Source organism: Kribbella antiqua, assembly GCF_004345665.1.
Taxonomy (GTDB): Bacteria; Actinomycetota; Actinomycetes; order Propionibacteriales; family Kribbellaceae; genus Kribbella; species Kribbella antiqua.
Map to the genome: position 1 here is coordinate 1 of NZ_SLWR01000005.1, position 461373 is coordinate 461373.

The 461373-nt window shown below is 67.7% G+C and carries 442 protein-coding genes, 8 tRNA genes, 1 other RNA gene, 3 pseudogenes and 2 riboswitches (1 of these 456 only partly in view); of the genes and pseudogenes, 220 read left to right on the forward strand and 234 right to left on the reverse strand.

All coding sequences use genetic code 11. The features are described from left to right. The coding region (locus EV646_RS38875) for a hypothetical protein (protein WP_199236991.1) at positions 1-271 on the forward strand (271 nt) is incomplete at its 5' end. Between the two features lie 113 nt (positions 272-384). Here the strand turns inward: EV646_RS38875 and EV646_RS15305 are convergent. Then, complete coding sequence (locus EV646_RS15305) at positions 385-1749, reverse strand: MFS transporter (RefSeq protein ID WP_132148973.1); 1365 nt, start codon at positions 1747-1749, stop codon at positions 385-387. Between the two features lie 37 nt (positions 1750-1786). Next, positions 1787-2365, reverse strand: a complete 579-nt coding sequence (locus EV646_RS15310; RefSeq protein WP_199236992.1) for a TetR/AcrR family transcriptional regulator — start codon at positions 2363-2365, stop codon at positions 1787-1789. A 93-nt stretch (positions 2366-2458) separates the two neighbouring features. On the opposite strand from EV646_RS15310, the gene EV646_RS15315 reads away from it, so the two are divergent. Next, positions 2459-3532: a DUF2332 domain-containing protein gene (locus EV646_RS15315; protein WP_199236993.1), complete on the forward strand. Its 1074-nt coding sequence runs from the start codon at positions 2459-2461 to the stop codon at positions 3530-3532. Positions 3533-3630: 98 nt separating this feature from the next. On the opposite strand, the gene EV646_RS15320 is transcribed toward EV646_RS15315, so the two are convergent. The 5 genes from EV646_RS15320 to EV646_RS15340 form a co-directional block, all read right to left on the reverse strand. Continuing rightward, entirely contained in the window at positions 3631-3837 is a 207-nt protein-coding gene (locus tag EV646_RS15320; RefSeq protein ID WP_132148975.1) for a hypothetical protein, read from the reverse strand. 172 nt (positions 3838-4009) lie between these two features. Next, a complete protein-coding gene (gene treZ, locus EV646_RS15325; RefSeq protein WP_132148977.1) occupies positions 4010-5734 on the reverse strand; it encodes a malto-oligosyltrehalose trehalohydrolase in 1725 nt (574 codons plus the stop codon). Between the two features lie 4 nt (positions 5735-5738). Then, on the reverse strand, positions 5739-8144 hold the full coding sequence (gene treY / locus EV646_RS15330; RefSeq protein ID WP_132148979.1) for a malto-oligosyltrehalose synthase: 2406 nt from the start codon (positions 8142-8144) through the stop codon (positions 5739-5741). Further along, positions 8141-10258: a glycogen debranching protein GlgX gene (glgX, locus tag EV646_RS15335; protein WP_132148981.1), complete on the reverse strand. Its 2118-nt coding sequence runs from the start codon at positions 10256-10258 to the stop codon at positions 8141-8143. Before glgX ends, treY begins: the two co-directional genes overlap by 4 nt. A gap of 115 nt (positions 10259-10373) precedes the next feature. Continuing rightward, a complete protein-coding gene (locus EV646_RS15340) occupies positions 10374-20468 on the reverse strand; it encodes a calcium-binding protein (RefSeq protein WP_132148983.1) in 10095 nt (3364 codons plus the stop codon). 287 nt (positions 20469-20755) lie between these two features. Between EV646_RS15340 and EV646_RS15345 the strand changes: the two genes are divergently transcribed. The 4 genes from EV646_RS15345 (at position 20756) to EV646_RS15360 (ending at position 24695) form a co-directional block, all read left to right on the forward strand. Further along, positions 20756-21214, forward strand: a complete 459-nt coding sequence (locus EV646_RS15345; RefSeq protein ID WP_132148985.1) for a hypothetical protein — start codon at positions 20756-20758, stop codon at positions 21212-21214. Beyond that, complete coding sequence (locus EV646_RS15350) at positions 21211-23343, forward strand: bifunctional polysaccharide deacetylase/glycosyltransferase family 2 protein (protein ID WP_241995985.1); 2133 nt, start codon at positions 21211-21213, stop codon at positions 23341-23343. Before EV646_RS15345 ends, EV646_RS15350 begins: the two co-directional genes overlap by 4 nt. A gap of 106 nt (positions 23344-23449) precedes the next feature. Further along, complete coding sequence (locus tag EV646_RS15355; protein WP_132148987.1) at positions 23450-24394, forward strand: zinc metalloprotease; 945 nt, start codon at positions 23450-23452, stop codon at positions 24392-24394. A gap of 76 nt (positions 24395-24470) precedes the next feature. Beyond that, complete coding sequence (locus EV646_RS15360; RefSeq protein WP_132148989.1) at positions 24471-24695, forward strand: hypothetical protein; 225 nt, start codon at positions 24471-24473, stop codon at positions 24693-24695. 47 nt (positions 24696-24742) lie between these two features. On the opposite strand, the gene EV646_RS15365 is transcribed toward EV646_RS15360, so the two are convergent. The 4 genes from EV646_RS15365 to EV646_RS15380 all read right to left on the reverse strand — a co-directional run bounded on the left by EV646_RS15365 (position 24743) and on the right by EV646_RS15380 (position 28722). Then, positions 24743-25393, reverse strand: a complete 651-nt coding sequence (locus tag EV646_RS15365; RefSeq protein WP_132148991.1) for a Rid family hydrolase — start codon at positions 25391-25393, stop codon at positions 24743-24745. After that, entirely contained in the window at positions 25390-26970 is a 1581-nt protein-coding gene (locus EV646_RS15370) for a flavin monoamine oxidase family protein (RefSeq protein ID WP_132148993.1), read from the reverse strand. The genes EV646_RS15365 and EV646_RS15370 overlap by 4 nt, the downstream gene beginning before the upstream one ends. Before the next feature lie 113 nt (positions 26971-27083). Next, a complete protein-coding gene (locus EV646_RS15375) occupies positions 27084-27869 on the reverse strand; it encodes a S1 family peptidase (RefSeq protein ID WP_132148995.1) in 786 nt (261 codons plus the stop codon). Between the two features lie 31 nt (positions 27870-27900). Then, positions 27901-28722, reverse strand: a complete 822-nt coding sequence (locus tag EV646_RS15380; protein ID WP_132148997.1) for an EamA family transporter — start codon at positions 28720-28722, stop codon at positions 27901-27903. A gap of 78 nt (positions 28723-28800) precedes the next feature. On the opposite strand from EV646_RS15380, the gene EV646_RS15385 reads away from it, so the two are divergent. Further along, a complete protein-coding gene (locus tag EV646_RS15385) occupies positions 28801-30474 on the forward strand; it encodes an alpha-amylase family protein (protein WP_132148999.1) in 1674 nt (557 codons plus the stop codon). A 1-nt stretch (position 30475) separates the two neighbouring features. On the opposite strand, the gene aceB is transcribed toward EV646_RS15385, so the two are convergent. The 3 genes from aceB to EV646_RS15400 are packed head-to-tail and all read right to left on the reverse strand — an operon-like array spanning position 30476 to position 33496. Continuing rightward, positions 30476-32044, reverse strand: a complete 1569-nt coding sequence (gene aceB / locus EV646_RS15390; RefSeq protein ID WP_132149001.1) for a malate synthase A — start codon at positions 32042-32044, stop codon at positions 30476-30478. Between the two features lie 25 nt (positions 32045-32069). Further along, complete coding sequence (locus EV646_RS15395; protein ID WP_132149003.1) at positions 32070-32936, reverse strand: LLM class F420-dependent oxidoreductase; 867 nt, start codon at positions 32934-32936, stop codon at positions 32070-32072. Beyond that, entirely contained in the window at positions 32933-33496 is a 564-nt protein-coding gene (locus tag EV646_RS15400; RefSeq protein WP_241995986.1) for a TetR/AcrR family transcriptional regulator, read from the reverse strand. The genes EV646_RS15395 and EV646_RS15400 overlap by 4 nt, the downstream gene beginning before the upstream one ends. Positions 33497-33559: 63 nt before the next feature. On the opposite strand from EV646_RS15400, the gene EV646_RS15405 reads away from it, so the two are divergent. Then, a complete protein-coding gene (locus tag EV646_RS15405; protein ID WP_132149007.1) occupies positions 33560-34621 on the forward strand; it encodes a glycosyltransferase family 2 protein in 1062 nt (353 codons plus the stop codon). Next, the gene (locus tag EV646_RS15410; protein ID WP_132149802.1) at positions 34605-35750 is read left to right on the forward strand and encodes a hypothetical protein; all 1146 of its coding nucleotides are present in this window, start codon (positions 34605-34607) and stop codon (positions 35748-35750) included. Before EV646_RS15405 ends, EV646_RS15410 begins: the two co-directional genes overlap by 17 nt. Here the strand turns inward: EV646_RS15410 and EV646_RS15415 are convergent. Continuing rightward, positions 35747-36316 carry a TIGR03086 family metal-binding protein gene (locus tag EV646_RS15415; protein WP_132149009.1) on the reverse strand — a complete coding sequence of 190 codons (570 nt, stop codon included), beginning with the start codon at positions 36314-36316 and terminating at the stop codon, positions 35747-35749. The genes EV646_RS15410 and EV646_RS15415 overlap by 4 nt on opposite strands. 262 nt (positions 36317-36578) lie before the next feature. Here EV646_RS15415 and EV646_RS15420 point away from each other — a divergent pair, with 262 nt between their 5' ends. After that, positions 36579-36923 (forward strand): YciI family protein, encoded by a 345-nt coding sequence (locus EV646_RS15420; protein ID WP_132149011.1) that lies wholly within the window; start codon positions 36579-36581, stop codon positions 36921-36923. Here the strand turns inward: EV646_RS15420 and EV646_RS15425 are convergent. The 11 genes from EV646_RS15425 to EV646_RS15475 form a co-directional block, all read right to left on the reverse strand. Further along, a complete protein-coding gene (locus EV646_RS15425) occupies positions 36920-37207 on the reverse strand; it encodes an antibiotic biosynthesis monooxygenase (RefSeq protein WP_132149013.1) in 288 nt (95 codons plus the stop codon). The genes EV646_RS15420 and EV646_RS15425 overlap by 4 nt on opposite strands. Positions 37208-37221: 14 nt before the next feature. Then, positions 37222-38367 (reverse strand): VWA domain-containing protein, encoded by a 1146-nt coding sequence (locus tag EV646_RS15430; protein WP_132149015.1) that lies wholly within the window; start codon positions 38365-38367, stop codon positions 37222-37224. Continuing rightward, complete coding sequence (locus EV646_RS15435) at positions 38367-40541, reverse strand: DUF5682 family protein (protein ID WP_132149017.1); 2175 nt, start codon at positions 40539-40541, stop codon at positions 38367-38369. The genes EV646_RS15430 and EV646_RS15435 overlap by 1 nt, the downstream gene beginning before the upstream one ends. Beyond that, a complete protein-coding gene (locus tag EV646_RS15440; RefSeq protein ID WP_132149019.1) occupies positions 40538-41620 on the reverse strand; it encodes an ATP-binding protein in 1083 nt (360 codons plus the stop codon). The genes EV646_RS15435 and EV646_RS15440 overlap by 4 nt, the downstream gene beginning before the upstream one ends. Continuing rightward, positions 41617-43020: a DUF5691 domain-containing protein gene (locus EV646_RS15445; protein ID WP_132149021.1), complete on the reverse strand. Its 1404-nt coding sequence runs from the start codon at positions 43018-43020 to the stop codon at positions 41617-41619. The genes EV646_RS15440 and EV646_RS15445 overlap by 4 nt, the downstream gene beginning before the upstream one ends. Beyond that, positions 43017-44309 carry an SWIM zinc finger family protein gene (locus EV646_RS15450; protein WP_132149023.1) on the reverse strand — a complete coding sequence of 431 codons (1293 nt, stop codon included), beginning with the start codon at positions 44307-44309 and terminating at the stop codon, positions 43017-43019. The genes EV646_RS15445 and EV646_RS15450 overlap by 4 nt, the downstream gene beginning before the upstream one ends. Before the next feature lie 72 nt (positions 44310-44381). Continuing rightward, on the reverse strand, positions 44382-46577 hold the full coding sequence (locus EV646_RS15455) for an MFS transporter (RefSeq protein ID WP_132149025.1): 2196 nt from the start codon (positions 46575-46577) through the stop codon (positions 44382-44384). A 208-nt stretch (positions 46578-46785) separates the two neighbouring features. Beyond that, on the reverse strand, positions 46786-47466 hold the full coding sequence (locus EV646_RS15460) for a GAF and ANTAR domain-containing protein (protein WP_132149027.1): 681 nt from the start codon (positions 47464-47466) through the stop codon (positions 46786-46788). A 68-nt stretch (positions 47467-47534) separates the two neighbouring features. Next, positions 47535-48266: an SDR family oxidoreductase gene (locus EV646_RS15465; protein ID WP_132149029.1), complete on the reverse strand. Its 732-nt coding sequence runs from the start codon at positions 48264-48266 to the stop codon at positions 47535-47537. A gap of 94 nt (positions 48267-48360) precedes the next feature. Next, complete coding sequence (locus EV646_RS15470; RefSeq protein ID WP_132149031.1) at positions 48361-49293, reverse strand: LysR family transcriptional regulator; 933 nt, start codon at positions 49291-49293, stop codon at positions 48361-48363. Positions 49294-49308: 15 nt separating this feature from the next. Next, positions 49309-51315, reverse strand: coding sequence for an amino acid permease (locus EV646_RS15475; RefSeq protein WP_132149033.1), 2007 nt, complete (start codon positions 51313-51315; stop codon positions 49309-49311). A gap of 138 nt (positions 51316-51453) precedes the next feature. Between EV646_RS15475 and EV646_RS15480 the strand changes: the two genes are divergently transcribed. After that, positions 51454-52527 carry a serine hydrolase domain-containing protein gene (locus tag EV646_RS15480; RefSeq protein WP_158290965.1) on the forward strand — a complete coding sequence of 358 codons (1074 nt, stop codon included), beginning with the start codon at positions 51454-51456 and terminating at the stop codon, positions 52525-52527. Positions 52528-52608: 81 nt separating this feature from the next. On the opposite strand, the gene EV646_RS15485 is transcribed toward EV646_RS15480, so the two are convergent. After that, positions 52609-52785: a hypothetical protein gene (locus tag EV646_RS15485; RefSeq protein ID WP_241995987.1), complete on the reverse strand. Its 177-nt coding sequence runs from the start codon at positions 52783-52785 to the stop codon at positions 52609-52611. A gap of 298 nt (positions 52786-53083) precedes the next feature. Between EV646_RS15485 and EV646_RS15490 the strand changes: the two genes are divergently transcribed. Further along, positions 53084-53308, forward strand: a complete 225-nt coding sequence (locus EV646_RS15490) for a hypothetical protein (RefSeq protein ID WP_132149039.1) — start codon at positions 53084-53086, stop codon at positions 53306-53308. Here EV646_RS15490 and EV646_RS15495 read toward each other — a convergent pair. After that, on the reverse strand, positions 53305-53676 hold the full coding sequence (locus EV646_RS15495; protein ID WP_132149041.1) for a VOC family protein: 372 nt from the start codon (positions 53674-53676) through the stop codon (positions 53305-53307). The genes EV646_RS15490 and EV646_RS15495 overlap by 4 nt on opposite strands. Positions 53677-53709: 33 nt before the next feature. After that, entirely contained in the window at positions 53710-53892 is a 183-nt protein-coding gene (locus EV646_RS15500; protein WP_132149043.1) for a hypothetical protein, read from the reverse strand. Between the two features lie 246 nt (positions 53893-54138). Here EV646_RS15500 and EV646_RS15505 point away from each other — a divergent pair, with 246 nt between their 5' ends. Both EV646_RS15505 and EV646_RS15510 read left to right on the forward strand, forming a co-directional pair. Further along, positions 54139-54963: a SigB/SigF/SigG family RNA polymerase sigma factor gene (locus EV646_RS15505; RefSeq protein WP_132149045.1), complete on the forward strand. Its 825-nt coding sequence runs from the start codon at positions 54139-54141 to the stop codon at positions 54961-54963. After that, complete coding sequence (locus tag EV646_RS15510; RefSeq protein ID WP_132149047.1) at positions 54960-55454, forward strand: DNA polymerase ligase N-terminal domain-containing protein; 495 nt, start codon at positions 54960-54962, stop codon at positions 55452-55454. Before EV646_RS15505 ends, EV646_RS15510 begins: the two co-directional genes overlap by 4 nt. Positions 55455-55485: 31 nt before the next feature. Here EV646_RS15510 and EV646_RS15515 read toward each other — a convergent pair whose 3' ends face one another. The 4 genes from EV646_RS15515 to EV646_RS15530 are packed head-to-tail and all read right to left on the reverse strand — an operon-like array spanning position 55486 to position 58367. Further along, a complete protein-coding gene (locus tag EV646_RS15515; RefSeq protein WP_199236994.1) occupies positions 55486-56127 on the reverse strand; it encodes a nitroreductase family protein in 642 nt (213 codons plus the stop codon). A gap of 16 nt (positions 56128-56143) precedes the next feature. Next, a complete protein-coding gene (locus EV646_RS15520) occupies positions 56144-56761 on the reverse strand; it encodes an L-threonylcarbamoyladenylate synthase (protein ID WP_132149049.1) in 618 nt (205 codons plus the stop codon). 23 nt (positions 56762-56784) lie between these two features. Continuing rightward, the gene (locus EV646_RS15525) at positions 56785-57432 is read right to left on the reverse strand and encodes a class F sortase (protein WP_241995988.1); all 648 of its coding nucleotides are present in this window, start codon (positions 57430-57432) and stop codon (positions 56785-56787) included. A gap of 59 nt (positions 57433-57491) precedes the next feature. Continuing rightward, positions 57492-58367, reverse strand: a complete 876-nt coding sequence (locus tag EV646_RS15530; protein ID WP_241995989.1) for a DUF4397 domain-containing protein — start codon at positions 58365-58367, stop codon at positions 57492-57494. Between the two features lie 271 nt (positions 58368-58638). On the opposite strand from EV646_RS15530, the gene EV646_RS15540 reads away from it, so the two are divergent. Both EV646_RS15540 and EV646_RS15545 read left to right on the forward strand, forming a co-directional pair. Further along, complete coding sequence (locus EV646_RS15540) at positions 58639-59361, forward strand: hypothetical protein (RefSeq protein WP_158290966.1); 723 nt, start codon at positions 58639-58641, stop codon at positions 59359-59361. Between the two features lie 189 nt (positions 59362-59550). Then, positions 59551-61023, forward strand: a complete 1473-nt coding sequence (locus EV646_RS15545; RefSeq protein ID WP_132149055.1) for an MFS transporter — start codon at positions 59551-59553, stop codon at positions 61021-61023. Between the two features lie 106 nt (positions 61024-61129). Here the strand turns inward: EV646_RS15545 and EV646_RS15555 are convergent, their stop codons facing one another. The 3 genes from EV646_RS15555 to EV646_RS15565 are packed head-to-tail and all read right to left on the reverse strand — an operon-like array spanning position 61130 to position 62969. Beyond that, a complete protein-coding gene (locus EV646_RS15555) occupies positions 61130-61906 on the reverse strand; it encodes a DNA alkylation repair protein (RefSeq protein WP_338419264.1) in 777 nt (258 codons plus the stop codon). Further along, complete coding sequence (locus EV646_RS15560; protein WP_132149059.1) at positions 61858-62349, reverse strand: SDR family oxidoreductase; 492 nt, start codon at positions 62347-62349, stop codon at positions 61858-61860. Before EV646_RS15560 ends, EV646_RS15555 begins: the two co-directional genes overlap by 49 nt. After that, positions 62349-62969 (reverse strand): DUF305 domain-containing protein, encoded by a 621-nt coding sequence (locus EV646_RS15565; protein ID WP_158290967.1) that lies wholly within the window; start codon positions 62967-62969, stop codon positions 62349-62351. Before EV646_RS15565 ends, EV646_RS15560 begins: the two co-directional genes overlap by 1 nt. Positions 62970-63054: 85 nt before the next feature. Here EV646_RS15565 and EV646_RS15570 point away from each other — a divergent pair, with 85 nt between their 5' ends. From EV646_RS15570 to EV646_RS15580, 3 genes are all read left to right on the forward strand, one after another. Further along, positions 63055-64404, forward strand: a complete 1350-nt coding sequence (locus EV646_RS15570; RefSeq protein WP_132149063.1) for an LVIVD repeat-containing protein — start codon at positions 63055-63057, stop codon at positions 64402-64404. Positions 64405-64605: 201 nt separating this feature from the next. After that, positions 64606-64959 (forward strand): STAS domain-containing protein, encoded by a 354-nt coding sequence (locus EV646_RS15575; RefSeq protein WP_241995991.1) that lies wholly within the window; start codon positions 64606-64608, stop codon positions 64957-64959. A gap of 225 nt (positions 64960-65184) precedes the next feature. After that, on the forward strand, positions 65185-65913 hold the full coding sequence (locus tag EV646_RS15580; protein WP_199236995.1) for a polyprenol monophosphomannose synthase: 729 nt from the start codon (positions 65185-65187) through the stop codon (positions 65911-65913). Here EV646_RS15580 and EV646_RS15585 read toward each other — a convergent pair. Further along, positions 65910-66833 (reverse strand): hypothetical protein, encoded by a 924-nt coding sequence (locus EV646_RS15585; RefSeq protein WP_132149066.1) that lies wholly within the window; start codon positions 66831-66833, stop codon positions 65910-65912. The genes EV646_RS15580 and EV646_RS15585 overlap by 4 nt on opposite strands. 123 nt (positions 66834-66956) lie before the next feature. Continuing rightward, positions 66957-67307, reverse strand: a complete 351-nt coding sequence (locus EV646_RS15590) for a metallopeptidase family protein (RefSeq protein WP_132149068.1) — start codon at positions 67305-67307, stop codon at positions 66957-66959. A 105-nt stretch (positions 67308-67412) separates the two neighbouring features. On the opposite strand from EV646_RS15590, the gene EV646_RS15595 reads away from it, so the two are divergent. From EV646_RS15595 to EV646_RS15620, 6 genes are all read left to right on the forward strand, one after another. Next, positions 67413-67485 (forward strand) — tRNA-Glu (locus tag EV646_RS15595). A 57-nt stretch (positions 67486-67542) separates the two neighbouring features. Continuing rightward, positions 67543-67619: transfer RNA gene (locus tag EV646_RS15600), tRNA-Asp, on the forward strand. Between the two features lie 46 nt (positions 67620-67665). Continuing rightward, positions 67666-67741 (forward strand) — tRNA-Phe (locus EV646_RS15605). Positions 67742-68039: 298 nt separating this feature from the next. Then, complete coding sequence (locus tag EV646_RS15610) at positions 68040-68333, forward strand: DUF6247 family protein (RefSeq protein WP_132149070.1); 294 nt, start codon at positions 68040-68042, stop codon at positions 68331-68333. 148 nt (positions 68334-68481) lie between these two features. After that, entirely contained in the window at positions 68482-68952 is a 471-nt protein-coding gene (locus EV646_RS15615) for a nucleoside/nucleotide kinase family protein (protein ID WP_132149072.1), read from the forward strand. Between the two features lie 408 nt (positions 68953-69360). Then, positions 69361-69747, forward strand: coding sequence for a hypothetical protein (locus tag EV646_RS15620; RefSeq protein WP_132149073.1), 387 nt, complete (start codon positions 69361-69363; stop codon positions 69745-69747). 162 nt (positions 69748-69909) lie between these two features. On the opposite strand, the gene EV646_RS15625 is transcribed toward EV646_RS15620, so the two are convergent. The 4 genes from EV646_RS15625 to EV646_RS15640 form a co-directional block, all read right to left on the reverse strand. Further along, positions 69910-70287, reverse strand: a complete 378-nt coding sequence (locus tag EV646_RS15625) for a class I SAM-dependent methyltransferase (protein ID WP_241995992.1) — start codon at positions 70285-70287, stop codon at positions 69910-69912. 18 nt (positions 70288-70305) lie between these two features. Next, on the reverse strand, positions 70306-70998 hold the full coding sequence (locus EV646_RS15630; RefSeq protein WP_132149075.1) for a DUF4386 family protein: 693 nt from the start codon (positions 70996-70998) through the stop codon (positions 70306-70308). A 104-nt stretch (positions 70999-71102) separates the two neighbouring features. Beyond that, on the reverse strand, positions 71103-72050 hold the full coding sequence (locus EV646_RS15635) for a hypothetical protein (protein WP_132149077.1): 948 nt from the start codon (positions 72048-72050) through the stop codon (positions 71103-71105). A gap of 20 nt (positions 72051-72070) precedes the next feature. After that, positions 72071-73183 (reverse strand): serine hydrolase domain-containing protein, encoded by a 1113-nt coding sequence (locus tag EV646_RS15640; protein WP_132149079.1) that lies wholly within the window; start codon positions 73181-73183, stop codon positions 72071-72073. Positions 73184-73431: 248 nt separating this feature from the next. Here EV646_RS15640 and EV646_RS15645 point away from each other — a divergent pair, with 248 nt between their 5' ends. Both EV646_RS15645 and EV646_RS15650 read left to right on the forward strand, forming a co-directional pair. After that, the gene (locus EV646_RS15645) at positions 73432-73977 is read left to right on the forward strand and encodes a hypothetical protein (RefSeq protein WP_132149080.1); all 546 of its coding nucleotides are present in this window, start codon (positions 73432-73434) and stop codon (positions 73975-73977) included. Positions 73978-74050: 73 nt separating this feature from the next. Then, on the forward strand, positions 74051-75115 hold the full coding sequence (locus EV646_RS15650; protein WP_132149082.1) for a putative sugar O-methyltransferase: 1065 nt from the start codon (positions 74051-74053) through the stop codon (positions 75113-75115). A gap of 137 nt (positions 75116-75252) precedes the next feature. Here the strand turns inward: EV646_RS15650 and EV646_RS15660 are convergent, their stop codons facing one another. Both EV646_RS15660 and EV646_RS15665 read right to left on the reverse strand, forming a co-directional pair. Then, positions 75253-75498: a hypothetical protein gene (locus EV646_RS15660; protein ID WP_132149084.1), complete on the reverse strand. Its 246-nt coding sequence runs from the start codon at positions 75496-75498 to the stop codon at positions 75253-75255. Positions 75499-75548: 50 nt separating this feature from the next. Then, on the reverse strand, positions 75549-76976 hold the full coding sequence (locus EV646_RS15665; protein WP_132149086.1) for a DHA2 family efflux MFS transporter permease subunit: 1428 nt from the start codon (positions 76974-76976) through the stop codon (positions 75549-75551). A gap of 90 nt (positions 76977-77066) precedes the next feature. On the opposite strand from EV646_RS15665, the gene EV646_RS15670 reads away from it, so the two are divergent. From EV646_RS15670 to EV646_RS15680, 3 genes are read left to right on the forward strand one after another with little or no spacing between them, the layout of a single operon-like run. After that, positions 77067-77741, forward strand: a complete 675-nt coding sequence (locus EV646_RS15670; RefSeq protein ID WP_132149088.1) for a TetR/AcrR family transcriptional regulator — start codon at positions 77067-77069, stop codon at positions 77739-77741. Then, a complete protein-coding gene (locus EV646_RS15675; protein WP_199236996.1) occupies positions 77741-78334 on the forward strand; it encodes an N-acetyltransferase in 594 nt (197 codons plus the stop codon). Before EV646_RS15670 ends, EV646_RS15675 begins: the two co-directional genes overlap by 1 nt. A gap of 51 nt (positions 78335-78385) precedes the next feature. Beyond that, positions 78386-78571 (forward strand): YegP family protein, encoded by a 186-nt coding sequence (locus tag EV646_RS15680; protein ID WP_132149090.1) that lies wholly within the window; start codon positions 78386-78388, stop codon positions 78569-78571. An 84-nt stretch (positions 78572-78655) separates the two neighbouring features. Here the strand turns inward: EV646_RS15680 and EV646_RS15685 are convergent, their stop codons facing one another. Beyond that, positions 78656-79018 (reverse strand): YciI family protein, encoded by a 363-nt coding sequence (locus EV646_RS15685; RefSeq protein ID WP_132149092.1) that lies wholly within the window; start codon positions 79016-79018, stop codon positions 78656-78658. 93 nt (positions 79019-79111) lie between these two features. On the opposite strand from EV646_RS15685, the gene EV646_RS15690 reads away from it, so the two are divergent. Both EV646_RS15690 and EV646_RS15695 read left to right on the forward strand, forming a co-directional pair. Next, positions 79112-80077, forward strand: a complete 966-nt coding sequence (locus EV646_RS15690) for a threo-3-hydroxy-L-aspartate ammonia-lyase (protein ID WP_132149094.1) — start codon at positions 79112-79114, stop codon at positions 80075-80077. Positions 80078-80355: 278 nt separating this feature from the next. Next, positions 80356-80527: riboswitch (cyclic di-AMP (ydaO/yuaA leader) on the forward strand. Then, positions 80527-81381, forward strand: a complete 855-nt coding sequence (locus EV646_RS15695) for a C40 family peptidase (protein ID WP_132149096.1) — start codon at positions 80527-80529, stop codon at positions 81379-81381. It overlaps the preceding riboswitch by 1 nt. Before the next feature lie 110 nt (positions 81382-81491). On the opposite strand, the gene EV646_RS15700 is transcribed toward EV646_RS15695, so the two are convergent. Together EV646_RS15700 and EV646_RS15705 are read right to left on the reverse strand one after the other, a co-directional pair. Beyond that, entirely contained in the window at positions 81492-82148 is a 657-nt protein-coding gene (locus EV646_RS15700) for a response regulator (RefSeq protein WP_132149098.1), read from the reverse strand. Next, the gene (locus tag EV646_RS15705) at positions 82145-83326 is read right to left on the reverse strand and encodes a sensor histidine kinase (RefSeq protein ID WP_132149100.1); all 1182 of its coding nucleotides are present in this window, start codon (positions 83324-83326) and stop codon (positions 82145-82147) included. The genes EV646_RS15700 and EV646_RS15705 overlap by 4 nt, the downstream gene beginning before the upstream one ends. A gap of 133 nt (positions 83327-83459) precedes the next feature. Here EV646_RS15705 and EV646_RS15710 point away from each other — a divergent pair, with 133 nt between their 5' ends. From EV646_RS15710 to EV646_RS15720, 3 genes are all read left to right on the forward strand, one after another. Further along, the gene (locus tag EV646_RS15710; protein ID WP_132149102.1) at positions 83460-84350 is read left to right on the forward strand and encodes an ABC transporter ATP-binding protein; all 891 of its coding nucleotides are present in this window, start codon (positions 83460-83462) and stop codon (positions 84348-84350) included. 28 nt (positions 84351-84378) lie between these two features. Continuing rightward, complete coding sequence (locus EV646_RS15715; protein ID WP_241996001.1) at positions 84379-85185, forward strand: ABC transporter permease; 807 nt, start codon at positions 84379-84381, stop codon at positions 85183-85185. A gap of 184 nt (positions 85186-85369) precedes the next feature. Continuing rightward, positions 85370-85555 (forward strand): DUF3073 domain-containing protein, encoded by a 186-nt coding sequence (locus tag EV646_RS15720; protein WP_132149106.1) that lies wholly within the window; start codon positions 85370-85372, stop codon positions 85553-85555. A 164-nt stretch (positions 85556-85719) separates the two neighbouring features. Here the strand turns inward: EV646_RS15720 and purM are convergent, their stop codons facing one another. Both purM and purF read right to left on the reverse strand, forming a co-directional pair. Beyond that, positions 85720-86793, reverse strand: a complete 1074-nt coding sequence (gene purM / locus EV646_RS15725) for a phosphoribosylformylglycinamidine cyclo-ligase (RefSeq protein ID WP_132149108.1) — start codon at positions 86791-86793, stop codon at positions 85720-85722. A 22-nt stretch (positions 86794-86815) separates the two neighbouring features. Further along, a complete protein-coding gene (purF, locus tag EV646_RS15730; protein ID WP_132149110.1) occupies positions 86816-88378 on the reverse strand; it encodes an amidophosphoribosyltransferase in 1563 nt (520 codons plus the stop codon). 252 nt (positions 88379-88630) lie between these two features. Between purF and EV646_RS15735 the strand changes: the two genes are divergently transcribed. Next, positions 88631-89614 (forward strand): helix-turn-helix transcriptional regulator, encoded by a 984-nt coding sequence (locus EV646_RS15735; protein ID WP_241996002.1) that lies wholly within the window; start codon positions 88631-88633, stop codon positions 89612-89614. Positions 89615-89619: 5 nt separating this feature from the next. Beyond that, positions 89620-90606, forward strand: coding sequence for a helix-turn-helix domain-containing protein (locus EV646_RS15740; protein WP_132149112.1), 987 nt, complete (start codon positions 89620-89622; stop codon positions 90604-90606). Between the two features lie 220 nt (positions 90607-90826). On the opposite strand, the gene EV646_RS15745 is transcribed toward EV646_RS15740, so the two are convergent. From EV646_RS15745 to EV646_RS15760, 4 genes are read right to left on the reverse strand one after another with little or no spacing between them, the layout of a single operon-like run. Then, complete coding sequence (locus tag EV646_RS15745) at positions 90827-92197, reverse strand: NAD(P)(+) transhydrogenase (Re/Si-specific) subunit beta (protein WP_132149114.1); 1371 nt, start codon at positions 92195-92197, stop codon at positions 90827-90829. Beyond that, positions 92194-92499, reverse strand: a complete 306-nt coding sequence (locus EV646_RS15750; protein WP_132149116.1) for an NAD(P) transhydrogenase subunit alpha part 2 — start codon at positions 92497-92499, stop codon at positions 92194-92196. Before EV646_RS15750 ends, EV646_RS15745 begins: the two co-directional genes overlap by 4 nt. Beyond that, positions 92496-93623, reverse strand: a complete 1128-nt coding sequence (locus EV646_RS15755) for an NAD(P) transhydrogenase subunit alpha (protein WP_132149118.1) — start codon at positions 93621-93623, stop codon at positions 92496-92498. The genes EV646_RS15750 and EV646_RS15755 overlap by 4 nt, the downstream gene beginning before the upstream one ends. Before the next feature lie 43 nt (positions 93624-93666). Then, complete coding sequence (locus EV646_RS15760) at positions 93667-95013, reverse strand: dipeptidase (RefSeq protein WP_132149120.1); 1347 nt, start codon at positions 95011-95013, stop codon at positions 93667-93669. A 120-nt stretch (positions 95014-95133) separates the two neighbouring features. Between EV646_RS15760 and EV646_RS15765 the strand changes: the two genes are divergently transcribed. Beyond that, positions 95134-96075 carry a hypothetical protein gene (locus tag EV646_RS15765; RefSeq protein ID WP_132149122.1) on the forward strand — a complete coding sequence of 314 codons (942 nt, stop codon included), beginning with the start codon at positions 95134-95136 and terminating at the stop codon, positions 96073-96075. On the opposite strand, the gene EV646_RS15770 is transcribed toward EV646_RS15765, so the two are convergent. Next, positions 96064-97491: a serine/threonine-protein kinase gene (locus tag EV646_RS15770; RefSeq protein ID WP_132149124.1), complete on the reverse strand. Its 1428-nt coding sequence runs from the start codon at positions 97489-97491 to the stop codon at positions 96064-96066. The genes EV646_RS15765 and EV646_RS15770 overlap by 12 nt on opposite strands. Before the next feature lie 116 nt (positions 97492-97607). Here EV646_RS15770 and EV646_RS15775 point away from each other — a divergent pair, with 116 nt between their 5' ends. The 3 genes from EV646_RS15775 to EV646_RS15785 are packed head-to-tail and all read left to right on the forward strand — an operon-like array spanning position 97608 to position 100683. Further along, on the forward strand, positions 97608-98741 hold the full coding sequence (locus tag EV646_RS15775) for a hypothetical protein (protein ID WP_132149126.1): 1134 nt from the start codon (positions 97608-97610) through the stop codon (positions 98739-98741). Positions 98742-98797: 56 nt separating this feature from the next. Next, positions 98798-99535, forward strand: coding sequence for a metallophosphoesterase family protein (locus EV646_RS15780; protein ID WP_132149128.1), 738 nt, complete (start codon positions 98798-98800; stop codon positions 99533-99535). A gap of 17 nt (positions 99536-99552) precedes the next feature. After that, the gene (locus EV646_RS15785; RefSeq protein WP_132149130.1) at positions 99553-100683 is read left to right on the forward strand and encodes a histidine kinase; all 1131 of its coding nucleotides are present in this window, start codon (positions 99553-99555) and stop codon (positions 100681-100683) included. Here the strand turns inward: EV646_RS15785 and EV646_RS15790 are convergent. Continuing rightward, positions 100660-101601, reverse strand: a complete 942-nt coding sequence (locus EV646_RS15790) for an aldo/keto reductase (protein WP_132149132.1) — start codon at positions 101599-101601, stop codon at positions 100660-100662. The two genes, EV646_RS15785 and EV646_RS15790, sit on opposite strands and share 24 nt — an antisense overlap. Before the next feature lie 79 nt (positions 101602-101680). On the opposite strand from EV646_RS15790, the gene EV646_RS15795 reads away from it, so the two are divergent. From EV646_RS15795 to EV646_RS15815, 5 genes are all read left to right on the forward strand, one after another. Continuing rightward, positions 101681-102427 carry a LytR/AlgR family response regulator transcription factor gene (locus EV646_RS15795; RefSeq protein WP_132149134.1) on the forward strand — a complete coding sequence of 249 codons (747 nt, stop codon included), beginning with the start codon at positions 101681-101683 and terminating at the stop codon, positions 102425-102427. 43 nt (positions 102428-102470) lie between these two features. Beyond that, positions 102471-102818, forward strand: coding sequence for a hypothetical protein (locus EV646_RS15800; protein ID WP_241996009.1), 348 nt, complete (start codon positions 102471-102473; stop codon positions 102816-102818). Continuing rightward, entirely contained in the window at positions 102819-104372 is a 1554-nt protein-coding gene (locus tag EV646_RS15805) for a sodium/solute symporter (protein ID WP_132149137.1), read from the forward strand. Positions 104373-104525: 153 nt separating this feature from the next. Beyond that, complete coding sequence (locus EV646_RS15810; protein WP_132149139.1) at positions 104526-104867, forward strand: DUF485 domain-containing protein; 342 nt, start codon at positions 104526-104528, stop codon at positions 104865-104867. Next, complete coding sequence (locus EV646_RS15815; RefSeq protein ID WP_132149141.1) at positions 104864-106510, forward strand: solute symporter family protein; 1647 nt, start codon at positions 104864-104866, stop codon at positions 106508-106510. Before EV646_RS15810 ends, EV646_RS15815 begins: the two co-directional genes overlap by 4 nt. A 104-nt stretch (positions 106511-106614) precedes the next feature. On the opposite strand, the gene EV646_RS15820 is transcribed toward EV646_RS15815, so the two are convergent. From EV646_RS15820 to EV646_RS15825, 3 genes are read right to left on the reverse strand one after another with little or no spacing between them, the layout of a single operon-like run. Further along, a complete protein-coding gene (locus EV646_RS15820; RefSeq protein WP_132149143.1) occupies positions 106615-108102 on the reverse strand; it encodes a CYTH and CHAD domain-containing protein in 1488 nt (495 codons plus the stop codon). 32 nt (positions 108103-108134) lie between these two features. Further along, positions 108135-108278 (reverse strand): hypothetical protein, encoded by a 144-nt coding sequence (locus EV646_RS38880; RefSeq protein WP_158290968.1) that lies wholly within the window; start codon positions 108276-108278, stop codon positions 108135-108137. Further along, positions 108275-109075, reverse strand: a complete 801-nt coding sequence (locus EV646_RS15825) for a methyltransferase domain-containing protein (RefSeq protein WP_132149145.1) — start codon at positions 109073-109075, stop codon at positions 108275-108277. Before EV646_RS15825 ends, EV646_RS38880 begins: the two co-directional genes overlap by 4 nt. Positions 109076-109103: 28 nt before the next feature. Between EV646_RS15825 and pdxR the strand changes: the two genes are divergently transcribed. Continuing rightward, positions 109104-110564, forward strand: a complete 1461-nt coding sequence (gene pdxR, locus EV646_RS15830) for a MocR-like pyridoxine biosynthesis transcription factor PdxR (protein WP_132149147.1) — start codon at positions 109104-109106, stop codon at positions 110562-110564. Here pdxR and EV646_RS15835 read toward each other — a convergent pair. Further along, positions 110557-112605 carry an MMPL family transporter gene (locus EV646_RS15835; protein ID WP_241996010.1) on the reverse strand — a complete coding sequence of 683 codons (2049 nt, stop codon included), beginning with the start codon at positions 112603-112605 and terminating at the stop codon, positions 110557-110559. The genes pdxR and EV646_RS15835 overlap by 8 nt on opposite strands. Positions 112606-112707: 102 nt before the next feature. On the opposite strand from EV646_RS15835, the gene EV646_RS15840 reads away from it, so the two are divergent. The 3 genes from EV646_RS15840 to EV646_RS15850 are packed head-to-tail and all read left to right on the forward strand — an operon-like array spanning position 112708 to position 115657. Beyond that, positions 112708-113310, forward strand: coding sequence for a TetR/AcrR family transcriptional regulator (locus EV646_RS15840; protein ID WP_199236997.1), 603 nt, complete (start codon positions 112708-112710; stop codon positions 113308-113310). A 51-nt stretch (positions 113311-113361) separates the two neighbouring features. After that, positions 113362-114657 carry an MFS transporter gene (locus EV646_RS15845; RefSeq protein ID WP_132149149.1) on the forward strand — a complete coding sequence of 432 codons (1296 nt, stop codon included), beginning with the start codon at positions 113362-113364 and terminating at the stop codon, positions 114655-114657. A 34-nt stretch (positions 114658-114691) separates the two neighbouring features. Then, positions 114692-115657, forward strand: coding sequence for a hypothetical protein (locus tag EV646_RS15850; RefSeq protein WP_132149151.1), 966 nt, complete (start codon positions 114692-114694; stop codon positions 115655-115657). A gap of 19 nt (positions 115658-115676) precedes the next feature. Here EV646_RS15850 and EV646_RS15855 read toward each other — a convergent pair whose 3' ends face one another. Further along, positions 115677-116012, reverse strand: a complete 336-nt coding sequence (locus EV646_RS15855) for a sterol carrier family protein (protein WP_132149153.1) — start codon at positions 116010-116012, stop codon at positions 115677-115679. 83 nt (positions 116013-116095) lie between these two features. On the opposite strand from EV646_RS15855, the gene EV646_RS15860 reads away from it, so the two are divergent. After that, positions 116096-116725, forward strand: coding sequence for a hypothetical protein (locus tag EV646_RS15860; protein ID WP_132149155.1), 630 nt, complete (start codon positions 116096-116098; stop codon positions 116723-116725). On the opposite strand, the gene EV646_RS15865 is transcribed toward EV646_RS15860, so the two are convergent. From EV646_RS15865 to EV646_RS15895, 7 genes are all read right to left on the reverse strand, one after another. After that, positions 116722-118197, reverse strand: coding sequence for an alpha/beta hydrolase (locus tag EV646_RS15865; protein ID WP_241996011.1), 1476 nt, complete (start codon positions 118195-118197; stop codon positions 116722-116724). The genes EV646_RS15860 and EV646_RS15865 overlap by 4 nt on opposite strands. 59 nt (positions 118198-118256) lie before the next feature. Continuing rightward, a complete protein-coding gene (locus tag EV646_RS15870) occupies positions 118257-119273 on the reverse strand; it encodes a PSP1 domain-containing protein (RefSeq protein WP_132149818.1) in 1017 nt (338 codons plus the stop codon). Between the two features lie 27 nt (positions 119274-119300). Continuing rightward, positions 119301-120275, reverse strand: coding sequence for a DUF4190 domain-containing protein (locus EV646_RS15875; protein ID WP_132149159.1), 975 nt, complete (start codon positions 120273-120275; stop codon positions 119301-119303). A gap of 29 nt (positions 120276-120304) precedes the next feature. Continuing rightward, the gene (locus EV646_RS15880) at positions 120305-120973 is read right to left on the reverse strand and encodes a DUF4190 domain-containing protein (RefSeq protein WP_132149161.1); all 669 of its coding nucleotides are present in this window, start codon (positions 120971-120973) and stop codon (positions 120305-120307) included. A 122-nt stretch (positions 120974-121095) separates the two neighbouring features. After that, positions 121096-122304 carry a DNA polymerase III subunit delta' gene (locus EV646_RS15885; protein WP_132149163.1) on the reverse strand — a complete coding sequence of 403 codons (1209 nt, stop codon included), beginning with the start codon at positions 122302-122304 and terminating at the stop codon, positions 121096-121098. Continuing rightward, complete coding sequence (tmk, locus tag EV646_RS15890; RefSeq protein ID WP_132149165.1) at positions 122301-124286, reverse strand: dTMP kinase; 1986 nt, start codon at positions 124284-124286, stop codon at positions 122301-122303. The genes EV646_RS15885 and tmk overlap by 4 nt, the downstream gene beginning before the upstream one ends. Before the next feature lie 9 nt (positions 124287-124295). Further along, positions 124296-125399, reverse strand: coding sequence for a pyridoxal phosphate-dependent aminotransferase (locus tag EV646_RS15895; RefSeq protein ID WP_132149167.1), 1104 nt, complete (start codon positions 125397-125399; stop codon positions 124296-124298). 64 nt (positions 125400-125463) lie between these two features. On the opposite strand from EV646_RS15895, the gene EV646_RS15900 reads away from it, so the two are divergent. The 3 genes from EV646_RS15900 to EV646_RS15910 are packed head-to-tail and all read left to right on the forward strand — an operon-like array spanning position 125464 to position 127611. After that, positions 125464-126888: an aminotransferase-like domain-containing protein gene (locus EV646_RS15900; protein WP_132149169.1), complete on the forward strand. Its 1425-nt coding sequence runs from the start codon at positions 125464-125466 to the stop codon at positions 126886-126888. A gap of 43 nt (positions 126889-126931) precedes the next feature. Continuing rightward, entirely contained in the window at positions 126932-127207 is a 276-nt protein-coding gene (locus tag EV646_RS15905) for a type II toxin-antitoxin system Phd/YefM family antitoxin (RefSeq protein WP_132149171.1), read from the forward strand. Next, entirely contained in the window at positions 127204-127611 is a 408-nt protein-coding gene (locus tag EV646_RS15910; RefSeq protein ID WP_132149173.1) for a type II toxin-antitoxin system VapC family toxin, read from the forward strand. The genes EV646_RS15905 and EV646_RS15910 overlap by 4 nt, the downstream gene beginning before the upstream one ends. A 43-nt stretch (positions 127612-127654) precedes the next feature. Here the strand turns inward: EV646_RS15910 and EV646_RS15915 are convergent, their stop codons facing one another. The 4 genes from EV646_RS15915 to EV646_RS15930 form a co-directional block, all read right to left on the reverse strand. After that, the gene (locus EV646_RS15915; RefSeq protein WP_132149175.1) at positions 127655-130429 is read right to left on the reverse strand and encodes a glycoside hydrolase family 2 TIM barrel-domain containing protein; all 2775 of its coding nucleotides are present in this window, start codon (positions 130427-130429) and stop codon (positions 127655-127657) included. Between the two features lie 72 nt (positions 130430-130501). Next, entirely contained in the window at positions 130502-130933 is a 432-nt protein-coding gene (locus EV646_RS15920) for a Fur family transcriptional regulator (RefSeq protein WP_132149177.1), read from the reverse strand. Positions 130934-130942: 9 nt separating this feature from the next. Continuing rightward, positions 130943-133705, reverse strand: coding sequence for a type I DNA topoisomerase (gene topA, locus EV646_RS15925; protein WP_132149179.1), 2763 nt, complete (start codon positions 133703-133705; stop codon positions 130943-130945). Positions 133706-133906: 201 nt separating this feature from the next. Further along, a complete protein-coding gene (locus EV646_RS15930) occupies positions 133907-135238 on the reverse strand; it encodes an alpha/beta hydrolase family protein (RefSeq protein WP_158290969.1) in 1332 nt (443 codons plus the stop codon). A 158-nt stretch (positions 135239-135396) separates the two neighbouring features. Here EV646_RS15930 and EV646_RS15935 point away from each other — a divergent pair, with 158 nt between their 5' ends. Together EV646_RS15935 and EV646_RS15940 are read left to right on the forward strand one after the other, a co-directional pair. After that, positions 135397-139035 carry an NPCBM/NEW2 domain-containing protein gene (locus tag EV646_RS15935; protein ID WP_132149183.1) on the forward strand — a complete coding sequence of 1213 codons (3639 nt, stop codon included), beginning with the start codon at positions 135397-135399 and terminating at the stop codon, positions 139033-139035. Between the two features lie 364 nt (positions 139036-139399). Then, positions 139400-140842 carry a DUF7059 domain-containing protein gene (locus tag EV646_RS15940; RefSeq protein WP_132149185.1) on the forward strand — a complete coding sequence of 481 codons (1443 nt, stop codon included), beginning with the start codon at positions 139400-139402 and terminating at the stop codon, positions 140840-140842. On the opposite strand, the gene EV646_RS15945 is transcribed toward EV646_RS15940, so the two are convergent. Together EV646_RS15945 and EV646_RS15950 are read right to left on the reverse strand one after the other, a co-directional pair. Then, positions 140839-142401: a GGDEF domain-containing protein gene (locus tag EV646_RS15945; protein WP_132149187.1), complete on the reverse strand. Its 1563-nt coding sequence runs from the start codon at positions 142399-142401 to the stop codon at positions 140839-140841. The genes EV646_RS15940 and EV646_RS15945 overlap by 4 nt on opposite strands. 18 nt (positions 142402-142419) lie before the next feature. Then, complete coding sequence (locus EV646_RS15950) at positions 142420-143976, reverse strand: GGDEF domain-containing protein (RefSeq protein ID WP_132149189.1); 1557 nt, start codon at positions 143974-143976, stop codon at positions 142420-142422. Between the two features lie 140 nt (positions 143977-144116). Here EV646_RS15950 and EV646_RS40835 point away from each other — a divergent pair, with 140 nt between their 5' ends. From EV646_RS40835 to EV646_RS15960, 3 genes are read left to right on the forward strand one after another with little or no spacing between them, the layout of a single operon-like run. After that, positions 144117-144350, forward strand: a complete 234-nt coding sequence (locus tag EV646_RS40835) for an LLM class flavin-dependent oxidoreductase (RefSeq protein ID WP_199236998.1) — start codon at positions 144117-144119, stop codon at positions 144348-144350. Next, on the forward strand, positions 144305-144676 hold the full coding sequence (locus EV646_RS15955; protein WP_199236999.1) for an LLM class flavin-dependent oxidoreductase: 372 nt from the start codon (positions 144305-144307) through the stop codon (positions 144674-144676). Before EV646_RS40835 ends, EV646_RS15955 begins: the two co-directional genes overlap by 46 nt. 9 nt (positions 144677-144685) lie before the next feature. Further along, the gene (locus EV646_RS15960; RefSeq protein ID WP_132149191.1) at positions 144686-145417 is read left to right on the forward strand and encodes a leucine-rich repeat domain-containing protein; all 732 of its coding nucleotides are present in this window, start codon (positions 144686-144688) and stop codon (positions 145415-145417) included. 71 nt (positions 145418-145488) lie between these two features. Here EV646_RS15960 and EV646_RS15965 read toward each other — a convergent pair whose 3' ends face one another. The 6 genes from EV646_RS15965 to EV646_RS15990 form a co-directional block, all read right to left on the reverse strand. After that, positions 145489-146679 carry a cytochrome P450 gene (locus EV646_RS15965; RefSeq protein WP_241996020.1) on the reverse strand — a complete coding sequence of 397 codons (1191 nt, stop codon included), beginning with the start codon at positions 146677-146679 and terminating at the stop codon, positions 145489-145491. A gap of 390 nt (positions 146680-147069) precedes the next feature. Continuing rightward, positions 147070-147855, reverse strand: a complete 786-nt coding sequence (locus tag EV646_RS15970) for a DUF2785 domain-containing protein (protein ID WP_132149193.1) — start codon at positions 147853-147855, stop codon at positions 147070-147072. Between the two features lie 145 nt (positions 147856-148000). After that, entirely contained in the window at positions 148001-148759 is a 759-nt protein-coding gene (locus EV646_RS15975; RefSeq protein ID WP_132149195.1) for an ABC transporter permease, read from the reverse strand. A 1-nt stretch (position 148760) separates the two neighbouring features. Then, positions 148761-149759 (reverse strand): ABC transporter ATP-binding protein, encoded by a 999-nt coding sequence (locus EV646_RS15980; protein WP_132149197.1) that lies wholly within the window; start codon positions 149757-149759, stop codon positions 148761-148763. 279 nt (positions 149760-150038) lie between these two features. Further along, on the reverse strand, positions 150039-152342 hold the full coding sequence (locus EV646_RS15985; protein WP_132149199.1) for a sodium-translocating pyrophosphatase: 2304 nt from the start codon (positions 152340-152342) through the stop codon (positions 150039-150041). Between the two features lie 248 nt (positions 152343-152590). After that, positions 152591-152950: an STAS domain-containing protein gene (locus EV646_RS15990; protein WP_277875115.1), complete on the reverse strand. Its 360-nt coding sequence runs from the start codon at positions 152948-152950 to the stop codon at positions 152591-152593. A 99-nt stretch (positions 152951-153049) separates the two neighbouring features. Between EV646_RS15990 and EV646_RS15995 the strand changes: the two genes are divergently transcribed. The 9 genes from EV646_RS15995 (at position 153050) to EV646_RS16035 (ending at position 163365) form a co-directional block, all read left to right on the forward strand. Next, entirely contained in the window at positions 153050-155359 is a 2310-nt protein-coding gene (locus tag EV646_RS15995; RefSeq protein WP_132149201.1) for a DEAD/DEAH box helicase, read from the forward strand. Between the two features lie 36 nt (positions 155360-155395). After that, on the forward strand, positions 155396-155737 hold the full coding sequence (locus tag EV646_RS16000; protein WP_241996022.1) for a hypothetical protein: 342 nt from the start codon (positions 155396-155398) through the stop codon (positions 155735-155737). 317 nt (positions 155738-156054) lie between these two features. Beyond that, entirely contained in the window at positions 156055-156849 is a 795-nt protein-coding gene (locus tag EV646_RS16005; protein WP_132149203.1) for an RICIN domain-containing protein, read from the forward strand. A gap of 592 nt (positions 156850-157441) precedes the next feature. Beyond that, positions 157442-158869: an extracellular solute-binding protein gene (locus tag EV646_RS16010; protein WP_132149205.1), complete on the forward strand. Its 1428-nt coding sequence runs from the start codon at positions 157442-157444 to the stop codon at positions 158867-158869. Further along, the gene (locus EV646_RS16015; RefSeq protein ID WP_132149207.1) at positions 158869-159774 is read left to right on the forward strand and encodes a carbohydrate ABC transporter permease; all 906 of its coding nucleotides are present in this window, start codon (positions 158869-158871) and stop codon (positions 159772-159774) included. Before EV646_RS16010 ends, EV646_RS16015 begins: the two co-directional genes overlap by 1 nt. After that, positions 159771-160586 carry a carbohydrate ABC transporter permease gene (locus EV646_RS16020; RefSeq protein WP_132149209.1) on the forward strand — a complete coding sequence of 272 codons (816 nt, stop codon included), beginning with the start codon at positions 159771-159773 and terminating at the stop codon, positions 160584-160586. Before EV646_RS16015 ends, EV646_RS16020 begins: the two co-directional genes overlap by 4 nt. Next, positions 160586-161686, forward strand: coding sequence for an ABC transporter ATP-binding protein (locus EV646_RS16025; RefSeq protein WP_132149211.1), 1101 nt, complete (start codon positions 160586-160588; stop codon positions 161684-161686). Before EV646_RS16020 ends, EV646_RS16025 begins: the two co-directional genes overlap by 1 nt. Continuing rightward, on the forward strand, positions 161686-162933 hold the full coding sequence (locus EV646_RS16030; RefSeq protein ID WP_132149213.1) for a CehA/McbA family metallohydrolase: 1248 nt from the start codon (positions 161686-161688) through the stop codon (positions 162931-162933). The genes EV646_RS16025 and EV646_RS16030 overlap by 1 nt, the downstream gene beginning before the upstream one ends. A 27-nt stretch (positions 162934-162960) precedes the next feature. Then, the gene (locus EV646_RS16035) at positions 162961-163365 is read left to right on the forward strand and encodes an NYN domain-containing protein (RefSeq protein WP_206752041.1); all 405 of its coding nucleotides are present in this window, start codon (positions 162961-162963) and stop codon (positions 163363-163365) included. Here EV646_RS16035 and EV646_RS16040 read toward each other — a convergent pair. From EV646_RS16040 to EV646_RS16050, 3 genes are all read right to left on the reverse strand, one after another. After that, on the reverse strand, positions 163362-163982 hold the full coding sequence (locus EV646_RS16040; protein WP_132149215.1) for a response regulator transcription factor: 621 nt from the start codon (positions 163980-163982) through the stop codon (positions 163362-163364). The two genes, EV646_RS16035 and EV646_RS16040, sit on opposite strands and share 4 nt — an antisense overlap. A gap of 365 nt (positions 163983-164347) precedes the next feature. Beyond that, the gene (locus EV646_RS16045) at positions 164348-164929 is read right to left on the reverse strand and encodes a GNAT family N-acetyltransferase (protein WP_132149217.1); all 582 of its coding nucleotides are present in this window, start codon (positions 164927-164929) and stop codon (positions 164348-164350) included. Between the two features lie 152 nt (positions 164930-165081). Further along, entirely contained in the window at positions 165082-167481 is a 2400-nt protein-coding gene (locus EV646_RS16050; RefSeq protein ID WP_158290970.1) for an HNH endonuclease signature motif containing protein, read from the reverse strand. A gap of 151 nt (positions 167482-167632) precedes the next feature. Here EV646_RS16050 and EV646_RS16055 point away from each other — a divergent pair, with 151 nt between their 5' ends. Next, positions 167633-168097, forward strand: a complete 465-nt coding sequence (locus tag EV646_RS16055) for an HIT family protein (protein WP_132149220.1) — start codon at positions 167633-167635, stop codon at positions 168095-168097. A gap of 281 nt (positions 168098-168378) precedes the next feature. Here EV646_RS16055 and EV646_RS16060 read toward each other — a convergent pair whose 3' ends face one another. The 7 genes from EV646_RS16060 to ssd all read right to left on the reverse strand — a co-directional run bounded on the left by EV646_RS16060 (position 168379) and on the right by ssd (position 173234). Continuing rightward, positions 168379-168735, reverse strand: a complete 357-nt coding sequence (locus EV646_RS16060; protein ID WP_132149222.1) for an Rv3654c family TadE-like protein — start codon at positions 168733-168735, stop codon at positions 168379-168381. Beyond that, on the reverse strand, positions 168732-169106 hold the full coding sequence (locus EV646_RS16065; RefSeq protein ID WP_132149224.1) for a TadE family type IV pilus minor pilin: 375 nt from the start codon (positions 169104-169106) through the stop codon (positions 168732-168734). The genes EV646_RS16060 and EV646_RS16065 overlap by 4 nt, the downstream gene beginning before the upstream one ends. A 71-nt stretch (positions 169107-169177) precedes the next feature. Continuing rightward, positions 169178-169390 carry a DUF4244 domain-containing protein gene (locus EV646_RS16070; protein ID WP_132149226.1) on the reverse strand — a complete coding sequence of 71 codons (213 nt, stop codon included), beginning with the start codon at positions 169388-169390 and terminating at the stop codon, positions 169178-169180. Between the two features lie 124 nt (positions 169391-169514). Further along, positions 169515-170225 (reverse strand): type II secretion system F family protein, encoded by a 711-nt coding sequence (locus tag EV646_RS40075; RefSeq protein WP_241996024.1) that lies wholly within the window; start codon positions 170223-170225, stop codon positions 169515-169517. After that, positions 170222-171007 carry a type II secretion system F family protein gene (locus tag EV646_RS16080; RefSeq protein ID WP_132149228.1) on the reverse strand — a complete coding sequence of 262 codons (786 nt, stop codon included), beginning with the start codon at positions 171005-171007 and terminating at the stop codon, positions 170222-170224. Before EV646_RS16080 ends, EV646_RS40075 begins: the two co-directional genes overlap by 4 nt. Beyond that, positions 171004-172152 (reverse strand): TadA family conjugal transfer-associated ATPase, encoded by a 1149-nt coding sequence (locus EV646_RS16085; protein WP_132149230.1) that lies wholly within the window; start codon positions 172150-172152, stop codon positions 171004-171006. Before EV646_RS16085 ends, EV646_RS16080 begins: the two co-directional genes overlap by 4 nt. Beyond that, positions 172149-173234, reverse strand: a complete 1086-nt coding sequence (gene ssd / locus EV646_RS16090) for a septum site-determining protein Ssd (RefSeq protein WP_132149232.1) — start codon at positions 173232-173234, stop codon at positions 172149-172151. The genes EV646_RS16085 and ssd overlap by 4 nt, the downstream gene beginning before the upstream one ends. Positions 173235-173456: 222 nt before the next feature. On the opposite strand from ssd, the gene EV646_RS16095 reads away from it, so the two are divergent. After that, complete coding sequence (locus tag EV646_RS16095) at positions 173457-175178, forward strand: glycosyl hydrolase family 18 protein (protein ID WP_132149234.1); 1722 nt, start codon at positions 173457-173459, stop codon at positions 175176-175178. 28 nt (positions 175179-175206) lie between these two features. Then, positions 175207-176748 carry a glycoside hydrolase family 18 protein gene (locus EV646_RS16100; RefSeq protein WP_132149236.1) on the forward strand — a complete coding sequence of 514 codons (1542 nt, stop codon included), beginning with the start codon at positions 175207-175209 and terminating at the stop codon, positions 176746-176748. Between the two features lie 42 nt (positions 176749-176790). Here the strand turns inward: EV646_RS16100 and EV646_RS16105 are convergent, their stop codons facing one another. After that, on the reverse strand, positions 176791-177681 hold the full coding sequence (locus tag EV646_RS16105) for a LysR family transcriptional regulator (RefSeq protein WP_132149238.1): 891 nt from the start codon (positions 177679-177681) through the stop codon (positions 176791-176793). A gap of 71 nt (positions 177682-177752) precedes the next feature. On the opposite strand from EV646_RS16105, the gene EV646_RS16110 reads away from it, so the two are divergent. Together EV646_RS16110 and EV646_RS16115 are read left to right on the forward strand one after the other, a co-directional pair. Beyond that, positions 177753-178961, forward strand: a complete 1209-nt coding sequence (locus EV646_RS16110) for an MFS transporter (RefSeq protein WP_132149240.1) — start codon at positions 177753-177755, stop codon at positions 178959-178961. Positions 178962-178965: 4 nt separating this feature from the next. Beyond that, entirely contained in the window at positions 178966-179415 is a 450-nt protein-coding gene (locus EV646_RS16115) for an aminoacyl-tRNA deacylase (protein ID WP_132149242.1), read from the forward strand. Here the strand turns inward: EV646_RS16115 and EV646_RS16120 are convergent. Beyond that, complete coding sequence (locus tag EV646_RS16120) at positions 179412-180311, reverse strand: helix-turn-helix domain-containing protein (protein ID WP_132149244.1); 900 nt, start codon at positions 180309-180311, stop codon at positions 179412-179414. The genes EV646_RS16115 and EV646_RS16120 overlap by 4 nt on opposite strands. 404 nt (positions 180312-180715) lie before the next feature. Between EV646_RS16120 and EV646_RS16125 the strand changes: the two genes are divergently transcribed. Continuing rightward, entirely contained in the window at positions 180716-181546 is an 831-nt protein-coding gene (locus tag EV646_RS16125; RefSeq protein WP_132149246.1) for an HAD family hydrolase, read from the forward strand. A 280-nt stretch (positions 181547-181826) separates the two neighbouring features. On the opposite strand, the gene EV646_RS16130 is transcribed toward EV646_RS16125, so the two are convergent. Then, positions 181827-182600: a Fic family protein gene (locus EV646_RS16130; protein WP_132149248.1), complete on the reverse strand. Its 774-nt coding sequence runs from the start codon at positions 182598-182600 to the stop codon at positions 181827-181829. A gap of 24 nt (positions 182601-182624) precedes the next feature. Between EV646_RS16130 and EV646_RS16135 the strand changes: the two genes are divergently transcribed. From EV646_RS16135 to EV646_RS16150, 4 genes are all read left to right on the forward strand, one after another. Further along, complete coding sequence (locus EV646_RS16135) at positions 182625-184847, forward strand: bifunctional glycosyltransferase/CDP-glycerol:glycerophosphate glycerophosphotransferase (protein WP_132149250.1); 2223 nt, start codon at positions 182625-182627, stop codon at positions 184845-184847. A gap of 106 nt (positions 184848-184953) precedes the next feature. Further along, positions 184954-186645, forward strand: a complete 1692-nt coding sequence (gene argS, locus EV646_RS16140; protein ID WP_132149252.1) for an arginine--tRNA ligase — start codon at positions 184954-184956, stop codon at positions 186643-186645. A 10-nt stretch (positions 186646-186655) separates the two neighbouring features. Further along, the gene (locus EV646_RS16145; protein WP_132149254.1) at positions 186656-187684 is read left to right on the forward strand and encodes an alpha/beta hydrolase-fold protein; all 1029 of its coding nucleotides are present in this window, start codon (positions 186656-186658) and stop codon (positions 187682-187684) included. A gap of 42 nt (positions 187685-187726) precedes the next feature. Beyond that, positions 187727-188695, forward strand: a complete 969-nt coding sequence (locus tag EV646_RS16150) for a GNAT family N-acetyltransferase (protein WP_132149256.1) — start codon at positions 187727-187729, stop codon at positions 188693-188695. Between the two features lie 45 nt (positions 188696-188740). On the opposite strand, the gene EV646_RS16155 is transcribed toward EV646_RS16150, so the two are convergent. Further along, positions 188741-190222: an MFS transporter gene (locus EV646_RS16155; RefSeq protein ID WP_132149258.1), complete on the reverse strand. Its 1482-nt coding sequence runs from the start codon at positions 190220-190222 to the stop codon at positions 188741-188743. Between the two features lie 149 nt (positions 190223-190371). On the opposite strand from EV646_RS16155, the gene EV646_RS16160 reads away from it, so the two are divergent. Continuing rightward, positions 190372-190950, forward strand: coding sequence for a TetR/AcrR family transcriptional regulator (locus tag EV646_RS16160; protein ID WP_241996026.1), 579 nt, complete (start codon positions 190372-190374; stop codon positions 190948-190950). On the opposite strand, the gene EV646_RS16165 is transcribed toward EV646_RS16160, so the two are convergent. Beyond that, the gene (locus EV646_RS16165; RefSeq protein WP_241996027.1) at positions 190940-192133 is read right to left on the reverse strand and encodes a DUF2786 domain-containing protein; all 1194 of its coding nucleotides are present in this window, start codon (positions 192131-192133) and stop codon (positions 190940-190942) included. The two genes, EV646_RS16160 and EV646_RS16165, sit on opposite strands and share 11 nt — an antisense overlap. A gap of 180 nt (positions 192134-192313) precedes the next feature. On the opposite strand from EV646_RS16165, the gene EV646_RS16170 reads away from it, so the two are divergent. Further along, a complete protein-coding gene (locus tag EV646_RS16170) occupies positions 192314-193702 on the forward strand; it encodes an FAD-binding oxidoreductase (RefSeq protein WP_132149262.1) in 1389 nt (462 codons plus the stop codon). A 4-nt stretch (positions 193703-193706) separates the two neighbouring features. On the opposite strand, the gene EV646_RS16175 is transcribed toward EV646_RS16170, so the two are convergent. The 3 genes from EV646_RS16175 to EV646_RS16185 are packed head-to-tail and all read right to left on the reverse strand — an operon-like array spanning position 193707 to position 195935. Next, positions 193707-194453, reverse strand: coding sequence for an SDR family NAD(P)-dependent oxidoreductase (locus tag EV646_RS16175; RefSeq protein WP_132149264.1), 747 nt, complete (start codon positions 194451-194453; stop codon positions 193707-193709). After that, positions 194446-195687 carry an AMP-binding protein gene (locus EV646_RS16180; protein ID WP_132149266.1) on the reverse strand — a complete coding sequence of 414 codons (1242 nt, stop codon included), beginning with the start codon at positions 195685-195687 and terminating at the stop codon, positions 194446-194448. The genes EV646_RS16175 and EV646_RS16180 overlap by 8 nt, the downstream gene beginning before the upstream one ends. Beyond that, complete coding sequence (locus EV646_RS16185; protein ID WP_132149268.1) at positions 195684-195935, reverse strand: phosphopantetheine-binding protein; 252 nt, start codon at positions 195933-195935, stop codon at positions 195684-195686. The genes EV646_RS16180 and EV646_RS16185 overlap by 4 nt, the downstream gene beginning before the upstream one ends. 208 nt (positions 195936-196143) lie before the next feature. Here EV646_RS16185 and EV646_RS16190 point away from each other — a divergent pair, with 208 nt between their 5' ends. Beyond that, positions 196144-198483 carry a hypothetical protein gene (locus EV646_RS16190; protein WP_199237002.1) on the forward strand — a complete coding sequence of 780 codons (2340 nt, stop codon included), beginning with the start codon at positions 196144-196146 and terminating at the stop codon, positions 198481-198483. A 52-nt stretch (positions 198484-198535) separates the two neighbouring features. On the opposite strand, the gene EV646_RS16195 is transcribed toward EV646_RS16190, so the two are convergent. Continuing rightward, entirely contained in the window at positions 198536-200095 is a 1560-nt protein-coding gene (locus EV646_RS16195; RefSeq protein WP_132149270.1) for a glycoside hydrolase family 10-like protein, read from the reverse strand. 88 nt (positions 200096-200183) lie between these two features. Here EV646_RS16195 and EV646_RS16200 point away from each other — a divergent pair, with 88 nt between their 5' ends. From EV646_RS16200 to EV646_RS16210, 3 genes are all read left to right on the forward strand, one after another. After that, positions 200184-200687: a GNAT family N-acetyltransferase gene (locus tag EV646_RS16200; RefSeq protein WP_132149272.1), complete on the forward strand. Its 504-nt coding sequence runs from the start codon at positions 200184-200186 to the stop codon at positions 200685-200687. 83 nt (positions 200688-200770) lie between these two features. After that, complete coding sequence (pseI, locus tag EV646_RS16205; protein ID WP_132149274.1) at positions 200771-201820, forward strand: pseudaminic acid synthase; 1050 nt, start codon at positions 200771-200773, stop codon at positions 201818-201820. A gap of 38 nt (positions 201821-201858) precedes the next feature. Continuing rightward, positions 201859-203313: a class I SAM-dependent methyltransferase gene (locus tag EV646_RS16210; protein ID WP_241996029.1), complete on the forward strand. Its 1455-nt coding sequence runs from the start codon at positions 201859-201861 to the stop codon at positions 203311-203313. Here the strand turns inward: EV646_RS16210 and EV646_RS16215 are convergent. Genes EV646_RS16215 through EV646_RS16230 form a run of 4 tightly spaced genes read right to left on the reverse strand, consistent with a single transcriptional unit; the run spans position 203310 to position 208861 of the window. Then, the gene (locus tag EV646_RS16215; RefSeq protein WP_132149278.1) at positions 203310-204965 is read right to left on the reverse strand and encodes a hypothetical protein; all 1656 of its coding nucleotides are present in this window, start codon (positions 204963-204965) and stop codon (positions 203310-203312) included. The two genes, EV646_RS16210 and EV646_RS16215, sit on opposite strands and share 4 nt — an antisense overlap. After that, positions 204958-205776, reverse strand: a complete 819-nt coding sequence (locus EV646_RS16220) for a hypothetical protein (RefSeq protein ID WP_132149280.1) — start codon at positions 205774-205776, stop codon at positions 204958-204960. The genes EV646_RS16215 and EV646_RS16220 overlap by 8 nt, the downstream gene beginning before the upstream one ends. Then, the gene (locus EV646_RS16225) at positions 205776-208061 is read right to left on the reverse strand and encodes a glycosyltransferase family 2 protein (protein WP_132149282.1); all 2286 of its coding nucleotides are present in this window, start codon (positions 208059-208061) and stop codon (positions 205776-205778) included. Before EV646_RS16225 ends, EV646_RS16220 begins: the two co-directional genes overlap by 1 nt. A gap of 47 nt (positions 208062-208108) precedes the next feature. Continuing rightward, positions 208109-208861, reverse strand: coding sequence for an N-acetyltransferase (locus tag EV646_RS16230; protein ID WP_132149284.1), 753 nt, complete (start codon positions 208859-208861; stop codon positions 208109-208111). 175 nt (positions 208862-209036) lie between these two features. On the opposite strand from EV646_RS16230, the gene EV646_RS16235 reads away from it, so the two are divergent. Then, a complete protein-coding gene (locus tag EV646_RS16235; protein ID WP_241996031.1) occupies positions 209037-211193 on the forward strand; it encodes a DUF2339 domain-containing protein in 2157 nt (718 codons plus the stop codon). Here the strand turns inward: EV646_RS16235 and EV646_RS16240 are convergent. Continuing rightward, entirely contained in the window at positions 211186-212208 is a 1023-nt protein-coding gene (locus tag EV646_RS16240) for a PseG/SpsG family protein (protein ID WP_199237003.1), read from the reverse strand. The genes EV646_RS16235 and EV646_RS16240 overlap by 8 nt on opposite strands. A 115-nt stretch (positions 212209-212323) precedes the next feature. Between EV646_RS16240 and pseB the strand changes: the two genes are divergently transcribed. The 8 genes from pseB to EV646_RS16280 all read left to right on the forward strand — a co-directional run bounded on the left by pseB (position 212324) and on the right by EV646_RS16280 (position 220394). Then, the gene (pseB, locus tag EV646_RS16245) at positions 212324-213304 is read left to right on the forward strand and encodes a UDP-N-acetylglucosamine 4,6-dehydratase (inverting) (RefSeq protein ID WP_132149288.1); all 981 of its coding nucleotides are present in this window, start codon (positions 212324-212326) and stop codon (positions 213302-213304) included. A gap of 10 nt (positions 213305-213314) precedes the next feature. Then, positions 213315-214439: a UDP-4-amino-4,6-dideoxy-N-acetyl-beta-L-altrosamine transaminase gene (gene pseC / locus EV646_RS16250; protein WP_132149290.1), complete on the forward strand. Its 1125-nt coding sequence runs from the start codon at positions 213315-213317 to the stop codon at positions 214437-214439. 30 nt (positions 214440-214469) lie between these two features. Then, the gene (locus EV646_RS16255; RefSeq protein ID WP_241996033.1) at positions 214470-215936 is read left to right on the forward strand and encodes a hypothetical protein; all 1467 of its coding nucleotides are present in this window, start codon (positions 214470-214472) and stop codon (positions 215934-215936) included. Further along, the gene (locus tag EV646_RS16260; protein WP_132149292.1) at positions 215936-216754 is read left to right on the forward strand and encodes a hypothetical protein; all 819 of its coding nucleotides are present in this window, start codon (positions 215936-215938) and stop codon (positions 216752-216754) included. The genes EV646_RS16255 and EV646_RS16260 overlap by 1 nt, the downstream gene beginning before the upstream one ends. After that, positions 216739-217479, forward strand: coding sequence for a cytidylyltransferase domain-containing protein (locus tag EV646_RS16265; RefSeq protein WP_241996035.1), 741 nt, complete (start codon positions 216739-216741; stop codon positions 217477-217479). Before EV646_RS16260 ends, EV646_RS16265 begins: the two co-directional genes overlap by 16 nt. 38 nt (positions 217480-217517) lie before the next feature. Further along, positions 217518-218321 carry a class I SAM-dependent methyltransferase gene (locus EV646_RS16270; RefSeq protein WP_132149294.1) on the forward strand — a complete coding sequence of 268 codons (804 nt, stop codon included), beginning with the start codon at positions 217518-217520 and terminating at the stop codon, positions 218319-218321. Positions 218322-218409: 88 nt separating this feature from the next. Continuing rightward, on the forward strand, positions 218410-218751 hold the full coding sequence (locus tag EV646_RS16275) for a DUF485 domain-containing protein (RefSeq protein ID WP_132149296.1): 342 nt from the start codon (positions 218410-218412) through the stop codon (positions 218749-218751). Then, on the forward strand, positions 218751-220394 hold the full coding sequence (locus tag EV646_RS16280) for a solute symporter family protein (protein ID WP_132149836.1): 1644 nt from the start codon (positions 218751-218753) through the stop codon (positions 220392-220394). Before EV646_RS16275 ends, EV646_RS16280 begins: the two co-directional genes overlap by 1 nt. 27 nt (positions 220395-220421) lie before the next feature. Here EV646_RS16280 and EV646_RS16285 read toward each other — a convergent pair whose 3' ends face one another. Both EV646_RS16285 and EV646_RS16290 read right to left on the reverse strand, forming a co-directional pair. Beyond that, positions 220422-220838 (reverse strand): MarR family winged helix-turn-helix transcriptional regulator, encoded by a 417-nt coding sequence (locus EV646_RS16285; RefSeq protein WP_132149298.1) that lies wholly within the window; start codon positions 220836-220838, stop codon positions 220422-220424. 62 nt (positions 220839-220900) lie between these two features. Next, positions 220901-221350: a hypothetical protein gene (locus tag EV646_RS16290; protein ID WP_241996037.1), complete on the reverse strand. Its 450-nt coding sequence runs from the start codon at positions 221348-221350 to the stop codon at positions 220901-220903. 136 nt (positions 221351-221486) lie between these two features. Here EV646_RS16290 and glnII point away from each other — a divergent pair, with 136 nt between their 5' ends. After that, positions 221487-222506, forward strand: coding sequence for a glutamine synthetase (gene glnII / locus EV646_RS16295; RefSeq protein ID WP_132149300.1), 1020 nt, complete (start codon positions 221487-221489; stop codon positions 222504-222506). Positions 222507-222593: 87 nt separating this feature from the next. Here glnII and acs read toward each other — a convergent pair whose 3' ends face one another. Then, positions 222594-224528 carry an acetate--CoA ligase gene (gene acs, locus EV646_RS16300; RefSeq protein WP_132149840.1) on the reverse strand — a complete coding sequence of 645 codons (1935 nt, stop codon included), beginning with the start codon at positions 224526-224528 and terminating at the stop codon, positions 222594-222596. A 194-nt stretch (positions 224529-224722) separates the two neighbouring features. Continuing rightward, positions 224723-225076 (reverse strand): winged helix-turn-helix transcriptional regulator, encoded by a 354-nt coding sequence (locus tag EV646_RS16305; protein ID WP_132149302.1) that lies wholly within the window; start codon positions 225074-225076, stop codon positions 224723-224725. Between the two features lie 73 nt (positions 225077-225149). On the opposite strand from EV646_RS16305, the gene EV646_RS16310 reads away from it, so the two are divergent. Next, positions 225150-225752 carry an NAD(P)-dependent oxidoreductase gene (locus EV646_RS16310; RefSeq protein ID WP_132149304.1) on the forward strand — a complete coding sequence of 201 codons (603 nt, stop codon included), beginning with the start codon at positions 225150-225152 and terminating at the stop codon, positions 225750-225752. A 5-nt stretch (positions 225753-225757) separates the two neighbouring features. On the opposite strand, the gene EV646_RS16315 is transcribed toward EV646_RS16310, so the two are convergent. Next, on the reverse strand, positions 225758-226516 hold the full coding sequence (locus EV646_RS16315; protein ID WP_132149306.1) for a GntR family transcriptional regulator: 759 nt from the start codon (positions 226514-226516) through the stop codon (positions 225758-225760). 212 nt (positions 226517-226728) lie between these two features. On the opposite strand from EV646_RS16315, the gene EV646_RS16320 reads away from it, so the two are divergent. From EV646_RS16320 to EV646_RS16335, 4 genes are all read left to right on the forward strand, one after another. Then, the gene (locus EV646_RS16320; protein WP_132149308.1) at positions 226729-227676 is read left to right on the forward strand and encodes a glutathione S-transferase family protein; all 948 of its coding nucleotides are present in this window, start codon (positions 226729-226731) and stop codon (positions 227674-227676) included. A gap of 98 nt (positions 227677-227774) precedes the next feature. Continuing rightward, positions 227775-228983, forward strand: coding sequence for a Na+/H+ antiporter NhaA (gene nhaA, locus EV646_RS16325; RefSeq protein WP_132149310.1), 1209 nt, complete (start codon positions 227775-227777; stop codon positions 228981-228983). Between the two features lie 67 nt (positions 228984-229050). Beyond that, positions 229051-229455, forward strand: coding sequence for a phage holin family protein (locus EV646_RS16330; RefSeq protein ID WP_132149312.1), 405 nt, complete (start codon positions 229051-229053; stop codon positions 229453-229455). Positions 229456-229508: 53 nt separating this feature from the next. Continuing rightward, the gene (locus EV646_RS16335) at positions 229509-230363 is read left to right on the forward strand and encodes an alpha/beta fold hydrolase (protein ID WP_241996039.1); all 855 of its coding nucleotides are present in this window, start codon (positions 229509-229511) and stop codon (positions 230361-230363) included. On the opposite strand, the gene EV646_RS16340 is transcribed toward EV646_RS16335, so the two are convergent. The 4 genes from EV646_RS16340 to nth are packed head-to-tail and all read right to left on the reverse strand — an operon-like array spanning position 230343 to position 233636. Beyond that, positions 230343-231515 (reverse strand): MarP family serine protease, encoded by a 1173-nt coding sequence (locus EV646_RS16340; RefSeq protein ID WP_132149316.1) that lies wholly within the window; start codon positions 231513-231515, stop codon positions 230343-230345. The genes EV646_RS16335 and EV646_RS16340 overlap by 21 nt on opposite strands. Then, the gene (locus EV646_RS16345) at positions 231512-232267 is read right to left on the reverse strand and encodes an NUDIX hydrolase (RefSeq protein WP_241996040.1); all 756 of its coding nucleotides are present in this window, start codon (positions 232265-232267) and stop codon (positions 231512-231514) included. Before EV646_RS16345 ends, EV646_RS16340 begins: the two co-directional genes overlap by 4 nt. Before the next feature lie 11 nt (positions 232268-232278). Continuing rightward, positions 232279-232875, reverse strand: a complete 597-nt coding sequence (locus tag EV646_RS16350) for a TlpA family protein disulfide reductase (RefSeq protein WP_241996042.1) — start codon at positions 232873-232875, stop codon at positions 232279-232281. After that, positions 232872-233636 (reverse strand): endonuclease III, encoded by a 765-nt coding sequence (gene nth / locus EV646_RS16355; RefSeq protein WP_132149320.1) that lies wholly within the window; start codon positions 233634-233636, stop codon positions 232872-232874. The genes EV646_RS16350 and nth overlap by 4 nt, the downstream gene beginning before the upstream one ends. A 109-nt stretch (positions 233637-233745) precedes the next feature. Between nth and EV646_RS16360 the strand changes: the two genes are divergently transcribed. Continuing rightward, positions 233746-234423, forward strand: coding sequence for a Crp/Fnr family transcriptional regulator (locus EV646_RS16360; protein ID WP_132149322.1), 678 nt, complete (start codon positions 233746-233748; stop codon positions 234421-234423). Between the two features lie 130 nt (positions 234424-234553). Here EV646_RS16360 and EV646_RS16365 read toward each other — a convergent pair whose 3' ends face one another. The 5 genes from EV646_RS16365 to EV646_RS39330 form a co-directional block, all read right to left on the reverse strand. Beyond that, on the reverse strand, positions 234554-235489 hold the full coding sequence (locus EV646_RS16365) for a type IV toxin-antitoxin system AbiEi family antitoxin domain-containing protein (protein WP_132149324.1): 936 nt from the start codon (positions 235487-235489) through the stop codon (positions 234554-234556). Positions 235490-235662: 173 nt separating this feature from the next. After that, on the reverse strand, positions 235663-236433 hold the full coding sequence (locus EV646_RS16370) for an MBL fold metallo-hydrolase (protein WP_132149326.1): 771 nt from the start codon (positions 236431-236433) through the stop codon (positions 235663-235665). Next, positions 236430-237248, reverse strand: coding sequence for an NUDIX hydrolase (locus EV646_RS16375; RefSeq protein WP_241996044.1), 819 nt, complete (start codon positions 237246-237248; stop codon positions 236430-236432). The genes EV646_RS16370 and EV646_RS16375 overlap by 4 nt, the downstream gene beginning before the upstream one ends. 2 nt (positions 237249-237250) lie before the next feature. Next, on the reverse strand, positions 237251-237712 hold the full coding sequence (locus EV646_RS16380; protein ID WP_132149328.1) for a RidA family protein: 462 nt from the start codon (positions 237710-237712) through the stop codon (positions 237251-237253). Continuing rightward, positions 237709-237870 carry a Sp36 family protein gene (locus tag EV646_RS39330; RefSeq protein WP_165553378.1) on the reverse strand — a complete coding sequence of 54 codons (162 nt, stop codon included), beginning with the start codon at positions 237868-237870 and terminating at the stop codon, positions 237709-237711. Before EV646_RS39330 ends, EV646_RS16380 begins: the two co-directional genes overlap by 4 nt. Before the next feature lie 119 nt (positions 237871-237989). Between EV646_RS39330 and bagA the strand changes: the two genes are divergently transcribed. The 4 genes from bagA to EV646_RS16400 all read left to right on the forward strand — a co-directional run bounded on the left by bagA (position 237990) and on the right by EV646_RS16400 (position 245019). Continuing rightward, complete coding sequence (gene bagA / locus EV646_RS16385) at positions 237990-238940, forward strand: ATPase BagA (protein WP_132149330.1); 951 nt, start codon at positions 237990-237992, stop codon at positions 238938-238940. After that, positions 238937-240058 (forward strand): ArsA family ATPase, encoded by a 1122-nt coding sequence (bagB, locus tag EV646_RS16390; protein WP_132149332.1) that lies wholly within the window; start codon positions 238937-238939, stop codon positions 240056-240058. Before bagA ends, bagB begins: the two co-directional genes overlap by 4 nt. Positions 240059-240143: 85 nt before the next feature. Continuing rightward, positions 240144-242495 (forward strand): endopeptidase La, encoded by a 2352-nt coding sequence (gene lon, locus EV646_RS16395; protein ID WP_132149334.1) that lies wholly within the window; start codon positions 240144-240146, stop codon positions 242493-242495. Between the two features lie 175 nt (positions 242496-242670). Beyond that, entirely contained in the window at positions 242671-245019 is a 2349-nt protein-coding gene (locus EV646_RS16400; RefSeq protein ID WP_241996046.1) for a penicillin-binding protein, read from the forward strand. A gap of 3 nt (positions 245020-245022) precedes the next feature. Here the strand turns inward: EV646_RS16400 and EV646_RS16405 are convergent, their stop codons facing one another. Then, entirely contained in the window at positions 245023-245490 is a 468-nt protein-coding gene (locus tag EV646_RS16405; protein ID WP_132149338.1) for a GatB/YqeY domain-containing protein, read from the reverse strand. A gap of 26 nt (positions 245491-245516) precedes the next feature. Between EV646_RS16405 and EV646_RS16410 the strand changes: the two genes are divergently transcribed. The 10 genes and pseudogenes from EV646_RS16410 to EV646_RS16455 form a co-directional block, all read left to right on the forward strand. Then, positions 245517-246461 (forward strand): metallophosphoesterase, encoded by a 945-nt coding sequence (locus EV646_RS16410; protein ID WP_132149340.1) that lies wholly within the window; start codon positions 245517-245519, stop codon positions 246459-246461. 24 nt (positions 246462-246485) lie between these two features. Beyond that, a tRNA-Pro gene (locus EV646_RS16415) sits at positions 246486-246559 on the forward strand. A gap of 73 nt (positions 246560-246632) precedes the next feature. Continuing rightward, positions 246633-247979, forward strand: coding sequence for a J domain-containing protein (locus tag EV646_RS16420; RefSeq protein ID WP_132149342.1), 1347 nt, complete (start codon positions 246633-246635; stop codon positions 247977-247979). A 4-nt stretch (positions 247980-247983) separates the two neighbouring features. Further along, entirely contained in the window at positions 247984-248604 is a 621-nt protein-coding gene (gene lipB, locus EV646_RS16425; RefSeq protein ID WP_132149344.1) for a lipoyl(octanoyl) transferase LipB, read from the forward strand. Between the two features lie 28 nt (positions 248605-248632). After that, positions 248633-249136 carry a hypothetical protein gene (locus EV646_RS16430; protein WP_241996047.1) on the forward strand — a complete coding sequence of 168 codons (504 nt, stop codon included), beginning with the start codon at positions 248633-248635 and terminating at the stop codon, positions 249134-249136. Next, entirely contained in the window at positions 249129-249830 is a 702-nt protein-coding gene (locus EV646_RS16435) for a carbohydrate-binding family 9-like protein (RefSeq protein WP_132149346.1), read from the forward strand. Before EV646_RS16430 ends, EV646_RS16435 begins: the two co-directional genes overlap by 8 nt. 43 nt (positions 249831-249873) lie before the next feature. Then, positions 249874-250800, forward strand: coding sequence for a tetratricopeptide repeat protein (locus EV646_RS16440; RefSeq protein WP_132149348.1), 927 nt, complete (start codon positions 249874-249876; stop codon positions 250798-250800). 134 nt (positions 250801-250934) lie between these two features. Next, on the forward strand, positions 250935-251723 hold the full coding sequence (locus EV646_RS16445) for a CoA transferase subunit A (protein ID WP_132149350.1): 789 nt from the start codon (positions 250935-250937) through the stop codon (positions 251721-251723). 1 nt (position 251724) lies between these two features. Then, entirely contained in the window at positions 251725-252354 is a 630-nt protein-coding gene (locus EV646_RS16450; protein ID WP_132149352.1) for a CoA transferase subunit B, read from the forward strand. An 18-nt stretch (positions 252355-252372) separates the two neighbouring features. Beyond that, positions 252373-252495: pseudogene (locus tag EV646_RS16455) on the forward strand (helix-turn-helix domain-containing protein); the annotation flags it as partial. On the opposite strand, the gene EV646_RS16460 reads toward EV646_RS16455, so the two are convergent. Further along, entirely contained in the window at positions 252488-253735 is a 1248-nt protein-coding gene (locus tag EV646_RS16460) for an alpha/beta hydrolase family protein (RefSeq protein WP_132149356.1), read from the reverse strand. The pseudogene EV646_RS16455 and the gene EV646_RS16460 overlap by 8 nt on opposite strands. Before the next feature lie 86 nt (positions 253736-253821). Between EV646_RS16460 and EV646_RS16465 the strand changes: the two genes are divergently transcribed. Further along, a complete protein-coding gene (locus EV646_RS16465; RefSeq protein WP_132149358.1) occupies positions 253822-254724 on the forward strand; it encodes a carbohydrate kinase family protein in 903 nt (300 codons plus the stop codon). Here EV646_RS16465 and EV646_RS16470 read toward each other — a convergent pair. Continuing rightward, positions 254700-255383: an NUDIX hydrolase gene (locus EV646_RS16470; protein ID WP_132149360.1), complete on the reverse strand. Its 684-nt coding sequence runs from the start codon at positions 255381-255383 to the stop codon at positions 254700-254702. The two genes, EV646_RS16465 and EV646_RS16470, sit on opposite strands and share 25 nt — an antisense overlap. 81 nt (positions 255384-255464) lie before the next feature. On the opposite strand from EV646_RS16470, the gene EV646_RS16475 reads away from it, so the two are divergent. Together EV646_RS16475 and EV646_RS16480 are read left to right on the forward strand one after the other, a co-directional pair. Beyond that, positions 255465-256460 carry an SPFH domain-containing protein gene (locus EV646_RS16475; protein ID WP_132149361.1) on the forward strand — a complete coding sequence of 332 codons (996 nt, stop codon included), beginning with the start codon at positions 255465-255467 and terminating at the stop codon, positions 256458-256460. Beyond that, the gene (locus EV646_RS16480; protein ID WP_132149363.1) at positions 256460-257335 is read left to right on the forward strand and encodes an NAD(+)/NADH kinase; all 876 of its coding nucleotides are present in this window, start codon (positions 256460-256462) and stop codon (positions 257333-257335) included. The genes EV646_RS16475 and EV646_RS16480 overlap by 1 nt, the downstream gene beginning before the upstream one ends. Here the strand turns inward: EV646_RS16480 and EV646_RS16485 are convergent. Together EV646_RS16485 and EV646_RS16490 are read right to left on the reverse strand one after the other, a co-directional pair. After that, positions 257313-257945: a hypothetical protein gene (locus EV646_RS16485; protein ID WP_199237005.1), complete on the reverse strand. Its 633-nt coding sequence runs from the start codon at positions 257943-257945 to the stop codon at positions 257313-257315. The genes EV646_RS16480 and EV646_RS16485 overlap by 23 nt on opposite strands. Positions 257946-258376: 431 nt before the next feature. Further along, on the reverse strand, positions 258377-258937 hold the full coding sequence (locus tag EV646_RS16490; RefSeq protein ID WP_132149365.1) for a GNAT family N-acetyltransferase: 561 nt from the start codon (positions 258935-258937) through the stop codon (positions 258377-258379). A gap of 739 nt (positions 258938-259676) precedes the next feature. On the opposite strand from EV646_RS16490, the gene EV646_RS16495 reads away from it, so the two are divergent. Beyond that, positions 259677-260666, forward strand: coding sequence for a helix-turn-helix domain-containing protein (locus EV646_RS16495; RefSeq protein WP_132149367.1), 990 nt, complete (start codon positions 259677-259679; stop codon positions 260664-260666). A 61-nt stretch (positions 260667-260727) separates the two neighbouring features. Here EV646_RS16495 and EV646_RS16500 read toward each other — a convergent pair whose 3' ends face one another. Continuing rightward, positions 260728-261834 carry an aspartate-semialdehyde dehydrogenase gene (locus EV646_RS16500; protein ID WP_199237006.1) on the reverse strand — a complete coding sequence of 369 codons (1107 nt, stop codon included), beginning with the start codon at positions 261832-261834 and terminating at the stop codon, positions 260728-260730. Then, entirely contained in the window at positions 261831-263099 is a 1269-nt protein-coding gene (locus EV646_RS16505; protein ID WP_132149369.1) for an aspartate kinase, read from the reverse strand. The genes EV646_RS16500 and EV646_RS16505 overlap by 4 nt, the downstream gene beginning before the upstream one ends. Positions 263100-263359: 260 nt before the next feature. Here EV646_RS16505 and EV646_RS16510 point away from each other — a divergent pair, with 260 nt between their 5' ends. Beyond that, positions 263360-263926: a dihydrofolate reductase family protein gene (locus EV646_RS16510; protein WP_132149371.1), complete on the forward strand. Its 567-nt coding sequence runs from the start codon at positions 263360-263362 to the stop codon at positions 263924-263926. On the opposite strand, the gene EV646_RS16515 is transcribed toward EV646_RS16510, so the two are convergent. After that, entirely contained in the window at positions 263809-265020 is a 1212-nt protein-coding gene (locus tag EV646_RS16515) for an MFS transporter (RefSeq protein WP_241996058.1), read from the reverse strand. The genes EV646_RS16510 and EV646_RS16515 overlap by 118 nt on opposite strands. Before the next feature lie 80 nt (positions 265021-265100). On the opposite strand from EV646_RS16515, the gene dinB reads away from it, so the two are divergent. Further along, the gene (gene dinB / locus EV646_RS16520; RefSeq protein WP_132149375.1) at positions 265101-266303 is read left to right on the forward strand and encodes a DNA polymerase IV; all 1203 of its coding nucleotides are present in this window, start codon (positions 265101-265103) and stop codon (positions 266301-266303) included. Here the strand turns inward: dinB and EV646_RS16525 are convergent. The 7 genes and pseudogenes from EV646_RS16525 to EV646_RS16555 form a co-directional block, all read right to left on the reverse strand. Next, the gene (locus EV646_RS16525; RefSeq protein WP_132149377.1) at positions 266300-266938 is read right to left on the reverse strand and encodes a hypothetical protein; all 639 of its coding nucleotides are present in this window, start codon (positions 266936-266938) and stop codon (positions 266300-266302) included. The two genes, dinB and EV646_RS16525, sit on opposite strands and share 4 nt — an antisense overlap. A gap of 15 nt (positions 266939-266953) precedes the next feature. Next, entirely contained in the window at positions 266954-267151 is a 198-nt protein-coding gene (locus tag EV646_RS16530) for a hypothetical protein (protein ID WP_132149379.1), read from the reverse strand. A gap of 86 nt (positions 267152-267237) precedes the next feature. Next, positions 267238-267882: a DUF5063 domain-containing protein gene (locus EV646_RS16535; RefSeq protein ID WP_132149381.1), complete on the reverse strand. Its 645-nt coding sequence runs from the start codon at positions 267880-267882 to the stop codon at positions 267238-267240. Then, complete coding sequence (gene recR / locus EV646_RS16540; protein WP_132149383.1) at positions 267875-268474, reverse strand: recombination mediator RecR; 600 nt, start codon at positions 268472-268474, stop codon at positions 267875-267877. Before recR ends, EV646_RS16535 begins: the two co-directional genes overlap by 8 nt. Before the next feature lies 1 nt (position 268475). Beyond that, positions 268476-269114: a YbaB/EbfC family nucleoid-associated protein gene (locus EV646_RS16545; protein WP_241996060.1), complete on the reverse strand. Its 639-nt coding sequence runs from the start codon at positions 269112-269114 to the stop codon at positions 268476-268478. Between the two features lie 129 nt (positions 269115-269243). Further along, positions 269244-269858: a DUF2461 family protein gene (locus tag EV646_RS16550; protein WP_132149385.1), complete on the reverse strand. Its 615-nt coding sequence runs from the start codon at positions 269856-269858 to the stop codon at positions 269244-269246. Between the two features lie 568 nt (positions 269859-270426). Continuing rightward, positions 270427-272745 (reverse strand): annotated as a pseudogene (locus EV646_RS16555) (DNA polymerase III subunit gamma and tau); the annotation flags it as partial. Between the two features lie 71 nt (positions 272746-272816). Here EV646_RS16555 and EV646_RS16560 point away from each other — a divergent pair. Further along, positions 272817-273632, forward strand: coding sequence for an aminoglycoside 6-adenylyltransferase (locus tag EV646_RS16560; protein ID WP_132149389.1), 816 nt, complete (start codon positions 272817-272819; stop codon positions 273630-273632). Between the two features lie 63 nt (positions 273633-273695). Next, a complete protein-coding gene (locus tag EV646_RS16565; protein ID WP_132149391.1) occupies positions 273696-274988 on the forward strand; it encodes a hypothetical protein in 1293 nt (430 codons plus the stop codon). Positions 274989-275036: 48 nt separating this feature from the next. On the opposite strand, the gene EV646_RS16570 is transcribed toward EV646_RS16565, so the two are convergent. After that, the gene (locus EV646_RS16570; protein WP_241996061.1) at positions 275037-276662 is read right to left on the reverse strand and encodes a long-chain fatty acid--CoA ligase; all 1626 of its coding nucleotides are present in this window, start codon (positions 276660-276662) and stop codon (positions 275037-275039) included. A 163-nt stretch (positions 276663-276825) separates the two neighbouring features. On the opposite strand from EV646_RS16570, the gene EV646_RS16575 reads away from it, so the two are divergent. From EV646_RS16575 to EV646_RS16585, 3 genes are read left to right on the forward strand one after another with little or no spacing between them, the layout of a single operon-like run. Beyond that, complete coding sequence (locus EV646_RS16575; protein WP_132149393.1) at positions 276826-277317, forward strand: MarR family winged helix-turn-helix transcriptional regulator; 492 nt, start codon at positions 276826-276828, stop codon at positions 277315-277317. A gap of 2 nt (positions 277318-277319) precedes the next feature. Beyond that, on the forward strand, positions 277320-277718 hold the full coding sequence (locus EV646_RS16580; RefSeq protein ID WP_132149395.1) for an SRPBCC family protein: 399 nt from the start codon (positions 277320-277322) through the stop codon (positions 277716-277718). 10 nt (positions 277719-277728) lie between these two features. Continuing rightward, positions 277729-278583, forward strand: coding sequence for an alpha/beta fold hydrolase (locus EV646_RS16585; protein ID WP_132149397.1), 855 nt, complete (start codon positions 277729-277731; stop codon positions 278581-278583). On the opposite strand, the gene nadE is transcribed toward EV646_RS16585, so the two are convergent. Both nadE and ffs read right to left on the reverse strand, forming a co-directional pair. Continuing rightward, the gene (nadE, locus tag EV646_RS16590; RefSeq protein WP_132149399.1) at positions 278580-279395 is read right to left on the reverse strand and encodes an ammonia-dependent NAD(+) synthetase; all 816 of its coding nucleotides are present in this window, start codon (positions 279393-279395) and stop codon (positions 278580-278582) included. The genes EV646_RS16585 and nadE overlap by 4 nt on opposite strands. Before the next feature lie 75 nt (positions 279396-279470). Continuing rightward, positions 279471-279567: signal recognition particle sRNA small type (ffs, locus tag EV646_RS16595), an RNA gene on the reverse strand. Between the two features lie 55 nt (positions 279568-279622). Between ffs and EV646_RS16600 the strand changes: the two genes are divergently transcribed. Next, a complete protein-coding gene (locus EV646_RS16600) occupies positions 279623-280450 on the forward strand; it encodes a TIGR03620 family F420-dependent LLM class oxidoreductase (protein ID WP_132149401.1) in 828 nt (275 codons plus the stop codon). Here the strand turns inward: EV646_RS16600 and EV646_RS16605 are convergent. Then, positions 280427-281419, reverse strand: coding sequence for a GNAT family N-acetyltransferase (locus EV646_RS16605; RefSeq protein ID WP_132149403.1), 993 nt, complete (start codon positions 281417-281419; stop codon positions 280427-280429). The genes EV646_RS16600 and EV646_RS16605 overlap by 24 nt on opposite strands. A gap of 99 nt (positions 281420-281518) precedes the next feature. Between EV646_RS16605 and EV646_RS16610 the strand changes: the two genes are divergently transcribed. After that, positions 281519-281606: transfer RNA gene (locus EV646_RS16610), tRNA-Ser, on the forward strand. 293 nt (positions 281607-281899) lie between these two features. Further along, positions 281900-282691: a class I SAM-dependent methyltransferase gene (locus EV646_RS16615; RefSeq protein ID WP_132149405.1), complete on the forward strand. Its 792-nt coding sequence runs from the start codon at positions 281900-281902 to the stop codon at positions 282689-282691. A gap of 143 nt (positions 282692-282834) precedes the next feature. Here the strand turns inward: EV646_RS16615 and EV646_RS16620 are convergent, their stop codons facing one another. Then, entirely contained in the window at positions 282835-283152 is a 318-nt protein-coding gene (locus tag EV646_RS16620; protein WP_132149407.1) for an antibiotic biosynthesis monooxygenase, read from the reverse strand. Positions 283153-283278: 126 nt separating this feature from the next. On the opposite strand from EV646_RS16620, the gene EV646_RS16625 reads away from it, so the two are divergent. Continuing rightward, complete coding sequence (locus EV646_RS16625) at positions 283279-283575, forward strand: helix-turn-helix transcriptional regulator (protein ID WP_132149409.1); 297 nt, start codon at positions 283279-283281, stop codon at positions 283573-283575. A gap of 60 nt (positions 283576-283635) precedes the next feature. Further along, positions 283636-284304: a hypothetical protein gene (locus EV646_RS16630; protein ID WP_132149411.1), complete on the forward strand. Its 669-nt coding sequence runs from the start codon at positions 283636-283638 to the stop codon at positions 284302-284304. A gap of 139 nt (positions 284305-284443) precedes the next feature. On the opposite strand, the gene EV646_RS16635 is transcribed toward EV646_RS16630, so the two are convergent. Both EV646_RS16635 and EV646_RS16640 read right to left on the reverse strand, forming a co-directional pair. Further along, positions 284444-285121, reverse strand: coding sequence for a response regulator (locus tag EV646_RS16635; protein ID WP_132149413.1), 678 nt, complete (start codon positions 285119-285121; stop codon positions 284444-284446). Continuing rightward, the gene (locus tag EV646_RS16640) at positions 285118-285927 is read right to left on the reverse strand and encodes a sensor histidine kinase (protein ID WP_241996062.1); all 810 of its coding nucleotides are present in this window, start codon (positions 285925-285927) and stop codon (positions 285118-285120) included. Before EV646_RS16640 ends, EV646_RS16635 begins: the two co-directional genes overlap by 4 nt. Before the next feature lie 117 nt (positions 285928-286044). Here EV646_RS16640 and EV646_RS16645 point away from each other — a divergent pair, with 117 nt between their 5' ends. The 6 genes from EV646_RS16645 (at position 286045) to EV646_RS16670 (ending at position 292628) form a co-directional block, all read left to right on the forward strand. Beyond that, positions 286045-286740 (forward strand): ABC transporter ATP-binding protein, encoded by a 696-nt coding sequence (locus tag EV646_RS16645; protein ID WP_132149417.1) that lies wholly within the window; start codon positions 286045-286047, stop codon positions 286738-286740. Then, complete coding sequence (locus EV646_RS16650) at positions 286737-289058, forward strand: ABC transporter permease (protein WP_132149419.1); 2322 nt, start codon at positions 286737-286739, stop codon at positions 289056-289058. Before EV646_RS16645 ends, EV646_RS16650 begins: the two co-directional genes overlap by 4 nt. 272 nt (positions 289059-289330) lie before the next feature. Further along, entirely contained in the window at positions 289331-290545 is a 1215-nt protein-coding gene (fdhA, locus tag EV646_RS16655; protein WP_132149420.1) for a formaldehyde dehydrogenase, glutathione-independent, read from the forward strand. Between the two features lie 54 nt (positions 290546-290599). After that, positions 290600-290803, forward strand: a complete 204-nt coding sequence (locus EV646_RS16660; protein WP_132149422.1) for a hypothetical protein — start codon at positions 290600-290602, stop codon at positions 290801-290803. Continuing rightward, positions 290803-291837 (forward strand): CapA family protein, encoded by a 1035-nt coding sequence (locus EV646_RS16665; protein WP_199237008.1) that lies wholly within the window; start codon positions 290803-290805, stop codon positions 291835-291837. The genes EV646_RS16660 and EV646_RS16665 overlap by 1 nt, the downstream gene beginning before the upstream one ends. Positions 291838-291869: 32 nt before the next feature. Next, entirely contained in the window at positions 291870-292628 is a 759-nt protein-coding gene (locus EV646_RS16670) for a class I SAM-dependent methyltransferase (RefSeq protein ID WP_132149424.1), read from the forward strand. A 21-nt stretch (positions 292629-292649) separates the two neighbouring features. Here the strand turns inward: EV646_RS16670 and EV646_RS16675 are convergent, their stop codons facing one another. From EV646_RS16675 to EV646_RS16705, 7 genes are all read right to left on the reverse strand, one after another. Next, complete coding sequence (locus EV646_RS16675) at positions 292650-294140, reverse strand: S8 family peptidase (RefSeq protein WP_132149426.1); 1491 nt, start codon at positions 294138-294140, stop codon at positions 292650-292652. A gap of 114 nt (positions 294141-294254) precedes the next feature. Next, complete coding sequence (locus EV646_RS16680; RefSeq protein WP_241996063.1) at positions 294255-294980, reverse strand: nitroreductase/quinone reductase family protein; 726 nt, start codon at positions 294978-294980, stop codon at positions 294255-294257. A gap of 191 nt (positions 294981-295171) precedes the next feature. Next, positions 295172-295981: an endonuclease/exonuclease/phosphatase family protein gene (locus EV646_RS16685; RefSeq protein WP_241996070.1), complete on the reverse strand. Its 810-nt coding sequence runs from the start codon at positions 295979-295981 to the stop codon at positions 295172-295174. Positions 295982-296293: 312 nt separating this feature from the next. Further along, a complete protein-coding gene (locus EV646_RS16690) occupies positions 296294-297196 on the reverse strand; it encodes a carbohydrate ABC transporter permease (protein WP_132149432.1) in 903 nt (300 codons plus the stop codon). Then, complete coding sequence (locus tag EV646_RS16695) at positions 297189-298127, reverse strand: carbohydrate ABC transporter permease (protein WP_132149434.1); 939 nt, start codon at positions 298125-298127, stop codon at positions 297189-297191. The genes EV646_RS16690 and EV646_RS16695 overlap by 8 nt, the downstream gene beginning before the upstream one ends. Continuing rightward, positions 298124-299401, reverse strand: a complete 1278-nt coding sequence (locus EV646_RS16700) for an extracellular solute-binding protein (protein WP_132149436.1) — start codon at positions 299399-299401, stop codon at positions 298124-298126. The genes EV646_RS16695 and EV646_RS16700 overlap by 4 nt, the downstream gene beginning before the upstream one ends. A 130-nt stretch (positions 299402-299531) precedes the next feature. Next, positions 299532-300590 (reverse strand): LacI family DNA-binding transcriptional regulator, encoded by a 1059-nt coding sequence (locus EV646_RS16705; RefSeq protein WP_132149438.1) that lies wholly within the window; start codon positions 300588-300590, stop codon positions 299532-299534. 73 nt (positions 300591-300663) lie between these two features. Here EV646_RS16705 and EV646_RS16710 point away from each other — a divergent pair, with 73 nt between their 5' ends. The 3 genes from EV646_RS16710 (at position 300664) to EV646_RS16720 (ending at position 305469) form a co-directional block, all read left to right on the forward strand. Then, positions 300664-301284, forward strand: coding sequence for a DUF624 domain-containing protein (locus EV646_RS16710; RefSeq protein ID WP_132149440.1), 621 nt, complete (start codon positions 300664-300666; stop codon positions 301282-301284). 60 nt (positions 301285-301344) lie between these two features. Beyond that, positions 301345-302823 carry a DHA2 family efflux MFS transporter permease subunit gene (locus tag EV646_RS16715; RefSeq protein WP_132149442.1) on the forward strand — a complete coding sequence of 493 codons (1479 nt, stop codon included), beginning with the start codon at positions 301345-301347 and terminating at the stop codon, positions 302821-302823. A 171-nt stretch (positions 302824-302994) separates the two neighbouring features. Further along, positions 302995-305469: a Tex family protein gene (locus EV646_RS16720; RefSeq protein ID WP_277875116.1), complete on the forward strand. Its 2475-nt coding sequence runs from the start codon at positions 302995-302997 to the stop codon at positions 305467-305469. A 506-nt stretch (positions 305470-305975) separates the two neighbouring features. Here the strand turns inward: EV646_RS16720 and EV646_RS16725 are convergent. Together EV646_RS16725 and EV646_RS16730 are read right to left on the reverse strand one after the other, a co-directional pair. Beyond that, positions 305976-306752 carry a GNAT family N-acetyltransferase gene (locus EV646_RS16725; protein WP_132149443.1) on the reverse strand — a complete coding sequence of 259 codons (777 nt, stop codon included), beginning with the start codon at positions 306750-306752 and terminating at the stop codon, positions 305976-305978. A 114-nt stretch (positions 306753-306866) separates the two neighbouring features. Beyond that, positions 306867-307277 (reverse strand): helix-turn-helix domain-containing protein, encoded by a 411-nt coding sequence (locus EV646_RS16730; protein ID WP_158290971.1) that lies wholly within the window; start codon positions 307275-307277, stop codon positions 306867-306869. Between EV646_RS16730 and EV646_RS16735 the strand changes: the two genes are divergently transcribed. From EV646_RS16735 to EV646_RS16750, 4 genes are all read left to right on the forward strand, one after another. Then, on the forward strand, positions 307183-308544 hold the full coding sequence (locus tag EV646_RS16735) for an MFS transporter (protein WP_132149447.1): 1362 nt from the start codon (positions 307183-307185) through the stop codon (positions 308542-308544). The genes EV646_RS16730 and EV646_RS16735 overlap by 95 nt on opposite strands. Positions 308545-308623: 79 nt before the next feature. Further along, the gene (locus EV646_RS38885) at positions 308624-308791 is read left to right on the forward strand and encodes a hypothetical protein (RefSeq protein ID WP_158290973.1); all 168 of its coding nucleotides are present in this window, start codon (positions 308624-308626) and stop codon (positions 308789-308791) included. A gap of 277 nt (positions 308792-309068) precedes the next feature. Then, complete coding sequence (locus EV646_RS16745; RefSeq protein ID WP_132149449.1) at positions 309069-309263, forward strand: hypothetical protein; 195 nt, start codon at positions 309069-309071, stop codon at positions 309261-309263. Next, positions 309260-309565 carry a hypothetical protein gene (locus tag EV646_RS16750; RefSeq protein ID WP_132149451.1) on the forward strand — a complete coding sequence of 102 codons (306 nt, stop codon included), beginning with the start codon at positions 309260-309262 and terminating at the stop codon, positions 309563-309565. Before EV646_RS16745 ends, EV646_RS16750 begins: the two co-directional genes overlap by 4 nt. Before the next feature lie 246 nt (positions 309566-309811). Here the strand turns inward: EV646_RS16750 and EV646_RS16755 are convergent, their stop codons facing one another. Both EV646_RS16755 and EV646_RS16760 read right to left on the reverse strand, forming a co-directional pair. After that, complete coding sequence (locus tag EV646_RS16755) at positions 309812-310564, reverse strand: hypothetical protein (RefSeq protein ID WP_132149453.1); 753 nt, start codon at positions 310562-310564, stop codon at positions 309812-309814. Between the two features lie 431 nt (positions 310565-310995). Further along, on the reverse strand, positions 310996-311778 hold the full coding sequence (locus EV646_RS16760) for a class I SAM-dependent methyltransferase (RefSeq protein WP_132149455.1): 783 nt from the start codon (positions 311776-311778) through the stop codon (positions 310996-310998). A 233-nt stretch (positions 311779-312011) separates the two neighbouring features. Here EV646_RS16760 and EV646_RS16765 point away from each other — a divergent pair, with 233 nt between their 5' ends. After that, a complete protein-coding gene (locus EV646_RS16765) occupies positions 312012-315260 on the forward strand; it encodes a S8 family serine peptidase (RefSeq protein ID WP_132149457.1) in 3249 nt (1082 codons plus the stop codon). 159 nt (positions 315261-315419) lie between these two features. After that, positions 315420-316268 carry an aminoglycoside phosphotransferase family protein gene (locus EV646_RS16770; protein WP_132149459.1) on the forward strand — a complete coding sequence of 283 codons (849 nt, stop codon included), beginning with the start codon at positions 315420-315422 and terminating at the stop codon, positions 316266-316268. A gap of 123 nt (positions 316269-316391) precedes the next feature. Here the strand turns inward: EV646_RS16770 and EV646_RS16775 are convergent, their stop codons facing one another. Then, complete coding sequence (locus EV646_RS16775; RefSeq protein ID WP_132149461.1) at positions 316392-316754, reverse strand: nuclear transport factor 2 family protein; 363 nt, start codon at positions 316752-316754, stop codon at positions 316392-316394. 112 nt (positions 316755-316866) lie between these two features. Between EV646_RS16775 and EV646_RS16780 the strand changes: the two genes are divergently transcribed. Then, positions 316867-317655, forward strand: coding sequence for a helix-turn-helix domain-containing protein (locus tag EV646_RS16780; protein ID WP_132149463.1), 789 nt, complete (start codon positions 316867-316869; stop codon positions 317653-317655). Then, the gene (locus EV646_RS16785; RefSeq protein WP_132149465.1) at positions 317652-318158 is read left to right on the forward strand and encodes a DinB family protein; all 507 of its coding nucleotides are present in this window, start codon (positions 317652-317654) and stop codon (positions 318156-318158) included. Before EV646_RS16780 ends, EV646_RS16785 begins: the two co-directional genes overlap by 4 nt. A 59-nt stretch (positions 318159-318217) precedes the next feature. Here EV646_RS16785 and EV646_RS16790 read toward each other — a convergent pair whose 3' ends face one another. Beyond that, a complete protein-coding gene (locus EV646_RS16790; RefSeq protein ID WP_132149467.1) occupies positions 318218-319177 on the reverse strand; it encodes a hypothetical protein in 960 nt (319 codons plus the stop codon). Beyond that, positions 319177-319692, reverse strand: a complete 516-nt coding sequence (locus EV646_RS16795) for a SigE family RNA polymerase sigma factor (protein ID WP_132149469.1) — start codon at positions 319690-319692, stop codon at positions 319177-319179. Before EV646_RS16795 ends, EV646_RS16790 begins: the two co-directional genes overlap by 1 nt. Before the next feature lie 177 nt (positions 319693-319869). Between EV646_RS16795 and EV646_RS16800 the strand changes: the two genes are divergently transcribed. Beyond that, complete coding sequence (locus EV646_RS16800) at positions 319870-321069, forward strand: hypothetical protein (RefSeq protein ID WP_132149471.1); 1200 nt, start codon at positions 319870-319872, stop codon at positions 321067-321069. 90 nt (positions 321070-321159) lie between these two features. Here EV646_RS16800 and EV646_RS16805 read toward each other — a convergent pair whose 3' ends face one another. From EV646_RS16805 to EV646_RS16820, 4 genes are all read right to left on the reverse strand, one after another. Next, a complete protein-coding gene (locus tag EV646_RS16805) occupies positions 321160-322038 on the reverse strand; it encodes a hypothetical protein (RefSeq protein ID WP_132149473.1) in 879 nt (292 codons plus the stop codon). 91 nt (positions 322039-322129) lie between these two features. Then, positions 322130-323515 (reverse strand): GGDEF domain-containing protein, encoded by a 1386-nt coding sequence (locus tag EV646_RS16810; protein WP_132149475.1) that lies wholly within the window; start codon positions 323513-323515, stop codon positions 322130-322132. A gap of 180 nt (positions 323516-323695) precedes the next feature. Further along, complete coding sequence (locus EV646_RS16815) at positions 323696-325243, reverse strand: helicase HerA-like domain-containing protein (protein WP_132149477.1); 1548 nt, start codon at positions 325241-325243, stop codon at positions 323696-323698. Between the two features lie 61 nt (positions 325244-325304). Further along, entirely contained in the window at positions 325305-326006 is a 702-nt protein-coding gene (locus EV646_RS16820) for a L,D-transpeptidase family protein (RefSeq protein ID WP_132149478.1), read from the reverse strand. 148 nt (positions 326007-326154) lie between these two features. On the opposite strand from EV646_RS16820, the gene EV646_RS16825 reads away from it, so the two are divergent. Next, on the forward strand, positions 326155-326448 hold the full coding sequence (locus EV646_RS16825) for a type II toxin-antitoxin system VapB family antitoxin (protein ID WP_132149481.1): 294 nt from the start codon (positions 326155-326157) through the stop codon (positions 326446-326448). A gap of 91 nt (positions 326449-326539) precedes the next feature. Next, positions 326540-327040: a LytR C-terminal domain-containing protein gene (locus EV646_RS16830; protein ID WP_241996072.1), complete on the forward strand. Its 501-nt coding sequence runs from the start codon at positions 326540-326542 to the stop codon at positions 327038-327040. On the opposite strand, the gene EV646_RS16835 is transcribed toward EV646_RS16830, so the two are convergent. The 5 genes from EV646_RS16835 to EV646_RS39335 all read right to left on the reverse strand — a co-directional run bounded on the left by EV646_RS16835 (position 327037) and on the right by EV646_RS39335 (position 330091). After that, positions 327037-328548 carry a potassium/proton antiporter gene (locus EV646_RS16835; protein WP_132149485.1) on the reverse strand — a complete coding sequence of 504 codons (1512 nt, stop codon included), beginning with the start codon at positions 328546-328548 and terminating at the stop codon, positions 327037-327039. The two genes, EV646_RS16830 and EV646_RS16835, sit on opposite strands and share 4 nt — an antisense overlap. Positions 328549-328663: 115 nt before the next feature. After that, positions 328664-328754 (reverse strand) — tRNA-Ser (locus EV646_RS16840). A gap of 13 nt (positions 328755-328767) precedes the next feature. After that, positions 328768-329196, reverse strand: a complete 429-nt coding sequence (locus EV646_RS16845) for a nucleoside deaminase (RefSeq protein WP_132149860.1) — start codon at positions 329194-329196, stop codon at positions 328768-328770. Between the two features lie 31 nt (positions 329197-329227). After that, on the reverse strand, positions 329228-329725 hold the full coding sequence (locus EV646_RS16850; RefSeq protein ID WP_338419261.1) for a tRNA adenosine deaminase-associated protein: 498 nt from the start codon (positions 329723-329725) through the stop codon (positions 329228-329230). 195 nt (positions 329726-329920) lie between these two features. Then, a complete protein-coding gene (locus tag EV646_RS39335) occupies positions 329921-330091 on the reverse strand; it encodes a hypothetical protein (protein WP_199237010.1) in 171 nt (56 codons plus the stop codon). A 131-nt stretch (positions 330092-330222) separates the two neighbouring features. Between EV646_RS39335 and upp the strand changes: the two genes are divergently transcribed. Further along, entirely contained in the window at positions 330223-330864 is a 642-nt protein-coding gene (upp, locus tag EV646_RS16855; RefSeq protein ID WP_132149487.1) for a uracil phosphoribosyltransferase, read from the forward strand. Here the strand turns inward: upp and EV646_RS16860 are convergent, their stop codons facing one another. The 3 genes from EV646_RS16860 to EV646_RS16870 form a co-directional block, all read right to left on the reverse strand. Beyond that, entirely contained in the window at positions 330865-331425 is a 561-nt protein-coding gene (locus EV646_RS16860) for an SGNH/GDSL hydrolase family protein (protein ID WP_132149489.1), read from the reverse strand. Between the two features lie 30 nt (positions 331426-331455). After that, positions 331456-332358 (reverse strand): 1,4-dihydroxy-2-naphthoyl-CoA synthase, encoded by a 903-nt coding sequence (locus EV646_RS16865; protein ID WP_132149491.1) that lies wholly within the window; start codon positions 332356-332358, stop codon positions 331456-331458. Between the two features lie 180 nt (positions 332359-332538). Then, positions 332539-333552 carry a LacI family DNA-binding transcriptional regulator gene (locus EV646_RS16870; RefSeq protein ID WP_132149493.1) on the reverse strand — a complete coding sequence of 338 codons (1014 nt, stop codon included), beginning with the start codon at positions 333550-333552 and terminating at the stop codon, positions 332539-332541. 148 nt (positions 333553-333700) lie between these two features. On the opposite strand from EV646_RS16870, the gene EV646_RS16875 reads away from it, so the two are divergent. After that, positions 333701-335647: a Xaa-Pro dipeptidyl-peptidase gene (locus tag EV646_RS16875; RefSeq protein WP_132149495.1), complete on the forward strand. Its 1947-nt coding sequence runs from the start codon at positions 333701-333703 to the stop codon at positions 335645-335647. 80 nt (positions 335648-335727) lie between these two features. Next, the gene (locus EV646_RS16880) at positions 335728-336354 is read left to right on the forward strand and encodes a VOC family protein (RefSeq protein ID WP_132149496.1); all 627 of its coding nucleotides are present in this window, start codon (positions 335728-335730) and stop codon (positions 336352-336354) included. 95 nt (positions 336355-336449) lie between these two features. Here EV646_RS16880 and EV646_RS16885 read toward each other — a convergent pair whose 3' ends face one another. Both EV646_RS16885 and EV646_RS16890 read right to left on the reverse strand, forming a co-directional pair. Further along, positions 336450-336812 (reverse strand): hypothetical protein, encoded by a 363-nt coding sequence (locus tag EV646_RS16885; protein ID WP_132149498.1) that lies wholly within the window; start codon positions 336810-336812, stop codon positions 336450-336452. Beyond that, the gene (locus EV646_RS16890; RefSeq protein WP_132149500.1) at positions 336809-337108 is read right to left on the reverse strand and encodes a class I SAM-dependent methyltransferase; all 300 of its coding nucleotides are present in this window, start codon (positions 337106-337108) and stop codon (positions 336809-336811) included. Before EV646_RS16890 ends, EV646_RS16885 begins: the two co-directional genes overlap by 4 nt. A gap of 24 nt (positions 337109-337132) precedes the next feature. On the opposite strand from EV646_RS16890, the gene EV646_RS16895 reads away from it, so the two are divergent. The 3 genes from EV646_RS16895 to EV646_RS16910 all read left to right on the forward strand — a co-directional run bounded on the left by EV646_RS16895 (position 337133) and on the right by EV646_RS16910 (position 339382). Further along, positions 337133-337618 (forward strand): hypothetical protein, encoded by a 486-nt coding sequence (locus tag EV646_RS16895; protein ID WP_199237011.1) that lies wholly within the window; start codon positions 337133-337135, stop codon positions 337616-337618. Positions 337619-337856: 238 nt separating this feature from the next. Beyond that, positions 337857-338183 carry a PadR family transcriptional regulator gene (locus tag EV646_RS16905; protein WP_132149502.1) on the forward strand — a complete coding sequence of 109 codons (327 nt, stop codon included), beginning with the start codon at positions 337857-337859 and terminating at the stop codon, positions 338181-338183. Beyond that, positions 338180-339382, forward strand: coding sequence for a DUF1700 domain-containing protein (locus tag EV646_RS16910; RefSeq protein WP_132149504.1), 1203 nt, complete (start codon positions 338180-338182; stop codon positions 339380-339382). Before EV646_RS16905 ends, EV646_RS16910 begins: the two co-directional genes overlap by 4 nt. A gap of 144 nt (positions 339383-339526) precedes the next feature. Here the strand turns inward: EV646_RS16910 and EV646_RS16915 are convergent, their stop codons facing one another. The 13 genes from EV646_RS16915 to EV646_RS16975 all read right to left on the reverse strand — a co-directional run bounded on the left by EV646_RS16915 (position 339527) and on the right by EV646_RS16975 (position 352583). Next, entirely contained in the window at positions 339527-340315 is a 789-nt protein-coding gene (locus EV646_RS16915; RefSeq protein ID WP_132149506.1) for a GNAT family N-acetyltransferase, read from the reverse strand. A gap of 4 nt (positions 340316-340319) precedes the next feature. Continuing rightward, positions 340320-341321: an adenylate/guanylate cyclase domain-containing protein gene (locus EV646_RS16920; protein WP_241996073.1), complete on the reverse strand. Its 1002-nt coding sequence runs from the start codon at positions 341319-341321 to the stop codon at positions 340320-340322. A 19-nt stretch (positions 341322-341340) separates the two neighbouring features. Beyond that, on the reverse strand, positions 341341-341739 hold the full coding sequence (locus EV646_RS16925; RefSeq protein WP_132149510.1) for a cyclic nucleotide-binding domain-containing protein: 399 nt from the start codon (positions 341737-341739) through the stop codon (positions 341341-341343). Between the two features lie 113 nt (positions 341740-341852). Then, positions 341853-343199, reverse strand: a complete 1347-nt coding sequence (locus tag EV646_RS16930; protein WP_132149512.1) for a threonine/serine exporter family protein — start codon at positions 343197-343199, stop codon at positions 341853-341855. Next, positions 343200-344168 (reverse strand): sugar-binding transcriptional regulator, encoded by a 969-nt coding sequence (locus EV646_RS16935; protein ID WP_199237012.1) that lies wholly within the window; start codon positions 344166-344168, stop codon positions 343200-343202. Between the two features lie 26 nt (positions 344169-344194). Further along, positions 344195-345658 carry a glycoside hydrolase family 140 protein gene (locus tag EV646_RS16940; protein ID WP_199237013.1) on the reverse strand — a complete coding sequence of 488 codons (1464 nt, stop codon included), beginning with the start codon at positions 345656-345658 and terminating at the stop codon, positions 344195-344197. A gap of 43 nt (positions 345659-345701) precedes the next feature. Beyond that, positions 345702-346667, reverse strand: a complete 966-nt coding sequence (locus EV646_RS16945) for a transketolase family protein (protein ID WP_132149516.1) — start codon at positions 346665-346667, stop codon at positions 345702-345704. Continuing rightward, positions 346664-347578, reverse strand: coding sequence for a transketolase (locus tag EV646_RS16950; RefSeq protein ID WP_132149518.1), 915 nt, complete (start codon positions 347576-347578; stop codon positions 346664-346666). Before EV646_RS16950 ends, EV646_RS16945 begins: the two co-directional genes overlap by 4 nt. Then, positions 347575-348570 carry a sugar phosphate isomerase/epimerase family protein gene (locus EV646_RS16955; protein ID WP_132149520.1) on the reverse strand — a complete coding sequence of 332 codons (996 nt, stop codon included), beginning with the start codon at positions 348568-348570 and terminating at the stop codon, positions 347575-347577. Before EV646_RS16955 ends, EV646_RS16950 begins: the two co-directional genes overlap by 4 nt. A gap of 19 nt (positions 348571-348589) precedes the next feature. Then, on the reverse strand, positions 348590-349480 hold the full coding sequence (locus EV646_RS16960) for a carbohydrate ABC transporter permease (RefSeq protein WP_132149522.1): 891 nt from the start codon (positions 349478-349480) through the stop codon (positions 348590-348592). Continuing rightward, the gene (locus EV646_RS16965; RefSeq protein WP_132149524.1) at positions 349477-350388 is read right to left on the reverse strand and encodes a carbohydrate ABC transporter permease; all 912 of its coding nucleotides are present in this window, start codon (positions 350386-350388) and stop codon (positions 349477-349479) included. Before EV646_RS16965 ends, EV646_RS16960 begins: the two co-directional genes overlap by 4 nt. 3 nt (positions 350389-350391) lie before the next feature. Then, entirely contained in the window at positions 350392-351690 is a 1299-nt protein-coding gene (locus tag EV646_RS16970; RefSeq protein WP_132149526.1) for an ABC transporter substrate-binding protein, read from the reverse strand. Further along, a complete protein-coding gene (locus EV646_RS16975; protein ID WP_132149528.1) occupies positions 351687-352583 on the reverse strand; it encodes a nucleoside hydrolase in 897 nt (298 codons plus the stop codon). Before EV646_RS16975 ends, EV646_RS16970 begins: the two co-directional genes overlap by 4 nt. Before the next feature lie 124 nt (positions 352584-352707). Here EV646_RS16975 and EV646_RS16980 point away from each other — a divergent pair, with 124 nt between their 5' ends. From EV646_RS16980 to EV646_RS17015, 8 genes are all read left to right on the forward strand, one after another. Then, complete coding sequence (locus tag EV646_RS16980) at positions 352708-354117, forward strand: FGGY family carbohydrate kinase (protein ID WP_132149530.1); 1410 nt, start codon at positions 352708-352710, stop codon at positions 354115-354117. 673 nt (positions 354118-354790) lie between these two features. Further along, positions 354791-355531, forward strand: coding sequence for a cupin domain-containing protein (locus EV646_RS16985; RefSeq protein WP_132149532.1), 741 nt, complete (start codon positions 354791-354793; stop codon positions 355529-355531). A gap of 109 nt (positions 355532-355640) precedes the next feature. Then, the gene (locus EV646_RS16990) at positions 355641-356804 is read left to right on the forward strand and encodes a Gfo/Idh/MocA family protein (RefSeq protein ID WP_132149534.1); all 1164 of its coding nucleotides are present in this window, start codon (positions 355641-355643) and stop codon (positions 356802-356804) included. Next, positions 356801-357973, forward strand: a complete 1173-nt coding sequence (locus EV646_RS16995) for a dihydrodipicolinate synthase family protein (protein WP_241996075.1) — start codon at positions 356801-356803, stop codon at positions 357971-357973. Before EV646_RS16990 ends, EV646_RS16995 begins: the two co-directional genes overlap by 4 nt. Beyond that, complete coding sequence (locus EV646_RS17000) at positions 357970-358788, forward strand: sugar phosphate isomerase/epimerase family protein (protein ID WP_132149536.1); 819 nt, start codon at positions 357970-357972, stop codon at positions 358786-358788. The genes EV646_RS16995 and EV646_RS17000 overlap by 4 nt, the downstream gene beginning before the upstream one ends. Before the next feature lie 19 nt (positions 358789-358807). Beyond that, positions 358808-359554 (forward strand): sugar phosphate isomerase/epimerase family protein, encoded by a 747-nt coding sequence (locus EV646_RS17005; RefSeq protein WP_132149538.1) that lies wholly within the window; start codon positions 358808-358810, stop codon positions 359552-359554. Between the two features lie 83 nt (positions 359555-359637). Further along, complete coding sequence (locus EV646_RS17010) at positions 359638-361077, forward strand: diguanylate cyclase domain-containing protein (protein WP_241996084.1); 1440 nt, start codon at positions 359638-359640, stop codon at positions 361075-361077. A 163-nt stretch (positions 361078-361240) separates the two neighbouring features. Continuing rightward, positions 361241-361948, forward strand: coding sequence for a phosphotransferase (locus EV646_RS17015; RefSeq protein ID WP_132149540.1), 708 nt, complete (start codon positions 361241-361243; stop codon positions 361946-361948). Here EV646_RS17015 and EV646_RS17020 read toward each other — a convergent pair. Beyond that, positions 361938-362546, reverse strand: coding sequence for a DUF6461 domain-containing protein (locus EV646_RS17020; protein ID WP_132149542.1), 609 nt, complete (start codon positions 362544-362546; stop codon positions 361938-361940). The genes EV646_RS17015 and EV646_RS17020 overlap by 11 nt on opposite strands. Then, positions 362543-363022: a GNAT family N-acetyltransferase gene (locus tag EV646_RS17025; RefSeq protein ID WP_132149543.1), complete on the reverse strand. Its 480-nt coding sequence runs from the start codon at positions 363020-363022 to the stop codon at positions 362543-362545. The genes EV646_RS17020 and EV646_RS17025 overlap by 4 nt, the downstream gene beginning before the upstream one ends. 148 nt (positions 363023-363170) lie before the next feature. Here EV646_RS17025 and EV646_RS17030 point away from each other — a divergent pair, with 148 nt between their 5' ends. The 9 genes from EV646_RS17030 to EV646_RS17070 all read left to right on the forward strand — a co-directional run bounded on the left by EV646_RS17030 (position 363171) and on the right by EV646_RS17070 (position 373102). After that, the gene (locus EV646_RS17030; RefSeq protein WP_132149545.1) at positions 363171-364751 is read left to right on the forward strand and encodes an alkaline phosphatase D family protein; all 1581 of its coding nucleotides are present in this window, start codon (positions 363171-363173) and stop codon (positions 364749-364751) included. A gap of 94 nt (positions 364752-364845) precedes the next feature. Beyond that, positions 364846-365715: an aldo/keto reductase gene (locus EV646_RS17035; RefSeq protein WP_132149547.1), complete on the forward strand. Its 870-nt coding sequence runs from the start codon at positions 364846-364848 to the stop codon at positions 365713-365715. A gap of 87 nt (positions 365716-365802) precedes the next feature. Beyond that, entirely contained in the window at positions 365803-366147 is a 345-nt protein-coding gene (locus EV646_RS17040; protein WP_132149549.1) for a tetratricopeptide repeat protein, read from the forward strand. 264 nt (positions 366148-366411) lie between these two features. After that, a complete protein-coding gene (locus tag EV646_RS17045) occupies positions 366412-367626 on the forward strand; it encodes a M48 family metalloprotease (protein WP_241996086.1) in 1215 nt (404 codons plus the stop codon). Next, positions 367626-369005 carry a type IV secretory system conjugative DNA transfer family protein gene (locus tag EV646_RS17050; RefSeq protein ID WP_132149551.1) on the forward strand — a complete coding sequence of 460 codons (1380 nt, stop codon included), beginning with the start codon at positions 367626-367628 and terminating at the stop codon, positions 369003-369005. The genes EV646_RS17045 and EV646_RS17050 overlap by 1 nt, the downstream gene beginning before the upstream one ends. Continuing rightward, complete coding sequence (locus EV646_RS17055) at positions 369002-369466, forward strand: hypothetical protein (RefSeq protein ID WP_132149553.1); 465 nt, start codon at positions 369002-369004, stop codon at positions 369464-369466. Before EV646_RS17050 ends, EV646_RS17055 begins: the two co-directional genes overlap by 4 nt. A 98-nt stretch (positions 369467-369564) precedes the next feature. Continuing rightward, positions 369565-371724 carry a hypothetical protein gene (locus tag EV646_RS17060; RefSeq protein ID WP_132149555.1) on the forward strand — a complete coding sequence of 720 codons (2160 nt, stop codon included), beginning with the start codon at positions 369565-369567 and terminating at the stop codon, positions 371722-371724. Between the two features lie 2 nt (positions 371725-371726). Continuing rightward, entirely contained in the window at positions 371727-372122 is a 396-nt protein-coding gene (locus EV646_RS17065) for a hypothetical protein (RefSeq protein WP_132149557.1), read from the forward strand. A 2-nt stretch (positions 372123-372124) separates the two neighbouring features. Beyond that, a complete protein-coding gene (locus EV646_RS17070; protein ID WP_132149559.1) occupies positions 372125-373102 on the forward strand; it encodes a hypothetical protein in 978 nt (325 codons plus the stop codon). Positions 373103-373114: 12 nt separating this feature from the next. Here the strand turns inward: EV646_RS17070 and EV646_RS17075 are convergent, their stop codons facing one another. After that, positions 373115-373801, reverse strand: a complete 687-nt coding sequence (locus tag EV646_RS17075; protein WP_132149561.1) for a hypothetical protein — start codon at positions 373799-373801, stop codon at positions 373115-373117. Between the two features lie 100 nt (positions 373802-373901). Here EV646_RS17075 and EV646_RS17080 point away from each other — a divergent pair, with 100 nt between their 5' ends. From EV646_RS17080 to EV646_RS17090, 3 genes are all read left to right on the forward strand, one after another. Next, positions 373902-374414 (forward strand): hypothetical protein, encoded by a 513-nt coding sequence (locus EV646_RS17080; RefSeq protein WP_132149563.1) that lies wholly within the window; start codon positions 373902-373904, stop codon positions 374412-374414. A 232-nt stretch (positions 374415-374646) separates the two neighbouring features. Continuing rightward, complete coding sequence (locus EV646_RS17085; protein ID WP_132149565.1) at positions 374647-375759, forward strand: LLM class flavin-dependent oxidoreductase; 1113 nt, start codon at positions 374647-374649, stop codon at positions 375757-375759. Beyond that, complete coding sequence (locus EV646_RS17090) at positions 375756-376358, forward strand: FMN reductase (protein WP_132149567.1); 603 nt, start codon at positions 375756-375758, stop codon at positions 376356-376358. Before EV646_RS17085 ends, EV646_RS17090 begins: the two co-directional genes overlap by 4 nt. Here the strand turns inward: EV646_RS17090 and EV646_RS17095 are convergent. Then, on the reverse strand, positions 376355-377122 hold the full coding sequence (locus EV646_RS17095) for a TetR/AcrR family transcriptional regulator (protein ID WP_132149569.1): 768 nt from the start codon (positions 377120-377122) through the stop codon (positions 376355-376357). The genes EV646_RS17090 and EV646_RS17095 overlap by 4 nt on opposite strands. 93 nt (positions 377123-377215) lie before the next feature. On the opposite strand from EV646_RS17095, the gene EV646_RS17100 reads away from it, so the two are divergent. The 3 genes from EV646_RS17100 to EV646_RS17110 are packed head-to-tail and all read left to right on the forward strand — an operon-like array spanning position 377216 to position 379907. Continuing rightward, positions 377216-378163: an ATP-binding cassette domain-containing protein gene (locus tag EV646_RS17100; protein ID WP_199237015.1), complete on the forward strand. Its 948-nt coding sequence runs from the start codon at positions 377216-377218 to the stop codon at positions 378161-378163. Continuing rightward, positions 378160-378954, forward strand: coding sequence for an ABC transporter permease (locus EV646_RS17105; protein WP_132149571.1), 795 nt, complete (start codon positions 378160-378162; stop codon positions 378952-378954). The genes EV646_RS17100 and EV646_RS17105 overlap by 4 nt, the downstream gene beginning before the upstream one ends. Before the next feature lie 56 nt (positions 378955-379010). Beyond that, positions 379011-379907, forward strand: a complete 897-nt coding sequence (locus EV646_RS17110) for an FkbM family methyltransferase (protein ID WP_132149573.1) — start codon at positions 379011-379013, stop codon at positions 379905-379907. Positions 379908-380012: 105 nt separating this feature from the next. Here the strand turns inward: EV646_RS17110 and EV646_RS17115 are convergent, their stop codons facing one another. After that, positions 380013-380780: an SDR family NAD(P)-dependent oxidoreductase gene (locus EV646_RS17115; RefSeq protein WP_132149575.1), complete on the reverse strand. Its 768-nt coding sequence runs from the start codon at positions 380778-380780 to the stop codon at positions 380013-380015. Positions 380781-380931: 151 nt separating this feature from the next. Between EV646_RS17115 and EV646_RS17120 the strand changes: the two genes are divergently transcribed. Beyond that, positions 380932-381471: a GNAT family N-acetyltransferase gene (locus tag EV646_RS17120; protein WP_132149577.1), complete on the forward strand. Its 540-nt coding sequence runs from the start codon at positions 380932-380934 to the stop codon at positions 381469-381471. A 42-nt stretch (positions 381472-381513) separates the two neighbouring features. On the opposite strand, the gene EV646_RS17125 is transcribed toward EV646_RS17120, so the two are convergent. Genes EV646_RS17125 through EV646_RS17150 form a run of 6 tightly spaced genes read right to left on the reverse strand, consistent with a single transcriptional unit; the run spans position 381514 to position 388374 of the window. Next, positions 381514-382332, reverse strand: coding sequence for a bifunctional allantoicase/(S)-ureidoglycine aminohydrolase (locus EV646_RS17125; RefSeq protein ID WP_132149579.1), 819 nt, complete (start codon positions 382330-382332; stop codon positions 381514-381516). Further along, positions 382329-383663 carry an allantoinase AllB gene (allB, locus tag EV646_RS17130; protein ID WP_132149581.1) on the reverse strand — a complete coding sequence of 445 codons (1335 nt, stop codon included), beginning with the start codon at positions 383661-383663 and terminating at the stop codon, positions 382329-382331. The genes EV646_RS17125 and allB overlap by 4 nt, the downstream gene beginning before the upstream one ends. Beyond that, entirely contained in the window at positions 383660-384826 is a 1167-nt protein-coding gene (locus EV646_RS17135; RefSeq protein ID WP_241996089.1) for a glycerate kinase, read from the reverse strand. Before EV646_RS17135 ends, allB begins: the two co-directional genes overlap by 4 nt. A gap of 53 nt (positions 384827-384879) precedes the next feature. After that, positions 384880-386655 (reverse strand): glyoxylate carboligase, encoded by a 1776-nt coding sequence (gene gcl, locus EV646_RS17140; RefSeq protein WP_132149585.1) that lies wholly within the window; start codon positions 386653-386655, stop codon positions 384880-384882. Further along, the gene (locus EV646_RS17145; protein WP_132149587.1) at positions 386655-387539 is read right to left on the reverse strand and encodes a 2-hydroxy-3-oxopropionate reductase; all 885 of its coding nucleotides are present in this window, start codon (positions 387537-387539) and stop codon (positions 386655-386657) included. Before EV646_RS17145 ends, gcl begins: the two co-directional genes overlap by 1 nt. Positions 387540-387561: 22 nt before the next feature. Continuing rightward, positions 387562-388374 carry a hydroxypyruvate isomerase family protein gene (locus tag EV646_RS17150; protein WP_132149589.1) on the reverse strand — a complete coding sequence of 271 codons (813 nt, stop codon included), beginning with the start codon at positions 388372-388374 and terminating at the stop codon, positions 387562-387564. Between the two features lie 181 nt (positions 388375-388555). Here EV646_RS17150 and EV646_RS17155 point away from each other — a divergent pair, with 181 nt between their 5' ends. The 6 genes from EV646_RS17155 (at position 388556) to guaD (ending at position 398118) form a co-directional block, all read left to right on the forward strand. Then, positions 388556-390088 carry a PucR family transcriptional regulator gene (locus EV646_RS17155; protein ID WP_132149591.1) on the forward strand — a complete coding sequence of 511 codons (1533 nt, stop codon included), beginning with the start codon at positions 388556-388558 and terminating at the stop codon, positions 390086-390088. A 153-nt stretch (positions 390089-390241) separates the two neighbouring features. Continuing rightward, complete coding sequence (uraD, locus tag EV646_RS17160) at positions 390242-392167, forward strand: 2-oxo-4-hydroxy-4-carboxy-5-ureidoimidazoline decarboxylase (RefSeq protein ID WP_132149593.1); 1926 nt, start codon at positions 390242-390244, stop codon at positions 392165-392167. Continuing rightward, positions 392164-393633 carry a xanthine dehydrogenase small subunit gene (locus EV646_RS17165; protein ID WP_132149595.1) on the forward strand — a complete coding sequence of 490 codons (1470 nt, stop codon included), beginning with the start codon at positions 392164-392166 and terminating at the stop codon, positions 393631-393633. The genes uraD (EV646_RS17160) and EV646_RS17165 overlap by 4 nt, the downstream gene beginning before the upstream one ends. Further along, positions 393630-395993 carry a xanthine dehydrogenase molybdopterin binding subunit gene (gene xdhB / locus EV646_RS17170; RefSeq protein ID WP_132149597.1) on the forward strand — a complete coding sequence of 788 codons (2364 nt, stop codon included), beginning with the start codon at positions 393630-393632 and terminating at the stop codon, positions 395991-395993. Before EV646_RS17165 ends, xdhB begins: the two co-directional genes overlap by 4 nt. 17 nt (positions 395994-396010) lie before the next feature. Continuing rightward, complete coding sequence (gene xdhC / locus EV646_RS17175; RefSeq protein ID WP_277875118.1) at positions 396011-396832, forward strand: xanthine dehydrogenase accessory protein XdhC; 822 nt, start codon at positions 396011-396013, stop codon at positions 396830-396832. Beyond that, positions 396829-398118, forward strand: a complete 1290-nt coding sequence (guaD, locus tag EV646_RS17180) for a guanine deaminase (RefSeq protein WP_132149599.1) — start codon at positions 396829-396831, stop codon at positions 398116-398118. The genes xdhC and guaD overlap by 4 nt, the downstream gene beginning before the upstream one ends. Before the next feature lie 374 nt (positions 398119-398492). On the opposite strand, the gene EV646_RS17185 is transcribed toward guaD, so the two are convergent. The 7 genes from EV646_RS17185 to EV646_RS17215 all read right to left on the reverse strand — a co-directional run bounded on the left by EV646_RS17185 (position 398493) and on the right by EV646_RS17215 (position 403920). Further along, positions 398493-399851 carry an 8-oxoguanine deaminase gene (locus EV646_RS17185; protein WP_132149601.1) on the reverse strand — a complete coding sequence of 453 codons (1359 nt, stop codon included), beginning with the start codon at positions 399849-399851 and terminating at the stop codon, positions 398493-398495. 416 nt (positions 399852-400267) lie between these two features. Beyond that, positions 400268-401173 (reverse strand): factor-independent urate hydroxylase, encoded by a 906-nt coding sequence (pucL, locus tag EV646_RS17190; RefSeq protein WP_132149603.1) that lies wholly within the window; start codon positions 401171-401173, stop codon positions 400268-400270. Positions 401174-401176: 3 nt separating this feature from the next. Further along, positions 401177-401503 carry a hydroxyisourate hydrolase gene (uraH, locus tag EV646_RS17195; RefSeq protein ID WP_132149605.1) on the reverse strand — a complete coding sequence of 109 codons (327 nt, stop codon included), beginning with the start codon at positions 401501-401503 and terminating at the stop codon, positions 401177-401179. Continuing rightward, positions 401500-401991, reverse strand: coding sequence for a 2-oxo-4-hydroxy-4-carboxy-5-ureidoimidazoline decarboxylase (gene uraD / locus EV646_RS17200; RefSeq protein ID WP_132149607.1), 492 nt, complete (start codon positions 401989-401991; stop codon positions 401500-401502). Before uraD (EV646_RS17200) ends, uraH begins: the two co-directional genes overlap by 4 nt. 92 nt (positions 401992-402083) lie before the next feature. After that, positions 402084-402449 (reverse strand): helix-turn-helix domain-containing protein, encoded by a 366-nt coding sequence (locus EV646_RS17205; RefSeq protein WP_132149609.1) that lies wholly within the window; start codon positions 402447-402449, stop codon positions 402084-402086. Beyond that, positions 402442-402681 carry a thiamine-binding protein gene (locus EV646_RS17210; RefSeq protein ID WP_132149611.1) on the reverse strand — a complete coding sequence of 80 codons (240 nt, stop codon included), beginning with the start codon at positions 402679-402681 and terminating at the stop codon, positions 402442-402444. The genes EV646_RS17205 and EV646_RS17210 overlap by 8 nt, the downstream gene beginning before the upstream one ends. Before the next feature lie 9 nt (positions 402682-402690). Then, positions 402691-403920, reverse strand: a complete 1230-nt coding sequence (locus EV646_RS17215) for a DUF6986 family protein (RefSeq protein WP_132149613.1) — start codon at positions 403918-403920, stop codon at positions 402691-402693. Positions 403921-404062: 142 nt separating this feature from the next. Between EV646_RS17215 and EV646_RS17220 the strand changes: the two genes are divergently transcribed. Next, entirely contained in the window at positions 404063-404827 is a 765-nt protein-coding gene (locus EV646_RS17220) for an IclR family transcriptional regulator (protein ID WP_241996092.1), read from the forward strand. Between the two features lie 146 nt (positions 404828-404973). On the opposite strand, the gene fgd is transcribed toward EV646_RS17220, so the two are convergent. Further along, a complete protein-coding gene (gene fgd, locus EV646_RS17225; RefSeq protein WP_199237016.1) occupies positions 404974-405978 on the reverse strand; it encodes a glucose-6-phosphate dehydrogenase (coenzyme-F420) in 1005 nt (334 codons plus the stop codon). A 421-nt stretch (positions 405979-406399) separates the two neighbouring features. On the opposite strand from fgd, the gene EV646_RS17230 reads away from it, so the two are divergent. Together EV646_RS17230 and EV646_RS17235 are read left to right on the forward strand one after the other, a co-directional pair. Beyond that, entirely contained in the window at positions 406400-407233 is an 834-nt protein-coding gene (locus EV646_RS17230; protein ID WP_199237017.1) for a carbon-nitrogen hydrolase family protein, read from the forward strand. 38 nt (positions 407234-407271) lie between these two features. Continuing rightward, on the forward strand, positions 407272-407769 hold the full coding sequence (locus EV646_RS17235) for a methylated-DNA--[protein]-cysteine S-methyltransferase (protein ID WP_132149621.1): 498 nt from the start codon (positions 407272-407274) through the stop codon (positions 407767-407769). On the opposite strand, the gene EV646_RS17240 is transcribed toward EV646_RS17235, so the two are convergent. Next, positions 407750-408208 carry a hypothetical protein gene (locus EV646_RS17240; RefSeq protein ID WP_132149623.1) on the reverse strand — a complete coding sequence of 153 codons (459 nt, stop codon included), beginning with the start codon at positions 408206-408208 and terminating at the stop codon, positions 407750-407752. The genes EV646_RS17235 and EV646_RS17240 overlap by 20 nt on opposite strands. Before the next feature lie 31 nt (positions 408209-408239). Beyond that, entirely contained in the window at positions 408240-409070 is an 831-nt protein-coding gene (locus tag EV646_RS17245) for a DUF72 domain-containing protein (protein ID WP_132149625.1), read from the reverse strand. Between the two features lie 22 nt (positions 409071-409092). Between EV646_RS17245 and EV646_RS17250 the strand changes: the two genes are divergently transcribed. Beyond that, positions 409093-409485, forward strand: a complete 393-nt coding sequence (locus EV646_RS17250) for a YkvA family protein (protein ID WP_241996094.1) — start codon at positions 409093-409095, stop codon at positions 409483-409485. Here the strand turns inward: EV646_RS17250 and EV646_RS17255 are convergent. Continuing rightward, a complete protein-coding gene (locus tag EV646_RS17255) occupies positions 409453-410316 on the reverse strand; it encodes an alpha/beta fold hydrolase (protein ID WP_132149627.1) in 864 nt (287 codons plus the stop codon). The two genes, EV646_RS17250 and EV646_RS17255, sit on opposite strands and share 33 nt — an antisense overlap. Positions 410317-410366: 50 nt before the next feature. Between EV646_RS17255 and EV646_RS17260 the strand changes: the two genes are divergently transcribed. Next, complete coding sequence (locus tag EV646_RS17260; RefSeq protein ID WP_132149629.1) at positions 410367-410975, forward strand: TetR/AcrR family transcriptional regulator; 609 nt, start codon at positions 410367-410369, stop codon at positions 410973-410975. On the opposite strand, the gene EV646_RS17265 is transcribed toward EV646_RS17260, so the two are convergent. Next, positions 410972-411253, reverse strand: coding sequence for a pyridoxamine 5'-phosphate oxidase family protein (locus EV646_RS17265; protein ID WP_132149631.1), 282 nt, complete (start codon positions 411251-411253; stop codon positions 410972-410974). The two genes, EV646_RS17260 and EV646_RS17265, sit on opposite strands and share 4 nt — an antisense overlap. A 30-nt stretch (positions 411254-411283) precedes the next feature. Here EV646_RS17265 and EV646_RS17270 point away from each other — a divergent pair, with 30 nt between their 5' ends. After that, positions 411284-412636, forward strand: coding sequence for a type I glutamate--ammonia ligase (locus EV646_RS17270; protein ID WP_132149633.1), 1353 nt, complete (start codon positions 411284-411286; stop codon positions 412634-412636). A gap of 47 nt (positions 412637-412683) precedes the next feature. Further along, positions 412684-413052, forward strand: a complete 369-nt coding sequence (locus EV646_RS17275; RefSeq protein ID WP_132149635.1) for a hypothetical protein — start codon at positions 412684-412686, stop codon at positions 413050-413052. Here EV646_RS17275 and EV646_RS17280 read toward each other — a convergent pair. Both EV646_RS17280 and EV646_RS17285 read right to left on the reverse strand, forming a co-directional pair. Further along, positions 413049-413576: a YciI family protein gene (locus tag EV646_RS17280; RefSeq protein ID WP_132149637.1), complete on the reverse strand. Its 528-nt coding sequence runs from the start codon at positions 413574-413576 to the stop codon at positions 413049-413051. The genes EV646_RS17275 and EV646_RS17280 overlap by 4 nt on opposite strands. A 6-nt stretch (positions 413577-413582) precedes the next feature. Further along, positions 413583-414260, reverse strand: a complete 678-nt coding sequence (locus EV646_RS17285) for a winged helix-turn-helix transcriptional regulator (protein ID WP_132149639.1) — start codon at positions 414258-414260, stop codon at positions 413583-413585. A gap of 78 nt (positions 414261-414338) precedes the next feature. Between EV646_RS17285 and EV646_RS17290 the strand changes: the two genes are divergently transcribed. Beyond that, positions 414339-415094, forward strand: coding sequence for a DUF899 family protein (locus EV646_RS17290; protein ID WP_132149641.1), 756 nt, complete (start codon positions 414339-414341; stop codon positions 415092-415094). Positions 415095-415206: 112 nt separating this feature from the next. Here the strand turns inward: EV646_RS17290 and EV646_RS17295 are convergent, their stop codons facing one another. Both EV646_RS17295 and EV646_RS17300 read right to left on the reverse strand, forming a co-directional pair. Further along, positions 415207-416118: a nucleotidyltransferase domain-containing protein gene (locus EV646_RS17295; protein WP_132149643.1), complete on the reverse strand. Its 912-nt coding sequence runs from the start codon at positions 416116-416118 to the stop codon at positions 415207-415209. A gap of 82 nt (positions 416119-416200) precedes the next feature. Further along, on the reverse strand, positions 416201-416755 hold the full coding sequence (locus tag EV646_RS17300) for a GNAT family N-acetyltransferase (protein WP_132149645.1): 555 nt from the start codon (positions 416753-416755) through the stop codon (positions 416201-416203). Between the two features lie 12 nt (positions 416756-416767). Beyond that, positions 416768-416881, reverse strand: a riboswitch (SAM riboswitch). 38 nt (positions 416882-416919) lie between these two features. On the opposite strand from EV646_RS17300, the gene EV646_RS17305 reads away from it, so the two are divergent. Further along, entirely contained in the window at positions 416920-417675 is a 756-nt protein-coding gene (locus tag EV646_RS17305) for an alpha/beta fold hydrolase (RefSeq protein ID WP_132149647.1), read from the forward strand. A gap of 247 nt (positions 417676-417922) precedes the next feature. Here EV646_RS17305 and EV646_RS17310 read toward each other — a convergent pair whose 3' ends face one another. Next, positions 417923-418855 (reverse strand): GNAT family N-acetyltransferase, encoded by a 933-nt coding sequence (locus EV646_RS17310; RefSeq protein WP_199237018.1) that lies wholly within the window; start codon positions 418853-418855, stop codon positions 417923-417925. Between the two features lie 102 nt (positions 418856-418957). Between EV646_RS17310 and EV646_RS17320 the strand changes: the two genes are divergently transcribed. Beyond that, complete coding sequence (locus EV646_RS17320; protein ID WP_132149649.1) at positions 418958-419515, forward strand: DUF1990 family protein; 558 nt, start codon at positions 418958-418960, stop codon at positions 419513-419515. A 15-nt stretch (positions 419516-419530) separates the two neighbouring features. Here EV646_RS17320 and EV646_RS17325 read toward each other — a convergent pair whose 3' ends face one another. Beyond that, on the reverse strand, positions 419531-419965 hold the full coding sequence (locus EV646_RS17325) for a VOC family protein (RefSeq protein ID WP_132149651.1): 435 nt from the start codon (positions 419963-419965) through the stop codon (positions 419531-419533). 448 nt (positions 419966-420413) lie between these two features. On the opposite strand from EV646_RS17325, the gene mraY reads away from it, so the two are divergent. After that, a complete protein-coding gene (gene mraY, locus EV646_RS17330; RefSeq protein ID WP_132149653.1) occupies positions 420414-421499 on the forward strand; it encodes a phospho-N-acetylmuramoyl-pentapeptide-transferase in 1086 nt (361 codons plus the stop codon). Between the two features lie 418 nt (positions 421500-421917). Here the strand turns inward: mraY and EV646_RS17335 are convergent, their stop codons facing one another. Further along, a complete protein-coding gene (locus EV646_RS17335) occupies positions 421918-422340 on the reverse strand; it encodes a hypothetical protein (protein WP_132149655.1) in 423 nt (140 codons plus the stop codon). A gap of 474 nt (positions 422341-422814) precedes the next feature. Here EV646_RS17335 and EV646_RS17340 point away from each other — a divergent pair, with 474 nt between their 5' ends. After that, the gene (locus EV646_RS17340) at positions 422815-423603 is read left to right on the forward strand and encodes a hypothetical protein (protein WP_206752042.1); all 789 of its coding nucleotides are present in this window, start codon (positions 422815-422817) and stop codon (positions 423601-423603) included. 342 nt (positions 423604-423945) lie between these two features. Here the strand turns inward: EV646_RS17340 and EV646_RS17350 are convergent, their stop codons facing one another. The 4 genes from EV646_RS17350 to EV646_RS17365 form a co-directional block, all read right to left on the reverse strand. Then, entirely contained in the window at positions 423946-424803 is an 858-nt protein-coding gene (locus EV646_RS17350; protein WP_132149661.1) for a helix-turn-helix domain-containing protein, read from the reverse strand. Beyond that, on the reverse strand, positions 424784-425302 hold the full coding sequence (locus EV646_RS17355; RefSeq protein ID WP_132149663.1) for a DUF6879 family protein: 519 nt from the start codon (positions 425300-425302) through the stop codon (positions 424784-424786). The genes EV646_RS17350 and EV646_RS17355 overlap by 20 nt, the downstream gene beginning before the upstream one ends. 5 nt (positions 425303-425307) lie before the next feature. Further along, positions 425308-425502: a hypothetical protein gene (locus tag EV646_RS17360; protein ID WP_132149665.1), complete on the reverse strand. Its 195-nt coding sequence runs from the start codon at positions 425500-425502 to the stop codon at positions 425308-425310. Between the two features lie 107 nt (positions 425503-425609). Beyond that, positions 425610-425828, reverse strand: a complete 219-nt coding sequence (locus EV646_RS17365; RefSeq protein ID WP_132149667.1) for a hypothetical protein — start codon at positions 425826-425828, stop codon at positions 425610-425612. A gap of 453 nt (positions 425829-426281) precedes the next feature. Here EV646_RS17365 and EV646_RS17370 point away from each other — a divergent pair, with 453 nt between their 5' ends. Further along, the gene (locus tag EV646_RS17370; RefSeq protein ID WP_132149669.1) at positions 426282-427055 is read left to right on the forward strand and encodes a hypothetical protein; all 774 of its coding nucleotides are present in this window, start codon (positions 426282-426284) and stop codon (positions 427053-427055) included. Continuing rightward, positions 427045-427608 (forward strand): hypothetical protein, encoded by a 564-nt coding sequence (locus EV646_RS17375; RefSeq protein WP_132149671.1) that lies wholly within the window; start codon positions 427045-427047, stop codon positions 427606-427608. Before EV646_RS17370 ends, EV646_RS17375 begins: the two co-directional genes overlap by 11 nt. 422 nt (positions 427609-428030) lie before the next feature. Here EV646_RS17375 and EV646_RS17380 read toward each other — a convergent pair whose 3' ends face one another. The 8 genes and pseudogenes from EV646_RS17380 to EV646_RS17405 all read right to left on the reverse strand — a co-directional run bounded on the left by EV646_RS17380 (position 428031) and on the right by EV646_RS17405 (position 434247). Further along, positions 428031-429407, reverse strand: a complete 1377-nt coding sequence (locus EV646_RS17380; RefSeq protein WP_132149673.1) for a hypothetical protein — start codon at positions 429405-429407, stop codon at positions 428031-428033. A gap of 363 nt (positions 429408-429770) precedes the next feature. Beyond that, positions 429771-430088, reverse strand: a complete 318-nt coding sequence (locus tag EV646_RS17385) for a hypothetical protein (protein ID WP_132149675.1) — start codon at positions 430086-430088, stop codon at positions 429771-429773. Beyond that, positions 430085-430258 (reverse strand): hypothetical protein, encoded by a 174-nt coding sequence (locus tag EV646_RS39340; RefSeq protein WP_199237019.1) that lies wholly within the window; start codon positions 430256-430258, stop codon positions 430085-430087. The genes EV646_RS17385 and EV646_RS39340 overlap by 4 nt, the downstream gene beginning before the upstream one ends. A 211-nt stretch (positions 430259-430469) precedes the next feature. Continuing rightward, positions 430470-431423, reverse strand: a complete 954-nt coding sequence (locus EV646_RS17390; RefSeq protein ID WP_241996096.1) for a hypothetical protein — start codon at positions 431421-431423, stop codon at positions 430470-430472. Positions 431424-431486: 63 nt separating this feature from the next. Continuing rightward, positions 431487-431666: pseudogene (locus tag EV646_RS40960) on the reverse strand (helix-turn-helix domain-containing protein); the annotation flags it as partial. A 15-nt stretch (positions 431667-431681) separates the two neighbouring features. Further along, positions 431682-432815, reverse strand: a complete 1134-nt coding sequence (locus tag EV646_RS17395) for a hypothetical protein (protein WP_132149679.1) — start codon at positions 432813-432815, stop codon at positions 431682-431684. Between the two features lie 125 nt (positions 432816-432940). Beyond that, entirely contained in the window at positions 432941-433462 is a 522-nt protein-coding gene (locus tag EV646_RS17400) for a GNAT family N-acetyltransferase (RefSeq protein WP_132149681.1), read from the reverse strand. Next, positions 433459-434247 carry a GntR family transcriptional regulator gene (locus EV646_RS17405; RefSeq protein ID WP_132149683.1) on the reverse strand — a complete coding sequence of 263 codons (789 nt, stop codon included), beginning with the start codon at positions 434245-434247 and terminating at the stop codon, positions 433459-433461. The genes EV646_RS17400 and EV646_RS17405 overlap by 4 nt, the downstream gene beginning before the upstream one ends. Before the next feature lie 132 nt (positions 434248-434379). Here EV646_RS17405 and EV646_RS17410 point away from each other — a divergent pair, with 132 nt between their 5' ends. From EV646_RS17410 to EV646_RS17445, 8 genes are read left to right on the forward strand one after another with little or no spacing between them, the layout of a single operon-like run. Beyond that, positions 434380-434829, forward strand: a complete 450-nt coding sequence (locus EV646_RS17410; RefSeq protein WP_199237020.1) for a plasmid replication, integration and excision activator — start codon at positions 434380-434382, stop codon at positions 434827-434829. A gap of 2 nt (positions 434830-434831) precedes the next feature. Then, complete coding sequence (locus EV646_RS17415; RefSeq protein WP_132149687.1) at positions 434832-435101, forward strand: hypothetical protein; 270 nt, start codon at positions 434832-434834, stop codon at positions 435099-435101. Continuing rightward, positions 435101-435337 carry a hypothetical protein gene (locus EV646_RS17420; RefSeq protein ID WP_132149689.1) on the forward strand — a complete coding sequence of 79 codons (237 nt, stop codon included), beginning with the start codon at positions 435101-435103 and terminating at the stop codon, positions 435335-435337. Before EV646_RS17415 ends, EV646_RS17420 begins: the two co-directional genes overlap by 1 nt. Before the next feature lie 5 nt (positions 435338-435342). Beyond that, on the forward strand, positions 435343-436899 hold the full coding sequence (locus EV646_RS17425) for an FtsK/SpoIIIE domain-containing protein (protein WP_132149691.1): 1557 nt from the start codon (positions 435343-435345) through the stop codon (positions 436897-436899). After that, the gene (locus EV646_RS17430; RefSeq protein WP_132149693.1) at positions 436896-437294 is read left to right on the forward strand and encodes a WhiB family transcriptional regulator; all 399 of its coding nucleotides are present in this window, start codon (positions 436896-436898) and stop codon (positions 437292-437294) included. The genes EV646_RS17425 and EV646_RS17430 overlap by 4 nt, the downstream gene beginning before the upstream one ends. After that, positions 437291-438937 (forward strand): replication initiator, encoded by a 1647-nt coding sequence (locus EV646_RS17435; protein ID WP_132149695.1) that lies wholly within the window; start codon positions 437291-437293, stop codon positions 438935-438937. The genes EV646_RS17430 and EV646_RS17435 overlap by 4 nt, the downstream gene beginning before the upstream one ends. A gap of 18 nt (positions 438938-438955) precedes the next feature. Then, a complete protein-coding gene (locus EV646_RS17440; protein WP_132149697.1) occupies positions 438956-439141 on the forward strand; it encodes a helix-turn-helix domain-containing protein in 186 nt (61 codons plus the stop codon). Beyond that, a complete protein-coding gene (locus EV646_RS17445; RefSeq protein ID WP_199237021.1) occupies positions 439141-440520 on the forward strand; it encodes a tyrosine-type recombinase/integrase in 1380 nt (459 codons plus the stop codon). The genes EV646_RS17440 and EV646_RS17445 overlap by 1 nt, the downstream gene beginning before the upstream one ends. Positions 440521-440637: 117 nt before the next feature. On the opposite strand, the gene EV646_RS17450 is transcribed toward EV646_RS17445, so the two are convergent. Then, a tRNA-Arg gene (locus EV646_RS17450) sits at positions 440638-440710 on the reverse strand. 261 nt (positions 440711-440971) lie between these two features. Between EV646_RS17450 and EV646_RS17455 the strand changes: the two genes are divergently transcribed. The 4 genes from EV646_RS17455 to EV646_RS17470 all read left to right on the forward strand — a co-directional run bounded on the left by EV646_RS17455 (position 440972) and on the right by EV646_RS17470 (position 445823). Next, the gene (locus EV646_RS17455) at positions 440972-441526 is read left to right on the forward strand and encodes a hypothetical protein (protein WP_132149699.1); all 555 of its coding nucleotides are present in this window, start codon (positions 440972-440974) and stop codon (positions 441524-441526) included. Between the two features lie 170 nt (positions 441527-441696). After that, positions 441697-442290, forward strand: coding sequence for a hypothetical protein (locus tag EV646_RS17460; RefSeq protein ID WP_132149701.1), 594 nt, complete (start codon positions 441697-441699; stop codon positions 442288-442290). After that, a complete protein-coding gene (locus tag EV646_RS17465) occupies positions 442287-443546 on the forward strand; it encodes a hypothetical protein (protein WP_132149703.1) in 1260 nt (419 codons plus the stop codon). The genes EV646_RS17460 and EV646_RS17465 overlap by 4 nt, the downstream gene beginning before the upstream one ends. A 390-nt stretch (positions 443547-443936) precedes the next feature. Next, entirely contained in the window at positions 443937-445823 is a 1887-nt protein-coding gene (locus tag EV646_RS17470) for a phosphoenolpyruvate carboxykinase (GTP) (protein ID WP_132149706.1), read from the forward strand. Between the two features lie 116 nt (positions 445824-445939). Here EV646_RS17470 and EV646_RS17475 read toward each other — a convergent pair whose 3' ends face one another. Both EV646_RS17475 and EV646_RS17480 read right to left on the reverse strand, forming a co-directional pair. Beyond that, positions 445940-446584, reverse strand: a complete 645-nt coding sequence (locus EV646_RS17475; protein ID WP_132149708.1) for a phosphoribosyltransferase — start codon at positions 446582-446584, stop codon at positions 445940-445942. A 27-nt stretch (positions 446585-446611) separates the two neighbouring features. Beyond that, on the reverse strand, positions 446612-446851 hold the full coding sequence (locus EV646_RS17480; RefSeq protein WP_241996098.1) for a hypothetical protein: 240 nt from the start codon (positions 446849-446851) through the stop codon (positions 446612-446614). A gap of 149 nt (positions 446852-447000) precedes the next feature. Between EV646_RS17480 and EV646_RS17485 the strand changes: the two genes are divergently transcribed. After that, on the forward strand, positions 447001-447894 hold the full coding sequence (locus EV646_RS17485) for an LLM class flavin-dependent oxidoreductase (protein WP_132149710.1): 894 nt from the start codon (positions 447001-447003) through the stop codon (positions 447892-447894). 136 nt (positions 447895-448030) lie between these two features. Here the strand turns inward: EV646_RS17485 and EV646_RS17490 are convergent. Then, a tRNA-Ser gene (locus tag EV646_RS17490) sits at positions 448031-448120 on the reverse strand. A gap of 238 nt (positions 448121-448358) precedes the next feature. Between EV646_RS17490 and EV646_RS17495 the strand changes: the two genes are divergently transcribed. The 5 genes from EV646_RS17495 (at position 448359) to EV646_RS17515 (ending at position 453181) form a co-directional block, all read left to right on the forward strand. Next, positions 448359-449927, forward strand: a complete 1569-nt coding sequence (locus tag EV646_RS17495) for an LCP family glycopolymer transferase (RefSeq protein ID WP_132149712.1) — start codon at positions 448359-448361, stop codon at positions 449925-449927. 73 nt (positions 449928-450000) lie between these two features. Beyond that, the gene (locus EV646_RS17500; protein ID WP_132149714.1) at positions 450001-450957 is read left to right on the forward strand and encodes a hypothetical protein; all 957 of its coding nucleotides are present in this window, start codon (positions 450001-450003) and stop codon (positions 450955-450957) included. Positions 450958-450991: 34 nt separating this feature from the next. After that, on the forward strand, positions 450992-451450 hold the full coding sequence (locus EV646_RS17505; protein ID WP_132149716.1) for a hypothetical protein: 459 nt from the start codon (positions 450992-450994) through the stop codon (positions 451448-451450). Between the two features lie 31 nt (positions 451451-451481). Continuing rightward, positions 451482-452441, forward strand: coding sequence for an acetylxylan esterase (locus EV646_RS17510; protein WP_132149718.1), 960 nt, complete (start codon positions 451482-451484; stop codon positions 452439-452441). Between the two features lie 14 nt (positions 452442-452455). After that, a complete protein-coding gene (locus tag EV646_RS17515; RefSeq protein ID WP_277875119.1) occupies positions 452456-453181 on the forward strand; it encodes an MBL fold metallo-hydrolase in 726 nt (241 codons plus the stop codon). A gap of 250 nt (positions 453182-453431) precedes the next feature. Here EV646_RS17515 and EV646_RS17520 read toward each other — a convergent pair whose 3' ends face one another. Genes EV646_RS17520 through EV646_RS17530 form a run of 3 tightly spaced genes read right to left on the reverse strand, consistent with a single transcriptional unit; the run spans position 453432 to position 454968 of the window. Further along, positions 453432-453839: a GNAT family N-acetyltransferase gene (locus tag EV646_RS17520; protein ID WP_132149722.1), complete on the reverse strand. Its 408-nt coding sequence runs from the start codon at positions 453837-453839 to the stop codon at positions 453432-453434. Further along, entirely contained in the window at positions 453836-454360 is a 525-nt protein-coding gene (locus tag EV646_RS17525; RefSeq protein WP_132149724.1) for a GNAT family N-acetyltransferase, read from the reverse strand. Before EV646_RS17525 ends, EV646_RS17520 begins: the two co-directional genes overlap by 4 nt. A gap of 26 nt (positions 454361-454386) precedes the next feature. After that, the gene (locus EV646_RS17530) at positions 454387-454968 is read right to left on the reverse strand and encodes a GrpB family protein (protein ID WP_199237022.1); all 582 of its coding nucleotides are present in this window, start codon (positions 454966-454968) and stop codon (positions 454387-454389) included. A 162-nt stretch (positions 454969-455130) separates the two neighbouring features. Between EV646_RS17530 and EV646_RS17535 the strand changes: the two genes are divergently transcribed. Beyond that, on the forward strand, positions 455131-456093 hold the full coding sequence (locus EV646_RS17535) for a TRM11 family SAM-dependent methyltransferase (RefSeq protein ID WP_132149726.1): 963 nt from the start codon (positions 455131-455133) through the stop codon (positions 456091-456093). A gap of 42 nt (positions 456094-456135) precedes the next feature. On the opposite strand, the gene EV646_RS17540 is transcribed toward EV646_RS17535, so the two are convergent. Beyond that, a complete protein-coding gene (locus EV646_RS17540) occupies positions 456136-457002 on the reverse strand; it encodes an HIRAN domain-containing protein (RefSeq protein ID WP_132149728.1) in 867 nt (288 codons plus the stop codon). A gap of 230 nt (positions 457003-457232) precedes the next feature. Between EV646_RS17540 and ilvA the strand changes: the two genes are divergently transcribed. Continuing rightward, a complete protein-coding gene (gene ilvA, locus EV646_RS17545) occupies positions 457233-458525 on the forward strand; it encodes a threonine ammonia-lyase IlvA (protein WP_132149730.1) in 1293 nt (430 codons plus the stop codon). Positions 458526-458622: 97 nt separating this feature from the next. On the opposite strand, the gene EV646_RS17550 is transcribed toward ilvA, so the two are convergent. The 4 genes from EV646_RS17550 to EV646_RS17565 all read right to left on the reverse strand — a co-directional run. Beyond that, positions 458623-458898 carry a hypothetical protein gene (locus tag EV646_RS17550; protein ID WP_132149732.1) on the reverse strand — a complete coding sequence of 92 codons (276 nt, stop codon included), beginning with the start codon at positions 458896-458898 and terminating at the stop codon, positions 458623-458625. A gap of 165 nt (positions 458899-459063) precedes the next feature. Then, complete coding sequence (locus EV646_RS17555; RefSeq protein ID WP_199237023.1) at positions 459064-459357, reverse strand: LuxR C-terminal-related transcriptional regulator; 294 nt, start codon at positions 459355-459357, stop codon at positions 459064-459066. A gap of 5 nt (positions 459358-459362) precedes the next feature. Next, a complete protein-coding gene (locus EV646_RS17560; RefSeq protein WP_132149734.1) occupies positions 459363-460787 on the reverse strand; it encodes a rhamnulokinase in 1425 nt (474 codons plus the stop codon). After that, a protein-coding gene (locus EV646_RS17565; RefSeq protein WP_132149736.1) for an L-fucose/L-arabinose isomerase family protein crosses the window boundary here: on the reverse strand, positions 460784-461373 show its end. It continues 853 nt past the right edge of the window; 590 of the gene's 1443 nt are visible here — the last part of the coding sequence; its start codon lies off the right edge, out of view — the gene reads right to left on this strand; the stop codon is at positions 460784-460786. Before EV646_RS17565 ends, EV646_RS17560 begins: the two co-directional genes overlap by 4 nt.

Consider the following 461373-nt stretch of genomic DNA (forward strand, 5'->3'; position numbering starts at 1 on the left):
GACCACCACCAGCCACCCCGACGGCTCCATCACCCTCACCACCCCCACCGGCCACCGCCACACCACCGTCCCACCCGCCCGCGGCCCCATCACCAACCCCAACCACAACACCCACACCCACACCCACACCGACAGCGGCACCGGCGCCGGCACGGACATCCGCACCGGAATTCGGGACGCGTACGTCGCTCCGGACGGCTCCGGCGACGTCCTCAATCGGCCCACGCCTGGTCCGCGGCGCCTACCCGCCGATGACCCACCACCTTTCTAGCCGCGAGCGGGTCTGATCACCGCCACGCCACAGTGCGGAGGGTAGGAGCAAGGATGCGGTCGCCGGGTATCACGCACTCCGCCGCATCCGGACATCGCGACCTACGGGCCTGTTCACCGGCGAGCGAAGCGCGACTTGAGAGAGGCGATGGTGAGGAGGGTGGCCACGGTGATGACGGCGCCGGTCCAGGCGGCGGTGGTGTAGCCGGACTCGCGGGGGAAGACGTTGGTGGTGTGGCTGGCGAGGATGAGGCCGCCGAGGGCGCTGCCGATGGAGAAGCCGACGCTGCGCACGACCTGGTTGACGCTCATGGCGCTGGCGGTCTCGGCTTTGGGAGTGACCGCAAGGATGACTGCGGGCATGGCTGCCGAGAACGCGCCGACGCCGAAGCCGAGGATGCTCATCGCGATCACCGGCTCGGCCAAGTGACCGCGGGCTAGCGCGAAGAGCAGGAAAGCGGCCAGGACGACCGTTGTGCTGGCGGCGAGCAGTGTGCGGGCGCTGAGCTTGGTGCGTAGGCGCGGCGCGAGCTTGCCGGCGGTGAAGCCGAGCAGCGAGAACGGGACGAGCACGAGCCCAGCCTGGAAGGTGTCCAACCCAAAGGTGGTGGGTGTCTGGACGTAGCGGGTGATCAGGCTGAGCAGCAGATACATGCCGACACCACCGGTGAGCATCGCCAGGTTCGCGGCGGCGACAGCAGGGTGACGAAGGAGTCGTACGTCGACCAGCGGCTTGACGGTGCGCGCCTCGAGGACCGCCCACACGGCAAGCAACAGCAGCGAGACCACGAGGACGGCTGCGGCTGCAGTGGCGTGCTGGCGCCACAGCGTGGTCTGACTGATAACGAGAAGCAACGCGAGCAGCGCCACAGTCAGCAGCACCGCCCCGCGCACATCAACACGTGCGGACGATCTGGCCGGTGCCTGCGGCAGTACGACGATGGCCGCGCCCAGTGCGGCGACGGTGACGACCAGACCGAGGGCGTAGGCAGCGCGGATGCCGGCGAGGTCGGTGAGTAGCCCAGCCAGCGGATAGCCGACACCAATGCCGGCGGTGGAGGCGACCGAGAGCAGCGCGATCGTGCTACCGGACTGCGCCTCGTCGAGGTGATCGCGGGCGGTGGCCATCATCAGCGGAGTCAGACTCAGCCCGACCCCCTGACCTGCACGGCCAATGAGCAGCAAGGCAAAGGGCAGTGGGATCACAGTCAGCACGCTGCCGGCCACGCCGACGCCGAGAGCAGCCAGTACGACGGTTCGCCGGCGAGGGCCAGAGCCGAGCCGGCCCAGCAGTGGAGTGGCGAGCGCGCCGGACAGCAACGCAATGGTCAGAGTCCACTGCGCCGCAGCCAGCGAGACGTCGTACTGCTGCGCGACCGCGGTGATCAGCGGAGCACCCAGACTGCCGACAACTGCGACGACCAGACCGACGAAAACGACGACGGGAATTAGGAACCTGGTGCCGGTGGCGGTGTTCATAGGCATGCCGGTGGCGGGCTCATACGGGTGCTGGTGCTCATTGGTTGGTCTCGGTGGTGATGTGGTTGAACAGTCCGGGCTGGATGCGCGTGCGTGCTTGCCGGGCCCATCCCTCATCGACCTCGGCCAACTCGAGGGCGGCTCCGGTGTTGAGCAGCATGCCGAAGGCCAGAAACGCTTTGATTGCGACCGGATCGAGCCCAGCGGTATCGGCGACGGCCTGCCAGAGCCGGCCGAAGCTGGCCCGGACCGCGTCGCGCACCTCGGGGTCCCCAGCGGCTGCAGCGGTCGTGCCCTGCAGTTGCAGCAGCAGAGTGGTGCGGTCCGCGAGCATGGCGTCGTACTCGCGGCCCATCGCGGTCAGCGCCTCGAGCCCGCTTGCACCGCCGGCGCCGAGCATCGCCAGTGTCATCCGCTCGAACGCGGCGTCGACGCAGGCGAGGAACAGTTGCTTCTTGGTGCCGAAGAGCCGGAACACATAGGCCTGGGTGATGCCTGCCCGGTGGGCGATCGTTTCGGTCGACACGCCGTGCAGCCCGGCCACGGCGAACTCCTGCTCGGCAACGGCGAGCACCTGCGCGCGGCGCTCCTGACCGGTCATCCGGGATGGCGACATGCCAGCTAAGTTAGTAGGTAGTAACTAGAAACTTCGAGCCCTTGTCTGGTTTGTCACTTAGACTCCCCGGGATGCCCGACAGCAGGAAGAGCCATGCTCATGGGTAGGGCCCGCACACCCGCTCAGGTGTACCGGCACTTCGGTGAGGTCGATGCCGCCCAGTCCCCGTTGTACGAGCGCGTCGCGGTCGCCCTGAGCGAGTCCGACGAAGCGCTGCGCGCCATCGAGGCGGCGCCGGCGCGGAAGCGGCACCCGACGGTGATCCTCGCGGCGCTGCATGACCTCGCCCTCGCCGGGCGGGCCCCGGAGCTCGCCGCGGCGTATGCCGCTGGGGACGGCGACGCTGCTGCCGAGGCGGCGGTCGACACTCTGTTGCGGATGACCGACTCGGTTGTGGCCATCGCCGTACGTCGGCCGCTGCGGACCAACGAGGCCGGACGCTGCGCCGTGCTGTATCCGGCCATTGCCGAGGCAGCCCGCCGGGTCGGTGCGGATGCGATCGGGCTGATCGACGTGGGCTGCTCGGCCGGGCTCAATCTCAACGTCGACCGCGTTGGCATCAGCTACAGCAACGGGCAATCGCTGGGCGACCCGTCATCTCCCGTGCAGCAATCGGCCAAGATCGTGGGAGACCGGGCCCTGCCAACGCGGGCGATGCCCGAGGTCGTGGCCCGGGTCGGCGTCGACCTCGATCCGGTCGACGTGACCGACGCGGATGAGGCTCGATGGATGCGCGCCTGCGTGTGGCCGGATCAGCTGGAGCAGGTCGCGAGGCTCGACGCGGAGCTGGCGTTGGCCGCGACAGCTCCTCCACTGCTGATCCAAGGTGACGCCGTCGAGGCGCTGCCAGACGCCTTCGTACAGGTGCCTGCGGGCGCCCTGCCTGTCGTCACCACGACGTGGTCCCTGTCGCGCCTCTCGCTCGAGAGCCGCCTGCGCTTCCTGCACCGACTCGACGAGGCGGCAACAGGACGGACGGTGGCGTTGGTTTCAGTCGAAGGGGTCGGCGTCGCGCCGTCGATCCCGACTTTGGGCGATCGCCGCGCCTCTGGCCACAGCATCATCGGCCTGGCTGGGTTCGATCACTCGACGATGCGCGCCGAGGCCATTGGCCGCTGCTGGTCGCAGGGCCGCTTGCTGGCGTGGCTGGCAGACCCTCCAGCCTGAGAGCAGAGCAAGCCGCAGCGGCCGTCGGGTTCCGGCTCGGCGGCCGCTGCGGATGTTCTGTGGGTGACCTGGTCTGGCGGGCCCTGCCACCCGGATTGTCAGCCGAGAACGGACTTGGTCTTGTCGTCCCGGGTGAGATGGTCGCGGCCGGCCGGATGCCGCTCACGCTGCGGTTCGTGCAGCACGTGCTCGGTCCGTGGCGCCGGGCATACCGGGCCGCGGCGGATCGGGCCGCCACCCAGTCTCCGGCTCTTCCACTGCTTCTCTTCGTAGTCGTAGTAAGAGTCGACGCCTCCGAATGTCATCGCTCGTCCTCCCTCGACCCCCCGGTCCCCTGCTGGCGATTCCCACATTCCGTCACGAATGGCCTGCGACACAAGCAATTCCGGAAAAACCCATTACCAAACACAATTCAACGCCGTCTTGTGTGCGGTTTGACGTCAATAATGGGCCAAACCCGTTAAATGCTTGACGTTCTCAGACGGCGAATATGCCAACCCCGTGCTCGGCAAGGCGAACACCATCGGTGACCACCTCGGCCGTGCCGAAGGCCATCACCTGGTACGACGGGACGCCGTCGACCGGCACCACGGCCTCGTGATCGGCCAGATTCACCGCCACGCGAAGACGTCCGCGGGTGATCACCAGCCAGTCCCCGTTGACGTCGTACGCAATGTCGACCGAGTCGAGGCGATCGTTGCGCAGGTCGGGCGTACGGGCGCGCAGGGCAAGCAGGTCGCGGTACCAGGCGAGCAGTTCGCGGTGGGGTGACTCGTCGAGCTCGGACCAGTCGAGGACCGAACTGCGCCAGGTCTCGGGGTCCTGCGGGTCCGGGATCTCCTCCGCGTCCCACCCGTGCTCGGCGAACTCGCGCCGGCGACCGGTGCGAACCGCCTCGGCCAGCTCAGGCTCGTCGTGATCGGTGAAGTAGCGCCACGGTGTCGAGGCGCCCCACTCCTCGCCCATGAACAGCATCGGCGTGTACGGCGAGGTGATCACCAGCGCGGCCCCGATCGCGAGCTGCCCTGGCGTGAGCGCGGGCCGGTCGCCGAGCGCACGGTTGCCGACCTGGTCGTGGTTCGAGGTGTAGGCGAAGAACTCGCCGCCCCGGTGCCGGGCCGGGTCGACCGGACGCCCCCAGTCCTGGCCGCGGAACGTGGAGTACGACCCGTCGTGCAGGAACACCTGCGTCAGCGTCTTGGCGAACACACCGGGCTCACCGAAGTCCACGTAGTACCCGGCTCGCTCACCGGTCAGCAGCGTGTGCAGCGCATGGTGGAAGTCGTCACTCCACTGCGCCGTCATACCGAAGCCGCCGTCGTCCACCGGCTCGACCATGCGCGGGTCGTTGAGGTCTGACTCCGCCACCAGCCCGAGCGGCCGGCCAACCTCCTTCGACAACTCAGCCGTCTCTGACGACAGCTGAGCCAACACGTGGGTCGGGCTGTCGTCAGCCAGCGCGTGTACGGCGTCCAGTCGCAGAGCGTCGAGGTGGAACGACCGGAACCAGCGCAGCGCGTTGTCGCAGATCCAGCGGCGCACATCGGTGCTGCCGGGGTCGTCGAGGTTGACCGCCGGACCCCAAGGCGTGGTGTGCCGGTCGGTGAAGTACGGCCCGAAGGAGGCTAGGTGGTTACCGCTCGGCCCAAGGTGGTTGTAGACGACGTCGAGGCAGACAGCCAGGCCGGCGGAGTGGCAGCGGTCGACGAACCGTTGCAGCGCTTCCGGGCCGCCGTACGGCTCGTGCACGGCGTAGAGGTGGACACCGTCGTACCCCCAGCCGTGCTGACCGGGGAAGGCTGCGACTGGCATCAGCGACACGACCTCGACGCCCAGTGCCACCAGGTAGTCCAGGTGTCCGGCGGCGGCTTCCAGCGTTCCTTCTGGGGTGAAGGTGCCGATGTGCAGCTCGTAGAAGACAGAGCCGCGCACGTCCCGGCCGGCCCAGTCCTTGTCGGTCCAGTCATACCTGTCCTCGTCGAAGACCCTGCTGAAGCCGTGTACGCCGTACGGCTGCCAGGCACTGCGTGGATCGGGCAGGGGCTCGCTGCCGTCGACGGAGAACGCGTAGTCGGTCCCATGGCCAGCCTCGGCGACCTCCAGCTGCCACCAGCCATCACGCGGAACCAGAGCGCGGCGGCTGTCGGTCAGCACCAGGTCGACTGACGACGCGTCAGGTGCCCAGACAGTAAAGGTGTGCAAGGGCTCAGCTCCTCACGAGCAGGGCTACCGGGAGGTCCTCCAGCAGCTCGTGGATGCGGGCTGCTCCACTACCCACCTCACGACCGGTCAACACGTTCTTCCATTGCCCACTCGGGAGGACGACCGTGCTGTCGCCCCAGCCACCGAGCCGATGCAGTGCGGCGGGCAGACGGGTTGCCACCGTGATGACCGCGTCACCGCGGGCGAAGGCGACCGCGTGGCCGTTGGAAGTGGGCAGCGGGGTGTAGCTGCCGGCGAAGGCGTCTGGATACTGCCGACGGAGGCGGAGTGCGCGGGAGGTGACGAGGAGCTTTTCGTCCGAGAGGTTGTCGGGCTTGGCGCCGTCGTCCAGCCGGTGCAGCCGAGCAATGCGGTGCTGGTAGACGACAGGCCGCCGGTTGTCCGGGTCCACGAGTGACAGGTCGACCAGCTCAGTGCCCTGGTAGACATCCGGTACGCCGGGCATCGTCAGCTGCACCAGCTTCTGTCCGAGCGTGGCCGCGCGGACGAACTCGGCTTGCCGCGCGGCAAAGCGTCGTACGGACTCCAGGACAGCAGCGTCTGCGAGGACTGCAGTGGTGAAGGCTGCGACGGCGTGCTCGTACTCCTCGTCCGGGGAGGTCCAGGTGGTGTGGCGCTTGGCCTCCCGGATCGCCTTGAGGAGATAGCCCTGCAGGCGGTCCTCTGGCAGCGGGCCGTCGTCCCAGGTGCCGAAGAGCGTCTGCCAGAACAGGTACTCCGTGCTGCCGTCGAGCAACGGACTCCGGTGGTCCTCGGACAGCCGCCGCCACTCGCGGACTGCCTCCGCCCACGCAGCCGGTTGTTCCGACAGCACACCGAGCCGGGCACGCACGTCCTCGGACCGCTTGGTGTCGTGGGTGGACAGCGTGGTCATCGTCTTCGGCCAGTGCTGGTTCAGCCGGGCCGCATAGGCGTGGAACTCCTCCGGCGACACCCCGAAGTGCGTCGGGTCCCCGCCGACCTCGTTGAGCGACGAGAGCCGGAACCACCGGTAGAACGCGGTGTCCTCGACTCCCTTGGCCATCACCGGTCCGCACGTCTGCTGGAACCGCACGATCAGCTCATGCCGCGCGTGCTCGTCGATCCTGCTCGCCGTACCGGTCTCCCGGCCGAGCAGCAGGTGCAGTACGACGTCCAGCGTCTCCTGGCGATCCTCATCCAGCTGCAAGCGAGCCTTCGAAGCGGCGTGCTCAAGCGCCTCGACAGCTGTGGCAGACGGCTGCTCCCCCGGTACGACGTACGCGCGGTAGCGGTCGAAGTTGACCAGCAACTCCACAACCACCTCATGGAACGCACGGCGGGTGTGGTCGCGCAGACGGACGTCGTCCTGGCAGATGCGAGCCAGCAACTCCACCAGCCGGTGCACCTCGGCGTACTGCCCGTGCTTCACCACCTCCCGTTTGGCTTCCTCCACTACCGGCCCGAAGTCCGCCGGCTCACCAGTGAGCTCGGAGTGGAAGGCCGCGAGCGGTGCAGCGCCGGCTGGGTCGATGAAGAGCCCGCCCACGCGCAACAGTGCGTCGTACCCAGTGGTGCCGGCGCAGGGCCAGTCGCGCGGGAGCTCCTCATCGCCCTCGAGGATCTTCTCCACTACAACCCACGCACCGCCAGTGCGCTCGGCCAGACGACGCAAGTACCCGCGTGGGTCCGCCAGACCGTCCGGGTGGTCGATGCGGAAGCCGTTGAGCTTGCCCTCGTGCAGCAGCGCGAAGAGCAGCTCATGCGTGGCCTCGAACACCTCCTGCGTCTCCACCCGCACAGCAGCGAGGGTGTCGACGTCGAAGAAGCGCCGGTAGTTCAGCTCCTCGTCAGCGACCCGCCAGTGCGCCAGGCGGTACCACTGCTCGGTCACCAGCTCCGCGATCGGCAGGCCCTCTGTGCCAGGCCGCAGCGGGTACTCGTGGTCGTAGTACCGCAGTACGTCGCCGTCGACCGACAGCTCCCCATCGGCCAGCACTTTGCCGATCCGCTGACCCAGCACGGCCATCAGCAACGGCTGGTTACCCGACCCCCAGTCGACGTCGAACCACTCCGCGTACGGCGACCCCGGGCCATCCCGCAGCACCGACCACAGCGCCTTGTTGAGCCGCGCCGGAGTAGGCACAGCCACATGATTCGGTACGACGTCCGCCACCGCACCCATCCGGTGGTCGACCAACCGAGCGGCCAGCCGGTCGAACGCGGGGCGACCACCCGCCGGCTCCGACAGCCGGCTGTGGTCCACCACGTCGTACCCGTGAGTGGAGCCGGGCGCGGCCTGGAGGATCGGGGACAGGTAAGCATGAGAGATCCCGAGGCTGTGCAGGTACGGGACGACCTCAGCGGCGTCGTCGAACCCGAAACCGGCATGCAACTGCAGCCGGTAGGTGGCCTGCGGGACCCCCGTCATCCGGCGGCCTGCCTCGGGCGGGTCAGGACCAGCGTGCCGCGAGCCTCGATCCGGATGGTGCTGCCGGCCGGGCGGGGCTCGTCGCTCGCACCACCGCGGGCGCTTGTCGTGTCCACCACCACTGTCCAGTTCTCGCCGTACTCCTTGGCCGGGAGCAGGAAGTCGAGCGGCTCGTAGTTGCTGTTCAGCAGGATCAGGAACGAGTCGTCGACGACCGGCTCGCCGCGCAGGTCCGGCTCGGAGATCGCGTCTCCGTTGACGAAGACGGCGATCGCCCGGGCGTCGTCGCGACCCCAGTCGCCGTTCTGCATCTCGGTGCCCTTCGGGGTGAACCACACCAGGTCACCAAGACCGTCCACGCCGGTGTCGCCGTGGAAGAAGCGCCGGCGGCGCAGCACCGGGTGGTTGTTGCGCAGCTTGACCAGTTCGCGGGTGAACTCGAGCAGGTCCTTCTGCGAGTCGGTGAGGTTCCAGTCCACCCAGGCGATCTCGTTGTCCTGGCAGTAGACGTTGTTGTTGCCGCTCTGCGTCCGGCCGAGCTCGTCGCCGTGGGCGATCATCGGCACGCCCTGCGAGATCAGCAGCGTGGTGAGGAAGTTCCGCTGTTGCCGGGCCCGGAGCTTCAGCACCTCCGGGTCGTCGGTCGCACCCTCGACACCGCAGTTCCAGGAGCGGTTGTGGCTCTCGCCGTCCTTGCCGCCCTCGCCGTTCGCCTCGTTGTGCTTGTCGTTGTAGGAGACCAGGTCGCGCAGGGTGAAGCCGTCGTGCGCGGTGATGAAGTTGATGCTGGCCAGCGGGCGGCGGCTGTCGTCCTTGTAGAGGTCGGAGGAGCCGGTCAGCCGGGAGGCGAACTCGGCCAGGGTGTACTTCTCGCCACGCCAGAAGTCCCGGACGGTGTCGCGGTACTTCCCGTTCCACTCGGTCCACAGCGGCGGGAAGTTGCCCACCTGGTAGCCGCCGTCGCCGACGTCCCACGGCTCGGCGATCAGCTTCACCTGGCTGACCACCGGGTCCTGCTGGACCAGGTCGAAGAACGCCGACAGCCGGTCGACCTCGTGGAACTGCCGGGCCAGCGTGGCCGCCAGGTCGAACCGGAACCCGTCGACGTGCATCTCGGTCACCCAGTAGCGCAGCGAGTCCATGATCAGCTGCAGCACGTGCGGGTGCCGCATCAGCAGGCTGTTCCCGGTGCCGGTGGTGTCGTAGTAGTGCCGCTTGTCCGCGTCCACCAGCCGGTAGTACGCCGCGTTGTCGATGCCCTTGAACGACAGCGTCGGGCCGAACTCGTTGCCCTCGGCGGTGTGGTTGTAGACGACGTCGAGGATCACCTCGATGTCCGCCTCGTGCAGCGCCTTCACCATCGTCTTGAACTCGGTCACCTGCTGGCCGAGGGTGCCGTTGGCGGCGTAGTCGTTGTGCGGCGCGAAGAAGCCGATGGTGTTGTAACCCCAGTAGTTCGACAGCCCGCGCTCCTGCAGGTGCCCGTCCTGGGCGAACTGGTGGATCGGCATCAGCTCGATCGCCGACACCCCGAGTTCCTTCAGGTGCTCGATGATCGCCGGATGCGCCAGCGCGGCGTACGTGCCCCGGATCTCCTCCGGCAGCGCCGGGTGGGTCTTGGTCAGGCCCTTCACGTGCGCCTCGTAGATGACCGTCTCGTGGTACGCGTGGCCGGGTGGGCGGTCGTTGCCCCAGTCGAAGAACGGGTTAGTCACCACCGACAGCATGGTGTGCTCGCGGTTGTCCATCGTGTTCAGCTCGTCCGGCTTGGCGAACCGGTAGCTGAACAGTGACTCGTCAGCGTCGATCTGGCCGGTGATGGCCTTCGCGTACGGGTCCAGCAGCAGCTTGGACGGGTTGCACCGGTGTCCCTCGGCGGGGTTGTACGGCCCGTGCACGCGGAACCCGTACCGCTGGCCTGGCTCGACCGACGGCAGGTAGGCGTGCCAGACGAAGCCGTCCACCTCGGTCAGTTGCACCAACTGCTCGGACCCGTCGTCGCCGACCAGGGCCAGATCTACTCGCTCCGCAACCTCCGAGAACACCGCAAAGTTCGTCCCGGAGCCGTCGTACGTGGCTCCGAGGGGATAGGGACGTCCAGGCCATTTCTGCACCCGACGACAGTAGCCACCTCCACCCCCAGAGCATGCATGGTGGGGTGTTTTGCTCCCGAGTGTTCACTCCGGTGCGCCGGACCGCGTGAAGGTGCAGCCCGGCGCACCCGATCGCTCAGTCCGAACAGGCCACCGGGTCGTCGAAGTGCCCCGGAGTGTCCGGGTACGCCGGTCCGACCGCGTGGCTGTTGTAGTCCGGGTTGTAGGCGAACGCGAGTTCCCTGTACGCCGACGTCCCGGCCGTCGTGACGTCGGTCGCGGCCCGCCCGGCGCCGGAGCCCCACGCCACTGACGTCAGGAACTCGTGCATGGCCGGCGAGTGCTGCCGGACGTCGTTGAAGCCGCCGTACGCCGCGTTGCAGTGGGTGTACAGGTTGTAGGTGCCGTTCCAGTCGATCAGCCGGTCGCCCGGGTTCGGCCCGTTCTCTGCCACGTCCGCCTGCATCACGTCGCGGTCCCAGCCACCGTAGATCCAGTCCGTGCCCTGGTGGTGGTTGTTGTTCCGCAGCGTCGCCGGGTCGGCCGTGTCGTCGTCCTTGCCGGTCAGCTGGAACCACAGGCACGGGTCCACGGTGACCCCGTTGGTCGTGACCGGCCAGTTGCCCGGCGCACAGTTGCCGGGGAAGGAACCACGCGGGTTGAAGTCGAGCAGGTCCGACCCGGACACGTCCTTCAACGCCGGATCCGACTCGCCCACCCCGCCGAAGACGTGGTCCACGAACCGGTCGTTCGTCCCGCGAGCGTCGGGATCGAACGCACCGTTCTTCTGGCAGTCCGGCGTGGTCGCGTCGAGGACCGGATCACAGCCCTTGCCGCCCCACAGCACGTCCTCACCGTCGGCACCGAACACCTGGTCGCCACCGCTGTCACCGTTGGCGAGATCGTCGCCGTACCCGGCGTGGATGTTGTCCGCACCCGCACCACCCCGGAGCCGGTCCCGGCCGCCTTCGGTGATGCCATCGTGTGGCATCTCCGCCGCGGTCGAGGCACCGATCCACTGGTCGCCGTCGACGTCGTGCTCGAGGTCGACCCGCCGGTCGTACGCCGTACGCCGGAAGCCGACGTACGTCTCGGCCGGTGGCGAGGTCAGCGTGAAGGTGAACTGGGCCGGGCTGTCGCCGGTGTCCAGGTACTGGTTCACCACGCCGCCGCGGTCGCCGAGGATCGCGTCCTCGCCGTCCTCACCGGAGACGGTGTCGTCACCGAGCTCGCCGTACAGGTCGTCGTCGTCCTGCCCGCCGAAGATGGTGTCGTTCCCGTCCTGACCCCAGATCCCGTCGTCGCCGGCCTCGCCGTACAGGGTGTCGGCGCCGAAGGCTCCGGCCACCTCACACGTCGCCTGCGCCTCGGTGCAGAACCGCGTGCTCGGGTCGCCCAGGTCCGGATCGTGCGTACGGGCCACGGTCGCGTCGGCCGGTGGAGTCCCGTTGGGATAACGGTCCGCGTAGACCCGCTCGGTCGCACCGGTGACAGTCCGGACCAGCGACCCGTTGTCACCCAGTACGACGTCGTCCGCGCCATCGGCCTCGATCGTGTCGCCGGTGTCCCGGTAGCCCTTCGCCGAGCTACCACCGATCAGGTCGTCCTGGCCGTCAGGTGCCGTCGCACCTTCGAGCAGGGCGGCCGCACTCGCCGCTCCAGGCCAGCCCGGGTCGGGCAGTGGCTGGACGGTGGTGAACGGTGAGTCGCCGGCCAGCGACAGGTCACCGCGCATGACGTCTGCACCGCCGTTGCCCTCGGCGTAGTCCGCGCGGGCGCCTCCGGAGATGAAGTCCCCACCGTCCTGGCCGTACATGACGTCCACGCCGTCGCCACCCGACATCCGGTCAGCACCGAACCTGTCGGCCGGTGGCAGTGCCGCGAGGTCGTAGCGGTTCACGATCCGCTTGGCCATGAGAGCGTCGCTCCCCACGCGGACCGTTGCCCGCGTCGGCGTCTGCGCAGCGGCAGGCCGCAGTACGGCGGCGTTGTCACCGGTGACCACGTCGTCTCCCGGCCCACCGAAGATGGCGTCAGCGGTGTCCTGCTGACCGGTCGCACCGTTCAGCGGGGTCGAACTGCCGCCGACCAGGTCGTCGTCGGCCAGATCGCCTTCGATCCAGTCGCTCGCCTGACCGCCTTCTACATAGTCGTCGTCGCCGTCGCCCTTGGCCCGGTCCTCACCGCCCTGGCCGTAGAGCACATCCTGACCGTCGCCACCCGACATCTGGTCGTTGCCAGAGGTGTTCGCCACCGGCGTCAACCCGAGATCGAGCAGCGTCACGACATGTCCTAGTGCGAACCCACGCTGCCACGTCACCGGAGTCGTCGCTGCCAGATCAGCGGTCCGGGTCAGGACCGCGTTGTCACCGGCCAGCAGGTCCGGCCCGTCGTCACCGAACAGTAGGTCGCCCGCATCCGGTCGCCCGACACCGGCCGAAGCCTGCTCGAACGAGCCACCGGCGATGGCGTCCTCACCAGCGTTGCCATGTACGACGTCGGAGTCGTTGTTGCCCTCCAGATGGTCGTTGTCACCGTTCCCATCGACGATGTCGCTGCCGAGTCCGCCGTACGCCGTGTCGTCGCCGTCACCACCGCGGATACGGTCACCCGTCCCGGCGGCCGGCGTCGCGCCGTCGAGGTCGAGCGGTACGGCGAGGTCGCCGACCGTGCCGTTGTCACCGATCAGCCGGTCGTTGCCGAGGTCGCCGTACAGGTCGTCGTCACCGGTGTCGGTGCGGTCGGCTGCCCGGGTTCCGCCGTACAGCACGTCGTTGCCGTCGCCACCGGTCAGCCAGTCCTTGCCGTTGTTGCCTTCGACAACATCCGGGTCGAGACCACCGTAATCGGTGTCGTTTCCGGCGTTGCCGAAGACCTCGTCCGGCCCGGCGTCGCCGTACAGGATGTCGGACTCGGAGCCGCCCCACAGCTTGTCGGCGTCGCCGCCGCCGCGGAGGGTGTCCTTGCCCTGCTGGCCGCAGACCATGTCGTTGCCGCCAGCAACTTCAGCCAGGTCGTCGGCGCCGCCGGCCGAGACCGTGTCGATGGCCGCACCGCCGAGGATCCGGTCGTTGCCGTCACCGGTGCCCGCGCTGGTGCTTTCGTCGACCGGGTCGGAGGTGACCGGCGCACCGGCGACGCACTTCTCCGCGTCGATGCGCTTGTCACCGAAGATCGTCGCCGGTCCATCGCCGCCGTAGATGTGGTCGTTGCCCAGACCGCCGACGAGCGTCTTCGGGTTCGACTGCACCCCGGCTGGCAATGGCTGCACCTCGACGTCGAGGAGCGGGCCGAAGATGCCGTCCTGCTTTCCGGTGTCGTGGACTGCGGCCGGTTCCGCGATCACGTAGTCGTCACCGGGACCGCCGTACACCGCGTCGGTGCCGAAGCCGCCGGTCAGGACGTCGTTCTTGCCGCCGCCCCGGATCGTCGCACCCTGGTTGCCCAGCGAATGACTGGTGACGGTCTCGATCGCGTTGCTACCCCAGACCTGGTCGTTGCCGGTTCCGGTGTCGACGACGTTGACCGCGTCCCCGTCGTCCGGCCCGGCCGCGTCGACGCCGAACTCGCTCTCGGCCGCGGTGAAGATCCGGTCGGCGTTGGAGCCGCCGGTGAGCCGGTCGCTGCCTCCGTCACCGATCAGCGTGTTGACGCCGGCCTTCTTGGATCCGTCCGGCGCGTCGGCCGCGACCGCGATCTTGTCCACGCCGCCGTTGCCCCGCGCCCTGTTGGTGCCCAGGCCGAGGCCGATGGTGTCGTCGCCCGTGCCCGCGTCCGTCGCGGTCGGGTCGACGCTGGCCAGCGCGGACCAGTTGATGACGTCGGCGAGTTTGCTCGTCTTGCCGCCGTCCTGGGCGTTGTGCGTGACCGTCTGCTCCGCCCGGGCGTTGCCGAGCGAGGCGTCACCGGCGACCTTGTCGTCACCGTTGCCGACCGTGATGGTGTCCTTGCCCGGACCGCCGGCGACCACAGCCTTCGAGTCCGCACCGCCGGTGTCGCCGGTGACGATGATGTCGTCACCTTCGCGGCCGTCGACGTACGACAGACCGCGTCCGGTGGTGATCACGTCGGCCGCCTTGCCGCCGATCACGACCGCGTCCTTGTCGAAGATCGCCGGTGTCTTGCCCGCGTTGCCGTTCGTCTCCTTCTTGCCGTCGCCGATGAAGGTGACCGCCATCGGCTTGGTGTACTCCTCGCCGTCGACCACGACCCGTTTGAGGTTCGGGTCCAGGTACTCGCGGCGTTCGCCGAGCATCTCCACGGCGAAGCCGTCGAAGTTGCCATTGGCACCGGTCGGGTCGGTCTTCGTCTGCGCGTAGTGCAGCGAGATCACCTTGACCGTGTCCTTCTCCACCGGCTCGGCGTCGTTCGTCCAGGGCGCACCGCGCTGGGCGTCCTTGCCGAACTTGCCCGCGAACACGACGAGCGTGTCGCCGACCGTGCCGCCGAGTTTCGGCGGTGGTGGTGAGCAGTCCGGTGCCACCGAGAAGTCGAGCAGGGTCACGTCGGCCAGCGTGAAGCTGAAGGTGACCGAGAAGATGCTCACGCCGATGGTGATGTAGACGCGGAGGAACAGCGACAGCCGGCCGCTGACCGTGAATAGACAGAGCGGGTTGTTCAGGGCCGCGTGCAGGAACTCGCTGACCCGGAACTTGCCGTCCTTGTTCGGGTCGTTCCAGTAGAAGCCGATGGTCAGCCGCAGACCGCCCTCGATGCCGACCGTGATGATCACCGCGCTGACCGCGGCGCCGGCCGCGATCTCACCGGTGAGCTGGACGACGGGCAGCGGCGCGCCGTCCTTGTCGACGGTCTTGAAGAACAGCCCGTCGAGGACGTCGACCGCCTTGACCGGTGCGCCGTTCTGCTGCGCCTCGACCGCCTTGCGGATGCCGTAGGTGTCCAGGCCGGCGACGATGTGCAGGCTCACCGAGGCCGAGCCGGCCAGCGTGACGAACACCGGCGGCGGTGCGTACACCGGGCCGAACGACTGCCGCCAGCTGAAACCGAGGGTGAGCGGACCGGAGTCGAACTCGACCAGCGTGACGTCGCCGCCCATCAGCAGGTTGAAGGCCTTGGCCGGCGACTCCAGGATCGGGAAGGTGAAGCCGGACTTGTCCGCGTCACCGTCGGCCGCGGCCAGCCCGACACCGCCGAAGACGTCGTGGCCCTCCGCGTCCGGGTTGTCGTTCTTCTCGTTCAGCGCCTTCTTGACGTCGGCCGGGTCCGCCTCGGTGTACGACTTGTACAGCTTGTCCGCGGTGGTCGGCGAATTGCTGGTGGTGAGTGCCTTGTCCCCGTCGATCTCGAACTCGCCCAGCGGCACGTAGCAGTCCTTGCTGGAGCTGCAACTGGGCAACCGGTTGATGAACTCGATGATCGCCTTGATCTTGTCGACGAACTCCAGCTTCGGCCCACCGGCGATGGTGCTGAACGTCTTCGCCAGTGTCATCAGCGTGACGTCGTCGCCACCGGCCATCCGGCTCAGGTCGGACAGCACCGGGATCGGCGCGTACAACGTGTCCATCACCGGCTGCAGGGGCCCGGTGACCCGCTTCATCTCCTTCACCACGTCACCGAGGAGTTCCTCGAAGAAGGACCCGGCACTGATGCCGACCTCCTTGAAGGCGATCGTCGGCGCCTTCGTGTCCGGAGCCTCGTTGTCGAAGGACCACTTGAGCTGGAAGTTCGCCCGGACTCCCGGGAACGCGGACTTCTCGTCCTCCGGTGCGCCCACCTCGGCCTGGATGACCCAGTCCAGCAGGAAGTCACCCTTGATCGAGACACCGAACAGGCCCTCGGTGTTGCCGAGGTCGGCGAACTTGATCTTCGCTTCGGTCCCGTTGCAGGCGTCGCCCTCGTCACCCTTGCGGCAGTCGCCGTCGCCGGGTGCCTTCAGGTCGACCTGGAACGTCCCCGCGAACAGCGGCAGGGTCGGGTCGTGCAGGCCGCCTTCGGCCTTGTCCACGTTGATCTTGATGAACGCGAGCTCGGCGACCATCGTGTCCGGCAGGTCGAACGCCAGTCCGACCTGAAGTTCCGGCAGGGCCTTGTTGTCCGGACCCCAGCCGTCGTGGGTGTTGATGAAGAACCCGTCCGCCTTGGTCAGGCCGAGGCGGAAGTGCAGTGCGAAGCCGGCGTCGACCGTAATGCCGTCGGTGCCGCCCTTGCCCTGCCGCAGCGCCAGGCCCGGGATGCCGATGTCCAGCGGGACGTTCGTGTGGAAGCAGTCCTTCAGCGCGTCGTCGTTCACACATCCCTTGCCGGGACTGACCTTCCCGCGCTGGGCGGTGAAGTCGAGGTACGCACCGGTGATCTTGTCCAGCGGGCAGACCTCGAGCGCCTCGGCACAGTCGAAGGTGACGTCGATATCGGTGGCCGCGATGTCGATCTCGGCCAGCGCGGTCGCGAGCCGCGAGTTGATGAAGTCCTCGAACTCCTTGGAGTTGGCCGGCCGGCCACCGCCCGGGAGCTCGTTCCAGATCGAGGCGCGCAGCTTGGCCCGCAGGTCACCGATGAAGTCGGCACCCTGCTGCAGGTCGTCGCCGACCAGCGGCAGCTTGCCCTGCAGGCTCGCCGTACGGAACGCCTGCTCGACGGCGGCCAGGTAGCCCTCGATGCCGTCGCCGAAGTTCTTGAAGTCGAGCAGCGCGGCACTCAGCCGATCGCCGAGGTCATCCGGGAGCTGCAGTTCCTTCAATGCGTCGTCCGGGGCGGGCAGGTTGTCGTCCAGGTCGACCAGGTCAGCCGGGTTGTCGGAGTCCGGCACCCGCAGCGCGATGGTGCCGATCTGCTGCCAGCCCGCCTCGGTGCCGGTGTTGTTGAGGTAGATCGGCAGGTTGCCGCAGACCATCAGCGGGGTGGTGACCGACTCGCCACAGGTCACGGTTCCGTTGGTAGCGTTGAAGTTCACGCCGACTGCGCCGAGGAAGTCGCTGAACGAGACCGGGGTGTCCGCGGCCGCACCGGACTTCGCCAGCGCGATGCTCAGGTCCGCTTTGGCCTGTGCCTTCTCCGTGTTGGGTGCCGCGGCGGCCGGGTTGCCGAGGGCAATCGACAGCGGCCCGACGACCCCCTGGATGACGCCGTTCTCCAGCTTCGCCTTCGCACCGATGCTGATCGAGGAGTCCTCCAGCACCTTCAGTGACGCGGCGTCCGCCGGACCCTCACCTGCCTTGAGCGGCAGGACCAGGCCGACCTTGATCCGCCCGTCGACATCCACCTGAGCCAGGCCACTGGCCTGCGCGCCGGCGAAGGTCTGGTCGGCGCCGTTCAGCGAACCCAGCGACAGCTTGACCGGAGACGCCGCGCGGTACTTCCGCTTCCAGTCGACGTCGAGCACCAGGTTCGGGTCGCCGTTCTGCTCCAGATAGCGGAACTTCACACTGTCGGTGCCGAGCGCCTTGTTCAGCAGGTCGACCGCGTCCTGGATGTTGTCCGGGGTGTTCGCCAGCAGTTGGTCGGTGACGTCGTCCAGCGCCGACCTCATCATGTACGCCGTACCTGGCGCCGGCAGCGCCTCCCACGGCTTGGTCACGGTCAGCGTCTTGCCGTCACCGGAGACGGACTTGACGATCGCGACCTGCGAACCGACGACGATCGAGCGTCCCACCAGCGTCGGCAGGAACAGGTTGCCCTCGGAGCGGGTCCCGTCGGTCAGGCTGTCGGCGCCGTAGCCGACGTCCTTGCCGGCGTTCGACTCGTCGCTGACGAGCAGATCGCGCAACGACTTGCCGAGCCCCGGGATCTCCTTGTCGTAGACCCCGGAACCGGCCCCCGGGTTCGCCTTGGCGAGCTGCTGGGACAGGGTCTGCAGGGTCTTGATCAGCGCGGTGAACAGCGCCTTCGGGTCGTTCTCGTCGAAGTCGAGCTTGAAGATCTCGGTCAGGTCGCCGGTGTCGAGCGACAAGGTGCCCGGGTTGGTGAGATCGGTCCACTTGGCCATGAACGTCGTACTGGCACCCGCGGGCAGGAACTGTTCGGCATCCGGCACGCTGACCGTCATGTCGCCGTACGCACGGACGTTCACGTCGACGTCGAGGAGCGCGGCGGGCGCGTCGACGAGTTGCTTGAAGAGCTCGGAAATCCGGAGGTCGTGCTGAGCGTCGCCCTGTTGCTTGAGGCCGACGGTCAGCATGTGGCCGGTCGCCGTACCGGCCGGGCAGGTCTCCGCGAGGGACGAGTTGCAGACCTTCAACTGGCCGGCGAGCTTGACCTTGAAGAAGCCGGCGTTGGCGGTCAGGTCCACCGCGGTGTCGATCGGGAAGTCGGCCGAGAACAGCGGCGACCCGGTCCGGATCAGGACGCGGTCGGTGTTCAGCGGCAGCGACGGTACGACGGTGTCCAGCGGACCGTTGTGCTGCGTGAACGGGCAGGCCTGCGAGCTGCCGAGGAACCCGATGCAGTCGTTGCCGGTCTTCGGGTCCTGCAGGTCCAGCACCAGCGTCAGCGCCGCGCTGAACGACGGGGTGACCTTGGCGAACGTCTGATCCGCGTTCGCGTTGACGATGCCATGGCCGTCTTGGTCGATCTTGTTGGCGAAGCTGACCGCGCCGACGTGCGGTTCGGACCCCGCGATCACGTACGGCGTGTTCTCGGCGGGCTGACCGCCGATCCAGTCGGTCTTGAGCTCGATCGTGCTCGCGTCGTTCTTGAGCACCTCGCCGGCCGAGGTCCCGGCGACGATGCGGCGGCCGACCCACTGGTCCTTCGACCAGCCGGCACCGGCCACGATGAGCTTGTTGTGCTCGTACTTCGCCACCTTGCCCGACGCCTCGATGCTGACCGGGTCGAGGTCGGTCTGCGCGCTCGTCTTCGACATGTTCAGGGTGAGCGCGAGCTTGCTGGTGGCCACGTCCCAGACCAGGTTGCTCAGGTCGATCCCGGTCGCGGTGTCGAGCTTCTTCAGCAGATCCTGCAGCGAGGTGAACGTCGGCTTGCCCGCCTGGGCCGGGTCGGTGACGCCAGGCTCGAAGCCGGGCTGACCGGGCGCGGGCACGGTGTTGGCGGCGAGGAAGTCCTTGAGCACCTGGTTCACCTGGATGGCGTCGGCCAGCGTGCCCTTCATGAACGGCAGGTCCAGGTCACCGACGGTCGGCAGCGGCCCGTCCTGGTCCGGGTCGAACTTCGCCCGCTGTACGGCGGTGATCGTCGCGATCACCTGGGCGAGTCCCTCGGCCAGGTCCTGCAGGCTCAGGTTCTGGAACTTGCCGACGGTCGCCGCGAGGTCCGGGGCGGAGACGACAGGCGCACCGGTGCCGATGTCGTTCCAGTCGACGTTGACGGTCGCGCTGATGTCACTCGGCAACGCGGCCGGGATCCCGGCCGCGGCCGCACCGAGCTGGAAGGAGCCGTGGACCGAGCCACGCGAGTTCGGGTCGGAGTCGTCGATCGGCGCGGATCCCTGCGGGTCGAGGCCGGCGCTGAACAGACCCTCCAGCGAGCCCTCCTGAGCGAGCTCGCCGTTGTTGCTGAAGAAGAGCTTGCCGTCGTTGTCCGGGTCGCTGACCGTGCCGGCGAAGTGCGCGTCCACATCGAGCGTCGAGCCGGTGAGCGATACGCCGAGGATGCCGATCGCGGCCTGTGCGGTGGCGTTGTCGATACTCGCGTGCGCGTCGACGTCGAGGCGCGGCGTACTGCTCGAGCGGACCACGTAGACCTTGTCGTCGGCGAGTCCGGTCCAGACCAGACTGAGCGCGAACCGCGACTTCAGGGTCACGGTGATGCCGTCGGACACGGCCAGCTCGACCTTGGGCGAGGCGCTGCTGACCCGCAGGTCCTGCTTGGTGATCGTTCGGTCGACGGTGGCGACGATGTCGAGTTTCTTGCCCTCACCCAGATCGCTGACCGACGTCTTCAGGTGGCCGGTGCGGCCGCCGTCGATGGTGATCGGCTGATCGACCGCCAGGTCGCCGAAGTCGGCCGCGGTCTTCAGTTCGTCCGCGATCGCCTGGTTGACCAGGTTGTTCAGCCCGAGCAGACCGCCAGGACTGGCGCCGACCAGCGGCAGCTGTTCACCCAGCTTGCCGACCGAGGCGAGCCCCGACGTCCACGCGGCGAGGCTGTTCGCCTGACCGCCGGAGCCGAGCGTGGCCAGCAGGTCGTCGACCCCGGCCTCGGCCGCACGGGCCGGTGGTGGCGTGTAGACGATCAAGCCGATCAACAGGCTGAAGGCGGCGACAAGAGCGGTCAACCGCGAGTGGACCAGAATGCGTGCACGACGTACGAGACCCATGGATCCCACCCCCGCGGCCCCGGGCCCGCGCTCCCCCCTCGGTTGCGCAGTGGGCGACCCCCCAGCCGCTGACCAGAAAGGTAGATGACACAGAGTCACCCTGGCAATACCTCGAGTGCCCTTTCGGGCAAACTTGCTACGGTCCGCGGTCGTCCGGTCGCCAGTCTCCTTCGGGCCGCAGCACCCGCTACTAGGCCGGAATCCCTTGCAATACAAGCGTTTGACGTACGTCGGGTGGGCCGGCGAAGGTGCCTGTGGAGGGATGAGGCGAGTAGGATCTCGCGCTTGTGAAGTCGCCCTCCGCCCGGCGGCCGGTCTTTCTCGATGCGACCGGGCGCCGTCATCGCACCATCCGCCGCGCCGGCGCGGTCCTCGCCGTACCGGCTGTGGGCTACCTGTTACTGATGGCGAGCAGCCTGCTGGGCGGGCCGAGCCTGGACACGCCGCTGATCCCGGTGCCCGAGGCAGTCAAGCCGGCGCACAAACCCGTCAAGTCCCCCGGTCCTGCCGCCGTCGAGTCGGTGCGGCCGAGTGAGAAGCCTGCGACGCCGACGACTGAGCCGACCAGCACACCGACTCAGGCCATCACGCCGGCCGCGGCCACTGTGACTCCGACCGTCGTACCCACTCCGACTCCGACGCCATCGACCCCGGCCACCACTACGACGCCGGGTAGGTCGCACAGCACCAGCAGCAACAAGCCGACCGCGCCTCCGGGCCGGACGAAGTCGCCGTCCAAGCCGTGAGTCGTCCGGTCGCACGACGCGCCAAACAGGTGCCGCTACGGACCCACTGGGTGGTCCTGACGATGCTGCTCGTCTGCCTGTCGAGCATGCTGCTCCTGAACGGCTACACGCACCACATGTACGGCGCGGAGGCCGACGGCGCGGTCAAGCCCGTTGGCCCGACCAAGGATGTCCCGAAGGCGATCGCCAACGGCGGTCCGGTGATCGACGCCGTACCAGGGCAGCCGCGCTCGGTGTCGCCCAAGGCTCGCACCATCGCACTCACCTTCGACGACGGACCGGATCCGGTCTGGACGCCCAAGGTGCTCGACGTCCTGAAAGCCCAGAAAATCAAGGCGACCTTCTTCGTCGTCGGCACCGAGGTCGCCGCCCACCCGGAGCTGGCCCGGCGCATAGTTGCCGAAGGCCACCAAATCGCGTTGCACACCTTCACGCACGCGAACCTGTCCACCGTTCCGGGCTGGCGCCGGTCGCTCGAACTGCGGCAGAGCCAGCTGATCCTGGCCGGTGCGACAGGAGTCAGTACGCCGCTGCTCCGGCCGCCGTACTCGTCCGAAGCCGACGCGTTGACCGACGCCGACTGGACCTCGATCGAGGACACCCGCAAGGCCGGCTACCTGACCGTGCTGAGCACCCAGGACAGCGACGACTGGCGCCGCCCCGGCACCGCGCGGGTGATCGCCAACTCGACGCCGCGCGGCACTCGCGGGCAGATCCTGCTGATGCACGACGCCGGCGGCGACCGCAGTGAAACCGTCGCCGCACTGGCCAAACTGATCCCCACCCTGAAGGCCCGCGGCTTCAAGTTCGCCACCGTGAGCGACGCCGTCGGGCTCCCGCAGCCCACCCGCCACGCCAGCCTGCTGGAACGCGGACGCGGGCTCGCCGCGATCTGGGCGATCCGAGTGAGTGACGACGTGCTGAAACTGCTCACCTGGCTCCTGTACGCCGCCGGCGCGCTCAGCGTGCTGCGAGCCATCACGACCGTCATCGCGGCCCGGCGTCACGCGCGGCAGCGCGACTGGACCTGGGGTCCGCCGGTGACCGATCCGGTCAGCGTGATCGTGCCGGCGTACAACGAGAGCGCCGGGATCGAGGCCACGATCAGGTCGCTGGCCCGGTCGGATCACCCGATCGAGGTGATCGTGGTCGACGACGGCTCCACCGACGGTACGGCGGACATCGTGGAGGCGATGGGCATTCCCGGCGTCCGGGTGATCCGGCAGCGCAACGCCGGCAAGCCGGTCGCGCTCAACACCGGGCTCCAGGCGGCTCACTTCGACCTGATCGTGATGGTCGACGGTGACACGGTGTTCGAACGGGACGCTGTACGCCGGATCGTCCAGCCGTTCGCCGATCCCTCCGTCGGCGCGGTGTCGGGCAACGCGAAGGTCGGCAACCGCAAGGGCCTGCTGGGTCGCTGGCAGCACATCGAGTACGTGGTCGGCTTCAACCTGGACCGGAGGCTGTTCGACCTGGCCGAGTGCATGCCGACCGTCCCCGGTGCCATCGGCGGATTCCGTCGTACGGCGCTCGAGCGCATCGGCGGGCTCAGTGACGTGACGCTTGCCGAGGACACCGACCTCACCATGGCGCTGTGCCGGGACGGCTGGCGGGTGGTCTACGAGGAGCGTGCGATCGCGTGGACCGAGGCGCCGGCGTCGCTGGGCGCGTTGTGGCGGCAGCGGTACCGCTGGTGCTACGGCACCCTCCAGGCGATGTGGAAGCACCGCGGTGCGTGGGTCCAGCGCGGCCAGGCCGGCAAGCTCGGCCGGCGCGGTCTGACCTACCTCCTGCTGTTCCAGGTCTTGCTGCCGCTACTGGCGCCGGTCGTGGATGTCTTCGCCATCTACGGCCTGATCTTCCTCGACCCGCTCCGGGTAGGCCTGGTCTGGCTCGGCTTCCTGGCCCTCCAGTTCGGCATGGGCCGCTACGCGTTCCACCTGGACGGTGAACGCGCCGGACCGCTGTGGACGCTCCCGCTGCAGCAGTTCGTCTACCGGCAGCTGATGTACCTCGTTGTCATCCAATCCGTCTTCACCGCCCTGGCCGGCTCCCGCCTGCGCTGGCAAAGGATGGAACGCTACGGAAGTCTCGGCTCCCCCGCGCGCACTGAAGGTTTTCCCTAGATCGCGGGGATTTCGGCACTCATCGCTTCCGGATCGGCGGTCCGGCCACGCAAGATCTCCGGCAACCGGCCGCCCGCCCAGCGGCCCCGTCCGGAGGAGCGCTTTCATGCGATCTTTCATTACCCGTCCTCGCGCGCTAGCGGTCCTGTTGGCCGGTACGGCGCTCACCTTCAGCCCACTGGGTGGTCAGGCCACCGCCAAACTCCCGGTGGACAAGCTGCCGTCAGCCGACTGCTTCGTGCCACCGGCCGGTTCCGCGGCCAAGGGTGGCCGTGGCGCCGACACCCGCGAGATCTCGGTCGCCGAGCAGAAGGCGATCGAGGCCCGTACCGCTCAGCGCTTGAAGGAGCGGTCCGCCCGCGGCATCGCCGTACCGAAGGGTGCGCTGGCTGCCGCGAGCATCCCCGTCTACGTCCACGTGATGCGGGACGCGGCCGGCAACGGTGACGTCACCGACGCCCAGATCACGAACCAGATCGCCGTACTGAACAAGACGTACGGCGGTCAGGAGTCGTCGCAGGCGGCGAACACCGGCTTCACCTTCTCGCTGGCCGGTGTCGACCGCTTCAACAACAGCAACTGGCACAAGGACAAGCAGAGCAGCACGTACCGCAAGCAGACCCGCAAGGGCGGTGCGAACGCGCTGAACATCTGGCTGGTCGACTTCGCCTACCTCGGGATCGCGACGTTCCCGTGGGACTACGACCGCAACCCCGGCATCGACGGCATCCGGGTGCACTTCGACTCGCTGCCGGGCGGCTCGATCGCCAACTACAACCTCGGTGAGACCGCGACCCACGAGGCCGGCCACTGGCTGGGGCTGTACCACACCTTCCAGGGCGGTTGTACGTCGACGAACGACGAGGTCTCCGACACCCCGGCGCAGAGCAGCTCGACCAACGGCTGCCCCGAAGGCCGCGACTCCTGCTCGCTGCCAGGTCTTGACCCGATCCACAACTACATGGACTACTCGTACGACACCTGCTACAACCAGTTCACTCCGGGCCAGAGCACCCGGATGAGCAACATGTGGACGGCCTACCGGGCCTAGCCTGTGAGACGTGGTCACCCCGGCATGCGTGGCCGGGGTGACCACTTGTCTCACCGGGGGCGCGTAGGCTGCGAGGATGGCGAGCGTTGTGTTGCGGGTGCGGCTCATGAACGGTGACCATCTGGACGTCACGTACGAGGATCCTGCCGCAGTCGATGACGACGACGTCATCGAGCACGCTGTCGCGGCGCTTACCGACGACGCCGGAGTGCTTCGGTGCAGACACGGCAACCGGCTCCTGGTGCTGTACGCGCGCGGCGTCGCCGCCGTGGAGATCGCACCACGCGGCGCGGTTCTGTAACGCATCGGATGCCCTGGCGGTTCGATTCGCCAGGGCATCCGCAGGCGTCAGCGTTTCGGGTAGGCCGCGTCGACTTCTACCTCGACCAGCCAGCCGTTGACCGGCAGGTTCTCGATCTCGAGGGCGAAGCGGGAGGGTCGGGCCTTGTTCACCACGAACGGTTTGGCGGGTGGCGCCGTACCGAGGGGGACGGGGACGTACTCGCCGGTGGTGAGGTCGGTGTTGGCGAAGTACTGGCGGTAGGCGCGATTCCAGCCGGCGAAGTCGGCGGTAGCCGCGCCGGCGGGGTTCTGCAGGAAGACGCGCATCGTGTAGACATCGGCGTACGAGAGACCGGCCGCCTGCAGGTTCTCACCGATCCGGCGCAGGACGTTGATGCCCTGGGCCTCTGTGATCGTGACACCCGCGGGCAGCGTGCCGCCCGGGAAGACGACAGTGTCGATGTACGACGCCTCGGACCCGGCCGGAGCACCCGTGTTGAGCGCGGACGGTCCGATCCCGCTGGTCTTGTAGACGGGAGTGTTGGCCCCGATGCCGACTCCGCTGGCGATCATCGGGTTGGACTGTCCGGCAGGCAGCGCCGGTACGACGGTGCCGGGGCTCGGCGGTTTCGGTTTGTCCCACCAGCCTGCGGCGGTTCCGGTCCCCGCGGCGAAGGCGACGACGACTGCGGCAACTCCTGTGATTACACGCTTCATTTGCTCGCCACCCGACTGTGCAGGGCCGTCACCGTCGCCCGGGCGGACGTCATCGCACCGTGCTGCCAGGCGATGGCGTGGGACAGGTGGTCACCGGCGAAGTAGATGTTGCCGGTGGCATCGAGCAGCTTGGCGTACACGCCGTCGGTCTGCGACGGCCAGCTGATCCAGGACGCCTCGGAGTACTTGGTTCCCAGCCAGTTCACCGAGAAGGTGGCCTCGATGTCCTTGCCGTACACGTCACCGTGGATCTTGGTGCCCTGGGCAACGGCTCGGTCGAGCCGGGCGGCCGGCGTCAGAGCGCCGTACGTGTTGGCGTTCGCGCCGGTGTTGTAGTAGCTGATCACGGTGCCGCGTTTGCCGTGGAAGCCGTACGACGGGTACCACGTGTTCACGGTGTCGAGGTTGCTGTTGGTGATGCCGCCGTAGATGCGCAGGTCCTCCTCCCACCAGCGACGGCCGTACTCGATGCCGAGCTTGCCCGCGTTCGTCGGCCGCGCGTACTGAAGTGCGGTGATGATGTCGGCGGGCAGGTTGGACGGGATCTTCGCCGCGATGTGCGGTGGCAGTGAGCAGATCGCGAAATCGGCGGTGAGAACGCGAGGCCGCGCGCCGGTGGTGTAGGTGATCTCGACACCCGCGCTGGTGTTGCGCAGGCCGAGCACCTCGGCGCCGTACTGGATCTTCTCCCGGCCGATCGCCTGCTCGAACGCGTACGGGATCCGGTCCATGCCGCCGACCGGCTGGAACATCATCATCGCCTGGTCCCAGCCGAACTCGAACGAGAAGTAGTTGCCGACACCGCTGGCAAAGACATCGCTCAGGGCGTACGGCGCGGCCGTCGTACCGCCCTCGAGACCGGCGCCCGGCTCGACGTCGTAGCCGCGGCGGCCGTCGGTTCCGGTGTACTTGAACCCGCTGGACTTGTCGCCGATCGAGCCGAAGCTGGTCAGGAAACCGATCAGTGCTTGCTTGTCGGTCGCGGTGAGGTAGCTGTCGAGGGCACCTTGATCGGTGGCCTTCGCGAGCAATTCGGAGACGTAGCCGTAGGTGTCCGCCTTCGCGGTGCGGTGCCGGATCGGCTTGTTGGACAGGGCCGTGCTGCCTTCGCGGTAGAGGTACGCGTCGGCGTTCTGGTTGACGAAGGGCTCGATCGCGACGCCGAGTTCGCGGCAGTAGTCCAGCGTCACGTGATGCTGCGGGATACGGGCGGGACCGGCGTTCATGTACTGGCCCTTGGAGAACGTCGCTCGCTGAGTGTTGCCGGCCAGGTCGGTCTCCTCGGTGCCGCCGCGGACCGTCCAGTTCCGGCCGCCGGGGCGCTTGCGGGCCTCCAGCAGAGTGACCTTGTAGCCGGCCTTCAGTAGCTCGTACGCCGAGGTGAGACCGGCGATGCCGGCGCCGAGGATGACGACGTGTTTGGTGCCCCGGCCGGCCAACTCGACCCGCGACGGAGCGGCGTACGCGGGGGTTTCGGCGGCGCTGGTGAGGCCGAGCGCCGACATCGTGGAGTACATGACACCGGCTCCACCGGTGATACCGACCTGTCGCAGGAACTGACGTCTGGTTTGCGCCATGCCTTCTCCTCACTGGGCAACGGTTTGCTGACCAGAAAGGTAAGGAGGTGATGTTTTGACGGCGTGTCAGTACCGTGACGACCTGACGCTCATACTGCCAGGTACGTTACGGCTTAACGACCCTGACGCAACTGAGTCGTCAGAGCCTTGACGACAGGAGCGACTTCGGCGTAGACGCCTGGGTAGCCTGGTTCGGCGCAGCCTTTGCCCCAGGAGACGATGCCCAGCAGGCGGCCGTTGAGGACCAGTGGGCCGCCGGAGTCGCCTTGGCAGGAGTCGCCGGTGCCGTCGAGGTACCCGGCGCACACGTTGGCTGCTGCGGTGTAGCCGTTGCCGACGTACTCCTTGTTGGCAAGGCACGCCTGGTCACCCAGGTCCGGCACGGCCAGCTTCTGCAGCGTGTCGTCCGGCCCGGTGTCGTCCGTGTCGCCCCAGCCATAGACAGTCGGTACGACGCCACGCCGGTCCGCCTTCGGGCTCGTCTCCAGCTTGATCACCGGGACTCCGGTGAACGGCCGAGCCAGCGTGAGGATGGCGAAGTCGTTGTGGTTGTCCCGGGTGTTGTAGCCGGGGTGGATCCACACCTTGCTGATCCTGGAGACCCGGCCGGTGCTGTCGTCGGTGAGGTCCGCGCGGCCCTGGATCGCCGTGTACGTCGACAGCGGCTTGACCATGCAGTGCGCGGCGGTGAGCAACTTGTTCGGCCGGACCAGGACCGCGCCGCACCAGCGACCTGTGTAGCGCGAGGAAGTCGAGTTCGTCAGGGATACCGCCCACGGAGCTTCGCTGACACTCCCCAGCGTGCCTCCGACGATGAGTCGCTTCCCCGTCGATGCCGATACGGCTCCCGCCGAGACGAGGAGAAGTGCGGCGGCAAGCACAGCGGCGCGTTTCAACATGCCGACGAACTTACTCCAAGTGATCTGTCAATTACACGGAGATCAGTACGACGGTCAGCCCGGCGAGTCCCAGTCCGACCAGCAACCGACGCGTCACCGGCTCTCGCAACACCGTGATCCCGGCCAGCACGGGCACGACCGGATACAACGACGTGAGAACCACGGCGATCGACAGTGCCTGCTCCCGGCTAGCGAACCAGAACGACGCGATTGCCACCGTCCCCAGCGCACCGGACAGCGCTGCGAGACCCAGCGTGCGGCTGTGCATGCGTAGCCGGCGCGCTGCCCACGGCGCCACAGTCATCGCTGCGCAGACCCGGTTGAACACCAGTGGCCAGAGCCCGGCCCCCGGGTCAGCCTGCGCCAAAGCCAAGTACTGCAAAGAGAACGCGGCACCCGACAGCAGCGCCCACCGCGTCCCAGCCGCACTCCCGCCCCGCGGCCCTGCCTTGCTGGTGATCAGCCACAGCGCCGGAACAGACAGTGCGAACCCCAGCCATGCAGCAAGCCCGATGTGATCACCGAGCAACGCCACTCCAATCAGCACTGGGATAGCCACCCCAGCCACATCACTCAGCGGTACGACGATGCTGAAGCGGCCGACACTCATCGCCTGGAACAGAAACGCAGCACCCAGCCCAGTGCCCACTCCAGCCACCGCACCCCAGCCAAGCGATGCCCACGTCACGTCAGGTGCAGCCACGAACAGTGCGGCCACCAGTGTCAGCACCACGCCGGTGAGCTGGCCGATGAACGCCACGGCCGCGCTGTGCAGTCGCCGCGCCGCCACGCCGGCAGCAATGTCGGACAACCCGAAAGCAACCGCGGACAACAGCGCCAGCCCGATTCCCAACCGTCACCTCCGACTCGACGTTTCACCGCTGTACCCATTGCCGTGTATTCCAGTGCACCTCCGGGCACCGGGAGCGGCATGAGGCTGACCGAGACAGCAGATGTGTGGTGGAAGAACGCCGTGGTGTACTGCCTCGACGTCGAGACCTTCTTCGACACCGACGGCGACGGCCGCGGTGATCTGCGCGGAGTGAGCCAGCGGATCGACCATCTGGCCGAGCTCGGCGTGACGTGCCTGTGGCTGATGCCCTTCTATCCCACGCCGGACCGCGACGACGGCTACGACATCACCGACTTCTACGGCGTCGACCCGCGGCTCGGGTCGCACGGTGAGCTCGTCGAGCTGATCACCCTCGCGCAGGACCGCGGGATGCGGGTGATCGCCGACCTGGTCGTCAACCACACCTCCGACCAGCACCCGTGGTTCCAAAGCGCCCGGGCTTCGCGGCAGTCGCCGTACCGGGACTGGTACGTCTGGCGGGACGAGCCGCCGCCGGACGCGGACAAGGGCATCGTCTTCCCGGACCAGGAGAAGAGCCTGTGGGAGTACGACGAGCAGGCCGGGCAGTACTACCTGCACAGGTTCTACAAGCACCAGCCGGATCTCGACATCGCGAACCCCGAGGTGCGCGAGGAGATCCAGCGGGTGATCGGCTTCTGGCTGCAACTGGGGCTGTCCGGGTTCCGGGTGGACGCCGTACCGTTCCTGCTCGACACGGCCGGCGCACTGGACGCGGCCGACCTGCCGGACCCGCATGACTACCTGCGAGACCTGCGGGCCTTCATGGCGCGACGGCATGGCGGGGCGATGCTGCTGGGCGAGGTCAACCTGCCCTACAAGGACGTACGGCGCTTCTTCGGTGACGAGGATGGCGACGAGCTGACGATGTGCTTCGACTTCATCGGCATGCAGAAGCTCTACCTGTCGCTGGCGCGCAGTGACCCGGCCGAGCTGGTCAAGAGCCTGCGGGAGCGGCCGGACCCGCCGGAGGAAGCGCAGTGGGGCACGTTCGTGCGTAACCACGACGAGCTCACGCTGGACAAGCTCACCGACGAGGAACGGCAGGAGGTGTTCGACGCCTTCGGCCCGGAGGAGAGCATGCAGCTGTACGGTCGCGGCCTACGCCGTCGGCTGCCTCCGATGCTCGGCAACGACCTGCGCCGGCTGAAGATGGCCTACAGCCTGCTGTTCTCGCTGCCCGGTACACCGGTGCTGTTCTACGGCGAGGAGATCGGCATGGGCGAAAACCTCGCTGCAGAAGGCAGAAACGCGGTCCGTACGCCGATGCAGTGGACGGCCACGGCTAACGGCGGCTTCTCGATCGCGGATCCGGATCGGCTCGCCGCGCCGCTGCCTGAGGGTGATTACAGCCCGGAACACGTCAACGTCGCGGCCCAACGCCGTGACCCCGATTCACTCCTCAACTGGATGAAGCTGCTCATCCAGCGCTACCGCGAATGCCCTGAGCTCTCCTGGGGCCGCTACACGCTGCTCGAGCATGACTCCCGATCCGTGTTCGCCCATCGCTCCGACTACGAGGACGGCACGGTCATCGCCGTACACAACTTCGCCGACGAGCCAGCGCACGTAGCACTCGCCGTGGCCGGCGCGGGCGTCGGCGTACAGGCCGTTGATCTGTTGAGCGACGGTACGGCGGACGTGGGCGAGGACGGCGTGGTCGAACTGGACCTCGACCCCTACGGCTGCCGCTGGCTCCGACTCATCCGGCCCGGCGATCGCTACATCGTCTGAGTCAGGGCATCCGTTCGTACGCCGGCAGCGTCAGGAAGTCGGCGTAGTCGTCGGCCAGGGCGACCTCGAGGAAGGTTTCGCGGGCGGCTTTGAAGCGGTCCGGGTCGTCGCCGAGTTTGGCGATCTCCTCGTCGGCGATGCGCTGGACCAATTCGGTCGTGACCGTCTCGCCCGAGTCGAGGACGACGCCGTTCTGCCGCCACTGCCAGATCTGCGATCGCGAGATCTCGGCGGTGGCGGCGTCTTCCATCAGGTTGAAGATGCCGACGGCGCCGGTGCCTTGCAGCCAGGCGGCGAGGTACTGGATCGCGACGCTGACGTTGTTCCGAAGCCCTGCCTCCGTCACCTCGCCCGGCGTCGCGGCAACGTCGAGCAGGTCCGCGGCCGTGACGGAGACGTCCTCACGCAGCTTGCCGAGCTGGTTCGGCTGCGAGCCGAGGACCGCGTCGAAGACCGCCTTGCAGGTCTCGACCATGCCCGGGTGCGCGACCCAGGAGCCGTCGAAGCCGTCAGCGGCTTCGCGGCGCTTGTCCGCCTCGACCTTGGCGAAGGCCTGCTCGTTCACCGCCGGGTCCTTGCTCGGGATGAACGCCGCCATCCCGCCGATCGCGTGCGCACCGCGCTTGTGGCAGGTGCGGACCAGCAGTTCCGTGTACGCGCGCATGAACGGGACCGTCATGGTGACGCTGTTGCGATCCGGCAACTGGAAGTCGGCGCCACGGGTGCGGTGGGTCTTGATCACGCTGAACATGTAGTCCCAGCGGCCCGCGTTCAGCCCGGCCGAGTGCTCCCGCAGCTCGTAGAGGATCTCCTCCATCTCGAACGCGGCCGGGTAGGTCTCGATCAGCACGGTCGCCCGGATCGTGCCGCGTGGGATGCCGAGGTACTCCTGCGCCGTGACGAACACGTCGTTCCAAAGCCGCGCCTCCAGGTGCGACTCCATCTTCGGCAGGTAGAAGTACGGGCCCTGGCCGCGGTCGATCTGCAGCTGGCCGCTGGCGGCGAGATAGAGCGCGAAGTCGACCAGCGAGCCGGACACCGGTGAACCGTCCACCAGGATGTGCTTCTCGGGCAGGTGCCAGCCGCGCGGCCGGACAACGATCGTCGCCAGCTCCTCGTCGGGCTTCAGTTCGTAGCTCTTGGCGTCGGTGCTGAAGTCGATCCGTCGAGTGATCGCGTCGAGGAGGTTCAGCTGCCCGCCGATGACGTTCTCCCAGAGCGGTGTGTTCGCGTCCTCCTGGTCGGCCAGCCAGACCTTGGCGCCGGAGTTCAGCGCATTGATCGTCATCTTCCGGTCGGTCGGGCCGGTGATCTCCACCCGCCGGTCCACCAGCCCGGGCGCCAAGGGCGCGACCCGCCAGGTGGGATCGTCCCGTACGTCCTTCGTCTCCGGCAGGAATCCCAGCGACGCACCCGCGGCGATCTCCGCGATCCGCTCTTTGCGCCGCGCGAGCAGCTCTTGCCGTCGTCCGTCGTACTCGCGATGCAGCGTCTCGATCAGCCCAAGCGCCCGCTCGGTCAGGATCTCGTCGTACCGCTCACCCTGTGCTCCGACTACCTCAACACCCATGCCCCCGACGCTATACCGAGTTGCCTCAGGCGTTGCGCAAGACCGGTAGGACGTCTCGTAGTACGGCGGCGTGGTCCTCGGGGCGGTTCAGGCCCAGGTTCATCGTGTTGACGCAGAGGTGAGTGGCGCCGAGGGCGCGCCAGCCGTCGATGAAGGCCGGCCACTCCTTCTCGGGCACGTCGCCGAGGGTGAGCCGCGGTTCGATGCCGATTGCATTGGGATCGCGACCGGCTTCGGCGGCGTACGCGCGGAGTGCTTCGACGTCGGCACTCGCCTTGTGGTCGGGCGGGGCCTGCGGCATCCAGCCGTCACCGATCCGGCCAGTACGGCGGAGCACTGCCTCCGCGCGGCCGCCGAACCAGATCGGGATACCCAGCCGTGGCGGCAAGGGATTCAGCCCGGCGTCGTCCACCTGATGGAACCGGCCGTCGTACGAGATCACCGGCTCCGCCCACAGTTGGCGGAGCAGGTCCACCTGCTCGTCGAGCAGAGCGCCGCGTTGCCGGAACGGCACTCCGAGCGCCTGGTACTCGACCTGGTTCCAGCCGATGCCGACGCCGAGCCGCAGTCGGCCTCCGCTCAGTACGTCGACCTCTGCCGCCTGCTTGGCGACGAGTGCCGTCTGACGCTGCGGCAGCACCAGTACCCCCGTGACCAGCTCGAGCTCGGTCGTGATCGCCGCGAGGTAGCCGAACAGCACGAACACCTCGTGGAACAAAGACTTGTCGGTATAGCCGGTCCAACCAGGCCTGTTCGTGGGATCCGCGCCGAGCACGTGGTCGTAGGCGAGCGCGTGGGTGTAGCCCGCCTGCTCGACGGTCGTGGCCCACTCGCGGACGACAGCTGGGTCCGCACCGATCTCGAGCTGCGGAAATACGGCGCCGATCCTCATCGCGAGACCTCCGGTAACAGACTGATCAGACCTTGCACCGCGAGCTCGAAAGGCTCCGCGGAATTGGCCGCCCGGGCCAGCACATATCCACCCTGGAGTACGGCGGCGATCGTCGCGGCCACCTGCTCGGGATCGAGCGACTCCGGATATTCACCCTTGTTTTTGCCTTCAGCAACGATTTCGGCCAGCCGGGACTGCAGCCAGCGAAAGGTTTCGGCGACCGGCGCGCGCAAATCGGGATCGGCGATGACGTCCGGATCCGCCGCGAGCCGGCCGATCCGGCAGCCGCGGAGAACGTCCCGGTCCCGTTCGAGGTAGTGGCTGATCCGCTCGGTCGCCGTACCGGGACCGTCGAACTGCTCCGCGGCGGACTCGCGGAGCTCGGCGGCGGATCGCTCGATCGCGGCGCGGGCGAGCTCGGCCTTGCCGCTGAAGTGGTGGTACATGCTGCCTTGTCCGGCGTCGGCCAGCCGCTGGATCGCCTTCGGGCTGGTGCCGACGTACCCGCGGTCCCAGAGCAGCTCCTGGGTGCTGCGGATCAGGCGTTCCAGGGTTTCCACCAGGTGAATTGTACTAACCCTCGGTTGGCCTCGAGTTGGACTGGACCGATAGTCTCGGGCGCCATGAGCAAGAGTGTCGCTATCGCCGTCATCACCTTTCGGCGACCCACTCTGCTCCATGCGCTGCTGACCAGCCTGCAAGCGCAGGAACTGCCTGCGGACAGTGACTACTCGGTCCGGATCGTGGTCGTCGACAACGACGCGGACGGCTCCGCAGCGCGGGTGCTCAAGGAGTTCGGCGACGACGCGCCGTACCCGATCGAATCGGTGATCGAGCCGGAGCCGGGCATCCCTTTCGCCCGGGAGAAGTCGGTCCAACTGTGCTGGGACGACGACGCGCTGATCTTCGTCGACGACGACGAAACCGCGCCGCCCGGCTGGCTGGCCACGCTGCTGCAGGCCTGGGAGACGACGGGTGCCGACGTCGTCACCGGCCCGATCAAGGGCAAGATCCCAGCGGGCGCCCCGGCCTGGAACCATTACAGCGACGTCCACGACTCGACCGGCCAGCACACCACCGGCAAGGAAATGGGCAAGGCCTACACGAACAACACGCTGGTCAGCCAGCGGGTCTACCACCGGATCACGCCCGGCTTCCATCCGGCGTTCCGCTACACCGGCTCCAGCGACCTGCATTTCTTCCTGCGGGTACATCAGGCCGGCTTCCGGATCGTCTGGTGCGAGGAGGCGTGCATCAGCGAGGACGTGCCGGAGTCGCGGACGACGTTGAAATGGCTGATCCGGCGGGCGTTCCGGTCCGGCAGCGGTGACACGATCAGCCGGCTGCTGATCCGCCGGGGCCTGCTCAGCTACCTGCAGGTGCTGGCCTATGCTTCGGCCCGAGTGGTTTCGGCCATCGGGTTCGCGGTCGCCGGGCTGCTGCTCGGCCGCCGGGCGTACCTGCTGAAGGCGGTCCGCCGGTTCTTCTCCGGCATCGGCAGTCTCGCGGGCATAGTAGGGATCAACCATGACGAGTACCGGGAACGGCACGGGGCCGACACAGGGGCCGACAGTGGCGAGCCTGTGCCGGGCGATCTGGCAGGTGGAGCGGGAGCTGAATCTGCTCGACTGGCGGATCAAGACGGCGGCTCCGTGGCCGATCATCCGGATGCGCGTCTTCCATGAGCTGACCAAGCGCGCCGGTATCCACGGCACGTCCCATCCGGTACGACGTTCGCCGTACGACAAGATTCGGCTGGTCGGCCGGCATGTCACCGGGCTGGCCACCAGGAACCCGTTCCTCGGCACGTACGACGCAATGGTCGTGCCGCACCCGCGGAAACCGGGCGGTGTCGAGATCTACACCGAGGAACTCCGGCGGGCACTCGGGCCGTCGGCGCTGATCCTGGATTCGGGGATCAACGGCACGCCGCTCCCGGGCAGCAAGAACCTGGATTTCTTCACGTCCGCCGCCGGGGCCCTGCATCCGCGGTCGGTCGACGATCGCGGCGTCGCTGAAGCGTTACGGGAGCTGACCGGCGTGTCAGTGCCGATCGGGGCGCTGCTGGCACGCGAGGTGCCGAAGCATCTGCGGCTGCGGGCGCTGTATCGCGCGCTGCTGCGCAGGCACCGGATCAAGACGGTCTACGTGGTGGTGGCGTACTTCCACCAACACATCGTCGGCGCGGCCCGCGACCTGGGGATTCGGGTGGTCGAGCTGCAGCACGGCGCGATCAGCCCCTTCCATCTCGGCTACAGCTACCCGGGCCGACCAGTCGTGGCTGACCAACCCGACGAGCTCTGGTGCTTCGGCTCCTACTGGACTGACGTGGCCGAGCTCCCGGCCGGCATGAGTACGTCAGTCATCGGCGCGCCGTACCTACCTGCTGTCGGTCAGAAGGACCCCAACCGGGTCGTCTTCCTGTCCCAGGGCACGGTCGGCAGCGAGCTGTTGCACGTCGCCCAGGCGGTCGCCAAGGAGAACCCGGGGCTGGAGGTACTCTTCCGCCTGCACCCGAGCGAGCACGCCTCCGACTACACGCCCCCGGCAGGCGTCCAGCTGTCGACGTCCGGCAGCACGCTCGACCTGCTGGCCTCCGCCACCTACCAGGTAGGCGTCTCCACCACGGCGCTCTTCGAAGGCATGTCGCTGGGCTGCCGGACCGCAGTAGCGAACCTGCCCGGCCACGAGTACCTGGACCGAGCCATCAGCCAGGGCCACGCCCTCCTGATGACCGACCCGACCCAGCTGACGACGGCGCCCCTCTGCCCGACCCCGGAGGTCTACTACGCCCCGAGCAACCTGCCGCTCTAGGGCTGTCGGCCGATCATGCCCAGCAGCCGGTCCTGCAGCGGTGCATCGGCCGGTACTTTGACCTCCGGCCCGAACACCTCGACACCTTCGCCGAAGGCCCCTGGTGTGCGGAACTTCTCCATCATCTCGGGCGGGATGCTCGCCGTACTGGACCAGAGACGCTCGACGTCGGCCGGGTCCATCGTCTCGTCCTGATCGGTGGCGCGGGCGAGATCCCAGCCGTGCAGGACGAGGTCGTCCGAGATGACCTGGTCGATGTGCTGCTCTGTCGTCATCCGGCCGCTCGGAGTGTCGGCCTCGGCGAGCGCGAGGACTGGGTCGTCCAGCACCTCCTCGACCGCCGCCCGCGCCTCCTGGAACGCGGTCAGCGGGTCGTCCGACGGCTCCAGCTTCCGCCCGGCCGGCATCAGCATGATGCCGTGCATCATCACGATGTGGTCGACCACGTCCTTGGCCGTCCACTTCTCGCACGGCGACTGGTTCCCCCACTGCTCCGGCCGAACTGCGGCGACCTTCTGCTCGAACGCCTTCGCCCGCCGCTGGTACCGGTCCGCAATCTCTCCCATTCCCGCATCCTGCCGCTTCGTCCAGTAGCGCGGAAGTGTCGGCGCGGCTGAGCTGCTACCGCTCTGCCACGACCTCGGCGTCGCAGTTCTGGCCGCTGGGGTCTTCCAGGGCGGCGTACTCGCGGACACCGCCGAAGGCGCGCCACACGGATCACCGAGGTCGCCGGGTGGATGGACCACAAGATCCCATTGGCGTTCTGGTCCGCACTGGAACGGTCGGGCCTCGTCGAAGGAGAGCCGGTGCGGGGCTAGGGTCTGCCTTATGCGGTACATGCTGCTTCACAAGACGAACGACAACCTCGAGGCGGGAAACCCACCCGACCCGGAGATGCTCGCCCGGGCGGACGCCGTACTGGAGGAGATGCGCCAGGCGGGCATCCTGCTCGTCGCCGAGGGGCTGATGCCGAGCTCCCGCGGCGCCCAGATCAAGTTCCCCGCGCCGGGGGAGCCGCGCGTGATCGACGGCCCGTTCGCCGAGACCAAGGAGCTGGTCGCGGGCGTCTCCATCATCCGCGTCGACTCCAAACAAGAAGCCGTCCAGTGGGCCCTCCGCTTCGCCGAGGCCGACCCCAACACCCCGATCGACATCCTGGAACTGGCCGACTAGCCGGCGAGGGCGCCTTCCTCGGCGGTGACCAGGGAGTCGATGGCGGCGAAGAAGCGGGCGATGCCGGGGTGGTTTGGGCCCTTCTCGCGGGAGGCGGCGTAGTCCTCCGGCGTCGCCCACTCGACGATGTCCAGCCACTCGTCGTTGGGCAGGCGGACCAGGCGGGCGTTGATGAAGCCACTACGGTCCGCCTCGAAGTCTCGCAGCATGTCCGGCCGAGCCGCCAGCAGCTCCTCGGCCTTCTCCGGCAGCACCCGGAAGCGCACCAGTTCGACAGTCGTCATCGGAAATCCTCCAGTCAGGACAGGTTGGTCGCCGCCCAGCCAGCGATGTCTTCGTGGCGGATGGCGGCGGCCATGAGGTCGGGGAACAGGTCGGGAGTGCAGGCGAAGGTCGGGATGCCGAGTTCCGCCAGGGCGGCGGCGTTCTCGGCGTCGTACGACGGGGTGCCGGAGTCGGCCAACGCCAGCAGCGCGATCAGCTGTACGCCGGACTCGGCCAAGGCGCGGGCCCTTCGCAACATTTCCTCACGGACACCACCTTCGTACAGGTCGCTGATCAGCACCATCACCGTATCCGCCGGCTTGGTGACGAGCTCCTCGCAGTACGCGAGCGCCCGGTTGATGTCGGTGCCGCCGCCGAGCTGCGTCCCGAAGAGTACATCGACCGGATCCTCCAGCTGATCGGTCAGGTCGACCACCGCCGTGTCGAACACGACCAGGCTGGTCCGCAGCGTGCGGATCGACCCGAGCACCGCACCGAACAGCGAGGCATACACCACAGACTCCGCCATCGAACCCGACTGGTCGATCGCCAGCACGATGTCGCGCTGAACGCTGTGGTTCCGCCGCGCGTACCCGACCAGCCGGTCCGGGACGATCGTGCCGAGCGCCGGCGAGAAGTGCTTGAGGTTCGCCCGGATGGTCCGGTCCCAGTCGATATCCGAGTGCCGCGGCCGGGTGGTTCGCCCGGCCCGATCGAGCGCCCCGGTCACCGCTGCTCGGGTGCGTTCAGCCAGGCGCGCCTCCAGCTCGGCGACGACCCGGCCGACCACGTCACGCGCGGTCTGCTTGGTCTCCTCCGGCATCACCTCGTTGAGCGCTAGCAGCGTGCTCACCAGGTGTACGTCGGGCTCGACCGCACCCAGCAGCTCCGGCTCCATCAACATCCGCGTGATCCCGAGCCGCTCGACCGCGTCTCGCTGCATCACCTGTACGACGGTGCTCGGGAAGTACTGCCGGATGTCCCCCAGCCACCGAGCCACCCGCGGCGCCGACGACCCCAGCCCGGCGGACCGACCCGGTCCCTGCTCACCGGGCTCGGCGTCGTACAGCGCCGCCAGCGCCGCGTCGACGGACTTGTCCGCAGCCGACAGCGTCGTACCGGTTTCAGGGTCGGCTTCGTTGCCCAGCACGAGCCGCCAGCGGCGCATCCTCTCGTCCATCACACCCCCAGCAACTGAGCGACGACAGGCAGCACGGACGCGGCCAGCTCGGTGTCAAGCTCGTTGTCATCGGCAACAACCAGCGCCGACGGATCGCCCAGCGCCCGAGCCCGCGTCCCGATCGACCGCCGCTCCGGCGACGCGAAAGTCCCGAACGTACGGCGAAGCAACGGCAGCACCTCGACAAACGCATCAGCCGGAATCGCAGCCAGCCACGCATCCACCAAAGCCAGCAGCCGCTCATCGTGAACCAGCAGCAAACCACCACCGGCAAGGAATCCCTCGACATAACCGGCGGCATCGGCAGTCGGTGTACCAGGCGACAATGCCCGCCCGAGCCGCAGCGCGACCTCATGATCCGGCAACCGCGACGTGTCGAGCATCAACCGGGTCAGCCGCCCGCGTATCAGCGGCGGCACCGACGACCGATCGCTCAAACCCTCCAGCGTCGACAACCAGACCGCGCGTACATCCTCGTCCAGTAAGGCCGTCGCGTCCTGCACCTCATCGATCAACTCCAGTACGGCGGCAGCCGCGTCCGGGTCGAGTCCGTGCACCGTCCGGCCAAGACCGGCACACACCCGCGTCACCATCCGGCCCGCGACGGCGGCCAGCCCGGCGGTGTCGGTGCCACGCACGTCGCCGTACCGCGAAGATCGCGCCAGCGCAGGCAATGCAGCCATCAGGTGACCGACATCCGCATCCTTCGCCGCGCGAGTGTCGACGCCGCGAAGCAAAGCAGGCAAGGCATCCGCGAGATCCGCCAGCAGCGACTTCTCCAGCGCCGCCGTGACATCGGCCAAGGTCGACGAGTCGTCCGCAGCGCGAAGCATCACCGTCGTCGCGGCGCCGAGCACGGTCGTGCCATGCGCACCCGCGGCAACCAGTTCGACCTCGAGCCCGGGATCCCACGCCAGCGTCCAGATCTCCCGGAACGTGCCCTGAGCTCGCCGTTCGTCGGCGGTCGGCCGACCCCAGTGAACCTCGAGGATCCGCAACCGATGCAGCAGCCGTGACTTCTCCAGATCGTTGGCCTTCCGCAGGTCGAGCTCGATCACCCGCTCAGCCGCGTCCCGCTTCATCCGCAGCCGCCGCGCCTGCGCCGCGAGATCCGCCGCCACCGGCGCCTGCGGCGTCTCCCCCGGAACGGCACCCAGCAACTCACCGACCACAGCTTCCCGAGTCACCAGATCAAGCAGTACGTCGTTTCCGCCGCAGAGCACAGCACGCGTCGCCTCGGTCACCTCGCTCAGCCCGGCCAGCGGCCGTTCGCGCAAGGCGGCCAACGTGTCCGCGAGCCGGACCGCTTCGATCACATGCGCGCTGGACACCGGCAAGTCCTCGGCCCGCAGCACCCGGGCGACTTTGGACAGCCAGCGGGCCGTGATCTGATCCGGCGCGGTGAACAGGTGGTGGTACCAGCCGGGCGAGGTGATCCCGGCGCCGTACCCACTGGCGGCTGCGAGCCGACCGTGCGTCCACGGCACCCAGGTGCAGGCGACCTTGCGCTTCGGCAGTCCCTTCAGGATCCGCTGGTCGTGTGTCGCCGGGGGCAACGGTGTTTCGAGGGCCGGCACATGCCAGGCGCCGCAGATCACCGCGATGCGGTCGAAGCCTTCGCGCAACGTCTTCCGCAGTACCGTCCGCATGTAGGCCTCGCGCTGCGCCTCGCGGCCGGTCGCCTCCTCGCCGTGCCGGAGCTCCCGCATCGCGTCGGCGATCACGGTGAACGGCTCGGCGCCGTCCCGCCGGTGCTCGATCACGTCGTCCCACCAGCGCTCCGGATCGTCGTACCCACCGGCATTCGCCAACGTGGCCAGCGGATCGATCGACAACCCTCGCCGGCCCTCGCCACGCGATGCGAACTGATGCGCGGCAGGCAGGTCGCAGAACCGCACCGGTACGCCGGCCGCCAGCGCGTACTTGATCGCCTGCCACTCGGGACTGAACACGGCGAAGGGCCAGAACGCCGCCCGCGTCGAGTCGTCGACGGCGTACGCCAGCAACGCGACCGGCGGCACCATCTCCTCCAACGCCGCCAGCTCGACCAGCTTGTCGGCTTCAGTCGGCCCCTCGATCAGCACCACATCCGGCTGCAGCTCAGCAAGCGCAGCCGCCACCGCCCGCGCCGACCCCGGCCCGTGGTGCCGAATCCCGAGCAGGTGAATGCTCATCCGCTGATCTCTCGGCAGGCTCGATAGAACGGCGCCCAGTCGTCCCGCTCGCGTACGACGGTCTCCAGGTACTCCGACCAGACGACCCGGTCGGCAGACGGGTCCTTTACCACCGCGCCGAGGATGCCGCCGGCCACATCGGTCGGGCGCAGTACGCCGTCGCCGAAGTGAGCGGACAGTGCGATCCCGCCGGTGACGACGCTGATCGCCTCGGCGGTGGAGAGCGTTCCGGATGGCGACTTGACCGCCGTACGACCGTCTTCGGTCCGGCCGGAGCGCAGCTCGCGGAAGATCGTCACCACCCGGCGGATCTCCTCGAGAGCGTCGTCCGGTTGCGGAAGCTCGAGCGCGGAGCCGAGCTGGGCGACCCGGCGGGCGACGATCTCGATCTCGTCCTCCGCGGAATCGGGCAGCGGCAGGACGACGGTGTTGAACCGGCGCCGGAGCGCGCTGGAGAGTTCGTTGACGCCCTTGTCCCGGTCGTTCGCCGTCGCGATCACGTTGAATCCCTTGCGGGCCTGGACTTCCGTGGCCAGCTCGGAGATCGGCAGCGCCTTCTCGGACAGGATGGTGATCAGCGCGTCCTGGACGTCGGACGGCATCCGGGTCAGTTCCTCGATCCGGGCGATCTTCGCCTCCGTCATCGCCCGCTGCACCGGACTCGGCACCAGCGCTGCCTCGCTGGGGCCTTGGGCAATCAACTGCGCGTAGTTCCAGCCGTACCGGATCGACTCCTCGGCGGTCCCCGCCGTGCCTTGCACGAGCAGGGTCGAGTCACCGCTGATCGCAGCTGCCAGGTGCTCGCTGACCCAGGTCTTCGCAGTTCCCGGTACGCCGAGGAGCAGCAGCGCACGATCCGTCGCGAGGGTGGCGACCGCGACCTCGATCAGCCGCCGCGGACCGACGTACTTGGGCGAGATCTCGACGTCACCCGCCTTCCCGCCGAGCAGATAGGTGACGACCGCGGCCGGCGAGAGCCGCCAAGCCGGCGGGCGTGGCTTGTCGTCGGTGGCGACGAGTGCGGTGAGCTCGCTTGCGTATTCGTCTTCCGCGTGCGGCCGCAGTACTTCTGTGGTCATGACAGCTCCTCGTACATTTCGCGTCGGAAGATCAAGGTCTCGACCAGCCGGCGTCGCCAGGTGTCTTCTTCGCCGGCCGGCTCGCGGGTGATCGGATGATTCAGTACGTCGGCCGGCACCGCACGCGCAGCGATACTCGCCAACCGGGCCCAGCCACGGGCCGTGCCCACCTTCGCCAGCTGATCCAGGATCATCGAGCCGAGCGAAGCCGGCCAAGGAACGGGCAGCCCGCCGACCAACTCCGCCAGATCCATGTGCTCGCGCAGGGCCGGCACCGCGCGTACCCACTCCTCCGGCGGAAGGACGCGCAAAAGCTCAGCCGGACTGCGACTCCCGGTGGAAGCGTTGGCGCGCAGCAACTCCCGCGCCCACTCAACCGAACCCTCGCGTACGGCGGCTTCCGCCCAGGCGGCCTGCAGGACCTCCGGAGCACACCCTTCGACGGGCAACTCAAGCCAGCCCAGATCCATCACCGAAAGAGGCGTGGCGGCAACGATCTGCAGGAACCACCAGGCCCGCTTGCCGATCCCCTCCGGGTTCTGCGAGTCGATGCCGTCGCGCTCCATCGCCGCACTCAGCCGCTTCGGTAGGTCGACGGCCAGGACTCCTTGGCTGACAACGAGATGCGACCACATCCGCTGCGCCATCCGTTCGCCGTACTGCGAACCTTGGACCCGCGCGAGCAAACGCGCAGCGATCCGCCGGACCTCCTTGGAGCGGTCGTCGAGGGCGGACTCCAGGAACTCTTCGTCCTGCTGCGAAAGGCCGTCGGCGAGCAGACCGAGGAAGTCGGCGCGGGTCGCGGCCGACTCGGTCGGCCAGACCTCGCGCAGAGCCTCGAGCGCGGCGGCCGGATTCTGCTGTCTGCTCATACGCAACCACGTCCGCCGCTGCAGCGCGTTGCCATGCGTCCACAGCTCCGGATTGTTGCTCTCAGCAACCGCTGCGTGGAGGAAGCGCCACTCCGGATTGAGGTCGGCCAGCCAGCTCGCTCGTCGCCCTGCAGCTCTGACGACCAGCGGGCGGTACTCGGCTCTGTTGCGGGCGAAATCGGCCAACGCAGGAAGGTGTTCCGGCGGTACGTCCCAGCCGCGCGCGTCGGCTGCGCGCAACCATTCGCCGAGCGCGGTCGACTGGAATCCGCCGAGCATCGCGGCCAATCTCCGGATGGCGACCGGCCGGGGTAGCGGACGATCTTGGCCAGGTGCCGCAGGCAATGGTCCGAGATCGCGCAGGGGTTTGCGGCCGGCCCGCTTGTAGACCGTCGCCAGCGCCGCGGCATCCAGGAGACCACCGTCACCCAGGCGCTCCTGGATATGCTCGGGCAACTCCTCGAAGTGCGCCGGCCGCCGATCCGTCCCGAGCAGCGCCGAGCTCACCAGCCCGTCCCAGCCCCTCACAGGATCACCGGCCGTTCTCCGTGCCAGCAGGTCATCGGGCGGAAGCCGGCTCGGTTCCACTCACCCGCGACCGTGAGCGGATCACCGCCGGAGACAGCGAGCAGCTTCCACGGGTCGAAGTAGCCCGGCAGGATCTCCAGCCCGTCGCCATTTGCATCCACCAGGGCCCAACCCTCGCCGTACCTCGCTGGACGAACGTCCTGTAGCACCAGCGGCCAGCGTTCGTTCCACGGGTCTGCGGCGACGGATTCGACGTACGACGCCAACGCCTGTTGCGCGGTGAACCCGGTCGGGCGGGGCGCGGGCAGGCGTGGAGCGGTCTGGGTGAGGAGGGCTCGCATCGGGAGGACGCCGGGGTAGTAGGAGAGCTCTCCCGGCACGTACTCGCCCGGCCGCGCCGGGAGCGGATCGAGCGGTCGGCCAGCCGCGGCGAAGGTGAGAATCAGGCCGAGTCTTCCAGTTGTTGCCCCACGCAACCACAAGCGTCGTACGGTCAGACGTTCGTCGGGTTCGATCACGCGGCCGAGGACCAGCCAATCGTCCTCGACCTTCTCGCCTTCGGCCAGCACCCGGGCGGTTTCGACGGTCCAGCCGATGCGCGACTGCACGGTGTCGGCGAGCGATGGCGGCAGGTCGGCGAGTCTGCCATGGGCCGCGACGGTCAGGTGGATGAGAGACAGCTCCTCCAGCAGTTCGCCGGGCCAGCCGTGTCCGCGCCCGACAACACCGGCCGCACGTCGTACTGCTCCTGCCACACCTGGCGCCTGGGCGTCGACCATCCGCGCGGCGAGCCTGCTGAGCTCGCTGTACGCACGCTGGTCGAATCCGCCGAGCCCTTGCCGCACTTGATCGTCGAGCCAACTGGCCAGCTCAGCCATCCCGGCGGACACCCGGTCGGCCCGGCGCGACGCCCGCTGCTGAGCCGCGATGGGATCCGCGACCTCACCCGGCTTCCGCTCGGGCCGCGCGGCGCGCTGGTCCACCCAGGACTTCACCCATTCCGGCTCGTCACCCGGCCCGACCTCACCCGTCGCCCAGCGCAACAGCAACCCCAGCGCGTGCTTGCAGGGGAACTTGCGGCTCGGGCAGGAGCACTTGTACGCCGGACCGGTCAGATCAACCGCGGTCTGGTACGGCTGCTTGCCGCTTCCCTGGCACAGACCCCACACGGCCCGCTCGGAACTGCCGGTCTCCGACCACTTCGTCGTACGTGCCTGTGCCTGGGCCGCTTTCGCAGACGCAGGATCAGGCGCCAGCCCCAGCACCTGCTCCACATCCCACGGCCCCACTGCACTCCTCGCGTCAAGCTTCCCCTCTGTCCGAGAGCATGCCATCAACCGCCGACACTAGCCCCAGAACCCCTATCCAAAGGCCTGGCGCTCGTGGGCCTCATCGGGGTAGCCGTTCCCGGTCGGCCGCGGGACGGACTGCGGAGGCGCCGCGGGTGGGGCGAGGGTGTTGGAGAGGCCGTCGCGGATGGTGCCGAGGAGGCGGTGTTCGACAGCCTCCAGTTCGGCAATGCGTTGACGGATGGTCTCCTCTTCCGCCCGAGCCGACGCCAGCAATTCATCCGCTTCAGCCCGCGCGACCTCGCGCAGGTGGTCGGCGGTGCGCTGGCTTGCGCTCAGCACGCTCAGTTCGTAGCGCCTGAGCTCGTCGACTAGTTCGCCGGCCGGGCGTTGGGCGTCCAGGATCGCCGCGGCTGGGTGCGGCACCTCGCCGCCCGGCAGCGACGATTCCAGTGCGGCGATCTGCTGATCCACGCGGGTGAAGAGGTCGGCCACATCCGTGCGCATCTGGCGGATCACGTTGGCGGCCGCCTGGACGCGTTCATTGGCCTGGCGTTCCCGGTCCAGCGCCGTACGCTCCGCAGAGGTGATCACATCGAGGGCGACCACAGCGGCTCGCTCGGCCGGATCATCCGGCACCGTCTCGACCTCGGGCTCCATCTCGGGCGAGGCATCGACCATCCCGACCGTCCGCCGAAGCGGCACCTCCCGGATGAACAGGACCGCCAGGAAGCTCACCACCGCCGACGCTGCAGCGATGATGAAGATCCGCCCGGTCGCGTCGCCGTACGCGTGCCGCACAATCTCCGCGACCGGTGCAGGCAGCGCGTTGACGTCCAGCACACTGCCCCCTGATCCACCCGGCAGAGCGTCAATCCCCAGCGCGCGGAGGTTCGTGGTGATCAGATCCGTCACCCGGTTCGCCAGGACCGCGCCGAGCACCGAGACCCCCACCGCACCACCGAGACTCCGGAAGAACGCCACCGACGCGCTCGCCGCGCCGACCTGGGTGACGTCGACGGTGTTCTGTACGGCGAGCACCAGGTTCTGCATCATCATGCCCATGCCGACGCCCATCGCGAGCATGCCGCAGCCGACGTACCAGTAGGGGCTGGTGTGGTCGATCGTGCCGAGCAGCCCGAGACCGGCGGCGAGGAACAGCCCGCCGAACACGAGGTACACCTTCCACTTGCCGAACCGGGTGATCAACTGCCCGGATCCGACCGAGCCGACGAACGACCCGAACATCATCGGAATCGTCAGCAACCCGGCCTCGGTCGGGCTGTACCCGCGGGCGACCTGGAAGTACTGCCCGAGGAACACCGCGCTGCCGAACATCCCGACCCCGACGGCCAAGCTGGCCAGGATCGCCAGCGCGGTCGTGCGCTCCCGCACCACCTTCATCGGCACGAGCGGCTCACTCGCGTGCGTCTCGACGATCACGGCCAGGATGCCGAGCACCGCCGCACCGCCGAGATAGGCGCCGGTCTGCCAGGACCACCACGGGAAGTGCTCGCCCGCGAACGACACCCAAATCAGCGGCAGGCTGGCCGCGCCCGCGATCAGGATCGCGCCGACGTAGTCCATCTTCACCTGGCGCTTGACCAGCGGCAGGTGCAGGAAGCGTTGCAGGATCAGCAGACTCAGTACGGCGAGTGGCACGCAGACGTAGAAGCACCAGCGCCAGCCGAGCCACGAGGTATCGACGATGACGCCGCCGAGCAGTGGACCGGAGACAGTCGCGACGGCGACGACAGCGCCCATGTAGCCGGAGTACCGACCGCGGTCGCGGGGTGGGATCGCGGCGCCGATGATCGCCTGGGCGAGCGCCATCAGACCGCCCATCGCGACACCCTGCAGCACCCGGGCGCCGATCAGGAACGGCACGTTGTGCGCCGCCCCGGCCAGCGCGGAGCCGGCCAGGAACATGATGATCGCGAGCTGGACGAGCAGCTTCTTGCTGACCAGGTCCGACAGCTTGCCCCAGACCGGAGTCGTCACGGTCATCGCGAGCAGGCTGGCGGTGATCACCCAGGTGTACTGCGTCTGGGTGCCTTCGAGGTCGGCAATGATCGTCGGCAGCGCGTTGCTCACGATCGTCGAACTCAGCACCGCGGTGAACAGCGCCGCAAGCAACCCGGCGAGGATCTCCAGGATCTCCCGGTGGGTCAGCCCCGAATCGGCAGTCTTGGCGTACGACGGTGGTTCGTCGTACGGCGAACTGGCGGGGGCGGCGGCGGGTCGAGGCTCGGTCCGGGTGGCAGACATCGGGTTCCGTTCGGGGTCGCTGCGGCCGGAGCGCGCGGGTCAGCGCTGCTCCGGGGCGGAGACGGCCGGCAGGGTCCTCACCCGGGCCTGGGTAGTTGGTTGCAAGAACCAACGATAAGCCCACTCCGTCAGCGGCCGGTCACCGGGCGGTACCACGGATCGCTGACACGCCCGAGGGGCAGGCCAGCACCATCGCCTTCGCCCATGACTACTCAGGGAGTTTGCGGGTGTCGATCAACCGCTGAGCCACGTCACGGAGCTTGATGTTGTTGTCCTGGGAGTAGCGGCGGAGGACGGCGAAGGCCTGGTCCTGGTCGATGCCGAAGCGTTCCATCAGGATGCCCTGGGCCTGACCGACCAGCTTCCGGGCGTCGATCGCCTGCCAGAGCGACGCCTCCTGGCGGGCATTGGCGAGGGCGACCGACGCGTGGCGGGCGAGGATGTGCGCCACCGCGTCGTCGTCGGTCTCGAACGCGTACGGCTCGGTGTTGAACAGTTGCAGCACACCCAGCGTGCTCCCGCTGGCCGCCAGCCGGACGGCGAGCACGCTGCGCAGCCCGAGCGCCGCCGCTTTCGGCGCCCAATCCGGCCAGCGCAGGTCACTTCCGGTGTCCGGCACCAGGACGGTCTCCCGCGTGGCGATCACGTCCAGCGATGGACCCTCGTCGCAGTCCAGCTGCAGCCGGTCCGACTCCTCGATCACCGGGTCGGTCACGGCGACGGTCTCCAACCGCCCACCACGATGTGACAGCGCAACGCCGGCATGCGTGCATTTCACCGCATGCAGGGCGAACTCCAGCACGGCGTCAACCGTCTCCTCGACGCTGGACTCCTCGTTCAGCTCGAGCGCGAGCTTGGCGAAGACGCCAGCGGCGCTGTCATCCTTCACACCGGCAACTCTACGGCGCAGCCTGCGACCTCACGAGCACGTTTGGGCGTCGATCAGGACTGTCTTGGTCATGCGGCTGAGCCTCCGTTCGCGTAGATGACCTGGCCGTTGATCCAGCGGGCCGGGCCGGCCAGGAAGGCGATGACCTCGGCGATGTCGGACGGCTCGCCGAGGCGTTCGAGCGGCGGCTCGGCGGCGATACGGTCGATCAATTCCTGCGGCTTGCCCTCGAAGAACAGTGGTGTCGCGGTCGGGCCGGGGGCGACCGTGTTGACGGTGACGTCGCGGCCGCGCAGTTCGCGGGCCAGGATCAGCGTGATCGCCTCGACCCCGCCCTTGGTCGCGGAGTACGCCGAGTAGTTCGGCCGGGCGAGCTTGGTGAGCGAGCTGGAGACGTTGATGATCGCGCCGCCACCGCGCACCCGTCGTACCGCCTGCTGGTCGACCACGAAGGTGCCGCGCAGGTTGGTCCGCACCACCCGGTCGAAGACCTCGAGGTCGAGCTCGGCCAAGGGCGCCAGCGGCATGATCCCGGCGGCGTTCACCACCACGTCGACCCCGCCGAACTCCTGCTCGGCCCGGTCGAACATCGCCGCGACCGCGGTCTCGTCCGCGACATCGGCCTGTACGGCGATCGCCCGGCCGCCCGCCTGCTCGACCTCCTTCACGGCTTCCTCAGCGTTCGACTGGTTGCCGGCGTACCCGATCACCACGGCGTAGCCATCCCGGCCCAGCCGGGTGGCGGCCTCGCGGCCGATCCCGCTCGATCCGCCGGTCACGATCGCAACCCTGTCCGTCATCGTCCTGCTCCTTCGATCTCTGCTGTCTTTACCGACAACAAAAATCGTGCTCCGGACGATGGATCAAGTCCAACGACTCAACTCGATGGGTGGATCAATTCTGTTGATCCACGTCCTGCCCGAGTTCGGTCCCCGGCGGCTGCTTCAGATGCCTGCTGACCAGCGCGAGCAGCGCCCGCAGCGCGGCCGTCGGCTTCCGCTTCTTCAGCGTCGCCATGTAGAGCGACCACTGGAACGACTCGTCCACGATCGGTACGGCGCGGATGCCGTCGATACCGGCCACGGCGTACTCGGGCAGGATGCCGAGGCCGACGCCATGGGTGACGAACTGGACGCCGTTCTCGATGCCGAGCGCCTCGACCACCACGCGGCGCTGGATCCCGGTCGCCTCGAACTTCTGGTCGATCAGCGTCCGCGTGCCGAAGCCAGGCGGGAAGTCCACGAACGCCTCGTCCGCCAGATCCGGGACAGTCACCGACCGCCGTCGCTCCAGCCGATGCCCGGCCGGAACCGCGAGTACTTGCGGGACTCGCAGCAACTCCCAGGTCGTCAGATCGCTGGGCGCACTACCGGGCGCGATCCCGAGGAAACCGACGTCGATGTCGCCGTTCCGCAGCCCGACGATCACCCCGGCCGAACCCTCCGGCTCGACCCGCAACTGGAGCTCGACGTTCTGATGCCGCCGCCGGAACTCGCCGGCCGCGGCCGGCAGGTCGATCAGCCCGAGGCCCGGCAACAGCCCGACCCGCACGGATCCGCGCAGCCCCGTACGGAGTTCGTCGACGACATCACGAGCACCTTGTACGGCGTCCATCACCGCCAGCGCCTCCGGAAGAAGCGCCGTACCGGCCTCTGTCAGCACCACCCGCTGCGCGCTGCGCTCGAACAACGTGACCTTGAGATCCCGCTCCAGCGCCGCAATCGCAGCACTCACCGCACTCTGCACCACATGCAGACGCCGAGCAGCCAGCGTGAAGCTCCGCTCATGCGCCACCGCCACGAAGTACTCCAGCTGCCGCAACTCCACGGGTCGAGCGTACGGTCAGCCGACGTGCACCCAGGGGCGTTTCGAGCGGATCGGCTCGGCGCGGCGGAGGACCTCGCGGGTGACCGGCGGTACGTCGCCCTCGCCGGAGATGAGGTAGCGGAACAGGAAGTAGAACGGGTTGCCCTCGGCCCAGGCGAAGTAGATGTGCGGCATCACGTGCCACTGATCCCGGATCTTCAGTAGCAGCGCCGCGATCGCGTTCGCCACACTCGGGCTCTCCACCCGCAGGACCTTGTACCCATGGCGCTCCTCACCCACCACGTCCAGCTCGGACTCGAACTGCGACGCGTCGGTCAGCGTCACCTCGAGGAACAGGATCGGCAGCCCCTCCGGCAGGTTGCGCACCTCCCGCTGCTCGGCTTCCTTCTCCTGGTACTCCGCCGCGTCGCGCGCGTCCGGCTCGTTCGCGATGATCCGCAGCTCGCCGGCCGCGGCGGCTTCCTCGATGATCCGGCACGCCTCGGCGTCGAACCGGACCTCGGTCGCCCGCAGCTCCAGCGACCGGGTCGCCCGGGAGATCAGCGAGGTGAGGATGATCGCGACGATGAAGAACGACGCGATCTGCACGCCGTCCGGCCGCTCGATGATGTTCGCGATCGTGGTGTAGAGGAAGACCAGGCTGATCACGGCGAACCCGATCGTCTTCCCCTTCTGCCCATGTCGTCGCGCCGACAACGTCACCGCGATGGAGGCCGACAGGATCAGCACCAGTACGCCCGTCGCGTAAGCGCCACCCTGGGCGTCCACGTCCGCCTTGAAGAGCAGCGTGATCACGAACGCGATCAGGGCGAACACCAGTACCAGCGGCCGTGTCGCGCGGGCCCAGTCCGGCACCATGCCGTAGCGCGGCAGGTACCGCGGCACGATGTTCAGCAGGCCCGCCATCGCCGAGGCTCCGGCGAACCAGAGGATGAGGATGGTGCTGACGTCGTACACGGTCCCGAAGGCAGGGCCGAGGTGCTCATGCGCCAGGAACGCCAGCGCTCGCCCAGACGCCTCCCCGCCGTCCTTGAACTCGTCCGCCGGGATCAGCACGATCGTGGTGAACGAGCTCGTGATCAGGAAGCCGCTCATGATCAGGGCAGCGGTGGTGAGCAGCTTGCGGGTGTTCCGGATCCGTACGGCGGGGTGCGCCGGATCGTCGTCAGGCGACCCTTGCACCTGCGGCATCACCGCGACCCCGGTCTCGAACCCGGACAGTCCGAGGGCGAGCTTCGGGAAGACGACCAGCGAGATGCCGATCATCACCCAGATGTTGGAGTGCTCGGTGGTCAGTGCGCCACGCCAGTTCGTCACCAGCTCGGGTGCGGTGATCACGTTCCAGAGCGCGTCGCCGATCACGATCAGGTTGAGCCCGAGGTAGACCACCACCAGTACGACGGCAATGCCGATCGCCTCGCCGAAGCCGCGCAGGAAGACGCCCGCGAGCAGCGCCAGCAGGACCAGGGTGATGATCACCTCCTTGCCCTCGAACCAGTGCGGGACGTACGGGTTCTCGATCACGTGCGCGGTGGCGTCGGCGGCCGACAGCGTCATCGTGATGATGAAGTCGGTGGCCATGAAGCCGAGCAGGACCAGGATGGTGAACTTGCCCTTCCAGCGGCCCAGGAGCCGGTCGAGCATCGCGATCGAGCCCTCGCCGTGCGGGCTCTCGGCCGCGACCCGGCGATAGACCGGAAGCGCCCCGAGCAGGGTCAGCAGGATGAGGATCAGCGTGGCGAGCGGCGACAGCAGTCCGACCGCCGCGGCGGCGATCGCCGGCTGGTAGCCCAGGGTGGAGAAATAGTCGACACCGGTCAGGCACATCACCTTCCACCAACGGTGGGTGGGGTGCGGCGGCGGCCGGTGCGGCCCCGAGTGCCCGACCGGGCGGTCGTGCAGCAACCAGCCGACCAGCCGTCCATGCCCCGACGCCGGTACGCCGACCGCCGTACCAGCGGCAGCGTCCTCGACCGCCGTACCGGTAGCAGCGCCGTCGGGCTGATCCGGTTCAGTTTCCACCGGCGCAGCCTAGCCAGCGCCGGGCGCGCGACACCCCGGCTCTAACGCGTCTCTAACAGCCCCGATCTCATGTCAAGACGCGCGGTTCCGCTCCGACCTGACGGTGTGGGGATCAACCTCAGAGACAGGATGAGAACCGTGACGAACCTCCAGGACCAGGTCCAGCAGCGGCTCGACGAGCTGGTCGAGACTGAGCTCGGCCTGCAAGTCGCCGTCTACAAGGACGGTGAGCTCGTCGTCGACGCCGTGGCCGGCCCAGTCACTTCGGACACGCTGTTCTATGCAGCCTCGACCGGCAAGGCCGTCACCGCGACGGTCGCCAACGTCCTGGTCGACCGCGGCATCCTCGAGTACGACGCCCCGGTCGCGGACGTCTGGCCCGAGTTCGCCGCGCATGGCAAGGACAAGGCGACACTGCGGCACGTCCTGACCCACTCGATCGGCCTGCCCGCCCTCGCGCCCGACACCACTGTCGACGACCTGAGTGACTGGACGAAGATCACGTCGTACCTGGCCTCGGCCGAGCCGTGGTGGGAGCCGGGCACCAAGATGACGTACCACGCCGAGACGTTCGGCTTCCTGGTCGGCGAGATCATCCGTCGTACCACCGGCCGCCGGATTTCCGACGTACTGCGGGAGATCGTCGAGCCGCTCGGGATCGCCGACGAGGTGTACATCGCCGTACCGCCGGAGCAGCAGTCCCGAGTCGCCACGCTGGTCGAGGCGGACGGGGTCGAAGACGCGTACGCGATGCTGTCCGGCCTGTTCGGCAAGGTCGTCCCGCCCGAGGTGCTACCCCGGGCAGCGCACTTCAACAACCACCCCGAGATGCTCGGCGCCGAGCGGCCGTCCGCCGGCATTCTCACCGCCCGCGGCGTCGCCAAGGTGTACGCCGCTTTGATCGGTGAAGTGGAGGGGATCCGGTTGATCCGGCCGGAGCGGGTCGCGGAGGTCACCGGGCCGGTGCTGACCATGCAGGACGAACTCCTGGGCAATCAGGCGACCTGGGCGATGGGCTACCCGGTCGGACGGCTCGGATCGACCGCGGAGGAGAGCCCGACGACGTTCGGGATGCCGGGCATGGGTGGCAGCGTCGGCTGGGCCGACTCCCGGGCCGGCGTCTCGTTCGCGCTCACCAGGATCCTCTTCGACCCGGCGCAATCCGACTCGGCGGTCGAGATCGGCAACCTGGTTGCGAAAGCTCTTTGCTAACTGTGCTTTTGAGTGATTGGCCCTTGTGGGTAAGGGCTTTCCGATTCTCCGACGAAAGCGGCTGACCGGCCGCAGCGTGGTCTACGAGCTGCGGACGGACTGCTCGTCGACCCAGACCAGGTGGCCGTGGTGGCTGACGAGCACCTCGTCAGCACCCGCCGCGCCGGTCCGGCGGCCCAGCTCCTGACCCGCGATCCAGCGGCCGCCGATGCGGACCTGGACGGCTACGGGCCGGATTGGAGAGGTGGCTACTGACATGGCACCTGACTTCTGGACAGGGGCGGATGCGGTGGGATGGCGTCGTACTGCTCGGTGGTGCTGAAGATCGGTCATCATTTGCCCTCGCAGGGAAATGCGGCCAACGTCGGGGGGCTGGCCAACAACCAGGAGCCCACCCTACAACCGCCACATGACAGAGCGTTAGCGGTAATTCGGATTGACCGAAAAGCACCGGAGTACGGCGTCCGACGGGCAACTGGGTTACGTGAATGCTGAACCGTCAGGGTGTCGCGCATCCGGCCTGGGTACCGGATAGCTACACCTAGGAGGTGGAGTCATGAGCACCAACCCGATCCCACCCATCCCGATGGGCCCCGGCGACTCCCGGAACCCCGAGAACCCGGATCCGGAGATGCCCGATCTGGTCGACCCCGGCCTGGACGAGGACCCGGACGTGAGCACACGCCCCGACGACGACTCACCGCTGTCCCAGCCGGCGTCGAACCCGGACCGCCCGGACGAAGAGAACCCGGACGACCAGCTACCCCGCTGGGACAGCTAACGCCAGGCAGGCAGTTGCTGTAGAGCCCAGGAGTTCCCGTCGGGGTCGTCGAAGAAGGCGAAAGTCCCCCACGGGAACTCCTGGAGTTCCGACACCTCGACACCGCGCTCGACCAACTCGGAACGGGCCGCGGCGACATCGGCGACGACGATCTGCAGCCCGCGCACCGAGCCCGGCTCACCTTGCGGCAGGCCGGACCCGATGGCGATCGAACAGGCCGAGCCGGGCGGCGTCAGCTGAACAAATCTCAGTTCGTCGGTGACCTGATGATCGTGATCGGGATTGAACCCGATCTTCTCGGTGTAGAAGGCTTTCGCCCGATCCACGTCCGTTACCGGTACCGACACCAGCTCCAGCTTCCAGTCCATAACCCGAAAGCTAGCGGCGAGGTGGGCGCGCGATCAATCAGGCGGCTCCGGAACCGCTTTGGTCGCGGGCGGATCAGGCTGCTCGCGCGATGCCTTTGGCTTGTCTTCCTCGCGTAGGTCGTGGTCCTCCGGCCGGCGGGTTTCGTCGAGCAGATCTTCCACCAGCGGCTCGTCCGGGTCGGCGCCCGTGAAGTCCTTGCCTTGCTGCTGTGTCATCGGTCTCCCTCCTTCCCGATCACTGTCAGCCCTCCGGTGCCCGACCGCACTGCGTGTACACGTCGTACCGGTTGAATCCACGATGGTCGAATCGTCAACCACCGTGGAGAAATCCGGGCGGATGAATGCTTTCAGCCCAGACCGGATGCATAACGCGGTGGATCCTGGGGTAGGAACCAGCCAGAAGCTCTGACCGCGGTCCAGCTACGTGCCGCGCCGTGACTCAATGTCGCGAGGTCAGCCAAAATGGTCACCGTACTTGCCAGCAGTACCGTCGACGGGCGCAGCAACGAACCCAAGCAGCGCAGAGACAGCACGACCCGATCCCTTCTGAGCCAACGGGCCGCCACATCCGACGAAGATCTTCGCCAGTCCCTCCTGGATCAGGCGATCGAACTCAACCTCAGCATCGCCCACAGCATCGCCAGCCGGTTCCGCGGCCGTGGGGTCGAGCCCGACGACTTGGACCAGGTCGCCTATCTCGGCCTGGTCAAAGCGGCCCGCAGTTACGACCCGAGCACCGACACACCCTTCCTCGCGTACGCCGTCCCGACGATCAGAGGCGAGGTGAAGCGGTACTTCCGCGACTGCTCGTGGACGGTCCGGATTCCGCGCCGCCTGCAGGAGTTGCAGGGATCCATCGCCGCGGCGCGTCCCCGGCTGATCCAGGATCTGCACCGCGATCCCACCCTGCAGGAGCTCGCCGACGAAATAGGGGCCGAGGTCAACGATGTCGAGGCCGCGATCGCAGCCGACGGTTGCTTCACAGTGCTGTCGCTTGACCGTCCGGTCGACGGCGGCGAGTCGACGGCCAACCTGGCCGACACGATCGCCGACGAAGAAGACTCATCGTTCGAACGCACCGAAGCCGTCGCCATCCTCGAACCGGTCCTGAGCGATCTGGCTCCGCGCGAGCGTAGGATCCTGGAACTACGGTTCGTCGAAGGACACACCCAGGCGGATATCGGCGCCGAGATCGGAGTGAGCCAGATGCAGGTCTCCCGGTTGCTCCGTGGCATCCTCGACCGGCTCCGTGACCGGATCGAGCCACCGTCGGCAGCGGCGGCTTGACGTCACCCATTTTCGTGGTGCAGCTGCACGATGCGAGGCGGCTGCACTACGACGTACGGCTCGAGGTGGACGGCGTACTGAAATCGTGGGCCGTCCCCCGCGGGCCGTCGCTGGATCCGACCGTGAAGCGGCTTGCCGTGTTCACCACGGATCATGAGCTGGAGTACGCCGGCTTCGAAGGCGTGCATCCGGACAGCCAGTACGGCAGCGGCGCGGTGATCGTCTGGGACGCCGGCGTCTTCACCAACCTCACCCGGGACAAGCAACACAAGCCGATCCCGGCAGCGGAGGCGATCGAGAACGGCCACATCAAGTTCCGCCTGCACGGCATCAAACTCAACGGCGCGTGGGCCTTCAGCAAGACCGGCGAGGACTGGCTGATGGTGAAGGTCCGCGACGCCGAGGCCGCTCCGGACCTTGACCTGACCGTCTCCGAGCCGCGATCGGTGCTGAGCGGTCTGACCATCGAGGAAATGGCCGCGTCGGTCTGACCCGCCTGCGAGTGGTTGCGCGGGGCAACGTTTACCAGGCGTCGACGTGAAGGACCTCGTCCAGCGGCTGACGTGGGGCCGGCTTGAAGTCGGTCCCGATCGAGTACGCCGTGGGGATCAGCACCGACTGCCGGACCTCCTCCGGCAACCCGAGCAGCTCGGCGACCTCGTTCTCGTAGTTGAGGTGCAGCGTCGTCCACGCAGTACCGAGTCCGCGTGCGCGCGCCGCGAGCATGTAGCTCCACGCCGACGGGAGGATCGATCCCCACAGGCCGGCCTGGTTGCCCGCCGGTAGCGACTTCGCCTCGAGACAAGGAATCACCAGCACCGGCACCTGGCCCATGCGCTCACCGAGGTAGGCGACGCTCGACCCGATCCTGCGCTGCACCGGCCCGCGGACGGGATCATCGGCGAACAACTTGCCTGCAGCCCCGGCTCCCCGCAGATACTTCTCGACGGCCCGACGGTAGTACTCCCCGACCGCGGCCCGCTTCTCGGCATCGGTCACCACCACCCAATGCCACGTCTGCCGATTGCTCCCCGACGGCCCCTGCAGCGCGATCTCGATACATTCCCGGACCAGCTCCAGCGGCACCGGCCTCTCCAGATCCAACCGCTTCCGCACACTCCGCGTCGTGGTCAGCAACTCATCCGGGCTCAGCTCCAAAGTCACCTCATAGGTTTTACACCTATTGGAAGGGCTTGGGGTCGCCGGCGCCGACGCGGACGACTTCGGGGACGTCGTCGGAGAAGTCGATGACTGTGGTGGGCTCGGTGCCGCAGTCGCCGTCGACGACCGCGTCCACCTGGTGGTCGAGAAGTTCCTTGATCTCCCAGCCCTGGGTCATCGGCTCTTCCTCGTCCGGCATCAGCAAGGTGCTCGAGACCAGCGGCTCGCCGAGTTCCTCGACCAGCGCCTGCGCGACGACGTGGTCCGGGATCCGCACGCCGACCGTCTTCTTCTTCGGGTGCAGCAACCGCCGCGGCACCTCTTTGGTGGCCGGCAGGATGAACGTGTAGCTCCCCGGCGTCGCCGCCTTGATCGACCGGAATACCGCGTTGCTGATGTGCACGAACTGCCCCAGCTGCGCGAAGTCCTGGCAGACGAGGGTGAAGTGGTGCTTGTCGTCCAGCTTCCGGATGGCGCGGATCCGCTCGATCCCGTCCCGGTTCCCCAGCTGGCACCCGAGCGCGAAGCAGGAGTCCGTCGGGTACGCGATCAACCCACCTTCCCGCACCAGCTCCACCACCTGCCCCACCGCCCGCCGCTGCGGATTCTCCGGATGCACATCGAAATACCTCGCCATGTAGCGAGAGCCTAGTGCCAGCGCTACTTGGCGAGGCCGATGGCAGCGGCGGTGACGACCAGGTTTTCCTCGTAACCGCCTTTCGACGCGTCGTACGCGCCCGTACAGGTGATGAGCACAAGGCGGTGGTCAGTGGTTTGATCGAACGCACCGCTGCGCGTCGCCAACGCATCCTTCGGCACGGAGACGATCGACGTCACCCGGTACGTCGCGGTGTGGCCGGATCCACGGAGTACGACGACCTCGCCCGGCGTGATGCGGAGCAGACGAGCGAAGTAGGCGATGCCCTCGGCCTTGGTGTCGACATGACCAGCCAGGACCACCGAGCCGTAAGGGTCGCCGGCCTCCGCGCCACCATCCCACCAGCCCACCCGCCGAGTCCCTTCAGGCACTTGCAGCTGGCCGTCGACGGTCGTAGCGGGCAGCACCGGCGCCTTGGCGCCACCTGGCAGCACCACTTGGGTCGGCACGAACCGGATCCGTTGGGTGGGTGCCGGCGTACCGATCTGGGCAGGCGGCACGGACGCCGTACCGGCCGATTCAGGAGTGGGCGTGACGGTCGGGACGATCGCCGGTTCGAAGCCGGGAGGAGCACCACGGACCGGGACGGACGACGGCGTCCCGCCGTCCGTCCCAGCGCTCGGCACGGCCCTGGGCACGTCACTGTCCACCTGCGCCGCGCACCCCTCCAGACATGCACAGCACAGCACCAGTCCGAGCAGGAGCTTCCTCAGCGGCGGACCACCTTTCGGACCGTCGCCACAACACCCAGCAGGCCCGCCAGCACCACGACCACCCACAGGCCGGAGGTGTCGGAGGCAGAGTTGTGCGCCTGGTTCAGCTCTGCCGCCTGCCCTCCGGTTCCGGTGTTCACGACCCCCGGCTTGTCGGATCCGGTGGCCGGAACCTTGATCGTCCCGAGTGCCACCGTCATCGTTTTCTGACTCGGTACGCCGATCGCGAACACCCGGGTCAGATATCCCGCCTTGGCCGGCAAATCCAACGGCCCGAGAACAACAGGTGAACTCGCGCCGGCCGGCACGATCGCGACCTTGTAGGTAGCGGCCGGGACGACTACGTCGAGTGATTCACCGTTCGCCACATTGGCAAATCCCACCTTGCCGTTGACCAGGATGTCGGCGGGCCCGACGGCCGCGTCGTGCGCGACCCGCAGCGCCGCCTTGTCCTTCGGGATTGCGTTCAGTTTGTTGGCGTAGGTGGTCAGCACCGGCGCACCCGCGGGCGACACCGGCAGATGGATGACGGCGTCGACGCTGGCGCCGGATCCGACCGTCACCTGCCGCTGGATCACCACTGTCCCGCCTTGGCGCGCAGTGATCGTGCGCTTGCCCGCGGCGACTCCGAACGGGCCGACCACCTTCGCGGCCTGCACTCCGGTGATGACCGTTTTCCCGTCGATGCTGATGTCGAGGCTGCGCCCGGGCAAGCCCTGGACGATGTAGACGTTTCCGCCCGCAGCCGCGTCAGCCGGCAGCGCGAGCGCCGCCGGAACGGCCGCGACGGTCACCACCAGCACCAGCCGAATCACTCTTTGAATTACCAGACCGGTAATTCTCGAAAATACTAACCGAAAGTATTCGGACACGCTCCGTTTCCGCATTTCAGACCCCCTCGAAGTCCCCTGGAAAAATACGGCAAGAATTGCCGCACCCCACTATTTCGGGCGTATCCTATGCGGAGTCCGATCCGGCCGCCAGAGGAAGCGGCCGGCTCACCTTGGGGGGCGACGAAACGTGTCTGAAAACGAGCCCCCAGACCGAGCACCCGCGGCGGGCCAGGAGTTCCTCCCGAGCAGCCCATCGGGGGTGGAGGACCTCTGGTGTCAACGGGCGGCGACATCGGGGGTGCGGGTGCTCATGGCGGTCGCGCTGGCTCTGGGGCTCAGCGCGACCGCGGCTTGTTCGGGGGGTATCGCCGGTCCGGTCGCGCCCAGCCCGGGCCTTGGGAGCGTGCCGAGCGTCACCAAAAGTGCCGCACCGACGACGGGCAGCGCCCCGACGCCTGCGGAGTCCATCCCGGAGCCATCGGAGACCTCTCCGGGGCCTGGCGAGACGAAGCCGGGCATCAAGATGAACGTCGTGCCGCGCCGTGATGGGTCCTTCGACGTGACCGAGGACGTGATGTTGCCCAAGGCCACGGATATCATCCAGCTCCAGCTGCCCACCTCCGGCGAGCACCTGCCCGGCATGATGACCCCAACAAAGCCCATGGCGACCGAGCTGCAGATCCTTGCCGACGGACAGTCCGTGCCGCTGGCCCAGTCCGTGGTCGACGCACCACAGGACCTGCCACTGACCCAAGCGGCGACCAAGCTCCGGCTGACCTATCGCCTCGTGGGTTCGACACTACGGCGTACGGCGGCCAAGCCGCGGCGGGCGGTTTCGGCGCTCAGGCCACTCACCGCGATCACCGACGGCATGCTCCCGACGAACCTCACCGTCACTGGCGGCTTGCTCAACGCCGTCTGCCCGTTGCTGACCGAGACCCGGTGCGCCGTCGGCGATCCGCCCGTCCTGGGCGTCCTGCAAGGCATCCCGGCCGACAAGGCACTCGTCGTAGTCCAATTGGATCTGCCGTAGGTGATCGATCAACCTCTGTGCCTCGTCGAGGGGCGTTGGTGCCTTTAGCGGTGGTCCAGTCGTTCGCTGGCAAGGCGGAGGAGGAGTGCAATGCGGAGCATTGCGCGACGACGACAACGCCGCCAGCGGGCGTCTGGGGCGCCGCTAAAGGTGCCGAACGCCCCTCGACGAGGCACTAGGGTGAGCAGCATGGCCGAGGATCGGATCACGTTCGGGACCAGCAGGGCCAGGTGGGTGCTCGCGGCGACGGCACTCGGGTCGGGGATGGCGTTCCTCGACGGCACGGTGGTCAACGTCGCTCTGCCGGCGATGGGCGAAGAACTCGACGCTGATGTCGCTGGTCTGCAGTGGATCGTCAACGGCTACATGTTGCCGCTCGCAGCCTTGATCCTGCTCAGCGGTTCGCTCGGCGACCGGCTCGGCCGGCGGCGGATGTTCGTCGCCGGGGTGATCTGGTTCGCGGTCGCGTCGGCGATCTGCGCCGCTGCGCCGAACCTCGAGATCATGATCGCGGGCCGGGTCCTGCAGGGCATCGGTGGCGCTCTGCTCACCCCGGGCAGCCTGGCGATCCTGCAGACGACGTTCGATCATTCCGATCGTGGCAAGGCGGTCGGGGCGTGGTCGGGGCTGACCTCGGTCGCCGCGGCGATCGGCCCGTTCGTCGGCGGCGGGCTGGTGGACAGCGGGTCCTGGCGGCTGATCTTCCTGATCAACCTCCCGATCGCTCTGGTCACCGTTCTGGTCACCCTGCGGCACGTCCCCGAGACCCGCGACGAGACCGCGACGGGCAAGCTCGACCTGCAAGGCGCCGTACTCGCGACCGTCGGCTTGGCCGGACTCACCTATGGCCTGATCAGTGCGGGTGACCGCGGTTTCGGCGACGCGCTCGTCCTGGTCAGCCTGGCGATCGGGGTCGTCGCGCTCGCCGTCTTCGTCGCGGTCGAGCGCCGCAGCTCGCACCCGATGCTGCCGCCCGGCATCTTCGCCAACGTCCGCTTCACCGGCGCGAACCTGGTCACCGTCGTCGTGTACGGCGCGCTCGGCACTGCGACCTTCCTCCTCGTCGTCTACCTCCAAACGGCACTGAAGTACGACGCCCTGTGGGCCGGAGCCGCCCTGTTGCCGATGACGATCCTGATGCTCGGCCTCTCCGGGTACGCCGGCGAACTGGCGGACAAGATCGGCCCCCGGATCCCGATGACGGTCGGGCCGCTGCTGATGGGGGCGGGCTTCCTGTTGATGCTGATGATCGAGCCGGGCGCGAGCTACCTGACCGCGGTCCTGCCATCGGTCGTCGTACTCGGGCTCGGCCTGGTCGCAACGGTCGCTCCGCTGACCGCGACCGTCCTCTCATCGGTCGAGGATCACCACGCCGGCATCGCCTCCGGTGTGAACAACGCGATCGCGCGGTCGGCGCAGCTGATGGCGGTCGCGGCGATCCCGATCGCGGCCGGGATCACCGGTGACGCGTACCGCGATCCGGTTGCCTTCAGCAACGGTTTCGGCCGCGCGATGTGGATCTCCGCCGTCCTCGCGTTCGCCGGCGCGGCGCTGGCCTGGCTCACCTTGGGCGACCGCCCGGTCGCGCCGAAGGTCCTCGTCCATCACCACCGGCACTGCGCGCTCGAGTCCCCGCCGTACGCCGAGCCACGCAGCCGGTGACAAGTCGACAAATCAGCAGTTGGGGATGACGGCGCCGCTGTTGTCCTTGGCCTCGTCGTTGCCCCAGCGGTACAGGTAGTACGCCGACACCCACTGGTTCTTTCGATCAGCGCCGAAAAGCCAGGTAGTGCTTACGAACCTCCGGCGCGAAGTGCTCGATCGCGTAGCGCAGCATGGTCCGCGGCATCACCGCCGCATGCTTGTCCAGGAACGCCAGCAGCTCTGTCTCGGAGACCCGCTTCCCCGCCTCACGCAGCATCCACCCGGACGCCTTGTGGATCAGGTCCTCCCGATCGTCGAGCACCAGTGCCGACAGCGCGTACGTGTCAGCGGACTCGCCCGCCCGGATGAACAGGTGCGTCGCGACGAGCGCGATCCGTCGCTCCCACAGCGATGCCGACCGGATCAGCGTGTAGAGGTCGTCTCGCGGCTTGTCGAGCAGATACCCACCGACGACCTCAGAGGCGCTGCAGTCGACCAGGTCCCAGTTGTTGATGTACGCCGTACTCCGCAAGTACAGCTGGTAGATCGCGGTGACCTCGTCCGGGTTCGCCGTACGCGGCTTGAGACTGCGGGCGGCGCGGTCGGCGAGCAGGCAGAGAACCGCCAGCCGATGCTCGTGGATCGGGCTGTGCAACGCCTCTTCGAGCTCGGTTAAAGGCAGATCAGCGCGCTGGAACGGCTTGATCAGCCCGCGGATCGTCGACAGCTTGACGCCGATCATCTGGTCGCCGTGCCCGTAGCCGCCAGGCCCGAGCTTGAAGTAGCCCGCGAGAATCTCCGCCACCGCTGGATCCGCGGCGGCGTCGATGGAGGCCAGGAGCTCGGCGGTGCTCAGATCAGCAGCCCTCCGGTGGCGAGGAGGTTCTGCCCGGTGAGCCAGCGGCTGTCGGGGCCAGCCAGGAAGCCGACGACATCGGCGACCTCGGCCGGCTCCCCCATCCGGCCGAGGGCTGTGATGCCGACCAGCGCGTTCTTCGCCTCCGGCGGGTTCGAGTTGTGGAACATGTCGGTGTCGGTCGCTCCCGGCGACACCGCGTTGACGGTGATCCGGCGCGCGCCGTACTCGCGGGCCGCGACCTTCACGGACTGCTCCAGCGCCGCCTTGCTCGCCGCGTAGAGCGAGATGCCCGGGCCGGGTACGGCGGTGTTGAGGGTGGAGATCGCGATGATCCGGCCGCCGTCGGGCAGCACCCGGCCGGCTTGCTGGATGGCGAAGAACGGGCCCTTGAGGTTCGTCGCGAAAAGCTGGTCGTAGTCGTCCTCGGTGACGTCCGCGATCGGCTTGACCACCGCCTGCGCCGCGTTGCCGTCGAGTACCCCCATCACAGCTCCTTCAGCAGTTGCCGCATCGTCGCGATCTCTTTGGTCTGGGTGACCCCGACCTCCTGGGCCACCTCGCCGATCTGCGCGTCTGTCCCCTTGTCTATCACCGTGCCGGTCATCGTCACCGCGCCCTGATGGTGCTTGATCATCAGCGTGAGGAAGAGCCGGTCGAAGGCCTTGCCGCGCGCCTGCTCCAACTTGGCCAACTCGGCGGGCGTCGCCATCCCGGGCATGCCGCTGTGGTCCAGGTGCTGCACGTGCTCGAGGTTCGGCGGCGTCTGGCCGCGGGCGACGAGTAGTTGCCGCATCGCGTCGATCTCAGGCTGCTGGCCGGCCCTGATCCGGTCCGCGAGCGCCTTCACCCGCTGATTCGTGGCCGAGGTCGTGGCGTAGCCGGTCAGCTGGATCGCCTGGGTGTGGTGGACCATCATGTCGGCCAGGAACGTGACGTCGTCCTGGTCCACCTCGGCTTCCTGGGTCGGTACGGCCGAGACGGTCTGGTTCGGGCCACCTGGCGTGCCGGGAACGATCACCGGCACCTGCACTGTTGCTGTCGGCGTGCTACACCCAGCCAGTACGACGGCCAGCACCGCGGCAGCGCATGATCGACGGACCCCCACGGCCTCACTCCTTGTGTCAGATCGCTTCCATAACGTGTCTATCACGCATACGCTTGGCTGACACAGCCGACGAAAGGGCTCCAGCATGCGCCGCCCCCGCACGCTCGTCCTGCTAGCCGCACTTGCTCTGACCGGACTGGGAAGCCAGGCCGCTGCTGCGCCGCCTGACACCGGCGCGACCAAGAGCGACAACATCACGCATCTGGCCAGCGTGCCGATGACCGGGCCGCTGACCGGCGGTGTGAACACCGACATCGCGTTCGCCGGCAAACGCGCGTACGTCGGTAACTACGCCGGCTTCGCGATCTACGACATCGGCGACCCGGCGAACCCGCAGCTGATCAGCCAGGTCTCCTGCCCGGGCAGCCAGAACGACATCAGCATCTACGACGGCCTGCTGTTCCTCAGCACCGACCAGTCCCGCAGCGACAGCTCGTGCCAGAGCATCCCGCAGTCGCCGAAGATCAAGGAGTCGTGGGAGGGCATCAAGATCTTCGACGTCCGCGACCCGGCCAATCCCCGGTACGTCGCCGCCGTCGAGACCAAGTGTGGGTCGCACACGCACACGCTGATCCCGGACCCGGCTCATCGCTCGGTCTTCATCTACAACTCGTCGTACTTCCCGAACGCCGAGTACCCGGACTGCCAGCCGCCGAACGACCGGATCGACATCGTGAAGGTGCCACTGCGCGAGCTGGCCAAGGCCGCGGTGGTGGCGTCGCCGGTGCTGTTCCCGGACGGCGGGTTCCCCGGCAGCGAGACCGGTTACGAGACGAGCGGTTGCCACGGCATCACCGCGTTCCCGGCGCGGAAGATCGCGGCCGCGGCCTGCATGGGCGACGGCGTACTGCTGGACATCTCGCGGCCGGCCGCGCCGCGGGTGATCGACCAGGTGCAGGACGCGGCGAACTTCTCCTTCTGGCACGGCGCGACGTTCAACGGCGACGGGTCGAAGGTCGTCTTCATGGACGAGCTCGGCGGTGGCGGCGGGGCCGAGTGCAATGCTGAGGTCGGGCCCTCGAAGGGGGCGACGGCGGTCTTCGACATCACGAACCGGAAGCTGAAGTTCCGTAGCTACTACAAGATCCCGCGGCACCAGGCCGCCCAGGAGAACTGTGTGTCGCACAACGGCTCGCTGATCCCGGTCCGCGGCCGCGACATCATGGTGCAGGCGTGGTACCAGGGCGGCTTCTCGGTCTGGGACTTCACCGACTCGGCGCGGCCTCATGAGATCGGGTACTTCGATCGGCCGCCGCGCGTACCGGCGTCGTTCGGCGGCTACTGGTCCGTGTACTACTACAACGGAACCATCTACGGCACCGAGGCGGTCACCGCCTTCGACACCTTCAAGATCACCGATCCCCGGACAGATCCCGCGGCTCGCGTCGTACTCTCCGAGCTCAACGTCCAGACCCAACCGGCCTTCCGGAGGTGAGGCTCGGGCCGTGGTAGCGCTTACATCCGTGCTTAGGTCACGCTCCGAGGTCATCCGGGACAGACCCGTTGTGACGCGCGCGCGTTGGGGCATACGGTGAGACGCAGGGCAGTGCCGCCACGCCAGGACCGGCCGGTGTTCGGGGTGCCGCCCGGGGGAGAGACCAGCGTGACGAGTCACCCTGATCCGCGGGACGGCGAGATGATCAGAACCACATTCGACGCGGTAACCGAAGAGCTGGAGCCTGGCGTCCTGCTGGTCCGGCTGTCCGGCGAGATCGATATCGCGACCACCGACTTCGCCGCCGAGTCGATCCGGGCCGCGGTCGCCCCACCGGCCCGGCTGGTGCTGATCGACGTCTCCGCCGTCACGTTCTGCAGTTCCGCCGGGCTGGGCAACCTGGTCGAAGCCCGCAACCTCGCGGGCCAGCACAACATCACCCTGGCCCTGGTCGGCGTCGGCCGGCCAGTGGACCGCCCACTCTCGGTCACCGGCCTGGGCGGCCAGTTCCGCATCTACGCAGACGTCGAAGAGGCCCGCCGCGAACTCCCCTGACCCACACTTCGTTGCCTACAGCAACCCTCGATCCGCCTTATCCGCAACGGCTTCGCCGCCTCGCCGGACGTCATGACCTGCGGCTGGCGTGCTCACCGGCGTACGTGATCGCACCGTCCGGAACTCGGCGTACGGTCAGGTTCGTCGTACCGATATCCACACCCAGCCAGGTCGTCCTAGCCCGGGTATGCGATAGCGTCCGGTGGTCCCCGAAGAAGGAATGTCATGGGTGAGCTAGCGAAGATCGTCGTCGTCGTGCCGACCTACAACGAGCGCGAGAACCTGCCCGTACTCGCCGGGCTGCTGTCCGACCTGCAGCTGACCGGCCTGCAGATGCTGGTGGTCGACGACAACTCCCCCGACGGTACCGGCGATGTGGCCGACGAACTGGCGAAGGCGTCGCCGGAACAGGTCGGCGTACTGCACCGGACCGAGAAGAACGGCCTCGGCCGCGCGTACATCGCCGGCATCAGCCGGGCGCTGGACGAGGGCGCCGACATCGTGATCCAGATGGACGCCGACCTGTCCCACCCGGCCTCGGTGATCCCGATCATGGTCGAGAAGCTGCGGACGACCGACGCCGGAGTGGTGATCGGCTCGCGGTACGTCGAGGGCGGCTCGGCCGCGGCGGAGTGGGGCTGGCACCGGCGGCTGCTGTCGGCCTGGGCGAACTTCTACGTGAACGCGATCCTCCGCCTGGGAGTGAAGGACGCGACCGCCGGCTTCAAGGCGTGGAAGGCCGACACGCTGCGCTGGATCGACGTGGGCTCGATCCAGAGCAACGGGTACTCGTTCCAGGTCGAGATGAACTACCGCACGGTCCGGCGCGGACTGCACATCGCCGAGGTCCCCATCCGGTTCGAGGAGCGCACCGCCGGCGCCTCGAAGATGAGCCTGCGAGTCCAGCTCGAGTCCGCACTGATGCCCTGGAAGCTCCTCTTCAAGCGCTCCTAGATCGACCTGGCGACGGATGCCAGCATGCGGGCGCCGTCGCGGAAGACCACTGCCTGAGCGTCCTTGCAGGCCGCGACGCACACCGTGACAGTGGCGTTGTGGATCGACTCGACGCCGGTCATCGTCGTGCATTTGGCGACCAGCGTGAAGACCCCGCCGTTGCTCGCGGTGTATCGGCCCGAATAGGACAACTGGGCCTGGCTGCCGATGTTCGAATTCGCCGGGCTGAGAGTCTTGACGGCTGACTTTCGGACGCCCTTGAGGTGATCGGCGGTGATCAACGCCTGCGCGACGGACCCAACCGCGACGCGCGCCGGATAGCCGACGGGATTGACCACGACCATGACGGCACCAGCGCGGCTCCGGGAACCGAGCGTGACCGAGTACTGCGACGCGCGGTTCTTGCGCCAGCCCGTCGCCGGTTTGATGTACACGTCGTCGTACACCTTTATGCCCTCGTCGATGTCCTTGAGCGTCCTGGTTCGCTCCGTTGGCGTCGGGGTGGGCTTGGGGGTTGGCGTCGGCGTCGGACTGGAGGATGTCGGCGGGTCTGAGGGGCTGGGGGTGGAGACGCCGTCGCTGTAGGTGGCGATGGGTTCCGTGGTGGTGCTTGAGCCCGGGCGGGTGAGGAGGACCACGGCTACGCCGCCGATGAGCGCGACCACGACTGCGATGGCGGCTGCCAGGATCCAGGGCGTCTTGCTTCTGGGTGGTGGCTGGTGGTGCCCCAGGTGTTGCCGCTGGTCGACGTACGGCGGCTGGGGTAGGCCGGTGTACGGGCCCTGCTGCGGGTGGTTGTACGGACCTTGCTGCGGCTGGTTGTACGGACCTTGCTGCGACTGGCCGGGCGGGACGCCGTACGGGAGTGTCCGCTCGTTGTCGGGGTTCCAGGCAGGCGGCTGGGAGGTCGGGTCGCTCACGGCAAGGCCTCACTCGATAGGTGATGACGAAGAGGCCGGTCCCCGACTCCGGCCGGGTGAGGTTACCTCAATCGCGTGATCCGCGTCGCATTCTTACGGCCGAGTTGCAGCAAGTGGCAACGGTCAGCCGTAGCCGAGTTCGTGCAGGCGGGCGTCGTCGATGCCGAAGTGGTGGGCGATCTCGTGCACCACCGTGATGTTCACCTCGTCGATGACGTCGTCGACGGTGTCGCAGATCGCCAGCGTCGGGTTGCGGTAGATCGTGATCCGGTCCGGCAGTACGCCGCCGTAGTAGTGCCCCCGCTCGGTCAGCGGGATGCCCTCGTAGATCCCGAGCAACCCCGGATCGCTGCCCGGCGGCTCGTCCTCGACGAAGATCGCCACGTTGTCGATCAGCGCGGCCAGCTCCATGGGCACCTCGTCGAGCGCCTCCGACACCAGCACTTCGAAGTCCGCCCGGCTCATCTCGATCACCCCGCCAGCGTAGGCAGACGGGCCCCCGGTATCTCGTTTTGGTTGCTGGGCAAGTCTCCTCTATGCTTACGGCTGTCCCTGGAGCTTCGGCTCCCGCGGGTCCGAGTCCCCATCGTCTAGTGGCCTAGGACGCTGCCCTTTCAAGGCGGTAACGCGGGTTCGAATCCCGTTGGGGATACGGTCGAAAGGCCGGTGCAGTACCAGCTCGGAGATGGTGTAACATCGTCGAGGATCTGGCCCAGTGGCGCAGTTGGTTAGCGTGCCGCCCTGTCACGGCGGAGGTCGCGGGTTCGAGTCCCGTCTGGGTCGCCAGGAGAAGGCGGCGGGTAAATTTTCCCGCCGCCATATTTTCTCCACCGGTCAGGTAGCTCAGCTGGTAGAGCGTCCGCCTGAAAAGCGGAAGGTCGGCGGTTCGAGACCGCCCCTGACCACCACCCTCTCCGGCGCACGGGGAGGGATTTTTCTTTCCCCCGCGAGCTCCGCAGCCCCTCCTCGTTGCTCCGCTCCTCGTCGAGCCCGCTACGCCCGCTCCCGCCCACCCGACGCTTCCTTGTGAGCTGTCGCTCACGACATTCGCGCTGCCGCGCGACCGACCACTCCCGGGCGGGCTATATCCGCCAGGTGACTGCGATCACGCGTCATCGCTAACCACTTCGCCAGGACCGCCGGTCTGCTGAGTGGGGTGTGGATAGGTTTGATACGCGGAGGGTCTGCTCGGAGTAATTTGGTGCCATGACTGCTCAGCCGGCGCAGAGCTCGGCGGACGACCCCGGCGAGATCCTCCGTCTTTTGCCGGCGAAGTGGCATGAGCAGTTCCTCAGCGAGTGCCACGGCGCTCTCGACGCTGCCCACGAGGTGTGGCGCTTCCAGCAACTGCGGTACGTGTTGCACCTGTGGCGCCTGCGGGCAGTCGCGTACGCCGATCCGGGATTCGATGATGCACTGGAAGCGACCCGCGAGGATCGAGCTGACGAGTTCGTGCCGGCCGAGCATGCGATATCGGGCTGGTCCGATCGGCTGAGATGAGCCGAGCTTTCGGCAATGCGCCTTTTGTGGCCTCGGGCTGCTGCCCTTCCCTGTCGACGGTGAGCGCGAGCAGATCCGGATCTTCGACGTGACCTGGGTCGGCTGAGCTATGACGCTTCTTCCGTTGGTGCTCACGGGTGGGCCCGCGGTGGGTAAGAGCGTGACGGCGCGTGCTCTCGCGGAAGGGCGCCCGAGATGTGCCTTTATCGATGTGGATGATGTGCGCCAACTGGTCGTAGCTGGCGCTGCCGCACCGTGGGAGGGAGAGGAAGGCCGGGAACAGCAAAGGCTCGGCGTGACAAACGCCTGCAGCCTTGCTCGCAATTTCGTGGCCATGGGCATCGAGGTCGTCGTCGCTGACGTGCTCACGCCAGAGACCTGTGACATGTACAGACGGGAGCTGCCCGGGTGCCTGATTGTGCACATGACGGTCGATTTTCCGGAGGCGATACGCCGTGCTGCGTCCAGGAAAGTCTGGCTGACCGACCATGAATTCCGAATGCTCCACGAGGCGGACGCAACGAATCCCCCGGACGCCGATCACCGCATCCAGGTGGACACACTCGATGTGCAGAGCCAGACCGAGAAGGTGGCAAGACTCTGGGAAGGGCGCCGATGATCCGCCGAGAACCGACTGTGGACGGTGCAGGACCCTGTGTGGACTGTCCTGGCGGCTGCCTGACGTCCGGTGTGAATGGCATCGAAAAGGTCGTGAGCCACCCGAAATGACACTGGTAGCCGACCGCAACCAGAACGCAACGGCCAACGCCAACCGACCTGATCCGACGGAGCGACCCACTGGGGAACGGTTCCCGTAAGCGGCCCAGTTGGGCCAGCCGCGCGAGCGCGAGACGCTGAGCCCGCAGCGACGAGCGGGCGGAAATCCGTGGCCTGAGCCCTGCTTGCGACCTGAGATGTCGTGTGCGGCGTTGACACTCCGGGGACGCCGGCGTACGACGGTAGAAGGCCGGTCTGGTCGGAGGGGGCTCCGAAGTCGCCAGCGGCTTCTGCCTGGAGGGGGTAACTCATGCTCAAGCGTCTCTGCGCAGTACTCAGCACCGCGATCGTCGCGATGACAGCCATCGCCACCAATGCGGCAGCCGACCCGAAGGGAGACATCATTCCGCTGACGTGCGACAACGGACAGACGGTCGAAGTTGCAGTCAACGGGAATGGGGACTTCACGCCTGGCCATCTCGTGGGAGGTACGGCGGTCTATGTCGTGCAGTCTCTGGACGCGACCTTCACGTTCACCCCACCCGGAGGGCCGACAGAGACCCAGCACTTCGTGACGTCCAAGGGCAACGTCCACGGGGACCTGGTCACCTGCACCTTCGACTTCAGTGAGACCTCGCCAGAGGGGACCTTCCACGGATTCGGGACCGTCGTCGTCTTTGTCACGCCGGCGTCATAGCGAGTGCGCCTCTCACCTGCGGTTTCTCAATCCGGGAACCGCCGATCGTTCCGCTGTTCCTCCAGCGATCCGGCATTGCCGTCACGCGTTCATGGCCGGGACTTGTGGGCCAGGAGGTAGCCGTGGGTGGTTTCTCCGCGCCCTCACGCTCGCGTACTGCCGTCATCGACAGCTCGAAGCCTGCCTCGCGCAGCAGGTCGGCGACCTCGTCCGGTGTTGCCGGTACCAATCGAGGGACACAGGCGTGCCGAACAGCTCCGTGTACTGGCTCCGCCCGTCGCCGATCTGGAAGACCAGCATCAACTGCCCGCCGGGCGCGAGCACCCGGTGAAACTCGGCGAAGACCTGCGGTCGCTGCTCCCACGGAATGTGGATGATCGAGTAATAGGCAAGCAATCCGCCGAGTGAAGCGTCCGGCAGATCCAACGCCAGCATCGTCCCCTCCTCGAACCGCAAGTCCGGGTAGGTCCGGCGCGCTAATGCCAGCATCCCGGGTGACAGGTCGATGCCGAAGGCGTCCAGGCCAAGGTCGGACAGCATCCACCATGGCTACGGACGCTAGGCGCCACCACCGACAGTGTCAGGTAGGCCGAGCTCAGGTCGGCGGATTAGTAGTACGGCGGTGGTTATGAGCCAGAGCCAGACGGCTATGTACGGGAGGAGCCAGGCCACCTCTATCGTCCAGACGAACTGGGCCAGGGCGAGGGCGATGCCGCTGATGATGCCCCAGCGGCCCAGCCAGCGGGGCATGGTGCCGGACGTCAGGATGATCCAGCCGCAGGCGAAGGCGAAGCCGCCCATTGGCAGCAAGATATTGATGAGTCCGAAGTGCGTGACGTCGTACGCGTAAGCCAGCTGCGCTTGATCGAGGTCGGCGGCTCGGTGGGTGGCTGCATCCTCGCTGGAGTCGAGGATGACGAAGGCGGCGGCCAGTACGGCGGACAGCAGCGCCATGGTCGATCGCACCGGGACAGCTCCGTCGACGCGGCGGAGGAGGAGAGCCAGGCCCACCATGAACCAGAGCAGAACAAACATCCCGATGTCGGCTACGACCTCCAGCAGCCGCACCCAGGTCGCGTCGAGGCCGCGGACGTACTCGGCCGCCTGAGCAACGGTCGCGTTGATCGGTGGCTCACCCGGCGAACCGGTGATCAACGCCGCGAAGAGCACCACGGCGCCGACCACCCCGGTCAGGCCGATGATTCGAGCGATCGGGGTGCCGCGCACCAGCAATTCGTCACGATCCGTCATGCCCTCAGGATGCGCCGGACCCCGCTTCTTGCCTACTGGCAACAGCGGGCCGATGGCGAAGGCCCGCGAGCCATCTTCGCCCCAGGGTCGGGCCTGCCGGATGACTAGCTCAGGAGTTTCCCGACGGTCATGTGCAAGCTGCCGCTTCGGTCGGCACCGGTGTAGATCCGGTTGAGGACGTCGCCAGTCAGTTGGCGTTCTGTGTGGCCGTCGTCGGTGCCGTTGTGCCAGCAGCCTGCGTAGCGCACGATGACCTCCTGGTCGTGCTTGGAGCCGTGGACGACCAGGACGTAGACGCGCTCACCGAAATCGCCGGCTGTGCAGGCCGAGTCGTTCGGGCCGCTGCCTGCCGGTGCGGATCGGATCGCGTCGACCAGGCCGCTGGCCGCCGTACCGGTGAAGGTGCGGCCTGTGAAAAGTGGCGTGCCGGCTGACCCAAGCAGGTAACTGCAGACCGACACCGACCGTACGTCGCCCACCGAACCAAGACCGCCGTCGGATCTCGGCCGGGTCGTCGGGTTGGTGGCGGCAGGATGGCTTGGGGCGCAGCCGTTCACGTCCGCGGTAGTGATCTCACGCGCCGAGCCGAAGATCCGGGCACGCAGCGCGGCGTCGTCGCTGAAGATCGTGACCATCGTGCCGCCGATGCTCCGAGACTCCCGGACCCAGCCGTGATCGAGGTTGCGAACGCCGGCCTCGCCGCCGAGGAAGGACACGTACGGCGCGCGGCTGCCGACAGGCGGCAGCTCCGGGCAGCCGACCAACGTGGACGCGCCTGGGCGGAAGACCCGAGGCACCTGCTTGCCTCCGCTCGACCCCACGCACCACTGCGACGGATCGCTGCCGTACCGCCAGGTGTCGGGCACCTGGAGCTCGGCCTTCCCATACGACTCCCATCGCCAGCCCTCCGGAGCCTGGTCGGCGACCTGGGGAGAGATGCCGGCCTGCTTGCCCGCAGAGGTCGCGATGGCCACACCGAGTACTGCGGCAGCCGCCAGCACCGAGGCGCCAACGGCCCGCACAGTACGGCGTCGCCGGCCGAAGTCAGTCATACCTGAGGGACGTCCGTGCGCTAGCCGACGTTGCAGATGGCCTTGTCCAGGAATGCGTCGACGAGGTCGTCGGGGTCGGCCCGGAAGTTGGGCGTCAGGGCGACGGTCACCTGGTGGTCGCCGTTCGGAGTCGTGAAGGACCAGGACTGGTAGGCGAGAGCATCACCATCGTTGCCATACACACGGATGCCACAGGAGGTATCGATCCACGCCAGGCCGAGTCCGTAGTTCCGGCCCTCGACGGCCGGTTTCTTCATCTCCTCGAGAAGGTACGGCGGAAGCAGTCGCCCACCGAGCAGCGCAGTGAAGAAGCGGCTGAGGTCTGCAGCCGTGGAGATCATTTCGCCTCCGGCCCCGAACAGCGACGGATTCATCTCGGTGAAGTCGACCAGCTGGACCTTGCCGTTCTGCTCAATCGGCACGTAGCCGTGCGGGTGCGGCCCGCGAATCCACGGCGATGTCCCCGGTACGACGGTCTCGCGCAACCGCAGCGGTTTGATCAGCCGGCGTTCGACCTCCACGCCGTACGGGCGTCCGGTCACCTGCTGGATGATCTCGCCGAGCACGAGGTAGTTGGTGTTCGAGTACTTGTACGCCGAACCCGGCGGCTCGAAGGTCGGCGGGTTGGCGACCGCGCGCTGAATCTGCTCAGCCGCGGTCCAGGTCCGCCACCGGTAGTCGAGGAACTCCGGGTTCGGCGGGACCGTCAGGGTGTTCTTGAAGTCGTACAAACCACTGGTGTGGTTGAGCAACTGACGCACGGTGATGTGGTCGCCGTTCGGCACGACTCCGGGCAGCCACTTCTCGACGGTGTCGTCCAGCCGCAGCCGCTTCTCGGCAACCAGTTGCAGTACGACGGTGGCGACGAACGTCTTGGTGATGCTGCCAATCCGGAACCGGCTGCGGGCTGCGACCGGTTGCGTCGTACCCAGCTCGGCAACGCCGCTGGTGCCACGCCAGACGCGGTGCTCGTCGCGCACCTCCGCGAGCGCGCCCACTGCGCTGGCCGCTACGACGTCGTCCAGCTGTGTCTGCAGCGCGGTGCGATCTGGCGCGGCCATGGCAACGGTCGGCGTCGCGACCACCGCCGCCACCGTCGTCGCAGCCACCAGACCCCGAAGCACTCGCTTCATTCCTGCCTCCTTGGCAATCGGTTACCGCAAGCCTGTCGGGTCGGCGCGACAGGCACATCGGGGAACGCCCCCGGGGCTCCCCGAACGCCGTCCAGGGATGTACAGGACGGCACAGTCAGGCGTTTGCTGGATCAAGGAGTTGGCAGAAGATGCCACTGGGGGTGGAATCACCACGGGCTCAGCCCGGGAGGATTACCCGTACCGCCGGGCACGACACAAGCCGGCGGGAGCAAGAATCGAGGGGACCAATGCGTAGATTCGCGCTGTTGGTCGGAATCATCGTGGTACTAGGGCTCGGCGGAGCACCGTCAGCGGTCGCCGCGTCACCTGACGTCAGCCACTTCGCCTTCTCGGAGTCGTTCACCGACCCCGACTTCTGTGGGACCGGTCAGCCGGTGGACGTCTCGGTCTCCGTCCGGGGAACGGAGTTCTTCGCACCCAACCAGCCGGTCGACTACCGCAACATCAGCCAGGGCACCATCGTGTACACGAACCCTGAGAACGACGTCACCGTCAGCCGGCAGTTCGCCGGGCCGCTCTCCGACACGCTCATCTCGGGCGACCCAGAGGGTGTGTTCACCGTCGAGCGCGTCGTCAGCGGGCTGTCCGGGAAGCTCCGGACCCCCGACGGCACCGTCCTGCTGGGCGCGGGCTACCTCATCTTCCACGAGACCTTCGACGGTGACGAGTTGCTCAGCCGGGAGATCCTCGTCGACCGCGGACCGCATCCCAACCTGGAAAGCGATCTAGCCCTGTTCTGCGAGGTCATGACGGACGTACTGGGACTGGGCTGACAGCTCATACTTTCGTTTGTTTTCTGAGATCCGTCGTTGCCAGCCGCTGGGCGGCATCGGATAGCGTCACACCATGACGGAGACGGATGGACGCAGCACGGTGCAGCCGACGGAATGGTCCGCGCTGACCGAGCGGACTCTTGCAGAGGTCAAGACCTGCGCACCGATCTACCGGCCGACGAATTTCTGGGATTTCGGTCTGGACAAGATCCTGCGCGACATGGACACGCTGGGCCTGGCCAGGTTCAAGTCGTGGCCGACCTCGATGGAGTGGTTCTATCCGCGCTACGGCGACGGCTTCCACAACGCGTCGATCGGGCTGGCCTGGGAGGCCGCCGTACAGGCCAACCCGAAGGCGCGGAAGAACTGGTTCGTCTCCGCGCTGAACGGTGCCTTCGAGGCCCGCCGCGACTTCGACGTCGCCGCCCTCGCCTGGAACCGGGACCGCTGGCCGACGAGCATCGACGACTTCGGCGAGAGCTCGATCGGCACTCCGCCCCAGGCGTACGGACTGAGCCAGACCCCAGGGGTGAAGTTCGGCCGGCCGTACCTCAACTACCTCATCGTGATGGCCGCCCTGTCGAACCATGTCGACTCCCCGCCGAAGAGTTTCCTGGAGATCGGCGGTGGCTTCGGCGTACTCGGCGAGATCGTGCTGGCCCGCGACCCGGAGGCCAGGTACGTCGACGTCGACATCCCGCCGCTGGTGACAGTCTCGTCGTACTACCTGAGCGAACTGTTCGGCCGGGACCGGTTCCAGGTGTACGACGACTCGATCGCCGAGACCGGGCCGATCGAGCTGAAGCAGTCCGCGGTGATCCCGAGCTGGCGGCTCGAGGACGTCGAGGCCGAGTTCGATGTGTTCGTCAACTCCTTCTCGTTCCAGGAGATGGAGCCCGAGGTGGTCGACAACTACATCGACAAGGTCTGCGCCATGGGCGTCACGTACGCCGTCTCACTCAACTCCAAACTCGGGACCGACAGGGCGGCGAAGGCCGGCGAATGGGGCTCGCTGGAGCCGGTCACGTCGGCGCACATCATCGACGCCTTCGAGAAGAACGGCTACAGCCTGGTCGGCCAGTACGGCGCCCCCCTCGTCCACGGCGGCCGCCAACTCAACGTCCTGAAGCGCAACTGATCAACGGAGAGCTGCGGCCCAGGCGTCGTGGTGGCCGGCCGCTCGTCTGAGGCCCAACCGGCTTCCGCACGGTGTCCCCCACCCGAACAACAGATGCGGAGACATTTCCCCCAGTCAGCACTTCTTCGATGTCCACGTCAGCGCCTGTTCTTGTGGTTGCGGACGATGACGACCGCGAAGACGACTTGGATGATGAGAAAGGTTATGAGACCCGCGGGGAAGGTGTTCATCAGCCAGTAGAACTCGGCGTCCGGGTCGCCGTCGCAGTCGCAGGGGTTCAGGCGGTAGGCGACGTACCAGGCGATGGCGCCGAGTGCGACCGAGGCCAGGAACGAGCCGCAGCCCCATCCGAAGATGGGGCTGGGGCGGAAGTCGTCGGGCACACGTTGACCGTACGCATGTCGGAGGTCATGACCGTTGCTTTAGGCAAGAGTCAGGCCGCGGCGGTGGCTTCGGTGAGTTGTTCTGAGGTGGGCTGGAGTTGGGGAGAGGCGAGGGTCAACAGGAGGTTCGCCACGGCGAAGGCGGATGCGACCAGGAGGCCTCGCTCGAAGCCAGAGACCAGCGCTGCTTGCTGAGTGGCGCCGTGGGTTAGTTCGTTGGTGACGTGGGTGATCGACAGAGTGGTGACGATGGCCAGGCCGAGTGCGCCACCGACCTGGTACATGGCATTGACCACGCCGGACGCGGCGCCGGCCTCGTGGTGCTGGACCTCGGAGACCGCGGTGATCTGGCCGGGAACGCCGACGCCGAGGATGCCGAAGCCGAAGATCAACAACCCAGGCAGGATCTCCGTCGCGTAGCTGCCCACAGCATCAGCCTGCGACAGAAGCAGCAGCCCGATCACACTGAGCACCGTGCCGGCCAACTGCACCGTACGAGTGCCGACGCGCTGTACCAACTGCGACGCGAGTACGGCGCCCACAATCGCGGCACCACCCATCGGCAGGAAGTGCACACCCGCCTCGAGCGCACTGTCCCCACGCACCTGCTGCAAGTAGATAGCAGTCAGGAAGAACATCGACAGGAACGCAGCACCGTTCAGAGCAAGCGCTCCACCCGACACACTCAACGCCCGCGACCGGAACAACCGCAGCGGCACCAGCGGTGCCTTCGACCGCGCCTCCACCAGCACAAACGCCACCAGCAACGCGACGCCGCCCACCAGCGAGGCAAGGACTTCGAACGATCCCCATCCGCGTGGCTCCGACCGCACTACGCCGTACACGACCGCCATCAACCCGGCCGTACCGAGCACCGCGCCGAGAGTGTCGAATGTACGACGCGCGCCGTCATGGTGCCGCACATCGCGGACAAAGACGGGAATCACCGCAACCAGCGCGATCACGATCGGCACGTTGACGAAGAAGATCCACTTCCAGCTGAGCGAGTCGACCAGTAAGCCGCCGGCGACCACACCGAGCGTGCCGCCAAGACCGGCCAGTCCGCCCCACACGCCCATCGCGATGTTCCGCTCGCGACCATGCGCGAACGTCATCGTAAGAAGCGCCAGCGCGGCCGGCGACAGCAGCGCCCCACCAAGCCCTTGTGCGGCGCGCGCACCGATCAGGAACTCAGGCGACCGCGACAACCCCGCCACCAGCGAGGTGATACCGAACAGCAGCAGCCCGGCGACGAACACCCGGCGCGGGCCGAGCAGGTCGGCCATCCGGCCGCCGAGCAGCAGGAAGCCGCCGAAGAGCAGCGTGTAGGCGTTGATCACCCACTGCAGCGAGTCGGCGGAGAAGTTCAGGTCCGCCTGGATGTGCGGCAGCGCGACGTTCACGATCGTCACGTCGAGCACCACGATGAATTGCGCGAGGGCCAGCACCGCCAGGGTGGCCCAGGGACTGCGTCGCATTGCCTACCTCACAGGGAAGAAGTTTACGCCGTATGTATACGCTGTATGCGTACCCTGTAGACACTAGGTCTACGGTGTAAACTTGTCAACGTGATCACCAAGGAGACCACCCGCCGCCTCGATCCGGACAAGGTCGTCGACAGCGCGCTGGGCATCGCGGACGACGAGGGACCGGCAGCCATCAGCTTCCGGCGCCTGGCAGCCCAGCACGGTGTCACAGCGATGGCGCTGTACCGGCACTTCAAGGACAAGGACGACCTGCTCGCCGCACTTGGCGACCGGTTGCTGGCGGACGTCGTACTGCCGGAGCCGACCGACGAGCGGTGGGACGTGCAGCTGCAAAACGTCCTGACCGCGTTCGTGACCGCATTGCGCGAGCACCCGCGGGTCGCCGACCTGACGCTGTTGCGGATCCTGGTGTCGGAGCCTGGGCTGGCAATGGCCGAGCGGATTATGGAGCTGCTGACCGAAGGCGGATTCTCGGTCGACGACGCCGCAGAGGTCGGCAGGCAGTCGATCTCCTCCCTGATCAGCCTGGTGACGACCGATCCGATGGCTCGCGAGGTGAGTGACCCGGTGGCGCGTGAGGATTCATTGCGGATGAAGCGCGCGTCGTTGGCAGCCCTGTCACCGCGGCGATACCCGCTGATCACGGCGGCCGCGGACACGCTGATCTGCCCGACGTCCAGAGACCGCTACTACGCCCTGGGCATCGAAATGACAGTCGCCGGCATCCGCGGCGTACTAAGGGAGGAGAAGCAGTAGTGGCCCTGAGCGTCCTCACGTACTTGCAGCAACTGAGCCCCGACGAACTGATACCGGCACGAGAGAACCCGGTGGAGATCCGGCTGGTCGAGGAGGTCTCGCCGGAGTTCGCGCGGTACCTCTACACCGGCGTCGGCGGGCACTGGCACTGGATCGGCAAACTCGGCTGGAACTGGGACCAGTGGGTCGACTGGCTGAGCCGCCCCGGCTTCGAGACCTACGTGCCGTGGGTCGGCGGTGTTCCGGCCGGGTACGTCGCTATCCGGGGAGTCGGCAGTGAGGTCGAGATCGAGAACTTCGGCCTGCTCAAAGGGTTCTTCGGCCGCGGTATCGGCGGCCACCTGCTGACCGTCGGGCTCCGCAACGCCTGGACCTTGCACGAGCGGCACGACAGCGTCGACCCGGTGACTCGCGTCTGGGTGAACACCAACACCCTCGACGGGCCGAACGCGCTGGCCAACTACCAGGCCCGCGGCCTGAAGCCCTACAAGACAGTCGAGGAGCAGCGCCCCGACGCCGACGGGACAGCGCCCGGACCGTGGCCGGGCTGGTCCGGCCCACCCGGCGTGGTGCGGGAGGTGCCGGCCGGCTGAAAGGACTACGCTCCGAAATGGAGTGATTACCAATCAGCTGGAGGTAGGGCGATGGCGGGGAAGTTCGAGCTGTACGAGGACAAGTCGGGCGGATTCCGGTTCCGGCTCAAGGCGGGGAACGGCGAGGTGATCGCGACCAGCAGCGAGAGCTACGAGTCCAAGGCCGGCGCCCTGAACGGGATCGAGTCGATCAAGCGCAACGCCGCCGAGGCGAACGTCGACGACCAGACGGCCTGAAGACCCCATAAACAAGGGGGTCTCTGCTACCAGAGACCCCCTTGCACCCCCACCCCGAGCGCAGCGAGGGTGGTTTCTTGTTTCTCAGAGACCTTCGGAGAACTCCACCGCCCGGACCTCGACCCCGAGGCCCTCGATCCCCGCGTCCGGGATCAGCGCGGCCAGCTCGTACGCGCGTTCGGCCGAGGCGACGTCGACCAGGTAGTAGCCGCCGAGGAACTCCTTCGACTCCACGAATGGCCCGTCCGTCACCGCTGGTACGCCGTTGCGGACCTTGACCACCGCGGACTTCGCCGGCTCGGCCAGGGCGACGGTGCTGTGGAACTCGCCCGACTCCTTCGTGGCTGCCATGAACTTCTCGTGCCCAGCGAAGATCGCCTGCTGCTCCGCCTCGGTCAGCGCGGCCAGCACGTCGGGGTTGATGTTCAGGATCAGTAGGTACTTCACGGTGTCTCCTCCACCCGCGGCCCCCGGCCGGGAGCCTCTCAACCATCAGTACGGCGCCGACCGGCCCATCTTGACATCGGATAGCGTCGCCGCATGACCGACTTGACCGTCGAGCACGTCAAGGCAGCAGCGGACCGGATCGCCGGAGTTGCCCACCGTACGCCGGTCCTGACCTCGCGGACGCTGGACGAGCGGGTCGGGGCGCGTGTCTTCCTCAAGGCAGAGAACCTGCAGCGGATCGGCGCGTTCAAGTTCCGCGGCGCGTACAACGCGATCAGCCGGCTCTCGCCCGAGCAGCTCCGGTACGGCGTTTCGGCGTACTCGTCCGGCAATCACGCGCAGGCCGTCGCGCTGGCGGCCCGGATCGCCGGGACGAACGCGGTCATCCTGATGCCGGCGGACGCACCGCCGACGAAGCTCGCCGCCACCCGTGGGTACGGCGCCGAGGTCGTCACGTACGACCGGTACACGCAGGACCGGGCGGCGCTGGCGAAGGAGTTGTCGACCGAACGCGGGCTCACGCTCATTCCGCCGTACGACCACTATGACGTGATGGCCGGGCAGGGGACGGTCGCGTTGGAGCTGATCGAGGAGGTCGGTCCGCTCGGCGCGCTGCTCGTCCCGGTCGGCGGTGGCGGGCTGATGGCCGGCTGTGCGACCGCGGCGACCGCGTTGTCGCCGGGGATCCGGATGATCGGGGTCGAGCCGGCGGCGGGCGACGACCATGCCCGGTCGCTGGCGCAGGGCGAGCGGGTGGAGATCGACATACCGCGGACGATCGCCGACGGTCAGGCGATCTCGACGCCCGGTGAGCTGACCTTCGCGGTGAATCGGCGATTGGTGGAAAGTTTCGCACTGGTCGGTGACGAGGAAATTCTGGCCGCAATGGCATTTGCGTTCGAGCGGCTCAAGATCGTGCTCGAACCGAGCGGAGCGAGTGCGTTGGCGGCCTTGCTGGCCGGGCGAATCGAGGCTCTGCCGGAGCGTGTCGGCGTCGTACTGTCGGGCGGGAATGTCGGCCTGGACCGGTTCCTCGAGCTGCTGAAATCCAGGCCCTGAACACATCCTGAACACGTACTGTGCTCGTTGTCACAGATAGCAATCTTCAAATGTGACCGGGGTCACATGAGAGCGCTCATTTGCCGCCTGAGCGCCGCTCAGACACGCTCAGGACACCAGGTGTTCACCATGGATCGCTGACCCGTCAGAGAGTCATTGAGGGCCTTTAAAAGCCCTTCCTGTGGATCAGAGGGTTTGCGTTGTGATCATTCTGTTATACAGTCGTCGGCGGTTCGGTAAATACGACGAACCGCACAGGTGTCAACGCCGAGCCCTGCCAGGCACCTGCGCTCCCCTCGAACAAACCAATGGCAGGGGTGGGGGACCCAGGAGGTTGGGTCTCGACCGTGAGTGGTCGGAACCCTGGGGTGAAGTCCGCGGGAGCGGACCGGGCTATTGACTCTCAGCCCGAACCCGACAGCTAACTCCGCAGGCGTGGGGAGACAACCATGCCCGTCACTGCCCGACGGCTGTCGCTGCTGCGCGCCGTCAGCCAGACCAGCGAGCTCTGTATCAGGCCTACCGGCCGTACGCTCGCGAAGCACCGCAAGCCCACCAAGTCCAAGGCCCCCAAGGCCGCGGCCACCGTCCTCTCGGTCGGCCTCGCAGTCGGCGGTGGAGCCGCCATCACCGTCAGCGCTCCGCCGGCCACCGCCTCGGCGGCCACGACCTCCGCCACCGCGGCGCGGGGTTCCCAGAGCATCGCGAGCCGGCCGCTGCTGCGGTACGGCGACCGCGGTCCGACCGTCAGGTACGTCCAGAAGGTCCTGCACGTCACCCCCCGGACCGGTTTCTACGGGAAGATCACCACGGCGCGAGTGAAGGCGTACCAGCGCTCGTGGGGTCTCAAGGTCACCGGTACGACGACCCGCGAGACCTGGAGCCGCTTGATCTGGAGCGCCCAGCACCACCACCTCTGGGGCCCGAGGGTCGCCTCGACAGCTTCGAACTCGACCTTCCGGGCTCGGGTGCTGCGCGAGGCCGCCAAGCTGAAGGGCACGCCGTACCGCTACGGCGGCACGACCACGCGCGGCTTCGACTGCTCCGGCTACACCGGCTACGTCTACAAGAAGGCCGGCAAGAAGCTGCCGCGTACGTCGCGCCAGCAGTACAAGGCGGTCAAGCACATCAGCCGCAAGGCCGCCAAGCCGGGTGACCTCGTGTTCTTCAAGAGCGGTGGCGGCGGCGTGTACCACGTCGGCATCTACGCCGGTGGCAACACGCTGTGGCACGCATCGCGGCCGGGCCGCCCGGTCGCCAAGGCGAAGATCTGGACCAAGAGCGTGGCCTTCGGCCGCGTCTGAGCCTGGATCCATCCCGTCAGCGCGTTCTCTCCCCCAGGAACAGCTGACATCCGAAACCGGTCGCGGTCCGTCGTCCCCCACCCCTCCGACGGCCCGCGGCCGGTTTCTTTTTAGTTATCGAGCAATCCGGCGTCGTGCGCCAGGATCGCGACCTGAACCCGGTTGGTGGCGTCGAGTTTCACCAGCACCCGGGAGACATGCGCCTTCACGGTCGCCTCGCTCATGAAGAGCTCCCGGCCGATCTCCGCGTTCGACAGCCCGCGCCCGACCGCCGTCAGCACCTCGCGCTCCCGGTCGGTGAGCTTGACCAGCCGCTCCCGCGCCTGCCGCTGCCGATCCGTCCGCGAATCCGCCGCGAAATGCCCGATCAATCGCCGCGTCACCGCCGGCGACAGCATCGCGTCACCGGCCGCGACCACCTTGACCGCCTGCACCAGCTCCCGCGGCGGAGTGTCCTTCAGCAGGAAGCCGCTGGCACCAGCCTGCAGCGCCCTGAACACGTAGTCGTCCAGATCGAACGTGGTCAGTACGACGACCTTCGGCGGCTCCGGCAACGCCTGCAACTCACGCGTCGCGGCCAGCCCGTCCAGCCGTGGCATCCGGATGTCCATCAGTACGACGTCCGGCCGGTGCTCCCGGACCATCGACGCGGCGTCGGCACCGTCCTCGGCCTCGGCGACCACCTCGAGGTCGTCGTCCGACTCGAGGATCATCTTCAGCCCGGCGCGGACCAGCGCCTCGTCGTCCACGATCAGCAACCGTGTCATCGCACCTCTCCTACTGGCTCTGCTGGCTCGCGCCCGTCCGGCCACGGCAGCCAGGCCTCCACCTGCCATCCGCCTTCGGGCGTCGGTCCCGTCATCAGCCGTCCGCCGGCCAGCTGAACCCGCTCACGCAACCCGACCAGTCCGGCACCGGCTCCCGGGAGCAGTGAACCAGCAGCCACCGGGCGTACGTTCGTCACCCTCGCCGTCACGCCTTCACCGCGCATACCCCGCACGAAAACCTCGGTCGAGGCGCCACGCGCATGCTTGTGCACATTGGTCAGCGACTCCTGTACGACGCGATACACCGTCCGCCCTATTGACACCGGTACGTCGTCCGGGAGCGCGAACCGGCCACTCACGCTGACCCCGGCATCACGGGACGCCTCGACCAACCGGTCCAGGTCCGCGGCCTGCGGCACCGGGGCCAGGTCGGCGCCGGCTTCGCTGACGTCAGTACGCAGTACGCCGAGAACCTCGCGCAGGTCCTCCATCGCCTGACGGGCGGTCTCGCGGATCAGCCGGGCCGAGCCCTCCACCTTCTCCGGGCCGACCGCCGGGTTCACCTCCAGACCGCCTGCGTGCAAGGCGATGAGCGACACCTTGTGGGCCAGGACGTCATGCATTTCCTGCGCGATCCGGGCTCGCTCGCCCAGTCGGGCCTGCTCGCCGCGCAGCTCGCGTTCGGCCTCGGCCCGCTCCGCACGGTCCCGTAGCGTGACCATCAGGTCCCGGCGGGCGCCGACGTACGCGCCGATCGCGATCCAGGTCCCGACCAGGAATGGTCCGGTGAACAGCGAGACCCAGAGCTCTCCCCCGCCGTACCAGCCGTTCACGACGAAAGCGGCGTACGCGGCGACGCCCAGGACGGCGAGGACGAGGTCCCGGCGGCGGATCGACAGGGTGAGCAGGGCCAGGCCCATCGGCACGAAGATGGCGGCCGTCAGCATGGCCGCGATCGCGATCACGGTGACGATCGACGGGAACCGCCGCCGCCAGAACAAGGCCAGCGAGGCGACGGTGCCGGCGGCGAACACGAACCAGTCGTGCGAGCCCCAGCCGCTCCCGCCCGACGCGGCCTGGGCGACGATCGTGAGCAGGCTGAAGCCGACGAACATGACGTCGCGCAGTCGCGGGGCATGCCTGACCCACCAGGCGTACCACCGGCGCAACCGTCGCATTCAGTCAGCGTAGTTGCGGACTGTACTGACTAACGTCCCCCATTCGGGGGTGATCCCCGACGACTTTGGTAGGGGGTTGCTCCAGCCGCTCGTCCGATGTGCGGAAGGGGTGCCGGACGGTTGACTCGACGTCATGATCACCGTCGAGAATCTGACCAAGCGGTACGGCGGCACCACCGCCGTACAGGACGTCTCCTTCACCGTGCAGCCGGGCAGCATCACGGGCTTCCTCGGCCCGAACGGCGCCGGCAAGTCCACCACGCTGCGGATGCTGACCGGGCTCACCCCGCCCACGTCGGGCACCGCGACCATCACCGGCAAGCGGTACGCCGACCTGCCCAACCCCGGCCGGGTCGTCGGGGTCATGCTCGACGCCGCCGCGCAGCACCCAGGGCGGACCGGGCGGGAGACGCTGCTGCTCAACGCGAGCCTGCTCGGCGTACCGAAGGGTCGCGTCGACGAGATGCTCGAGGCGGTCGGGCTGACCTCCGCGGCGAAGCGCCGCGTCGGGCAGTACTCGCTCGGCATGCGGCAGCGGCTGGGGATCGCGAGCGCACTGCTGGGTGATCCCGCCGTACTGATCCTGGACGAGCCGGCCAACGGGATGGACCCGGAGGGCATCCGGTGGATGCGTGGGCTGCTGCAGGACTTCGCGGCCCGCGGCGGCACGGTGATCCTGTCGAGTCACCTGCTCGGCGAGGTGCAGGCGACTGTGGACCGGCTGGTCGTCATCGGCGGCGGCCGGATCGTCGCCAACGGCGCGCTGGAGGAGCTGCTCGCGGGCAGCGGCACGCTCGTCCGGGGCCTCGACCCGATCGGACTGAACCAGGCACTGACCGCCGCGGGCCTGCGGCTCGAGCCGTTGCAGGACGGCGCGCTGCGGGTCGACGCCACCGCCGAGCAGGTAGGCCGGGCCGCCGCAGCCGCGGGCCAGATCCTGATCGAACTCCGCCAGAGCGACGGAGCCGGCTTGGAGGAGCTGTTCTTCCAGCTCACCAGCGCCCCGGTCGCCGAAGCCGCCTGACCACATCTACTTTCTGGAGCTCAGAGATATGACCACCGTCACCGATGTAGCACCCTCGGCCCCGGCAAAGCACCGGGCCGAGGTGGCGACCGCTCTGCCGCCCGCGCGCGGGCAGTCCTTCCTCAAGCTTGTCGCGATCGAGCTGCGCAAGTCCGTCAACACCCGCAGCGGCCGGGTCCTGCTCGCCGCGATCCTGTTGCTCGCCCTGGTCGCGATCGGTTGGCAGCTGACCCACTTGCCACCGGGGGCCGCCGGTTTCGATGGTTTCCTCGGCGCTGCTTCCAGCGGGGTGATGCTGTTGCTGCCCGTGATCGGCGTGATGGCGATGACCAGCGAATGGACTCAGCGGACCGCGCTGACCACCTTTACGCTGTCGCCGCGCCGGGTCCGGGTTCAGCTGGCCAAGTTCCTGTCCGCGATCGTGCTGGCAGTAGTGGCGATGACCGTAGTCATCCTGCTCGCGGTCGCCGGGACGGCTCTCGCCGGTGCCGTCACCGACCACACGACGTCGTACGCCGGAATGGGCGGTCAGCTGGCCGGGGCGTACCTGACGATCATGCTGAACGTGGTGATGGGTGCGGCCTTCGGCGCGGTGATCCCGCAAACCGCGGTCGCGATCCTGGTGTTCTTCATCGCTCCGACCGCGTGGTCGCTGGCCGGGCCGGCGCTGTTCAAGGACAACGCCAACTGGCTGGACGTCTGGGGCGCCTTCGGCCGGATCGCCGAGCGCGACCTGCACGGGATGGTGCCGGAGACACTGACCGCGCTCGGGGTCTGGATCGTTCTCCCGACCATCGCCGGACTGTGGGCTAGCTCACGTCGCGAGGTCAAATAACGGGGGTTCAGCACGGTGGGACGGGCCGGTTTGAGGGGACCGGTTCGCCCTACCTGCCGTCCAGTCCGGGGGCGCTGCGTGTGTCGGTCCGCCGCTCCGGGTATCCTAGAACCACGATTACTGACGACTGATCCGTGGGCGCCACGCTGCGTACCCGGTTGACTTGTGCGAGGGGGTCGACGCTATGGGGCGCGGCCGTGCAAAGGCCAAGCAGACGAAGGTCGCTCGCGACCTGAAGTACCGCACCTGGGACACCGACTTGGACCAGCTCAAGCGAGAGCTGTCCGGGGACCAGGGTGGCGACCGTTCTGCGAACGGCGACAACGACGGCGACGATTACGACGCCGACGACTACCACCCCCGTCGGTAAGCAACATCAGCTCGGCTGACCTGCTCAAGCACCCTTGCGGTGTCTGAGCAGCTAGCCGCGCGTCCGACGAGCTACACCACACCAGCACCACCGTGCGTGTCAGGTGCTGCCTGAAACACCGGCTGCGGTGCCGCCTTCCGTTGGGTCGGCGGCTCCGCCGGTGCTTACTTGGCGTAGGAGCCTTCGAGGGTGACCGTGCCGCCGGGCGTCGAGGTGACCTCGCCGCACACCCACGCGGGGATGTCGCGGGCCACCAGGGCAGCGATCGCCTGGTCGGCCGCAGCCGGATCCAGTACGGCGACCATGCCGGCGCCCATGTTGAGCGTCTTCTCGAGCTCGGGCAGTGCCACCTCGCCCAGCTGACCGACCAGGCCGAAGATCGGCGCCGGCGTCCACGTCGCGCGGTCGATGCGGACCGACAGCTCGGCCGGGATCACCCGGGCCAGGTTCGCCGCGAACCCGCCGCCGGTAATGTGCGACATCGCATGCAGCGGCTTCTCGTCGTCGCCGTTCAGCTCCTGGATCAGCTCCAGGCAGTGCTTGGCGTACACCCGCGTCGGCGTCAGCAGCACCTCACCCAGCGTGCCGCCCAGCTCCGGGACCTCCCGGTCCAGTGACCAGCCGGCCCGCTGGAAGAACACGTGCCGCACCAGCGAGTACCCGTTCGAGTGCAGCCCCGACGATCCCATCGCCACGACCACGTCACCCGCGCGCACCCGCTCCGCCCCGAGCACCTCGTCGGCCTCGACGACACCCGTCGAAGCGCCGGCGACGTCGTACTCGTCCGGCTCCAGCAGGCCCGGGTGCTCGGCCGTCTCGCCGCCGACCAGCGCCGTACCGGCTTCCACGCAGGCTTCGGCGATGCCCTTCACGATCTGCGCGATCGTCTCCGGAACCACCTTGCCGGTGCAGATGTAGTCGGTCATGAACAGCGGCTCGGCACCGCACACGACCAGGTCGTCGACGACCATCCCGACCAGGTCGAACCCGATCGTGTCGTGCTTGTCCAGCTTCTGCGCGATCGCGACCTTCGTCCCGATCCCGTCGGTCGAGGTCGCCAGCAGCGGCCGCCGGTACGACGTCAGCGCGGTCGCGTCGAACAACCCCGCGAACCCGCCGAGCCCGCCGATGACCTCTGGCCGGGTCGCCTTCGCCACCCACTCCTTCATCAGCTCGACGGCCCGGTCACCGGCCTCGATGTCGACCCCGGCAGCGGCGTAGCTGGCGCCTTCGCTCACGTTCTCTCCTCAGTACGGCGTACTACGGGCGGCTGAGGGCGTCGGCGGCACCGGCGCCGCCGGAGACCGTCGCCAGGCCGTCGACGTCGGTGGCCACCGGCAGCTCCAGCAGGTGCTTGCCGAGGTGCTCCGGATCCGGCAGCTCGATCGGATAGACACCGTCGAAGCACGCGCGGCAGAGCCGCTCCTTCGGCACCGTGGTGGCCTCGACCAGGGTGTCCAGGCTGATGTAGCCGAGCGAGTCGGCGCCGAGCGAGCGGCAGATCTCCTCGGTGTTCAGGCCGTTCGCGATCAGCTCGGCGCGGCTGGCGAAGTCGATGCCGTAGAAGCACGGCCACTTCACCGGCGGCGCGGTGATCCGTACGTGGATCTCCTTCGCGCCGGCCTCGCGGAGCATCCGGATCACCGCACGCTGGGTGTTGCCGCGGACGATCGTGTCGTCGACCACAACCAGCCGCTTGCCCTCGATCACCTCGCGCAGCGGGTTCAGCTTCAGCCGGATGCCGAGCTGACGGATGGTCTGGCTCGGCTGGATGAAGGTGCGGCCGACGTACGCGTTCTTGACCAGGCCTGAGCCGTACGGGATGCCGGACTCCTCGGCGTACCCGATCGCGCCGGGTACGCCGGACTCCGGCGTGGCGATGACGAGGTCGGCTTCGACCGGGTGCTCACGGGCCAGCCGGCGGCCGATCTCGACCCGGGTGGAGTGGATCCGCTGACCGGAGATCTGGGTGTCCGGACGGGCCAGGTAGACGAACTCGAACAGGCAGCCCTTCGGGTCGGCCTCGGCGAACCTGGTCGAGCGCAGCCCTTCGGCGTCGACCGCGACCATCTCACCGGGCTCGATCTCACGGATGAACGAGGCGCCGACGATGTCGAGGGCGGCGGTCTCGCTGGCGATCACCCAGCCGCGCTCGAGCCGGCCGAGCACCAGCGGGCGGATGCCCTGCGGGTCGCGGGCGGCGTACAGGGTGTTCTCGTCCATGAAGATCAGGCTGTAGGCGCCCTTGACCTTCGGCAGCACCTTCGCCGCGGCCTGCTCGATGGTCAGGTCCGGGTAGCCGGCCAGCATCGAGGTGAGGATGTCGGTGTCGGAGGACGCGCCGTGCTTGGCGTTCGCCTTCGCGTGCTCGACCTCGACGTCCAGACCGAGATCGAGGTCGCCGCCGCCGTTGAGGCTGGCGGCGAGCTCACCGGTGTTGGTCAGGTTGCCGTTGTGACCGAGTGCGATCGACCCGGTCGCGGTGGACCGGAACGTCGGCTGTGCGTTGGCCCACACACTCGACCCGGTGGTCGAGTACCGGCAGTGGCCGATCGCGATATGCCCGCGCAGCGAGGCCAGAGTCGCCTCGTCGAACGCCTGGCTGACCAGCCCCATGTCCTTGTAGACCAGGATCTGACTGCCGTTGCTGACCGCTATGCCAGCCGACTCCTGCCCCCGGTGCTGCAGAGCGTAGAGCCCGAAATAGGTGAGTTTGGCGACCTCTTCCCCTGGCGCCCAGACCCCGAAGACGCCACAAGCGTCCTGCGGGCCGAGATCCTGCGGGTCAAGATCATGAGTGAGCCGACCATCGCCACGAGCCACACGAGCAGTCTACGGGACGCCGCCCGGCGCTCTTACCAGCAGATCGCGCCGACGCAGGGTGGCTCACTGCTGCCGGCAGCTGACGCGGTCGTCGGGGCGGCCACCGCGAGAAACAGGGCGACGCCGACCACGGTCAGCAACTTCTTGATCACAGTTCGTCCCTTCAGAAATAATCCAAGCCATCGATTGATTGCTCATTGTCGACGCGCTCTGTATATGGTCGGTTCCGACAAGTCGTGAAGGAGAAGGATCGTGCTCGAGCCGCTGGGGGTGGACGAAGCCACCTTTGCGGTCTATCACGCCCTTCTCAGCCACCCAGACAGTACGCCCGAGCAGATTGCGGCGCTAGTTGATCGGCCTCTGGAAGACGTTCAGGAGCTAATGCAGAAGCTCCGCAGACTGGAACTTCTGGTGCCAACGTGGACCAACCCGGACGGCGAGCACGCGGTCCATCCACGCGTCGGACTGACCAGCCTGGCCGAGCGACGGCGGACCGAGCTCAACACGATGCTGGGCGAACTGAAGGAAGCCGAGGCATCCGCCGAACTGATCGCCGAGCAGTACAACGAACTGCTGACCGCCCGCACGAGCGGTGACGTCGAGGTACTCAAGGGCCGCGCGAACGCGTCTCGTCGGATCGAGGAACTCGCCCTGAAGGCCAGCGAGTCGTTCTGGGGTTTGATACCCGCCCACTTCGACGAATCAATCCCTGAGGTCGACAGGTCCCCGGACTTCGCGCTGCTCGAGCGCGGGCTCAAGATGCGGACTGTCTACCTCCAGAGCATGACCGCGTCGAGGCAGGCCTTGGAGTACGCGGGGAAGATGCACCGCCTCGGCGGCGAGGTACGCGCGACCCCGACCCTGCCGATGCGGCTGCTCATCCTCGACCAGGCAATCGCCATCATGCCGATGGACCCGGAGAACCCGACGGCCGGCGCGGTGATCCATCGCACACCGGCCGTCGTCTCGGTCGCCGTCGCCTTGTTCGACGCCTACTGGTCCCGTGCCGTCGAACTCTTCGACCCGGACGACCGCGACGACCAGACCGAACTGACTCCACACGAGGCCGAGGTCCTACGCCTCCTCGCCGGCGGCGCCAAGGACGAACAGGTCGCCCGCCTGCTCGGCATCTCCCTTCGTACGGCGCGACGCATCACCGCCAACCTCTCCGAACGCCTAGACGCCGCCAGCCGCTTCGAACTAGGCGTAGCCGCCGCCAAACGCGGCTGGGTCTGACACCATTGTTCGAATCACTGGGCCTCACGGACCGCACAATCACCGTTTACCGTGAATGCCTGCAGAACCCGCGACTGCTGAATCAAACCGGGTTTTCGGAGCTCGGCGAGAAACTCGAATTGCCGGCGGACGAAGTCGCCGCCGAAATCGATCACCTCCGCAATCTCGGCCTTGTGGTGCCGCGCTGGAACATCGCCGACGAGGAATACCCGCTGCATCCGTCGGTCGCATTCGAACGCCTGGCCGCACGCCGGCAGCAGGAAATCGATGATCTGGCCGCGAATCTCAAGAACGACCAGGTCGCAGCCAATCAGTTCGTCGCCGACTACAGCGATTTCCTGGTGGAGCGCACCGCCCGCGACATCGAAGTCCTCGAGGGACGCGAGCGCGCGCATCAGCGAATGCAGGACTTCCAGCCGACGAAGTCCTCCTGGGGAATGGTGCCTGCTTCGAAAATCCCCAGCGGCAAGCCAAGCGAAAGTCCTGATCAGCCACTACTTGAGCGCGGTATCGACACGCGGTATCTGTTCCCTGAATCCGGGCTGAAGATTCGGGAGATTCGCGAGGTCTGCGAGCATCTCGTGGAATATGGCGCCAAGGTCCGCACGGCGGCGTCGGTCCCGATGCGACTGATCATCTTCGACGGGGACACCGCCGTCATGGGCATCGACCCGGATGACACCTCGGTCGGCGCCGTCGTCCACCACAGCAAGGCTGTCGTGCGCCTGGCTCAGGAGCTCTTCCTGCACTACTGGAAGCACGCTGACGACCCCTTCTCCGACGGCCCGAGCAACTCCCGCGAGATCAGCTCGCAAGAGGCGGAGTTTCTCAGTCTGCTTGTGCAAGGGGCGACGGATGAGCAGGTGGGGCGGAAGTTGGGGGTTTCTATGCGGACTGTGCGGCGGATGGCGGCTAAGTTGAGTGAGCAGGTGGGGGCTTCGGGGCGGTTTGAGCTTGGGGTGCGGGCGGCTCAGCGTGGGTGGGTTAAATAGGAAATACGGTCAGCCCCAGTCCCAGGTGCGTTTGGGGCGGAATACTGGAAATCGGCAGGACAAAGTAGGCCTCTCGGAAATGGGATGGTGGCCGGGAGAGATGTTCCTGGCCGATTCCGAGTCAAACAGAGGCGGATATTCGGGGTCAACGGCACTGCGTGTCCGGGGTGGGACGTTGGCCGCAGGCGGCCAGACCGGCCGTGGTTTAGTTCGCGTCTTTTCAGACGGTCTTGAGGGCGGCTAGGAGTTTGGTGAGGGAGTCTCGGGCGTCGCCGAAGAGGAGGGTTGTTCGGGGGTCGTACAGGAGTTCGTTCTCGATGCCGGCGAAGCCGGGGCGCATCGAACGTTTGAGGAAGATGACTCGCTGTGCCTCGTCGGCGTTGAGAATGGGCATCCCGTAGATGGGGGCGCTCGGGGTGTTGCGGGCGGCTGGGTTGACCACGTCGTTGGCGCCGACGACCAGGACGACATCGGTGGACTTGAAGTCGCCGTTGATCTCGTCCATCTCGCGCAGCTGCTCGTACGGCACCTGCGCCTCGGCCAGCAGCACGTTCATGTGGCCCGGCATCCGGCCCGCGACCGGGTGGATGGCGTAGTCGACCTTGACGCCGCGCGCCTGCAGCTCCTCGACCAGGTCCCGCAGGGTGTGCTGCGCCTGCGCGACCGCCAGTCCGTAGCCCGGCACGATGATGACCCGGTTCGCGTACCCGAGCAGGATGGCGACGTCCTCCGCACCACCCGAGATGACCGGCCGGTCGGACGCCGTACCGCCGCCCAGCGTCGACCCACCACGGACCGCACCGAACAGGATGTTGAAGACGGACCGGCCCATCGCATCGGCCATCAGCTTGGTCAGCAACGTACCGGCGGCGCCGACCAGCGTGCCTGCGACCAGCAGCAGCGTGTTGCCGAGCACGTAACCACCGGCGGCAACGGTCAGACCGGTGAAGGCGTTCAGCAGCGAGATGACGATCGGTACGTCGGCCCCGCCCACCGGCAGCACCAGCATCACACCGATCGCGAGGCCGATCAGGCAGAGCAGGATGCCGACCCACACACGCGGATCGGAGACCAGCCAGCCGGCGAGCGCGATGCCGCCGAGCACAGACGCGATGAATAGCACCGGCAGACCGGGGAAGATCACCGGCCGGGTCGTCATCAGTTCCTGCAGCTTGGCGAACGTCACGACCGAGCCAGAGAAGCTGATCGCGCCGACCAGGATGGTGAACGCGGTCGCGATCGCAGCGACCGTCTGCCCGTCGTGAACGTCGCCGAGCTCCATCAGGGCCACCAGCGCGGCCGCGCCGCCGCCGACGCCGTTGAACAAGGCAACGAGCTGCGGCATGTGGGTCATCTGCACCCGGCGCGACCCGATCACACCGCCGACGGTGCCAACGCCGAGCGCGATCAGGATCGGCACCAGGTGGTCAGGCTTGTAGGCGACGAACGTGATCACCACCGCCAGCACCGCGCCCGCGGCGCCGAGCGCGTTGCCGGCCCGGGCGGACCGGGGTGACGACAGCGCCTTCAGCGCGACGATGAAACAGACCGCGGCGACCAGATAACCGATCTGGGCCCAGGTGGGGATCACTTCTGCAGCTCCTTCTTGCGCGCCCCCGGACCACGGAACATCTCCAGCATCCGGTCGGTCACGACGAACCCGCCGACCATGTTCACCGTCGCCAGTACGACGGCCAGCAGCCCGACGACCACCACGATCGCGGACTCGGCCTGGCCGGTGACGATGATGGCGCCGACCAGGATCACCCCGTGGATCGCGTTGGCGCCGGACATCAACGGGGTGTGCAGGGTCGACGAGACCTTGCTGATCACCTCGACGCCGACGAACGCCGCGAGTACGAAGATCGTCAAAAGCGCGATGGACTCGGTCATGCCAGCGGGCGTCCTTCCAACAGTTCGCGGGTCGGCTCGTGCAGCACGCTGCCGTCGTGGGTGACGCAGCAGCCGCGGACGATCTCGTCGTCGAAGTCCGGATCGAAGGCCGCGTTGCGGGTCATCAGCCGGATCAGGTTCGCGATGTTCTGACCGTAGAGCCGGCTAGCCGGTCCGGCCATCTGGCTGGGCACATTCGCGCCGCCCCAGACCAAAGCGTTACCAATGGTCAGTTCGGTCCCGGCCACCGAGCCCTCGACGTTGCCGCCCTGCTCGGACGCCAGGTCGACGACGACCGAGCCCGGCTTCATCTGCTCGACCATCGACCGGGACACCAGCATCGGCGCGGTCCTCCCCGGTACGGCGGCTGTCGTGATCAGCGCGTCCGCCGCGGCGACGAACGGCGTCAGGAGTTCACGCTGCAGCTGAGCGCGTTCCGGCGTCATCTCCCGGGCGTAGCCGCCGGGGCCGTCGAGAGTGCCGAGCTCGAGCTCGATCGGGACTGCGCCCATCGACGCGATCTCCTCGGCGGCTGCGGTACGGACGTCGTACGCCTTGACCACGGCACCGAGACGCTTGCAGGTCGCGATCGCCTGCAGGCCAGCCACACCGGCGCCGAGGACGAGGACCTGGGCCGGCGGCACCGTGCCGGCCGCGGTCATGTTCAGCGGGAAGAATCGCGGTAGCCGCTCGGCCGCGACGATCGCCGCGCGGTACCCGGCGACGAGCGCCTGGGAGGACAGCGCGTCCATCGACTGGGCTCTCGAGATACGCGGGATCAGTTCCATCGCGAAGATGGTCAGCTTGGCCCGGGTTGCGGACCGGACCACATCCGGCGGATTCGTCGGCAGGAACGACATCAGCGCCGTACCGGCGTGCAACCGCTGCAGGCGCTCGCGTTCCAGCGGCTGCACCGACGCGACGATGGTGGCGGCGTGGTCGGCACCCCAGGCAACCTCGGCACCGGCATCGCGGTACTGATCGTCGGAGAACAGCGCCCGCTCGCCGGCTGCCGGCTCGACGGCCACCTCGTATCCGAGCTCGATGAGTTTCGCGACTTGTTCCGGCACCAGAGCCACCCGGCGCTCGGCCGGTCTGGTCTCCCGTACGACTGCGATCTTCACTCGCCGAAACCTATGCCAAACACTGGGTCGCCGGAAAGCCCGATCACGCTTGCCCGGAAACTTGCTGGGCCAGGTTCTGCAGGAGCAGGGCCTCGGCCAGGCAGACCTTGGTGAACTCGGCCAGGTGCAGACCCTCGTCGATCCCGTGCGCCCGGGTGTCCGGATCCTCCACGCCGGTGACCAGAATCGACGCCTGTGGGAAGGTCTGCTGGAACTCCGCGATGAACGGAATCGACCCGCCCATCCCCATGTCGATCGGCTCGACGCCCCAGGCTTCCTTGAAGGCGGACCGGGCCGCTTCATATCCGGCGCCGCGTGCGTTGACGCTGCACGGCTGACCGAGCTGCCCCTCGGTCACGGTCACCTGCGCACCCCAAGGCGCATTCCGCTCCAGGTGATCGCGAAGCGCCGCGCTCGCCTTGATCGCGTCGTCGCCCGGCGCGACCCGAAGGCTCACCTTGGCCCGCGCGACCGGCACCAGCGTGTTGCTCGCGTCCGCGACCGCCGGTGCATCAATAGCCAGTACGGCGATCGCCGGGCGCGTCCACAACCGGTCGACCAACGAGCCCGACCCGGTCAGGCGGACGGAGTCCAGCACACTCGACTCGGCGCGCAGCCGGTCCTCTGGGTACTCCACATCGGCCGCCCGGCTCGCGTGCAGGCCATCGACCGCGACATCGCCCTTGTCGTCGTGCAAAGTGGCGAGCAGCCGGCACAACGTCGTCAGCGCATCCGGGATCGGGCCGCCGAACAAGCCGGAATGGACCGCGTGGTCCAGCGTCCGCACCTGGACGTACGCCTCGACCAAACCGCGCAGGGACACGGTCAGCGCCGGCCGGCCCACGTCCCAGTTGCCCGAGTCCGCGATCACGATCGCGTCGGCGGCCAGCTCGGCGGAGTACTCGTCCAGCAGCTGCAGCAGGGTCGGCGAACCGATCTCCTCCTCGCCCTCGACGAACACCGTCACGCCCACCGGCAGATCGTTGCCAAAGGCCCGTACGGCGGCCAGATGCGCCGCGATGCCGGCCTTGTCGTCGGCCGCACCCCGGCCGTACAACCGGTCTCCACGCTCGGTCGGCTCGAACGGGTCGGAGGTCCACTGCTCCACCGGACCGGTCGGCTGTACGTCGTGATGCGCGTACAGCAGCACCGTCGGCCGCCCGGCCGGCGCGGGCTTCTTCGCGATCACCGCCGGCGCACCAGCGCCGGCCCGGACGATGTTCACCGTGAAGCCCTCGGCCTCGAAGAGCGCGGCCGTCGCCTCCGCGGACCGCTGGACGTCGGCCGCACGGGCCGGATCGGCGCTGACCGACGGGATCCGGACGAGGTCCTCGAGGTCGGCACGAACACTGGGCAGAACGCGGTCGATCGCCGCGGACAGATCGGTCATGCGCCTACCGTACGGCGTCCGTTCGCCGGCGCGACGCTCGGAACACCTGAGCACGTTACTCGTTGCCGATCTACTCTGAAATTCTCGTAGGTTTCCGCCCAACCGAAGAGGACAACAGCCATGGCCAGCCGCCCGTTCGCCATCCTGACCGCCTTCATCACAACCGCCGCAGCACTGACCATCGCTGCTCCAGCCAGCGCCGCGATCACCTGCGACACCGCCACCAGCGGAGGCTCCACCTTCTACGACGGCCCGTCCGCCTCCTACAAGTACGACGCCCGCTTCAGCAACAGCGCGAGCATCCCGAATCTCAGCACGCACACCCCGCAAGGCGCCGGCACTTGGTACAACTGGGACGGCTCCGGCAAGAACCTGGTGCTGATCGCGTCCTACCGCGACGGCGCCGACTCCCAGATCTACGGCATCGACCCGTCCACCGGCTCCACTGTCGGAGTGGTCGCCATCGCCGAGTCACACGTCGGCGGCATCACCGTCAGCAAGGGCTGGGCCTTCGTGTCCGGCCAGGGCAGCAGCATCCGCAAGTACCGCCTGACCGAACTGCGCGACGCCCTGAAGGCAGCCGGTACGCCGTACCTCGCCCAGGTCGGCACTGCCCGGGACGTAGCGGCCTCGTCGTTCATGGGCAGCTACGGCGACTCCCTGTTCTCCGGCTCCTTCAACGCGGACGGCCGCGGAACCATGTACGAGTACAAGATCGCCGACGACGGCACACTCACCACTGTGGCCGGCGCGTGGGAGGTGCCGACCAAGACGCAAGGTCTGACGGTCACCGCCAACCACTTCATCTACAGCACGTCGTACGGGCGTGGGAACCGCAGCAACATCTACGTCGTCAAGCGCGGCCAGAAAGACCTGGACGCGGCCGCACTGAGCTGCTTCCGAGCACCGAGCATGACCGAAGGCGTCACCGAGCTGAGTGGTACGGCGTACCTGGTCTACGAGTCCGCGTCACACCTCTACGGCTCAGACCCAGCCACCCTCAACGTCATCCCCCGCATGCACAAGGCGTCGGTCTCGTCCCTGACGTCCCTAGTTCCCTGACGGCGTGTACGACGCTGATGCCAGCACCTCCGCACCTTGATCCGGATCGCGATCACGGACCTGGACCCGGAGCAGCGTGGTGTCATTGACCTTCCTGTACTGCTCCACGACAGACGGGCCCTTGTCGCAGGTGTGGGTGAACGTAACTGTTTTGCCGTCGTTGGAGTCAACCGCCTGGCCTGCTTTGCAGCCTGATGGTGCAGTGGCAGTTCTCGGCAGCGCTGACGCCTTCACTACGCCGAGGTAGACGCCCTCCGTCCCGGGGTCGGCCTGCCAGCGCGAGGTATTCGTGCTGACTAGCAGAGCCGGCCCCGTGGCGTTCTCCGCTTTCTCCGACCACGCGCGCGGAACCTTCACGGACAGGTCACCGCTCTCAACCGCCACCGGCCGGCTCAGCACGAGCTGGTAACCGCCGTACCCACCGGCGGCCGCGAGTACGACGGCAGCGAGCACTGCGATCACCCCGCCGCGCCCCGACCCCCTGGCCGGCTTGGCGACTGTGGGCTGGTTGTCGGTGGCTAGGGCCGTCTCCTGGTCGACTCGACCCGGGGGAGCGGGTGGAGGCATCGCCGCGGCAGGTACCAGGCCGGTCGGGACGTGCCCCGTGGCATGAGCCTCGGCCAGCGCGTTGAGGAAGCTGTCCAGGTCCGGCCATCGCTTGTCCCGGTCCGGCTCCAGAGCACGTCGTACGACGACATCGATCGCGTCCGGGATGTCCGCACGGTGGGTCGTCATCGACGGCGGTGGTTTCTCGATCTGCATGACCGCGCCCAGGCTGGCGACGCCGTGCGGCGCCTGCCCGGTGAAGGCGGCGTACGCGACAGCGCCCAGCGAGTAGAGGTCGGCCCGCGGATCCAGGCGTTCACCCCGCACCTGCTCCGGAGCGACGTACGACGGAGTGCCGCCGGGCATGGTGATCCGGGAGACCTCGGCCAGGGACTTGCCCAGGCCCAGGTCGGACAGCATCGCACGGTCGCCGGCCGGTTCGGTCCGGAAGAGGACGTTCGCCGGCTTCACGTCGCGGTGCAGGACGCCACGCGCGTGGAGGTGCTTGAGGCCCTTGCCCACCTGAGTGATGATGCGAACCACCTCGGCGAGCTCCAGCGGCCCGGCCTTGATCCGATCCGCGAGCGTGCCGCCGTCGGCGTACGTGAGAACCATGAACGGGCGGCCGTCGTCGGCCTCACCAATGTCGTGCACGCCGACGACGTAGAGCGAGTCGACCTTGCGAAGGAACCGTCCTTCGGCCAGGAACCGGCGCCGGACGTCCTCGTCCTCGATCCAGTTGTCGGAGAGGACCTTGACCGCGACCTCGGCGTCCAGTTGCTCGTCCCGGGCCAACCAAACGGTCGCGAAACCCCCGGCACCGACCCGGCGGACCAGGGCGTACCGGCCGATCCGCTCTGGCTGGTCCATGGCGTAATTATGCTCGATCCTGCTGCGCTCGGTTCGCCGGACCGAACAAATGCTCATCATTCGGCGTCAAAAGCGCCGAAAGACGTGTGACGATACCGAGCTACGAGGGAGCCCTGATGGCGCGCACGAACAGGCAGCTGGTGGTGCTGATCGCCGCCATCGCCGTGGCCGCTGTCGCGATCGGCGGAGCCTTCGCCTACGGCCAGGACCCGGAAGCCGGCGACGCAGCCGCCGCCCCACTCAGCGGTACGCCGTCCACAACCGCCAGCACGACACCCTCTAACACCCCCACCACGCCCACCGCGACGCCAAGCCCCACCGCGACCAAGGTGAAGACGACGGTCAACCTGGCCAAGCTGCCCCAAGGCCGCGCCCCACAGGTCCCCTACCTGGTAGGCCGCACGGTCATGGGCGGCGCCGGCGGGGACGTGAAGATCCCGGGCACCGAGCAGATCCAGGCGGTCGCCCGCCTCGGTCAGGACGCGATGGCCATCGTGAGCAAGGGCGCCGGCACGGAGCTGCTCAAGATCGAGAACACCGGCGAGGTCCGCCGGACGCCGGACGTCACCCAGATCCTCACTGCCGACGACGGCAACGCCGCGGTGTACGTCGCCTCGCGGACGAACGAGAACGGCGAGGAGCTGGCCGGCGCGACCGTCTATCTGGAGACCTCCGAGGTCCAGAAGATCAGCATCCCCGACCGCTACGGTGTCATGCCACTCGGCTACGTGGACGGCAAGGTGTACTTCAGCGCCCAGACCACGCAGGACGGGTCGGCCTGGGCTCTCTACGAATGGACGCCGGGAGCGAAGCCGGTCGCGATCAAGACCGTCGCCAATCCGACCGGCGTGACCGCGGACGGCACGATGGCGGCGTCGATGAGCACCCTCACTGACAGCTCAAGCTGCTCCAACGCCATCGAAGTGGCCACTGGCAAGCGTCTCTGGCGCACCTGCGACTACCAGATCCACGGCTTCACCCCCGACGGCGCCACGGCGATCGCCGCACCGGCTTACCAGGACGGGTACGGCGATGGTGTGGCCGCGGCGCTCGATATGACGAAGGGTGATCTGCTGCACGAGTGGTCCGGCGTCTTCCGGCAGACGGTAGCCGAGGACGACCAGCACCTCCTGCTGCTCGCCGACGATGGTGAGGAGACACCGGCGTCGATCATCCGGTGCACCATCACCACTGGCGCCTGTGAGCTCGCCACACCGCTCGCCAAGGGCGAGCTCCTGATCGGGACCTGATCTGCTTTTAGCAGATATCCCAACGTCTGAAGGGATTCCGGAGCAGACTGGGCGGCATGGAACGTGTTGCTGTTCTGGCCGATATCCACGGAGTGCTGCCTGCACTAGAGGCTGTGCTGGCAGAGCCTGATGTGCGGAGCGCGGACGCCATCGTGCTGGCTGGGGACATCGCCAGTGGGCCGCAGCCCGTGGAAACGCTCGACTTGCTCAAGGAGCTCGGAGACCGGGCGGTGTGGGTGCGGGGGAACGCGGACCGCGAGCTGGTGGAGATGGCGCGCAAGCAGTACGACGACGATCCGCCGGACGCAGTCAGCCCGTGGGCGGCGACCCAGCTCCGACCGGACCAGGTGGAGCTTCTGGCCGCCCTGCCGACGACTGTGACGCTCGACAATGTCTTGTACTGCCACGCCACCCCGCAGAACGACGTAGACGTCGTACTGGTCGACAGTCCGATCGCAAGGTGGGCTCAAGTCTTCAGCGATCTCCCAGACGAGGTCAGGACAGTCGTTTGCGGGCACACGCACATGCCGTTCGCGCGGCAGGTCGACCGGCGCCTGGTGGTCAACGCCGGCAGCGTCGGCATGCCGTACGGCGCTCCTGGTCCGAGCTGGGCCCTCCTGACGCCAGACGGCGTACAGCTCCGCCGGTCCGCCCTGGACACCGCAGCAGCCGCCGAGCGGATTGTCCAAGAGTCGACGTACCCGGGCCGGCAGGAGTGGGTGGACGAGTACCTGCTGCACACCTACTCCGACACAGAAGCTCTGGAAGCGTTCAGACCGCGCTCTGAAGCCTGAGCAGCTACCGTCAAGGTGTGTTCGCACGGCGGCGGAAGCATTTCGGGACTCAGGCTGACAAGGCGACGTACGCGACTCTGCATACCGCCTCGCTGGCCTCACCGAGCCTGCGCGAGGGCCTGACCCCTGCTGCGGCCGGCAAAGCGAGCAAGCACCTCCGCGACCTCCTTGGTACGGCGGCCATCGCCATCTGCGACTCCTCCGGCGTACTGGCGTGGGACGGCGTCGGCGGACCCTACGAGAGCAACCACCGGGGCGACGCGAAGGCACTCGCCGCACACACCCTCCGCAGCGGACGCACAGCTGTGCTGGGCGCACACGACGTCGCCTGCAGTGATCCGCAGTGTCCGATCCGTACGGCGGTTGTAGCGCCGATCGTCACCGAGGAGCGGGTAGTCGCCGTACTGGTCGCGTACAGCATCCGCACCTCCGCTGCATTGGTCAGGGCCACCGAGGAGGTCGCCCGCTGGGTGTCCGGCCAGGTGGAGCTCGCTGAGCTCAACAAGGAACGTACGCGCGCTATGGAGGCCGAGCTGCGCGCGCTGCGGGCGCAGATCAGCCCGCACTTCATTTACAACGCCCTGGCCGCTATCGCGTCGTTCGTGCGGACCGACCCGGAGCGGGCGCGGGAGCTGCTGCTGGAGTTCGCCGACTTCTCCCGATACGCCCTGAGGCGCGGTGGCGAGTTCACCACACTGGCGGATGAGCTGCGCAACGTCGAGCGGTATCTGGTGCTCGAACAGGCCCGGTTCGGTGACCGGTTGGTGGTGTCGTTGCAGATCGCGCCGGAGGTGCTGCCGGTGGTGATCCCGTTCCTGGTCGTGCAGCCGCTGGTGGAGAACGCCGTACGCCATGGGTTGGAGGGGACTACCGGGGTCGGCAGGATCACGATCCGCGCGCGGGACCGGATCAGCGAGGCCGAGATCAGCGTCGAGGACGACGGCGCCGGCAGCGACCCCGAGGTGATCCGGGCCGCCCTGGCCGGCGAGTCCGGCAGCGACTCGGTCGGCCTCGGCAACGTCGACGCGCGGCTCCGGCAGGTGTACGGCGACGCCTACGGCCTGGTCGTCGAGACCGCGGTCGACGCCGGCACCAAGGTCACCTTCCGCGTACCCAAGTACTCCTCAGGAGTCCGTGCCTCGCCGTAGAGCCTCGACTTCCGCATCGTCCAACGTGAAGGTGAGCGCTCCGGCGTTCTGGATGGCTTGGCTCGAATTCTTGGCGCCCGGAATCGGCAGTACGGCGTCCTGCTGGATCAGCCACCGGAGTGCGACCTGGCTGGGAGTCCTGTCGTGACGCTCACCGATTTCGCGCAGCAACTGGACCAGCGTCGGCAGATTCTCGTTGCGGAAGACGCTGCTCCGACTTCGCCACCCAGCTGGTTGGTTCGAGGCTGAGTACTTGCCGGTGAGCGCCCCCGAAGCCAGCGGCATGTAGGCGATGAGAGTCACCCCCAGCTCTCGGCACGCGTCCAGTACGCCGTCCGTCTCGGGGTTCCGGCGCAGCAGCGAGTACTGCACCTGGTTGGACGCCAGCACGAGCCCGCGACGGACGAGTTGGGCATGAGCCGCACGCATCTGTTCGGCGTTGTAGTTGCTCACGCCCACTGCCCGGACCTTCCCCGCCTCGACCGCGTCCGCCATCAGGTCCATCAGTTTCGGAATCGACATCCACCGGACCGGGAAGTGCACCTGATACAGGTCGATCGTCGTACGCCGGAGCCGGGCAAGGCTGCCGTCCAGCGTCGCCGGCAGGCTGCCCGTACGCGACAAGAACCCGAACGGGAACTTGGTCGCGACCACGACGTCCCGGCCCTCCGTCAGCTCACCGACCCGCCGCTCGGAAGCGCCCTTCCCGTACATCGCGGCGGTGTCGACGAAGTTCACCCCAGCGGCCAGGCTCGTCTCGAGCGCCGCTTGCTGCTCCTCGGCAGTGCTGGTCGGGCCATAAGCGTTGCGGGCGGGATTCCACCGCGGCGCCGTCGACATGTCGCCCCAGACCATCGCTCCGAGGCCCAGCCGCGAGACGCGGACCTCCGTCTGTCCCAGCGTCATCGACTCGGTCATCTCACCCCCTCGGTGCACGCTGAGAAAACAGTAACTCCATTGTCTCGGCTGCCGGTTTGGCTGGCATTAGTGTGTGGGCATGGCCGACACTCCCCTGCGCGCGCTGGTCGCGGACGACGAGGAGCCCGCCCTGGCCGAGCTGGTGTACCTGCTGTCGCGGGACGACCGCATCGGCGAGATCCGGACCGCGTCGAACGGGCCGGACGCCCTGAAGATCCTGCAGGCGGCCGACCTCGACGTGGTGTTCTGCGACATCAAGATGCCCGGCCTGGACGGCATCGATCTGGCCCGCGTGCTGTCCAAGTTCGCCAGCCGCCCACAGATCGTCTTCGTCACGGCGTACGACGAACACGCGGTGCAGGCGTTCGACCTCGAAGCGACCGACTACGTGATGAAGCCGGTCCGGGCCGAGCGGCTGGCCGAGGCGGTCCGCCGGGTCGTCACCGCGGGCGCACCGGTCGCACTCCACACGCCGGAGGAGACCGAGGACGAGGTGATTCCGGTCGAGCTGGCCGGCGTCACCCGCTTCGTCCAGCGCTCGACGGTCCGGTACGTCGAGGCCCAAGGCGACTACGCCCGCCTGCACACCGGCCAGAACTCGCATCTCGTCCGGATTCCGCTCAGCACGCTCGAGGAACGCTGGCGCGACGCCGGCTTCACCCGGATTCACCGCAGTACGCTCGTCGCCCTCGCGCACGTGGACGAGATGCGCGTCGACGGCGGCCGGTGCTCGGTCCGCGTCGGCGACGACTGGCTCCCGGTCAGCCGCCGCCATACCCGCGAGCTCCGCGACCTGCTCGTCCGTTCCACCTCACTGCGCGGCTGACGTGAGTACGCCGGAGGACAGTCAGCGCCCGCGGCGGGTACGCGTGACGAGCCCGAGGACGAGTGCGGCTCGCCGGCCGATCATCCCGACCGGCACCCGGGAGATCGACGAGCAGACCCGCCTCGGCGAGGTCTACATGCACTCGCTGATCCAGTCCCAGCTCCGGCTCGCCCTCGCCGTCATCGGCGGCTGCGTCATCGTCCTCGGCGGCATCCCGCTGCTGTTCACGCTCGTGCCCGCGACGCGCACGCTCTCGGTCTTCGGGCTCCCGCTGCCCTGGCTGCTGCTCGGCGTCGCGCTCTATCCCGTCGTCTACGTTGCCGCGCGCATCTATGTCCGCAACGCCGAGCGGATCGAGGCCGAGTTCACCGAGTTCGTCGGGCAGAAGTAGATGTCACCGGCAACCAGTCTGACGGCGATCGGTCTGGTGATCGTGGCAACGATCGGGATCGGCTTGTTCGGGTTGCGGATCTCCCGCACCACGAGCGACTTCTACGTCGCCAGCAGGGCCGTCACCCCGCGCTGGAACGCCTCCGCGATCAGTGGCGAATACTTGTCGGCGGCATCGTTCCTCGGCGTCGCCGGCCTGGTGCTGATGAACGGCGCCGACATGCTCTGGTTCTCGGTCGGCTACACGGCCGGTTACCTGATGCTGCTCGTCCTGGTCGCCGCACCGCTGCGCAGATCGGGTGCCTACACCCTCCCCGACTTCGCCGAAACCCGCTTCGAATCAGCTGTCGTACGACGGATCTGCTCGGGACTCGTCGTCGGCATCGGCACCCTCTACCTCCTGCCCCAGCTGCACGGCGCCGGCCTCACCCTGCAGACAGTGACCGGTGCACCACCCGACGTCGGCGCCGCGATGGTCGCGGTGATCGTGGTGATCAACGTCGCCGCGGGTGGGATGCGCTCGATCACCTTCGTACAGGCCTTCCAGTACTGGCTGAAGCTGACCGCACTGGCCGCCCCGATCTTCGTCATCCTGATCTCGTGGCGATCCGCCGACCACCCCGTCGGCCTGCTCGCATCGCTGCAAGGCGCCGGCGCGGAGTGGGCCGAGCCGCTGTCCCGGGCGGGCGGTCGCGACCACCCGCTGTACGCGACCTATTCGTTGCTGCTGGCCCTTTGTTTCGGGACGATGGGCCTCCCGCACGTGCTCGTCCGGTTCTACACGAACCCCGACGGCCGAGCCGCACGCCGTACGACGGTCGTCGTACTGGCGCTGCTCGGGACGTTCTACCTGTTCCCACCGATGTACGCCGTACTGGGTCGATCGTTCGCGCCGGATCTGGTCGGGCATGGCGCGGATACCGTCGTACTGGAGCTGCCGGGGCGGATTTTCCCTGGTACAGCAGGGGATTTGCTCGGGGCGCTGGTCGCGGCCGGGGCGTTCGCGGCGTTCCTGTCGACGTCGTCGGGGCTGACGGTCGCGATCGCCGGAGTGATCGACCAAGACCTGCTACGGAGCCGGCTGCATCGCTGGACCGGCGGTGACTACGTGGCAGTGAACAGCTTCCGGATCGCCGCGCTGTTGTCGATGACCGTGCCATATCTCGCATTCCTGCTGACCGGGTCGCTGAGTCTCGCCGACACCGTCGGGCTCGCGTTCGCGGTCGCCGCGTCGACCTTCTGTCCGTTGCTGGTGTTGGGGATCTGGTGGCGCCGGATGTCCACGACCGGTGCCGCCGCGGGGTTGATTGTCGGCGGGATCGCCGCGAGTGCCGCCGCGCTGGTCAACGTGATCGGCGGTCCGGACGGTGGCTGGCCGCGCGCGCTGGTCGGTCAGCCGGCCGCGTGGACGATGCCGCTCGCGTTCCTCGCCGTGATCGTGGTGTCCAAGCTGACCCCGGACAAGATCCCGGCCGGCACCGCGCTCAGCATGGTCCGCCTGCACACTCCGGAGGCCGTCGACGTCGACCGCGGCCTGCCGTACCGCTCGTCGTAGGGATTCGACCGCTCGTCGCAGGCCGGTGATCCACCGGCCGACTGGTGTCGTCCGCTGAGCGCTCAGGGCGTGTGGATGCTGTTTGGCGGGGCGTGACACCGAACACAGTACGACCAGCAACCCCGCTCGATCCTCGTCTGGAGGTGCCGCGAAGTGAGCGACACACGACCAACCGGCGACCAGGGGCTGACGACGTACCGAGACGTTCAGGTATCGCCTGACTTCTCCGAGCTACGTCGCCGGTTCCGGCGCTTCGTGTTCCCGATGACCGGTCTGTTCCTGGTCTGGTACTTCCTCTATGTCCTGCTCGCCGACTACGCCCACGACTTCATGTCGCAGAAGGTCGGCGGCAACATCACCGTCGCCCTGCTGTTCGGGCTCGGCCAGTTCGTGTCGACCTTCGCCATCACGATGATCTACGTCCGCTGGGCCGACCGGCGGCTGGACGCCGACGCCGACCGGATGCGCCGGCTGATCGAAGGAGAGCACGAGTGAGCACCCCACTCTTGTTGCCGCAAGCAACCGATATCGGCAACCCGACCGTCAACGTCGCCATCTTCGCACTGTTCGTGGTCGCCACCCTGGCGATCGTGTTCCGGGCCTCGCGCAACAACCGCACCGCCGCCGACTTCTACGCCGGCGGCCGCAACTTCACCGGCCCGCAGAACGGCATCGCGATCGCCGGCGACTACCTGTCCGCCGCATCCTTCCTCGGCATCGCGGGCGCGATCGCCATCAACGGGTACGACGGCTTCCTCTACTCCATCGGATTCCTGGTGGCCTGGCTGGTGGCACTGCTGCTGGTCGCCGAACTGCTCCGGAACACCGGCCGGTTCACCATGGCCGACGTACTGTCGTTCCGGCTCAAGCAGCGGCCGGTCCGGATGGCGGCCGCGATATCGACCCTCGGCGTCTGCTTCTTCTACCTGCTGGCGCAGATGGCAGGCGCCGGGGGTCTGGTCGCGCTGCTGCTCGGCATCGACAGCCGCGCGGGCCAGAGCCTGGTGATCGCGGTGGTCGGCATCATCATGATCACCTACGTGCTGGTCGGCGGTATGAAGGGCACCACCTGGGTGCAGATCATCAAGGCCGTCCTGCTGGTGATCGGCGCCGGCATCATGACGCTGTGGGTGCTGGCGAAGTACACCTTCAACCTGTCCGGCCTGCTCGGTGCCGCCGTCGACAAGAGCCCGGCGGCCGGCGAGAAGCTGCTCAGCCCGGGCCTGCAGTACGGCCTCACCGGTGTCACCAAGCTGGACTTCATCTCGCTCGCGCTGGCGCTGGTGCTCGGCACCGCCGGTCTGCCGCACGTGCTGATGCGGTTCTACACGGTGCCGTCGTCCAAGGAGGCCCGGCGCAGTGTGAGCTGGGCGATCTGGATCATCGGCATCTTCTACCTGTTCACCCTCGTCCTCGGGTACGGCGCCGCCGCCATCGTCGGTCCGGACGCGATCAAAGCCGCCCCCGGCAAGGCCAACTCGGCCGCACCGCTGCTGGCGTTCGAGCTCGGCGGCGAGCTGCTCCTCGGCGTCATCTCCGCGGTCGCCTTCGCCACCATCCTGGCGGTCGTGGCCGGCCTGACGATCACCGCGAGTACGTCGTTCGCGCACGACATCTACGGCCAGGTGATCAAGAAGGGCCAGGTCAACGCCGACGGTGAGGTCCGGGTGGCCCGGATCACCGCGCTGGTGATCGGCGCGGTCGCGATCCTCGGCGGGATCTTCGCCAACGGCCAGAACATCGCGTTCCTGGTGGCCCTCGCGTTCGCGGTCGCGGCCAGTGCGAACCTGCCGACCATCCTGTACTCGCTGTTCTGGCGGCGGTTCAACACCCGCGGCGCGCTGTGGAGCATCTACGGCGGTCTGGCGGCGACGATCATCCTGATCGCGTTCAGCCCGGTCGTCTCCGGCAAGGTGGACGCCAAGACCGGCAAGAGCCTGTCGATGATCACCGACACCGGGATCGACTTCCACTGGTTCCCGCTGGACAACCCGGGCATCGTCTCGATCCCGCTGGCGTTCCTGCTCGGCTGGCTCGGCACCGTGACCAGCAAGGAGCCGGTCGACGTCGACAAGTTCGCCGAGATGGAGGTCCGCTCCCTCACCGGCGCGGGCGCCGAGAAGGCGGTACACCACTAAGAGCCTGTCAGGCAGGCCCTGCTGAACCGACGCGAACCTGCCTGACAGCCCCACCTCCGCCCCAGACGGACCCGGCGCCTCCGGCCGGGTCCGTCGTCGTACGTTCAGAGCTTGAGGTTGGGCCAGAGTTCGAAGAAGGCGTTGCGGGAGTTGGTGCCGCGGATCTCCTCGGCGGCGTGCAGGCGGCCGAAGGTGAAGGAGTTGCCGCCGTCGAGGTGGACCTGGACGGCCAGCTGGCGCAGCAGGTCGCGGGAGACGACGCTGTCCTGGTGTTCGCCGAGGACCTCCTGGACTTCCTCAGCCCGCGCGGACAGGTCAGCGGCTTCGTCACCCAGCACCGGTACGGCGGACTCCGCAGCGTACCGGAGGCGCTTCGCGGCCTTGCGTACCTCGTGCAGCTCGTGGTCCTCCTCGGCGGAGGTCTCCGCGGCCTTGGCCCGCTTGACCGCCTTCCGCATCCGCTTCCAGTCGTGGTCGAGGAGGTCGCTGATCTGCTTGGCCGCCTTCCGGTCGTCGCCGACCAGCGGCGGCTTCGCGATCAGTTCGTCGAGCGCGTCGAGCAGCCGGAAGTACCGCACACTCTCCAGCGCGGCCATCGCACCCGCCCGGCCTTCCTTGTACACGCCGCGCAGGTGATCGTCGATCCGGCCGGCGACGCGTCCCATCACCAGCTCGGCTGGCTGCTCCGCAACCTCGGCAGCGAAATGCTCGCGCTGCACCTCCGCGTCCCGCGCGACTCCGAGCTCCCCGGCCAGCCACTTCAGCTCGACGCGAATCCGGTCTCCCGCCTCGCGGTCCACCACCGGCCGGTACGTCGCCAGCGCCGACCGCAGCCGCCGCGTCGCCACCCGGAACTTGTGGATGGAGTCCGGCACATCACGCCGTACCTCGGGATCCCGCTCCCGGATCGCCTGCACCTGCGCACCGGCGTACGCGCGGAACAGGTCCGAGGTCCGCGGTTTCGACGGAAGCTCCCACTGGTCGACCGCGGGCACCCGGTCGCCCAGGGCACGGGCAAGCTTGCTCGGCCCCGACGCCGGTTCAGCCCCCGCAGATCGCAGTACGGCGTCAGCGGCCTCGAGCAGCGACCGGTCCCCGGCGACGAGCTCGACCTCCCACTCCCGCCAGCTATCCGGCTCTGCGCCCTCGACCGTCGCGGTGACACGGTCGTCGGCGAGCTCGGCCAGCACCTGGCCATCCGGGTCGAGAAGCCGGTGTACGACGCGCCGCGTGTTCAGCGACACCACCGGCACCAGCTCGTGGTCGCGGACGTGCACGCGAACGGCCCGCACAACTGTGATCGGCACCTTCTGCACCGCGCGGCCCAACGGATGGTGAACCTCCAGCCGCTCACCCGACGACACCGGGAACTTCACATGCCATCCGTCGTCCTCACCGCCGGTTCGTCGGCGCAGCGTCACTTTGTTGCACGCCAGATCCAGCTCGGCGGTGTCGTAGTACACCGCTTCCAGATCCAGCTCCACAGGTTGCGCCACGCTCGCGACCCCGGGCAGCTCATGCAACGCCGGCAGACTCGTCTGCTCGTCGACGTCGTACTTGGTCTCGATTTCCAGCTGTTCGGTCGGCGCCATGTCCCCCTGTTTACCAGGTGTTCATGAACTGGTCAGTTGAGTGCACGCAGGTCGGCGACGAGCCGTTCCAGGTCGCGATCCGGCGGGCCGTTGAACGCGGTCGGGCGGAGCTGTCGCCGGTGGTTCCGGCTGAGTCCCCAGTAGATCAGTACGACGAGAGCCAGCAACGCGATCATGTTCGTCCCACCGCCTTGAAGAACGTGTAGTGGAAGGTGCCACCGGATTCGGCAGCCTTTTCCAGGTCGCGGATTCCGGCCGCCCACTCGGCCGGGGTTCGCATTCCGGCGGCGATGGCCCGGTCGCGGACCGACTCGACCATCGCGATGAACGTCTTGCGGGTGAAGCCGTCAACGAGGTGAGGCAGGGTCTCGTCGGCGTACACCGTGCAGGGCCAGGCGCGGACGTCGTCGTACCCGGCGTCCTTGAGCAACGGCTGCAACCGACGGCCGATCAGCGAGTCGCCGCCGGCTTCGGCCTGCAAGTCGATGAGACAGTCAATGACGGCTTGGGCCGCCGTACTGCGTGGGTGGAAGAAGGCTGACTCGTGGTCGCCTTCGATGACGGTGATCGTGCCGCCGGGCTTCAGGTGGCGGCGCAGTCTGACCAGAGCGTCGTGTGGGTTCGGCAGGTGTTCGAGCACGAAGCAGAGGAAGACGTGGTCGAAGCTCGCATCGGCGAACGGCAGGTCGAGGAGGTCGCCGTGGTGCCATTCCACCTGCGCGCCGGTGGCCGCGACCCGCGCTTTGGCCTCGGCAAGAGACTCTTCGGAGATGTCGACCGAAACGAGGTCGATGCCCCGGCTGCGGGTCACCAACTGCACCGTCTGCGCGCCGACGCCGCAGCCCGCTTCGAGCACGCGGCTCCCGGCGGGGTAGCTCGTGCCGCCATGCAGCAGGTCGGCGAGCGTCTGCGCCTGGTCGGTCAGCCGGCGGGTCTCCGCCGGGGTGTAGCCGTGGACGTAATCAGTTCCCATACCTCTAAGCTGCGGCCACAATGGTCCAGTGAACAGGTCCAATCAGCCTCAAAGTGGCCAGTCCAAAGCCGGAGCCGACTTCCTCCAGTTAGACACTGCGGACGCGCCTGCGGGCGGGCTGTCGGACTGGCTCACCGAGCGGCTCCGGGCCGCGATCTCGGACGGCCGGCTCCCGATCGGCAGCCGCCTGCCCGCCACTCGTGTCCTGGCCGCCGAACTGCAGATCTCGCGCGGTGTCGTCACCGAGGCCTACCAACGCCTCACCGAAGACGGCCAGGTAGCCGGACGGGGCCGCGCCGGCACCGTCGTTGTCGCTGTACCACCATTGGCCACGGGCCGCCGACCCACCTCGCCCAGCCCAGCTCCCGTGATGAGCGAACCTGGCTTGGACATCTTCGACACCTTGAGAGCAGCTCCGGCACGCATCGACCTGACACCCGGCGTCCCCGATCTCGCCGCCTTCCCTCGCGCGGCCTGGCTACGGGCCGAGCGGGCCGTACTGAACGACCTCGAGTCCTCGGAGTTCGGGTACGGCGATCCGGCCGGTACGCCGAGGCTCCGTCGCGCCGTCGCCACCTGGCTGGCCCGCAACCGCGGCGTGTCGGCGCACCCCGACGAACTGATCATCGTCGCCGGCGTCTCGCAGGCGATCGGCCTGGTCGCCCAGATGCTCCAAACGCATGGCATCACGGAGATGGCGATCGAGGACCCCGGCTCCCTCGGCACCCGCCAGCACCTGCAGAACTGGGGGCTATCCACACCTCCGATCCCGGTCGACGGTTCAGGGCTCCGCGTCGATGTGCTCCGCTCAACCGGCGCCCGAGTGGTGATGGCGACTCCGGCTCACCATTTTCCGACTGGCGTCGTACTCGAGGGGGAACGGAGGCGGGAGCTGATCCAGTGGGCTGCCGAGGGTGGGTTGATCGTGGAGGACGACTACGACGCCGAGCACCGGTACGACCGGCCGCCGGTCCCCGCATTGCGGGCGATGCTCGCGGATCAGGTGATCTACAGCGGCAGCGTGTCGAAGTTGCTGGCGCCGTCGTTGCGGATCGGGTGGATGCTGCCGCCGCCGCAGTACAAGGACGAGCTGATCGGGATGAAGCGCCTCGCCGACCTCGGCAACGCGGCACTTCCGCAGCTCACCCTCGCGCAACTGATGGAATCCGGTGACCTGGAACGCCAGCTCCGCTTCCTCCGCCGGCGGCACCGCGTCCGCCGTGACGCCATGGTCGACGCCATCGGCAACTACTTGCCGACAGCAACCATCCACGGTGCCGCAGCCGGGCTGCACCTCACCATCACCTTCGCCGACGACACCGTGAAGGACGCAGAACTGGCAGCGGCAGCCCTCCAGAAAGGCGTCAAAACCCACCCACTCTCCTGGCACTGCCAACTCCCCCACGCACCAGGCCTCGTCCTCGGCTACGCCGCCCGCACCCCCACCGAACTGACAGAAGCAATAGCAACGATCGCCGCGGTCATGTGAACCTGGGGCTCCACCAGTTGGCCCGCCCAGCGAGCTTCATGAAGGCCGGCAACAACACCCCACGGATCACCGTCGCATCCACCAGCACCGCCACCGCCATCCCGATCCCGATCATCTTCAAATAGACGACTCCACCCGTCGCATAGACCGCGAACGACAACGCGAGTACGGCGGCCGCCGTCGTCACCAGTGGCGCGGACTGCTGCAGCCCGGTCGCCACCGCGTTCACCGTGTCACCCGTACGCAGGTACTCCTCCCGGATCCGCGACACGATGAACACCTCGTAGTCCATCGACAACCCGTACACGATGCAGAACATCAGCGTCGGCATGCTCGCCTCCAGCACCCCGGTCGCCGTGAACCCGAGCGGCCCGGACAGATTGCCCTGCTGGAACACCCACACCATCACGCCGAACATCACCGCCAGACTGAGCAGATTCAGCACGGTCGCCTTCAGCGGCAGCAGCACACTCCCGGTCGCCAGATACAGCACCGCAAAGCTCAGCAGCAGAATCAGCCCCAGCACCAACGGCATCCGCTCGGTCAGCGCCGACCGCCAGTCCACCATCTCGGCCGGCGTCCCACCGATGATGGACTCGTACGGCGACCCGACCGCCCGCACGCGGTCCACGAAATCGGCCACATCACCCTCGAGCGCTTCCTGCGTCGGCGTCACCGTCAGATACGCACCATGGCTGCGCACGTAGGTATCCACCTGCGCCACACCTTCCAACCTCGACAGCTTCTCGCTGTACGGCGCGAGGACAGAGGCCGAGGGCGCGTCCGGCATCACGACGTACAGCGCGTCCGACTCTTCCTGGCCGAAGTTGGCCCGGACCTGGTCGGCCATGATCCGGCTGCTCGCATCGGCCGGCAGGATCCGCGCATCCGGCAATCCGAAGCGCAGCCCCAGAACCGGTGCCGAGAGCAACAAAATCAGCGCTAGCACGGCGCCGCCGGTCAACGCCGGGCGGCGCATCACGTACTGCGCCAGCCGGAACCATCCGAGGCCTTGGCGCCCACTCACCCCCGCGGCACGCCGCCCGAGGAGCGCGAGCGCTGCCGGGAGAATGACGAGCGCACCGATCAACGCCGACGTCACGACAAGCACACCGGCGTACCCGAAGGACCGCAGGAAGGACAACGGGAACAGGAGCAGTGCAAGGAGCGACGCGGCAACGGTCAGTCCACTGAAGAAGACCGTCCGGCCCGCCGTGCGCACCGCCGTCACCACTGCTTCGCCGACGTCGGCGCCACCGGCCAACTCCTCGCGGAACCGCGCGATGACGAACAAGCAGTAGTCGACGCCGAGCGCAAGACCCATGACGAGCGCGAGGTTGGCAGCGAAGGTCGAGACTTCGGTGAACGAGGCAACCAACCTCAACCCGGCGAGAGCGCCGCCGACCGCGAAGATGCCGACTCCCAGCGTCACGAGAGCAAGCGAAAACCTTCGGTAAACAAGGACAAGCAGGATCAGCACCATCGGGAGCACGATCATCTCCGCGCGCAGAAAGTCCTCCCGAGCCTGCGCGCCGATCTCCCGGAACACCTCGTCCTGCCCACCCGACTGCACGCTGATCCCGTCGCGCTGCCCGGCGAACTCCGCCGCCAACTCGCCCACTCTCGCTCGCGCCTCGTTCACCCCGCCCGGCACGCGCACAAGCACCAGAGCCTGCCGGCCGTCCTTGCTGCGCAGCGCCGGGCTGTCACCACGCGACCAGTACGACACCGCCTCGGCCACCCCGGCGCGGTCGGCGACTTCCGCCGTCAGCTTCACTCCAGCCGCGCGTACGGCGGGATCGTCCACCGTGCCGGCATCAGCGGTCACCAGGAATGCCAGGTTCGGCGGACCGGTCTCGAACTGCTCCGCCAGTACCTGCCGCGCACGATCCGACTCCGACGCCGGGTCGGCGATCCGGGACAGCGACAACGCATTCAACGCACCCGCCGCGACAGCGAGCACCAGCACCGCTCCGATCGCGGAGAGGACGGCAACCATCCGCCGCTGTCGAACCACGAACAGGCCAAGGCGATCGAGCACGGTGGAACCTCCGGCAGGCGGTAGGATGACGAAACACGAGCAGTTGCTCGCATAACGAAAAATACGAGCATTTACTCGTGTTTGTCAACGAAGGGGTGGCGCATGCCTGAGGAGCCGCGGCGGCAGGCGCGTGGGCAGCGGCGGATGGAACAGTTGACGGACGCGGCGGCAGTGGTGTTCGCCGAGGTCGGGTACGCGAAGGCGACCACCAACGCGATCGCCAAGCGGGCCGGGGTGTCGCCCGGCACCCTCTACCAGTTCTTCGCCAACAAGGAAGCGCTGGCCGAGGCCCTGGCCGAGCGCTACCGGGACGAGCTCAAGGCCGCCCACGAGAAGGCGTTCGACCTGAGCATGGTGGACCTGCCGCTGCCCGAGCTGGTCGACCGGATGATCCGCCCGATGGTCGAGGTCAACCTCGCCAACCCCGGCTTCAAGGCCCTCTTCACCAGCGGCGACCTCCCCGACCGCCTCACCGCCCCCACCCAGGCCCTCCACCAAGCAGTCACCGGCCGCGTCGCCGAGGTCTTGGCCGCCCGCATCCCCGGCCTCCCACCCACCCAACGCGACACCGCCGCGGCCGTAGCCACCCAGATCTTCGCCGCCCTCCTCGGCACCGTGGTCACCGCGCCGGCCCCCGACCGCGACCGCTGGATCACCGAACTGAACAAAGCCCTGGTCGGCTACCTCTCTCCCCTCGAGTCCTAGCCCGGCCAAAACGGTTCGTCGAAAATCGGTTTCCCATGCCACCATCTGGCAGTGGCATCACGTGTCCGCAGAGCGCTTTCCCGGGTGCGCGTCGATCTGACGCCGTGGCGGGGTTCCCGCGACTTCCGCATCCTGACGATCTCCGGTTCCGTCTTCTTTCTGGGCGGAATGGTCGGATACGTCGCGTTGCCGTATCAGCTGTACCGATTGACGAATTCGAACTTCGCGGTCGGCGCGATGGGACTGGTGACGATCGCACCGCTCATCGTGTTCGGTCTGTACGGCGGCGCACTCGCGGACCATGTGGACCGCCGCAAAATGCTGATCCTCACCGGCGTCGCGCAAGCCGCGATCTGCGCTTTGCTGCTCGGCAACAGCCTGCTGAACAACCCGCAGGTCTGGGTCATCTATGTCTGCGGTGGTCTCAACGCCATCGCCTCGTCGCTGCAGCGCCCGAGCCGGGACGCTCTGTTCCCGCGGACGGTGAAGCACGAGGAAATGCCGGCCGCCGTCACGCTGAACGCACTCACCATGCAGGTCGGCCAGCTCGCCGGCCCCGCGCTCGGCGGCGTACTGGTCGCGACAGCTGGCGTCACCTGGGCGTTCGGGGTCGAGCTCACCGGCCTCTTCGTAGCGACCCTGCTCTACCTGTTCCTGAAGCCGTACAAGACGAGCGAGCACAGCACGCCGCCGAGCCTGCGCGCGATCGGCGAAGGGATCACCTACGCCTTCCGCCGCCGCGACCTGCTCGGCACCTACGCGGTGGACATGGTCGGGATGTTCCTGGCAATGCCGATCGTGCTGTTCCCGGCCTTCGCGACCGAGGTGCTGAAGGAACCGAAACTGCTCGGTCTCCTCTACAGCGCGGAGGCAGTCGGCGCCATGCTCGCGACGCTGACCAGCGGCTGGGCACGGCGCGTGCACCACCACGGCCGGGCCGTCGTACTGGCGACGATCACCTGGGGTGCTTCGGTCGGGATCGCCGGGCTGGCGCCGAACATCTGGTTCGCGATCGCGTTCTTCGCCGTCGCCGGCGGCGCGGACATGATCTCCGGCCTGTTCCGTGCGGTGATCTGGAACCAGACGATCCCGGACGAGATGCGCGGCCGGCTGGCCGGCATCGAGATGCTGTCGTACTCCCTCGGCCCGCTCGGCGGTCAGACCCGATCCGGCCTGGTCGCGGACATCACCAGCGTGCGTACGTCGATCGTCAGCGGCGGCGTCCTGTGCGTCGCCGGCGTGATGGCGACGGCTGTCTGGCTGCGGGACTTCTGGCGGTACGACGCCCGCACGGACGAGCACGCCGTACGGGAACGGGAGCTGCGGGCCGCCGCCGAAGCGGTGTGAGACTGAAACGGTGTGAGACTACAGTCGGGTCATCATGCGTATCCGTCCTGTAGTCCTCGCCCTTGGATTGCTTGCCGTGGCCGGCTGCGGTGGTCCCGGCCAGGAGACCGCGCCGAGCGTCCCGCCCCTGGTGTCCGTGAGTACGACGCCCACCGAGACACCGTCGGAGACGCCATCGCCGAGCAATCCGGCGACGGCGAAGGTCGCAGAGACGTTGTGTGTGCGGATGGACCAAGCGCTGGTCCGGTCCACGCTCGCCGTACCGGTGGCGCAGCTCCAGACGAAGCCGGTCCCGGCCGACTTCGGACTTCCGACGTACGACGTCTGCCAGTTCGGCCTCAGCACGAATCCGGCCGGTCCGGTGCTGCGCGTCGGGATCTCGGTGCTCCCGGCAACGAAGGCGATGCTGACCGCGGCGCAGAAGGCGTACGCGGCGACGAAGGGTGAGCCGGCCAAGCCCGCGGTGGTCGGCGAGGGCGGGTTCGGGACGAGCAGCTTCGTGGTGTTCCTGCTGAACGCGCGGCTGTACAAGGTCAGCGGACCACGCGCCACGCTGGCGAAGTACGTCGTACTCGCGCAGGACGCGGTCCGGCAGGCGCCCGGGCTGCCGGAAGCGTCGCCGCTGATCGCCCGGCCGGAGTGTGAGCGCGGCTCGTCCGCCGCGGAGAAGGTGATGGGCGTGCCGGCGATGGTCCGGCGCGACGGCGAGACCGCGGTCGGCGACCTCGTCTGCGGCTGGATCACCCCGAACAGCGTGCTCTACACGTCCGTACGGCGTACTCCGAACGCCGAGGCGCTGATGGAGCCGATCCGCAATGCCGCGACGTCGCAGTCGATCCCGCTGGGCGACGAGGCGTACGTCGACACCGCCACCGGCCGGACCGTCATCCGCGTCGGCGACGACAAGCTGATCGACCTCGTCCCCCTCCCGGCCCGCGCCATCGACCCCGACACCATGACGTCCTTCGCCCTGGCCATGTCCCCGCTCTACACCCGCTGAGCTCAAATGAGCGGCAGGCTCAAGTGAGCGGCAGGAAGGCGCTCAGGTCTGTGCGTTCGCCGCTGGCGCGGAGTTTGCCGGTGTCGCGGGCGTCCGGCCAGGTGGTGCGGCCGAGGGCAAGGTCGATCCACAGCTCCGGCGGGAGCTCGATCACCGCGCCGGGCGTGCCGCGGGTGTGCCGGGGTCCCTCGATGCACTGCACGGCGCCGTACGGCGGAACGCGGACCTCCACCGCATGCCCGGGAGCCTTCGCGACCAGGAGTTTCAGGAGTTGCTTGGTGAGCAGTTTGAGGTCGGCGCGTTCGGCCGTGCCGGCGTCGTACCGGTGCAAAGCCTGATCGAATGCGGGGTCCACGACGTGCCAGCGTACGCGCGAATTGCGGGGTCGCCCCCTTCGTAGTCGATAATCAGCGGGGAGAGAACGGAAGCGAGGTCGGGATGCTCACGCCCAGGCACCAGGCGCTGCTGATGACGCTGGCGGGAATGACCGTCGGCGTAGCCGTCTTCGGCACCGTACTGGCGATCAACGGGAACCTGACCGGCGACGACACACCCGCCGCCGGCATCGTGAAGACCCAGACCACGCCCAGCACCCCGGCCTGCACCGACTGCCTGCAGGCGTCGTCCCTGCAGTACGTCCTGCAGACGTTCGGCACCGACAACGAGCCGGTCTCGGCCGAGGTCCCGGCCGGGTGGACCAGCACCCAGGACGGCACCCGGCCGCGGTTCATCGATCCGACCGGTGTCTGGCAGATCCGATTCGACACCCGCGGCAGCAAGCGGTCGCCGGAGGAGCAGGTCGACAACCGCGCCCGCAGCATCGACGAGCAGGACCTCAAGGTCATCAGCCGCGAGGACGGCACGCTGATCTACACGTACGTCGACAAGACGCGCGGGCCGCGGATGGGCCTGTCCCGCTGGATCGCGCCCGACGGCGGCGAGGGCACGGCCATCGAGATCACCGTCGGCGGCCGTCCCAAGGACGAAGCCGCGCTACGCGCCGTCCTCGAGCATGCCACTCAGACGCTCCAGCTGCCGCCAAGCCAGGGCGACACCCGCCCGAGCTAGCACTTGATGTCGGCGGTCGGGGCGATCCCCTGCAGCAGGTAGGTCTCGACGGCGCCGTCGACGCACGCGTTGCCCTCCTTGTAGCCGGTGTGGCCGTCACCGTCGCGCGTGACCAGGACACCGCTCTCGAGCTGGTGAGCGAGTGCGACAGCCCCTGCGTACGGCGTGGCAGGATCCCGGGTGGTGCCGACGACCATGATCGGCTTCGCGCCGGCCGCCTTGATCGCGTGTGGCTTGTTCTCTGGCTTCACCGGCCAATGCGCGCACGCCAGCGAGCCCCAGAGCAGGTACGGCCCGAACCGCGGCGAGGCCGCCTTGAATTCCGCCTCCTCGGACTTCGCCTGCGCGACCGAGGTGAGGTCCGGGCGATCCAGGCAGTTGACCGCGACGATCGCCTCGTTCATGTTGCCCGAGTACCCGTTCCGCTCCCGGTCGGTGAAGGCGTCAGCCAGCGCCAGCAGCCGGGCGCCGTTTCCGGCCAGCCCGTCGACCACAGCATCCTCGAGGCGCGGCCAGAAGTCCTTCAGATACAGCGGGTAGAGCACGCCGAGCACCACCAGCGCCTGCGTCACCTGCCGTTGTCCGTCACCCGGCAACGGGTTCGCGTCGCTGTCGCTGATCAGCTTGTCGATCTTGGCGAGCACTTCTTCCTTGGTGTCGCCAAGCTTGCACGACCGCTGTGCGCAGTCCGCGGCGAACGCGTTCAGCGCGGTGTCGAAGCCCTTCGCCTGCCCGAGGTAACCCGCCTTCGCCGACTCTGACGGGTCCACCGCGCCGTCGAGCACCATCCGGCCGACGTTCTTCGGGAACAGCTCGGCGTACGTCGCGCCCAGGTACGTGCCGTAGGACATGCCGAGGTAGTACAACTCCGAGTCCCCGACGATCCCGCGCAGTACGTCGATATCGCGAGCGGCGTCCTTGGTCGAGACGTGCGGGAGGAGCTCACCGGAGCGCTGCTCGCAGCCGGCCGCCAGGGTCTTGGCCTGGTTGTCCACTTCGGTGATCTCGGCCTCGTTGTCCGGACTGCCGTCGGTCGCGATGAGCTTGTCCAGCTGCGCGGTGTCGAGGCAGCGGACCGGCGTCGAATCCGCCACCCCGCGCGGGTCCCAGCCGATCACGTCGAACTTCCGCAGCAGCGGTGCGCCGAGCACGAACCCGGCCGAGGCCGCGTACTCCTGCCCGGAGGCACCCGGCCCGCCGGGATTGATGAACAGCGTGCCGATCCTGCCGGTGCGGTCGCGGGCCAGCACCTTCCGCGCCCGCAGCTCGATCGTCTGGCCGGTCGGTTTCGAGTAGTCCAGCGGCACGGTGATGGTCGCGCACTCCTGGTTGCGCCCGCAGCGCTCCCAGTCCGGCTTCTGCTGGTAGAACCTCTCCAGCCCAGCCGGGATCGGTCCCGCCGGCCCTTTCGACGGGCCGGAGCCGGTTCCGCCCGTAGTCCCGTCCCCCGCATCCTGAGCGCGACTCGCCACGCCACATCCACTCGCCAGCAAAACCACGGCTGTCAGGAGTGCGATCGGCCTGCGGTTTCTCACTGCGAGTTGTCTCCCTCGTCGTCGTGATGCAAGCGCCGCCGTCGCCGCGGCTTCCGCCGGCGCGGCTGCTCGGTCGGCTCCGACGCCTCCGGCTCCGCCGTGTCTTCCGGTTCTGCCGCAGCTTCCGGTTCCGCCAGTACGACGTCCGGCACCATGTCCGGTTCCTTGGCCGGCGCATCGGGTGTCGTCGTACTGGAGGCTTCGTACTGCTGCCGCGGCGAGCAGACGTCCGCCCGGCTGCAGGCGCACTTGCGGCCCGACGCCGCCAGCCGCACGACCACGGTGTCGCTCGGGACGTTGTGCCCGACCACTACTCCATCACCCGCGGGGGTCTCCACCTGCGTCCCGGCCGCCGGAGCCTTCGCGTTGAACTCCTGGTACAGCGGGTGCTCGTACTTCAGGCAGCACATCAGCCGCCCGCACGCGCCGGAGATCTTCAGCGGATTGAGCGGCAGGTCCTGGTCCTTCGCCATCCGCACGCTGACCGGCTCGAAGTCCTTCAGGAACGTCGCGCAGCACAGGTCCCGCCCGCACGGCCCGATCCCACCCTGCAGCCGGGCCTCGTCGCGCGCGCCGACCTGGCGCAGCTCGATCCGCGCCCGCAGGCCGCGAGCCAAGTCGCGGACGAGCTCGCGGAAGTCGACCCGATGCGGGGCGGAGAAGTACACGATGACCAGCTGGTCGACATCCGGCCGGCGGTCCACGAAGTCGATGCCGACGACCTTCATCGGCAGCCCGTGCTGGCGGATCAGGCGCTTCGCGGTCACCCGCGCGTCGGCTCGGCGCTGCCGGTTCTGCTCGTCGCGGTCGAGATCCGCGCCGGTCGCGATGCCCTCACAGAGCGGCAGCCCGCCGATCTCCTCCGTGACGTACTGCGGCGCCCACACGCACTCCGCCACCTCCGGCCCGTCGTCGGTCGGGACCAGCACTTTGTCCCCGACGCGCGGACGATGCGGGCCGGGGTCCAGGTAGTAGAGCCGCCCGTACCGCTCGAACGACACCGCCATCACCATGCCCACGGCAGCCAGAGTACTTGCGTCTTACCTCCGGGTCCCCTTCACGCTGCCGAAGAGGGGGTCGTAGTCGGGTCCGTAGGCCGCGCAGATGACCACTCGGTCGTTGTGTTCCCAGAGGTCTTTGGTCGGGGTCCACCACCCGGGCTCCAGCTCCGAGTCCTCCACCGACTTGCCCACGTACTCGCCGAATTCCGTACCGCAGGTCTCCTCGGCGGCCTTGTCGACGCCCTTGTCGCCCGGGTACGGACCAGCCGGGAGGGTGACCTCGGCGATGATCTCGGCGTCGTGCGGCTCGGCGCAGGTCTTCCGGATCGCCTCGTCCTCCTCGTCACCTTCGTCGAAGCAGTCGCCGACCACGAGGTCGTCCACGTAGACGGTGTTCGCCGAGTACGACGTGGACGGCTGCGGCGCACTGTAGTACTCGTCGTCGGCGGTCGAGCCCAGCGTGATCATCAGCGCGATGAGCAGCACCCAGCCCAGGGTGACGACGGCGCCCAGCACCAGGCCCGCGATCGCCATGCCCTTGCCGTCCTGCTGCCGGTTCTTGATCTGCACCAGCGCGGCGATGCCGAGCCCGATCGCCACCGGAGCCGTGACGCCGACGATGAACCCGCCCGCCCCACAGATCAGCGCGGCCGTCGCCAGCCCGTTCGTCCCAGTCCCGCCCGCGGCCGGATACCCATACCCGTACGGCGTCGGCCAGTTCCCCGGCGGCGGATACCCATACTGCGGCTGTCCGTACTGCGGCTGTCCGTACTGCGCCAACCCATACGGCGCCTGTCCGTGCTGGGACTGCCCGTACGGCGCTTGGACCGGTTGCTGCGGTTGCCCGTACGGCGCCTGAGCGCTCGGCTGACCAGGCGCAACCCAGGGCGCTTGGCTGCCGGGCTGCTGGGTGTGCTGCGAGCCGGAACGGCCATAGGTCGGGAACGACCTCGGCGCGTCCTGCGGCCGGTCCTGTGGCCGGTCAGGCGGCAGTCCGTACGGTGGTTGCGTCACGATTTCCCCCAGTGTCCCCCGAGCCGGTGCTACCGCTGAGACCCGCGCATGCTACCCGTCAGATGGGTCCCCGGCATTCCGAGCAGGCACAGGACGTTGCCGCTAGCAACAGCACGATCGTCCAGGACGACGTAGTACATGTCCAGTTCGGATTGTTCGTACGGCTTGCCCACGAAGCTGCCGAACGCGGTCGCGCACTGCTGGGTCGCCATCGTGCCGGTGTCCTCGGGCGACAGGCCGGTCAGGTTGGCTCGGACCCGCGCGTACGCCTCGCCGGTGTGCAGCCGGTCGCAGTCCGCGATCCGCACGATCCGCAGGCTGTCCGCCTCCAGATCCGCGTCGAAGCACTGCTGGACCCGGACCTCGCCGATGCCGACGGTCCGCCCGATGCCGTTCCGCCAATCGCCGTACAGGCCCAGTCCAACCGCGACGGCGACCGCGATCACCCAGCAGACGCTGATCGCCAGCGCGCCGTATGCGAGCCGCTTGCCGCGACTGCCGGTCCGCTTGATCCGGCGCAGCGCGATCCCGGCCAGCACCACAGCGACCGGCACCAGCCCGGGCAGGCTGGTGATCAACGCCGCCAGGGCGTACCGGTCCTGTCGCTGCTGCGCAGGCGTCGGCACACCTTCCAGCCAGGACTCGGCCGGCGGCAAAGAGGGCCGCGCAGGCTGCGTCGGTGGGGGCGGCTGCGTCATTCGGGTCCGTTCGGGCAATCGCCGAGCGGTCTGCCCGGACACCGCAGACATCGGCCATACCGGTCCCGGTGTTACACCGGCTGCCCATCAGACGGACGTGGATCTCAGAACCTGACGGTCGGCTAGCGCAGCAGCCGGCGCGGAATGCGCGGGCCGTCGTTCCGTCCCTCGAACAGCGCCACCGTCATCGCCTCCAGCGCGAGCAGTGGTGCGACGTTGGCCTCGATGGCATCGCGGCAGGCGGCGATCGCCTCGATCCGATGAAGCGTCTGCTCGGGCGTCGTACGGCCGGCGAATTGCTCGATGTTCGAACGCCGTTCCGCGTTGATCAGCTCGGTGCCGGCGTGCGTCTGCACCACCAGCACATCGCGATAGAGCGCCATCAGATCGACCAGCGATCGGTCCAGGACGTCGCGCTCCCAGCGCTTGGCCCGGGCCTTCTGCTGCTCGTCGAGTTCCTTCAGCGCCGCGTTCGCCTCCCGCGGTTTGGCGCCTTTGGTGCCGACGCCGAGCGCCTGCTCGAGCGCGGCCCGCTCCTTCTCGTCGACCTTCTCGGCGCTGGCTTTGGCCTCGTCCTTGGCCGCCTCGACCAGCTGCTGAGCCGCCTTCAGGCACGCACCGAGGTCTCGCAGCGCGAACGGGACCTCGAGCACCTTGTTCCGCCGCTCCCGCACCTCGGCGTCCCGGGCCAGCGCCCGAGCCCGGCCGATGTGCCCCTGCGCCGCCCGCGCCGCGAACCCGGCCAGCTCGGCATCCACCGCCAGCTTGCTGATCAGCATGTCCGCGATCGCATCCACCGGTGGCGTCCGCAACACGAGCAGCCGGCATCGCGACCGGATCGTCGGTACGACGTCCTCGACGGTCGGAGCGCACAACACCCAGACGGTCCGTGGCGCGGGTTCCTCGATGCTCTTCAGCAACGCGTCCGCGGCCTGCTCAGTCAGGCGGTCCGCGTCCTCGACCACCATCACCTGCCAGCGGCCCTGGGTCGGGCTCATCGCGGCCCGGCGGATCAGCTCGCGGATCTCGCTGACCCGGATCGACAGCAGCTCGGTGCGGATCAGCGACACATCCGGATGCGCGCCGCTGAGCGCCGTACGGCACTCGTTGCACCCACCACAGCCTGAGTTCGCGCATTGCAGGGCAGCAGCGAACGCCCGGCCGGCGTTGGATCGGCCGGATCCAGGCGGGCCCGTGATCAGCCAGGCGTGCGTCATCCCAGCCACCGCGGCGCCGGCCTCGCCCCGCATCCCGGCCTCCGCACCCGCCACAGCCTTCTTGAGTACGGCGACCGCCGGCTCCTGCCCGACCAGGTCGTCCCAAACACTCATAGGTCCACCTTCGGAAGCATCGGCTGGAGTCTGGCGCGGATCTGCTCGGCGATCGCTTCGCGGTCCTGGGTCGCGTCGATGACCAGGTAATGCTGTGGTTCGGCCGCGGCCAGTTCGAGGAAGGCGTTCCGGACCCGGACGTGGAAGTCGTGCGACTGGGCCTCGATCCGGTCCCGTTCGGTGAAGCGGTCGAGCCCGCTCTTCGGCGGCAGGTCGAGCAGGATGGTCAGATTCGGCCGCAGGTCGTCGGTCGCCCAGCGATTGACCCGTTCGACGTCGGACAGGTCCAGATCCCGGCCGGAGCCCTGGTAGGCGAGAGCGGAGTCGACATACCTGTCGGTGATGACGACCGCACCGGCCTTCAACGCGGGTTTGATCACCGAGTCGACGTGCTCGGCCTTGTCCGCGGCGTAGATCAGCGCCTCGGTGCGGTGCGAGATGTCGCCGGTGGCCGGGTCCAGGACGATCTGCCGCAGCGTCTTGCCGACGTCGGTCGCGCCGGGCTGGCGGGTCATCACGACCTGATGCCCTTGCGCCTTCAGCCACTCCATCAGCAAGGCGGACTGCGTCGACTTGCCGGCGCCGTCACCGCCTTCCATCGCGATGAACAGGCCGGTCGTCGGATAGACACCCGGAGTCTTGCCGAAGCTACGTCGTAGGTCGCGCCAGAACGGGACGCCTGGGCGGTCGTCCATCTGCCGCCAGGCGATCAGGCCGATCACGCCGGCCACGATCGCGGCGATCAGCATGGTCATCGACGCGCCGTTGTAAGTGACCGACTCGCCGCCGATCGTCCACGTGTTCCGGCCGATCGCGCCGGCGGCGAACGGTGCGATGGCCAAGGTGACCGCGAGTACGGTCCGGACCGCCGACTGGACGAAGGCGAACGTCCGGCCGCGTACGGCGTCCGGCACTTCCAGACCGAGCAACGTGTACCCGGAGACCCACGAGGCGCCGGCGCAGAAGCCGAGCAGGATCGCGATCATCGTGGCGATCTCGATCTGCTGGATCAGCGCCAACGCGGCCAGGCAGATGCCGGAACCGACCAACCCGGCGGAGAACAACCGGCGCCGGGACAGGCCGGAGAAGAGCCGCGGCGCGAAGCCCATGCCAAGGGCGAGACCGCCGAACACGGCCCCGAAGAGGACGCCGTACCCAGGGTCGCCCGCCCCGAGGTCCTCGACGTACGTCCGGCCGAGGCCGATCACGACCGCGCCGGCCGCGAAGGCGCCGGAGATCCCGACCACGAGTCCGCGGACGACCGGCGTACCGGTGACGTAGGACCAGCCCTCGACCATCGTCCGCCAGAGCGTCGGGTGGTCCTCGTGGTCGTGGATGGCCCGGCCGATCTCGGCGACCGACACGATCGCGATCGCGGAGACGACGAAGGTGGCCGCGTTGACGTAGACGGCCAGGTCGATGGAGAAGTCACCGGCCCAGCGGGTGACCAGGGTGATCGCGGTGAAGATGACGGCAGCCGGCAGGGCCGTGCCGTAGGTGGTGATCAGGCTGATCTGGTTTGCTGCCTCGAGGCGGTGCCGCGGGACGAGGTTGGGCACGCTGGCGTCCTTGGCCGGACCCCAGACCAGGCTGACGATCTCGATCAGCACGGTCGCGACCAGCAGCCAGGTGAGCGTGCCGACCAGCGGGATGGTGACGAAGAACGCGGCCCGGATCAGGTCGCCCAGGATCATCGTCCAGCGCCGGTCCAGCCGGTCCGCGACCCAGCCCGCCACCGGGCCCATCACCAGCGCCGGCAGCACGCGCAGGAACAGCACACCGCCGATCGCGAAGTTCGCCGCCTGGTAGTCGTCCCCGGCGAACGACTTCGCCATCGCGGTCAGCGCCAGCAACCCGATCCAGTCACCCAGGCTGGACAGCCCGAACGCCACCCACAGTCGCCGGAACGCCCGGATCCGCAACACCGCGCGCACATCATGCGCCGGTGCAGGATCAGTCAACGGGTCATAAACCTCCGGCACACCCAAAGCCTAGACGGGCGACCCGACAGCTTTGCGGACTGCCACCGTCAAGGCGTCCAGCGCGGCCTTCAGCTCGACGGGCGGCGGGAATCCGAACCCGAGCCGGAAGACCCGCGGCTCGTCCCCGAACCAGTCACCGTCGGCAACCCGGACGCTCAGCTCCGCGGCCGCCTCCCGGAACCGGTCGACCGAGACTTCCGGCTTGAGCCGGACGCAGCACAAGGCGCCGGCGTCCGGGCGGACCCACTCGATCAGCTCCCGGTTGTCGTGCACCCAGCGCTCGGTCGTGGCCAGCCCTTCCGCCAGCCACTTCCGTCGTACGCCGAGAATCTCGTCCTCGCGCTCGAAGACGCGCAGGGCGAGGGCCTCGGTCAGCGGGGCGGCGGTCACGACGGTGTTGAACTTGGCGGTCACCATCCGGTCGACGAGTTCGGCATCGGTACTGACGAGCCAGCCGATCCGCAGCCCGGCGGCGCCATGACACTTCGACAGCGACGCCACGGACACCACCTTGGGGCCTAGATGTACGGCGGTCTCCGCCACCGGATCGTCGCCGTACGCGGCAGTCCGGTAGGTCTCGTCGACCATCAGATACGCGTCGGGACAGACCTCCGACATCGCATCGACGATCTCTTGCAGGGTTTCTCGTGGCGTTGACACGCCGGAGGGGTTCTGTGGCGTCGCGAGGCTCACCAGCTTGGTTTCAGGCGTAAGACACGCGCGTACGGCGTCTGCCGTCAGCTGATAGCCGTCGTCGAAGGACAGCGGGATCACCAGTACGTCGGCGCCGATCGACTCGTAGCAGTTGCGAGCCAACGGGAACAGCGGCGCCGTCGTCACGACCTGACCGCCGACCAGGTATGCGAGCAGGAAGATCGCGTGCATGCCGCCCACGGTGATGACGACCTGGTCCGGTCGTACGCCATGGCGGTCCGCGATCGCCGTACGCAGCCGCAGATCGCCGTACGCCGTGCCGTAGCCGAGCTCCAGCTCGCCAAGCTCGGGGGTCATCAGGTCTGCCAGCGTGAGGTCCGGTCCGTAGCTCTCGCCCAGCTCGTGGCGAGGCTGAACGTCTGTCAGAGACACGATGTCGTTGCGAGGAAAGGTGGCCATGCCGCCATCGTCCGTGGCCGGGCCCTGGTCACCCCAGAGCCAATCCGGCAGAATTGGTTCGCGAATGAGACCAATTGAGCTGAGCGACCGTTTGGGCCGCTGGTCATCGGGCCGCGGCCCCCTGTACGTGCTGCTCGCAGGCAGGCTGCGACGACTGATCGACGACGGCGAGCTGCCGCCGGGCGTGCTGCTGCCGCCGGACCGGGCACTCGCCGGCGCACTCGCGGTCGGCCGCACCACCGTGGTCGCCGCCTACGAACTGCTGCGCTCGGAGGGCCGGATCACCCGTCGCCAGGGCAGCGGGACCCGCGTCGCCGGTGCGCCGTCTGCTTCCGGGGTTGAGGACGCGCCGGTCGACCCGATCTTCCTCGACTCGCTGGAGGCGCGGGATGACGACGTACTGCTCGCCATCTGTGCCGCGCCCGGCGATCCGCCACCGCAGGTCGCCGAGGCGTACGCGCGGATCGTGCCGGAGCTCGCCCAGATCTCGGGCGACATCGGCTACTACCCCTACGGTCATCTGGTACTGCGGCAGGCGATCGCTGCCCGGTACGTCGATCGCGGCGTACCGACTTCTCCGGACCAGATCCTGGTGACGAACGGTGGCCAGCAAGCCCTGTCTCTGCTGGCGCACGCGCTGCTCTCGCCCGGTGACCAGGTGCTGGTCGAGGCGCCTACCTATCCGGGCGCGTTGGAGGCGCTCCGGGAGGAGGCCGCCGTACTGCGCGGTCTGCCGGTCGGCCTAGAGGGCTTCGAGGCAGCCGTGCGTGAGCGTCGGCCGGCGCTCGCCTATGTCATCCCGACGCACCACAACCCGACCGGCGCGGTCCTTCCTTCGCTGGCTCGACAGCGGCTCGCCCGCCTGGCCGCCGCCACCGACGTACCGCTGGTCGAAGACGAGGTCCCCGCCGATCTCGGCTTTCCGGGATCGCCACGGCCACGACCTCTCGCGGCCTGCAGCGACGCGGTCATCTCGATCGGCTCCCTCAGCAAGAGCGTCTGGGGAGGCCTCCGCATCGGCTGGATCCGAGCCGCGGCACCCCTGATCACTCGCCTAGCCCGCGTACGCGCGGTCCACGACCTAGGCGGCAACGTCCCCGCCCAGCTAGCCGCCGCTCACCTGGTAGCCAACCTCGACGCCCTAGACCTGGCGACAGAGCTCAAGGCCCGCCACGACCACCTACGCGCCCTGCTGGCCGAACACCTCCCCACCTGGGAGGTCCCAACCATCCGCGGCGGCCAATGCCTCTGGGTCCGCCTCCCCCACGGCGACGGCAACTCCTTTGCCCAAACCGCCCTCCGCCACGGCCTGGCCATCCTCCCCGGCTCAGGCCTCGACGTCACCGGCTCCAGCGACGCCTACGTGCGCCTCCACTTCCGAGCCCGCCCCGAGCAGCTCACCGAAGCAGTGACCCGCCTAACCACCGCCTGGCACGCCTACCACCCACCCGCAAACCGAGTGACACCTCGCCCAGCCATCGCCATCTGATTCAAGCTCGCCGACGTAGAACATTACGTTCTACACTGATCTCATGGACAGCATTCCAGTGCGTGAGCTCAACCAGCACACCAGCGCCGTGCTGGCGCGCGTGGCTGGCGGTGAGTCGCTCGAAATCACCGTCAGCGGCCGACCGGCGGCTCTGCTGATTCCGATCGACGACAACACCCGTGGCCTCGCCGACCTGGTCCGGCGTGGCCGGCTGATCCCAGCGACCGATCCGTCGCCGCTGACACTGCCGTCCGGCGATCCTGATCTGTCAATCGACTCCGCCGACGTCATCTCGGACCTCCGCGAGGAACGCCTGTGATCTATCTGGACTCTGCCGCGATCGTCAAATTGATCCGGCGAGAGAAGGAGACCGAAGTTCTCCACGCGTGGCTCACGAAACAGCAGGACAAGATGCTTGTGGCGTCAGCCCTCGTACTCACCGAGGTACCGCGCGCGTTGCGGCGAACAGATCCTGGTCGGCTGGTGGCGGTGCCGACGGTCCTGGCGAAACTGAATCGGATCCCGGTGGACGATACGGTCCTCGCGACAGCGGCGGCGTACCTGGATCCGACGCTGCGATCGCTCGACGCGATCCACCTCGCGAGTGCGCAGAGCTTGGTTCTGGAGGGGCAGCCACTGACGGCGCTTGTCACCTACGACAAACGCCTGCTGACCGCGGCAGCCGAGGCAGGCCTTGCCACAGCCGCACCTGGCGCCGACTAAGCAGCGCGCCGGGGTGGGCCTCGGCGCGCTGCTCCGTCGTTCCCTAGTTGCTGGTGAAGCGGACCGACAGTTTGGCCGGGGCCGTCTTCAGCTTGTCGCGGTCGGGGAGGGCGGGGCCGCAGGCGGCGGTGCCTACGCCGGTTTGGGCGATGTCCAAGGTGACGTGGGTGGTGTCGCCTGGGACGAGGTCGGCGGCGTGGGTAGCTGTCTCCAGGGCTTGGGTGGTCCAGTCGCGGACGGTCAGGCCGAAGAGGGTGCCGAGCGCCTCGATGCGGAGGCCGTCGAGGGTGGCCCAGCGGGTGTCGATGCGGTGGCCGTTCTCCTGGGGGCGGACGTACGGCGTCTGCAGTTCGGCGACCGTGGCTGAGTAGCGACCGACCGCCGCGGCTTCGCGGGTGTCGACGTACGCCTCGTTCGGGCCGGTGCCGAACCACTCCACCTGCGAGACCTTCGGCAGCTCGAAGGTGATACCGAGCCGCGGAAGCACCTCCGGGAACGTCCCTTCCGGTACGACGCTCAGGTCCAGGACGACGCCACCGTCGACAGCAGTCCAGCGCCAGGTGCTGACCAGGCCCCATTGGAGCTGAGGCGGCGCCGTACGGGTGACGACCTCCCAGGCACCGTCGCGCTCGCCTTGCGAGACGATGCGGTGCTGCACCCGGTGCAGACCTTCCTCCCGCCAGGCAGCGGCCACGCCCGGGTTGGTGTCGTTGTCGATCGGCGCACGCCAGACATCCAGCCGCGCGTTCTTCACCGCGCCAACGCTGATCCCGTCAACGCCGGCGACTCCATCAGCCGGCGCCCCACCAGCGGGCAGGTCAACAGAGACCGGCGAGTCCAGCCGGATCTGACCCCAGGCGATCCGGTGACCGGCCTCGGCCCACGACGTCCCCGCAGCCAGAGAAGCCGTCACAGTCACCCAAGTCTCGGGCCGCGACGCGTCCACCGCCGGCAGTTCGACGGTCACCGTCTCACCCGGCGCGATCACCGGCACCGACAGCTCACCGGACGCGACCTGCGTGCCCTCGACCTCGACGACGTACGCAAACGTCAAGTGCTCGGTGTCGAGAACCTCGTACCGGTTGGTGATCGAAACACCGTTGTCGCCGGCAACGATCCGGAGCGGCTCGATCACCTTGATGTACTCGAGCATGCCCGGCGACGGCGTCCGGTCCGGGAACAGCAGGCCGTCGCAGACGAAGTTGCCGTCGTGGATGGTCTCGCCGAAGTCACCGCCGTACGCGTAGACCTCGCGGCCGTCGATGGTGGTCCGGATGCCGTGGTCGATGAACTCCCAGATGAAACCGCCCTGGCAGCGCGGGTACTTGTCGAACACCTCGCGGTAGTCGAGCAGCCCGCCCGGCCCATTGCCCATCGCGTGGCCGTACTCGCACAGGATGAACGGCAGGTTCCGGTACAGCTCGGGGCCCGCACCGATCTCCGCGCAGCCGGCCGGGTCGGTGTACATCCGCGAGTAGATGTCGACGAACTCGGCCTCGGTGTCGCGCTCGTAGTGCACCGGCCGCGACGAGTCGATCTCCTTCGCCGCGTCGTACATCGCCTTCAGGTTGTCGCCCATCCCGCACTCGTTGCCGAGCGACCAGATGATGATCGACGCGTGGTTCTTGTCCCGCTGCACCATCCGCCGCATCCGCTCGACCAGGTCGTCGCGGAACCGCTCGTCCATCACCGGGTTCGGCAGCTTCGGCGGCTCGGGCTCGTAGCCGAACCCGTGCGTCTCCAGGTCGCACTCGTCGATCACGTACAGGCCGTACTCGTCGCACAGCGACAGGAAGTGCGGGTGCGGCGGGTAGTGGCTGGTGCGGACCGCGTTGATCCCGGCCCGCTTCATGATCAGTACGTCGTCGAGCATGTCCTGCTCGGTCAGCGCCCGGCCGCGGTCGGGGTGGAACTCGTGCCGGTTGACGCCGTTGAACAGCACCCGGTTCCCGTTGACGGTCAGCACACCATCGGCGATCTCAACGGTCCGGAAGCCGATCCGCAGCCGGACGTCACCACCTTCGGTGCGTACGACGCCGTCGTACAGCCGCGGGCTCTCGGCCGACCACGGCTCGACGGTCGCGGTGACCTCGACGCCGGTGGGGATCTCGAGGTCCAGCTCCGGTACGACGACCGTGCCGGCGACGTCGGAGTCGACCTTGAGCGTGCCGGTGCCGAGGTCGTACGACGCGTGCACGAAGACGTCGGTCGGGGCGGTCGGCTTCAGCGCAACCAGGTTCACCTCGCGGAAGATCCCGGACAGCCACCACATGTCCTGGTCCTCGACGTAGCTGCCCGCCGACCACTGGTGCACCCGGACCGCGATCCGGGCCTCCTTGCCGGGCGCGACCAGGTCGGTCAGGTCGAACTCCGACGGCAGCCGCGAGCCGGACGACCAGCCGACGAACTCGCCGTTCACGTGCACCGCGAACCGGGAGTCCACACCCTCGAACCGCAGCACCACCCGCGAGCCGGCCCAGTCCGCCGGGATCGTCACGGTCCGGACGTAGTCACCGGTCGGGTTGTCCGTCGGGACGTACGGCGGCTCGAGCGGGAACGGGTACACGACGTTGGTGTACGCCGGAGCGCCGTAGCCGCTGAGCTGCCAGTGGCCCGGGACGGTGATGGTGTCCCAGCCGGAGGTGTCGGGGTCCTTCAGGTCGCCGGGGGCGTCAGCCACGCTCGGCGAGAGCCGGAAGCTCCACTCGCCGGTCAGCGGGAGCTTGGCCGAGTCGTCGTCCAGCCAGGCACGCGGGGGAAGCACGTTGGCGCCGGGAGCAAAGTCCTCGACGTAGCTGTGGTCATGGGTCACAGGCATCGAGCCTAAGCCCAAGTTGTTCACGAATCCACACTGATCAACAGTTATGGACAGCAGGGTGACCGGATGCGGTCAGCCCTGGCACTCCTTGCAGACACCGATCAGCGCTACCTGCTCGGGAGCCAACTGAAAGCCGAGGTCGCGCTGGACCTTCTTGCGGGCGGTCTCGAGGATGTCGCCGGGCGCGTCGTACACCGTCCCGCACTCGGAGCAGCGCAGGTGCAGGTGGCGGGGCGCGAGGTCACCGGCCAGGTGGTACGTCGTACCGGCGCGGCCGAGGTGGACGTGGATGACCAGGCCGAACTCACCCAGGGCGTCCAGGGCCCGGTAGACCGTGGCGCGGTGGATGCCCGGGCGCAGCTCCTCGGCCCGCTCGCCGATCTGCTCGGCGCTCAGATGCTCCTCGGTCCCCGCCAGCACCTCGACGACCGCGAGGCGGGCGGGGGTCACCCGCTCGCCACGGTCCCGCAGCCGCTGCGCGGTGACCTCGACCGCACTCGTCACGTGCGCCCCCTAGGACTTCTTCGCCGCCGACTTCTTGGCCGTCGTCTTCTTGGCGGCAGTCTTCTTGGCGGCGGTCTTCTTGGTCGCCGCCGTCTTCTTCGAAGCAGTGGTCTTCTTGGCCGCTGTCTTCTTGGTAGCGGTCTTCTTCGCCGGCGCCTTCTTCTTCACCGGCCCGCGAGCCCGCTTGTCCGCCAGCAGCTCCGCCGCACGCAGCAACGAGATGGTCTCGACCGAGTCGTCCTTGCGCAGCGTCGCGTTCGTCTCCCCGTCGGTGACGTACGGACCGAACCGGCCCTCCTTCACCACCACCGGCTTGCCGGACTCCGGGTCCTCACCCAGCTCCTTCAGCGGCGGTGCGGCCGCCCGGCGACCACGCTGCTTCGGCTCCGCGTAGATCTTCAGCGCCTCTTCGAGGGTGATGTCGAACATCTGCTCCTCGGACGACAGCGATCGCGAGTCCGTGCCCTTCTTCAGGTACGGCCCGTACCGCCCGTTCTGCGCGGTGATCTCGTCACCGGAATCCGGGTCCTTGCCGACCACTCGCGGCAGCGACAGCAGCTTCATCGCATCGTCGAGGCTGACGCTCTCCAGCGTCATCGACTTCAGCAGCGACCCGGTCCGCGGCTTGGCGCTCTTCGGCGCGTCCTCCGGCAGCACCTCGGTCACATACGGACCGAACCGCCCCGCCTTGGCGACCACGCGATGGCCGGTGTCAGGCGCCGTACCGAGCTCGTGCTCCACGCCCGACGGTTGAGCCAGCAGCTCCTGGGCCTTGTCGACGGTCAGCTCGTCCGGAGGCAGGTCCTCCGGCACGTTCGCGCGCCGCTCGTCCTTGTCCTCGACGTACGGCCCGTACCTGCCGACCCGGAGCACGATGCCGCTGTCGTCACCGCCGACCGGGAACGTCGACATCTGCCGGGCATCGATGTCGCCCAGGTCGTTCACCATCGAGTGCAGGCCCTCGAGGTTGTCGTCGCCGAAGTAGAACCGGGACAGCACGCCCTCGCGCTGCAGATCCCCGGCCGCGACCTCGTCGAGCACGTCCTCCATCGTCGCCGTGAACGCGTAGTCGACCAGCCGGGTGAAGTGCTCTTCCAGCAGCCGCACCACCGCGAACGCCAGCCAGGCCGGCACCAGCGCCTGGCCCTTCTTGTAGATGTACCCGCGGGCCACGTTCGTGCCGAGGATGGTGGCGTACGTCGACGGCCGGCCGATCTCCCGCTCTTCCATCTCCCGGATCAGCGTCGCCTCGGTGTAGCGGGCCGGCGGCTTGGTCTCGTGCCCGGAGGCGAGCACCTCGACCGCGGGCAGCACGTCGCCCTCGGCGACATCCGGCAGCCGCGTCTCCTGGTCGTCGGTTCCCGCCGACGGGTCGTCCGCGCCCTCGACGTACGCCTTCAGGAAGCCGTGGAAGGTGATCACCCGGCCGGACGAGGTGAACTCGCACTTCTCCCCGGTCGAGGCGGTGGCGTCGATCTTGATCGAGACGCTGCGGCCCTCGGCGTCCTTCATCTGCGACGCGATGGTGCGCATCCAGATCAGCTCGTAGAGCCGGAACTCCGCACCGCTCAGCCCGGTCTGAGCCGGGGTCTGGAAGACCTCACCGGCCGGCCGGATCGCCTCGTGCGCCTCCTGCGCGTTCTTCACCTTGGAGGCGTAGACCCGCGGCTTGTCCGGCAGGTACGACGCGCCGTACAGCTCCCGCACCTGCGCCCGGGCCGCGGTGATCGCGGTGTCGGACAGCGTGACCGAGTCGGTACGCATATAGGTGATGTTGCCGTTCTCGTACAGCCGCTGGGCGATCTGCATCGTCTGCGAGGCGGACATGCCGAGCTTGCGGCCGGCCTCCTGCTGCAGCGTGGTGGTCCGGAACGGCGCGTACGGCTTGCGGGTGTACGGCTTGGAGTCGATCGACCGGACGGTGAACTGCGAGTCGCGCAGCGCGGACGCCAGCGCGGTCGCGGTCTCCTCGTTCAGGTGGACCGTGTTCTGCCCCTTCAGCTCACCGATGGAGCTGAAGTCGCGCCCCTGAGCGACCCGCCGGCTGTCCACCGAGACGAGCCGGGACGGGAACTGCCGGGGCGACCGGCCCTCACCGGCGTCGAGGGTGGCGTCCAGATCCCAGTACGACGCACTGCGGAAGGCGATCCGCTCGCGCTCCCGGTCGACCACCATCCGGATCGCGACCGACTGGACCCGGCCCGCCGACAGCTTCGGCATGACCTTCTTCCAGAGCACCGGCGAGACCTCGTAGCCGTACAGCCGGTCCAGGATCCGCCGGGCCTCCTGGGCGTCGACCAGCGCGTCGTTGATATCCCGCGCGCTGCCGACCGCGTCCTGGATCGCCTTCGGCGTGATCTCGTGGAAGACCATCCGCTTGACCGGGATCTTCGGCTTCAGCTCGTCCAGCAAGTGCCAGGCGATCGCCTCGCCCTCACGGTCCTCATCTGTCGCCAGGAAGAGCTCGTCGGCGCCCTTGAGCAGTTCCTTCAGCTTGCGGATCTGGGCCTTCTTGTCGGCCGGGACGACGTACAGGGGGTCGAAGTGGTCCTCGACGTTCACGCCGAGCCGGGCCCATGGCAGTCCCTTGTACTTCGCCGGGATCTCGTCCGCACCACTCGGGAGGTCACGGACGTGACCGAAACTGGACTCCACCACGTACCCGGACCCCAGGAAACCGGCGATCATCCGCGCCTTCTTCGGCGACTCGACGATCACCAGCGATGTCTTCGTCCCTGTTGCCCCTGCCACTGCGCTCCTTGCCCTAGCCATTCGTCATGCCGACAACGCCCGCGATCGGACGTCTGTTCCCCCGGGCACAGACCGACCCCGTCCGAGGACAGGGTACGGCCGACGGCAACGCATTTCTCAACGCACGGTAACCGCTCGGGCCCCCTCTACACCTCCCAGGCTTCCAGAAAGTATCCGAAAACCCCGGCCACCGCGCGTCGCATCGTGGCGTGCGTCACAACCTCAGCGGGCGAACCGGACCTCCGGGAACTTCGGCGAGTCGCCCCGGAGAAGGAATTCCGGCCGCCTGCGCAGCGCCTGGTCGAAGAAGGCACCGATGTACTCGCGCTGGGCGTAGAGGCTGCGGTAGGGCTGGACCGACCCGACCAGCGCGATCATCACCGAACTGATGATCGGGTCCTCGCCGTAGATCGCGCGGAACACCTGGTCGAAGACGAACTGGAAATCGGTGAACGCCTTCTGCTTGGCCCCGGTCAGCTCGAGGTTCGCCTTCCAGCCGCGCTGGGCGTCCCAGAAGCCGGCCCAGGACTTGTCGTAGCCGTCCTTCCGCGGGTCGGTCCGCTGACTGTTGTCCGAGCCGAACAGCAGGAACGGCTGGTCCAGCCCTTTCCGGGCGACCTCGCCGAGCGGCCCCTTGGCGCGATCGTCCTGCAGGGTGCCGTCCAGGTTGAGACCGGCGCCGAAGCGGTCGTCCTCGAGCAGCGTGTTCGCGGTCGCGTAGCCGCCGAGTGAGAAGCCGAACATGCCGACCTTGTCCAGGTCGAGCCCAGCACCGAGACCCGGCGGCAGATCGTTGCCCTCGGCATCGGGATTCTCTCCCCCGGCGATCCGTTCGAGCTGGTCCAGGACGAACCGCGCGTCGGCGGTCCGGGTCTGCATCGCCGTGCGGGTGAAGGCCGGATCCGGCAGCTGATCGGCCGGCACCCCAGGCAGGAACCGGCCGCCCGGGAACTCGACCGGCGTCTCATGGGTGTGGTCCATGGTGACCACGACATAGCCGCGACTGGCCAGGTCCTCGACCTGCGACGTGTTCACGAACCGGCTGTACTGATAGCCGGGCGAAAACAGTACGACGGGATGCGGCAGCGGCTGCATCGGCGCGTCGACCCGCGAGTTCGTCTGGGTGTGCAGGAAGTCGAACGTGCCGGTCGGCAAAGCGAGCCCGTACTCCCCCGTCCACGCGTCGTCGACCTCGACCGCCGTACGGGCCGGCATGTATTTCGCGTACGGCGCCGAGCCGACGACCGACGCGGGATACCAGAGACTGATCATCAGCTCGCGCTTGCCGCTGGGCATGGTCGGGTCCGGCCGGGACCGGTCGACCAGGTGCAACGCGGTCGTCCCGAGCGCCTTGCGGCCGGTCGGCGGCGGCAGCAGGAACTGCACCGGGTGGAAGTTCGGATCGTCGGCGGTCCGGATCCGGTCCGGGTCGAGGGGAACGGCCTCGGCGAAGCCTGGGGCAGCCAGCGCGAGACCGGCGGCCAGGCCGGTGGTCAGCACACCACGCCTGGTGACGGTGTGACTGGTGAGGCTGGTGGGTCGACTGTTCGCCATGCGACTCATCGTCACCGCCGGGCTTCACTCCGTGATGGCGACACTGTTCCAACTTCATCACGGCGCGAGCTGGTGACAACCGGGCCACGGTGAGCTTCAATGACCGCATTCTGTTCATAGATGCGTGAAGTGAGGCACTCGTGAGCATCTTTGTCCGCATGAAACGTTCAGTAGTCGCCATAGCGCTGGTTGCCGGCGCTCTTGTGCAAACCACCGGTCCGGCGCGAGCCGACATCACCACGCTCGGTGACATCACCGGGTTCTCCGCCGACAAGGCGACGTACACCCTCACCGCGGGTGCGGCGAAGGTCCGGGTCGCCTTCCTGAAGGACGACGTGTTCCGGCTGTGGATGGCGCCGGACGGGGGCTTCACGGATCCGGCGAACACCGGTGAAGGCTCCAACATCGTCAGCAAGACCGACTACGGGACCCCGAGCACGTCCTGGCGCGACCGCGGCGCGTACTACTCCCTCACGACCGGAAAGATCGAGGTCCGCGCGCAGAAGCACCCGCTGAAGTTCTCGCTCTACCGGTCGAACGGCCAACTGGTCTGGGCCGAGACCGCACCGCTGTCGTGGGACGACACCTCCACCACCCAGTCGCTCGGTCGCGGTCCGAGTGAGCAGTTCTTCGGCGGCGGTATGCAGAACGGCCGCTTCTCCCACCGCGACCAGACCATCAAGATCTCCCGCGACTTCAACTGGGAGGACGGCGGCAACCCGAACGCTTCGCCGTACTACATGAGTACGGCGGGCTACGGCGTACTGCGGAACACGTTCAGCCCCGGCAGCTACAGCTTCACCGCACCTGTCGCCACCACGCACGACGAGAAGCGGTTCGACGCGTACTACTTCGTCGGCGACCTCAAGACCTCGCTGGACCGCTACACCGAGCTCACCGGCCGCCCGTTCATGCCACCGATCTACGGACTCGAGTACGGCGACTCGGACTGCTACAACCGTGGGCACTACGGCGTCGACCCGGACCCCAGCAACGACTGGAAGGTCCACCCGGACAAGGTGACCACGCTGGACGCGGTGAAGGTCGCCCAGCGGTTCAAGGACGAGGACATGCCAGGCGGCTGGATGCTGGTCAACGACGACTACGGCTGCGGCTACTCCGACAACACCGACTTCGAGCAGGTCGACGGGACGTGGTGGGGCAAGCGGGAGATCCCTCCGCTCAAGCAGACCGGTGACGAGCTGCGCAGCCGCAACATCCAGATGGGTCTGTGGACGCAGTCTTCGCTGGACCGGCAGCCGGCTGAGGTAGGCGAGGCCGGAGTCCGCGTGCGCAAGCTGGACGTCGCCTGGGTCGGCCCGGGCTACCGGCACGCGCTGACCGCCTGCGACACCGCACATGGCGGGATAGAGCAGTACAGCAACGCCCGTGGCTTCGCCTGGATGGTGGAGGGCTGGGCAGGTGCGCAGCGGTGTGCAGTGCAGTGGACCGGCGACCACAGCGGTTCGCTGGACGCCATCAAGTGGCAGATCCCGGCCATCACCGGCTCCGGCAACTCCGGTATCGCCTACAGCGCCGGTGACGTCGACGGCATCTTCGGCGGCTCGGCCACGTCGTACGTGCGGGACATGCAGTGGAAGGTGTTCAACCCGGCCTTCATGACGATGTCGGGCTGGGCCACCCCTGCGATCAAGCAGCCCTGGGCGTACGGCGATCCCTACACGTCGATCAACCGCAAGTACCTCAAGCTGCGCGAGCGGCTGCTCCCGTACTTCTACACGTACGCCGCCGAGGCGCATCGGACCGGTGCACCGCTGAACCGGTCGCTGGTGCTGGAGTACCCGGACGACCCGAAGACGTGGGACGACACCACGAAGTACGAGTTCCTGGCCGGCAATGAGTTCCTGGTCGCACCGATGTGGAGCGCCGACGAGGTGAAGAACGGCATCTACCTGCCTGAGGGGCAGTGGATCGACTACTGGACCGGCCGGGTCTACCAGGGTCCGACGACGGTCAACGGCTACCACGCTCGGCTGGACACGCTGCCGCTGTTCGTGAAGGCGGGCGCCGTCGTACCGATGTGGAAGTCCGGGATCAATTCCGCCGCTGAGCAGGCTTTTGGCGACCCGCTCACTGTCGACATCTACCCGGAGGGCAAGTCGTCGTTCACCCTCTATGAGGACGACCGGGTGACGCGTGCTGCTTCCTCGGCGCAGCAGGTCTTCGCGGTCGACGCACCTGTTAAGGACCGCGGTGATGTGACGGTGAAGATCGGCGCCAGCGTCGGTACGTACGCCGGCAAGCCGACAGCACGCCCGTACGAGCTCACCGTCCACACCGGCACCGCGCCGCGCGAGGTGACCGTGGACGGCCGAAAGGTGCCGTGGACTTACGAGAACGGCGTCATCCGGGTGAAGACCGCGCCGATCTCCACCGCACGCACCGCAGTCGTCCAGCTCATCGGTACGTCGTCCGTCGGTGGCGGCGCGGCTGTCTCGAACACCTTCGGCACACCCGAGCTCACCACTCCCTCGCTGTGGAGCGCACCCGGCCAGCCGACCGAGGTCACCGCGACCTTCCGCAACGACAGTACGACGACCATGCGCAACGTGCGCTTGGACGTGAAGGTGCCGAGCGGTTGGTCGGTCAGCGGCCAGAACACCTTTGCCACCGTGGATCCTGGCAAGACGATCACGACCAAGCTGCAGGTGACGCCCGGTGCCGACGTGAAGCCGGCCAGCTTCACCCTGCAACTGGAGGCCGCCTATGTTGCCCAGGGCAATAACTACACGAATAGCGCCTTCGCCACGGCTCAGTTGCCGTACGCATCGTTGTCCCAGGCGGCGAATGTGGTCGGCATCAGCGACGCGTCGACGTACGCCAAGGGCAACTTCGACGGTTCCGGCAACAGCTTCAACGGCGAGGCACTCGCCGCGGCCGGTTACACGCCCGGCGCAACCGTGAACGTCCAAGGCGCCTCGTTCACCTGGCCGAGCGGAGCACCCGGAACGCCCAACCTGGTGAAGAATCAGCCCGCACCGATCCTTGTCTCCGGCACCGGTTCGCATCTGGCTTTGCTCGGCGCCGGCGCGAGCCTCAATGCCCGCGGCACGGTGACGATCATCTACACCGACGGCTCGCAGTCCCAAGGCACCTTCCCGCTACCCAACTGGTGCTGCCAGGACCCGACCACCGGCGGCGCGAAATTGGCGGTCTCGGTGAAGGGCCGCTACACCCAGGCAGGCCTCAGCAACACCACGACCGACTACCGCGTCTTCTACACCGCCGTACCACTGGACCCGGGCAAGACGGTCAAGGCGATCAAACTCCCCGGCGGCGGCCTGGGCTTCTTCGCCGCGACCATCGCCAACAAACCGTTGCCACCGGCACCTACCGGTCAACCGTGGGTGAGCGACCTGGAGTTCCTCGACTCGACCAACGGCTGGGGCCCGGTCGAACGCGACCACAGCAACGGCGAGGACGGCGCCAACGACGGCGGCCCGATCACCCTCGACGGCGTGCAATACGCGAAGGGACTAGGCACCCACGCACCCTCGTCCGTCAGCGTCCGGCTGGGTGGGAACTGCAGCACCTTCACGGCAAAGGTCGGCGTCGACGACGAGATGGAGGACCGCGGCAAGGTCAGCTTCAAGGTCGCCGCCGACGGCGTGGTCAAGCAAACCTCAGACCTACTCACCGGCACCTCACCCACCGCCAACGTGTCGGTGGACGTCACCGGCGCCCAGACCCTAACCCTCCAGGTCACCGACGGCGGCGACGGCATCACCAGCGACCACGCCGACTGGGCAGACGCCAAACTAACCTGCAACCCCTGACCCAACACCACCCCCTCGCGGGCCTGCCGGGCGAACCCTCCAGCTCAGGGGTCAACCTCTGAGCTGGAGGGTTGCCTACTGAGAATCTGAGCGGGCAACCCTGCATCTGAGTGGTTACGGCGTCGTGCCCGGCTTGTGCACGGTTCGACCACGACACGCCGCCACGCGATGGTCGAGCGGTGCACAAGGTCACCACCAGCCGGGCATTCACCCCGAGGTACCCACACGGACCGGGCGGACCGGGGAGTCGGGCTTGTCGAATCAGGTGTTGTCCCTTGCCCCGCTGTAAGTTCACCGGCACAAGGGACCACCTCGGGGGAGAACGGGTGGCGTTGCCGGGGTGGGGTGGTGCGAGGATGGGGGGATGAGTGAGCTGACGGGGGACGTTGTGGACGCGCTGCGCAACGCATTCGAAGCGGCCGAATACACCGTCGAGGGGGTTGCCGATCGGCTCGGCGAGCAGGCCAACGGTGCGCTGGATCGCAATGAGACCACTCTCGCTGGCCGGCATACCGCCTCAGGCGACGACCTCGATACGATGATCCGGCTGTTCCTGCTGCAGCGCGCCGTACCGGAATCCCTTGTTTCCAAGGCTTTTCCTGGCCTGGATTTGGTTGCTCTAGGCATCATCGCCGTTGAAGGCGGGTCGGCGCGGGCGGCGTTGGACATCCGGCCGTACGCCGAGGACGACCAGCAGTGGTGGGTGGTCGCGGACCTGACGCCGGGGCTGGACGGGCGGCGTGAGCCGATGCGGCCGGACTACGTGCTCGGGATCGCGCCGGCCAGCCTGAGCCTGGTCAATCTGACCGTGCCGATCAAGGCCGAGCGAGCGCTCGACATCGGCACCGGCTGCGGGATCCAGGCCCTGCACCTGGCCGGACGGGTCAACCAACTCGTCGCGACCGACGTGAACCCGCGGGCGCTTCAACTCGCCCGGTGGACGGCCGCGCTCAACCGGATCGACCTCGACGTCCGGGCAGGCAGCTTGTTCGAACCGGTCCGCGACGAGCGGTTCGACCTGATCGTGAGCAATCCGCCGTACGTGATCTCGCCTGGCGACGGACGGTTGACCTACCGCGAGACCGGGCTCGCCGGTGATTCCCTCGTCGAGCAGCTCGTCCGGCAGGCGCCGTACCACCTGACCGATGGCGGCTGGTGTCAGATCCTCGCCAACTGGACCTGTGTCCGAGGCGAGGACTGGCGCGACCGCATCGCCGGCTGGACCGGCGACCGGTCGGCCTGGGCTGTGCAGCGCGAGCAGCTCGACCCGTCCGAGTACGTCGAGTTGTGGCTGCGCGATGCGGGTCTGCACGGCTCGCCCGAGTACACAGCGAAGTACGACGCCTGGCTGCAGTGGCTCGACGGGCAGGACGTCGAGGCGATCGGCATGGGCTGGATCACCCTGCACAACGTCGCGGGCACGCTGGAGGCCGAGGCGTGGCCGTACGAGATCGAGCAGCCCATCGGCCCTCACGTACTACGCCGCTTCGAACGCAACGAAGGCATCCCAGACGACCTGACCGGACTGCACCTGACCGTCGCCGAAGACGTGATCCAGGAGACGACCGGCGCACCTGGCGCCGAAGACCCGGCGACGATGGTGCTGAGGCGCCAGCGCGGCCTTCGACGCGCCGAGCAGGTGGACACCGTTCTTGCCGGCCTCGTCGGAGCCTGTGACGGCGACCTGAGCGTCGGACAGATCCTCGCCGCCCTCGCGGACCTCCTCGACCGTCCGCTCGAGGACATGTTGCGCGGCTACCTACCGGACGTCAGACGCCTTGTCGTGGAAGGTTTTCTGGACTACTAAGCGCGTCTGCGCCGACGCTTCTCGGCGTACATGCGCCGGTCCGCCTCCGTGAGCAGCTCGCCGACCGCCGTACCGTCGGTGCTGCTCGCCTGCCCGATGCTCAGCCGCAGCATGGCGAACCACGGCTCGTCGGACGTCGCAGCCACCCGGTCCGCAGCCGCCCTGATGCGCTCGACCAGCTCCCGCGACCCACGCTCGTCCGGCTTGTCCAGTACGACGACGAACTCGTCACCACCGGCCCGCGCCACCACGTCCTCGGCCCGGCACTGCTCGGTCAGCAAGTGCCCGACCCGCCGTAGTACTTCGTCACCGAAGGCGTGTCCGTAGCTGTCATTGATCACCTTCAGGTTGTCCACGTCGATGGCGATCACCGCCACGGACCGGCCCGCGTCGTGCGCGACCGACATCCGCTCGTCCAGCGCACGCCGGTTACCCACACCAGTGAGCGGATCCTCCCGCGCGGCACGCCACTCCGCGTCGTGCCTGATCGAGAGCTCGTGGTTGGCCAGTGCGCTCCGTACGGCGTACAGACCACGCAGCCGCTCCGCCCACCACCCTCTGGTGATCGCCCGCGCATACTGCAGCCCAGTGAGCGCTCCAGCGTCGCCAGACGCCGCCACGATCTGCACAGCCGTGTGCCGGACCAGTGCCTCGACCGGCGGATCAGATGTCAGTGGCAGATCACTCCCCGCCCGGTGTGCAGCCTCAATCGCGTCGTCGAGCCGCCCCACTGCGGCGTACGCCTTGGCCAGGTAGGTCCCCGCGATCGCGGCCAGCTCCAGGTCGCCCAGCTTCGCCAGCTGGTCACGGCAGTCCCTGAGGACTACTGCGGCCTCGGCAGCGTCGGTGTCGTCGTCACTGGCAGCCAGCCACATCCGCCCGGCGATCGGCCAGTATCCGAGCAGGTCGGCGTGCATGATCACCTCGACCGCCTCACCCGCCCACCGGTGCGCCTCCCGCCGCCGCTCCCGGATCTCCTCGTCGTACGACGTGTCACCCAGCCGCTCGAGCTCATGCGCCCAGCGGAGGTTCGACTCGGCCAGGTTGAGCCGGTTGATCGCCGGCGCCTCCGCCAGCCCGAGCGGGTCGTGATCCCCTTCGGCCGCCAGCTCGAAGTGCGGGATGCACAGCTCGTAGAGCCTCAGCAGGTCGTAGGCGTAACCGAGGCCGGTGTGCGCCCAGCCGGCCAGGCCGAGGTCGCGGGTGCGGGAGAGGGCGTTCTCGGCGGCTACCAGGTCGGCGACCGAGTCACCGCCTTCGCCGGTGCGGATCAGGGTGACGATCCGGATCGCGATCGCGTTGGCCTCCCAGCCCGGCTCGTTGATCGCGCGCGCGACGCGGATACAGCTGTCGACCGCGTCCAGCGCCTCGACCGCGTCGGTGCCGTGGTGCGCCGCGACGGCACGCACGTACTCGGCAGCGGCCCGTTCCGGGCTCGGTTCGGTCCCGAGCTCGGTCAGCAGCCGGCTGATCGCGAGCGCGGCCTCAGCCGGACTGCCCGATTGGGCAAGCGTCATCGCCGCCGCGATCCGCGCGGTCACCCCCGACGTCTCGCGCACCCCTTACCCCCTGTCGCCTCACCGCCTGCGGCGTTTGTCGTCGTACAGGCGACGGTCCGCGGTGGCGATCAGCCGCTCCACCGGCACACCCTCGGCCGTGGCGGCGTAGCCGATGCTCAGCCCGAGCCGCCCGAGCCAGGCCTTCGGTGTCGCCGCCGCGATGGCCGTGACCGCGGTCCGGATCCGGTCGGCGAGTTGCGCACCGCCCTTGGCGTCCGGCTGATCGAGCACCACGAAGAACTCGTCGCCTCCCGATCGAATCACGGCATCCGTCGCTCGCGCCTGTTCTACCAGCAGATTTGCCACAAGCTGCAGCAATTCGTCCCCACAGGCGTGCCCGTAAGTGTCGTTCACCACCTTCAGATCGTCTACATCGATGGCCAACACGGTCACCGCCCGCCCCGAGTCCCGGGCCGCGGTCAGCCGCTCGTCCATCGCCCGGCGGTTCCCCACCCCGGTCAGCGGATCCTGCCGCGCCGCATGCCACTCGGCGTCGTGCCGTGCCGACAAGTCATGGGTGGCAAGCGCATGCCGTACGGCGTTCAGCGCCCGCTGCCGCTCCCGCCACCAGGCGCGCGCGACCGAACGCGCGTACTCCAACCCTGCAACGGCTCCCGGCTCTTGGGACGATGCCGCGAGTACCGATCTGGTCTGCAACACCAGCAGATGTGTGGCCGGATCCGCCAACGGAATCAGGTCGTCCTCCGCCCGCTCGGCCGCCGCCTGCGCCTCTTCCGGGTCGCCGTGGGCTTGCAGAGCCCTGGCCAGGTAGGCGCCCGCGATCGCGAGCCGCTCGGTCTCGCCCAGCTTGCTGATCTCGTCGCGGCACTCGGTCAGCTCACTGACAGCCGTGGCCGGATCCTCCGTGGTGGCCGCCGCCGCGAGCCACAGCCGCGCGCTCAACCGCCAGAAGTCCTGGCTCTCGTCGTCAACGACCACGCGCTCCGCTTCCCGCGCCCAGTACGCCGCGGATCCCAGCCGCTCCTGGATCTCCCGCTCGTACGACGGATCGCCCAGCCGCTCGAGCTCATGCGCCCAGCGCAGGTACGTCTCGGCCAGGTTCAGCCGGTCGATCGCGAGCGACTCGGCCAACTCGAACACGTCCGCCTCGATCTGGGTGGCGAGCTCGTAATGCGGAATGCACAGTTCGTAAAGGCGCAGGACGTCATACGCGTAGCCGAGCCCGGTGTGCGCCCACGAGGTGAGCCCGGCGTCCTTGGTCCGGCTCAACGCGTGCTCGGCCGCGACCAGGTCCTTGACCGTGTCACCACCACGACCACTCCGGGCCAGGTTGATGATCCGGATCGGCAGCGCGTTCGCCTCCCACCCCGGCTCGTCGATCGCCTTCGCCACGGCAATACACGCATCCACCGCTTTGAGCGCCTCGTCCGCATCACTCGCATGATGAGCCGTCACTCCACGCACATACTCAACCGCGGCCAACTGATAACTCGGCACCCCACCAAGCTCAGCCCGAATCGCCTCGATCTCCGCCGCCGCAGTCGCATGCCCACCCGACTGAGCCGCTGTCATCGCAGCAGCGATCCGGGCGGTGAGCGCATCACCCGTCCCCATCACGCCACTACCCATACCCGCCGGCGGCCTTCCCTGATCCCCACCCGCATCTCGGGCCGGACCGCCCATTGTGACCACCCACCCCCACCCCTGTCACGACCCGATCCAGCCACCGACCCCTCTGTGCCAGGTTCGAGGGGTTGTATCTGCCGGAGCATGTGGTGCTGTATCGCGGGGCGACGTTTGGTGGGGTGGAGATGCCGGCGACGTTGCCGTACGGCGATCCGCTGGACATGCTGGCGTTCGTTGCGGCGGCGACTGAGCGGATCCTGCTCGGCACGGGGGTGTTGCTGTTGCCGTACCACCATCCCGTGTACTGGCGAAGCGGTTGGCGACCATCGACGTACTGTCGAAGGGTCGGATGCGGCTGCTGACGGTCGGCCTTGGCAGTCTGCCGGGCGAGGCTCGGGCGACCGGGGTCGACTTCAGGACGCGTGGTCGCCGTACGGATGAAGCGATCGAGGTACTGCGGTTGCTGTGGTCCGGCAGCGCGGACGGGGTCAGCTACTCGGGTGAGTTCTTCGCGTTCGAGGATCTCGTCAGCTTCCCCAAACCGCTGGCTGACCTGCCCATTCACATCGGCGGTTCGAGCCGGGCGGCGGCGCAAGGTGTCACCCGCCTCGTGGTCAGTACGTCGAGCGCCGATCCCGCCGAGCAACGCGACCAGCTATCGGCCTTCGCGGAACGCCACGGGCTCTAGGATGAGGCGATGGCTCGTCACACCATCAACCTCGGTGGCACCGGCATCAGCTCGATCGACCCAGCTATCCGCGAGCGCACCGGCGTGCGCGAGCTGTATCTCCACGAGAACCAGCTCACTGCACTACCCGACTGGCTGGGAGAGTTCACCGAGCTCCGGATCCTCGATCTCAGTCACCAGCCGCTGAAAGCACTCCCAGACTCTCTCGGCCGGTTGAAGCAGCTCGAGTTCCTCTACGTGAGCGACCTCGAGATCGCCGAGCTGCCGGAGTCGCTCGGAGACCTCGCCTCGCTCACCTACCTCGGCGCCACCGACAACGGCCTCACTGCCGTACCGGCGTCACTAGGACAGCTCACCCGGCTCATCGAGCTCCGCCTCTACGGCAACCACCTCACCGAACTCCCCGAAACGTACGGCGACCTCCACGCACTCCGGGAGCTACACCTGGACCGCAACGCCATCGAGCGGCTACCCGCGACCTTCGACCGCCTCACCGAACTCCGTGTGGTCAGCCTGAGGGCCAACGCGCTCACCGAGTTCCCGGTCCAGCTCAGCCGACTCCCACTCCTCCGGCACCTGGACCTCCGAGCCAACCACCTGGACACCCTGCCCGACCTAGGCCCCGACGCCTTCCCAGCCCTCGAGAAGCTCGACCTCCGCTGGCTAGACCTCCCCGTCGTCCCCGAATGGGTCCACACCCTCCGCCACCGAGGCTGCGCCATCTACCGAACCGCGGCCTGACGCCATCGACCGTGACCTCCGCGCCGCCGGCAACCGCTCGCCGACAGCAAATCGGTCAGCTCACGCGCACCTCAGCCGGCGACCTGCTGAGTGTCGGCGGCATGTAGCTGCACTGGGAGGGACTCGACGCCGTACACGATGGAGAAGTCGCGGAAGCGGAGTTGTTCTTCGGGGACGGCCAGGGAAAGGTCCGGGAAGCGGTGGGCCAAGGCGGTGAAGGCGGCGCGCAGCTCCATCCGGGCCAGTTCCGCGCCGACGCAGCGGTGCATGCCGTGGCCGAAGGCGAGGTGCGCAGCCGGTGCCCGCTGCGGCCAGAACTCCTCGGCGTCGGCGCCGAAGACTGACTTGTCCCGGTCGGCGCCGGACAGCGACACCGCGACCAGGTCGCCCTTCTTCACCTGCTGGCCGAACAGCTCCTGGTCGTGCCGCGCGAACCGTGGGAACGCGACCTGTACGACGGTCAGATACCGCAGCAGCTCCTCGACGATCGCGTCGACCGCGCCCGGCTCGTTCCGGATCCGCTCGAAGTTCTCCGGGTCGCGCAGCAGCACCAGCGTGCCGAGCGCGAGCATGCTCGCGGACGTCTCGTACCCGCCGAGGAACACCCCGTCGGCCAGACCGCCGAGCTCGATGTCGTCGATGTCGTCACCCTGCTCGCGGATGATCGAGCCGATCAGCCCGTCTCCCGGGTTCGCCCGCTGCTTACGGACGATCTCGAAGAGGAAGTCCCGCGACTCCGAAGCCGACCCGAACACCCCGATCCCGCCGCCGGACAGGTCGAACCGGGCCGGTCCGAGCGCCCGGAACCGGTCGCGGTCGGACTCCTCCACCCCGAGCAGGTCGGCGATCAGCAGGAACGGCACGTTGAAGGCGAAGTCGGCGACGATGTCGACGACCGGACCCTTCGCCTCCATCAGGTCCAGTTGGTCGTTCACGATCTTCTCGATCACCGGCTCCAGCCGGGCCAGCCGGCGCTTGGTGAACTCCGGAGTCAGCAGCTTGCGCAGCCGGGTGTGGTCCGGCGGATCGGTGAACCCGAGCCCGCCGATCCCCTCCGACGGCTTGTTCGGGTCCGAGCCGACCAGCGGCCGGATGTCGTTGCTGAAGTTCGCGGTGTCCGCGAGTACCGACTTCGCCTCCGCATGGCCGCTCACCACCCACACGTTCAGCCCGAACAGATGGGCCAGTTTGTGCACCGGCTCGACCTCGCGCACCTGACCCAGCTCCGGGACCGGGTCCACTCCCACGCGACGCAGCGGCATCGAAACCTGACGTGGGACAATCCGCATCTTTGACAGGTCGAGACCACCCCTGCGGGTGGTTCTGTTCAAGATCCGGCTGCCGACCCATCTCTTCAGGTATGTCGCAACCATGACTTCCACGCGCCCTCTCTGAACTGCTACCCCCGACGGCTTTCGTCAGTCAAAAGCTAACCTCGCCAAGGACCAGATCTGATGGTGTTGGCACTACTGCGGTAGTGGCGTTGGCACCACCATGGGAGGGGTTGCCACGGTATTGCCAGCACAGACCTTGTCACGGACAAGGCCTCCACTTCCACCGGAACTCACCTGTACCGTGCCCTGGACCGGGACGCGACCGTCCTGGGGGAATTCCCAGGGGAACCCGCGACGAAAGTCGGATGCGGCCCTACCTCAGAAGTAGTACGGCGTGACGATCCGCACCACCTCCACGATCTTTGTCTTGACCAACTCGCGGTGCGGAACCTCGACCACCTCGCCGACGCGGACACCATGATCGACCAGCAGATACAGGACCCGCAGCGTCCGGATGGTGTTGGTGACCTCCGGTGTAATGCCCTCGACAGGCGGATTCGACAGCTGGCGGACAGCAGGATCCAGCCACTCGACGGCATCGGCTTCGGAGAGGTCGGCGCGGGTCAGGGTCGCGGCTAGAGCGCGACCGAGCCGGTCGTCCTCCATATCGCGCAGGACGTACGACGTTGGTGTCAGCAGGCGGCCGATGCCGAGCCGGAGCATCTGGACGGGTTCGACGGCTGGATGCAGCCCGAGGGTGCCTAGCAGGTCGCTGCCGTGGGCAACGGCGTGCAGCCAGCCAAGTTTGGCGTCGTGTCCGCGGAGGTCGCCTTCAGCGACGTACCAGCGCTCGAACGGCGGCACCCAGCTCGGCTCGAAGACGCCGGCGGTGACGATCGAGTCGAGGATGAGCGGCGCGAAGGTCCGGGCCTGGATCTCGTCGTCACCGAACCGCGGCACCATCTCGTTGCCCAGGGCGCGGAGCTGATCGGCGGAGAGCACCCCAAGGTCGATCCAGGACGCGAGCGTCGAGTACGCCTGCAGGTCGCGGATCACCGGATCAGGCGAGCGCAACATGCCGGACAACTCGGCGACGAGCTCAGTGAGCGGCCGATTGGCGGGTACGGCGAAGTCATCGGCGCGCACCCGCGCCCAGTCGGTCATGCAGCGTAGGTTAAACGCTTGCCGGAGCAAAGGGGAACGGCCCGTGGATCACTCGATCCACGGGCCGTAGCGGCCAGGACCCCTCAGCCCGGCCGGGTGTGCGTCCCCGGCCAGGGCCCCTCAACCTCGGCCGGGGTCGTCTTCATCAGGCGTCGCGCTTACTCGCCGAGAACAGGGCGATCGTCAGCAGCACCGCCGCCCAGCCGGCGAAGTACAGCAGGGCCCACCACGGACCGAGCGCGTAGTTGCTGCCGACATCGCCGGCCAGCCCCGCGTCCTGACCCTGGTTGATGAACGAGCTGGCGTTCGAGAACGGCGCCCACTTGTTCAGGTCGTCGCCGACCTTCGGGATGAGCTGGACCAGGTTCTCCAGCAGCAGCGGCCAGAGGATCAGGATCGCGATCGCGCCGGCGCTCTGCCGGATCAGGATGCCGACCGCCACCGCGATCACCGCGGACAGCGCGAACACGAGTCCTTCACCGGCCAGCAGCCGCCACTCGGCCGCGGTGTCGATGGCCAGATCGGCGCTGCCGGCGAACAGCGAGCCGACCAGCCAGCCGCCGAAGGCCGCGATCAGGCCGATCACACCGGCCAGGAAGGACACCACCGCGGTCTTGCCGAGCAGCAGCGCGGTCCGCTGCGGAACGGCCTGGAAGCTGGTCCGGATGGTGCCGAAGCGGTACTCCGTGGTGACCGCCAGAGCGGCCATCACCATCATCACCATCTGGCTGATCTGGACACCCGGCTGGGTGATGAAGATCGTCGCCTGCTGCTCCTCGGTGCTGTTCAGGAAGGCGGTGGTCAACGCGGCGAAGCCGATCGTGAGCACGGCCGCGACGACCATGCACCACCACGGTGAGCGAGTGGAGAAGAGCTTGATCCGCTCGACTTGGATCACCGACATGTCAGTTGTCCTCCTTCGGCCCAGCGGCCACCTCTGTGCCGGACGGCGCCGGAAGGTTCACGTCTGCGACGTGAGCGAGCTCGTCGTGTGCGTGGTACTGGACCGAGTCACCGGTCATCTGCATGAACGCCTGTTCCAGCGAGCCGCGCTGCAGGGTCAGCTCGTGCAGCACGATGCCGTGCGCGGCGGCGGTCTCGCCGATCTGGTCGGTGGTCAGCTCGCCCTCGGCGAACAGCACCTTGCCCTGGTCCTCGAAGTCCTCGATCCGGGTCACGACCTGCTGCTGTTGCAGGATGCCCTGCAACTGGTCGAGCTGCGGCGTACGCACCTTGACCGTCGTACCGCTGGCGCGGTCGACGAACTCCCTGGTCGAGCTCTGCGCAATCAGCCGGCCGCGGCCGATGACGATCAGTTCCTCGGCGGTCAGCGACATCTCGGACAGCAGGTGGCTGGACACCAGCACGGTCCGGCCCTCGGAGGCCAGTTTCTGCATGAACGTGCGGATCCAGACGATGCCCTCCGGGTCGAGGCCGTTGACCGGCTCGTCGAAGAGCAGGATCTCCGGGTCGCCGAGCAGCGCGCCGGCGATGCCGAGCCGCTGCGACATGCCCAGCGAGTAGGCCCCGGCCCGCTTGCCCGCGACCGAGGTCAGGCCGACCATCTCGAGCGCCTTGTCGACACTCGACTTCGGCAGCTTGTTCGACGCGGCCATCCAGGCCAGGTGCGACCGCGCGGAGCGGTTCGGGTGGACCCACTTGGCGTCCAGCAGCGCGCCGATCTTGGTCAGCGGCTGGTGCAGGTCGCGGTAGTGCTGGCCGTCGATCCGGACGTCGCCCGCGGTCGGGGTGTCCAGGCCGAGGATCATCCGCATGGTGGTCGACTTGCCGGCGCCGTTCGGGCCTAGGAAGCCGGTCACCTTGCCGGGTTTGACCGTGAATGACAGGTTGTCAACGGCAACCGTTTGGCCGTATCGCTTGGTGAGGCCCTGTGCCTCGATCATCGCCGTACTCCTCGTTGGGTGGCGCGGTTGTGTCGGTGGTCGACTTCAGTATCGAGGTCCGACCGGGCCAGAACATCGGACCCGGGGCGGATCCGGTGTGTCCACCCGTGGGTTGATTCTGCCGCCGGTACGGACCGGACGGCCATCGGTTATACCCCTGACCGCAACCCCGACGATCCCCCATCCGGGCATCGGCTCGCATCAGCCGAAAGTCGACTCTCAGGTGACCAAAGAAGAAACGGCCCGCCGAAGCGGGCCGTTTCAACTTCAATAGAACTTTCAGGCTGCTGCGTTCACCTCGGCCGGGGTGTCGGCGATGACCGACTCACGGCGCTTGGAGACGATCACGGCCGCGGCCAGGATCACCACCGCCGCGAGGGCGATGCCGATCCGCAGCGGAGTGTTGGTGTCCTCGCCGATCGTGGACATGCCCACGACGGCCGGGGCGATCAGCACCGAGACCAGGTTCATCACCTTGATCAGCGGGTTGATGGCCGGACCGGCGGTGTCCTTGAACGGGTCACCGACGGTGTCACCGATGACGGTGGCCTCGTGCGCGGGCGAGCCCTTGCCACCGTGGTTGCCGTCCTCGACCAGCTTCTTCGCGTTGTCCCAGGCACCACCGGAGTTGGCCAGGAAGACCGCCATCAGGGTGCCGGACGCGATCGCACCAGCCAGGTAGCCGGCCAGCGCGGAGGCACCGAGGCCGAAGCCGACGGCGATCGGCGCGGTGATCGCGAGCAGACCTGGGGTGGCCAGCTCACGCAGCGAGTCGCGGGTGCAGATGTCCACGACCTTGCCGTACTCCGGCTTGCCGGTGCCCTCCATGATCCCGGGGATGTCGCGGAACTGGCGACGTACCTCGTAGACGACCGCGCCGGCGGCCCGGCCGACGGCGTTGATCGCGAGACCGGAGAACATGAACACCACGGCGGCACCGATGATGATGCCGACCAGGGTGGACGGGTCGAAGACCAGGGCGTCCGCGTTGAACGCCGCGTCACCCGCGTCGTTCAGCACCGCGTAGATCGAGTCCGTGTAGGAACCGAACAGCGCGGTCGCGGCCAGTACGGCGGTGGCGATCGCGATGCCCTTGGTGATCGCCTTGGTGGTGTTGCCGACGGCGTCCAGCTCGGTCAGGATCTGGGCCGCCTCGCCGTCCACGTCTCCGGACATCTCGGCGATGCCCTGCGCGTTGTCGGAGACCGGGCCGAAGGTGTCCATCGCGACGATGACGCCGACGGTGGTGAGCAGACCACAACCGGCCAGCGCGATCGCGAACAGCGCGACGACACCCGAGCCGCCGACCAGGAAGGCGCCGTACACGGCTGCCGCGATCACCAGTGCGGTGTAGACGGCAGACTCGAAGCCGACCGAGATACCGGACAGGATGACGGTCGCGGCACCGGTCAGCGAGGTCTTGCCGACGTCCTTGACCGGCTTGTCCTCGGTGCCGGTGAAGTAGCCGGTCAGGGCCAGGATGATCGCGGCCAGCACGATGCCGATGAGCACCGAGACGGTGGCGATCAGCCGTGGGTCGCCGTCGTGGGCGGCGATCGTCTCGGTGGCGCCGGTCAGGTCACCGAAGCTGCTCGGCAGGTAGACGAACGCGGCCACCGAACACAGCACCGCGGAGATGATCGCCGAGATGTAGAACGCCCGGTTGATCGTGCGCAGACCATTCTCACCGGTCCGCGGCCGGGTCAGGAAGACGCCGATGACCGCGGTGACGGCGCCGATGGCCGGCACGATCAGCGGGAAGATCAGGCCCTGCTCGCCGAAGGCGGCCTTACCCAGGATCAGCGAGGCGACGAGCATCACGGCGTACGACTCGAACAGGTCGGCCGCCATACCGGCGCAGTCACCGACGTTGTCGCCGACGTTGTCGGCGATGGTGGCGGCGTTGCGCGGGTCGTCCTCGGGGATGTTCTGCTCGACCTTGCCGACCAGGTCGGCGCCGACGTCGGCGGCCTTGGTGAAGATGCCGCCGCCGACACGCATGAACATGGCGAGCATGGCGGCACCGAAACCGAAGCCCTCGAGCACGGTCGGGGCGTCACCCTTGAACAGCAGTACGACGAGCGCGGCGCCGAACAGGCCGAAGCCCACGGTCGCCATACCGACGGTGCCGCCGGTCCGGAACGCGACCCGCATCGCCGGGTCGCGGCCCTCGTCCCGGGCGGCCGCGGCGACCCGGACGTTGGCGCGCGTCGCGAGCCACATGCCCAGGTAGCCGATCAGCGCGGAGAAGCCCGCACCGACCAGGAAGAAGACGGACCGGAAGATCTTCAGCGTCGTCTCGTTGTCGCCGTCACTGTGCGCGGGCAGCAGGAACAGCAACAGGAACGCGACCACGGCGAAGACCGACAATGTCCGGAACTGCCGGTTCAGGTAGGCCGATGCGCCTTCCTGGACCGCCGCGGCGATCGTCTTCATGTTCTCGGTGCCATCGTTCGCGGCAAGCACCTGGCCCCGGAAGACCATCGCAATGGCGACCGCGAGGACCGCGATCACTCCGACGACGATCACCAGTGTGGTGTTGCTCGACGAAAGATCCACCGCTTGTGCAAGCAGCGCGGACATCCGTCCTCCTTGTAGGCAACCCCTCAGGACTTGACGGCCCCCGTCCTGCCGCAACCGAAGGGTTGGGGAAATACGACACAGCGCCGATGACCGGCGCGCTGCGTCACTCTAACGGGTCTCCGACCAGACCTGACGACAGGGTGGTCTACGCCATACCCGGCCCGCACGGCAAGTAGGTGCTGCGCCTCTCTTCTCCGCCCCGCCATCCCGGTCACGCTTTGTAGTGACGGGGCTACCTTTTCGGATGCTCAGATCGCCGAGGCGACGTCCGGGTGGATCTCGAAGACCTTGGTCAGCTGGGTGATCCGGAAGATCTTGAGCAGCCGTTCCTGGGTGCAGACCAGGGACAGGGATCCGTCGTGGGTGCGCACCCGTTTCAGTCCGCCGACGAGCACGCCGAGGCCGCTGGAGTCCAGGAACTCCACGCGTTCCAGGTCGATCACCAGGTGATAGACCCCGTCGTCGACGAGCGCGGCGATCTTCTCGCGCAGCTTCGGCGCGTTGTAGAGGTCGATCACCCCCGCCGCCTCGATGACGGTCCGCCCGCCCTCGGCGCGTGCGGTCAGCGACAGATCCACTTCGGCCTCCGTTCCCGTGAACTGCTGCATTCAACCATGTACGGACCGTGAGTAGGGCCGTTGCCCAAAACTCTTTCATCTCGTTACACCCGAAGTCGATCTGTCCATCCAAAAAGCTAGGCTCACGGCATGCGTGGAGGTGGTGAGGCAGCGGCTGTCCTGAAGCGCCTTGCCGCCGGTCGCGGCGACCGGCTGACTCATGTCGAGTCGGTGCCGCCCCGGCTGGGACAAACGTGTGACTGGCCCCGCTGGGTCCCACCCGAGGTGCTGGGCCAGCTCGCCGACGCCGGCATCACCGCTCCATGGACTCACCAGGTCGCCACCGCGGAGGCGGCGTACAGCGGTCAGCATGTAGTGGTCGCGACCGGAACCGCGTCGGGTAAGTCGCTCGGCTACCTGCTGCCTGCCTTTGCCACGTTGAGCATCGCCCAGGCCGCCTCGCCCCACCGCCGTACGGCGTCTGTTCTGTACTTGTCGCCGACCAAGGCGCTGGCGCATGACCAACTGCGGGCGATCTCGTCGTACACCGTGCCCGGATTGCGGGCGACGACGCTGGACGGCGACTCGGAGCGCACCGAACGTGACTGGGCCCGCGACCATGCGACGTACGTACTCAGCAACCCGGACATGCTGCATCGCTCCGTGCTGCCGAACCACCAGCGCTGGGCGCTCTTCCTGGGCAACCTGCAGTACGTCGTGGTCGACGAGTGCCACCACTATCGCGGCGTCTTCGGAGCGCACGTCGCCGGTGTGCTGCGTCGGTTGCGTCGGGTCTGTGCGCAGTACGGCGCTCACCCGATCTTCATCTGCGCATCCGCGACTGTCGCCGAGCCGGCGGTGTCCGGTGAGCGCCTGACTGGACTGCCGATGCGTGAGGTCGTTGAGGACGGCTCTCCGCGCGGTGGCATCTCCTTCGGCCTGTGGGAGCCGCCGCTGACCTCTCTGCGCGGAGAGAACGGTGCACCAGTACGACGTTCCGCGACGGCCGAAGTGGCCGACCTGCTGACCGATCTGGTCGTGTCGGGAGTGAGGACCGTCGCGTTCGTGCGCTCGAGGCGCGGGGCCGAGACGGTAGCTATGACAGCTCGGGACAACCTGGCTGAGGTCGATCCGTCGCTGGTCGACCAGGTGTCGGCGTACCGGGCTGGCTACCTGCCGGAGGAGCGCCGACGGCTCGAAGGCATGCTGCAGAGCGGTGAGCTCACCGGAGTCGCCGCAACCAACGCACTCGAACTGGGCATCGACATTGCCGGGCTGGACGCCGTACTGCTGTCTGGCTGGCCTGGCACGCGCGCGTCGCTCTGGCAGCAGGCCGGACGCGCTGGACGAGCCGGTGGCGACGCGCTGGCCCTACTGATCGCGCGCGACGATCCACTGGACACCTATCTGGTGCGTCACCCCGCTGCCATCTTCGGACGGCCTGTCGAAGCGACAGTCTTCAACCCGGAGAACCCCTATGTGCTGGGACCGCAGCTGTGTGCCGCCGCGCAGGAGCTGCCGCTGACAGAGGCGGACTACGAGATCTTCGGCGGTACGACGCCAGCCGTCATCGCCCAGCTGGTCCGACAGGGCCTACTGCGGGAGCGACCACACGGCTGGTTCTGGACGCGGCGAGAGCGCGCAGTGGACGCCATCGACATCCGCTCCGCCGGCGGCAAGACAGTCCAGATCGTCGAAGACCAGACTGGTCGCCTGCTCGGCACTGTCGACGGCGGCTCCGCACACGCCTCGGTCCACGAGGGCGCCGTCTACGTGCACGCCGGCGAGTCCTACCTGGTCCGGACTCTGGACCTCGAGGGCCATGCGGCCGTCGTGGAGCCGGCCTCACCCGACTACAGCACCTTCGCGCGGGACGTGACCGAGATCAGCATCCTCGCGACCGAGGAGACGTGCCGCTGGGGTACGGCGGAGTTGTCGCGCGGCTGGGTCCAGGTGACAAGCCAGGTGGTGTCGTACCAGCGCAAGCTCCTGGCCACAGGCGACGTACTGGATGAGCAGCCACTCGACCTTCCCGAACGCACTCTGCGGACCAAAGCAGTCTGGTGGACCATGCCCGACTCCGTCGTCGCCGGGCTCGGCCTGTACGACGTGCCGGGCGCGGCACACGCGGCCGAGCACGCGTCGATCGGCCTGCTGCCACTGTTCGCCACCTGCGACCGCTGGGACATCGGCGGAGTGTCCACCGCCAAGCACGCGGACACCGGCCGCCTCACCGTCTTCGTGTACGACGGCCACCCGGGCGGCGCGGGTTTCGCGGAACACGGCTACGCCGCGGCGCGCGAGTGGTTGACCGCGACACGGGCGGCGATTGCACACTGTGAGTGCACGGATGGATGTCCATCCTGCGTACAGTCGCCGAAATGTGGGAACCAGAACAACCCACTCGACAAGAGCGGCGCAGTGGCGCTGCTCACCGCACTACTCAGCAGTGAGGCCTGAACAGCCAGCCCCCGGCTGGCGGAGAGGCAGCTTGCCATGGCCGTCCTCGGACTCGTCCTGATCGCCCTCGCCGTACTGTTCGGCCTTGGGGTCTCTGTCTCGTCAAGTGCCTCCACCACGATGGAGGTCTTCGGTGTCGACTTCGGCGTCTCGGTGCCGACCGTGTTCTTCCTCGGCGCGCTCGCCGGCGCCGCGCTGCTGTTCGGGGTGTGGCTGACGAAGAAGGGACTCGGCCGCGACCTCCGCCGCCGGAAGGAGATGCGCGAGCTGCGCGCCACCAAGGCAGCTGACGAACCCCCGGCGATCGAGCAAGTGGAGCGCCCGGCGACCGAGGAAACCGTCGAGACAGACCCCAGTGAGCACAAGCAACCCCACTGAACAAACCGTTGCCTAGGGCATCAACTGACGCACGGATCTTCCCTGATATACAGAGATTGCCGTAACATCACGATCGACACACAGCCTCCACTCGGCGGCGGCACGGCGGTGACCCGGCCGGATTTCGGTGCCATGCGCAACGACTTTGCCCTGGCAGTTAGTTGCCATTGGCATCAAGTTTCACACTTTTGCCATAACCACCGCCGCGGCTCCTGTGCCTTACTGGTTGTGGCGTCAACGTCGCGCTGAGTCACTGTTGCCCTTCCGGGCCATACCGCGCTCACGCTGCGGGGTCCCGACGACCTGACGCTACTGAGATGGCACGACCTCTGGAGGTTGTCTTGATCATCCGTAAGTTGTTGAGCCGGACCGGCGTCGCGGTTCTCGCCGTCAGCGTCGCGCTGGCCACCGCCGTACCGGCACAGGCGGCCAACCCGGCACCGGGCGGATCCGGCGCTCAGCCGGGTGTGGAGGTAGGCGTGGCGCAGCAGATCGCCACTCGTGCCGACACGCGCTACTGCCTCACCTTCGTGTCAGCCGCCAAGGTCCCGATGGCGGTCATGATGGCCTGCGCGCCAGGCAAGGAGGGGAAGACCCAGGAGTGGATCTACACCGAGTCCGGCCAGCTTCAGGTCGCGATGAGCAAGAGCGTCGGTGGCGCCCTTGCCAAGACGGGCGCCTGCCTGGACAGCGGTGCGGACCTGGCGAAGGTTCCGGCCTCCGCGCCACTGCTGGTGCTGCCCTGCCGCGCCGGTGACGGGCAGAAGTGGTCCTACGACGAGAGCGCGGGCACGTTCGTGAACGCCGCCAGCGGTCTCGCCCTCACATCTCTGCTCGGCAAGGGGAAGGCCAAGCAGGCACAGCCGACCGGAAGCATGTCCGCGACCGGTACGCCGGTCCAGGCGTGGAGCGGACTGCCGCTGCCGGGTCTGGACATCCTGGGTGCGGTCCTGGCACTCGTGAACGCGCTGCTGGCAGCTCTGGGCCTGGCCCTGCCACTGCCGATCGCGAACGCCGCATCCAGCCTGCTGCAACTGGTCCGGCCGATGACGCCGATCCCGGCTCAGATGACCGAGCTGCCGAAGCAGATGATGCAGCTCGCTCAGCGCTGACAGCCAAGGAGGATCCTCAGCCACACAGAGGACGGCCGGCCCCGACGATGTCGGGGCCGGCCGTTTGTTTCTCGCTCCTTCGAGATCGCACTCCTTGAGTTTTGTCCCTGGTGATCACGTTCGGCGGGTAGCGGTGCTCGGGGATGACCTCGGGATCCCCGCTGCTTGCGCGTCAGCGGGAGCCTTGCGTCGTCGTCACCGTCCATCCGTCGAGTCCGCGGCCGTCACCAGCCGGCCGGGCGTTACCACCAGCAGTGATGGTGGCAGTGCCAGAACAGGTCGTCGAGAAGGCAAGCCAGTCCGTGCAACAGCATGTGCTTTCACCTCCGATCCACTGAACCGATCGGCATGGACGCTACAACCAGTTATCACGTTCTGTATCTAGTCAACTACCTCTTGTCGCAGAACCTTGAGCGCACTTTAACCAGGTCGCAATGGCCTACACAGGATCCGGACTTGACACGGTCACAACTCGTTGCCGAGAGCATCTGACAAGCGTTTGCTCGACGGTTGGGCAAAAGTCTTCACATAGTCGCCCAAGAGTGCCAATCTTTGACACCGGCCCCTGTACCGACTCGCAAGGAGACCCCCGATGCGATCACTCTCGCGGTTGTCCGGCCCCGCCGTACTCGGAACCGCGGCCCTCCTGCTGCTCACCGGCTGCCTCGGCTCGTCCGGTTCGGGCACTGGCGACCAGGACGCGAACCGCAACGCCGACGCGAAGAAGGTCGAGCTGACCATCGGCTCGAACGCGGTGAAGGGCGGCAAGAGCAGCGCCGGCGCGACCTTCATCGAGGACGTGCTGATCCCGAAGTTCGTCGCCGAGCAGAAGGGCAAGGGCGTCGACGTCACGGTCAAGTTCCAGGGTGATGGCTCCGACGACGAGGTCTACAAGCAGAAGCTGTCGCTGGACCTGCAGAACAAGTCCGGGCCGGACCTGTTCCAGATCGACGGCATCTGGGTCGGCGAGTTCGCCCAGGCCGGGTACATCAAGCCGCTGACCGACACCGTCGGCGACGCGGCCAAGGTGGACGACTGGGACGGCTGGAAGCAGATCCCTGAGACGGTGCAGCAACTCGGCAGCTTCGAGGGCAAGCGGTACGGCGTCCCTGGCGGCACCGACGGCCGGGTGCTCTTCTTCAACAAGAAGCTCTTCCAGCAGGCCGGGCTGCCGGCCGACTGGCAGCCGAAGTCCTGGGACGACATCATCGCCGCGGGTCAGGCCCTGAAGAAGCTACCCGGCGTGACACCGATCCAGATCAACGCCGGTACGGCGATGGGCGAGGCGACCACCATGCAGGGCGTACTGCCGCTCCTGGTCGGAACCGGCGCCACGGTCAACACCGACGGCAAGTGGCTCGGCGACACCCCGCAGTTGCGTCAGGTGCTCGACTTCTACCACCAGATCTACAGCACGGGCCTCGGTGACCCGGTGCTGCAGCGCGAGGCCAAGGGCCGGGACAAGTCATTCGCCGAGTTCGCCGCGAACAAGATCGGCATCCTGGCCGAGAGCGACTACTTCTGGCGCAGCGTGGTGGAGCCGAAGGAGGGCGTCGCCAAGATGGCCGACCGCGACACCGCCGTCGGCTGGGCGCTGATCCCGGCCAGCAAGCCTGGTACCGGCGTGAAGGGCCAGGACTACGTCTCGATGTCCGGCGGCGGCGCGACCGTGATCAACCCGAACACAAAGTTCCCGCAGCAAGCCTGGGAGCTGCTGCAGTTCATGAACTCGGCGGAGATGGTGAAGGCGTCCCTGGACGGCGCGGCCAAGATCACCCAGCGCACCGACGTCAACAACGAGGTGCTCGCCACTGACCCGATGCTGAACTTCGTCGCCACGAAGGTCCTGCCGATCACGCAGTTCCGGCCGGGCCTGGCGGAGTACCCGAAGATCTCCGCCGCGCTGCAGCAGGCCACCGCGGACGTGGTCGGCGGCAGGTCGACCGACGCCGCGGCGAAGGCGTACGAGAAGGCCGTCGAAACCGCGGCCGGCGGCAAGGACAAGGTCACCAGCAACTGATGGCTTCCGCATCCGCAGGTGTCCCGCGCCAACCGGCGCGGGACGTCGCCGGACTCGGCGTCGGCCGTGCGTTGGGCTTCGTCGCGCCGGCCATGCTGCTGATCGGCGCGTTTCTGGTCTTCCCGGCGCTCTGGACGATCTACATCGGCATCACCAACTACCGCCTGACCGGTATCGAGGCGATCTCGCCCTCGATCGTCGGGCTGCGCAACTACACCGACGCGCTGAACGACACGCTGTTCCACAATGCGCTGTGGCTGACGATGCTGTTCGTCCTCGGCTCCGCGATCATCGGCCAGAACTTCCTCGGCTTCACCCTCGCCTGGGTGATGCGCCGCGCGCGTCCCGTCGTACGTCGTACTGTCGAAGGCCTGGTGTTGCTGGCTTGGATCCTTCCGTCGACCGTGGTCGCGTACCTGTGGGTCGCGTTCTTCGACCGGGACGGCGGCACGCTGAACAGCATGCTCGGCACGCCCGGCACGGCCTGGCTGATCGACTACCCGATGGCATGCCTGGTCATCTTCAACACCTGGCGGGGTACGGCGTTCTCGATGATGCTCTACTCGTCCGCGCTGCAGGCCGTCCCGCCGTCGCAGCTGGAGTCGGCGCGGATGGTCGGGGCGTCGGGCTGGCAGACGCTGCGGGATGTCGTGTTCCCGCACATCCGCGGGCACGTGCTGACCAACACGCTGCTGATCTCACTGTGGACGGCGAACGACTTCTCGCCGTTCCTGCTCACCAAGGGCGGGCCCAACCACGAGTCCGAGACGGTGCCGGTCTACATCTACAACGTGGCGCTGCAGGGCGGGGAACTCGGCTACTCCTCGGCGATCTCGTTCCTGCTGCTGATCGCGAACCTGCTGGTCTCGCTCATCTACCTCCGGCTGCTGAGGAGGCGCTCATGACTTATGTTGTACGGCGGATCGGCTTCTACGTACTGATCTGCGCGATCACCTTCTTCTTCGCGGTCCCGATGCTGTGGATCGCCTCCGCGCCGTTCGACAAGAACCCAGGCCTTGGCGTGCATTGGCCGGACTGGACGCTCGACAACGTCCGCAAGACCCTCGACCACCCGTATGCGCTGCATTCACTGGTGAACTCGCTCCTCATCTGCGTGGCCACCGCGGTCGCCGTCACCGCGTTCGCCGCGCTGGCGTCGTATGCGTTGTCGCGGGTTCGCATTCCGGGCCGGGACGCATTGCTCTACGGATTGTTGCTGTTGTCATCGGTTGTCACCGGCACGGCGGCGATGGTGCCGATCTTCGTGATGATGTTCCAGCTCGGGCTGATCGACTCCCGGTTCGGGGTCGCGCTGGTGATGACCGGCGGGCTGTTGCCAGCGGCAATCTTCATCCTGAAGGACTTCGTCGACGCAGTGCCGAAGTCGTACGAAGAGTCGGCCCGTGTCTTCGGCGCGTCCACCGGTCAGATCCTGCGTGACGTCGTACTGCCGGTGGCGCGGCCCGGTCTGGCCACCATCATGGTCTGGGCCTTCGTGAATGCCTGGGGCAACTTCCTGGTGCCGTTCCTGTTGATCCGGTCGATCGACAAGCAGCCGGCCGCCGTACTGCAGCAGACCTTCACCGACGAGGGCGGCAGCGCCAACCTGTCGGTGATCCCGGTCTTCGCGCTGCTGTTCTCGATCCCGGTCGTCGTGCTGTACCTACTGGTGAACTCGCGCTACGGGTTCCGCTTCCATGGAGGGATCAAGAGCTGATGGCGGGCATCGACATCGAGGGCCTGGCGACCGTCTACCCGAACGGCGTACGCGCGGTCGACGGACTCGATCTGCACGTGGAAGACGGCGAGTTCTTCGCCCTGCTCGGCCCGTCCGGCTGCGGCAAGACCACGCTGCTGCGGACGATCGCGGGCCTGGAACAGGCGACCGAGGGCAAGGTCCGCATCGACGCCGCCGACGTGACCCGCACCGAACCGGGCAAGCGCGGCGTCGCGATGGTCTTCCAGGACTACGCCCTGTTCCCGCACATGAACGTGTCCGAGAACATCACCTATCCCCTGAAAGTACGACGAGTCGCTGCCGCCACCCGGGCGTCGACAGCGGAGCGGACCGCGGCCGAACTGTCGCTGCAGGGCCTACTGGAACGCAAGCCGGCGCAACTGTCGGGCGGTCAGCAACAGCGGGTCGCGCTGGCCCGTGCGATCGCGTCCCAGGGCAAGGTCTTGCTCCTCGACGAACCGCTGTCCAATCTCGACGCACGGCTGCGGCTGGAGGCTCGCACGTTCCTGAAGAAGCTCCAGCGAGACCTGGGCATCACCACGGTCTTCGTCACCCACGACCAGGCCGAGGCATTGGCGTTGGCTGACCGCATCGCGGTCATGGAGTCCGGCAAGCTCCGCCAACTCGGCACCCCACGCGAAGTCTTCGCCCGCCCCACCAACACCTTCGTAGCCAACTTCATCGGCTCCACCCCCATGAACCTCCTCCCGGGCACAGTGGCTTCCACGCCATCCGGCGGCAGCGTCTCGGTCGCCGGGGGCTCATTGGCGGCATCGACCGGCTCGGCTCCAGTCGGGGCTGAGGTTACGGTTGGGGTGCGGCCGGAGTATTTGACCTTGGCTACGGGTGACGTGAGCGGTCCAGTGCTGCGCGGTCAGGTGGTTGTGGCGGAGAACCTTGGGACGCAGTCGTTGGTCACCGTCGACTGTGACGGGACGCTGGTCGGCGTGACAGTTCCGGAAGAGGACGAGCCAGCACCGGGCGCGGCGGTGGTCCTGACAGCTCCGGCCTCGCGAGTCCTCTTGTATGACAGGGAATCCGGCGAACTCCTGGCCCGGCAGCCGGCTGTGGTCGGCTGATGGCCATTACGACGTACCGCCGCCACTGGACCCTCGACGATCGCGCCGAGTCGGTCTACCACTCCCTGCCGGTCGACATCCCGGCCGGCTGCCCCGGACTGCTCGTCACGCTGACCATTCCACCGGTCGAAGGCGCTGTGATCGACATCGGCTGCGAGGGTGCGGCCGGCTGGCGCGGCTGGTCCGGTGGTGCTCGGCAGACGTTCGCCATCACGCCGACCGCAGCAACCCCCGGCTACCTCGCGGGCGACCTCGAAGCCGGCACCTGGTGGGTTGTCCTCGGCCTCCACCGCCTGCCGGTCGAAGGCGTCGAACTCATCGTCGAAGCCGTCACCGGTCCAGTCACCACGGTGCCCGGCCTCGCGGAATACGCCGCCGCCACCGCGGCTGTCGCCGTACCGGCTCGTCCACCGCGTCGGTCGCTGCCGGCACCCCCAGGCTTGAAGTGGGTGGCCGGCGACTTCCATGTGCATTCGCTGCACTCGGACGGTTCGACACCGGTCGCCAACCTCGCCGCGCTCGGAGTCGCCGCAGGACTCGACGTACTGGCGGTCACCGACCACAACACCGTCGCGCATCACCTCGAACTGCCCGAGATCGGCAAGAAGTTCGGCATCGGGTTGATCCCTGGCCAGGAGGTGACAACCGACTCCGGCCACGCGAACGCCTTCGGCAGCATCGGCGCAATCGACTTCCGCCGGCCCGCGTCCACCTGGGTCTCCGAGGTCGCCCAGCGCGGCGGCCTGTTGTCGATCAACCACCCGCTCGGCGGCGACTGCTCCTGGCGCCAACCACTACCCGAGCACCCACCGCTGGCCGAGATCTGGAACTCCGTCTGGCTCGACCGCACCTGGGGCGGCCCCATCGCCTGGTGGCAAGCCTGGGGACTCGACAATACGACGCCCATCGGCGGCAGCGACTGGCACAACCCCACATCCTTCACCCCACCCGGCTCCCCCACGACGTGGATCGCGGTAGACGCCCCCGCCGAAGGGCCGGACGAGCTAGTGTCAGCCGCCCTGGAAGCCCTCACCGCCGGCCGCACCGCTGTCGCCGCGTCCTATACCGCTCCTGTACTAGTCCGCGCCGGCGACGAACTGATAGCCGTCGGTGCCCCGAACACGTTGGTGATTGGGCCAGACGGCTCGCGGCACGCCGTACGAGAAGCTGTGCAGTCATTGGCTGCTGCCCGAGGCCCACATGTGCTGGTGACACACACGGGCGAGTTCCTCTCCATCTGCGCTTAGCGTGGAAGCAGGGGGCAGACTGGGCTGATGATGACCGGACCGGATCAGGTGATCGTGGTCGACGCCGCCAACGTGATCGGCTCACGCCCCGACGGCTGGTGGCGGGACCGCCCCGGCGCCGCGCGGCGGCTGCTGGTGAGGCTGGCCGCCTTCCAGGAGCGCCTGCAATCGTCAGCCGACGTCGTGGTGATCTTGGAGGGCGCAGCGCGAGCGGCTGTGTCTGGTTCCGACGCTCCAGCTGTCGGCGCGCTCCGCGTCGTACTGGCCGATGGCTCCGGCGACGACACCATTGTCGCGGTCACCACAGAGCTCACCGACAACGTCCCAGATGTCACCGTCGTCACCGCTGACCGGGGCCTGCGCCAGCGCATCGAGGCCGTCGGCGCTACGGCCGCCGGCCCGCGGTGGTTGCTGGATCAGCTGGACGGTTAGTCGAGCAGCCAGCCGTTGCGTTCGGCGATCTGGATGGCGTCGGCGCGGGTCCGCGCGCCGGTCTTGCCGATCGCGGACCAGAGGTGCTTGCGGACCACCCGTTCGGAGACCTCGAGCTTGCGGGCCACGAGCGCGACCGAACCACCTGCGCGGGCCGCGCGGAGAGTGTCGGTTTCGTCGTCGTTCAGCGGGCTCTCGGAGTACTTCAGCGTCTCGGCCGCGAGGTTGGCGTCGACCACCCGCAGACCCAGGTGCACCCGTCGTACGGCATCCGCCAACTGAGGCACCGGACTGCCTTTCAGCGCGACACCCTTGGCACCGGCTTCGAGCCCGCGGCGCAGATGGATCGGGCGCCCGTACGTCGTCAGCATGACCACCCGGCACTCCGGGATCGACGTCCTCAGCTCGGTGGTCATCGTGATGCTGGCATTGCCCGGACCGGCGGTGTCGAGCAGCGCCACGTTCGCACGGTGACGCTTCGCGGCGCCGACCACGTCGTCGCTGCGGTTGAGCTCGGCAACGATCTCGAGGTCGCGTTCGCGTTCCAGACCGTTTCTGAGGACGCCTCGACTGAGGATCTGGTCATCGACCAGCAACAGCCGGATGCGGTCGGGCAAACGGGCCTCCGAGGTGACCGCCGGGCGCCGGGGAAGTGCGTCCGGGAGGATGGGCAGGACTTCGGTTCCAGATCATGGAGCGACCGCGCGTACGCCGTCCAGATCAACGCCCCATCTCTACCAGATTGCGACCAGATCGCGACCGCTTCAGAACCACTCCTCTCGCTCAGGTCGCATCACCTGGCTCAGCTCAGTTGAAACCATCGGTACCACCGACCAACCACCAAGCCTCTTCAAACGCGACGTCCCCGCCGGACCGTTGGCCTTGGGCCCCGGTGAACTCCCGGGCCAGGCGTACGCCGTCGCGAACAGGCCCGTCACCACCGCCTCACTGTCGACGTCCCCCGCAGCCAAAGCGCTAGTGCTCAGATGTCGGTGCGCAGGCGGCCGTGAACGTGCCAGTCGTGCCAGCCGTCGGCGTGCTTGATCGCCTGCCGAAGCGTGCCCTCGAGCGTGTATCCGGTGCGCTCGGCGACCCGGCAGGACGCGGTGTTGGCGGTGGAGTGCTGGATGTTCAGCCGGTTGAACCCGATCAGCCCGAAAGCCCAAGCGGACAAGGCATCCACTGACCTCGCAGCGATGCCACGACCCCGGGCCGCCGGGGTCACCCAGTAGGACACGCCGGCTGAGCCCTCGGCCAGAGAGATGTTGCGCAGTCCGATCTGGCCGAGCGGTTGGTCATCCCCATCGACGGCCGCCCAGCTCGCCGCTGTCTCGTTGTCCCAGCGGTAGGCCCACTGCCCCGCCCACTCACGTGCCTCCTCGAGACTGTCGAGTCGCCTGACATGCCAGCGCTGGATGTCCGGACAGGCGAACGCGTCCCGCACCGCGGCTGCATCGCTCCCCTGCCACGGTCGCAGTACCAGTCCGTCGTTCGTCGCCAGACGCGGCTGCGCGGCGTCCCGCAATGTTCCCTGCGGCAAGGCCGGATCAACGAGCAGAGGCATGCGCAGATGCTAGTGCGGGCAGTCAGGCCTCCTGGTGTCCCGGCCATTCCGGACCGCTCAGGCAATGACCGGTTGCCCGGCTCTCCGGAGTCGATGAGCAGTCGGACCGCCTCTGCTCCCGCGACGGCGACATCATGCAGCCCCCAGCCGCCTCAGCTCGGATCCGCCATACCGTCCGGTGGCATGGGGTGGGTGCCGGTGTGGTCGACATGGAAGCGGAAGCCGTGCGGGCTGATCCACTCCACGCCGCCGGTGGGCAGCCTGCGGCTTCTCCATCCGCCGAAGGTTTTGGCGCGGTGGTGGAGTCGCCCGAGCGGTATGAGGTTGTCGGGGTCGGTCTGGCCAGATGAGCCTGGTGGGCCGGTTCGGTCGTAGGGGGTGATGTGGTCTTGGTCCATTCGGGTGGTGGCTTCGGCGGCGCCGTAGGGGAACATGTCGACCGGGTGCCGCAGCCGGACGCGTTCGCGGATCCGGTCGGGGATTTCGTAGCAGTGGACATTCACCTGTTCGCGCAGGTCGATGACCGGTTTGACGATGATCTGGTCGTGGCCGAGCAGTTCGCTCAGTTGGTTGAGCAGCAGCGGTCCGAGTTCTTCGACCCGCAGCACGCCGTTGCCGGTGGCAAGTGCTCTGTCGGTGAGGTGGACGTAGAGGGTGTGCCGGTTGGGGCGTTGCCCGGTGTCGGCGGCGAGGCCGTGGCTGTAGGCGTGCTGCTTAAGCGCGGCGAGCCGCGCCGGAAGTGACCCGGCCAGCATCCGCCGCGTGAACGCGTCGTCGGCCGCCTCGTTCCCAGGCACGCCAGACTGGCCGGTGTTGGCCGCCGTGCCGTGGTCATCCGGGTCGTCCCAGTCCTCCGGGCCCGGATCGTCATTGGGAGCCATCCAGTCCTCCGGGCCATCCCGGTTGTAGGACGCATTCCAGTCGTACGCGTCGCCCCCGTCGTCCGGGACAGCGTCGTCATCCGGCGCGGTCGCGTCGTCCGCGTCGTTGCAGTCGTCTGCGTCGTCCGCGTCGTGTGAATCGTCCGGGACGGCGCCATCGTCCGGCCCGATCGAGTCGTGCGTGGCGTTGCGATCGTCCGTGTTGTGCCCGTCGTCCGGTGCCGGCCAGTCGTCCGCCGTGTTGCGGTCGTACACGTCGCGCCCGCCATCCAGCCCAGTGTCGTCGCCCGGGGCGCAGTGGTCGTTCGGCGCGTGGCGGCCATTCGTCGCACGCGGGGTTTCTGCGGTGCTGTTGCTGGTGTCGTTTGTCGGCTGCGCGGACTGTGTGGCCGAGTCGCTCGAGGCGTCAGGATCGCACGAGTCCCCCGGGCCCGGGTCGCCCCGGGGAGCCATCCGGCCGTCCGAAGCATTCCAGTCGTCCGCGTTGTGCCCGTTGTCGCGGTCGTTGTCGTCAGCCGGCTTGGTCCAGTCGCGTGCCGCAGTGCGGTCGTCGCCGCCGACCCCGTCGTTCGAGACGGTGTCGTCAGCCGGCTTGGTCCAGTCGCGCCCGGCGGTGCGGTCATGCCCGTCGTCACCGTGGGCGCCGTCGCCGTCGTGGTCGTCGCCGTCGTGGTCGTCGCCGTCGTGGTCGTGGTCGTCGCCGCCGTCGTGGTCGTGGTCGCCGTGGTCGTCGTCGTCCAGGACAGTGTCGTCCTCCGGCGGCGGCCAGTCGTCCGGCGCAGGCCGCTCGTCGGGAGCGGCGGCGGGCGCGGTGGCTTCGGTACTGGTTGCAGGCCGGTCGGCGGTAGGCGTGTGAGTGTGGCCAGGGTCGTCGTTGTCGGGGATGTGGGGGCGGGTGCGGGCGAGGTAGCGGGCGACCTGGAGGAGGTGGTGGGCGGCGGCGGGGTCGGCGATCCAGCCGATCGCCTTGGCGCGGCGCTCGTCCAGGGAGTCGGGGTCGCCGAGGATCTTCAACGCGTGGGCGATGTCGTTGATGGTGGCGTCGAACCGGATCACGTCGCCGGCGGCGGCGCGGACCCAGAACCGTTTCGTGCCGTGGTCGTCGGAGGGGCCGACGTAGACGCCGCGGGCTTTGGCGACGGCCTCGGCGTGGGCCCTGGCCAGGTCGGGGTCGGCCTCCCACATGGCGGCCTTCACGATCGTGGCGAGCTTGGTCGGGGTGACGGTGTTGACGATGCCGACGACGCGGCGGTCGACGATCGCGGCCGCCTCCAGCGACAGCGACAGGCAGGCGTGGGCGATCTTGCGGGCCCGCCAGGGCACCGCGTTCCCGGCCAGCACGGCGGCCCAGATCCTGGGCAGCCGGTGCCGCAACGCCAACGCCTCACCGATGAACGACGACGCCGCGCCGGTGGACATCCTCGTGACGGCGCCGAACTCGACCGGGGCGAACTCGGCCACACCCGGGCAGCCGTCACCGCCGTACACCTTCAAGCGTTCGGTGCCGGGCAGCACCTCGCCGCTGTCGTAGTTGACCACGGCATAGCGGTCGGCGAAGGCGAGGGCGGCCTCCAGGAGCCGCACCGCCGCGTGTTCTTGGACGTCGACGAACTGCGCCGCGGCGACCAGCAGGTCCGCGGTGTCGAGCTCATCCAGGTCATCGTCGAACATGTATCCGAGCATATGTTCGATTGGATGCCGAAGCAAGCTGACTGTGAGCTGATATCCCTTATCCACAAGGGGAAACGTCACACTCGGACGACCGCAGAAGCGGGTATACGCAAAAATGACGTCGCACCGACAGACAGGTGGAGGCCATCGCATGTTCAACCACGAACCTGTGGGTTATCAGTGTCCGTTCTGCCTGGTGCTTGCTGGTGGGGAGGACGGTCTCACCCGCCAGCAAGACATCGTGCGACGGACCGAACATGCGATGGCCTTCGTCGCCTCACGGTGGTGGCCGAACAACCGTGGGCATGTGCTGGTGGTGCCGACTGAGCACTACGAGAATCTGTACGACCTGCCGGCGATCTGCGGGCACGCTGTGCATGACGTCGTACGGGAGGTTGCCATAGGCATCAGATCCACCTACGGCTGTGATGGCGTCTCCACCAGACAGCACAATGAGCCAGCCGGCTACCAGGACGCGTGGCACTACCACGTGCATGTTTTCCCGCGGTACGACGGCGACGAGCTCTATAACACCCGCCACCTGCCGGACCCGGCTACAGCTGAAGAACGGGAGCCGTACGCACGTCGCCTGCTGGACTACTTCAGCCGGAGTTAGCCGGCTCGGCGACGAGGACGCGGGAGTGTTGGGGTGGATCTCGGCCGGGGGTGGGTCTCGGCCGGAAATGGGTCAGCCGTGCTGGAGGGGCTAGGCCGACTGACGCCGGCTGTGGCGGAAAGGCTAGGTCGGAGAGCGGAAGGGCGATATGCGGGCGGTGGATGCTCGCCAGTGGCTCGAGGGGAAGGTCGCCTTGCAGGTGGCGGGAGGCTGGGTGCGCGGGAGCACGCATGGTGGTGCGGGCCCGTGCTCGCGTTGGCTTCGGTGGTGGAGTGGAGGGGTTAGCCGGGACCTGCGCGGGCAGTGGTGGTGAGGATTGCGTGGGGGACGGCGGGTAGGTCGAGTTGGGTCTGGACCTGGATGGTTACTGAGGTGCCGGTGATTTGGCAGTGGGTCAGTTGGACGTGGTGGGTGGTGGCGATTCGGTGGGCTGTGGGGCAGGGGGCAGTGCCGGACTGGAGGGATTGGGCTGCGCTGAGGGCGGTGAGGTCGGCTGCGGCGGCGAGTTTGTGGCGGGCTGTGGAGATGGCTGACCAGAGTGTGACCAGGGTGAGGGCTGTGAGGAGGAGTAGGCCCATCGAGAGGGCGAAGAGCGTGCCGGAGCCACGTTCGGTTCGAACCCATCGGATTGAGTTCACGGCGTTCCTCCTTGGGTGGGTTCGGTTTGGAGGGTGGCTTCGGCTTTGAGGGTGGGGGCGGGCAGCGCGGTGAGCAGTGGGGCGTTCGTGTGGGGAGTGGCGGTGACGGTGACGTGGATGTCGGGCCCGCTTTGGCGGATCTCGATGGTGGCGTTGTCGGGCGCCGCGCGGCGGCCGATTTCGCGGGCCGCTTCGGGGGTTTCGCCGCGGGCTGCGGCACGGGCCACGTCTCGGGCGGCGTCGATGCACTGGATGTTGACCATGATGATGCCGATCCACCAGACGCCGAGGAACACCACTGACAGCAGCACCGGCAGGACGATGGCCACCTCCGCGATGACAGCGCCGCGTTCGAGCCTCTTACGTTGCATCTCGTCTCCTTCAGGGGTGGTGGCGACCGGCCGCGGGCATGAGGGGCGCCCACGGCCGGTTCGCCGTACGGTCAGAGCTGGACGCCGTCCACACCGGCGATCTGCAGGGCGAAGTTGATGATTGCCCTGAGCAACTTGTCCATCAGGTCGGACTTCAGCAGCGCGACCAGGATGCCGCCGAACCCGCAGGCGGCGACGACACTGACCGCATACTCCGCGGTGGCCGCTCCGCGCTCGGAACGGGTGCGAAGACGGTGACGAACCGCCACCAGCGCCTTGGACATCTGATACCTCCCGAATCTGCGGCCCGGCTCGTCCGGACCACTCACTGACAAGGTGCCGTCGTCAGAGTCCTTTTTCTGAAGGAGTTTCGAGCTTGGGGATAACTCTGATAGTTGCCCAGGGCTCCTATAAGAGCAGGTACGGGATGACCGAACCGGCGATGGTAGGCACGATCGACAGCAGGACGAAGGCAGGCAGGAAGCACAAGCCCAGCGGCAGCGCCGAGCGTGACTCGATCGCACGGGCTCGTTGGTCGGCGGCGTGATGGTGCAGCTGACGGGTGTCGTCGGCAAGGTGCTCCAAGGTCTTCGAGAGAGGCGCGCCGGAGCGGATCGAGCGATGGATGGCCCGCGCGAAGGATGCGCACGCCGGCTCGGCGCTGAGCTCGGCCCAGGCGTCGAGAGGTTCGGCGCCCAAGGTGAGGTGGTGGGCGACCTTGGTGAAGAGCTCGGCGAGCGGGCCGCGTACTGCGGTGGCGACGGTTGTGAGGGCTTGTTGCGGAGGTCGTCCCGCGCGCAAGCAGGCCGCGAGTAGTTCCACAGCAAGCGGCAGGTCGCGGCTGATCTGCGCTGCACGTTGTCGAGTCGCGGCCGGCTCCAGCCTGGCTAGGACGACGGGGATGCCGTAGAAGGCTGCAACCGCGAAAGGTGCGCCCCATGGGAGCCCGAGGATCATGAGAAGGCCTGCAGCGGCAGCAGCTGCCGCGAGTCGGTGCAGCCGGGGCGGGCGCGCGCGAGTGCGCCGAGGATAAGGCGACAGCCGTCGTAGGTCGGGATGCGCGGGAATCAAGAGGTAGGTGGTGACGGCCGCGCTGGCAGCGGCAGCTAGCTGGCTCATGCCTGGACCTCCGCCATTCGGGCGGTCCAGTGCAGGCCGAGAGCTGTGAGCCCTAGACCTGACGCCAGGCACAGCCATCCGACGGGAGTCGCGGTGAGGAAGTTGAGTGGTTTCGCGCCGAGCGAGTAGCCGAGGGCTATGCCGAAGACCGGCAAGGCGGCGAGGATGCGAGCCGTCGAACGAGCGCCGCTCAGACTTGCCTCTGTTTGTCGATGGATGGCTTCGTCGGCGCGGAGGGAGATCGCGAGGCGTTCGGTGAGGGATGCGAACGCGGCGCCCGATTCCTCGGCCACTTGCCACGCGGCCGCGAGCGCGCGGAGCCCGTCGGCGCCGGGAGAGTCAGCCGCCGCCTCCAAGGCTCGCGGGACGTCGCCGCCGAGTTTCGCGGCAGCGTGGGCGATCTGGAAGTCGGGGCAAATGGATGCAGCGCCTTCCAACGCATCGATGGGTGGGCGGCCGGCCGACAAGTCGGCGGCGAGGACGTCGAGGGCTTCGATGACCTGGGTACGGCGAGCAGCCGCGGCCGAGCGACGCCGGTGTTGGGAGCGCTGGATGATCACCAAGGAAGCAACAACTGCCAGCGCGAGGGCGGACACCACGATCTGGGCGCCGCCAACACAAGCGACGGTCACGGCTAGCGGAGCAAGCAGCCAGCGACGGTTCAGCGCCACAGGTCGAGTGGGTGCGGAAGCGGTCAGGCGATGCAGTCCGCGGCCGCGAGGCGGGAGGATCAAGACAGCCGCGGCAAACGCCAGCAGAGCAGCAAGGAGATCGGCGCTCATGCGACCCCTGCCAAGGGCCTCATGAAAGGGTGGTGGAGGTTCACGTTGCCGTTGGGGAGAAACTCCGCGGCCGGGCGCGTCACGACCTCGCCGTTTGGTAGGCGGTCAAAGGTTCGGATCTCGGAGATGCGGCGTACGCCGTCGGCGGCCCGGGTCAGGTGAATCACGGCATGCAAGGCCGAGGCGACCTGGCTGTGCAGCGCGTCGCGGGTGAGGCCGGCGAGTGCGCCCAAGGCCTCGAGGCGTGCTGGTACGTCGGCGGCCGAGTTGGCGTGGACCGTGCCACAGCCGCCTTCGTGGCCGGTGTTCAACGCAGTCAGGAGATCAACCACCTCGGCACCACGGACCTCGCCGACGACCAGGCGGTCGGGGCGCATCCGCAGCGCCTGCCGCACGAGGTCCCGCAGGGTGATCTCGCCAGTCCCCTCGACGTTCGGAGGCCGTGCCTCCAGGCGCACGACATGTGGATGGTCCGGGCGCAACTCGCTCGCGTCCTCGACCAGAACCAGCCGCTCCGAAGGATCCACCAGCGACAGCAGGCAATTGAGCAACGTCGTCTTCCCGGTCCCCGTACCGCCGCTGATCAGGAACGCCACCCGCGAGGCCAGCAGATCCCGCAGCACTGGCACACCCGCCGCAGGAAGCGCGCCGGCGGCAACCAGGTCATCAAGGGAGAAGACCTTCCGCGACGGCACCCGCAGGGACAAACAGGTTCCCGGCGCTGCGATTGGGGAGAGCACCGCATGGAACCGTGTGCCGTCATTCAGGCGTACGTCGACAAACGGCGTAGCGTCGTCGAGTCGACGACCGGCTGCCGCCGCGAGGCGGGTGGCAAGACGTCGTACGGCGGGCTCGTCGCCAGTGCGGACCAGGACCCGCTCGAGGCCGGAGCCGCGGTCGATATAGACCTCGTCGGGTCCGTTCACGAGGATGTCCGTGATGCCGGGCTCGGACAGCAAGGTGTCGAGTGGTCCGGCACCCAACGCCTCCCGGCGCAACACCTCCAAGACAGCGAGCACCGTGGCATCGCCGAAAAGACTGCCGTCGGCACGCAGAGCAGCTGCCACGCTCGCGGGCGTTGGCTCGGCACCCATCACGGCAAGGATGTTCCGCACTCGGTCGATGAGTTCACGGGTGGCGCTCATGCCGCGGCCGATCCGTACAGCCCGAAGAGGTCGAGGATCTCGGCGGCCGCGCGACCGAGCGGACCACGTGGCCGCGGGTCGAACCGACCCTGGTCCATCGCCGTCGGCAGGTCCTTCTCGAACCCGAGCTTCGTTGCCAACGGCAACCCCAGGTGAGCTGCAACGTCGGCAGGCGACAGACCGTTCGGCCGGGAGTCGCGCGCGACGACGCGCAGTTCGCCGGCGACCTCGCGCAGCGGACCCACCAATCGTTTCGCGGCGGCTGTCGAGCGAACGTCACGAGGTACGACGAGCAGCACAGCGCTGGCGCGGACGAAGCCTTCCTCGACCGCCGGATCCGCTCGGCGAGGCAGGTCGACCACGACGAGGTCGCTACTGCGCTCGGCAGCACCGAGCACCGCGCTCATCGTCTCCGGTGGCAGGACTGTCACGTCCGACCGATCCCAGGACAGCACGGACAGCCCGTCGACAGTCGGCAAGGCGGAGCGGAGCGCGGCGGCGCTCACCCGACCGGACGCGTTGAGGAGCTTCGGCCAGCGGTCGCCGTCGTCGTGCTCGATGCCGAGAGCCAGCTCGATACCCCCGCCGAGTGGATCGCCGTCGATCAGCATCGTCCGGAACCCACGCCGGTTGCCGAACACAGCGACCGCCGATGCGAGCGTGGTCGCGCCCGCTCCCCCGCAGCCACCGACGACGGCCAGCGTCTTCGCCGTACGGACGCCGCCGTCCAACGCGTCGGCGAATTTGCCGGCGAGCGCCGACTCGTCGGTGGGTAAACGGAAAACGGCATCGGCGCCGATACCGAACGCGCACCGATAGAGGTCAGCCGAACCAGACGACGAGCCCGCGACGACGACGCCTGATCGTCGTACGGGTTCGGCGCGGGCCAGTGGCTCGGCGAGGTCGTGGCCGACGACCACCAGACCCGCGGCGTGCCAGCTGCGGCGCAGGCCGAGCAAGTCGTGTTCCACCACGGGTGTGACGGATGCGGCCGCGGCGAGGCGGAGCAGGTCGTCGAGGAGCAGTTCATCGGTTGTTGCCAAGAGCACCGATGCGGGCCGGGGAGGGGAAGAAGTGTCCATGCCTAGAAGATGCAGTCGTCGGCAGGCACTTCGGCGAGTGATCGAAATCCCTGTGGACAAAGGCCTGTCGGGTTTCCGTCAGCAGCGGGAATCCGCCACCGCGAGGCCGCGACCAACCCGCCCGGAACCGTTACCGTTCCTTTCGAAGAGTCTTTGCCTAAATTTCAGTGGACGCCCCCGCCCCCAACCGGACCGCCCGCCCCCAGCTCCGGAGGACCCCCGATGACTCGACTGCGAAGCACCCTCGCCGCCGCGGCTGCCGCCGCTCTGATCACCGCCGCGGGGATCTCGGTCGCGACGGCCGAACCGCCCCCGGCCGTCGCGACCGTCACCGCCGCCATCAGTGGTGGCGTCAAGACGGCGTACTTCACCCAGTGGGGTATCTACGCGAACGCGTTCTACCCCAAGAACCTGATCAGCACCGGCGCGGCCGGCAAGCTGGACTTCCTCAACTACGCCTTCGCCAACATCCATCCGACCGACCACACCTGCTTCATGGCCAACAAGGCCGCCTCCCAGGACGAGAACAACCCGAACGCGGGTGACGGTGCCGGCGACGCGTTCGCCGACTACGGCAAGTCGTACGGCGCGGACATCAGCGTGGACGGCGTCGGTGACGTGTGGAACCAGCCGATCCAGGGCAACTTCAACCAACTGAAGAAGCTCAAGGTGCGCTACCCGAACCTCAAGATCCTCATCTCCATCGGCGGCTGGACGTACTCGAAGTACTTCTCCGACGCCGCGTCGACCGATGCCAAGCGCAAGGCGTTCGTCACCTCGTGCGTGAACATGTTCCTCAAGGGCGACCTGCCGGTGATCGACGGCTTCGGCGGCCCCGGTACGGCGGCCGGCATCTTCGACGGGATCGACATCGACTGGGAGTACCCAGGCTCGCCGAACGGCCACGTCGGCAACCACTACAGCCCCGCCGACAAGCAGAACTTCACCCTGCTGCTGGCCGAGCTCCGCGGCCAGCTCGATGCCTACGGCAACCAGACCAGCAAGCGCTACTACCTGACCGCGGCCACTCCGGCCGGGCAGGACAAGATCGCCACCATCGAGACCGGCAAGATCGGGCAGTACCTCGACTACAACAACGTGATGACGTACGACATGCACGGCGGCTGGGACGCCACCGGGCCGACCAACTTCCAGGACCCGCTCTACCAGGCTCCGGACGACCCCAGTACGCCGATCCCGCCCGGCTCGGCCAAGTACTCGATCGACGGAGCCGTGAAGGCGTGGACCACCGGCGACGCGGCGTACGGCATCCCGGGCGGGTTCCCGGCGAACAAGCTGACCATCGGATATCCCTTCTACTACAGGGGCTGGAAGGGCGTCCCCAGCACCGCCAACGGGAAGTACCAGCCGGCTACCGGCCCGGCTGACGGCCATGCGCTGAGCGGCAACGTGCCAGGCGTCTCCTTCTACAAGGAGCTCACCGGCTTCGTCGACGACCCGAATGCGACGTACTTCGACGACACGACCAAGGCCAGCTGGTTCTACAGCGGCGGCACGTTCTGGACCGGCGACAACGCGCAGTCCATCAAAGCGAAGGCGGACTACCAGCACTGCAAGGGCCTGGCCGGCGCGATGATGTACTCCCTCGAAGCGCTCGACACCAGTGCCACTCTCTTCAACGCCGTCGTCAACGCAGTCAACGCGGACACGCCAGGGTGCACAGGCCCCACGCCGACCCCGACTCCGACGCCCACACCGACTCCCACCCCAACGCCGACCACGCCGACGCCGACGACCCCGACGCCGACCACCCCGACGCCGACGCAGACGCCTCCGAGGGCCACCCCGTGGGCGCCCAACACGGCGTATGCGACCGGTGCGCTGGTGACCTACAACGGCCTCACCTACAAGTGCATCCAGGGTCACACCTCCCTGACCGGCTGGGAGCCACCGAACGTCCCCGCACTCTGGGGCCAGGTCTGATCACGTCCCGCCCACTGATCGGAGCATCATGAAACGCATCTCGATGGCGATTGCAGCCATCACCGCAGTAGTCCTCTCGCTGATAGCAGTCCCCGCAGCCAACGCCGCAGGTGTCACCGCGACATTCACCAAGGTGTCCGACTGGGGCACCGGCTTCGAGGGCAAGGTGACCATCACCAACGGCACCACTAGCTCGCTGAGCACGTGGTCGGTCGCACTGGACTTCCCGTCCGGCTACACCGTCACCAGCACCTGGGACGCCACGCACACGACTAGCGGCCAGACCCACACCTTCACCCCGCCCAGCTGGGCCGGACCGCTCGCACCCGGCGCAACCGCCAGCTTCGGCTTCAACGGCAGCCCCGGCAACTTCCCCGGCCTCGCCGCCTGCCGGCTGAACGGCGGCTCGTGCACAGGCGGCGGTGGCGGCACCGTACCCGCTGCACCCACAGGCCTCTCCGGTACGGCGTCCTCGTCGTCTGTGAGCCTTACGTGGTCGGCAGCCTCCGGAGCAACCAGCTACAGCGTCTACCGCAAAGGCACGAAGGTCGGCAGCCCGACCGGTACGTCGTACACGGACTCCGGGCTGACTGCGAACACGACGTACAGCTACCAAGTGAGCGCGTCCAACAGCGCCGGAGAGGGTGCGAAGAGCAGCAGCATCTCCGTCAAGACCACTACTGGCGGTGGGAACACCGGCAGCGCAAAGGCAGCGCCGTACCTCTACATGGGCTGGGGTGACCCGCCGAGCCCGGCGACCGTCATGAACGCGACCGGCATCAAGTGGTTCACCATGGCCTTCATCCTGTCGTCCGGCGGCTGCAACCCGGCCTGGGACGGCAGCCGGCCGCTGCAGGGCAGTGCGGATGCCAATGCGATCGCGGCGATCCGTGCGGGCGGTGGCGACATCGTGCCGTCGATCGGTGGCTGGAGCGGCAACAAGCTCGGCCCGAACTGCAGCACGCCGGACGCGCTGGCCGGGGCGTACCAGCAGGTGATCAACGCCTACGGGCTGAAGGCGATCGACATCGACATCGAGAACTCCGACGAGTTCGAGAGCGAGGTCGTCCAGGACCGCATCCTGAATGCGCTCAAGATCGTCAAGCAGAACAACCCGGGGATCCAGACGATCCTCACCTTCGGTACGTCGACCACCGGCCCGAACTACTGGGGCAACCGGCTGATCGAGCGGTCCGCGGCCCTCGGCGCGAACATCGACATCTTCACGCTGATGCCGTTCGACTTCGGCAGCTCGAACATCTACAACGACACGGTCGGCGCGTCCCAGGGCCTGAACAACAAGCTGAAGGCGACCTTCGGCTGGACGACCGCCCAGGCCTACGCCCACCAGGGCATCTCGGGCATGAACGGTCTGTCGGACCAGCAGGAGCTGACCACGACGGCCACCTGGCAGAACATCACCAACTGGGCCAAGTCCAACGGTCTGGGCCGGCTGGCGTTCTGGTCGGTGAACCGTGACCGCGGCTGCGCCGGCGGCGGAGTGGTCTCCAACTGCAGCGGCATCGCCCAGCCCGACTGGGAGTTCACCCGCATCACCGCAGGCTTCTGAGAACCAGTACGGCGGTGCGCCCACAGCGCGCCGCCGTACCCCTCATCCGGTCGATACCGGTACTCGCTCACCGACGAACGTCCGGAACCGCTCCGCGGCCGGTGTCAACGGCGTCCGGAGCCGCCAGCTCAGGCCGATCTCCCGGCGGGCCTGTACGCCGGCCAGCGGCACCGAGACCGCACCGCTCTCATTCCCTCGGACGGAGCCGGACGGGATGATCGCGACCCCAAGGCCGGCGCCGACGAGGCTGTCGATGGTCGCGAGGTCGGTCGCCTCGAACGCCAACTGAGGAGCGAACCCGGCCGCGCGACAGAGCTCGTCCGTCACCCGCCGGAAGCCGAACCCGGGCCGTAGCCCGACGAACGGCTCCTCGGCAGCCGCCGCCAGCTCGACCCTCCGCCGGTCGGCCAGCGCATGCCCCGGCGGGACGTGCAGACACAGCCGCTGCCGCTCGAGCAGATGCCACCCGAACACCGCAGGGTCCGGCCGGGGCGAGATGATCCCGATCTCGGCCTCGCCGGTCTCGAGGTCGTGGACGATGTCATGACCCGCCTCCTGCCGAAGCGCGAACCGCACATTCGGCGCGAGTTCGCGGAAGGCCTTCAGCAGATCCGGCATCAGGCTCGTCGCGACGGAGTGCAGAAACGCCAGCCGGACCACCCCGGACTCGGGGTCGAGCAAGGCGTCGATCCGCTGCCGGGCCGTGTCGACGGCAGCTGTCCCCGCCCGAGCGGCCTCCAGGACCAGCCGTCCGTACGGGTTCAGCCGCACGCCCCGGTGCTCACGCTCGAAGAGCTGGACCCCGAACGCGCTCTCCACCCGGCGTAGCGAGCGGGACAGATTCGGCTGGCTGGTGCCCAGCGCCGCGGCCGCCTCGGTCAGATGTTCGGCTTCCGCGAGTACGACGAACCAGCGCAGATCTTCGACATGCATACCATCAGCGTATCGATTACTGCTGAGATCGACATTTTACGTATCGCAGAACCTTTGGCACCGTCGAAGGTATGCACAAAGCCCTCGCCACCAGGTCTGGCTACCTGCCCGGCGACCCCGGGTACCGTCGCCTGTCGATCGCGCTCTTCGCGGCGGGCCTGGCGACCTTCGCACTGCTTTACAGCACCCAGGCGCTGCTTCCCGACCTGGTCGAGGCGTACGGCGTCTCACCCAGCCAAAGCGCGTTCAGCGTGTCCTTCGCCACGTTCGGCCTCGCGATCGCCCTCCTGATCGCAGGCCCCTTGTCGGAACGCTACGGGCGTACCGTGCTCATGCGCTGGTCCGTCGCGGGCTCGGCCTTCTTCGCGATCCTGGTAGCGGTCGCGCCGACCTGGCACACCCTGCTCGCGGCGCGAGGCCTGCAGGGTGTCGCGATGGCCGGACTGCCGGCCGTAGCGATGGCCTACCTCCGGGAAGAGGTCCACGAGAGCAGTCACGCGCGGGCGAGCGGTCTCTACATCGCAGGCACCGGCGTCGGCGGCATGGCAGGTCGTCTGATCGCAGGCGGCCTTGCTGACCTCGGAGGCTGGCGGCTGGCGTCCGGCGGAATCGCGGCTCTAGGGGTGCTGTGCACCGTAGTGGTGTGGCTGCTACTTCCGGACTCACGGAACTTCCACGCGACCTCACCAACCGTCCAGACAGGTCGAGTACTGCGGGACCCGGCGCTCCTAGCGCTGTACGGCGTCGCAGCGACCGTGGTGGGCGCGTTCGTCGCCGTCTACAACGGAGCTGTCTTCCGGCTATCGGATTCTCCGTACGACCTCGGAGCAGGGCCGATCGGACTGCTCTTCAGTGTCTATCTCTTCGGTTCAGCCAGTTCAGCCGCGGCAGGCCGACTTGCTGACCGGTACGGGCGTCGGAGCGTCGTCCCGGTTGGTTGTCTGGTCAGAGTGGCCGGCGTGGCGATCACTCTGGCTGCGCCACTCCCACTGATCGTCATCGGGCTCGCTGTGATGACCGCAGGCTTCTTCGCCGTACACGGCGTGGCGGGCGGCTGGGTCGCCGTACGGGCGCATGCCGGTGGCGGCGGCACCGGACAGGCCGCCAGCATCTATCTCTTCTCCTTCTACGTCGGCTCGTCCGTCTTCGGCGGTTTAGCCGGTACGGCGTGGAGTCGCGCAGGCTGGAGTGGTGTCGCACTCGAGGCCGGGGTGCTGTTCGCTGTCGCCGTGGTGCTGGCTCTGCTGCTGAGGAACATTCCCAGCAAGATGCAAAACTAGCCGGGTGACCAGAGCGATCGATGCTGCCGACCAACTGGGCCTGAACTACGAGGTGACCAGGCACGGCCGGGTCAACTCACTCGAGGAAGCCGCGGCCGCCCGAGGGATCGAACCAGCCAGCCTGATCAAGACGATCGTGGTGCGACTGGCCGACGACGACTACCGGTTCGTGCTGGCGCCTGGCGACCGGGAGATCGCCTGGCCGAAGCTGCGCGCACTGCTGGGCGTCAACCGCATCTCGATGCCGGACAAGGACACAGCCTTCGCCGTGACCGGCTACGTCCGCGGCACGATCACTCCGCTCGGCAGCACGCACACCTGGCCGGTCATCGCCGACGAGCGGATCACCGGGACCATCTCCATCGGCGGCGGCGACCACGGCGTCGGCATCACCGTCAGCGCCGACGACCTGGTCAAAGCGCTCAACGCCACCGTCGCCGACGTGACCGATTAGACGAGCAGTCCGCGCTGACCCGCACGAAGACCGGCCTGGAAGCGAGTAGTGGCGTCCAGCGCTTTCAGGATCCGCTGCATCCGCCGCTCGACCGTCCGTTGCGCCACACCGAGCCGGCGGGCGATCGCCTGGTCCGTGAGCCCAGCTGCGGCCAGCGCCAGCAGCTGACGATCCTCGAAGCTCAGCGGGCCCTCGGGTGCCGACGGAGAGAGCGGAGCCGCCTGCTGCCACAGCAGCTCGAACAACCGCAGCAACCCGTCCAGCAGACTCGACGGCCCCAGCTCCACGACTACCTCTGGAGCGGTGTGCAGCAGGCCAGTCGTCCGATCCACCACAACCAGCTGCACCGGTACGTCGCGCAGGATGCGGCAACCCGTAGCTGCTGCCACGTCACCCGGCTCCGCTAGCGACGCCATGTCGTGGACAACCCGGTAGGAGACTCCGGGCACCCGGCCCAGCTCGAGTGGCCAGTCAAGGACCAGCACCTCACTCTGCGCACATTGCTGAGCCTGGGAGAAGCGCTGCGTAATCGCCGAAGCTCCACGAATCACATTGCACGCGTCATTCCGGGCTCTGAACTCAGCCGTGAGTACCGACGCACCCAGCCTGGCCTCGACGATGGCGGCCTGCTTCCGCAGGGCCAGCAGCTCCACGGCGGCCTCCGGCACAGCGGGCACGTACTGAGCGGGGCGACCCGGTGTTCGGGAGGCCAGGCCGAGGGCCAGCAGGGATCGGAGATGGCGGCCGACGCGGGTGGCCGGCCAGCCGGTGTCGGCGGCCAACTGGGACGTCGTCGATTCCGGCCGGACCAGAAGGGCTCGATAGAGCTGCTCGTCCTCGGAACAGACGCCGAGGGCTCCCAGCCTGCCCATGGGGCGGTGCGCAGGCGTTCTCATGACTTACAAACTGTGACTGCCTAACTACATTGTCAAGACTCTGCATAAAGTGTCCGCGCTCTCACGCGAACAAAGCTGAGAAATATACAGTTCTTTGACAATTACCGGGAAAGGCGACGGCCCCCGGCGGGGGGGTGACCGGGGGCCGTCTTCGGCCACGGGCTCGGGGGGAGGAGCCGGGGGCCGATCAGGAGGCGACAGTCTGCCACTGTCAGGGAGTATGTACCCCCCAAGTCCGGCGTCCACACATCTCGGTTCGATTTCAACCAGATGCACTTTTGCCGGGCGCCGGGATCGCCGATCAGGCGCTCCCGAGCCAGTGTCACTGTCACACTGGCAAACAGTCTAACGGGAGACCGGTCAACACAAAAGCCCGGGTCCCCCGGCGTTTCTCCGAGCTGCCTATGCTCGACCCCATGGCGCACCCTGGGACGGCCCGATCGGCCGCCTTCTTCGATCTGGACAAGACCATAATCGCCCGTTCCAGCACCCTCGCGTTCTCCCGGCCGTTCTACGCCGGCGGGCTGATCAACCGCCGGACCGTGCTGCGCAGCGCCTACGCCCAGTTCGTCTATCTGCTCGGCGGCGCGGATCACGACCAGATGGAACGAATGCGCGAGTACCTCTCCGCGATGTGCACCGGCTGGGACGTGGCGACGGTGAAGGCGATCGTGGCCGACACCCTGCACCACATCGTCACGCCGATGATCCACGAGGAGGCGGTCGAGCTGATCGAGCAGCACCACGCGGCCGGCCGGGACGTGGTGATCGTGTCGTCGTCGGGGGCGGAGGTGGTCGAGCCGATCGGCGCGATGCTCGGAGCGGACAAGGTGATCGCCACCCGGATGGTAGTTGCCGACGGCAAGTACACCGGCGAGATCGCGGAGTACGCCTACGGCCCGCACAAGGCGACCGCGATGCACACGCTGGCGGCTGCCGAGGGTTACGACCTGCGGAACTCCTACGCCTACTCGGATTCCGTCACCGACGAACCGATGCTGGCCGCCGTCGGTCATCCGCACGCGGTCAATCCGGACAAGGCGCTACGCCGTCTCGCGGTGTCGCGAGACTGGCCGGTGCTCGACTTCAGCGAGCCGGTCGGCCTGGCCGAACAATCCCGGTTTCGCCAGGTACGACGTCCCGCGATGACCACCGTTGCGGTCGCCGGACTGGCCGCCTGGGGACTGTTGTACGCCGCTCGCCGGCGCTCCCGGCCGGCCGCCGACGAGGCCTGAAGCTGAAGTCGACTTCATTCTTCTCAACTCCATGAAGGCCGCGTAAGCCCTTCACAGAAAGGGTTTTCAGGAGTACAAAGGAGACACAAAGGACCTTCGGGTCCGGTAGAGATTGCACGGCACCCCGGCACCCACGCGGCGACCAGCCCATCCCAAACGGGCAGCACGACCCAGGCAAGTCCTGTGGCGGCAGACAAGGTGCACGCATGGTAACCAGGGTGACGTGCCAGCGACCGGCGTTCTCGTCAGAGGACGCCGTTCGCATGTCCGGACCGGTCGCTCACGAAGCCAGCGGCGACCGCTCGGCACCGAGTGTCACGACCTCGCAGCTGCGCAGCAACCAGTCACGGACGCCGGTCAACCCTCGCGCTGCGTAGTCACCGAGCGCCGACGGGTACGAACCCGCCAACTCATAGTGACCGGCCTCCGGCACCGTGACCGCGACCGGATCGATGCCTCGGGCAACTAACACGCAGCGCTCGGCCGCCCGGGCAACCAATCCGTTCGCGGTCAGGAAGGGCCGCAGGATGGCCAGCTCGGCATGGACGATCGCCGCGACGACCAGACCGGGTGCCTTGGTCGGCTGGGTCAGGTTCTGCGCGAGAGCGCTCAGCCGGTCCCACATCTCGTCCGCCGACGGTGCCGGCGGCAGCCCAGGGATGTCGTCCGGCACCGGTTCACGACTGGTCCGGAGATGGCCCAGCTCTTGGTCCGGGCCGAGGTCGACGGCGGCCAACTGGTGCAGTCTGGTCCAGACCTGCACCGGCGCCGTGTCCATCTGCGGAGCCAGCCGCATGAGCTCGCCGGTCATCCGGACTGCACCGGAAGCCAGTCCGTCGACGGGCCCACGTCGTACCTCGTCGAGGGTCGCCGGGCTGCCGGCCAGGGCGGCGGAGGCGTGGGCGCCCCGGAGCAGCGCCTCGGCGGTCACCTCCGAGCCGACCTTGCGCAGGCCGCGGTCCCGCAGCAGTACGTCGACCGCGTCGCGGGCCGCCTGGGCCGCCGACCCGACCCCCTCCAGACCAGCCAATGGCTCGAACACGTCACTTCCCATGACCGCAGCCTAGGATGACGTGGCATGGCGCTCGGCATCGTCCCCAGGTTCAGCATCGTGGTCCCCTGCCATGCCTCCCGGGCCTGGCTGCGACCGTGCCTCGACTCGGTACTGAGCCAGTCGTTCACCGACTTCGAGATCATCGGGGTGGATGACGCCAGCCCGGACGGGTCCGGCCGGATCCTGGACGAGTACGCCGCCGCCGACCCGCGGGTGCGGGCGCTGCACCTGCCGGAGAACGTCGGCCTCGGACTGACCCGGAACGCCGGGCTGAAGGAGTGCCGCGGCGACTACGTGCTGTTCCTCGACGCCGACGACGTGTACCTGCCCGGCTCGCTGGAGGGGATCGCGGCCCGGATCGAGGCGACCGACGAGCCGGACATCGTGATGTTCGACTACGAGCGGATCTTCTGGGACGGCCGGGTGGTCCGCAACCAGCGGCACGACGCGTTCGCCCGGGAGGGCGCGGGCGTCTTCACCGCGGCCGAGCGGCCGATCTTCCTCACCTTCCTCGAGGTGGTCTGGAACAAGGCGTACCGCCGCGAGTTCCTCGCCCGGCACGGGTTCGCCTTCACCGCCGGCTTCTACGAGGACGCGCCCTGGACGTACTCGACCATGCTCACCGCCGAGCGGATCGCGACGCTGGACCGGGTTGTCGTGCACTACCGCCAGCACCGGACCGGCGGCAACATCCACGCCACCGGCGGCCGCCGGCAGTGGGACATCTTCGACCAGTACGACCGGGTGCACGCGTTCATCCAGTCCGATCCGGAGCTGGCCGGCTGGCGGCGGTTCGCCTTCGACCGCTCGCTGGACCACATCCTCGCCGTACTCGCGAAGCCGGAGCGGATCGATCCGGACGACCGGGCCGAGTTCTTCCACGCTGCCCATGAGTTCGCCAAGCGGTGGAAGCCGGAGGGGTACGGCGCCGACCGCACCGGCCGCGGGTTCAAACGCTGGATGCTCATCCACGACGACTACGCGACGTACTCGACGCTCAAGCTGAGCGCGAAGGTGCTGCAGGTGCCGAGTGCGCGCAAGACCGTCGGGAAGCTGCTGCACCGTGGCAAGCTCGACCCGAACCTGGCGGCGTACATCTCGTACTGGGGCAAGCAGTTCGCCTGCAACCCGCGGGCGATCTACGAGAAGGCGGCCGAGCTGGCGCCGCAGCTGCGCGGCGTCTGGGTGGTCGACCCGGACTACGTGAGTGTGATCCCGGAAGGCGTCGAGTACGTCGTCGCGGGCTCACCGGCGTACCAGAAGCTGCTGGACAAGGCGACGTACTTCATCAGCAACATGAACTGGCCGAAGGAGCTGGAGAAGCGCGAGGGGCAGATCCATATCCAGACCCACCACGGCACGCCACTGAAGTCGATGGGGACGGATCTGCGCAACTTCCCGGAGGCCGGCAAGGACCTCGACCTCGAGGAGCTGATGCGCCAGAGCGATCGCTGGGATTTCAGCGTCTCCTCGAACCGCTACTCCTCGGAGATCTGGGAGCGGGCCTATCCGGCGTACTTCGAGGAACTCGAGTACGGGTATCCGCGGAACGACCGGCTGATCAACTCGACCATCGACGACGTCCGGGCGATCCGGGCCTCGTTCGGGTTCGACGACTCGAACCTGGTGGTCTTGTACGCGCCGACCTTCCGCGACGGCGTGGACTCAGTGCGGCTGCCCACTGGTCTGGTGGACCTCGGTGGAACGGGCGTTCAGCTCGACCTGGACCGGCTGGCGGCCGCAGCCGGCGACCATGGACGGGTGCTGGTCCGGACGCACTATTCGTTGTCCGCGGCACCGGAAGCGCACTCGGGCACGGTGACGGATGTGTCCAGGTACCCACGCGTCGAGGACCTGCTGCTGGCGGCCGACGTACTGATCTCGGACTATTCCTCCATCACCTTCGACTACGCGAACCTGGACCGGCCGATCATGCTGATGATCGAGGACAAGGGTTTCTACGACAGCCGGCGCGGGACCTACTTCGACATCACCGAGCTTCCACCGGGGCTGATCGCGCGCTCGCCCGAGGAGCTGCTGACCGCCTTGCAGACAGGGGCTTTCGCATCGGCGGAGGCCGCGAAGCACCGGCAGCTGTACCGGGAGAAGTTCTGCGAGTACGACGATGGCCGCGCGGCCGAGCGGGTGGTCCGCCGGGTGTTTCTCGGCGAGACCGACCTGCCGCCGATCGTGCCGCTGGCGGAGCGGAAGCCTGCGCCCTCGCCGTACTTCATGCATAATGGCTGACATGTCGACGCACCCGGAGTCCGCGAGCCTGCGGTCCGTGCTGCGACGACGACGCACTGTCTGAACATCCCAGCCTTGTTCCAGTGCGTCTTCCGAAGGACCCATCATGTCCGCTGTTCTGCCTGTTCTTGCCACCAGATTCTCCGCTGCCGCCGTGGCCGCTTTCGGTTCGCCGTACGGCGAACTCGACCCTGAGCTGCGGGCGGCGACGAAGCCGGAGTTCGGGCACTACCAGAGCAATCTCGCGCTGCGGATCGCCAACACGCTGGGGCGGCCGCCGCGGGAGGTCGCCGTGCGTCTGGTCGATGCCCTGTCCCTCGACGACCTCTGTGATCTACAGATTGCCGGCCCAGGTTTCATCAACCTGACGCTGCTGCCGTCGACTCTCGCAGCCGCGGTCAACCAGCCGGTCAGCTTCAACCCGACAGGCAAGCGGGTGGTCGTCGACTACTCGCAGCCCAACGTCGCCAAGCAGATGCACGTCGGTCATCTGCGGTCGACGGTGATCGGCGACGCGCTCTGCAATGTGCTCGCTTACCTCGGATACGACGTCGTCCGGCAGAACCACGTCGGCGATTGGGGCACGCAGTACGGGATGATGATCGAGCAGCTGCTGGCCGACGGCCTGACGGCGGAATCCCTTGATCTGGAGGGATTGCAGCTGCTCTACGAACGGAGCCGGAAGCATTTTGATGCCGATGGCAACTTCGCGGACCTGTCCCGGGCACGGGTGGTGCTGCTGCAGTCCGGCGATCCGGAAACGCTGGCGAGCTGGCGGCGGATGGTCGAGGTGTCGCTGGACGATTTCGAGCAGGTCTATGCCCTGCTCGGGTCAGGGCTGAGGCGGGCGGACGTCGTCGGTGAGAGTGCATACAACGACGATCTGCAAAACGTCGTTGATGAGCTCGACGCCGCCGGCCTGGTGACTGAATCGGACGGCGCGTTGTGCGCGTTCCTGCCTGGATTCACTGGTAGGGACGGCACCCCGCTCCCGGTGATCATCCGGAAGTCCGACGGCGGTTTCCTTTACAGTACGACGGATCTGGCCGCGATCCGGCATCGGGTGAACACCTTGCACGCCGACCGGATCGTGTACGTCGTCGACCATCGGCAGTCGCTGCATTTCGAGCAGATCTTCGCCCTTGCCCGGATGGCCGGTTGGTTGCCGCCGACGACGACCGCCGAGCATGTTGGCTTTGGCACCGTGCTCGCGGCGAACGGAAAGCCCTTCAAAACCAGGGACGGCGGGACCATCAAGCTGGTTGCCCTGCTCGACGAGGCGGTCGCGCGGGCGGACTCGTTGCTGGAGGGCCGGGAAGGTATCGATCGGGGAGCGACTGCCCGGGCAGTCGGGATCGGAGCGGTGAAGTACGCCGACCTGTCCAGCGACCGGGGCAACGACTACGTGTTCGACCTGGACCGGATGGTCTCGATGACCGGCAACACTGGCCCGTACCTGCAGTACGCCCATGCGCGGTTGACGCGGCTGCTCACCAAGGCCGGCATGAGCGCCGGTGACGTGACCGTTTTGCAGGAGCCGGCCGAGGAGCGGCTGGCGCTGATCCTGAGCGGCTTCGCGGATGTCGTCGTACAGGTGGCTGAGACGCTTCAGCCGCATCGGCTGTGCACGTATCTCTACGACGTGGCGACGGCGTTGTCGGTGTTCTACGAGCAGTGCCCGGTGCTGACCAGCGAAGGCGAGACCAGGGCGAGCCGGATCGCACTCTGCACCGCGACGCGGAAGGTGTTGCAGGATGGACTCGGCCTCCTTGGGATTGAGGCTCCAGACGCGATGTAGGAGGTTGCCGATGTTGCCGTGGTCCGCGGAACTCGCCGGGCGGTTCGAGCAGACGACGTACGACAGCACCTTGCTGCGCGGGAATCCGCTCGGTGACCCGCACGAGCGTCCGGTGCTGGTCTACCTGCCACCGGGGTACGACGAGTCCGACCGCCGCTACCCGACGATCTACGTCGCGATGGGGTACACCGGGCACCTCGGCATGTGGTTCAACCGGATGCCGTTCCGGCAGCCCTACCCGGAGTTGCTCGACGCGTTGTTCCAGGAGGACGACGTACCGCCAGCAATCGTGGTGTTCGTCGACGCGTGGACCAGGGTCGGCGGCAGCCAGTACCTCGACTCCCCTGGCACTGGGCAGTACCACTCGTACCTGTGCGACGAGATCGTTCCCTGGGTCGACGCCCGCTATCGGACTCTCGCTGACCGCGACCACCGTGCGATCACTGGGAAGTCCAGCGGCGGCTATGCGGCGATGGTGACGCCGCTGTTGCGGCCGGACCTCTTTGGCGCTCTCGCGACCCACGCCGGCGACGCCTGCTTCGACCTGGCCTACCGGCCCGAGTTCCCCAACCTGGCACGGTTGCTGCGCTACAAGTACGACGGCAGCTACGACACCTTCTTCGAGTCCTTCCACAGCCGCGCCGGGCAGAACACTCACGAGGACCTGCAGCTGGTCGAGATCTACGGCTACTCCGCGGCGTACTCCGCTGAGCCAGACGGCACTGTCCTTCTTCCATACGACGACCTGGGCGTGGTCATCCCGGAGATCTGGGAACGCTGGCTGACCCGCGACCCGGTAGAGATGGTGCGCCAGCCGCAGTACGCCGATGCACTCCGCTCGATGCGGGCGGTGTGGATCGACGCCGGCAAGCAGGACGAGTACTACCTCGACCTGGGCGCCACTGCCTTCCACCGCGCCGCTCAAAAGGTCGGCGTGCCGGACGAGCGGCTGCACTTCGAGTTGTTCGAGGGAAAGCACGGCGGCATCGAGTACCGGTACCCGCTCGCGGTCCGCTGGCTGGCTGAGCGGCTGCAGTAATTCAGGTGTCCTGGCCCGCGGAAACGCCGTACCTTCGAAGCCATGAGTTGGCCGGAGGGGATTGAGGCGCGCCCGATCGACAAGGGTGACGCGGACGCGTGGGCGGAGTTGCTCGCCGCCAAGGAGGAGGTCGACCAGGAGGGCGAGAATTACAACGCTCAGGACCTGGTCGACGAGCTGGAGGACCCGCATCTCGACCCGGCGACGGACACCATTGGTCTGTGGGCCGACGGCCGGATGATCGCCTATGGGAAGCTGCACGCTTCCGACACGGTGATCGACCTCGACCGGGTCGGCACCGAAGGAACCGTTCACCCGGAGTGGCGCCGTCGCGGTATCGGTACGGCGCTGATGCCCTGGCTGATGAACCGGGCCGGCGAGTTGCACGCAGCCAAGCACCCGGAGGCGCCCGGTGAGGTCACCGGCAACCGGATCAGCACAAATGTCGGTGCGGAGCGGCTGTTCCAGAAGTTCGGTTTCGAGGAGCGCCGCTATTTCTTCGACATGAAGCGTCCGCTGGACCAGCCGGTGCCGACGGCCGCACTCGAGGGCGGCCTGCGCCTGGTGCCGTTCGACACGTCGATGGACGAGGCGTTGCGACTGACGCACAACGAGGTCTTCCTGGACCACTGGGGCTCCACCCCGAAGGACGCCGACAGTTGGAAGACATGGTTCACCGGGGCCCGGGCGTTCCGCGGTGGGATGTCGTACGTCGTCCTCGACGGCACCACGATCGCCGCGTACGTACTCGGCTACGAATGGGAGGCCGACACGGAAGTCACCGGGAGCCGGGACCTGTACATCGGCCAGGTCGGGACTGTGAAGTCCTACCGCGGCCGCGGCCTGGCCCGGGTAACCCTGGCCAAGGTCCTCGCCAAGGCAGCCGAGGCGGGCTACCAGCGCGCCGGCCTCGGCGTCGACGCTGACAACCCGACCGGTGCCCTCGGCCTGTACGAGCGCCTCGGGTTCTCCGTCTCCTCCAAGTGGGTCAGCTACGGGCTGCCGCTCTGATGGGTCAGCGGTACGCCGATAATCGGCGTACCGCTGAATCCGTCATCAGATGTGTGAGTCGACCACCACGGGTTCAGGCGTCGGCTCGATCGGCTGCCGCCGGAACCAGGTCCAGGGGCGGACGGTGAGGACGATCATCGTCAGGCTCAGGGCGGCGTAGACGAGTGAGCCGATGAAGGCCGCGTGCACGCCTTCGGTCAGTACGTCGTGCGGCGTGGTCGCGGTCGAGTTGCGGCTCGCCGTACCGAAGATGGTGACCAGGATGCCGAGGCCGAGTGCACCGCCGACCTGCTGGACCACGTTCAGCATGCCGGACGCGGCACCCGAGTCCTCCGGAGCGACACCGGAGATGGCCCGGCCGACCAGCGGGATGAAGATCATCCCTGCGCCCAGACCGAACAGCAGCATCGGCCCGACCACGTCGTGCAGATACGTGCTCTGGGCGTCCAGCTGGGTCAGCCACACCGTGCCCAGTGTCACCAGCACGGAGCCGGTGACCAGCAGTTTGCCGCCGTCGATCCGGGCCACTAGCTTCGGCACGATCCGGGACGCGGCGAACAGCAGACCGGTCAGCGGCAGGAAGGACACGCCGGCCGCCAGCGGGCTGAGCTCGAGCACACCCTGCAGGTACTGCGTGAGGAAGAAGAACATCCCGAACATCGTCCCGACCACCAGCAGCATGGTCACGTACGACGCCGAGCGCTGAGCCGAGCGGAACAGCCGCAGCGGAACGATCGGGTGGCTCACCCGGCGCTCGATCAGGACGAACGACACCAGCAGCACCACACCCACCGCGAAGGCGGCGAGCACCTCGGCCGACGACCACCCGACCTCCGCGACCCGGATGAAGCCGTAGACGAGCGAGGTGATGCCGAGCGTCGAGGTGAGCGCGCCGGCCACGTCGAACCGGCCGGTCTCCGGCTCGGTCTCGGTCAGCACCCGCCGGGCCGCGATGACCAGGCCGATACCGATCGGCACGTTGATGAACAGGCCCCAGCGCCAGGACGCCCAGTCCGTCATCATGCCTCCGAGGACCAGGCCGACGCTGCCGCCGCCGGACGACACCAGGCTGTAGTAGCCGAGTGCCTTCATCCGCTCGGGGCCTTCGCGATAGGTGAGCATGAGCAGGGTCAGAGCGGCCGGCGCGGCGATGGCGCCGCCGATGCCCTGCAGCACGCGGGCGGCGAGCAGCAGTTCCGCGTTCGGCGCGAGACCGCCGAGCAGTGAGGCGAGCGTGAAGACGCTGACTCCGGTGACGAATACCCGGCGGCGACCGAGCAGGTCACCGGCGCGGGCGCCGAGCAGGAGCAGACCACCGAACGCGAGCGCGTAGGCGTTCTGCACCCAGGACAGACTGGACGGGCTGAAGTCGAGGGCCTCCCGGATCTTCGGCATCGCGATGTTCACCACGGTGGCGTCCAGGATCACCATCAGCTGGGTGATCAGGATGACTGCGAGAACTACCCCCGGCCGCCGCGCGGGCGTGCCGGATCCGGCGCCGGCCGGGCCTGAGGATGTTGCCGACATATTGCTCCCTACCCCGAAGGGGCTACAGTTGTGATGAAGAAAGCGGAGCGCTCCTCCGGATACGATACGGAGGCACCCTCCGCTTTGCAAGCGATTTTCGAGGACGACTTTGTGCGGACCGATCGTCACGTTCGGTGAAGGAGGCCGATTTGGGTTCGACACCGCTGCCGACCAGGCGGCCGACCCGCGCGGATGCGGCGCGCAACTACGACCTGCTGGTCACGGCCGCGCGCGAGGCGTTCGCCGAGCACGGCACCGACACCTCCCTCGAGGAGATCGCCCGCCGCGCCGGCGTCGGCATCGGCACGCTGTACCGGCGCTTCCCGAACCGGGTCGCCCTGCTCGAAGCCGTCTACGTGGACGAGATCCAGGGCGTCTGCGACCGCGCCTACGGCTTCGCCGACCAGCTCGAGCCCTTCGACGCGCTGGCCGCCTGGCTGCGCAGCTTCGTCGGGTACGGCGTTTCCAAGAAGACGCTGGCGGTCGAACTGACGGAGGCCCTGGGCAAGGAGTCGCCGTTCTTCCGGGCCTGCAAGGTGAACGTCCAGGAGGCCGGTGAGCTGCTGCTGACGAAGGCGAAGGCGGCCGGCGACGTCCGCCCCGAAATCGACTTGCCGGACCTGATGCGATTGGTCGGCGGCATCACCATGGGCCGGGACATGGAGCCCGAGACGGCCAACCGCCTGCTCGACATCGTTTTGTGCGGTCTCCGGCCAGTTAAGTCCTGATACCGCGCCGCGCGTCGAGCTGCGCCTGATCGGCGGCGGTCAGCCCGGCTTCCCAGCCGGCTCCGTTGGTGATCCTGGTCCGCCGGGTCGTCGTATTCGGGAAGAGCTGGGTGAACAAAGCGTCCACCTGCTCCTCCCGCTTGATCAGCACCGGGAGCAGTCGGTCTTCTGGTACGGCGGCCTCCGCAGCCGCAGTGGTCGCCTGCAATCTCTCCCCGATCCGCTGCGCATAGGCCATCAGGAAGGACTGCCGGAACGACCGGGTCCGCGACTCACCGCGCCGGCCAATATGCTTGCCTGCGGCAAGCATTGCCCGATTCGCCTGCACCAGCAGGGAAGTACTGAGGATCTCGGTGAGCTGAAGATCGAGCTCGGCACCGACGACGGTGACGACGGCCAGCTGATCGATCACCACCGTGCGGCACCGGTTCGCCGACGCGACCGCACCGACAAGCTGTGCCTTGGCCGAGACGTACGGCGTATCGACCCACAACCGCCGCGCCGCGGAGTCGTCCGGAATCTCGGGGCCTGCCTCGACAAGTGCCTGGTCGAGCGAGAACTTCGCCATCAACTCCTGCGCCTTGCCCGACAAAGCTTCGGCCTCCTCCGGAAACTCCGTCGCCTCCGCCTTCGCCAAGAGTGCCCGGATCCGCGCCAGCATCTTGGCGTCCGCGCGTACGACAGGGCCTCGGCCTCGTACCGCCGTACCGGGCAGGGGATAGATGCGGGCCAGGATCGGCAGGGATTGGAGGAAGCCCGCGAGCAAGAGGGCGTGATGGAGGGCCAGGTAGCGGCCGACGCGAGCCGCGGCTGCCCACTGGGTCAGACTCAGCTCGTCGAACGAACCGATGCCCAGGTCGGTGAGCTGGTCGAGCCAGCGTGGGTCGATGGTCGCGGGCTGGTAGGCCTGGTGTTCTGAGGAGATCGCTGCCAGTAGCAGCGGCTCGACGCCTGCCTCCAGCTGACGGCGGCCGTGCTGCACGACATCGGCAGGCGCCCAGCCGCGCTCCCAGGCCGCACGGACAAGCGCGGTCAGAAACCCTTGCAGGCAACGATCCACCTGCGCTTGGTCGCGTTCGTCGTACGCACCCAGGCGGGCCAGCTGCAGGTCAGCCTGATCGGCGCTGACGGCAACCAACTGCGCGGCAACCGGCAGCAGGCGGAGGATTTCCTCGTCACTCATGCGGTCGAGTCTGACACTCAACGAAGTTGTCACTCAAACGCGATGCGGAGCCCTTGTGGAAAACCTGGCCTTTCTGAACCCTGGCTGAAGACAGCGCGCGAAGATCTGCCCTAAAGGACGCTGTCCACAGGGGGTCAGGCACCTAGCTTGACGGCAACACATCGGGGAGGGGTACATCAGATGACTCAGCTTGCGGAAGCTGGATTCGAAGACCTGCGTACGGCCCTGGCAGGCGCCGTACTGGCACCAGGCGAGGACGGGTACGACGACGCGCGGCGACTCTGGAACTCGCAGCATGACCGTCGGCCGGCCGTGATCGCTCAAGCACAGACCGCCGAGCACGTCGCGGCCGCGGTCCGGTTCGCGGTGGCGAACGGGCTCGAGATCGCCGTCCGGGGTGGTGCGCACAGCATGTCCGGCCAGTCGTCGGTGGACGACGGCATGATGATCGACCTCAGCCGGATGAACCAGGTGACGGTCGATCCGGAGGCGCGTCTCGCTCGGGTCGGCGGTGGCAGCCTCCTGCGTGACCTGGACGCGGCGACGCAGGAGTACGGACTCGCCGCGCCGGCCGGCATGGTCGGGCACACCGGTGTCGCCGGGCTCACGCTCGGCGGTGGAATGGGCTGGCTGACCCGGAAGCACGGGCTCAGCATCGACAACCTGGTATCGGTCCAGATCGTCACCGCCGACGGTCAGATCCGGCGCGCGGCAGAGGACGAGAACGCCGACCTGTTCTGGGCGGTCCGAGGTGGCGGCGGCAACTTCGGCGTGGTGACCGAGTTCGAGTTCCGGCTGCACGAGGTCGGGCCGATGGTCAACTACGGTCTGCTGTTCTGGGGCCTGGACCAGGGCGCCGACATGCTGCGGATGACCCGCGAGCTGGCCCCGGCGCTGCCGCGGGAGATCACCGTGGTGCCCGCGTGCCTGAACGCACCGCCGGCGCCGTTCGTGCCGGAGCAGTACCACTTCCAGCCTGGCTACGGACTGGTGGTCGTCGGGTTCGGCCCGCCGGAGGAGCACGAGCAGACACTGGAGCAGATCCGCACGGAGCTGCCGCCACTGTTCGAGTTCGCCACCCCGATGCCGTTCACCGCGCTCCAGCAGACGCTGGACGAGGCGAACGACTGGGGGCGGTGGAACTACGAGAAGGGCTGCTACCTCGAGGACCTGACCGACGACGCGATCGAAGTCATCACCGAGCACGTGCCGAGGAAGAACTCGCCGCTGTCAGCGGTGTTGTTGTACCCGCTCAACGAGGCGTATTCGGAGGTCGACGACGACGCCACCGCGTTCGGCGGGCAGCGCACCGATCGGTACGCGATGTTCGCCATCGCGGTCAGTCCGGTGCCGGAACTGCACGAAGCAGAGACGGCCTGGGTCCGGGCGTTCTGGGACGCGTTACAGCCCCACTCGATGGGAATCGGCAGCTACGTCAACGGAATGGCCGAGTCCGACGAGAGCCGGCTGCGGGCGACGTACGGCGACAAGTACGACCGGCTGGTCGAGATCAAGCGCACGTACGACCCGGACAACGTGTTCCACCGGAACGCGAACATCAAGCCGTAAGCCTTCAGATCGAGGCGGCGCCGTCCACGACCAGCACCTGACCGTTGATGTTGGTGTTGTCCAGCAGCAGCATCCGGACCACCGGGACGACCTCGTCCGGCTCGGTCAGGTGACCGGTCGGGGTACGGCGCACGATCTGGTCCAGCTGGGTCTGGCCGAGCACGGCCGACATCTCCGAGGCGAAGAAGCCGGGTGCGACCGAGTTGGCGAGCACCCGGCCGCCGAGCTCGCGGGCGAGTGAACGGGTCGCCGAGTCCATCCCGCCCTTGGTCGCGGAGTAGGCGACCAGGCCCGGGTAGCCGCGCTGCGCGCAAATCGAGGTGACGTTGACGATCCGGCCCTTCAGGCCCTTCGCGAGCATCCGGCGAAGGACGAACCGGGTCAGCACCAGCGGCGAGGTCAGGTTGGTCTGGATGATCGCGGCCACCTGGTCCGCCGAGGTGTGGACGTGCAGCGAGTCCTGCCCGACGGCGGCGTTGTTGACCAGACCGTCGATCGGGCCGAGCTTCGCCTCGACCTCCTTGACGAAGTCCTGGCCGGCCTTGGGGTCGTTGATGTCGACCGAGCCGTAGTGCAGGTGCTCCGGGTACTTCTCGCCGAGCGCGGTCAGCTCAGGCGTGACGGTCCGGGCGAAGGCGGCGACCTTGAGGCCGGACGCGAGCAGGTCGGTGACGATCGCGAGGCCGAGGCCGCGGGAGCCACCCGACACGAGCACGACCGACGCGGGCGGGACGACGGTGGAGTCAGACATCGCTCTTCAGGGTCTCTTTCTGCGGGATTTCGTCGAGGAACCGGATGCGCCGCGGGACGCCGTAGTCCGGCAGGCGGCTGGAACACCATTGCACCAGGTCCGCGTCGGTGATCGGGCCGAGGGCCGGATTCGGCACCACCTCGGCGGCGACCATCCGGCCGACCAGTGGGGCCTTGCGGGCGAACACCCGCGCCCAGGCGACGCCCGGGTGACCCATCAGCACGTTGCGGACCACGCCGGCCGAGACCTTCGAACCGCCCACGTTGATCTCGTCGGTGTCGAGGCGGCCGGTGATCAGCACCCGGTCGCCGTCGAACTCGACCCGGTCGCCGGTGTGCACCGCACCGACGAGCCCGGCGCCGTGGTGCGGCGAGCGGATGACCAGCTCGTCGCCGTCGACGGACAGTGCGGGACGGTCCGGTTGCGGCTCGCGGTCCAGCCACGCCTTGGGGAAGCCGGCCTTGCCGTCGTGCACGACGATCGAGGCGCCGACCTCGGAGGACGCGTAGATCCAGGAGATCCGGGCCTTCGGGAAGACCTCCCGCAGCTGGTCGAGGATCGCCTGGTCGACGGGCTCACCGCCCAGCGTGATCTGCTCCAGCGGTACGGCGGCCAATGCGTCGGAGTCGCGGTAGATCGCCTGCCGCCAGAAGGTCGGCGTACCGGAGGCGGCGGTGACACCATGCTCGGCGGCGATGGCCGGCCAGGTCTCCAGCTCGTGCGGCTCGATCACGACCACGCCCTGATCGGCCTGGGTCAGTGAGAGCGTGACGATCTGCCACCAGGCGTAGGTGCCCGGGGAGTACGGGAGCAGCCAGGTGCGCGCCGGCTGGTCGCCGGTGACCGTGGTCAGCGACTCGAGGGTGTGGCCGATCCGCTTCGGACGGCCGGTCGAGCCGGAAGTCAGCAGCCACGCCCGGCCGGACTCCTCGACCCGCTTGAGCTTCGCCGGCGTCACTTCGCCGTCGGGCAGCACGATGGCGAAACCGGACTCGCCCAGTTCCTCCCGCAGGCGGTCGTCGACGCGAGACGCGGTGGCGACCAGCAGCTCGGTGCCGTGGACGGCGTGGTGACGGACGGCCGCCAGCGCGTCGGCGCCGTTGTCCACCAGTACGGCGGCCGGCGACGGCAACTGCGGCAGCTTGTGCAGCGTCCGCCAAGTCAGCCTCTTCCCGGCGACGACAACGGTGTTGTCGTCACCGATCAGAGCGGTGGTCCGGCGCTTCGTGGTCACGCCGTCTGAAGTTGCTCGATGAAGTCCAGCACGTCGCCGACCGTGGTGATCCGGCGCAGCCCGGGGGCATCGAAGTTCAGCTCGTCGCCCAGCTCGTCCTCCACCCGGAGGGCCAGCTCGGAAAAGTCCAGCGACCGGAACCCGATCTCCCGCAGATCCGCGGCGTCGTCGCTGGGCAACGTCCTGCCCTGCGCCTTCATGACCTCACCCATCAACTCGCGGACTTTGTCCCGCTCCACCAAACCCATAGCCCCAAAGACTAGCGTCCATCTCCCAACCACCCCTCACGGCGGTTCGGCTGGCGCTGTGACAGCAGGATCTCCCCCATCGGGAGTCCGGCGATGTGCTGGGCGGCTCCCTGGCGCGGGAGATCACCCAGTGTAAGCGGGTTCTCCCTGTGGGTAAACGGCTTGCCCGGCGCGGATGTGACGCGTCTGACTCCTAGACTGGCGCGCTATGACCACAGCTGGGCGGGGCATGCGCGTGGCCGCGGTGGTGAGCCTGCCGGTGTTGCCGCTGGCGTGGTTCGTCGCACTGCAGGAGCACCCGCCCTGGATGCCGGGCGCGTATCTCGGCTACCTCCTGGTCATCATCGCCGTACCCGGGACGATGTTCTGGCGGCGGCTGACCGGTGGCACGGGATGGTTCCTGGCGGATGCCGTGCTCGGTACGGCGTTCGGACTGGCCGTCGAGACGCTGCTCTACCCGATCGGGATGTTGTTCAGCATGCCGTTCGCGGCGTTGCTGATGCCGGCGCTGGCCTTTGGGATGTTCCGGGCGCTGCCACGCCGCAAGCTGCCTGAGCGACCCATGCCGTGGTGGGCGACCGCCGGTGTGATGGTGGCGGTCGGCATCGCCGCGGCGTGGTTCGTGCGGGTGGGGTCGCGGCTCATCCCGCTCAACGGGCCGAACGCCCTGCGGCCGAACTCAGACGCGCCGCACAGCCTCGCGCTCGCCGCCGAGCTGACTCACCACTTCCCGCCGAAGGTGCCGTACGCCGATGGGAAGTGGTTGACGAGCCACTGGGCGGCGTACGACCACATAGCGTCGTCGCACTGGGTGACCAGCGTTCCGCTCGACGTACTGACGTTCCGGATCGTGCCGTTCGCCATGATCCTTCTCACTGTCTTGGGTGCCGCAGCGGTCGGCATGCTGCTCACTGGCCGTGCTGTCGCTGCTCCTATCGCTGCTGCGTTCTCAGTGCTGGCCGGCGACCTCGCCGCGTGGCCGTGGGCCGTGTCGGGCCGGGTGTTCGCTGACGGTCCGTTCTCGCTGGGTCAGCTGACCAATCCGCCGCAGGCGTTCTCCACTGTGCTGTTGCTGCCGCTCATGGCGGTCACTGCCCTGCTGCTACGACGTAAGCCGGGCCAGAGCCGGGGCCAACTGTTTGGACTGTTCGTGGTGGCCGGTGTGCTCATCGCTGCGCTTGCGCTGACGAAGGCGACCGCATTGCCGGTCTACGCCGTCGGACTGGCTGCTGCGTGGGTCTACCTGACTGTGCGGGCAGGACGGCTCAACCTGCGTGGGCTGATCCTCGGCGTTGGGGTTGCTGCCGCCTATGCGCTGACCTCCTTCCTTGTACTGCGTGGTGCTTTGTCGAGCGTGGCGTTCGAGCCGGCGGCGACCTTTGAGCACATGGGTTCTGCTGTTGCTGTGGTTGGCGCAGTGGTGGTGCTCGGCTGGCTGATGCCTGCTGTTGGTGCTCTGCTGATCCGGCGGCGCCTGGCGCGCGACCCGATGGTTGTGTTCCTGCTGGTGGGTTTGCTGGCTGCGATCGCCGGTTCGTCATTGCTGTACGAGGACGGCCAGTCGCAGCTGTTCTTCATCCGCACTGGCTTCATTTACGGCGTACTGCTGGCGACTTGGGGGCTCGGGTCGCTGGAGGGCAAGCAGTTCTACGTGGCGGGTCTGGCGCTGCTCATCGGCGCTGCCGCGATTTACTGGGGGCGGTATCGCTCGGACGACTCCTGTAGCTCTGCTTCGTGCTTCGGCCAGGGCTTGGCGGTTGCGCTGGTCATTGCCTTGTTGGGCATCGGCGTACTCGGGCTGGTCCTGCGCGGGTCACGTCGTACGTGGGCTGTCATCGCTGTAGCGGTTCTGCTGGGTACGACGGTCTCCCCGACGGCGGCGTCGCTGCGGAAGTTCGCCACGCCACCGCTGACGTCGTATGACTCGATCGCGCCCGGTGGGATCGAGGCGGCGCGGTTCATCCGGCGGAACTCGGGGTCGGACGACCTGATCGCGACCAACCTGCACTGCCACCGCGCCCAGGCGTCCCCGTGCCTCACCGGCTCGTACTGGATCGCCGGCTACGCCGAACGCCGCGTACTCGTGCAGGGCTGGGCCTACACGACCAGAGTCGACGACACGTACCCCGCAGGCGTCCAGGGCCGCTACTGGGACGAGGACGTCCTGCGCCTCAACGACGAAGCCTTCACCAGCCCGACGCGCGACCTCCTGGAAACCCTCCGCACCAAGTACGGCGTCCAGTGGCTACTCCTCGACGAACGCGTCAGCGCCCCACCAGAGAACCTCGACCGCCTCAGCGCCCTCCGCTTCCAATACGGCACCGTCCGCGTCTACCAGCTCTACCCACCCCCACCAGCGAACCCGTTCCCGACTCCCACTCCAACACCAACCTTCCCCACGCCCACACCCACCCTCCCAACGCAGACGCTCCCCACTCAGACCTTCCCGACCGGCAGCATCCCCACATTCACCCCCACGCTGACACCCCCGACGTTCCGCACCCTCCCGACGCAGATCACCACCACGCCGGGCTTCCGGAGCCCATGAACGCTACCGATCGCAGGGCCTGAACCCTACGTTTGGCAGGACTGCGGTCCGCTTAGCGGAGGGAGACGGCGGGGATGGGGGTGCTTTGGTTGGAGAGGCGGTCTAGGGCTGTGACTGTGTAGAGGTAGGGGGTGCCGGGGGTTGCTGTGGTGTCCAGATAGGACTCGCTGGAGCGGATGGTGGCGATGAGGTTGCGGGCGTCGTTGTCGGGGCAGTGGTCGTCGCCGGTGAGTTCACGGCGGTAGACGGCGTACGACGTGGTGTCGGCCGACGTACGGCGCCAGTTGAGCTGGACGCCGTCAGCCGTGCGACTGGCGTGTACGGCGTGGGGCGGGAGGGGCGCACGCGAGTCCAGCGACGGCATGGTGGGGATGAGCGCCGGGCGGGTGTACCAGGTGTTGTTGAGCAGAGTGGTGGCGCCGAGGCGGTCGGCGCGGACGTCCTTGGCGGAGAAGTAGATGTTGCCCTTCACCTCGGGGATCGTACTGTCGAACGCCAGGTGGTCGCTCAGCTCGGCCGGGTCGGACCAGTCCGGCGACTGGGTCGACGTACCGACCTTGTACGTCGCCTCGCCGATGTAGAGGTGCACGTGGGTGCCACGCACCTGCTCGGCCCACCACGGCACGATCTTGTTGTAGTCGGCCGGAGCGAACCCGCCGGCCCAGTAGACCTGCGGGACGATGTAGTCGATCCACTCCTCGCGCACCCAGCGCCTGGTGTCCGCGGCCAGGTCGTCGTACGTCTGGACACCGGCGGTGGTGTCGGAGCCGAGCGGGTCGGTCGCCTTGTTGCGCCAGACCGCGAACGGCGAGATGCCGAACTTCACCCACGGCTTGATCGCCTTGATCCGCTGCTGCATCTCCTGGATCAGCAGGTCGATGTTGTTCCGCCGCCAGGCCTGAAGTGTGGGGAATCCGGCGCCGTACTGCGCGTACGTCGCCGCGTCGTCGAAGACCTGGCCGGCCACCGGGTACGGGTAGAAGTAGTCGTCGAAGTGGACGCCGTCGATGTCGTACTTCGACACCGCGCCCATGATCGCGGCCTCGACCAGCTTGCGGGCCGCGGGGATACCCGGGTTGTAGTAGAGCTTCCCGCCGTACGTGACAACCCAGTCCGGGTGCTGCCGGGCGGGGTGCGTCGGGACCAGGGCGTTGAGGTTGGTGCCCATCGAGAGCCGGTACGGGTTGAACCAGGCATGCAGCTCGAGGTTGCGCTTGTGCGCCTCGGCGACGGCGAAGGCGAGCGGGTCGTAGCCGGGGTTGCCGCCCTGAGTGCCGGTCAGGTACTGCGACCAGGGCTCGACCGAGGACGGCCAGAAGGCGTCGGCGGTCGGGCGGACCTGGAGTACGACGGCGTTGTGGTGCTGGCGTACGGCGTCGTCCAGCCAGCCGATCAGCTCAGCCTGCTGCTGTGCCGCAGGCAGACCGGTCTTGGACGGCCAGTCGATGTTCACCACCGACGCCACCCAGGTCGCCCGGAACTGCCGGAGCGGGGTGGCCGGGTTCGAGGTACAACGAGGCTCAGTCGGCGCCGCTGACGCCGTACTAGTGAGGCCGCTCAGCAACAGCACTGCCGCGGCTCCGAGGACGCCCATGACTCGCCAGACTCTCATGTCACTCTCCGACCATCTCTCGCGTTCAGCTCGAAAGATGTTTACCTCAATTGTGCGGTGAGTAGAAGTGGTCAGTACGGTGGACCTCATGCTGCGCCCCGCCACCGAGCACGATGTCGACACGATGAGGCTGCTGCGTAACCAGCAGGCCAACCGTGACGTCAGTATCCAGTCGCACGAGATCACCGCGGACGAACACGCCGCGTGGTGGGCGAAGACGTCGGCCGACCCGACCCGCCGGGTGCTGATCTACGAGCGGGAAGGTATGACGGCCGGCGTCGTCAACTTCTTCGACATCGAAGGATCCACCGCCGCCTGGGGCTTCTTCCTCGACGCCGACGGGCTCGCCGAGCGCGGCGAGACGCTGCCGGCGTGGATCGAGGTGATGAAGGAAGCGACGTCGTACGCGTTCGACGAGCTCGGCCTGGAGCTGCTCACCGGCGAGGTGCTCGAGCACAACGCCGTGGTCCGGCAGATGAACCGGCGCTTCCGCTTCACCGAGGGAACGCCCGAACAGCGGTACGCCGACGGCCGCGAGATCACCGTGATTCCGATCAGCCTGCGCAAGCAGGACCGACGCAAGGGGAAGTAGTAAGTGAGCGAGCGAAGCGAGATCACCATCGAACACAGCGCATCTCGTGTCTCATCCGCGCCCGGAGCGAAGCGAGGACGTGGATGAGCATGATCGAGATCGGCGGCGTGCCGGTCGGACCGGACCACCAGCCGTTCATCATCGCCGAGATGTCGGGCAACCACAACGGCGATCTGGAGCGGGCGAAGGACATCGTCCGGGCGGTCGCGGAGTCGGGCGCGCAGGCGCTCAAGCTGCAGACCTACACCGCGGACACGATGACGCTCGACGTCGACCTGCCGGCCTTCCGGCTGCCGTCGGAGCACAAGCTGTGGGCCGACGCGCGGCTGTACGACCTCTACGCGGAGGCGCACACGCCGTGGGAGTGGCACGAGCCGATCTTCGACCTGGCCACCTCGCTGGGCATGGTCGCGTTCTCCTCGGCGTTCGACCAGACCGCGATCGACTTCCTCGAGAAGCTGAACGTCCCGGCGTACAAGGTCGCCTCGAACGAGATCGGTGACCTGCCGCTGGTCCGCGGGATGGCGGCGACCGGCAAGCCGATCATCATCTCCACCGGCTCGGCGACGCTGACCGACATCGACGCCGCCGTCCGCGCGGCGCGGTCGACCGGCAACGAGCAGATCATCGTGCTCTCCTGTACGGCGAGCTACCCGGCCCCGGTCGAGCAGTCCAACCTGCGGTCCATCCCGGTGCTGCGTGACGCGTTCGGTCTGCAGATCGGTCTCTCCGACCACACCATGGGCATCGGCGCCGCGGTCGCGGCCGTCGCTCTCGGAGCCACGGTCATTGAGAAGCACGTCACGCTCTCCCGAGCCGACGGCGGCGTGGACTCCGCGTTCTCCCTGGAGCCGCACGAGCTGGCCGCGCTGGTGGAGAACACCAAGGTCGCCCAGCTGGCCCTCGGCGAGCCCGTCATCGGCCCGAAGGAAGCCGAGCAGAACGTGCTCCGCTTCCGCCGCTCCCTCTACGTCACCCAGGACGTCAAGGCCGGCGACCCGATCACCCCCGAAAACGTCCGCTCCGTCCGCCCCGCCGGCGGCCTCCTCCCCGACGCCTTCGCCCAGGTCGAGGGCCGCCCCTTCCGCGTAGACGCCCAGGCAGGCACCCCACTCACCTGGGACCTGCTCTGACAACAAAGGAATATCTGCTGTTTCCGGGTCGGCACCACGTGCTGACCCGGTTTCAGGAGGACTTCCTGAAGCGGTTCCGGGATCGGACCGTGGTCTGGGCGGTTACTTCGGCCAATCACCACACGACGAAGCGAAATCCCGTTGCGTTCGATCGGCGGGAGGCTGCCATCGAGCGGTTCAGTGCCGGAGCCGGGGTTCGGTCGGTGGTGGTGGGGGTGGTGGATACGCCGCCGACGGACGAGTTCGCCGAGGTGACGGTGAAGGCGATCGAGGCCGGGACCGATGATCTGGTGCGGTTGACGCCGGCAAATACTGTGGTGGCTTGCTCTACCCCTGAGGTGAGCAAGCTCTATGAGCAGTTGGGGTATGAGGTGGTCGGGGTCGAGCCGGAGGGGACGGCGCGGCCCTGGGACGTGTTGCTGATGATTGCTGAGGGCAATGATCGGTGGCGGGAGCTGGCGCATCCGGCGACGGTGGATGTGTTCGAGCGGTACGGGCTGGACGCGCACATCAAGCGGTGTGTGAACGATCCGGTGGTCGGCGACGACGGCGGGCTCACCACGACGCGGGACTACAAGACGTACGCCGACGCGTTCGAGACCGCGGCGGACCGGAAATGGCAGCAGATCAAGGACTTCGTGAAGCCCGGCCGCATTCTCGACATCGGCTGCGCGACCGGCGCGACCTTGCAGCTGATCGACGCGGATCCGCGCTTTCACGAATCCGACCTGATCGGCGTGGAGGTCGCCCGCCATCTGTACGCCGAATGCGTGCACAAGAAGGAACAAGGCCTGTTCCACAACCCGAACGTGTACTTCTACCAGCGCAACATGCTCGGCTCCGCCGTCTTCCCGCCGCGATCCATCGACAGCACCCTGACCCTCGCGCTCACCCACGAGATCTGGTCGTACGCCGACGGCTCGCGCCCGGCGACCGTGCAACGCTTCGCCGACGCGTTGTTCGCGCATACCGCACCCGGCGGCGTCTGGGTCAACTCGGACGTCTGCGGACCCGCCGAGCCGGACCGTCCCGTCGTACTGACGCTGGATGACAGCGACGGCGTCAACCCAGACCAGATCACCGAACTCGAGCACCTACACGACTCAGCGTCGTACGTCCGGCAACTGTCAACCCGGGCGCGGTTCTTCCAGTTCGCGCACGACTTCCGGCGGAACGCGAAGGTGCCGTTCGAGTACGACGTCCGCGGCGACGGGCTGGTCCTGCGACTGGCCGACGCGATGGACTTCCTCACCCGCAAGGACTACGTCGACAACTGGCTGAGCGAGACGCACGAGCAGTTCTGCGGGCTCGACTTCGCCGGCTGGTCCGCGGTCGCCGAACGCGCCGGCTTCACCATCGACCGGGCGTCCAAGGCGTGGCGCAACGACTGGGTGATCGACAACAGGATCGCGCCGGTCGCCGCCCTCACCACTCCGGACGGCGACCCGATCGACTGGCCCGACACCCACCAGTTGCTGGTCGCGCGGCGTTAGCGGCGCCGCGGGATCTTCTTGCGGATCCGGCGCTTGACCTTGCCCGCGAACGCCCGCGGTTTGCGGATCTGCGCGGCCCGCGAGATCAGCCGGCCGATGGCGTAGGCGCGCGAGCCGCGGACTCGCTTCAGCGCGACCTCCGTCTCTCGCAACTCGACGCGCAGTTCGCTGATCCGGTTCTCGCGAGTCTTCAGCGCCTTGTCGCGGAATCCGAGCGTCCGCTCGAGCCCGAAGACATGCCCCTTCAGCTCGAACAGCTCAAGCCGAGCCCGGTCAGCGTCCGCTACCGCAGACCGCAGATCGGCAACCGGCTTCTCCTCCAGTACGACGGCCAGCGCCGCGGCCAGCTCCTTGCCTCGAGCAACCTGTACGGCGGACGCCGGCGGAGAGTCAGGTGAAGTCGCCTGAACGGGTTCGGGCGGCTCGACACCGGACATCCCCAGCCAGGTGGACACGAGGTCGTCACCCACCATCCACGGCGGCCAAGGGTGACGCCGATGGCCGCCGATCAGCCGCTCGTGGAACCGCCACCAAGCAGCCGTCAGCAGGTCGGCTCGACCGACTGGCTCAGCCACGACCCAGGGCGAAACTCCGAAGGCGAAGTCGTCCCCGTCGATCACGATGTCGTCCCAGCGAAGCAGCACCCCGGCCTCAGAGGAGACCCATTCACCGAGCCGAGCCGCCACCTTGCGGAAGGCCGGGACGTCTTCGGCAGCGGCGAGCCGGAAGAGCGCGGACTCGACCGTGACGCCGTTGGGGACGTGAGCCGGTACGACGTTGGCGTCGAAGCGCAGGTCGCCTTCGACCTGAGCCTGCCCGACCTCGATCTCCCAGCCGGTGAGAGTCTGGTCGGCCGTCAGAACCGCGGGTCCGGTTTGGGCGTAGACGGCTCGAGCCGGGAGCGCGCCGCAGATGGCGAGCCAGCCGGTGGAGACGCCGGCGAGCAGTCCGGCCCGCGCGGCCGTCTCGACGCCCTCAGCAACAGGCGAGAGCACTGGCACGTCGGTTGCTGCCAAGGCCTCCGCAGCCAGGCGAGTGGGCAGTTCGCCGATGACGTCGGCGTCGACAAGGGTGCGCGACTCGAAGTTGGCGTAGACCTGTGCTTTCCAAGGCAGCACGGACTTCAGCTGGGACACTGAGACCGGCCGGGTTGGATCGTCATGCAGGGGCCGCCACTCGTCGTCGCCGTGGCGCTCGTTGGCCGGGCGGCTGTCGAGCAGACCAAGCAGGGAGAACTCGTTTTCCAGGCCGAGGACGACCACAGCGTCCGGCGTCGCCAACCTGGCCAGCGCAACCAGCCGCTCAGTCCAGCTCAGGTCGTCGCTGTCGTAGCCGAGCACGCGGTCGAGTCCGTCGGCGGCAACGATCACCTCGAAGGGCTCCGAAACAAGGCCATCCAGAGCACCAGCGATCACCTGCAGATCCTCGAGTTCCGAAAGCTCAGCGGCGTCCGAGACCGAGCGTACGAGCATCGTCGTGTCACCGGCACCGTCGAGCACGGACGAGACCAGGGAAGGCGAGTGTGGGCCGACGATCAGGGTCCGCCGGCCGGCCGGCAGAACGTCCATGAGCAGCGCGGCCAGCGCCGGGTGGTCAGTGGTGCGGTCGGTCCAGGGCTGCATCTCGCCGCGGACCACCAGGACGTCAGACACGCTCTCTCCAATCGAACAGCATCCGCAGTTCCGCGGCCGGCATCATCCAGGACCGGCCGAGTTCGACGTCGGTGGTGGCCCGGGCCGCTTCCAGGTCGATCGACTTGCCGAGCATCTCCGGCCAGAGCCGCTTGATCCGGCTCTCCCCGCCGAACAGCGGGTTCTCGCCTTCCATCTGCATCGGATCGCCGTACACCGCCGGTTCGCAGCCGGCGGCGACGCCGTAGAAGATTGCCGTGGACAACCGGTTCGCCGCGACCCGCTTGTGCCGCCGGAGCTCGGCCAGTTGCTTGAACAGGAACCGCCGGTCAGTCCGCTCGTACGAGAACCCGCGCCGCCCGAACGACACCACGCGGAAGCCGGCGTCCTCGTAGTACCGCCGTACTTCGGGACGCTCGTACTCGGTGTAATACAGGCTGAAGGTGACCGGGCCGGGCTCGGTCTCGCGGATCTCGTCGATCAGGCGCTGGTGGTCGCCCTGGATCTTGCCGCCCTCCCAGCCGTGGAAGAGGAACCACAGCGTTCCTTCGCGCTCTTCCTCGGCAGCAGGCTCGAGATCCAGCAGATAAAGGAAAGGCGCGCCGATGCTGTGGTAGTTCCGCCGCCCCAGCGCGTGCCCACGCCGCCGTGGTGCATCGCTCCAGGTGAACCGCCACGCGCCGTCGTAGAACTCGTGCACCGGGTTCCAGCCGCAGCCGATGTTCCAGCCGTGCTGCAGATAGCCACGCAGCCGCGGCGGGTGGTCGAAGTCCAGACCGGCGTACCGAGCCAGGATGTGCGCCTGACCGTAGTAGTGGTTGTGGTGATGCATCAGCGCACCTCCACGTGCAGCGTGCCGGCATGCGGTCGTACGGCGAGCGCGTGCTCACCGCGAGACAGCGTCAACGGCAACCGGCTGGACAGGAAGGGCTCGCACTGTACGGCGTGCGACGTACCGTCCGGCCACACCGCGAACAGGATCCAGTCCGCCAACGACGCCAGCGGATCGACCGACGGCTTCACCGCCTCGTCCGGAATCAACGCCTCGATCGGGACCGCGGCCGCCCAGCCGTCGTCCGAGAAGGTACGGCGGCAGGCGACGTCGAGGTGGTCGTCGGAGTCGGCGAGGAATCGCCGCCAGCTGAAGGAGACCTCACCCCAGTCCGGCCCGCGCACCACCAGCATGTTGCCGGCGGCAACCGCTGCGCCGGCGGACATGCGGACCGGCGACTCGTGCAGATTCACATAGCCGCCGCTGGACCGGGTCAGCGTCACCACTCGACCGCGCTCGGCGTGCGAGACGGCGCGATCACCAGCGGTCCACACCACCAACTGTTCCTCGCCTTCAGCAGAGCGGAGCCGGAACACCCGGGAAGTCCGCTGGCTGAACGGATCGTCCGGGTTGGTGTCCTCGATGATCGGCCGGATCGGCAGCCGCGCGGTGAAGTCGCGCCCGTCCAGCTCCAGCGGCACCTGCTCCTGCCCGCCGGAGACCGGGCGGCTCACGAACAGCGAGGGGTTCTCGAACGACGACCGCCCGTGCAGCACCAGCGCGTCCGGCGTCTGCTCGACCGACGTCAGCCGGCACGGGTCCTCGAACCGCCGGATGCCAAAGTATCCATCCTTACCCGGACCCGGCTGAATCCAGTTGGTCTCGTCGATCCACGCCCCCGGCGGCCACCCAGGGCTCCCCGGTCCCTGCCCGCGCAGCTTGTCCTGCCCCCTCAGTCGCCCGGCCTTCAGCCGTACGTCGAAGTGCGCAGCCCCGGCCGTGCATCGGGCCAGCAGCTCCCGGTCCAGGACGACCTCGAACCCGACCAGGCTGACGTCGCCATGCAGGTCGGTCGCCTCATACCGCCGTACGGCCAAAGGATGCCGAACGCCGGCGATGACCAGCGCGATCCGCAGACTCGACGACTGGTCGGTCTCCAGATGCCGGATCTCGGCCGTCCCCTTGACCGAGAGGCCTCCGTCGATCCACTTCACCTCGCGGACGCTGGTCGTGAGGCTCAGGTCCTCCTTCGCGACCCGGTACAGCTCCTGCGGTACGGCGGCCTCACGCACGCCCGGGTAGTTGTAGTCGAACTGCCAGGGTCGCCCCAACCGAGGCAGCGCACGAGCACCGCCACCACGCAGGCCGCCCTCGTTGCGGAACACCGCGAGGCGCCGGAGCAGGTCGATGTCACCCTGCCGGAGCGCGGAGTGCTGGAGCCGGTCGTAGTGGTGGGCGGCGTCGAGAACCGACTCGTCCAGCCTGTCGAGCAGCTGACGAGCCAGATCGACCAGGTCTTGCTCCTGCTCCGGAGGCACTGTGCCGAACGCGGACATGAGCGTCAGTACGTCGATCTGGGTGAGGTGGGCGTGTACCCGCTCGCGGATCACCGGCAGGCTGTCCTCGACCAGGTCCAGCACCAGCCCGGCCGATGTGACCCGGTCGCGGAGGTTGCCGAGCTGGAACTTCTGCTGGGTGATCGACTCGCCCGACTCGCGCTCGCGCCAGTAGTAGACCGGGGCGGTGAGGGTGTCGACGGTGACGGCGTCCAGATGAGCCTTCAGGGTGACCGGGTAGTCCTCGTAGCGGATCGCCGGGAACTCATAGCCGTACTGGTCCCAGAACGAGCGGCGGTAGACCTTGTTCCAGACCATCCGGTCCAGCACCAGGTCATCCACCTCGGAGACGTGGACGGCGATCCGATCGGCGGTGAACGCCTGCCGGTGGAGCCACGACGGCCGCACGCCGGAGCTGTTGTTGAACCGGCGCGCGTTGCCGCCGGCGAAGTCGGAACCGGTCCGGTCCAGAGTCCGGATCAGCTGCTCGAAGCCGTGCCGGGTGACCAGGTCGTCGCTGTCGACAAAGGTCAGGTACTCACCGACGGCATGCTGGACCCCGGTGTTGCGGGCCGGGCCGAGGCCGGCGTTGTCCTGCGCCACGATCCGGAACCGCGAGTCGTTGGAGGCGAATTCCTTCGCCACCACCGCGCTGTCGTCCGGCGACCCGTCGTCGACCAGGATCGCCTCGAAATCGGTCCAGGTCTGCCGGGCGATCGAGTCCAGGCAGTCCCCGATGTACTCCCCCACGTTGTAGAAGGGCACCACCACGCTGAGTCGCGGCGTCACTGTCCTCCCTCACTGCCTTGATTACGCGGTGTGCCCCCCAGAGCACCCTACGAAGCGGCAACGAGGTGAACGGTCAGAAGGTTATGGACGGGTTCGAATCCGTATCGGGCCCAGACGCGCTGGATGCCGGTGTGGTGAGCCTGAGTGGAGACGACGAGCCGGCGGGTCGTGCAGTGGTCCTCGATCGCGGCCAGCAGATGACCGTACCGGCCGCGACCTTGCTCAGCCGGTACGACGCCGGCCAGCTCGATCTCGGTCCAGGAGCGCTGCCGGTCGATCGCCGCCAGCGCCAGTACCCGGCGGTCCGGGCCGCGTAGCACCACGGCGCCGGCGTCGGCGATCCGCCGCCTGGCCCAGTCCTGCCGGCCGGCCAGTGCGCGGGCCCGGTCGAACACCGGGTTGGCGCAGTAGTGGTTCCCCGAGTCGCCGAAGATGTCAGCGACCACGTCGTCCACCAGTACGTCGTCGGCCGACTCCTCGGTCCGCGCGGTGAACCCGGCCAGTGGCGCCGGCCGCCGGCCCTTGCCGACCGGAAGGGCCCAGTAGACGACGGTGTCAGCGACCACGGCCTGCCGTGGGCCGCTCGCCAGCGCGGCGAACCAGGTCGTCTCCCGCGCCGGGTACCGCAGCACGATCACATCGGCGGTGGACTTCTCGACTGCCGCGAGTACTTCGGCCAGCGGCGTACCGGCGGAAGCGGACACCGACATCCGGTCGATCGAGACCTCGAACCGCTTCGCCGCCTCCACCGACGGCCGGACGGTCAGCTCACCGGCCTCGAGCGCGTCGTACCAACCCATCAGAGCGAACCCACCGGCATGGCTCGGCAGCTTAGCGAACTGGAGTGACCCTGCGCATTCGTGACGTAGCAGGTTTCACAGAGTGCGAGGTACTAGGGTTGCCGCCATGCGCGCGAGGGCGAGGCGGCGGGGGCCGAGAACATCGGGACCTTCCCTTTCCGGTCTAGTCGCGGGCGTGGCCGCCGCGATCCTGGCGATCACCCTGCTGCTGCTCGACTCGACGCTCAGCGAGGTCGGCCGGTTCGTGCTGTTCACCGGGTTCGGGATCGCACTGCCCGGGTTCGCGCTGTGGCGGCTGATCGGCAACTACGGCCGAAACCTCGTCGAGGACCTCTCTGCCGGGTTCGCCGTCGGGACCGCGGCGCAGGTGATCGTCTATCTGGCCAGCGCGTCGGTCGGCCTGCAGGCGTGGTCCTGGCTGTGGGCGCCCGTCGTACTGCTGGTCGCGTTCGCGGACAGCGACGCACGGGCGCGCGTCTGGCGCCGGGTGGAGCAACCGCTGCGGCCTCTGCAAGCGTGGCTGCTCGCCGCGGCGACTGCGGTCGTCGTACTGGTGGTGTATCGGCGCGGGCCGGGTCAGTTCCTGCCTGCGTACACGGACCCGTTGCGGGCGTATCCGGATCTGGCCTTCCAGCAGGCGCTGGCCGCCAGTGCGAAGTACGACGTGCCGATCGCGACGCTGTGGCTCGGTGGCGAACCGATCAAGTACCACACGTTCTTTCACCAGGCGACAGCCGCGACGGCCTGGGCGACCCGGATCGACCTCACCGACCTGATCCATTCGCTGACCTGGCTGCCATTGTTCCTCGCTGGTTGTGGACTGGTCTTCGCGCTGGCTACCCGGTTCACGCCGACCGCCGAGGCGGGTGCGACGTGGGCGGGTCCACTCGCCGTACTCATCGCGGGGCTGGGCGGAGCCGTGGAGCCTTTTGCGAAGGTTGGTTTGGGCGGGATCTCGACCGCCGTCGCGGCCTATCTGAGTCCGACGCAGAACCTCGGCGTGCTGATCGCGCTCGCGATCTGTGTGGTGGTGGTTGATCTCCTCCGGGCAGATCGGCCGCGGAGTCGATGGGTGTTGCTGGTCCTGCTCGGACTGGTTGCCGCCGGCGCCAAGTCGACGATCCTTCCCTTGCTGGGCGTGGGATTCGCGTTCGCCTTCCTGCAATTGATGATGATCCGGCGAAACACGCGGACGGCGCTGATCGGTGGGTTGCTGTCGTTCTTCCTCTTTCTGGGTGCGCTGGTGACCATCTTCGGCGGCACCACGTGGGGGACGAAGGTTCAGCCGTTCCAGACGTTCGTCCAATTGGCGCCGCACAAGCTGGTGGCGTCGGATCCGCATGCCCAGTTGTTGTCGGCAGCAACGATCCTGCTGAGCTGGGGGCTCGCGGCGTCGGGAACGTTCTTCCTCGGGCGGAAGTGGCGGGATCCGGCCATCGCGTTCCTGGTGGGATTCGCAGCCGCCGGGTTGCTGGGCACACTGATGACGACCCAGGCGGGGATGAGCCAGGTCTACTTCCTGCGCACGGCCTTCCCGGTCATCGCCGTACTCGCGTGTGTCGGACTGGCCAATCTGGTCGGACGGCTCGGTGATCGGCGCAGCATGGTGCTCGTGGCCACGGCTGGACTGCTTGGGCTGGTGGCGCTGGCTGTCGCGCGAGTGCAATCGGCCGATCTGCCTGGTCTGACAGGGCCCTGGCTGTGGGCGGGTGCCGCAATCGGTGCTGTTGCCTTGGTGGTCGCGCTCGGGTGGAAGGTGGCGCGGCGGCCGGGCAACATTCTGGTGGCCTTCGTCGCTGCCGCGGTGGCCGCCTGCATGATCGGCGCGACACTGATTTCCTTGCAGGCCTTGGTTTCGGACAAAGCGTCGAATCTCGTCTTCGCGCATCCCGGGCGTGGCGGGGCGACCGCGGCGGAGGCCGGTGCGGCGCGGTGGCTACGGCGGAACAGCAAGCCTGGCGAGCTGATCGCGACCAACGCGCACTGCATCGTCAAGCGGGACAACATCTGCGACAGCCGGCACTTCTGGCTCGCCGCACTGTCCGAGCGCCCGGTCCTGATCGAGGGCTGGGGATACTCCAACCAGGCCACCCGGATCGCCCTCACCACCAACAGCAACCCGAGCCTGATTCCGTACTGGAACAGCGAGGAACTCGCCGCCAACGACGTCGCCTTCGTCTCGCCCACGCCCGCGGTGATCGAGCGGCTGCGCAAGGCCGGCGTCCGCTGGCTGTACGCCGACAACCGGGCCGGCAAGGTGTCGCCGGCACTCCGGAACTACGTGCGGCTCCGGCACGCGACGCTGGACGCGACGGTCTACGAGATCAGGTAAGCGCCAGCAGCGCGTCGGCGACCCGGACCCGACCGTTGCCGTCGACAAGCTTCCAGCCCGCGGCGGCGAGCCGTGCCCGCTCCGCCGGGTCCGTCAGCAGCTTCTTCAGGACTCCGGCAGCCGCGGACGGATCCGCCTTCAAGTCCGAGAGCACGCCGATCCCAGCCGCCGTACCGGTGGCGATCGCGCGTTCGTAGCCCATCACCTGGTTGTCCACCACACACACCAGCCCGGCCGTGGCACCGAGGCACAGCAGCTCCCAGGTCGACGTACCGGACGCACTGATGGTCAGGTCGGCCTCCCGAACCGTCGCCGCGAGCCGATCCGTCGGCCCGATCACGTCGACGCGCTGATTCGCCTGGAGCTCGACCGCCGCGATCGCCTCCGCCAGCTCGGGCCGAGGCGCGACCACGGTGGCCTCGAACGGTACGCCGCTCGCCGCCAGCGCCTGAACGACGTACGGACCGGCACCGAACGCGTCCGTCCCGCCGAAGAACGCGAACACCTTCGGTACGGCGTTCTCCCGCGGCGCAGGCGGTTCGGACGGCCGCAGGGCGAGGATCTCGTCCCGGATCATCACGTAGTCGAGCCCGGCCAGCCGGATCGACCGCTCCGGCAACACAGGGTCGTCCAGCTCGGAGTCGAGGTTCTGATCCACCAGTACGTCGGCCTGCGCACCCCGCAGATCACCGTCGACGATCGCGAGCGTCGGCAGCCCGGCGGCCCGAACCGCCGGGTAAACCGAGGCGTCGACGTCGTATGTGTCGAAAACCACAGCGTCCACCTGGAGCCGCTCGAACAGCTCGACGTGCTCACTCGCCGACCACACGGCCGGCTCCACCCGGATCCCGCGCGCGGCGATCTGCGCCTGGCCCCAGGGCACCGTGTGGGCGTCGCAAACGAACACCACCTCGGCACCTCGCCGGCCCAGCTCTTCCGCCAGCGCCAGGCACCGCATCACATGCCCGATTCCGCGCTCCGGCCCCACGTCACATCGAATCCCGACCCGCTTCACCCCCTGACCGTATCGGGCTCGATTGAGCGGGTCGTGGACCGGGCAGCTATTGTTCGTGGTCGTACACCCCGTGTGTGCGCTTGTTCTGCCTCCGTTCAGAAGGGTCCCGCTCGACGTGTCCATCCTCACCGGCTCCGACATCCTTGTTACGGGCGGCACCGGATCCTTCGGCAAGGCGTTCGTCCGGCACGCTCTCGATCACCTGAACCCGCGCCGGATCATCATCTTCAGCCGCGACGAGCTGAAGCAGTGGGAGGTCCGGCAGCTGTTCGACGACGACCCGCGGCTGCGGTTCTTCATCGGCGACGTCCGCGACCAGTCCCGGCTCGAGCGCGCCATGCACAAGGTCGACTACGTAGTGCACGCGGCCGCGCTGAAGCAGGTCGACACCGCGGAGTACAACCCGTGGGAGTTCGTCCGCACCAACGTGGTCGGTTCACAGAACGTGATCGAGGCGAGTATCGACGCCGGCGTGAAGAAGGTCGTCGCGCTGTCCACCGACAAGGCGTCCAGCCCGATCAACCTGTACGGCGCGACCAAGCTGACGGCGGACAAGCTGTTCATCAGCGGCAACCACTACGCGGCGGCGTACCAGACCCGGTTCGCCGTGGTCCGGTACGGCAACGTGATGGGCAGCCGCGGCTCGATCATCCCGAAGTTCAGGGCGCTGCACGAGGCCGGCAAGTCGCTGCCGATCACCGACCTGCGCTGCACCCGCTTCCTGATCACGCTGCCGCAGGCGGTCGAGTTCGTGGTCGACTCCTTCGAGCTGATGATGGGCGGCGAGCTGTACGTGCCGCGGATCCCGTCGATGAAGGTGACCGACCTGGCCCAGGCGATCGCCCCGGGCGCGAAGATGCACGACGTGGGCCTGCGCCCCGGCGAGAAGCTGCACGAAGAGATGATCAGCCCGGAGGAAGGCCGCCGCGCGGTCGCCCTCGGCAGCCGGTACATCCTGCAGCCCGACCTCGCCACCTGGGGTTATCAGACGCCGGCCGACGGCATCCCGGTGCCGGAGGGCTTCCACTACGCGTCGGACACCAACGACCAGTGGTACACGATCGACGAGATCCGCAAGATCCTCGAGACGGAATAGACCAATACCAATGCTGCCGTACGGGCGTCAGTCCATCTCCGAGCAGGACATCGAGGCGGTCACCGCGGTACTCCGGGGTGATTGGCTCACCACCGGACCGGCCGTCACCGCCTTCGAGAACGCGGTCTCCGAGCTGACCGGCGGACACAGAGTCGTCAGCTGTACGTCGGGCACCGCGGCCCTGCACATCGCGTACGCCGCGCTCGGCGTCGGCCCGGGTGATGAGGTCATCACCACGCCGATGACGTTCGTCGCCACCGCGTCGTGCGCCGCGATGCTCGGTGCGAAGGTGGTGTTCGCCGACGTCGAGGACGACACCACGCTGATCGACCCGACCGCGGTCGAGGCGCTCACCACCGAGCGGACGAAGGTCATCGCGGCCGTCGACTACGCCGGCCAGGCCGCGGATTACGACGCGCTGCAGCCGCTGGCGGACCGGGTCGGCGCCAAGACCCTCGCGGACGCGGCCCACTCGATCGGCGGTACCGCAGGCGGCCGTCCGATCGGCGATCTCGCCGATGTGACAACGCTCTCCTTCTTTCCCACCAAGAACCTCACCACCGGTGAGGGCGGCGCGGTGGTCTGCAAGGACCCGGCGATCGGCCAACGGGCCCACGAGTTCCACTTCATCGGCCTGGTCCGGGACCCCGACCGCTTCGAGATCACCGACGAAGGCCCGTGGCACCAGGAAGTCCACGAGTACGGCGTGAACTACCGCCTGACCGACATCAGCAGCGCCCTCGGGATTTCGCAGCTCAAGCGGCTCGCGGCCTTCAAGCAGCGCCGTACCGAGATCACCGCGCGCTACAACGAGGCGTTCCGCGACGTCGAAGGACTGCGCACGCCCACGCAGCGCGCCGGTGTCGATCCGGCCTGGCACCTCTACCCGATCCGGGTTCTGGACGGACGGCGCCGCGAGGTGTTCGAAGCGATGCGGGCGGCCGGGATCGGCGTCCAGGTGAACTACATTCCGGTGTACTGGCACCCGGTTTTCGCCAACCAGGGTTACCGTCGCGGTCTCTGCCCGAACGCGGAACGGTTCTATTCCGAAGAGATCTCGCTGCCGCTGTTCCCCGACCTGACCGATGCGGACGTCGATCGTGTTATCGAGACGTTGACGAAGTTGGTTGGCTGATGGCCGTGTGTGGGGCCTAAGGTGACGACTGTGACCCGATCGATCTTGATCGGCGCCGAGATGCTCAATTGGTCCGATCTGAACCCTGTCGACGCCCGCCCGGCAGCTGCCGGACCGGCCGCCGCAGCACTCTTGGCCGCCGCCCTCCAGCCCAGCGACAAAGTCCTGCTCGCAGGTCCGCACTCCGTGGACCTGATCATCGATGTGGCCTCCCGCGTGGCCTCCGTCGATGTCCTCGTGCGGTCCGCTCCGGACGCCGAAGAGATCGCCGAGCGGTATATCGTCCAACCCCTGACCGAGAACAGGGTCTTCTGCGGAGCCCTGGACCGCTTCACGCCGGAGTACGGCGCCGCGGACGGCTACGACGCGATCATCGCGCTCGACGGCCTGGACCGGCTGGTCAGCCCGGACACGGCCAAGCTCACCTGGGCGGACGCTCTCGCCGCCCTGCAGGCGCGACTGGTTCCCGGCGGCCGCCTGCTGCTCGGCGCCCAGAACGAGTTCGGCTTCGAGCGTTTGATCCAGCCGAACATCGCGGCCGCGCTGCCGCGTGACGACGAGTGGGCGCGCAACCTGACCGACACCGCACCCGCGGGCCTGAAGCCGCTCGAGAACGCGCTGCAGGACGCCGGCCTGGCCGTCACGCATCGCTACGCGGTCTTCCCGTCGCTGGTCGAGGCGCGGGTCGCGCTGACCGATGTCAGTGGCCCGATGCCGGCCGCGGTGGCCGCTCGCCTGATGGCCGAGCGCTACTCCGGTACGAACCTGATGGACCCGTACCGCCTGGTGCAGGACACCGTGCGCTCCGGCCTGACCGTCGAACTGGCCCCGGCGTGGTACGTCGTGGCGGGCGCCGGTCAGCTGCCAGACGCGTTCCCGATCGAGGCGATCCCGAGCGGCCCGGGTGTGCTGCTGGAGGAGTACCTGCTCGACGCCTTCCGCGTCGACGACCAGGCTGCCGTCCGCCGTACGATCCCCGACTACGTGAAGTGGCTACTCAAGCAGCCGCGGCACATCGCCGAGGTCGCCGCTCCGGACAACGTGGTGATCAACGGTGCGTCGTTCCGGCTGTTCGGCGAAGGCGAGCCGACCGAGGAGCGCGGGAAGGCCATGGTCATCGAGCACCTCGGCCGCTTCGTCCGGCGTTCGCTGGAAGGTGGCTCCAGGCAACCATGGCCCGCCAGCGGCTACCCGCAGGGCCTGACCGCGCGGCTCGCGTCGATGGCCGGCATCACCATGACGAAGGCGCTGACGCCGCCGCGCGAGATGATCCGCCCGCTCGGCACCGAGGAGCAGCTGGTCACCGTCGCGCGGCTCACCGAAGAGCTGTCCGCCGCCAGCGCGCGGGCGATCCTCTTCCACGGCCAGATCAGCGGCATCCGCCAGTCGAAGCCGTACCGGGTCGGTCACACCGTCACGGGCCCGCTGCGGGTCACCCGCCGGCACGTGCTGCGCGTCGTACGGAAGGCCAAGCGCGTCGCGAGGGGTCGGCGGTAATGCATCACGCCAACCACTTCTACGGCCACGCGGACGTCATGGCGGCGTACGCGGGCTACAAGGAGCGGCCGTTCATCTGGGGTTATCTCCAGCACGGCTGGAACATCCTGGACGGGTTCGCCTTCGGCACCGCGTTCGCGCCGGGGATGCCGAAGTTCGTCTGGTCCGACAGCGTACGGCGGCGTGGGCACGCGATGGGCCTGCGCAACTACTCGGTCATCGGCTCGGTCTGGCTGTACCTGCTGAAGGTGTACCCGGAGCTGGCCTCGATGACCGACGATGCCGAGGGCACCATCTTCTACCCGTTCCACGGCTGGGAAGGCCAGAACGTACTCGGCGACCACGGCCGGATCGTTGCCTCCATCAAGGAGCACGAGACGGGCCCCGTGACGGTCTGCCTGTACTGGAACGAGTACGAGAACCCGGCCATCCGGAAGGTCTACACGAAGGCCGGTTTCCGCGTCATCACGCACGGGTACCGGGGCCTGCACTGGCGCAAGACCGACGCGAAGTTCCTGGCCAAGCAGCTCGCCGAGCTGCGCAAGCACAAGCGGGTGGCCTCCAACCGGCTCAGCTCCGCGGTCCTGTACGGCGCTTCGATCGGCATGCAGCCGGGCGTCTACGGCGACCCGATGGTGCTGGAGAACGAGCACCCCTCGTTCGGCGGGCAGGCCCGGATCAAGCGGCTCTGGCCCGAGATGGACCAGCCGTTCGTTCCGCTCGACGTTGCCCGTGAGTTCACCGACACAGAGCTGGGCGTGAAGCATCTCGCGCACCCAGCAGAGATCCGGGAGATGTTCCTGTGGAACAAGCCCTGAAAATCGGCATCGTCACGCAGGCGCGGGCGACCAGCACCCGCCTGCCGGCGAAGGTCCTGCTCGAGGCGGGCGGCCGCAAGTACCTCGAACACCACGTGGACCGGCTGCACCGCACCGGCCTTCCGGTGATCGTGGCGACCACCGTGAACGCCGACGACGACCCCATCGTCGAGCTGTGCGAGCGGGACGAGATCCCGGTCTTCCGCGGCAGCGAGGACGATGTGCTGAGCCGGTTCGCCGGTGCGGCCCGGACCTACGAGCTGGACGCGATCGTCCGGGTGACGTCGGACTGCCCGCTGATCGACCCCGAGGTCGTTGCCGAGGGCGTCGAACGGTGGCGGGCCGAGAACGACGAGAACCTCTACCTGTCCAACTGCCTGGAGCGGACCTATCCGCGCGGCATGGACTACGAGGTGTTCTCCGCCGCCCGGCTCTTCGACGCGGATCAGAAGGCGACGCTCAAGGCCGACCGTGAGCATGTCACGCCGTACCTGCACCAGAACCGGCCCGGCGACGTCCGGCTGCTGAACGTGTCCTGGCCGATCGGCGGCTCGCAGTACCGGCTGACGCTGGACACCGAGGACGACCGGAAGCTGCTCAGCACGCTCATCGAGGAGTTCGCCGCGGACAAGCTGGACTGCGCCGAACTGGTCGCCCTGCTGGACGCACACCCCGAGCTGGCCGCGGTCAACGCGCACATCGAACAGAAGAAGCTCGGCGAGTGACAGCGTGCCAGCCTTCGGCTACGGCATGATTTACGGTGATGACCAGTGATTCAGCACCGGAGGCCGGCAGAGACCGGGCCACGTCGTTCGGAGCCGTAGCGGCTGCGTACGACGCGGGCCGGCCGACGTTCCCGGCCGAGGCACTGAGCTGGATCCTGGGTCCGGGCCGGCTGCAGATCCTGGATCTCGGCGCCGGCACCGGCAAACTGGCCGCCGTCGCGGCCGGGCTCGGGCACGACGTGGTCGCGGTCGATCCGTCCGAGGAGATGCTCGCGGTCTGCCGCCGGCGGCCCGGGATCGACACCATGGTCGGCGCGGCCGAGTCGATCCCGCTGGCGCACGCCTCGGTCGACGCGGTGATCGTCGGCCAGGCGTTCCACTGGTTCGACCACGCCCGGGCCCTGCCCGAGATCGCCCGGGTACTGCGGCCGAACGGCGTACTGGGTCTGCTCTGGAACGACGCCGACCGGGTGGTCCCCTGGGTACGGCGGTTCGATCGCGCGATCAAGGGCGACGACTTCGGCGGCGACCAGTTCGACCCGATGCCGATCCTGCTGCAGTCGGACCTGTTCGCGATGGTGGAGACCGCCCGCTTCCGGCACTGGCAGGACCTCGATCGTGGCGGCCTGCGGCAGCTGGCGCTGTCGCACTCGCGGATCGCCGTACTGACCGAATCCCGCCGCGACGCGGTGCTGGAGCAGATCGACGCCATCTATGAGAACACCGCCCGGCCGCCGGAGCCGCTGCGGATGCCGCTGTTCACCGACTGTTACCGGACCCGGCCGAGCGACCTGGCGAACTACCGCCGTACCCTCGACGCGCCGCTCGCGCCACGACTGTAGAAACGTTTTGGTTGCGGTTGACCACAAATGCTCGACCAGGGACTAACGTGCACCTGTTCGCGTCTGAGCGAGAGCACGAGGGGAACTCATGGACGAGGAAGTGGTGCGCGAGCGGGACGCCCGCGCCTATGAGGCCGTGCACTCGGCGGCTGACTTCACCGAGCTGAAACGGCGCTACACGCGATTCGTGGTGCCGTGGACCATCACGTTCATGGTCTGGTACCTGGCGTACGTCGCCTGCAACAACTGGGCTCGCGGGTTCATGAGCCACAAGGTGATCGGGCACATCAACGTCGCCCTGATCTTCGGGCTGCTGCAGTTCGTCTCCACGTTCGTCATCGCCGCGCTGTACGGCCGGTTCGCGAACCGCCGGCTGGACCCGCTGGCCAGTGGGCTGAACGCCAAGTACAAGAGGGAGCGCCGCCGGTGATTTCCGTACCGTTCCTGGTCCCGCTCGCCGACGCCGAGCCGGGCAACCAGGCACTGACCATCTCGCTGTTCACCGCGGTCGTCGCCGTGACGCTGTACATCACCTGGTGGGCGTCCCGGCAGAACCGGACCGCGGCCGACTACTACGCCGGCGGCCGCTCCTTCAGCGGTGCTCAGAACGGCCTCGCCGTCGCCGGGGACTACATGTCCGCGGCGTCCTTCCTCGGCATCTCCGGCCAGATCGCCCTCTACGGGTACGACGGCTTCCTCTACTCGATCGGGTTCCTGGTGGCCTGGCTGGTCGCCCTCCTGCTGGTCGCCGAGCTGCTGCGGAACTCCGGTCGGTTCACGATGGCCGACCAGCTCGCGTTCCGGATGAAGCAGCGGCCGGTCCGGACCGCGGCCGCGACCTCCACGATCGTGGTGTCGATCTTCTACCTGCTCGCCCAGATGGTCGGCGCCGGCTCACTGGTCGGCCTGCTGCTGGGCGTGAAGAGCGAGGGCCTGAAGGCCGGCGTGATCATCCTCGTCGGCGCGCTGATGATCTTCTACGTCACGGTCGGCGGGATGAAGGGCACCACCTGGGTGCAGATCGTCAAGGCCGTGCTGCTGATGGCCGGCACGGTGCTGATCACCTTCCTGGTGCTGGTGAAGTTCCACTTCAACATCTCCGACCTGCTCGGCGCCGCCGCCGCGAAGTCTGGTAAAGGCGAGTCGTTCCTCCAGCCGGGCTTGCTGTATGGCAAGGATCTGACCGGCCAGATCGACTTCCTGTCGCTCGGGCTCGCACTCGTCCTCGGTACGGCGGGCCTGCCGCACATCCTGATCCGCTTCTACACCGTGCCGGACTCGCGGTCCGCGCGCCGATCGGTGCAATGGGCGATCGGCCTGATCGGGGCGTTCTACCTGATGACGCTGGCCCTCGGGTTCGGCGCGGCGGCGCTGCTCGACACCGGCAAGGGTTCCGCGGTCGAGGCGTCGAAGGGCAATGTCGCCTCACCGCTGCTGGCCGAGTCGGTCGGAGGCGGGGCCGACTCCCTCGGCGGTGCGATCCTGCTCGCGCTGATCGCAGCGGTCGCCTTCGCCACGATCCTTGCCGTGGTCGCCGGTCTGACCCTGACGTCGGCGTCGTCGTTCGCACACGATCTCTACGCGAACGTGATCGCGAAGGGCAAGGTCACCGAGCGGCAGGAACTGCGGGTCGCACGGTTCGCGGCACTCGGGATCGGTGCGGTCGCGATCGCGCTGGCGATCCCGGCGCAGAAGCTGAACATCGCGTTCCTGGTCGCACTCGCGTTCGCGGTCGCGGCCTCGGCGAACCTGCCGGCGCTGCTGTTCAACCTGTTCTGGAGGCGGTTCAACACCTCCGGCGCGGTCTGGAGCATCTACGGCGGCCTCATCTCCGCCGTCGTGCTGGTGATCTTCTCGCCAGTGGTGTCCGGGAAGCCGACGTCGATGATCACCGGCGCCGACTTCCACTGGTTCCCGCTGTCGAACCCGGGCATCGTGTCGATCCCGCTGGGCTTCCTGTTCGGCGTCCTCGGCACCTTCCTCGGCAGCGACCGCGCCAGCGAGGGCCGCTACAACGAGCTCTCCGTCCGCTCCCTCACCGGCGCGGGCGCCGAAGGACCGGCCAAGCACTGACGTTCAACGCCTGCTCAACGGCGATCGTTAGAGGCCGTCGGCCAGGCGGGAGAGGACGGAGCCGGCTCTGAGGACGAGCTCCCGGTCGTCGTCGTCGAGCCGGCGGAGGAGTTTGGCGAGTTCTTCGGCGGCCTGCCGGCCCGACGCGTCGACCATGTCTCTGCCGGCATCCGTCAGTACGACGGCAGTCGCCCGGCCGTCGACCGGGTCCTGCTCCCGGCGGGCCAGACCGGCGGACTCGAGCGCCGCGACGGTCGTGGTCGCGGTCGGCTGGGAGCACGGGACGCGCGCGGCGATCTCACCGATCCGGATCGGCTGCTCGTCGGCGATCAGCATCAGCGCCAGGAACTGCGTCGGGTGCAGCACCGTGGTGGTGCGGGTCCGGCGCAGGTGCCGGACGATCCGGTGCATCGCCACCAGAAGCTGCAGGGTCTCCTGCGCCATTCGCGATCACCTCCAAGGCGGGAGCCGCCATCCTGGCACACGACCGGACCGATCTCCACGCGTCACAGCGAACTGGCCAGCACCCCAAGTGCGAAAGCAGTACCCGTCAGCACCAGCATGCACCCTGCCAGCACCACAAGCCGCCGTTGCAGCGCGGGAAGCTCGGCAGCGGTGGCGAAAACCCGGCGCGGCCAATGCCGCCAGGACACGTACCAGAAGATCCCAGTTGCCCCGAGCAACAACAACCCCTTGATCAGGTGGACCCACCAGTGGGCATGGTCCAGCAGCAGCAGTACCAGCCCGCTGACCGCGATCGCCCCGATCAGCCCCAGCACCTTCCACCGGTTGCCTGAGGCAATCACCGTGGTGAGCGCCTCGCGGCCGTCCTGATCGGGACCGAAGTACTTCTTCAACTTGGGCTGGACGACGAACAGCGAGTAGGCCATTCCGCCGACCCACGCCGCCGCGAGACCCGCATGAGTGATCGCCAGCAGCACATTGACCGTCGTCACACCACGCAACCCTAGTCACACGGCGGTTAACACGCCCGTCACAAACAAGCAACAGGACCGAAATTGCTACTTGACACTGTCGGCCTCGGCTGTTCAGGACCACCTGAGGGGACGGCCACGACGAAGGGACAGACGGGTGACCTACAAGGCCGAGTACATCTGGATCGACGGTACCGAACCGAGCGCGCGGCTTCGCTCGAAGACGAAGATCCTCGCCGACGGCGCCGAGCTGCCGGACTGGGGTTTCGACGGTTCGAGTACCAACCAGGCGCCCGGTGACAACTCGGACTGCGTGCTCAAGCCGGTCTTCTCGTGTCCCGACCCGATCCGCGGCGGCGACCACAAGCTGGTGCTGTGCGAGGTCTACCTCGTCGACGGCACCCCGCACCCGACCAACAACCGGGCCAAGCTGCTCCCGATCGCCGAGCGGTTCGCCGACCAGGACTCCTGGTTCGGCATCGAGCAGGAGTACACCTTCTTCCAGGAGGGCCGCCCGCTCGGCTTCCCCGCCATCGGCTTCCCCGCCCCGCAGGGCCCGTACTACTGCGGCGTCGGCGCTGACGAGGTCTTCGGCCGCGAGATCGTCGAGAAGCACCTGGACGCCTGCATCGAAGCGGGTCTGCGGATCGCCGGCATCAACGCCGAGGTCATGCCCGGCCAGTGGGAGTTCCAGATCGGCCCGGCCGGCCCGGTCGAGGTCGCCGACCACCTGTGGGTCGCCCGCTGGCTGCTCTACCGGATCGCCGAGGAGTACGACGTCGCCGCCACCCTGGACGCCAAGCCCGCCAAGGGCGACTGGAATGGCGCCGGCGCGCACACCAACTTCTCCACCCGGGCCATGCGCGAGGGCTACGACGCGATCATCACCGCCTGCGAGTCGCTCGGCGCTCCCGGCAAGGTCGAGGAGCACATCGCCGGCTACGGCGACGGCATCGAAGAGCGCCTCACCGGCAACCACGAGACCGCGCCGCACAACGTCTACAGCTACGGCGTCTCCAACCGCGGCGCCTCGGTCCGCATCCCGTGGCAGGTCGAGGTCGACAAGAAGGGCTACATCGAGGATCGCCGCCCCAACGCCAACATCGACCCCTACAACGTCGCCCGCCTCCTCGTGAACACCTGCTGCACCGCCCTCGAAAAGGCCGGCCAGGCCTGATCCTCCCCGATCCACGCGAAGGCCCCGGAGAGCGGTTCAGAGATTTCTCCCCGGGGCCTTCACGTGTGTGCAGGTGCTACTGAGGATTCAGTCCTCGTCGGACTTGCCGGATTCGAGGTTGGATTTGATGAGGTCCATGACGGTGGAGTCGGCGAGGGTGGTGACGTCGCCTACCTCGCGGTTTTCGGCGACGTCGCGGAGCAGACGGCGCATGATCTTGCCGGAGCGGGTCTTCGGCAACTCCGCCACGACCATGATCTGGCGCGGCTTGGCGATCGGGCCGATTTCCTTGGCGACGTGGTTGCGGAGTTCCTGGACGACGTCAGGACCGCCGTCGCCGGCCTCGGACCGCAGAATCACGAACGCCGCGATCGCCTGACCGGTGGTCGGGTCGGAGGCGCCGACGACCGCTGCCTCGGCGACCTTCGGGTGCGAGACCAGCGCGGATTCGATCTCCGTGGTGGACAGCCGGTGGCCCGACACGTTCATCACGTCGTCGACCCGGCCGAGCAGCCAGAGGTCGCCGTCCTCGTCCTTCTTCGCCCCGTCACCGGCGAAGTACACGCCCGGCCAGCGCGACCAGTACGTGTCGACGAACCGCTGGTCGTCACCCCACAGCGTGCGCAGCATCGCCGGCCACGGCTTGGTGATGACGAGATACCCACCGGAGCCGTTCGGCACCGGCTTGCCCGCGTCGTCGACGACGTCCACGCTCACGCCCGGGATCGCCTTCATCGCGGCGCCCGGCTTGCCCGCGGTCACGCCCGGCAGCGGCGAGATCATGTGCATACCGGTCTCGGTCTGCCACCAGGTGTCGACCACCGGCACCTTGTTGCCGCCGATGTGCTCGCGGTACCAGACGTACGCCTCCGGGTTGATCGGCTCGCCGACCGACCCGATCACGCGCAGCGTGGACAGGTCGAACTTGGCCGGGATCTCGTCGCCCCACTTCATGAAGGTGCGGATCGCGGTCGGGGCGCAGTACAGGATGGAGACCTTGTACTTCTCGATGATCTCCCACCAGCGGCCCTTGTGCGGGGTGTCCGGGGTGCCCTCGTACAGCACGGACGTGGTCGCGTTCGCCAGGGCGCCGTAGACGATGTAGCTGTGGCCGGTGACCCAGCCGATGTCGGCGGCGGTCCAGTACACGTCGATGTCGGCCTTGAGGTCGAAGACACCCCATTGCGTGTACGACGTTCCGACCAGGTAGCCGCCGGTCGTGTGCAGGATGCCCTTCGGCTTCCCGGTCGTCCCGGAGGTGTACATCACGTACAGCGGGTGCTCGGCGTCGAACGCCTCGGGCGTGTGCTCCGTCGACTGCTTGCCGACGAAGTCCTCCCACCACAGGTCCCGGCCTTCGACGATGTTGGTGTCCTGGCCAGTTCGCCGTACGACGAGAACGTTCCGGACGTCCGGGCACTCCTCGAGCGCGGCGTCGACGGCCGGCTTCAGCGCGGCCGGCGCGCCCCGGCGGTAGCCGCCGTCGGCGGTGATCACGACGCGGGCGTCACAGTCCTGGATCCGGCCCTTCAGCGCGTCCGCCGAGAATCCGCCGAAGACGACGGTGTGCGGGGCGCCGATCCGGGCGCAGGCAAGCATCGCGACGACCGTCTCCGGGATCATCGGCATGTAGATCGCGACCCTGTCGCCGGCCTTGACGTTCAGCTCGAGCAGCGCGTTGGCGGCCTTGCTGACCTCGTCCTTGAGCTGGGCATAGGTGATCTCGCGGGTGTCGCCGGGCTCGCCCTCGAAGTAGTACGCGACCTTGTCGCCGAGGCCGTTCTCGACGTGCCGGTCAACGCAGTTGTACGCCGCGTTCAGCTTGCCGTCGGAGTACCACTTGGCGAAGGGCGGATTGCTCCAATCCAGCGTCTCGGTCGGCTCGACCGCCCAGGTCAGCCGCTTGGCCTGCTCGGCCCAGAACCCCTCGAAGTCGGCCGCGGCCTGGTCGTAGGCGTCGGCCTTCACGTTGGCGTTCGCGGCCAGCTCGGCGGGCGGCTCGAACCGGCGCTCCTCGTGCATCAGGTTCGACAGTGCGTCACCCTGGGGTGACTCTGCATTCGTCACGTCGCGGACTCCTCCTCGTGAGCTTCGGCGCGCCGGTGCGCCCGGTCACCTTTCTACCAATGCACGCCCCGCCACGAAACCGCCGCACCGCCCAGCGGCCCCTGATCTGCGCCGAACAGGCCCGATTCCGGGTCGTACGGCGAGCCCGGCTACGACTCCCGCGCGTCGAGCAACTCGTCCCAGTGTGTCTCTGTCCACTCACACACAGCCCGCATCGGCCCGAGCAGACTCCGCCCGAGCTCGGTGAGTTCGTAGGTCACGCGCCGAACCGGTTCGCCGTACTGCGTCCGCCGGACGAACCCGTCGCGCTCCAGCGTCCGCAGCGACTGGGTCAGCATCTTGGAACTCACCCGCGCCAGCGGCACCCGCAACTCGGAGAACCGCCGCGGCCCATCCTCCAGACAGCGGATCACGAGGCCGGCCCACTTGTCCTGCCCGATCCGGAACGGCAGCAAGGTGGACGGGCAGATCTCCTCGAACATGTCCGCCCGCAACGCCTCCATGCCCTTCACGGTATCCAATCGGTAACCGGGTCGCCTTCTACGGTCACCGCATCACCGAAACGAGGAGGTTGCAGTGAGCAAGATTCTGGTCATCGGCGCCCGCGGCCGGGCCGGGCGAGCCGCCGTCGACGAGGCTCGCCGACGCGGGCACGAGGTCACGGCTGTCGCGCGTACGGCGGACGGCGGGTTGGTCGCCGGGGACGTGACGGATCCCGGGCAGATCGCCGAGTTGGCTTCCGGCCACGACGCGGTGATCGCGGCGGTGTACGACGGCGGCACCGACTTCTTCACCAAGGCATCCCGGGCCTTGGTCGACGGGTTGGAAAAGGCCGGCGTCAGCCGACTTGTCTGGGTCGGCCTCGCGTCGATCCTTCCCACCGCCGACGGAACCCTGCTGATGGACACACCCACCTATCCCCAGGGGTACCGCGCCTTTTACCTCGCACACCAGGCAGCCCTCGACACCTTCGCGGCGTCAACACTCGACTGGGTCTCCATCGCCCCCGCCGGTGACTTCAGCCACGCCGACCCCACCCGCACCGGCGCCTACCGCATCACCCCGGCCGACGCGTCGAGCCTGATCTCGTACGCCGACCTCGCGATCGCACTCGTGGACGAGGTAGAGCGACCCACCCACCACCACACGGCCATCGGGGCGGTCAGGTCTGATACATGATCACATCAGGTTGCGCGGTAAGCGACTGTGATGTCGTAGCGGTCGGAGCGGTAGACGGAGCGGCCGAACTCGATAACCTCGCCGGAGGCGGTGCGTGGGGCCGAGGTGATGATCAGGCACGGGGTGGTCTCGCCGATCTCGAGCAGTTCGGCGTCGACCGGGTCCGGCGGGGCGGCGACGATCGAGGCCGAGACCATCCCGAGCGCGACTCCCCAGCGCGACGACAGTTCGCCGTACAGGGAGGTTTCGGCGAAGTCGATGTCCTCGAGTCCCGGGTAACGGCGCAGGGACAGCGAGGTGCGCTCGACCGCCATCGGCTCGCCGTCGGCGGTGCGCAGCCGGATCAGGTGCAGCACCGGGGTGCCGACCGGCTCCTCCAGCTCGCGGGCGAGATCCTCGTCCGCGCTGCCGATGCGGTGCTCGAGCACCTTGGCGCCCGGCTTGATGCCGCGGTTGATCATGTCCTGGCTGAACGACGACGCGAGCATCCGGGACGGCCGCGGCTCGGCGACGAAGGTGCCGCCACCGGGGCGGCGGGCGGCGAGGCCCTCAGCCACCACCCGGTCCACCTCCTGGCGCACGGTCATCCGGGCCACGCCGAACCGCTCGGCGAGGACACGCTCCGACGGCAGCACGGTACCGACGGCGAGCGAGCGGGTGAGCTTCTCCAGAATCTCGCGGATCTGGTCACCTTTGGGCCGGTCGGTCCGAAGCTCCGTCGGGAGTTCGGCGAGGTCGCCGGGGTTGTTCCTTGGGCGGGCCATGAGGTCAGTATCCCTGGGAATCTGCCCGGCAAACCGGTTGCCGGGGAACGCGAACCGCGGTCATGCTCCTGAACGTTCGAACGAGGCCTCGTCGTTGGCAACAGCACTGTCACCGACGACCTTGTCAGCCAGACTGTAACGTCTGCTACCGGCTCACGGCCAGCGACCACACAAGCCTGGGTGTTTCCTGACAGGCAGGTAGTTTGAGGGTCATGAGCCCCGCACAGTTCGGCAGGGAAAGTGCTGCGACCGGCGAGTGGAAGCGACAGGGCAACAGATTCGTCGACCGGATTCGCCGCGACTCCTCCTCGAAGCCAGGTGAAGGCCCGGACGACCAAGGACGCTGGCCGGTCGAGCCAGGGCGGTACCGGCTGGTGGTCAGCCTGGCTTGCCCCTGGGCGCATCGCTCGGTGATCGTGCGGAAGCTGCTCGGCCTCGAGGACGCGATCAGCCTCGCGATCGTCGACCCGGTCCGCGACGACCGCGGCTGGCGGTTCGGCCTCGACCCGTCCGGCCGCGATCCGGTGCTCGGCATCGAGTTCCTGTCCGAGGCCTATCGCAAGACCGATCCGTCGTACGACGGACGCGTCACGGTGCCGGCCATCGTCGACACCCTCTCCGGCTTGGTAGTCACCAACGACTTTCCGCAGATCACGCTGGACCTGTCGACCGAGTGGACCGAATACCACCGGCCGCACGCGCCGCAGCTGATCCCGGCCGACCGCGCCGAGCTGGATCAGCTGATGGACGAGATCTACCGCGAGGTGAACAACGGCGTCTACCGCTGCGGTTTCGCCACGTCCCAGGAGGCGTACGAGGCGGCGTACGACGTTCTGTTCGCACGGCTCGACGTACTCGAGGAGCGGCTGGCCGATCGCCCGTACCTGCTCGGTGACACGCTGAGCGAGGTCGACATCCGGCTCTTCACCACGCTGGTCCGCTTCGACGCCGTGTACCACGGGCACTTCAAGTGCAACCGGAACAAACTGACCGAGTTCCCGAACCTCTGGGCGTACGCGCGTCGGCTGTACCAGCTGCCCGGCTTCGGGGAGACCGTCGACTTCGACCAGATCAAGCGGCACTACTACCTCACCCACGACACCATCAACCCGAACCGGATCGTGCCCAAGGGCCCCGACCCGCGCGCCTGGTTGCCGTAAGCAACGCGCGGGCCGGCATGTCCCGTTAGAATGCTCTTGGAGTGCCGGGAAGCCTGGTCGGCGAAGTGTCCGAACGACCCCGAGCCGAAGGCGTCACCATGACCTCGCGGACCCGCCTGAAGAAGCGCGCCTTTCCCCGTGTCCTCGGCCGGGAGCGGGCCTTTCTCGCCGACACCCTGCGCGCCGAAACGACCGGCGGCTTGCTGCTGCTCGCGGCCGCGGTGGTCGCGTTGGTGTGGGCCAATTCACCCTGGCAGGACGGCTACCACCACCTGCGCGAGGTCCAGGTCGGTCCGCTCAGCGTCGAGCAATGGGCGTCGGACGGCGCGCTCACGCTCTTCTTCTACCTGGCCGGCGTCGAGCTGAAGCGTGAGCTCGTGGTCGGCACGCTGTCGCGGATCAGCGAGGCGGTCGTGCCGGTGGTCGCGGCGGTCGCCGGAATGGTGCTCCCGGCAATCATCTACCTCATGGTGAACCTGACCACGGCCCACGGCCGGCCCGAAGGCTGGGCGGTGCCGACGGCGACCGACATCGCGTTCGCGCTCGCCGTACTCGCGATCGTGGGCTCATCCCTGCCGAGTGCGCTGCGGGCATTCCTGCTGACGCTGGCGGTCGTGGACGACTTCGGCGCGATCCTGGTGATCGCCGTGTTCTTCTCGCACGGCTTCCACCTGTTCGCGTTGCTGGCCTCGATCGCGCTGATCGCGGTCTGGTACCTGCTGCAACGGTGGCGCGTCCGTACGCCGTTCCTGTACATACCGATCGCGATCGCGGCCTGGTGGTTCATGCACGAGTCGGGCATTCACGCGACCATCGCGGGTGTCGCCCTGGGGCTGGTGACGCGAGTGGTGACCGACGACGGTGAGGAGCACGCGCCGGCCGAGCGGATCGAGCACCGGCTTCGGCCATGGTCGGCGGGTGTCGCCGTACCGGTGTTCGCGTTGTTCGCGGCCGGGGTGACGTTGAGCGGGAGCGCCGTACGGGAGATGGTGACGGATCCGGTCGCGATCGGGATCGTGGCGGCGTTGCTGGTCGGCAAGATCACCGGGGTGTTCGGCGGGTCGTGGCTGACTGCGCGGTTCACTCGGGCCGAGCTGAACTCCGACCTGGCCTGGCGGGACGTCGGGGCGGTGTCGGTGCTGGCCGGGATCGGGTTCACCGTCGCGCTGCTGATCGCGCAACTGGCGTTCGGCGGCGACATCGCCCAGGTCGAGCGGGCCAAGGCCGCCGTACTGGTGGCATCCCTGCTGGCCGCTCTGATCGCCGCCGTCTTGCTGTTCCGGCGCAACCGCACATATGCCGACTGAGCCGGGGTACACGGGGATAGCGAGCGGCGGCGGTAGTGTCGGGGCACGGACGCGTGGAAGGAGTGCCATGTCGATGGGGCCGAACGGGAGTGAGCCGACGATCGGGCAGCTCGTCGCGAACGCCAGCAAGGATCTGTCCGGCCTGATCCGCGGCGAGATCGCGCTGGCCAAGACCGAGCTGAAGAAGACCGCGGTGGCGGCCGGGACCGGAGCCGGCATGTTCGGCGCGGCGGCCTTCCTGGGCGTCCTGGTGATCATCCTGCTGTCGATCGCCGCCGCGTACGGATTGACCGCGGCCGGGCTGCACCCGGCCATCGCCTTCCTGATCGTTGCCGGAGCCTACCTCCTGATCGCCGCGGTGCTGGTGTTCCTCGGCATCCGTGCGCTCAAGAGCGCGAAGGGACCGCAGCGCACGATCGAGACCTCGAAGGAGTCCGTCGAGGTGCTCAAGGCGATCGGCAAGGGCGACTGAGCCCCGCCGGTGTCGTCGACCTGCTGGTCGACGGTCCTTGGTCCCACTCGCTGGTGGCGGCCAACGGGGCACGGTTCCATGTCGCGGAGTGCGGCGCGGCAGACGATCCGCTCGTCCTCTTCCTGCACGGTTTCCCCGAGTTCTGGTGGGCGTGGCGCCACCAGCTGCCAGTAGTCGCCGAGGCCGGGTACCGCGCGGTCGCGATGGATCTGCGGGGGTACGGCGCCAGCGACAAGACTCCACGTGGTTACGACCCCTACACCGCCGCCGCGGACGTCTCCGGTGTCATCCGGTCCCTTGGAGCGACTGACGCCGTTGTCGTCGGCCATGGCTGGGGTGGCTTCATCGCGTGGTCAGCCGCCGTACTGGCACCGCGGCAGGTCCGTGGACTGGCGGCTGTGTCCGCACCGCACCCGCTGCTGCTGGCTCGGGCTGGTCTAGTGAAGGCTCTGACTCACACAGCCTGGTTCCAGCTGCCGATCCTGCCGGAGCGCCGTCTGCTCGCTCAGGACGGCATCCACATCGAGCGACTGCTCAGAGCGTGGTCAGCGCCTGGTGGCGCCTTCCCCGATGCAGAGGCGTCCCGCCGCTACCGCGCTGCACTGCAGGTTTGGCCTGCGCCCCACTGTGCGCTTGAGTACCACCGCTGGTTCGCGCGTTCCCGTCTCCGCCCGGACGGTCGCAAGTACTCGGCCCGGATGCGTACGCCGATCGCCGTACCGGTGCTGCAGGTCAACGGCGCCCAGGACCCCGCTGTATCGCCCGCTGCGGTCACTCCACCCGACATGGTCACGGCGCCGCTGCGGCATGAGCTGCTCACAGCTGCCGGACATTTCTCGCACGAGGAGACGCCGGAGCTGTTCAACCGCTACCTCGTCGACTGGCTGTCAGGTACAGGTGCGCGTTGAGACTTCCTGGGTGGCGGTAGCGCCTTCCTTGGCGTCGTCGGACACCTGCTCGGCGGTGAGCACGTAGCCGGTCCGGTTGTCCTCCACCGACGCGGCGAACACAACGCCGTACACGGTGCCCTTCGAGGAGAGCAGCGGGCCGCCGGAGTTGCCGGGGCGGACCGAGGCCCAGATGGAGAAGGCCTGCCGGGTGACCGTGCGGTCGCCGTAGATGTCTGGGCCGCGGAGGCGTTCGACCGAGCGGATCCTGGCCGGCTCGGAGTCGAACGGGCCGTTCTCCGGGTAGCCGAGGACCACGGACGGGTCGTCCGCCTTGCCGGTGTAGTCGAACGGCAGCGGCTTCGCGGTCAGCTTCGGCACGTAGAGCACCGCGATGTCGACCTCAGGGTCGAACAGTACGACGGTCGCCTCGTACGAATGCTTGTTGACCTCGACCCGTGGTGAGCTGACGCCGGCGACGACGTGCGCGTTCGTCATCACTCGCTGCGGCGCGTAGACGAACCCGCTGCCCTCGAGGCCGCGTGAGCAGTTGGCGACGCCGGTGACCTTGGCGATCCGGCTGTAGGCGTCCTGGACCAGTGGCTGCCGGGAGATCTGGCCGTCCGGCGGCTGCGTCTCCCGGATCCGCTCTGGCACGAACGGGTCGAGGAATCGCGGGAACAGATCCGTGTTGACGACGTCGTTGAACGCCTGCAATGCCTGGTCGGCACGACTCGGCAGGATCTCGTCGACCTTCGCCAGTACTTGCGATCCACGCACCGCCGAGGTGACTTCGGGAATCCGCGCACCGCTGACCGCGACACCCAGCACCCACGACACGATGAGCACCGAAACGGCCGCGAGCGCCGCACCGCCGAGAGCGTCGAGGGCCTTCACCGGCCGCCAGGAGATCTTGTTCCTGAATCTGGAGCCGAGTATCGCGCCGACGGTTCTACCTATCGAGGCCAGCAGCACGACCAGCACCAGCGCGGCGAACGACACCGAGACACTCGGGGAGAAGTTGTCCAGCACCCGGGGCACGCCCCAGACACCGACCGCGGCTCCGGCGAGCAGGCCGAGAGTCGCGCACGCGCCCAGCACGAAGCCCTCGATGTACCCCGAGATCGCCACCAGGGCGGTGATGATCAGCAGCGCGTAGTCGAGCTTGCTCACTCCACACCTTCCGGCTCGTTACCGTCCGACCGTCCGAGGTCGTGCTCGATGGCGGTCAGCCGCCGTAGGTCCTCCGGCCGTCGTCCACCAGTCCGCCAGGCCGCCTCGACCAGCCGGTCGGGCAACGGTACGACGACCGAGGGGTCCCAGTCGCGCGCCCATCCGCCGAGGATCAGCATTTTGTCCAGCAAGCCGGCGGTGAATCCCCAGATGTAGATGTCGCCGATGGTGAAGGCCGGGCCGGTGAACCCGGACGGGTGCAGACAGCTGATCCGGTTCGCCGGGTCGGCCAGCGCGTGCACCGACACGTTGTGCACCGACGCGACCTCGGCCGGGTCGACCACGGCGACCGGCGACGGCTCCCGCCACCAGGCCAGCACCGGCGACACCCCGAAGTTGCTCACCGGCACCCAGAGCGCCGGCCAGACCGCGAACGGGACGACTCCGGCGGGATCCAGCCCGGTCTCCTCCTCGGCCTCACGCAGAGCGGTCCTGATGAAGCCTTCCTCACCCGTGCCATCCGCCGGATCGACTCCGCCACCCGGGAACGCCATCTGGCCGGCGTGCTTGCGCAACGTCCAGGCCCGCTCGGTCAGCAGCACCTCTGGCCCGTTGTTGCCCTCAGCAAGCAAGATCAGTACGGCGGACTTCCGCACGGACGGATCGTCGGGCGGCAGAAACCGGGACAGCTGGGTCGGGTCGACTGCCTCCGACGCCTTGGCCAACGGCTTCAGCCAGTCAGGAATCTCCACTCCCGCCAACATCACAGCGTCACTCCCAGCTTCTCCTGCACCAGCTGGTCGAGCTGCTGCTGTGACGTGAGGACGCCACGACGCACCCAGACGACGGCGCCGTCCTTGTCGACGAAGGCCGTCAGCGGCGGGCCGCCGATCTTCAACGCCTGCTTGGTCGCCTTGTCCTGATCGACCACATGCGGATAGTCCAGCCCGTGCTCATCGGCGAACTTCACCGCCAGCTCCGGCCGCGGATCGTCGTAGTCGATCCCGATGATCTGCACCTTGCCGGCCGCCCGCTGCTGCAGTGAAGCCAAGTACGGCGCTTCCTCGCGACACGGGCCGCACCACTGGGCCCAGACGTTGATGACGAGCGGCCCGCGGAGATCGGCGAGCCGGATGTCCGGGCCATTGCCCAGGCAGGGCAGGCTGACGTCCGGCAAGCTGTTGCTGACCGGGGGTTTCGACGGCGTCGACGGGCAGGCCGTCAGTTTGTCCGCACCGGCGACCGCTGACCGGGTCGGCTGGCTGCCCGCGGATTGTTCGGCGGACCCGCACGACGCCAGGACCAGTCCGGCAACTACGAGCCAGCTGGACGTGCAGAGCGTCGTACGTGCAAGGTTCACGCCGGGACCTTCACCAGCTTCGCGGCGAGCGCGGGGTCGGTCGGGCCGGCGCCGAACGACGGGCACCACTGGGCCACCGGGCAGGCGCCGCAGGCCGGCTTCTTGGCGTGACAGCGGCGGCGGCCGTGGAAGATCAGCCGGTGCGACAGCATCGTCCAGTCCTTCTTCGGGAACAGGGCGCCGATGATGTGCTCGACCTTGACCGGGTCTTCCTCGGTGGTCCAGCCGAAGCGGCGGACCAGCCGGCCGAAGTGCGTGTCGACGGTGATACCGGGGACGCCGAAGGCGTTGCCGAGCACCACGTTCGCCGTCTTCCGGCCGGTGCCGGGCAGCTTGACCAGCTCTTCCAGCTTGTTCGGTACGACGCCGTCGTACTCGTCGACGAGGGCCTGGCCGAGCTTGATCACGCTGTTGGTCTTGGCCCGGAAAAAGCCGGTCGGCTTGAGTATCGTCTCCATCTCTTCCCGGTCGGCCTCCGCGTATGCCCGGGCGTCCGGGTACTTCGCGAACAGGGTCGGGGTCACCTTGTTCACCATCACGTCGGTGGTCTGGGCCGATAGGATGGTGGCCACCAGCAACTCGAGCGGCGTGGTGAAGTCCAGCTCGCAGTGAGCGTCCGGGTATGTTTCGGTGAGCACCTTGTGCATCTTCCGGGCCCGGCGGACCAGCTGGGTCGACGTCTCGTCGGCGAAAACCGGGGCTTTGCGGGGCAGCTTGAGGGTCTGCTCTTTTTCCGGCTCCGCGACACGCTGGGATGGCATGGAGGCAAGCCTACGTGGCGGTGCCGACACCCGAGGGGCTACGGTTTTGGGGCAACCGGGTGGTAGCGAACCCCCGTAAGTCGTGGTCGAAGGTCCTAGGAGGCCCAAAGTGGATGCCACCGTGCTCCGACAGGCACCGCTGTTCAGTCAGCTCGACGACGAGGCGGCCGACGCGCTCGCCCTGTCGATGACCGAGAACCGGCTGCGTCGCGGCCAGGTGCTGTTCCACGAGGGCGACTCCGGTGACCGGCTGTTCGTCGTCGTCGAGGGCAAGGTCAAGCTGGGCCGCACCTCCGCCGACGGCCGGGAGAACCTGATCGCCGTACTCGGCCCGGGCCAGATGTTCGGTGAGCTGTCGCTGTTCGACCCGGGCCCGCGGTCCGCGACCGTGACCGCGGTGACCGACGCCTCGCTGATGTCCCTGACCCACGACGAGCTGCTCCGCTGGCTGGCCGGCCGCCCCGAAGTGGCCCGCGGCCTGCTCCTCCAGCTCGCCTCCCGGCTGCGCAAGGTCTCCGACATCGTCGCCGACCTGGTCTTCTCCGACGTACCGGGCCGCGTCGCCAAGGCCCTCCTCGACCTGGCCAGCCGCTTCGGCCGCACCGCCGACGACGGCGTGCACGTCCACCACGACCTCACCCAGGAGGAGCTCGCCCAACTCGTCGGCGCCTCCCGCGAAACCGTCAACAAGGCCCTCGCCGACTTCGCCTCCCGCGGCTGGGTCCGCCTCGAGCCCCGCTCCGTCGTACTCCTAGACGTAGACCGCCTCCAACGCCGCGCCCGCTAACTCACCCACCCGCACCACCCCGCTCCCCCCGGCGAACCCTCCAACTCAGTGGGCATCCCCTCAGCTGGAGGGTTGCCCATTGAGAAACTGAGGGGGCAACCCTCCACCTCGATGGGCATGCCGGATCGATTCAGGAGCGGGCGAAGGCCTGACGGATACGGGCGACCACCCGGGCGGGATGATCGAGGTCGGCCCAGGTGATTCGCACGACTTGCAGACCGAGCGCGCGCAGACGGTCTTCCCGGAGCTTCTCCTGGACGAGGCTTTCGGACGTCGCACCGGCATACTTGACCAGACCGTCGAACTCGACCACGGTCCGCAGGTCGGGGAAGTAGAAGTCGACCCGGCCGACGAAACCGTCGGCATCTGTGAACGCCACCTGGAGCAAAGGCGTCGGAAGGCCGTGGTTCTGCATCAGCACCCTTAACCGGGACTCCCCGACCGACTCGGACAACGGGTTGCTGAACTGCAGGGCAGCCCGTGCCGTCGCGCTGCCCGGCCAGAACTCGGTTGCTTCCAGCAAACGCTGTTCAACATCCGTACTGATCGGATGATCACGACGTACGGCGTCGGCGCTGATCACGGCTGCCTCGAAGGACGACGTGCAGGCCATTTCGAACAGAGCGCGGGATACGGTCGTGGCCGGCAGGCGACCTACCACGGTCAGGTCAGCCTCTGTCAGCTTGCCGCGATGGTGGCGTACTCCGGCGATCCGGCCTCCGCGATGCCGATCCAGCCGGCTGAGGTGGACCTCCGCGAGATCCAGGCCCCATAGCGTCACGCCGTGCAGGGCGAGCGCCGACTGATGGCTCACCGCGACACTGCCCGGCCGCATGGAGTTCATCACCGCGTGGACGAGCCGCCGGTGCTTCTGCCCCTGCTGATCCCATGGCGTGAGATGGCTCAGATCCGCTGCCTCGGCGTACTGCCCGTAGCGGATCCGCTGCCAGCGGCCGTCACGGATCCGGTCGTGGATCTGGCCTGGCGTGTAGCCGCAGTCTGCGGCCTGACCACGGCTGAACACCCCGCCCTGCCCTTCCGCCAGCAGCTTCAACTTCGGATTCACTCATCAAGCATCGGCCGTACCACCCACTGTCCGCTGCCGTCTTCCACCAACCTGTGGATAACCGCGCCAACCCTCTAGCCCAGTGGGCATCCCCTCAGTTGGAGGGTTGCCCACTGAAAAACTGAGGGGGCAACCCTGCGGCTCAGTGGGCAACCCTGGCGGCGGAGGAGCGGTTACCGGTGGAGGTAGTCGAGTTGGGCTTGGACTGAGCGTTTGGCGGCGGGCCAGAGGGTGGGGTCTACGTCGGCGTAGACGTGTTGGACGACGGCCTCCGGAGTGGTGTGGCCGGCGGCGATCGCGGCTCGGACTTGGTCCAGGCGTTCGCGGCGGTGGTTGATGTAGAAGGTGAGGACGTCGGTGGGGTCCTCGATGACAGGGCCGTGGCCGGGGAGCAGGCGGTCTACGCCGGCTGCGGAGTTGGCGAAGGCGCGGAGGCGGTCCAGGGACTCCAGGTAGGGGCCGAGGGCACCGTCTGGGTGGGCTACGACGGAAGTGCCGCGGCCGAGTACGGTGTCGCCGGTGAGGAGCGAGCCGTCCTGCGGGAGCCAGAAGCAGACGGAGTCCATGGTGTGCCCCGGGGTCGGAAGGACCTCGATGCGCAGGCCGCCGGCGGTGACAACGTCGCCCTCGGACAGACCGTGCGCATGGTCGGTGGGGAGGCGGAACGCCGGATCCACAGCACGCACTCCACAACCAGCCTGGTTCGCGAACCACGCCGCGCCTTCGGAGTGGTCCGGGTGCTTGTGAGTCAGCAGTACGACGGCCACGTCGCCGGCCGCCTCCAGAACCGCACGCAGGTGGACCTCGAGCATCGGCCCCGGGTCAACCACCACGGACTGTGACGAACCGGGCGCACGCAGGATCCAGGTGTTGGTCCCGTCCAGCGTCATCAGGCCCGGGTTGTCGGCCCGCACCAGAGTCGCGAACTCCGTCACAGCAGTCATGTCGTCTCCAGATAGGCCTGGTCGCCGTCCACCCGCACTGTCGGCAGCACTGGCCGGATCTCGCGTTCGACCGCAGCCGAGAGGATCGCGGCGACATCGTCGTACGACGTGAGGTCGCGGCAGCAGACGTACGTCGGTGGGAGCATCAGCAGCTCACCGGCGTCGACAGCGGCCACCGCGTCAGACGGGCGCATCCAGGCGACCTGGTCGGACTCGCTCGTCACATCGCGGGTCAGCTGGCCGGCGGGCAGCGCGGCGACGAAGAAGCGGGTGTCGTACCGCCGGGGCTCGAACTCCGGCGTGATCCAGTGCGCCCACGCGCCGAGCAGATCCGCCCGCAGCACCAGCCCACGCCGATGCAGGAAGTCGGCGAACCGCAGCTCCCCCGCCTCCAGCGCGACCCGGTCCGCCTCCCAGTCGTCACCACTCGTGTCCGCGACCACCGACTCCGCCGACGGACCAGCCAGCAGTACGCCGGACTCCTCGAACGTCTCCCGTACGGCGGCCGCCACGTAAGCAGCAGCAACGTCGCCAGAGCACCCGAGCCGCTCACCGAACCACTCCGCCGCCGGACCGGCCCAGGAGTCGGCGACCGAAGCATCCCCCACGTCCACCCGGCCGCCGGGGAACACCGTCATACCGGCTGCGAATGCCATCGTCCGCTGCCGCCGGAGGAGGTAGACCTCCGGACCGGCGGCAGAGTCGCGCAGCAGGATCACCGTCGACGCCGGACGCGGCTCGACCGGCGTACCGCCTTCCCGTACGAAGGTCAGGGCGGCGGACGCCATCCGGCCGGACAGGAGCCGGGACTGCAAGGTCAGGCGACCTCGACGATCAGCTCGACCTCGACCGGGGCGTCGAGAGGCAGGACGGGGACGCCGACCGCGCTGCGGGCGTGCTGGCCGGCCTCGCCGAACACCTGGCCGAACAGCTCCGAGGCGCCGTTCGCGACCTGCGGCTGTCCGGTGAAGTCCGGCGTCGAGGCGATGAAGGCGACCGCCTTGACGATCCGCTTCACGTTCGCCAGGTCGCCGATCTCGGACTTGACCGCGGCCAGCGCGTTCAGCGCGCACTGCTGGGCGCACTCGCTCGCCACCTCGGCGGTGACCGCGTCGCCGACCTTGCCGGTGGCGATCAGGGTGCCGTCGCGCAGCGGCAGCTGGCCGGACGTGTAGACGAGGTTGCCGGTGCGTACCACCGGCACGTAGGCGGCGACCGGCTTGGCCACGTCGGGCAGCTTCAGGCCGAGCGCGGCCAGCTTCTCCTCCGGGTGGCTCATTTGTCCTCGATCTCCCGCTTGAAGTAGGCGACCAGGTTCTCCGGGTTCAGCCCCGGGACGACCTGGACGAGCTCCCAGCCGTCCTGGCCGAAGTTGTCCAGGATCTCCTTGGTCGAGTGGACCAGCAGCGGCGCGGTGAAGTACTCGAACTTCTTCATGAAGGGGACTGTACTGAAACTTTCCCCACCCCACCGCCCCGGTCAGGACTGAACTCTTCCCCACCCCACCGCCCCGGTCAGGAACGGTGTGCTGTGCGCCACGCCCTACCCTGGGGAGCATGGCGAGGCTGCACGTGGTCACCGGTAAGGGTGGCACCGGGAAGACGACTGTCGCGGCTGCGATGGCGCTCGCGCTGGCCGAGCAGGGCAAACGGATCCTGCTGGTCGAGGTCGAAGGCAGGCAAGGGCTTGCCCAATTGTTCGACGTACCACCGCTTCCGTACGTCGAGCGCCGGATCGCCGTCGGTCCCGGAGGCGGCGAGGTGTTCGCGCTGGCCGTTGACGCCGAGGCCGCGCTGCTGGAGTACCTCGACATGTACTACCACCTCGGCCGGGCCGGGAAGGCGCTCGACAAGGTCGGCGCGATCGACTTCGTCACCACCATCGCGCCCGGGCTGCGCGACGTGCTGCTCACCGGCAAGGTCTACGAGGCGACCCGCCGGAAGGCCCACGGCAGGCTCGCGTACGACGCAGTGGTCCTGGACGCACCGCCGACGGGCCGGATCGCGCCGTTCCTGAACGTGAACCACGAGGTCGCCGATCTCGCCAAGGTCGGGCCGATCCGCAACCAGGCGGACGCGATCATGGGCATGCTGCGCTCCGACGTGACCCGGATCCATCTGGTCACCCTGCTCGAGGAGATGCCGGTTCAGGAAACCCTGGACGCGGTCGAGCATCTGGAGGCGCTCGACCTGCGGATCGGGTCGATCGTGGTGAACATGGTCCGCAACAGCCCGCTCGACGACGACGCGCTCGCGCTTGCGGTGAAGGAGAAACTGCCCACCACGGAGATCAGCAAGGGACTGCGCTCGGCTGGTGTTGCCGTGAGCAAGGAGCTGGTCGCGACCCTGCTCGCCGAGGCTCACGACCACGCCGTCCGGGTCGGACTGGAACGCGAGAACCGCGACCGAATAGATGCCCTCGGCAAGCAGGTGACCGAGCTCGCGTTGCTGCCGGAGGGAATCGACCAAGGCGCATTGTTCGACCTGGCCGAGGAGTTGGGCGCGTGACAGACCTCGACGTGGACGCACTGATCGACGACACCGAGACGCGCATCATCATCACCTGCGGCTCCGGCGGGGTCGGCAAGACGACCACGGCGGCCGCACTCGGGTTACGTGCCGCCGAGCGAGGGCGGAAGGTCGTCGTACTGACGATCGATCCGGCGCGGCGGCTGGCGCAGTCGCTCGGGTTGACCGAGCTGGACAACACGCCGCGATCGGTGGCTGAGGTGAACGCCGTGAACGGCGGCCGACTGGACGCGATGATGCTGGACATGAAGCGGACCTTCGACGAGGTCGTACTCGCGCACGCGACCCCGGAGAAGGCCGAGCAGATCCTGGCGAATCCCTTCTACCAAGCGCTTTCTTCGTCGTTCGCGGGGACACAGGAGTACATGGCGATGGAGAAGCTCGGCCAGCTGCACAAGCAGGCTGAGCGGACCGGCGACTGGGATCTGATCGTCGTGGACACACCTCCGTCGCGGTCGGCGCTGGACTTCCTGGATGCGCCCGAGCGGCTGGCGTCGTTGCTGGAGGGGCGGTTCCTGCGGTTGCTGTTGGCGCCCGCCCGTGGCCCGCTCAGGCTGATGTCGGCCGGGGTGAACATGGCGATGTCGGTATTGAACAAGGTGCTCGGCGCTCAGGTGCTGACCGACGTACAGACGTTTGTTGCTGCTTTCGACACGTTGTTCGGTGGATTCCGGCAGCGGGCCGAGCAGACGGTGGCCTTGCTGCGGGAGTCGCACACGGCGTTTCTGGTGGTGGCGTCTCCGCAGAACGACGCGCTGCGGGAGGCGTCGTACTTCACCGAGCGGTTGCGTGAGGAGGGCATGCCGCTGGCCGGCGTCGTACTGAACCGGGTGACGACCACGCACGCGCCGGAACTGTCGGCCGAGCGGTCACTGGCTGCGGCGGAGCGGCTGGACGAGGCGGACAAGTCGCCGTTGGCGGCCGCCGTACTGCGGTTGCACGCGGACAAGATGCACCAGGTCGTCGGGGACCACAAGCGGGCGGATCGGTTCCGGCGGGGGCACCGGTCGATCCCGACCGTTGAGGTGCCGGCACTGGCGGACGACGTACACGATCTGACCGGTCTACGCCAGATTGGCGAGCTGCTGACAGCCTGAGTTCACCCTCAGCGAACGGCGGGAATTACTTGCTTACACCCACGGTTGAGCCAGTCAGACTCAATCTTGAAAAGGGTGTGACAGCGTGACCGATACGTTGAATCTTCCTGTTCTGCCGCTGGACGACGTGGTGGTCCTGCCGGGAATGGTCGTGCCGGTCCGGCTGGCCGACGCTGAGGCGCGGGCGGCGATCGACGCGGCCCAGGCTTCCGGTCAGGACAAGGTGCTGCTGGTCCCGCGGCTGGACGGGAAATATGCCAAGGCCGGAACGCTCGGCGAAATCGAGCAGATCGGCCGGTTGCCGGGCGGAGCCCAGGCAGCTGTTATCCGCGGTACGGCGCGCGTCCTCATCGGCGCGGGCACTACCGGACCCGGGGCAGCCCTCTGGGTCGGCGCGACCGTGCTGCACGAGATCACCGACGCCCGTTCGGCAGAGCTCTCCCGTGAGTACAAGACCCTGGTGACCTCCGTGCTGCAGCGTCGTGGCGCCTGGCAGGTCATCGACTCCGTGAAGCAGGTGAACGAGCCCGCGGAGCTGTCCGACCTGGCCGGCTACGCGTCGTACCTGACCAACGAGCAGAAGTCCTGGCTGCTGGAGAACGCGAACGTCTCCGAGCGGCTGGAGAAGCTGATCGGCTGGGTGAAGGACCACCTCGCCGAGCTCGAAGTGTCCGAGACGATCCAGAAGGACGTCCAGGAGGGCATGGAGAAGCAGCAGCGGGAGTTCCTGCTGCGCCAGCAGATGGCAGCCATCCGCAAGGAACTGGCCGAGCTGGACGGCAAGGCCGAGTCCGAGGAAGAGGACTACCGCGCCCGCGTCGAGGCGGCCGACCTGCCCGAGCACGTCCGTAAGGCCGCGCTCGCCGAGGTCGACAAGCTGGAGCGGACCGCTGAGCAGTCCCCCGAGGTGGGCTGGATCCGGACCTGGCTGGACACCGTCCTCGAGATGCCCTGGAACGAGCGGACCGAGGACAGCTACGACATCCGGGAGGCCCGGGCCGTGCTCGACGCGGACCACGCCGGTCTGGATGACGTGAAGGAGCGCATCACCGAGTACCTGGCCGTACGGCGTCGCCGGGCGGACCGCGGTCTCGGTGTGGTCGGCGGACGTCGCAGTGGCGCAGTACTGGCGCTGGTCGGCCCGCCTGGTGTCGGCAAGACCTCACTGGGTGAGTCCGTGGCACGTGCGATGGGCCGGAAGTTCGTCCGGGTCGCATTGGGTGGTGTGCGGGACGAGGCCGAGATCCGCGGTCACCGGCGTACGTACGTCGGTGCACTGCCGGGCCGGATCGTCCGGGCCATCACCGAGGCCGGCTCGATGAACCCCGTCGTACTGCTGGACGAGATCGACAAGGTGGGTGCGGACTACCGGGGTGACCCGACGGCCGCCCTGCTGGAGGTGCTCGACCCGGCGCAGAACCACACCTTCCGGGACCACTACCTGGAGGTCGAGCTGGACCTGTCCGACGTGGTGTTCCTGGCCACGGCGAACGTACTGGACTCCATCCCGGCGCCGCTGCTGGACCGGATGGAACTGGTGCAGCTGGACGGGTACACCGAGGACGAGAAGGTCATCATCGCCCGTGACCACCTGCTCCCGCGTCAGCTGGAGCGGGCGGGCCTGACAGCGGACGAGGTGACGGTCGAGGACTCGGCACTGAGGCTGCTGGCCGGTGAGTACACGCGTGAGGCCGGCGTACGGCAGCTGGAGCGGTCGATCGCCCGCGTCCTGCGGAAGGTGACGGCGCGGCTGGCCCTTGGTGAAGAGATTGACACCCTGACTGTTGGCTCTGGCGACCTGAAGAAGTACCTGGGCTCGCCGAAGTTCACTCCGGAGTCAGTCGAGCGTACGGCGCTTCCCGGTGTGGCAACTGGTCTAGCTGTGACGGGTGCCGGCGGTGACGTGCTCTTCGTCGAGGCGTCGCTGGCGGACAAGGAGACCGGCCCGACCGGTGTCACGCTGACCGGCCAGCTTGGCGACGTGATGAAGGAGTCGGCGCAGATAGCCCTGTCGTACCTGCGCTCGCACGGCGCGGAGCTGGGGCTGCCAGTCGGCGACCTGGCCGAGCGGAACGCGCACATCCACGTTCCGGCCGGCGCCGTCCCGAAGGACGGACCGTCGGCGGGTGTGACGATGACGACAGCGCTGGCGTCGCTGCTGTCCGGCCGGCCGGTCCGGTCGGAGGTTGCGATGACCGGTGAGGTGTCGCTGACCGGGCGGGTCCTCCCGATCGGTGGGGTGAAGCAGAAGCTGCTCGCCGCACACCGGGCCGGGCTGACCACGATCCTGATCCCGAAGCGGAACGAGCCGGACCTGGAGGACGTGCCGGAGTCCGTGCTGGCGGAGCTGACAGTGCACCCGGTCAGCGACGTCCGCGAGGTGCTCGACCTGGCGCTGGAGCCGGCGTCCGTGCAGGCACACCAGTACGCCGCCTGACCGTCGTACAACTGGAGGGCCCGAGCCTGTTGCTCGGGCCCTCCTTCTTTTGGATGAACTTTGTCCAGACAGCGTGACCGAGCTCACATTCGCAGCCGTAACCCAAAGATGCGATCCCGTAGTCTCTATAACCATGCGCGTCAGGGAGAGGGGCGACCGGGGAGTCGTCCAATCTGTGGTTCTGTTCCTTGGGGTGAGCGTGCTGTCGGGGGCGTTGGCCGCCGGTCTCGCCATCCCGTTCGCCGGCCTCGCCGGGTTCACCACCGAGAAGACCTCAGAGACCCTGGAAGACCTGCCGCAGCAGTTCGACGAGGTGCCGCTCAAGCAGAAAAGCACCATCCTGGCCGCCGACGGCAGCGTGATCGCCACCCTGGCCGAGCAGAACCGGGTGCCGATCAAGCTCAGCCAGGTCGCGCCGATCATGCAGAAGGCGATCGTCGCGATCGAGGACGACCGGTTCTACGAGCACGGCGCGCTCGACCTCAAGGGCACCCTGCGCGCCATGCTGCGCAACCAGTCGAACGGCTCGGTGCAGCAGGGTGGTTCCAGCATCACCCAGCAGTACGTGAAGATGAGCCTGGTCGAGAAGGCGAACACGCCGGAGGAAGTCGCCGCCGCGACGGCCGAGACGTACCAGCGCAAGGTCGCCGAACTGCGGTACGCGATCGCGGTCGAGAAGGAGTACTCGAAGACCGAGATCCTGGAGAAGTACCTCAACCTGGCGAACTTCGGCGACGGCGCCTGGGGCATCGAGGCCGCCTCCTTGCACTACTTCGGCGTACACGCGTCGCAGCTCACGCTGCCGCAAGCGGCTTTGCTGGCCGGCCTGGTGAAGAACCCGACCGGCTACGACCCGACGAACAACATGAAGCGGGCCAAGGACCGCCGCGACGTGGTGATCCGGCGGATGCTCGAACTGAAGGTCATCTCGGTGAACCAGGCCAACCAAGCCTTGAAGACCCCGGTCATCGACCCGAACAAGGTCAGCCCGAACAAGCTCGGCTGCGCCAACGGGCGATACCCGTTCTACTGCGAGTACATCGTCTCCCAACTCGAGGAGAACCCGGCCTTCGGCAAGACCAAGACCGACCGGGCCAACTACCTGAAGACCGCCGGCCTGACGATTCGTACGTCGCTCGACCCGCGGATCCAGGCGGCCGCGCAGCAGTCGATCAACGAGCACTCGAAGGCGACCGACCAGGCGATCGCGGCGATCACCATCGTCGAGCCGGGCACCGGCCTGGTGAAGGCGATGGTGCAGAGCCGGCCGTACGGCAACAAGCGCAACCAGACGTCGTACAACTACAACGTCGAGAAGTCCTACGCCGGCGGGTACGGCGGCTTCCAGAACGGCTCGACGATGAAGGCGTTCACCATCGCCGCCGCGATCCAGAAGGGCATCCCCCTCAACTACAAGATCAACTCACCCAACACGCTCGACCTGAGTGGCAAGAAGTGGAGCACCTGCGACGGGACCGTCAAGGCCGAGAATGGTTACGCACCAAGCAACTCGACCAAGAACGTCGCGGATCCGACCATGATCCAGGCGGCGCAGAAGTCGACCAACACCTACTTCCTGCAGCTCTCGCAGCGCACCGGCCTCTGCCCGATCTTCCGGATCGCCTCGTCCTTGGGGCTGTACGACGCACAGTCGGGCGACCCGCTCGGCCAGTACCCGGCGATGACGCTGGGCGTCGGCTACGTGACCCCGCTGCAGCTGTCGAGCGCGTACGCCGCTTTCGCCGCGCGGGGCATGTACTGCAAGCCGTGGGTGGTCACGTCGGTCAAGAACTCGGCCGGCAAGCCGATGAGCACGCCGGGTGCGGACTGCAAGCAGGCACTGGCGCCAGAGGTCGCCGACGGCGTCAACGCGGTGCTGCACCAGGTGATGGAGCCGGGCGGCACGGGCTCGAAGCTGAAGTTCGGCAAGAGCGAACTGGCCGGCAAGACGGGAACGATCCAGCAGAATCTGGCTGTCTGGTACGCCGGCTATTCCACCAAGCTGGCAGCCGCCGCTGTCGTTGCGGATGCATCGGTGCCCTACCGGAACCTGATCGGCCAGACGCTCGACGGCAAGAAGATGTACGACGCCTCCGGCTCCGGCACCGCTGGTCCGTTGTGGAAGACGGCGATGCAGGGCGCGCTGAAGTACTACCCGGTGACGAGCTTCGTCGCGCCGAGCGACAAGACGGTGCGCGGCAACGTGAAGGACCTGCCGTACGTGAACGGCATGAACCCGGACGACGCCGCCAACAAGCTGCGTCAGGCCGGCTTCGAGGTGGCGATCGCCTCCGGCACGGTCAACTCCGAGGAGACCGCCGGCACGGTCGCCTACACCGACCCACGCCAGCGCGACGGCGCCCCGGAAGGCTCCCTCGTCACGATCTACGTCTCCAACGGCAGCAAGAAGAACAAGCCGAACACCCCCACAACCACCACCCCGCCAGGCAGCCCGACCACCATCAACCCGAACTGCCCACCCTGGAACCCCAAGTACCCCAACTGCGGCGGACGAGGCCGCTGAGGCTCAGGCGCCGAGCTGGCGCTTGACCTCGGCGGAGACGACGGAGCCGTCGGCTTTGCCTTTGACCTTTGGTTGGAGGGCGCCCATCACCTTGCCGATGCCGCGGGGGCCGAGCTCGGCGGCGCCCGTCGCGGCGATGGTTTCGGTGACCAGGGCGACGATCTCCTCCTCGGAGAGCTGCTCCGGCAGGTACTCGGCCAGGATGTCCGCCTCGGCCTGTTCCTTGTCGGCGAGCTCGGCGCGGCCTGCGTCGCGGTAGGCGATCACGGACTCGCGGCGCTTCTTCGCCTCCGAGCTGAGCACGTCGACGATCTCGGCGTCGGACAGCTCGCGGGCCTCCTTGCCGGCCACCTCCGCCTTGGTGACCGCGGTGAGCGCCATCCGCAGGGTCGACTTACGGATCTCGTCGCGGGCTTTCAGGGCCGCGGTCATGTCGTCGTGCAGGCGCTGCTTCATTCCGGAGTTGGACATAGCAGAGATTGTGGCAGGCTGGTGAAATGAGTTTGCGCGGGCTTGCCACCACCACTCTGAAGACCACGGCGGTCGTCGGCGCCGTGGGTGCGGCCTGCGTCGCGTACGCGGCGGGGATCGAGGTGCGCTGGTTCACGCTGCGCCGGTTCACCGTGCCCGTGCTGCCCGAGGGGACGGCGCCGCTGAAGGTGCTGCACCTGTCCGACCTACACCTGATGCCGACCCAGGAGCGCAAGATCAACTGGGTCAACGACCTGGCCGAGCTCGAGCCCGACCTGGTCGTGAACACCGGCGACAACATCGCCAACGAACGCTCGGTCTTCCCGCTCCTTCGCGCGTACGGCGAATTGCTCGACCTGCCGGGTGTGTTCGTGTTCGGGTCCAACGACTACTGGAAGCCGCACTTCAAAAACCCGGGCAAGTACTTGCTGCCCGCGCACAAGCAGCGGCACAAGCCACATGGCCCGGACCTCCCGTTCGAGGAGATGCGCCGCGCCTTCACCGGCGCCGGCTGGGTCGACCTGAACAACGCCAAGGCCACGCTCAAGGTCAACGGCCTCCGGCTGGACTTCGCCGGCACCGACGACCCGCACATCAAGCGGGACCGGTACGACGAGATCGCCGGCGAGGTGGACCCGACGGCCGACCTCTCCATCGGCGTGACGCACGCGCCGTACCAGCGAGTCCTGAACGGTTTCGTCGGCGACGGGTATCCGCTGGTGCTCGCCGGGCACACCCACGGTGGTCAGCTTGCGGTGCCGATCTACGGCGCTCTGGTCACCAACTGCGACCTGGACGCGTCCCGCGTGAAGGGCATGTCCACCTGGGGCCACGAGGGTCGCCAGGCGGCTCTGCACGTCTCGGCGGGGCTCGGCACATCGCCGTACGCCCCGGTCCGATTCGCGTGCCGGCCAGAGGCGACTCTGCTCACTCTCGTCCCACGGATTAACCCGATTTCGTCCCAGCCCTAGCCGCATGTAAGCTATCCGAGGCTTCGGGCTGTGGCGCAGCTTGGTAGCGCGCTTCGTTCGGGACGAAGAGGTCGCAGGTTCAAATCCTGTCAGCCCGACTCGACATTCAGGGCCAGTCACTCCGGTGGCTGGCCCTGAATGCTTTCCGGGCGCGGTTGCGAAAGGACTGGGGTGAGCGGGGCCGATCACTACGAGGTACTCGACGTCGAGCGCACGGCGACGACCGCCGAGATCAAGTCCGCCTATCGAAGGCTGCTCCTCCAGGTCCACCCGGACCAGGGCGGCAACGCGGGCCTCTTCCGCCTGGTCCAGGAGGCCTGGGCGACGCTCTCCGACCCGCACAAACGAGCCGCGTACGACGCGACCCTCGACGGACCGCGCTCCGCGGATCCCACACCTGAGCCGCCGCAGGACAAGCCCGACCCGCAGCCCTCGCCCGACCAGCCCGGCCCCCAGGCGTCGTACGAGCAGGCCGGTCCTCAGCCGTCGTACGACGAGGCCGGACCTGAGGCGGCGAATGACGAGCGGCCCGCGGATGCTCCGAGCAGCGAGACGCTTCAGAGGCACAGCCCGCGCGGTTTCCGGGTGGTTCCGCGCTTCGGCCGGTGGCGCGTCGCGGCCTTGCTGACCCTGATCCTCTGGCTGGTGCTCACGGTCGGGCCCTACGTGGCCCTGTCGCGCCGGGATGGCTGGGACATCACGATGGGCGCCTGCTTCGCCGCGCTGGTCGTCGTCGCCCTGCCGCCGCACTGGCAGCGGTGGGTCCCTTTTCATGCCCGGATCACCGGCTGCGGGGTGCTGATCGCGCTCGGGGTCGTCGTGGTCACGTTCCTTCCCTTCGCGAACGCCGGCCTCAGCACAACCAGCCGGGCGTGGGTCTACGCCGTGGTCGGCGGACTCGTGGTGGTCCGGTGGCTCGGGAGCCGATGGTCCGCCGTCCGCGAACTGGACCAGGCGATCGACAAGTGGGCCGCGTACGACGCCAACGTCTGGGGACGGCCGGGCGAGCCGCTGGTGGACGACGGGTGGATCGCCCCGCTCGCCGCCCCGGACGTACTCCGCCACCGGCGTACCGCACATGTCCTCGAAGAGGTCCTGAGTCTTCCAGCTGCGAAGCTGATCCACGGCGCACGCGTCGGGAACCTCGCGGTGGCCCATTTGGTCCTGGCGAACCACCGTGTCGCCGTGGTCTCCTCCGTGGTCGCGCCAGGCGGAACCTACGCGCTGGACGCCTATGGATCCCTGCTACGGAACGGACAGCCGTTCGACAGCCCGGGGCTCGAGGCCGTGGTCAACGCCTGGCACGCGAGGCTCAAGGGCGTTGAGGTGCACGGCTTCCTCATCATTCACTCCGACGGGCCAGTCAACATCGCGACCGGCGGCTCCAACCAGGTAATCACCTGCGTGCCCGCGGAAGCGGCGGCCGGTGAGCTCACCGCCTGGTTGTCGCCTGGCGTCGTACTGGATCGGCGGCTGCTCTACGACATCCTGTACCGCGCCCCACTCGACCTACGCTGAAGGCATGCGGCGGATTGATCTGGGCGAAGTCGAGTACGAGGTTGCGGCGAAGGAGATGCGGGGGTGGGTCGAGGAGCGGGTCTCGGCGGCGGCGCCGGATCGGTTGTTCTTGCTGAGTCATCCGCCGGTGATCACGTATGGGCCGCGGACCTCGCCGGCCGATCTGCCTGTGGGTACGCCGACTGTGGCGGTGGATCGAGGCGGATTCGCGACGTACCACGGGCCGGGGCAGTTGGTGGGCTATCTGGTGATCGACCTGAAGCAGCGGGGCCCCGTCGACATCGTGCGATGGGTGGAGAACGGGTTGATCGAGGCGCTCGGGTCGCTCGGGTTTCCGGTCGTACGGCGGGATACGCCGAAGGGGGCGAGCAGTCTGGTCGGGGTGTGGACCGAGGACGGGCGGAAGCTCTGCTCGATCGGGATGCGGATCCGGCGCGGGGTGACCAGCCACGGCTTCTCGGTGAATGTGGATCCCGACATGTCGGTGTTTCACACGTTCACGAGCTGCGGGTTGCACGACGTGACGATGGTGTCGCTGGCCGAGCTTGCGGCCGAGCGTGGCGTCCCGGTGCCGACGGATGCCGCCGTACGTGACGCGATCGCAAAGTCCTTCGACGCTGCTTGATCCGGCCGATTGTCGGTAGCCTGCGCCAATGAGCCACGACAAGCCTGACGGCGAGGACGAGGACGGGCGGATGCCGGCTGACCTCGAGGCTGTGCTGGAGGCGGCCGACGAGGAAGACGCGGAGGAGGCCGACGAAGGGCGGTACGACGCGCCGCCGTTGCCGCCGCTGCTGATTCTGGCCGTGGTCGGGGTGTTGTGCGGGTTCGCGACCATCGCGCTGGTGTGGCTGAGCGAGCGTGGCTGTGAGCGGGTCCGCGACAGCTCGAACTGCGGTGCGCTCGGGCTCCCGCTGCTGGTGCTGATCGTGGTGGTGACGATCGTCCTCGGCGGTCTCGCGCTCAGCCGGCTGGCGATGCCGAATCCCCGGCTGGTGGCGTTCCTCGGGGTCGCGTTCATGCTGGTCGTCGTACTCGCGTTTCTGTCCGAGAATCTGTCGTCACCGTGGACGCTGGTCGTCGTACCTGTGCTGACCGCGATCACGTTCCTGCTCGCCAATCTCGTCGCCCGACTCCTGGAGCGCGCCGATGCCTGACCTGCCTGTCTACGACTGCCCGCGTACGCCGACCGCGCCCAACCTGGACGGGTCCTTGACCGACCCGGCCTGGAACATCGCGCCCTGGACGACGCCGTTCGTCGACATCACCGGTGCCGGCCCGGCGCCGCGGTTCCGGACCCGGGCGAAGCTGATGTACGACGACGAGTACCTCTACGTGGGCGGCCTGCTCGAGGAACCGCACGTGTGGTCGACGATGCGGGAGAAGAACACCAAGCTGTTCGAGGAGAACAACTTCGAGCTGTTCCTCGACCCGGACGGCGACGGGCTGAACTACTACGAGTTCGAGATCAACCCGCTCGGCACGATCTGGGAGCTCACGCTGCCGAAGCCGTACATCGACGGCGGCGTGCCGGTCGATCCGACGAACCTGCCCGGCCTGCGCACGGCGATCGACATCGACGGCACGCTCAACGACCCGTCCGACACCGACACCGGGTGGTCGGTGGAGATCGCCGTACCGTGGGCCGACCTGGCGCCGTACAACGAAGGCCGGGGGACGCCGCCGGAGCCGGGTGACGAGTGGCGGATGAACCTCATGCGGTGCCAGTGGCCGCACTCGGTCGACGACGGCACGTACGTGAAGGGCACCGAGGGAGAGTTCTGGGTCTGGTCCCCGCAGTACGTCGTCGACATGCACCGGCCGGACCGATGGGGCGTACTGCGGTTCTGACCCGGTGACGTGGCGTCAACACTGCCGGTAGACAATGAGGTACGTGGACTTCGGGGGTGACGACCTGTACGACGACCAGGTCGTGAGCGCGATCGAACGCGCCTGTGACACCGACCCCCGGACCGCCCTGCGACTGGTCGCGGAGTACTCGGGCTACTGGTGGTCCCAGGGGCTGCAGGACGAGGCCGCGGCGGCTGCGGAGCGAGTGCTGAGCATGCTGGGCCGGACCGTGCCTGTCGGGCTGGACGAGGAGTACCTGCTGGCGGTGCTCCACGGAGCCGCGTCAGCTGAGCAGGAGCAGTTGGAACTCGCCCAGCAGATCGTGGTCGCCACAACGGGACCTTTCCGGTACTCGGTGACCGTGCTGCTGTGGTCACTCGTGTTCGGGCCGTTCGAGTCCGCCTCGGCCGTGGAAGAGGTACTGGCGCGGAACGAGGACGGCGACGCCTGGACCAGGGCAGCAGTCGAGCTGTGCCGCGGCTATCCGGGGTTGACCTCTGCCACGCCAGGTGAGGCCGCGCAGGCCTTGCGTACGGCGCTGGGACGCTTCCGGATGCTCGACGACCGCTGGGGGATGTTCCTGGCGCTGACGGCCCTCAGAGAGATCGTCGACGACCCGGTCGACATCATCAGCGAGGCTCTGGAGCTGGCCGAGAAGCTCCGGGCCGACGACGAGTCCGGACTGCTCCTGTGCCAGCGCGGCGAGCTCTACCGCCACCAGGGCGACCTGGACGCGGCCGGTGAGGACTTCAGCTGGGCGCTGGCTCTCGCTGAGCACGCTGACCTGCCGGAGACCGCTGCCGCCGCCCACATCGGCCTGGCTCGGGTCGCTCGCGGCACTGGCGACCTGCTGACGGCGAGGGAGCACCTGGCCATTGTGCTGTCGCGCGACTCCGAAGCCCTGGAGGACGCCCGTTACGAGGCCATGCACGAGCTGAATCTGCTGATCAGCTCCGAAGCCTCCGCATAGTGCCTCGGCACACCTCGGAGTAGGGCCGCGGAACACCTGTGGCAGTGGCCACAGGAGGTGGCTATCGCCTGACTCGTGGCTGGCTGGTTAGAGTCGAGACGACCCAGCCCACGACACTGCAACGGAGCAGCCGGATGGACAAGACGTACGACTCGCCGCAAGCCGCGGTCGACGACATCGGGGACGGCGCGAGCCTCGCGGTCGGCGGCTTCGGGCTGTGCGGAAACCCGATGGAGCTGATCAGCGCGCTGCACGACAAGGGGGTGACCGGGCTGAGCGTCGTCTCGAACAACTGCGGTGTCGACGACTGGGGCCTCGGGATCCTGCTGGCGGACAAGCGGATCGCCAAGATGACGTCGTCGTACGTCGGGGAGAACAAGGAGTTCGCCCGGCAGTTCCTGTCCGGTGAACTCGAGGTGGAACTGACGCCGCAGGGCACGCTGGCCGAGAAGCTGCGGGCCGGCGGCTGCGGGATCGCCGCCTTCTTCACCCTGGCCGGCGTCGGCACCCAGGTCGCCGAGGGCGGGCTGCCGCAGAAGTACAACGCCGACGGCTCGGTCGCGAAGGCATCGGAGCCCAAGGAGACCCGGGAGATCGACGGTACGACGTACGTGCTGGAGCACTCCATCACGACCGACTTCGGCCTGGTGCACGCGCTGAAGGGCGACACACACGGCAACCTGGTGTTCGACCGGAGCGCGCGGAACTTCAACCCGCTGGCCGCGATGGCCGGGCGGATCACCATCGCTCAGGTGGAGGAGCTGGTCCAGCCTGGTGAGCTGGACCCGGACGAGATCCACCTGCCCGGTGTCTACGTCCAGCGTGTGGTTGCCGTTGGCAAGGACATCGAGAAGCGGATCGAGAAGCGCACGGTGCAACCCCGCGAGGCCTACGAAGCCGCGCGCGAGAAGCTGGAGGCCTGAGATGCCACTCACCCGTGAGCAGATGGCCGCCCGCGCCGCCGCCGAGCTGGAGGACGGCTCGTACGTCAACCTCGGCATCGGCCTGCCGACCCTGGTGCCGAACTACATCCCGGACGGCGTCACCGTCGTCCTGCAGAGCGAGAACGGCATCCTCGGCGTCGGCCCGTACCCGGTCGAGGGCGAGGAGGACCCGGACCTGATCAACGCCGGCAAGGAGACGGTCACGACGTTGCCGGGGGCATCGTTCTTCGACTCGTCGCTGTCGTTCGGGATGATCCGCGGCGGGGCGATCGACGCGGCCATCCTGGGCGCCATGCAGGTGTCGGCCAAGGGCGACCTGTCGAACTGGATGATCCCGGGCAAGATGGTCAAGGGCATGGGCGGCGCGATGGACCTGGTGCACGGCGCCAAGAAGGTGATCGTGCTGATGGAGCACGTCGCCAAGGACGGTTCGCACAAGATCCTCGAGGAGTGCGACCTGCCCTACACCGGCCGCGGCGTGGTCAACCGGATCATCACCGACTTGGCCGTCCTCGACGTCACCGACGACGGCCTGCAGCTGGTCGAGCTCGCCGACGGCGTCACCTTCGACGACCTCCAGTCCAAGACCGGCGCCCCGATCAAGCAGTAAGCTGGCAGGCGCGCCGCTGTCACGGTCGTGAACCTGTCGGTCCTCAAGAACGGCCGGGCCAAGGCGATCCGCTTCTCCACCCTGACCGCCATCTGCGAGGCACTGAACTGCCAGCCGGGAGACCTGCTGCAAATCAGCTGATGTACGTCGTCTCTGGCAACGCACGGCTCCAGTCGAAGGCCTTGCCGCGCAGGTGCTGGTCGAAGAAAGCCGGGATGTAGGTCCGGAGCGAGCGGAGAATGCGGTCGGGATCGACGGTGCCGACCGTGTTCGCGACCAGCTCCGGTGGGACGGTGAAGAAGCGCTGGAACCAGGGGATGAGCGCTTGGTGGTCGATGAACGTGTAATGCATTCCGTCCGGCACATTGATATCTCGCTTCCAGCCGGTGGAGTGGTCCCAGTACAAGCCCCAGGACCGTTCGGTCAAGTGAGTCTGTGGTTGCCCGCCCGGAGCGGTCCCGCCCGCGCCCAGGAACAGAAAGGCGCGATCGGTGCCGTGGGCAACAGTCGGGCAGTCGGCCGGATCGGGATAGCCGTAGGCGAGCGTGCCGTCCATGTCGATCCCGGCCGTCACGCGCGGATCGACATCCATGACGTCCGCCGAGGTGATGCCACCGGCCGAGTGCCCGAACGCGCCGATCCGGTCAAGGTCGAGGATGTCGCCGAGCCCAGCCGGCAGGCGACGATGCCCGGCGTCGGGGTTGTCGCCGTACGTGAGTCTGGTGATCGCCTCCAGGACGAAGCGGACGTCGGCGACGCGGGATTCCCTGGCCAGCAAGGCGTATGAGCCCAGTGGCAGAGCCTGCACCTCGAGCCGCCCGCCGGGGAACTCGACGCCGGCGACCTCGAAGGTGTGGTCGACGGTGATCACGACGTACCCACGGCTTGCGAGCTCCGCGACCATGATCGACCCGAGCCCTCGCGGTACGCCGAACCCCGGTGAGAACAGCACGATCGGTCGCCGGCCCCAACTCCGGCTCACCGGCGCGAGCAGACCCGCGTGACTGCGTGCGCCGACCCAGTCGACCGCATCCACCGGTTGCTGCAGCGCGACGGCCGCATCCTCGGCGTACATCCTGGCGGTCAGCGGCGGCAGGTACGGCGCTCGCTCGCCCGTGCCGGACGCCGGATACCAGACGCTGATCATCAGCTCGCGTGGTCGACCCGGCTTGTAGGGATCGTCTCGCCGCTGGTCGACCAGGTGCAGCTCCGTGGTCCCGACCGGGAATGGACCGGTCGGCCGTGGCAGGCGAATGGGCACCGGCGCACGGCGGGAAGTGGCTTCGGCGAACGGGACTGCTGAGGCAGGCCCGGCGAGCGAGACCGCAGGACTGAGGAATGCGCCGCCAACGGCACCGAGGAGAAGTCTTCGCGTGAGCATGGGCCGACTCTTTCGCACCGGTCCCGGCGCGCACCTCCCACGAAAGGAAGGTGGAACCCCTGTCGAAAGTCAGGTATACGAGACGCATGGATTTGGACGTGTTCGTGATTGGTGGAGTCGGAGTCGACACGATTGTTCGGGTACCGGGATTGCCGCTCAAGGATGTGGAGACGATCCGGGTAGAGCCGATCGAGACCTACGTCGCCCACACCGGGCACGGCGTGACCTTGGGATGTCACCTGCTCGGTATGCACGCAGGTCTCGCCGACGTTATCGGCGACGACGACGAAGGCCACCGGATCCGGCGCCTGTACGACGAACTGCGCATGCCGCTGCACGTCGCGATCCACCCGAGCGGCACGCGGCACTCAGTCAACCTGGTCTCCCCGGACGGACGCCGAATGTCCCTGTACGACGCGCGCCACCCGGCCGGGCTCGTCGTCGACCCGGATCTGTGGCGGACGAACGTCGTCCGGGCGCGGCATGTGCATGTCTCGATCATGGACTTCGCCCGGCACGCGTTGGCCGACGCAGTAGCCGCGGACTGCACCGTCTCCACGGACCTGCACGACTGGGACGGCCGGAACGACTACCACAAGGACTTCGCGACGGCCGCCGACATCGTCTTCGTCTCCACGAGTCAGCTCCCGCCGGACGCTGTCGACTGGATCTTCAAGAACGGCCGCGCCGAGGTCGTCGTCGCGATGTCTGGAGCCGACGGCAGTTACCTGCATATCCGCGACCAAGCCCCACAGCACATTCCGCCCGTGAAGCTGTCCAACCGTCCGGTCGTCGACAGCAACGGCGCCGGTGACGCCTACGTCGCGGCCTTCCTCGCCCGCTATCTCGACGGCGTCAGCTGGTACGAGGCCGCCCTGGCCGGCTCGATCGCCGGCGCCTGGGCCTGCGGCTCCCCCGGCACCCACACCGACCTGATCACGGCCGAGGAACTGGCCGCTCGCAGTCAGCCGCGAGCCATCGGCGGGTAGAGGATGGTGGCGCTGCCGCGGCGGAAGAGCTGGGCAGGGCGGCCGCCGTCGCGGGTGGTGGTCGCACCGACCGGCTCGACGAAGTCGGGGGTCTTGGTGACCTTGCGGTGGAAGTTGCGCGGATCGAGCGGCGTACCCCAGACCGCTTCGTAGACCCCGCGAAGCTCTGAGATGGTGAACTCGGGCGGGCAGAACGCGCTCGCCAGCGGGGAGTACTCGAGCTTGGCGCGGGCGCGCTCGACGCCGTCGGACAGGATCCGGTGGTGGTCGAAGGCCAGCCGGCCGGGATCGTCGAGAACCTCGGCGGCGGCAACCCAGCTCGCCGAAGCGGCGTCCGACCCCGCGACCGGCGCGGGCAGATCAGGCACCAGGGCCAGATAGGCGACGCTGACGACCCGACCTCGCGGGTCGCGGTGCGGAGCGCCGTACGTCGCGACTTGCTCGAGGTGGATGCGGTCCGAGGACAGGCCGGTCTCCTCCGCGAGCTCACGCCGCGCGGAGTCCTCCAGGTCCTCGTCGGGCCGAACGAAGCCACCCGGCAGCGCCCAGCGGCCCTTGTACGGCGCAATGCCGCGGCGGATCAGCAACACCTGCAGCGCGCCCTCGCGGACGGTCAGGATGACCAGATCGGTGGCCAGGCCGAGCGGCTCGAAGTCCATGCATCGGAGTCTAATCGTCATCTTGACGAGAAGTCATCCAACCCCTTATCGTCAAAGTGACGACAAAGAGGAGAAGAAGAGATGGCAGACATCACCCGGTTCCGCTTCATCAGCCACCTGCGGGCCAACCCGACCACCCACGTGCGGCACCTGCGCAATGGCAAGCTCGCCCACGACGGCGCCGGTCAGGCGTTCTGGTTCCGCGCGCTGAACTCGTCGCTGAGCGAGGTCCCGATCGACGACCGCGAGCAGCCGCTGCTGTTCCACGGCCGCACCCAGGACTTCCAGGACGTGGCGGTGCAGGCGACGGTGACGTACCGCGTGACCGATCCGGCTCTAGCCGCAGCCCGGCTGGACTTCGGCATCGACCCGGACACCGGGATGTGGCGGGCGACGCCGCTCGAGCAGCTCGGCGGTCTGCTGACCGAGCTCGCACAGCAGACAGCACTCGACCTGCTGGCGCGGATGAGTCTGACCGAGGCATTGTCCGAGGGCATGACGGCGCTACGCCAGGCGGTTGGCAACGGGCTGCGTGAGGATCAGCGCCTGACCGGCCTGGGCATCGGTGTCGAGGATGTGCGCGTGGTCGCCGTACGGGCTGAGCGGGACGTGGAGAAGGCATTGCAGACTCCGACCCGGGAGATGGTGCAGCAGGCGGCGGACAAGGCGACGTACGAGCGTCGTGCGATGGCAGTCGAGCGGGAACGGTCGATCGCCGAGAACGAGCTGCAGAACCAGATCGAGCTGGCCCGGCGTGAGGAGCAGCTGGTCAACCAGCGCGGTCAGAACGAGCGCCTCCGGGCTACCGAGGCGGCCGCTGCCGGACAGATCGAGACGCAGGCTACGGCTGGGCGCAAGCGTGCGCTGAGTGAGGCCGAGGCGGACGCCAAGCGGGTCATCGGTGCGGCTGAGGCCGCAGCGGAGAAGGCTCTGCTGGAGGCGTACGCCGAGCTGGACCAGGGGATGATCCTCGCTCTGGCAATCAAGCAGGGCGCCCTGCCGGAGATCGGGACGCTGAACCTGACGCCGGACCTGATCACGCCGCTGCTGACCAAGCTGACCGCTGGGGAGCAGTGATGCCCCTCCCACCGCGGGCTGTGCTGGTGCATCGGGCAACCGAGCTCACCGAGCTCGTCGCCCGGCACGGCACCCGGCAGCAGGCCGGCTTCTTCCTGGCCGGCCGGGGCCGGGACCTGGCCGAGCTGGATGCCAGACACCAGGCACAGCAGGAGGCGCTGGCCACGGTGTCGGCCGCGATCCCGCTGGACTGGCGCCGTGCTGTTGCCGAGCGCAACGATCTGGACCGGTTCGGGTTCGGGCCGGAGGACGTGGTGATCGCGGTCGGCCAGGACGGGCTGGTCGCGAATGTGGCGAAGTACCTGGATGGTCAGCCGGTGATCGGGATCAACCCGGAGCCGGCGCGGAATCCCGGCGTACTGGTTCCGCATGAGCCGGCCGCGATTGCCGACTTGCTGGCTGTGTCGCAGGTGGTCGAACGCACGATGGTTGCCGCTAGCACCGATGACGGGCAACAACTCATTGCCTTGAACGAGGTGTACATCGGTCACCGGACACATCAGTCGGCGCGCTATCGGCTCAGCTCGCCGGACAGTCTGGCGGAGCGTCAGTCCTCGTCAGGCATCCTGGTCGGGACCGGCACGGGTTCGACTGGGTGGTGCCGATCGGCTTGGCAGGAACGCCGTAGCCCATTGGCACTGCCTTCGCCGACGGATCCCTTGCTGTGCTGGTTCGTTCGTGAGGCGTGGCCGTCACCGGCGACCGGGACCGACAACACCGAAGGGCTGGTGAAGGCGCCGGACACGTTGACGATCCTGGCCGAGTCGGACCTTGTCGTGTTCGGGGACGGCATGGAGTCCGACACCTTGAGCGTGAGTTGGGGTCAGCGAGTCGAGGTGGGCGTCGCGCCGGTCAAGCTGCATCTCGTTGTCTAGTCGTTGAGTGCCAGGCGGAGTACAACCGGCGCGCTGAGCCGCCGATCGGGCCGACTGCGGAGAAGATGTCGCCGCGGCTGGCTGGCCGGGCTGTGTCGATTGCGTTGACCGCCTGCTCGGGGCTGTCGATGGTCGAGGAGCAAACGTCGAGGATGTAGTCAGGCACCTGGAGCTTCGGATCCACGCAGCCGACCAGCGGTACGCCGACCGCCGCCACGATCGGGAACACCGTGCCGGGGATGCCGACCGCGCACTCCGCCGTCGCCGACTCCGGGACTGATCCCAGCGCGCTGATCTCGTACTGCTCCCACAGCTTGCGGTCCTCACGCGGATGCAGGCCGACCACGATGTGCTTGCCCGCGGCCTCCAACTTCGCAGCGGCATCCAGCAACAGCTGCGTCCCCGGAGCCGCGTCGCCGGTCGGGTCAGGCCGCGTGACGCTCGTCAATACCAGCACCCGATCGGCCTGCGGCGTGTACTCCGGCAGATCATCCGTCTGCGCCGAGCCGACCATGCGCACATGGTGCTTCCAGCCCAGGTACGACGCGAATACCGCGGACTCAGCCGGCGACGCAGCAGTCACCAACTCGAGCCGAGACCGATCCGGCACCACCTGCACCAACTCCCACCCCCGCCGCGCAGCCTCAACCAACAACGGCTTCGCGTGATAAGTCCCCCACGGCTCATTAGTAGCCAACAAAACCCGAGTCCGCCGAGGCCGTGCACCAAACGAAAGCCCCGGAGTGGCCGCCAGCCCAACCCCAACCGCCCCGGCCTTCAGCACCGTCCGCCGCGTCATCACCATGCCGCGACCCTAGATTGCCCAAGGCACCCACACGTGAACTTCTCTTGAAAACTAGATCTCCTGCATCGCTGCAGCTCCCCGGTGACGACGGCCAGTTCGTCATCACCTACACGCCCTCCGACCCCACCACCCAGGCCGCTCTAGAGACGCTGCTAGCGACCGAGCGAAGGTTTGGGGAGGGTTTCTCGTCGTATCCGCCAGAAACCCTCCGAGAATCACGCGAAAACCCTCCCACGTCACCCCGGTGAGAAGGTGAGCTCGGCGTAGGTGGCAGAGGCCGCCCGCTGGCCGAGCCACTGCTCGGCGTCCCAGGCGTGGAACCGCTCTACCTCCGTGAACCCCAGTTTTGCCGCGAGGCGCATCGAGCCGACGTTGGCGGTTTGGGTATGGAGCACCACTGGCTCGCCGGGAAGGACGCGGTCGAACCAGTCGAGTGCCGCCGCGCAGGCCTCGGCGGCGTACCCGAATCCCCACGCCCGCGGCAGGAACAGGTAACCGAGATCGGCCTTCCCCGCCGCGGCCGGGCGACCGTGCTCCGTTGCTCTCCTGAGCAGGACCTGGCCGATCATCGCCCCGTCGAGATCCACGACGAAACTCCCGGGCCACTGCCCGGGCACCCTGGGCATCTCGCGTTCAAGCTCGTCACGCGGCCGAGGGCCGCCGAGGTAGGTGTGCACCTCTGGCGACGCCTGCAGCTCGATGAACGCCGAACGGTCCCGGGCCTCGGACGCACGCAGCACGAGCCGCTCGGTCCGGATCGGTTCAGGCGGCCAGGCGACGGGTCCGAGGTCTGTCATGCCGGCCAGCTAATCAGCGAGTCAGGCGGCTCTTACCGGTGGGGCCCCAGGAGGTGCTTCCTGGCCGGGGCGAGCCGGGCGGGGACGGTCAATTCCCCGCACCCCATGGACAGCCTCACCATCCACGGAGATCCTGTCGGCACCACCCGGGGCCCACCCTGTGATCCGGGGGCCCGTCCGCCATGGGCGGAAGCGGACCGGGCACACGCCGGATCAGCCGGCACGATGACCAGGGCGGCGGTCATCGCACCAAGGCGGATGGAAGGAGGCAGCCTTCCGGGAAGGCTGGGGACGGCAGCACCGAAGCGGGCGGCGGCGTGGAGCGGAACCGGTCGCATCGGACTCTCCTCCTCATCGGCCTCACGATGGAGATGCACAGTTTGTACACCCTCCGGCACAGCCGGTGATGGCACGGGAGTGCGAGGGCACCAACCCGCCGGGATCGAGACCCAACCGAAACGGGCTCCGCTGACGAGACAGCCAACTCAGGCCAGAATTGGAACAGCAGCCCGGCGGCGCTCAGGTGGTCCGTCGCCGGGCTGCTGGACCTCAATTCTCGCTCACGACTGCGCGGAAATGGTGGCCAGATGGTGACACGGCACAAGAATGCTGACAGGACAACAAATATCGCTGCATGCATTCAGGACGACACGGACAGTGCAGACCGGACTGGACCGGCGCCCGTAGGCTGGAAGGGCGGTAGCGGACGGTGACCGCGGTTGGAAGGGAGGGGCGAGTTGTGAGGCAGACGGACACGGAGCGTGCCGACCACCTGAAGGTGCTCGGGCTCAGCAACGACGAGATCAAGGTCTACCAGCACCTGCTGCGGACCGGCCCGTCGTCGGTCACCGAGCTGGACGAGGCGGTCCCCGACCGGGAAGCCACCATCGACGCAACCCTGAGCGGTCTGGTGCAGGTGGGTCTGGCCCGGCGCTCGGGCTCCGACCACTCCCGGTTCCTGCCGGTGCCACCGGACGCCGGCCTCGAGGCGATGACCCTGCGCCGCGAGTCGGAGCTGAAGCAGGCCCGGATCGAGGTGCTGAACGCGTACGACGAATTCCGCCGTACCGTCTACAACGAGTCGACCACGCACCTGATCGAGGTCGTCACCGGCAGCGCGATCGTGGAGCGGATCCACCAGATCAAGGGCGGCGCGCAGCGGGAGATCCTGGCCATCGACTCCCCGCCGTACTACATCGGCGGGCCGAACCAGGAGGAGATCGACCACCTCAAGCGCGGCGTCTCCTACCGGGTCGTCTACTCGCCGGAGTCGGTCGAGGTGCCGGGCTACCTGACCGAGAACATCCTGCCCTGCGTCGAGGCCGGTGAGCAGGCCCGCGTGCTGCCCGACGTACCGGCGAAGCTGACCATCATCGACGGCTCGATCGCGTTCGTGTCGATGTCGGTGCGCGACACCGATGTGAACCGGTCGCTGCTGATCATCCGGCCGAGCAGCCTGCTGACCGCGCTGATCGGGATGTTCGAGCTGTGCTGGCGCAACGCCCTGCCGCTGCATGCCTCGGTCGGCACCGAGGACGACCGGCTCGAACCGATCGAACGCCGTCTGCTCGCCCTGCTCGCCACCGGCGCGGCCGACGACACCATCGCCCGTACGCTCGGCATCAGCCGGCGGACGTTCTTCCGCTACCTCGAGCGCCTGATGAACCGCACCGGCGCCAGCACCCGCTTCCAGCTCGCCCTCCACGCCGCCCGGGAGAACTGGCTCTGACAGTTGCCTGAGACAATCAAGGGCTCCCGGCACACGCCGGGAGCCCTTGATGTACAGGTATTCAGGACTTCGCCGCGATGAACTCCTTGGCGACGACCTCGGCGATCTGCGCGGTGTTCAGGGCAGCGCCCTTGCGCAGGTTGTCGCCGCAGACGAACAGCTCCAGCGCGTGCGGGTCGTCCAGCGACTTGCGGATCCGGCCGACCCAGGTCGGGTCGGTGCCGACCACGTCGGCCGGCGTCGGGAACTCGCCCTCGGCCGGGTTGTCGAACAGCAGCACGCCAGGCGCGTCCCGCAGTACCTCACGGGCCTCGTCGGCGTCGACCTCCTGGGTGAACCGCGCGTGCACCGACAACGAGTGCGTGGTGACGACCGGCACCCGGACGCAGGTCGCGGACACCTTCAGGTCGGGCAGGCCGAGGATCTTCCGCGACTCATTGCGGACCTTCAGCTCCTCCGACGACCAGCCGTCGTCCTTCAGCGACCCGGCCCACGGTACGACGTTCAGCGCCAGCGGAGCCGGGAACGGACCGAGCGCGTTGCCGATCACCCGCCGTACGTCGCCGGGCGTCGTACCCAGCTCACGATTGCCGGCCACCTTCATCAGCTGGTCGTAGAGCGCGTCGATACCGTCCTGCCCGGCGCCGGAGGCGGCCTGGTACGACGCGACGACCAGCTGCTCGAGCTCGTAGCGGTGGTGCAGCGCACCCATCGCCACGATCATCGACAGGGTCGTGCAGTTCGGGTTCGAGATGATGCCCTTCGGCCGGTTCCGGGCCGCCTCGGCGTTCACCTCGGGCACCACCAGCGGGACGTCCGGGTCCATCCGGAAAGCGCCGGAGTTGTCCACCACCACGGCGCCCTTGGCGGCCGCGATCGGGGCCCACTGCGCGGACACCTCGTCCGGCACGTCGAACATCGCCACGTCGATCCCGTCGAAGGCGTCGTCGCTGATCGCGATCACCTCGACCTCCTCGCCGCGGACCTTCAGCCGCTTCCCCGCGGAGCGCTCGGACGCGATCAGCCGGATCTCTCCCCAGACGTTCTCCCGGGTCGAGAGCAGGGCCAGCATCACCGACCCGACGGCGCCGGTCGCGCCGACCACCGCCAGCGAGGGCAGGCCCGTCCGGTCCTCGATCGTGTTCTCCACAGCGCTCACAGGGGTCACCGTCCCGTTCCTCCGTACACGACAGCCTGGGTGTGCTCGTCGTCCAGGTCGAATGCGGTGTGCGCCGCGGTCACGGCGGCGTCCACCAGGTTCTCGTCCACGACCACCGAGATCCGGATCTCCGAGGTGGAGATCATCTCGATGTTCACGCCGGCGTCGGCGAGCGCGGAGAAGAACTTCGCGGAAACGCCCGGGTGAGAGCGCATCCCGACTCCGACGACCGAGACCTTGCCGATCTGGTCGTCGTACAGCAACTGCTCGTAGCCGACCTCGTCCTTGGTCCGGGCCAGGGCGGACATCGCCCGGGCGCCGTCGGCGCGGGGCAGCGTGAAGGAGATGTCGGTACGGCCGGTGGCGACCGCCGACACGTTCTGCACGATCATGTCGATGTTCGTGTCGGCGCCGGCGACCGTCTCGAAGATCCGGGCCGCCTCGCCCGGCTTGTCCGGTACGCCGACGACGGTGATCTTGGCCTCGTTGCGGTCCTGGACCACGCCGGAGATGATCGCCTGTTCCATCTGATTCAGTTCCTTCGCATCGACGACCCAGGTGCCTTCCTTCTGCGAGAAGGAGGAGCGCACATGGACAGGGACGTTGTAGCGCCGCGCGTACTCGACGCAGCGCAGGTGCAGCACCTTGGCACCACAAGCGGCCATCTCGAGCATCTCCTCGTAGGAAATTCTCGGGATGTGCTTCGCGGCCGGCACGATCCGCGGGTCCGCGGTGAAGATGCCGTCCACGTCGGTGTAGATCTCGCAGTAGTTCGCCTCCAGCGCGGCGGCCAGCGCGACCGCGGTGGTGTCGGAGGCGCCGCGGCCCATCGTGGTGATGTCCTTGGTGTCCTGGGCGACGCCCTGGAACCCGGCCACGATCGCGATGTGACCCTCGCCGAGGGCCTCCTCGATCCGGCCCGGGGTGATGTCGATGATCCGGGCGTTGCCGTGCGCGGAGGTGGTGATCACGCCGGCCTGCGAGCCGGTGAAGGAGCGGGCCTCGTAGCCGAGGTTCGCGATCGCCATCGCCAGCAGCGCGGCGGAGATCCGCTCACCCGAGGTGAGCAGCATGTCCAGCTCGCGCGGTGGCGGCAGGGGCGAAACCTGCTGGGCGAGGTCCATCAGTTCGTCGGTGGTGTCGCCCATGGCCGAAATGACCACCACCACGTCGTTTCCGGCCTTCTTCGTCGCGACGATCCGTTGGGCCACGCGCTTGATGCTTTCGGCGTCAGCGACCGAAGAACCGCCGTACTTGTGCACGACGCGTCCCACAGCTGTGTCTCCTCAAACCACTGGTTGCGGTACGCCGTGCGGCGTTGCACCAGGCGTAGTCTCGGGCTTCATTCTAGCCGTGACTTGTTCGTTGCCTACCCGCTGACCAGCACCCGGGCCTCCTGTCCGGCCAAGCGGTGGTCCGACGGAAGGTTCCACGGCGGCCGATCGAGCGGGCCGGAAACCCTCCGGCGCCTCGGTTGAAACCTTTCGCCCGGCGGCTGCATCTGGATTGGTGAGGACATCCAGAGGAGCTTCGAATGCGCAACATCATCGCCAGGCTGCACATGTCGAGTGACGGCATCGTGGAGCGGCTGGACCGGTGGCTGCCCGTTCCCGACGATTTGGTGACCGGCACCGAGACAGTCCTGGTCGGACGGAAGACGTACAACGCCCTGGCTCCGGAAGCGGCCCGCAAGCTCGTGGTCGCGAGCCGGCCGGTGATGCTTCAGCCGAACTCCGAAGTCCTGATCGGCGATCCGGCCCGGGTGCTGCGGGCGCTCAAACAGGTGCCAGGCGACGATCTGTACGTCGTCGGGAGCGTGACGCTGGTTCGGTCGTTGCTGCGGTGGAGGCTTCTCGACGAGGTGTCGCTGGTCATCCACCCGGTCGTGGCGGGCTTCGGTGAGCCGTTGTTCGAGGATCGGCTGCGGTTGATCTCGATGTGCGCAGGGCCCGGCGGGGTAGTCGAGGCGTCGTACCGGGTGAACTACGCGGCGACCGCGACCTCTTCCAGGTCCGCGGACTCGGCGGGCCGGTGGGGCGGGACGTGGAGCAGCGACAGCGTCGCGAGCGTCCCCAAGACGGCCATCAGAACCCACGCGTAGCGGACGCCGAAGGTCTCGACCACGACACCGGCGACCGCGGAGCCCACGGCCGAACCGATCATGCCGCCGCCGAGCAGCCAGCCGAAGATCTCGGTCCGCGCCGAGGCCGGCGTCAGGACGCCCAGCCGCTCGAAGATCGCGCCGACCGTCGGTGCGATCAGGCACCCGGAAACGAACAGCATCACCGACAGCGCGACCACGGACGAGGTGGCGAACACGCAGGCGACGAAGCCGATTGTCATCGCCAGCATCCGGCGCCAGGCGTAGGAGTCGCGGCGGCCGGGCAGCGCCCCGCCGACGAGGCCGCCGATCAGGCTGCCGAGCGCGGCCACCATCTCCAGCAAACCCGCGATCACGCGGTTGCCGTGATGGTCGGCGAACGCGACGATCCCGAGCGACATCGACGCGAAACCCATCACACAGCAGGCGAAGGCGAACAACAGCGCGAACCGGTGCCGATCGAAGACCAACTGCGCCACGGTCGGCCGCTCGGTGTGGACCTCGTTGTGCTGTTCCGGCTGTTGTTGCTTGAGGCCGAACCACCAGATGGTCGCGGCGGCGGTCACGGCACATGCCAGCAGACCTGCGCGCGGACTGGCGAAGCTGACCACGAGCGCGCCAGCCATCGGGCCGACGACGAACAGGAGTTCCTGCGCGGTCGCATCGAGCGCATAGATCACGCGCAACCGCGAGCCCTGCACCAGCCTCGGCCACCCGGCCCGCAGGGACTGCGTGATCGGGGCGGCGAACATACCGGTCAGCACCGCCGCGACCGGCAGGACCCGAAACCAGCTGTAGGGCAGGAGCGCGGTGACGGCCATCAGCACAGCCCAGGCCGTGCCGGTGCAGATCAGGACCCAGCGAGCCCCCTTCCGGTCCGCGAGCCGTGACCAGACGACATAGGCGACCGCCGTGCCGACGGCGTACGAACCGGCGACCACACCGGCCCAGCCGAAGTTGCCAGCGGCATCCTTGGCCAGGAACGACAACGGCACCATCGTCGCCATGACGGGCAACCGCGCGATCAGAGCCGACGCCAGCAGGGCCATCACACCGTGGGTCTTCCAGAGCTCGCGGTACGCCGTCAGGTCCATAGGTTGCATTCTGTCCTGACATATCGAGGCGGCGCCTCGGGATTTCTCCCTATCTTGGTGTCGGTCGACTATGCGAACATATGTTCGTGTCGGGATCTGCGCTCGCTAGCATCCTGCATGCCGACCTGGACGCCTTCTACGCGTCGGTCGAGCAGCGGGACGACCCACGCCTGCGTGGCCGGCCGGTGATCGTCGGCGCCGGCGTCGTCCTCGCCTGCAGCTACGAGGCGAAGGCGTACGGCGTGCGTACGGCGATGAACGGTGGTCAGGCGCTGCGCCGCTGCCCTGGCGCGATCGTGGTGGAGCCGCGGATGTCGGCGTACTCGGAGGCCAGCAAGGCGGTGTTCCGCGTGTTCGAGGACACCACGCCGCTGGTCGAGGGGTTGTCGATCGACGAAGCGTTCCTCGATGTCGGCGGGCTGCGGCGGATCTCCGGGACGCCGCTGGAGATCGCCCGGCGACTGCGGGCCGACGTACTGTCGAAGGTCGGGCTGCCGATCACGGTCGGCGTGGCGCGGACGAAGTTCCTGGCGAAGGTGGCCAGTGGGGTGGCCAAGCCGGACGGGTTGCTGGAGGTGCCGCCCGATCGCGAGCTGGAGTTTCTGCATCCGCTGGCGGTGGAGCGACTCTGGGGTGTCGGCGAGGTGACTGCGGCCAAGCTGCGCGATCGCGGGCTCACCAAGGTCGGCGATGTCGCGATGCTGCCTGAGGCCGCGCTGGTGTCGATGCTCGGCCGGGCCTCGGGGCGGCATCTGCATGCGCTGGCGCACAACCGCGATCCGCGGCCGATCGAGGTCGGGCGCCGGCGCCGGTCGATCGGCTCGCAACGAGCGCTCGGCCGGTCGCCGAAGTCGCCGGCCACGCTGGACGCCGTACTGGCTGGGCTGGTCGATCGGGTGTCGCGGCGGATGCGGACCGCCGGGCGATCGGGGCGGACGGTCACGCTGCGGCTGCGGTTCGACGACTTCAGCCGGGCGACCCGGTCACACACGTTGCCCCAGGCAACGGATCAGACTCGGGCGATCCTGGTGACGGCGCGCGCGTTGCTGACCGGTGCGCAACCGCTGATCTCGGCCCAGGGCATCACCATGATCGGCATCTCGGTGGGCAACCTGGAGAACGAGGGCGCCCTGCAGCTGGCGTTGCCGTTCGACAAGGCGGCGAACAACGAGCTCGACTCGGCGCTGGACCAGGTGAAGGACAAGTTCGGCACCAACGCCATCACCCGAGGCATCCTCCTCGGCCGCGACCAAGGCCTGACCGTCCCGATGCTGCCTGACTAGCTCCGCGGATAGCCGATTTCGGCGATCTCGTCTTTGAGGTCGTGGAGTCGGCGCTCGGGGTTGAGGGACGTGACGACGTACTCGGTCAGGGGCATGAGGGCGTAGATGTGGCGGATGGGTTCGAGGTCGAGGGCGACCTCGTAGTAGTCCTCGGCGAAGGTCAGGTAGGCCTCGGGGCGACTGTCCGCGAGGAGTTCGAAGAGGGCGTCGGCGCCGTCCTTCTCCGCGTTCTGTACTGGGCCACAGCGCCATTCGGTGTCATCCGTCGTACGCCAGAAACAGACCGTCGCAGCGGTCTGGAAGGCAGCGTCGTCGCGGGCACTGTGGAAGACCTCGGGGACGCCGTCGATCAGTCCGGGCCAGGTCTTCATGCCATTCACGTACGGCGACATCGGCGACTCGTGATCGAACCCGTACGCGAAGGCCCCGTCGCCTGAGAACACGATCGAGTACTCGTTCCCCGACCCGTCCCGCATCAACGCCGCTTCCTCAGTCTCCGACCACCGCGCGTCGAAGCTGTGGTACCGGCTGCCCGGATCCTCGTTCAGCACCAGATCCAGCACCGCCAACGCCCGGCTCACCCTCCGGGTTGTTCGCAGATCAGGCAGCCGCTGAATGACGTCGTACACAGACATCTGCCCATTCAACCGCTATTCGAGGTCGAGGTAACGGCGCCCGAAGCCCATGATCGCGGCCCGAAGCTCACCGACCTGCCGCTGCCGCTTCGGAACCGACTGGCCGTGCGCGATCGGGAAGAACAGGTAGGCGCCGTCGCCGCGGCGCCTCGCGGGCACGTCCGCCGGGGTCTGCGCCGGATCCAGCCAGGCGACTAACCATGGCCGCCGCACACACGCCTCCTGACCGAATGGGTTCCTCACCGTAACGGGTGAGGAACCCCTCGTGTGTGCGTCAGAAGTGCACCCCTGTGGATAACTCAGCGGCGCTGGACGACCTCTTCGGCTACCTCGACCAGTTCGCGGTCGGTGGCTTCGGTTTCGGGGTCGTGCGCGGGCTCCAGGCGGTCGTGCGCGATCAGGGACTGGATCGCCCGCAGTACGGCGCTCGCGGCGGCACCCCAGGTGGAGACGTAGGAGAACTGCCACCACCACAGCGCCTCGACGATCCGGCCCTCCTCGTAGTGCGCAAGCCCGTGCACGAGGTCGGTCGCGATCGCGGTGAGGTCGTCGGACAGCCGGTTGACGGTGATCTCCGGCGGAGCCGCGTACGGGTCGAAGACCTCGGCGTACTCGTCCAGGCCCTCGAACAGGACGGCGAGCCGGTCCCGCATCGCGTCCAGGTCCGGGTCGGGTCCGGCGTCGCTCTCGAAGCGCTCCTCCGGGACGAAGTCCTCGAACGCGCCGAGCCGGCCGCCGGCCAGCAGCAGCTGGCTCACCTCGAGCAGCAGGTACGGCAGCGAGGCGAGCCCCTCGTCGACACCGTCCTCGTCCGGCTGCGCCGCGATGTCGCGCACCGAGATCAGGAAGCTCTGCACCTGGTCGGCGATCTGCTCGGCGAACTCCTCCAGGTCCTCGGAGTCCGTCCCCAATGCGCGCTCTGCAATATCTGTTGGTTCAGTCATCGATCGATCGTCGCCCTTCAAACGCCCGTCCGAGGGTGACCTCATCGGCGTACTCGAGGTCACCGCCTACTGGAAGTCCACTAGCCAAACGGGTGACGCGCAACCCCATGGGCCGGAGCAACCGGCTCAGATAGGTGGCGGTCGCCTCACCCTCCAGGTTGGGGTCGGTGGCGAGAATGATCTCGGTCACCTCGCCGCTGGCCAGCCGCTGCATCAGCTCCTTGATCCGCAGCTCGTCCGGCCCGATCCCCTCGATCGGCGAGATCGCCCCGCCGAGCACGTGGTAGCGGCCGCGGAACTCCCGGGTCCGCTCGATCGCGACCACGTCCTTGGCCTCCTCGACCACACAGATCAGGCTCAGGTCGCGGCGCGGGTCCCGGCAGATCCGGCACTGCGTCTCCTCCGCGACGTTGCCGCAGATCTCGCAGAACTTGACCTTCTCCTTCACCTGCACGAGCACATGCGCGAGGCGCCGTACGTCGGTCTCGTCGGCGGCCAGCAGATGGAACGCGATGCGCTGTGCGGACTTCGGACCGACGCCGGGCAACCGGCCGAGCTCGTCGATGAGATCCTGAACGGCCCCCTCGTACACGTCAGCCCGGGTTCTGACCGGGTGACCCGGTCCCACTACCCGGGTTCACGAACCCGATCCCCGAGCCGTCGGCACCTGAGCCGCTCGCGGTCGGGCCGGGGGTGCTCGGGCCGGTGCTGGTTCCGTTGGGGGGTTCCTCGTCCGAACCCGTGCCGCTCGTCTCACCGGGGACGGTGCCGGCTCCCGGCAGGCTGAAGCCGACCGGTGCCGCGGATCCGCCGCCGGGCAGACCGGGTCCCTGGGATCCAAGGCCGGGGATGCCACCGGCCAGCGGGCCCATCGCGCGGGCCGCGACCTCCTTGGCGTTCTCCGAGGCGTCCCGGACAGCGGCGACGATCAGGTCGGCCAGCGTCTCGGTGTCGTCGGGATCGACGGCCTCCTGCTTGATGCTCAGGCTCAGCAGCTCGCCGGTCCCGGACACCAGCGCGGTCACCAGACCACCGCCGGCCGAGCCCTCGATCTCCTGGCTCTCCAGGTTGGCCTGGGCCTCCATCAGCTGGTTCTGCATCGCCTGCGCCTGCGCGAGCAGGTCGGACATGTCGAAGCCCCCAGCACCGCCACCGTCGAACACCGCGATCTCCTCGTCGAGCCGCTTCCAATACCCGACCTCAACCCTAGCCGGTCCGCCCGACAACCCCACGCCACTCCGCCCCCGAACTGGAAACCACCCGGTCTCCCCAAACTGTCCACAGCCTTGTGGACACCTTTATCCACACCCTGTGGATCCTGTGGACACCCGCCGTACTCATCCCCACCCACTGTGGACGAGCTACGGCTTCTCCCAGCCGGTGGTGACGACGTAGTCGGTGTACCAGGTGGTGAGCTCGGCAAGGGGCCGCAGCGCCTGCGTGATCAGGCCGATGTCGTTCGTGTCGATCGGCTTCTCGGCGTAGACGGAGCGCAGCCTGAGAAGGTCGGCGCGCGGATGGTCCGGCGAGTACTTGGCCGGCATGCGCAGTCTGCTCGGTCCGGTGAGTTCGAAGCCGTTGCGGAGCAGCCGCTCGACCAGCCCGGCGAGCTCCCCGCCGCTTGCCTCGGCGTCGACCATCGCGCGGAACAGTTCCACCTGATCGCCGGCCGGACTCGCCGAACCGCCGCCGAGCGTCAGCCGGTCGAGGTCGAACGTGAACGTGATCCGGATCCGCCGCGCGATCCACCACGTCGCGCGCTGAGACTGCCACGCCGCCGGCCGTTCAGACAGCCCGCTCAGCCAGAACGTCCCGAACTCGCCCGTCGCATTGAGCTCATCGCAGAGCTCCTGCAACGGTCCGCGGACAGAGCGCTCCAGGTCGTCGCGGTGCGGCTCCAGCTGAGCTGGGCTCGGATCACCCTCGATATCGGCCAGTACGTCGTACGCCGCATCGGTCCAGCCTTGGAAACCCATACGCGGCAATCTGCCACCCACCACCGACAACTACCGGTCGCACGGGATGACCAGCCTCCGGGAGTTAGTTGGGCTCCTCGGTGATGATCTGAGCGCCGAGGGTCTCGCGGAGCAAGTCGGTGTGCGAGCGGGAGTCCTCTTCCAGGATCACGTCGTCCTCGCCGATCGTGTCCGCCTCTTCCTCAGGCGTCAGCGGTACCTCCGGCACTACGGGCGCCGCGGCGGCCTTGCGGGCCTGCTCCGCCGCCACGGCCGCTTCCGCCGCGCGCCGCTTGCTTGCCGCCTGCTCGCGACGATCCACCTCCGCCGTCCCCGCCCCGGCCGACGGTGCAGGCCCGTCGTCCCACGGGTCAGGCTCCGGCGGTACGTCGTACTCCGGCGGCGGTTCCTGTACGGCGACCGCCGACCCCGGCCCGTCCGCCCACTGCCCGGCGCTTCCCGCTGCACCACCCGGCCGACCACCGCTGTCTTGCGAGAGCGGGTTACCAGCGGCACCCCGCTGGTTGCCCGGCTGGACCGGCGACCCCTGTGGCCCACCCGGACCAGTTCCGCCAGCACCTGCGCCCGGTCCGCCGGCTCCGGCACCACCTGCGCCCCGTCCGCCGGCTCCAGCACCACCTGCAGCCGACCCACCGGTTCCAGGGTCGCCGACGCCGGATCCAGATCCGCTGGCATCGGCTCCGCCAGCACTTGCTCCTGGGGTGCTTGTGTCGGCCCAAGACCCACCGCTGCCAGCACCCGCCCTGCCTGCCGCAGCACCCAAGTCAGAACTGCCCGCTCCCGGACCGCCCGCTCCTGCACCACCCGCGCTCGGTCCGCCCGTCGCTGGGCCACCCGCCCCTGGCCCGCCCGCGCCAGGTCCGCCCGTGGCTGGGCCGCCGGGCCGGGAGCCGCCGGCGTGGCCGCCGCCTGAGCCTGGGTCGGTGGAGGGGTCGACCACCGCTTCGACGCGGCGGTCGAGGCCGATGGTGTCGATCATTGCCTGGCGGAGGATCTCGTCGCTGCCGGAACGGGCGAAGCTCTCCCGCGCACCCGCGTTCACCAGACCGAGCGTCAGGGTCTGGTCGTCGATGGCAATGACCTGCGCGTTCTGGCTCAGCATGATCCACGCGAACCGCCGCTTCGCCTTCACCGCCTCGAGCACCTCAGGCCACAACCGCCGGATATCTGCCAACCCCACGGCCCCAGCCGACGGAGCCCCCGCAGCAGGCGCAGATACTTGCGGCGCTGCCGGCGCCGGAGCAGTTGACGTTGCGGACGGCGCTGAAGCCGCCGACTCATCCGGCCAGGCACCAGACCGTGCCGACGTACCCCCAGCTGAGCCGGCGCGACCCGTGTCGCCGTCAGCTGAGTCAGCCCTGCCGCCACTGGCCTGTCCTGAGCCCACACCACTCGGCGCGGCGCCCGGCGTCGTCGCAGCACCGGCCGAACTGCCCACCGCCGTACCGCCGCTGGCTGCAGCCCCACTCGCCTCAGCGCCGCCTGCCCGCGGCCCGCCGCTGCCCCCCGCGCCACCACCGTCCGCTGCGCCGTCGCCAGCCGAGTCACGGCCTGCCGCGCCACCGGTCGCGGCGGCACGAGCTGCGGCCCTGCTCGTTGCTGCATCTGCGCCAGCCGCCCCCGACGCGACCGTAGGAGCCGACACGACCACAGGAGCCGCCGCCGCGTCCGTCGTACCGGCAGGAACGCCGATCGTCAGCCGGCGTTCCATCCGGTCGAGGCGGGCCTGGATGCCGTTGGTGGAGTCGTCCGCGCCCGGCAGCAGGACCTTCGCGCAGATCAGCTCGAGCTGAAGCCGAGGCGCGGTCGCCCCCCGCATCTCCAGCAGACCAGCCGCGACGATGTCCGCCGCCCGGGTGAGCTCAGCCGAACCAATACCAGCCGCCTGCGTCTGCAGCCGCTCCCCCTGATCCTCCGCAGCTTCGATCAGACCGGACACAACAGCATTCGGTACGGCGGACAGCACCACCAGATCACGCAGTCGCCGCAGCAGGTCCTCGGCGAACCGCTTCGGGTCCTGACCGGTCTCGATGACCTTCTCGATCGTCTCGAACACAGCCTTGCTGTCATGCGCCGCGAACCCGTCGACACACGCATCGAGCAGCGAATCCGGCGTAAACCCGAGCAGCGCCACGGCCAGCTCGTACGTCACCCCATCCGGCCCGGCGCCACCGATCAGCTGGTCAAGGACGCTCAGCGAGTCACGCACCGACCCCGCACCAGCCCGTACGACGAGGGGCAGCGCGGCCGGCTCGATCGCTACACCCTCGGACTCACACAACGAGGCCATGTAGTCGCCGAGCACCTTCGGCGGGACCAGGCGGAACGGGTAGTGGTGGGTCCGGGACCGGATCGTCCCGATCACCTTGTCCGGCTCGGTGGTGGCGAAGATGAACTTCAGGTGCGGCGGCGGTTCCTCGACCAGCTTCAGCAGCGCGTTGAAGCCCTGCGTGGTGACCATGTGCGCTTCGTCGATGATGTAGATCTTGTAGCGACTCTCCACCGGCGCGAAGAACGCCCGCTCGCGCAGGTCGCGCGCATCGTCCACACCACCGTGCGACGCGGCGTCGATCTCGATCACGTCGATGCTGCCCGGACCGCCGCGGGCCAGATCGGTGCAGGACTTGCACACCCCGCACGGCTCCGCGATCGGGCCCTTCTCGCAGTTGATCGCGCGGGCCAGGATCCGGGCGCTGGTGGTCTTGCCGCAGCCGCGTGGACCGGAGAACAAATAGGCGTGGTTGACCCGGTTGTTGCTCAACGCGTTCCGCAGCGGCGCGGTGACATGGTCCTGCCCGATCACCTCGGAGAACGTCTCCGGGCGATACCGGCGGTACAACGCAAGGGGTGCTTCCACGCCCGCAACCCTAGCGCCGCCGACCGACATTTCCTCCCCACGCCCTGACCACCCCGCCGACACGCACCGAAGAAGGGTGGTAGTCGGCCTAGGGTGACGGGATGCGTGGTGGAGATGGCAGGCAGCGTGAGGTCATCGAGCGGGCTCGGGAGGTGTTGCCGAGCGATGAGCAGATCCTTGGGGTGTATCTCGCCGGGAGTTACGGGTCGGGTGAGGCGGATCGGTTCAGTGATGTCGACGTGCACTGTGTCGTGACCGACGACAGCACGACGTGGTTCGAGGAGCATTGGCGCGAGGTCCTCGGCGCGCTGACCGGGCCGACCGTCCTCGCGGACCCGATCCCCGGGGCGTTCGGCTGGCTCGGGATCACTCCGGACTGGCTGCACGTCGATCTCGTCCTCCACCCGCTGGCGTCCTTCGACCGGCTCCAGTACGACGGCGTACGCGTGCTCTTCGATCGCGACGGAACCCTCTTCCCCGATGGCGATCAACCCCGGCAAGGCGGTCGGCCCGGTACGCCGTACTGGCCGGAACAAGCGGTGATGCTCTTCTTCTACTTCCTCGGCAACTTGGTCACCGTGCTGGGCCGAGACGAACGAATCGTTGCCAACCAGGGCGTGGGCGCCGTCCGCGACCAGCTCATCGCGTTGATGCTCGCCGAGCGCGGAGTACGTCGTACTGGCGGCGCGAAGCGACTCAACGCCTACCTCTCCACCGAACAGCGCGCAGCACTGGAAGCGATCCCCGCGGCCGGCTTCGAACCCGACGGCATCATCGCGGCGAACCAATACCTCACCCGCGAGTTCATCCGCCGCGGCACCGCCCTGGCCGAGCGGACCGGCAACCCCTGGCCGGTCGAGTTCGTCGACGCGACGCTGACTCACCTGCGCACGCACTTCGGGGTCGACTTCACCTGAAACTTCCGGAGCCATCCGCGCATCAAGATCAGTGAAGCTCTTCCACCGTTGGGGGTAATCCGGATGCACACTCTGACCGCAGCACTCGCGCTGGGGCTTGTCTCGACCGCTGCGCTGGCGGTACCGGCGCACGCCGCTGATCCGGCGCCGACCAACGTCCAGGTCGCCTGGGCCGACGCCGCACACACGACCGTCCGGGTGACCTGGGACGAGGTCGGCGTCGTGCCCAACCGCGTGTACGCCCAATACCCGGACGGCCCGGGCGCGTACTACGCACCGCCGGCCGACGGCACCAACCAGATGGACATCGCATCGGACGCCCTCGGCGGCCAGCCGGTGCTGAGAATGGGCGTGATCGTCGTCGACTCGGCCGGCCAGGCCACGAGTCCGGCGGGCCTGTCGGTGCTGTTCGACACCCTGCGGCAGCCAAAGCCGATCATCGACTCGATCGCATCCGTGCCGCCGACGAAGTACGCCGTGAAGTGGCACGCGTCAGCGCCTACGCCCGACCCGAATCCAGGTGATCCGCTCGACCTGCCGGCCGCGGCCCCGCAGTACCAGGTGTGGGCGAACCCGCGGGACTTCAACCAGTACGAGCCGCGGACGCCGTGGTCGACCGCGACGCAGGCGACGTTCGAGCGGCCGACGGCGCCACCGTTCAAGCTGAGCGTGGCGGTCAACAGCGAGTGGGGCCTGAACTACGCGCAGACTCACCGCGTCGACTACGAGAAAATCCCCAGTCTGACCATCCCGACGACCGCGACCTACGGTCAGCTCACCGTGATCAAGGGCCGGATCGAGCGCTGGATGCAAGCCTGCGATCCCGGTCCTTGCTTCGAGCAACCATGGACCGAGGCGCCGCGCACGGTCATCCTGCAGGCCCGCGCGAACGCCACTTCTGCTTGGTACGTCGTCGGCAGCACCCGCTCGACGTCGACCGGAAACTTCACCATCAGCCCAACCGCCTGGGGAACCCGTCAGTACCGCATCGTCGTCCCTGACGTCTACACCGGCGAAGGCCTCGGCGTCGGTGTCACCAGCGGCGCAGTGACCACAGTCGCCCGGCCGAAGGTGACCGCCAGCTTCAACGACTCCACCGCGTACTACGGCCAGAAGGTGACAGCGCGAGTAGGTCTCACCCCGAAGGCGAACGTGCGCACGACCTTGCAGCGCTGGAACGGCACCGCCTGGGTCAACGTCAAGTGGGTCTACACCAGCAGCGGCGCGGGCACCTACACCTTCACCGCCGTCCAACGCGGCCGCGTCTCGTACCGCTTCGTCGTACCGGCCTTCACCTGGTCGGGGTGGCCCCTGGCCTCCCAGGTCTCGCCAACCTTCGTCCTCACCACCAGCTGAGCCGTGTCCTGCGACCGGTGGGGTTCCCGCCGGTCGCAGCTCGGCCGTCTACTCCAGGTGGTAATCGGCGAAGCGAGTCCGCAGGTCCTTCTTGGAGAACTTGCCGACGGAGGTCTTCGGGACCTCGTCGATGAACTCGACCGCGTCTGGCAGCCACCATTTCGCCACCAATGGCTGTAGGTACTCGAGGATCTCCTCCGGTGTCGCGGCCGCGCCTTCCTGAAGTACGACGCAGGCCAGCGGACGCTCGTCCCACTTTGGATGAGGTACGCCGATCACCGCCGCCTCCTTGACGGCTGGATGAGCCATCAGGAGGTTCTCCAGCTCGACCGAGCTGATCCACTCGCCACCGGACTTCACCAGGTCCTTCGTCCGGTCCACGAGTCGCACCGAACCGAACTGGTCGATCGCCGCCACGTCACCCGTCTTCATCCAGCCGTCCTCGGTGCTCAGCTGGACGCCTTCATCAGGCCGGTAGTACTCCGCCGCGATCCATGGCCCGCGGACCTGTAGCTCGCCGGTGGCCTCGTCGTCCCAGGGCAGCGGTGTGATCGACCCTGGCTCGACGATCCGGACCTCGACGCCGGGCAGTGGCTGCCCTTGCCGGGCTCGGAGCCGCGCCTTCTTGTCCTCTGACAGCTCCTCGTACCGAGCCGGCACGTGCGCCGCAGTCGCCACCGGGCTGGTCTCCGTCATCCCCCACGCCTGCAGAATCGGCTTGCCCAGCTTCTCCCGGAACGCCTCCGACAACGCCATCGGTACGGCGGAGCCGCCGCACGGCACGCGTCGTAGCTTCGGCAACTCGACCCCATCCAGCAAAGGCAACAGGCCCTGCCAGATGGTCGGGACACCCGCGGCCAGCGTGACCTCCTGCTCCTGCAGCAGCTTGAGGATCCCCTGCGGGGTCATGTCCGGCCCTGGGAATACCAACGACGCGCCGGCCATCGGAGCCGCGTGCGCGAGACCCCAGGCGTTCGCATGGAACATCGGCACGACCGGCATCACGATGTCCGTCTCGGCCAGGCCGATTCCCCCGTTGGTCAGGACGCCGATCGAGTGCAGCCAGGTCGATCGGTGCGAATACACCACGCCCTTCGGGTTACCCGTCGTACCGCTCGTGTAGCACATCGCGGCCGCCTGGTTCTCGTCCTCGACGTGGAAGTCGACCGGCTCGGCCGCGGCCAGCAGCTCCTCGTAGTCGTGGAAGCGCGGATCGTCCGGGATCTCGACTCCGGGCGCACCGGGCGGCAGGTCGTCCATCACCACGATGTGTCTCAGCAACGGCAGCCGCTCGAGCAGTGGCAGGAACAACCCGAGCAGCGACCGGTCGACGAAGGCGATCTCGTCCTCGGCGTGGTTCGCGATGTAGACGACCTGGTCCGGGAAGAGCCTGATGTTGAGCGTGTGCAGGACCCGCCCGGTGCAGGGCGCGGCGAAGTACAGCTCGAGGTGGCGCCCCGAGTTCCAGGCGAATGTCGCCACCCGCCCGTCCGCGCTGATGCCGAGGGTGTCCAGCACGCCACCCAGGCGTCTGGTCCGGCCGGCCCACTCGGCGTACGTCATCGTCGATGGCGCTGGACCGCCGGTGTGGACGGTTTTGTCCGGGTAGAACTGCTCAGCCCGGAGGAAGATGCTGTCCAGGGACAGTTGGTAGTTCTGCATCAGACCCTTCATGCAGCCACTGTGCCAGTCGCGACGTGGCCTTGACCATGACCTCAACCGGACTTTCTCACGCACTTTCCGCGCACTCTCCGGGACCCGATCAGGCACCTACGCAAGAAGAATCTTGCCACGGCAGATAGATGACATGACATACGTGTCGTGTAATGTATCTGTCATGAAGGTGGTCGAGGAGTTGCGGTATCTCGTGCTGGCGATCCAGCGCGAGGGCAACCGGATGCTCGCCGCCGAGCTGCGCCCGCTGGGCATCACGCCCTCACAGGCCGAGGTGCTGCGAGTGCTGCGCGACCACGGCCCCCTGACCCTCAACGCGCTCGGCGGTCTCCTGGTCTGCGAGACCGGCAACAGTCCAAGCCGTCTCGTCGACCGCCTGGTCGCGCAGGGTCTGGTGAAGCGCGGCATCGACACCGTCGACCGGCGCTACCTCGCGCTGAGCCTGACCACCCAGGGCCGGGCGCTCCACCGGCGCATCGTCACCGCGGAGAACCGCCTGCACCGCGCCATGAACAGCCTCATCGCCGGGCAGCAACTCGACGAGACCATCGCGACGCTACGAGCAGTCGCCGACGCCTTCCCCGCCGGAGCCGCGCTGGCCCGCCGGCGCGATCCCCGACAACAGCACGACCACGCCCTCGCCCAGGAGAGATAGTCATGGAGCAAGCCACCGACACCATCCCCGCCGGCACCGCCGCGATCCGGCACGTCCTGCTGGACGCGCTGCAGCTACCGGAGTGGAACGAGGCCTTCCTCTCCATCGACGGACCAGCCGAGCCTGCCGTCGGAGCGTCGTACGCGCTCCGAGTCCGGCCAGGCCTTAGCGGCGAGCTGCAATACACAGTGATCGAGCCGGAGCGCATCGAGATCGTCTGGCAGGTCCCTGGCTTCCGTGAGGTCGGCACCTGGACGATGACCGCTGACAGCCAGGTCACCCACGCCTTCGAACAGACCGGCCCACTGGCCACCGTCCTCCGCCCGGCGTACCGCAACGTCGCCACCATCCGCCTGGCCCGGCTGGCCAACCGGGTGCGCCAACTCGCCCACAGCTCGTAACCTGGCCCACATGCTGATGGAGATCCGCGGGACCAGGCTGTACGTCGACCAGCGCGGCCCCGAGGACGCTCCGGCCCTGCTCTACCTGCACGGCGGCCCCGGCTCCGGCTCGTACGACTTCATGTCCTTCCAGGGCGACCACCTCTCCCAACGGCTCCGGCTGATCGGCGTCGACCAACGCGGCGTCCAGCACTCCGACCCGCTGGATGGACCGGTCACCGAGCACGACGTGATCGCCGACTTCGAGGCACTCCGCGCCGCACTGGGCCTGGAGACGTGGTCGATCCTCGGCCACTCGTACGGCGGCCGCCTGGCCCTCCGGTACGCCGTGATGCACCCAGACGCGGTCACCAAGGTCATCTTCGAGAACCCGCCGTGGGACATGGTCCTGGTCACCGACACGCTGGTACGCGCGGCTCTCAAACTCCTCCCCGGTGTCGAGTTCCCCACCCACGAAGGGCCGGCGACGAAGGAGATGTGGGACCACCGGATCGCTCTGGTCGGCCGGCTCGGCGACCGGCGGATGGAGATCTACCTCGGCCCGGAGGCGAGCGGGCTCCAACTGCCGGCGGACACCGAGCTGAGCGACGAGATCCAGGCCCGGGCGAGCAGGTTCGCCGAGGAGATCACCAGCACGCCGGGGTTCCTCGAGTCACTGCTTCCGCAGCTCGCCCAACTGACTCGACCCGCTCTGCTGATCAAGGGTGAGCACGACCCGGTCACCAGCCCGGAGGAGATCAGCCGCTTCCAGTCCGACGTTGCCGGCGGTACGTACTACTACGCGACCGGCGCCGGTCATTTCGTCCACGCCGAGCAGCCGGCCGCCTACACCGAGCTGGTCACCGGGTTCGTGCTGTCCGCTTAGACCGCCAGCGGTACGGCGCGCTTATGGGCGGTACGGCGGTGGGCGGCGATGATCGTCGCGGCCGCCTTCTCGCTGACCTCGCGACCTTCGAGGAAGTCGTCGATTTCGTCGTACGTGACCCCAAGGACGATCTCGTCCGGTACGCCCGGGTTGTTCGTCTCCAGGTCGGCGGTCGGAACCTTGCCGGTGATCTCGTCTGATGCGCCGAGCCGCGAGCCGAGTTCCCGGACCCGCCGCTTGGTCAGCCCCGACAGTGGCGTCAGGTCGCAGGCGCCGTCGCCGTACTTGGTGAAGAAGCCCATCACCGCCTCGGCCGCGTGGTCCGTGCCGACGACGAGCCCGCCGCGCGCGCCGGCGACGACGTACTGCGCGATCATCCGCTGCCGGGCCTTGATGTTGCCGACGTGGAAGTCCTCGCGGTCGCCCAGGTCGGAGTGCCGGACCGAGTCGACCATCGCGTCGGTGGGCGGTTTCACGTCCACCTCGAGCGTCTCGTCCGGTCTGATGAACTCCAGCGACCGCTGCGCGTCCGCCTCGTCCGCCTGTACGCCGTACGGGAGCCGCATCGCAATGAACGTCGCCTGACCGCCCTCGGCCCGGACTCGCTCGACCGCCAGCTGGCACAGGCGTCCCGCCGTACTGGAGTCGACGCCGCCGCTGATGCCGAGCACGTACGACGACGCGCCGGTACGCCGGAGCTGGTCGGCCAGGAACTCGACCCGGCGCTCGATCTCGGTGTCCGGATCGAACGACGCGGTGACGCCGAGCTCGGCGATGATCAGTTCCTGGACGTAGCGGCTTTCCTCGCTCATCGGACTCCTCACGGTCGGTGTGCGATCAGCCTAGTTCGCGCCTGCGTGGGCCGGACCGCACGCCCGGGGTCCGGACATGAGGATTCCCCGCGCACCCGGAAGAGCTCACTTACCCTTGCTGCCTTCCGGCCCTGGGGGAGTTGGGCGAGATACCGCCACGCGGGGAACCAGCCAAGAGTGTACGTGATGCCGCCGCCCAACATGGAATCGGCATCTAAGCTGGTTACGTGACGGATCATCAATTCGGCCCGTTCGGGCTCACCACCGGTCTTGACAGCAGCGCTCACTCCCTCGAGGCCGCCGCCGCGGCCGAGAAGCTGGGCTACCCCGCGATCTGGCTGTCCGGCGGCCCACTGCCCGGACTGCAGACCATCGCCGACCTCATCGGCGCGACCAATTCGATCAAGTTCGTCAGCGGGATCCTCGCTGTCGACACCTATAGCGCGGCCGACGTCAGTACGACGTACTCGTCGCTGGAAGCATCGGCACCGGGCCGGTTCACCGTGGGCCTCGGCGGTGCCCACGGGCCCAAGCCGCTTAGCACTCTGAACAACTTCCTTGACGAGCTGGACGGCCTGGATGCCGTCCCGACCGAACGTCGCCTGCTCGCGGCGCTCGGCCCGCGGATGCTGGAGCTGGCCCGGGACCGGACGTCCGGGGCTTACCCCTTCCTGATCACCCCGTCGTACTCTGCCGAGGCGCGCAAGGTGCTCGGCCCGGACAAGCTGCTCTCGGTGAGCCATCTCGTCGTACTGGAGACCGACGCAGCGCGGGCGCGGGCGATCGCGCGGGACACGATCAGCTTCTTCCCTCGCATCCCTGGGTACGCCGCCTCGCTCAGGCGGCAGGGGTTCACTTCGGAAGACCTCGCGGAGCTGCCGGATGACATGGTCGACGCGCTCGCCGCGTGGGGGACGCCGGCCGACATCAAGGCCAAGCTCTCCGAGCACCTGGATGCCGGCGCCGACCACGTGGCTGTCAACGTGATCACCGGTGTGACGGGTCCGCAGCCGATCGAGCAGTGGAAGGCGCTAGCTCCCGCGCTGCTTGCGTAGCAGCATCGGGATCCAGTGGTCGCCGTACCGCTCCTGCAGCTCTGGGCGCTTCCAGTCCTCGCCGGTGACGACACCGCGGCAGAGTGCTGAACCGCACGTACACCGCATCTCGAAGTCGACGCCGGTGGAGGTGCCGTAGTCGCTCGTCACCTCGTCGCCCGCCGCGATGTCCCGGCGGGCCTCGAGGGTGACGGCGTCGATCCACCAGAGGTTCGGATCGCAGCTGTGGTTGCCATAGGCAATCGGCGGACGCGGGTCGTTGCTCAGCACAAGGTGTTCGTCGTCGTCGATCGTGATGGAGTCGACGGGTGGATTCTTCAAGAGCTCCTTGAGTTCTGCCGTCGTTGCCTTGTGCCCTGAAAGTTGCGCGACAACCGTGCCCTTGGCAATGGGTTTGGTTGCGTACAGCCCCTGTCCGGCGATCGCCGACTCCCGCACGACCAGATCTGGATGCGTCCAGGTGAGGCGCTTCTCGTACAGCCGCGCCGTCGACTCCAGCCGGTCGTACTTGTACGGACGCTCTTCCCCAGTGGGCTCGAACCCCTGCCGGAGCCAGAACCCGGTCGCCACGTGCGCGTTCGTGTCCACGACCGCCAGCCGCAGCGTCCGCACCTCGGGCCAGTGCGTCTCGACGTACTGCTGCACAAGCTCGTACGTCGCCTTGCCGAGCCCGATGCCCTGGTGATTCCAGTGGACCTCGAGAAGGCCGATGAACGCGGTGTGGTCATTCGGGTAGCCCCGCAGCAGGTCGACCACCGCCGCCAGCCGCCCATCCTGGAACGCTCCGAGCACGACCTTGGCGTCCTCGTCCAGCTGCTCCGGCCGCATCATCAACAAGCTCTGCGCATCCGCCGGCCCAGGCGGGTACCCGGTGATCCGCTCGGTATATCCAGGATCGGACTCGATCAACTCCTGAACCGCATCCACATCCCCGACCTCGATCGGTCGCAGCGTCAGTTCCCCAGCCATGCCCCCGACCCTAGACAACCAGCACCCCGCCAGCAGCCCCTTTGCGCCTGCCGCCCCCGATTTCCCCTACCTCCGCCCCCTCGCGTATCCTCTCCGCTTGGAGGATTCGCCTAGAGGCCTAGGGCGCACGCTTGGAAAGCGTGTTGGGGGCAACCCCTCACGAGTTCGAATCTCGTATCCTCCGCCACCTCCCAAGAGGCACAGGGAACCACGTTTCCGCAGGTCAGAGCGTGGTTCAGAGCCTGGGGGCGAGAACGACAGAGGGGCCGGGCGCTCAGCGTCCGGCCCCTCTTCTCGTCCCAGGGTCTCAACGCGGGCACTGACGGCCTTTCCGGGCCCGCTGCGCGACGACCCGTCGAGCCCGTGGACATCTCGATGCCCGCCAATTTCGTTGAACCCGCACCCTGCAATCGTGTTGGCTAGCCGCACCGAACTGTCGGTACCGCTGGTGTCCGCTTGGCTGTAGCAGGGAGTTAAAACGTGCAGGACAGTGATGTCGACCCCGTTGCGCACAACCGGGCAGCCTGGGACAAGTATGTCCAAGACGGCAACGAGTGGTCGAGGCCGGTGAGCGCTGAGGATGTCGAGCGCGCCCGCATGGGCGACTGGTCGATTGTTCTCATCGGGCGTGAGCCAGTCGACCGCTCCTGGCTGCCGACGGACCTGACCGGCAAGGACGTGTTGTGCCTGGCCTCCGGCGGTGGCCAGCAGGGTCCGATCCTCGCCGCCGCAGGGGCGCGGGTCACCGTGTTCGACAACTCACCCGGCCAGCTCGGCCAGGACCAGATGGTGGCGGCGCGCGACGGACTCGAGCTGCGAACCGTCCTAGGCGACATGCGCGACCTCAGCGCCTTCGGCGACGCGACATTCGACGTCGTATTCCATCCGGTCTCCAACCTGTTCGTACCAGACTTGGCGCCGGTGTGGCGTGAGTGCTTCCGCGTCCTGCGACCGGGCGGAACTCTGCTCGCGGGCTTCCTCAACCCTGATGTGTACTTGTTCGACCACGAGGCGCTCGACGAGCGCGGCGAGCTGATCGTCGTACACAAGCTGCCCTACAGCGATGTCACGCAGTACTCCGCCGAGGAACGCGCCACGAAGTTCGGCGCGGATGCCGCTCTTGAATACAGCCACACCCTTACCGGCCAGATCGGCGGGCAACTCGCCGCGGGGTTCGTCCTCACCGGCTTCGCGGAAGCGCCGCACCAATCCGACGCATCCGCTCAATACATGTCGCACTATTTCGCGACGCTGGCGGTCAAGCCAGGCTGACCCAGCCGTCGGGGCCGGCCGAGAGGCCGTGTCTCCGATGGCCAAGTGGAGCGCTGTGCCAGCCCGACCCCCCAGCCGGCCGAGCCACGTGGAACGGGACGAGCCCCGCCGCGATGCGCGGCGGGGCTCGCTACCTGGACGATCTAGTGGGTGATCGGCGCCGGCTCGCGATGGCCGGTGTCGATGGCGAGGTCACCGACATAGTTGTTGCGCAGGGCGAAATGGTCCCGACTGTTGGTCTTCACCCAGTCCGCTGCCTTTGCGGCGGCTGCGTCAGCCTGCGCCCTGGTTTCCCAGGTGCTGATGGAGACGAAAGCGTTCTTGTCGACCTGGGCAACCCCGTAGGACACGAAACCGTTACTGCCCTTGAACAAGGGAACCATCCCGGCCTTCGCCTGGCTGATGACCTCGTCGAAGGAGCCGGTCTTGATGTCGTAGAGAGCGACGCGCGTGCAGCGCATGGTGTGCCTTCCTTTGGTGGAGCGGCTTGCGTAGACCCACAAACCAGTTCCACAACTGAACCTACCTTAGTATTTCAATACTGGCAATAGAGTTCCTAGATCTAGAGATCCAGTATACTTCGTGTCATGGCTTGGGGCTTCCTGACGAACCACGCGCAGGCGCTGCTGTGCATCGCCCACGATCCGGGCGTGCGACTGCGGGAAATTGCGACCACGCTCGGCATCACGGAGCGCGCGGCGTTCGGCATCGTCACCGATCTGGTGGAAGCCGGATACGTCGTCAAGGGCAAGAACGGCCGCCGTAACCGCTACGAAGTCCAGGTCGACAAACCCTTGCCAGAGGCACTGCTGAGACAGCGAACGGTCGGCCAACTGGTCGACCTCCTCGCCCACACCGACCTGGAAACGCACGACCACGCCTGAGCCCCGGTTGGCTCCGCCGGCAGCCCAGGATCAGTTGGTACGGCGTCGAGGAGAGCGAACGTGGAGCTCGATCGCCGCACCGAATCCGGTTGGGAGATCGCGATGTCTGATGTGCTGGCGGTGCTGGCAGGCCAAGAGTACGAGTGGCACAAGCACGACTCGTTGCGGCTGGACGAGCGCTACCGGACGCGACACCTTCCGTTGCTGACCGATCGACCTCGCGGGCCGCTCGGTCCGGATCCTGGCCCGGGCGAGTTCTGGCCGCCTGCGCGCTCGTTGGTCATCCCGTTGCCGGATCCGCGACCGGAACCGTTCCTGTCAGCGCTGGCTGATTCGAGCCTGGCTGGTTTGGTCTGGTGGTGCGGACTCGAGCTGAGAGCCGACCGGGTGCACGCCACGCTGGTGCACGGCAGTGACGAGCCGCGGGCCCTCGCCGCACCCATCGATCTCATCGTTCGCGGGCCCTGGATCGGGCAGATGAACACCGGACGCATCTACCTCCCGGTGGAACCGGCCGACGAGCGAGCCGCACTCGCCCTCGCCGCGGAGCGACCGTTGCTGGCCGGATACCTCCAACTGACCGCCGATGTGATGGGTGACGCCTACGCCGAGCTCCGCGACCTGGTGGCAACCTTCCAGCCCGTACGAACGCACGTGCGAGTCCACCAACTCCACGTGCTGGAGACAATGGACGACCTCGCCCTGAGATCCCGGATCCTGAACCCATAGAACCGGCAGGACCGGACCCGATTGTCGTTACGTGTTCGGCTACTGAACCGGGCGGAGACGAACGTCATCGATGTCAGCTAGGGGAGTTAGCGGTAGATGTCGCGGCGGTTGCCTATGGCAAGTACCCTGCGACAAACAATCAACCTTCCCGGGCGAGGTGCTCGCCGGGGGTTATTAGGCCGGTTTCGTAGGCCAGGACTACGGCTTGGGCCCGGTCTCGGAGGGTTAGTTTGGCGAAGATTCGGGCTACGTGGGTTTTTATGGTTGCTTCGCTCAGGGTTAGTTCCAGGGCTAGTTCGGCGTTGGAGAGGCCGTGGCCCATGAGGGTCAGGACTTCGAGTTCGCGCGGGGTCAGTACGGCGAGGTCGCGGTGGATGGCGGGTTGAGGGGCTTCGGGTGAGGCGAAGCGTTCTACCAGGCGGCGGGTGATTGAGGGGGCTATTAGTGCGTCGCCGGTGTTGACGAGGCGGACTGCGGCGGCGAGGTATTCGGGGGTCACGTCCTTGAGGAGGAAACCGCTGGCTCCTGCGGCCAGGGCGGCGTACACGTAGCGGTCCAGGTCAAACGTGGTGAGCATCAGGACGCGGCAGGCGGGCGATTCGGCCAGGATGCGTCGGGTGGCCTCCAGGCCGTCCATGGTCGGCATTCGGATGTCCATGAGTACGACGTCGGGGCGCAGGCGGCGCACGGCTTCGATTGCCTCGGTGCCGTCGGCTGCTTCGCCGACTACCTCGATGCCGCGGGCGGTCAGGATCATCCGGAAGCCGGTCCGGACGAGAGCCTGGTCGTCCGCGATGAGGACGCGCGGTTCTGTCATGGGCGCTCCAGCGGGATCTTGGCGCGGACTCGGAACCCGCCGCCGAGGCGCCGGCGCGCGTCGAGGTCACCGCCGTACACCGCCACCCGCTGCTTCAGCCCCAGCAACCCCCGCCCCTCGCGAGAACCGGAGCCGGAGTCAGAGCCGGAGCCCGAGTCAGAGGATGGGCGACCAGGGGTGAGGATGCTTGGCCCGGTGTTCAGGACCTCTACGCGTAGCGCGTGGTCGGCGTAGCGGACCGAGACCTCGGCCTTGACGCCGTCGCCGTGTCTGAGGGCGTTCGTCAGCGCCTCCTGGATTATTCGGTACGCCGTGACGTCCACACCGGCCGGCAACGGTCGCGGATCCCCGGAGATGCGGACCTCCACCGGAAGCCCGGCAAAGGCGATCCGGTCAATCAACGGACTGAGGCGGCTCAAGCTCGGCTGCGGAGACAGCTCCTCGGAGTCGACAGACGGCGCGAGCAGACCGAGCAGATGCCGGAGCTCAGCCATCGTGTCCCGACCAGCCGCCTCGACCGCTAGCAGCGCAGCCGAGGCCTCGTCCGGAGAAGACGTGAGCACGTGCCGAGCGGCGCCGGCCTGGATCACCATGACGCTGACGTTGTGGCTGACGATGTCGTGCAGGTCCTGCGCGATCCGGGCCCGTTCAGCGTCGACCGCGTTCCGGGCGGCGCTCTGCCGTTCGCGTTCGAGCAACCAGCCGCGCTCCTGCAGGGCCCGCGCATGCGCCCGCCGCGCCCGGACGAGTCCGACGGCAAGCGCCACGGCCGTGAAACACAAGGCCACGGCCACAAGAGTGATCACAGCCACCACTGTCCCAAACAGCGACCACGTTCCGCATACATCTCCAGGATGACAAGGCCGCGACATTACCTCCCCAGACGGACGTACGACGAAGCCCAAGGGACCTAGCTTGAACCCATGACCAACGGACAGGCTGTCGTTCAGCTCAGCAACGTGCGCAAGGAGTACGGCGAATCCGTCGCGCTGGACGGGGTGTCGCTGGAGATCCACGCCGGCGAGGCGGTGGCGGTGATGGGACCCTCCGGCAGCGGTAAGTCGACGCTGCTCAGCATGGTCGCCGGGCTGGACCGGCCGACCTCGGGATCCGTCGTGGTGCACGGCGAGGACCTCGGCAAGCTCGACGAGAAGGGCCTGGCGCTCTACCGGCGGCGGCGGATCGGCATGATCTTCCAGTTCTTCAACCTGCTCGACGACCTGTCGGCCCTCGACAACGTGGCACTGGCCGCGCAGCTGACCGGGACGTCGGCTTCGCCCGCACGCAAACGCGCCCTGGAACTCTTCGAGGAACTCGGCATCGCCGACCGACGGAACATCTATCCGGCCCAGCTCAGCGGTGGCGAGCGGCAACGCGTCGCCGTCGCGCGGGCGCTCATGAACCGCCCGGCGGTGCTGCTGGCGGACGAACCGACAGGCGCCCTCGACACTCGCGCCGGCGAGCAGGTCATGGACCTACTGCTCGACCTCAACCAGATCGGCCAGACCCTGCTGCTCGTGACGCACGACCAGCAACTCGCCACCCGCTGCGCCAGCCGCCTCGTCGAGGTCGTCGATGGTCAGATCGCGGGCGAACGAACCCTGGAGCGTACGGCGTGAGCGCGGTGTGGTCGGTCTCTCGAGCCGCCGTACGACGACGGAGGCTCCAGACGATCGTAATCGGTGTCGTCGTGGCTCTCTCCACCACGATGATCGTGGTCGCGCTCGGTCTGCTCGCCGCATCGAGTGCGCCTTTCGACCAGGCGTACGCGCGTCAGAGTGGAGCCCACCTGGTTGCGTCGTACGACCGGAACAAGGTCTCCGACGAACAACTCACCAACGCAGCGAAAGCGGCGGCCGCAGTCGCTGGGCCGTTCGGTACAAAAACACTCGACTTCGGCAACGGACTGTCCGTCGTGGCCGTGGGCCGCGCCGACGCCGGCGGACCGGTCGATCGCCTCAACGTGTGGAAGGGACGCTGGCCGGACAAGCCCGGCGAGATCGTGCTGAACCGGAATCCGGTCAGCGCCGGCGGCCGCGGCGATATAGCGGTCGGATCGAAGCTCAGCGAACCCGGTGGTCCCACGCTGATTGTCGTCGGGCTGGCCTACAGCGTGAGTGAGTCGGCCGGCGCATGGGTCACGCCCGCGCAGATGGCGGCGTTCAAACCGACCTCGACGCAGATGCTCTACCGCTTCGCACAGGCCGCGACCGGCGAGCAGATCACGTCCGGCCAGGCCGCGGTGACCGCAGGCCTGCCTTCCGGTTCGTTGCTCGGCGCCCAGTCGTACCTGACGCTGCGGGCCGCCGCGGTCGGCGAGCCGAACACGTTCGTTCCGTTCCTGATGGTGTTTGGCTGGCTCGGTCTGATTGTGGCTGTGCTGATCGTCGCCAACGTCGTCAGCGGTGCGGTGGTGGCCGGCTTCCGGCACATCGGCGTGCTGAAAGCGCTGGGATTCACGCCGACGCAGGTGCTGTCGGTCTATCTGGCGATGACGTCGATCCCGGCGATCGTCGGGTGCGCGCTCGGGACGGTCGCGGGCAACGTCCTCGCGGAGTCCTTGCTGACAAGGGCTTTCGAGAACTACGGCGCTGGTGGCGTTGGGGTTCCGGCGTGGGTGGATGTGGCGGCGATGCTCGGCGTACCGCTTCTGGTCGCGCTGTCCGCGTTCCTCCCCGCTCTCCGGGCGCGCGGGCTCTCGGCTGCTCAAGCGATCTCCGCGGGCAGCGCGCCACGGGCAGGGCGCGGACTGCAGGCGCAGCGCTGGCTCAGCGGCACCCGGCTGCCACGGTCCGTCAGTCTTGGCCTCGGGTTGCCGTTCGCCCGGCCTGCTCGTACGGCGTTGACGCTGGCTGCCGTCGTACTCGGGGTGACGAGTGTGACGTTGGCGGTCGGTCTCGGGAAGTCGCTGACCACCTACCAGACCGCCGCGAGCCGCGCCGGTGCCGTCGACGTCACCTTTTCCGCTGGTACGGCGGAAGCCGGTCCAGGGCCGGTGCCGGAGGGAGCAGACGCACCTCCTGCCGCCAAGTTGAGCGACCCGGCCGACGAGGCGCTGATGCGGTCGACCGCCGGTGCGCAGTACGTGACGCCCAGCGCGGATCTCCCGATGCGGCTGGGCGGGACGAGCCAGGATCTCCGCGTCGCGTTCTATCGGGGAGACCCGACTCACGTTGGCTTCCGGGTGCTGGAGGGCAAGTGGTTCGACGGACCGGGGCAGGTGGTCGTCTCCGAACGGTTCCTGCGCCAGCGAGGACTCTCGGTCGGCGACACCATCACGCTGCAGACGGGCGGCAAGAGCACACCGGTTCGAATTGTCGGCAAGGCGCTCTACAACTCGGGCGACGAGGTGCTCTCCAACTGGGAGACGCTGGCGCTCATCGCGCCGAACACCCGGGCGCAGACCTACGAGGTCCAGTTGAAGCCGGGCACCGACATCGACGCGTATGTCAAGGCCGTGCAGGCCGGCGACTCAGGACTGGTGGAGACCCCGGGTCAGGATGCGGGCACGTTCGTTGCGATCGTACTGGCGACCGTCGTACTGCTGACGTTGATGCTCGGGACGGTGGCTGCTCTGGGTGTGTTCAATACCGTCGTACTGAACACTCGTGAGCGGCGGCGGGATCTGGGCATGCTGAAGTCGATCGGGATGACGCCTGCCCAGGTCATGGTGATGGTGGTGACGTCGATGGCGGCGCTGGGTGCGATCGGTGGGCTGCTCGGCATTCCGCTCGGGATCATCGCGCATCGCCTGGTCATCCCCGCGATGGCGAACGGCGCCCAGGTCGAGATACCCGCCTTCATGCTCGACGTCTATCCCTTGCCGCTGCTCGCGATCTTCGTCCTCGCCGGCATCCTCATCGCCGCCCTCGGCGCCTTCATCCCAGCCCGCTCCGCCGCCCGTACGACGATCGCCGAGGTACTCCACAACGAGTAGTTGCGCGGGCTGGGGGACGGGACTAGCGTCGGAGGCGATCTCCCTTGCAGGCTTGGGTTTTGGCGGCTGGACGAGGTGGGATTCACCTGGTGCGGGGCAGGCGATGACCGGATCGCATCGGCAACCGGAAGCGGTCGCGGCCCACACGAACGCAGATGCCTGGCCGAACTCTCGCGTCCAACCGCCGGGGGTTCGTGAGGCGGTGGTGCCACTGGTCAATTGCACAGGAGCCACCGTCTCGCAGTGTCTTCCCCGGAAAGGAGCATCCAGCCGTGCCAGGCAACAGGGCAGTTATCTACAAGGGACCAGGCGATGTGGCGGTCGAGACGATCGACTACCCCACCCTGGAACTCAAGGACGGTCCGGGCGTCAACCCGGCCAACGTGGGACGCCAGACCCCGCACGGGGCGATCCTCAAGGTGGTCGCCAGCAACATCTGCGGCAGCGACCAGCACATGGTCCGCGGCCGGACGACGGCGCCGCCCGGACTCGCGCTCGGCCACGAGATCACCGGTGAGGTCGCCGAGGTCGGCCGGGACGTCGAGTTCATCAAGGTCGGCGATCTGGTGTCGGTCCCGTTCAACATCGCCTGCGGGCGCTGTATCAACTGCAAGGAGGGCAAGACCGGCGTCTGCCTGAACGTGAACCCGGACCGGCCGGGCTCGGCGTACGGGTACGTCGACATGGGCGGCTGGGTCGGCGGCCAGGCGGAGTACACGCTGGTGCCGTACGCCGACTGGAACCTGCTGAAGTTCCCCGACCGGGACCAGGCGCTCGAGAAGATCCGTGACCTGGCGATGCTCGCGGACATCTTCCCGACCGGGTTCCACGGCGCGGTCACCGCCGGTGTCGGCCCCGGGTCGACCGTCTACATCGCCGGAGCCGGACCGGTCGGTCTCGCGGCTGCGACGTCGGCGCTTCTGCTCGGCGCGGCGGTCGTCATCGTGGCCGACCTGCAGAAGGAGCGGCTGGACCAGGCCCGCAGCTTCGGCTGCGAGACGATCGACGTGTCCGAGGGCGAACCGAGGGACCAGATCGAGCAGATCCTCGGTGTGCCGGAGGTCGACGCGGCCGTCGACGCGGTCGGGTTCGAGGCGCACGGCCATGGCACCGACGCCCGCTCCGAGCGTCCGGCGACCGTACTGAACACCGTCATGGACGTCACCCGCGCCGGTGGTGCGGTCGGTATCCCAGGCCTCTACGTGACCGGCGATCCCGGTGCGAGTGACGAGGCCGCGAAGACCGGTTCGCTGTCGCTCCGGCTGGGCCTGGGCTGGGCCAAGTCGCTGGCGTTCACGACGGGTCAGTGCCCCGTCATGCGGTACAACCGGCAGTTGATGCAGGCGATCCTGCACGACCGTACGCAGATCGCGAAGAACGTCAACGCCACGGTCATCCCGCTGGACGAGGCACCGCAGGGGTACGCCGAATTCGACCACGGCGCGGCCCGCAAGTACGTGCTCGACCCGCACGGCCTGATCAAGTAGTCCAACCTGAATCCGCGGGAGCCGGTCCCACCGGCTCCCGCGCATACTGCAACTATGACCGGTGACGGCAGCAGCGACAGCCTGCTGGACCTGGAGTTCGCGTACACGAGCTACTCGGACTCCTGCCGCGACCTGTACTCGCCGTACTACTACTGCCGGCGTCCACTCGGTCACGAGGGTGTGCACGCCGCCGGCTTCGGCAGCGGCCGCCTCCGCTGGCACCACGAACCCAACCACCCACCACACATGCTCTCGTAGTGCGGCTTTTCCTGGGTGGCGACGTGATGCCCGGCCGCGGTGTCGACCAGATCCTTCCGCGCCCGGGCGATCCGATCCTGTACGAGCGCTCGATCCGCGACGCCCGCAGGTACGTCGTACTGGCGGAGGCCGCGAACGGACCGATCCCCCGGCCGGTCGACTACTCCTGGCCTTGGGGTGATGCGCTGGACATCCTCGACGACTTCGATCCCGACGTACGGCTGGTGAATCTCGAGACCAGCATCACCCGAAGCGATGACTACGCCTGGGGCAAAGGCATCCATTACCGGATGAGCCCGGACAACGTGCCAGTCCTGACCGCAGCACGGCTGGACATCTGCTCGCTCGCCAACAACCACGTCATGGACTTCGGCGTCAGCGGACTCGAGGAGACGCTCGACGTCCTGAGCCAGGCAGAGATCGCCGTCGCAGGAGCCGGCCGCGCGCCGGTCAAGCCTGCGGTAGCTCCGCGAGTCGTGGTGTTCTCCTTCGGTACGACGTCCAGCGGCGTACCGGCGAGCTGGGAAGCGACGGAGGATCGCCCAGGCGTCGCGATCCTGCCCGACCTGTCCGACCGGACCGCCGACGCGATCGCGGAGCGAGCGTCACCCGGCGACGTCACGATCGTCTCGCTGCACTGGGGATCCAACTGGGGGTACGAGGTCTCACCTCGCCAGGTCCGCTTCGCGCGTCGCTTGATCGACGGTGGCATCGGCCTGGTGCATGGCCACTCCTCGCATCACCCGCGTCCGATCGAGATCTACCGCGACCGGCTGATCCTGTACGGCTGCGGCGACCTGATCGACGACTACGAAGGCATCCGCGGTTACGAGCGCTACCGCGACGACCTACGACTGCTCTACCTCGTCACGATGGAAGACGGCCGCCTCACCTCTCTGCAACTGGCTCCGCTGCAAGCCCACCGGATGCGGCTGCGCATGGCCGGCGCCGAGGACCGCGAGTGGCTGTGCCGGACCTTGAACGAGACAGGGCCAACACATTTCACCGAAGACGGCTTCCTGAAAACCACCTGACGTGGTGTGGCGTCGTACTGGAGGATGTCCGGATGGACAAGCTGGTGCGGGCCAATCGGGTGGCTTGGGAGCAGGCTTCTACATTCCACATCGAGCAGCACGACGAGCTGCTGGAAGAGGCGCGGAGCAGTTGGCAGCTGTTCCCGCGGGAGGAGGAGCTGCTCGCGCCGTTGCTCGCCAATCAACCAAGAGTCGTGCATTTTCAGAGCGGGCACGGGCTCGACGACATCGCGCTGGTGAAGGCGGGTGCTCAAAGCGTGGTCGGTGTGGACTACAGCGCAAACGCTGCGGGTGCGGCTCAGCGTCGCGCGGTAGAGCTTGGGAAACCTTGTCGGTACGTAGTAGCCGAGGTCCCCGGCGTACCGGTCAAGGACGCCTCGGCGGATCTCGTCTACACCGGCAAGGGCGCGCTGATCTGGATGCGCGACATCAATGCCTGGGCGCAGGACGTTGCGCGCGTACTGCGGCCAGGCGGCCACCTCTTCGTCTACGAAGCCCACCCCGCGGTTCCCCTGTGGACGTGGGACGAGGACGAGCCGCGCATCCGGCCGGACCGCAGCTACTTCGCGGAATCACACATCAACGACACATTCCCGGCGAACGGCGCCCGCGAGTGGCAGTGGAACCTCGGCCACATCGTCACCGCGATCACCGCCGCCGGCCTCCGCCTCAAAACCCTCGAGGAGTACGCCGAACCCTTCTGGCGCCCAGGCGACGGCACCAACGCCGCCGCCTGGTCCGGCCGCCTCCCCAACTCGTACGCTCTCCTGGCCGAGCTGCCCAGCGACTGAGCAGCCCGCCCAGGCGCGTTACTAGTTGACGGCCTTCAGTGCGTCTACCTCGCCGGAGCCGTACCAGCTGTTGTGGCCGGGGCCGCCTTGGCAGGTTTGCGGTGCGCCGCTGTTCTGTGGGAACGGCGCGTAGATGGACAGGTCGGTCGGACAGGTCAGGGCGTTCGTCGACTGTTGCAGGGCTGCCGAGAGCGCGCCCGGCTTCAGGTCGCCGCGGGCGCTGAGGATGAGGGCCGCGACGCCGGTGGCGTGAGGAGCGGCCATCGAGGTGCCTTGGAGGTAGCAGTACTTCGCACCGTTCTCGATCACGGTCAGAGCCGCCGAGCAGATCACGCCGTTGGCCGAGAAGGTCGAGAGCACCCGCCCACCACCAGGCTGAATCACCTGCAGGATCCGGTCGCCTCCCGGTGCGGCCACGTCTGCGGTCGAGACGCCGTACGACGAGTAGTAGGACTTCAGCCGCTTGCTACCTGTTGCTGTCACGCCGACGACACCAGGCACCTCCACGGGCACGACCGCGCAGGCGTTGGTGATGTCGCGTTCGACGTCGGAGTTGGGCGGGAAGTCCGGGCTGGTCGTGTCGACGGTCGGGTGGGACAAGTCGGTGGCGTCGTTGCCCTCCGACGCGACCACCAGTACGCCGTTGTGCTGTGCGTATCCGATCGCACGGCGTTCCGCGTTCCAGATCGCGCGCTGGACGGCGTCGTTGCGGCAGTTGAACAGCCACGGGTCGGCGAAGTAACTGTTGTTCGTCACGTCGATGCCGTGCGTCGCGGCCCAGACGAACGAGCAGATCACCATCTCCGGGAAGAAGAACCCGTCGTCGTTGCTGGACTTGATGCCCGCGATGCGGACGTTCGGTGCGACCCCGATGACGCCGGTGCCGTTGGCGGCGGCCGCGATGATGCCGGCGGTGTGCGTACCGTGCCCGACCACGTCGTTGCCCGGAGCAAGAGGTTGCGGTGCGCCGCTGGAACAGTCGGTACTGCGGGACGCGTCGTAGTTCGGCGCCAGATCCGGATGGGTGAAGTCGAGGCCGGTGTCGATGTCGCCGACGATCACCGACCTGCTTCCCGCGGTGATCTCATGGGCCTGCGGCACGTTGATCTGCCGCATGTCCCACTGCGCTGCCGACAGTGAATCACCCCAGGTCTGCAGCTTACTCGCCGGTGCGGCACCGTTGGCCGCGCTCGCGCCTTGGATGCCGTAGGCACCGGTGGCCACTGCGTTGTCGACCCCGGCGGTTCGGTTCATGGCTGCCGCGAAGCCGCTCTGCGACGAACGGGCGATGACCACGCCGATCTCCGCGTAATTGGCGACGAGCGTGCCGCCGGCGGACTCGACGGCGCTTTGAGCGCCAGCGCTCTTGGCGCCGGCCTTGAAGAGCACGACGTACGTCGATTGGACTCCGGTGTCCGTGGACGCCGCGGGTAGCGCACTAAGGCTACCCGCAGCGAGCGCGACGGCACCGAGGGCAACGAATGCCCTTGTGTGGAATGCTTTCCGGCTCACGGTTTCCTCCCCTGAAGCGATCTGTAGATCTCCGTGTGCCGCAGGCAGGCTCCCCAGCAGCCCGAACAGGCGGTGGCCGGATCATGATCCCGCCACCGCCTGGATGGCAATAGCTCAGAGGTAGGGCAGGAGTTCGGCTTCTTCGCGTTCGAGGTGGGCGGTGAGCGCGTCGATGAGCTGGTCGACCTCGGGGAGGAGGTCGGGGGATGGATCGGCGAGCACGCCCTGCAGCTCTTCCAGGCGTACGGCGATCTGGTCGTGCTCGGCCTGGAGTACGGCGATGACGTCGGCCAGCTCCGGGTGCTGTGCCGCCAGTGCCGGAAACAGGCCGACGGATTCGCCGGTGTGGTGGTTGTGGAGGCCCTGACACAGGGTCAGACAGTTGACCCGGAGCCGAGCGCCGAGGCTCGCCCCCGATGTAGCAACCTCGCGCCGGATCAGCGCCAGCTCCCGGCGGAACGCGGTGTGAATCCGCTTGAGCAATTCGCTCACCGGACCACGGCCGCCGCCGGGCGGGCCGGGCGGCTGGACGAGCGCGACGACCGGGATCGTCCGCGTGATCCTGGCCTGATATTCACCCCATCCCGGCTCGGCTTCGACGAGTCGGGCGAAGATGTCGTCGCGCTCGGCATCCCGCAGTACGACCGCGGTTGCCTGGTAGGTGAACAGGCCGGTTTCGACGGTGACCTCGGGGTTGGCCACCAGGTTGTGATACCAGTCCGGATGCTTCGGACCGCCGCCGGCCGAGCCGACGACGAGCACCCGGTCGCCGTCCGGGTAATACCCGAGTACGGCGGTGTGCGCCCGGCCGGAGCGAGCGCCGGTAGTTGTCAGCAGCAACAGTCTGCCGTCGACATCGCCGGCCTGCGCACGGAATTCTTTGATGAGCTGTTCGTTCAGGAGTCGCTTCCTCTCGTGGGGGTCCTAGGTTATGCGACCCGTGGCGCATAGGCATCGACATATTCCTGCTGTGAGTGCGCCTGCAGGACGCGCATGAGGTGGTCGGTAGGCATCGGAGTGGGAGACACGCCCTAGACCGGCACGACGTCCAGATCTACGAGTACGCCGAAGTGGTCGCTGAGCCAGACGCCGTCGACCGAGTTGTCGCCGACGAGTTCCGCGTGCAGGACGCGGGCGCGGGCCGCCGGGTGGGCATGCGTCGAGCCGACGAAGATGTAGTCGATGCGGCGGCGATGATTCGGCTGGCCGATCAGCCGGTCGATCTCCGCCTCGGCGAGCGGATTGGCGACCGTCCAGGTGTAGCCGCTGCCCTGTCCGGCCACAGCCCACGCGTCGTTGTACGACGTACTCCGTCCATTGAGCGACTGCAACCCCGTCAGGAATCGGATCCCGGCCGACGACGGACTCGCGTTCAAATCGCCCGCGATGATCGTCGGCAGCCCGAACCGATGCCGCCCGTCCAGCTCCACCGCCGCAATCAACTGCTTCTCCCGTACGGCGGCCTGGTCCAGCTGCCACGGTGTCGTCGGCAAGATGAACAGCAGCTGCCCGAGCTCCGGTACGTCGACCGCCGCGGCGAGGGTCCACCAATGAGCGTCCGACTGCGCCGACGGCCGGTGATCCAGCACCTCCAACACCTGATGCGGCCAGCGCGTGGCCAAAGCCGAGCCGTCGTGTCGCGCGCCCTCCGGCAGCTCGATCACGTCGGCCTGATGGGTGGTGTGGGTCAACCCGGTGCCCTCGACGAGTTCGGCGAGCTGGTCACGTCGCGCGGGGTAGCAGACCTCTTGCAGCGCGACGAGGTCGGGCGACAACCGGCGCAGTTCGGCATTGATCAATCCGGTCCGGCGTGGGTCGCCGGCGTCGTGCTGGACGTTCATCGTGAGCACCCTGATCCGCATGCCTGGCCGGTGCCCGAAAGGGCATTCGCCTACCCACGGTCGCCCGCCGCGCGCAAAACGTAGTACTCACGGCAATTCCGCAAGGTCGCGCAGAAATGACTGGGAAAGTCCCGGAAAAAATCCTGGCGAATGTTGTAACGGCGGACACACTGTGACGATAAAAGGATCGAGCGACTCGGCGGGGGGCGCGGGAGTTGCTCCGGTGTTTCTTCGGGACCACCGCATGTTGGGGGGCCTCACAGGTGCTCACCCGGGGCGGGGTGAGCACCTGTACGAGGTCGCAGGGGCTGATCAGCCCTTGATGCCCACGTTCGCCATTCCTTCGACGAACCGCTTCTGGGCGAACACGAACAGCACGATCATCGGCAGGGTCGCGAGCGCCGTACCCGCCATCAGGTAGGGCCACTGGATCTGCTCCGGGTTCTGCGCGAAGATCGCCAGCCCGAGTTGCAGCGGCCGCATCGAGTCCGACGTGGTGATCATCAGCGGCCAGAGGAACCCGTTCCAGGCCGCCTCGATCTGGAACACGCAGATGGTGATCAGGGCCGGTTTGATCAGCGGCGTCATGATCCGCCAGAAGATGCCGAACTCGCCGAGTCCGTCGACCCGGGCCGCCTGGGCGAGCTCGTTCGGCACCGTGACGTAGAACTGCCGGGCCAGGAAGGTGAACAGCGGCGCCGCACCGAGCGGGATGATCAGTCCCCACCAGGAGTTCAGCCAGCCGATGCCGCCCTGGCCGAGGATGTTGTTGCCGCCGAACAGCGGGATCGACTTCACGATCAGGAACAGCGGCACCAGGATGATCTGGAACGGCACCAGCAGCAGCACGATGAAGTAGTTCAGCAGCGCCTTCGAGCCACGCAGCGGCAACTTCGCCAGCGCGTAGCCGGCCGTCGTACAGACCGCCAGGGTGAAGGCCGTCTCACCGATCGCGATGATCGCGCTGTTGCGGAAGTACCGCAGGAACGGCGCGGTCTGCATCGCCTCGACGAAGTTGCGCCAGCGCAGTTCGCCGGGCAGCCAGCCGAACTTGGCGATCTCCAGGTTGCTCTTGAACGCGCTCAGCAACATCCACACGAACGGCGTGATCATCAGCAGCGCGCCGACGGTCAGGACGACGTACAACAGGATCCGGCCGGGCCGGAACACCGACGGCTTGCCGGCACTGACCACCGGCAGGGTTGCGCTAGTCATTGACATCCGCCTTCTGGAGCAGGCGTCCGACCCCGATGAAGAGCGCGATCACGACCATCATGATCACGGTCTCGGCGGACGCGTAGCCGAGTTTCAGGTCCTGGAAAGCGTTCTGGTAGATGTCCATCACCAGTACGCGCGTCTCCGACCCGGGACCGCCCTGGGTCATCACGTAGACCAGGTCGAACACCTGGAACGTGCCGACGATCGACGTGATCAGCACGAAGAACTGGACCGGGCCGATGGCCGGCCAGGTGACGTTGCGGAACTTCTGCCAGCGGTTCGCACCGTCCAGCTCGGCCGACTCGAGCAGGTCGCGGGAGACGCCCTGCAGTGCGGCCAGGTAGATGATGATCTTGGTGCCGAGCCCTTGCCAGATGCCGACCACCATCAGCGACGGCAAGGCGGTCGCCGGGTCGGCCAGCCAGCGGTTCGGCGCGAACCCGAACAGGGCGAGGAACCCGTTCGCCAGCCCGGAGCCCGGGTTGTAGATCCACAGCCAGATGGTGGCGACCGCGACGGTCGCGGTGACCGTCGGGATGTAGAAGGCGGTCCGGAAGAAGCCGAGCGCCTTGATCTTCTGGTTCAGCCCGATCGCGACCGCGAGCGAGATCGCCATCGAGATCGGGATCACCACGAGCGCGTAGAGCACCGTGTGCCACAACGATGCCTGGAAGTCGACATCGCGGAACAGGTCGCTGTAGTTCTGGAACCCGACCCACGCCCAGGTGTCGCCGAAGCTGTAGTCGGTCAGGCTGAGCACCAGTACGGCGACCACCGGGATGACGATGAAGACGCCGGAGTGCAGCAGCGCGGGCGCGAGCAGGGTCCAGCCGGCCCGGACCTGACTGCGGATCAGCTTCCGGCCGTCCTTGGCCGGGGCGACCTTGCGGGGAGTGGCGAGTGCCGGCCGTTCAACAGTTGTGGTCATCGTGACTGCCCTGCCAGGTTGTTCAGCACCTTGGCGGGATCCTTCTGACCGAGGACCGCCTGGGTGAGCTGGATATCGAAGTTGCCGCGCATCTCGAGCCAGTTGGACGGCACCTCGTTCTCGTTGACCGCGTAGACCAGGCCGTCGGCGACGAACTTGCTCAGCGGGTTGGACTTCGCCTGCGGCGAGTTGGCGGCGTCCTTGTAAGCCGGGATCTTCTTGTTCAGCTTGGCGATCGCGTCCAGCGAGGCCGGCTTGGTCAGCGACTGGATGAACGACCAGGCCGCCTCCTTGTGCCGGCTGCGTGATCCGATCGAGGCCAGGTCACCACCGACGTACTCGATCTCCTTGCCGCTGTTGAAGCGGAAGAACTTCAGGTCGTCGCAGTTCTTCTTGCCGATGCCCTTGTCTTCCGAGCAATCGACCGCGGCCTTGACGATGCCCATCGCGGCCTCACCAGTGAGCACGAGAGACGTCCCGGCGGCGTTGGTCTGGCCGTAGGGCTGGACGTTGTTGATCATCGACTTGATCCACAGCAGCGTGTCCAGGCCGGCCTTGTTGTTGAAGTTCGGCTCGCCGCCGACGTACAGCGGCGTACCGGTGGAGGCCAGAAAGGTGGTGAACGACTGCCGGAAGCTGGTCGCCGAGTCGAGGTCGAAGCCGCTGCGGGTGATGTTCCCGTGCGAGTCACGCTTGGTCAGCTTCTCGGCCGCCACCTTGAGCTCGGCCAGCGAGGTCGGCGGCTTGTTCGGGTCCAGGCCGGCCTCGATGAACGCGCTCTTGCGCAGCGCGACGGCGCGGGCGTCGGCGACCAGCGGGTAGGCGTACAACTTGTTGTCGTACGTCGCCGCCGGGATCAGCGCCGCGACGCTCTTGTCCTTGATCACGTCCGGGGTCACGCCGTACTTGCCCAGATCCTCGAAGATCCGCTTCGACGCGAATGGCTGGACCCAGCCGACGCCGGTGACCATCACGTCGTACGGGATGCCCGCGGCGATCGAGGTGGACATCTTCTCGTTCAGGTTCTTGTACGTCGCGAAGTCCGGCTCGACCTTCATCTTCGGATAGGTCTTGTGGAAGTCGTCGACGACTTTCTGGAACGCCTCCCGGCCCTTCGTACTGGTCGGGAATGAGGGGATCAGCACCCGCAACGTGCCGGTGGCCTCGGCCGGCGGGACGCCGTCCGTGCTCTTGTCGATCACCCCGTTGCCACAACTGCTGACCACCACGCTGAGCGCGGCGGCCATCAAGCTCAGTCCCACGATTCGTCTCACAGGGGGCACTCCTTACGCTGCCGAAGATTTCGGCCGGGTCCGTCACCGGACGAGTGCAGCGAAAGTATGGGAAAGGGCTTTCCCCGTCAAGAGTTCGGCGCTCGAATGATCACAATCGATCATTCAGACCTCAGCTGACCGCCGCCCGCACCCCTGCGCCACAGGAGGCCCGGACGCGCAGATCGGGCAGCAGGCTGAGGTGCTGGACGGCGGCCGGGCGGGAGTTGATCTTGCGGATGAGGTGCTCGCACGCGGTCTCCCCCAGGGCGAGCTTGGGCGGGCTGACCGCGGTCAGCGGTACGACGGCCAGCGCGGCGGTCACGTCGTTGTACGCGATCACGGCGAGGTCGTCAGGCACCCGCAGACCGCGCTCCATCGCACGTTCGACCAGGCGGGCCGCGTGTTCGTCGGAATGCACCAGCGCCGCCCGCGTGCCGAACGACTCACACTCGGCCAGGAAGGCGTCGATCTGCGCCGGATCCTCACCTTGCACGGGCAGATCGGTTGGCGAGATGTACAGGTCGACGTCCATCGTCGAGGCCGCCTGTTCGATCCCGAGCCGCAGCCAGTACGCCGTCACGGTCGCCTGCAGGTTGATCGCGATCCGCCGATGCCCGAGTTTCGCGAAATGCCGGAGCGCGAGGATCGCGCCGTACGCGTGATCGGTGCGGACATGGTCGTACTCGCGGGCGGTGTGCGGGAAGCCGAACGCCCGCTCCATCAGGACCACCGGTACGTCGACATCGTCGAGCCAGGAGCCGAGTTTGTCCGCATCGCCGTCGCCGAGCGCGGTGCTGATCAGCAAGCCGGCGACTCCGATGCCGAGGACGCGGTCGACCCGTTCCTTTTCGATCGTGGCGTCGTACGACGAAACCCCGAGGACGAGCCGGGCGCCGTACCGGTCGGCCATCGCCTCGGCGCCGCGGATCACCTCGGAGTAGTACGACGTCGCGCTCGGTACGACGATGCCGAGCGTGAGCTGACTGCTGTGGCTGACGGCGCCGGCGGTGCTGGTCCCGATCGCGCCGCCGTGGACCCGGCGGAGCAGGCCGGCGGCGTCCAGTTCGGCGAGATCCCGGCGTACGGTGATCGCGGAAACGCCGAGCTCGGCGACCAGCTCGGCCACCCGGAGCCGGCCGTGCCGCCGTAGGCTCCGCAGGATCAGCTCGTGGCGCTCCGGTGCAAGCATGCGGTCCCCTCTAGCGCGTGATTGTTCGTGATCATACGATCAACGACCCGAGCTTGGAACGAGGAGGCGATCAGTGGAAGAGCGGACGAGCCGGACGAATGTGGTGATGGCGAAGCTGTCGATCACCGGCGACCTGCTGATGCTTCAGCTGGTCTTCCTGGTGCTCAGCGTCGGCATCGTCACGCTGTTCCCGGCGGCGTTCGCGCTGCAGCGGGTGCTGCCGGATGCGATCAGCCAGGATCGGCCGTCGCTGCTTCGGCGGTACTTCGGCGAGTTCCGGTGGGCGTTCCGGCGGTTCTGGCTGAGTGGGCTCGGGTTGTACTTCGGCGGGGTCGCGCTCGCCTTCGGGCTGGCGTTCTGGGCCTATTCCGGTGGGGTGGTGCGGATCTTCGCGCTCGCGGTGCTGATCCCGCTGACCGGGATGATCGTCGGGCTGTACTTGAGTGCGCTCGCCGTACTGCCGTCTGTGGGGGACATCTCTGGCGCTCGCAGGTTGTTCCGGGAGGCGAACCTCTTCCTGCTCCGCCGGTCGCTCGCGGTTGCCGGCGGGGTGGTCGGTTTGTTCACCTGGTTCGCGCTGCTGGCGACCGTACCGACACTGTTCGTGGTCGGCTCGGGGCTGGTGCCGGCGCTGATCGCCTATTGGATGTCCCGCCCTGGCCGAAAAAAAGATTCTGGGGACGTGTCAATCTGAGCCGGTCGGGTTCGACGTAGAGGTGTAAGCAACCTCATTCGGACCAAGGAGAGACCGGATATGTACGCGACGACCGACACCCTGGCGACGACGCCGGCCGCGCTGGGCGGCCGCTCGCGCTGGCTGGCCCTCTACACCCTGTGCGCGGGCATGTTGATGATCGTGCTCGACGTGACCGTGGTGAACGTGGCGCTGCCCGCCATCCAGGACGACCTCGGCTTCACCAGCTCCTCGCTGGCCTGGGTCGTCAACGCTTACCTGATCGCCTTCGGCGGGCTGCTTCTGCTGGCCGGCCGGTTGGGTGACCTGCTCGGCCGGCGGAACATCTTCCTCGCCGGGCTGATCGTCTTCACCGCCGCCTCGGTGCTGTGCGGACTCGCGCAGTCGCAGGAGGTGCTGGTGATCGCGCGGTTCATCCAGGGTGTCGGCGGCGCGCTGACGTCCGCGGTGATCCTGGGCATGATCGTGACGCTGTTCCCCGAGCCGCGTGAGCAGGCCAAGGCGATCGGCGTGTACGCGTTCGTCGCTTCTGCCGGCGGTTCGATCGGCCTGCTCGCCGGAGGGGTGCTGACGCAGGCCATCAACTGGCACTGGATCTTCTTCGTCAACCTGCCGATCGGCGCGCTGACCGCCGTACTGGCCGTGCGGTTGATTCCGGCGGACAAGGGCCTGGGGCTGGGGCGTGGCACCGACGTGCCGGGTGCGGTGCTGATCACCGCGGCGCTGATGGTCGGCGTGTTCACCATCGTCAAGCCTGCGGCTGAGCTCGGTTGGACCGCTCCGCGGACGCTGGTGTTCGGTGTCGTGACGGTGGTTCTGCTGGCGAGCTTCATCGTCCGTGAGGCCACAGCGGCGAACCCGCTGGTCCCGCTGCGGATCTTCCGCTCCCGGACGCTGACCGGGGCAAACCTGATCCAGGCGCTGTCCGCGTCCGGCATGTTCGGCATCTTCTTCCTCGGTTCGCTGTACCTGCAGCGGGTGCTCGGGTACGACGCTCTGGAGATCGGACTGGCCTTCCTGCCGACCACTCTGGTGATGGGACTGCTGTCGGTGAGGTACTCCGAGAAGCTGGTGATGCGGTTCGGCCCGCGCCGCCCGCTGATCGCCGGACTGGTCCTGATCGTCATCGGCCTGGCGCTGTTCACGCAGGCTCCGGTCGGCGGCAACTACTTCGTCCACGTACTTCCCGTGCTGATCCTGCTGGGCTTCGGCGGCGGCATCTGCTTCCCCGCCCTGATGGGCCTCTCGATGGCAGACGTCAACCCCGAAGACGCCGGCCTGGCCTCCGGCCTCATCGGCACCACCGCCGAGGTAGGCGCCGCCCTGGGCCTGGCCGTCCTGGCCACCCTGTCGGCCACCCGCACCGCCGCCGTAGCCGACACCAAGCCCACCCTCGAGGCCCTAACCGACGGCTACCACCTCTCCTTCGCCATCGCCGCCGCCATAGTCGCCACCGCAGTCCTCATCGCCTGCACCCTCATGCGCCCCGCCAAGCAACCAGTCACCGAGGTCACCGACGCGGCCCTCGAAGCCGCCTGATCCTTTCTCCCGCGAACTCCCCGCGCCCGTGCAGTCGGGCCGGGGAGTTCGTCCTCTTGTCCACAGGTTGGTGGGATGGGGTTTCGGGGTGGGGGGTGGGATGGGGAAGGATATGGGCCACGCGGGTGAGGGTTGCTTGCGGATTTGATGTCGGTAGAGGGGAATCGGACAGTGGTGGTGCAGTCGGTCGAGCAGCGGATCGCTGGTGAGCTGGAGGTTGGTGAGAACCAGGTGCGGGCAGCGGTGGCGCTGCTGGACGAGGGTTCGACGGTTCCCTTCATCGCGCGGTACCGCAAAGAGGTCACCGGGATGCTCGACGACGCGCAGCTGCGCACGATCGAGGAGCGCCTGCGGTACCTGAGGGAGCTGGAGGAGCGCCGCCAGACGGTGCTGGAGTCGATCGAGAGCCAGGGCAAGCTCGACGACGCGCTGAAAGAGCAGATCCTCGCCGCCGACACCAAGTCGCGGCTGGAGGACATCTACCTCCCGTTCAAGCCCAAGCGCCGTACCAAGGCGATGATCGCCCGGGAGGCCGGGCTCGAGCCGCTCGCCGACGGGCTGCTCAGCGACCCGACCGTCGAGCCACTGGCCGCGGCAGCGGTGTTCGTCAACGCGGACGTCGCGGACGCGCAGGCCGCTCTGGACGGCGCGCGGGCAATCCTGGTCGAGCGATTCGCCGAGGATGCCGACCTGATCGGCGAGCTGCGCGAGCGGCTGTGGACGCAGGGCCGGCTGGCGTCGGCGGTGCGCGAGGGCAAGGAGACCGAGGGTGCGAAGTTCTCGGACTACTTCGACTTCGACGAGCCGTTCACGAAGATGCCGTCGCACCGGATCCTGGCGATGTTCCGCGGCGAGAAGGAAGACGTACTGACGCTCACCGTCGAGCCGCTCCCGGCCGGCGTCGAGGTGGACGGCCCGACCGAGTACGAGACCACCATCGCCCGCAAGGTCGGCGTCGAGAACCGGGGCCGCGCCGCGGACAAGTGGCTGATCGAGACGGTGCGCTGGGCCTGGCGGACGAAGATCCTGGTCCACCTCGGCATCGACCTGCGGATGCGCCTGCGCCAGGTCGCCGAGGAAGAGGCGATCCGGGTGTTCGCGGCCAACCTGCGCGACCTGCTGCTCGCCGCCCCGGCCGGCACCCGCGCGACGATGGGCCTCGACCCGGGCTTCCGTACTGGCGTCAAGGTCGCCGTCGTGGACGCGACCGGCAAGGTGGTCAACACCGGCGTCATCTACCCACACGTCCCGCAGAACCAGTGGGACAAGTCGATCGCCACCCTGGCCGCGCTGGCCGCCGCCCACAACGTCGAACTGATTGCCATCGGCAACGGTACGGCGTCACGCGAGACGGACAAGCTGGCCGCCGAGCTGATCGCCAAGCACCCGGAACTCAAGCTGACCAAGGCAGTCGTGTCCGAGGCCGGCGCATCGGTCTACTCCGCGTCCGCGTTCGCTTCGCAGGAGCTGCCGGGCATGGACGTGTCGCTGCGCGGCGCGGTGTCGATCGCGCGCCGGCTGCAGGACCCGCTGGCCGAGCTGGTGAAGATCGACCCGAAGTCGATCGGCGTCGGCCAGTACCAGCACGACCTCCCGGAGAACTCGCTGTCCCGCTCGCTCGACGCGGTCGTCGAGGACTGTGTGAACGCGGTCGGCGTCGACCTCAACACCGCCTCCGCGCCGCTGCTCACCCGGGTCTCCGGCATCACCCCAGGCCTGGCGGACAACATCGTCCAGCACCGCGACGTCAACGGTCCGTTCAAGTCGCGCAGCGCTCTGAAGGAGGTGCCGCGGCTCGGCCCGAAGGCGTTCGAGCAGGCGGCCGGCTTCCTCCGGATCCCCGGCGGCGACGACCCGCTCGACACGTCCAGCGTGCACCCGGAGGCCTACCCCGTCGTACGGCGGATCCTGGACGCGACGCAGCAGGACCTGAAGTCGCTGATCGGCTCGGCCGCACTGAAGAAGCTGAACGCGGCGGACTTCGTCGACGACATGTTCGGTCTGCCGACGGTGACGGACATCCTGGCCGAGTTGGAGAAGCCGGGGCGTGACCCGCGGCCGGCGTTCAAGACCGCGGTGTTCGCCGAGGGTGTGGACAAGATCGCGGACCTCAAGCCGGGGATGCGGCTGGAGGGTCAGGTCACCAACGTCGCGGCGTTCGGCGCATTCATCGACATCGGCGTCCACCAGGACGGGCTGGCGCACGTGTCCGCGCTGTCGAAGAACTTCGTCAAGGACCCGCGCGAGGTGGTCAAGCCCGGCGACATCGTCAAGGTGAAGGTGCTCGAGGTCGACATCCCGCGCAACCGCATCTCCCTCACCCTCCGCCTCGACGACGAGCCAGGCGCCCCCGCCGCCGGCGGCCGCGGTCCCCGTACGGCGAACACCGGCCAAGGCGGCCGCGGACCCGGCGCCCAGGGCGGCGGCGGTCGCGGCGCGGGCGGTCAAGGCGGCGGCCGCGGCCCGGGCGGTCAAGGCGGCGGCCGCGGCGGTCGAGGCCCAGGCGGCGGCCAAGGTGGTCAGGGCGGTCAAGGCGGTCGCGGTGGGCAGAACCGCGGCGGTCGCGACGGCTCCCAGTCCGACACCCCAATGGACGAAACCTCCCTCGCCGACGCCTTCCGCAAAGCCGGCTTCACCGTCCGCTGAGCGACACCCACCTCGGCCCGCTCCCGCGCTCACTACCGCGCGGGAGCGGGCCACGCCATTCCCCGCGGGCCATGGCACGGCGGCGCGGTCGCGGGCCGAGGCGCGGCACGGTTCGCGGGCCGAGGCGCGGCACGGTTCGCGGATCATCTCGGCGTACGCCCTCACGCCTGTGCTGGCATCGGCAAGCGGACCTCCAGCACTCACCAACCATGCACAAGGCCCGAAGCCCACGCTCAAATGTCGCCCGGCGCACGCCATCCCCGACGTTTGGTGAGTGGCGCAGGTCCGCTCACCACCGGGGCTTCCGGGCCTTCGCCGTTCGGCGGGCCCAGGGAGAGGCGCAAATCCGGCACGTACGACGAGGCGCAAACCCGGTTGTGGTGACCACGCCGACCGGCCAGGGGATGTTGGCGCCACGACAGTGGAGGGGTTCTTGCGCTATCCGGTAGAACCCTCCACCGTCCACACAAAAACCCTCCCAGTTTCGCGCGTCGCGCGGCGCTGGGTCAGCGGAGGTCGGCTAGGTGGCCGCCTGGGTCGCCTAGGTGGATGGCGGTGGCTTTGGGGGTGTAGGCGAGGCGGCGGTAGATGCGGTCGGCGCCTTCGTCGCCGGGGGTGAGCCAGGCGAGGGTGGCGCCGGCGAGGTCGAAGGCTTGCTGGGTGGCGTAGGCGGTTGCGATCGCGCCTAGGCCGCGCCGCCGGTGGGTGTGGATGGTGCCGACGCCCGCGACCTCGGTGACGCCGTCGGCGACGGCGGTCCAAGAGGCGCTGGCAGCGGGTACGCCGTCGACGCGGATGAGAACGCACCCGCCGTTCGCGGGATCCGGCTGCAGCGCGGACCCGGCGCTTTCCATCTCGTACGCGTCGGCGGATACGGCGTTAGCCGCGGCCTGATCCTCGTCCGTGCGTACGACGTCGACCGTGACGCCGGCCGGCAGGTCAGGGAGCGTCAGGTCGCCGGGCTCGACGACGAGAAGGGGCGGGCGGGAGCGGATCGTCATGCCGTTGGCTTCGAGCGCCTCGGCCAAGCCGGGACTGGCCTCGTCGATGAGTTCCGCGCTCAGCCAGCGCCCTTCGGCAGCGAAGGCCTTCCGGATGATCCCCAGGGCTTCCGGTACGGCGTCGACGTCGAACGGCTGGCCGGGTTCAGCGGCCACCATCGTGGACAGGTACCAAGTGTCGTTGTCATGCAGCAGCCCGACCAAAGGCCCAGCCACGATCTGCCGCCGCGACCTCGCCAGCCCCGTCAACTGCGCTCGCGCGATCCGCGCCCCGATCTCCATGGTTCGGACGATATGCGGTCGCCTCCTCAACGTTCGACAGATTTAGTCGGCCAGCAGCAAGAAACCCCAGCAGGCGTCTGCTCGGGCAGCAGCAGGAAACCCCAAGCAGGCGGTTTACTCGGCCAGCAGCAGGAGATCCAGCAGGCGGTCGAGATCGGCGGCTGCGGGCGGACGGCCGAGCAGTGCGGCCAACGAGTCGAGCATCTCCACCAGGTCGGCCTGAACCGCCGTACGGCGACGGGACCGCGCGCCGGCCACAGCGGCGATGACCTTCGCAGCCCGAGGCGACGCGGCGAGGAGCCCGGCTCCGACCGACTGCGATGCTCGAGATTCCTCGCCGATGCTCACCTCCAGCCGCGCCCCGAGCGCGGTGGCGAGGCGGTCAAGGGCGGACACCGTCGGGTTGCCCCGCCCGTTCTCCAGGTTGGCGATGTACGGCACGGACAGCCCGGCATCCACGGCGACCGACGCGATCGTACGACCGGCTGCCTTCCGGCGTTCGCGCAGCACTTCACCCAGTTCCACAGACCCCAGCCTATTCTCACAGAACACTCTTGCCAAGACCTATCTCATCAAGATAGTTTCCCAGACCGTGAGAGCGCTCAGGAATCGCGACTTCCGCCGGCTGTGGATCAGCGGCGGGATCTCCGGCCTTGGCTCCTGGCTGCTGGTCGTCGCGATCCCGTTCTACGTCTTCGACCTGACCGGTTCCCCCGTCGCGACCGGACTCGCCCTTGCCCTCGAGGCGCTCCCGGCGCTGCTCGTGGGCCCGTGGGCCGGCGTCCTCCTGGACCGCTGGAACCTCACCCGCGCCCTGTGGATTGCCGAGCTCGTCAGCGCGGCCGCAGTCGCGTTGATCCTGTTCGCCGAGCCGGACCGAATCTGGCCGATCTACGTCGCGATCCTTGCCGAAAGCACCGCCAGCACGGTCTTCCGCCCAGCGGCGAGAGCCCTACTTCCCTCAGTCGTTGGCACAGGCAACGAACTCGCCGGCGCCAACGCCCTCAACGCCTTCACCGGCAGCACAATCCGCCTCGCCGTCCCACCCCTCGGCGCGCTACTCCTGGCCGGCCCAGGCATCGAGTTCGTGCTGGCCGTCGACATCCTGAGCTATTTGTTGTCAGCAGCAATCATCAGGACCGTACGCACGCAACGACACCCAACAACCGAGCAAGTCGACAACCCGCTGGCAGGCTTCCAGCACGTCGTACGCCACCGAGTGCTGCGCGGGATTCTGCTCGGCCAGACGATCTTCCTCACCGCCAACGCCGGCCTGACTGCCCTGCTCGTTCCCTTCACGGTCGAGCGGTTGCACGCGCCCGGATACGTCCTCGGCTACCTGATTTCGGGCCTTGGTGCCGGCTATCTGATCGGCGCGGCACTGAGCACGAAAGCCCTTACCTGGTTGGGAATCCGCGACCTCATCGCCGTCACTCAGCTCGCCGCCGCGGCCGCCTTCTTCGCGCTCTTCAACGCACCGAACATCACCACAGCAATCGCCGCCGCGGCGTTGATCGGAATCCCCGGCAGCATCCTCTTGATCACCGCCGAAACCGCGATCCAACGCACCGCACCAACAAACATGCTCGGACGCATCGGAGCGCTCTTCTTCGCCGCCGATTCACTCGCCCTGCTGGTCGGCGCACTCGTCGCGCCCGCTATGACCGTGCTCCTCGATCTACCGCTGACGCTCAACCTGCTGGCGGCTTTCGCCGTGCTCGCCGCTCCGCTGACGCTGGCCGCCGTACCGCGTCATCCCGCGCACTTCACACGGACGCGGAGTCGTACCTAGCGCGAGCGGAGGCGATCTCGGACTGGTGGGTCTCCGTCCAGGTCACGAGGGACTGGATCGTGGCGTGCAGGGTGACGCCGTGGAGACCGGCCTGGCGTTGATGGTGATCGGCATCGACTCGGTGCCGGCGCCGACGCTGACGCCGTGGCTGGTCAATCGCTTCGGCGACGGGTTCCGGGACGGACTCGTGGTGCCGTTCGCGGCCGCCGTACTGGGTGTCCTGGTATCGGTGGGTAAGCGAACGTAAGCAGCCGGTAAATGTTTTCGGCGCTGGTCCGAATGGCGCAGCCGAATCGTTATTGGCAAATTCCTGCAAACATTCTTGACAGGACATTAGCGGCGCCTGGGAGCCACCTCGCGGTACGCCTCTGACCAGGGGATTCGCAGGGTTCCCCTACTCTGCGTTAGGGCTCCGTTAAGGTCCCTTCGAAAGTATTCCGGCAGCCCCTCGAGGTGCTGTGTTCTTTTCTCAGCACCGGACAAAGCCGTCCGGGGTACCGACCGAGACTGCCGAAGGACCGCTGATGACCGAGACGCTCGAAACCCCCGCCGCGCACCGTCGGGTGCGGGTCTGGTTCGGCGCTCACCCGATCGCGGACCACACCGCCACAGCGGAGCAGGCAGTGCAGTACGAGGAAGCCATGCGGCGCCGGTTCGCCTCCCTCCGGGTGACGAGCGAGCCGGTGCTGGTGGACAGCACGGCGGAGCCGGGACGATGACCGCCCGGCCGACGCTGCTCGGGTACGTACGGGCCGACGCGCTGAGCTGCGCGGAGGAGCTGGCCGCGGCGACGGATGCACTCGTCGCCTTCGCCAGCGCCGGAGGATTCACCCTCGGCACCGTCTACACCGAGCGCGACACGGCCGAGTCCACCGCCTTCCACGCACTGCTCGAGGAAGTGAAGCGGACCGATGTCCGCGCCGTCGTCGTACCGACGATGAACCACCTCGGCTCGGTCGGCACCCCGCCGGCGAACGTTCAGTTCCACCAGGCGAACGTCTTGGTGGCCGACACGAGATAACTCCACACAGGCAAGCGGAGCTGACGTCTTGACCCCTGCATCGGCGTCGGTTCCGCTCTCCACCTCCACAGCTGCACCGGGGATGCCCGGGCGGTAGTGGACCACCAAGGCCCCACCGGCTGCTACCGGTGGGGCCTTGTCGTTTGTCCGATGCGGACCGCCAGGCCATCACAATCACGACGACGTACGACGCTGCACGCTCACCCGGCGGCGCGGGCGGAGATTGTGAGGGGCTGGAGGTCCGGGTCAGGCGACGATCTCGTAGCCGTAGCGCTTCATCACGGTGGCGACCGCGGTGTCGAAGCTGCCGGTGGCCTCGAGCTTGAAGTGCTGCTGGACCTTCCGGATCATCCGCTGGAAGTGCACGTGCCACGGCACTCCCGGCGGCGGGACCGTCTCGGCCCGGGTGATCGCGCCGACCTTCGGATGCGCGGCCCAGGCGAGCACCCGGGCCCGGTCCGCGCCCCAGGTCCCGTTCATCGCGTCATGGATCCGCGCGTACTCCATCGCGCCGAGCGAGATGGTCACGTCCGGCACCGGCCGGCCGGGCGGGTGCGCCTTGAGATAGCGCTCCCACGTCATCCCGTAGTTCCCGGCCGGGCCGTCGTCCTTGCCACGATCGGCCAGGCCGTTGCGGCCGCGGCGGTACTCAGCGACCTGGTGGGCCGCGCCGCGAGACAGGTCCTTGTCACCGACCGCGATCGCGTGCACGTGGTAGGGCCAGTTGCCCTGGGCCGGGGTCCGCAGCCAGGCGGCGAACCCGACCTGACGCATCGGGGTGACTACCGCGCGTCGCTGTGTGGGACTCTTCGTAGCGATGTCGATGTCGACCGCCCCGCCGCCGTCGTGGGTACCGGCCGAGGCGGTCACGCCGCCCTTGTTGTACGACCCCTGCAGGATCGCGAACTTCGACTGACAGATCTTCTCCGCGGCCTCGACCATCGCCACCGTCCGCCGGTTGAACGTCTTCCCCCGCCAGACAATCCTTGCCTCAGGCATCTAATTCCCCGGCGGCCGCGATGATCAGCTCCGCGTCCTCGGCAGCGCCGAGCGCCTCCAGCCGATCCAGCTCGTCGTCGGTCAACTCGTCGTCGAACATGCTGTGCTTCTCCCCCACCCTGTTGACGTCCGCGGCCTCCCCCGGCACACGGAACCGCCGTCCAGGCTAGGCGAGCCCGGGGTCCCTGGTCGACGTCCTTCCGGGCAGCGAAGGTTTGAGGAATGTGAAGTTTTCGTCCTACGGAGTGGGATTTCGGCATGCCGGTGCGTGTGAGCCGCCGCGGAGTGGGGTACCAGTAGGACGTCCCGCGGTTCGGTCAGTGCCATTCGGGCATGGGTGGTGTTCACCGAGCCGCGAGTTCTCCCACTGAGGGGCGGGAGAACGACCGGCCCCGGCGGGCGTACCCAGGGTGCGCCCGCCGAGCTCGGTCCTAAAGCGCTGACGCCACGAACAGGTAGCGATTCAAGCTGAAGAAGTAACCCGCTCCGAGCGCCCGCAGATCGTCGGCCCAGGCATGGGCTTCTTCCTCGCTGACTCCGCCGTGTCCCGGGACGAACCCGGCGATGATGTCGATCAACCCCGAGCTGTACGTGCGTCCGTCATACGACGAGTTGAGGATCGGCACTGTCTGTAAGTGCGTGAGCGTGAATCCGGACTTCGCCAGTACGTCGCCCAGCGTCCGCGGCAGGTGTGGATCCACCAGATGGTCCTCGAACGCGGTCAGCACGCGCTCCATCCGGGCGTCGTCGCTGGACCGCCACACGATCGAGTCCCAGTCGGTGTCCAGCAGTACGACGCGACCCGCCGGCCGGAGCACCCGTCGTACCTCGTCCAGCGCGCCGGAGACGTCCTCGATGTACTCGAAGACCTGAGTGGAGACGACCACGTCGAAACTCTCCGCCGGGTACGGAATCCGTGCGACCGACGCCTGCTCGAGCTCGATCCTCGGCCCGTCGGGCACTTCCACGCGGGTACTCGCGATCGCCAGCATGCTGTCGCTGACGTCGATTCCGCAGATCCGCCCGGTCGGCCCGACCTCGGCCGCCATCTCCGCCGCCAGCAGCCCGGGCCCGACCCCCACATCGAGCACCCGATCCCCTGCCCGCAACGCCAGCGCCGCCCGAACCACCCGCCGCTGTTCCACCACATCCGGAGTCCCGTAGACCGCCTCGACCTGCCGGGACACCTCCGGATCGAACGACAACCCATTCATCCCGAAACCGCCATCCCCACATCATGGACCGCTCGAAGGGCCGTGGGGAGTCCTCATCGAGGCGCGTCGCGGGAGTCGAACCGGTTCACCTGGGCGACGGGGTGGTTGCCGACGGCACGTTTCTGGTGACGAGGTCTTGCGCTCGTGGGCGCGGCGGAGTCCACTGCTTCGTAGCCGTTCGGCCCGGGGAGGGGACCCATACGATGAGTTCGTCGACGCCTGTCCAACGTTCCATGGCGAGGTTGGCCGCCGCGACCACCGCAGTACTTGCGCTGATCGCCGGTGCCACCGCACTGCCATCAACCGCCCAATCGCGCGGCCCCGACCGCGCCGGTGCGGCCGCGACCCAGCCGCCGCATCCGAAGTCCGACAAGGCTCTCGGCGACGCCGACCGCGCGCGGATCGCCGCGGCCCAGGCCGCCGGCAAGAAGACGGTGACGCTCCTGGTCGCCGCGGAACGCGACCGGCTGCCAGCCGCCGCCGACCAGCTGCGCGCCCTCGGTGGCGTCGTACTCAAGACCGACGGGGCCGTCGACTACCTCAAGGTGGAGATCCCGGTCGGGAAGGTCGAGCAAGCGGCCAGGCTCAGCGCGGTGGAGGCGGTGGACGTCGACGGACTGATCCAGCGCGACGACCCGCAGCCGGAAGGCGCACAGCTGCCCGCCCCACAGACACCGCCGGGTCCGAGCACCCCGCGGGTCAACCCGTACTTGCCCACCGGCGACACCCAGGCTGCGCAGTTCGCCCTGGCCAACCCGCAGTGGGACGGCCGCGGGACCACGATCGCGATCCTGGACTCCGGTATCGACCTCGACACACCCGCGCTGCAGACCACGACGACCGGCCAGAACAAGATCATCGACTGGTACAACGCGAACTCGCCGACCTCAGGTGACGCCACCTGGATCAGCACCACCGGCCGGTTCAACGGCACCTTCACCGCCGCAAGCCGCACCTGGATCGCACCGGCGACCGGCGGGCCGTACGCCTTCGGCCAGCTCCGCGAAGCCGCCGGCGAGCTCGCCCAGGGTGAGCTCGGCGGCGACGTCGACCGGGACGGCACTGCCGCCGAGTCGATCGGCGTTCTGCAGGACCGGACCACCAAGCAGGTGTACGTCGACATCGACCAGGACGGTGACTTCACCGACCAGACCCCGATGATCGACTTCAAGGTCAACCGGGACTTCCAGTTCCTCGGCACCGACAACCCGGCCACCGCCGTGGTCGAGCGCGTTCCGTTCGTCGTGGTGACCGACCGGTCGGTGTACGACCCCAACTCGGACGCCGGCTCGGTGGTCAACCTCGGCATCGCCGGAGCGCAGCACGGTACGCACGTTGCCGGCATCACCGCCGCCAACGGTCTGTTCGGCGGCGCGATGAGCGGCGCGGCTCCCGGCGCGCAACTGATGGCGGTCAAGGTCTGCCTGACCACCACCTCGTGCACCAGCAGCGGCCTGATCGACGGCGTCCTCTACGCCGCCCACAACGGCGCCGACGTGGTGAACATCTCGATCGGCGGCCTGCCCGCCCTGAACGACGGCAACAACGCGCGGGCGCTGCTCTACAACCGCACGATCGACGAGTTCAACATGCAGATCTTCATCTCGGCCGGCAACAGCGGTGCCGGGGCGAACTCGGTCGGCGACCCGTCGGTCGCCACCAACTCCATCAGCGTCGGTGCGTACATCACCAGGGCGACCTGGCTGTCGAACTATGGCTCCGATCCGTTGTACGACAACTGGCTGCACCCGTTCTCCTCCCGCGGACCGCGTGAGGACGGCGGCATGAAGCCGGACATCGTGGCGCCCGGCGCGGCGATCTCCACCACGCCGCGGTGGCAGCCTGGCGGCCCAGTGGCCGGTACGTACACACTGCCGCCCGGCTATTCGATGCTGAACGGCACCTCGATGGCGGCTCCGCAGGCTACCGGCGCGGGCGCGCTCCTGGTCAGCGCTTACAAGGCGACCTTCGGCAGCAGGCCGACGGCTGCCGCGTTGCGCAGTGCGATTCGGTCCAGTGCGTCGTACCAGCCGCAACTGGGGGCGTACGAGCAGGGCACGGGCCTGTTCGCGGTGACCGCGGCCTGGAATCAGCTTCGCGCTGGGCAGCGGCCGAACGCGATCTCCGCGACCGTCCCTGTGAGCACGGTTCTCGGCGACCAGTTGGCCACGCCGAACGTCGGTGTCGGCATCCACGATCGCGAGGGCGTCTCGCTCGGGGTGAAGTACAACCGCACGTACACCCTGACGCGGACCAGCGGGCCGGCCAAGGTGGTGGCTCACAATGTTCGCTGGATCGGCAACGATGGCGCCTTCAGTTCGCGAACGAAGGTCAGTCTGCCGCTGAACGAGCCGGTGGACTTCGCCGTACAGGTCAACCCGTTCAGTCCCGGTGCGCACTCCGCGGTGCTGCAGCTCGACGACCCGACCACGCCGGGCGTCGACCTGATCACTATGAACGCGGTGTTCGTGCCGCAGGATTTCACGGCCGCCAACGGATACACGTTCCAGGCCAGCGGTACGGTCGGCCGGGACGCCACCCGCAGCTACTTCGTGCGGGTGCCGGTCGGAGCCAGCGCGCTGAAGGTCGACCTGACTGGCGGCGGCGCAGCGGCCGGCGCCGGGCAGATCCGCTTCCTGCGCTACACGCCGCAAGGTCTGCCGCTGGACAGCAACTCGAGCCTGAGCTGCTACGACCCGGATGCGGGCGGGGGCTGTGCCGGTGGCACACCACACAGCCGCACTGTCGTCGATCCGCTGCCGGGTGTCTGGGAGCTCGTGGTCGAGGCACGCCGTACGTCCGACGTCAAGGAGGCGCCGTTCGGCCTGAGCGCGACCGTGCTGGGTACGGCGATCTCGCCCAACCCGGACGTCGTGGCGTCGGCAACGCTCGGGACGCCGCAGGTCCGTAACTACACGGTCGCCAACCAGCTCGCCGGGTTCACCGGGCGGCTCGTCGGTGGCGGAGCGTTGGCCAGTACTCAGACCCAGCGCCCGACGATCGGGAATCTGGCGACGCAGACGTTCGATGTGACCTTGCCTGCGGGCGTCACGTCGTACACGGTCCGCACGGGGAACGCGTCCGACTTGCGGGCGGACATCGACCTGCTCGTCTACCGCTGCTCGACTCCGACGACCTGCGTGCTGGTAGGCGCCAGTGGTGGGGCGACGGCGGTCGAGCAGGTGACGCTCGCCAACCCGCCGGCGTCGCTCTACCGGATCGAGGTCGACGGATTCTCGGTGCCGAGCGGCAGTACGGCGTACGACCTCGTCGACTCCTACGTGTCGCCGGCGCTCGGCTCACTGGTCAGCAACGACAGCAACGCCGTCCACCCGTCCGGCTCGACGTGGTCCCCGACCGCGACCTTGACCGTCCTCGCCCAGCCCGGCGCCGGCCGCAACATCACCGGCGTCCTCACAGTCCAAACCGACGCCGGAGTCACCGTAGGCTCCGGCTCCCTGAGAGTCGAGTCAGTCAGCTGACTGGTGGTACCGAACGACAGGAGGTGTGACCTCCGGACCCGGTTCGCCGAAAAGGTTCAGGCGGAGCCGGTCGAGGCGGCGCGGAATACCTCCTGTCGTTCGGTACCCTCGGGCTCAAATTCAGGCGCGTGGACCGATCGGCCCGGCTAGGTTGGGCGGATGATCGAGGTGCCTCAGGGGTTTTTGGCTATGCCGCGCTGGTGGCGTGAGGGGGCCGAGTGGTTGGCGGGGTTGCCTGGGGCGGTGCAGCGGCAGTGTGAGGAGTGGGGGCTCACGGTTGCCGGCGAGGTGGCCTACGGGTCGAACGCGATTGTGGTGCCGGTTGGTGAGGCGCTCGTACTGCGGATGACGCCGCCTGGGCCGGAGGTCGGGGAGCAGGTGCGGGCGCTGCGGTGGTGGGACGGGCGCGGGATGGTGATGCTGTACGACGCCGACCTCGACGCCGGCGCGATGTTGCTGGAGCGGCTGTCGACGCCGTTGACGACCAGGCCCGTCGCCGAGGCGGTCGCCGTACTGGGGCAACTGATGCGACGGCTGGCGGTGCCGGCTCCGGACGACGTGCCGTCGACCGCGGACATCGTGGCTGATCGGTCGGTCGCGTTCGAGCGGGAGTGGGAAGACCTGGGCCGGCCGTTCGACCGCGGCATCCTCCAGGCAGCGTTGGAGGTCGCGCCGGCGTTGAGCGAGACCACATCGGAGCTCGCGGTGAACGCCGATCTGCATTCGGATCAAGTACTCGCGGGCACACGCGAGGACTGGCTCACGGTCGACCCGGTGCTGTATCGCGGCGACATCGAGTTCGACCTCGCGCGGGTCTTGTGGACTCGGATCGACGACATGACCGAGATCGTGCCGCACTTCGACACCGCGGTCACCGAGGCCGCTCTCGACCGCGACCGCGCCCGCGACTGGGTCGTCTTCCGGACCGTCGACTACTGGCTCTGGGGTCTGAGGCACGGCCTCACCGAGGATCCGGTCCGCTGCGCGCGCCTCGTCGCAGCATTCTGATCCAGGCCGCGCCCAGCACGACCGCGCTCCGGACCAGGATCGCCTGTTCGGCCGGACTCATCCGGCCGAACGACGACTGTCTCCGTCACCTCGACGACAGCTAAGCGACCCTCGGGTGCAGCCTCAGTGGGCCGGGGGGAAGTCGTGGAAGGCGATGACTCGGTCGATCCGGCCGTCTTCCGCGAGTACGACGATGTCGGTGCCGCCGGCAACCGGGTCTGCGCCGGGGGCGGTCAGGTGCCAGGTCCAGCGAAGGTAGGTGTGGTGCTCGTCGATGTCGCCGATGCGAACGAAGGCGAGGCCCGGGAACATCTGCTGAGCGGTGCCGACCAGCTTGTTCAGCGCGTCGTGGCCGGTGACCTCGAAGCTCGGGTCGACGAAGGTCGCGTCCGCAGTCCAGATCGCCTCGACCAGCTCTGCCCGGCGGTCAGCCGAAGCCTCGTTCCACATCGCGAAGTACTGGTCGGCGAGAGCGTGAGCGTTCATGGTGTCCTCCTCGGAAAGTTTCGGATGACGAGAACCTTGCCTGCGCGGACCGACTCGGGTCGATGACGTCGGAGGTAATGGCGGCGGTCACCTGAGCGGCTACGGTCGGAGCATGGTGGCGACGATCGAGGAGACGTTTCAGCGTCCGGTGGGTGAGCTGCTGCGCGGCTGGCGGGAGCGGCGGCGGCTGAGTCAGCTCGAGCTGGCGAACCGGGTCGAGGTGTCGAGCCGGCACGTGAGTTTCGTGGAGACCGGGCGCTCGCAGCCGAGCCGGGAGATGATCGTCCGGCTGGCCGAGCATCTCGACGTACCGCTGCGGGACCGCAACCAGCTCCTGCTGGCCGGCGGTTACGCCCCCGTCTACAGCGAATCGTCGCTGCACTCTCCCGCCATGCTCGCGATCCGTACGACGCTCCGCCGGCTGCTCAAGGCCCACGAGCCGTACCCCGCGCTCGTCGTCGACCGCTGGTGGAACATCGTCGAGTCCAACGACGGCATCCAGCTCTTCACCGAAGGCGTCTCCGAAAAGTTGCTTAAGGCACCTATTAACGCGCTCCGGCTCACCTTGCACCCAGACGGCCTGGCCGGTCGTATCACCAATCTGGCCGAGGTCCGCGCCTCAGCGCTCGCCGCACTCCAGCGACAGGTCGCCGGTACGGCGGATCCCGACCTTCAGGACCTGTACGACGAACTGCGCGCGTACGGCGCCGGCGATCAACCAACCAGCCCGAGCCCGGCGGAGGTCGTCGTACCGATGAAACTTCGACGTCAAGGACAGGAGCTGTCGTTGCTGACGACCATCGCCACCTTCGGCACGCCGCTGGACGTCACGGTGTCGGAGCTGATGATCGAGTCGTTCTACCCGGCCGACGAAGCGACCGCCGAATTCCTGCGATCATGACCGAGCCGCGCAGGCAGGAAGCCGACACCATCGAGCTGCATCTTGGCTGGCTCGACCACTACCGCGGTGTGATCGAGACCAAGCTGACCGGGCTGTCCGAGGCTCAGCTGCGGACCAGTGTGCTGCCGTCGGGATGGTCGCCGCTCGAACTGCTGAAACACCTTGTTTTCATGGAAAGACGCTGGCTGCGCTGGGGATTCGCCGGCGAGCAGGTCGACGAACCGTGGGGTGATTCCGGCGGCGATCCCGAGGGTCGCTGGTCGGTCGGCCCCGACGACACGGTGACCGATCTTCTCGCCCGATTGCACGAGGGCGGCGAGATCACCCGCCGCCTGGTGACCGGTGTTGATCCGGCGACACCAGGGGCGAGCGGTGGGCGGTTCGGCGAGGAGGACCGCCCGACGGTGAACTGGATTCTGTTCACCGTCTTGCAGGAGTACGCGCGGCACGCCGGACATCTGGACGTCGTACGCGAACTGACCGATGGGGTCACCGGCGAGTAGCGACTCGCATTCAGCTACTCGCCGGCGACCATTGATGCCCTACCGGTTGAGAGGAGGGGTTACCGGTGGGGGAAGGACGGCGTGCCGGTCGGGAAGGTCGGCGTCGCGGTCGGGAAGGACGGCTTGGTGGTCGGGATGGACGGCTTCGACGCCGACGGCTGCTTGCCCGGGTCGATGGTGATCTTGACCCCGCCGGAGACCGTCACCGTCGGAGCGGCCGGCTTCGGCGCGGACGGCTTGGTCGTCGGCAGCGACGGCTTGCCCGGCAGCGTCGGCTTGGCGGTCGGCAGCGACGGCTTGTCCGACGGCACACCGTGCACGCAGTCCGGCAGCGACGGCGTCGCGGTCGGCACCGGTACGGCGGGCTTGGCCGGCAGCGACGGCTTCGTCGTCGGCAGGGTGGGCTTCTTCGACGGGACCGGGACCGAGGGCAGCGACGGCTTGCTGGTCGGCAGCGACGGCGTGGCCGGAACCGAAGGCTTCGCCGTCGGGAATGACGGCTTCGCGGTCGACGTACCAGGGAACGAAGGCTTCGTCGTCGGGACCGACGGCTTGGCAGTCGGCGTACCAGGCAGCGAGGGCTTCGTCGTCGGCAGCGACGGCTTGGCCGGCAGCGACGGCTTCGCCGATGGTACGGACGGCTTGCCCGGGAGCGTCGGCTTCACGCTCGGCGGGTTGTTCGGGTCGATGGTCTTGTTCACCGACACGGTCGCCTTCGGCAGCGTGGGCTTGGCCGGCAGGCAGGTCGGGTCGACCGAGGGCTTCGGCGTGTCCGCCGGAACCACGGCCGGTACCGACGGCTTGCCGTCGCCGGCCAGGATGTTCTTCACCTGGGCCGGTCCGCCGACCGCGGCGGACACGGTCGCCACCGTTCCGGCGAGGGCAGTCACGCCCGCCGCGGCCAGTCCACGGCGGAGCCAGGCGAGCCGCTTGCCGCGGCGCATCAGGTCGGCCGCGTTCGGCTGCCAGGGCTCCATGTCGTAATCGAGAGCATTGCGTACCTGCTGCTCGTCGCTCATCAGTGTCCTCCAACTCCTGTATCGATCAGGTCGGGTGCCAAACGCAGCTTGGCCAGCGCCCGGGAGGCCGTGCTCTTCACGGTCCCGGGCGCCATACCGAGCAACTCGGCGGTCTCGGCCTCGGAGAGATCCTGCGAGTAGCGCAGCGCAACCACGGCTCTTTCCCGGACGGTCAGACCGGCGAGGGCCGAGAGCACGGCCTCTCTGGTCTGAACCTCACCGGCGAAGTCCGCCACCGCTCTCTGGTCCCAGTCATTGCTCACCGGATCGCTGGGTACTTCGTTGTGCCAGCGCCGGCGGGCCTGGGAGAGGAACCGGTTGACCAGCACCCGGCGCACGTAGCGAAGGGGATCGCTGTTCAGCCGGTGCCATTTCGGATACGACCGCATCAACGCCTGCTGCACCAGGTCCTCGGCGGTGTGCCGATCGCCGCACAGCATCTCCCCGAAGCGGAGCAAGGGGGTCGACTGCGCCAAGACGAAGCGCTCGAAGTCGGCGTCCGCGGTCCGGGTCATCGATTCTCCTCTGCCTTTGTCACACCGGTCCAAACCCGCTGGGTGATCGAACAGGTTCTGTCTGGTCACCAACTCCTTTGAAGAAATTTATTCACGGGCTATACAAGCGAAGTGTTTCCTTGTCACATTGGGTTGATCACCCGCAGTACACCTTCACCGCCCCGGAGGTAGCCGCCCATGCGTATCACCCGAAGGATGCAAGTGGTGGTCAGTCTGGCCGCCGTACTGGCGGCAGCGACCGCCACCCTCCCCAGCTCGGCCACGGAGACCGATCCCGCCGCCGTGGCCGCCCAGCCCGTCGCCGGATCCAGCAACGTCAAGATCGAAGGCAATCGGATCATCCTCGGCGACGCTCCCGCCGCCGTTGGCTCGACAGAGATCAAGCAGCGTTCGGGTCTTGCCGAACTCACCCCGGTCCGGTTCGCCGCCGCGACCTCGGCCGTTGTCGTCGGCTACACCGCGAGTACGCCGGACCGCTCGTCGGCCGAGGTCGCCGTACGGGCTTGGGTCAAGGACAGGTGGACGGAGTGGACGCCGGCTCAGGCCGGTACGCCGACTGCCCTGCCTGGCGCGAGTGACCAGGTCCAGCTGCGGATCATCGTCACCGCTCCGCCTACTGGCGCCAACCCGTGGGTGAGCGACGTGACCGTCCAGCCGACCGACAAGGTCAGCCCGAGCCAGATGACGATCCAGGCCGCACCGCTGAAGTCCCGCGTCTTCGCCACCCGTGAGGGCCTGGTCGGCGGTACGACGGCCAACGGCCACGTGATCGTGAATCGCGACCACTTCGTCGCCCTGCCGTCGCGTCGCGGGCTGTCCGGCAATGGTTCCGGCACCTACTCGGTCAAGGTCTGTACGGCGTCGCGCTGCGCCTTCGAGCCGGTCTGGGACGTCGGGCCGTGGAACACCAAGGACGACTACTGGAACCCGAGCGCCACCCGGGAGATGTGGAAGGACCTGCCACAGGGCAAGCCGGAAGCACAGGCGGCGTACCAGGACGGCTACAACGGCGGGAAGGATCAGTTCGGCCGGACGGTCGCCAACCCGGCCGGGATCGACCTCGCCGACGGAACGTTCTGGGACGCGCTGGCGCTGTCCGACAACTCCTGGGTCGACGTCACCTACCTGTGGACCGGCGACGGCGGCCGCGGCACGGTGTCGATCACGTCCGGCTACCTGAACGTCCGCAACACGCCGAACTCCTCCGGCGCGGTCGTCGGAATGGCAGGCAAGTCCGCCCAGGTGACGGTCGAGTGCCAGACCAACGGCCAGAGCGTCACCGGCTCGCAAGGCACCAGCAGCGTCTGGCTCCGAGTCCACCCCGGCATGTACGTCGCCAAGGCCTGGGTCTCCGCGGGTTCGTTCGCGGCTTGCTGAACGCCCAGGCCATCACAATCCGGTCTCCTGCGCGGTCCGCCGCATGTGGATCGCGCACGGCGGCGATTGTGATGGCCTGGAGATCCGCGGTCAGCAACCGTGGTTGATCTGGGCGCACGTGTCCTCGCCCCAGTTGAGCAGGAAGTTCCGCAACGGCTGGCCGTTCGTTGCCCACAGGATCACCTGGATCTGCGGGCCCTGTCCCATTCCTGGCTTCCAGGGGACGGCGGACAGGTGCTGCATCACCCAGTACTTGCCTTGGATGGATGCGGCCGTGGTCTGGCCGTCGGGGAAGGTGTAGGAGATCTTGGCCACCCCCGCCGGGAGTTGGCCGGCGGCCCAGTAGTACTCGTACTGGCGGCCGTTGAGCATCTTGATCAAGTTGTTCGCGACGGTGAAGGCCTCCGCGTCACCGGGTGCCGGGTTGGCGATCTTCTCCGGTTGGCGGATCGAGCCGGTGCCGCCGTTGCGCGCATACGCCGTATCGCAACCGGCCCAGTAGTTGCTGTCGGCAAGGATCAGGACGATGCCGGGCGCGCCGTTCAGACGGGCGACCACCTTCGCACTGGAGCCTGGCTGCGCCGAGACCTCCTTCAGCCACGTCTTGCAGCCGGCGACCGGGTCGGCCGGGAGCCCCGTAGGTGTTGGCGCGCGGTGGGTGCCCACCGGCTTCGTGGGTGTCGCGGCAGGTCTTGTCGTCTTGGCAGGCTGCGGCTTGGCGACCGAGCTGGGCGTCGACGCCGAGCTTGACGGGCTCGGTGTTTGCGACGGGCTCGGTGTTTGCGACGGGCTCGGCGCCGGGGTGGAGACTCCGACGGGGCTCGGCGTACCCGGACCGCCCGCGGCTCCGGACGACTGTCTGCTGTGTGCCATCGCCGTACCCGCGATCGCGATTCCGGCCACTGCCGCGACCGAGAGCCCGGCCACCAAAGCCGTGACCATCCGCCGCTTCCGGCCCTGTTCGATCATTCGTCGCGCCTCCACCTTGCTCCCGCCGGTCGGGCTGGAACGAAGCCCTCACAGCAGAGACGCCGAGCCCGGCCGAAAGGTTTGCCTAGAGCTAGGTGCGGTCGGTTGGTGCGGCGGCGCCGGTGGTCACCGGGCGCTCGGAGCGCTCGGTCGCGTGTTTGGCGGGGTGCCCGGCCGGTGTGGTGGTGCTGGGGCGGGGCGTGATGCGCGGCGTAGGGAGGGTGTCGGCGGCCAGGCGGACCCGGTTGCGGCCGGCGGACTTGGCGGCGTACATGGCCCGGTCGGCGCGGAGCAGCAGGTCGTCGAGCGTCGTACCGTCGCCTGGGTAGACGGCGACGCCGATCGAGACGGTGAGGCGGAAGGTGTCGGGGTCGAGGTCCGGGTCGTCGAGGACACCGGCGCACATCGCCGCGAGCGGGCTGGCGGCAACGGCGTTGCGGAGCCGGTCCGCGGTAACCGTCGCGTCGTCGAGGCCGGTGTCCGGCAGGGCGATCACGAATTCCTCGCCGCCGAACCGGCCGATCACGTCCTTCGCCCGGATCGCGCTGCGCAGAATCGTCGCGACCGCCCGCAGCGCCTCGTCGCCGACCAGGTGACCGTGCCGGTCGTTGACCTGCTTGAAGTGGTCGATGTCGATCAGCAGCACGGCCATCGGTTCGCGTTGGTTCCGCGCGGTCCGCAGCATCTCCTCGGACCGCCGGCGCCACCAGTCGACCCGGGTCAGGCTCGTCTTCGGATCGGTCTGGGCCTCGGACTCCAACTGGCCGAGCAGCAGCGCGCGCGTCGCGGTCAGCGTGATCGGGATCGCCACGAACGCGAACCACGGACTGATCAGACAGGCCGCCGCGAGCAGACACCCGAGCGTCGCGGCCGTCGCGTCGGTGCAGAGCTCATCCATCCCGCCGACGGCCTCGCGGCGGCTGCTGCCCGGAATGATCAGCGAAATCGCGAGCCCGCAGAGCAAGGTATCGGTGATCAGGTACGTCACCGCCGCCGCGAGCATCGACACGACCAGCCCGAGCTCGCTCCCGCCGGTCAGCTCGCGCGCGGACGTGAAGACGGCATGCGCCGCGCCGACCGCGAGCACGTGCACCGCGGTCGAGAACGCCCACCGGTAGGGAATGCACTTGCCGGCCCGGATCCGCCACCAGATCCGCAGCAGTACGGCGACCAGGATCGCCAGCGCCGGATGCAATACGACGGCGGCCGCGATCATCCACGCCGGAGCCAGATCCTTGTGCAGCGCACCGCCTCGGCGGCGCCGGCTCTCGACCCGGCGAGCTCCCTCGACCGAGATCAGCGCCGACACGGTGAGCGCGAGTACGACGTCCAGACCGCGCCAGCTCGGCAGCTCGGTGAAGACCTGGATGCCGTAGCCGATCGCGGCCAGGTCGACGAGCACGACAACAGCGAACGCCGGGACCGTCAGGGTCCACAGCGCCCAATACCGTACCGCTCGCCTACTCTGCGCAACCATTACCTCTCACCGTACGACGAGTAAGCGATTCGTCCCAATCCGCGACGGCGCGGCTGTGGATGACGACTTGGAAACGATGTCGCCTGGTTGAGAATTCAGTCGTTTGATCAACGATCAAACGACTGAAATCCTTCCGCCACAGGCGAAACGTGGACCGCGCCGTACCGAAAAGTCCCCGGATCAGCGCCGGCGGCGGGCAGCGCCGAACAGACCCCGGACGATCTCCCGGCCGGCCGAGCGGGCGAACTGCTTGAACGCCGACGAGCCGATCACCTGCTCCACCATCGACTTCTCCTGCTTCTGCGCCCGCGGCCTCGGCTCCGGCTGCGGCTTCGCCTGCTCCTCGGCCTGCCGTTCCGCCTCGGCCTGCTCGGCCCCGGCCTGAACCTTCGCCGCGAGCTTCTCGTACGCCGACTCGCGGTCGATCACCTCGGTGTACTTCGCGTAGTTCGGCGACCCCTGCACCGACGCCGTCAGCTGCTCGGCAGACGCCGGCGCCATCAGCGACAGCGGCGCCCGCAACCGGGTCCACGCAACTGGAGTCGGCGCGCCCTTCTCGTTCATCACCGTCACGATCGCCTCGCCGATCCCGAGCTGGGTCAGCACCTCGCCCAGGTCGTACGACGAATTCGGGAACGTCGACACGGTCGCCTTCAGCGCCTTGGCGTCGTTCGGCGTGTGCGCCCGCAGCTGGTGCTGCACCCGCGAACCGAGCTGCGCGAGTACGTCGTCCGGAACGTCCTTCGGCGTCTGCGTCACGAAGAACACGCCGACACCCTTCGACCGGATCAGCCGGACGGTCTGCGCGATCGAGTCCAGGAACGCCTTCGACGCGTCGTTGAACAGCAGGTGCGCCTCGTCGAAGAAGAACACCAGCTTCGGCTTGTCCGCGTCGCCGACCTCGGGCAGGTCGTGGAACAAATCCGCCAGCAGCCACATCAGGAAGGTGGAGAACAGCGCCGGCCGGTCCTGCAGGTTCGGCAGCTCGAGCAAAGAGATGACGCCCTTGCCGTCCCGCTGCTGCAGCAGGTCCGCGGTGTCGAACTCCGGCTCGCCGAAGAACGCCTCGGCACCCTGGTCCGCGAACCCGATCAGCGACCGCAGGATGACCCCGGCCGTCGCGGCGGACAGCCCGCCCAGTTCCTTGAGGTCGCCCTTGCCTTCTTCGCTGGTCAGGTGCGTGATGACCGCGCGCAGGTCCTTCAGGTCGAGCAGGGTCAGGCCCTGCTTGTCGGCGTAGTGGAAGATCAGCCCGAGCGAGGACTCCTGGACGTCGTTCAGCCCCAGCACCTTGGACAGCAGCACCGGCCCGAACGCCGTGATGGTGGCCCGGATCGGGATCCCGGTGCCCTGCCCGCCGAGCGCGTAGAACTCGGTCGGGAACCCGGTCGGAGTCCACTCCTGCCCGATCGTCTTGGTCCGGGCCAGCAGCTTCTCGCTCTCCTGACCCGGCTGGGATACGCCGGACAGGTCGCCCTTGATGTCCGCCGCGAACACCGCGACACCGGCCGCGGACAGCTGCTCGGCCATCAACTGCAGGGTCTTCGTCTTGCCGGTACCGGTGGCACCCGCGACCAGGCCGTGCCGGTTCACCATCGACAGCGGGATCCGGACCGCCGCCTCCGGTTTCGGCTCGTCGCCGACCAGCAGCGCGCCCAGCTCGATCGCCGCCCCCTCGAACGCGTATCCCTGCTTGACGGTCTCCACGACGTCGCCTGTCTCGGCCATGTCGGCGTGCCTTTCCCCGGTTGAAGTGTTCCCCGGTCGGCATGCTAGTGCCCGCCGTACCTCAGCGCAGGACGACGACCCGGGTCGAGCCGGCGGTGAAGTTCCACAGGGTGATCGCCATCGACCGGGAGAGCCGGATGCAGCCGTGTGACGCGCGGTAGTTCGTCCCGAGCAGCCAGTCCGGGTGGATCTGGGCGCCGTTGGACATGTACGTCGGGATCTGGTGGAAGCCGATCCCGCACGGCGCGAAGCGGACGAAGTAGTTCAGGTACAGCCGCCCGCCGTCGGTGTTGCGCACGATTCGTCCGGCCCGGCCGCACTTGGAGCCACTGGTGTACGTCCCCGGCTTCAGATAGGTCGGGTTGTCGATGATCCCGCCCTGCCGGACGACCTTGCCGGCCGAATCGATCAGCCAGACCCAGTTCTGCGTCTGGCTGATGACGATCCGGCGACCGGAGCCAGAGCCGGCCGGAACCTTGCGTACGTCGCAGCGTTTCGCCGTACTGGCCATCAACCGCGAATACGTCGTGCTATTCAGGGAACCGCTCTGGATCATGGCGTTCGCGGATTGGAAACGTACGGTGGCGGCCTGGGTCATCTGGCCGATCACGCCGTCGACGGGCCCGGCGGTGCAGCCGAGCGCGTTCAGCCGCGTCTGGGCCGCCTTGGCCTGTGTTCCGGTCAGTGCGTCGGCCGGTAGCGCCGTACCGGCGCCGACCAGCGTGACGGCCGCCGCCAAACCGAGAATGGAAAGAATTCGCATGCGGTTCACCCCCCTGTTGACGAGCCCGCCCAGCGCGCCCGCCTCTCCCTTTGCCGGTACGACGCCGACCAGCACCGAAAGGTTGAGTCGCACCCCCATGACATTCATCCCCTCTCATCCGACCTTTGACACCGCTAGACTTCGGGGGGTGATCTTCAAGCGCGTCGGGGAGGAACGCCCGTACCCGGACCATGGGCTCAAGCCGAAGGACTGGTCGTCACTGCCACCGCGGCAGGTGCGGCTGGACGAACTGGTCACGACCAAGGGCACTCTGGACCTGAACGCGCTGCTCGACGAGGACTCCACCTTCTACGGCGACCTGTTCGCGCACGTGGTCGAGTGGAAGGGAGAGATGTTCCTCGAGGACGGCCTGCACCGCGCGCTGCGTGCCGCGCTGCAGCAGCGTTCCGTACTACACGCCCGGGTTCTGGTCGTGGACTGACAATGGCTGCTCACGGGGGGTTGAGCCGATGACCGCGATCCATCCACAACCGAGGCCGCACTCGCGGGTCCGTTGGCGTACCCCGATCACGATGGTGATCCTGCTGGGAATCCTTGTCGGCGGTGCCTGGTGGGGCTGGAACTCACTGGTGAACAGCAGCGCTGAGCCGACCTGCGTGGAGCAGACCCTGCCGAACAACCGGCTGGTGCCGAAGCAGGTGGTGGTGAACGTCTACAACGGCGGCGCCAAGGCGGGTACGGCGGGTGCCGTCGCCGAACAGCTGAAGAAGCGCGGCTTCAACGTCGCCAAGATCGCGAACGAGCCGAAGGGCGACAAGATCGACGTGGTCTCGGTCCGCGGCGCCACCGACGACGCGCCCGAACTGCGCCTGATCGCCGGCCAGCTCACCCAGAAGCCCCTCACCGTCGCCGACAACCGCACCGACCACACCGTCGACCTCGTCGTAGGCCGCGGCTACACCACCCTCAAACCCAAGGGCCTCCCCTCGGTCGCCATCCCCCCAGGCTCGACCGTCTGCCTCCCGGTAATCCACACCCCCCAGCCGATCCCGTCAGGCCAGAACCCGAACTAGTGCTGTTCGCGGCCGCGTTCGCCGAACCAGCCGGCTAGGCGGCCGGCTCGGCTGACGGCGCGGAGGCGGCGGACGGTTTGGTCACGGAGCGGGCTGGGAGCGACCACCAGGAGGGAGTCGGCGGCGCGGAGGACGGTCCGCAGGTCGGGAACGAAGGCGCGGTCGCCACGGATCACCAGGGAGACAGACACGCCGGCTGGGAGCCGGAGCTCGCCGATTTCGACACCGGCCAGCCGCGATTCACTCGGGATGAACACCTGGAGCATGTCGGCGCCGAGCGACTCCAGCGGCGCCACGTCGATGTCCACCTCGTACGACGCGTTCTCGTCGAGCACCTTCAACCGCTTCGCGAGCCACGGCAGCGACGGCGCCTGAAGCAGTGTGAACAGGAACACCAGCACGAAGACCACGTCGAAGATCCGATCGGCCTGCGGCACATCCTCCGCCAGCGGAATCGTCGCCAGCACGATCGGCACCGCTCCGCGGAGACCGGCCCAGGAGATGAAGGTCTGCTCCTTCCACGGCAGGCGGAACGGCGCCGCCGACGCCGCGACCGACGCGAACCGACCGACCACCGTCACCGCGATCCCGATCACCAGAGCGACCAGCACGTCGTTCCACTCGATCCGCTCGGGCGACGCCAGCAGGCCCAGCATCACGAACAGCCCGATCTGGGCCAGCCACGCGATCCCGTCCACAAACGACCGAGTGGCCATCCGGTGCGGCAACTCGGCCCGCCCGAGGATCAACGACGTCACGTAGACAGCCGCGAAGCCCGACACGTGCAACAGCACCGCTCCACCGGCGTACGAGAGAATCGCCACCGAGAGAACGGCCAGCGGGTACAGACCCGCCGAGCCGAGCGCGACCCGGCGGATGACGCCGACGCTGATCCAGCCGATCAGGAACCCGAACAGGGCACCGACCACGAGCTCGTAGACCACCAGCCCGCTGAAGTGCAGCAGACCCTTCTCGCCCACCTCACCGGTGCTGACCAGGGTGACGAGCAGGACCGTCGGAGCGTCGTTCAGACCGGACTCCGCCTCCAGCGCTCCCCGCAATCGCGGCCGGATCGGGACCCGCCGCAGTACGGAGAAGACCGCTGCGGCGTCTGTAGGCGACGTGACCGCACCGAGCAGTACGGCGAGCTGCCAGTCGAGCCCGAGCCCGAAATGCGCCACACACGCGACCACACCCACGCTGACCGCGACTCCGAGCGTCGCCAGTACGACGCCGAGCGGCATCACTGGGCGTACTTCGTTCCAGCGGGTGGTCAGACCGCCCTCGGTCAGGATCACCACCAGCGCCGCGAACCCGAGGGCGTGCGCGAGCTGGGCGTCCTCGAAGTGGATCTGACCCGGCCCCGAATCACCGAGCAGCAGCCCGATCAGGAGGTAGATGAGCAGCGAAGGGAGCCCGAACCGCCCGGTCAGCCGCACCGCGACGATCGCGACCAGCAGCACCCCGGCACCGGCCAGGAGAATCCGGTCCAGCTCCGCAACATCCACGTGGGGCCCTCTCCTGCATCAGGTCCCGAGCGACTGCATCAGGTCCAGAGAGACGAAAACCCTGACGCATCACACAGCATCAGGGTCTCCGGCCTTCTGCCACCCTACGGGTGGTTGGCGGTGGCGGAGGGATTTGAACCCTCGGACGGGGGTTGCCCGTCACGCGCTTTCGAGGCGCGCTCCTTCGGCCGCTCGGACACGCCACCGCCGCAGAGGCTATCAAGGTCTGTGCCCGATGAAGAAATCGCGTAGCCGCGCGCCCGCTTCGTCGGCCATCACGCCGCCCACGACTTCGGGCCGATGGTTCAGCCGACGGTCCCGGACGACGTCCCACAACGAGCCGACGGCACCCGCCTTCTCGTCGTACGCCGCGAAGATCAGCCGGTCCAGCCGGGACAGCACGATCGCGCCCGCGCACATCGTGCACGGCTCCAGCGTGACGACGATCGTGCAGCCGGTCAGCCGCCACTCGCCGACGCTCCGAGCGGCCTCGCGGATCGCCAGCACCTCCGCGTGCGCGGTCGGGTCGCCGGTCGCCTCCCGCTCGTTGTGGCCGCGGCCGATCACCTGACCGTCGGCGTCCATGACGATCGCGCCGATCGGTACGTCGGGCAGCGCCTTCTCGCCTTCCTCGAGCGCCAGCCGCATCAGCCGGGCCCATTCGCGCTGGATCGCTGGGCTAACCAAGGGCTTCGATCGCCTCGTGGAACTGGTTGCCGAAGCCAAGCGTCTCGGCGATCTCCTCGAGCATCTCCTCCGGGTAGAGGTCGACGTCGTCGCAGAGCGCGCCCAGGTCCATCGCGCTCATGCCGAGGTCGGCGATGATGCCGAGATCGCCGGCCGGGACCTGCTCGTCGTCGTCATCGGCCAGTGGGATGTCGAGCTCGTCGACCACCTGCCGGGCCAGCGGCCACTCGGTCGCGGCGGTGACGTCGGAGATCAGCAACCGGGCCCGGCCGCCGATCACCCGGAGCAGGATGAAGAAGTCCTCGTCGACCGAGATCATCCCCAGCACGCCGGCCTCGCCGGGGTAGCGCCGGAGCGCGGACACCAGGGTGGACAGCTCGGGTTCACCGCGCAGCACCAGCGGTGTGACGGTCCAGACCCCGTCCTCGGTGTAAGCGGCGACCGCGAAATCGAGATCGGTGGTCATCGGCCCTGCCGTGGCATCAGACACCGCCTCATCGTCGCAGAATCCCGCCGGACGCGGGAGGTTTTCCGGTTTCGACGTGATATCAGTACCACCAACACCCCTGGTCCGGCGATCCACGTTTGGTGGGTTCACCCATCAAACGGTGGGTTCGCCCCCCGAATACCGGCGGGGAACCCACAAGCTCGTGGGTGAACCCACCAAACGCGGAGGGCATCGCGGTCAGTGGTGGTACGTCGCTCTGCGCATCGCCTCACGGAGCTGGCGGACCTTGGCCCGGCGTGGTGCGATCCGGTCTCGCAGGGCGCGGGCCTCTTCCAGCTCACGCAGAAAGGCCGCCCGGCGGCGCAGGCGGTCCAGTTGTTCGGGGGTCTTGCCCGAGTTCTCCGTCATCGGCGTACTCCCTGAGGGGCGGACAGGGCAGAAATCCGGTCGTGAAGAGGCTGCCCAAAAATCAGGCACAGTCGATTCTTCCAGCGGGCGAGCTTTCCCGCCGCGAATCGCCGACGGTAGCGTTCCGGCTTATGCAGATCCTCGTTGTGGACCACCCGCTCGTCGCCCACAAGCTCACCGCGCTGCGGGACGAGCGCACGGACTCACCCACCTTCCGGCGGCTGACCGAGGAGCTCGTCACGCTGCTCGCGTACGAGGCGACCCGCGACGTCCGGACCGGACCGGTCACGGTCCAGACGCCGGTGGCCGAGGCCCAGGGCGTCAAACTCACCTCGCCGAAGCCGCTCGTCGTACCGATCCTGCGGGCCGGTCTCGGCATGCTGGAGGGGATGACCCGGCTGCTGCCGACCGCGGAGGTCGGTTTCCTCGGCATGGTCCGCAACGAGGAGACGCTGATGGCATCGACGTACGCCGAACGCCTGCCGGAGGACCTGTCCGGGCGCCAGTGCTACGTCCTCGACCCGATGCTGGCGACCGGTGGCACGCTGGCCGCGGCGATTCAGTTCCTGGTGGAGCGCGGCGCCGACCACATCACCGCGATCTGCCTGCTCGCCGCCCCCGAGGGCGTGGAGCGCATCGAGCGCGAGCTGGCCGAACTCGCCGTACCGTGCAACCTCGTCATCGCCGGCATGGATGCACACCTGAACGACAAGGGCTACATCGTGCCGGGGTTGGGCGACGCCGGCGACCGCCTCTACGGCGTCGCGCAGTAACTACAGCTCGGCTTCTGCGAGATCGGCCAGTACGGCGTAGCCGGCGTCAGACGGGTGGGCGTCGCCGTCCCGGCAGAGCAGGGTGTACGTGCACAGCGCCGCACCGCCGTTGGCGTCGAAGACGGGCATCGGGTTGACGAACTTCGCCCGGGCTCGCTGAGCCGCGTCGGCCATGGCCTGGTTGAGCGCGGTGAAGATCGGTCCGGTGATCGCGAACGCACCGACGTTGACGTCGTACGCGCCGATCACGACGAGATCCGCATCCGGCGCCGCTGCCCGCAGCTTCTGCAGGATGTTGTCCAGATTGCCGGCCAGCCGGGCGATCGCCGCGGGGGCGCCGTCGATGATGCACTGAACGTTTCCGTTGCATGACGCAACGAATGCGTTGGCGTCGTTGCCCCACAACGACAGTGTGACAAGGTCGACGCGACCGCGGTGGGCGTGGAGGAACTGGGTCGCGGCGTCCAACTGCGGACCGGCGTACGGATCGTGCAACGGGAAGCCGGCCGCGCTCCACGGACATGGACCAGCGACGAAGCCCTGGGCCCCGTGTTCACCCAATGGTGGCGACCCCGGGCAGGTAGGGCAAGGTCAGAAGGCGTAGGGGTATGGCGACCAGTCGGCGGGGCGCTTTTCGAGGAAGGAGTCGCGGCCTTCGGCGGCTTCGTCGGTGCCGTAGGCCAGGCGGGTGGCTTCGCCGGCGAAGAGTTGCTGGCCGACCAGGCCGTCGTCGATCAGGTTGAACGCGTACTTCAGCATCCGCTGCGCGGTCGGCGACTTCGCGCAGATCTTCTTGCCCCACTCGAGTGCCGTCGCCTCCAGCTCGGCGTGCGGCACGACCTTGTTCACCATGCCCATCCGGTAGGCGTCCTCGGCGGAGTACTCGTCGCCGAGGAAGAAGATCTCCCGCGCGAACTTCTGCCCGACCTGCCGGGCCAGATACGCCGACCCGAAGCCGCCGTCGAACGACGCGACATCCGCGTCCGTCTGCTTGAACCGCGCATGCTCCGCCGAGGCCAGCGTCAGGTCGGCGACCACGTGCAGGCTGTGCCCGCCACCCGCGGCCCATCCCGGTACGACGCAGATGACGACCTTCGACATGAACCGGATCAATCGTTGCACCTCGAGGATGTGCAACCGGCCCGCTTTCGCCGGATCGATCGTCTCGGCCGTGGTCCCCTCGGCGTACTTGTAACCGTCCTTGCCCCGGATCCGCTGGTCACCGCCCGAGCAGAACGCCCACCCGCCGTCCCGCGGCGACGGCCCGTTGCCGGTCAGCAGCACGCACCCGACGTCGGTCGACATCCGCGCGTGGTCGAGCACCCGGTACAACTCGTCCACGGTGTGCGGCCGGAACGCGTTCCGCACCTCGGGCCGGTTGAAGGCGATACGCACCACACCGGCGTCGACGGCCCGGTGGTACGTGATGTCGGTCAGGTCGAACCCGTCCACCTGCTTCCAGGCCGACGGGTCGAAGATCTCGGAAACGGTCACGCAGTGAGCATATTTCAGAGGGTGTCTGGGAGCTCTGCGCCGTCGCGAGCAGGTGCTCGGCGGAGTGCCTCGGTGCGCTGGAGGGGAGGCCTCGATGTGGTTTCATCGTGGCCTTTCCTCCAGCGCAGCGAGGTGCCCGCCGAGTGCCGCGCAGTAGGCGCAGAGCTCCCAGACACCCTCTTAGCCCCGCGCGGTGCTCTCCCGCAGTACGACGGAAGCCTTGAACGTCTCGGTGGTCGCCTCGCCGCCCTCGATCGCGAGCTCGAGCGCGCGACGCCCCATCTGCTCCAGCGGCAGCCGGACCGTGGTCAGCCCCGGCCACACGTCCCGCAACGTGGCGATGTCGTCGAACCCGGCCACCCCTAGATCCTTCGGTACGTCGACCCCGCGAGCCCGCAGCGCCGACATCGCGCCGACCGCCATCACGTCGTTCACCGCGAACACACAGTCCAGGTCGACCTTGCGATCCAGCAGCACCTCGGCAGCGGCGTACCCACCATCACGGGTGAACTCGCCCGCCTCCACCGCCACCGGCTCGAGCCCGGCCTCCGACAGCCCGTCGACGAATCCGTCCCGCCGATCCCGCGCCGTCGCCAGCCCTTCAGGCCCACCCAGTACGGCGAACTTCCGCCACCCGAGACCCACCAGCGAACGGGCCAACTCGGCTGCACCCGAACGGTTGTCGGGCTCGATCGTGTGCGCCGGCATCCCGGACTGGCTCACCAGCGCCAAGCCGGCACCGGAGTTGAGGAACGTCTCGACCTCGTTCGCGGTCCGCTCCAGGCTCTCGGCATCGGTCCGCCGGCTGCCGATCATCACCGCCGCGCGGGCTCGTTGCGCGCGCAACGACGACAGATAGGCGATCTCGCGATCCGCGTCCCGGAACGTGCTGGCCATCATCACCAGCAAGCCGCGCTCGTCGGCCGCGCGCATCACGCCGTTCGCGATCGCCGCGAAATATGGGTCCTCGATGTCGTGGACCAGAATGCCGACCACGTTGGTGGACGACTTGGCCAGCGCCTGCGCCTGCGCGTTCGGCGTATAGCCGAGCTCGTCGGCGGCGGCCTTGACCCGTTCCTGCAGCTCCGGACGGGGCACCCGGTCCCCGCCGTTGAGCACACGGGAGGCGGTCGCGACCGACACACCCGCGCGCTGTGCCACATCCAGCAATGTCACCGGCGCTCGCAGATTCACAGGCCTACCCTTTCGTGCGCACTCCCCCTGGGCGGTGGCGGTCACCCTATCGGAACTAGTCCACCATTACGCTTCGTGTTGAGGAAGTGGCTGCCAATATCGTCAGCAACCTGGCTTTGCGGGCGCTGAGTGACTAGCCTTCCCAGCCATGACGACCGTCCGCGCCAGGGTGACCGTCCTGGTCTCGTCCACCGTGCTCAGCCTGGCGACCGTCACCGGTACCGCTTCGGCTGTCCGGATCCCGGATGACCCCGGCGCGATGACCGGTCCTGCCCCGATCAGCAGCAGCCCGGGCGTCCCGCCGTACGTCGATCCGGCCTCGAACAGCACCCAGCCGGTCTACGACTACGCCGACGCGATCCGCGAGTCCGTGTACGTCGACACCACGATGGACACCGACTCCGACGGCAAGAACGACGTGGTCGCCGTCGACATCGTCCGGCCGCGCGAGACCCAGGCCGACGGGCTGAAGATCCCGGTCATCATGGACGCGTCGCCGTACTTCTCCTGCTGCGGGCGCGGCAACGAGAGCGAGAAGAAGACGTACGACGAGAACGGCGTCATCCAGAAGATGCCTCTCTTCTACGACAACTACTTCGTCCCGCGCGGATACGCCATGGTCGGTGTCGACATCGTCGGCACCGGCCGCTCGACCGGCTGCGGCGACGTCGGAGGCAAGGACGAGATCGACTCGGTCGTCGCGGTGATCGACTGGCTCAACGGCCGCAACACCGCCCACACCGGGGACGGTTCACCGGTGACAGCCTCGTGGACGAACGGCGCGGTCGGCATGATCGGCAAGTCGTACGACGGCACGCTGGCCAACGGTGTCGCGGCGACCGGCGTTGAAGGCCTGAAGACGATCGTGCCGATCTCGGCGATCTCCTCGTGGTACGACTACACCCGCTCCGGCGGCGTCCCGTACTCCGACGACTACATGCCCTGGCTGGGCGGGTACGTCGGCCACGACACGCCCGCGTGTGACGCCGTACGCGCGGATCTCGGCGACGACGACGATGACGAGACCGGCGACTACACCGCCTTCTGGGCTTCACGCGATTATCTGAAGGACGCGTCGAAGGTGAAGGCGTCGGTCTTCATGACGCACGGTCTGAGCGACTACAACGTCCAGACGAACCACTTCGCGTCGTGGTGGGCGGCGCTGGCTCGCAACGACGTACCGCGGAAGCTGTGGCTGGGGCTCGAGGACCACGTCGATCCTTTTGAGTTCCGCCGCGAGGCGTGGGTCGATGAGCTGCACAAGTGGTTCGACTACTGGCTGCAGGATCTGCCGAACGGCGTGATGAAGGAGCCGATGGCGTCGGTCGAGACCGCTCCCGACGTATGGCGCGACTACAAGACCTGGCCGGCCGTGAACCGCGCTCTGCCGGTGCCGCTGTCCGCCGGAAAACTAGGTGCCCAGGGCAAGGGAACCGTCACGATCACGGACGATCCCGACCTGACCGAGGACGACATCGTCGCGGAGCCGTCGCAAGTAATCGCCGGCCGCCAGATGTTCCTGTCCGCACCGCTGCCGGCGTCGATCCGGATCAGCGGCACACCATCGGTCACCTTGAAGATCAAGTCCGACTCGACCACCACCCCGGTCACAGCACGACTGATCGAGTACGGCGAAGCCGAGCGGTACTCCGGCATTCGCCGTACCACTGAAAGCACCTGCGAAGGTGAAAGCGTGGACTTCGACGACAGCTGCTACTTCACCGTCGAGAAGCTCACCTCGGAAAGCGACCACGGCATCGTCAGCCGCGGCTGGATCGACGCCGCGCACTCCAAGTCGCTGAGCGACCCGACGCCGCTCACCCCCGGCAAGTGGTCCACCGTCACGGTCCCGCTCCGCGCCCAGGACGAGATCATCCCGAAGGGTCGCATCCTCGGCCTCGCCGTCACCTTGAGCGACACCGAATGGACCACCCCGAACGACACCGGCGCGACGATCGACATCGACCTGTCGGCAAGCAAACTCAACCTCCCCGTCACGTCCGGCACCATCTCCGCCCCCACCAAACCTCAGCCCATCGACGTAGACATCACCACGCCCACCCAACGCCCCGACCTCCACGACCCAACCAACTGAGCCAGTCTCCCCACGCGCCGCGAGTGCAGAAGGACAGGAGGTAGTCCGGCAATCGGGAGTGCGGTGTTAGCTTGGCGGGCATGGGTGGGCGGATTACGGCCGAGGAGTTTCACGCGGCGGATGGGGTTGAGGACTGGCGGGTGCTGTATCACCTGGTCTCGGCTCATTTTCGGACCGGATCGCTCGCGAAGGGCATCGCGCTCGTCGACGAGATCGGCCGGCTCGCGGGAGACTCCGAGCAGGATCTGAAGCTCGACCTGCGGCATGCGGGCGTCACGGTGAGCTTGAGAGGCCGCGACATCTCGCTGGCCCGCAAGATCTCGGCGGCCGCGAAGGAACTGGGGCTGCCGGCGGATCCGACCGCCGTACAGGTCATCAACCTCACCATCGACGCACTCGTTGGTACGGACGTACTGCCGTTCTGGCGCGCACTGCTCGGCTACGGTCAGATCGGCGACGACTACCTGTTCGATCCGCAGGGTCGCGGTCCGGGTGTCGGATTCCAGCAGATGGACGTCCCGCGATCGGAGCGCAATCGCATACATCTGGACATCGCCGTCCCACACGAGCAGGCCGAGGCCCGGATAGCCGCCGCGCTTGCCGCAGGCGGTCGGCTCGTCACGGACGCCCACGCGCCAAAGTGGTGGGTGCTGGCTGACCCAGAGGGCAACGAGGCATGTATCGCGACTTGGGTCGGCCGCGGATAGAACAGGTCGGCTGAACCTGCCGCCCGGCTACTCTCCTGGCCTATGGAGGCCAAAATGATCGACAACCCCGTCGCGCGCGACTGATCAGCTGCCGACTAGGACCGTCTGCAGACGACATCGTTGCCGGTGAGCGAAAGCACCGTAAACCCCATACTGGTCAACTCTGCCTGCAGGGCCGCCGGCGTGAGGTGGCGGCGGTACGGCAGATCGCCTCGATAGCAGATGCCCGTCGACCGGTCGAACCGAAGCCCGGCGCCGTACACCCGACCCGCGTCGTACAGCGCGGTGGAAATCAGGTAATGCCCGGCCGGGGTGAGCCGATCGTGTACGCCGCGAAGCACCGCCGCTCGGTCGTCGTCGAGCACGATGTTTTGCAGGCAGTAGCTGTCGATGATGGCGTCGTACCGCTTCGCGACGGTCGCCGGCCAACGGCACACATCCTGTACGGCGAAATTCACCCGGAGCCCGCGCTCGTGCGCAAACCGGCAGCTAGCTCGATCGCCGCCGAGATCAGGTCCACCGCATCGACCCGAAGGCCTCGCTCAGCGAGGAAACATGCGGCCGGCCCGGTGCCACACCCGTACTCGAGGACATCAACGAGATCACCGAGCTTGGGAAGCACTCGTTCGAGGAACGCCCGGTTGGGAAAATCGTCGAAGCCCCGCCCGGGCTCGAAGACGTCGCTCCATTGGGTCTTGTCCTCGCGCGCCACCTGCCGATACACCGCCTCAGCCTCGACCTCGTAGTAGCGCATCCCCTTATCTTAAAGACTGTGCGGATGACCTATGTCAGATTCCAGAGCCCCGTTCCCGACCGCCGAGGCCGCCGGATCGGAATCTTCGGATTGGTCAACATGCTGGGCAAGCGTGGGCTTCTGACCCCGGCCGAGGAACATTTCCGCCGTACGGCCAACGCTTGGTACGACGCGACGTACGTCAATCCGATGGACGTCGATCCCACCGTGTACGACTTCGACGTCAATCCGCACGCCGCCGCCTGGTTCGCTTCGACAGCCGAGCATCTGCTGGCCCCGATCCCCGGCTACCTGGCGATCCTCGCCGCACACAATCTCCCCTGCGAGCGCTACACCTCCGCGGACCCGGGCCGGATCATCTACCAAGATCCCCACCAAGTCGTCGTGATCCCCCACGAACCCGCGACACCCGACCAGCCAACAGCAACCATGTGGCTGCCCCCATGCCGCGAAGCTGTTAGTTGCCTTCGGCGACGAAGTGCATGGGGTCGCCGGAGCCTAGGTCGGTGATTCCTGCGGTGTAGAAGGCGCCGACCAGGAGAGAGCGGCGGTGGGCGGCGAAGGTGAGTACGTGGGCGACCATGCCGCCGTACGTGAAGACTCTGGGTGGTTCGCAGGTGGTGTCGACGAAGCTCTCGTCGAAGCGGCCCTCCTCGTTGAGCTGGTTGACCTCGTTGTCCTCGTTCGAGGACAGTCGAATCCGGAGTACTCCGCAGTGTGTAGTAGTGTGGGGTGTGGAGGTGGGCGGATGGATACGAGTCAGTTGCTCAAGGGTGTGCTGGATTTGGCGGTGCTGGCGGTGCTGCGGGATGCGGATGGTTATGGGTACGACGTGTTGCGGCGGTTGCGGGCGGCTGGGTTGGAGGATGTCGCGGACGCGTCGGTGTATGGGACGTTGCGGCGACTGTTCGCGGCTGGGGCGCTGACGTCGTACGTGCAGCCGAGTGAGGAAGGGCCGCACCGGAAGTACTACGGGTTGAACAAAACCGGCCTCGACTTGCTCCAGCAGTCCACCAAGACCTGGAACCACTTCGCCGACACGATGTCGGTGCTGCTGACGAAGGAGGCCGCGTGAACAGCACTCTGACCGGAACGGTCGCGATGTACCTGGCCCAGGTGCGTGCCGAGCTGAGCGATCTGCCGCCGGGCGAGCTGGAGGATGTGCTCGACGACGTCAGCGGTCACCTCACCGAGGTGGCCGGCGAGTTCGACAGCGAGCCGTCCGTCGCGGCCTTGCAGGATCGGCTCGGCACACCGCGCCAGTACGCCGATGAGCTGCGGACCGCGGCTGGATACCCGCCACGGGCCCAGCGTGTCGCGGACCGCGAGGCCGGCCGGAAGTCGTTGCTATGGGGGATGATCGCCGCCACGGTCGGACCGTTCTTCGTTGCCGTTGGCATCTTTGCCTGGGGCTACGGTACGACAGCGTTCCTCGGCGCCCTCGGACTCGGCATCCTCTTCGTCGCGGGCTTCCTCGGCGTCCGGGCGCTCAAAGGCAACGACCCGCGGATCGTGCTCGACACGCCGTACGGCGAACGTGGCGCCGCCGCGATCCGCGACCTGATCAGCCAGATCCCGCCGAACATCCGCCGCGAACTGGTCGCCATCGGCCAGCCGGTCTGGTGGGTCGCCCGCGGCGCGATCGGCGGCGGCGGGTTCTTCGCGATCTTCGGCGCGGGCGCGGTCACCGTGGTCGGTGCGGTCGCCGGCGCGGCTGTGTCGATCTGGATCGGCCGCAAGACGCAGCAGAACCAGCGCTGGCTCTGGTACGTCGTACCGCTCAACGTCGTTGCCGTCGTCGCCATACCTGCGTTCCTCGCCGCGGCCTATCTCGGTGCCTCGTTCAACTTCCTGGCCGGCAACGACCGCGACTACAGCGGTCCGTCCTACGGCGCGGAGAACGGCCTGTTCCTGAACGGTACGGCGATCAACAACATCTACCCGTTCGATGCTCAGGGCAAGCAGGTCGAGGTCCGGCTGTACGACGAGAACGGCAACCCGATCGACCTGCCCACCCAGGACTGCGCGGCGAGCTTCGGCGCAGACGAACCGACGACGAGCAACGTCTTCCCGCAAGCCGTGACGAAGCCGGACGAGAACGGCGACATCACAGCACAGAACTGCCAAGAGACCGACAAGGCCCCCTTCGTCCCACCATTGGCGGCGCCGACCGCGAAGCCGAGCGGCAACAGCCCGACCACGCCGGCGCCTGGCAGCCCTGGACCAAAGACGCCGACGCCCGGTGTCACCCTGACGGTCGAACCCACGAGGTGAACCTCAACGCGGTCTAGGTCTCTCCGCCTGCCACCAAACCTCGCGGCAGCCGGCTTTGGGCGGTAGCCATCACTCGACGAGCGTTCGAGATTGGGCGACCCGTCTCTGCGGAGATCCGGAAGACCTGGCTCGCTACATCGGCTACTACATGTGAGCCGCGGCGACGGGCCGATAGGCGTAGCCCAGCCGTCGATAGACCGAGATAGCGGCGGCGTTGTCGCCGTCGACCATCAGCCCTGCCTGGCCGTGTCGCTTCACCAATTCGCTGGTCACGAAGGCACACACCCGGTACGCCAAACCCTTGCCTCGAGCTACGGGCCGGGTCGCCACTCCAGCGAGGAACCCGATCTCCGGCGCACTCCACGCATCCGCCGCCACACTCAGCAGTTCCGCACGGTCCCCGGTCGCAGCTGCCCATCGGCGTACGGCGGGATGCCCGGGCCAGGCGTACGACGAGGGCGCCGCCTCCTTCAGCAACGCCTCGACTCCGTCATCCCCGTCGAGCCAGGCCGGACCTCCAGCACTCACCAACCCGTCACCGCGGTCCGCCTGCGGCGCCGCTTGAGCGTGCGAGCCCGCCGGCTCGCCGCCTTGGTGAGTGGGGGCGGTCCGGGTATCCATCCAGCCGAAAGCAGCGCCGAACTCCAAGCCCGGCACCCGGTCGACGAGGTGGCGGATCAGGTGCTCCTCACCGAAGGGGCGGAAGGTAGTGCCGACCTCGGCGTACACCTTGGCGACGAGTCGTGCGACGTCCTCCACCGGGCCGACGACCGCGAGCCGGTCTCGTTTGGAGAGTTCCGGAGATGCCACGGCCACTGCGTCGCCGTCGTACCAGGCGCGGACTCCCGGAGTGAATCCTTGGCCGGCCCAGATGATCATCGGATCGTCCGCACACGCCTTGGCCAGCTCGGAGGTTGTCAGAAGCTCTTGCACGCGGTCATTCTGCCCGTTGGAGCGCGTACGGGATCAGGTGGTGGTAGCCGCGCACCGAGACGCGACGGAGTCTGCGCAAACGGTAGCCGGGATGGCCGTCCAGAGCGGCCGCGAGTTCGCGGTCGGCGAGGACGCGGCCGGGTTTGCACTCCGAGGTCAGCCGGGCGGCGAGGTTGACCACCTCGCCGTACACGTCGCCCAGGCGGATGAGGATGTTGCCGTAGGCAAGCCCAATGCGCAGTTCAGGAAGATCGCCGGCCGAGGTCACCGTGCCCTGCAGTGCGAGGGCGACCGCCGCACCCTGCGCCGCGGTGTCGGTGACGAACAAGACCTCGTCGCCGATCGACTTGATCACCCGGCCGCCGTTGAGGGCGACGACGTCCGCGGCCATGCCCTCGAAGCGTTCGATCAGCTGGCCGAGCTCGGCCTCGGTCAGGCGCCGGGTCAGCCGCGTGTAGCTGACGATGTCGGCGAATCCGACGGCGCGGACGCCGCGGGCCAGTTCGTCGGAGCCCGCCACGGCACGGCCGGCGGCCGCGGCCAGGTGGCGGCGCCAGACATACGTCTGCAGCCGTTCCATTGCCGGCAGCAACAGACCGGCCACCTCGATGGCCTCGTCGGCGGGCAGCTTGGAGTTGGCGAGGAACTCCAGGAACATCGCCGACTGCCAGGACGCCAGCCGGGACTGGGTTTGGCCGAGCTTCCGAGCCAGCGAGGACTCGACCTCCGGATCGATGAAGCCGTCGTCTTCCAGCGCCGCCACCAGCCGCAACGCCTCGACGTCCCCGTCGGTGAACGCGATCTCGTCGTCCGGCACGGTCGCGAACCCGAGCGCATGCCACATCCGCTCGGCCCGACCGATCGAGATCCCGGCGCGCTCCGACACCTCGATCCGGGTGAACTTCCGCTCCCCGCCCAGCAGTGCCTGCTCGAAGTCCCGGTTCAGCCCGGCGAGGTCAGTCTCGCCGGGCTCGGCCGGCTCCGGGTCGGCGCCGGAGTCGTTCACAGCCGGGCCTGCCGACGCGTCAGGAGCCACCGCGGCGCTCGGCGATGGTGGCGTCGATGGCTTCGCGGAAGGCGGGCAGGCGGTTGGTCAGGTCGTCGAACTTCTCCCGGGTGAAGTGCAGCAACTGCAGCCGCGACTTCGCCGTGACGGTTGCCGTCCGCAACGTGTTCTTCCGGACCGCGACCTCGCCGGCGATGTCGCCCGGGCCGAGCTCGGCGATCTCCTCGCCCTTCACCCGGACCGCGGCGGTGCCGCTCAGGATCAGGTACGCCGCGTCCGGCGGGGTCTGCTCCAGGATCAGCGACCAGCCGGCCGGCACCGAGACCTCCTCGCCGGCCCGGAAGATGTCCCTGATGTCCCGTCCGGACAGATCCGCGAACAGCGGCAGGTCCCGCGGGGATGTCCTACCCAAAGCCACGTCGATCCTCCGAGCCCGCCGGTCCACCCCGGCGATCGGCCGATGTTTCCAGTCAGTAACTCTAACGGACGCCCCCACCAGGAGTAACGCCGGGCGACGCACTGATGCCTGGGCTAGGCCGCGCGACGACGCGTACGGCGCTGGCGTTGGCTGCGGCGGCGGACGGGCCGCCGGAGACCGACCAGGCGGGGGCCGGCCAGGCGGTCTTCGAGGCGGCGGGCCTCGCGGCGGATCGGCTGGGCGACGTACTCGCCGAGGATGATCCCGGACGCGAGAGCTACGCCGATCGCAAGCGCGGTGGCCAAGCTGACGATGCCGATCAAGTTGCCGAGTCCCATCAACTCGTACAGGCCCTTGTAGATGGTCAATCCCGGCAGCAGCGGAACTGTGCCGGAGACAACCACCACGAGCGGCGGGACACCTGATCGCCGTCCGAGCGAATACCCGCCGAGACCGACCACGAAGGCGGCCGCGGCCGTCGACCAAGCCGGTCCGAAGGATGCCCGCGACATCAAGGTGAACACCAGCGATCCCGCCGCACCGACCACCGCCACCGGCAGGAGCACCCGCAACGGCGCGTACGACGCATAGGCAAAAGCCACGGCCATCAACGCACCCGAACCGATCATGATCGGCAGATTCCCCAGCGGCACGACCTGCGCCTCGATGCCGACGTTCAGCCCGAACTTCAGCCCGATCGTCAGCCCGAGGCTGACCCCCGCGATGATCCCGCCGGTCAGCAGCATCGCCTCGAGCAACCGGGCCGCGGCCGTCACGTAGTACCCGGTGATCGCATCCTGAACAGCACCAGTCAACGCGATCCCGGCCAGCAACATGATGATGCCCGCAGCAACAACCAGCGACGGCTTCACCGGCGCGTGTACGGCGTACAGGATCAAAGCCACCGCAGTGGCGACAAAGGCTCCCGCGACCTGCTGGTAGAACGCCGGCAACCGCTGCCGATTGAACCAGCGGTTGTTCAGCTCGATCACGACCGCCGTCAGCACCGCGACCAACGTGATCAGCCACCCACCACCGAGCAGCAACGTCGCGCCACCCGCCATCACGCCCCACGCCAGTACGGCGCTCCAGCGCGGGTACGGCGGGCCGGCCGAAGTGATCCGGGCCAGCTCGCGGCTCGCGTCGTCCCGGCTCAGCTCGCCGCGGGCAAGCCGCCGTACCAGCCGATCGACTTCGGTCAGCCGGGAGAAGTCTTGCGACCGGTAGCGGACCAGGCGGATGTGGGTCTCGGGCGCCACATCCGGCGCCGCCTGGTACGAGATCGCCATCGAGGTGAAGGTGATGTCGACCTCGCACCCGCGCAACCCGCCGGCCGCGGTGACACCGAGGATGGTCGCGGTCGCGTCCGCCGTACCGGCGCCGCTGGACAGCAGCACCTCGCCGACCCGCAAAGCCAGGTCGAGCGTGCGATAGACGTCCCGCTGTTCGTCGCGATCCATCTACTCGCCGAGAAGCTTCTCGGCCATCGCCAAATCGGTAATCAAGATGTTGACCCAGCCGCCGAGCAGCGCGGCGCGGATCGCGGAATACTTCCGCTCGCCGCCGGCGACGCCGATCCGCCGCGGCACCGCCAGCAACTCCTTCGCGGTCACCCCGATCACCCGCTGGTCGAACGTCGAGCGCACGTGCTTTCCCTCTTCGTCGAAGTACCGGAAACAGACGTCGCCCACCGCGCCGAGCCGGCGCAGCTCCTCCTGATCGCTCTCGGCCACCGCGTTCCCGCTCCGCTGCAGCAGCGGCGAGGGCTCGAGGCTGCCGATCCCGACCAGGGCGTCGGTGAGCTGTCCCCAGGTGCCCAGAACGTCGCGAACGGACACGTCGTTCATCATCGCGCGCCGCACCGCGGGCGTCCCGACCAGCCCCGGCGCCGGCAGGTACACGGGCATGCCGCCGGTCAGCTCGGCGAACCGCGCGGTCAGCCGGGTCGCCTGCATCTGCACCGCCGCGTCACCCAGACCGCCGACGATCTGGACCACTCGGTCCACCACCGGCACGCTCTTGCGCGGCATCCGGTCGACCGCCGCGATCAGCGTCTCGCTCCAGGACGAGATCCCGATCACGTGCCCGCCGGTGAGCGTCATGTCGATGTACGCCGCCGCACCCGAACCCAGCGCCGGAAGTACGTCGTCGCCGACGGTGTCCACGACCACCGCGTCCCGCAGCCCGTACTTGCCCTGCAGTTCGTCCTCGAGATCGCTGTGTACGCCGCTCGGCATGGTCACCACGGTGTGCACGATGCCGACCTCGACCGCCTGCTTGAGCATCCGCGACACCCGCGCCTGGGACAGGTTGAGCTCGGCCGCGATCTTCGGCTGCCGGATGCCCTTCTCGTGGTACATCCGGGCCACCTTCGCGAGCAGCCGCAACTCATCCAGCCCAGGCTGGCGTACCGCGCGGTTGCCGTTCACGTTCGTGACCCCCTAACAGAGGACGACTATAGGCAGATGTAGACCCGCGGCGCTCCTCCCGGGTCCGGCAGTTGATCGCCCGGCGAGTCGCGCTTGCCGGTCGCGACCACCGAGCCGTCCCGCGGATCGACGATCCTGTAGTTCAGCGGCACAGTCTCGTCGAACACCATCACGTTTCCGCCGTGTTCGCGGTAGATGATCAGCATCCCGTCGGCCCCGCTGAGCGCCCGCCCGGAGATCACGCGAGTCCAGTCCGGCTGCATGTCGGTCGTCGGCAGCCCTTCCAGGATCTTCCCGAGCAGACCGACGTACGTCGATCCCTCGAAGTCGACCGCCTCACGCCAGCCCGCACCGGGCGCGGTGAAGTAGTCCGAATGGCCGGGCTCATCGGCATGCAACCGCCACTGCCACAGGCTGCCGGCGCCGTAGACGACGCCCATCGTGCCGCCCGCGCACAGGTTGCTCCACGCCTCGTGACCTTGCCACCACCCGGCCGCCACACCGGTCCGGCCGGTGTTCTCGTACGACGGCTCGCCGTTCGCGATCGCCTTGACAGGCTGGTTGCGCCGCATGTCCGCGACTCGCTCGGGCACATGCTCGCCGGTGTGGCCGGTCTGGCACCACTGGAAGTCCAGCCAGTCCGCATCCTGATGCGCCTCGGCGGGGATGTGCGGCCGATAGTGGATCCCGGTCGGCTGGCCATAGCAGTCGACCGCGTGGACCTCGGCTCCACCAGCGGCGATCTGCGGTTCGCGACCGGATCCGTCCGCGCCGACCAGGTAGATCGCGGGCTGAGCGCCGTACCGGGCGACCAGGTAGCGGCAGTACCGCGCGTACTCCTCCGGCGGTACGACGACGCCGGCCACGTCGAGGCCCTTCCAGCCGAAGCCCTGGAAGACGGGCTGGAGCACTGGGACCAACCCGTGCTCGACCAGGATCCGGAGCAGCTCGTCGAGGTACTGGAAGTACTCGACGTTCATGACGTTGAGATGGCCGTCGGCGAGGTCTTCGAAGGCGACGCCGAACCCTTCGTCCTGGGTGCGGTCGCGCGGGCCGACCGCTCGCATGTCCGGCTGGACACTCATCAGCAGTACGGCGTTGAAGCCCTTGGCCTGCCGATCGGCGGCGTACTCGCGAACTTGCTCGGGAGTCGCGCGCCACGGGAGGGCCCAGGCGGTGTCGGCAACCAGGATCGCGGGCGTGCCGTCCGCGTGGACCAGGCTGCGGCCGCCCGGTGACATCCGCCAGAAGCCGTGCGCGTAGAACGGGTTGGCCTCGTCCGCGGCGGCCTCGACCGTGAACTCACCGCCGGCCCACTTCCAGACACCAGGCTCGGGTGGCGCGAAGCGGACGCGGTACGTCTCGCCGCCGTCCCAGAACGTGGGCCGCCGGAGCCGGAATCCGCTGTCGTGCTCGAACTCGACCCACTCCTCGGCGGAGGTCAGCGTGAGTTCGATTTCGCGCCAGACGGCTGTTTGTGCGATGGACATGACACTCCAGTGGATGGTTGCTACCGATAAGCACACGCCCAGATCAGCTACTTGGCTTGACCAGCTTGCGGGCGGCATCCGCGATGCCTTCCGCCGAGAGCCCGTAGCGGTCCAGCAGGTAGCCGGCCGACCCCGTGGGCGCGAACTCGGGAAACCCGAGGATCGACACCCGCGCCGGATGATGCTGTACGACGGTCTCCGCCACCGCACCGCCGAGTCCGCCACCGGCCACGGCCTCCTCGGCCGTCACGATTCCGGCCGTCTCCCGCGCGGCCGCGACCACGGCGTCGACGTCCAGCGGCTTGACCGTCGGCATCGAGAGCACGCGGGCCGAGATCCCTTCGGCGGCGAGTTGTTCGGCCGCGACCAGCGCCCGCCACAGCACGGTCCCGTTGCTGATCAGCGTCACGTCGTCACCGGCCCGGACCGTGATCGCCTTGCCCAGCTCGAACTCGTAGTCGTCGCCGTACACCTTCGGGACGCTCATCCGGCTGACCCGGATGAAGACCGGCCCTTCGGAAGTCGCCGCCCACCGCAACGCGGCTGCCGTCTCGACCGGGTCGGCCGGCACGATCACCGTCATGTTGGCGATCGCCCGCAGCCAGGCGATGTCCTCGATCGAGTGGTGTGTCGGGCCGAGTTCGCCGTACGCGACTCCGGGGCTCATGCCGCAGAGCTTGACGTTGGCGTTCGAGTAGGCGACGTCCGCCTTGATCTGCTCCAGCGCGCGGGCGGTGAGAAAGCAGGACGCCGCCGAGACGAACGGGATCCGGCCGCCGTTGGCCAGGCCGGAGGCGACGCCGACCATGTCCTGCTCGGCGATGCCGACATTGATCAGCCGGTCCGGGAACGCCTTGCGGAAGCTGTTCAGCTTGCTCGATCCGACCGAGTCGTTGACCACGCCGACGATCCGGTGATCCGCGTGCGCGAGCTCGGCCAGCGTCTCGACGTACGCATCCCGGCAGTCATACCGCGGCTGGTCGGCGATCGAGGTGTCAACCACTGTCATACCGGCTCCCTGTCGAATCTAGGTCGGCCCGCGCTCTCCAGCTCGGTCAGGGCCTGCTGGAACTCGGCGTCGTCCGGCACCCGGTGGTGCCAGGCGACGTTGTTGCTCATGAACGAGATCGGGTGACCCTTGTGCGTGTGCGCGATCACGAACGTCGGCTTGCCGGGCCGGAACGGTACGGCGGACAGCACGTCGAGCAGCTCGCCGTGGTCGTGCCCGTTCACCTCCACCACCGCGAACCCGAACGCCGCCGCCTTCTCCGGCAGCGGATCCAGGTCGTTCGTCTCCTTGGTGGTCGCGCCCTGCTGCAGCCGGTTCCGGTCGACGATCACGGTCAGCCGGTCCAGCTGGTACTGCGAGGCCGCCATCATCGCCTCCCAGTTGCTGCCTTCCTGCAACTCGCCGTCCCCGACCAGGACGTACGTACGACGCAGTGAGACGTCGAGCTTGGCCGACAACGCATGACCGACCGCGACCGGCAGGCCATGACCAAGCGGACCCGTGTTCGCCTCGACTCCGGCGACCTTGTTGCGGTTCGGGTGCCCGTTCAACGCGGACAGGGGTTTGAGGAAGGTGGCGAGCTCGTCGACCGGCAGGAACCCGAACGCTGCCAGCGTGGTGTAGAGCGCGCCGGCGACGTGGCCCTTGCTCAGGATGAAGCGGTCGCGCTCGGGATCGTTCACCGTCTCCGGCGTGATGTCGAGGACAGCGCCGTACAGGGTGGCGAGGATGTCGATCGCGGAGAAGTCGCCGCCGATGTGCCCGGCGCCGGCGTAATGGACCAGCTTGAGGTCCTGGATCCGGATCTGCTTGGCCGCTTCGGCGATGTGTGCGACCTGCTCGGCGCGGCTGCTATGGATCGGCAGCCGCCCGAGGACCGGCATCGTGGTGTGTTCAACGGTCAGCGTCATGCCAGCTCCGCCATCGAACTCAGCAGGACCTTCTGGACGAGCCTTTGCGCTGCCAGCGCGTCGTGGGACGCCTGCGCGGCGGCGAGGGCTTCGTCGTCCAGTACGTCGAGCGCGTGGTGCACGGCCTTCAGGAAACGGATCGCCTGCTTGGCGGCCTCGACGCTGTCCTCCCGGAATGGGAACTGATCCAGCTGCCAGACGCCTTCCCAGTTGTTCTTCCGCAGGGTGTGGAAGAACTCGAACGTCTCGACCAGGTGGACCGAGCCGACCACCATGTCGTCGTCCCAGCCGCGCAGGTTGTCGTTCACGTCGATTGCGAACAGCCGGCCGTAGTCGATGGCCAACTGGGCGGCATCGGCCGGCGTCTCCTGGCCGTAGAGCGAGTGACCGAAATCGAGCAGGATGCCCAGGTTCGGCAGGCCGAGCTTCTCGATCCCGAGCAGGGTGCGGGCGACGTTCGGGAAGATGATCTTCACCCGGGGCTCGCGCGGCTTGTACTCGATCACGAAGTTGATGTCCGGGTGCGCGCTCACCAGTTCTTTGAGCCCGTCCAGCGCCAGGTTCCAGATGTCGTGATAGTTCACCTGGAACGGGTAGTCCCAGCCGTCCTGGCCCGGCCAGAGCTTCACGTAGGAGCAGCCCAGGTCCTTGGCCAGCTCGGTTGCCTGATGCAACAGCTCCAGCGCCTGCTTGCGGACGGCGGGATCCGGGTTGGTGAGGGAGCCCTTGACGAAGTCGCGGGTGTAGATCTCCGGCGTGATCGCGATCGCCTTGAGGTTGTTGCGCTTCAGCGCCTCCTTCACCTCGTCGAGCGTTCCGTCGTACCCGGCGAACGGCCAGTTCAGGTCGACCACGGACAGGTCGCCGACGGCGCCGGCCCGGTCGATCTGCTCGAGCAGCCCGACCGGCTCGCCGTACCCGTCGGTGGCGTAGCGGTCCTTGTAGGTCGCGAAATGCCAGATACCCGCACCGAAGACCGGCATGTCAGTCATCGTCATCTCCTCTATGTGGTCAGCCCTTGGTGGCGCCCGCGGTGAGCCCGCCGACGATCCAGCGCTGGAGCAGGGTGTACGCGATCAGAATCGGCACCACCGCGATCAGGATGCCCGCCGCGAGGCCGGTGTTGTTGTTGGCGAACTGGCCCTGGAAGTTGAGCAGTCCGACCGGGATGGTCTTGTGGGCGTCGGAGTTGAGCAGGATCAGCGCGAACAGGAACTCGTTCCAGGTCGCCACCGCGTCCAGGATCGCCACCGTCACCAGGGCCGGCAGCGACAGCGGCAGGATCATCGTGAAGAACACCCGCCAGTCACCGGCACCGTCCACCTTCGCGGCCTCGATGATCTCGTCCGGGATCTGCCGGAAGAACGACTGCAGCACCAGCACCTCGAACGGGATGCCGAACGCCAGGTACGGCCCGATCAGCCCGAACAGGCTGTCGGTCGCACCGGCCTGGCGCATCATGATGAAGACCGGGACGATCGCGATGTAGATCGGGATGGTCAGCCCGAGGAACACCGTGAACATCACCGTCCGGCGGAACTTCATCCGCAGCTTGGCCAGCGCGAACCCGAGCATCGCCGAGATCAGCACGCCGAGCGGCACCTTCATCAGCGCCAGCAGCGCGCTGTTGCGGTAGGTGGTGGCGAAGTTGCCGATCCCCCACGCGTCCTTGAAGTTCGACCAGGTGAACGCGTCCGGCCAGGACAACGGCCCGTTCCCGATGAAGTCCGACAGCGGCCGTACGGCGGTGATCACCAGCAGCGCCAGCGGCGAGATCCAGAAGATCGCCGCCACCGCGAGGACCAGCGTGATCACCAGCCCCTTCCGCCCCTTCGGCTGCTGGGTTGCCGGTTGCGCTTCAACAGGTACGGCGCTTTCCACCCGGACCGGTGCGATCGTCATGACGCCTCCCTCGTCTGGGAGCGGACGTAGGGGATGCCGACCGCGATCGCCACCAGGGTGATCACGACCGCGATGGCCGTGCCGTAGCCGGCTTGGTAGTACTGGAAGACGTTGAAGTACATCCACGTTCCCATCACCTGCGTCGACGTACCGGGACCGCCGTACGTCATCGCGTAGATCATGTCGAAGACCTTGAACGAGTCGATCAGCGACAGCGCCAGCACGATGTAGTGCGCCGGCCGCAGGCTCGGCATCGTGACGTGCCAGAACTGCTGCCACCTCGTCGCGCCGTCGACCGTCGCGGCCTCGTAGAGCTCGTTCGGAATGCCTTGCAGCGCGGCCAAATAGAGCAGCATCGGGAAGCCGGTGCGCAGCCAGATGGCCGGGACCATGACCGCCCACAAGGCGGTCGAGTCCTGTCCGAGCCACGGCTGCGCCAATCCGTCCAGCCCGATCAACCTCAGGAACGAGTTGATCGCGCCGTACTGCGGGTTGTAGAGCCAGCCCCAGATCGACGCGATCGACACCAGCGGCAGCACGGCCGGGGTGTAGAAGATCAGCCGCAGGATCGGCTTGCCGTGCACCTTGCCGTTCAGCGCGATCGCGAGCGCCAGCCCGATCACCGTCGGCACCGCGATCGTCACGACGGTCCAGATCAGGTTGTTCCGGACCGCCTCGACGACCACCGGGTCACTCGGCAGCTTGACGTAGTTCTCCAGCCCGACGAACTTGTAGGTCGCACTCAACCCGTCCCAGTTGGTCAGGCTGAAGAAGAGTGATGACAACGCCGGGTAGATCAGGAAGGCGATGTACACCACCAGAGCAGGCAGCGCGAACAACCAAGGCGACCACCTGCCACCACGTTTGCCCTTGGCTACTTGGGGTTTGGAGAGCGCGACTGTCGCCATCGGTCAGCTCTTCGCCCAGGCGGAGACGATCTCCTGCATCTTCTTCGCCGCCGCGTCCGGTGCGACCGAACCCTGCAACAGGTCGCTCTGCACGCTGAAGTACTGGTCGGCCTGCTTCTTCGGGAACGCCTGGTCCTGGATCGTGTAGAACGGGTTGCTCCCGTACTTGTCCGCCCACTCCGCCGACAACGGCAGCGCCTTCGGGTCCGGCTCGGCACCCTTGACCGTCGACGCGCTGACCTGCAGCGCCTTCTGGGTCGCGGGCTGGACGATGAAGTCGATCAGCGCCGCGGCCTTGTCGGCGTTGCCGGTCTTGGCGTTGATCATGTACCCCTCGACGAAGCCCGAGTGCCGGGCCGGCGTCTGGTCGGTGGGCAGCTCGAAGTTGCCGAAGGCGGACGGGCTCTTCTTCGCGGACAGGATCGCGGCCGCCTCGGTCCACGGCCCGGTGATCGTGTACGCCGTCTTGCCCTGGACGTACGCGGGTTCGATGTCGGCGGGGTCGAGGCCCAGCGCGCCCTGCGGCAGCCACTTCTTGTCCTGCCACTTCTTGAACAACGTGAACGCCTCGACCACCTCGGCCCGGTCCCAGCTCTCGTCGCCGGTCAGAAGCTTGTCGTGCAACTCGGGGCCGGCAGTGTGCTCGAGCAGGTACTCGAACAGGCGCATGATGTCCCAGCCGTACTTCCCGCCGAGACCACACGGCGTGACGCCGACCGCGACCAGCTTGTCGTTGACCGCTTCCAGTTCGGCGTACGTCGTCGGCAGCGCGCTCACGCCGGCCTTGGCGAACAGCGACTTGTTGTACCAGGCACCGATCCCGAGGGAGACGAATGGCACCCCGGATTTCACGCCGTCGAACGTCATCCCGCCGATCGCCGCGGTGTTGATCTTCGAGTCCCAGCCGAACTTGGAGTAGTACGGCGCCAAGTCGAGCGCCTGCTTGGCCTTAGCGAACGGACTGCCGATCTGACCGCCCCAGATCCGCCAGACATCTGGGCCCTTGCCGCCGAGCAGTTCCGTGCGCAGCTTGTCCGGGTACACCGCCGCACCCGAACCGGGCAGGCTGTCGACCGTGGTCGTCGTACCGTTCTCGGCGTCGAACTTCTTGATCTGTGCCTTCAGCAGGCCGATCGTCTCGTCACCCTCGTAGGTGAACAGCCGCAGGTTCTTCGAGGCCGCGGCGGTCTGACCGCCTCCGGTGGAGGTGCCCCCGCCCGTACAGGCGGACAGACCGACACCGGCGACGGCGGCGGACGTGAGGCCGAGGAAACCCCGGCGGGTGAACGAACTGCCTGTCATGACTGACTCCTTTGCCGGGCGAAACGGCGGATCTTGGCGAACATGTCCTCGAGCAGGAACCGGACGTCGACCTGTTCGCAGACGCTGATGGGGTTGTTGGTGCCGGGCAGGTACCAGCCGTCGACTCCGAAGCGCGGCGCCGGCCGGACGCGCATGTCCCCGCTGCGCGGGTAGAGCATCAAGGAGATGGCCGGCGAGTCACCGAGCGAACGGGACTCGATCGGCTCCGGGTGGTACTCGGCGTTCCACTCGTGCAACTGCTCGATCAGGTACTTGCCGAGCGGACCGGCGTCCCCGATCTTCTCGTCGAGCTCGGCATAGCTGACCGAGACCTTCGTGTAGACGTCGCTCGGCACCTGCCAGACGGTGATACCGGAGCCGAACACGACGTTGGCGGCCGGGATGTCGTTGGACAGGTTGAACTCGATCCCCGGGTACGTCTCCAGACCGTCGTACCCGCGGCCGCCGATCCAGATCACGATCACCTCGCGGTGCACGATCTCCGGGTCGAGCAGGATCGCCGACGCCATGTCGGTGAGCGGGCCGAGGAAGGACACGAACAGCGGATCGCCCTTCGAGGCCAGTTTCGACTCCTCGATGATCAACTGGGCGCCGGCCGAGTCGAGCGGGGTCTGCTCGTCCGGGATACCGGTCGGGGCGCCGTTCGCGACCGGGACCTGGCCGGTCAGGTCCAGCAGGTCGAGCAGCAGGTCGACCTCCTCGCGGGACTCCTCCAGGCTGCGGTCCGACCGGCGGGTGCCGAAGTGCGCGGGGATCAGGCCGCGGACGTCGAACGTGGGCGACAACAGCCCGTGCACGATCGCGAACTGATCGTCCGCCTCGTTCTTCGCATCGGTATTGATGATCACCCGACGTCTGCTCGGCTTCGCCACCTGCGACCTCCTGGCTCTGAATAGATATTCAGTATTGCATAACCTGTCGCCAAGAGTTTCACCATGGCGCTAGAGTCCCGTCAAGACCTCGGTTGAAAGTTGTCCGACCGGAAGGACGCTCGACGTGGGTGGATCAGCTGTGCTGGCGATCGACCAGGGCACGACCAACTCGAAGGCCGTGCTGGTCGCCGCGGACGGCGCCGTGCTCGCGACGGGATCGGCTCCAGTCGGGCTGTCGACACCGCAACCCGGCTGGGCCGAACAGGACGCCGAGGACATCTGGCAGAGCGTGCTTCAGGCTGTTTCGTCCTGTATGACTTCCGCCGGCGCAGTCGAGGTCGTTGGGATCGCTTTGTCGACACAGCGTGAATCCGTCGTCGGGTGGGATGGTTCCGGGCAGCCCGTCGGACCGGTCATCGGCTGGCAGGACGTGCGTACGACGTCCTGGTGCTCGTCGTTGCCTTCGGATGTCGATGTGCTGGTCCGCTCGCGCACGGGTTTGCGGGTCGACGCGATGTTCTCAGCGCCCAAGTTGCATTGGCTCCTCGAGCACTTTCAGGCCGATCAGGTCGGCACCGTGGATTCCTGGCTGAACCATCGACTGACTGGTTGCCGTGAGCATCTAACCGATGCCGGCAACGCCTCCCGGACCTTGCTGTACGACGTGCTCGACCTCTCCTGGTCCGATTCGTTGCTGAAGGCATTCGACGTACCGCGGTCGGTGCTGCCGGAGGTGCGCGCGTCGAACGCCGGGTTCGGTACGACGTACGGCGTACCGGGCCTGCGGGACGGTGTTCCGATCGTCGCCGTACTGGCTGATTCGCATGCGGCGATGTACGGGCAGGGGTGTGTGCGGCCGGGGATGATCAAGGCGACGTACGGGACCGGGTCTTCGGTGATGACGCCGGTTGAGGCCTTTGTCGCGGACGGGTGCACGCTGGCGTGGCTCACGGATGAGCCGATTTACGCGCTCGAGGGAAACATCGTGTCGTCCGGTGCGGCGCTGGCTTGGACCGCTTCGCTGCTCGGCCTGCCGGATGTCGGGGCGCTGGTCGAGCTGGCGGCGGCGGTGCCGGATGCGGGCGGCGTCGTACTGGTGCCGGCTTTGGCCGGGCTGGGCGCGCCGCACTGGGATCGCAACGCCCGCGCGGCGCTGACCGGCATGAGCAGCTCGACCACCCCGGCCCACGTCGCGCGAGCTTGCGTCGACGCCGTCGCGCACCAGATCTGCGACATCACCGACACCATCCCCGGCACACTCAGCAGCCTCCGCGCCGACGGCGGCGCCACCGTGTCCGACCTCCTCATGCAAACCCAGGCCGACCTCCTCGGCCACCCGGTCGAAGCAGCCGATGTCGCCGAAATCTCCGCCCTGGGCACCGCCGAACTAGCCTGGACCACCCTCGGCGAGGCGACCGCCTGGGCCGAAACCCGCCCCACCCGCCTCTTCGAACCCACCCTCGACGCCGCCACCCGAGCCACCCGCCGCGCCGCCTGGGCCGACGCCGTCACCGCGATCCGCACCCGCCCCTGACCGCATTTGGTGGGTTCACCCACCAGTTTGTGGGTTCCCGGCCCGAATCCGAGCGGGGAACCCACCATCTGCCGGGTCACCCCACCAAATGCGACTAGCGGCGGCGAGCCATCTGGTGGGTTGACGTCCGAGGTTATGGGTTGGCTAGCGAGAATCCGGGTGACCAACCCGGCATCTCGGACGTCAACCCACGAAACGCGGCGCCGGCCGGAGCCCGGCGCTGCTGTCCACAGCGCCGCTCCGGCCCACACCCTCCCGCCCGCGGCCCCGACCACCTCCACCGCTGACCCTGCCGCATTTGATGGGTTCACCCACCAGCTTGTGGGTTCCCCACCGGTATGCGGGGGGCGAACCCACCATCTGGTAGGTGAACCCACGAAATGCGGCACCGGCATGAGGGCGTCGGGCCGCGGCGGGGGCGGGCGGTGGCAAGGCAGGCGCGGCGAGGCGGGCGCAGCGGGTGGGGGCGCGCGGCGAGGCGGGCGCAGCGGGTGAGGGCGCGCGGCGAGGCGGGCGCAGCGGGTGGGGGCGCGCGGCGGGTACGGCGTGGGGTTGACCGGATGCGGTCGGAGATCGCTTTCCGTTGCAGGTTGACTCGTCGTGACTGCCCACCTAAGGTTGCGGTCACAAGCCTCGGAAAGCCCTTTCCAAGGCTCCGGGCGAGGGAGGCGGCATGTGCGAGTTCGACTCCGGCGCGGCCGTGGCACTCCCCGGCGGCATCGGCATCTCGAAGCTGTCGGTGTACGACATCGAGGCCCCGGACGGCCAGGTCGGCGGTACGCCGCACGTCCATCTGGCCTGCTCCGAGGGGTACTACGTGATCGCCGGCTCCGGCGCGGTCCAGACGCTGAACGCGAAGGGCTTCACCGAGACCCCGCTGCAGGCCGGCACCGTCGTCTGGTTCGACCCCGGCACGATCCACCGCCTGGTGAACGGCGGCGGTCTCCAGATCCTCACCCTGATGCCGAACTCGGGCCTGCCCGAAGCGGGCGACGCCGTACTGACGCTTCCGCCGGAGCATCTCGCCGACCGCGCGACCTACCTGAAGGCGACCACGCTCACCGGCGAGGGTGAGGCCCGGACGCCGGCCGCGATGGCTCGACGCGACCTCGCGCTGGAGGGTTTCGCCGTACTGCGGGATGCGTATGAAGCGGAGGGCCCGTCGGCCTTGGACGACTTCTACGCGTCGGCGGTCCGGATCGTCCAGCCACGGCTGGCGGACTGGCGCCGGCGCTGGGAGCAGGGCGCTCGTCGCTTGGCCGACGAGACCGGCGCCGCGCTCAACGCGCTGGAGGCCGGCACCGCGCCGCACCTGCAGCACGCGGAGCTGCACCAACTGCCCGCTCCCACCGAGTTCGGCCGGCACGGGATGTGCGGCCGCCTCGACACCTACGACCTTCAGTCACGCCAATGACGTGCCCCACCCCGCCGACCGGGTACCGGAGTACTGCGGACCGGCGTACCGCCCCGAGAAACGCACAAGCGCGAGCCGGCAACGGAGCGTGCCGAAGAGAGGTAGAACAGTGAACGAGCGACGCGTCGGCATCGTGATGAACGGCGTCACCGGCCGGATGGGCCTGCGCCAGCACCTCGAGCGCTCCATTGTGGCGATCCGCGAGCAGGGCGGCATCCAGGCCGCCGACGGATCGATGATCATCCCCGAGCCGATCCTGGTCGGCCGCAACGAGCTCAAGCTGCGCCGGATCGCGGAGCAGTACGACCTGACCCGGTGGACCACCGACCTGTCCGAGGCGCTGGCCGAGCCCGACGTCGAGATCTACTTCGACTCCCAGCTCACCCAGCTGCGGGAGAAGGGCGTGCGCGCCGCGGTCGAGGCCGGCAAGGCGATCTACTGCGAGAAGCCGATCGCCGAGGGTCTGGACGCCGCGGTCGACCTGGCCCGGCTGGTGCGTGACTCCGGACTGAAGAACGGCGTCGTGCAGGACAAGCTGTCGCTGCCCGGCCTGCGGAAGCTGAAGCGGCTCGTCGACGGCGGGTTCTTCGGCCGGATCCTCTCGGTCCGCGGCGAGTTCGGGTACTGGGTGTTCGAGGGCGACTGGCAGGAGGCGCAGCGGCCGGCCTGGAACTACAAGCAGGAAGAGGGCGGCGGCATCGTCGTCGACATGTTCTGCCACTGGCGCTATGTGCTCGACCAGATCTTCGCGCCGGTGAAGTCGGCGTACTGCCAGGGCGCCGTACACATCCCGACCCGCTGGGACGAGCAGGGCAAGGAGTACCAGGCCACCGCCGAGGATGCGGCGTACGGCGTCTTCGAACTGGAGGGCGGCATCGTCGCCCAGTTGAACTCCTCCTGGACGACGCGGGTGTTCCGCGACGAGCTGGTCGAGTTCCAGGTCGACGGCACCGAGGGCAGCGCGGTCGCCGGGCTGCGGAACTGCCGGGCGCAGCACCGATCCGCGACGCCGAAGCCGGTGTGGAACCCGGACCTGCCGGTCACCGAGAAGTTCCGCGACCAGTGGGCCGATGTACCGGACAACGAGGTGTTCGACAACGGGTTCAAGGTGCAGTGGGAGATGTTCCTGCGGCACGTGGTCGACGACGCGCCGTTCACCTGGGACTTCGTCGAAGGCGCCAAGGGTGTTCAGCTGGCCGAGCTCGGGCTGCAGTCGTGGCGTGAGGGCCGCAAGCTCGAGGTGCCGCCGCTCGACATCGAGGACCAGCTGTGACGCTTGAACTGAAGCTGCCGGTCGGCGGGGAGGGCGAGTCCTCCGCCGGCCTGGCGTCGTACCGGCTGATCGGCGAGCCGGTTGCCCAGGGCACCTATACGCCCGCGACGTCCCGGCTGGCGTTCGCCGCGGCGCATGTCGTGGCCGATCCGCTGGGTGACAACTCGCCGGGGCAGCCCGCGGTAGTCGACTGGGAGCACACGCTGGAGTTCCGTCGGCACTTGTGGTCGCTCGGGCTGTCCGTGGCCGAGGCGATGGATACCGCGCAGCGTGGGATGGGCCTGGACTGGGCCGCGACGCAGGAGCTGATCCGGCGGTCCGCGGCCGAGGCGCCCGACGGCCGGATCGCAGTCGGCGTCGGCACCGATCAACTTGCTCCAGGCAACCACTCGCTCGAGACGGTGATCAGCGCCTACGAAGAGCAGCTCGCCGTGGCGGAAGACGTCGGCGCGCAGCCGATCCTGATGGCGAGCCGGGCGTTGTGCGCGGCGGCGTCGTCGCCCGACGACTACCGCAAGGTGTACGACCGGCTGCTGAACCAGTCGTCGCGGCCGGTGATTCTGCACTGGCTGGGTTCGATGTTCGACCCGGCGCTGGACGGCTACTGGGGCAGCGACTCGCTCGACCTCGCCGCGGACGTCGTGGTGGACCTGATCGGCGACAACGTGGACAAGGTCGACGGGATCAAGGTCTCGTTGCTGGAGGCATCGCGTGAGGTTGCCCTACGCAACCGTCTGCCGGAGGGCGTCCGCCTCTACACCGGTGACGACTTCAACTATCCCGAGCTGATTCGTGGCGACTCCGACCGGTACAGCGACGCACTGCTCGGCATTTTCGCCGCGATCGCGCCCGCCGCCGCGGCTGCGCTGAAGGCTCTCGACGACGGCGATCTCCAGCGGTACGACGACGTGTTCGCACCGACCGTGCCCTTGTCCCGGCAGATCTTCTCGGCGCCGACCTACTACTACAAGACCGGAATCGCGTTCCTGGCTTGGCTGAACGGGCATCAGCCCGGGTTCTCGATGGTCGGTGGTCTGCAGACCGGGCGGTCGTTGCCGCATCTCGCTGACACCTTCCGGCTTGCCGATCAGGCCGGCGTACTGACCAATCCTGAGTTGGCTGTGTCGCGGTTCCGGCAGCTGCTGGCCGTCAACGGAATCGACGCATGAGCAGCCGCTACAGCCTGAACCAGGCGACGACGAAGTACTGGCCGCTCGAGGAGGTCGTCGCGGCGAGCGCCAAGGCCGGCCTGTCCTGGATCGGCCTGTGGCGCGAGCCCATTCAGGAGTACGGCGTCGACAAGGCTGCTCGGTTGGTCGAGGATGCCGGGCTGAAAGTGTCGTCGCTGTGCCGGAGCGGGTTCTTCACCTCGACCGATGCGGCCGAGCGGAAGGCGAAGATCGAGGACAACCGCCGCGCGATCGATGAGGCCGCGACGGTCGGGACGTCGGTGCTGATCCTCGTCAGCGGCGGACTGCCGACGGGTTCGCGTGACCTCGACGGTGCCCGGGCTATGGTCCGCGACGGGCTTGCCGAACTGGCGCCGTACGCCGAAGAGCGTGGGGTGAAGCTGGGGGTCGAGGCCTTGCACCCGATGTTCTGCTCGGACCGGTGCGTGGTGTCGTCGCTGTCGGGGGCACTGGATCTGGCCGAGCAGTTCCCGGCGTCGCAGGTGGGCGTGATCGTGGACGCCTACCACCTGTGGTGGGACGCGGACATCTACCGGCAGATCGAGCGGGCCGGCGAGCGGATCCTGTCGTACCAGGTGAGCGACTGGGTGGTTCCGCTGCCGGAGGACACGCTGCTCGGGCGCGGAATGATGGGCGACGGCTCGATCGAGCTGCGCCGCCTGCGCGAGGCCTGTGACGCGGCCGGGTACGACGGACCGGTCGAGGTGGAGATCTTCGACCAGAAGCTGTGGGACGCGCCGGGGCAGGAAGTGTTCGACCTGGCATTGGAGCGCTATCAGGAGCACGTCGCCTAGTCATTGAGGAGCCGTTTGTATGACTATTCCCGCCAACGGAATCGGGATGCATCTCTACACCATGAGGGAGGTGCTGGCCGAGGATTACCCGGGAACGCTGCGACGGCTCGCTCAGATCGGCTACCAGACAGTCGGGGTGAGTGGGCGGTTCGGCCATTCGGCGGACAAGATCCGGTCCTTCGCGGACGAGGCCGGGTTGTCGATCGTCTTGGAGCATGTGAAATACGACCGGCTCGCCGACGACTGGGCCGGCGCGCTGGCCGACGTACAAACGCTGGGCGCGAAGTGGGCCGTCGTACCGTCGATTCCGTCGGAGCTGCACTCCGTGGAGGGATTCCGTACGGCGGCGGCCGCGTTCACCGAGGCCGGCAAGGCGGCGCGTGACGCCGGGCTGAAGCTGCTCTTCCACAACCACGGTCGCGACTTCGCCGAGGTCGACGGGCAGGTGCTGTTCGACATCCTGCTGGAGGTGGATCCGGCGTTGCTCGGGTTCGAGCTGGACCTGTACTGGGTGGTTGACGGAGGCAAGGATCCGGCCGCGTACTTCCGGCAGCACCCTGGGCGGTTCCCGGCGTTGCACGTCAAGGACATGGCCGCGGACGGGTCGTGGGAGGACGTCGGCGCCGGCACACTCGACTTCGCCGGGATGTTCGCCTACGCGGCCGAGGGCGGCGTCGAGCAGTGGCTGGTCGAGCACGACAAACCCACGGATGCCTGGGCGTCGGCGGAGCGCAGCTACCGGGGACTGACAGAACTTCAGTTCTGACAAGCGGTTTCTGGCAAATGCTTAACCGGATCAGCAGTGGTGACAACTGCTCACGTCAGGTGAGATCGGCCTAAGCTCGACGCGTGCAGAACGAACCCGCTGTTCGGTTGACTGCCGTACGCCGCCTCTACGAAGTGAGCGCCCGGATGGGTGCGGGCCGGAGTCTGGCCGAGACGCTGCAGGCGGTCGTCGACGGCGTCGTCACCGGGCTGGGGTTCGGGATCGCCGTACTGAACCTGCGGCAGCCGGACGGGAAGTTCGAGGTGATCGCGGTCGCCGGGTCGCCGGAGGCCCGTGAGGCACTGCTCGGAACGGTCAGCTCGGCGGACATCTTCGACGCCGAGTTCGCGATCGCCGACCACTGGGGACGGCTGCGGTTCGTGCCGCACGAGCGGCTGCCGGAGGGCGAGGTGATCGGCTGGGTGCCCGACGTACCGGTGTCGGACGATCCGGCGGCCTGGCATCCGCTCGACGCGCTGTTCGCCCCGCTGTACTCGCCGGACGGCGAGCTGGTCGGGATGCTGGCGGTCGACCTGCCCGAGGACCAGCGGCGGCCGGGGCCGATCCACCGGGAGCTGCTGGAGATCTTCGCGACTCAGGCCGGGCTGGCGATCGACAAGGCGCGGCTGACCGATCAGCTGCTGGCGGAGAAGGCGCGGCTGGAGGCGAGCGAGACCACCTTCCGGATGGTCTTCGAGGGCGCCGGGAACGGGATGGCGACGATCGCCTTCGACGGGCCCGAGGCCGGCCGGATCCTGCGGGTGAACGACGCCTTCTGCCGGATCACCGGATACGCCGCGGATCAGCTGGTCGGGGAGCGGATGCTGAGCTTCCTGCGCGAGGAGGAGCCGGCGCAGACCCGGCAGGAGCTCGAAGAAGTTGCTGCCAGCAACGGGACGTACCGGTTCGAGCGGGTCTTCACCCAGCCCGCCGGGAAGGCGATCTGGCTCGGCGGTACGGCGGCAGTCGTCGACCAAGGCGCCGGGCAGCCGCGGATCCTGCTGATCCAGGTCGACGACGTGACGGCCCGCAAGGACGCCGAGCGCGAACTACGCCACCACGCCGCCCACGACCCGCTGACCGGTCTGCCCAACCGGCGTCTGCTCCAGCACCGCTTCGCGTCCGTACTGGAGCGAACCCGGGAGACCGGGCGTCCCGGGGCGCTGCTGTTCTGCGACCTGAACCACTTCAAGCTGGTCAACGACAACTACGGCCACGAGGCCGGCGACCGCGCCCTCCGCGAGATCGCCGGGCGCCTGGCGGCCGAGGTCCGTCACGGCGACACCGTCGCCCGCCTCGGCGGTGACGAGTTCGCCATCCTCGCCGAAGACATCGCCGACGACGCCCTGGCCGCCTTGATAGCCCGCCTCGAATCCGCCGTCAGCCAGCCCCTCCCCAACATCACCGTCCAGGTCACCACCAGCGTCGGCACCGCCCCCATCACCCCCGCCAGCACCGACCTCGACACCCTCCTCCACCAAGCCGACCAAGCCATGTACACCACCAAAAACCGCCGCCCCTGACGTTCGGGACCGAACGACAGGAGGTAGTCGACTGCTGCGGTCTCGTCCTGCGATCTCCACGCCTGAACAGTCCGGGCCGGCCGGAGTACCTCCTGTCCTTCGGGCCTGGTGTCTGGGTGAAACCGGTTGGACCGCTGGGCCGTGAATGCGGAAGGGTGGCTGAGTGGATGAGGTGGAGTTGCAGGGTGGGTTTGTGAATGTGGTCGTACGGCGTGGCGACGTCGTACTGCGGCAACCAGGGCCCGCGTTTGTGCATGAACTGCTGCGGCACCTGGACGGTTGGCCGGGAGCACCGCGCTTTCTGGGCATGGATCAGGGCCGGGAGCGGTTGAGCTTCATCGACGGCTACGTCGCCTGGGAGCGGCCCTGGAAGGACGGGGTGACAACCCCCGGCGCTCTGCAGTCGGTGGGCCGTCTGGTGCGCGAGTTCCACGACCTGACCGCGGGTACGACGCTGGCCGGGGAGCACGAGGTGGTCTGTCACAACGACCTCTCACCCAAGAACACCGTCTACACCGACGACGGCTCCCGCGCGATCGCGTTCATCGACTGGGACATCGCCGCCCCCGGCCCCCGCATCCACGACCTCGCCTTCATCTGCTGGCAGTACGCCGACCTAGGCACCATCGACCACGTGGTCCCCCAATGGAATGCCCTCCTCACCGGCTACGGCCCCACCAACCTGGACAACCTGATCCCCACCATCCTCTGGTGGCAATCCCAAGCCGCCGACGGCATAGACACAGAGGCCAACGCAGGCAACCCAGCAATGCAACGCTTGCAGGACCTCGGCGTACCGAACGACATCCGCCGAAAGCGCGACTGGGTGCAGCTGAACGGGACCGCCTTGGCCGCGGGGCTCAGCGTTTGAGCGGAGCTCGCCCGCAGAGGTACTCCGCGGTGTCGAGCAGCTCCTGCGTGACCCTCACACCCGTGAGGTGCTCCGCCAGCGCGAACGCGGCCTCGGTGTTCAGCTCGAAGTCGCGGTCCTCGATGTCGCGCAGATCAAAGCCGATCCGCTCCATCACATCCAGCAGACCATCAGGATCGCTCCCGGAGCGATGGAAGGGGAACAACGGCTCGAACTTCAGCCGCAGGTCGCCGTCCTCCATCCAGCAGAAGCGATCCTCGGCGTCGACATTGCGGTGGTGGGAAACCACGCGGGTGCCTGCCGACAGCGGACGGATGACCTCGGGGGTGACGCCTAGGAAGCCGTTCCACTCGAGCAGCAGCGTCCAGCCCTCGAGCTGAACAGCGCCGATGCCGAACCGGCCGTCGTTGCGGTGCGCCGCCCAGGGATGACTTCTCTCGGCGAAGCGGGTGAAGTCGCGCGAGCCGGTCGCGCGCTCGCTCGGCTCTGCATCCAGGCGGCGGAGTGCTTCGCCGGGATCGATGCCCTGCACCAGGGTCAGGCAGTAGCCGTAGATGAAAGGCGTATCCCTGAACCAGGTGTAGTCCTCGGCGCTCATGAGCCGAGCTTCGTTAGAGCGTCGTTGGTTAGGCGGTAGGTGGTCCATTCGTCTTGAGGAGTGGCGCCTATGGATTTGTAGAAGTCGATGGCGGGGGTGTTCCAGTTGAGGACGGACCATTCGAGGCGTTCGTAGCCGTTGGTGACGCACTCCTGGGCCAGGGCGACGAGGAGGGCTTTGCCGAGGCCGGTGCCGCGGGTTTCGGGGCGGACGTAGAGGTCTTCGAGGTAGATGCCGTGGACGCCGCGCCAGGTGGAGAAGTTGAGGAACCACAGGGCACAGCCGGCGACCGCGCCCTCGTGTTCGGCGACGTGGCAGAAGACCGCCGGGGTTTCGCCGAAGAGCGCGGTGTGCAGTTGATCAGCCGTCAACCGGCATTCGTGCGGCGCTCGTTCGTACTCCGCGAGGCCGTAGACCAGTTCCACGATCGCCGGGACGTCCTCCGGCCGCGCACGCCGTACTCGCTCATCCGTCATGCGCCCAATCCTGCCGCACGCGAACTCTGGTCAATCTATCGCCAGACGCTGTTAACTTATCGCCGAAGCTCGTTAACCTCAGAGACACCCGGCAATCAAAGACTGACAGCGCAGTTCCGATCCTGATCCGCCACCAGGAGGAATACTCATGTCCGTTTCACGCCGTCGCTTCCTCGGCCTGGGTGGTGCGGGCAGTGCCGCCGTACTGCTCGGCACCGGAGCCTGGGACGCCTCGACCACGTACGCCGCTCCGGCCGGCAGCGGCAACCCGTTCACCCTCGGCGTCGCCTCCGGTGATCCGCAGTACGACAGCGTCGTGCTCTGGACCCGCCTCGCCACCGACCCGTACGCCGTCGACGGCCGCGGCGGGATGCCCGCCAAGCCGATCCGGGTCGAGTACGAGGTCGCCCGGGACGAGAACTTCCGGCAGGTCGTACGACGGTCCAGCGTCGTGGCGACCCCGGAGCTCGGCCACTCGGTCCACCCCGAGATCCGCGGCCTGCTGCCGGACCACGTGTACTACTACCGCTTCCGCACCGGCAGCGAGGTGTCGCCGACCGGCCGGACCCGGACCACGCCGCCCCCGTTCGCGTCGCCGCGTGAGCTGAAGTTCGCCTTCGCGTCCTGCCAAGCCTGGCAGGACGGCTACTACACGGCGTACGACCACATGGCCGCCGAGGACCTCGACCTGGTAGTCCACCTCGGCGACTACCTCTACGAGTCCGGCGTGAAGACGAACCGGCGCGGCGTCGTGACCGACCCGCGGTTCCACGGCGAGACGTTCGACCTCGCGCGGTACCGGCTGCAGTACTCGCTCTACAAGACCGAGGCGCCGCTGCAGGCCGCGCACGCGGCGCACCCGTGGATCCACACCATCGACGACCACGAGGTGGAGAACAACTGGGCCGGTGACATCTCCCAGATCGACACCGAGCCGGACCAGGACCCGGTCGTCTTCCGGGCCCGCCGGGCGGCCGCGTTCCAGGCGATGTACGAGAACATGCCGCTGCGCCACGAGCAGATGCCGTCCGGCCCCGACGTACGCCTGCATCGGCGTCTTCCGTACGGGCGTTTGGCCGACATCACCATGCTGGACACGCGCCAGTACCGGTCGGACCAGCCGTGTGGTGACGGCGACTCGTCGACCTGCACCGATCGGTTCAACCCGGACAACACGATGCTCGGCGGCAAGCAGCGCGAGTGGCTGCTGAACGGGTTCAAGAGCTCGAACGCGCGCTGGCAGATCCTCGGCAACCAGGCGCCGATGGGCCAGACGGACTGGACGCCCGGCCCGGAGACGCACGTCTGGCTGGACCCGTGGGACGGTTATGTTGCCGAGCGCAACAAGGTCCTCGCGGCCGCGCAGGACAGCGGGGTCCGCAACCTGGTCGTCATCACCGGCGACCGGCACCAGAACTACGCGCTGGAACTCAAGCGCGACTACGAGAACCCGGACTCCCCGAACGTCGGCACCGAGTTCGTCGGTACGTCGATCACCAGCGGCGGCGACGGCGCGGACATGACCGACCTGGGCCTCCAGTTCCTGGCCGCCAACCCGCACCTGAAGTTCTTCAACTCCCAGCGCGGCTACGTCCGCGTCACCGTCGACCACCAGCAGTGGCGCTCCGACTTCCGCGTCGTCCCCTACGTCCAGACCCAAGGCGCTCCCATCACCACCCGAGCGACTTACGTCGTCGAGGACCGCGACCCGCACGTCCAGCAGGCCTGAGTCATGCGATCGCCCGGGATTCAGAATCCCGGGCGATCGCTGTCATCTGACATTGCTGTTGGATTACTGATTGCTGCTGCGCAAGGCTGGGGGCATGGCTGCTCAGACGAAGAAGACCCGGCGGATCGGGGATGTGGAGGTCAGTGCGATCGGGCTCGGTGCGATGCCGATGTCGATCGAGGGACGGCCGGACGAGGACCGGTCGATCGCGACCATCCACGCCGCCCTCGACGCCGGGATCACGCTGATCGACACCGCGGACGCGTACCACCTGACCGCGACCGACGTCGGTCACAACGAGACCCTCATCGCCAAGGCGCTCGCGTCGTACGGCGGTGACACGTCGAACGTGCTGGTCGCCACCAAGGGCGGGCACCTGCGTCCGGGCGACGGCCGCTGGACCCAGGACGGCTCCCCGGCGCACCTGAAGCAGGCGGCCGAGGACTCGCTCAAGCGGCTCGGCGTCGACGCGATCGGGCTCTACCAGTTCCACCGGCCCGACCCGAAGACGCCGTACGAGGAGTCGGTCGGCGCGATCCGCGACCTGCTCGACGCCGGCAAGATCCGGATGGCCGGGATCTCGAACGCGAACCCGGCGCAGATCCAGCAGGGCAACGAGATCCTCGGCGGCCGGCTGGTCTCCGTGCAGAACCAATTCTCGCCGGCCTTCCGGTCCAGCGAACCCGAGCTCGAGTTCTGCGACCAGCTCGGCATCGCCTTCCTGCCCTGGTCCCCGCTCGGCGGCATCTCGAACGCCGGCGACCTCGGCTCCAAGCACCCCGTCATTCACCGGCTCGCGACCGAACTCGGCGTCAGCCCGCAGCGGGTGACCCTCGCCTGGATGCTGGCCAAGTCGCCGTACGTCATCCCGATCCCTGGCTCGAGCCGCCCGGAGACCATCCTCGACTCGTACGCCGCCATCGACCTCGAGCTCACCCCCGAGCAAGTCGCAGCCCTCGACTGATCGTTTGCTGAACACACCCCGGCGCGCGGAATAGGTCCGTGTGCCGGGGTGTTGCTGTTTTGTTCCCGGCAGACAGGAGGTTCCGCGATGGAAGACATGCGTGCGTTGGGTTATGGGCTCGGGCAGCAGTACTTCGACGAGCGGGACTATCGCGGCGCCATCCGCGCTCTGCGCCCAGTGATGGAGGAGACACCGGACGACGTGGGCACGCGACTGCTGCTGGCTCGGGCGTACTACCACGCGGCCTTGCTGAAGCCTGCTGAGGAGCATTTGCTTGAGGTGATCCAGCGAGAGCCCACTGAGTACTACGCACACTTGATGCTGGCTCGGACCTTGGAGCGCCAGTCCCGCGCCGACGAGGCCGGCAAACACCGGCGGATCGCGGCAGCGCTCACCGGTGACGACGAACTGCTCAAACCTCACCGCATCTGAGGCACACCAGGTGAAGCCCAACGCGGCCCCTCTGACCGATAGGGTCGGCGATGATGCCGCTGCGTCACATCTCAGTGGCGCTGTGCACATCGCGCTAGCCGCCCAGGCCGAGATGGGGAGGATCAGTTGGGGATCTGCGCCCGCTGCGGGAATCAGCGAGATGCCGCGAGTTTGAGCTGTCCGCACTGCGGGGCCACCACTCCTCGTCCGGAAGCCTTGCAGCAGGTGCCGGTACAGCTCCAGCAACAACCAGAACCGCCGCGCGTGACCGCACCTCAAGCCGGTTCGGAGGTCCCGGATCGGCTCAAGACCGGACTTCGTCGCGCCTTCAGCCGGCCGCCCGGCTACCGGAACGTCTTCGTCTGGCTGGTCACCGGCATGCTGCGGAACCGACGCGGGCTCGTCGGTGCGCTGCTTGCCGCGTGGTTCAACCTTCCGCTCGCCGTATTGCTCGGCGGCATCGGTCTGGTCGTCGGCGGTGTCGCCGGTTACATCGGCGGAGCGATCGGCGGCAACAGCACCGCGGACTCCTGGTTCAGCGACGTCCCCGTCCTCGGCAGCATGCTCAGCAGCGCGTTGCTGCAGAGCGGCGGGATCCTCGGCTTACTGGTCGGAGCCGGCGCAGGCGCCCTCGGCGGATTCCTCTTCGGCTTGCTCGTGCCGTGGATCGCGGTCGCCGCGGTCAGCCCGTTCGAAGGGCTCGGCCGCTTCCTCGCTCAGCTCGTCGTCGCGTTCCTCTGCGGCGCGCTGTACACCCTCTACGGCATCGCCACCGAAAGTTGGACGCTCCGGATCAGCGGCGCACGGAAACCGAGCCGACGCGAAACGGCCCTGATCGGACCGATCCTCGAGGACTGTGCCAACCGGATGGGCCTGACCTCGACGCCACCCCTGCTGATGCTGGACGACCGGGAGCCGAACGCGTACGCCGCGACCCGTCACATCATGGTCACCAAGGGATTCCTCGACGAGTTCGACTACGCCCGCGAACCACTCGCCGGCGTCCTCTGCCACGAACTGACCCATTGGCGCAACGCGGACGCGGTCTCCAGCCACTTCATCCGCGGCGTCGCGCTCCCGCTCTACATCACCTACAACATCTGCAGCTGGCTCCTCCAGATCACCCGCGGGACCGCACAGTTCATCGTCATGATGATGACCTGGCCGGTGACGGTGAGCATCAAGTACGGCGTGATGCCGATGCAGGCATCGGGAAGCCGAGCGGCCGAGTATCTGGCCGACCAAGGCGCGGTCTACGCCGGCTACCGGGACGGCCTCCGCCAAGTACTCGCGCGATTCCGCGGCAGCTTCGACGGCGCCCGGAACGGGTGGGAGGAGTCGGTGCTCTCGACCCACCCGCCGAGCGAACTACGGCTGGAAGCCATCGAGGAGCCCGGCGTCGAGTACCCATTGCCGGACGCCGACAACCCCGCCGTACCGATGCCTGTGATCGTGACCAGCTCGCTGGCCAGGGACTGATGAACACAACCTGGCCGCCGATCCCGTCGTTCACGACCGATCCACGCCGGCAGGTGTTTCTCGGCTGGGACGCGCATGGCGGATACAAGCGATGCTGGAGTGCGCCCGAGGATTCCGTCGGCATCATCGGCCCGCCGCGCTACGGCAAGACGTCCGGACTGATCATCCCGTCGGTGCTCTGGTGGGAAGGACCACTCGTCTGTACGTCGACCCGCGGCGACATCCTCGGATTCACTGGCGACCGCCGCCGCGCCCTCGCAGCGCCGTACGGCGGATCCGTGAAGGTCTACGACCCCTTCGGCAGCGAGTTTCCGGAGCTGTCGATGCGATGGTCGCCGTTGGCCGACTGCGAGAACCCGTCGGTCTGCTATCGGCGAGTGGCGGCGATGACGGCCGTCGCCGGTCAAGGTGTGCAGGACGGTGACCACTGGCGTGGCGGTGCCGCTGCGATCCTGCGCGCCTATTTCCACGCCGCGGCGCTCGAGGGTTTGCCGGTGTCCGTCGTACGGCGATGGCTGACGGCCCAGGAGACCCGGGATCCCACGGCGATCCTGCGGTTGTCGTCGAGTCCCGGTGCGATGTGGGCCGACGACCTGGACGCGGTCAAGCTGCTCGGCGACCGCGAACGCGGCAGCTTCTACTCGGTCGCGCGCAACACCCTGGAAGCGACGTCCGAGCCGACCGTACTGGCGTCGTGTTCGAAGAACGAACTCGACATCGACGAGTTCCTCGACAGCAGGTCGTCGTTGTTCATCATCGGGCCTTCGCACCAGCAGCAGGCGATCGCGCCGCTGATGGCCGGTTTGGTCGACAGCATCGCGCAACGCGCCTCGGAACTCGCCGCGACCCGAGGCGGCCGCCTCGACCCACCGTTGCTCTTGGCACTGGACGAGATCGCCAACATCGCCCCGCTGCAAAGCCTTCCATCCCTGGTCAGCGAAGGCGGCGGTCGCGGCATCGTCACCATGTGGGCCACGCAAAGCCTTGCCCAGTTGAGAAATCGGTACGGCGTCGAGCAGCAGGCGGCGATCCTGGCCGCAACCACCGCCAAGCTGATCTTCGGCGGCATGTCCAACGGCGAAGACCTGCACAACATCTCGTCCTGGGCCGGCGAAGAGCGCCAGACCACCACGAGCACACAGCTCGGACCGCAGACCAACCTGGGCCCATCCGGCCCGGTCGGAGTCGGCGGCTCGATGGCCGGCCACAACCACACGGTCAGCAACATCTTCCGCCCCGCCCTACCGGTCAGCGCAATCCAGATGCTCCCCCCATTCCACGCCTGGCTCTTCTGGCGCAGCGAACCACACTTCCAAGTCGAAGCCCGACCGGCCGGAATGATCCCGGAGTTCCAACACCTGAAGGGGTTCACGACATGACCGCTGACGACTACGAGTACCTCGCCTCGGTCTTTCGCAGAGAGAGCGCGGATCGCCCGGCCGCGTTGTGGCGTCGCCGCGGCGACGACATGGAGTACCTGTCGCTGGTCGATTGGACCTGGCATCCCGCCGGCAACGTCATTCCGCCCCACCCGGACGTCCTGGTGCCCATCGGTGCTGAGCAGGTCAGCGCCCTGCTCGCCGACCACCAGCGCTTCGCCAGGTACTGGGTCCTGCGCGAAGGGCCGGAGGAGGTCCGCGTGTATCGGCAGCTGTCCAGCCCCGAACGCCTGATCGAAGAGGTCTTCGGCGGCGACGGCGAGTGGATCGCCACGCATGACATCAGAGACCTGCAGATCGGCGGCCCGCACGACGTACGTGATCTCCAGCCGATCGACGCCGCGACCGCCGAACAACTGATCCAGCAAACCCGCGGCATCTCCGGGGCCACCCAGCTGTGAGCCCGGAAGCGCGGCCCTGGCGAGGGAAAGGGCACGAAGCGCGGCTGAGCCTGACCGCCGAGCAGAACGAGGCCGTCGGCCTGGCACACGCCCGCGCGGTGAGCAGGCGGACGGAACTCGACGACGCGATGCTGGCGAACGTAACCGCCACCGCCGAGTACGGCGCCAAGCTGGAAGGCCTGGAGTACTCGCTCAAGAGCGCCGAATCGTTTCGCAGCAAGGTCGCCCGCCGGGGCAAGGACAGGACAGCGGAAGAGGTCGCGAACTCCACCAACGACCTCAATCGCTACACGCTGACGTTTCCGCCCGAGCAGTACGCCGATGGCGTGCTCAGCAGCCGCGATCACCTCGAGCGTCAGGGCTTCGTTCGGGTTTCGGAGAAGAACACCTGGAATCTGCCCGACTACCGCGGGGTCAACTCGACCTGGGCCAGCCTTGGGCCGGACGGCAAGGCGCTGCACAAGTTCGAAGTCCAGTACCACACCCCGGAAAGCTTCGAGGTGAAGGACAAGCGCAACCATCTGCTGTACGAGTTGCAGCGGGTGGATGACGACGCCGGCAACCCCAACGCGGAGCTCCGACGGGAGGCGATCCGCCATCTGCAGGCGGAGCGCTACGGGACGATGGAACCACCGCCCGGCCACCAGCGGATCTGCGAGACCGTGCCGGACAACCCGCTCGAGCCGGTGCCGCAGTCGATCAAGGACGACGTACTGGCCGAAGAGCAGGAGCTCAAGGAACGTAAGGGCGCCGAGAAGGCCGCGGAAGACGAGCAGTTGACGTTGTTCTCGCGGGGAGCGGCGCGGAGTAATCGGGATGTTGTCGAGAACGGTGGTGGGTTGCCTCGGACGGCGGAGACTGTCGAGGAGGCGGCTGACGCCGGCGGGATGGATCTCACCGGGGTCGACGTGGTCATCGTGGAGGAGCCGGACGAGATCCAGTACCTCGACTATCAGCAGGCCTGCGCCTGTACGCCGGGCGAGCTCGGCGGGGACCAGATCCGGCTCGGCCCGGCGAGTTTCGCCGATCGGGAGACGCTGGTGGCGACACTGGCGCATGAGAAGACCCATGTCGACCAGCTCCGCTCGGGCACGGAGGTCGGCACGGGGAACATCGGGGACCTCGAAGAAGAGGCGTATGCGAGCGAAGCTCCGGCGCTGGAGAGACTGAGGGAACATGACATCAATCAGGTTCAGGGTCGAGACGACCTTCGATCTTCCGAGCAGGGACGGACTCCTGGTTCCGGGCGAGCTCCTGACGGGAGCGATCCAAGCCGGGACGACACTGCAGACGGAGGACACGGGTCAACCGGTACGAGTCCTGGGAGTGGAGTTCCCGACGCCATCGACGGAGGGGACGAACAAGGTAACCCTGAGAATCGACCGCAACTCCCCACCCCTCAAACCGGGCACGACCTTGATCAGCCCGACCTAACCCCCTCCGACCAAGACCCGGACTCCGACACCCAGCAAACCGAGCCAGCCCCGGACGCCGACACGAACCAAGACGCGGATCCGGACCCCGACGCCGAGTCCGACGCGGAGTCCGACGCCGACGCCCAGGCGGACGCCGAGTCCGAGGCGGACGCGGAGTCCGACGCCGACGCCCAGGCCGACGCCGAGGCGGACGCGGAGTCCGAGGCCGACGCGGAATCCGACGCCGACGTCCAGGCCGACGCCGAGGCCAAGGCCGACGCGGAATCCGAAGCCGACGCGGAAGTTACGCCGGGCTCGGAGGGCGAGGTTGACGGGGAGCAGGTCGAGGCTGAGGCGGCGGACGCCGATCAGGAGGCGGAGGAAGAGCCTGCCGCGGAGGCGGAGCCTGTCGCTGAAGCGGAGGTCGAGCCCGGAGCCGAACCGGACGCGGAACCGCAGGCGGAAACCGACCCCGCACCAGGAGCAGAGGTTGACGCCGAGCCCGGAACCGAGGCTGAGGCCGACGCCGAGACCGACCCCGGAGGTGAAGCAGAGGCCGGAGCTGAGGCGGAGGCGGACGCCGGTCAGGTGGTCGAGGAAGAGCCTGCCGCCGAGCCGGAGCCTGCCGCCGAAGCGGAGGTCGAGTCCGGAGCCGAGGCAGAGGCAGAGGCGCAGCCGGAGGGTGCGGCTGCCGGTGAGCCGGAGAGCGACGGTGGGTATGACGGGCAGGCCGCGGATGATGATGCTCGGGTTCAGGCGGCGATGGAGGCGGAGGATGGGGACGCCGACTTCGGTGGCAATTCCTATGACGACTCCGCGAGTACCGGCACGGAGATGGAGTGACGATGGGATCCAAGCCGCCATGGGTCTGGGACGAACTGAGCAGCGAGGTCCGGGAGCAGTCCTGGCAGAAGCTGGCTGAGTGGGTTGCCTGGCTGGAGGACGCGTACGCGCCGTGGGTGATGCTGCCGCCGTGCTGGCCGGTGCACGAAGGGCTGCGGACCGAGTTGACCATGTTCTGGTACTGGCATCGCTACGTCATGACCGGCACGTCCAGCCCGATCGACGGCGTCCGCTGGCACAACGAGATCCGCCGCTCCGCGCAAGCCTGGCGTGAGCTCGCCACCTGCCGGCACGAACCGCCGGTCGCGCACCACGGCCAGATCCTGGCCGCCCGCCGCCAGAAACGCGACGAGTTCCTGGCCCAGGCAATGCAGCAGTCCGGCAACGAGGAGGCGTGACGATGGCAACCACCCAGTCCGACCGGCCGGCCAGCCCTTTCGTCGAGCCATGGGAACCGTCGCAGCGGACCATCTTCGTCACCGCGATCGTGGTCGCCCTGATCGCCTCACTCAGTACGGCGAACTTCGTCGCACAACGGATCTGGTTCACCCCGGAGGCCGCGGTCAAGGGCTACTACGGTGCACTCGCCGACCGCGATGCGGCGAAGGCAGCGTCGTACCTGAGCAATAACGACACAACCTTGGCGGCCGCCCTCATCAGCTCGGACAAGTACGTGCCGCCGAGCGGTCTGAAGGTGGACAGCATCCGGGAGGACGACGAGGATAGCAAGGGCCGGAGTGCCCAGGTCGATTTCTCCATCGGCGACACCAAGGCGACGGGCTCGATGTCACTGCGCCGGAGTGAAGATTTGTCGTGGGGCCTCTTCCGCGGCTGGGACATCACGGGCAACCGCCCGGCGCTCCAGATCAGCAGCTCGATCCCGGTCGACGTACAGGTGAACGGACAACGGGTGGATCTCGAGTCCGGCGACCTCAACGTCTTCCCCGGCCGGTACGTCGTTCAGGTCGCTGACAACCCACTGGTGGAAAGCGACCCAGTCAGCGTCGACGCCGGCTTCGAGAACGTCGAGGTCCAGCTCGCTCCGCGGATCAAGTCGACGATCGAGACGGAAGCGCAGGCGCAGATCAAGGCATACCTGAAGCAGTGCCTGACCGAAGCGACCAAGCCGGAGCACAGCTGCCCGTTCTCGTTCGGCTATTCCGACATCACCAACCCGGTCTGGCGGATCGACACCTACCCGACCGTCGAACTCGAGCTGGATTCCAGCGGCGAAGGCATCGTCGTGCACTCCAACACCGAGGGCGAAGCCACTGTGACGGGAACGTACGACGGCGCCCCTTACACCGACACCGATACGTTCAGCGTCAGTGGCACCATCACGGTCGACCAGGGCAAGGTCACCTTCCAACCCGAGTAAGCCCTTCGCTGGTCAGGGCTTGGTCGCACCGAGGGCGGTCGTGTAGATCGCCTTCATTGTGGGCCAGTTCGTGACCAGCGATGAGGCGTAGAGGACGTAGTCGACTCGGCCGACGCGCCAGTAGATGGAGTTGACGTGCTTGCGGCCGGCGGCGGTGTTGAACTCGAACTCCCAGGTGACTGATTCGTGGCCGCGCCACTTGCCGGGTGTGAGGGCCAGGCGTTGGTAACCGGGGTACTTGCCGGCGAAGCCTCGCTCGCCTTGCGTCTGGATTGCGAGTAGAGAACCGGGTGGCGAGGCGGAACCGCCGTACCGGAGGAAGCTTGTCGGTTGTGCTGGATTGGTTGCCTGCATGGCGGTGCTTCGGTTCGCCTGGGGCTTGGCCGGCCATCCGGATGGGATCAATGTCGTGAGACCGCCCGGCGCCGAGGCTGGCTGGAAGCCCGCCGGTACGCCGGGTTTGGTGGGGGACGGCGTGGTCGGCGAGGGCGACGATGTGGGGGTGGTCGGCTCCGACGGCTCAACGGTCGGGGTGGTCGATGGGGTTGTGCTGGCCGGGGTTGAAGAAGTTGGCGGGGCCGCGGTCGCTTCACCGTCCGAGGAGCGTGCGACCAGCAACGTCGTACCGACGAGTGCGCAGGCCGTCAGGTTCGCTGCGAGTGCGATCACGGCCAACTTGCCGGAACTCACGCCACTCATCGCTCCCCCAGAGCCTCGAGATCGCCTGAAGGCTAGGCTACCTGGAGCATCCGCGGGCACACTGGTTGCGACGGCGGGTTGCTCACGAGTGGGGACGTGAATGGTTGAGCACGAGGATTCGGCGGCCGCGGTCCAGCGGCTGCATCAGGAACTACTCGCGCGACCGGACGACAACGAGCTCCGGACGCAACTGGCCTGGGCTCTCCGGCGGATGACCGAGGAGTCGCTCGCGACGACCGTCTATCAGGTGCGGGTGATCGCCAGCCAACGGCAACGCGACCTGTGCCGGGACGCGGCCGCGCGCATCCGCGACCTCGCTCCCTGGGACGGCGAGCTTCAGGCCTTTGCCAACGGAATGTCCGCCGAGGTCGAGCAAGGCGGTCGATGGATCTGGGAGCGCAAGCCGTTGGCGTACACACTCGCCGCATGCTTCGTCGCCATCGGCCTGGCGCTGGCCGTCACCGGCGGCCTCACCGACAACATCCCCCTGATCGTCGCCGCCGGCGTCCTCAGCAGCGCCGCCCTGGCCGGCGTCGTCCTCATCTTCCGCAAGCAGGCGTGGCGCATCACCGCCCGCGAGGCCCAACCACACCTCGCGTACGCCGGAATCTGACCCGCCCCAGCACCCCGCCGTACTCGCGGAAGCATGCATCCGTATCGCGGAAGTCCTCCGCGGGAGGCGTCGGCCGTACTCGAGGAAGCCCTGCTCGCGGAAGCGCTCTAGCGTAATGCGGAAGCCAGGCGGGCGGATGTGGTGCTCGGGCAGGATGGAATGACGCGGCGGGGATTGGCGTTGAGGTGGGCATTGGTAGTTTAATCGTGAACTACCCAGTTGAGGAGGACAGATGCAGTTCGGTGTGTTCACCGTCGGTGACGTGACCGAGGACCCGACGACCGGCCGGACCGTGAGTGAGGCCGAGCGGATCAAGGCGATGGTCGCGATCGCGCTGAAGGCGGAAGAGGTCGGGCTGGACGTGTTCGCGCAGGGTGAGCACCACAACCCGCCGTTCGTCCCGTCGTCGCCGACCACGCAGCTCGGGTTCATCGCCGCGAAGACGTCGAAGCTCATCCTGTCCACCGCGACCACGCTGATCACCACCAACGACCCGGTGAAGATCGCCGAGGACTACGCGATGCTGCAGCACCTGTCCGACGGACGGGTCGACCTGATGATGGGTCGCGGCAACACCGGCCCGGTCTACCCGTGGTTCGGCCAGGACATCCGCAACGGCATCGCGCTGGCAGTCGAGAACTACGCACTGCTGCGCCGGTTGTGGCGCGAGGACGTGGTCGACTGGGAGGGCAAGTTCCGTACGCCGCTACAGGGGTTCACGTCGACACCCCGGCCGCTCGACGGCGTACCGCCGTTCGTCTGGCACGGGTCGATCCGTTCGCCGGAGATCGCCGAGCAGGCCGCGTACTACGGTGACGGGTTCTTCCACAACAACATCTTCTGGCCGGTGACGCACACCAAGCGGATGATCGAGCTCTACCGGACCCGCTTCGAGCATTACGGTCACGGCGCCGCGGATCAGGCGATCGTGGGAGTCGGCGGTCAGGTGTTCATGCGCAAGAACTCGCAGGACGCCGTACGGGAGTTCAGGCCGTACTTCGACAACGCGCCGGTGTATGGGCACGGGCCGTCGCTGGAGGACTTCAGCCGGGAGACGCCGCTGACGGTCGGGAGTCCGCAGCAGGTGATCGAGCGGACGTTGTCGTTCCGGGAGCACTTCGGTGACTACCAGCGGCAGTTGTTCCTGATGGACCACGCGGGCCTGCCGTTGAAGACGGTGCTGGAGCAGCTGGACATTCTCGGGTCGGAGGTTGTTCCGGTACTGCGGAAGGAGTTCGCGGCGAAGCGGCCGGCGCATGTGCCGGACGCGCCGACGCACGCGTCGCTGAAGGCCGCGGCCGAACGGGCGCACGACCTGGAGACGATCGAGGAGCCGTCGGTATGACCGAACGTGTGATTGCCGTGGTGACGGCCGGGCTGACGACACCCTCGTCGTCCCGGCTGCTCGCCGACCAGCTGGCTGCCGCCGTTCGCGACGAGCTGTCCGGTCGCGGGGTCGAGGCCCGGATCGAGGTCATCGAGGTGCGCGACCACGCGCACGACCTGACGAACAACCTGCTCACCGGCTTCCCTTCCACCGAGTTGCGAGAGGTGCTCGACACGGTCGCCGCGGCTGATGCCCTGATCGCCGTCACGCCGACCTTCAGCGCGTCGTACAGCGGACTCTTCAAGATGTTCTTCGACGTACTCGACGACAAGGCCCTGGCCGGCAAGCCGGTCCTCCTGGGCGCGACCGGCGGCACCGAACGCCACTCCCTGGTGCTCGACTTCGCCCTCCGCCCTCTGTTCGCCTACCTGAAGGCCCTCCCGGTCGCCACCGGCGTCTACGCCGCCTCCACCGACTGGGGCACCGGCGCCACCAACCTGCGCACCCGCATAACCCAAGCCGCCACCGAACTGGTAGCCGCCCTCAACCATGAGCCAGCCCACCAGACCGACCCCTACGAAAACCCCACCCCCTTCGAAGACCTCCTCAACAGCTAACGCTCGGCGATCAGCAGAGCGATACCGTCGAGGATGCGGGCCAGGCCGAACTGCAGCGCGTGCGCCGGGTCGATGATGGATTGGAAGTGTTCGCCTACTGAGGTGCCGACGCGGCCGGCGACTGGGAAGCGGTTGGCGGCGCCGGACATGACGTGGGTGAGGGTGGGGGAGATTTCGCGCCACCATTCCTGGTCGGAGAGGCCGGTCTCGCGCTGGGTGCGGAGTTGTTCGGCGCCGGCGCGGGCGGTGCCGTGGACGTGGGTGAGGACGAGGGTGAGGGCCGAGTCCATCTCGACGTCGGTGAGGCCCAGACCGTCCAAGGGGCGGAGCTCGGCTTCGTACTTCAGGGTGATGTTGGGGCCGAGCGCGTTCCGCATGGTCGGGACCTCGTGGATCCACGGATGCTTCACCAGCACATCCCAGTTGCGCTGAGCAATGAATTCCAGCGCGCCGCGCCAGCCTCCTGATTGCCTGGCCGGCTCGTCGACGTCGGCGTACAGGTCGCCGTACACCCGGTCGAACATCAGGTCCGTCAGCTCGCCTTTGCCGGGTACGTGCGTGTAGAGCGACATGGTGCCGACCTTCAGCTGCTCGGCGACCATCCGCATCGACACCGCCTCGAGGCCGTTCGCGTCGGCCAGCTCGATCGCGGTGCCGACGATCGAACGCACCGTCAGGCCGGACCGGCCTGCCTTCGTGTGACTGCCCCACAGCAGCGCCAGACTGCGCGCCGGATCGGGCGCGGCCGTCTTCTTCGGACTCAAGGGACAAGCTCCAACCGGTCGTCGTTGCCTTGATCGTACCCGAGTCGTACAGTGTACGGTACACTCTACGGTTCAACCGGTGAGAGGTGGGAAGTGACTACGGAACGCGTGATCGAGGCCGTCGGCGTACGGAAGAACTACAAGGGCGGCACTGAGGGGGCAGGTCTGAACGGTTTCGACCTGGAGGTCACGGCCGGCACTGTGACAGGCCTGCTCGGCCCGAACGGCGCCGGCAAGACAACGGCGGTGCGGATCCTGTCCACACTGCTCGAGCTGGATTCTGGTACGGCGACAATCGCGGGGTACGACGTACGTCGCCAGGGTGCGGAGGTACGTCGCCGGATCGGGCTCGTCGGCCAGCACGCAGCGGTCGACGAGATCCTCACCGGACGGCAGAACCTGGTCATGTTCGGCCGGCTCAACCACCTCGGCCACGCGGCCGCGGTACGTCGGGCTGACGATCTGCTGGAGCGATTCAGCCTGACCGACGCCGCCGGCCAGCCGGTCGGGAAATACTCCGGCGGGATGCGCCGGCGACTAGACCTGGCCGCGAGTCTGATCGTGGCGCCGAAGGTGTTGTTCGTCGACGAGCCGACCACCGGGCTGGACCCGGCCGGCCGGCTGGAGGTGTGGTCCGCCGTACGGCAACTGGTCGACGGCGGGACGACGGTGCTGCTGACCACGCAATACCTGGAGGAGGCGGATCAGCTGGCGAACCGGATTTCGATGCTCAAGGCAGGGAAAGTCGTTGCCGAGGGCACTCCTGATGAACTCAAGACCCAACTCGGGTCCGACTGGCTGGATCTGGTACTCGCGGATCCGGCGGATGTTGCCCGGGTCATCCAGCTGGCGGAACCCCTTGCAGACGGTGAGATCCGGGTGAACGAAGTACGGATCAGCGTGCCGGTGAAGGATCGCACCAGAGCACTGGTGACGATGGCGAATTCGTTGCATGAGGCAAAGATCGATCCGGAGGACATCACGTTGCGCAGACCGACGCTGGACGAAGTGTTCCTCCACCTGACTGGAGCCGCAGCGTGACGGCCTTCGGTTGGGCGCTGGCAGACAGTTGGACGATCGCGCGCCGGACGCTGGTGCACTGGCGGATGCAGCCGGGGATGGTGCTGTTCAACTGGTTCTTCCCGGTGCTGATGCTGCTGATGTTCGGCGGGCTGCTCGGCGGCGCGATGGAGTTCCCGGACGGCGACTCGTACTACGAACTGCTCGTGCCGGGCATCTTCGCGTTGGGGATGCTGTTCGGGCTCGAAGGCACCATGACGGCAGTGACCGAGGACAAGTCCAAGGGCGTAACGGATCGGTTCAGGTCGTTGCCGATGAGCTCGGCGGCCGTCGTACTCGGGCGGTGTATCGCGGACATGCTCGACTCGGCGGTGACACTGATCGTGCTGGTCGCGGCCGGGTTGGCGCTCGGGTGGCGGTGGCATGAGGGGTTGCCGGCGGCGCTGGCGGCGTTCGGGTTGCTGTTGCTGCTGAGGTTCGCGTTGCTGTGGGTGGGGATCTTCATCGGGCTGACGGTGAAGAACGCGCAGAGCGTGACGATGGTGCAGGTGCTGGTGTGGCCGGTCGGCTTCTTCTCCAGCGCTTTCGTCGCCACCTCCACCATGCCGGACTGGCTGGGCACGATCGCCCAGTGGAACCCGCTGTCGGCGACGGCCACCGCGTCCCGGACGCTCTTCGGCAACCCCGATCCCTCGGCCTCAGCAACCTGGATCGGGACGCACGCCGAGGTAGCGGCCGTCCTCGCGCCTCTGCTGCTGATCGCGATCTTCCTCCCGCTGTCCGCTCACCGGTTCCGTACCCTCTCCCGCTGAACCTTTCCCGCCCAACCCGCGTGAATCGGGTTGGGCGGGATGGGTAAGGGGTGTAGGTGGACGTGCGCGACGGATTCGGGTGGCGAGCTGCTTGGCGGCTTGCCTATCTGGCTGAGCGCTTTGCCGGAGCATCCGCGGCCCGACGAGTGGCACGGGGTGTCGGAGCCGTCGAGGGACTGACTGATCGTGGCGTGCGCCGGATAGCCCTGCGGATCTCGCCTCGCCTGGCTATGGCCAACCCCGGCCTGGTGAAGGTGTCGCCGGGGTGGGCGACACAGGTCGTCGTACGGCGGCAAGGAGTGCAACTCGAGCTGGACCTGCGGGACAACTTGCAGGCGGTGCTGTACTACGCCGGGCGGTATGAGCCTGCTGTCCAGCGATTCTTACGTGGCGAGCTCCAGCGAGGGGACGTCGTACTCGATGTGGGAGCCAACATCGGGGTGCATGCGCTGACTGTGGCTAAGCGGCTGCAGGAGCTGGGTGGTGGGCGGGTAATCGCGTTCGAGCCGGCTGCGGACTGCCTGGCGAAGCTGACTACGGCTGCAGAGCGCAACGGGCTGCAGGTAGAGGTCGTGCCGGCGGCGTTGGGTGAGCGGAGGCAGCACGCGGCTCTGCGGGCTGATAGCCGGTACGACGTTGCTGACGCTGGTGTGCGCTCGCTCTACGGCGACGGTGACGTGGTGCAGGAGGTGCCAGTGCTCCGGCTCGACGACTGGGCCAGGGAGAACGGTCTGGATCGGCTGGACGTCGTCAAGCTCGACATAGAGGGTGGTGAGATCGCAGCACTGTCCGGAGCCGCTCACACGCTGACACGACTGCAGCCGCGCGCACTGCTCGTGGAGGACAAGCGGGCGGACCTGAGCGCGCGACTGCACGCCGTACTGGATGAGCTGGGGTATCGGCCGACCGGTGAGGAGCTGGACCACAACGCCCTGTTCCGGCCCGCTGGGTAGCGGGTTATGTAATGGATGGCCCGTTATTGGGCGCTATCGGGGAAATAGCCCGCCATCCGAGGTGGACGCCTGCGATACAAGCGCTTTCCAGCCAGCATCAGTTGCTTACGGCATCAACTGGCCGCCGTTGACCTCGATGATCTGCCCGGTGACATAGGAGCTCATCCGGTCGGAGGCGAGGAACAGGATGGTGCCGACGCACTCGTGCGGCGTGCCGGTGCGGCCCATCGGGATGGTCGCGATCATCCCGGTCATCTGCTCGTCACCGGTGTGCCGCTCGTGGAACGGCGTCTTGATCACACCGGGTGAGATCGCGTTGACCCGGATGCCTTCCGGCGCGAGCTCCTTTGCCAGGCCGCGGGTGAAGGTGCTGACCGCGCCCTTGCTGGTCGCGTACACGACCGACCCGCCGCCACCGCCGTGCCGCCCGGCGATCGAGGTCACGTTGATGATGTTGCCGCCGCCCTGCGCGCGGAACACCGGCACGATCCGGCGGCTGAGCGCGAACACCGAGGTCAGGTTCACGTCCAGGATCCGGTGGAACTCCTCGTCTGGTACGTCGGTGACCGGCGAGCGGTTGATCAGATCACCGGCGTTGTTCACCAGTACGTCGATCCGCCCGTGCTTGGCCAGGACGTCGTCGATGAGCTTCCCGGCCGAGGCGGGATCGGCGAGATCCGCCTGATGCACCGACCCCGACCCACCGGCCGTCTGCACTGCTCCGAGGGTGTGCTTCGCGCCCTCCTCGTTCTGGTGGTAATGCAGCGCGAGCGTGGCACCCGTCTCCGCGAACCCGACCGCCGCCGCGGCCCCGATCCCACTGCTGGCCCCGGTGACCACCACAACCTGATCCCTGAAATCCAGATATCCCATGCGTCTTATCCTCTCCCAAGGCCGCCGGTCTGGTCGGGCCGGTCGATGTCGCCTGCGCTCGTACGGCGTACGGCGTACGTCGTACGTCGTACGGAAAACGGGCACGCCGCAGGGGGAGTTGCGTTCGGTGGGGCGGCGGTAGATTCGATGGATGGAATACGCGCTCGGGCGGCTGGAACTTCGGCGGTGGCGAACGGCTGACGCGCTGCGGTTGACGGCGGCGCACCAGGATCCCGAGATGGCGAACCAGGGCGGCATCGTCGACCGGGCGTCAGCGGTCGCGTGGATCGGCCGGGTAGCGGATCTCGACAACGGGCACGTGTACGCCGTGGCCGATGCAGACGACCACCCGATCGGATGTGTCGCGGTGACGAACATCGACCGCCATCAGGTCGGCTGGACGTGGTACTGGACGCTCGCCGAGGTCCGCGGCCAAGGCGTCGCACGGGACGCACTCCGCGCGCTCACCGACTGGGCGCACCACGAAGCCGGGCTCTACCGGCTGGAGCTCGGCCACCGCATCAACAACCCCGCCTCCTGCGGCGTCGCCGCCAGCGCCGGCTTCCTCTACGAAGGCCTCGAACGCCAACGCCTCACCTACGACGGCACCCGCCACGACGTCGAGCGCCACGCCCGCCTAACCACGGACCCCCTCACCCCACCCGACCGCCCGGTGACGATCAGCCTTTGACGTACGAGCGCCGCCGTTCGGTGAGTCGCCGGCATGTATGTGTTAGATGGACAGTTTGGGATGGCGGTTGACGTCCTTGTACAGGAGGTAGCGGAAGGGGCCGGGGCCGCCGGCGTAGCAGGCTTGGGGGCAGAAGGCGCGGAGCCACATGAAGTCGCCCTCCTGGACCTCGACCCAGTCCTTGTTCAGGAGGTAGACCGCCTTGCCTTCGAGGACGTAGAGGCCGTGCTCCATCACGTGAGTCTCGGGGAACGGGATCACCCCGCCGGGCTCGAAGCTGACGATGTTGACGTGCATGTCATGGCGCACGTCGTCGGGGTCGACGAATCGCTGCGTTTTCCACTTACCGGAAGTGCCCGGCATCTCGACACCCTCGACGTCGACCTCGTTCGTGACGAAGGGTTCGGGGACGTCGATGCCCTCGACCCGCTCGTATGCCTTCCGGATCAGGTGGAACCGGGCGACCTGTTCGCTGGTGTTGTGCAAGGTCCAGTCGGCGGACGGCGGCAGGAACGCATACCCGCCGGCCCCGAGATCGTGCTTCTCCCCGCTCACAGTCAACGTAACGTTGCCTTCGACAACAAATAGCACAGCCTCGGCGCCGGGGTCGGTCTCGGGCTTGTCGCTACCGCCGCCGGGTGCGACCTCGACGATGTACTGCGAGAACGTCTCGGCGAAGCCGGAGAGCGGCCGGGCGATCACCCACAGCCGGGTGTCTTCCCAGAACGGCAGCCGACTGGTGACGATGTCGCGCATGGTGCCGCGCGGGAGTACGGCGTACGCCTCGGTGAAGACGGCACGATCGGTGGTGAGGTCGGTCTGCGCGGGCAGCCCGCCGGTCGGCGCGTAATAGCGCGTCATGCTTGTCCTCCTGTGAGCAGCCGTCCGCGTGGGTTGGCATCGACTGGCTCGCCACGCAGCCAGGTGCGTCGTACGACGCCGTCGAGCTGCCGTCCGTCGTACGGTGTGAGCGCGTTCTTGTGATGCAGGGTGTTGACGTCGACCACGAAGGTCTCGTCCGGTGCGAAGATGGAGAAGTCCGCGTCGTACCCGAGCTCGATGCGGCCTTTGTGCTGAAGGGCGGTCTGCCAGGCCGGGGCCTGGCACATCCAGCGGGCGACGTCGGACAGGGTGAAGCCGCGGCGGCGCGCGCCGGTCCAGACCGCGGGCAGGCCGAGTTGGAGCGACGCGATGCCGCCCCAGGCCGCGCCGAAGTCACCGGTGTCGAGGCGTTTGAGGTCGACCGTGGATGGCGAGTGGTCGGAGACGACCAGGTCGATCACGCCGTCGCGGAGGCCGTCCCAGAGCTGCTCGCGGTTTTCCGCATCGCGGATGGGTGGGCAGCATTTGTACTGGGTCGCGCCGTCGGGGATCTCCTCGGCGCTGAACGTCAGGTAGTGCGGACAGGTCTCCGCGGTGATCCGGACGCCGTCCCGCCGCGCCTCGGCGAGGATCGGGAGTACGTCGGAACTCGACACGTGCAGGATGTGGACGCGGCAGCCGGTCCGGCGGGCGAGCTCGATGACGTCGGCAACGGCTTTGTTTTCCGCATCGCGAGGGCGGGATTCCACAAAGGCCTGGTAGCTCGGTCCCTGTGGAGGCGGCGCGCTGTCGATGCCGTGGGCGTCCTCGGCGTGCACGATCAGGAGGCCGTCGAAGCTCGCGATCTCCTGCATGACAGGTTCGAGCTCGGTTTGGCCGAGTGGCGGGAACTCGTCGACGCCGGAGTGCAGCAGGAAGCACTTGAAGCCGAAGACGCCGGCGTCGTGCAGCGGTCGCAGCTGGCTCAGGTTGCCGGGGATCGCACCGCCCCAGAAGCCGACGTCGACGTACGCCTGGCTGATCGCGGTCTTCCGCTTGAGGTCGAGCGCCGGTACGTCGCAGGTCGGCGGGATGCTGTTGAGCGGCATGTCGATGATCGTGGTGACACCACCGGCCGCCGCCGCTCGAGTCGCACTGGTGAAGCCTTCCCATTCGGTGCGCCCCGGGTCGTTGACGTGGACATGCGAGTCGACCAGGCCGGGCATCAGCACTTCGTCGTCGGTCAGCACGATTTCGTCGCTGCTGACGAGCTCTGCGTCGTACGGCGCAACCGTCACGATCCGGCCGTCCCGCACGCCCACAGCGCGGGGCACCTCACCGGCGGTGCTCACCACTCGGCGAGCCCTGATGACGAGGTCCAGCGTTGTCATACGGCGCCCCTCTCGGTTGTTGTCATCGTAGATCGGGGCAGGTGGTCGGCCGCTAGCTGTTCACCAAGTTGCCGGAGCAATGGGACGGGGTCGGCGATACATCGACGTACGTCGGGCTCGAGGTCAGTCAGCGCGTACGCCGCGAGAACACCAGCCTGCTCGAGTCGCGCAACATCCAACCGGTTGGTGCCGCAGACAGCGACCACCGGGATCCCGGCCTCTGCAGCCGCAGCGGCCACCCCGGCGACCGCCTTGCCATGCAAAGTCTGCTCGTCGAGCGCGCCCTCACCGGTCACGACGAGGTCCGCACCGGCGAGCTGCTGGTGGAAGCCGACCAGGTCGAGCACAAGCTCGATTCCAGGGCGCAGCTGAGCGCCGAGCAGCGCGAGGGCGGCGAAGCCCACTCCACCCGCCGCACCGGCGCCTGGCGCGTGCCGGAGATCGGCTGCTGCTCCTGCGGGTTCACGGCGGGCGCGGGCCACCAGGTCTGCCCAGTTGGTGAGGGCGGTGTCCAGTTCCTCCACCTGCGCAGGACTGGCGCCCTTCTGCGGTCCATACGTTGCCGCTGCGCCGGACGGGCCGGTCAGGGGGTTGTCTACGTCACAGGCGACGACGACCTCGACGCCAGCAAGTCGCTCGGTGAGCTCTGTCAGCTCGACGGTCGCCAGCGCGCTCAAGGCAGCGCCGCCTTCGGTCAGCTCCGCGCCGTTGGCGTCGTACAGCCTGGCGCCTAGCGCGCGGACGAGTCCGGCGCCGCCTTCGGTGGAGGCGCTGCCGCCGACGCCGAGGATTACGCGGGTGCAGCCGGCGTCGATCGCCGCGGCTATCAGCTCGCCGGTTCCGTACGAGGTCGCGGTCATCGGGGCGGGGATTCCACCGGGCAGTCGGATCAGCCCGGAGGCGTCGGCCAGCTCGACGACAGCGACCTCGCCGCGCCGGGCGAACCCACTTCGCACCGGCTCGCCGGTGGGACCGCTGACCGTCACCGGGACCAGGTCGAAGCCCGCGGCGACGGCGGCGGCGAGGGTGCCGTCGCCGCCGTCGGCCACTGGTACTGCGTCCACGATCGCGTCCGGGTGAACTCGTCGTACGCCGGAAGTCACCGCGGCCGCGACCTCGGCGCTGGTGAGCGTGCCTTTGAACTTGTCAGAGGCAACAACCACCCGGGGGCGTTGGCGTGCAGACGCCGTCGGCGCCAGAAGGTCAGCGGGACGCATCAGCCGAGCAGGGCGACTGCGGTGGGGGCGTCCTCGGGGCGTTCGGCCAGGTCCTCGAATTCGGTGACGTTGTCGATTTCGAGGCCCATGGAGACGTTGGTGACGCGTTCCAGGATGATTTCGACGATGACCGGGACCTGGTGTTCGACCATCAGCTTCTTGGCCTGTTCGAGCGCCGGCAGGATGTCGTCGGGCTCGGACACCCGGATCGCCTTGCAGCCAAGGCCTTCCGCGACCTTGACGTGGTCGACGCCGTACCCGTTGACCTCGGGACTGTTGATGTTCTCGAACGACAGCTGCACGCAGAAGTCCATGTCGAAACCGCGCTGCGCCTGCCTGATCAGCCCGAGGTACGAGTTGTTCACGACCACGTGCACGTACGGGATGTTGAACTGAGCCCCGACCGCGAGTTCCTCGATCAGGAACTGGAAGTCGTAGTCGCCCGACAGCGCCACGACGGTCGCGTCCGGGTCCGCAACCGCGACTCCCAGCGTGGCCGGGATGGTCCAGCCGAGCGGTCCGGCCTGACCGGCGTTGATCCAGTGCCGCGGCCGGTAGACGTGCAGCATCTGCGCGGCCTGGATCTGCGACAACCCGATGGTGCTGACGTAGCGGGTGTCGGGTCCGAAAGCCCGGTTCATCTCCTCGTACACGCGCTGCGGCTTGATCGGCACGTTGTCGAAGTGCGTCTTGCGCTGCAATGTCGTACGACGCTCTCGGCACTCGGCTGCCCAGGCAGAACGATCGGTCAGCCGGCCGGCGGCGGCCCATTCGCGCGCGACCTCGACGAAGACCTCGAGGGCGGCGCGAGCGTCGGAGACGATGCCGTAGTCCGGCGCGAACACCCGGCCGATCTGGGTCGGCTCGATGTCGACGTGGATGAACTTCCTGCCCTCGGTGTACGTCGCGACCGAACCCGTGTGGCGGTTGGCCCAGCGGTTGCCGATGCCGAGCACCAGGTCAGACGCCAGCAGGGTCGCGTTGCCGTACCGGTGCGAGGTCTGCAGACCCACCATGCCGGCCATCAGGCGGTGGTCGTCCGGGATCGTTCCCCAGCCCATCAGCGTCGGTACGACGGGGATGCCGGTGAGCTCGGCGAACTCGACCAGCAGCTCGGCCGCGTCGGCGTTGACGATCCCGCCACCGGCCACGATCAGCGGCCTGTGAGCACCGCTCAAAAGCGAGAGCACCTTTTCCGCCTGTGCCTTCGTCGCGGCGGGACGGGCCACCGGCAGCGGCTCGTAGGTGTCGATGTCGAAGTCGATCTCCGTCAGCTGGACGTCGAGCGGCAGGTCGATCAGCACCGGCCCAGGACGGTCGGAACGCATCAGCTGGAAGGCCTTCTGGAACGTGCCCGGCACCTGGGCCGCCTCCATCACCGTGACAGCCCACTTCGCGACCGGCTTGGCGATCGAGGAGATGTCGACGGCCTGGAAGTCCTCCTTGTGCAGCTTGGCCACCGGCGCCTGCCCGGTGATGCACAGGATCGGGATCGAGTCCGCGGATGCCGAGTACAGCCCGGTGATCATGTCGGTGCCGGCGGGTCCCGACGTACCGACGCAGATCCCGATGTTGCCGGCCCGCGCCCGGGTGTAGCCCTCGGCCATGTGCGAGGCGCCCTCGACGTGGCGGGCCAGCACGTGCTTGATCCCGCCGTGCTTCTTCATCGCGCTGTAGAAGGGGTTGATCGCGGCGCCGGGCAGACCGAACGTCTGCGTGGCGCCCTCCTTCTCCAGGATCAGTACGGCGGCATCGACCGCGCGCATGCGTGCCATCAGCCCGACGCCTTTCCGGACAGGCGCTCCACGCCGCGCAGCAGAGACGAGTGGTCGAGGCCACCGTCGCCGTTCACGCGGGCCGAAGCCACCAGTTGAGCCACCAGCGAGCCGAGCGGTACGACGACCCCGGCCTCGCGTGCGGCCGCGGTGACGATGCCCATGTCCTTGTGGTGCAGGTCGATCCGGAAGCCGGGCTGGAAGGAGCGCGACAGCATGTTCTCCTTCTTCTGGTTCAGCACCGCCGAGCCGGCCAGGCCGCCACCGAGCACGTCAAGTGCTGCCTTGGTGTCGACGCCGTACGCCTCGAGGAAGACGACCGCCTCGGCGACCGCCTGGATGTTGGCGGCGACGATGAGCTGGTTGGCCGCCTTGACGGTCTGGCCGGAGCCGCTCGGGCCGACGTGGACGACGGTCTTGCCGACCACGTCGAAGATCGGCTTGGCGGTCTCGAAGTCGTCGGCGTTGCCGCCGACCATGATCGAGAGCGCGGCATTCTTGGCTCCTGCCTCGCCGCCGGAGACCGGGGCGTCCAGGATCCGGAAGCCCAGGGCCCGAGCCTGTTCGGCGAGCTGCTGGGTGACGTCGGGGCGGATGCTGGAGAAGTCGATGATCAGCGAGCCGGTCTCGGCGAGCTGGAAGACGCCGCCCTCCGCGGCGAGCACCTCCTCGACGTCGGGCGAGTCCGGCACCATCACGCAGATCACGTCGGCGCCCTTGACGGCGTCGGCAAGCGAGGTCGCGGCGCGACCGCCGGCCTCGACGAGCGGCCTTGCGCGCTCGGCGCTGCGGTCGAGGCCGACAACGCTGTGACCGGCGTTGGCCAGGTGCACAGCCATCGGGCTCCCCATGATGCCGAGGCCGATGAAGGCAATATTCGTCATATCCAAATCTCCAAACGTGGTGTCAGCGACGTGCGCGCGGCAGCCAGCTGAAGCTGTCGACGGTGGTGGTGGACGGCTTGTACTCGAGGCCGACCCAGCCGGAGTAGCCCTGATCCGCGAGTACGGCGAGCTGTCTCCTCAGCGGGAGGGTCCCGGTGCCGGGCTCGTTGCGGCCGGGGGCGTCGGCGATCTGCACGTGGGCGATCCGGTCGGCGTACTGCGTGATGACCCGATCGACGTCGTCGCCGTTGACCGCCAGGTGGTAGAGGTCCGCGAGCAGCCCGACATTCCGTTCGTCGTACGCCGCTTGCACGCGATCGATGACGGCGATCGCGTCGGCGGCGGTCCGCAGTGGGTACCGCTCCGCGCCGCTGACCGGCTCCACGAGGACCGTGCCGTCGATCCGGGCTGCGGCTCGGGCGGCTGCGCCGAGGTTCTCGACCGCGAGGTCGTCCTGTTCCTTCGCGGAGTGGCCGGTCTCCCGGTTGCCGTAGAGGGCGTTGAAGGCCCGGCAACCGAGTCGCTCACCGATGCCGATGGTGACGTCGATGTTGTCCCGGAACTCACTCGACCGCTTCGGCCAGGACACCAGGCCGCGGTCGCCGCCCGGCATGTCGCCGGCGAAGAAGTTCAGCCCGGTCAGCTGGACGCCGGCGTCCTCGATGGCACTCACGAACGCATCGACGTGCCGCTCCGGCGGCACCGCCTCGACGAACGGCCACCAGAACTCGACGGCACCGAAACCGGCCCGCTTGGCGGCTGCCGGGCGCTCCAGCAGCGGAAGCTCGGTGAACAGGATCGAGCAGTTCACCGTGTAGCGCAGCGCGTCACTCATGGCATTCTCGACTTTCCGTATTGCGGAAATCTGTTTCTGCTTTGCGAAAAAACCATAGACTCGGCATCGTGACCCCGTCAAGGTGCGTCGCAGTTCCCGCCGCGCCGCGCGCGTTGTACGTTCCTCTGAGAACCGGTGATCTCGAGGTGCCGGTCGGTGTACCGGCCGGAGGAGGTGCGTCGTGCTGCTGTCGGAGTTGCTCGACGCGCCGGAGCTGGGACTTCGGCTGCTGCACGCGACCGAGGACGCGCTCGACCAGACGATCGGGCGGCTGGTCACCACGGACCTGCTCGAGCCCGGCCGCTACCTGAGCGGCGGCGAACTGGTTCTCACCGGACTGGTCTGGCGTCGGAGTGAAGCGGACAGCGAGACCTTCGTGTCGTCCATGGCCGGGCGCGGCGCCACCACGATCCTGGCCGGCAAGGCGCTGCTAGGCGCCGTACCGGACGACCTGCTCGAGGCCTGCCGCCGCCATCAGGTCACCCTCGCCGAAGTGCCCACCGAGGTCGCCTTCGCCGATGTCACCGAATACGTCGCCGCCGCGGGCTCGGTCGAGACTGGCGCCCGGCTGTCCGCGAGTCTGGTCCGTCAGCGCCAACTGCTGTCGTCGATCGCCTCCGGCCGCAGTCTCGACGAGCTCGCCGACCGCATCTCGGCCGAGATCGGCCACGACTGCCGAGTCATCACGCCCACCGGCCGGCACGTCGTACCCGGGCCTGGCGAGTTGGACGAAGAGATTCTCGACGTCATCTCCCGGCGGTTCCTCACCGCGGATCGCACTCCGGCGGTTGCCGATGCCGGCGGTACGTCGTACAGCCTCTTCCCAGTGGGATCGGGCCTGGGCAACCGCCTGACCGCCTGGGTGCTGGTGATCGAGGGCAACCACACGCGGTGGACACGCGACCATGTCGAGGCGGTGCAGGAGCTGTGCGCGATCGCCGCTCTCGATCGAGCGCGGCGGGACGAGGGCCGGCTCGCACTGCGACCACTCGCGGCGGATGCACTGGCCTTGGTCGAGAGCGGCGCACCCCACGTCGAGGTCGCGACGACGCTGCGGCAGGCCGGTGCGCGGTCGGATCTGCCGATGGTCGTCGCCGTGGCCGAGCTGCGAGACGAGGGAGCGAGCGAGGTCGCGATCACGCTGCTCGAGGACGTCGCGCTCACGGTCGGTCCGGCCGTGGTGGCACCGGGCCGAGACGGCGTACTGGTCGCGTTGCTGCCCTTTGTCCCCGGGCTACCTGACCAACTACGCAGGGCCTTCGGGCGGCTCTCGCCCGGGCTCGTACGCGCGCGACTCGGGGTCGGTGTGAGCGGTGAGACCACGGTCGACGCGTTGGCGGGCGCGCTCGAGGAAGCGCGGTTCGCCCATCGAGTAGCCCGGGCCGCGACGACACCCGTCTCGGTGGTGACGTCGGACGAGGTCGCCTCGCATGTGCTCCTGCTCGCCACGTTGCCCGACGACGTGCGGCGTACGTACACCCATCGCGTACTCGGGCCGGTGCTGGAGCACGATCGCCGTACGCATGCCGACCTGCTCGCCACGTTGCAGGAGTTCCTCGCCTGCGACGGCTCGTGGTCGCGGGCAGCGGAAGCACTGCACTTGCACGTGAACACTGTTCGCTACCGGATCGAACGCGTGGAGCAACTGACCGGACGCGATCTGTCCCGGCTCGAGGACCGGGTCGACGTGTTCCTGGCGCTCAAGTCGCTCTGAACCCTCTGGTTTGGGTGATCGCACAAAACGAGGGCTGCCGGACTGCGCGATCTTCGGAGGTTCGCGGGGTGCAAACGGGGTTGGCCGGAGCCCAAGCTGTCGTGCAGATCACCAAAACGCCGCGCCCCCGAGCCCCACCGAGGAAGGTGCCCGATGAAGGCAATCCTGCGACCCGGCCGCCGCGCCAACCGCCACCCAGTCGACGAGGTCCTGCCCCCGGGCAAGCTCGCAGTTTACGGTTTCCAGCATGTACTGGCGTTCTACGCCGGTGCCGTGATCGTACCGATCCTGCTGGCGAACTCGATCGGACTGAGCACAGAGCAGCTCATCCACCTGATCAACGCCGACCTGTTCACCTGTGGCATCGCCTCGATCATCCAGTCCGTCGGGTTCTGGAAGGTCGGCGTCCGGCTCCCGCTCCTGCAGGGCGTGACGTTCACGGCGGTGTCGCCGATGATCGCGATCGGCCTGGCTGCCGGCGGTGGCACCGACGGCCTGCTGGTCATCTACGGCGCGGTGATCGTGGCCGGCCTGGTCACCTTCTTCCTGGCACCGTTCTTCAGCAAGCTGATCCGGTTCTTCCCGCCAGTCGTGACCGGCTCGGTGATCACGATCATCGGTCTGGCGCTGCTGCCGGTGGCCGCCGCGGATGCGACCGGCGGTGCCGGCCCGACGTCGGATCCGACCAGCGGCAAGAACCTGGCCTACGCGCTCGGGACGCTCGCGCTGATCGTGCTGATCCAGCGGGTGTTCAAGGGGTTCATGGCGACGATCGCCGTACTGGCCGGCCTGGTTGTGGGGACCTTGGTCGCCTGGGCGTTCGGGGACGCACACTTCTCCGCGGTGGGTGAGTCCGGTTGGGTCGGTGTCACGACGCCGTTCAACTTCGGCTGGCCGCAGTTCTCGATCGCAGCGATCATCTCGATGGTCGTGGTCATGCTGATCACCGCGGTGGAGACGACTGGTGACGTCTTCGCGACCGGCGAGATCGTCGAGAAGCGGATCGGCCGCGAGGATGTCGCCCGGGCCCTGCGCGCCGACGGTTTGGCCACCACGATCGGCGGTGTCTTCAACTCCTTCCCCTACACGTGTTTCGCCGAGAACGTCGGTCTGGTCCGGCTGACCCGGGTGAAGAGCCGGTGGGTGGTGGCGGCGGCCGGGGCGATCATGATCCTGCTCGGTCTGCTGCCCAAGGCAGGCGCGATTGTTGCCGGCATCCCGCACCCCGTGCTGGGCGGTGCCGCTCTGGCGATGTTCGCCACTGTCGCCGTCGTCGGCTTCCAGACGCTGGCGAAAGTCGACTTCCACGACCACCGGAACGTCGTCATCGTCGCGACCAGCGTCGGTCTGGCCATGTACGTCACGGCGCAGCCGCAGGTCGCGCAGGCGGTGCCGGGCTGGGCCGAGATCATCTTCGGCAGCGGCATCACGCTGGGCAGCCTGACCGCGATCCTGCTGAACATCGTCTTCCATCATGTGGGCAAGGACTTCGGCCCTGCGGTCGCCGGGCAGCCGGGCGACTCGATCCGGCTGGACCAGGTGAACAAGATGAGCCGCGAGGAGTTCGTGGAGACGTTCGCCGGACTGTTCCAGGGCCCGCGCTGGATGGTCGAGCGGGCTTGGGAGATGCGGCCCTTCACCGACACCCACGCGCTACGCCGCTCTTTCCAGGAAGCACTGTTCTCCGGGTCGCACGAGGAGCAGCGCCAACTGATCGAGTCGTACCCGCAGCTCGGCTCGCAGTTCGTCGCCGACGGCCTGAGCGGCGAGGCGTCGCTGCGGGATCAGTCCGCGCATGGCCTGACCTTCCTGGCCGAGCCGGATCGCGACGAGCTGACCGCGATCACCGAGGCCTACCGCGAGCGCTTCGGCTTCCCGCTGGTGATCTCGGTCCGCGATGCGGATTCCTTCGACCGGATCGTGGAACAAGGCCGGGAGCGCCTGGGCAACTGCGAGAACCAGGAGCACGCCGCCGCGTTGCTCGAGATCGCGAAGATCGCCGGCTTCCGCTTCGACGACTTCCTCCAGGACGCGAACCCCATCCACAGCGCACGAACCCGCTGGAGCAGCAGCCGATGAGTACGACGATTCACCCAGAGCCGCAGCTTGACCGCTCGATCACGGTCAACGGCTCGCCGACGGCGCTCGGTAACGTCGCCGTCCACACGACCGCGCTGGACTGGCTGCGCGATCGCGGCCTGACCGGAGCCAAGGAAGGCTGTGCCGAGGGCGAGTGCGGCGCGTGTTCCGTACTCGTCGCCCGGCCTGGGACCGACACCCCGACGGAGTGGACCGCGGTGAACGCGTGCCTGCTGCCGGTTGCGTCGCTCGATGGCCAGGAGGTCATCACCTCCGAGGGCCTGGGCTCGCCTGCCGACCTCCACCCGGTGCAGCAGGAGCTCGCCGTACGGGGTGGGTCGCAGTGTGGCTTCTGCACTCCTGGGTTTGTTTGCAGCATGGCTGCTGAGTTCTACCGCTCTGGGCGTACGACGGCCAACGGGCATCGCGATCACGAGCATGGCCCTAACGGGTTCGACCTGCATGCGCTGAGCGGGAACCTATGTCGGTGTACGGGTTATCGGCCGATTCGGGATGCGGCGTACGCGCTGGGTGAGCCGACGGCGGATGATGCGCTGGCGGCGCGTCGGCTCGCACCGCCGCCTCCGCCGGCGGCTACAGCGATGGAGGTCGACGGAGCGGAGTTCCTTCGGCCGGCCGAGCTGGACGACGTACTCGAGCTGCTGGCGGAAAGCCCTGAGGCGCAGATCGTGGCGGGGTCTACCGATGTCGGCGTGGAGGTAAATATCCGTGGTGTCCGGAAACCGCTCATAGTTGCTATCGATCGGCTTTCCGCGTTGCGGGAGTTCGATTTCGGGCCGGACGAGGTGCGCATCGGCGCGGCGATGACGCTGAGCGAGATCGAGCGACTGCTCAAGGGACGCGTACCGCTGCTGGCGCAGCTGTTCCCGCAGTTCGCCTCCCGCTTGATCCGCAACGGCGCGACGATTGGCGGCAACCTCGGCACCGCGTCGCCGATCGGCGACACCCCGCCCGCACTGCTGGCTCTGGAAGCCTCGCTCGTACTCGCGTCCCGCCGCGGCGAGCGGGTCGTGCCGCTGGCGGACTACTTCACCGGCTACCGGCAAACCTCGAAGGCTCCCGACGAACTCATCCGGTCCGTCCTGATTCCGCTGCCGCTCGAGCCGTTGACTGCCTTCCACAAGATCGCCAAGCGGCGCTTCGACGACATCTCGAGCGTGGCCGTCGGATACGCCGTCGACGTCGAGGATGGCGTCGTACGGCGGGCAAGGATCGGGCTCGGCGGAGTCGCCGCCACTCCGCTGCGCGCGCGGGCAACCGAAGACGCGCTGATCGGCCGGCCGTGGACCGAGCGGACCGTCCGCGAGGCGGCTGCGGTGATGGCGGCCGAGGGTACGCCGATGGACGACCACCGGGCGAGTGCGTCGTACCGCTCGGCAATGCTCGGCCAGTCGTTGCTCCGCTTCTACGCCGAGAACGCCAGCCGGGAGGAAGCCAGCGCATGAGCCAGCTGTCCGAACGACCTCAGCAAGCCGTTGTCGGATTGCCGCTTCCGCACGAGAGCGCTGCTCTCCACGTCACCGGCAAGGCGCTCTACACCGACGATCTCGTCGTACGCACTCGTGATGTCCTGCACGCCTGGCCGGTCCAGTCGCCGCATGCCCATGCCGAGATCACTGCTCTCCGAGTAGAGCGGGCGTACGACGTACCGGGCGTGGTGCGGGTTCTCACCGGAGCGGACGTGCCCGGGGTCAACGATGCCGGGGTGAAGCACGACGAGCCGTTGTTCCCGACCGAGGCGATGTTCTATGGACACGCCATTTGCTGGGTACTGGGAGAGAGTCTGGAGGCTGCCCGCCTCGGCGCCGCGGCCGTTGAGGTGGAGTACAAACCGCTCCCCTCGCTGGTAACGGTCCGCGAAGCGATCGCCGCGGGCAGTTTCCAAGGCACCGGACGGCACTTGTCCCGTGGTGACGTCGACGAGGCTTTCCGCGATGCGGAGCATGTCTTCCACGGCGAGTTCGAGTTCGCCGGCCAGGAGCACTTCTACCTCGAGACCCATGTCGCGTTGTCACTGGTCGACGAGGCCGGTCAGATCTTCGTCCAGAGCAGCACGCAGCACCCGTCCGAGACGCAGGAGATCGTCGGGCACGTTCTCGGCGTACCGAGTCACGAGGTGACCGTGCAGTGTCTCCGGATGGGCGGAGGTTTCGGGGGCAAGGAGATGCAGCCGCACGGGTTCGCCGCCATCGCCGCGCTCGGGGCGACGTTGACCGGCCGGCCCGTGCGGCTGCGGCTCAACCGCACGCAGGACATGACGATGTCCGGCAAGCGCCACGGCTTCCACAGCGAGTGGCGAGCGGGCTTCGACGGCGAGGGCCACCTGGTGGCACTCGACGCGACCCTCACCGCCGACGGCGGCTGGAGCCTCGACCTCTCCGAGCCGGTCCTCGCCCGCGCGATGTGCCACCTCGACAACGCCTACTGGATCCCCAACGTCCGCGTCGACGGCCGGATCGCCAAGACGAACAAGACGTCGCAGACAGCGTTCCGCGGCTTCGGCGGACCGCAGGGCATGATCGTCGTCGAGGACATCCTCGGCCGCTGCGCACCTTTGCTCGGGTACGACGGGATCGAACTCCGGCGACGCAACCTCTACCGGCTGAACGACACCACGCCGTACGGGCAGCCGGTTCGTCACGCCGACCGGCTCGAGTCCTGCTGGAGCCAGGTGTCGGAGAACGGTGACGTCGTACGGCGGCGCGCGGAGATCGAGCGTTTCAACGCAGAGCACCCGCACCGGAAGCGGGCGTTGGCGATGACGCCGGTCAAGTTCGGCATCTCGTTCAACCTGACCGCGTTCAACCAGGCCGGGGCTTTGGTGCACGTCTACAAGGACGGCTCGGTGCTGATCAACCACGGCGGCACCGAGATGGGCCAGGGCCTGCACACGAAAATGCTGCAGGTAGCGGCGACGACGTTGGGCGTACCACTGGCTCGGGTACGGCTCGCCCCGACGCGGACCGACAAGGTGCCGAACACCTCGGCCACAGCGGCTTCGTCCGGAGCGGATCTGAACGGCGCAGCGATCAAGAACGCCTGCGAGCAGATCCGCGAACGCCTCGAGCAGGTCGCCGGCGGCCGCCTCGGCATCAGCCCGCGCGACGTGCGGTTCGTCGACGGTTCCGTGCGCGGCCTGACGTTCGACGGCGAGAGTTTGCGCTGGGAGGAAGTCGTCCACGACGCCTACATGCAGCGCGTCCAGCTGTGGGCGGCGGGCTTCTACCGAACCGAAGGGCTGCACTGGGATGCCAACGCGATGCGCGGCGAGCCCTTCAAGTACTTCGCGTACGGCGTTGCCGCGGCCGAAGTCGAGGTGGACGGGTTCAGCGGCGCCTACACGTTGCGCCGGGTCGACATCGTCCACGACGTCGGCGACAGTCTCAGCCCGTTGATCGATGTCGGCCAGATCGAGGGCGGCTTCGTCCAGGGAGCGGGCTGGCTGACGCTCGAGGACCTTCGCTGGGACGAGAGCGACGGCCCTCATCGCGGCCGGCTCGCGACTCAGGCCGCGAGTACCTACAAGCTGCCGAGCTTCTCGGAGATGCCTGCGGAATTCAATGTCCGCCTGCTGGAAAAGGCGCACGAGGACGGTGCTGTGTACGGCTCGAAGGCGGTCGGTGAACCGCCGCTGATGCTCGCGTTCTCGGTGCGTGAGGCGTTGCGCCAGGCTGCGGCGGCGTTCGGTCCTTCCGGGACGAGTGTCGACCTTCCGTCGCCGGCGACACCCGAGGCCGTCTATTGGGCACTGGAACAGGCCCGGTCGTCGGTCCGCGTGGAGCAGCTCGAGGCGAGTGGAGTGTGACGGCCGAAATGGAATGGATGAAGGCGGTTTCGCGGCTTCGCTCACAACGGCAGCCTGGGGTGTTGGTCACCGTGATGTCTGTTCGAGGGCATGCCCCTCGGGAGGCCGGCGCCAAGATGGTGGTCTCCGCGGAACGGACTTGGGCCACGGTCGGCGGCGGCAATCTGGAGGCGCTTGCCGTTGAGCGTTCCCGCGCGATGATCGGGGCGGGTGTTGTTGAGCCGGAGGTTCTCGAGGTCGCGTTGTCGGACAAAGCGCCGTACCAGCATGGGGTTCAGTGTTGTGGTGGCGAGGTGAAGCTGTTGCTCGAGCCGTTGCCGGTGGTTCCGTCCGTGGCGATCTTCGGAGTGGGGCATGTCGGGCTCGAGCTCGCGCGGATCCTGGCTCGGCATGACATCGAGCTGCATCTGATCGATTCGCGTCCCGATCAGCTGGTGGCCGAGCGGCTCGCCGTACTCGATGATGCGGTGGCCAATGTCCACGTGCACCACGTGCCGGTGCTGCCGGAGCTAGTTGTCGGTGAACTGCCGGCGGGTACGCATGCGCTGGTGATGACGCATGACCACGCGGAGGACGCGGCGCTGTGCGATGCCGCCATCCGCCGGGGCGATCTGGCCACGATCGGGTTGATCGGCTCGAGCGCCAAGTGGACGCGGTTCCGCCGCAAGCTCGCCGAGGACGGCAACACCGACGAGGCGATCGCCCGGATCACCACGCCCATCGGCCTGCCGGAGCTCACCGGCAAGGAGCCGGCCGTCATCGCGGTCAGCGTGGCGGCCTGGCTGCTCCAACTATTCGTTGCCGAGCGCAACCCTGTTCACCGTGAGGCGAAGGCATGACGATATTCCGAGGAACCTTCCTCGACACCCCGGACAACCCGTTCACCGGCGGCGGCCTGCGGGTCGACGCCGACGCCGCACTGCTGGTCAGGGACGGCGTAATCGTTGCTCGAGGCCCCTTTAGCGACGTACGACGGGCGCACCCGGCCGAGGACATCGTCGACCTGACGGGCGGCGTGGTCTTGCCTGGGTTCGTCGACACCCACGTGCACTTCCCGCAGATCCGGGCGGTCGGCGGGCTCGGCCTGCCCTTGCTGGAATGGCTCGATCGCTATGCGCTGCCCGAAGAGGCTCGGATGGCGGACACCGGCTACGCGGCGGGGGTCTCAGCCGAGTTTGTCCGCGGCCTCGCGGCTGCGGGCACCACTAGCGCGCTGGTGTTCGGCGCTCATTATGCCGATGCGGTCGACACGCTGTTCGCCGCCGCCTCTCAGGTCGGTCTGCGGATCACGAGCGGACTGGTCGTGAGCGATCGGCTGTTGCGGAAGGACCTGCTCACGACGCCGGAACGCGCGTACACGGAATCCCTGGCCTTGGCGGAGCGCTGGCACGGCGTCGGTCGCAACCGGTACGCCGTGACGCCGCGCTTCTCGCTGTCGTGTACTGACGACCTCCTCGCGGTCTGCCGCCGGGTGCTGGACGAGGTTCCCGGCTCGCTGTTCACCTCGCACGTCAACGAGAACGAGGCGGAGATCGCGGTTGTCGGCGAGCTGTTCGGCGGCAGCGACTACGTGAGCACGTACGACCGGCACCGGCTGATCGACCACCGGGCTGTGCTCGCGCACAACGTCCACCCGATCGACGTCGAGCTCAAGATGCTCGCCTTGGGTGGTGCGGCGGTCGCTCATTGCCCGACGAGCAATGCCGCGTTGGGCAGCGGGTTGTTCCCTCTGGCTCGGCATGTGCAGTACGGCGTACGCGTCGCGCTCGGGTCGGACGTCGGGGCCGGCACGGGGTTCTCGCTCTTGAAGGAGGGGCTGCAGGCGTACTTCGTCCAGCGGCTGCTCGGGGAGCACGGTTGCCCGCTATCTGCGGCGCACCTTTTGTACCTGGCAACGTCTGCTGGTGCTGAAGCGCTTGGGCTGCACGAGGTCGGCGACCTGAGCGTCGGCAAGCGTTTCGACGCCCAACTGCTGCGCCCTGCCGACGGTTCCCCCCTAGCCGTCAGCGTCGAACACGCCGACGACGCCGAAGAAGCCCTGGCCCGAATCTTCACCCTAGGCACCCCCGCCGACGTCCACGCCGTCTGGATCAACGGAGACCTCCTGCACCCCGAGCGCCCTTAACCGCCACGCATACGCCGACCAGGCGCACGCCGTCACCTCGGACACCGACCAGCCGGACGCCGGGCAGGCCGTACGCCGGGCAGGCGTACGCCGGCACGCGCACGCCGGCGCCTCGGAGCTGCCCATTTCGTGGGTTCACCCACCAGGTTGTGGGTTCGCACCCCGCATACCGTGGGGGAACCCACAAGCTCGTGGGTGAACCCACCAAACGCGGAAGGAGCTGATCGCGGCTTTGATGGCGAGGTCAGCGGGTTTTGACCAGCTTGCCTTCGGCTTGATCAGCGGGCCTTGACCAGCTTGCCTTCGCGCCCGACCAGCCTGCGTTCGCGCTGACCAGCCTGCGTTCCAGCTGACCAGCCTGCGTTCGCGCCTGATCAGCGGGCCTTCGCGACCAGGGCTTGCTGGGTCTTCGTCACCTGCGCCGCCAGGGCGGACTCGTCGACGGTGAGGACGGTGTCGTGTTCGACGACGGGGCGGCCGTTGACGAGGAGAAGTTCCAGCGGTGGCGGCGTACCAAGGACTAGTGCAGCCACGGGATCGGAGATGCCGGCGTGGTCGAGGGTGTCGAGGCGCCAGACGGCGAGGTCGGCGAGTTTGCCTACTTCCAGCGAACCGATTTCGTCCTCGCGGCCGAGGATGCGGGCGCCGTCGAGAGTTGCCATCTCGAGCGCCGCGCGTACGTCGAGCGCCTGAGGACCACCGCGGGCGCGAGCGAACAGCAAGGCGTGACGAATCTCTTCGACCAGACTGCCGGCTTCGTTGCTGGCGGCACCATCTACGCCTAGGCCGACCGGGCTGCCGGCTGCTCGCAGGTCGGCGGCACGGGCGATCCCGGCGCCGAGGCGAGCGTTGGAGCTTGGGCAATGTGCGATGCCGGTGCCTGTCTGGCCTAGTTGCTTGATCTCCGCGTCGTCGAAGTGGATGCCGTGGGCGAACCACACGTCCGGGCCGGTCCAGCCGAGCTGAGCGGCGTACTCCAGTGGGGTGCAGCCGTGGTTCTCGCGGCACCAGTCGGATTCGTCGGTGGTCTCCGCGAGGTGGGTGTGAAGCCGGACGCCTTTGCGACGGGCCAGTACGGCGGCGTCGCGCATGAGGTCGCCGGTGACGCTGAACGGCGAGCAAGGGGCGACCACGATCTGCAGCATCGAGCCTGGGCTGGGGTCATGCCAGCGGTCGATCGCGGCCTCGGTCGCGGCCAGGATCTCGTCGCGGTCCTCGACTACCGAGTCGGGCGGCAGTCCGCCGTCCTTCTTGCTGAGGTCCATTGATCCGCGCGCCGGATGGAACCGCAGTCCGACCTCCGCCGCGGCGCGGATCTCCGCCTCCAGAAGATCTTTTCCGTCTTGCGGAAAGACGTAGTGGTGATCGGCGGCGGTGGTGCAGCCGGTACGCGCGAGCTGCGCCAGCGCGGCCTGTGCGGCGACGTGGACTGACTCGTCATCGATGCCGGCCCACACCGGGTAGAGCGTGGTCAGCCAGCCGAACAACGTCGCGTCGGCGGCGAGCCCGCGGGTCACCCACTGGTAGAGATGCTGATGGGTGTTGACGAACCCGGGGGTGACGAGACAGCCGCGTCCGTCGATCACCCGGGCTCCGTCGTACGCCGGCGCCGGCCCTTCGCCGACCGCGGCAATACGATTGCCTTCAGCAACTACATGACCGGTGAACTCGCGTCGCTGCCGGTCCAGCGTGACCACGCTCGCTCCGTCGATGACGATCGGCTCTGTGCTCATCGAGTGCCTGCTCCTCACGGGGGATGTGACCTCAGTCAACCCACCTGCCCGACACCCCGTCACCGGCAGCGACCACGAACTTCCCCCCGCCCGACACCCCACCATTGGAGGTTCCTACACGAAGGGCGGATCTACGCCACTCACCAACGTGCGCGATTGGCCGCACCGGGCCCACGGCTGAGCGTGGACCGTCGCGATCGCCTGCACTTGGTGAGTGCCCCACGTCCGGCCCCAGCACAAGCCGACGCCGCCAGAGCCTGGGGTTCGGGCGGTGGGTGGCGGATCGCCAGGCCATCACAACTGCGGCCTCCCGGCCGTGCGCCCCGTGAGTGCCTCGCCTGGCGCCCATTGTGATGGCCTGGCGGTCCGCCGGGGACTGATGGCCTGGCGGTCCGCCGGGGACGGCGCCGGGGCTGCTACACGAAGCCGGGGGTGGCGTGCCAGGCGGAGCCGGGAGCGGAGGCTTCGTCGCGGGTGATGGTGGCTTCGATGAGGCCGTAGGGGCGGTCGGCGGCGATGAAGACCTCGCCGGGGTTGTCGACGCCGAAGGGGCTCAGGTCGACCAGGAAGTGGTGCTTGTTCGGGGCCGAGAACTTGATCTCCGCGACCTCGGGGTGCTGCTCGAGCACCGCCTCACCCATGCCGTAGAGAGTCTGCTGCAACGCGAGGCTGTGGATCTTGGCGAACTGCTCCAGCAGCAGCCGCTTGATCCCCTCGTACGACTTGTCCCAGTCGACATCCGTGTGGTCATAGCGCCACCGGGCGACCAGCGACGTCGCGAGGATGCGGTCGTCCGTCTCCTGCAGCGTCGTGTACTTGTCCTTCAGGAACCCGTGGAACTCCGACCCGGTCGACTTGAGTACGACGAGGTCGCGGATGCCGGACACGACGTACGACTTCCGCTCGTCACCACGGCCCTCGACGTTGACGACGGTCGTACGGACGCCGCTGCCGGCCCGGACGAACGAGTGGTCGTGGCCCTCGCCGTCGACCGGGATCCGCTCCCACGCGTACTCCTCGACCTCGATCCGCGCGCCGTCGGCCGCCGGGGCGGCGTCGAGGAAGTGACCGCCGAGCGTCAGCGCGTAGTCCTCGATCGCGCCGACGCCCTTCTCCTTGGCGAACGCGAACGCGGTGTTCTTCTGGGTGTCGGTCGGCAGTACGTCGCGCTGGTCGCCGGTGGTGTGCGCGTCCTCGAAGTTTCCGCGCAAGGAGGACGAGACGTTCAGGTCGCGGATCTGGTGGCGCGGCGTGTCACGGTAGATGCGGACGACCCGGCTCTCGGCCTTGCCGTACTGATTGGCTCCCAGGTGGATGGCCATGGGTCAGCTCCCTCGATAGGTGGAATACGCGAACGGACTGAGCAGCAGCGGGACATGGTGGTGCCGCTCGTCGGTGATCGTGAAGGTCACGGTGACCTCGGGAAAGAAGATGCTCTGGCCGGTCGCGGTCGCATACGCCGCGATGTCGAACCACAGCTGGTAGGTGCCGGCCTCAAGTCCGCCTTCGAAGTCGGTGACCCTGCCGTCGGCGTCCGTCGTTCCGGTTCCGAGTACGACGGCCTCGTCGGTGATCCGCGACAGTCGGACCGGCACACCTTGGGCGGGCCGCCCGAGTGCGGTGTCGAGAACGTGCGTGCTGACGGAGCTCATGCGATCACCTTTGCGAGGCGGAGGAGTGCGATCTTCCGGAGTTCCTCGTGTACGACGGCGGCCTCGGTGACGTCGTCATGCGTCAGCCGCTGCCGGAGGCTTGTCAGCATCTCCGGCGCCGAGAGACCGGTGGCGCAGATCAGGAAGACGCGGCCGAACCGCTGCTCGTACTCGCGGTTCCCGGCCGCGAGCGCCATGCGGATGTCCGGGTCGTCACCGACTCCCGCCTGCTCATTGCGTGACCAGGCAGCCTCGGTGCCGGCACCTTCGGCCCGGTCACCGATGCGCGGGTGAGCCGCCAGAGCTCGATCGACGTCACTGTCGTCCAGCTCTCGCAACGCCTCGTCCGCGACCTGGTTGAGCTTGGCCACGTCGCCGTACGGGCGTCCGGCGAGAACGCCGTCGACCCAGCGCGGTACGTCGCAGCAGGCCGCCAGCAGCGGACGCAGCCGGTCGGCGGGAGTGGAGTTGAACTCCTGCAGATCCACGGATCACACCTTCTCGAATCCCGAAATCAAGTTTCCGTATGACGAGAGAGTGTCATGCACCCTGCGCCCCGTCAACAGTTTGTTGAAATTCCTCAGTCGCGAGCGCGGTTCAGGTAGTTGTAGACGGTGAAGCGGGTGACGCCGAGCGCCTCGGCCACGATCTCGGCCGACTTCCGGTATTCGAATGCGCCCTTCGCCTCGAGCATCAGCACAGCCCGCTGCTTCTCACCCCGCGACAACCCGCTCAACGGCGCGCCGATCTCCGCGGCGACCTCCGTCAGCAGTGCATGCACGCCGCCTTCACCGCGCGGAAGCCGTACGGCGACCACCGGCTCGCCCTCCCAGCTCAGGGTCACATCGTCCGCACCTGCATCCGCCGGAGCCACCAGCTCAGCGTTCAGACGCTCGATCAGCGGTGCGATCGCGGTGACGAGCGGATGGTCCTCGAGTTCAGCCATCGCGCCGTACCTGCAAGGTCACTTGGGTGGCACCGTTCGCGAACGCGGCCTCCATCACCCCGGTCAGCGCCGGCAGCAACAGCTGTTGTTCACCGCGCACCGACGTACCCAACGGGCCGAAGTCGCACTCCAGACCGGCCTCCTGGGCAGCCTGGAACGCCTCGGTGGCATGGGCGGGCGGCTGCCCCTCGACCTCGAAGGGCTCGGTGGTGAATTCCGCTACCAGTCGCATGCCGTGAGGCTAACTCGACCGCAGCGGGCGGCGGGCCAGTTTCGCCAGTCCGGCGGCATCCACTCCGATCAGCTTGTCGACCTCCGCCGGCTCAACGGCACCACACTCCAGCCCACGCAGCACATAGCCGGCCAGCGCGGCAGCCGTCGCCGGCTCGTCGAGGTAGCCGGAGTTGCCGCCTCCGACGTACGCGCGCAGCCGAGCACCGGCGACGTCCAGACCCTCGCGGTAGAACAGGTACGTCGCGGCGAATCGAGTCGGGAGCTGAGCCGGGTGCATGTCCCAGCCCTGATAGATGCCGCGGGCGAGCGAGCGTCGTACCAGGCGAAAGTGCAGTCGCCAGGCGCTGTGCACGGCGTCGCCGATCGGCAGGACGTTCGTGGAACCATCGGAGACGAAAACGCCGGTGCCTGCCGCGGCCAACTGCATCACATCCTTGGCGTGGTCGGCGACGGGATGCTCCATGCTCTGGTACGCCGCCGCGACGCCGAGCGAGGCCGAGTAGTCGTACGTGCCGTAGTGCAGACCGGTGACGCGGCCGGCGCCGGCCCTGATCATCCGCGCGATGAGCGCGGTGCCGTCGGGGCCGAGGATCGCCTGGGGCGTCTCGACCTGGATCTCGAACTTGAGCGAGCCGGCAGCCAGCGAATGTGCTTCCTCCATCGTCGACAGGACGAGCACCATCGCGTCGATCTGCTCGACCGAGGTGACCTTGGGGAGCGTGATCACGAAGCCGTCCGTCAGCGCTGTCGAGAACTCACGGAGGAAGAGGTCGAGCGTGCGCAGCCCGCGGCGGCGGCTCGGCGCTTCGAGGGACTTGATCCGGAGGCCGTGGTACGGCGTTGCCGTCACACTCTCAGCCAGCGAACGGGCTGCCGCGATCGCAGCCGCATCCTCCTGGTCGTCGGGCCTGGTGCCGTAGCCGTCCTCGAAGTCGATGCGGAGGTCTTCGATCGGCTCGCGATCGAGTTTGGCGCGGACTCGCTGGTGTAGCTCGGCACCCAGGTCCGGCGGGAGGTCCAGCGCTTCGGTCAGTTCTGTCGGCTCTGCGCCGAGTGCGGCCTTTGCCTCCTCGGCCCAGTTGCGGACCGTGCCCGCGTCGTACCGGTCGGCGGGGACGTAGACGGTGTGAACTGGTTGCCGGTCCCCGCGATCGCCGGGGTACAGCGTGGTCAGTGCCGCGTCCGCATCGGCGAGCCGCCGATCCAGTTCGTCGGCCAGAGCATCCACGTGGCTCATCAGCACACCTCGTTCACTTGACGGTTATTTCCGTATCGCGGATACTAATATCTACTTTGCGGAAGAAGCAATGCGCGCTGCTTTCCGGGATCTGAGGCTAAACTTCCGTGATCCGGAAAGTACCGAGAAGAGTGGGTGCGCAGTGACGGAAGAGAACGGCAGCAAGGGCCGCTCCGGCAGCGTGCAGTCGATCGAGCGCGCCTTCGGGCTGCTCGAGACGATGGCCGACGCAGGCGGGATGATGGGCCTGTCCCAGCTGGCCACGGCCTCGGGACTGCCGCTGCCGACGATCCACCGGCTGGTTCGCACGCTTGTCGATCTCGGCTACCTCCGGCAGGAGCAGTCCCGCCAGTACGTTCTCGGGCCGAGGCTGATCCGGCTCGGCGAGAGTTCGTCACACATGCTGAGTGTGTGGGCCCGTCCACACCTGACCCGGCTGGTCGACGAGCTCGGCGAATCGGCGAACATGGCGATGCTCGACGGCGATCAGATCGTGTACCTCGCGCAGGTCCCGTCCCGGCACTCGATGCGGATGTTCACCGAGGTCGGGCGCCGGGTGCTGCCGCACTGCACCGCGGTGGGCAAGGCGATTCTCGCTCAGCAGCCGGAAGCGGAAGTCCGCGAGTTGTTGCGTCGCACGGGGATGCCGCAGCACACCGATGCCACCATCACCGACCCGGGCAAGTTCACGGAACAGCTTCGCGCTGTGGAGGAAGCCGGCTATGCCACCGACGAAGGCGAGCAGGAGCTCGGCGTCCGCTGCATCGCGGTGGCGGTACCCGACGCCCCGTCAAAGCTGGCGATCTCCATCTCCGGCCCAGCCGGCCGGATGACAGGAGAACTGGTCCACCGCGCCGTCCCCCTCCTGACCCAAGCCGCCAAATCCTTCTCAGCCGACCTCCGCTAGCAGTCCCGGCGAATCCCGCGCTTAGCCGGAGCCGCTGGCGGCACGGAGGGCACAGTCGATGGCACACTCCTCGCACTCGACGCCTGCACCCGCGCGCGAGTGGTCAGCAGGCAGCCGACCCCACCCGCTGGCTGGCGAGCATGGTGTCAGCCGAGTTTGCGGAGGAGGGGGAGGACGTCGGTGGTGAATTGGGTGAGGAAGCGTTCCTGGTCGTGGCCGGGGCCGTGGACGACGAAGTGGTTGAAGCCGGCGTCGAGGTAGGGCTGGAGTTGGGTGACGACCTCCTCCGGGTCCGAGGCGACGATCCAGCGCTTGGCGACCTGCTCGATCGGCAACTCGTCGGCCAGCTGCTCCATTTCGGTCGCGCTCGTGACGCTGTGCTTCTGCTCCGGCGTCAGTGACAGCGGCGCCCAGAACCTGGTGTTCTCCAGTGCGAGCTGAGGATCACGGTCGTACGAGACCTTCACCTCGAGCATCCGGTCCAGGTCCTCGAAGGCCTTGCCGGCCTTCTCGGCACCCTCGCGAACAGCCGGGATCAGCTTCTCGGTGTAGAGGTCCATGCCCTTGCCGGACGTCGCGATGAAGCCGTCGCCCGCGCGACCGGCGTACTTCGCGACCAGCGGACCGCCCGCAGCGACGTACACCTTCAGCGGGGACGAAGGCCGGTCGTAGATGAACGCGTCGACGGTCGGGTAGTACGGGCCCTCGGAGCTGACGCCGTCCTTCGTCCAGAGGTCGCGGATCAGCTGCACGGACTCCCGCAGCCGCGCGAACCGCTCCTTGAACTCCGGCCATTCCATCCCGGAGACCGCGATCTCGTTCAGCGCCTCGCCGGTTCCGACGCCGAGCATCACCCGGCCCGGGTACAGCACGCCCAGCGTGGCGAACGCCTGCGCGATTACCGCCGGGTTGTACCGGAACGTCGGCGTGAGCACCGAGGTCCCCAGCAGCACCCGGTTGGTCCGCTCGCCGACCGCCGCGAGCCAGGCGAGCGCGAACGGCGCGTGCCCGCCCTCGTGCCGCCACGGCAGGAAGTGGTCCGACACCGTCACACTGTCGAGCCCGAGCTCCTCCGCCCGGACCGAGTACTCCACCAGCTCCCGCGGCCCGAACTGCTCCGCCGACGCCTTGTACCCGACTCGAATGCTCACCCTCTGCTCCCTCTGTCGTCTGCCGTCTCCCCAAGACAACCTCATGATCCCCACACTTATGCCGCCGGGGTACGACGTCCGCCGTACGCCGGGGGTACGACGTCTCGCCGTACGGCGTGGGCGTTTGACGACCCCGCGGCCGTTGCGGAAACATATGAGCCCGGCGCGGCCCGCGCCCCACCTTCGCCGACCGGCCCCAGCCTGGTCCAGCCAAGAAGGCAAAGGGACTTCCTGTCTCGGGTCGCTCGTCCTGGTCAACTGCCTCGGGCGGGGTCGCTGGGGGATCGCGTGCGAGTGCGTGGAAGGCCAGATGACAGCGCACAGGAACTTCAAGCGACGGGTCAGAGCCCGCGCCGCCAAAACGGGCGAGTCCTACACGGCTGCCCTCCGGCACTTCCGTCCGACTCCGACAGGAGAAGACATGCCGGAAAACACCCTGCGGTTCGCGGTTGCCCAGTCGACCGTCCGCCAGGACCCCACCGATGCCGACGGATTGCGCGCGAGCGGCGCGGAGGTCCGCAGGCTGATGCAGCAGGCCGCCGACGCGGGCGCACGCCTGGTGCACTTCACCGAGGGAGCGATCTGCTTCCCCAGCAAGCACATCATGTCCGAGCTCGGCCCGGACGAGATCGGCCCGTCCGACTGGAGCAAAGCCGACTGGACCGTGCTGCAGGACGAGCTCGACCGAATCACCAAGCTCAGCCGTGAACTCGGCATCTGGACCGTGATCCCGTCGATTCACCAGTTGCCGACCCGACCGCATAACAGCGTGTACGTCGTCTCCGACCAGGGCACGGTGGTCGCGCGGTACGACGAACGCATGCTGTCGACCACCAAGCTCACCTGGATGTACACCCCGGGCACGGAGCCGGTGACCGTCGACGTCGACGGCTACCGCTTCGGCCTCGCGCTCGGACTGGACGTGCTCTTCCCGGAGCTGTTCACGGAGTACGATCGGCTGGACGCGGACGCCGTGCTGGTGTCGTATTCGACCACTGGTTCGTCGGGGAACGAGGTGGCGCCGACCCAGGCCCGCGGATTCGCCGCGGCGAACACCTACTGGATCAGCCTGGCCGTGCCGGCCAATCCAGTGGCCGGCGTGGAGTCGAGCGTGATAGATCCAACCGGCAAGGTGGTGGCCGAAGGCCCGGCGGACAGTACGCCGGGGATCGCGGTGACTGACCTGCACAGGGTCGAGGTGTCCAGGATCGGCCGCGAGTTCCGGCGCCGGACCCGGGAGCGCGTCAACGCCTGAGACCCTCACACGTCCGGGTGCTGATCCGTTCCATCACCATGAACAGGCACGCGATCGTCAGCACCCGGATCGGGGACCTCACCCTGGTCGCCTCCGCCCACGCCCTCGTCGGCGTCTACTTCCCGCACCACTGGGTGAAGCCGGCGTCGGAAACCCTCGGTGACCGGGTCGAAGCCACCGACCCGGTCATCGCCGAGGCGGCCCGCCAGCTCGACGAGTACCTCACCGGCGAACGGACCAGCTTCGACCTCCCGACCGTCCTGCGCGGCGACGAGTTCCAGCGCCGCGTCTGGTCGCTCCTCGAGGAGATCCCGTACGGCGAGACGACGTCGTACGGCGAGATCGCGCAACAGCTCGGCGAAGGCGAGACCGCGCAGGCAGTCGGGAAGGCGGTCGGGCAGAACCCGCTGTCGATCGTCGTCCCCTGTCACCGGGTAGTCGGGAAGAACGGGTCGTTGACCGGCTATGCGGGCGGGCTCAAGCGGAAGCAGTTCCTTCTCGAACTGGAGGAACCGGCTACCGCCCGGCTGTTCTGAGGTCACCGACCTGCTCGGCGTACCACTCCGATTCGGCGAGATGCTCTGCCGTTTCGCGCAGCGTGCGGTTCTCGCCGCGGTCCTTGTCCCATTCGACCGGGTCGACCGCGGCGTACCGCAGCGCGAACGTCCGCCCCAGCCGGCGCAGCCGCTGCTCGGCCTCCTGCACGTCCTCGACGGTGAACGGCGCGAGATCGGCCGCCGAAGTCAGCGCGCTCGCATGCCACTCGTCCGGCTGCGTCGGCACGCCCGCGAGCAGCGCCTCGATCTCGGCGAGGTGATCGACGATGTGGTCAGCGATCCGACGGACCGCCTTGTGCGGTGTGTACGTCCGGCCGTCGTCGGAAGTGAGCGGCTTGCCATCCCAGGCCGGCCACGTCTCAATCAGGAGGAGCGAGCGCTCGACCGCCTGCTCCACCAATGCTCCAGGGTTGTCCATACCGCTCACGCTAAGCCCGTGATACTTCGGTCTAGGCCGAAGTGATGCCGAGGCGTTGGGCGAGACCTTCGGCGTCGAAAGGAGCGCGGACCTTGACGTCGTTGTCGAAGTAGATGAAGGCGTTCGTGTCCCAGGCCTGGATCTTCGCGGCCCAGCGGTCCAGCGCATCGTCGTCGTACCCGCTGACGTAGAGCTCCTCGGCACCGTGCAGCCGGACGTAGGCGAAGTCGGAGGTGACGTCGCCGAACATCGGCCACTTGCCGGCGGTGTCGGCGCAGACCAGCGCGATGTCGTGCGTACGCAGCAGCTCGACGAACTCCGGCTTCTCGAAGCTGGAATGGCGTACTTCGATTGCATGGCGCAACGGAATGTCGACCGAGCACTCCAGCAACGCGCGACCTTCCATCCGGGCGTCGTGGCCCTTGGCAACCTCGGCCGCTTCTGCTGTTGTCCGCGGCAACAGCTCGAAGAAGGCCGCGCGCCGGTCAGCGTTGTACCCGAAGTTCGGTGGTAGTTGCCACAGCACCGGACCGAGCTTGTTGCCTAGCGCAAGCACTCCGGAGGCGAAGAAGTTCGCCAGCGGTGCGTCCACATCGGCCAGCTTCTTCAGGTGCGTGACGAAGCGTGGGCCTTTGACGGAGAACACGAACCCGTCCGGCGTCTCGTCGTACCAGCGCTGGTACGACGACGGCCGCTGCAGCGAGTAGAACGAGCCGTTCAGCTCGATCGAGTTCAGCCGCCGGGAGGCGTACTCCAGCTCGGCCCGCTGCGGCAGGCCCTCGGGGTAGTACACCTTCCGCCAGGGCGCGTACCGCCAGCCCGAGATGCCTACTCGGTACGAACTCTCCGGCCAGCGTTCCACACCCCCAATCTAGTGTGGAACCGTGACAGAGGCGCTGGTGATTGCTGCGATCATGCTGGGGCTGTGGGCGGTCAGTTGTCTGCTGATGATGCTGTTCGCTCATCGGTTGCCGGACGGGCTGCTGAAGCAGGTGGCAGAGTTCTTGCCGTCGTGTGTGACGGCGGCTCGGACCTTGCGGAAGCATCCCGACGTGCCTCGGCGGGCCAAGGTCGCGCTGCTGATCGCGGTGGTGTGGGTGTTGTCGCCGATCGATCTGCTGCCGGAGTTCCTCCCGGTGATCGGGCCGCTCGACGATGTGGTGGCCGTCATCCTGCTGCTCCGGTACGCCGCCCGGTCGATTCCCCGCGAGACCCTGCTCGGCGCCTGGCCGACCGACCCGCGGCTACTCGAACGCCTCCTCGGCAGCCCGCGCTAGAGCCTTTGCGGTCTCCTCGGGCTGGTCTTCGGCCGTGTAGGTGTAGGAGTCGGGGATGGCGTGCAGCGGTACGCCGAGGAGGTCGGCGTACCGCTGGGCATCGGGAAGCGGGAAGACGCGATCGTCGGCAGCCCAGAGCAGGTGAATGGGCTTGTCGAACGACTCGGCCAGCTTGCGAGCGGCGACCCGGGTGTAGCGGGCGTCGACCGAGCCGACGACCTTGCGACCGTCGTACCGGATCGCAGCGTCGGTCAGGACCGGACCGACGTAGCTGCGCATGACGCCAGCGTCGATCGGCTCCTTTGCGAGCCAACCGTAGGTGTTCCGCCAGCGCCAAGTCCTCGGCCAGCGCAGGACCTGATAGAGGGCGCGGTACGAAAGCGGGTGTGCGGCGGTTGCCTTGAGCAAACCGAAGCCGCCCGGCGGCCAACTGCTACCCGGCGTCTCGCAGGAGGACAGCACCAGCCGGCCGAGGCGCTCGGGGTGATCAGCCCCGACCAGCTGGCTGTACGCACCGCCGGAGTCGTTGCCGAACAGGGTCACGTCGCGGAGGTCGAGCGCGGCTAGGAAATCGGCGATCAGGCGGGCGATTCCAGGGGGTGTGAGATCGGCGTCGCGGTTCATCGGAACGAGGTGCGAGCCGAGCGGCCAGTCGGGCGTGATGCAGCGGAAGCGGTCCGACAGTAGCGGGACGACCTTGCGCCAGAGGTCCGCGTTCACCAGGTAGCCGTGGACGAACACGATCGGCGGACCGTCGCCGGCCTCGTGGTAGCGCAGGACGCCGGCCGGCAGCTCCACCGAACGCGGCGTACCCAAGCGGGGATCGCGCATACCCACCTCCCGACTTTTTGTAATGATTGCAAGACCGTAGCATGGGCCAGGTGGATCCCCGCAAGCAACGCACGATGGATGCCCTGGTCCGGGCCGGCCAGGAGATCTTCAGCGAGCGCTCCGCGGACGACGTGACGGTCGAAGAGATCGCCGAGCGGGCGGGCGTCGCGGTCGGGTCGATCTACAACCACTTCGGCTCGAAGGCGGGCCTGCAGGCGGCGGTGGTCGAGCACGCGCTGGACGCCGATCGGCATTACATGGACCGCGCGTACACCGCGGATCGGTCGCCGGTCGAGCAGATCTACGCCGCCGCCGAGCAGTACCTCGACTTCTACCTCGACCACCCGGACTACTTCCGGATGCTCGCGTTCCCCGGTCAGCCCGGTCAGTACCAGGCTGGTCAGGAACTGTCCGAGCGTCTCGTACGCGCGGTCGACGACCAGAACCGGCGGCTGGTCGAGGCACTGCAGAAGGGGATGGACGCCGGCGAACTGCGCGCGGCCGATCCGGAGGAGGTCGCGACGATCCTGTGGGCGGCCTGGAACGGCGTGATCAGCCTCGGCTGGCGGCCGGACAGCCTCCGCCGCTCCGAGACCGAGCTCCGCACCCTCCTCGCGACCGCCACCGACATCGTCGCCAAAGGTCTGCTGGCCCGTTAGAGGCCGAGCAGCTCGGCGAATGCGGGATCGGCCAGCTCCAGTACTTGGCCCCGGCCGTGCACCCGAAGCACCTTCGGCGGACCCTCGAAGGCGCAGAACATGATGACGATCCGCCCGTTCTGCTTGAGGTGGGCAACGGTCTCGATCCCGCTGCCGAACAGGTCGACGTACGCGAGCTCCTTCGGGCCGAGGACCTGCAGGGTGCCGTGGCCGCCCTTCGGCGAGATGTTGGCGTGCCCGCCGTCGCTCGGCCTGTGCGGCAGGTCGGGCGGGGCCACGAACGCCGCCGCGTGTGGTACGAAGGCGGCATGTCCGTCACCGACAGTCTGCAGCCCGCGGACCCCATCAACGCTCTCCTCGACGGCGGCTTGCGGATGCTGATCACGTCCATCGTCGACAACGCCGGCATCACCCGGGCCAAGAGCGTGCCTGCCCGCCGGTTGCGTACGGCGGTCCGCGACGGCATCGGGCTGTCTCCGGTGTTCGCGGTGATGTGCACCGACGACGCGATCACCTCCTCGCCGATGGTGAACGGACCGGTCGGCGACAACCGGCTGATGCCGGACCTGACCGCGGTCGCTCCGCTCGGGCCGGACGGCGCGGTGTACTGGGCGCCGGCCGACCAGCTGTCGCAGGACCATGAACCGGTCGACATCTGCCAGCGCGCGGCGCTGCGGCGGCAGGAGGAGCGGGCGATCGCCGCCGGGCTCAACGTGAAGCTCGGGTTCGAGCTGGAGTTCACCGTCTTCACAGGCTCTGCCGACGACCCCAGAGTCGCCACTCTCGGTCCGGCGTACGGCGTGATCCCGACGCTGGCACTGGAGGACTTCGCCATCGAGCTGCTCGAGGCGCTCGACGCGGCCGGGGTGCAGGCGGAGCAGCTGCATCCCGAGTATGCGAACGGTCAGGTCGAGGTCGCTCTGCCGCCGGCGTCACCGGTCGCGGCGGCCGACCAGTCGCAGCTTGCGCGGATGATCGTCCATCGGGTCGCCCGTCGGCACGGCCTGCTCGCGTCGTTCGCGCCGATCACCGTGGCCGGTGCCGTGGGCAACGGAGCGCACATCCACTTTTCCGCGACGCTGAACGAGGTGCCGTTCGGTGACGACGGCGGTCCGTCATCGCACGCGAAGAGCCTGATCGCCGGCGTGTTGGCTGAGCTCGACGGACTGACCGGCGTACTCGCGCCCAGCGTCGTCAGCGCCGATCGTCGTATCCCCAGCCATTGGGCGGGCGCGTACGCATGCTGGGGTACGGAGAACCGGGAGGCCGCGCTGCGGTACGTCCCTGGCAGCGTCACCAGCCGGCCTGATTCCGCCAACTGCGAGATCAAGATCGGCGATGCGGCCGGGAACGCCTACCTCTCCGCGGCGGCGGTCCTTGCGAGCGCGCTCGATGGTCTCGAGCGCCGGCTGGTGCTTCCTGATGCGGTTGATCGCGATCCGGCGTCGTACTCGGATCAAGAGCGGTCCGATCTTGGGATTCGCCGGCTTCCGCTGACGCTCGAGGACGCCTTGTCTGCTCTGGAGCAGTCGTCGGTGATTCGCTCGGCTCTCGGCGAGGCGATCGTCGACCCGTTCCTCGCCGTACGACGTCATGACGCGTCGACGATCGGGGCGTTGCCGCTCGAGGAACGGGTGCGGGCGCTGCGGTGGCGGTACTAGAAACGCCGTACGCCGATCCCGCCGCCCGAATCCTCTACGGTTGGCTCGTGGCGAATGCGAAGAGCAGCCGGGTCGAGTCGTTCCTGGCGGTGGTCGTCGGCGGCGGGACGGCGTTCGGCCTGATCGTCATCACCTCGCGGGCGTGGAAGGCGTGTCACGTCGACGTGGGCCAGGTCAGCAACGGCCTCACCCTGCTCTTCCTCGGCCTGCCGCTTGCTCTGATCGTGAACATCGTGCTGTTCACCCTGGTCTTCCGCTACGCCGGCAAAGCCTTCCTGATGTCCTTCATCGCCGCCGCCATCGCAATCGCCATCGCCGACCTCGCGCTCTTCTCCTGGCAAGGCACCCCCGCCGGCTCCCCCGGCATCTGCCCCGCCGGCGTCCCACCGTGGTGGCCCGCCTGGATCCCGACCTAGTCCTGGACCGGCCTGCCGCCAAACCGCCAGCGGTGGATCTCGCCCCGACCGGCAGGTAGGAGGGTTGTGGCGGCTTCAAGGTCAGGCGCTTCGAGCAGCGCGGCCCACCCCAGCCGCGACTCGTGCCCGGGGTCGAGGAGATCGCCGTACACGATCAGGTGCTTCGACCTGTCCGGCGTGGGCGCGTCGAAGGCGATCAGCAGGAAACGGCCGTAGCCGTCTGTGGCGTCGGTGAAGTCCCACATGGTCCGGCCGAGGATGTTGTTGAAGCGGTAGATGTCGACGTCTTGGAAGGCGCCGGCGCGGTAGTACGGCTCGTCGTACGCGAAGCTCCGGGCGGCGTCGAGATCCGGCAGATCGACGATATGCAGACTCCCGTCGTACTCCCCCGCGCCACTCATGGTCGGCCCCCGCGCGACCATCTCCTTGGTGTACCGATCCATGAACCCCCAGTGCTCCTCCGTCAGCCCCTGCTTGAGCTCAAGCGCACCAGCCCGATCCCGCCCATAAACGAAGAACTCCATGACCGGTCAGCGTAATTCATGGGTGACGCTTGAGTGCTGATCTCTGGAGGCCGGGACGCGCACGTTCGCCACGAGACGCCGTACGACCTCGGGGTCGCCGACGATGTCGGCGCCGGCGGCCAGGTCATCACGGCCGAAGGCGGCGAGGAGGGCATCGGTCGTGGTGATCAGGACGGCGTCCGGCTCCTCGGGCGACTCGTGCGCGACCTCGGCGCCAGAGGACGTGATGCGGACGCCGAACACCCCGGCAGGACCATGGTCGCGGAGTTCGATCCGGAGCGTCGCGGGCCGCTCGGGCGTCGGCACGAAGTAGGTGCGGATAGTCAGCATGGCGCTGTCCGCGCTCACGAAGACCTGTTCCGCGGTCGGCGGAGCGGCCAGCGCCCAGGTGCCGAGCGCCACCACGATCGGCTCGAGGTCACGACCCCACGGGGTCAGCTCGTAGACCCGCACATTGCCTGGCGAAGGCAGCTGCCGACGGCGGAGGACGCCCGCGTCGGCCAGCTCGCGCAGCCGGTCGGACAGTGCGTTCGGGCTAGCGGTCGGGAGCGCCTGCTGGAGGTCTACGAACCGCTTCGGCCCGAGCAGCAGCTCGCGTACGACGAGCAGCGACCACCGCTCGCCCACAATGTCGAGGCCGCGCGCGATGCCGCAGGCCTGCCGATAGCCCCGCTGGGTCGGCATGGAACACCTTCCTTTCTTACTTGCTCGATCATAGCAGTCACTATTAGCCTCATAGCGTCTGGATACGAGGAGGAACCCATGTCCATGCCACCGGCGCCACCGATCATCGACCGCGAGACTTGGCAGAAGCAGCTCGACGAACTCCGGCTCCGCGAGAAGGCGCACACGCGTGAGGGCGACGCCATCGCCGCGGCCCGCCGCCGGTTGCCGATGGTCGAGGTCGACCCGACCATCCGTCTGGTCGGTGCCGACGGTCCAGTGCCCTTGCTCGACGCCTTCGAGGGGAGGACGCAGTTGTTCGCGTCGTACCACATGTGGCACACGGGCAGGCCGGCCGCCGACCAATGCGAGGGCTGCACGTTCTTCTCCGGCCAAGTGCTCGAGCTGTCCTACCTGCACTCGCGCGACGTCACCTTCGCGGTGTTCTGCCAGGGGCCGTTCGAGGAGTCTTCGCGCTACCGCGACTTCATGGGCTGGCAGGCTCCCTGGTACTCGGTGCCGGCAGAGTCGCTCGACTCCCTCGTCGCCGGGCGCGCATTCGGGATTAAGGCGTGCTACCTGCGCCAGGGCGACCGAGTGTTCGAGACCTACTGGACGACTGGGCGGGGCTGCGAAGCGATGGCGCCGTCGTACGGCGTGCTCGACATGACCGTCTACGGTCGCCAGGAGAACTGGGAGGACTCGCCGGAAGGCTGGCCGCAGCACTTCCGGACCGACGGCGACCAGTTCCGGCTCAACGGCCGACCCGCATCGCAGTGGTCCCGCCTGACGGCCGGCCACGACGACAACCTTGGAGCCACCGAGCCCGCCGGGCGCAAGCACCTTTGCCACTGAGCTGCGGCGCATTGCCCACGACCGCGGCTCGATGTCACACGCCAACCCCGTGAGTGGCCGGCCGACGCCTGTCTACGAAGCTGCCGCTTCGTTCTGGAGGAGTGTGCGACGGTTAACGGTCGGGGAAGGTGATTTGTTGTAGGCGGTGGGTTGCGAGTTGTCGGCGGTCGGGGTCGGTGGAGGTCAGCTCGGTGAGTTGGTAGTCGCGGTAAAGGGGGAGGAAATGGTTCTGAAAGTTCAGGGCTTGGGCGCAAAGGGATCGGAGGGTGTGGCGGTCGGCGTCGGTGGTGGGGAGTTGGTAATGCCAGCGGTTCCGGCAGAGGTCGTGGACCTGAGTGACTAGGTCGGTCCACTCGTCGGCGACGTGTTGTTGGTAGAGGGCGACGCAGGCTGCTTTGTCGCGAACGTACTCGCCGCTGCGGAGCGCGATGATCGCGGTCGCGGTCCAGCCGACGGTGCCGATGAGGAGCTTGGTGCTGGGCTGGTCGAGGCCGTCCGGGCCGGGCATCGTCCACTGGTCGAAGCCGAAGAACTCGCCGTCCGGGTCGATGTGCTGCAGTGGATAGACCAACGTACGGCGCTGAGCCGCGTACGAGTAGCTCAGTAGTGGCGTGTGGATGACTGAGCGCAGGTAGGTGTCGGCGTCGTACGGCGGAAGGGCCGGGCGGATGTCTTCGCCGTACAGGAGGCGGGTCGCGAGCTTGAGGTTCAGCGCGGCGGAGACACCTTCCGGCCGGTGGAGACCACGCTCGCCGACGAGGACGATCTCGAGCAGCATCGGGGTGAGTCGCGCGCAATCGCCGGACAACTCGCGGGCGCGCTCGTATTCGGCTTGGTCGGTGAAGCGGTCCTTGAAGACGATGAAGAGGTCGAGATCGCTACCCGCGATGGGCGTGCCGCTGGCGTGACTGCCGCGGAGGTAGAACCCGCGCACCCGGCCGGGGAACGCGCTGTCGAAGATTCCGATCAGCCCCTGAACGATCTTGTCGCACCGGCCGTCACCGGTCGACTCGATCAGCTCCATTCGCCCAACCTATCGATCAGTCGTCGGCGAGGAGCTTCTCGAGGAGCGGCGCGAGGGTCACGCATTGAGGCCACAAGCCTGCTTAGCGCTGGCGTTTGCTCACCTTCGCGGCGTCGGGCCAGGAGATGCGCAGGCATTTGGGAGTGCCGTTGAGGCGGCTCGGGTCTCCACCGGGCGGCGGCACGTCCGCCGTCTCCACGCAACTTCCTCCGGACGCGAGATAGAACTGCTGCGCGTCGGTGTTCTGCTGCAGCACCCACAAGTACATCGCGTTGCCGACCGCCCGTTGCGTGACGGCCCGCGCCGCCCGTGCCAGCAGTTGTGTGCCGACGCCCGTACGACGGTGGCTGTTGTAGACATGCAGATTGTCGACAAGACTCCCCCAGGTGGGATCGTTGTCAAAGGCAACATGCACGAAGCCGACCAGGCGGCCGTCGTACTCGGCGAGGATGGTCTCGGTACCGGTTGGCGCATCGAGCCGCGCCGACCACACCGAGCGCCGTTCGGTCGCGATGTCGCCGTCGAGGAACGAATCGGCGTACGCGCCTCGATAGTGCCGGCGCCAACTCTCGGCATGCAGGTCGGCGACCTGTTCGGCGTCTTCGAGTCCGGCCTTGCGGAACGACAACGACCTCACCAGACAACCCCTTCTCGCGGCTTGCCCGACACCGCATGTGCGGGGCCCGGTCCTCACCCGGAGCACCCCACCCACGAGGAGGGTTGCCGACCAGCAAGCCGGGGCTGAACGCTGGCACTCATGACCTTCCGCAAACCGTAGCAGTCGTGATCTAGCTTGTGGGGATGGAGATTCACTATGTGGAGCACGGGAGTGGTCGACCTGTGCTAGTGCTGCACGGTGCCGGCGTCGACTATCACGAGGCCGAGGCTTGCTTCGAACCGGCTCTCGATGGGGTACGGCGGATCTACCCTGACCTTCCTGGAATGGGCCGGACGATTGCTCCTTCCACGCTGCGCAGCGCCGACGACGTCGTCAACACGCTGCTCGACTTCGCCGACGAGGTCACTGGCGGGACGTCGTACCTTCTCATCGGTCACTCGGCGGGCGCGTACTTCGCGCAGGCGATGGCCGTTCGGCGTCCGGCACGGGTCGCTGGGTTGGCGCTGATCTGTCCGTTGCTGCCGGGACTGCGCGACGTACCAGAGCACCGCGTCATCGCCGGATCAGGTGACCTCGGTGACGACGACTTCCGCGGGTACTTCGTGATCCAAACCCCGGAGATGCTCGAACGGTACGAGCGTTTTGTCGCCCCAGCCGCCGCGCTCGTCGACGAGGCAGCGCTCGAGCGAATCGGCGAAAGGTGGGCGCTGACGCCGCCTGACGACGCGTCGACGTACGAGGGTCCGACGGTGATCGTGGCGGGACGGCTGGACTCTACAGTCGGTTATGCGGCCGCTGTCGATCTTGTCGACCACTACCCACACGCGTCGCTGGCCGTGGTCGACAACGCCGGCCACGCCCTACCCCACGAACAACCCGACCTCTTACGCGCCCTCCTCACCGAGTGGCTAACCCGCGTCGCTGACCTCGACGGCTGAGGCTCGGGCCGCGCGCCGACGATATCTCCGAGACGGATGTCTGCACGGAGTTGGGTATTGAGATCGTGTTGGCGTAGGCGGCGATGAGAAGGCAGACGCGAGTTGCCGCATCATCGACGCGCTTGGCATCTGCCATCGCCCACTGCCCGCCGTACCGAATTCCCCACAGCAAGTCGTGGAACCCGAGGTCAGGTAGCACCGCTGCGGCCGACGTCGTCTCGGCCGAGCTGCACGGGGCCCGGAAGACTCAGAAGTCGATGCGCATGACGGCGCGGCGTTGGCCTGGGCGGTTCACTTCTGTGAAGCCGGCGTCGGCGAACGTGGCGAGAGTGCCGACCGACCCGCCGTCCACGAAGTCCGGGTAGCCCTCGACGGCGCGGGCGCCGCGCTCGCGTGCGAACCCGACGGCGGCGCGGGCGAGCGCGCGGCTGACTCCTCGGCGCCGGTAGCCGACGCGAGTGACAAAGCAAGTCACGGCCCACACAGTGTTGTCGGCCTTGTCCTCGTTGCGGCCCAGCCAGGGGACCCGGTAGTCACGCAGCAGCCTCGGGTGATCCGCCCGCGGCGCGACGGCACACCAGCCGACAGGCTCACTATCGAGGTACGCAACCAGGCCGCTCGTCGCCCGTGCCTTCCGGTCTCCGCAGGCGGTCTGGTCGCGGAGCCGCGCGGCGAGCTCTTCAGGCCCTTCAGACGCCCAGGTCTCCTTGGGCAGCATCCGAAACCGCTGACACCAGCACCGCCCGGTGTCACCGGTCGTACCGAACACCGCCCGCAGATCCTCCCAGTCCGCCTCATTGGCCGGAACGATCCTGAGCTGCTCAGCGCTAACCGGCTCCCGCGAACTCGTCGGCCGGGCAATGGGCACTCGCTTCGCCTTCTGCTTACGGGGCAGCGCCTCGAACGTGAGCCGAACCTCCACCGCGTCGCCCGCGTCCAGTCCTGCAGGCTTACGTACGGCGTCCTTCAACGGAAGCAGATAGCCACCGTCCTTCGGCCACAACGACGTCTTCCACTCAGTACTCCCAATCCGAGCCCGGATCGGCAACATCCCCCACCCATAACTAGCAGCCAAGGCCACGTCCCGCAGCGCGGCACCTTCCTCCTCCGGCACCGCAACGAAGTAATAGGGCGCCGGCCCCCGCCACTCAAACACCTCGCCACTGAACTCCTGCTCCATGCCCAGATGCTAGGCCCCATTCCGGACGCACCCCTTCCGGATTCAGCATCGTGATGCCGCGTTCGGCACATCCGCGCCGTGCGCTTGCCGCACCATGTGGCTATGGGGTTGAGGGCCAGACCGGTGTTGTCGGAGCGAGCGTCGACGTACGACGGGGTAGGCGTGACCTTGACCCAGCAGGTGGGGTCGGCCGGATTCCGTGGGTACGAGCGCTCGGTCTTTCTCGGGCATGGTTCGTCGCGGTGGGACTTCGCCTCCACCGAGATCCTGCGGTGGGGAGTAAAGACCCGCAGCGGCTTCTCCGTCGAGAGTGGCGAGGCCAGTGGTGCGGGGCTCGGTCATCCGGTGGTCGCGGGAGATAGGTATTGGCTGGTTGCCCACCTAGGTCCACTGCGGATCCACGAGCCGGTACAAGTGATCGCGGTGGTCGACGAGCCGGATCGGAAGGGATTCGCCTACGGCACGCTCGAAGGTCATCCGGTGCGAGGGGAGGAGGCGTTCCTCGTCGATCGCCGAACGGATGGCTCTGTATGGCTGACGATCCGCTCCCTGACCCGACCCTCGACCGGCCTCTGGGGAGCCGCCTATCCACTCGCGCTCCTCGCCCAACGCCTGTACAGGAGGCGCTACTTCCGCTCTCTCAGCGAGCGAAACTCTTGAGAATCGGGCGGCCGCTCAGTCGAGGCAGAACTCGTTGCCCTCGATGTCTTGCATCACGAGGCACGACTCGTTGTCCTCGTCGGCGAGAAATGGTCGGACGCGTACGGCGCCGAGCGGGAGCAGTCGCGCGCATTCGGCCTCGAGTGCGGCCAGGCGCTCTTCACCCACAAGCCCGGTGCCGACCCGTACGTCGAGATGCACCCGATTCTTGACGACCTTGCCTTCGGGAACGCGCTCGAAGAACAGCCGCGGGCCCACACCCGTGGGATCAACGCACGCGAACGCCGAACCCCGCTGCTCAGCCGGCAGCGCACGTTCGAAGTCGTCCCAGGTAGCAAACCCCTCCGGTGGCGGCGGAACGACGTACCCCAACACCTCGCACCAGAACCGAGCAACCCGCTCAGGTTCAGCACAGTCGAAGGTGACCTGAAACTGCTTGACCGATCCCATCGGCCCACCATAGATGTCGCCTGCTGGGCGACGCTCGTCCGCAGGTGGCCGCGGTGCGCGCGGAAACCTGGGCACAGGGTTTGGGGTCAGACTGGGCTCGGCGTCAACTTCCTCACTACGAGGAGGACGCTCAGGGTCGCATTCGCCCTCTAGCAGCGCTCATAGCAACACGAACGCACCACACTCGAATTCCACCATGAGTATCCAGGGGTTCGCACCACGTCCTGCACCTCGGCCGTGGCAACGAGTCAGCGCGGTCCCTCCGATTGGTCGTCCGCTACTCGAAGGCCGGCTTCTGCCCTAGTTCGATCGACGTCGCGGTCTGCTGGGACCTGCAGCTTCGCTATGTTTGACCGACTTGCCGGTTCCCGTACCAACGGGCGGCGAGACGACTCCCTCTTGCCTCGAAGGGATCGACCACGCGAATGGCCGAGAGGGGCTGAATGTCATGAGGGCAATACTCCTGAGCGTTGCGCTGGCGGTGGTCTGCTCGCTGCTGGGGACCCGGATTGCTATCGGATGGTTCGCCCGTCACGGCTTCGGCCAGCCGATCAGGTACGACGGACCGACGACACATCATGTCAAGCGGGGTACGCCGACCATGGGCGGTCTCGTGATCCTGCTGAGTGCCACCGCGGCATATCTGACGGCAACGATCTTGACCGGCGGATGGCCGAGTGCCAGCGCTTGGCTCCTGATGTTGCTGTTCTTCGGCTGCGGGGTAGTGGGGTTCCTCGACGACTTCATCAAGGTCTATACCCAGGACAACCGGGGTCTGAGTAGTCGGGCCAAGATGGCGGGTCAGACGCTGGTCGCGCTCGTCTTCGGAGTCCTGTCCACGCAATTCTTCGCCGACGGGCGCGGTGTCAGGCCGGCGTCGCAGTACATCTCCACCACTCATGACTGGGGGATCAAGCTGCCACTGATCGTGGTCCTGCTCTTGATCTGGTTCCTCGTCACCGCGACCTCCAACGGCGCCAACCTCACTGATGGTGCCGACGGGCTGCTCGCCGGCACCTCGGCGTTGATCTTCGGCGCGTACACCATCGTGAATATCTGGCAGAACAACCAACTGTGCGACTCCTCGCGGCCCACTGTGGTGGAGTCGCAGTGCTACCAGGTGCGCGACCCTCTCGACCTCGCGGTCTTCGCGGCCGCCATCGCTGCAGCTTGTATCGGCTTCCTTTGGTGGAACGCCAAGCCCGCACGGATCATCATGGGCGATGTCGGCTCCCTCGCCATCGGTGGCGCCTTGGCGGGGCTGGCGATCATGTCCCGAACCGAGCTCCTGATGGCCGTCGTCGCCGGTCTGTTCGTGCTCGAGACCCTGTCCGTGCTCCTGCAGATGATCTGCTTCAAGCTGACCAAGCGACTCACGGGCACGGGGCGTCGCATCTTCCGAATCGCCCCCATTCACCATCACTTCGAACACCTGGGATGGGACGAGGTCACCGTAGTGATCCGCTTCTGGATCGTCGCCGGGATCTTCGTCGCGACCGGGCTCGGGATCTTCTATGCCTCTTGGCTGGCCTGAGCCCAAAAACAATTGAGTTCGGTCTCAAACGGCATCGGGGTCAAGACGGCGGCGCACACCGCAGCTGCCCTCTCGGCGTTCCCGCCTGACACACAAAAGCCCAGGTCAGAGAGTGTCTGCCTGGGCTTTCACGAAGCGCGCTCGGAGGGATTCGAACTCGAACCTTCTGATCCGTAGGAGCCTGCGCACGCTCACTGCTACCCCACCTGATTCCGGACGACGACTGTGACGTTGGCGGCTGGATGCTCGCTGGCAGGGGTCGTTGGGGTCAGGTCACGGTCGGTCTCGCGGTAGCCAGTTTGGAAGTGCGGCCAATCGCCCGCCCAGAGTCGGTCTCCACGCTTGAAACATGACCGCAGGACCCCGCGAGTGACCCTTACCGACCACCGCTTAGGGCACGGACGAGGCAGCGGCGGCTTCAGTCGTGGATCGGCTTTCCTTTCGGATCCCGCTTCAACTTGGACGCGTCTTGAGCAAGTGCAGCGCTGCCGATAAGGAATGCCAAAGCGACAGCGATTAGCCACCATTTGGATAGGTCACCACGAAGGATCACGATGCCCACGACCATGCCGGTGACAATGAATCCCACCCCGAGGCCGATGCCAAACGGGTCGCGTCTGGTCTCTAGCTCCCTGGTCATCATCTCCGCTTGCCGCTTGATCAGCTCGCCGAACGCCTCGCGGGCTGGATGCCCTTCGGGCAAGGCGTTCATCGCTGCGATGTCGCGATCCATATCGTCGCGGAGAGTCTTGCGGTTGGCGCGATTGCCAAGCAACGGCACTGCGGCGCTTAGGACGCCGCCGACTGCTACTGCAATCTCGCCGACGAGTTCGGAAGCCATAAGCGACGATGGTACGGCCGCCACACGTGCCCCGTCCCCCCGATAGCTGCCAAACCCAGGCCAGCGCGGCGCGTGTCAAGAGTCGGCTTGCCGATCCCGTAGCGACGCCGCAGGCGCTCTTGATGTGTGTCGCGGTGGCCGTACGATCGAGCGGCCAGGGGGACGGGGCTAACCGGCGGTCAGACGCCAGGACGCGGTTCGTGGCAGTTGGGATCGCGTGGACGGCGAAGCGTCCTGCTGGTGGGACCCGGCGAGGACGGCGCGCCGGCGCCGCCCGAAGTCCGGGTCCGCGCGCCGAAGGCGCGCCCTTGATCCATAAGAGGTCAATCCGGCAGCGCGAACTGACGCACTCCTGACGCACTCCTCGCGTACGCTGCCCGTCATCGTGGCGAAGGCACGGGGAAGGTGGAATTGGCAATGGACCCATTGCAGCCGCGGCCAGGTCGACCATCGCGATCAGCACGACGTATGGGTGTGTCACAGGCGTTCAAGCTGTTCGCCGAGGAGTGGTTGAAGAGGTACTTGTACGACCAGCCGCACGGCCCGGCGAACGCGCTTGGCGTGGCAACTGCGCTCGATCTTCCGGTCCAACAAGGCGGCGGCGGAGTCGCGGCCTTTGGCTCCGTTGTGGACTACATGGACAGCGGAGACGAACAACTGCTCGATGTGCTGCACTACACGGTCCTCGTGATCGAGCGTGGCGACGTGACGTTTCGTCCGCCGTCGCCATGGGAGGTGTTGGAGCGCCACCTAGCCTTTGCCGGATCAGTCTGGTCAGCGACGGAGCACGGTCTCGTGAACCGGGCGGAGCAGACAGCAGTGGATGCCATGACAACGGCAACTCGTCCCGCCGACAAGGCCAGCGCACACCTGGTCGAGGCGTGGAGGAAGGCATACGATCGCGACGGCGATCCATCGGACGCCTGGGATCACGCAATCAAGGCGGTCGAGGAGATCTTGCTACCGATCGTGATCCCGGCACAGGATCAGGCGAAGATCGGCCAGGTTCTCGGCGAGTTGGGGAGCAAGGGACAGCAGTGGGACGTAGGACTGCAGTTCAACGCTGATGCCCCGCCGAGAACGCCACCCGTCGAGCCCGTTGAGGCGCTGGTGGGCATGCTTCGCCTGCTATATCCCAATCCAGATCGGCATAGCGGGGCCAGCCACAGGTCACCGACCGCCGAGGAGGCACGAGTCGTCGTCCAGCTCGCGGTCAGCGTGGTGCAGTGGGCACGCGAAGGCATCATCTCGAAACGCACTTGATATGCACACGGCAGGACGGGCGTAGATGCAGGGGTATCCCGCCCGGCCCGCCTGCTAGGGAGCTGACCACGGTTGACGGGCGTTGCGTCGCCTAGTCATCGAGCCACTCGGCTCCGCTGGCGTCGCGGTGGTAGCCCTTGTGGTGGCCCTTGATGCAGGCGTTGCCGGTCATTGGGTTCTCACCGTCGCAACGTTCGGCTGGGCGCATCGTTGGCCAACCGAGCCCGCTGGGCCTTGTTTCGCTCGGTTCTCCGCCCCATTCCACGGCGAAGGGCTGAGCTGTTCCCGCTGTCATACCCGAACGCTAGGAACGCGCTGGGCGCCAGAGCCAGAAAGTTGCGGTTAGTTGCTGCGATTCAGCTCTCCTTGCACGCGGATGACGAATGCGCGTGCCTCTGGCCCATACAAGGCGGAGCGTCGCAGCATGTTGAACATGTTCCCGTAGAGCGCGATCTCCTGCGGCTGTGTCACCTCGATGCTGGCCGAGGGTGTCTCCAGGGTCACAAGCTTGTCATCGAAGATCCAGAACCCCGTTGTGCTGATCGCTTCGCGCTCGATCATCGTCGGCACGATCCCGAGGGCGACGTTTGGCAGGGTCATCACGGTCAGCAGGCGGTCGAGCTGGCCGGCCATTGTCTCGGCGTTCCCGAACCACGTACGGAGCGCGTTCTCCTCCAGGACTACAGCGAACCGCCGTCTCCTCTCATACAGGATGGACTGGCGTTGCAGCCGCGCCGCGACAGCTTCGTCTACGTCGCTGTCGGTGCTGAGGAAACGCGCCCAGAACGACAGCATCGCCCGGACGTAGTCGGCGGTCTGGAACAGACCGGGAATCACGCTGTGCTCGTAGATCCTGAACTGCTCGGCGCGCTCGTATGTCTGCTGGAACGCGAGCATGAGTTGCTTCACGCCGGAGCGTGCGCGCCGACGGAACTCGACGTACATGGACTCGATCGCCCTTGCCTGCGCGATCAGGTCCGCGGCCTGGTCGTCAGCGCCGCACACTTGGCACCAAGTCCGGATGTCTTGGTCGGTGGGAGCCTGGACGCCATGTTCGAGCTTGCTGATACGCGTGAAATGCCAACCGGTCGCGGCTGCTAGCTCGCGACCGGTTAGACCAGCATCTTTGCGCAAGTTCCGAAGGCGTAGCCCGAGGGCTTCTTGTACCTTCCGAGCTGCGCTATTCGGGTTTGTACTCACTGAGCGGAATCGCCAACGGCCACACCTGCTCGAATGCCTTGCGGCACATCTCGACGGTGGCGGGGTTCGTGGTGGTCGTCAGAGCGTTGTTCAGTCCCGCGCCGGAGTAGTGCAGGAAGACCACCCGTTCGTCATCGAACACGTAGTAGTCGTTGCCGGGGAAGCACAGTTCAGACACCTGTCTCCTCGGGATGAACCGCTCGTCCTCGCCGGCCTCCACAATCGGCTTCGTGATGGTGAGCGTCCAGCGCTGGTAGTCGCTGAGCGGTTCGGACACGATCCGGGCGCGCTTGATCGTTCGGCCCGCCGCAACGTGTGCACGGACCGTGGTGCACCAGTCCTGGAGCCATTCGAGGTCGTCCGGTTCACCGGCTGCCCACTTCGCCATGTGCGGCAACTCGACCTCGGTGCCGTAGGCGTCGCGGGTCTCCAAATGAATCGAGCTGCGCTTGAACGTCTTCAGCAGCTCTTGGAACTCGTCGTTGGTGATCTCTTCCACAGGTCCTACTTGAAGAACTGAATCATGCGGTCCGGGATCTCGACGGCGGTCTCACCGTCCGGGAGGTTGAGCGTGGCGAGCGCATCCGGGTCATCCACAACCCAGCCCTGCACGACCCAGCTTCCACGATCGGTCTTGTAAAGGGTGGGCGAGTTGGTCGGGTGAGACTCCGGGTCGCCTGCTACCAAGGTGAGCTTCATGTTTGTTTCCCCTGCTTCCGTCGTTGCGTCAGCTTGCTCTGTCGAGTCTGGGGGTACGCATTGTTGCCTGTCAGCGGTGTTGCGTAAAGTTGCGCCAGTTGCCCGGTTCAGATGGTCTGCTCGCTGAGCGCCGGCCAGAGTGCCCGCTCGATGGGCTCGAGGCGGTGCTTGTAAGTACGCCGCTCGCGAGACCGTCTCTTGGTCCGCCAGATGGCGACTGCGAGCCGCTCGGCTTCACCGCAGTAAGCCGTTGCCCCCATGCAAGGCTGCACGAGCCGCGTGACGTGCACGCCACGATGCGGCTGGTAGCCGGCGGCCCGATCCATAGGGTCTAGTGAAGCGGGCGACAGCACGCGCAATGGAGGGGTGGGTGGCTGGTGGGTGGCCGGCGCTGGTGGGTCGCTGGCGACAGCATGTGATCAGCGGCGATTAGCCGCGCGAAAGGGTGGGTGGGGCGGCCGGGCGAGCTCGCGACGAAGGAGCGCGCGTAGCCGGCTGCGAGGGCTCAACAAACCAAGAACCCAGGTCTAGGACCTGGGTTTGGGTGGCGCGCTCGGAGGGATTCGAACCCCCAACCTTCTGATCCGTAGGAGCCTGCACGCCGAACCAATGAACGCATTCGCCGCCGAGTCAAGTGGCCCGAGGTGGCGCAGATGGCCAGGTTGTCAGCACCCGTTGGGGTACGACTGGGGTACGGGCGACCGATTCGCGTGTCGCCCTCCGTCAATCCCCCGCTCGTGAGACGATCAGTCGCCACAGCACTCCAGGGGGATGGCTCAATGGCTCCACCAATCAAGACAACGATCAGCGACATCGACAAGCTCTTCAACTATCTGAAGGGCCAGGTCGGTTGGGTCCCCTTGGATCGGGTGCGAAGTACCATCGACTCCAAGCTCTCAGACAATCGCAAGCTTGAGGCTTGCCGGTACCTCGGGCTGATTGACAGGGACGGCACGAACATAAAGTTGTCCGACTCGGGACGTGCGTACGCGGGCGGTGACGACGCGGAGCGTGCTGCGGTGATGCTCGCGGCGCTCAGGAGCGTGCCTCTGTATTCGCAGACGGTCGACTGGATCCATTACAACCACAAAGCTGAGCCAACGAAGACCGACGTCGGCAACTACTGGCACGACAAGTTGCAGAGCGAACTCGATGGGGCAAAGGACACAGCTCTCACCGACGCGGTGATCTTCTTCTTCCGCGTGGCGGATGCGGCCGGTTTGGGCAAGTTCATCGCCCCGGGCAAGGGTAGACCCATCGCGCTTCTGCGCTCAGACCTTGAGGCGATCGAGCAGGTTGTCACAGGCTCCGCCTCGCAGGCCGAATCGAGCGAGACTCAAGCATTGCCTGATCCGCCGCCGGCAGGGACGACGGCTGGGGCCGGCAGGCCGCCGGCGCCTGTTCCCGCGGCTCCAGTGACGCCGGTCAGCGTGCAAACATCCCCGGCGATCCACATCAATCTTGAGATCCACATAGCGGCGGATGCGACCCCTGCCACGGTCGAAGAGATCTTCAAGAACATGCGGAAGTACGTCCTCGCAGATGGTGAATGACGCAGATCTTCAGCATCGGCTCGATGCACTCCGGAAGTTTCAAGAGCTTCATGAAGTGCCGGTCAGTGACCGCGAGACGCAGTCTCCGGCCGCGGCCCTCAAAACGCTGAATGATGCGGTCGCATCTGCTCCAAACGCCTACCGGGACTACCTGGTAGAGGCTGTCACGTGTTACGAGCACGCTCTATACAGGGCAGCCATCTTGCTCGTCTGGGCCGCGACGGTTGAACATCTCTACCTCGTGGCGTCAAACCACAGGAACGGCATCAAGAATCTGGAGGCTGCCAACTTCTCCCGATTCGGCCAGTCGAAAACCTATCGAAGAATCAAGAAGAAGGACGACTTCCTGTACCTCGGCGAAGCACACTGGCTACAGCTGGCCGAGGATGCCGGCATGATGAATCGGAACGCACGTCAGATACTCGTTGATCGACTAAATCTCCGAAACCGGTGTGGACATCCGACCAAGTACAGGCCTGGTCGCGAGGAAACTGTTGTATTCATCGAAAGCCTTCTGCTGAACTTCCTCAGCGGCCAGATGTTGAACTGGTAGCCACACCTGCCCCGTCCCCCTGATAGCTGCCAACTCAGGTCAGCGCGGCGCGGGTCAAGAGTCGGCTTGCCGATCCCGAAGGGACGCGAAGCGCTCTTGACGCGGGTCGTGATGGCCGGACAATCGAGCGACCAGGGGGACGGGGCCAACCCGCCAGCCTTTGCTGATGCCGCCGCCGGCGAGATGTCTGTCGGAGTGAGTGGTTGAGGATCGGCCAGACGCAGAAGGTGCGCGCGGCGGAGGGCGTCGGCCGGAGGTCGTAAGCCCGGGCCGCGCTGCGCGCCGCTTGCGGCGCGCCTTGATTCTTAAGAGGTCAATCCGGCAGGCCAAGGTTTCCGCGCCAGCACCTCCGTCGCGGGCGGTACGAGTTCAGGCCGCCAGATGGACTGCGGCGACTGAACGCCCACGGCTGAGACGGCATCTCAGTCAACTCCAGCAGCGGCCTTCTTTTCCGCGCGAGTGGACGGGATCCTTGGCACAGCAACAGTTGCGATACAGACCTGCATTTCAAGACCGTCGAGTTCGGCGATCTTGTAGGTGAAGATCGGCCACCCGTCAACCGCTCCCGGTATCTCACCGATGTAGCCGGGGACTCCGCGCGCCCACGTGTGGATGCTGCTTACTGCATTGGCGAAGCTGTCGTTTCGGCTCAGCGCCAGGAACACTGTCGAAGTGGCAGCAACTGGAATGTAGCGCATCAACTGGTCCTCGATGGCCGATTCGACGTCATCTTTGCCACCGACCCATTTCGACTCGAGCACGAAGATCGACGCCGGCCCTTTTCCTTCGTCCAGTGCGTTCGCCTGTATGCGGATGTCAGCCTTCCCGCCGCGTGAGTAGATCTCGCGTCCCGCGCCGGAAGTGGTCGCGTGCAAGGTGGCACACAGTAGGTCGCTGATGCGGTCTTCGGCGAGCCCAGTGAATGCTTCGGGGTGGTCTTCCAGCTTGTCCGCCCAGGCTCGGATCGTGTGCTGAATGTCTGCATAGCTTGTCGGTTCAAGTCGCCAGCGGACCGGAATCGCGATGCCTTCGATCTCCACCACGGGCGGATCAGGAAGCTCATCCGCCTCTGGAACCGCCAACTTCCACTCGGAAGGTAGGCCGAGGGTGCTAAACAGCGCATTGACGTTGTTCAGATGAGTAAGGCGTGCGGTGGCTCGTTCTCGCAGGATCTCGGGCAGAGTGACCTCGAAGAAGTTGGCCATCTGCGCCGCGATTGCGATGACGATACGCTCGGCGTCCGCTCTGCGCTGGTTGAACAAGTCGGTTGTCCGTTGGCGGGCGGCCGGATCGCCGAGTTCTTCGGCGGTCAGGTCATCCCAAGTAGTGAGGGCGACCACGTGTGTCCCGGTCGGAGTTGTGACCGGCGCGCAGGTCCAACGATCAATGCTGGCGAAGTACCGACGTGCATCGTCATCGGATGCCGGATCGATGTTGCCGACATCTTCGTTCACCGGCTGGAGCGCACCATCGTTCTCGTCGGGCCAGTACTCCAGAATGGAGTCATCGCCCCGGACCTCGATGTCGTAGTAGACCCGTGTAGTAGGGATCCTGCGTCCCGGGGCCACTTCGCGCGCTCGTCCTTCACCAGTGCGGCCGGGAAGTTGCTCTCCGAGTGTCGGTGCTGTGGGTCGAACTGAAGCGATGGAACTGGCCATAGCGCTGCCAATGAATGCGTCCAACTGCTCGATCGTCCGAGCGTTGGACGCCTGTTCGATCAGCCCTCGGCTCCACTGGCGCAGCAGGTTCGACAACGGCCGGTTTTCCTTGGCGAACACAGTGAATATGTTGTTACGCACGTCTCGATCTTAGGGCGTCCATGACCAGTACGGTCCTGCCAACAACCGGCTGGCTGAGGAACCGGCGGCCTCAACTCGTCCGACCAGTCCCAGCGCAATTCGGGCAAGGCTCGTGCTCGGGTTCGGTGATCACCTTCCCATCCTTGATGCGGGTCTTCTGCACCACGATCCAGCCCTTGCCTGCGCAGGCGGGGCACGATGTTCCCGATGGAGAGTTGGACTCGGGCATGGGTATATCCGTTCGGTGGGTCTTGACGTGACCGCGCCCTTGCCCAGAGGTGTGAGGACGAGGCCAGGGCAAGGGCGCGGGGTGGTGAGGCGAGACCGGCGCGGATGCGGGGATCGGCACGCCGGCCGCGCCTGTTAGGGGGAGGTGGTGGGGATGACTCGGCCGCCGATGAGGTGTTCGAGGCGGTTCTTCACTTCGACTGGGCTGCCGATGCCGGCGAAGTGAAGGATGCTCGGAATCAGGACTGTGGTGATGTCGAGGGCGGTGACCTGCTGTACGAGACCGTTGAAGGCGTCGGGGCTTGTTGCCGGTTCCTCGACGTGGACGTAGGCCAGGGCGTAGCCCCACTCGCTCGCGAACCGGGCTACGTCCATCCGGACGCGTTCTAGCTCCGAGTGGGTGATGAGGAGGCTTCCGTTGACGTAAGCCACGGCGGCTGGCTTGTCGGTCACTGCTCGGCCTCGGCAGGCTCGTTGGTGACGCGCAGACCCGCATGTCGGCGCTGGATGGCGTACTCGAACCAGGTCGCCTTCGCGGGGTCGGAGAGGTGGTCGATGATCAGGTGTTCGCCCAACCACACGCAGACTCGGCGTAGCGGCTGCTCGGTGGCCGGCGCGCTCATTCGACCCGGCTCCGGATCAGCTGCGTGAGGAGGACTCCGTCCAGGACGGCACCGGCAAGGAGAAGGATCGTGAACGCCGTAAGCATGATCTGCACCCGTTGATTGAGGGCGAAGCAAGAGCTTCGGTAGCGGCGTCAGTGCGCTACGTGATCAAGAGTGGCGAGGCGTAGAGGATGCAACTTTCACAGCTTGTGAAAGTCTCTGCGGCCTGTCAGAGACTGATCCAGGCGGCGTACCGGGTAAGCGACTCGGAGGGGTGCCGTGAGGTCTGGAGGAGGTCGAGAACGACTCCGCGGACCAGCGGGTGCCGGCGGGCTTGGCCTGGTGCGACCTGGCGGGCGATCTGGAGATGGCGAAGTGCCTGCTCGGGCAGATTCAGACGTTGGTAGGCGCGGGCCAGGTCGAAGTGGTGGTGTCCGATCCGGGTCGGGAGCCAGCCACGGGGGAACAAGATGAACTCGCCGAGGTGGATGGCGTGGGAGTAGTCGCCGAGCTCGATCATCGTGATGACGCGATGGACAGCAACGTTGGTCGGGCCGAAGCCGAACCAGAAGGTTTCGAGGTCTTCGCCGGTCTGGTGGGCGTACCGCTCGGCCTCGTTGAGGTAGTCGCGGGCCCGGGACGCGTCGCCAGTGCGTGCCGACAGGACAGCTGCGCCGAGGTTCAACTGTCCGGAGGCTATGAGGGCGCCGGGCGTCTTGGGGTCGGTTCCCTCGAGGTGGGTTCGGCCGGCGTTGTTGAGGCGCCAGCCGGTTTCGTAGTCGTGGCGGCGCAGGTACGCCGTGATCCGCAGGTACTCGCGAGCCGCACGAAGAGCCGGCGCCCGATCGCCTGCCTGTCGAGCGGCCCAGTCCATCCGATTGAGCGCGATCAAGGACAGGTCCGGGTAACCGGCCGCGATCCCAACCGTATGCGCGCAGCGATAGGCCTCGGCCAACAGCCCCCAGGCATCGGCGCGATCGGTCCCAGTCCAGGTGTTCGCGGCGGCGTGCAACTCGGCGTACAGCCCTGGCAGGACCGGTGCCATCGATTCGTACCGGGCCGCCTGGCCGACGACGTTGGCTACCCGGACGGCTTCGCGAAGGACCGGCAAGGGGCGCGGTGTGATGGTCTCGTCCGGGGCCAGGTCGTACAAGTCGAGTTGAGTCCGAACGCGCCCGAGCATCTTTCCCAATCGCTCATCCTGTGAGGCTTCAGGCGCTGAGTTCCCAAGCAGCACAGAGATATCGACGCCCAACGCCCGGGCGCAGGCCGCCACGAAGCCTTCACTCGCCGGGCGACTACCACTCTCGACTTTCGTCAACAGGCTGTATGACACGTTCGCCAAGGCGGCGAGCCCGTGCTGCGTCAATTGTCGGTGCTTGCGCAGCAGGGCAATTCTCTCCCCCACCTCGGCTACCTTGCCCATTGTGTCACCCGATCCTTAAGTCGGCTGGTTTGGACTCTCGTCAATAGCCCTTCGCCAATGACCGTAGATTCTGCACAGCTTTACGTAATCAGTGAACAGAATAAGCATCTGTAGCTGACCTACCGTCGACTTCACAAAGTCGATATAGGTCAGCTCGTCACCCTTTCCGGTCGTGATCATTCCCGAGCTAACCACGAAGTCTACGTCCGCGTGCGCGATGGCGTTGCGCGTGCGTCGATTGAAGAAGGTATCCCAGACGGAACGAGTGACAGGAAACTTTTCAAGGTAGAGTTCTTTGAGTTCCGAGGTGAGCTTTTTGAACTGTGCGATTGTTTTCGGAAGCTTCTTCTGATTCCCGTCAATTTGTGGAACCCAACCCGAACTGTAGTCAGCGGCGCAGATTTTGGTAGCGTCTCGCCCCTCTTCGACGTTCTTTGCCGCTACGAGCAGGTAGAGTGCCTGACTGCAGAGCTCGTAGCTCTGCTGGTAGGCGTCACGCAAGATGTGGAAGTCCTCTCCGGGAAGTCTCCATCCGCTTGGCGCCTCGCGCTTGAATATGTCGAGGTACATCAGGGCCAGGGCCGGCGACCAGATGGCACGCTCGCCAATCATCCGGCGGATCTGATCGAAGAGCCTCCTCTGTAGGCCGGCCAGCTCGGCATCATCCATGGATGCGCAATACCCGACGAATCCGTCAGTCGCAGGACTCGCGGCCCATATTTCCTGCTTCGCGGCCAGGTATTCGCCGCCTGGCCCTAGGGGAAGCAGGCCAATCGCGATCACGCGGTGAAGCACGTCGTACCGCTGCAGCATGGAAGGATTCTCAGGCCACTCGCCATCTAGAAGTTCCGACATCGCCCGATCAAATAGTGGCCAGTCCTCTTTTAGATAGAATCCGTAGGCCCGCTCCAATACTGGCCATTTCTGATCCGCAAAGGAGTGGAATGAGCCAAGCATCTCTCCGAACTTAGGAAAGTCTCCCCCGAACGCCTGTGCTGCCGCGATGAACGGTGAGATCAAAGGCGCCGAAGGGTCGGTCGGAAAATCCGGATGTGTCGTAATCGACTGGACATTCAACCAGTTCTCCGGTTCAGGCACCCGGGGAACTGAGAACTCGACCTCATAATCATCTTCGCTGAGAGTGATCATTCCTGAGATGCTTGAAGCGCAAGTCGGGCAGTGCACAAGCACCCTTTGGCGCCTCGCATGGCCAAGTCCGACTCGGATGGCGGTCAATGTGCCACATCCAGGGCAATCGACATAATTTCGAACTATCACGGGCGGTCACCAGGTGCATCTGTTGATCTCTGAAACAACGCACCTGAGGGGTAGTCCGCGAGATCTAAGGTTCGGACGTGCTTGAAGCCGTTGCGCTCGTAGTACCGGTGGAGGCCGGTGTTGTCGGTCCATACGTCGATGCGGAGCCAGTGGAGGCCGAGGCGGTGGGCTCGGTGGCAGGCCCAGTCCATGATTTCGGTGCCTAGGCCGGCGTGCTTGCGGCGGACGATCAGGCGGTGCATGTACATCGCCGGGTCGGCCTGCTCGTCTGGCGTCCAGAGGCGGGGGTCCGAGAAGGTGTCCAGGGCGACGGTGGCCATGGTGGCTTCGTTTTCGTCGCGGATCATCCAGGTTTCGCCGGCGTCGATGCTGGCGAGGATGCGGCGGTTCTGCTCCTCCGGGTTGGGCCACGCGACTGCCCATTGATCGATGCCGCGTTGGGCGAGCCATTCGCTGGCCTCGGTGCGGAGGGTGAGGATGACGCCCAGGTCGTCGGCGTCGGCGCGTTCGATGATCATGCTTCGGCGCCCTCTTGGGCGAGGTAGGCGCGTACGTCGCCGAGTTCGTAGATGACGCGGTTGCGGTCGCTGGCGAAGGTGGTCAGCGTGAGGCGAAGCGGTCGCTTGTCGCTGAACGTCGTACGGGCGTAGACGATCACCGGTGTGCCGGAGCCGAGCTGGAGCTTGCGCGCCTCGTCCGGGGTCGGCATGCGAGCTGTGATCTCGTCGCGGTAGCCGACCTCTTCGTGCCCGACCTTGGCCATGGCCCGGATCGCACCACCGGGGATGTCGTTCGGAACGACCAGGCCGGCCTGCTGGGCAATGTCCATTGGGTAGTAGCTGACCTGGATGCTGAGCGGCTGGTTGTCGGCGTACCGGACAAAGCCGCGGGATACCAGCGCGTCGCCTTCGGTGACCTGGAGTCGGTTGGAGAAGTCGGGGCCGGCGACTTCGAGGCTCATGGCGAAGTCGCGGTACTCAGCGTGCCGACCCTGCTCGGCCATCTCGGATTGGAAGGCGTCGGCCTGGTCGCTGGCGCGGCGATCGCGAGTCTCGGCCCAGGTGGCGTGGTAGTCGGCCATGATCCGCTCGCGCACGATGGTGCCGCGCCCTGGCGTGCTGGTCACCATGCCCTCGTTCTGGAGCATGCCTAGCGCTAGCCGGACGGTGTTCCGCGACACGTCGTGAGCGGCCATGAGGTCTTGCTCGGTCGGGAGCCGTTCGCCGGCCTTGATCTTGCCGGTGCGGATCTGCTCGCGCAGCTCGGCTGCGATGCGCTGGTAGAGCGGTGCGGACTGTGCCATTTGAGGGAACCTCCTGGTTCGTACCAACCAATGGTCCCATTTTCCTTGACTTCGCGCCAACCCTGGGGTAAAGATTGGTCTCGTACCAAACGTTGGTACGAATCCAATGAAGGGATCTGAACCATCATGGGTATGCCGAGAAAGATCGTCGTCGAGTTCGGCGACACGTTCCCCCACGGTCTGTTCGCGGTCTCCGAGGTGACCCCGGCACGGGACTTCGAGAAGTCCACGAAGACCAACTCAGTCCAGACGATCGATGAGGATTCCGGTTGCCCGGTCTGGACGCTCGACGTGATGGACGGTGACCCGGAGGCGCGCAAGGCCGACCGGACGTTCACGATCCGGATCATCACCAAGGTTCAGCCGGTGCTCCCGCCGGCGCTTCCGGGTCTGCCGTTCACGGCGATCGAGTTGCAGGGCATGACTGCCTCTCCGTGGGTGGACACGCGGAGCTGCTCGGCTCCGGACGAGGGTCGTTCGCACCGCTGCCGGGCACGGCAGGGCTGGAGCTTCCGTTGCATGGGCATCCGGGCGCCGAAGAACATGCCGGGCTCGGGCGCGGCCGAGCAGAAGGCGGCCTGACCATGAGCGTCGCGGAGAGCGTGGACCCCGGTCAGTACCTGGCCTATCAGAACGGTCGCGCGGCATTCCTGCTGAGCGAGTTGCTGACGGGCGAGCCGAGCAAGTTCGTTCGCTTCGAGGCGCGTACTTGGCTCCACCAGCATCAGGCGTGGCTGTCCGACTCCGACGAGGAGGGCGACCCCTGGGAGGACGGCTACGAAGACGAGGAGGAGGACGAGGTCCCCGCCGATCGGTCGGTCAACAGGGTCCTCTACTCGGAGGGGTGGCTGTGATGACCCCGTGGCGTGAGGCCGAGCCTGGGGAGCGCTGCACCTGTGGGCGGCAGGCTCGGGAGGTCTTCGTCCGTGCGGACGGCGACGAGATCGGCTACTGCGGCATTCCGGACGGCGGGGCCAAGAGCGGCCCGTGCCCGTTCTGCGGCCTGCGCCGGCACTCCCCGGGTCCGTGCCCGAGGTACACCCTCCGGCCGCCGGCGACCCGTGATGACTCGCGACCGAACGGCGGCTGATCGATATGGCGAAGATCAAGGGCAAGGAGGTCGGGACGGGTCCGGTGAACTTCCGGGCTCCCTCGGTCGCTATTCGGCTCAAGTGGGTCGTGATCTGGTACTGCCTGCGGGCGCTGATCCGGGCGACGCGGTGGCTGGTCCGGCACCCACTGTTCGTCGTCGTGCCGCTGCTCGGGCTCAAGGCATACCAGCTCTGGACCGGCGGCGACGCCTGGTTGGTCATTGCAACTGCGGCTGTACCGGCGACCGGCCTAGCAGGTTGGCGCTGGCAGTGGCCCGACTCGTTCGCGCAGCGGATCGTGTGGCGACTGCGTGGCTCACGACGACTCTTCATGGAGTACCGGACCCGCTGGGACACGACGATGCGGGCGCTCAACCTCACGGTGCGCCTGGACGATCGGACCTACGTTCCCCGGATCGTCAAGGTTCGGTCGTCCGGCACGGTCGATCAGGTGACGGTTCGGCTGCTGCCGGGTCAGATCCTGACCGACTACGCCGAGCACTCCGAGCGGTTGGCACGTACCTTCGGCGCTGAGGACTGCCGCGTCCGGTCGGCGGCCTCGATGATCCCGGCGTGGTGGCCGGGTGGCGCTGATGGCTGGATGGCGCGTCTCTTCGCCTGGGCGCTGCCACGGCGGTCCGATCGCCTGGTGCTGTGGTTCCTGACCAACGACCCGCTGCGGGAGATTGTCGCCCCGATCCCCGCGACTGATCTGCCGAACCTCCAGGCGCTCGACGTGGCGCGCCGCGAAGACGGCCTGATGTTCCGGCTCCGGCTGCTCTACACGCATCTTCTGGTAGCTGGCGCGACCGGTGCCGGTAAGGGCTCGGTGCTGTGGTCGATCATCGCGGCACTCGCTCCGGGCATCCGGTCGGGTCTCGTCCAACTGTGGGTCCTCGACCCCAAGGGCGGCATGGAGCTCGCACTTGGCCGGCGGTTGTTCCACCGGTTCTGCTACGGCTCCGACCCGGCGATGGACGGCGCGAGCGATGCCGAGTACGAAGCGGCATTCGCAACCCTGCTTGAAGATCTGGTGGCAATCATGCGCCGGCGGCAGGGCAAGCTGCGTGGCCTGTCCCGTCTCCTCAAGCCGAGTCGCGATGAGCCGTTCATCGTCCTGATCGCGGACGAGCTGGCGTCGCTGACCGCGTACGTCACCGACCCGGCGATGAAGAAGCGGATTGCCAAGGCGTTCTCGCTCCTGCTCTCACAAGGCCGAGCCGTTGGCATCACCGTGGTTGGCGCGTTGCAAGACCCGCGCAAGGAGGTGCTTCCGTTCCGGGATCTCTTCCCGACTCGGCTTGCACTGCGGATGGCCGAGGCCGAGCAGGTTCGGTTGGTCCTCGCTGATGGTGCCCGCGAGCGGGGCGCGCGCTGCGACAAGATCCCCGAGACCCTGCCCGGCGTCGGGTACGTCGCCGTCGACGGGGAGACCGAACCCGTTCGAGTCAGGTTCTCCCACATCACCGACGAGGACATTGCCGACCTCGTGGACACCTACGCGCCGGATCTGATCGGCGCTAACGAACGCATCTCAACGCCGGAAGGAGTAGCAGCATGACCACGCGGCGGCAGGTACCTGGTCAACTGGTTCTCCCCTTGGTGCCGGGGCTCTCGAAGAAGTCTCGGGCATCGCTTGTGCAGCGGATCGACGTTCGCTGGCAAGACAAGGCCTACTGCGCCGGCTACCTCGACACCGACGACTTCTACCCCGATGACGAGACCAGGCGCGGCGTTCGTCGTACGACAGACCCCAAGGAACTCTGTGCCTTCTGCCCAGTCGTCCGGTCCTGCCTCGCTGTAGCCATCGTCACCGACGAACACGGCGTGTGGGGTCGCACAACCGAGGCCGAACGCGACGCCATCCGCGAAGAACTTGCCTTCGGCACCGATGTTGACCGCGCGCTGAGCGTCGTCCTCGACGGCCCGGCCGCCCTTTGGAGGACCGCGGCATGAACCTCACCGCACAGACCACCCTCGACCGGTTCCCGCTGGACGTTGTCCGGGACCTGGCCGTGACCAACGGCGTCTGCGTACGCCCGGTACTCAACAGGGTGTTCGACACACAGACCGGCACCGACCGAGTGGTCGGGGTGTCGTGCGGTTCCACGCTGGTCAGCAAGTGTCCTCCCTGCGCCGAGGCAAACCGTCGCCTCCGCATGCAGCAGTGCCGCGAGGGCTGGCACCGCGACACCGAACCCGAACCGCCGGCGGAATCGGACGACGTACCCGACGACGAACCGACCGCGGACGACGACCCGGAATCCACCCGCCGTGTCCGGTCAACTCGCCGACGCCAGGACGCCGCCGAGCTGCCCAAAGTCGAGATGGACAAGCGCACGGTTGGCGCGACGTTCACCGCTCCGAACGGCAGGACCTACCGCCCGTCGATGTTCATCACGCTCACGCTCGGCTCGTACGGCGCGACTCACCGGCTACCGCATCTCGTGGCGGGCAAGGGCTTGGTGCCGTGCGACTGCGGTGTGATCCACGGCCGGAACTCGCCTCTGCTATCCACGCCGGTTGACCCCGACTCTTACAACTACCGGCGAGCGGCCCTGGACGCGTTGCACTTCCCGAAGCTGGTCGACCGGTTCATGCAGAACCTTCGCCGATGCGCGGGCTACAAGGCCCAGTACTTCGCAGTGGTCGAGCCGCAGAAGCGGCTAGCACCGCATCTACACGCCGCCGTCCGAGGCACCATCGCCCGTGACACGGTGCGTCAGGTCGCCAAGGCGACGTACCACCAAGTGTGGTGGCCGAGCCATCAACGGCCCGTCTACGGCTGCGCCTCGAACCCGGACCTGCCCGTCTGGGACGAGATGGCCGGCGCTTTTGTGGACCCGTCGACTGGCGCTCTGCTCCCGACCTGGGATCAGGCTCTGGACGACCTCGGCGCGGACCCGGCTGCCCAACCTGCTCACGTCGTTCGCCTCGGCTCGCAGATCGACTACCAAGGCATCATCGCCGACTCCGACGCCAAGGTCGGCAAGGCAGTCGGCTACCTGACCAAGTACCTCGGCAAGGCGATCGGCGAGACCTACGGCGACGACCGGGACGGACTCCACCCGGCCCAGCTCGCCCACATGAACAAGCTGCACGCCCACGCCCGAGTCCTGCCCTGCTCACCGGAGTGCGCCAACTGGCTCCGGTACGGCGTGACCCCGAAGGACGCCACCGGCAACGTCGTACCCGGCGAGTGTCCTTCCAAGGCCCACGACCGCGAACACCTCGGCCTTGGCGGTCGACGCGTCCTCGTCTCGCGCCAGTGGACCGGCAAGACCCTAACCGAACACCGCGTCGACCGAGCCGAGGTCATCCGCCAGACCCTGGCCGCCGCCGGCGTCGAGATGGACGACCAAAACGCATTGGCCACGCACACCGACGACACCGAAGCACCGCGCTTTATCTGGAAGCCGATCCGCCCGGGCGAGGAACGCAGCCTGCGCCGCATCCCAACACACAAGGAAGTCCTCGCGGAAGCAATCGCCACCCGCATCCGGTGGCGAACGCAGTACGAGCAAGCCAAGCAACGCGCCAAGCCGCCTGACGACAGCAATTCGGCAACTGACAACTCATCCGCCGCGACCGCGGCCTAGCAATCTGGGGAGCAAGCCATGCAAGACGATTCGCGACTGCTCAAGGTCGAGGAAGCGGCCGAGCACCTGAACGTTTCCCGGTGGACCGTCTACCGCCTGATCAAGGAGCGTGAGCTGACGAGCGTCAAGGTTCGCAATGGCCGACGGGTGCCGATGGAGTCCATCCGCGCGTACGTCGCCGGTCTGATCGAGGACGCCGCCTGATGACCACTCTCGCCTTCATGGAGCCCGAGGAACCGAAGAAGCCGCGGAAGGCTCAACCGAAGACCGCCAAGGCGTCGGCGGGCAAGCGGAACGTCAACGGCGAGGGCAACATCCGCCAGCGTTCCAACGGTCTGTACGAAGGTCGCGCCTATGTCATCACGACGGACGGTCGCGAGGTTCGTAAGAGCGTCTACGGCAAGACATGGGAGGAGGTCCACCAGAAGCTGACGAAGATGCAGGCCGACACCATGTCGGGGAAGCGCGTGGCCTCCAGCACGCAGACCGTGGCCGAGTACCTGGGCTACTGGTTGGAGGAGCACGCTCGGCACCGGGTGCGCGACACGACCTTTGCTAGCTACAACTGGCTCATTACCAAGTACCTCATCCCGCTGTTCGGCAAAAAGAAGCTCACCACGCTTCGGCCGAACGACGTACGGCGCGGCCTGTTCCAGCTCCAACAGGTCTGTCAGTGCTGCGCCCAGGGCAAGGACAAGGCTCGGGAGGAGCGGGCAGCAGTCGAGCGGAAGAAGCGAGAAGGCCGGCCACCTCGGAAGAACGCCAAGGCCATCGTGGGTGCTCGGTGCTGCGCTCTGGTCCCGCAGGCTTGTTGTCGGTCGACCGTCTCAGATGGCACCGTTCGATACCTCCACCGGCTGTTGCGGGCGGTCCTTCAAGACGCTGTGTCCGAGGACGAGATCCTGACGGAGAACATCGCCAAGAAGCTCCGGCTCAACCACAAGTACCGGCCGAAGTTCAAGGCATGGAGTCGCGCCGAGGCAACCAAGTTCCTGGAGTCCATCCGTGAGGACCGGCTCTACGCGCTGTACGCCGTAGCTCTTTCGCTCGGTCTTCGTCGTGGTGAGGCGCTTGGCCTCCGCTGGTCAGACGTGGACTTGGACGACGGTCTGATCCGGGTCAACCAGGCGCTCCACCGGGTCGACGGCGCGCTCAAGCTCGGGGACGTCAAGACGGACGGGAGTACCCGACTGATCGCCGTGCCGAAGCCGCTCGTGTCGGCTCTGCGAGTTCACCGAGCTGCACAAGCACAGGAGAAGAAGAACGCGGGCAAGTCGTGGCAGGACGGCGGCTACGTGTTCTCGACCATGATCGGAACACCGATCGAGCCGCGGAACATGAACCGGCACTTTGACCGGCTGTGCGAGAAGGCCGGCGTACGGCGTATCCGGTTCCACGACCTGCGGCACTCGTGTGCGTCGCTGCTCTACAGCCAGGGGGTTCCGCTTGAGAACATCCAAGACGTGCTCGGGCACAGCTCGCCGACCGTCACGAAGGTCATCTACGTCGACGTGGCCGAGGACGTGACCCGGGATGCCGTCGACAGACTCGGCTTCCTGTTCGGGGAGCACGACGAAGAGTGACGTTGGGGTACGCGTGGGGGTACGGAAGGGTGGCCGAGCGGTTGGGCTGCCCTTCTGGCATGTCCCCGGAAACACAAAAGCCCAGGTCAGCGGGCTGATCCTGGGCCTTCAAGATTGCGCGCTCGGAGGGATTCGAACCCCCAACCTTCTGATCCGTAGTCAGATGCTCTATCCGTTGAGCTACGAGCGCTGGACAACGTCGAGTAACGATACATGGGGGAGGTGGGTGTAGGCCAATCGGCTCCTGGGTCGGGGATTCATGGCGTACGGCGGGGTGCGATGCAGCCGGGGATCAAGCCGTACGGCGAGGTGAGCGCAGGCCCGGATCACGTCGTACGGCGAGCTGGGTCTGGGCGGATCCGGGGTACGGCGAGGTGGGTTGGGGTGGGCGGGGATGGGGGTTCGGTGCGGCGGCGGGTGGGTGGGGTGGTGGGGTCCTACGATCCGGGGCATGGGTATTGAGGAGTTGCTGGGTGGGCGGGATTTGGGGGATGTGAAGAAGGCGGTCGGGTTCGTGATGGAGAACTCGGACGACTTCGAGAAGGTGCTGAATCTGGTGCGGGGGTTGCCTGATGACGCGGTCGGGTTCATCGGGAAGTTGCCGGAGTTGCTGAAGACGATCGGGTCTGGGCTGGCGGAGGCTGGTGAGCAGGCGGCGAAGGCGGCTGGGGCGCTGGTCGGGGACGACGGCGAGGGTGGGGCGCGAATGGCGCTCACCGGGAGCGCGAACACGATGAACTCCGCCAAGGACAAGCTGAACGGCGCGGCCGGGATGCTGGCCGGGCTGGCCGGTGAGCTGGACAAGATCCCGGGCGTCGGGGACGCGGCGGCGAAGAAGCTGAACGACGGGAGCGGGCAGATCGGCGGCGTCGCCACCGAGATCGAGAGCCTGGCCGGGAATCTGCAGGACCTGTCCGGGATCCTCGCCACGGTCGGGGACGCGCTCAAGGGCCTCGGCACCAAGCTGACCGAGTCCGGCGGCTCGGTCAAAACCCTCCTCGGCTGACCAGTTGCACCACTGGCCCGCTGCAACCGGCTAGCGGCCAGCCAGCTCAAAGGCCGACATCACAGCCTGTCGCGAATCACGCACAAAGGGTGGAACCGGGTGGGGGTGCGTGACGTCTAAGGGGTCGTTGAGCGGTAAGGGAGGACCTCTGCGTGGCTAAGGTCGCGGGCATGGCGAGTCGGTTGGTGCGACGTACGGCGATCGCGTGTGCGGTGGCTACGGTCGCCGGCACAGGGCTGGGGTACGCGCTCGGGGATCCGGTGCAGCCGGAGGACATCCTGCCGGCCCGGACCCTGCCGGGCGACGTCTGCAGCCGGATCGGTGACGTGTCCAGTCTGTTGCCCAAGGCACCCAATGGCACGGACGTCAAGCTGATCCAGGGCGGGACGACCACGGTGACCTGCGAGGTTGGTGTCGGCGCCGCACAGAAGGTCAGGACGTACTCGGCCGCCACGCTGCGGGTGACGATCACGCCGTACGGCGGTAAGGACGCCGGCGCGGGACAGGTGCCGTACACGCCGGCGGTGATGGCGAAGCGGACGTTCGAGCGCTCCTCGCTGGAGGATCTGGACGGTCGCCCGTACCCGACGAAGCTGAGTCAGACCGCGAACGGTGTCGCCCCCGAGTCTTGGACGGTACGGGCGCTGGTGCAGCGCGCGGACATCGTCGTACAGGTCGAGTACACGGCCAATCCGATCACGCAGAAGAAGGCCGAGCAGGCAGCGCTGACGATCGCCGACCGGGCCATCTGGGAGACGAAGTGAACAGCACACCGCAGATCGCCGGCTACCAGCTGGACCAGCAGCTGCTGAAGCACCCGCTCGCGGAGCTCTGGCACGGCCGGAACTTCACCGGCATGGAGGTCGTCGCGCTCGTGCTCAGCGAGGCGGGCTCGCGCGACGCGGTGGTGCGCGACCGCCTCGTCCAAGCCGGCCGCGGCGCCGCACTCGAGCCCGGGCAGCAGGAGACCCCACTCTGGGCGGCGAACTTCAGCGCCGACCGCCCGTACGCGATCACGCAACTCATCCCCGGCCAGTCCGGCGCCGAGCGGCTGCTCGACCCACTCGACGGCATCATCGGCAACGACGACCACGCCCTGCAGACGATCCGGGCCCGGCTCAGCCAGTACGGCGCCGTGCCGCCGAGCATGCCGTCGTACGTCGATGAGAACGGAGCGCCGATCGTCCCGGCGGAGGACGAGACCGGGGCGCCGGCCGATCCGTCGAACGACGATCAACGGGACTTCCCGTCCTACACGGGCGACGCACCGACAGCACAGCCTGAGCAGAAGCCGTCGAAGCTCGCCGTGGCGCGGGAGTACCGGCAGAAGATCGGCGCCTGGGCCTACCTGGTCGTCGCGCTGATCGTGCTGTTCACCTTCAGCGTCACCTACTCCATCGGCTCCGGCATCGCGAGCGCGGTCAAGGACGAGCCGGCCGAGGCGGCGCCACCCGCCGCGGTGAGCCCGAGCCCGCTGCCGTCGCCGGTGCTGTTGCCCGGCATCGAGAGAATCACCACCGCGCCGTACAAGGAACCCACCGGTGGCCCGGGCCTGATCGGCGCCACGTACAAACCCGGCGGCGATTTTCAGGTGGTCGAGGGCGCCGGGCTGCCGTTCGCGTTCGGCTGGCCGCGCCCGCCGGCCCCGTCGTCGCTCGGCGAGTCGTCCACCGCGGTCTACCGCCGGGTGCAGACGGACGTGGAGCCCGGCCTGTCGCACGGCACCTTGGAAGCCAGGATCGCGCTGCACCCGTGCAAGAGCTTGGCCGCCTGCCTGGCGGATCGAACCGCCTTCGACGCGGAGTGGACGAAGGTGCTCAAGGCGCCGGCGCCGAAGACCGCCAAGGGCGACCGGACCTGGCTGACCGCGCGGACGACCAAGCCTTACACGCTATCGATGACCCGTGCGTACCAGAGCGCTGGGCAGTGGTGGCTCGTCGGCGTCGCTGTCATCGCCGGCGACGGCGAGCAGCCGGAAGCCCAGCGCATCCTCAACGACATCTGGCACCAGACGAGCTGACGGCACCAACCGAACTGACGGCGCCAGACCAGCCGTCCCGCGACATCTCGCGGTAGACCACCTGATCCACCGAAAAATCTTCACGAACGGCCCGCGCAACGAGCGCGGGCCGTTCTCATTTTCACAAGGTTCACCGGAAAGCGGTTGTCGCCAAAACTTTGTGATCGGGCTCACGTACTAGCGGTTCTCACCACGCAGTCGAGTCGCGTACCGTTAGTACCACTTGCACACTGGTATACGTCCACTGGACGCACTGGTATGCGACAGATCACACCGCCAGCCAGCTGGATCGACCCGCCGGAGACCCCGGCGGCCGGTGCCGTACCTCCCCTCAGCGCCGAGGGGCCGGGCGGCCGCCGGGCCCGACAGCCGAGAGGGAATGAGCCGCCGATGACGACCACCGCCAGCCCGACCCATACCGAAGCCGACGCCAAGCCCGCCGACACGGATCCCCTCAATGCCGAGGCCCGGACGTACGACCTGAGCGACGCCCCGACCACGCACGCCGGCCTGCTGGCCTGGGTCGCCGAGGTCGCGACCCTGACCCAGCCCGACCGGATCCACTGGATGGACGGCTCGGACGAGGAGTACCAGCAGCTCACCGACGAGCTGATCGCGGCCGGCACCATGGTCCGGCTGAACGAGGAGAAGAAGCCGAACTCGTTCTGGGTCCGCACCGACCCCTCGGACGTCGCCCGGGTCGAGCAGCGCACGTTCATCTGCTCGGTCGACGAGGCCGACGCCGGTCCGACCAACAACTGGATGGACCCGGCCGAGATGAAGGCCCTGATGACCGAGCTGTACCGCGGCTCGATGCGCGGCCGGACGATGTACGTCGTCCCGTTCTGCATGGGCCCGCTGACCGCGGAGAAGCCGATGTTCGGGGTGGAGATCACCGACTCGGCGTATGTGGTCGCGTCGATGCGGATCATGGCCCGCACCGGTTCCGCCGTACTGGAGAAGCTGGGTGACGACGCGTTCTTCGTGCCGTGCCTGCACTCGGTCGGGGCACCGCTGGCGCCGGGGCAGAAGGATGTCCCGTGGCCGTGCAACGACGAGAAGTACATCGTCCAGTTCCCGGAGGAGCGGACGATCTGGTCGTACGGTTCCGGGTACGGCGGCAACTCGCTGCTGGGCAAGAAGTGCTACTCGCTGCGGATCGCCTCGGCGATCGCGCGGGACGAAGGCTGGCTGGCCGAGCACATGCTGATCCTGAAGCTGATCTCGCCGGAGAAGAAGGTCCACTACGTCGCGGCCGCGTTCCCGAGCGCCTGCGGCAAGACCAACCTGGCGATGCTCGACCCGACGCTTGAGGGCTGGGAGGTCGAGACCCTCGGCGACGACATCGCCTGGATGCGGTTCGGCCCGGATGGTCGCCTGTACGCCGTGAACCCGGAGTTCGGCCTCTTCGGCGTCGCCCCCGGCACTGGCTGGAAGACGAACCCGAACGCGATGCGCACCATCGAGAAGGGCAACTCGGTCTTCACCAACGTCGCACTCACCGACGACGGTGACGTCTGGTGGGAGGGCTACTCGCCGACGCCGCCGGACCACCTGACCGATTGGAAGGGCCGCGAGTGGACACCGGGCAACGGTGAGCTCTCGTCGCACCCGAACAGCCGGTTCTGCACGCCGATCAAGCAGTGCCCGATCATCGCCGACGAGTACGACGACCCGAACGGCGTACCGATCTCGGCGATCATCTTCGGCGGCCGGCGCGCGACCACGGTGCCGCTGGTGACCGAGGCGCGGGACTGGGAGCACGGCGTGTTCATGGGCGCCACGCTCTCCTCGGAGACGACCGCCGCCGCGGTCGGTGAGGTCGGCGTCGTACGGCGTGATCCGATGGCGATGCTGCCGTTCCTCGGCTACAGCGCCGGCGACTACTTCGGCCACTGGCTGTCGGTCGGCAAGGAGCACGACGCCGCGCAGCTGCCGCGGATCTTCTACGTGAACTGGTTCCGCAAGGACGACGCGGGCAAGTTCGTCTGGCCCGGGTTCGGCGAGAACGGCCGGGTGCTGAAGTGGATCATCGAGCGGATCGAGGGTCAGGCCGACGCGGTCGAGACCCCGATCGGCCGGGTGCCGGCGCCGGACGCGCTCGACGTGACCGGACTCGACCTGACGCCCGCGGAGATGGAGATCGCGCTCAAGGTCGACGCCGAGGAGTGGAAGGCCGAGATCCCGCTGATCGAGGAGTGGTTCGCGAAGGTCGGCGACAAGGTGCCGGCGTCGCTGAAGCTCGAACTCGACCACCTCAAGGCCCGGTTGGGCTAAGCCGCGATCCGCGGCCGGAGCCGCGGATCGAGGCTTGAGACTCCGGCGGCTGACCCGGAAGCCAGTACGCCGGACTGCAAGCGCGGCGCCCCGATCCACCCGATCGGGGCGCCGCGCTATGTCATCTGCCGGCTGGCGAGGACCCGGCGTACTTCGTCGTCCTCGACCGGGGAGAAGTCGCGGTAGGCCTGGCCGACAGCGGCGTAGTAGTACGGCTTCCACGCGCAGACCACCTCGTCGGCGACGTGGGCCAGTCGCCGGCAGCTGTCGGCCCCACCGACCGGTACGGCGACGATGACCCGCTTCGGCCCAAGCCGTCGTACCGCCGCCACGGCCGCGCGCATCGTCGAACCAGTGGCCAGACCGTCGTCGACGAGGATCACCACCCGCCCGCGGACGTCGACGGCCGGACGCCCGCCTCGGTACGCCTGTTCACGCCGGCGCAGCTCCCGCGTCTCTTCCTCGAGTACGTCGGCCAACTCGTCCTCAGCGACTCCGGCGAGCACCGGTTCGTTGCGTACGACGTGAATCTCGTCGCCGACCCCAGCCACGGCCCCCATTGCCAACTCGGGCTGTCCGGGCAGGCCGAGCTTGCGCACGATCAGGACGTCCAGCTTCGCGCCGAGCGCGTCCGCGATCGGCGCGGCGACGGGAACACCACCACGCGCCAGTCCGAGAACCAAGACAGGTCCGGGGATCTCTCCGAGTTCGGCCGCCAGAGCCCGGCCGGCGGCCGCCCGATCCGGGTACGGCCTCTCCATGCCGCCATCATGCCGCGCCGCGCAGTTTTAGCCCAGGTTGGCCACCGTGACGCGATCCGGGGCGAGACGGATGGTCTGCTCACGCCCGGTGGCGTCCACACACTGCACGAGTGCGACCCATCCATCCGCGCACTGCGGCCGGCCGATGAGCCAGGCCGGTGCCCAACTGTCGTCCAGCCGCACCAGCACATGGGCCGGCAGGCCCAGACCGAGGATGGTCCGCGGATCTCCGTGATCCACAGTCCCCGGCAGTGCAGGAGCCGTCATCGTCATCACCTCTCGCGATCCGATCGCCCGCTCCTCACCATGCCCTCGCACCCAGGCGGTTCCTGCCTACGCCCCGAATATCTCGACCACACCACCGCAAGATCACAGCGCCGACCCGTTTGCCCATGACCGCCGGATAAGTTGATGAGATGAAAATCGGTGTGATGCTCCCAGTAGGCGGCGAAGACGGCCCCAACAGCTCAATGCCCCGCTGGCAGGACGTCCGCGCAGCCGCCGAAACCGCGGACCAGGCCGGACTCGACTCGGTCTGGCTGGCCGACCACTTCTTCTACAAGGCCCCCGACGACCGCATCTACGGCATGCACGAGGCCTGGACCCTCCTGAGCGCGGTAGCCGCAGTAACAACCCACGTAGAACTAGGCAACCTGGTCCTCTGCGCCTCCTTCCGAGACCCAGGCCTCACCGCCAAAATGGCCGCCACCCTGGACGAAGTCTCCAACGGCCGCCTGATCCTCGGCGTAGGCGCCGGCTGGCACGACCCCGAATACAACGCCTTCGGCCTCCCCACCGACCACCGAGTAGGCCGCTTCGAAGAATGGCTGGAGATCGTCGCCAGACTCACCCAAGGCGAAACAGTCACCTTCAACGGCACCTACCACCAGGTCGACGGCGCCGTACTCGAACCAAAACCCACCCGCAGAATCCCCCTCCTCATCGCCGGCCACCGCCCCCGCATGATGCGCCTGACCGCCCAGTACGCCGACGCCTGGAACACCGCCTGGTACGGCGCCCCCACCACCCAGCTCGAAGAACGCCTGGAAACACTGGCTGAAGCTCTGAAATCGGCCGGCAAACCACGCGAGGCGATGGCAGCAACCGTCGGAATCGTCGTCCGCGACCCCGAACAACAGAGTGTCCCGGACCCCGACGGCCGAGCCTTCGAGGGTTCCGTCTCCCAGTTGGCCGACCTACTGACGTCGTACCAGAAACTGGGAGTAGACCACCTGATCGTCTCAGCTGAGCCCATGACCCCACGCTCAATCGAACGCCTAGCAGAAGCCAGGCAACTGATGAGCAATTAAGACAACCCCAGCCCGGCACCACCAAGGGGGGTCCGGGGGGCGAAGCCCCTCCGGGCGGGGTCTGGGGGTTGCACCCCCAGAGGGCACATCCGGAGCGCCTGGGTCTGCGCTCTCCGCAGACACAGGCCCCCTCGAGCGGAGGCGGCGGGATTTGAACCCGCGAGAGGGGGTTACCCTCAACCCGCTTAGCAGGCGGGCGCCATCGACCGGACTAGGCGACGCCTCCTCCGACGGTCCCCGGCGAGGGGACACGACGACGGCCAAGACTATCCGCTCGACCCGTCCGTCAGCAAAGTGAGCGGGCGGTGCTTGGGAGAGTAGACCGGTCCACCTGTAATCTGGCTCCGTCGACGGGGGTCGCCAGCACACGTCAACCAACCGGGAGATGTGGGCGTCAGATGTACCGTGGGCTGCTGCGCGCGGCCGACGGAGGGTCGCCACGTCGTCGATCAGGGAACGGAGCCATGTCGCGGAGTACTCGCGCAGCCGGACACAGGTCCGCGCCTCGAGCCAGCCGGTCCCGTCATGCGACACATCGGGCCCGCTCGGCGTCGAAGGCGATCGGCCTCACGCTGGTCAGCGCGCTGATCCCCGGCTCCGGGCTGGTGATGGGCGGCCGGAAGAAGCTCGGCGCGTTCGTGCTCACCATCAGTATCGGGCTGCTCCTGGTCGGTGCGTACGTCGGTCTCACCAGCCGCGACTCGGTCCTCGCCTTCGCGGTGTCGCCGCGTCAGCTGCTGATCGCGACGGCGGCCGTCATACTGCTCGGCATCTGCTGGATCTGGGTCGTGGTGACGTCGCACAAGCTCATCCGCCCGGTCAGCATGACCTACACCGGCCGGCTGGCGGGCTCGTTGTTCGTGGGGCTGCTGTGTTTCGGGATCGTCGTACCGACGACTGTCGCGGCGCAGACGGTGATGGCGCAGCGCGACCTGGTCGGCAGTGTGTTCGAGTCCGAGGGCAACTCGAAGAGCGCGACCCGGCCGAAGGTGAACAAGCAGGACCCATGGGCGAAGACCCCGCGGCTGAACATCCTGCTCCTCGGCGCCGACGACGGCGCCGGCCGCGAGGGCACCCGGACCGACACCGTCATCGTGGCCAGCATCGACACCAAGACGGGTGACACCGCGCTGATCTCGCTCAGCCGGAACTGGATGCGGATGCCGTTCCCCGAGGACTCGCCGCTGCACAAGGCGTACCCGGACGGCTACTGGGATCCGTCGAAGGGCAACGTCGAGCAGCCGGAGTTCTACCTAGACTCGATGTACGACAACATCCCGAAGGCGCATCCGGGGATCCTGGGCCCAACCGACAACCTGGGCGCCGACGCGCTCAAGGTCTCGGTTGGCGAGGCGCTCGGGCTGGACATCGACTACTACATGCAAGTGAACCTGCTCGGTTTCCGGCAGATCATCGACGCGCTCGGTGGGATCACCGTCAACGTCAACTACAAGGTGCCGATCGGCGGCGACTACGGCGCCGGGCCGGGTTCGAACACCGCGAAGAAGCCGTCCGGCTACATCGAGCCGGGGCCGAACCAGAAGCTCGACGGGTACCACGCGCTGTGGTTCGCCCGCGGCCGGTACGGCCTGGATGACCTGTCCCGGCAGGAGCGGCAGCGCTGCACCATCCACGCGCTGGTAAACAGCGTGAACCCGGCCACCCTGGTGACGAAGTACAAGGAGATCGCGTCGGCCGGCAAGAAGTTGCTCCGGACCGATATCCCGCAGGAGATCCTGCCTTCCTTCATCCAGCTCGGGCTCAAGGTCAAGAACGCCAACGTCTCGAACGTCGACCTGGACAAGAGCAAGAACTTCCCGACCGGCAAGAACCCGAACTACGAGGCGATGCGCGAGCTGGTCCAGGAAGCGATCACCAAGACCAAGCCGGTCGCTTCCACCCCGTCGTCGACCGCCACCAAGAAGCCGTCCAGTACGACGACCACCAAGAAGCCCAAGGCCTCCGCCACCCCCGGCGCCACCCAGAACCTCAACGACGCCTGCGCCTACAACCCCACCCAATCCGGCAACTAGCTGCCACCGGAGCCTAGACCGGCTCCATCGCGGGAAGCATTGAGCGCACTGGGTCGAGTCACTGGGGGTGGCTGTGCGGATCGGACTTCTGGTTCCTGTTGTTGCTTTGTTGCTGTGTGCGGGTTGTAGTAGCGAACCCGAGCAAGGTGCGCTCACGCCGAGGCCGTCGACTAGTACGGCGACCTCCGCGCCGAGCGCGACGCCCACGGCGAAACCGACAACCGTTCCGCGGCTGACCGTTCCGCAGTACCAGGCGGCGTTGACGAACTCCGAGAGGGCGCTGAGGCCGTACGTCGTACGGCTGATGAACTCGAAGTCGCTGGCCGAGTTCGCCGTGAGGCGGGCTCAGCTTGAGGGCGCCGTACGACTGCAGCGGCAGGCGCTCGCAAAGGTCGTGCCGCCGCGCACTCTCGACTCGGCGCACCAGAGGGTGCTTGCTGCGTTCGACAGCTATCCCTCGCGGTTGGACAGTCAGCTCGAGAAGGCGGGTGAGACCAAGACGAGTTGTGGGCTGACCAGGCCGGAGACGATCCGGCTCTACTGGGCCAGGTCGGGTGTCTGGGGTGCGGCCAGCGCGGTGGCTCGTGATGTCGGCGCGGCGACTGGGAAGAGCATCAAGTTCGGCACGCAACTGGTTCCGCCGTCGCCCAAGCCGCCGGCGTTGCTGAACGCCCGAGGCGGCAACGGCAAGGTCATCCAGCGGTCCGGCGCCCGTGGACCAGGCCGGCTGCAGATCACCAACAACAGCAGCGCCGACGTCGTCATCGTGGTGACCAACAGCAACCCGCGCAAGCCGCAGGCCTCGATCTACGTCCGCGCGAACAACTCCGCCACCCTGAGGGGGATCCGCGGCAACTACTACGTCTACTTCAAGTCCGGCAGTGCCTGGGACGCAGCCAACCGGCGGTTCCTCGAGAACTGCTCGTACGAGCGCTACGAGCAGATCTTCAGCAAGGCCTTCGACTGGCAGATCAGCCTGGCCCGGACCCCGCTCGGCAACGCCCCCACCTCCGAGGTCGACGCCTTCTGACGAACCCGCTGACCCCGGATGAGAAACTGGGTCGATGCGTACGACGTACCGGATGCGGCCCGGGCGGTTCCTCGGGATCCTGGCCGCTGGGCTGATCATCCTCGGCGTGGCCGCGATCGTGTGGGCGCTCGGTCTGCCGACCGTGGTGATTGCGGTGTTCCTCGCGCTCGGCGGCCTGGTCGCGCTGGCCGGGCTGTGGGTGCTGGCTCGCCCGCCGGTGGTGCTGAAGCTGCGCGGGGACGAGATCGAGGTGCGCGGCGTACGGACGCCGTGGACGGACATCACCGAGGTCGGCCGGGTGGAGACCACGCACGGCGAGGCGATCGTGCTGCGGACCAAGCAGAAGGAGCACTCGGTGCTGCTGCCACTCGGCTGGTTGCCGCCCGGGCAGGCACCAACACTGGAGACCTCGCTCCGCGACCGCCTGAACGAGGCAAACGGTTACACCATCTGGGACGGCACTGCCCCCGACGACGCGGATCGCGCAGAATGAACCGCCAGCCCATCTGACCTGAGGAGTCCAGGTGCTCTCCTTCGAGATGTCGTACGACGAACTGACCGCCTACCAGGGCACCAACCCGAAGCCTGCGGACTTCGACCAGTACTGGGACAAGGCGCTGCTCGAACTCGACGCGATCGACCCCGAGACCGAGTTCGCCGACGCGATCGACTTCCCGCTCACCACGGCGACTGCCCAGCACCTGTACTTCAACGGCACCGGCGGCTACCGCGTCCACGCGAAGGTGATCCGTCCTGCGGAACCGACCGGACCGGCCGTACTGATCTTCCACGGGTACGGCGGTGAGCAGCCGAAGTGGGTCGAATTGCTGCCGTACGCCGCCCGCGGGTTCACGGTCGCCGCGCTCGACGTACGCGAGCAGGTCGGCTTCCGGACCGAGTCACAGGCGCCGAACAGCTTCTCCCTGCACAACCACCTCGTCCATGGGTTGGATGACGGCCCGGACGGCCTGCTCTACCGGCACGTCTTCCTGGACACCCGTCGGCTCGCGTCGATCATCGGTGATCTGCCCGAGGTCGACTCGTCGCGGATCGCGACCACCGGCTGGAGCCAAGGCGGCGGGCTCTCGCTCGTAGCGGCCGCGCTGACGCCGTCGATCAAGTACACCGCGAGCGTCTTCCCGTTCCTGACCGACTACCAGCGGGCGTGGGAACTCAATCTGGAGACGGCGCCGTACGACGAGATCGTCACCTGGTTCAAGAAGCGGGACCCGCGGCACCTCCGCGAGGCCGAGGTCTTCACCACCCTCGGCTACATCGACGTCCAGCACCTGGCGCCGCGGATCCGCGGCGAGGTGACGCTGTTCGTCGGCCTGGAGGATCAGATCTGCCCGCCGTCGACGCAGTACGCGGCGTACAACAAGATCACGTCGCCGAAGGACGCGCGGCTCTACCCCGACTTCGGGCATGACGACCTGCCAGGCGCCATGGACGACATCTACCAGCTGATCGGTGCCAAGCTCTGAACACACTCACGGTCCTGGGCACCGCCGCGCCGTACCCGCAGCCGGACAACCCGTGCTCGGGCTACCTCCTGCAAACCGGAGGCGCTTCGGTGTGGGTCGACGCCGGCCCTGGTTCGCTGGCCGAACTCCTGCGTCATACCACACTGGACGCGCTGGACGCGGTGTGGCTCTCACACCTACATCTGGACCACATCGGCGACATCTTGAACGCGTACTACGCCTTGGCCTTTGGTGAACTGCCGCCGCGGTCAACCCCGCTGCCCGTCTACGCCCCAGCCGGCTTGGCCGACCGCTTGACCGGCTTCTTCGCCCAGCCCGACACCACCTTCTACAGCTCCTTCCTGGACCTGCGACCCCTTTCCGACGGCCATCTCGTCCAACTGAAGGATCTCCACCTGACCAGCCGAGCCGTTGCCCACGGCACCGAGGCCTACGCCCTCCGAGCCGAAGCCGCCGGCCACTCCCTCGTCTACTCCGGCGACTGCGCCCCCTGCCCGGCCCTGGACGAGCTGTCGTCGAACGCCGACCTCCTCCTCTGCGAAGCCAACGACCCCGGCCCGACCCCGGTCCACCACACCCCCACCCAAGCCGGCGCCCTAGCCCACCGCACCGGAGCCGAACGCCTGGTGGTAACCCACGTCGGCCCTTCGATGACCCCGGAAACCGCCACAATCCAAGCCGCCGCGGCCTTCCCCGGCCCAACCAGTTTGGCCAAGGTCGGCACCACCCTCAGCTTCTGACCTCACGCTGACCCCGCGAGACAAGCAGTCCTGGGAAACAAATTTGCACCCACTGACGAAAATGTTCCCGAAAGCCCGCCAACGTGGCTGACTCGGCTAGTTCCTCGACCGGCGCCGAAACGCCGTACGTGCGCTGCGGAGGTTGTGGCGCCGCCAGGCTCTGTGCCGACGTCGTACTCGCGGTGCGCCACCTGCTTGGGCTCATCCAGGCGTGGCAGCCCGAGCCGACCAAACAACCACCCCGCCGGACTCATGGCCGGTCGAGTAGGAACCAGTAGTTGACGGTGGGGCCTTGGGAGGCCGGCCCGCCGCCGAGGGCGTCGTACAGGTTGCGGGCTGGGGTGTTGTCAGCGCCGGTGGTGAGGAACATCTTGGTGGCGCCGGCGTCAGCACCTGCGGCCATGAAGGTTGTCAGCAGTTGGCGGCCTATGCCTTGGCGCCGGTGGGCTTCGTCGACCTCGAGTTGGTGGAGGTAGAGCATGGCGGAGCCGTCGGGGCGGGGTAGGCGGTAGCCCCAGCACCAACCCGAGATGTCTGAGCCGTTCAGGGCGACGTACGTCATGACGCCTGGTGCGGTTGTGAAGGCCAGGTCGGCGGTGGAGCCCATGAACTTCTTCACCGCCTGCTCCAGTAAGGCAGGGTTGGGTACGACGATCATGTGGGTTGGATGCGGTAGAGGACGCTGGGGCGGAGGGGGCCTTCGGGGGCGGTGGGGTCGTCGAACTTGTCGGTCAGGGTCATGCCGAGGCGGCGCATGACGGCTTGGGAGCGGACGTTGGTCGCGGTGGTGATGGCGAGGATCTCGGGCAGCTTCAGCGTTTCGAAGCCGAAGGTCAGGGTGGCGCGGGCGGCCTCCGTCGCGTAGCCGTGGCCCCAGGATGAGCGGGCGAGGCGCCAGCCGATCTCCACGCCGGTGAACGGCATCTCCTCGTCCACCGGATCCAGTCCCGCGAAGCCGACGAACTCACCCGTCGCCGCGACCTCGACGGCGCACCAGCCGAACCCGCGCTCGTCGAACTCGGCCTCGAAGGCCGCGACCGACGCATCCGACTGTTCCCGAGTCATCACCTCACCCAGATGCTCCCGCACCTCAGGATCCGCGTTCATCGCCGCCCAAGGCTCCAGATCCGACTCCCGCCACCGCCGCAGCACCAGCCGCTCAGTCCGCAACTCACCCATCCCCGCAACCTACTCAGCCGTGCAACTCAAATACCTTCCCCAGGAGTCCAGTACGTCGTACGCGCCCACAACTCAGCCGCCTCGAACAACACGACCGTCGCCGGCTGCTTGATCTGCCCGTAGCCGAAGAGGTCCGGCACGCTCTCCGACAGCCTGGTCTTGAAAGCCCCCCACGCGTCACGCACCGTCTCGTTGGCCCGGAGGAAGTCGCGGAACAGCAGCATGCGCCGGGCGTTCGGCGTCCCGACCGCCCGCACGTGGATGTTGCAGGACCGCCCACCCACCGGCGGCGCGAAGACCAGCTTGGCGTACGGCGTCCCGTCGTACGTGTCATCGCGATTCCACGACTCCGGCCGGCAACGGAACCCGATCGTCCCGAGCGCCGCCACGAGTTCGTCCTCGTCAAGCACCGGCACGATCACCTGGATGTCGATGCAGTCCTTTGCCGGCAGCCCGGGGACTGACGTCGACCCGACGTGATCGATCCGCACGGCAGCCGGCCCCAGCGCACCCCGAAGCAACTCGGCGATTCGGTCGAAATCGGCGGGCCACTGCGGTTGGTACTCCAAGACCTCGAGTTTGCGTTCCAACTCGTCAGGAAACGGCACAGCGGAAAAATCTACCAAGGCGACGCAGGGCTGGTCGTACACTTAGCGGCAGTGACTGGTTTCTGAGGGACGCACGCGTCACCGTGGCGGCTTGGCCGGCCGCGGCGATGGGGTGCGTCGTGCATCGATTCCGTTTGATCGACGCGACCTCAGGAGCCACTCTTGCTCGACCTGGGCATCTCCGTTCACGACCATTTGATTCTGCGCACCGTTGAAGGTGCGGTTGATCTGCTGTACGACGAACTCCGCACAACCGAGGCGGGCACGCCGCTGCGTCCGCTGGCGTCGTCCGTCAGCTGCCGGATCAACGGCTCACTGCAAGCGATCTACAACTGTTCGCTGTATTCGACCGCCGCGATACCCCTCGCCGGAAACCCAACAGACAAAGGCTTTCTCGAGCCGCTGCACAGGTCCTCAGCCCTGGGTGTACTCGCGGCCATCCAAGGCCCAGTGGTATTCAGATCCACGCAGGAGCTCATCCCCAGAGTCACCACCGAACTCGGCTGGCGAAACGATCCCGGCGGATGGAATGTGAACATCACCGAAGAAGACAACGGCTGGGTGGCCGAGATCGGGCCGCTCTACTGGACCCAGCGGTTCGGACGCCTGGAACGGTTGCCGTGGTCAACCAACCCGGTGGTTGCCGAGGTCGTCGTACGGCTGGCGAAGATCCGCGCGAACCATCGCGTCCTCGACCCGTTCTGCGGCTCCGGAACACTCTTGCTGGCGGCCCGACGCCAGACCGACGACATCATCGGATCGGATCACGCATCGGTGGCGATCGCCCGCCGAAACGGGCTGTCCCACCTGTCCATCGGCAAAGCCGAGGAGCTCCAGCAGCCGGACCGCAGCATCGATCGCGTGATCGCCAACCTCCCCTTCGGCAAACGCGTCGGCTCGCACCAGGACAACGTCAGGCTCTACCCGGCCGCCCTCGCCGAGATAGCGCGCGTACTCACCGACGACGGCCGCGCGGTCCTCCTCACCGAAGACAAACGCCTCCTCAGAGACGCTGTCGCCCACACCAAAGGCCTGAAGATCGCGAAAGAGCGTGTACTGCGCTTCAACGGCGCCACCCCTACAGCCTTCATCATCCTGAGAACAGCAGCGCGGCGGTTCAAGTAGCTCCGCAGTGCCCACCGGCGAGAATGAGCACTGCGCAGCCGCCTAGTTGGCTTCCTTGGTTGCCCAGTAGTGCCATTGGGGGGAAGCGACTGGGGAGCGGGTCAGGCCGTCCGGCCAAGTGGCCGGGAGGTCGTGACTCCGCGCCGCGTAGAGAATCACCTCCGATGCGGTCCGGTCGCCGCGGACGGCGACGCGGGCAGCGGTCTCGGCGCGCATGTCGGACAGGTAGTGGATGGCCGGCAGGAACTCCGCGCTCAGCCGCGGGCTGAGCCGGCCGACCGGTTCGTCGTCCAGTTTGACCTCCACCACGATCCGGTGCCGGTCCTGGATGCCGTCCTCCTCCTCGACCGCATGCATGGTCGCGTACGCCCAGCACTCGCCCTCCGCCCGGAAGAACGGTGCCAGTACGTCGGGATGCACTTCACTGCCCGGTACGACGATGCCGCTGCCAGGCGGCAACAGGTGATAGCTGCCTGGCGGGGGCAGATTCACCGGCACCAGCATGTGCGGCTGCCCGAGCGCCACCGCCACGCTGGCATGGAACTCGGTGCCCTGCTTGCCCTTGCCTTCCCAGTCCGCCGGTTCCCACTCACTGACCCACAGGTGGCACGGCACCTGCGGTTGCAGGCCTTGTGCCACCAGTTCTGACAGCACCGGGTGGTACCGGTGCGCGTCGTCCCTCGGCAAATAGCCGACAACCTTCCCCTGCACCCGTACGGCGATCGATCGGGGGTCGAAACGGTTGTGCGGTTCCGGGACGAGGTCCGCCTCGGTGTCCAAGTCTGCGCCACGCGCTGGGATCGGGTCCGGAAACAGGCTTCGGATCGCCTGCTCGTGCGGAGCCTCCCGCACGACCTCCTGACCACACCACAGGGCGTCTCCCCACAGACTGAACGGAATCAGTTCCATCCTGCCCTCCAGTCCCCGTTGACCGGCTTTACTCGGCTCATCCCGGCCAGGGCCCTGGCCGTTACACCGAGTGAGCGTATGAAAACTAGACTGCCCAGTGAAGAGCCGTTTCACGCATGGTGCAAGAGTCTGATGCGCAAAGGTATCCGTTGGTCCGTAGTGTGGACGACGGTCGTCTTGTGCAGCGAGCGAAACGGGCAGAATCGTGCAAATGCACGGGAAGGAAGCTCATGCAGGGCAGTAGTTCAGTCGCTCGATCGACCATCGGCACGGACCGGAATCCTGTCGATGCGGAGGCTGTCGAGGCCGCGGTCAAGCGGCTCGACGGCGTCGCGGTGCGTACACCGTTGCAGCGCAACCTCCGCCTCTCCGAGCGCACCGGCGCCCAGGTCTGGCTGAAGCGGGAAGACCTGCAGATCGGCCGTTCCTACAAGCTCCGCGGCGCCTACAACCTGATCGCCCAACTCGACGACGCGGCGAAGGCAGCCGGTGTCGTCTGTGCCAGTGCGGGCAACCACGGCCAGGGCCTCGCCTACTCGTGCCACATCCTCGGCGTCCACGGCAAGGTCTACGTTCCCCGTACGACGCCCCGCCAGAAGCGTGACCGGATCGCGGCCCTGGGTGGCAAGCAGATCCAGGTCATCATCACCGGTGACACGTACGACGACGCCGCCGCGGCCGCGCAAGCGGAGGTCGAGGCCACCGGGGCGACGATGGTGCCCGCGTTCGACGACCCGAGAACCGTCGCCGGCCAAGGGACTGTGGCGGTCGAGCTGGTCGACCAGCTCGGCCAGGCGCCCGACGTACTGGTGGTTCCCGTCGGTGGTGGCGGTCTGATCGCGGGAGTCGCGACCTGGCTGGCCGGACGGCATCCCGGCGTACGCATCGTCGGCGTGGAGCCGGCCGGAGCCGCGAGTATGGCGGCTGCACTGGAGGCGGGTGAACCGGTCACGCTGCCGCATCTGGACAGCTTTGTGGACGGTGCCGCCGTACGGCGGGTCGGCGACGTGACGCTGCCGTTGGTCGCGGCGACCGGGGTCGAGATGATGTCCGTCCCGGAGGGCCTGGTGTGCAGCGAAATGCTGGAGCTGTACCAGACCGACGGCCTGATCGCCGAGCCCGCGGGCGCGCTGTCGACAGGTGCCCTGGGCAACGGTTTGGACGTACGGCCGGGCGAGACCGTGGTCTGCCTGCTGTCCGGCGGGAACAACGACGTCAGCCGGTACGGCGAGATCCTCGAGCGGTCATTGGTGTACGAGGGTCTGAAGCACTACTTCCTGGTGACCTTCCCGCAGGAGCCCGGTGCGCTGCGGGCGTTCCTGGACGAGGCGCTCGGGCCGGACGACGACATCACCCTGTTCGAGTACGTGAAACGCAACAACCGCGAGACCGGCGTCGCCCTGGTCGGCATCGAGATCAGCCGGCCCGGCGACCTCGACGGACTGCTGACCCGGATGGAGGCTGCACCCCTCGACATCGAACGCATCAACCCGAACTCCCCCGAGTTCCGCTACCTGATCTGAACGCACTGGTCCCGCCGGAGGGGTCTGGGCCACCTGCTTCCGGTCAGGTGCCGTCGTCAACCCCGTTGCGCTCCGGCGGGATCAGTGCGTCTGTGAGTCAGTGCTTCGAATGCTTCGGGTGGTGCTTTCCCTCGCGGCCTTCCGGTTGCTTGGCCTGCTTGCGCGGATCGTCAGGATGGTGCCCGTCAGCCCAGTGCTCTCCGAGAGGTCGCTCGTCGGTCGCAGGGAGCACTTGGTCCTGCTCGTAGGGCTCCTGCTGGTCCTGCACCTCCTGGGCCTTCGACGACTTGTGCGAAGCCCCGGCGACCAGCGCCACCACGATGACCAGGACCGCCAGTGCGACGACGATCCACACGACGGTCATGCCGCCCATCGCTCCTCCTCGGCTCGATACTGGAGCCCCTGTACCCCGCCGCTCCGAGGCCTAACGTGCCGCGAAGTGGTAGGCGCCGGCGGCAATCGTCAGTACGACGGGCCCGCCCTCGTCCCGCACCGGACCGAGCCGCGTGGCCGGCCTGCGGGGGAGGTGGGATGACGCTTAGACCAGGCCGCGGCGGGCAGCCCAGACGATTGCTTCGATGGCGGTGCCGAAGCCGAGGCGGTCGCAGACCGTCCGGGTACGGCGGCGGACGGTACGCTCGGACAGATCGAGCCGGCGGGCCACGGAGTCCACCGGCAGCCCGGTAGCGAGCAGCCGGAGCAGTTGCAGGTCGTCGTGACTGATCTCACGCGGCGGCGTCACCCGGCGAGACGCCGTTGACATGCGACGCGCGTGCAGATCGATCGGCGCTCCAGGAGCGACCGGTGGGATTTCCTGTGGGAGGGCGGTCATGCGGATCACCTGATTCCGAAGAGCCGGGACTCGGCGGCGTCCCAGTCGGCCGGTTTTCCCTGCGGCTGGTAGCGCCGCAGTTGATGGGTGGAGCGGACCAGTGCGCGCATCGCGCCCAGGTCGGGCAACGGCTCGCCCAACGCGCGAGCCTGGACAAGAACGTTGCCTAGCGCGGATGCCTCGACCGGACCGGCCAGCACCGGCAGTCCGCACGCGTCGGCGGTCAACTGGCAGAGCAGCTCGTTCTGCGAGCCGCCGCCGATAACGTGCAGCACGTCGACCGGGCGATCCGCGATGGTCTGCGCCTGCCGCAGCGTCCGGCGGTACGCCAGCGCGAGACTCTCGAGCACACAGCGGACCGTGGCGGCCTGCGACCGCGGTGGCTCCTGACCGGTCGCACGGCAGTGCTCTTCGATCCGCCGCGGCATGTTGCCAGGAGCAAGGAATTCCGGAGCATCCGGATCAATCAGTACGGCGAACGGCGGTGCGTCGGCGGCGGCACGCAGCAACCCCGGCAGGTCGTCGGAACCCCAGACCCGCTGACACTCCTGCAGAATCCACAACCCCATCACATTCCGCAGGAACCGGATCCGCCCGTCGACTCCACCTTCATTGGTGAAGTTGGCCTCCCGAGCCTCGGCGCTCAGCACAGGCTCTTCAAGCTCCAACCCAACCAACGACCACGTCCCGCTCGAGATATAAGCAAACCGCTCATCCCCCGCCGGCACCGCAACCACAGAAGAAGCCGTGTCATGCGACCCCACGGCAATCACCGGTGTGCCAGCAGCCAGCCCAGTCTCTTCAGGAAGCACCGTTCCGATGACATCTCCGGGCTCCCGCAACTCAGGCAGGACCTTTATCGGTACACCCACCCGCTGGGCCAGCTCCGAGCTCCACGCCCGCGCGCGTACGTCGTACAACTGCGTGGTGGAGGCGTTGGTCCGCTCAGCTCCTACCTGGCCGGTGAGCCAGTAGCCGAGCAGGTCGGGGATCATCAGCAGTGTCTCCGCCTGCTCGAGCAGTCCCTCGGCAGCCAGCTGATAGATGGTGTTGAACGGGAGTTGCTGGAGGCCGGTGATGGCGTAGAGGTCTTCGGCTGACACCGACTCCAGGACGCGTTCCATGACGCCGTCTGTGCGGGAGTCGCGGTAGTGGATGGGGTTGCCGAGGAGGCGACCAGCAGCGTCCAGGAGGCCGTAGTCGACTGCCCAGGAGTCGATGCCGATGGAATCGAGAGGCCCAGCTTGAGCGAGGCCGTCGAGCATTGAGCGGTAGAGGTGGAGGACGTCCCAGTGCAGGGTGTTCCCCAGCCGGACCGGGCCGTTCCAGAAGCGGTGGATCTCGGCCAGCTCCAGCGTGTCCGCGCCGACTGTGCCCAGCATGACGCGGCCGCTGGACGCACCGAGGTCTACCGCTGCGACTCGTTTCATGGATTGACGAGGGTCAGGTCGAGGTGGAGGAGGTCGGCTACTGCTGCCAAGTCCTTGGCGCGATGGCCGGTGCCGAGGGCCCAGTGGTGGGCGACTCCGGAGCCGGACCAGGCGTCGGTCCACTCGCCCGGGTCACAGCCGAAGTCGACCCGCGAGGTGGTGTTGCCGATCTGCAGCAGCGGTCCCGGTACGACGGTCCCCTCGGACGCGATCAGGTTGAACGAACCATCACGCCGCTGACCGAGACCACACGCGGTCACCGGCCCATGCTTCACATCGAACTCAACCGACACGCCCCAGCCACGCTTGCCGTGGTAGACACCAAGCCCCCGCAGCAGCGGCCTGGCCGAGCTGATCGCGAGGTGCGCCGGCCCGTCGTGACCCATCTCGACCACGTTGTCGTGGAAGTTCAGCGCCTGCAGCTCGGTGAACGAACCACCCGCGCCGAGCCTGTCCATCACCAGCATCGCCAGCGACGTCCGCAGCTCGTACTCACCCGCCGCCGGAATACCCCTTGCCGTGAGCAACGAAGCACCAAGGATCATCCCGGCCGCGACTCGCTCGTGCATCTCCCCGTCGAGCCCGC

Coding starts and splice junctions, on each gene's coding strand:
- EV646_RS17165 (WP_132149595.1), top strand. CDS start 392,164: ATGAGTACGACGATTCACCCAGAGCCGCAGCTTGACCGCTCGATCACG.
- treY (WP_132148979.1), bottom strand. CDS start 8,144: ATGACGGGGGTCCCGCAGGCCACCTACCGGCTGCAGTTGCATGCCGGT.
- EV646_RS16135 (WP_132149250.1), top strand. CDS start 182,625: ATGGCGCTCGGCATCGTCCCCAGGTTCAGCATCGTGGTCCCCTGCCAT.
- upp (WP_132149487.1), top strand. CDS start 330,223: ATGCAGATCCTCGTTGTGGACCACCCGCTCGTCGCCCACAAGCTCACC.
- EV646_RS16130 (WP_132149248.1), bottom strand. CDS start 182,600: ATGGGAAGTGACGTGTTCGAGCCATTGGCTGGTCTGGAGGGGGTCGGG.
- EV646_RS16815 (WP_132149477.1), bottom strand. CDS start 325,243: ATGGCCGAGACAGGCGACGTCGTGGAGACCGTCAAGCAGGGATACGCG.
- EV646_RS16170 (WP_132149262.1), top strand. CDS start 192,314: ATGACTCAGCTTGCGGAAGCTGGATTCGAAGACCTGCGTACGGCCCTG.
- EV646_RS17125 (WP_132149579.1), bottom strand. CDS start 382,332: ATGACGCGCTATTACGCGCCGACCGGCGGGCTGCCCGCGCAGACCGAC.
- topA (WP_132149179.1), bottom strand. CDS start 133,705: ATGGCTAGGGCAAGGAGCGCAGTGGCAGGGGCAACAGGGACGAAGACA.
- EV646_RS16690 (WP_132149432.1), bottom strand. CDS start 297,196: ATGACTAGCGCAACCCTGCCGGTGGTCAGTGCCGGCAAGCCGTCGGTG.
- EV646_RS17365 (WP_132149667.1), bottom strand. CDS start 425,828: ATGGATCGGGCCGCCGGCTACCAGCCGCATCGTGGCGTGCACGTCACG.
- lipB (WP_132149344.1), top strand. CDS start 247,984: ATGCGGCGGATTGATCTGGGCGAAGTCGAGTACGAGGTTGCGGCGAAG.
- EV646_RS16145 (WP_132149254.1), top strand. CDS start 186,656: ATGTTGCCGTGGTCCGCGGAACTCGCCGGGCGGTTCGAGCAGACGACG.
- EV646_RS17455 (WP_132149699.1), top strand. CDS start 440,972: ATGGGTATTGAGGAGTTGCTGGGTGGGCGGGATTTGGGGGATGTGAAG.
- EV646_RS17145 (WP_132149587.1), bottom strand. CDS start 387,539: ATGACGAATATTGCCTTCATCGGCCTCGGCATCATGGGGAGCCCGATG.
- EV646_RS15950 (WP_132149189.1), bottom strand. CDS start 143,976: ATGGGGACGGGTGATGCGCTCACCGCCCGGATCGCTGCTGCGATGACA.
- EV646_RS17460 (WP_132149701.1), top strand. CDS start 441,697: ATGGCGAGTCGGTTGGTGCGACGTACGGCGATCGCGTGTGCGGTGGCT.
- ilvA (WP_132149730.1), top strand. CDS start 457,233: ATGCAGGGCAGTAGTTCAGTCGCTCGATCGACCATCGGCACGGACCGG.
- EV646_RS17400 (WP_132149681.1), bottom strand. CDS start 433,462: ATGATCATCGAACGCGCCGACGCCGACGACCTGGGCGTCATCCTCACC.
- EV646_RS16960 (WP_132149522.1), bottom strand. CDS start 349,480: ATGACGATCGCACCGGTCCGGGTGGAAAGCGCCGTACCTGTTGAAGCG.
- uraD (WP_132149593.1), top strand. CDS start 390,242: ATGAAGGCAATCCTGCGACCCGGCCGCCGCGCCAACCGCCACCCAGTC.
- EV646_RS16025 (WP_132149211.1), top strand. CDS start 160,586: ATGGCGGGCATCGACATCGAGGGCCTGGCGACCGTCTACCCGAACGGC.
- EV646_RS15970 (WP_132149193.1), bottom strand. CDS start 147,855: ATGACCGACTGGGCGCGGGTGCGCGCCGATGACTTCGCCGTACCCGCC.
- EV646_RS15420 (WP_132149011.1), top strand. CDS start 36,579: ATGCGGTACATGCTGCTTCACAAGACGAACGACAACCTCGAGGCGGGA.
- EV646_RS16475 (WP_132149361.1), top strand. CDS start 255,465: ATGGCAGACATCACCCGGTTCCGCTTCATCAGCCACCTGCGGGCCAAC.
- EV646_RS16725 (WP_132149443.1), bottom strand. CDS start 306,752: ATGGAGATCGGGGCGCGGATCGCGCGAGCGCAGTTGACGGGGCTGGCG.
- EV646_RS16765 (WP_132149457.1), top strand. CDS start 312,012: ATGGCGAGGTTGGCCGCCGCGACCACCGCAGTACTTGCGCTGATCGCC.
- acs (WP_132149840.1), bottom strand. CDS start 224,528: ATGCACGAGGAGCGCCGGTTCGAGCCGCCCGCCGAGCTGGCCGCGAAC.
- EV646_RS16105 (WP_132149238.1), bottom strand. CDS start 177,681: ATGCATGTCGAAGATCTGCGCTGGTTCGTCGTACTCGCGGAAGCCGAA.
- EV646_RS16785 (WP_132149465.1), top strand. CDS start 317,652: ATGACCGAGCCGCGCAGGCAGGAAGCCGACACCATCGAGCTGCATCTT.
- EV646_RS15620 (WP_132149073.1), top strand. CDS start 69,361: ATGCTCAAGCGTCTCTGCGCAGTACTCAGCACCGCGATCGTCGCGATG.
- EV646_RS15690 (WP_132149094.1), top strand. CDS start 79,112: ATGACCGACTTGACCGTCGAGCACGTCAAGGCAGCAGCGGACCGGATC.
- EV646_RS16470 (WP_132149360.1), bottom strand. CDS start 255,383: ATGGACTTCGAGCCGCTCGGCCTGGCCACCGATCTGGTCATCCTGACC.
- EV646_RS17305 (WP_132149647.1), top strand. CDS start 416,920: ATGGAGATTCACTATGTGGAGCACGGGAGTGGTCGACCTGTGCTAGTG.
- EV646_RS17000 (WP_132149536.1), top strand. CDS start 357,970: ATGAGCAGCCGCTACAGCCTGAACCAGGCGACGACGAAGTACTGGCCG.
- EV646_RS16435 (WP_132149346.1), top strand. CDS start 249,129: ATGCCTGACCTGCCTGTCTACGACTGCCCGCGTACGCCGACCGCGCCC.
- EV646_RS16965 (WP_132149524.1), bottom strand. CDS start 350,388: ATGGCGACAGTCGCGCTCTCCAAACCCCAAGTAGCCAAGGGCAAACGT.
- EV646_RS16755 (WP_132149453.1), bottom strand. CDS start 310,564: ATGCCTGAGGCAAGGATTGTCTGGCGGGGGAAGACGTTCAACCGGCGG.
- EV646_RS15935 (WP_132149183.1), top strand. CDS start 135,397: ATGAAACGTTCAGTAGTCGCCATAGCGCTGGTTGCCGGCGCTCTTGTG.
- EV646_RS15560 (WP_132149059.1), bottom strand. CDS start 62,349: ATGGGGGTACTCGACGGCAACGCGGCGCAGGCGGTGGTCAAGCCGATC.
- EV646_RS15340 (WP_132148983.1), bottom strand. CDS start 20,468: ATGGGTCTCGTACGTCGTGCACGCATTCTGGTCCACTCGCGGTTGACC.
- EV646_RS15705 (WP_132149100.1), bottom strand. CDS start 83,326: ATGCGACGGTTGCGCCGGTGGTACGCCTGGTGGGTCAGGCATGCCCCG.
- EV646_RS15960 (WP_132149191.1), top strand. CDS start 144,686: ATGGCTCGTCACACCATCAACCTCGGTGGCACCGGCATCAGCTCGATC.
- EV646_RS15820 (WP_132149143.1), bottom strand. CDS start 108,102: ATGGCGCCGACCGAACAGCTGGAAATCGAGACCAAGTACGACGTCGAC.
- EV646_RS15440 (WP_132149019.1), bottom strand. CDS start 41,620: ATGACCACAGAAGTACTGCGGCCGCACGCGGAAGACGAATACGCAAGC.
- allB (WP_132149581.1), bottom strand. CDS start 383,663: ATGACAACGCTGGACCTCGTCATCAGGGCTCGCCGAGTGGTGAGCACC.
- EV646_RS17210 (WP_132149611.1), bottom strand. CDS start 402,681: ATGCGACTGGTAGCGGAATTCACCACCGAGCCCTTCGAGGTCGAGGGG.
- EV646_RS16020 (WP_132149209.1), top strand. CDS start 159,771: ATGACTTATGTTGTACGGCGGATCGGCTTCTACGTACTGATCTGCGCG.
- EV646_RS15305 (WP_132148973.1), bottom strand. CDS start 1,749: ATGAACACCGCCACCGGCACCAGGTTCCTAATTCCCGTCGTCGTTTTC.
- EV646_RS16050 (WP_158290970.1), bottom strand. CDS start 167,481: ATGTTCGACGATGACCTGGATGAGCTCGACACCGCGGACCTGCTGGTC.
- EV646_RS17075 (WP_132149561.1), bottom strand. CDS start 373,801: ATGAGTGGCGTGAGTTCCGGCAAGTTGGCCGTGATCGCACTCGCAGCG.
- EV646_RS16845 (WP_132149860.1), bottom strand. CDS start 329,196: ATGCGGCTGGCGCTCGAGGAAGGCGAGAAGGCGCTGCCCGACGTACCG.
- mraY (WP_132149653.1), top strand. CDS start 420,414: ATGAGGGCAATACTCCTGAGCGTTGCGCTGGCGGTGGTCTGCTCGCTG.
- argS (WP_132149252.1), top strand. CDS start 184,954: ATGTCCGCTGTTCTGCCTGTTCTTGCCACCAGATTCTCCGCTGCCGCC.
- EV646_RS16030 (WP_132149213.1), top strand. CDS start 161,686: ATGGCCATTACGACGTACCGCCGCCACTGGACCCTCGACGATCGCGCC.
- EV646_RS16605 (WP_132149403.1), bottom strand. CDS start 281,419: ATGGCTGGGGAACTGACGCTGCGACCGATCGAGGTCGGGGATGTGGAT.
- EV646_RS17055 (WP_132149553.1), top strand. CDS start 369,002: ATGACCGCTGACGACTACGAGTACCTCGCCTCGGTCTTTCGCAGAGAG.
- EV646_RS17405 (WP_132149683.1), bottom strand. CDS start 434,247: ATGGCACAGTCCGCACCGCTCTACCAGCGCATCGCAGCCGAGCTGCGC.
- EV646_RS17065 (WP_132149557.1), top strand. CDS start 371,727: ATGGGATCCAAGCCGCCATGGGTCTGGGACGAACTGAGCAGCGAGGTC.
- EV646_RS16035 (WP_206752041.1), top strand. CDS start 162,961: ATGATGACCGGACCGGATCAGGTGATCGTGGTCGACGCCGCCAACGTG.
- EV646_RS16155 (WP_132149258.1), bottom strand. CDS start 190,222: ATGTCGGCAACATCCTCAGGCCCGGCCGGCGCCGGATCCGGCACGCCC.
- EV646_RS16465 (WP_132149358.1), top strand. CDS start 253,822: ATGGATTTGGACGTGTTCGTGATTGGTGGAGTCGGAGTCGACACGATT.
- EV646_RS17270 (WP_132149633.1), top strand. CDS start 411,284: ATGTCCGTCACCGACAGTCTGCAGCCCGCGGACCCCATCAACGCTCTC.
- EV646_RS16120 (WP_132149244.1), bottom strand. CDS start 180,311: ATGAGAACGCCTGCGCACCGCCCCATGGGCAGGCTGGGAGCCCTCGGC.
- EV646_RS15965 (WP_241996020.1), bottom strand. CDS start 146,679: ATGCCGCTGCGTCGCGTGGGAGTGGACCCGGTCCCGGAGCTGGGTCAG.
- EV646_RS17360 (WP_132149665.1), bottom strand. CDS start 425,502: ATGAAGCTCACCTTGGTAGCAGGCGACCCGGAGTCTCACCCGACCAAC.
- pseC (WP_132149290.1), top strand. CDS start 213,315: ATGCTGCCGTACGGGCGTCAGTCCATCTCCGAGCAGGACATCGAGGCG.
- EV646_RS16940 (WP_199237013.1), bottom strand. CDS start 345,658: ATGTCCATCGCACAAACAGCCGTCTGGCGCGAAATCGAACTCACGCTG.
- pucL (WP_132149603.1), bottom strand. CDS start 401,173: ATGGCCATCCACCTGGGAGCCAATCAGTACGGCAAGGCCGAGAGCCGG.
- EV646_RS15780 (WP_132149128.1), top strand. CDS start 98,798: ATGGAACGTGTTGCTGTTCTGGCCGATATCCACGGAGTGCTGCCTGCA.
- EV646_RS16625 (WP_132149409.1), top strand. CDS start 283,279: ATGGCTTGGGGCTTCCTGACGAACCACGCGCAGGCGCTGCTGTGCATC.
- nadE (WP_132149399.1), bottom strand. CDS start 279,395: ATGAGCGAGGAAAGCCGCTACGTCCAGGAACTGATCATCGCCGAGCTC.
- EV646_RS16100 (WP_132149236.1), top strand. CDS start 175,207: ATGAAACGCATCTCGATGGCGATTGCAGCCATCACCGCAGTAGTCCTC.
- EV646_RS16580 (WP_132149395.1), top strand. CDS start 277,320: ATGGAGCAAGCCACCGACACCATCCCCGCCGGCACCGCCGCGATCCGG.
- EV646_RS17445 (WP_199237021.1), top strand. CDS start 439,141: ATGACCACTCTCGCCTTCATGGAGCCCGAGGAACCGAAGAAGCCGCGG.
- EV646_RS16575 (WP_132149393.1), top strand. CDS start 276,826: ATGAAGGTGGTCGAGGAGTTGCGGTATCTCGTGCTGGCGATCCAGCGC.
- EV646_RS17320 (WP_132149649.1), top strand. CDS start 418,958: ATGGGGTTGAGGGCCAGACCGGTGTTGTCGGAGCGAGCGTCGACGTAC.
- EV646_RS16820 (WP_132149478.1), bottom strand. CDS start 326,006: ATGCGAATTCTTTCCATTCTCGGTTTGGCGGCGGCCGTCACGCTGGTC.
- EV646_RS16445 (WP_132149350.1), top strand. CDS start 250,935: ATGGACAAGACGTACGACTCGCCGCAAGCCGCGGTCGACGACATCGGG.
- EV646_RS15905 (WP_132149171.1), top strand. CDS start 126,932: ATGGACAGCATTCCAGTGCGTGAGCTCAACCAGCACACCAGCGCCGTG.
- EV646_RS16560 (WP_132149389.1), top strand. CDS start 272,817: ATGCGTGGTGGAGATGGCAGGCAGCGTGAGGTCATCGAGCGGGCTCGG.
- EV646_RS15795 (WP_132149134.1), top strand. CDS start 101,681: ATGGCCGACACTCCCCTGCGCGCGCTGGTCGCGGACGACGAGGAGCCC.
- EV646_RS16125 (WP_132149246.1), top strand. CDS start 180,716: ATGCTCGACCCCATGGCGCACCCTGGGACGGCCCGATCGGCCGCCTTC.
- EV646_RS16945 (WP_132149516.1), bottom strand. CDS start 346,667: ATGACAGTGGTTGACACCTCGATCGCCGACCAGCCGCGGTATGACTGC.
- EV646_RS15850 (WP_132149151.1), top strand. CDS start 114,692: ATGCGTATCCGTCCTGTAGTCCTCGCCCTTGGATTGCTTGCCGTGGCC.
- EV646_RS15370 (WP_132148993.1), bottom strand. CDS start 26,970: ATGGCGCAAACCAGACGTCAGTTCCTGCGACAGGTCGGTATCACCGGT.
- EV646_RS39335 (WP_199237010.1), bottom strand. CDS start 330,091: ATGACGGAGAACTCGGGCAAGACCCCCGAACAACTGGACCGCCTGCGC.
- EV646_RS15930 (WP_158290969.1), bottom strand. CDS start 135,238: ATGGCGAACAGTCGACCCACCAGCCTCACCAGTCACACCGTCACCAGG.
- EV646_RS17280 (WP_132149637.1), bottom strand. CDS start 413,576: ATGGAGTTCTTCGTTTATGGGCGGGATCGGGCTGGTGCGCTTGAGCTC.
- EV646_RS17050 (WP_132149551.1), top strand. CDS start 367,626: ATGAACACAACCTGGCCGCCGATCCCGTCGTTCACGACCGATCCACGC.
- guaD (WP_132149599.1), top strand. CDS start 396,829: ATGACGATATTCCGAGGAACCTTCCTCGACACCCCGGACAACCCGTTC.
- EV646_RS17475 (WP_132149708.1), bottom strand. CDS start 446,584: ATGGAGAGGCCGTACCCGGATCGGGCGGCCGCCGGCCGGGCTCTGGCG.
- EV646_RS17150 (WP_132149589.1), bottom strand. CDS start 388,374: ATGAGTGACGCGCTGCGCTACACGGTGAACTGCTCGATCCTGTTCACC.
- EV646_RS16645 (WP_132149417.1), top strand. CDS start 286,045: ATGACCAACGGACAGGCTGTCGTTCAGCTCAGCAACGTGCGCAAGGAG.
- EV646_RS16095 (WP_132149234.1), top strand. CDS start 173,457: ATGACTCGACTGCGAAGCACCCTCGCCGCCGCGGCTGCCGCCGCTCTG.
- EV646_RS16830 (WP_241996072.1), top strand. CDS start 326,540: ATGGTGATCCTGCTGGGAATCCTTGTCGGCGGTGCCTGGTGGGGCTGG.
- EV646_RS15700 (WP_132149098.1), bottom strand. CDS start 82,148: ATGACACGGTTGCTGATCGTGGACGACGAGGCGCTGGTCCGCGCCGGG.
- EV646_RS16330 (WP_132149312.1), top strand. CDS start 229,051: ATGTCGATGGGGCCGAACGGGAGTGAGCCGACGATCGGGCAGCTCGTC.
- EV646_RS16305 (WP_132149302.1), bottom strand. CDS start 225,076: ATGGAGGCGTTGCGGGCGGACATGTTCGAGGAGATCTGCCCGTCCACC.
- EV646_RS17290 (WP_132149641.1), top strand. CDS start 414,339: ATGTCCATGCCACCGGCGCCACCGATCATCGACCGCGAGACTTGGCAG.
- EV646_RS15765 (WP_132149122.1), top strand. CDS start 95,134: ATGGCCAGCCGCCCGTTCGCCATCCTGACCGCCTTCATCACAACCGCC.
- EV646_RS15410 (WP_132149802.1), top strand. CDS start 34,605: ATGCGCGTCTTCCATGAGCTGACCAAGCGCGCCGGTATCCACGGCACG.
- EV646_RS16745 (WP_132149449.1), top strand. CDS start 309,069: ATGACCGAGACGCTCGAAACCCCCGCCGCGCACCGTCGGGTGCGGGTC.
- EV646_RS16515 (WP_241996058.1), bottom strand. CDS start 265,020: ATGGACCTGACGGCGTACCGCGAGCTCTGGAAGACCCACGGTGTGATG.
- EV646_RS17230 (WP_199237017.1), top strand. CDS start 406,400: ATGCCGGAAAACACCCTGCGGTTCGCGGTTGCCCAGTCGACCGTCCGC.
- EV646_RS16000 (WP_241996022.1), top strand. CDS start 155,396: ATGGCCGTCCTCGGACTCGTCCTGATCGCCCTCGCCGTACTGTTCGGC.
- EV646_RS15715 (WP_241996001.1), top strand. CDS start 84,379: ATGACCACCGTCACCGATGTAGCACCCTCGGCCCCGGCAAAGCACCGG.
- EV646_RS15760 (WP_132149120.1), bottom strand. CDS start 95,013: ATGACCGATCTGTCCGCGGCGATCGACCGCGTTCTGCCCAGTGTTCGT.
- EV646_RS15365 (WP_132148991.1), bottom strand. CDS start 25,393: ATGAAGCGTGTAATCACAGGAGTTGCCGCAGTCGTCGTCGCCTTCGCC.
- EV646_RS17115 (WP_132149575.1), bottom strand. CDS start 380,780: ATGGGATATCTGGATTTCAGGGATCAGGTTGTGGTGGTCACCGGGGCC.
- bagA (WP_132149330.1), top strand. CDS start 237,990: ATGGCGAGGCTGCACGTGGTCACCGGTAAGGGTGGCACCGGGAAGACG.
- EV646_RS16380 (WP_132149328.1), bottom strand. CDS start 237,712: ATGAGCCACCCGGAGGAGAAGCTGGCCGCGCTCGGCCTGAAGCTGCCC.
- EV646_RS17215 (WP_132149613.1), bottom strand. CDS start 403,920: ATGAGCCACGTGGATGCTCTGGCCGACGAACTGGATCGGCGGCTCGCC.
- EV646_RS17185 (WP_132149601.1), bottom strand. CDS start 399,851: ATGAGCACAGAGCCGATCGTCATCGACGGAGCGAGCGTGGTCACGCTG.
- EV646_RS16930 (WP_132149512.1), bottom strand. CDS start 343,199: ATGGATCGCGACGAACAGCGGGACGTCTATCGCACGCTCGACCTGGCT.
- EV646_RS16220 (WP_132149280.1), bottom strand. CDS start 205,776: ATGCATCACCACAACCACTACTACGGTCAGGCGCACATCCTGGCTCGG.
- EV646_RS15680 (WP_132149090.1), top strand. CDS start 78,386: ATGGCGGGGAAGTTCGAGCTGTACGAGGACAAGTCGGGCGGATTCCGG.
- EV646_RS16320 (WP_132149308.1), top strand. CDS start 226,729: ATGAGCCCCGCACAGTTCGGCAGGGAAAGTGCTGCGACCGGCGAGTGG.
- EV646_RS16370 (WP_132149326.1), bottom strand. CDS start 236,433: ATGACTGCTGTGACGGAGTTCGCGACTCTGGTGCGGGCCGACAACCCG.
- EV646_RS16015 (WP_132149207.1), top strand. CDS start 158,869: ATGGCTTCCGCATCCGCAGGTGTCCCGCGCCAACCGGCGCGGGACGTC.
- EV646_RS16950 (WP_132149518.1), bottom strand. CDS start 347,578: ATGACGCTGACCGTTGAACACACCACGATGCCGGTCCTCGGGCGGCTG.
- EV646_RS17415 (WP_132149687.1), top strand. CDS start 434,832: ATGAGCGTCGCGGAGAGCGTGGACCCCGGTCAGTACCTGGCCTATCAG.
- EV646_RS16065 (WP_132149224.1), bottom strand. CDS start 169,106: ATGCAACGTAAGAGGCTCGAACGCGGCGCTGTCATCGCGGAGGTGGCC.
- EV646_RS17505 (WP_132149716.1), top strand. CDS start 450,992: ATGCGTACGACGTACCGGATGCGGCCCGGGCGGTTCCTCGGGATCCTG.
- EV646_RS16985 (WP_132149532.1), top strand. CDS start 354,791: ATGTGCGAGTTCGACTCCGGCGCGGCCGTGGCACTCCCCGGCGGCATC.
- EV646_RS17495 (WP_132149712.1), top strand. CDS start 448,359: ATGTCGCGGAGTACTCGCGCAGCCGGACACAGGTCCGCGCCTCGAGCC.
- EV646_RS15465 (WP_132149029.1), bottom strand. CDS start 48,266: ATGACGGACAGGGTTGCGATCGTGACCGGCGGATCGAGCGGGATCGGC.
- EV646_RS15415 (WP_132149009.1), bottom strand. CDS start 36,316: ATGGGAGAGATTGCGGACCGGTACCAGCGGCGGGCGAAGGCGTTCGAG.
- EV646_RS16685 (WP_241996070.1), bottom strand. CDS start 295,981: ATGAACGTCCAGCACGACGCCGGCGACCCACGCCGGACCGGATTGATC.
- EV646_RS16275 (WP_132149296.1), top strand. CDS start 218,410: ATGGACGAGGAAGTGGTGCGCGAGCGGGACGCCCGCGCCTATGAGGCC.
- EV646_RS38880 (WP_158290968.1), bottom strand. CDS start 108,278: ATGATCGCGTTGCTGGCTCTCGTCGTACTGATCTACTGGGGACTCAGC.
- EV646_RS16010 (WP_132149205.1), top strand. CDS start 157,442: ATGCGATCACTCTCGCGGTTGTCCGGCCCCGCCGTACTCGGAACCGCG.
- aceB (WP_132149001.1), bottom strand. CDS start 32,044: ATGGGTGTTGAGGTAGTCGGAGCACAGGGTGAGCGGTACGACGAGATC.
- EV646_RS15430 (WP_132149015.1), bottom strand. CDS start 38,367: ATGGACGAGAGGATGCGCCGCTGGCGGCTCGTGCTGGGCAACGAAGCC.
- EV646_RS15985 (WP_132149199.1), bottom strand. CDS start 152,342: ATGTCCGCGCTGCTTGCACAAGCGGTGGATCTTTCGTCGAGCAACACC.
- EV646_RS16695 (WP_132149434.1), bottom strand. CDS start 298,127: ATGACCACAACTGTTGAACGGCCGGCACTCGCCACTCCCCGCAAGGTC.
- EV646_RS17375 (WP_132149671.1), top strand. CDS start 427,045: ATGGTGAATGACGCAGATCTTCAGCATCGGCTCGATGCACTCCGGAAG.
- EV646_RS15455 (WP_132149025.1), bottom strand. CDS start 46,577: ATGTCTGCCACCCGGACCGAGCCTCGACCCGCCGCCGCCCCCGCCAGT.
- EV646_RS15665 (WP_132149086.1), bottom strand. CDS start 76,976: ATGCGACGCAGTCCCTGGGCCACCCTGGCGGTGCTGGCCCTCGCGCAA.
- EV646_RS17080 (WP_132149563.1), top strand. CDS start 373,902: ATGGTTGAGCACGAGGATTCGGCGGCCGCGGTCCAGCGGCTGCATCAG.
- EV646_RS16430 (WP_241996047.1), top strand. CDS start 248,633: ATGAGCCACGACAAGCCTGACGGCGAGGACGAGGACGGGCGGATGCCG.
- EV646_RS39340 (WP_199237019.1), bottom strand. CDS start 430,258: ATGAGCGCGCCGGCCACCGAGCAGCCGCTACGCCGAGTCTGCGTGTGG.
- EV646_RS16525 (WP_132149377.1), bottom strand. CDS start 266,938: ATGTCTGTGTACGACGTCATTCAGCGGCTGCCTGATCTGCGAACAACC.
- EV646_RS16585 (WP_132149397.1), top strand. CDS start 277,729: ATGCTGATGGAGATCCGCGGGACCAGGCTGTACGTCGACCAGCGCGGC.
- EV646_RS15900 (WP_132149169.1), top strand. CDS start 125,464: ATGAGACCAATTGAGCTGAGCGACCGTTTGGGCCGCTGGTCATCGGGC.
- EV646_RS16800 (WP_132149471.1), top strand. CDS start 319,870: ATGCGTATCACCCGAAGGATGCAAGTGGTGGTCAGTCTGGCCGCCGTA.
- EV646_RS15375 (WP_132148995.1), bottom strand. CDS start 27,869: ATGTTGAAACGCGCCGCTGTGCTTGCCGCCGCACTTCTCCTCGTCTCG.
- EV646_RS16315 (WP_132149306.1), bottom strand. CDS start 226,516: ATGGCCCGCCCAAGGAACAACCCCGGCGACCTCGCCGAACTCCCGACG.
- EV646_RS15505 (WP_132149045.1), top strand. CDS start 54,139: ATGGTCACCGTACTTGCCAGCAGTACCGTCGACGGGCGCAGCAACGAA.
- EV646_RS16565 (WP_132149391.1), top strand. CDS start 273,696: ATGCACACTCTGACCGCAGCACTCGCGCTGGGGCTTGTCTCGACCGCT.
- EV646_RS17410 (WP_199237020.1), top strand. CDS start 434,380: ATGCCGAGAAAGATCGTCGTCGAGTTCGGCGACACGTTCCCCCACGGT.
- EV646_RS17520 (WP_132149722.1), bottom strand. CDS start 453,839: ATGATCGTCGTACCCAACCCTGCCTTACTGGAGCAGGCGGTGAAGAAG.
- EV646_RS16260 (WP_132149292.1), top strand. CDS start 215,936: ATGCATCACGCCAACCACTTCTACGGCCACGCGGACGTCATGGCGGCG.
- EV646_RS39330 (WP_165553378.1), bottom strand. CDS start 237,870: ATGAAGAAGTTCGAGTACTTCACCGCGCCGCTGCTGGTCCACTCGACC.
- EV646_RS16200 (WP_132149272.1), top strand. CDS start 200,184: ATGCTGCGCCCCGCCACCGAGCACGATGTCGACACGATGAGGCTGCTG.
- EV646_RS16510 (WP_132149371.1), top strand. CDS start 263,360: ATGCGCAACATCATCGCCAGGCTGCACATGTCGAGTGACGGCATCGTG.
- EV646_RS16110 (WP_132149240.1), top strand. CDS start 177,753: ATGCACAAAGCCCTCGCCACCAGGTCTGGCTACCTGCCCGGCGACCCC.
- EV646_RS16195 (WP_132149270.1), bottom strand. CDS start 200,095: ATGAGAGTCTGGCGAGTCATGGGCGTCCTCGGAGCCGCGGCAGTGCTG.
- ssd (WP_132149232.1), bottom strand. CDS start 173,234: ATGGACACTTCTTCCCCTCCCCGGCCCGCATCGGTGCTCTTGGCAACA.
- EV646_RS15695 (WP_132149096.1), top strand. CDS start 80,527: ATGCCCGTCACTGCCCGACGGCTGTCGCTGCTGCGCGCCGTCAGCCAG.
- uraH (WP_132149605.1), bottom strand. CDS start 401,503: ATGAGCTCCGTCAGCACGCACGTTCTCGACACCGCACTCGGGCGGCCC.
- EV646_RS15580 (WP_199236995.1), top strand. CDS start 65,185: ATGGGTGAGCTAGCGAAGATCGTCGTCGTCGTGCCGACCTACAACGAG.
- EV646_RS16905 (WP_132149502.1), top strand. CDS start 337,857: ATGGATACGAGTCAGTTGCTCAAGGGTGTGCTGGATTTGGCGGTGCTG.
- EV646_RS16620 (WP_132149407.1), bottom strand. CDS start 283,152: ATGCGCTGCACGCGCGTCGCTCTCTACGACATCAAGACCGGCTCCTTC.
- EV646_RS17560 (WP_132149734.1), bottom strand. CDS start 460,787: ATGAAACGAGTCGCAGCGGTAGACCTCGGTGCGTCCAGCGGCCGCGTC.
- EV646_RS17550 (WP_132149732.1), bottom strand. CDS start 458,898: ATGGGCGGCATGACCGTCGTGTGGATCGTCGTCGCACTGGCGGTCCTG.
- EV646_RS16750 (WP_132149451.1), top strand. CDS start 309,260: ATGACCGCCCGGCCGACGCTGCTCGGGTACGTACGGGCCGACGCGCTG.
- EV646_RS17370 (WP_132149669.1), top strand. CDS start 426,282: ATGGCTCCACCAATCAAGACAACGATCAGCGACATCGACAAGCTCTTC.
- xdhB (WP_132149597.1), top strand. CDS start 393,630: ATGAGCCAGCTGTCCGAACGACCTCAGCAAGCCGTTGTCGGATTGCCG.
- EV646_RS15640 (WP_132149079.1), bottom strand. CDS start 73,183: ATGAAGCGAGTGCTTCGGGGTCTGGTGGCTGCGACGACGGTGGCGGCG.
- EV646_RS15310 (WP_199236992.1), bottom strand. CDS start 2,365: ATGTCGCCATCCCGGATGACCGGTCAGGAGCGCCGCGCGCAGGTGCTC.
- EV646_RS16480 (WP_132149363.1), top strand. CDS start 256,460: ATGCCCCTCCCACCGCGGGCTGTGCTGGTGCATCGGGCAACCGAGCTC.
- EV646_RS15630 (WP_132149075.1), bottom strand. CDS start 70,998: ATGACGGATCGTGACGAATTGCTGGTGCGCGGCACCCCGATCGCTCGA.
- EV646_RS16460 (WP_132149356.1), bottom strand. CDS start 253,735: ATGCTCACGCGAAGACTTCTCCTCGGTGCCGTTGGCGGCGCATTCCTC.
- EV646_RS15980 (WP_132149197.1), bottom strand. CDS start 149,759: ATGATCGAGGCACAGGGCCTCACCAAGCGATACGGCCAAACGGTTGCC.
- EV646_RS15540 (WP_158290966.1), top strand. CDS start 58,639: ATGGCGGTCGCGCTGGCTCTGGGGCTCAGCGCGACCGCGGCTTGTTCG.
- EV646_RS16405 (WP_132149338.1), bottom strand. CDS start 245,490: ATGTCCAACTCCGGAATGAAGCAGCGCCTGCACGACGACATGACCGCG.
- EV646_RS17255 (WP_132149627.1), bottom strand. CDS start 410,316: ATGCGCGATCCCCGCTTGGGTACGCCGCGTTCGGTGGAGCTGCCGGCC.
- EV646_RS17020 (WP_132149542.1), bottom strand. CDS start 362,546: ATGAGCGCCGAGGACTACACCTGGTTCAGGGATACGCCTTTCATCTAC.
- EV646_RS17540 (WP_132149728.1), bottom strand. CDS start 457,002: ATGGAACTGATTCCGTTCAGTCTGTGGGGAGACGCCCTGTGGTGTGGT.
- EV646_RS17090 (WP_132149567.1), top strand. CDS start 375,756: ATGACCGAACGTGTGATTGCCGTGGTGACGGCCGGGCTGACGACACCC.
- EV646_RS16670 (WP_132149424.1), top strand. CDS start 291,870: ATGGACAAGCTGGTGCGGGCCAATCGGGTGGCTTGGGAGCAGGCTTCT.
- EV646_RS16085 (WP_132149230.1), bottom strand. CDS start 172,152: ATGAGCGCCACCCGTGAACTCATCGACCGAGTGCGGAACATCCTTGCC.
- EV646_RS15610 (WP_132149070.1), top strand. CDS start 68,040: ATGACTGCTCAGCCGGCGCAGAGCTCGGCGGACGACCCCGGCGAGATC.
- EV646_RS16880 (WP_132149496.1), top strand. CDS start 335,728: ATGGGTGGGCGGATTACGGCCGAGGAGTTTCACGCGGCGGATGGGGTT.
- EV646_RS16775 (WP_132149461.1), bottom strand. CDS start 316,754: ATGAACGCTCACGCTCTCGCCGACCAGTACTTCGCGATGTGGAACGAG.
- EV646_RS15885 (WP_132149163.1), bottom strand. CDS start 122,304: ATGAGTGTTTGGGACGACCTGGTCGGGCAGGAGCCGGCGGTCGCCGTA.
- EV646_RS17240 (WP_132149623.1), bottom strand. CDS start 408,208: ATGGACAACCCTGGAGCATTGGTGGAGCAGGCGGTCGAGCGCTCGCTC.
- dinB (WP_132149375.1), top strand. CDS start 265,101: ATGTTCGTGTCGGGATCTGCGCTCGCTAGCATCCTGCATGCCGACCTG.
- EV646_RS15645 (WP_132149080.1), top strand. CDS start 73,432: ATGCGTAGATTCGCGCTGTTGGTCGGAATCATCGTGGTACTAGGGCTC.
- EV646_RS17310 (WP_199237018.1), bottom strand. CDS start 418,855: ATGGAGCAGGAGTTCAGTGGCGAGGTGTTTGAGTGGCGGGGGCCGGCG.
- EV646_RS16770 (WP_132149459.1), top strand. CDS start 315,420: ATGATCGAGGTGCCTCAGGGGTTTTTGGCTATGCCGCGCTGGTGGCGT.
- EV646_RS17470 (WP_132149706.1), top strand. CDS start 443,937: ATGACGACCACCGCCAGCCCGACCCATACCGAAGCCGACGCCAAGCCC.
- EV646_RS17430 (WP_132149693.1), top strand. CDS start 436,896: ATGACCACGCGGCGGCAGGTACCTGGTCAACTGGTTCTCCCCTTGGTG.
- EV646_RS15495 (WP_132149041.1), bottom strand. CDS start 53,676: ATGGACTGGAAGCTGGAGCTGGTGTCGGTACCGGTAACGGACGTGGAT.
- EV646_RS16550 (WP_132149385.1), bottom strand. CDS start 269,858: ATGGGTTTCCAAGGCTGGACCGATGCGGCGTACGACGTACTGGCCGAT.
- EV646_RS15385 (WP_132148999.1), top strand. CDS start 28,801: ATGAGGCTGACCGAGACAGCAGATGTGTGGTGGAAGAACGCCGTGGTG.
- xdhC (WP_277875118.1), top strand. CDS start 396,011: ATGAAGGCGGTTTCGCGGCTTCGCTCACAACGGCAGCCTGGGGTGTTG.
- EV646_RS15320 (WP_132148975.1), bottom strand. CDS start 3,837: ATGACATTCGGAGGCGTCGACTCTTACTACGACTACGAAGAGAAGCAG.
- EV646_RS16660 (WP_132149422.1), top strand. CDS start 290,600: ATGACCGGTGACGGCAGCAGCGACAGCCTGCTGGACCTGGAGTTCGCG.
- EV646_RS16535 (WP_132149381.1), bottom strand. CDS start 267,882: ATGACTGAACCAACAGATATTGCAGAGCGCGCATTGGGGACGGACTCC.
- EV646_RS17120 (WP_132149577.1), top strand. CDS start 380,932: ATGGAATACGCGCTCGGGCGGCTGGAACTTCGGCGGTGGCGAACGGCT.
- EV646_RS16795 (WP_132149469.1), bottom strand. CDS start 319,692: ATGACCCGGACCGCGGACGCCGACTTCGAGCGCTTCGTCTTGGCGCAG.
- EV646_RS17440 (WP_132149697.1), top strand. CDS start 438,956: ATGCAAGACGATTCGCGACTGCTCAAGGTCGAGGAAGCGGCCGAGCAC.
- EV646_RS15500 (WP_132149043.1), bottom strand. CDS start 53,892: ATGACACAGCAGCAAGGCAAGGACTTCACGGGCGCCGACCCGGACGAG.
- EV646_RS15650 (WP_132149082.1), top strand. CDS start 74,051: ATGACGGAGACGGATGGACGCAGCACGGTGCAGCCGACGGAATGGTCC.
- EV646_RS16410 (WP_132149340.1), top strand. CDS start 245,517: ATGAGTTTGCGCGGGCTTGCCACCACCACTCTGAAGACCACGGCGGTC.
- EV646_RS15710 (WP_132149102.1), top strand. CDS start 83,460: ATGATCACCGTCGAGAATCTGACCAAGCGGTACGGCGGCACCACCGCC.
- EV646_RS16955 (WP_132149520.1), bottom strand. CDS start 348,570: ATGACTGACATGCCGGTCTTCGGTGCGGGTATCTGGCATTTCGCGACC.
- EV646_RS15805 (WP_132149137.1), top strand. CDS start 102,819: ATGTCACCGGCAACCAGTCTGACGGCGATCGGTCTGGTGATCGTGGCA.
- EV646_RS15425 (WP_132149013.1), bottom strand. CDS start 37,207: ATGACGACTGTCGAACTGGTGCGCTTCCGGGTGCTGCCGGAGAAGGCC.
- EV646_RS15940 (WP_132149185.1), top strand. CDS start 139,400: ATGAGTGAGCTGACGGGGGACGTTGTGGACGCGCTGCGCAACGCATTC.
- EV646_RS15520 (WP_132149049.1), bottom strand. CDS start 56,761: ATGGCGAGGTATTTCGATGTGCATCCGGAGAATCCGCAGCGGCGGGCG.
- EV646_RS16150 (WP_132149256.1), top strand. CDS start 187,727: ATGAGTTGGCCGGAGGGGATTGAGGCGCGCCCGATCGACAAGGGTGAC.
- gcl (WP_132149585.1), bottom strand. CDS start 386,655: ATGGCACGCATGCGCGCGGTCGATGCCGCCGTACTGATCCTGGAGAAG.
- EV646_RS16780 (WP_132149463.1), top strand. CDS start 316,867: ATGGTGGCGACGATCGAGGAGACGTTTCAGCGTCCGGTGGGTGAGCTG.
- EV646_RS16080 (WP_132149228.1), bottom strand. CDS start 171,007: ATGAGCGCCGATCTCCTTGCTGCTCTGCTGGCGTTTGCCGCGGCTGTC.
- EV646_RS16790 (WP_132149467.1), bottom strand. CDS start 319,177: ATGAGCGACGAGCAGCAGGTACGCAATGCTCTCGATTACGACATGGAG.
- EV646_RS15915 (WP_132149175.1), bottom strand. CDS start 130,429: ATGCCTGTGACCCATGACCACAGCTACGTCGAGGACTTTGCTCCCGGC.
- EV646_RS16875 (WP_132149495.1), top strand. CDS start 333,701: ATGACGACCGTCCGCGCCAGGGTGACCGTCCTGGTCTCGTCCACCGTG.
- EV646_RS17235 (WP_132149621.1), top strand. CDS start 407,272: ATGAACAGGCACGCGATCGTCAGCACCCGGATCGGGGACCTCACCCTG.
- EV646_RS15825 (WP_132149145.1), bottom strand. CDS start 109,075: ATGGGAACTGATTACGTCCACGGCTACACCCCGGCGGAGACCCGCCGG.
- EV646_RS17325 (WP_132149651.1), bottom strand. CDS start 419,965: ATGGGATCGGTCAAGCAGTTTCAGGTCACCTTCGACTGTGCTGAACCT.
- EV646_RS15360 (WP_132148989.1), top strand. CDS start 24,471: ATGGCGAGCGTTGTGTTGCGGGTGCGGCTCATGAACGGTGACCATCTG.
- EV646_RS15975 (WP_132149195.1), bottom strand. CDS start 148,759: ATGTCGGTGATCCAAGTCGAGCGGATCAAGCTCTTCTCCACTCGCTCA.
- EV646_RS16190 (WP_199237002.1), top strand. CDS start 196,144: ATGACCACAGCTGGGCGGGGCATGCGCGTGGCCGCGGTGGTGAGCCTG.
- EV646_RS16005 (WP_132149203.1), top strand. CDS start 156,055: ATGGCACGACCTCTGGAGGTTGTCTTGATCATCCGTAAGTTGTTGAGC.
- EV646_RS15545 (WP_132149055.1), top strand. CDS start 59,551: ATGGCCGAGGATCGGATCACGTTCGGGACCAGCAGGGCCAGGTGGGTG.
- EV646_RS16490 (WP_132149365.1), bottom strand. CDS start 258,937: ATGACAGACCTCGGACCCGTCGCCTGGCCGCCTGAACCGATCCGGACC.
- EV646_RS17295 (WP_132149643.1), bottom strand. CDS start 416,118: ATGGAGCTGATCGAGTCGACCGGTGACGGCCGGTGCGACAAGATCGTT.
- EV646_RS16055 (WP_132149220.1), top strand. CDS start 167,633: ATGTTCAACCACGAACCTGTGGGTTATCAGTGTCCGTTCTGCCTGGTG.
- pseI (WP_132149274.1), top strand. CDS start 200,771: ATGAGCATGATCGAGATCGGCGGCGTGCCGGTCGGACCGGACCACCAG.
- EV646_RS15635 (WP_132149077.1), bottom strand. CDS start 72,050: ATGACTGACTTCGGCCGGCGACGCCGTACTGTGCGGGCCGTTGGCGCC.
- EV646_RS17070 (WP_132149559.1), top strand. CDS start 372,125: ATGGCAACCACCCAGTCCGACCGGCCGGCCAGCCCTTTCGTCGAGCCA.
- EV646_RS15895 (WP_132149167.1), bottom strand. CDS start 125,399: ATGGCCACCTTTCCTCGCAACGACATCGTGTCTCTGACAGACGTTCAG.
- EV646_RS16270 (WP_132149294.1), top strand. CDS start 217,518: ATGACCAGTGATTCAGCACCGGAGGCCGGCAGAGACCGGGCCACGTCG.
- nth (WP_132149320.1), bottom strand. CDS start 233,636: ATGCCATCCCAGCGTGTCGCGGAGCCGGAAAAAGAGCAGACCCTCAAG.
- EV646_RS16895 (WP_199237011.1), top strand. CDS start 337,133: ATGACCTATGTCAGATTCCAGAGCCCCGTTCCCGACCGCCGAGGCCGC.
- EV646_RS15395 (WP_132149003.1), bottom strand. CDS start 32,936: ATGAGGATCGGCGCCGTATTTCCGCAGCTCGAGATCGGTGCGGACCCA.
- EV646_RS15880 (WP_132149161.1), bottom strand. CDS start 120,973: ATGACGCAGCCGCCCCCACCGACGCAGCCTGCGCGGCCCTCTTTGCCG.
- EV646_RS16450 (WP_132149352.1), top strand. CDS start 251,725: ATGCCACTCACCCGTGAGCAGATGGCCGCCCGCGCCGCCGCCGAGCTG.
- EV646_RS17485 (WP_132149710.1), top strand. CDS start 447,001: ATGAAAATCGGTGTGATGCTCCCAGTAGGCGGCGAAGACGGCCCCAAC.
- EV646_RS15405 (WP_132149007.1), top strand. CDS start 33,560: ATGAGCAAGAGTGTCGCTATCGCCGTCATCACCTTTCGGCGACCCACT.
- EV646_RS16890 (WP_132149500.1), bottom strand. CDS start 337,108: ATGCGCTACTACGAGGTCGAGGCTGAGGCGGTGTATCGGCAGGTGGCG.
- EV646_RS17025 (WP_132149543.1), bottom strand. CDS start 363,022: ATGACGGATGAGCGAGTACGGCGTGCGCGGCCGGAGGACGTCCCGGCG.
- EV646_RS16045 (WP_132149217.1), bottom strand. CDS start 164,929: ATGCCTCTGCTCGTTGATCCGGCCTTGCCGCAGGGAACATTGCGGGAC.
- EV646_RS17435 (WP_132149695.1), top strand. CDS start 437,291: ATGAACCTCACCGCACAGACCACCCTCGACCGGTTCCCGCTGGACGTT.
- nhaA (WP_132149310.1), top strand. CDS start 227,775: ATGACCTCGCGGACCCGCCTGAAGAAGCGCGCCTTTCCCCGTGTCCTC.
- EV646_RS17480 (WP_241996098.1), bottom strand. CDS start 446,851: ATGACGGCTCCTGCACTGCCGGGGACTGTGGATCACGGAGATCCGCGG.
- EV646_RS15790 (WP_132149132.1), bottom strand. CDS start 101,601: ATGACCGAGTCGATGACGCTGGGACAGACGGAGGTCCGCGTCTCGCGG.
- EV646_RS17035 (WP_132149547.1), top strand. CDS start 364,846: ATGGCTGCTCAGACGAAGAAGACCCGGCGGATCGGGGATGTGGAGGTC.
- EV646_RS15720 (WP_132149106.1), top strand. CDS start 85,370: ATGGGGCGCGGCCGTGCAAAGGCCAAGCAGACGAAGGTCGCTCGCGAC.
- EV646_RS15775 (WP_132149126.1), top strand. CDS start 97,608: ATGGCGCGCACGAACAGGCAGCTGGTGGTGCTGATCGCCGCCATCGCC.
- EV646_RS17205 (WP_132149609.1), bottom strand. CDS start 402,449: ATGGCTGAACTCGAGGACCATCCGCTCGTCACCGCGATCGCACCGCTG.
- EV646_RS17040 (WP_132149549.1), top strand. CDS start 365,803: ATGGAAGACATGCGTGCGTTGGGTTATGGGCTCGGGCAGCAGTACTTC.
- EV646_RS16165 (WP_241996027.1), bottom strand. CDS start 192,133: ATGAGTGACGAGGAAATCCTCCGCCTGCTGCCGGTTGCCGCGCAGTTG.
- EV646_RS16635 (WP_132149413.1), bottom strand. CDS start 285,121: ATGACAGAACCGCGCGTCCTCATCGCGGACGACCAGGCTCTCGTCCGG.
- EV646_RS16185 (WP_132149268.1), bottom strand. CDS start 195,935: ATGGGTTTGGTGGAGCGGGACAAAGTCCGCGAGTTGATGGGTGAGGTC.
- EV646_RS15995 (WP_132149201.1), top strand. CDS start 153,050: ATGCGTGGAGGTGGTGAGGCAGCGGCTGTCCTGAAGCGCCTTGCCGCC.
- EV646_RS17555 (WP_199237023.1), bottom strand. CDS start 459,357: ATGACCGCCCTCCCACAGGAAATCCCACCGGTCGCTCCTGGAGCGCCG.
- EV646_RS17390 (WP_241996096.1), bottom strand. CDS start 431,423: ATGCTCGGGCGCGTTCGGACTCAACTCGACTTGTACGACCTGGCCCCG.
- EV646_RS15840 (WP_199236997.1), top strand. CDS start 112,708: ATGCCTGAGGAGCCGCGGCGGCAGGCGCGTGGGCAGCGGCGGATGGAA.
- EV646_RS15435 (WP_132149017.1), bottom strand. CDS start 40,541: ATGAGCATTCACCTGCTCGGGATTCGGCACCACGGGCCGGGGTCGGCG.
- EV646_RS15870 (WP_132149818.1), bottom strand. CDS start 119,273: ATGGTGATGGCGGTGTCGTTCGAGCGGTACGGGCGGCTCTACTACCTG.
- EV646_RS15575 (WP_241995991.1), top strand. CDS start 64,606: ATGATCAGAACCACATTCGACGCGGTAACCGAAGAGCTGGAGCCTGGC.
- EV646_RS17425 (WP_132149691.1), top strand. CDS start 435,343: ATGGCGAAGATCAAGGGCAAGGAGGTCGGGACGGGTCCGGTGAACTTC.
- EV646_RS15990 (WP_277875115.1), bottom strand. CDS start 152,950: ATGCAGCAGTTCACGGGAACGGAGGCCGAAGTGGATCTGTCGCTGACC.
- EV646_RS16230 (WP_132149284.1), bottom strand. CDS start 208,861: ATGGGTTGGTACGACGCGCTCGAGGCCGGTGAGCTGACCGTCCGGCCG.
- EV646_RS16285 (WP_132149298.1), bottom strand. CDS start 220,838: ATGGCGCAGGAGACCCTGCAGCTTCTGGTGGCGATGCACCGGATCGTC.
- EV646_RS17030 (WP_132149545.1), top strand. CDS start 363,171: ATGTCCGTTTCACGCCGTCGCTTCCTCGGCCTGGGTGGTGCGGGCAGT.
- EV646_RS17525 (WP_132149724.1), bottom strand. CDS start 454,360: ATGGGTGAGTTGCGGACTGAGCGGCTGGTGCTGCGGCGGTGGCGGGAG.
- EV646_RS17335 (WP_132149655.1), bottom strand. CDS start 422,340: ATGGCTTCCGAACTCGTCGGCGAGATTGCAGTAGCAGTCGGCGGCGTC.
- EV646_RS16810 (WP_132149475.1), bottom strand. CDS start 323,515: ATGGTTGCGCAGAGTAGGCGAGCGGTACGGTATTGGGCGCTGTGGACC.
- EV646_RS17285 (WP_132149639.1), bottom strand. CDS start 414,260: ATGCCGACCCAGCGGGGCTATCGGCAGGCCTGCGGCATCGCGCGCGGC.
- EV646_RS15315 (WP_199236993.1), top strand. CDS start 2,459: ATGCTCATGGGTAGGGCCCGCACACCCGCTCAGGTGTACCGGCACTTC.
- EV646_RS16175 (WP_132149264.1), bottom strand. CDS start 194,453: ATGTCTGACTCCACCGTCGTCCCGCCCGCGTCGGTCGTGCTCGTGTCG.
- EV646_RS15490 (WP_132149039.1), top strand. CDS start 53,084: ATGAGCACCAACCCGATCCCACCCATCCCGATGGGCCCCGGCGACTCC.
- EV646_RS40075 (WP_241996024.1), bottom strand. CDS start 170,225: ATGAGCCAGCTAGCTGCCGCTGCCAGCGCGGCCGTCACCACCTACCTC.
- EV646_RS17005 (WP_132149538.1), top strand. CDS start 358,808: ATGACTATTCCCGCCAACGGAATCGGGATGCATCTCTACACCATGAGG.
- EV646_RS15750 (WP_132149116.1), bottom strand. CDS start 92,499: ATGACCGAGTCCATCGCGCTTTTGACGATCTTCGTACTCGCGGCGTTC.
- EV646_RS16970 (WP_132149526.1), bottom strand. CDS start 351,690: ATGACAGGCAGTTCGTTCACCCGCCGGGGTTTCCTCGGCCTCACGTCC.
- EV646_RS15770 (WP_132149124.1), bottom strand. CDS start 97,491: ATGGACCAGCCAGAGCGGATCGGCCGGTACGCCCTGGTCCGCCGGGTC.
- EV646_RS16705 (WP_132149438.1), bottom strand. CDS start 300,590: ATGCTTGCACCGGAGCGCCACGAGCTGATCCTGCGGAGCCTACGGCGG.
- EV646_RS17395 (WP_132149679.1), bottom strand. CDS start 432,815: ATGATCACTCTCAGCGAAGATGATTATGAGGTCGAGTTCTCAGTTCCC.
- EV646_RS16070 (WP_132149226.1), bottom strand. CDS start 169,390: ATGTCCAAGGCGCTGGTGGCGGTTCGTCACCGTCTTCGCACCCGTTCC.
- EV646_RS16760 (WP_132149455.1), bottom strand. CDS start 311,778: ATGAATGGGTTGTCGTTCGATCCGGAGGTGTCCCGGCAGGTCGAGGCG.
- EV646_RS17085 (WP_132149565.1), top strand. CDS start 374,647: ATGCAGTTCGGTGTGTTCACCGTCGGTGACGTGACCGAGGACCCGACG.
- EV646_RS15625 (WP_241995992.1), bottom strand. CDS start 70,287: ATGCTGTCCGACCTTGGCCTGGACGCCTTCGGCATCGACCTGTCACCC.
- EV646_RS15485 (WP_241995987.1), bottom strand. CDS start 52,785: ATGTCAGTAGCCACCTCTCCAATCCGGCCCGTAGCCGTCCAGGTCCGC.
- EV646_RS16805 (WP_132149473.1), bottom strand. CDS start 322,038: ATGATCGAACAGGGCCGGAAGCGGCGGATGGTCACGGCTTTGGTGGCC.
- EV646_RS15570 (WP_132149063.1), top strand. CDS start 63,055: ATGCGCCGCCCCCGCACGCTCGTCCTGCTAGCCGCACTTGCTCTGACC.
- EV646_RS15355 (WP_132148987.1), top strand. CDS start 23,450: ATGCGATCTTTCATTACCCGTCCTCGCGCGCTAGCGGTCCTGTTGGCC.
- EV646_RS17420 (WP_132149689.1), top strand. CDS start 435,101: ATGACCCCGTGGCGTGAGGCCGAGCCTGGGGAGCGCTGCACCTGTGGG.
- EV646_RS16735 (WP_132149447.1), top strand. CDS start 307,183: ATGTACGGCACGGACAGCCCGGCATCCACGGCGACCGACGCGATCGTA.
- EV646_RS16570 (WP_241996061.1), bottom strand. CDS start 276,662: ATGAAGGGTCTGATGCAGAACTACCAACTGTCCCTGGACAGCATCTTC.
- EV646_RS16715 (WP_132149442.1), top strand. CDS start 301,345: ATGTACGCGACGACCGACACCCTGGCGACGACGCCGGCCGCGCTGGGC.
- EV646_RS15860 (WP_132149155.1), top strand. CDS start 116,096: ATGCTCACGCCCAGGCACCAGGCGCTGCTGATGACGCTGGCGGGAATG.